Below are 461,373 nucleotides of genomic sequence, written 5' to 3'. Positions count from 1 at the left end.
ATGCGTTGTTCCAGGGTAGCCGTCGGTATTTGCAGCAGCTTCATAAGCTGAATCTGCTGCGGCGACAGCTTCTGTAGCATTTTCTGGCTTAGACTCTGTTTCAGCATGGGGACTGATTTTAGGTTGACTGTTTGTTGTGCCCCTTTTGCTTAAAAGCAAGCTCTTGCTGAGTGGTTTACTTATGCGGTGAACTTCACCCAAGAAGTTTTTTGCGATAAATAGGTTACTGGCTACTACAACAAACAGTTTCTATTTACTGAATTTTCTTATCTTTTGCAAATCAGAAAAACGGAATGAGGGGTAAAGTGTTGTACGCGCTATACACTTCAAATATCAAGGGAATTTTAATATTTAGCAAAAAATATGCCAAAAAAAACATCGAATTCTTCTAAAGCCCCTGTACTGGGCGGGTTGCGGCAGGCTATGCAGGAAAACGGGCTCGACGCCTACATCATTCCAAGCCAGGATCCGCACCAAAGCGAGTACGTTGCGGACCACTGGCAGGCCCGCCGCTGGCTTACCGGATTTACAGGCTCGGCCGGCACCGCAGTCGTCACCGCTTCCACTGCCCATTTGTGGACCGACTCCCGCTACTTCATTCAGGCGGAAGCCCAACTTGCCGGATCAGAATTTGAACTTCAAAAGTTGACAGTGCCCTATACTGCGGAGCACCTGGAATGGCTCTGCGAGCATTTGCCTTCCGGTGCTGCGGTGGGCTGCGATGCCCGGCTGTTTACGGTTAGCCAGGCACGATCAGCCCGCCGTAAGCTTGCTGAAAAGCACATTGAGCTAAGCTTCAGCAATTACCTGATTGACGACTTGTGGGCGGACCGCCCGCCGCTGCCCGGTGATGAAGTTTTCGAGCTGGAGCAAAAATACGCGGGACAAACCCGGGCTGATAAACTCAATGCCGTGCGCAGTAAAATGAAGGAGGGTTCTTGTTACCTGGTCACTGCCCTGGACGAAATCGCCTGGCTCCTCAACATCCGCGGCAACGACGTGGAGTGCAATCCGGTCGCCATCAGCTACTTCCTTCTCGGACCAGAAAGCGCGCAATGGTTCATTGACCCGGGTAAAGTCCCTGACCGCCTTAAACAAAGCCTGGAGCAGGATGGCATTTCCATTAACCCCTACGCCGGCATCGCAGAAGCCCTGCGGCATGCAGGCGCCAACCAAAAAATTGGTTATCAGCCGGAAGCCCTGAGCGTTTTCCTTTACGAACTGCTGGAAGCCGCCCGGTGGATGAAAACGCCTAACCTCATCGCTCCCCTCAAAGCGGTACGCAACACCATAGAGAAAGAAAATCTAAAACTTGCCATGCGCAAAGACGGCGTGGCCTTACTGCACCTCTACCGTTGGCTGGAAGATGCCCTGGATAAAGGAGCCAGCCCCACCGAATTTGAATTGGGCGAAAAGCTGGCGGGCTTCCGGGCTGAACAGGAAGGCTACTTCGGCGAAAGCTTCCCGGCCATTGTGGGGTATACCGGCAATGGCGCCATCGTGCATTACCGGGCAGAAGCCGATACCGCAGCAAGGATACGACCGGAAGGCATACTCCTGCTCGATTCCGGCGGGCAATATCGGGAAGGCACTACTGATATTACCCGTACCGTCGCCCTTGGCCCGGTAAGTGAAAAAGTTAAAGACCACTACACCCGGGTACTCAAAGGGCATATCGGCTTATCCAGTGCTATTTTCCCGGAAGGCACTACCGGGGTACAACTGGACATACTTGCCCGGCAGCACCTTTGGGCAGCCGGGCTCAACTACGGACATGGCACCGGGCATGGAGTCGGGCATTTCCTCAATGTGCACGAAGGCCCACAGGGCATCACCCCCAACCCACGGACCAGCCGCGGGCAAACACCAATCGTGCCGGGCATGCTGACCTCCAATGAGCCGGGGTTTTATAAAGCAGACGAATATGGCATCCGTATCGAAAATCTGGACCTCTGTGTAGAAAAGATGGAGACGGACACCGGAAAGTTCTATACCTTTGAACCTCAGACCCTATTCCCTATTGCTACCGATCTGATTTTGTTGCCCTTGCTGAGCACAGAAGAGCGGCAATGGCTCAACGAATATCACGCTCGGGTGTTGAAGGAATTGTCCCCACTGCTTAATAGTGCAGAGCAAGCCTGGCTGGAGAAAAAGTGCCGGCAGGTTTGACCGGGTCCGAAATGCGAAGCAGAATATCATGACTCTAACAGATACCGATAAAGCTGATATACGGCAATTGAGCCTAAAGGAACTTCAGGAGGTCTTTCTGGGTATGGACGAGAAGAAATTCCGTGCCAAACAGGTCTATGAGTGGTTATGGAAAAAAGGTGCCCGCACTTTCACAGAAATGACCAACCTCTCCAAAGGCCTGCGTGAAAAACTGGAAGCCCGCTTTGCCATCAATGCCATCATCACAGATGAGGTACAGCATAGCGAAGACGGCACCATCAAGTCGCGCTTCCGCCTGCACGATGGGCACCTGATTGAGTCCGTGCTCATTCCGGTACCCGCCGATAACCGATATACCGTTTGCGTGTCTTCACAGGTGGGCTGCAGTCTTTCCTGCACCTTCTGTGCTACCGGCCGTATGAAGCGCCTTCGCAACCTTGATGCTGCCGAAATCTACGATCAGGTGGTGATGGTCAATCAGCAGTGCGAGGCCCACTTCGGGCACCCACTCACCAATATCGTGTACATGGGTATGGGTGAGCCGCTGCTGGCCTACAAAAATGTGCTGGAAAGCATCGACCGCATCACCAACGAGGACGGGCTCAATATGTCGCCCCGCCGCATCACCATCAGCACCGCAGGCATTGCCAAGATGATCAAGCGGCTGGCAGAGGATGCCGTAAAGGTCAACCTCGCCCTTTCCCTCCACGCTGCCGACGATACCAAGCGCAACGAGATCATGCCGATCAATGAGCAGAACAATCTGGAAACGCTCATGGAGGCCCTGCAGTATTACTATCAGCAGACACGCAACCGCATCAGCTACGAATACATTACCTTCCAGGATTTCAACGATACTCTGGAAGATGCCGACCGGCTGGCCCGCCTGTGCAGGAACTTTCCCGTAAGAGTCAATATCATTGAATACAACCCAATTGACGGAGCGCCGTTCCGTAAGTCCACCGAGCACCGGATTGATGACTTCGCACGCCACCTCCGCGATCAGGGCATTATGGTCACCGTACGGCGCAGCAGGGGCAAAGACATTGACGCTGCCTGCGGGCAGTTGGCTAATAAGTAACTTCTAAAGCTATGGAAAATCCATTTCGGTCTTACATCGATAAGTTCTCTGAGAACCGTTTCTGGAATAAACTCCGGGACTACGCCCGTCAGGCAGGACTGAAAACAGTCTACTCTGCCCTGCTCCTTTTCTACGCCTACCGCCGCAAGGATACGCCTTACTGGGCAAAAAACATCGTGCTTGGTACCCTGGGCTACTTCCTTTCGCCCATTGATGCCGTGCCCGACCTCACGCCTATCATTGGCTATACCGATGATATCGGGGTGCTCGCTTTCGGCCTCGTGACTATCGCTGCCTATGTCAATCAGGAGGTCAAGGAAAAAGCTAAGGGGCAGCTCCACCGCTGGTTTGGCGCTTATGATGAGGACGAACTGGCGGAAGTCGACGCCAAACTATAAGGCGCTACCGTAAAATCGTTCCAAACTACCCTCCCGGCTTTTGTTCTTGCGGCAATTTTTGCAACTTGGCAGCTGTTTCCCAACGGGCTTTCCTGCAGGAAAGAAACCTGCTTATGATCAAAAGCAAAAAGACATGCGTTACGAAGCCATAAACTCAGACCTCTTCCGATACAACCGGCAGCGGTTCATGCGTAAAATGCAGCCGGACTCTATTGCCATTTTTCAATCGAATGACCTGATGCCCAGGAGCGGAGATACCTTTTTCCCCTTTCGGCAAAACAGCGGCCTGTTCTACCTCAGCGGGCTGGACCAGGAAGATACCGTGATTGTCCTCTTCCCCGATTGCATCAAGGAAGGCTTTCAGGAAGTGGCTTTCATCCGCCGTACCGATGAGCGCACCGCGATCTGGGAAGGTGACAAGCTGACCAAGGAACAAGCCCGGGAGATTTCCGGAATTGAGAAGATTTACTGGGCCGATGAGATGGACAACATCCTTCATGAGCTCATTTTGCTTTCCAAGCGGGTATACCTTAACCTCAATGAGCACGACCGCTTCGCCTCCGGGGTCGTAACACAGGACATGCGCTTCGCCCGTTTGCTACAGGAACGCTACCCGTTGCATAAATTTCACCGGGCGCAGCCTTTGCTCAAAAAGCAGGCGATGATCAAATCTACTACGGAGGTCGGACTTATCCGCCACGCGGTGAATATCACCGGCAAGGCCTTTGAGAAGGTGCTGGATTCTGTCCGCCCCGGTGTAATGGAATACGAAGTGGAAGCGGAAATCATCGCGGAGTTTATCCGCAACGGTGCCCGGGGACATGCTTACGAGCCCATCGTAGCCAGTGGCAAAAACACCTGCGTGCTCCACTACGTTCAAAACAATCAGCGCTGTATGGACGGCGACCTGCTGCTCCTGGATTTTGGAGCAGAATATGCCAACTACGCTGCCGATCTGAGCCGTACTATACCTGTTAGCGGGCGCTTTACAGAACGACAACGCAAAGTGTACGATGCTGTACTGCATTGCATGAGAGGCGCTCAGCAAATGCTGTTGCCCGGCACTATGCTGGAAGATTATCATAAGGAGGTGGGCAAAATGGTGGAAAGCGAACTGCTCCAACTGGGGCTACTCGACAAAACAGATATCAAAAATCAGGACGAAAAAGCCCCGGCTTATAAAAAATTCTTCATGCACGGCACCTCCCATCATCTTGGACTGGATGTGCATGACCTCTCCAACCGCTACGACCCCATACAGGCGGGTATGATCTTCACCTGTGAGCCTGCGATTTACATTCGCGAAGAAGGGCTGGGCATCCGCCTGGAGAATGACATCCTGGTTACCGATGACGGCCCGGTAGACCTTTGCGCCCACATTCCCGTAGAGGCAGAAGCCATTGAAGAACACATGAATGCAAGCATACTGAGCAGTACTTAAGCCTTTGACCAAATTCTATCTGTTATGAACCTCATTTTTGAGGGGGTCAAAGTCGGCTTGATCCTCGCCATGCTCATTGGGCCTATCTTCTTCGCCATTATTCAGGCGGGCGTGGAGGAGGGGTTCCGGGCGGGAGCTACCGTAGGACTGGGCATCTGGGTGAGCGACTTTCTGTTCATCGCGGCCGTGTACTTCGGGCTGGCTTACATCAGTCAGGTGGTGGAAGGTCCCAACTTTGGCTTGTACCTGGGCATTGGCGGCAGCATCACCCTTTCTGCATTCGGGCTGGGGGCACTACTTACCGTACCGAAAGCTCACGAACTCCCGGAATGGTCGAAGGAAACGGTGCGTACGTCCTCCTATTCCGGGCTTTGGCTCAAAGGCTTCCTCATCAACACCATCAACCCTTTTACTTTTTTCTTTTGGATTGGTGTCGCTTCTACCGTTGTGGTAGATGGAGAAATGGAACTCATGGAAGCCCGCTATTTCTTTGGAGGCATTTTGGGCACCATCATCATCACCGACTTGTTGAAAGTCCTGCTGGCTAAGCGCATACGACGGGTGCTCCGCCCAATCCATCTGCTCTGGCTACGGCGTATCTCCGGTATTGCACTGATTGTCTTTGCGGCAGTATTACTGGGCAGAGTCCTCTGGATGATGTAAAAAAGGCTGTGCTAAGGAACAGCACAGCCAAAGAATTAAAGGGCTACAGTATAGGATATTCTTCGTTTTCGTTTTGCTCCTGCAAAATAACCAGGTAGGTGCCGGGCGGCACGAACCTGGCTTTAAAAAGCGACTTTAAATTGCAGGAAAGATTAGCATCTTATTAAGATGTCTTGACAGCAAGAAATCAACATTTACAATAGCAAATGTCTTCTTTTAGCCTTAACTGAAGATGAAGTGGAGGTTAAGGTTCCTTTAATTCGGTGCAGGCAGCATTAGTCCAGCCCCAGCAGCAGCTTTAGGGTGGGAAGGACTACCTTGGCGCGCTTTTGGTCGAAGCTGGCTTTGGGCAATACCTCTCCCTGTGGCTCAGGCTTAGGCGCACCGGTTTTGGAAAGACTCAGCATTTTTTCCCGCTCCGGAGGGGAGAAATTGGCGAACGAACGGCGAAGCAAAGGCAGGGTCTGCTCGAATATCATCTGCGGCAGTTCCGCAATCCATTCGTCCAAAATTTGCCAGAGCGCCGGCATGTGGATCAGTAACAGCCCACTACCATAGAGGAAACCTTCGAGCCACAAAGCACTCTGCTCTGCTTCAGCAGCGGAGGAAAGGGCATAGCGCATATGTGTGCCCGCCGCCTCGTCAGACAGAACTGATTTATCAAACAAAATACGGGTACAGAGCCCCCGGAGCAGTGGGTGGGCTGGTGCGGCATTTGTGATTTGCGCAAGTGACCGGTTCCACTCTTTGTGAAATGCAGGCTCGTTCAGCAGGCTGATGGCGCGGTTGCTTTGCACCAGTTGCTGTAGCCAGTCGCGGGCCACTTCTTCCTCAATATTCAGCACCGCTGCTGGTAGTCCAATGGCAATACGGGGCACCATATGCCGGATCAGCGCTTCCACGGCCTCCGTATCCGTCTGCCGGGTATCGCCATAACGCTGAATGTCGGCCAGCACGGGCAAGGCTTGCATAAGGGCGTACACATCCTGAGTAACCGCCGCTGCGTCTTCCAGTTGGCGCACCAGGGGGTTAAAGGCAGCGGTGACCCCGGCTAACAGTGCCTCACGAGCCAGACCAACCAATTCATCAAGCTTATGGGCTTCCTGAGCTTTTTTCAGGAGGTAGTTATTAGCGGCTGCTTCCACGGTATTGCCCCACATCCCAGCCTGTATAAGCCGGATAACATACTCGGGTTGCCAGTGCAGGTGCCAGTACTCGCTGAAGCTGCCCAGCTTGCCGTCCGGCTGCTCCTGAACACGCCCCCAGGGCACATCCAAAATCCGCAGCTGATGCAGCAGGTGGCTGGCATCCAGGTGGGTGTCTTTGCGTAAATCAAGGGCTTTATCTTCAGGTGCACCTGACTTGTACAGCTTGGTCAGCCGGGCGGAGCGGATGCGGGCTTCCATGTCCTGCTGCAGAGGGATTTGCGGGATGCTGTCCGGCACTTCCCCCACCTGTTGCCCGATGATAAGTTCCTGTTCGATAAGCTCCAAAGGCTCCGGGCTCCCTTGCGCGAAGACCGCCAGGGCAGCTTCTTTCATGGCATCAATGCCTGCTACCGGTTGGCCGCGCATGCCTGCAAGGGTGTGGGCAAGCCGGGCAGCATCGACAGCTTGTGCGGCACTTGCGTCAAAGCCCTCGCCTCTCAGCAAGCCGGCTACCCGCGCCATCCAGTACTGTACGGTCTCCTCCCGCTTGCTGAAGAGCAGCTCGTAGTAAGCCGGAGAAACCACACCGGCCATATACCCGCTCTGAAATGCCAGCCGCTGATACGACCAGGGGATCCAGGTGGCAGTGGTTTTACTCTTTTTGCGCCCTTTGAGCAGAGCATTATCGTCTTTTTGCTTGAAGCGGTCGAGGTAGTACAGCGCAGGAGTGTGCCAGGCACCGCAAACCACAGCGATATTCTTGAATCCGTCTTTGATAGCTTTGCGCAGCTGCTTGCGCATGTAAGCTTCCCGCAAACGGTTGAGGGGGCGCTCTGACCGCCCGAGTTCATCGCGCAGGGCCGTGTTCAGGCTAATTATGGTTGCGAAAATATCGATATCATGCTCGGGCTGTTCGAAGGTGGCTTCCCACCAGCGCTCGCTGTCCCGGTAGCCGGCCAGGCGGGCCATGTAACCCATAGGGTCGCGTACTTCCGGTGCTTCCCGGGCGGCATCCGGCAAAGACAGCGACAACTGCTGCTGCTCCTCTTCATCTAACTGAAACTGCATGCTCATGGGCAGGTCCATAAACCGCACATCCAACCCCTGCGCCAACCCAAACTGCGCGGCCTGCCACTCGGGTGAAAACTCCGCAAAGGGCAGATAGGAGGCGTGCCGCAGGTCTTTGGCATCATAGATGAGAATGGCGACCGGTGGGTGCAGCCCGGGGTGCAACATGTACTCCAATGCAGAGCTGGCGTCTTCCGGCGCTTCAATCAACAGACAGTCGGGCTGCTGGGCTTCCAACGCCTGTAAAAGACTCCGTGCAGAGCCCGGCCCGTGGTGCCGTATGCCATAGATCTTATACATGCGTCTTTTATACTTTTCGCAAGCGCTCACCAGCGGCCCGCAGCGTCTCTTCGGTTTTCGCAAAACAGAGCCGGATGATGCGCTCGTCCCGCCCGCTCGTGTAAAAGGCAGAAACCGGAATAGCCGCCACTCCATGCTCCGTGATCAATTGATGCGCAAAGACCCGGTCCGGTTCATCGCTGATCTCGGAATAATCGAAATTGCAGAAATAAGTACCCTGACAAGGGAGCGGTTTAAACCTCGAGCCCGCCATAACTTCCAGCAGCAGATCGCGCTTACGCTGGTAGAAATCCGGCAGGCTCTGATAGGTAGCCGCATCCTGCAGGTAGTCGGCCAGAGCATGCTGTGTAGGGCGGTGCACCGCAAAGGTGTTGTACTGATGTACTTTCCGGAATTCCACCGTCAGCTCGGGCGGGGCGACACAGTAGCCGATTTTCCAACCCGTATTATGGAAGGTTTTCCCAAAAGAATAGGCCGCCAGGCTGCGGCTGCGCAAGCCCGGAAACCGCAATACGCTTTGGTGGCTGGCCTCATCATAAATCAGGTGCTCATACACTTCGTCGCTCAGCACCAGGATATCGGTGCCGGAGGTAAGTTGCTGCAGCGCGAGCAGGTCAGTAGTTTGGAGCGTGTTGCCTGTGGGATTATTCGGCGTGTTGATGATGATCATGCGGGTAGCCGGCGTCAGGAGCGCTTCCACATGGTCCCAGTTGACTTTGTAGTCCGGGGCTTTGAGTTCGTATATGACTGGTATGCCTCCGTTGACTTCCACGGCGGGCCGGTAGCAGTCGTAGCCAGGCTCCAGCAAAAGGACCTCGTCGCCCGGGCGGACGAAGGCAGCGATGGCGCAGTAGATGGCCTGTGTTGCCCCCGCAGTAATGGTAATTTCTGAGCCCGGGTCAACCTCAACACCATACATCAGGTTGATTTTCCCGGCAATCGCTTCCCGCAGTTCCGGCAGGCCCGGCATGGGCGCATACTGATTGTACCCTTTCTGCAGGTAATCGCAAACCAGATCGGTGAGCCGCTGCGGGGACTCAAAATTGGGAAAACCCTGAGAGAGATTGATCGCCCCGTGCTCATTGGCCAGAGCCGACATAACAGTGAATATAGTGGTGCCGACATTCGGCAGCTTGGAAAAAACTTGCATAGTCTAGGTTGTAAGCTTTTTAGTCGTTTCTTCTGCGATGATCCGCAGCCCGTCCAGCGTCAGATGAGGGTCAATAGCATCAAAATCCGTCTGCAGTGGATGTAGAATAGCTGATAAGCCGCCGGTGGCCACAGCCATGTATTGCTCCCCAACTTCCGCCCGGATACTGGCCAACATATGCCGCACCAGCCCCACATAACCTACCAGGATTCCACTTTGAATAGCCTGTACCGTATCTCTGCCAATAGCCGACTCCGGCATTTGCAGCGGCACCTCCGGCAACTGTGCGGTCTTCTGGAACAAAGCGCCGATTGCCGTTTTCAGGCCCGGGGCAATAGAAACGCCCAGCAACTGCCCTTCCCTGTCCACTACCGTAAAGGTCAGTGCCGTACCGAAGTCCACGATAATGCAGTCCCGCCGGTGCAGGTAGTGGGCTGCTACTGCATTGGCAAACAAGTCAGTGCCCAGCTCTTCGGGCCGGTCGATTTTCAACTGTAGGTGCTCGTAGATTTCCGGAGCAACCAGGAGTGCCTCCCTGCCAAACAGGTGCCGGCTCAGCTGTACGAAGGTGCGCTTCAGGGCCGGGACAACCGTACTCACCACAACCTGCTCAATAGCCCCCGCCTCTATGCCCTGTTCCATCAGCCAGGAAGTGCAGCCCATCTGATAAAACATAGCAGACTGCCGGTCGGTCTTGGTAGGCAGGCGGTGAAAATGCGCCCAGTGCCCATCAGTGTACAAACCGAGCGTTACATTAGAGTTGCCGATATCTATGGCTAGGATCATTATTTGGCTTTTGCTATCTCCCTAAATGTAAAAAAATCCGGGGAGCCCTCTGGCTTTTTTTATATTTTAAGCGCAACCAAAACCAAAATCTGATGCTACAACCTGATTCTCAACTATTCAACCTCAAGCGAAAGGTACAACAGTACGAGGAAGTCCTCCAAAATACGCAGACCTACCGGGAGAATTGGAAAACGGAGACGTGCAAGCAAATTCAGGACACCTTACAGGATATGCTCGAAGCTACCGGCTTTGCTGCCCGCCTGGAACACCGTTCGGATGTGGAAAACCTGGAGGCCATCGTACTCACCCTGGGACAGTCCAAAAGCGGTATGTACCAGCAGGTCAGCGATGATGTGCAACGCCACCTCATCAAGCACAATGGTTCGCTTGTATATCAGCAGCTGTTCAATGGCAAGATCATCGTTTTGATCAATTATCCGTTTATTGAGAATTACGGGCAGCCCCGCCCACCCAAGACCATTGCCATCTATCGGCCCGAAGAGCTAAAAGAGCCCTACTTCCTGCGCCATATGGAAGAATTCCTGCAGGAAATCACCAATTGGGAAGACTACGACGATGATGAACCCAACAAACGTATCGGTTTTCAGCTCAACTTCGGTGCCAATGGCGGAGAATCTCCGGAATAATTGATTACACCCCCGTACCGAAGACTCTTTTTAGTGGAGCAGTCAGACGATCTGCTCCACTAAATCACAAATTATGGAAATCAGACTTGATGGCAAAACTGCCCTCATCACCGGCGCAGGAAGTGGCATAGGTGAGTCCATTGCAAAAATATTTGCAGAAGCAGGCGCTCATGTCTTTATCCTGGAGCGCGATGCAGCCAAAGGCGAAGCGGTAGCTCAAACAATCCGGGAGACCGGCGGAAAGGCAGACTGCGAAGTGGCTGATGTCAGTCAGCAACAGGAAATGATTGACCTGGTCAACCGCATCGTGGAAAAGACCGGCCGGATGGACATCCTCGTCAATAACGCAGGGATCGCCCACGTGGGTACGCTGCATGCCACATCTGAAGCCGACTTCGACCGCATCTACGCCGTAAATGTCAAGGGCGTTTACAATGGCATGTACGCCGTGATTAAGCACATGCAGGCCCAAAAGAGCGGGGCCATTCTCAATATGGCTTCCATCGCTTCCATGATTGGGCTGCCTGACCGCTTTGCTTACTCCATGAGCAAAGGGGCTGTGCTGACGATGACCTATACCGTTGCCCGCGACTATCTGGCGGATAACATTCGGTGCAACTGCATTGCGCCAGCCCGTATTCACACCCCATTTGTGGATGGCTTCCTGGCAGACAACTATCCGGGAAGGGAAGCTGAAATGTTCGATAAATTATCCAAAACCCAGCCTATCGGGCGCATGGGCACGCCGGAGGAAGTCGCCAAGCTGGCCCTCTACCTTTGCTCTGATGCCGCAGGCTTTATCACCGGCACCAACTATCCGATTGATGGCGGGTTCGTAAACTTGAATACCTAAGCATGAAACTAATCCGATTTGGAGCGGCCGGAACCGAAAAACCCGGCATTATTGATCAGAATGGTGACTACCGTGATGTGAGTGCCTTTGGGCAGGATTTTGACGAAGCCTTCCTTGGAGGGACCGGCCTTGAGGACCTGCGCTCCTGGCTGGAGCAGCACCTGGACAGCTGCCCGGTGGTACCCGCCGAAACCCGGCTTGGACCACCTGTGGCGGAGGTTTCGAAAATTGTCTGCGTGGGGCTCAACTATGCCCAACACGCCAAAGAGAGCGGTATGGACGTGCCCACAGCCCCTGTCTTATTCTTCAAAGCCACCACTGCGATCTGCGGCCCCAACGATGACATCATCATCCCCAAAAACAGCGACAAGACCGACTGGGAGGTGGAACTGGCCATTGTGATCGGCAAGCGCGCTTCCTACGTAGAAGAGGCGGATGCCATGAACCATGTGGCGGGCTACGTGCTGCACAATGATGTGAGTGAGCGGGCCTTTCAGCTGGAGCAAAGCGGGCAGTGGGTCAAAGGCAAAAGCTGTGACACCTTCGCACCCATCGGGCCATTTATTGGTACCACAGACGAAATCCCGGACCCTCACAACCTCCGCCTCTGGCTGAAGGTAAACGGGGAAACCATGCAAGACAGCACCACGGCTGATCTGGTATTCAACATCCCTTATCTGGTGCACTACATCAGTCAGTACATGACCCTGCTGCCCGGCGATATCATCTCTACGGGCACACCATTTGGCGTGGGGCTGGGCTTAGACCCGCAGCGCTACCTGAAACCTGGCGATGTGGTCGAATTAGGGATTGACGGGCTGGGCAGCAGCCGGCAAACGGCTAGAGCCTGGAGCCCGGCTTAAGCGGTTAAGCGCCTGTCCGTACTTCAGTTGAGGCACGAACAGGCGCTTTTTATTTTCCACTAATCACATTTTTCCAAAAAGGTAGCGAAGCCAGTGGAAAACCCACCTCGATAGGCCCGCCAGCAATCCTCGTTTTGGCTTGAAGAGATGTGGTAAAGATTCCTCGTTTCCCACTCCCGCCAGGTTAACCCATCGATCCGCCTTACGATCATGCGTACATCGAATGCGCCATCTGGCACGTCCGGCAAGGTAGCAGAGCTTTCATCGTTGATTTGCAGCTCTGTGGTTTCGCCCGTATCATCTGCCGGCGGATAATCGTGATCGTAAGTCAGCTTAATCCGTAAGTTGTAGGTATCGAAATCATTGTAAAAGTCAATCCTTGGATGGTTGTAAGCGATTTTTCCACAACGCACATCTGTATAATCAGAGCTAAATCCCATTTTGACAATCCGGTTGTCACTTAGCAGATTGACCCGGTAGGCAATAGGCAGCCCCGGATTCTCCCGGGAGTAGACGGCATTCTCGACAATTAGCGGGGTCAGGCTTCCCGGGCCGCTGATATTCTCCAGTGCCTGGGCAGCGCTCTGAGCACTCCCTCCAATGGTGAGCACACTGATGGAGGAGTTGCTTAGTATTTCATCGTACCGGCTGGCTACGTCGGCGGCCACGCTTACCCCGCCGGCGGCGTAGTTCATCACAGCGTTCAGGTCAATGGACGTTTCCACATTAGTGGCTTCCATACGGAACAGGATGATCCTGCCGTAGTCTACGGCACTCACGTAGGCCGGGTGGTTGTTGTCATCTGTGGAGGACTGCACCTGCTCCAAAGTGACATCGGGCCCCAGGTAATCCGTAGGTTCAAAGGGCGACTGGGCGGTGATGGTGTAAAAGATTTGCCGGTACGCCAGGAGCGCCACCCGCCGGTCTGTAGTTGTGCTGGTGCTGAGGTGTGAGGATACGGACCCTGTCACCCACTCTGCATTGATACCCAGTTCAATACCCAGCTGCCGTTGCTCAAAAGCTTCACTGGCCTCATAATAAGAGCGGGCACCATTGAAATAACCCTGCTGGAAAGCCGTGTTGTTCCAGTGCTCCAATGCCTCATCGATAGCGGGGCTTACTGTTGCATTCGATGGATCAGCGACTGTAAAGGAACCTTTGTCCCCTATACCGGGCAGATCGATGGTTAGCGTCACCGGGTTGCGCTCCAGGCCCAATGGGCGGGGTGTACCCGATAATAAATCAGCATTTGCCAAAACCAGGGCGCCCGGATATACATTTCCGCTGCCCGGATTGAGGATCGCAATTTCTGAAAAATCTCTCTCCAGCTCATAAGGCTGACTAACACAGGTATTGCGGTACCCACGATCCAGAGGACCGGATTCTGTGCTCGGCTCCCCCGGTGTTTTCTGCGCCAAATCTCCGGGCGTATTATTGATATTAAGCATGTCCACGGGGTTGTAGGCCAGGCTCCGGATGTAGGCATTGATATCTGTAGCCATGGGGTTTTCGGGGATTGAGGGCGTTTCTTCCTTGTCCTTATTGCAGGATTGGAAAAGGAAGAGGCTCAAGAAGCATAGCAAGGCAGTGAATCGAATAGTCATTGCAGAATGGATTTTGGTATGGCTCAAAAGTATATCCTGGCGGTGCCTCCGTCCAAAATTCAGGCATGGACAAATCGTGGACAGCTGGTAAATACTGTGGTTTTGCCCTATATTCACCGTATGAAATCCCGAAGGCTCTTTTTCATCCTACTACAGGCAGCAGTGTTGCTGCTGCCGCAAAAATTGCCGGCAGATCCTATTGACAGCCTGGCTCAGCTGGTACAACAACCTGCACATGATACCATCACGGGCATGCGCTATCTGGAATTAGCCAAAGCCTGGTTTTGGGAAAATCCTGCCAAAACAGATTCCCTGCTTCGGATTGCCGAAAGCTACCTCGGCCCTCAGCGGTACTATCGGGGGCTCAGCGATGTGCATAACTTTCGGGCCAACTATCATTATATGGGCGGGCGGCCGCTTGCTGCTTGTTCCTCTTTGGATACCGCCATGCAATTTGCTGCCCTTGATGGCGACAGCCTGCACATGATCGGTATCCGGAAGAACCTGACCATCCTGCGCTCAGAGGCAGGCGATATAGACGGGGCACTGGAAGCCATTGAAGAAAGCATGCAATACCTGGTGGCCCATCAGGACAGTTCCCTGCTGGCCCAACACTTCGTACAAAGAGGGCTGCTTTATCAGCAAAAGGGCTACCGCAGGCTGGCACTAAGAGATTTTCAAACCGCCCGGGAAGTCCATCTGGCGCTACAGGAAACAGCGCGGGTTGCTGAGGCCGAGCAGCATATTGGCAAGACGCTCTTCGATGAGTCCAATTACGAGGAAGCACTCCCCTATTTTTTGGCATCGGCTAAGCACTACCAACTGGCCGGTCAACAACAGTACTACGCAGAAGTGCTGACTCTGCTGGGTTCCAACTACCACCGGCTGCAGAAATATGCTCTTTCCGATTCTACCTTTAACGCTTCGATCGCGCTTAGCCATCAATTGCAGCAGCCCTACAATATCGCTCATGCCCAATTACTGCGGGCAGAGAGCTGGCTGGAGCGCGGGCACCAACTTAGACAAGCAGCGTTAGATGCCTCCACCGCCCAACCTGTTTTTGAAGAAGTCCTGCCCATAATGGCCGGCAGTTGCCAGATGCTCCTTGCCCGGATTGACTCCGCACAGCAACAGTGGCTTCCGGCGCTGGACAGGGTGGACAATAGCATTTCAATATTTGAAGACCATAAAGGAGCAAGCTACCTGCGGGGCGCCTTAAGGTTGAAAGCAGCCCTTTTATCCAAACTCGGCCGCCCGGCCCTGGCTCTGATAGTCTACGAACAGGCACAAGCCCTAACTGACAGCCTGTTTTCCATTCAGCAGTCCCAGGCTATTGCCGAGCTGCATTTGGAGTATGATACAAAACTCAAAGAGCGGGAAATTGCGCTCAAAGCGGCCCAAATCGACCGATTAGCCAGTGAAAAAGAAAATGTCCTGCTCAAAAACCGGTTGCTAGGCCTGGGCCTGTTGGCAGCGCTACTGCTGCTGGGGGGAGGCTATTACACTTATCAGTTGCGGCAAAGGACACTAAAGGCTGAAGTACGGCACCGGGAGCGGGAATTAGCCGCGCAACGCTTGCACCTCCTGCAAAAAAATAATATTCTGCAGCAGGTAGAGGATCAGCTGAGCAATCAGACTACCACTTCCGGGGACGAGGGGCACCAGAAATTACTCAATAGCCTCCGGACTCAGGACACCCTGGACAAAGACTGGGACACGTTCACCTCCTACTTCAAGGCTGTGCATGCCAAATTCTCTGAACAACTGGAGCAAAAATTCCCCTCACTGAGTATAACTGAAAAACGCCTGGCTTACCTATTTCGTCTGGGTACAACCATCGCAGAAGCGGCTGCGCTTTTAAATATTCAACCGGAAAGTGTACGAAAAGGCAAATACCGCTTAAAAAAGAAACTCGCCACTGCAACCGGAACGGATAACCAAAGCCTGGAAGATATGCTACGCCAAATCGGGTAGGCCTGCATTCACGCGTAAAAGACGATCAGCAAACCGGCATGTTGCTGCTGATAAACGGCGTAGGTCTACAGCAGCTATCGGATAGATGACATTGCTAAAGTTTTTGCGGAAGGGCGCACTGTGGTTCTATTCGCTTTCTGCTATATTTGAGGCAGTATTTTTGCGCCCGGGCCTTCATGCTGCCTAAATCTACCGGGCAACTTTCCAAAACTTTCAGCAATGCTCCAGTGGCGATACCTCCTTGTTTTTCTATTCTTTTCCGGTCTTATGGCCTTTACCCTCGTTCCGCCTGGCCCTACGCCTCCGGGCCCTATTGGCCCGTTTTTGAATGGGGTGTTGCCATCGAAGACACCCGGCGCTAATGGTGCCTGGAGCCTGGAAGATGTCTCGGAGGGGCTCAGCATTCCATCTCCGCTACGGATTATCCCCTTTCCGGGCAGCGAAGATGTCCTGGTGCTTAGCAAAATTGGTGAAGTGTGGCGCGTCAACCTGGCTCAACAGACCCAGCAGCTGGTACTCGACATCAAAGACCGGGCCTTCAAAGAGGGAGAAGCCGGCACTACGGGCATCGCACTCCACCCGGAATTTGGCAACCCCGATGCTCCGGATAAGCAGCTGATTTTCGTATTCTACCGCTACAAACCACAGCCGGACAGCTGGGATGAGAAAGGCTTCAACCGGCTTTCTAAATTCCGCTGGGATGCTGGCAGCGGCACTTTTGATACCAGTACTGAACAAATCCTGTTTCAGCAGTACGACCGCAGCACCTGGCACAACGGTGGTGGTATGTTCTTCCATCCGGATGATGGCTTTCTCTACCTCGGCCTGGGAGATGAAGGGCATTTTCACTTCAAGGAAATCTCCAATCAGCGCCTCGACCGGGCCCTCTTTGGAGGGTTGATCCGCATTGACGTGGACAACGACCCGGAGCGCAGCCATCCCATCCGACGGCAGCCACAGCCCTCAGAATGGGGACCGCAGGACCCAACCTGGGGAGACACCTACTCCCAAGGCTACTCTATCCCCAATGACAATCCCTGGCAGAGCCCCGACAGCAGCCTCATGGAGGAATTCTACGCCATTGGCATACGAAGCCCCTATGGTGTAAGCTATGACCCGGTGGAGGACCGGATCTGGCTGGCTGATGTGGGCGAGGTCCTGCGGGAAGAAATCTCTATCATCGGAAAAGGGCAAAACCTGCAGTGGCCTTTTCTGGAAGGCACGGTGCCCTCTGAGGAATACGCCCGCCCGGACGAGGTAATTGGAGAAGAACAGCCGCCTTTGCATGAGTACAGCCGTGACTTTGGCAACTGCATCATTGGCGGGCAGGTCTACCGGGGCAACCTCTTCCCAAATCTTTGGGGCAAATATCTTTTTGCTGACTACGGCAAGCGTAAACTCATGTCGCTGGACTACGATTTTGATAACCAACAGGGGGAACGGGATATCCTGATTGCAGATATTCGTAACCTTGGGCTTGACCTTTCCAGCAGTGCGGGCATAACAGGGATCTTTTCCCAGCCCAATGGGGATATATTAGTGACTATACAAAGCGCTAATGATTTTTTTGCGCCCGGCAAAATCCTCCGCCTCACCGCACAGGAAACTATTGCCGATCCACCCGAGCTTCTCTCGGACCTGGGGGTATTTACTGACCTCTCCACGCTAAAGACGGTACCAGGCATCCTGCCTTATCAGGTCAACTCACCGCTTTGGTCTGACGGAGCAGCCAAGCGCCGGTGGATGGCGATCCCTAATGACGGGGCCTTCGACAGCCCGGCGGAAAAAATCCAGTTCAGCAGCCGGGAAGACTGGCAGTTTCCGGAAGGTACGGTTTTCATCAAACATTTTGAGCTGCCTAAAGCACGCCCCAACGGGCAGGCAGCCCCGCTGGAAACCCGCTTTTTCGTGCTGGGTACGGATGGCAAAAGCTACGGCCTAACCTATAAATGGAATGATGAGGGGACGGATGCCTTCCTCCTTAAGGCCGATGCTTCAAAAACCTTTACGCTTTACGAGGGGGGTATGCCCGTAGCTGAACAAACCTGGGACTACCCAAGCCGGGATCAGTGCCTGAGCTGCCATACTGCCAACGCCAACTTCGTACTTGGCGTAAAAACCCATCAGCTCAACGGTGACCTCACCTATCCGGCTTCCGGCGAGACCCTGAATCAGCTCGCCTACCTGAGCGATGTGGGCATACTCGATCACTCCATCGTCAACCCCGATAGTTACCCCCGGGCCTATGCCATTGATGATACAGATGCTGACCTGGAGCTGCGCGTCCGCTCCTATCTGGATGCCAACTGTGCCTCCTGCCATCGGCTGGGTGGCGTACAGGACCTAAAGATGGACCTCCGGTTCCAGCTGCCCCTGCATTTACAAAACCTCATTAATGAGCCCACCAGCAGCTCCAACTCTGACCCCAACCGAATGATTGTCAAACCCGGTGACCACACCAATTCTGAAATATGGGTACGGGACGCAAGCTTGTCCAGCAATCAAATGCCCCCCCTGGCCCGTTCCATCATTGATGAACCCTACATCGACTACCTTGCAGAATGGATTGACGGCCTGCCGGAAGACGCCGGCAAGGTGCACGAGCTTATCGTTTACCCCAATCCGAGCAACGGCTGGGTCGGGCTACGCCTCGATGATGACTGGGAAGGGCCCTTTGAGCTGGAGGTCTACAACTTCAATGGGCAACTGGTGAAATCGGATGTTTTCTCCGGGCACTCTTACTTTATTAACCTGAGCATGGCTCAGCCCGGTGCTTACGTCCTGAAGCTGGGAAATGGGAACAGTCAGGAGGTCCGCAAGTTTATGATTCAATAGGAAGTGATTTTTATCACACAAAGTCTGTAAAGAATTCTGGTTTTTTGTGCTAAACAAATAGCATAAAAACATGCGATCCTTTACCCTGGTGTTACTCTTCAGCAGCCTTTTGACTTCCACTTTTGCACAGTCTGACTTTTCAGTTACCGTCCACCCTTTCACCATCGACGGCTTCGATGGGGTACAGTCTTTTGTGTCCGCTACGCATGATGGGCATATTTTGATCATTGGCGGGCGCAAGGATGGTTTGCACCAACGACAACCCTTTGCCTCCTTCCTGGCTTCCGATAACAACACGACCATCCACCTGCTTCATCCGGAAACCGGCGGGTACTGGTCTGAAAGCGTATCTGCCCTGCCGGAACCGCTACAGGAACAGTTGCAGTCTACCAATATGCAATTCCATCAGGTAGACGATCATTTGATTATTACCGGGGGGTATGGCTTTAGCCCCAGCATGAACGACCACATCACCTATGCTATGCTTACGGTGGTGGATGTGCCTGCCCTTGCTAATGCCATGCTGAATGGCGGGGATATCGCTCCTGCTTTTCAGTATGTGCCCGACTTCCGCATGGCGGCGGCCGGTGGCTACCTGCAACACCTGCAAGACACCTTCTACCTCGTGGGCGGGCACCGCTTTACCGGGCGCTATAACCCGCACAACGGCCCTTCCTTTGTTCAGGAATACACCAATTCCATCCGCCGGTTTACGATCGGAAACATAGATTCGGACCCAGTCATAGACTTTTATGAAGCCTGGACGGACGAGATGAACCTCCACCGCCGGGACTATAACCTGGTCAAGCAGATTTTCCCGGGCGAACAACTGGGCATGACCGCCTTCTCCGGTGTCTTTCAGCATGCCGCTGACCTCCCTTTCCTCAATTCTGTAGACATCACAAGTGCCGGCTATACCGTCAACAATGATTTCGAGCAGCACCTCAACCACTACCACTGTGGCACGGCCCCGATTTACGACACCACGACCGGCGATATGCATACCCTCTTCTTTGGCGGCATGAGCCAGTTTTACCTTGATGCGGAAGGCGAACTGCGGGAGGATCAGGCCGTCCCCTTCGTACCCACAATCGGGCGGGTGACGCGGCATACCGATGGCAGCATGACTGAACAGCGCGTAGGCGAGCTGCCCGCACTACTGGGCGCAGGGTCAGAATTCATCCCTGTGGGCCACACGCTGGACTGGCAACCGGACATACAAATGCTCAACCTCCCCGCAGCCGGAGACAGCCTCTTCATCGGCTACCTGGTGGGTGGCATTGAGAGCACACAACCAAATATTTTTTTCATCAATGACGGTACCCAAAGCGTGGCCACGAACAGCCTGTTCCGGGTCTACCTCAAGCCCGAAGGACTCAGTAATAATCAGGAGGTACCCGCTCAGCCCAAACTACAGACGCTGCAGCTTTCCCCTAACCCGGCAGTAAATCAGTTGCAACTGTCCTTTGAACTGGCGCAAGCTTCTACTGTGCTGGCTACGATAGTAAACTATCAGGGCAAAATCATCCGGCAGACTGATTTGGGGTACCTGGGCGCCGGAGAGCAAACGGCTACCCTTGGCATCGAGGATTTACCGACTGGTGCTTACTTGCTGAATCTTACGGCCGGGCAGTCGCAGGTGGTGGAGCGTTTTTTGAAAAAGTAGAAGGCGATAAACATTTATGGCTGCAAATACGTACTTTTATCAGTACGTTAATTACCTCTAATGCCAAAAACGCATTTTGCATATCGAATAGCGGCCCTGATCCTGGCGGCCCTAATCCTCACCTCCTCAGTGAGCTTTGCGGTAGATATGCATTTCTGCAAAGGTCAGCTGAAATCCATCAGCTTCTGGGGCAAAGCGCCGAGCTGCCACGAGCAGGCGGCCGCCAAAATCACCTGCCCCCACCACCGGAAATTGATGGCAGAAAAGGGCGAAGCGGCACTGGAAAAATCCAACTGCTGCGACAACCACACCGTGCAGGTAGAAGCAGAGCACGAGCGGCAAATACAAACTGCAACGGAGTTGGAGCTGAATCCAAGCCTGCAGTACTTCCTGTTTGCTTATGCCGTTAGCCTGCTGCCCGCTGAAGCATGCACTGATTCACCTGCTCCCTATCTCAACTACAAACCACCACTCATAGCCAGGGACATCCCTGTCCTGACCCAATCTTTCCTATTATAAGCATGGCTTTCCCGGCTGCTGACGATTGCTCAGTGGCGCGTGAGCTTGTCACCAATCCGGTGCTTAGACTGCTTTTTGCGTAAGCGCTAATGGTGTAAACTCGCTATTTTGCAAAGGCTATACGCCTATTGTGTACCGGAAAGTTACCTTCCATGCTGAACCGTTTTATCCAGTTCTTTCTCGACAACAAACTCGTGGCTTACCTGCTGCTCCTCGGCTTCATCGGCTGGGGGCTGGCAACGGCACCCTTTGACTTTGGAATCAGACAGCTGCCACGCGATCCGGTAGCCGTAGACGCCATACCCGATATTGGCGAGAACCAACAGATCGTCTTCACCAAATGGCCCGGCCGCTCCCCGGAGGATGTGGAGGATCAGATCACCTACCCGCTGACCACCGCCCTGCTCGGTATACCCGGCGTGAAGAGCATCCGCAGCAACTCTATGTTTGGCTTTTCCAGCATCTATGTCATTTTTGATGAAGGCATTGAGTTTTACTGGAGCCGCAGCCGCATACTCGAAAAGCTCAATGCCCTGCCTTCCAATACCCTGCCGGAAGGGGTGCAGCCTACCCTGGGCCCGGACGCCACCGCCCTCGGCCAAATCTACTGGTACACCCTGGAAGGAAGAGATTCCTCCGGCAACGCCACCGGCGGCTGGGACCTACACGAGCTGCGCAGCATTCAGGACTTCTACGTGCGTTACGGGCTGTCGGCAGCGGAGGGCGTATCGGAAGTGGCTTCCGTAGGCGGCTTCGTCAAGGAGTATCAGGTCGATGTAGACCCGGACAAACTGAAGTCCTACGGCGTGACCTTGCAGCAGGTGATGAACGCTATCCGCGGCAGCAATATTGACGTGGGCGCACAGACCATGGAAATCAACCGGGCGGAGTACTTTGTGCGGGGCCTGGGCTACGTGGAGCAAATCGAAGACATTGAACAAAGCGTGGTCACGGTCAATGACAACGTGCCCATCCGTATAGGCGATGTAGCACGGGTGAGCCTGGGGCCGGCTACCCGGCGCGGTGTGCTCGACAAATCAGGTGCCGAAGCGGTGGGCGGTGTGGTGACTGCCCGATATGGCTCCAACCCTATGCAGGTCATTGATAACGTAAAGGCAAAAATCGCGGAGCTGGAACCCGGCCTGCCCAGCAAAACGCTGGCGGATGGCACGGTATCACAGGTAAAAATCATCCCGTTTTACGACCGTACGGAGCTGATCAATGAGACCATCGGCACCCTGGAGGAAGCGCTGAAGCTGGAAGTGCTCATCACCATCGTGGTGATCATCCTGATGCTGCTCAACCTGCGGTCTTCCCTACTCGTATCCGCCTCCCTGCCGGTAGCGGTGCTGATGTGCTTTATCGCCATGCGCTACTTTGGCGTGGATGCGAATATTGTGGCGCTTTCCGGCATCGCCATCGCCATCGGCACCATGGTGGATATGGGTATTGTGCTGGTGGAGAGCATGGTGAACCGCATGGAGGAAGCCCCGCCCGGCGAAAGCCTGATGACGACCATCTACGAAGCCACTACTGAAGTCGCGTCGGCGGTCCTGACAGCGGTCGCTACCACGGTGGTCAGCTTTTTGCCCGTTTTCACTATGGAAGCGGCAGAGGGCAAGTTGTTTCGCCCCCTGGCATACACCAAGACCTTTGCGCTGATTGCCGCCATCATCGTCGCTATCACCATACTGCCGGCGGTGGCGCACAGCGTATTTTCCATGCGGTCGCGCTCCCAGGCTACCGCATACATGGCGAATGGGCTGGCTGTACTGGCGGGTGTGCTGCTTGCGGTGTGGGTGGATCCATTCTACGGCGGCGCGCTCATCCTAATCGGGCTGGCGGGCTGGATCAACTACCGGATTAAGAGCAGGGGAGCGGCCCGCTCTGCCAAGTGGGCTTCCTGGGCTACAAACATACTCTACGCCCTTGTGGTAACCTGGCTGCTGGCCAGCGTTTGGATGCCGCTGGGCGTGGTGAAAAGCACCTTTACCAACTTCCTGTTTGTCGCGCTGCTGGCGGGCCTGCTGATCGGGTTTTTCCATGTGGTCATCTTCTATTATGAGCCCATACTGCGGTTTTTGCTGCGGTTCAAACTGCTCTTCCTGTTGGTGGTGGGCGCGCTCGTGTTCCTCGGCTTTCGGGTATACCAAAACACCGGGGAGGAATTTATGCCTGCGCTGGACGAGGGCACTTTTTTGCTGATGCCGACCTCTATGCCGCACTCGGGTATGCAGGAAAACATCAAAAACCTGCGCCTGCTCGATATGGCGGTCACGGCCATCCCGGAGGTAAAGTCCGTAGTCGGCAAAGCCGGGCGGGCGAATACCGCGCTCGACCCCGCGCCCATGTCAATGTATGAGAACGTCATCCTGTACAAATCGGAGTACAAAACCAACGAAGCCGGCCAGCGTATCCGGTTCCGCTACGAGGATGGGGAATATGTGCGCGATGAAGATGGGGAACTGATCCCCGATGAGAATGGCCGCTACTTCCGGCAGTGGCGGGATGGCATCAAAAGCCCGGATGATATCTGGAACGAAATTGTGCAAGTGACTAAGCTGCCGGGCGTCACCTCCGCGCCCAAGCTGCAGCCTATTGAGACCCGCCTCGTGATGTTGCAGACCGGGATGCGCGCGCCCATGGGCATCAAAGTGCAGGGTAATGACCTGAAAACCATCGAGGACTTTGGCCTCAGACTGGAAACCCTGCTGAAGGAGGTGGAAGGCGTCAAAGCTTCTGCTGTTTTTGCCGACCGTATCGTGGGCAAGCCTTATTTGCTGCTTGATATCGACCGGCGGGCCATCAGCCGCTACGGGCTGACGATAGAGCAGGTACAGCAGCATATTCAGGCCGCTATCGGCGGAATGGCAATGACCACCACCGTGGAGGGCCGGGAACGCTACGCCATCCGGGTGCGCTACCCGCGCGAGCTGCGCGATGACCCGGAAGCGCTTAAACGCGTGTACGTCCCTACCGCTACCGGGCAGCCAATCCCGCTGGGGCAGCTGGTGGACATCCGCTACGAAGCCGGGCCGCAGGCGATTAAAAGCGAGGATGGATTTCTGATCGGCTACGTGCTCTTTGACCGGGAAGACGGGTATTCGGAAGTGGGGGTTGTGGAAAATGCCAAAGCCTACCTGCAGGAGCAGATCGAAGCCGGTGAACTGGAAGTGCCCCCCGCCATCAGCTACCGCTTTGCCGGCAATTACGAGCAGCAGGTGCGCGCCAGCCGGCGGCTAAGCATCGTATTGCCCATTTCCCTGGCGATCATTTTCCTCATTTTGTACTTCCAGTTCCGCTCCGTCGCCATCTCGCTGATGGTGTTCACCGGAGTTTTCATTGCTTTCTCCGGTGGCTTCATCATGATCGGGCTGTACGATACGGACTGGTTCCTCAATTTCAGCCTCTTCGGTACGGAAATGCGGGAGCTGTTCCAAATCCGTCCCATCAATCTGAGCGTGGCGGTGTGGGTCGGCTTCCTGGCGCTATTCGGTATCGCAACCGATGATGGCGTGCTGGTCGCTACCTTCCTCAAAGACAGTTTCAAGCGCAATGAGCCGGAAAGCATACAAGGTATACGGGATGCGGTAGTGGAAGGCGGCCTGCGGCGGGTACGCCCGGCGATGATGACCACCGCTACCACCATACTCGCCCTGCTGCCCATCCTGACCTCCACGGGCCGGGGAGCTGATATTATGCTGCCGATGGCGATTCCGTCCTTCGGGGGGATGGTGTTGCAGGTGATTACCATGTTTACGGTGCCGGTGCTGTACGCGCTTTGGATGGAGGGGCGGAGGAGGTGGAAAATGAAAAACGAGAGGTCATGAAGCGGTACTTTCTTCAAATAACAAAGGCGATGAAGAGCCTGCCTAGTGCATTGGAGGTTCCATCTCTTGCGCGCGCCATGCCGCGTACTGAAGGGCTTGCGTTAGGTCCTCTTTTTCCAGATAAGGATAGACCGAAAGAACATCCTGTGTTGAATAGCCGGATGCTAAGAGCCCAACGATGGCCCCCACGGTTACCCGCATATCGCGAATGCAGGGCTTGCCGCCCATCCGGGCCGGGTCAAAGCTTATGCGGTCTAGTTTCTTCATTGTTTCAGTTTAATTCTATTAACCCATGGTAATTCACATTCGTTACCACTTCAAGTGGGAAAAAATACTTTTTGCGGCACTAATGCTTGGGCTAACTGCTCGGGTTATCGCCCAGCCCCTCCCCCAACTCATCGACAGCGCCCTGCTACAGCAGCCGGAACTGATGGCGCTGGAAAAGGAGTATCAGGCGGCATTGGAGCGCGCCCCGCAGGTCAGCCAATTGCCTAATCCGGAAGTAGGCGTGGGCGGATTCCCACTGCCGGTGGAAACCCGCCTGGGGCCGCAGTTGATCCGGCTGGGGGCTACGCAGGGTTTTCCCTGGCCCGGCACCCTGCCAGGACGGGCAGAGCTGGAAAATACCAAAGCCAAGGCGCTGTACGAACAAATTGCCGCCCGCGCCCTGGAGCTCCGCTACGAGCTGGAACAAGCCTATTACCAACTTTACGCTATTGAAAAACGGCAGGACATTCTGCGCCGCAACCTGCCCCTGATTGAATCGCTGGAGGCTACGGCCCTCGCCAAAGTGGAAAGCGGCAAAGGAAGTACGGCGGATGTGCTGCGTGTGCAAATCCGGCGGGAAGAACTACAGCAGGAGCTGGCTATATTGGAGCGGGAGGCCCGCAAGCCACTCGCTACCCTCAATCGCTTGTTGCAGCGCCCTCCGGCAACTGAAGTGCGAATGGCGGATGAACTTGGCCCCGCCCAATTGCCGTTCCAGCAAGACAGCCTGCTCGCGGCCATCCGCCGTACCCACCCGAAGCTGCGGCAGCTCAGCTGGCAGCAGGAAGCCGCCCGGCAGGCCCTGCGCCTAAATGAGCTGGATGGCAAACCCTCTTTCGGGCTGGGCGCAGACTATATCTTCGTCGGCCCGCGCAATGACGCTAACCTCAATGCCAATGGCCGGGATATTGTGCAACTGCGGGCGAGTGTAAGCCTGCCCATCTATCGGGAGAAATTTGAAGCGAAAGAACGGGAAGAACAACTGAAAATTGCCGCACTGGACAACCGGAAACAGGATTTAAACCACCGCTTTGAGGCTACCATTGCCCAGGCTTACGCCGACTTCGAAACCGCCCGGCTCCGGCTGGACCTCTACGAGCGGCAGCGGCGGCTGACCCAGTCTGCTATAGCTATTTTGCAGGAAGCCTACAGCACGCAGGGCCGCAGCTTCGATGAACTACTGCGGCTGGAAAGCGAGCTGATTGAGTATGACCTGAAGCGGTTGAATGCGGTGGTGGCGGGGCACCTGGCGGTCGCTAGAATCAATCAGCTTTTATTTAATCAAAACGCCAAATGATGCAAAATTTCCTAACCAACTGGGGCAATGCCGCCTACACCAGCGCCGGATTTTTCTGGATGGCGCTGTGGGCCTTCATCCTCGGCTACTTTCTCAGCAGCCTGATACAGATCCTAGTGACGGAAGAGCGCATGCAGCGCACGATGGGCGATGCCCGTTCCAAAAGTATGCTGCTGGGCACCTTCTTTGGCTTCATCAGTAGCTCGTGCAGCTTTTCGGCACTGGCGACGACCAAATCGTTATTCCAAAAGGGCGCGAGCTTTTCAGCATCAATTGCATTTCTGCTGGCTTCCACCAATCTGGTGATCGAGTTGGGCATTATCATTTCTATCTTTCTCGGCTGGCAGTTTGTGGTCGGCGAGTACGTGGGCGGTATTTTACTGATTGCGATCAGTTGGCTCATCATCCGGCTTATCAGACCAAAAAAGCTGATTGAAAAAGCCCGGGCGCACCTCGGGAAGCAACAAGCGGAGGACGATGATGCGGATAAATCCTGGAAAACCAAAATCCGCTCTTCTAAAAGCTGGGCAAAGATCGCCAAACAGTACGTGATGGAATGGAAAATGGTCTGGAAAGATGTCACCATCGGCTTTACCATCGCAGGCATTGTCGCCGCGTTTGTACCGGACAGTTTTTTCCGCAGCCTGTTTATCAACAGTGGGCCGGAAGTGACTACGTATAGCTTTTGGAGCCTGCTGGAGCACGTGGTCATCGGTCCGGTGGCGGCCTTTATGACCTTCATCGGCTCGATGGGCAATATCCCACTGGCGGCGCTGCTTTTCAGCAAAGGCGTAAGCTTTGCCGGGGTGATGGCCTTTATTTTCAGCGATCTGGTCGTCTTTCCGGTATTGCGCATCAACGCCAAGTACTACGGCTGGCGGATGTCGCTGTTCATCCTGTTTTTGCTGTTCAGCTCGCTGATTGGCACCGCGCTGGCGCTGCACTATGGCTTCGACCTTCTGGGCTACCTGCCCGACCCGAAAGCCGTTAGTGTCACCGAAACGGAACACTTTAAAATTGATTATACCTTTTTCCTCAACCTCGGCTTCCTGCTGCTTACCGCGGGGCTGGTCTACCACGGCTTTTTCCGCCGTAAGGACGTCATGCACCATAAGGAGATGGCGCCTAAAAGCAAGGTACTGGAGCAAACGCTGAAGTATTTGGCTTGGGTGAGTTATGTGTGGCTGGCTGGAGGGTTACTGGTAAGGTTTTTAATATGAAGAGCGCAAAACTATGAAGGCAGTATACGATCCAGGGCATTCAGGTCGGCTTCCAAATCCTCTACGCTGTAATTTATCGGCACCTTCCGCTCGTACAGCGCGGCTTGAAAGGCCATGCGGTGCAGACCAGCAAAATCAGCAGCTTTGCCTAAAGACAATATTTCGCGCTGATATAGAGCTACTGCTATACTCGGAACGGAGAGGTTTGGGCGTAATGCACAAACCCGACGCACGAGTATATGCCGACACGAAGTCATGGTTGGTCCCAAACTACTTCGTCGTCGGTATATTTCCAGCGTCAATTCCTCTTCTGTCAATCCGGAAGCTTGCAGAACTTGGTCAGATATGTTTAGCGTCATCATTTGCAACATTTAAGGTCTAAACTAATAATACCATGCAACAAATAAAAGTTCCCCTCCTCATCCTGATCGCCCTTTTGGTAGGTCTGGGTGCCGGTTACCTCCTCTTCGGCGGTACAGCAACTGAAACCGCGGAACACCAACACGCAGCTGAATCAGCGGATTCAGCAGGCACCACCTGGACCTGCTCTATGCACCCGCAGGTTCGCCGGGAAGAGCCGGGCGACTGCCCGATATGCGGTATGGACTTGATCCAACAGAGCGAGATGGCTTCCAGCGACCCGCTCAACTTTGAGATGACCCGGGAGGCTGCCCGTCTGGCCAATATCCAAACTACGATAGTCAGGGAGTCGGCTGCCGAGTCGGGCACTGCGCTGCAACTCAGCGGCAAGGTGCAGGCCGATGAGCGCCGGGCCTCAAGTCAGGTGGCTCAGGTGCCGGGGCGTATTGAAAAGTTATACGTCTCCTTCACCGGCGAGCAGGTCTCCAAAGGCCAAAAGCTGGCGGAACTGTATGCACCAAACCTGATCACGGCACAACGCGAACTGCTGGAAGCAGTCAGGCTACAGGAGGTCAACCCCAAATTGGCGGAAGCCGCCCGCAATAAACTCCGGTACTGGAAAATCTCCACGGAGCAGATTGATGAAATCATAGCAAGCGGCGAAATACAGGAAACTTTCCCGCTCTCCGCCACGGAAAGCGGTGTAGTCACTCAACGGCGGGTAGCCGTTGGTGACTATGTGGCGCAGGGAGAGCCGCTGTTTGACCTGATGAACCTCAGCACCGTATGGGTGGTTTTCGATGCCTACGAGGAAGACCTGCCGCAAATTGGGGTGGGCGACCGGATCACTTTTTCCACCCCTGCTGTGCCGGGACAGCGCTTTTCCGGAAGGGTCACCTTCATTGACCCGATCCTCGACAAAGACCGGCGGGTTGTGGCCATTCGCACAGAAATCCGCAACCCCAACGGAAAGCTCAAGCCGGAAATGCTCGTCACCGGAGAGTTGCGGGCCGCAGCTACCGGGGAGCAAGTGGCGCTTACTGTACCTAAATCTGCCGTGCTATGGACCGGCGAGCGCTCGGTGGTGTACGTCAAGCTGCCTGATACGGACATCCCTACCTTTCAGTACCGGGAAGTAGAGCTGGGCGAAGCACTCGGCGACCGCTACCGGGTCATTGACGGGCTGGAAGCCGGCGAAGAAGTGGTTACCTACGGCAATTTCTCCATTGATGCCGCTGCTCAGCTCAACAATCAGGCGAGCATGATGAACCGCGACATCCAAATCAAAGGAGCAGAGCCGAAGGAGGAGGCCCCCGACTACCGGGCTGCTGCATCCACTGCTTTCAAACAGCAATTAGGGGCAGCGATAGAAGCTTACCTTCGCCTCAAAGATGCGCTGGTGGCCACCAATGCCGAGACCGCAGCCGCACAGGCAAAAGCTTTTACGGACAAAGTAGAACGCATTAACAGCGATGGCATAACCGGAGCGGCCCTGGAATACTGGCGGCAGCAACGCGGCGCACTCATTGCGCACAGCAAGCAGATCGCCGAAGCGGAAGCAGTCGCAGAACAACGCACTCAGTTTGATTTCCTGTCACAGGCCCTTATCAGTACGGTGAAGGCATTCGGAGCAGCACAACAAACCTACTACGTGCAGCACTGCCCGATGGCTTTCGACTGGGAAGGAGCAGACTGGATCAGTGACGCGAAAGAAATCCGCAATCCTTACTTTGGAGATGAAATGCTGGCTTGCGGCACCGTAGAAGAAACCCTGACTAAAGAGTAAATTCGTAAACCAATTTTTACCGCCTCTTTCGGGAGGCCTTAACAATCAATTCAATGATCATGACTAACAACAAGTTTCTTATCAGACTCCTGCCTGTTCTGGCACTGTCCTTTTTTATCGTCTCCTGCGGCGGCAATGCCGATACAGCCGGCGACGAGGCGGCTACCGATCAGACCGAGCACACTCACGAAGACGGGCACATGCACGATGGAGATCATATGGAAGCTGATGCGGACAAGCAGGGCCCGGAGTACACTTCTGCCTATATCTGCCCAATGCACTGCGATGGCAGCGGCAGTGATGAGCCGGGAGAGTGCCCCGTGTGCGGTATGGACTATGTGAAGAATGAAAATATGCCGGCAGACGGGCATATGCATGAGGAAGGCGATGACCACCACCACGAGGACGGCCATGGGCACGATCACGAAGGGCATAACCACTAAAACAGAAAAGAGTCCCGGGTCAGAACCATCCGGGGCTTCTTTTTGGGCTTTCCCCCCTTTACCTGTAGCTGAGGCTAAACACAGATACTCGTTTTGGTTCTGCTATGTGTTTAGTATTAAAAACAGTTCATGGAACGCTGTCGTCATTAATTTGTGAACAAAAGCCGTAAAACAAATCAAAATAGTTGAAAAAAATGGAGAAAACCTCATAACTTTAGACTTATGTAACAACCCTAAAACCTATGAACCGCGCCCTTCAACTTCCAGAGCAAGAGAGGTGGCCGCTTCCATTGGCCGTTTTATTTCTTTTGCTCATCTTGATAACAGTTTACGCTACGCTTAGCACTTCTGCAAAGCGCGCTGATTCGATTGATGCCTTAATGCAACAAAGGATCGGAATTGAGGCATCAACAGAAGTGTACCAAGCTGCAACAGCATCGGCTGCCAAGAATCTGGCCCGGGAACTGGATATTGATCTGGATAATTATGATATTACGGAGGAAGCTTATGAAGCACTGATGGAGGCAGCGGTATCAAAGTTTGGGAATTGCCATCAGTATCGCTTGTATGTGCTGAATTCCAGGCCTTATGAATGCTACACTTGTAAAACGAGGCCAGTGGTAACTCTCAATTATGGTCAGACTTTTAAAATAGGTCAAACATGTGCCACTAAAAAAGAACGCTACCGAAACACTCTGCCTGCACCTGATTTATTTTATCTAGTCGAACACAGAGGTAGTATTTTTGAAGTTTTAGTAGCGGAATATGTAAAGCTAATGCTTTTTCAGAATAGCCACGAACGCCGATTGATCATTAAGCAAAACAGCCTCCAACCCGATGAGATGCTGCTGCCTCCAGGCAATAAAATTTTAAGATGACATGGTATCATTATTTGCAGAAAAGAGCAATGAACAAGCGACACTAGAACTGTACAAAACGATTCAGAGTCTAGGCTTGGCAAAGAACGTGGATATATCGATTAACAATACACTCGATGCCCAAAGCGGCCTCCTCTTCGAAGACGGCAAGCTGGTGGATATCTCTCTGGCGAATTGTTACACGCCCGAAGATATGATCCGGGAGCTGATCCAACTGATGGGCGACTATGCGGTGCCGAAACCATCCGACGAAACCGTATAAAGCAAGTGAGTATGCCAATTGCAGAGCAGTCCGCTAAACGTCCGGCTTCGCTTCAGGTCTATCTGGAAGAAGAAGCACAATCGACCACTAAACACGAGTTCTGGGATGGAGAAATCATTGCCATAGCGGGTGACGCTCCTGCGCACAATAAGATAGCCAACAGCATCGGGACAGCTATTTATTCCGCTTTGGATAAGAATCATAAAGACTGTGCGGTATTCAGCAGTGACCAGCAAGTGTATATCCCTGCTTTTAACCGTTGCGTATATCCCGATTGGTACTGTGGCATGCGGAGAAGAGGAACTTTCCGGAAAAACCATGCTGCTAAATCCGCTGCTTATAATTGAGGTACTATCCGAAAGCACAAAACAATATGACAGTACGGACAAATTTTAAGCTTACCGCAGCATCCCATCCTTTAAGGAGTATGTATTAGTGTGGCAAACCATTCCTAAGATTCAATCCTGGTATAAAGAGGATGATCAACTTTGGCGTATTTCAAGCGCCTTTGGCCTTGACAAAACTTTGCCGCTTTATTCGCTCGATTGCGAGTTAGCACTCATTGATATTTACAAAAGGGTGAAAAGCCTTGGCGAACAAGACCATCCGCAGGCGTTCTAACCTTAAATCTTATCCAAGTAAAATAGCACTGAACCTTTTTAGTAGGATCAGGGAGGAGCTGCATATCTTGCAACCGTAACCAATTTTGTCCAATGCAATGGAGTGGGAAAAACTTAAACGAAGGATTTACCCCTGGGACGGCAGCTGGCGCGATATTTATGTACAGGGAACTACTCACAGCGACTGGCCAGTCCGCATCAAAAAATAAATCTTCCTTTTCCCTATCTTGGCAATCCATTGCCAAACCACCCTAACCAAACTGCCTTATGATTGCCACTTTTGCAAGCCCCAAACTGCAAGCGCTCTACGAGCCGGTGCAACAGTTCCTTCATGACCACATCTATCCCAACGAGCTCCGATGGCTGCGGACGCCCTTCCGTGAAGTGGAACGGGAAATCCGCGCCCTTCGCCCCCAGGCACAAGCCACCGGTGCCTGGAATGCTGCACTAAGCGAAGCAGAAGGCGGCCCCGGACTAAAACTGACAGAATTTGCCCAACTGAGCGAACTCCTTGGCACTTCGCCCTTTGGGCATTTGGCTTTCAATTGTCAGGCGCCGGATGCCGGGAATATTGAGCTGCTGCTGCAGTATGGCAGTACGGATATTCGCGAACGCTACCTTGAGCCCCTGCTGGCCGGCGACATCCGCTCCTGCTTTGCGATGACAGAACCGGCTTATGCGGGTTCCAACCCGGTGCGTCTAGGCACTACTGCCGTACGGGAAGGCGACGAGTACGTCATCAATGGGCACAAATGGTTTACCACCGCCGCCGACGGCGCCTCCTTTACCATCATCATGGCGGTTACCAATCCGGAGGCGGAATCACCCTACGCCCGGGCAAGCATGATCCTCGCGCCCACTGACCTGCCGGGGTTTGAGCTGGTCCGAAACATTCCCATCATGGGCCATGCCGGCGAGGGCTGGCATAGCCACGCTGAGGTTAAATTTAATAATCTGCGGGTACCGATTTCCAATCTCCTGGGCAGGGAGGGAGAAGGCTTTAAACTCGCGCAGGAACGCCTGGGCCCCGGCCGCATTCACCACTGTATGCGCTGGATCGGTATCTGCGAACGCAGCTTTGATATGATGTGCCGGCGGGCCGCTACCCGCGAACTAAGCGAAGGCCGCATGCTCGGTGAAAAGCAAATGGTCCAGTCCTGGATTGCCGAAAGCCGGGCCCAAATCGATGCCTCGCGATATATGGTGCTCCACACAGCGCTCAAGATGCAGGAAGAGGGGCAGCGGGCGGCAAGCACTGAAATTTCCACCATCAAATTCTTTGTAGCAGATGTGATGCAGCGGGTGGTCGACAGGGCACTACAGGTCCACGGCGCATTGGGCATTACTGACGATACCATCCTGTCCTTCTTTTACCGGGAGGAACGGGGCGCACGTATTTACGATGGTCCCGACGAGGTGCATAAGGCTTCTTTGGCCCGGAAAATCCTGAAGCAATACGGGTTAAAGGCCCGGCGCTAATACTGAAACCCGGGAATTGGCGTTTGGAAAATAAACCCTGAAACCATGCGCCACTTTTTCCTGATCTGCCTGCCCATACTGCTTATGGGCAAGGCATACACTCAGCCCGCAGACACCCTCATTCAACCTTCCACGCCCCCTGAGGCGACCGCCACCCACAGTCAGGTGAGCCTGAAAGTGACAGACATGCAGGGGCAGAGCTGGAAAGACATGCCTCTTTGGCTCATCAACCCGGAGCAACCGGGAGTGGTCTATCAGGCGGTCACCAACAGCCGCGGGCAGGCCTATTTTCTATTGCCTAAAGGCGCTTCCTACCAGGTCAATGCAAAAGATCAGCCGGCATTCGGTGAAGTCAAGACCCTGAATGACGGCTATGTGCGCAGCCGCTATACGCTTTTTTATACCCCGAAGACCTACTCTGAAACCGAGCGGGGAGACACTGTTTTTCAGGAAGTGCCGCCCACCCAACAGCCCATCCGCAGCCGTATTTTGCTAAGGCTGCTGGTTAAGAATTTCGAAGAACAGCCTCTGCCGGATGAAGATATTTACTTCAATTATCAAAACAGCGGAAAGGTTTTCGCCGTAACCACCGGAGCGGATGGGCAGGCGCTGCTGATGCTGCCCCGGGGCGACAGCATACAACTCAGTACCGCTTTCGTTCCGAATGTATCCGGTTTTGAATTGCCGGATGATGACCGTCTTGGCACCCTCCGGCTGACCCTGCAAACGATCGGTAAGGAAGCCTTTTTGAAACGTGAAGCCGAACGCGCCCGCCTTGCTGCCAGGAGGGACTCCCTGTATGAACTCGCCCGTGCACGCGACTCCATTGCCGCTGCCCGGGATTCTCTGCGATTACTGTCCGGCGATTATGACTACCTGTTCCTCATGAACTCCGGGGTGAACATGAAGCAAATCCTGGAAAAAGTGGGCGAACAAGCCGCCGCAGAACAGGAACAACTGTCTGAAAACGAGCAGCTCTATGAGCTGACCGGAGAATCCGTCAAGTCGGCTTTTTACCGCAACCGGGCCGGGTGGTCGAGCAACGTCATCGTTACCGACCTGACCGGCAGTATGCACCCGTATATGGACGAAGTGCTGCTTTGGCATGCCCTCGCGGTCGTGCCCGGGGCCCAAAACCGCTACCTCTTTTTCAACGATGGCGACCGGAAGCCCGAAAAGCCAATTGGAGCAACCGGAGGGTTTTATACTACCGAAATACCTGATATGCCCGCCCTGTTGCAGACCATGCAATCCACTACGAACGGAGGCAGCGGGGGCGAGTCTGAGGAAAACGATATTGAAGCCCTGCTCGAAGCCATGCGCATGATGGGCGAGGGAGACGAGCTTGTCCTGATCGCCGACAACTACAGCGATGTACGGGATATGGAATTGCTGCCCCAACTCCGCACACCGGTAAGAATTGTGCTCGCCGGCAATCTCGACCACGGCATTAACGAAGATTACCTGCAAATTGCATGGGCTACGGGCGGCTCCATCCACACCCTCACCGAAGATATCGAAACCCTCAAAACCGTCAATGAAGGGCAGCTGATCACCATTGGCAGTCACCGGTACCGGATGAGCGGCGGCATTTTCGTAAAAGAATAACCCATTGATAATCAGAATTTAGCAAAAGGATCGCTTCGAACATCCCGTTTTCAGTCTCGTTCAAAAGGTACATTTTACCATCAAAACCAAATGAAAATGGGATTTTATTCACTCGCCTTTGCATTGACCATTGCTTTCCTGCTTTCACTTTTGTTCACCCGGCTAACCAAATCGCCCGGTCCCTGGAATAGCTTTTGGGCATTGTTTGCGGTGCTCTCCCTCGCGATTTGGGTGACCAGCATCTGGGTGACGCCCATCGGACCGCTCTGGTACGGTGTGGCGTGGATTGACCTCCTCGTAGTGGGCCTGCTCATCGTCCTGCTCTTCGGCGCAGTAGGAGAAGCCAACCAAAGACAGCTGTCTAAAGGCAACACTATGCAACAGCAAACAGACCCCGATATCCCTAAACAGGATACGACTGCCATCGCCCTCTTCGGCGTATTTTTCTGGATATTCGTGGGTTCGCTTGTCGTACTCGCTATCTTCGGTATAGCCAGCTGGGGTTAATCCTGAGCTGCAGCCCAAATGGCATTCAGAAGGCTCCCCGCCTCTCGGGTGTCATTGCTCAACTGCCAAAACATAATGCCGCCCAGCCCTTCTTCCTGCACGTAGTCCGTTTTGAGTGCTACTGACTCCGGGTCGTCGTAGGAAATGAATATGCTGTCCGCCGGATTGAACAGGTAAGGCGCCAGGGCTACGGAATCCCAGTGCCGGGTAAATCCATTCTTATCTTCATATTCCTTCCGGATAGCCCCATAATCCAGCCAACCGGTATGCACGCCTTTGTTAGGTTGGTAAAGCCCGTTGTTGGCTGATGGGACACCTTTCCAGGCTCTGCCGTAAAATGCACCGCCAATAACGAGCTGCTTAGGGTCTACCCCCAGGCCTTTCACATAATTCACAATACGCTTAGCCGAACGTGGCGACCAGTCGTACTCCGCCTCCGGCCTTTCTTCCCGCCGCTTAGCTACCGTATCCAGAATAGGCAGCCCCTCTAGGTCAGACTCCTCAATCAACCCGAGGGGCGTGTGGTGCCCGGTAACCGGTGAACGCCCGCCCACCTGATCATAGGTCATGATATTCATGTAATCGGCATACTTCATTACCTCTACCGTCTCAATATTGTAGTAGTAGCGCTCCCAGCCTGCTGAGGCAAAAGTCAGCGTTTGGGAACGGTCCAGCGTATCCATCGCTTCCCGCAGGCCTTTCATCAGCAAGGTGAAGTTTTGTTTGTCTTCGGGGCGCGCCCTTGTACCTGCAGCCGGAATCGCCGGGTACTCCCAGTCCATATCCAGGCCGTCCAGGTCATAGCGCTTCAGGAACTCAATGGTGCTGCGGATGAAAGTATCCCGGGTGCCCGGCGTGGAAGCGGCGTCCGAAAACCCATCAGCTCCCCAGCCCCCGCAGGCAATCATGACTTTGAGGTCGGGGTGTTTTTCGCGCTGTGCAACAAGGACGCGCATGAGCGAATCGTGCCCCGGACTCGTAAATGCCATCTTCCCATCCACAATATTGCTAAAGGAATAAATAATGTGGGTGAGCTTGTCGAGGGGCAGATCGCCCGGTGGGAACCGGTCGTTGGCTACGTAGTAGGCCATGATGGCAAGGTCGTCGTTCGCAGGCTCCGTATCCGTAGTATCAGTTGCCGTGCTACAGTTTAGCAATGGAAGCAGGCATAAAGCCAGTAAGATATTGGTCAGGCGCATCGTCGTTGGTTTTAGGTTTTGGAATACTAAAAAAGACAAACAACCCCGCATTCTGGTTTTAATCGGAAGCGGTTTTCACAGCGTCTTCAACTTGTTTCGCCACAGCCTCAAGCCCCAATACCTCCTCCGCAAACCGGAAGGTCTCCTGCCGGACGTGGTCCAGGTCCTTCGAGCCTATGTAGGAGGCTAATGCGTGATTGTCAACGTTGGGAAAGGCGACTTTTCTTTTTAGCGGCTCCGGCGTGCTCAACTGATCGTACATCTCCAGCATAGCCGGAACCGAAACGACCTGATCCTGTATGCTGTCATTTTTGAAGTAATAGCCCAGGAAAAAAGGGGCTTCGACCGCAGCAAAGGTTTCGGGTACCATACCGTGCTCCACCAGGTTTTGCAGCTGCACCAGACCCTCCAGCCGGTAATGATTGTACCAATACTTCATGAACTCCTCTTCCGCATCAAAATGCCGGTGGGTTCCGCCTACCATCTGCCGGGCAATCTGCAGCCCCCAGGGCATCGTCAGTACCTTTGCGCTTTCCGATTTGATGCGGATGTTGGGCGAATAAGCGATAATCCCATCCACCAGTTCCGGATGCTGTGCGGCTAATAACAAGGACAGCGTCCCTCCGGTGGAGGTACTCATGAGTATGACTTTTTTCCCAATCCGGTGCCCGACTGCAAGAGCGTGGGCGGCGGTTTCCAGTACAGAGTCCGGGTGATAATGCAATAATTTGTCCTCCACATCCAGCCCGTGGTCGCGCCATCGGGCCACATAGAGATTGCACCCGTAGCGTGCAGCGAATTCCCGGTGAATCGGTTCGCCTTCCACGTAAGTGGCCGTAAAGCCCGGCAGGTAGACCAAAGCATATTCGGTTGGGCGGGGCAGACTATCGGCCCAGATGATGCGGGCTTCGTTGTTGGGCTTCAGGTTGGGAATGGCCTGCTCAGCGTTGGCGATGCTGTCTCCAAGTGCAGCGATGGCAGTCGTGAGATTAGGCAGCTGAGCCTGTAGCTGAGGCGGGGCAGGTTTGGGGCCCAGCAGGTAGAGTACGACGAGCCCGGCGAGTAGTATGCCGATGATTTTTAATGCTTTCACAGGTGCTTTTTACTGTAAAGTTAGCAGAGTAGCGGGCATTATTCAACAATCACAGGTTTTTGCTGCTCAGCTCAGGCAACACACCAATCAGGCTTACGGCGCACTCAAAATATTCCTACCTTTGGCAAAAAATACCGGATGTCTACCGTTATCCACCATATCGCTATTCACGAATTGCAGAAGGAAGCTGACGAAAGCGGCGCGAAGGTTTTTATGAGCCAGTACTGCCTGCCGGTTGAAGAGCGGGCACAGGCGCTTTCCGATAAGCTGCACGATACTTTTGTCCGCAAAGCAGACACCCTACAGGGCTACCTCAGCTCTCCGGAAGACGCCCTGTTCCCGGGCTACTTTCAGGTTTTTGTCGATGGCGGCATGACGGAGGAAGCTTTTCTTTCCTTCTCCAGAGAAACCATGAATGCACTGCAACTGACCCTGCAGGGCGTGTTGGGTGCCAAAGGTGGCTACCTCGTCTACATCGACTATACCGAAGAACTGACCAATCAGCGGGTGATGGGCATCTTCCTGGTGCGGGATACGGAGGGCGTGGTGTTTTCCAAGAAAGAGGAGGCAGAAGCTTTCGCACTCAATACCGTTACCTATCTCAATACCGAAAAGCTGGCCATGGCCTGCCGTATTCTTGTTGGCAAATTCCAGGCCGGCGAGGGGCGTTGCGTGGAGCTGATCAAGCACGCCAAAAGCCAGAAAGCCATTTCCGAATACTTCATTCAGTGGATTGGGCTGGAACGGCCGGAAAGCAGCCGCGACCTGACTAATACCTTTCTGGAAATGGTCAATGAGCTGCCTATGCCCGTCGATGAAGAAACCGGGGAAGCCATGCCGCAGCAACAGTTCCACGAGAAGGTCCTGCAGTTTGCCAATAGCAGCCCCCAGAAAGTTATCAACATCGAAGAATTCGAGCAGGAGTTTTACAGAAATGAAAATCCGGCTCAACAGTACCTCCAAGACCATCAGGTAGAAATGGACAAGGAGTTCCGCTTCGATAAAAAGACCCTCAACCAGTTTTACAACCACAAAATCAATGCCGATAAAATCTACCTCTACTTCAACAGTGGCCACCTCAAGGATGGCGCTATTGTAGTGGAAGGCAACCGGGTGATCATCAACTCCGAAGAGCTAGCGGATCAAATCCTCGACTTAGGCAACCGCTAACACAAAGCAGACAATACTAATCCATGGGCTTGTCCGGCACCGGCGCACTTGCGTGGAAATCACGGTGGATGCGCCCGGCGTAGTCATCCAGCAGGGCATGTATACGATCCAGATCAGAAGAACGTACGATCATCCCAATGTGGTGTTTTTTCCGTAGACGCCACACAATTTCCGGATCGTTAAAGCCAGAGCTGTCGGGGTGCTGAAATCGGGAAAGAGAGACCACAATGCCAGCATGATCTTCTTTGGCCTGTGGGGCCTCATAGGGCTGCTTTTTGGCCATTGCGGTTTCGAGCCTTGCCCACTCCGCCCACAGGTTAATGCCAGAAGCGTATTCCACCATCTCTGCCAGGTGTGCGCCGCCTACCCGTGAGCTCGTTTCCAGGAAGTAAAACTGTCCATCGTCATTCGACTTGATGAACTCCGTGTGCGAGGCGCTAAACTGCATACCAAAAGCGTCCATCACTTTGGCGTGCAGCTTCTGCACCGCCTTGTCATCGTCGCTGCCCAGAGGCAACGTAGCCGACCTGAATATACCGCCCCCGTGTGCGACCTCAAAGGGTGTATTCAGGTATTTGGAGACCCGGCAAAAGTCGACTTTCCCATCTACCGTAATCGCATCGGCGTGGTAAACCGCACCGGGCTTGAACTGCTCCACCAGGTATTCGTGGCGTTTGTCGCCCAGGCTGTGGACGACCTGCCAGAGCTCTTCCAGTGTATGTACCTTCTTGATGCCGGTAGCGGAGGCTTCTGCCCGTGGCTTGACGACCCAGGGGCCAGGCACCGTAGTCGCATAATGCGTGATCTCCTCATCATTGAAGAGGGGCGAAAATGGCGGCACCGGAATACCTGCTTCCGCCGCTTTCATGCGCATCGCCAACTTATCGCGGAAGTAGCGGGCGGTGGTCTGCCCCATACCCGGTATCCGGAACGTCTCGCGCAGGAAGGCCGCTTTTTCCACATCGAAATCATCGAGGGCTACAATGCGGTCAATTTTTTTACTGCGCATCAGCCAGGCCAGCCCCTGTTCCAGGTTGGCGAAGTTCTCCGGCGTATTCTCATCGGAATCCATGTAAAAAAACTCATCAATGGCGTGGCGGGGCCATTCGGCATGCTCCAGGTTTTTGGCCGTAAGCAGGTACACGGTATTGCCGGCAGCTTTGCAGGCACTCAGGAAGTCCTGCCCTTTATGATAGCAGGTGACGCAAAGGAAAGTCAGTGGTCGCATCATGGTGTTTAGGTTGCTCGGAGCCCTATGGCTGCGATGGGTTTATGCGGTTTTCAGTTGTTCCAAAAAGTTAATCAGCAGGCGCACGCCATAGCCGGTGGCGCTCTTTTGCACGGTAAATTCTGAATCCCCGAAAGCGACCCCGGCGATATCCAGGTGCGCCCAGCGAGGGTGCTCCTCCGTAAAAAATTCCAGGAACTTGGCGGCATTGATCGCACCCGCCATCGGGCGGCCGCTGAAGTTGCGCACATCGGCTACGTCCGATTTCAAGTCTTCTTCATACACCTCCCAGAGGGGCAGTGGCCACAAGCGCTCTCCGGTCGCCTCGCTTGCGCTTTTGAGGTGCTGCTCCAGCTCCGTATTATTGGTAAACAGCGCGGCGGCGTGGTACCCAAAGGTGCGTACGGCACTGCCCGTCAGCGTGGCCAGGTCAATAAGTGTATCGGGGGCAAAATGCCTGAGCATGTAAGCGATTCCATCCGATAAAATCAGGCGTCCTTCAGCATCGGTATCAATCACCTCGATGGTCTTACCGCTGTAAGAATCAATCACATCGCCCGGCTTGATGGCATTGGCATCCACGCAGTTGTCAGTGGCAGGTACGATACCGATCAGGTGTACCGGGAGTTGCAGTCGGGCGGCGGCTTCCATAGTACCCAATACAGCGGCTGCACCACCCATATCACTCTTCATGTAGTGCATATTGGTGGAAGGCTTGATGGAAACGCCTCCGGTATCAAAGGTGACGCCCTTACCCACCAGCCGACTTTAGGCAGTGGCCCGGCTGCACCTTTTGGCTGGTATTCCATGACGATAAAACGGGGAGGCTCCTCACTGCCCCGGTTCACCGCCAGCAAGGCGTGCAAACCCAGCTCCTCAATGGCTGGCTTATCGAATACCGTGACCTTATAGCCGTGCTTGCGCCCGGACTGCACCGCCCAATCGGCCAGCATAGCCGGCGTTTTTTTGTTACTGGGTGCATTGACCAGCCCAATGATTGACAGTTGTGCTTCAGAAAGGTGCAGGGCACGTTCTGCGGCTTGCCGGCCCGCTTCGGCCTGATCTTCGGGGAGGAAGAGGGTGAGTTGCGCTTCCTCAGAAGCAAATGGGTGAGGCGGCTCTGTTTCCTGACGGTAAGTACCAGTGGGCAGTGTGCTTAACAACAAACCGCTCACGGCAGCCTCGGCGAGCACCGGTAAGTCAGCTACCGGTTGATGCAAAAAGCTGATGCCCATATGTGCAGGCAGCTTTCGCTTATGCTTATGAGCAAATGATCGTACCGTTTTCAGCGTATCAGCGTAGGAGGGCTGCTCGCCCAGTCCCAGCAAGTACCAGTCGTACTGATTGGAGAAGTAGTTGATTTGTTCCCCGGCCTCGCCTTTGAAGCGCTCCTGAAGGTCATTGGCAGACGTATTCCAGAAGTCAGCAATGCCTTGTAAGGCCTGCTCCAGGTGAGGACCGGCGGCCAGAGGCAGCACTATTTTCAGAGGCACTTCTCCCGGTGCTGCGGTTAAGGCGCGCTCTGCAGATAAAGGCTCGTGTTTTAGATTGATGATCATGTTTTCAGGAGGTTTTTGGAGGTTGGTTGAAAAAGAGCCACTCTGCGGCGCGGGGGAATTCCTGTCCCCAGCGGGCTTCATTGTGTGCTCCATCGGGATCGAGTGAGAGCTCAAAGTTAAAGGAGGCGTCGCCCTGCTCCTCTGCGGCTCGCATAAAACCGCGGATGTTAGGCACCATATTTTTGCTTTCGCCTTCGCCGGCATAAATGTAGATGTCCATATCGTGCGGGTCATTGAGGTTCATCACACGGAAAGGGATATTGGGGCTCACCCAAAGGGAAGGGGAAAAGATCATGAGCTTACCGTACACTTCCGGGTAAATCAGCCCCGCATAAATGCTGATCAGCCCGCCCATTGAGCTCCCCCCGATACCAGTGGTTTCGCGGCCGGGCAGGGTACGGAAATGCTCGTCTACATAGGGCTTAAGGCGGTCGGCCAGTACGCGGAGGTACTTCTTGCCACTCCCGGCACCCAGCTGAGTGCGGTAGGATGGTGTAAACTCTGTAATGCGATCCTTCTCGGCATGGTCAATAGCCACGACGATGATATCACCAAAGCCCTGCTCTTTCATCAGTGCCAGCTTCTTGTCCACGCCCCAACTACCGAAGGGAGCATAGTCATCGAAGAGGTTTTGCCCGTCCTGCAGGTAGAGCACCGGGTACCGCTTATCGGTTTCGTGATAATCGTGCGGCAGCAGGGCCGCAATCCGGCGGGTTTTGATAAGCTTCGGGATTTTGAAGTCCTCGGTCAGGATTTCAATTTTGGGCAGGTAAGCCGGATTGTAAGCCAGCCCGTCCACCAGCCACCGGTCTACGCTGTCGGACTGCGTATTGTGCTCCCGGGTATTGAGGCTCCGGTTGGGCCGGGTATTGCCAAACCGGTCAAGCTCCACCTGATTCCAGTCGCCGCGGTGGTATTTGTATTCGAGCTGCTCGGGCAGCCATTCCTCAGCCGGGAAGTTGAGCTCATAGTAGCCAGGGCCGGTTTGCTCCATTTGATACGCCCCACTGCCGGTACGCCAGCCATTGAAGTTACCCGATACAAAGACCGGCCGGCCGTGTTCCTCAGCCGGGGTTTGAAGCTGTAGCCGCAGTTGGGTGCCATTCGAAGGGGCATGGCCACTGGAAGAAGCGCCTTCTGTCATATATCGTTGCTAGATCTTTCGTTCGTAATTCGTCAGGTCAAAGGTAAGAAATAAGCGGATTTTGTAGGCAGGCGACCATAGGAAGGCGGGAATGGGAGTGAGAAAAGTTGTAGTTTTAAGCGAAATTCAGGAACTCGGGTATGAAAATCATTGACATGAGCTTGCTGAGTGCTTTCCGGAAACCGGCAGGCGTATTACCACAATATCCGTAAACCTGGGCTCGGATTACGAAAGCCTGGACTACGGGCAGGCGCTGGATTTTTTGCTGATGACGGTTGATAGCTTGCGAAAAGACAGGGAATTATAGCAGTGCGGACTGTTAACGCTACAACTTAATTCCTGGAACCTGAGAAAGATTTTGTCTCAAAATAAACCGCTTAACAAAAGAAACCTTCGCTCCATAACACTATGTGGATGATTAAATCCAAGAATTTTATCAGTGGCTTCCCCTATTAGACTTTATGGGTTGAATGATTCCTGAATCAAGTAATAAAAAATGATCTTTCCACTGATCTTTGCGCGGATTGTAAAACCGAACTAAGTTCTCGTTATCGCCATCAGGAAAGGTACCCAAATCACTGCCTTTGTTCCGATTGCAAACTGCACATGCGAGTGCCAGGTTATTTAACTGTGTTTCCCCACCGTGTTTAATGCTAATAATATGATCGATTTGAAATTTATAAAAAGACTGGCCTTCAGGCAAAAAGCAGTATTCACACTTATGCCCAGCACGCTCCACGACGAAGTCCCTGATTTGTTGTGAAATATGACGACTCATTTCGACAACAAATACCGGGCCTTGGCTTTGGTTAAACGAATGAGCCGTTCCAACAAAATATACTGATTCAGTTCCTCTTTCTCTTCTGGAGAAAGCACTGCATTTTTTTCTCTATCAATTAAAAAATCCAGTCGCTCTTGCATCTCCTCGTTTGCCTGGAGTTCGAGTACCTTCTCTGGGTCCATGTGAGCAATAAAGTTAGCGACATTATCGTAAGCTGTGGTCGCAGTCATAACTCGTTCTTTACGTGGTCAAAACATTCTCGATACAATATAACAACTTTCCCGCTTATTTGGTGCCTCAAATCTTTACCCTGGTAACACCCAATAATCCCCACGAAACCCTAATTTTGCCAAGCACAACAAAACGAATCCATGGAAAACCAACTCCTTTGGGGCATCGACCTCGGCGGCACCAAAATTGAAGGTGCGATTATCGAAAGCATTCAACCGCTGAAAGTGCGCTCCCGGCTGCGCGTTCCCACCGAAAAGGAAGGAGGGTATGAGCACATCATCGGGCAGATTGGCAAAGTGGTGGACTTGCTGCGGGAAGACAGCGGCGCAGAACCAAAGCGCATCGGCATTGGCACACCCGGCACCCTCGACCCCATCACGGGACTGATGAAGAATGCCAACACCACCGCCCTCAACGGGCAGCCCCTCAAGCAGGATTTGGAAAAGGCACTCGGCCTGCCGGTACAAATGGCTAATGATGCCAATTGCTTTGCTGTCGCAGAAGCGCGCCTGGGCAAAGTGCCCCGGGAAGCCCCGGACGCGCAGGTCGTCTTCGGCGTCATCATGGGCACAGGCGTAGGCGGCGGCCTGGTCATCAACGGGCAGGTACGCAACGGCCGGCAGGGCATAGCCGGGGAGTGGGGCCACAACTTCCTTGACTTCTCAGGGGGGGAGTGCTACTGCGGGCAGACAGGCTGCGTGGAAACTATTATTTCCGGGCCGGCACTACAGCGGTTCTACGAGAGCGAATCGGGCCAAAAGGATAAGCTCAAGAACATCCTGGAACGGGTAGATACCGATGTGCATGCAAAAGCAACCCTCGACCGCCTCATCCATTTCTTCGGTAAAGGCATGGCTTCCGTCATCAATACCCTCGACCCGGATGTAATCGTACTGGGCGGTGGCCTGGGCAATATCCCTGACTTATATACAAAAGGTGTGGAATCGGTCAAAAAGCACGTCTTTAACCACCGGCTTGACACCCAATTCCTGGCGCCGGAGCTGGGCGATAGTGCAGGCGTGTTTGGTGCGGCGATGCTCGTGGCTTAGTAGTGACTCTTTAGGCTTCGAAATTCAGCTTTCATATTGTTTCCAATTGAATATTCAGACTGGGCACAGGTGATAAAATCACCCTGTGATCCATCTGAACCTCAGGACCGGGAAGCACGGAAAACCTGAAGTGCCTAAATATCATGGGGACAATCATCATTAGTTCTACCATAGCGAGGTTTTCGCCCACGCACCGCCGCGGACCCAGACCGAAGGGAAAATAAGTATGCCCCATGCTACTGCTGAAATCGCGGCTCGGATTGAATGTTTCCGGAGCACTCCAGAAATCCGGATGACGGTGAGCGGTGTAAGGGGAACAAACCATGGTCGCTCCCTTTTCTATCCTAAAATCATCAATCTTGTCTTCCTCCGAAGCGCTACGCCAGAGGCTCCAGCCCGTAGGATATAGGCGCAACGTTTCATAAATGCAACCCAGGGTGTAGGGCAGGGACTCGAAATGGGCATAACTGAATGCCGTCCCCTTCACAGACCTGCACTCTTCATTAAGCTTACCGATGTGCTCCGGGTGCCTTCCCAAGAGGTAAAAGAGCCAAGCCAATGAGGCTCCAGTCGTCAAATACCCAGCGGGGGCTAATGTTTTAAGCTCTTCCAGAATAGCTTGTTCGGAAAGCGGAAGCCCGGATTTGGGGTCTTTGTACCTCAATAGAAAGTCGAGCAAATCATCTGTTGAGCCTACGCTTTTACGCCGCTCTGCGATTCTGTCTTTGAGGATGCGCTCTAGTTTTCGATTTTCAAAATAGAACTGCCAGTTGGTAGGCGTAGGCATCCATCTGGAAACAAACAGAGGTACGGGCGTACCAATATAGCTTACTCCCAATTCGACAGGCCTGTAGATTTCATGCCTCAGGTTTTTCGGAGAGAAGTTAAACAACACTTCCCACAACATATCCATAGTCAGGTTACGCATCTCACTGACGACTTCGACCGGTTCCCTCTTTTCCGCTTTGATTTTCCAGGATTCAACCAGGCCTCTGCTCAGTTTGTCCAGTACATGAAAAGACCGTTCCAGAAATTTCCGTTGAAATGCCGGATTAATAATCTTGCGCTGCCGCGCCCAGGCGTCCCCTGTAGCAGAAACACTACCGTTGCCAAACACGGCTTGAAAACGGCGGGATATAAAGTCTTCGCGTGGATAGTTGGGTGCCTTGAGCGATAGCACATGCCTGATATGATCCGGATGATTCAGGATATACAAAGGTGGAAAAAACGGGATCGGGCATCGGACCACATCACCGTATACCCTATGCAGGGAGAGGAAAAACTCAGGGATATTGCCCCTAAGCCCCATCGAAAAATCAAAAAAACCAGGGCCTGCCGCTTTCTTGTTGTTACGAACCAAAACAAGACGATTTTCAGGGTTAAAACACAGGACAAAAGATACAAAATAACCCCAAGCTTTAGGATGGGGAAGTGGCCAGCACCAAACAGATAAATGCGCCCCCCTCAGGCTCCGCAGTAAAACGAATACCTTAAACCCCTTCTTGCACGTTGTAGAGAGTACCGGGAAAAAACTGGCAGGCGCCCCTGACAGCTACCAACCCGGGACCTGCAGCAGCAGTGGCACCTCAGGCATCTGCAAAAGCCTTTTTGGCAAGCTCGATGGCCTGCTTGCTCCGTACATGATAGAGAAATGACAAAAGTCTTTATCTTTAGGCGGATTTATTCATGAATAAAACAAGAAATGACCATGAAACCATTAATGATGATGCTGGCTCTGCTCTTCCTGGGCTCCATGTCTGTGCAGGCGCAGTCGGCTAAAGCATGTTGCAGCAGCAAGGATAAGACCAGCTGCACCAAGGCTGAAAAAGCGAGCTGCGACAAAACAGCAAGTGCCGCTAAAGCCTGCTGTGCTAAAGGCGAGCAAGGAAAATCCTGTGCCAAATCAGCCAGCAGCAATGCAAAAAAAGTGAGCAGCAATGCCAACGTAAGCACTGCTTCCATCCGCATCTATGGCAACTGCGGTATGTGCAAGCGTACCATTGAGGGCGCGCTGAACGAAGTGGAAGGCATCCACTCTGCGGAATGGGATGTCAAGTCGGGCATGCTGTCTGTAGCTTACGAAGCGGAAAAGGTATCAGAGGATGATATCAAAGCCAAAGTAGCTGCAGCAGGGTATGACTCCGACACGCACCGTGCGCCGGATGAGGTGTACGCCAACCTCCACGCATGCTGTCAGTACGACCGCCCAAAGGGATAACCGAAACTTCCCGGACGATTGTTGGTTGCTCACCGGGCAGCCAACAATCATTCTTCCTCCTCATCAGCGATCAGCTCGTTTTTCTCCAGTTGTTTGTACAGCTTCAGGGATTTCTCGCCCAATGCGTCCAATGGCACTTCGGTCTGCCCCAGGATATCGAGCAGCACATTGATGCGCCCCTCCACATCGTAGAATTTGTTGATCACAATAATATTCCGGTCCTCCACAATGGCATAGCCCGAGGTGAAGTTCCCTTTCTCATAACGGATGGTGAAGTCTATTTCCTCGAACAGCGTCTCCAGCTTTTTCAGGCTATGGCGGGTATACTTGAACATACACGATGGCTTTGGCGCTAAAATAACTATTTCAGCACACACTCTACCCGGCGGTTTTCCTGGAAAAGCTGCATTCATTATGATATTTGGCAGACTGCAAGGTTTCGAAACCCGGATTGAGCACCAGGTTTTGCGCCTGCAACCGGACCAAAAACAAAAGCGCTACGGCAGCGAACAGGATAGTTTTCATAGGGGTTTTACACAATAATGCAATGCAGTGGCATAAGTTACAGCGGGCTTCACTAGACCATAGTGGCGCAAAATGCGTTCAATTGATAACTTTGCCTTAAATCTCAATCAGTGCTATGCAAAAGAGACCTATAAAATTGTTATTGACCCTTGTGGCAGTTAGTCTGTTCTGTAGCCTGCAGGCGCAGGATAGCGGACCAGAGCGCCGCTTTGAGGCAGGTGTGGTGGCCGGGCTGAATCTCTCTCAGGTTGACGGTGACAAGCTGCTGGGCTTTTATAAGTATGGGTTTCAGGGAGGGATCAAAGCAGATGCCGTCCTTTCTGAACGCTGGAAGGTAGGCATCGAGCTGCTCTTTTCTCAGCAGGGCGCCCGGCAAAGCAGATTTGACAACCCCAGCTCTGAGCTGGATGTGGAAAACATTCAATTCAATATGGTGGAAGCACCGGTGCTGGTGCATTTCCGCGACTGGAAACTACAGTTTACTGCAGGTGGTTCCTACGGCAATATCATCAACTACACCGTCACAGAGGTAACGGGGGAGGATGGTACGGAAAGGCACCCGATATCCCAGGATGTCTTTTCTGTAATCCTCGGGGGCTCTTTCTACTTTACTGAAAACTGGGTGATGGACATCCGCTGGTCCCGGTGGCTCAACTCTCCTTACAGTGAAGAACTGGCGGAAGCCAACGATCAGACCCTTGTGCCCTGGATCGGGCGCAATATTACCATTCGTGGCTGCTATTTGTTTTAGACTCAACCATCGACTTTCTTAACTAAATGCTAAGGCAGGTTAAAGGTGGTTAAAAACGGGCACGGTGGCTGATTTTCCTTTTTATTTGAAGAAGAAATCAAACACCGACGAATTATGAAAATCACCCACTTACTTACCACGCTTTTTTTATTCGCTGCCCTAAGCCTGTCTGCTCAAAAAGAGGAAACCCTTTTCAACAGTTCAGACATCCGGATTTCCGGCATTTGGGCCAGCATCGACCACAACTACAGCTTTTTTGAGGAAGAATACGCCTATGGGCGGGGCTTCAGCATCGGTATTGAAGTCAGCCGTTCCATCTACATCGGCTATGCCCGCAACAGCTTTCGGCAGGAACCGGTTACAGGGCCCGACAACCGTCGCCTTGACCTCTACTACGATGGGCTGCAGCTAGCCTATGCCCCCAACTCAACACGCTTATTGCACCCCCGTTTTGGATTATTTGCCGGTGGCGGCAAAGCTACAGTGGAAGGTATAGATGATGATCCCGTCTATGTGCTGAAGCCTTCGGCAGGTGTGGAACTGAACGCCACACAGTGGTTCCGGGTAGGCTTGGAGGCCGGCTACCGGTTTGTCACCTACGATGACATCCCTGAGTACAGCTCCAGTGATTTTTCCTCACCTTTCGTCAATATCGCGCTGCGGTTTGGCTTATCGTGGGGCAATTAATCTGAAGTATTGAAGCTACGCCTTTTGCCGGTGCACATACTCGACCACCTCTCGTACCCCCTTTGCGACCTCCAGCAGGCCTAAATCCAGGTCATCATAGGTCGTAACAGGCTTACCAGAGCGGGGCAGTCCCTGAAGACCGGCAAAAGGCAGCCCTTCCCAATCCACAGGCTTAAGCGCTACGGGCACTACAATTACCCCCTCCCTACGGCGTGCCATGGCTTTCTCCACTTCCGCCTTCCAGATGTGCTCTGAAGCTATGAAACTTGCGCTTACAAGCAGCAGCACAATATCAGCATCCTGAATATTGCGTTTGGTCTCCGCGCCCCAGTCGTGGCCGGCCAGCACCTGCTCATCGCTCCACAGGTCAATCAGGTTTCCCCGTTTCAGTGCGGTCAGGTGGTTATCGAGCCGCTTTTTAAGATCCTCATCCGCTTCGGCGTAAGAAAGGAAAAGCTTGAGTGGCACAGCCGTTGCTTTGGGCTGATCAGTAGCATCAGATTGAGCATCAGTACCGCCATTGGCAACCATCACCTTTGCGTCCCCAAGCAGGTTGAGAAACTTATCGACCCATTGATTGCGGGCCAGGCTACGGTCTGCATTAGAAATCACTCCCTTCATCTCCCTGTGCCGAAGCTCGTGCATTTCGCCAGTTAGCAAAATCGCAATCTGTGTTTCGGCAGCGTCAGGAAAATGAGCGTTGAGCAAAGCAGTAAGCCGTTCAGAGAGTTGGCTCAACTGCCGGTTGTCTGCCGCAGTAGCAACACTGTCTTTAAACAGATCAATCTGCTTCAGAATAGCTTGGGGATTCATTGGTCAGGCGTTTTGGCAATAAGGTCAGGAGAAATTCGATTGTCCAAAGCTACCAATATCACCCCGGATTGCCAAAGGTTAAACGTCATAGGTGATTTCCACTTCATCAGAAGTAGGGTGCGCCTGACAAGTCAGGATAAAGCCATCCGCCACTTCCTCATCATCCAGTGCGAAACAAGCATCCATTTCAACGGAGCCTTTCAGTACTTTCGCCATACAGGTAGAGCAGGCGCCGGACGTACAGGAATAGGGGGGGTCGAGCTTTTCAGCCAGCAAGGTATCAAGGATGGTCTTGCCGGATGTTACGGTCACTTCCATTTGCGAGCCATCGAGATGTACCTTGACCTTTGCACCATCCACGCCAGCAGCCTTGGTGCCATCAGCAGCAGGCTGTCCGGTGGTAAAGCGCTCCGTATGAATGGACTTGCTTTCAATGCCCTGCCCGAGGAGTGCTCCTTCGACGGCGTCGATCATATCGCCAGGGCCACAGATGAAGTATTCAGCAGTTTGGCTGCGCTTTTTATGCTTGCTGAGGAACCACTGCACCTGAGCAGGGTCTATACGACCGGTACGGCCTTCCCAGGCCACTTTGCTCTTTTTGAGAAAGCCCAGTGCGCCTCCCGCCTTTTCCCGTTTGGGCTGACTCAGAATGTGCTCTACGAATAGCTGCCCTTCGTACTTGCGCTGCAATCCATCGAGGGCATCCCTGAAGATGATGGTCTCTTCGCTGCGGTTACCATACAGCAGGTAGACGGTGCTCTGAGGTTCCTCCTCCAATATCGTTTTGAGAATGGACATCAATGGAGTGATGCCGCTACCGGCACCAAAGAGGTAATAATCCTTGCGCTGATCGGCATCCAGTTCGGTGTAGAACCGCCCATCTGCAGGCATTACAGAGATTTTGTCTCCAGCTTTGATCTGCTGATTGATGTGGGTGGACACCTTACCATTTTCCACCCGCTTTACCGTCACCGCAAGGTCCTGCTCCACGGGGCTGCTGCACATAGAGTAGGAGCGGCGCTCTTCCTGCCCGTTGATGTCGAAGCGCAGGGTCAGATACTGCCCCTGCTTATACTTGAAAGCAGACTGCAGGTCTTCAGGCACTTCAAAAACAAGGGTCACGGCATCCTCTGTTTCGGGGCGCACTTCCCGTACCGGCAGCTCATAAAATTGCTTGCTCATATCTCTATATTTCATTTTGCGGGGCAAAAATAGGCTAAAATTGCCGCTTTGCCCAAGCCTTAGTTCGAAAGTAAGACTCAGGTAACGCCATAAATGCGCTGCGGTTCAATCCCTCAATTGAAACCGGCTTGACGAACCGGATAAGTATGCTTAACTTTGCGGCGCTTTACCAAACACACTATCAAGTAGTTAACATGGCCACACCACGCAGCGTCGCATTTTACACCCTGGGCTGTAAGCTCAACTACTCGGAGACCTCCTCTATCGGCCGTTTGTTCGAAGAGGCAGGCTATTCGGAAGTGGGCTTCAAAGACGGCGCTGACATCTACGTGATCAACACCTGCTCCGTGACCGACTTTGCGGATAAAAAATGCCGGCAGATTGTACGCCGGGCGCTAAAGTATTCCCCGGAAGCGAAGGTGGTCGTGGTCGGCTGTTATGCGCAGCTCAAGCCGGAAGAAATTTCCGAAATCGAAGGCGTGGACCTGGTCCTCGGCGCTGCGGAGAAGTTCCGTATCCTGGACTATGTGGAGGAGCTGAGCAAAGCACCTGGCAAGGGTATGGTACGTGCCGGTGAAGTCAAGGAAGCCAATGAGTTCGTCAACGCTTTCTCTTTTGGTGACCGCACCCGGTCTTTCCTGAAAGTGCAGGATGGGTGCGATTACAAATGTACCTTTTGCACTATCCCACTGGCACGTGGGCGCAGCCGCAGCGATACGGTCGAGAGCGTTGTCGCTAATGCACACCGCATCGCAGAAATGGGTGTGAAGGAGATTGTCCTCACCGGTGTCAACATCGGCGACTTTGGCAATGGCACGGAGGTGATTGAGGGCGTAAGGCCCAAGAAGGAGGCGATGTTCATCGATCTCATACGCGAGCTCGATAAAGTGGAAGGCATCGACCGTTTCCGCATTTCCTCCATTGAGCCCAATTTGTGCACCGATGAAGTCATTGAGTTTGTCGCTCAGTCCGGCCGCTTTGTCCCCCACTTCCACATGCCGTTGCAGTCGGGCAACAACAAGCAGCTCCGCGAGATGCGCCGCCGCTACAAGCGCGAACTGTACGCCGACCGCGTGGCTACAATCAAAGCCCTCATGCCACACTGCTGTATTGGGGTAGACGTGATCGTGGGCTTCCCCGGTGAGACAGAAGAGGACTTCCTTGAGACCTACCGCTTCCTGAACGAGCTTGATATTTCCTACCTGCATGTGTTCACCTACAGCGAACGGCCCAACACGCCCGCCTATGAGCGCACCGATCATGTGGATATGGAAGAACGCCGCCGCCGCAACAAAATGCTCACCATCCTGAGCGATAAAAAGCGCCGGTACTTCTATGAGCAGTTTACCGGCACCGACCGTACAGTGCTCTTTGAGCAAAGCAAGGAAACCGGGCTGATGTCCGGCTTTACCGACAACTATGTGCGCGTCAGCCTGCCTCTACAGGAGGAACTGCTGAATACCATGGCACCTGTACATCTGCACCATATCAATGAGGAAGGCGCGGTGGAAGCCACACTGTCAGCAGCAACGGTAGCAAATTAAGCGGCAAAGCCCTACCTTTGGGCTGCACCAACTCCGTAGCGGATGTACCCCGACTTGTCTTATCTGTTCCACGATCTCTTCGGCACCCCGGCTGATAACTGGCTATCCATTTTTAAAACCTTTGGATTGCTGCTTGTCCTGGCGATCATCTCTGCCGCCTTCATCCTTTATCACGAGCTGAAGCGCAAGGCAAAGGAAGGTCTGTTTGAGCCCCAAAAGGAAAAAATTGAGCTTGGCAAGCCCCCCACCAATGCGGAAATTGCCTCCAACGGCATTTGGGGCTTCATCCTGGGCTTTAAGGGCATCTATGCCTATCAGAATTTTGCTGCCCTCAAGGCAGACGCGGCAGAGGTGCTGCTCTCGACAGCAGGTAGCTGGACCGGCGGACTGTTGCTCGGCATTGCATTTGCCGCCTACCGCTACTGGAATGGCAACCGCAAAGCCCTGCCCAAGCCTAAGCAGGCCATCCGGCATATTTACCCCCACGACCGGATCAGCGAAATCACCATTATTGCGGCGGTCTCCGGAGTTGTGGGCGCTAAAGTGTTTGCGGTGATTGAAGATATTCCGGCCCTGCTGGCCGACCCGGTGGGCACCTTGCTGTCCGGTGGCGGGCTGGCAATCTACGGAGGGCTGATTTTTGGCTTCCTCTTTGTCGCCTTGTACCTGAGGCGAAAGAATATTCCCATAGTGCATGTTTTAGATGCAGTGGCACCGGCCCTAATCATTGCCTACGGTGTAGGCCGGCTGGGCTGCCACTTCTCCGGCGATGGCGACTGGGGTATTGTAATGCCGCGGCGCAGCCAGAATGGTGGTTCCTGCCCGACTGGCTGTGGGCCTACGACTATCCGCACAATGTACTGAGGCGGGGCATACCTATTGAAGGCTGCGACATGATCTACTGTACCCGACTCGATCCACCGGTCTATCCTACCCCTGTGTATGAATCCCTGATGGCATTCACCATAGGCGCTATACTATTCGGGCTGCGGGGTATCACCCGGGGCTATCCGGGCATGCTCTTTTTCATCTACCTGTTGTTCAATGGCATGGAGCGCTTTTTCATTGAAAAAGTGCGGATCAATGAGGTGTATTCCTTTTTGGGCACGGGGCTGACGCAGGCTCAGTTTATTGCAGTGACTTTATTCCTGATCGGGCTGGGGGGCACGGTATGGATTTGGCGAAAGCATCAAAAGAGCTGAGCCAGGTTTTCATAGACTATTGCTGCGGTGCGGTCCCAGCTGTACTGCCGGCGTTGCAGCCTGCCTTTCTCCACCAGGGATGCCCGTAGCGATGCATTCCCATCTAACGCTATTAAAGCCCGGGCGAGCGCCGTGGTATTCCCGGGGTCAATTAGCAATGCCGCCTGACCGGCGACCTCCGGCATAGAGGAGACATTGGACGTGATGACGGGTACGTCTGCTTCCATCGCTTCCAGCAGCGGCAACCCGAAGCCCTCAAACAGGGAGGGATAGACAAAGCCTTTGGCAGCGCCCATTAATGCCGGTAAATCTTTATCGGGTACAAAGCCCAATAAGTCAATATCTTCCTGAAATGCGGAAGCTTCATAGGCCGACTTCACCGGGCCGGACTGCCAGGCAAAACGGCCGGCAATCAGCAATCGGGCCGGGCTTTGCGTTTGGGCTTTAAAATCAGAAAATGCAGTGATTAACCGGTGCACATTTTTGCGGGGGTGGATGGCGCCTACGTAAAGATAGTAGGGCTTTCCGGCGCTCCATTTGTTCCGGGCCGCTTCCCGCGCTGCTGCGGTGAGCGGGCGGAAACCTTCCCGGCAGGCATTCCCGCAGATCGCGATTTTGGATTCCGGAATACTGTACCGTTGCTGCATATCTTGTGCCGTGTAGCCGGATACGGACAGTAAGCGCTGAGCATGCGCACAGAACTTTGGCGTAAAATGCCGGTAGTACCGGCCTACAAGCCCCGGCGTGTGCTCCGTGAAATGCTCAAAGGCAAGATCATGGACCGTCAGCAGGGCAGGCACCTCAGACCGAAGCGACAGGTAGCCATCCGGAGAAAAAAAAACGTCCGCCCGGTGCTTGCGCAAAGCATAAGGCACGGCCCATTCAAACCAAAGGTACCAAAGCAAAGGGTGGCGGGCAGGAGGCGGCAGTACGACACCCCGGGCCTGACCGCCAAAAGTGAAGGCAGGGTCGAAGGGACGATCGAAGAAAAAGAGGTAATCATGCTCCGGATGGTCGCGCAACAGCCGGCGCACCACTTCGTAGGTGTACCGCCCAATGCCCTCGATGCGGCCCGGCAGCAGGAAACGGGTATTGATGGCTACTCTCATATTCAGCAGCCAAAGATAGGAAACCTCTTGCTATAGCCGGGCACCAAAGTACTGTTCCACGGCAGTGGCCAGGTGCGTTTTTTTACTGTTGGCCACACTGATCTCCGTACCGCACTCCATAACGACAAACCCTCCCTTGCCGCGCACGTAGCGGTCTATGCGCTCGATATTGACGGTGAAAGAACGGTGGACCCTGACAAACTGCGGATACTGTGACAGCATCCCCTGAACATGGCTCAGGGTTTTGCAAATCAATTCCTGCGACCCGTCCGCAAACCGGATCATCGTATAATTGCCTTCTGCGCGGAGGTATAGAATGCTGGCTACCGGTCGGAAGAGGTAGCCTTCAAGTGTAGGCAGGGCTATTTTTGCCCGGCGCAGATTAAAGGCTGTAGTGGGTGCTATTGGGCGCAGGTTATTTGACTTGGGTATTAAGCTTACCATTTTCATAGACCGTTGAATTAAGGAACCGGGCGTGCTGCACCAGGCTCCTGTGTGTGGAAATGTATAAACTCAAATTAGGCGAAGGTGGGCTGTTGCGCAATACACATTCGATTTATTGTCAGGCTTCAGAATTTAAAATACCTTTGGGCGGGAGGCAGCCAAAATGGCTTTGCAGGAGTTATATAGCCCCGTTATATTGCAAAAGGACAAGAACTATGCCCAAGACCCCATCCAATAAGCTTTTTAACCTGATCAAGTCCATGTCGGGCTCTGAAAAGCGGTACTTCAAGGTTTTTGTTGGCAGCCATGCGAATAAGGACAGTAAATACCTGCGCCTTTTCGACGCCATTGAAGCACAGGAGGAATTTGATGACGAAGTACTAAAAAATGAGGTATACCAGGGCAAGCCGGTACAAAGCCGGAAATACTCCGAGCTGAAAGGGTACCTCTATGACCTTTGTCTCAAGAGCTTGCAGGGCTACGACGAAAAGACTTCTGTAGACTATAAACTGCGCCACTACCTTCAGAGCATGCAAGTCCTTTTCCGCCGTTCCCATTTTTCAGATTGCCAGGACCTGCTCAGTAAAGCCCGGAAACTGGCTTACAAGTACGAACGCTTTACAGTACTTATTGATATGTTGGGCTGGGAGAAGCAGCTGGCTTACGCCAAATCCGATATAGACTATCTGGATGAAGCCCTGGACCGCATTGAAACCGAAGAGCAGCATTTGCAGCAGCAGCTCAGCAGTATCTCGGCCTACCGCAACTTGTTTTTCCGACTGCTCGTCAGCCTGCGGAAGGATGCCTCTCTGACGGGCCCGGAGTTCCGCAAGCGACTGGCTGATATTGTGGATACGCCACTTTTGCAACAGCCGCCGGAAAGCGATGCCCATCAGGCGCAGATTTACTACTACCGCACGCTCAGTATCTATCAGCTGGCAACAGGTGACTTGCTCGCCTTTAAATCCAGTAGCGAGCAGCTCATTGAGCTGATGGAGTCCAAACCGCATTTTCTCAATGAAGATGTGTCGGAGTATATTTCCGCGCTTAGCAACCTCATCATGGGCTGTGGCCGGGTGGGTGATTATGAGGCATTAGAGGTTTACCTTGAAAAGCTCCGGCAGGTCAAGCCGCTGAGCCAGGACGATGAGCTGAAAATCCACCGGCAGTATTACCAAAACAAATTCTCGCTGTGTATTGCCAAAGGCGACTTTAAAGAGGGGCTCTCTGCTCTGCAGACCCACCTCAGAGAGCGCAGCCATTTCGATAATGACTTATTCGAAACCAACACCTTCTACTACTATTACTTTCACATCTCCTTTGGAGCGGAAGCTTACGATGACGCGCTTTCCTACCTCAATGACTGGCTCAACCTGAGCACTACTGTTGAGCGGCAGGAACTACAGGGCACCGCCCGTATCCTCAACCTCATCGTGCATTTTGAGCTCGGTAATTACGTGCTGCTGGATTCCCTGATCCGGAGTACCTACCGCTACCTGAAGAAGCGGGAACAACTGCATGATGTGGAACGGGAGATCATTAGTTTCATCAGGAAAGCAACCGGATCGCCATCAAAACATGAACTCAAGGTCGCTTATGAAAGTCTCAAAGGAGCATTTGAGCAATTGCCACAAACCGAGAGAGCCAAAAGCTTTTTTGTGCGTGCTTTTGACATGATGGCCTGGCTGGAAGGAAAGCTGGAAGGAAAATCTTACGGCGAAATGATCAGACGGAAGTTTAAGGAACGCAGCCGTTAGCAGCTGTGCTCCTTACTCCGCTCGGAGGCTGAATGGGTGTCCGTTTATCCGCCAATTTGGCTGAAGGTGGTATTCCTGCCTTTTTCTGACTCATGATCCTGCCCCATAAGGCCTCTAACATCTACGGTTTCCCAAATGAAAGTACCCTGGAATCCGGCACCGGTGGGGCTGTATTTATGCCCTCCCTTAGCTTTCAGGCAGGCCTTCTCAGACAGGCGGGCAGATTCGAATTTGTCGATTTTGTGTTGACGTTTTTTCATGATTTCCCTGTTTTATATGGACAAAAGATATGATGTTGTCTTTAAAGTCTTTTCTGTCCAAGATAAATATAAGGCTTTAAATACCTCGCCTTCAAACCTAAAATCGCAAAAAGTCAGCATCCTAACACTAGTTTTCAAGTGTCATCCGGGTAAATATCTTTGACCGCTGCCCATACCAAAGCCGGTTCATAGCCCTTGTCGATTACAAATCGCGCTACTTTATTCCGGAAGCCCCAAAGGTTGTCTGCTTCCGTTCGGTCCCCCTTTTTCACAATCAGGCCTCTGAGCGTCTCCCGATAGGCAGGCTCCTCAATTTCTGCCATGCCTTTGCGGATACAATAATCCGAGATATCCCGGCGGCGCAGTTCCTGTTTGATACGGACCCGCCCCCACTGCTTCATTCGGAATTTACCCCTGACATAGCTGCAGGCAAAGCGCTCCTCGTTCAGAAAGTTCTCTTCAATAAGCGCCACGATGATCTCCTCCTGCCAGTCCGGGTATACATTCATATCCCGAAGTTGCTGACGCACTTCCTGATGGCAGCGGTCCTGATAAGCACAATAGCGCTGCAATTTTTGTAAAGCCTCCTCCTTGGAATACCATTTCGGCATATTTTTCACATTGCTTTTGGTACTGCCATTTTACTTATATGTGTAACTTTCTGATGAAAATCCGTCTGAAAAACAACACAACCAAAACAAAACTACAATCAACATGGAACAATTACTAGATTTTGAAGCACTAGGCACGCTGGTGACTACTTATTTGCCCAAAGTTGCGGGTGCCATCCTGACTTTGGTTATTGGCTTTTGGATTATAGGAAAAATCACCGATGTTCTCAAGCGGAGTATGGAAAAGCGGGGCTTTGACCCAACCATCCGCCCCTTTCTGACTTCGCTCGTCAGCGTGGGCCTGAAGGTACTCCTGCTCCTTAGTGTTGCCAGCATGTTTGGCATCGAAACCACTTCTTTTGTCGCCCTGTTTGGTGCCCTAGCCTTTGCGGTCGCATGGCATTGCAAGGCAGCCTGGGCCACTTTGCCAGTGGGGTGCTGCTTTTGATTTTCAAACCGTACAAGGTTGGAGACCTGGTTGAAATTGGTGGCGGACAAACCGGCACAGTAGTGGGTATTCAGGTCTTCAACACCGTTTTGCAAACCCTGGATAACAAGCGCATCATCATACCCAACAGTGTAGTGACCAGCAATGTAATCACTAATATTTCAGGGCAGGGAGAAATGGGTGTGGATATGACCTTCGGCATTAGTTATGGAGACGACATCGACAAAGCCCGGGAGGCGATCAAGCGTGTCTCAGATGCCTGCCCATATGTTTTGGGTACGCCCGAAACCCTCATCAAGGTCTCTTCGCTTGGGGATAGCTCTGTGAACTTCCTGGTACGCCCCTGGATCAAGAGCGAGCACTACTGGGACACCTATTTCTACATGCAGGAAAATGTAAAGAAGGAGTTTGACCGTTCCGGCGTCAGCATTCCATTTCCTCAGATGGATGTGCACCTGGACAAGTAGTGCAATACGGGCCGAATTCGTGTAAGCGAGTGCTGCCGAACAAGATGCGGCTGAGAACCGTTCTGATGTTTTCAGCCGTATCTTATTGAAAAAACTAATTTTTTGCCTATTCTTTAGCGCGAACCAACACTATTAACAATCCAAAACTTAAATCAAATCATGGATTTGAACGAAATTCTGGAACAGATTCAAGGCTTCATTGCACAGTACGCTATGCAGGTTATCGGGGCTATTCTCACACTCATCATTGGCTTTTGGGTCATTGGCAGGATCACTAAGCTGGTCAAAAAAGCAATGGACCGCCATATCGAAGAAGAGTCCGTACGCGATTTCCTGGGTTCATTGGTGGGCATAGGCCTAAAGGTACTTTTGCTGCTTAGCGTTGCCTCCATGTTTGGCATTGAAGTCACTTCCTTTGTCGCAATTTTCAGTGCCATGGCTTTTGCCATTGGGCTCGCGCTTCAGGGCAATCTTGCTAATTTTGCGAGTGGGGTGCTTATCCTGGTCTTTAAGTTCTTTAAGGTCGGCGATTTTGTGGAAGTGAACGGCCATGCGGGTACTGTTACAGATATTTTCATCTTCCACACCGTACTTGTTGCATTAGACAACCGGCTCATCATTGTGCCCAACGGGCAAATTACCAGCAATGCCATTCAAAACTACACCGCTCAGGGCATGCGCCGCCACGACCTCACCGTAGGTATTGGTTATGATGATGACATTGATAAGGCTAAGGCAATCATTGAGGAAATTGTAAAAGGGCTGCCTAATGTTGAGATTGATGCCGGCTACGATATCTTCGTCAAGGAGCTGGCCGACAGCTCTGTGAATTTTGCAGTACGCTTTATGGCCAAGAATGAGCACTTCTGGCCAGCCTACAAAGTCTTTTTTGAGCGCATCAAAAAAGAGTTTGACGCCAACGATATCGGCATCCCTTACCCACAAATGGATGTACATTTAGACAAAAGTGAGTAATTGGCAACACAAAATCAGGGTAGTTACAGCACTGCAACTACCCTGATTAAAAAAATCGCTTGCCTCGCAGCTACAGAATACGTATTTTTGCGCTGCATTTGTAAAATATGCAGGTCCCATAGCTCAGCTGGTTAGAGCAACTGACTCATAATCAGTAGGTCCTTGGTTCGAGCCCAAGTGGGACCACAAGAGGGGGCAGCAATTTGCTGCTCCCTTTTATTTAACGCTCTCTGCTACACACGTATGTCTATTTCTTTGCAGCCAAAACCATCAGCTTTCCTTCAACATACGAGCCACCGCATCAAAAGCAGACGCACAGGCGCCATGCACCGTCGCCTGATGGTCAATGGATAGCGCTTCGCCCGCGAAGAACAGGCGGTCAGCCACCGGTTCCTGAATAGCCTCGACTACCCGCCACTGCCTGTCTTCAAAATCATAGGAGTAGGCTCCCTGAATGTAAGGCTCTGCTGACCAGTTCTGAATAACGTGCTGTACATAACTGGCTGAGGCCTGACCTTCAAATATCTCATCGAGCTCTGCCAGGAACTGTTCTATGATAGCAGCATCCGTACCGAGTTGGGTGTAGGCTGTTGCTTTTTCATTGATGGCAAAGAGCCCGAGGATATGGCGGGACGATTCTTTTCCAAAGGCGGCGTTGTACACGAATTTCTCCTCTTCCCGGAACGCTTTCAGTATGGGGCCGAAGGAAAGCATATCGGGGTAAAAGCGGTCTTGAAATTCTACAAAAATTTTAATCCCATCGCCAACGCTCACCTGCCCGATCGCGTCAGTCTTGGCCTTTGGCAGCATCGGCACAAAAGCAATATGCTCACTTTGTAATATTTTAAGGGGTACGGTGAGCAGCACTTTATCGGCTTCCAATACCTGCCCGGTCTCTGTTTTGAGCTGTACTTTACCCATGGAGTAGTCGACTTCCACAACCGGAGTATTGAGGGTGATGCGGTCTTCAATACCAGGCACGATATACTCCTCAAAAAATCCAAACCAGGTAGTATGCTTAAATTTCCATTCAGAATACAACTTGCTGATGTAGTTATGGTCCCGGAGCCGGCCGTTATTCCAGGTTTGGGTGGTTTGCGGGTTGTAGACGATGATGTCGATGTCCGCATTAATATCAGGGCTGCTGAGTATATCCGACAGGATAGCAGGGTGGGTATGAATCCATTCTGCGCCAAGGTCGATAGGAAAATCAGCAAAGTCTGTTGTTTTTTTCATCCTCCCGCCCCAAACCGGAGCCGCTTCAATGACCTCAAAATCAACATCGTACCGCTGGAGAAGGTGCCCGGCAGCCAGGCCGGCAGCGCCTGCACCAACGATAATGACTTTGCCTTCGAAGGCTCCGTGCAGGTCGGGGAGGTCTAAATCGTAGCGGTTGCAGGATTCAAGTAAAAGCGAGGAAAAGAAAGGCAGCCCAATACCTGCTTTGAGGGCTTTTTCGATAAATGCTTTACGGGTCATAGGTTATGGTTTTGAATGCATGCTAATTGCCAGGCCTGCAGCTGCACTGAAGAAAGCCTGTCTGCCGTTATCGCCTCCCAGCTGCTGTCCGTAACTTGCACGAAGATAACCGCCCAATCTCTTCCGGGGAGCTACCCCTATACCCAGGCTGATGCGTGGTATAATGTACAAGCTGCCTTCCTTTTGGTAATCGATGGTGCCGCTGGCGAGGTTTAGAGTGCCTTCCTGCTTACTAAGTGTGTAGGCCAGGCTGCTGCCAATGGAAGAAGAAGCATAAAAGTATTGCCCCGGCCGGCAGCGGCGGTACTCAACCTCCGGGTGCAAAAACACCGCATCAGAAACATTGGGTTGGGCAAAATAGCCTGCCTGTGCCCGCCACCACCATTGATGTGCCCCAATTGGCTGCTTTAGTACATCCGTATAAGCAACGCTGCCGCCTATTTGGACCCCAAAAGGCGCAAAGTAACCAATGTGGAGTTCAGGTGGCTGCTCTTGTGCCTGTAACGTAGTGCCTGCCAGAATCATCAATAGTAAAAAGTACCTCGCTTGCATAAAATCCGGATATTAGACGGTAGCCTGGAAGACGTTTAAAGTGCCTCCGAATTTACTCCGCCAGACCAACGCCAGACCTTCAGCTCCCCCGATTCACAACGGTGTCCAACTGCCCGTTTGGATGGATCAAGATCTGCCGCTCCAGCAAGAACGCATAAAATTCGTCAATCTTATCGGTTCTGATGTATACCTGCCCGTAATTTTCTTTGGGGTCCATGCTGATTACCCGTCCCCGACAACGACTAGCGCACCACCACCTCATCCACAAAAAACCAGGCGGGATACCCCACCCCGTAGTGCCAGGAGGGGCAAACCTTCACGCCTTCTATCTCTACCCTGATGTAGCGGGCGGAAACGGGCGCCGGCTGCTCTGACTTTACGCCCACAAACTTGACTTCCCGGGACCGGTCTTCAGGCAATATCTCTTTGCCAAATGCCTCATAGGCGGCCCCATCTTCTGAGACGGTATAGGTGACACTTTTTGGCAATAAAATCCAGGCTCCGAGCTGATGCAGGAAGTCAGTTTCCACGGACTGTACCGGTTGCACCTCACCCAGGTCTACAATAAAGCTGCCATCCCTGCCTTCCCAGCCGATCCAGCTGTCGCCAAAGGTCGTTCCGCCGTAGAGCTCATCGGTTAGGGCTTCGGCGGCACCTTCCAGGTACCCGGGAGAGGGTGGCGCTTCCCAGATAACTTTTGCACCTGCTGCAAGGTTGCCCTCCGGTTTCCGCAGGTAGCGCTCCCGGTAAAGCCGGCAGTAGTCACCCGGGGCGTTATTGCGCTCGTTTAAGGTCTTCACCCCGTAACGGGCGGTGCGGGCGGCAAAGGTATCGAGCATAACGTTCAGGCGGACAGGGTCACGTTCAGGCATCGTGCGGGCAATCTCGAGCTCAGCGTACTGCAGTGGCAAGCGGGAACGCCTCACCCTGCGCAACAATTCAGGGTCATCTTCAACTGCCCGTTCTGCCTGGTCAAAAAGTTTATTATAACGGAAGCGGAGGCGGGAACGCAACATACCATCTTTATGCGAAACCGGCGTATCATAAATCCAGAGCGGAACCTCGTTAGACAGCAGCGCCGCCTCCAGCATCTTCTGATATTGGTACAAATTAGGCGCGGCCGCCCCGTAATAACCTTTCATAAATTCCAGCATCAGGCTATCCGCATTTTGATAGGGGTTCCAGAGCAAGCGTGAGAGCATGTAGGCCCGCAGCTCCGAAAAGTCCTCTCCCCGCTTGCCCCCAACCTGCGCAAAGTGCATGCGGACATTATGCCGGTGAAACAGCTCCATGTTGGGCTGCAATACGTGAAAATTGGGAAAGGGAGCTACCAGGTTATCAAAATTGATCCCGTAGTCCCAGACGAAAATATTATCGGAAATTTCCGCCCAGCCTTTAAGGGCTTTCACAAAATCCTGCCCGGTGGCATTATCGGTCAGTGGCACTTCCCGCTTGGCATCTATGCTGCACAGCATGATATTGACATTCGAACGAGGCCTGAGGTGCCTGGGCGGATGCATGCTATAAAGGTAGGCCAGCGTGGAAATCGTCTTGTCAGGGAAGCGGTCCGCCAGCTGATTGACAAAGTGGATGAGCGTACCGCTTGGGCTGCCCTCCCGCTCGTCTATCGCTGCACAATTATCACAGGTACAATAGGTGAAGTTACCATCGTTCTGGCTTACAGAGATAATATCGTGCTCCGGGTGAGCTTCAAATACCGAGTCCAGCTGCTGTGATACACGCTCCAGGACCTCGCTGTTGGTCAGGCACCATTGACTAGCCTTACCGGGCTGCCGTTGCCCCTTGATCAGGGAGTAGAACTCCGGATGGCTTTCGCCAAACTGATCAGAAGGCAACAGCCGGTCGAAGGTGTGTACCCACAGATTGCCGGCGAAGGCTTCGTCCGGTGCTTCCAGACGGAACCAGTACTTGTAGACGGGGTCTTCCAGGCCGTAGCTGAAGGTCTGACGGTAAGTAAAGGCAGGGTGGTCCTCCAGGCTCATCGCCGGCAGATGGATATCCGCCTGTCGGGATAAGGTGTAGGTCTCTTTCGCATAGTAGTTCATCCCCAGGTAATCATCCAGCAGGGTGACTGCCGCGTATACGCTACCGTTGCCACCGCCGCTGAGCAGACGCAGGTAGCCGTCTCTGGTATGGATCAAAAAGCCATCGTCCACCAGGCTGTCCATCACAGCGGGCGGATTGCTCCAGCTATCCAACTGGAATGCGCCAATCAACACATCACCGGGGCGGGCTCCTAAAGCATCTCGAAAGTCCTGAACGGGCAGTTCTGCCCCACTCATCTCACCAACAAACCGTTGCAACAGTGCCGCAGCCAGAGAGTCGACGGCAATGGTTTGATCAATAACGATACGGCCCTTCGGCTGTCCATGCTTCACCAATTGCACCTGTGCCCCGCTCAAAGCAGGGAAGAGGCACAGCCCAACCCACCAAAAACGAATTATCCTGTCCATAACAGCCATTTAAACCTTTACTTGATCAAAGAATAAACTTACAATTTTTCGCTCAAAAGCAGGCTTATCCTATCTTGCCACCCTAAAATCAATCAACCTGTGAAGACCATAGCTGTTATCTGCGGGGGGCAATCCCCGGAACACGAAATATCTGTCCGTTCCGCAAAAAATATATTGGCTGCAATCCGCCGGGACCGTTTTCAAGTTGTGCTTATTGGGATTGACAGAGCAGGGCGGTGGCGGCTGCAGGAAGAAGGTAGCCTGGGGCGCTTTGTTGGAGAGACCGGGCCTGAGCTGGCCATTATCCCAGGTAAAAGCACCGGGCAGTTCCTGCGTTTGGATACGCATCAGCCCCTTTCGCCTCAGCCTGATGCTGCCTTTATGATCGTGCACGGGCCTACAGGTGAAGATGGGGTACTACAGGGCTTGCTCCGCACCATCGACCTCCCGTTTGTAGGGCCGGACGTACTCGGCTCTGCCGTATCGATGGACAAAGATGTGGCGAAACGGCTACTCCGGCAGGCAGGTATTAAAGTGGCACAGGATATTGTCATCCGCAAAGGGTATGCCCGGCAGTGGACCTACGAACAAGTCACCAACAAGCTGGGCAGCCCGGTTTTTGTTAAGCCCGCCAATATGGGGTCTTCCGTAGGCGTACACAAAGTGAGCCGGGCGGAGCAGTTTGAAGACGCGGTGGCAGATGCGTTACTTTACGACCAAAAAGTCCTGATTGAAGAAATGATTAAGGGCAGGGAGGTCGAATGCGCAGTTCTTGGCAACGAAAACCCTGAAGCTACCGAGGTTGGCGAAATCGTCACTCCCGAAGAATATTCCTTTGATGCCAAATATGAAGATCCCGACACGGCAAAACTGCTGATCCCCACGGAAGTCAGACCGGAAGAGCTGCCGCGCCTTCAAGCCATTGCCTTGAGCGCTTTTAAGGCACTCGAATGTGAAGTCATGGCGCGCGTAGACATGTTCCTGACGCCCGAAGGCGACATTTACGTCAACGAAGTCAACACGCTGCCTGGGTTTACGGATATCAGCATGTACCCTCAGCTATGGGAAGCGGCGGGGCTTAGCTACTCAGATCTGATCGAACGATTGCTGGAGTTTGCCCAGCAACGGTATCAAAGGCGTAAAGCCCTGAAAACAGACTTCCGGCCTTAGCCATCCACCACCGCAATGCATTTCAGTTCGATGGCAATAGGCGTTGGCAGGCTGTCTATGCCCACTGTAGTACGGCAGGGCTGATGGTCTTTGAAGTACTCGGCGTATACCCGGTTGTAAGTATGAAAATCCCGCTTCATGTCCGTCAGAAAAACCGTTACATCCACGAGGTCTTCCCATTTAGCGCCGCTGTCTTCCAACACCCGCCGGACATTCTGAAACACAGAATGGCACTGCGCTTCAAAATCAAACCGGGTATAGTTACCGCTTGTGGAGCGCTCCAACCCCGGCACACCATCTGTCTTCGGGTCCCTGGGGCCTATCCCTGACAGAAACAGCAGATTACCAGCCCGCCGTGCGTGCGGATAGAGCCCTACCGGCTTGGGCGCACTGCCTGCATCAAATTTTTCGGAAGCCATGCTTTATGTCTTTAGAAAAACAGCCCGGCCTCACCGTGAAGCGGACCGGGCTGTCTGCGTTTTTATTATTTCTTTGCTTCGTCCCTCAGTTCGCGCCTCAGGATTTTGCCTACGTTGGTTTTCGGCAACTCTTTGCGGAACACCACCTGTTTAGGCACTTTATAACCTGTCAGCTCACCCCGGCAGTATTCGATCAGTTCTTTTTCCTTAAGGCTATTGTCTTTACGGACGACAAAAACCTTGACCACTTCGCCAGATTTCTCATCCGGCACGCCCACTGCGGCACATTCCAGAACTTTAGGGTGAGAAGCCACCACTTCTTCCACTTCATTCGGATATACATTGAAGCCTGATACCAGAATCATATCCTTTTGGCGGTCTACGATCTGCATGAATCCATCCTCGTCGAGCATTGCGATGTCCCCGGTGCACAGCCATCCGTCCACAAGTGTTTTATTGGTTTCATCTGGCCGGTTGTAGTAGCCTTTCATGACCTGCGGCCCCTTGACCTGCAACTCGCCGGGCTGATTATAGCCCAGCACATTGCCCTGCTGATCCACGATGCGGACATCAGTAGAAGACACTGGCAAGCCAATGGTCCCGATCCGACCGGTGTTATCGAGTGGGTTCACACTCACTACCGGTGAGGATTCGGTCATGCCATAGCCCTCGGAGAGCTGGCAGCCGGTCACCTTTTGCCAGGCCTCTGCCACGGAGCGCTGCACCGCCATTCCACCACCAACGGTAACCTTGAGGCTGCTGAAATCTACGGAGCTAAAATCTTTATGGTTGATCAGCGCATTAAAGAGCGTATTTACCCCTGTAACGAGCGTGACAGGATAGTCCTTCATGGCTTTGATGACAGAAGGAAGGTCTCTGGCGTTCGTCACGAGCACATTAGTGGTACCAATACTCATTAGAGCCAGGCAGTTAACCGAAAAGGCAAAGATGTGGTACATCGGCAGCGGATTGAGCGCCACCTCCTCTCCCTCTTTCAGGAATGGCATCATCCATGCACGTATCTGCTGCATGTTGGCAATGAGGTTGCGGTTGGTCAGCATTGCCCCCTTAGCCACGCCAGTCGTTCCCCCGGTATACTGCAGCAGGATCACATCATCGGCATTACCCTTATGTGCTTTGAGGGTAAACCGTTTGCCTTGCTTTAGCGCATCCGAAAAACTAACGGTGTTCGGAATATTGAAGGCCGGCACCATTTTTTTGATGTTACGGACTACGAAGTTGACGATATGCTTTTTGGGGAATCCCAGCATTTCTCCTATGCTGGTCGTGATGACCGTAGAAATATTGGTGTCCCCAATAATTTTCTCCAGGTTAGAGGCAAAGTTTTCGGCAATTACAATCGCCTTCGCTCCCGAATCCGTAAACTGATGCCGCATTTCTCTGGGAGTATAAAGCGGATTGGTATTGACAACGATCAGCCCCGCCCGAAGTGCACCAAAAAGCGCGATAGGGTACTGCAGAAGATTGGGCATCATGAGGGCGATTTTATCCCCCGGTTCCAACCCCCGGGAATGCAGATAGGCGCCAAATGCTTTGGAGTGTTTGTCAATATCTGCGAAAGACAATTCTTTGCCCATGCAGGAAAACGCTACCCGGCGACTAAACTTCTGAAAGGTATCTTCAAACATATCCACCAATGTGGAATATTCATCAGGATTGATATTGGCAGGAACACCGCTGGGGTAATTCTTCAGCCAGGGCCTTTGGTCACTCATAATCTTTTATACTCTGGTTTTTTCCGTTTTGGTTATGCCTGCTGCTACGGTTCAGCAGTGCCTAAAATAAATAATTTGTACGCACTTTTCAGATAACAGCCTATTTTATAATGGGATCTCTCTTTGAGGACAAAAAAAGCATTCGTTTGTTCCCTCTTCCACTCATCTTACATAAGGTACTAACTTACAAGGCTTTTTATTTTCATTTCCTGATAAATTACAGTACCTTTGCCCCGCTTTATGGGGGTGGTAAAACTTTAAAAGACTTAACCGCCCCATTATTCATCCTATTTTTTAACTAAAAAGCATTCTTTCAATGCTAGACGACAAAGATCTCGAAAAAGAAGAAGGGCAAGAACAAACGCCCGCTGAGCAGCCTGAGGAGACTACTCCTGCTGCAAAAAAAGAAGAAGAAACGGCCCCTGCCGCTGAAGAAGAAACAGGCGAAACAGAAGAAGCTACAGAAGATGAAGTTGTTCCTGTAGCCGAAGCTGATGATGATGAAGCGGAGGACGAGAGCGAAGAAGACGAAGACGAAGACGAGGAGGAAGAAGAAGATGAGGAAGAGCCCGTTATTGCAGAAACTGCACATGACGACTTCGACTGGTCTGCTGACCGCCGTTCCGGTCTTGCTTATACTGAGGCGGAGCGCAAAGAGCTGACGAGCCAGTATGAGGAAACGCTGACCTCCGTACTGGAAAACGAAATCGTTAAAGGTAAGATAACCGCTATCAGCGATGGTGATGTGGTACTGGACATCGGCTTCAAGTCGGATGGTCTCGTTCCTACCTCTGAGTTCCGCGATACGCCAGATCTCGCCCCTGGCGACCAAATCGACGTGTACGTAGAACAGCAGGAGGACGCCCGCGGACAGCTGGTCCTTTCCCGCCGCAAAGCAAAACTGCTGCGCGCCTGGGAAAATATCGTCGATTCCTACGAGAATGGTACTGTCATCAAAGGCACTGTTATCAGCAAAACTAAAGGTGGTCTCATTGTAGACTGCAGTGGGCTGGAAACCTTCCTTCCTGGTTCTCAAATTGACATCAAGCCAATCATCGATTACGATTCATACGTTGGCAAGACCATGGAATTCAAAGTGGTCAAGATCAACGAGCAGATCAAAAATGCTGTGGTTTCTCACAAAGCACTCATCGAGAGCGATCTCGCAGAGCAGCGTGAAGCGATCATTGCCAGCCTCGAAAAAGGTCAGGTACTCGAAGGCCTCGTGAAGAACATCACAGACTTCGGTGCGTTCCTCGACCTGGGTGGCGTAGACGGTCTGCTGTACATCACTGATATTTCCTGGGGCCGTATCAGCCACCCAAGTGAGGTGCTGTCGCTCAACCAGAAAATCAACGTGGTGGTGCTCGACTTTGATGAGAACAAGAAACGGATTTCTCTGGGTCTGAAGCAGTTGCAGCCGCATCCGTGGGAGGTCCTTGACGAAAAAGTTACAGAAGGCTCAACAGTCAAAGGCAAAATCGTCAATATCGAAGACTACGGTGCATTCCTTGAGATTCAGCCCGGTGTAGAAGGACTGATCCACGTATCTGAGGTGAGCTGGAGCAATCAGCCAATCAACGCACGGGAGTACTTCAAGCTCAATCAGGAGTACGATGCAAAGATTGTAACCATTGACCGGGATGACCGCAAGATGTCTCTTTCTATCAAGCAATTGTCTAAGGATCCATGGAGCGAGATTGAAAATAACTTCCCCGAAGGCAGCCGCCACACTGGTGAAGTGAAAAATCTCACCCCTTATGGCGTATTCGTTGAGCTTGAAGAAGGCATCGGTGGTATGATCCATATTTCTGATCTGTCCTGGACCAAGCGATTCTCTCACCCATCTGAGTTTACGAAAGTGGGCGAGAACATCGACATCATGATCCTCGAAATCGATAAGGACAACCGTAAACTCTCACTCGGCCACAAACAGCTGGAAGAGAACCCATGGGATACTTTCGAAAATGTATTCCCGGTAGGCTCTTACCACGAGGGAACGATTGTTCGCCGCGACGACCGGGGCGCTATTGTTCAGATGCCATACGGCCTGGAAGCTTTCGCGCCGATCAAGCACATCCGTAAAGAAGACGGTCAGCTTGCAGAGGTAGACGAAACCCTGACGGTAAAAGTGATCGAGTTCAACCGTGATGACAAGCGTATCCTCGTTTCTCACATGCGCTACCTTGATGACATCCGCCGCGAAGCGAAGGATGAGGTGCGCAAAGAAAAGCAGGAAGAGCGCAAGCAGACCCGACAGGCGGTCAAGAAGCAGCAGTCTACTGTTGAGAAATCCACACTGGGTGACCTCGACGTGTTCAGCCAGCTGAAAGATCAGCTTGAGGACAACGGTACTGACAATAATAGCGACGATGACAAGTAGGTAAAGCGCGTCATTTAACGCTGAAGCAGATAAAGACCTGCAACCCTTTGGGTTGTGGGTCTTTTTTTTATCCCTAAAAAATATTATTTTGAAAATGCTATTAAGAGCAGCGTATTAAATCACTTAACAATACATCTCAGAAGCCTTATGGAAATGAGCGCTCTAAAAACGGTTGCCGCGATTTGTTTTTTCAGCTTTTTCCAGCTCTCGGCACAAACCCCAATCATTAACCTGGAAGATAAGTATCCATATGGTACATTATTGAACAAGGATAACTTAGAGGAATATGGTCTTGATATCAAGACCTTACTCCAAGCGCAAAAACAAGAAGCAGCAGTTGAACATGTTAACCGCTTTTTTTTACCTCAATTGACGTCATTAGAAAAGTTATATCCAAAGCAGCTCCTGATTCCCTTGGTATGGGGCAATTTTTTATTCTCCAGCTCTCGGGAAAATAGCTCCAAAGCCAAATTACTAGGAGAATTATACCTATCAATTATCCGGTCTCATCCGGATTGGATAAACCTTGAGGATCAGTTTACAGTAATGTGGAGAACCGCTATAGCATATCGGGAACTTAACGAAATAGAAAAATCTGAAAACCTATTTGATAACTGCTTTTACTTACTTGATAATGAAAGCTTACCAGATGAAGATGGGCTCCGTGGGGATTTATATTCATCTTTAGCTACTCTCAAGTTGAATAAACGACAAATACTGGACACCAAGCCCATACTAGACAGTGCAAAAATTTACTGTTCCTCATATAGAAAATCGTGCTACTCTATTTATATTCTAAATCTAGCAGATTACTATGAAAGCGTGAATGAAAGAGATAAAGCTGAGAATATTCTTTTGAAATTCATCAATGAAATAGAGAACCATCCAAACCGTTTTACTCCAGCGACTCACTTTTCAGCATTGAGAGACTTAGCGAATGTTTATTATTACTTGGGGCAATATCAAAAAACTATCGAATATTACCAGGATGCACTTGAAATACCCAATATAAAAGCATCAAATAGAGTAAATTCTTATATAACCCTAGGCGCCACTTACTCGTGGTCAAAAAATTATCATAACGCTGAAAATTACTTGAAGAAAGCACTCGAGTTTCAGAAATACGCTCCGAATTCACCTTTCCCATACGACCCCTTTGAGTCGAACCTACAGAGGTTATTGATAAATATCTACTTCCTAGCCCAAAACGAGCAATACCACTATGCCGATGGCGGCACCCTTGACAACCTTCGCGCCTCCTATGACTATCAGGAGCAGTATCTTGATCTGCTTGAATACATGAGCAAAAACCTCAGCCCGACCTCATCCCGGTACTTTATCGACCGGTTTTACTACATGTATGAAGAGGCTATTTATGTGCGCTACAAATTGTATGAAGAGACCCAGGACGCTGAATACCTTGAGGATGCCTTCAGGGTAGCCGGGCGCGGCAAAGCTATACATGTGCGGGAGGCAGCTCAGAACGCTGCCACCGAACAAATCTTCCCGGCGCGCCTTTTGCAACGTCGGTATGATTTGCGGAAGCGCTATGTCTCCCTGGAGAACCGGCTTTATGAACAACAGGAGGCCGGAAATGCTTCCTCCGCCCTTGCAGACTCCTCCCTACAGGCCAAAAACGAATACCTGAGGTTTTTGGATAGCCTGGAGCAGGCCTTTCCAACCATGCAGCAAATGTGGGACATACCAGAACCACCTGAGCCTAAACTTGTGCAAAAGCAGCTCAGGGAGGACAACCGGGCGATGGTACTGTACTTCATTGGCTACCAGTATGTCTTTTTGTTTTTACTGGACGGAGAGGATATCGTGCTCTACAACACGAAAATCCCCGAGGGGCTTTCCGGGCAGGTTAGCAAGATGCGGGATGCCTTGTACGAATGGGCTCTGCACCCTTCTGATGATTTGGTGGAGCAATATACAAGCAGCGCGCACTGGCTGTATAAAAAGCTGTTGCAGCCTGTAGACAGCCTGCTTCCGCAACGGTTATTGATTGTTCCGGACAATTGTGTGGCTTATATCCCATTTGATGTCCTACTGCGGGAGAAGCCTGTACCGGAAACCCCTTTTCAGGATTACCCCTACCTTATCCAGGACCATCAGATCAGTTATGCGTACTCTCCGTATGACTTTACCAAAAAGCCGCAGGGCAAACGGCACAAACGGGCAGCCGTTCTGGGGTTTGCGCCTTCCTTCAGGGACAGCCCGGCTATCCCTGAAACCGTGGCGAACCGGAGAGGCGAATTTGGCCCTTTACTGGCCAACCAAGATGAAGTCCGCCAAATATCCGATTTTTTTTTAGTCCGAAAATTTGAAGGAGAAGCTGCGACCAGAGAGGCTTTTCTGGAGAATGCAAGCTATTATAAGGCCCTTCATTTAGCTACGCACGCCAAAGCCAATGACAAAAAGGGCGATTACTCTTACCTCTGTTTCACAGAAGTATCTGATGATACCACTACGAGCAACCGCCTGTATGCCAGTGAGCTCTACCTTATGAACCTTTCCGCTGACATGGTCGTCCTGAGTGCCTGTGAGACCGGGCTGGGAGAGCTATCAAAGGGCGAAGGAGTGATTAGCCTTTCTCAGGCTTTCTCAAAGGCCGGTGCAAGGAGCCTCATCACCACCCTTTGGCGCGTGAGCGATCAGGCCTCCGCTACCCTGATGAATAGTTTCTACAAACATCTACACTCCGGGAAAACCAAGGATGCAGCCCTGCGCAACGCTAAACTGGATTACCTGCATGAGGCAACAGGCAGAGGGGCCCACCCTTTTTTCTGGGCTGGCTATGTCGCTCAGGGAGATATGGCACCACTTCAGCTTTCTTCAGGATATTTTATATGGTGGATATGCCTGTTTCTATTGGTGCTATTCGTAATTTTGGGCGGTTTAATCAGATCGAAAAGACATAAAGCCCATGCAAAGAATTAATGTAGAAATCAAAGCCCGTTCCCAAAATCCGGCAGAGATACACGCGCTGCTCGCTGCTCAACAAGCAGAGTTTCTTGGTACCGACAAACAAAAGGATACCTATTTCAAAGTCGACAAAGGCCGCCTGAAACTTCGGCAGGGCAATATTGAAAATGCATTGATCCACTATTTTCGCGACAATCAGGCCGGCCCTAAACGGTCGGATATCTCTATGTACAAAACGGAAGGCGGAGTGGAACTAAAAGAAGTGTTGCAAAATGCGCTGCCTATACTCGCAGTAGTTACCAAACGCCGGTCTATTTACTTTATCGAAAATGTAAAATTCCACGTGGATGAGGTGGAAAACCTGGGCTCCTTTGTAGAGATTGAAGCAATTGACAGGGACGGCGACATCGGAGAGGAAAAACTCCGGGAGCAATGCCAGTATTACCTGGACCTCTTCAAAATAAAGTCTGAAGACCTCATTGAAGTATCCTACAGTGATATGATGATCGCACAGCAATAAGGCCCAAGTGGCACCTGTGTGTGATGCGTAATAAGAAAGGCGCCTTCCGCAAATCTGCGGAAGGCGCCTTTTTGTATGTCTAAATCAAATCCGGATTTAATCCAGTGTCTGCTTAATTTCTACGATCTCATAAGCTTCAATAATATCGCCTACTTTGATGTCATTGTAGTTCCTGACCGACAGACCACACTCCATGCCAGACTTCACCTCCCGAACGTCATCCTTATAACGCTTGAGGGAAGAAAGCTCAGCCGTTTGACCCTCTTTCACCGGATAGGTCACAATGCCATCACGGATAATCCGGATTAGCGAGTTGCGGTTGATTTTGCCTTCCTGTACGAAACAGCCGGCAACGGTGCCCACTTTACTGATTTTGAAGGTTTCGCGAACCTCAACCTGAGCAGTAATCTTCTCCTCTTTGGTTGGTTCAAGCATGCCTTCGATAGCAGCACGGACTTCCTCGATTGCTTCGTAGATAATGGAGTAGGTATTGATTTCCACACCTTCCCGTTCCGCCAGCTTCCGGGCTCCCATAGAAGGACGAACCTGGAAACCGATAATAATGGCATCAGAAGCAGAAGCCAGCAGTACATCAGATTCAATGATCTGACCTACAGCTTTGTGGATCACATTCACCTGAATGGACTCGATAGACTGTTTGATTAGGGAATCTGATAATGCCTCTACAGAGCCATCCACATCACCCTTAACAATCAGGTTCAGTTCTTTAAAGTTGCCCAGTGCAAGTCGGCGCCCGATTTCATCAAGGCTGATACGCTTCGTAGCACGGTTGGCTTGTTCTCTCGAAATCTGAGCCCGCTTGGTGGCCAGTGTTCGTGCTTCCTGCTCATTTTCCATCACCCGGAAACGCTCACCAGCCTGTGGTGCTCCGCCCAGACCTAACACCAGGACAGGGCTGGAAGGCCCAGCTTCATCCACGCGCTTTCCGCGCTCATTGAACATCGCTTTCACCTTACCTGAGTGCTCACCAGCAACCATTGGGTCTCCAATCTTGAGCGTACCTGTCTGTACCAGTATTTTGGTGACATAGCCCCGCCCTTTGTCAAGAGAAGCTTCAATAACCGCACCCACCGCTTCACGGTCAGGATTAGCCTGAAGCTCGAGCAGTTCTGCTTCGAGCAGGATTTTCTCCAGCAATTCGTCAATACCCTGCCCGGTCTTCGCTGAGATATCCTGAGACTGATATTTACCGCCCCATTCTTCCACCAGGAAGTCCATGGAAGCCAGCTCTTGCTTGATCCGTTCGGGCTGTGCCCCCGGCTTATCCACCTTATTAATGGCGAATACCATTGGAACACCTGCCGCCTGTGCGTGGCTGATAGCCTCTTTGGTTTGAGGCATAATATTGTCATCTGCAGCGATAATAATCACCGCGATATCCGTTACTTTGGCACCACGGGCACGCATGGCCGTAAAGGCTTCGTGACCAGGTGTATCCAGGAAGGTAATCTTTTTAGTGATATCATCTTCTTCACCGAGGACTACTTCGTAGGCACCGATGTGCTGCGTGATACCTCCGGCCTCATCATCAGCCACTTTCTCCTGTCGGATATAGTCAAGCAGAGATGTCTTACCGTGGTCAACGTGCCCCATAACGGTTACGATTGGTGCGCGAGGCTCCAAATCTTCCGGGTCATCGATGATCTCTTCTTCTTCTTCATCTTCTTCCCCGGCATTGATGAACTTCACTTCGTGGCCAAACTCTTCGGTGACCAACTCGATAATTTCCGCATCAAGGCGCTGATTGATGGAGACGATCACGCCAAGGTTCATACAAGTAGTGATGACATCCGTGACGGCAACATCCATCATATTGGCGAGTTCCTGAACGGAGATAAACTCTGTGACTTCCAGGAACTTGCTCTCCATTTCCTGCTCGCGCTCTTCCTGACGCTCTCTTAGGCGTTCACGGTTATCACGGCGCAGCTTTTGGCGTTTACGCTTAGTGCCACCCCCGGAAATCCGGGCCATGGTAGCCTTGATTTTATCCTCAATTTCTTTTTGGGAGACCTCCTTAACTTCATCATCCTTCTTACGGCCCCGCTTGGCGGTACTGCGGCTTCTGCCCTTAGCCGTTCCGGACTTTCCTGAACCACTATCAGAAGGAGCAGCGACTTTTTTGCGCTTTCGCCTGCGTTTTTTGCGCGGCTCATCATTTGAAGCTCCGGTGGTCCCTTCTTTCTTTGGTTCCTCTTTCTTCTTTTTCTTCCGGCTGGACCGATCGACTTTATCTACATCGATTTTACCCAGAATTTTGAGGCCTCGAAGTTCTGGAGCTTCTGCTTTGACCACGCCCGTAGGCTGTGAAGCTGCCGCATCGCCAGTTTCAGTTGCTTTATCAGAAGCCCCTGCCTCCTTGCCGCCGGTTGGAGCCTCCGCTGCGGTTGGCTTGGACTTTTCGTCTGAGCTTGCTGCCTGTTCCTGTTCCGGTGCCTGTTCTGGTGCGTCGTCTGCCTTATCAGGTGTAGATGGCACGTCCCCTTTTGCTGCCGGAGTAGCCTCAGGCTTGGGAGCCTCTGTTTTAGACTCCTCTTTTTCAGGAGCTTTAACTTCTTCTTTAGGTTCCGGAGCGTCTTTCTTTGCAGCTGGTTTTTCTTCTGCAGGCTCCGGTTTGGCAGGCGGTGCCTCCGTTTTGGGCGTTACAGGTTCTTCCTTTTCTGCTTTTTCAGATTCCGCTTTGGGCGGCGTTTCTGTTTTTTGTTCCTTTGGCTGCTCCGCAGGCTGTTTGCGGCCCTTATTGGAAGCGTCAAGGTCAATTTTGCCTAATACCTTCAACCCTGTTCTCCTTTCAGCAGGCTGTTCTGTTTTTTCCTCTTCTGGCTTCGCTTTGACTTCAGGCGATGGAGCAGCTTTTTCAGGAGCAGCAGGTTTTGGAGCAGCAGGTTTTTCTGTAGCGGGAGTCGTCTTCTCAGTGGGAGGCGGCACTTTCGCAGCCGGTTTTTTAACCTCTTCCCTGGGTTTGGAAGCAGACCTTTCCGGCATTTTGTGTTCCCCTTTTTCAGGTTCTTCTGCGGAGGGGCGATTGCCAATCACTAACTGATCAGCTTTTTCCTTGATAGCGATAGACTTTTGGAATTCCTTGAGGAGCTCAGTATACATTTCGTCCGAGATCTTAGCGGTAGGCTTGTTCTCGATCTCGAACCCATTGTTAGTAAGGTGCTCTACGATGGTAGAGGTCCCAACATTTAATTCTTTAGCTATCTTAACTAAACGTTTCGCCATTATAAAGTTTTAGTACTTTTTGCAACGTCTGCAGATAGGCAAGAGCTTCTCTTTTCCTTTACATATCTTACTATCTTTTTTGGATGAATAAAATAGAAAGTAACATACCAAAAGCTTTCAACCTACGCTACAATAATCAGGCTTAGTAAGAGGGCTTTCTCAATTAGAAGAGCCTGATCTGACCGCAAAGATAAGAGGATTAACCTCTAATCTGTAAAAATCTACACGGTAAAACAGCAAAAAGCCTTCAGGCTGAAGGCTTTTATGCCGCTTTTCACAAAACCCGAACGCCAAAAGCGGCGCACGAGTTCCCAAATTCCTTAATTAATCTTCAAATTCTGCTGCAAGAATGCCCAGTACTTCTGCCACGGTCTCTTCTTCAAGGTCAGTACGGCGCAGCAACTCATCTTTGCTAAGCTCCAATACTGAACGGGCGGTATCACAGCCAATGGCTTTCAGGGACTCAATTACCCAGCCATCGATCTCGTCAGTAAATTCTTCCAAATCGACATCGTCGATCTCAATTTCTTCAACCTGATTGCGATAAACATCAATCTCGTAGCCCACCAGGCGGCTGGCCAGTTTAATATTTGTACCGCCCTTACCAATCGCCAGAGAGACCTGATCGGGCTCCAAAAAGACCTCCGCCCGCTTGGTTTCCTGGTTCAGGTCAATTCTCGTGATCTTAGCCGGCGTCAGTGCACGCTGAATGAACAGCGTCTCGTTATTGGTGAAGTTGACGATGTCGATGTTTTCATTGCGCAGTTCGCGTACAATGCCGTGAATACGGGAACCTTTCATACCTACGCAGGCGCCCACCGGATCAATACGGTCATCGTAAGACTCCACCGCTACCTTCGCACGGTCGCCAGGGATACGCTCAATACGGCGGATGGTAATCAGGCCGTCCTCTATTTCAGGTACTTCCTGCTCCAGGAGTTTCTCAAGGAACAGCGCATCCGTGCGGGACATAATCACAGCCGGGTTGTTGTTGCGCATTTCCACCGCTTTGATGACGCCGCGCACCATATCCCCCTTGCGGAAAAAGTCACCGCGGATGGTCTCGGTGCGGGGAAGCACCAGCTCATTGCCGGTAGCATCATCTAAAACCAGGAACTCCCGCTTCAGAATCTGATGCACCTCACCAACCACAACTTCGCCAATACGCTCACTATAGCTGCGGTAGATTTCGTCTTTCTCCAGCTCCATAATGCGGGAAATCAGCGTCTGACGGGCAGCCATAATTGCCCGGCGGCCAAAGTCCTCCAGGTGCAATTGTTCATAACACTCTTCTCCAATCTCGTAGTCCTCATCAATAGAAAGGGCTTCAGAGATAGAAATCTGACTACGGTCATCCGTCACCTCGCCATCAGGAACAATCTCACGTACACGCCAAAGCTCCAGGTCACCCTTGGTGGTGTTCACGATGACGTCGAAGTTCTCATCTGTACCAAATTTCTTACGGATGAGTGTCCGGAAAACGTCTTCCAGTACACGGACCATTGTAGGGCGATCTATATTCTTCCCGGTTTTAAAGTCCGAGAAGGTTTCCACCAGATTCATCATGGTTCAATGCTATTTGAAGGCAGCCTGCCTGACCACCTGCTCTAATTTTTAAAATGTAATTTTCACTTTCGTATGCTCGATACTGCTAAAAGAGATTTCAGTCTCCACCACCTCCGTCTTTTTGCGCTTACCTTCCTGTACCCGTACTTTCTCTTCCAGCACGATATGGTCTTCTTCCACTTCCAGGAGCGTACCCGTGCGCTTATCGCCATCGTTGAGTTTGACTTCGACTTTGCGGCCTATGTTGCGCGGATACTGCCGCTGCATTATCAGCGGGCGGGAGATACCGGGCGAAGACACCTCGAGCACATACTTTTCGCCCAGCCATTGCTCTTCATCCAGGTATTGCTCCAGATAACGGCTGATTTTATGGCACTTTTCGAAGGTGATCCCAAAATCACTGTCCAGGAACACATCAAGCTTATTGTGCGCATGCAGTTTCAGGTCAACCAGAAAGCAATCGGCAAAAGCATCTTCACGGAATTTCTCTTCCAGCAGGGCGGCAATTTTATCTTCTACCACAGGATCTCAGCGTTTTTTTAGCTCTCTTTTAAGCAACTGCAACAAAAAGAGGGAACGTTTTGGCGTTCCCTCTTCCGAGTTTTGCTGTCTTGTTTCGCAAATATACAGCCTTATTCACTGAAAAGCAACACACTGCGGCATATTTGATGGCAATACGAACGTTTTTTTGTGCCATCCTTGGTCTTTCAGTTATTTTTGAACGGATTGTGGCCCCGGCCAAACCAGCCTGTACTATATTTGTTGGATCAATAATTATTGACGCAAGGAAAAAGACCACTATGAAAGTCGACGAACTGCTGCACCGGGCACTCCACCTTGAGCACCTCTCCACCGAGGAAGGGGTATTTCTTTTTGAAAATGCCTCCACTGCTGAGCTTATGCATGTAGCCCACAAACTGCGCAAGCAGCATGTGCCGCACAATAAAGTGACCTGGATTATTGACCGCAACTCAAACACCACCAACGTTTGTATCGCCAATTGCAAATTCTGCAATTTCTACCGGCGCCCCGGGCACGAAGAGTCCTACACGACAAGCATTGAGGAGTACCAAAAAAAGATAGACGAGCTCTATGCCTACGGCGGCCGTCAGTTGCTGCTGCAGGGCGGGCACCACCCTGACCTTGGGCTGGCCTTCTACGTCGACTTGTTCCGGCAGCTCAAAGCGTTGTACCCTGACCTCAAGCTCCATGCCCTCGGGCCGCCCGAAATTGCCCACATTACCAAACTGGAAGGCAGTACGCATACCGAAGTGCTGCAAGCGCTAAAAGACGCAGGGATGGACTCCCTGCCGGGTGCTGGTGCTGAAATACTGGCCGACCGGGTACGCCGCCTCATCTCCAAAGGCAAATGTGGTGGGCAGGAATGGCTCGATATTATGCATGCGGCCCACAACGTCGGGCTGACCACCTCTGCCACGATGATGTTCGGCCATATCGAAACCAACTGGGAACGTATGGACCACCTGGTGCGCATCCGCGAAGTGCAGTCCATGAAACCAGAAGGTGCCAAGGGCTTTATCGCCTTCATTCCCTGGCCCTTTCAGGATGAGGATACCATTCTCAAGCGGCTCAAGCGGGCTCGCAACACCTGCACAGGCGACGAGTATGTGCGCATGATCGCCATGAGCCGGATTATGCTGCCTAACATCACGAACATTCAGGCTTCCTGGCTGACGGTAGGCAAGCAGGTGGCACAGCTCTGCCTCCACGCTGGGGCCAACGACTTTGGCTCCATCATGATTGAGGAAAATGTGGTCTCCGCTGCCGGCGCCCGCTTCCGCTTTACGGCTGATGGCATACAGGAATCTATTCGCGAAGCCGGGTACATCCCGCAACTGCGCAATCAGGAATACGAGCACATCGAACTACCGGAAAATATCGTACAACAGGAGCTTGACCGCGAGAAAATGATCGTCGATTAACTGGCTCCAATCTCAGTCACCAATACTTTTATGTCAACACCACTTTTCGATCAAATACAGGAAGCAGTTTCTTTCATCAAGGGGAAAACTGCAACACAACCCAAAGTAGGCATCATTCTGGGCACTGGCCTCAGCAATCTGGTCGACCACATCGAGACCGAAGCAGAGATTGCCTATGCTGATATCCCTCACTTTCCCGTCTCGACGGTACAAAGCCACAAAGGCAAACTGGTCTTCGGGCACCTGAAGGGCATGCCGGTGATGGCTATGGCGGGACGTTTCCACTACTATGAGGGCTATACCGCCAAACAGATTACTTTCCCGGTGCGGGTCATGGCAGCGATGGGCGTTCAGCGCCTGGTCATTTCCAATGCCGCAGGTAGTGTCAACGCCAGTATTGAAGCGGGTGATATTGTCTTCATCCGCGACCACATCAACCTACACCCCGAGAACCCACTACGGGGCGAAAACGACGAGCGCCTGGGCCCACGCTTCCCTGATATGCTCAACGCCTACGACCGCAGTCTGAATGCCAAAGGGCTTGCTGTGGCCAAAAACCTGGGCATCCGCGCTCACGAAGGCGTTTATCTCAGCCTGCAGGGCCCCAACCTGGAGACCCCGGCGGAGTATAAATTTGCTCACGTGGTGGGCGCAGATATGGTAGGTATGTCTACCGTACCTGAAGTGCTGGTGGCCCGGCATGCCAACCTCCCCGTCCTGGTCCTCTCCGTAGCGACCAACAAATGCTACCCAATCGAGGAGCTCACGGAAACTACCGTTGAAGAGGTCATTGCAGTGGCTCAGGGCGCGGAGCCCAAAATGCGGGAGATATTGTCGGGTTTGATGCCGGATTTGTTATCGGAGGGGTAGGCCACTTTTATGACTATCACAATCCCTGACCTGATCGCTATATTCCTGTCCGGGTTTGGCATACTGCTTTGTCTTGTGGTGGGGGTTCAGCTGTTGTTGCGACAAGCGGGAATTCGGCAATCTAATTTGCTGCTGGGCGTACTGCTGATCCTCTACGCACTAACGCTCAGTAACAGCCTCTTTGCCATGGCGGGCATCTATGCGCAGTATCAATTCCTGTATTTCATCCCCATCAACTTCAGCCTGAGCCTGGGGCCGCTCTTTTACTTTTTCGTGCGGTCGAGGGTACAGCCTTCCTTTAGGCTGCAGCGCCGGCACCTGCCCCACTTTATCCTCCCGCTGCTACAATTCCTTTTTTATTTGTCGATTGGATTTAGAAGCGCGGCATATAAAAGCTGGATCTGGCGGGAAGTAATCGCCCCCTACGGACAGTTTATTGAGGAAGGGCTGCTCATAGTAATTGCACTTGGGTACCTGGGGGCAGCTTACCGAATGCTGCACGGTATCCCGGAATTGTTCTGGAAAGGCCCTGTATACCGCTGGCTACGGCGGTTTACTATCTCTCTGGCGTTTCTGTTTTTGATTAGTTCAGGTTACGAAATCCTGGACTGGGTGCTGTATGGCTTTTTCGAGTACAACCTGTTCAATATGGAATGGGTGGCTTTCCCGCTGAAGTTGTCCTATGCTGGCATCAGCCTGTTGATCGGGTACCACGCCTATTTGTACCAACATCAGAGCCTGATTCTACCGGAAGCCCAAACCAAACCACCCGCTGAAGAGCCGGAACTTTCGGCCAGAATTGATGCATTACTTGAGGAGCACAAGCCTTATCTCGACCCTGAACTCAGCCTGGAAGCCTTTGCTAAGCTTTTAGGCGTGCACCGCAACACCGTATCCAAAGTACTCAGCAGCCAGGGCGAATCCTTCCGGGGGCTGGTCAATCGGTACCGGGTGGAAGAATTTATCCGGCTCGTACAGGAAGGGCAACACGAACACCTGACACTCCTCGCTATTGCCTTCGAATCGGGCTTCAACTCCAAGGCTTCTTTCAACCGCGCCTTCAAAAGCCATACCGGCAGCCCACCCACCGCGTTTTTTCAGAACTGAAAATGTTTTCCTGGCTTGAATAGGTCCGGTAATCCGTCTCATTATGCATTTCGAGGCGCTATAAACCCTTTGAAACGGCACTTTTGCAGCATTACGGACCAAAACCTAATGCACCATGACTAAGCTATCTTATTTCCGAAATCTCGCAATACTGCTTGCTATCACGCTCAGCAGTTGCGCCTCCCATTCTACCATTGGCATTCCCGCCGGAGAAGAATTTGTGCTGGGAGAAGGGGAGAAAAGCAGCTTTCGCGCTGAACTTAAAAACCTGAGCAGCACAACTCTAAATGTCAGGACTATAGATAAAATAACCGGCGAACAAACTCAGGGCTTTGGCCTGGCGGGCAGAGGGCAAACCCAACTTTGGGCAGGCAGGCGGGAAACGGTCCTGCTTTCCAATCCCACTACGAGAGCTGTGAAAGTAAGGGCTAAGCTAAGCAAGTCTGTGGAAGGAATGCGTTATCAGCAAATGCCGGAAACCACACTGTCCAATGATAGCCCAACCAAGACTTCATTGGTATCCGGAAAGCTCCTTCAGAAAGACAGCCTACTCGCCGATATTGACCTGCTTGAGCGGGCGCTCACCGAGATACACCCCGGTATCTACCGGTACAATAGCCAGGAAAGCATCAACCGGGAATTTGACTGCCTCAGGGCCCAGGTTTATGAAGGCATGACCGAAGCTGAATTCATGAAAATACTAGCACAGTCCATCAAAAAAATCCGGTGCGGGCATACCTACCTAAATCCCTGGAATATGAACGCAGACCTGCGGGACCGCCTGTTCGGAGGCCGAATTTATTTTCCGCTTGGTTTCAGCATCCTCAATGGGCAATTTATCGTAACTCATAACGCTTCGGAGGCCACGGGGATAAGAGCGGGAGCAGCGATTGCTTCCATCAATGGTGTTTCAGCGGCTACTATTCTGGACAGCTTATCCACCATTGCTAAAGTGGATGGGAATAACAACAGCCCGATTCCAAATTACTTGTCGGTCAGCAATTTTGATGCCCGGCACTGGAATGCCTTTGACCTGTACTTCCCACTATTCTTCCCGATGGAGGACACTGCTTTCAAGGTTACCTATCAGAATTTGGGAGAACAGTCCACGCAATCGGTTACCCTGAAGGCTTTGAAGAAGGAAGAGCGAGAGGCCATCATGAACAAGCGCTACCTAGATTCAAGGCCTGAAGGCAGCAGTTGGTCCCTCAATCTCAGCAATCCAGACCTCGCGGTCATGCGCCTGGGGACTTTTGCCATATGGAAGTGGGAAGATTTTGACCATACGGAGTGGTTTCAGGAAGCTTTTGATACCATCCAACAGCTCGGCATTCCCAACCTGGCCATTGACATCAGAGGCAACGGGGGCGGGCTCAGCGAACCCAGAGATGAACTCATCAGCTATCTCATCAGGGACAAACTGGATTGCAGTGGCGCCAGCAAATCACTGATCCGGACCACGAAAGTTGACGCGGCGTTTATACCGCATGCTAAATCCTGGAACCAAATCATCTTCAAGGGGCTGCCGCCACAGTTCTACACCCGTTATGACGATACCTTTTTCGAGCTTAAAGAGGAGGCAGGCTGCCAGGACATCATACCAAAAGACAACCGCTTTGAGGGCCGGGCTTTCATCCTGGGTGGCCCCGGCAATGTATCGGCTACGTTCACTTTATTGCAAAAGGCCAGGCATTACGGTTTTGCCACTTTTGTCGGTCAGGAGTCCGGCGGCAATCAGCAGGGCATTAATGGTGGGGAATACCTCTTTTTTTACCTGCCGCACAGTCAGATGGAAGTGGATATCCCACTCAAATACTTCGCGCCTCCTGGTGAACGACCGGATGCAGGTGTTGCGCCGGAGGTAGAAATTACGCTTACGCAGGAAGATATTGCTCAAGGGCAGGACCCCTGCATGGATTACATTCTTGAGGCTATTAAGTAAGAACTGGGGCATCCACACCATATCTGAACAGGTTAGCCAGACAGGGGGTTGGAGAAGACTTCAGTCCTCTGTTTTTCTGGTGTCGGCTTATCCTAAAAATAAGACATAGCAACTACGCAGAGTAAAACCTCGGCGCCTCAGGTTTGTTATACTTCTGTACACTAGCCACCAAACTAGTCTCGCAGAATTTTTGTAATTTTGCGCCGCTTTTAACCAATAAAACCACGTATGCAAACCACTGCGCCCTACCACCCGCAACATAAAGTTCGGATCGTGACCGCCGCTTCCCTGTTCGACGGACACGACGCCGCCATCAACATCATGCGCCGAATCATGCAAAGCTCAGGCGCTGAAATCATCCACCTCGGCCACAACCGCTCCGTACAGGAAATTGTAGATACCGCCATCATGGAAGATGCGCAGGGCATCGCCATTACCTCCTATCAGGGTGGGCACACCGAATTCTTTAAGTACATGCATGACTTGCTCAAAGAGCGGGGCGCCGGCCACATCAAGCTCTTCGGCGGTGGGGGCGGTACCATTCTGCCGGAAGAAATTGAGGAGCTGCACGACTATGGCATCACCCGTATTTACTCCCCGGATGATGGGCGGGCCCTGGGCCTGCAGGGCATGATCAATGATGTGCTGGAAAAATGCGATTACCCCGTGGGCACCAATCTCAACGGCGAGCTGAAGCAATTTCAGGAAAAAAACCCGCGTGCATTGGCCCGCATGATCTCCGCTGCCGAAAACTTCCCGGAAGAAAACCGCGGCTGGCTGGAACAACTGCGCAAAGATATCGAAGGCAAAACCATCCCGGTGCTGGGCATTACAGGCACCGGCGGGGCAGGCAAATCCAGTCTGGTGGATGAACTGGTGCGCCGCTTTCTGATGGACTTCGACGATAAAACTATCGCCATCATTTCCGTGGACCCGTCCAAGCGAAAGACGGGCGGCGCACTGCTGGGCGACCGCATCCGCATGAATGCCGTCACGGGCAACCTGGCGCAAAACCGCGTCTACATGCGCTCCCTGGCCACCCGGCAGTCCAACCTGGCACTGTCTAAGCACGTACAGGACGCCATCGACATCCTCAAAGCCGCACAGTACGACCTCATCATCCTGGAAACCTCCGGCATCGGGCAGTCTGATACGGAAATCATCGACCACTCCGATATGTCGCTCTATGTGATGACGCCGGAGTACGGGGCCGCCACACAGCTGGAGAAAATCGACATGCTCGACTTCGCTGATGTGATTGCCATCAATAAATTTGACAAGCGGGGCGCACAGGATGCCCTCCGGGATGTGAAGAAGCAGTATCAGCGCAACAACATGCTCTTCGACAAATCGCTGGACGAGATGCCGGTCATTGGCACTATAGCCTCTCAGTTTAACGACCCGGGCATGAACAAGCTCTACCGCACCCTGATGGACGTGCTCGCGGAGCGCACCGGGGCCGACCTGAAGTCCGACTTTATGGCCAGCGATGAGGTGAGCGAAAAGATATTCATCATTCCGCCCAAACGGGTACGTTACCTTTCGGAAATCTCCGACTCCAACCGCAATTACGATGACTGGGTGGACCGGCAGGAACAAGTGGCACGCAAGCTCTTCGCCCTTAACGAATCCATCAAAGCGATTGAGGCGGAGGACAACCTGCCCAACAAAACCGAAACCCTGGCGAGCCTGAAAAAGGCCTACGAGGAAGTGGAGCTGGGGCTGGATGGCTACTGCAAGCGCATCATCGAGACCTGGGAAGACAAAAAGGCACAGTACAAAGCCGACGAATTCATCTATCAGGTGCGGGGCAGGGAAATCCGCGTGCCGACTTTTACGACCTCCCTGTCGCACTCCCGCATTCCCCGCGTAGTGCTGCCCCGCTTCAAGGACTGGGGGGAGATCCTGCGGTGGTCTCTGCAGGAAAACGTACCGGGAGAATTCCCCTACACCGCCGGCGTTTTCCCCTTCAAGCGCAAGGGGGAAGACCCCACGCGCATGTTTGCCGGAGAAGGCGGCCCGGAGCGCACCAATAAGCGTTTCCACTACCTGTCTGAAGGCATGCCCGCCGCCCGTCTGTCCACGGCATTCGACTCCGTGACACTCTACGGAGAAGACCCGGATTACCGCCCGGACATCTACGGCAAGATTGGCAATTCCGGTGTGAGTGTCTGCTCCCTTGATGATGCCAAGCGGTTGTACTCCGGCTTTGATCTTTGCGACCCCAAGACGTCCGTCTCCATGACCATCAACGGGCCGGCAGCCACCATCTGCGCCTTCTTCATGAATGCAGCCATCGATCAGCAGTGCGAAAAGTACATCCGGGAGCATGGGCTGGAGGACAAGGTCGAGGCCAAGCTAAAGGAATTATACGACGATCGCGGGCTGCCCCGCCCGCAGTACCGCGCCGATATGCCCGAAACCAATGATCAGCTCGGGCTGCTCCTGCTGGGCGTCACCGGCGATCAGATTTTGGAAGAAGGCATCTACAACGAGCTCAAAGCCAAAGCGCTGTCCTCCGTTCGCGGCACAGTGCAGGCCGACATCCTCAAGGAGGATCAAGCGCAAAACACCTGCATTTTCTCCACTGAATTCAGCCTCAAGCTGATGGGCGATGTGCAGGAATACTTTATCTGGAATAAGGTGCGCAACTTCTACTCGGTTTCCATTTCCGGCTACCACATTGCGGAAGCAGGCGCGAACCCGATCACGCAGCTGGCCTTCACCCTGGCCAATGGTTTCACCTTCGTGGAGTATTATCTGAGCCGGGGAATGGATATCAACGACTTTGCGCCTAACCTGTCCTTCTTCTTCTCCAACGGTGTAGATCCAGAGTATGCCGTCATCGGCCGGGTCGCCCGCCGCATCTGGGCCAAAGCCATGAAGCAGAAGTACAACGCCAACGAGCGCTCGCAAAAGCTAAAGTACCACATTCAGACCTCCGGCCGCTCCCTCCACGCACAGGAGATCAGCTTCAATGACATCCGGACCACCCTGCAGGCCCTGTACGCCATTTACGACAACTGCAACAGCCTGCACACCAATGCCTACGACGAGGCCATTACCACGCCGACGGAGGAAAGCGTGCGCCGCGCCGTAGCCATTCAGATGATCATCAACCACGAGCTGGGGCTGGCCAAGAATGAAAATCCACTGCAAGGCGCCTTCATCATTGAAGAGCTGACCGAGTTGGTGGAAGAAGCCGTGCTTCTGGAGTTCGACCGCATCACCGAGCGGGGCGGCGTACTGGGCGCTATGGAGACCATGTATCAGCGCGGCAAGATTCAGGATGAAAGCCTCCACTACGAGATGCTCAAGCACACGGGCGAAATGCCGATTATTGGGGTGAATACCTTCCTGAACAAGGATGGGTCGCCTACGGTGCGCCCCGGGGAGGTCATCCGCGCCACCAAGGACGAAAAAGAGGATCAAATCAAAGGCTTGCGCGAACTGCACAAAGCCAATGCTAACCGGGGAGCGCAACACCTGAAGCAGCTACAGCAGGTCGCTATCCAAAACGGCAACCTCTTTGAAGCACTGATGGAAGCGACTAAGCACTGCTCGCTGGGGCAGATTACGCATGCCTTGTATGAGGTGGGCGGGCAGTACCGGCGGAATATGTAAGCTGGAATCGCAAAAATTTCCGATTTTACAGAAAAAAGAAATGGGCAATCGGTTTCTCATTTACTGCATAAAAGGCCTGGCAGCGATTGGGCTGCTGGGCATCTTTGCCTTATCCGTTGCGGTAATGCTGTACGGTATGGTAGAGACAGTACACGCGGCAGGCGGTATCCTGCAGAATCAGCACTCCGAAAAAGACATCATCGTAATTGTGGTGGGCATTGTTGATTTTTTTCTGCTCGGCATCACCGCCCTGCTTGTAGCAGTAGGCTTGTACGAGCTCTTCTTTAAACCGATCGCCGGCCTGCCCGACTGGATCAACATCAAAAACATGGATCAGCTCAAGGTCATGCTCATTACGGTGGCGATTTTAGTCATGAGTATTTCCTTCATGGGCAAAGTCGTCACCTGGAATGGGGAGGACGATATTATGGGTTATGGCGTTGCTTTGGGGCTGGTGATTATTGGGCTGAGCTACTTCCTGAGCATCAAGCAGAAGAAAGAAAGTTAGCACTTGTGCAAAAGCGCCTGAAGGCTCTGTATGGCTGGTGCAAATGGCACAAGTGCAATAGCAGACTACTTCGCCCTGTACTGATGAGAGGGATTGTGAAGAGGATAGTTTCTGATAAGCCGTCAATGATTAATGATTCGTTATGAAAGGAAAGGAGATAGACCTTAATGATGGGATACTAAAAGTATTCATAGAGCAGATTCGCCCAAAAAAAATAGAAGTTCGAAAGCAATTGGATATGGGCTATTCTTGGGACGGTAGCGTTGCTTTACTCTATGAAATTCGTCCGCAATGGGACAAACCCGAGAATATACTGCATCACGAATTTGCCAAAATACGCTATTACAAATCACGTGGCGAATGGAACTTGTACTGGATGCGTGCCAGCGGAAAATGGGAGGCATACGAACCTTATCCCGTTGCTACACATTTGCAGGAATTATTGGAGGTGATTAAAGAGGATAAATACCATTGTTTTTTTGGATAACCCAGATGAATGAATAGATACAATCCACATATTCACCACCGGCCAGCATAAACGCAGGTGGGGCGCTTAGCCCCACTTGCCGTTTTATGCCGTGTTATGTCCAGTTCATTCTTCTCTTCACCATGTATACCCCACTGTCAAGTCAAAACGCAATGGATTGTCCCATTCCCATGTTTGGTCCGTTCTAGGGTCTTTGACAATACGATTGAAGATAATCCTGTCAATCTTCTGAAAGTTGACCACCCTTGAATGCAGGCCTACTATCAATTTGCCGAGCCTGTAATTCACTCCAAGCCTCAATTGGATATCATCCAATTCAAACCTAGCTTCCGTATATGGAAATCCAGCATTACTTACTCTTGAATCTATGATGCTTCTTTGAATTAGCCAATTCAATTCAATCTCAGCTGAGACAGATAAGCGTTCACTCATTCTAAAAAAAGAATTGATATTTATCGGTGCCTTTACCTTATGGTATCTGTCTTGAAGTAATAGTATATCATCAGAACCTCCTTCAATAAAGTACTTATGATCAAAAGGTCTACGGAAGGAAGCAACTTCATAGTTTAGACCAAACCCGCCATAGACCCCTATAATACCTGAAGCCATTATCATTCTCTGTAATAGTAATTCAATTTGGTAAGTACCCCATTGCTTATCATACTGCTCTGCCAGTAATTGCTCTTTAAGAGCATAATCGAACAATCGCTTATCGTGTTTTTCTATGCCAAATTTGGTTCTTACTATCCAATCGCCAAAAATTATAGACTGTCCATGTAATAATTTTGAAACGAGTATTAACCCTGTAATCAACAATATCTTTTTCATAGCTTCACTATTTTTTCGTGATAAATCACTCCATCTGTATTCAATTGCAGAACGTAAAGTCCGGATGGCAAATCAGCCATATCTACTTTGAAGTTTTGGGAGTATTCTTCAAGCTCTCTTACCACTTTTCCATCCGTAGAAATCAGGCTGGCGGCTATTCTTGTGCCAGGTACATAGCCCGAACATGCTACCTCAATAATCTCATTGGCTGGGTTAGGAAAAACATCCGCTTTAAATTCCGCTGCACCTGACTTTGAGCTGGAATTTCTAAAGCCAAACCCACCACCACAATCTTTAACAAGAATTCGGTCACATACCTCCTTTGAGCCACAATCATTGGTCACCGTAACACAGACATAGCCATATCCTGTTGTTATGCCTGCATATCTTCCCTTGTTATCGTACCCATAACCTGAAATCGCTCCATAAAAATCCCATTCAATAGATGAATAATTACCCAGGCAATCCTCAAAAAGGTTTAAAAATGTCTCCCCTTGTTCGCCCACACATATTTCAGTTGGAAATGAGTGTAATTCAAAAGTGCACGGCCTTCCAACAAATAGATCGTACCCTACTTCGGCATCGTTACATCCCTCGGCTGATAGTGTATAAATAAGAGTTGCAGGCCCTGAAGAAGTATTATTTCCCCAAAGTGAAGCTGTGACTCCGTTTCCACTACTCGGTGACGCAAATAAATTCGCTGGTTCGACTCGCCAAGTGACTGTTTTGGCACAAGGCATATTGTTTATCAAGGTATAAGTTTCAGGATCAGTGCATAATACTTCTGGCCCTTCGATAAAAGGGTGCTGCATACAATCCATAGTATTTGGATTTGTAGAAGCTCCCAGCCAGTCTATTAGTCTTGAGTTCGGCGTTCCATTTCCTCCCCACGAAACATCAAACCGTCCGAAAAATGTACCTTTGTTAGGATCGCAAGGTTCAAGTCCATCTCCTCGGCTATCAATACCCATAATGCGTTGGTTAATACCGAATAATGAAGCCCCTGAGCTTCCACCTTCAGTAGTTCCAATATCCCAATCATCGACAAACCAATCAAATGCTTGAGTTGCGGGAGGTGTATTATCAATTGATATTTTTTTGACGTCGCCAGCAGGATGATGTATACATGTTACAACACCATGATTAGGTGTTGTTGTCCTGTCCCAACCAGAAAATGAAAGATTATCTTCTTGATTTAAGGCATCATTCAATTCTACCAATAAAAAATCAGTGTCTCCCCATCTAGCATCAATGGTAGCACCAAAATAAGTAACCCACTGTAATGGATTGGGTTCCTCTGATGGATCACATACAGGACTTTCGTAATTAAACCTAAAATTCCAGTCTATGGGATCGACTCCGCTAATGGTAAAACAATGATTAGCAGTTAAAATATATGGAGTCAAATCGCAACAATCATTATTGATCAATGACCCGCTACATGAACTTTCTCCGATAATTATTTTACATACTGAGCTAATTTGACAATCCCATTCGATCCCTTGTTCGCATGCTACATTTACATTACATGACGCAGAGGTTCCAAAGTCACTGTCATAAATTTCATCCATCAACGTGATAACACCATGGAAATATAAAGGGATGTCAACCGAAAAAGTAAAATTCATAGAAGCGAAGTTAGCGAAGTACAGGGGTTAATCCCCCCCTACCGCTTTACCTTCAACAACCCCGACAGCCCATTCTCATCCACCACACCTACCAGCTTGCCCTGATGGAAGACCGGGAGGATACCACGGCCCTTCCAGTATACTTTACCGTAGGCTTCATCCAGCGGGTCCGTGGGAAGGAGGGCATCGGGGAAAGGGCGGATGACGCTGCTGAGGGGGGTCGAGGAAGGGTCGAGTTTTTTGTCCTTGGCGAGTTTGACGAGCCGGCGCTCGCCTAGCGTGCCAGTCAGGTTGTGCCATTCATCGAATACGAGGAAGTGACGCTCGGTGCCATGCTGCATCAGGTCAAAGGCAGCAGAGAGCGGCTGATCCGTATACAGGGGGGTGTACTGCGGGCGCATGATATCGGCTACCGCGTGTTTGCTGAGGATACCATCGAAGCGTACCATTTTGTATTCATTGGCAGCCATTACAAACACGAAAATACCGATCACCGCCGTGATGATACTGAACTGCCATACCCCGAAGGCGACCAGCCCCACCGCTAACACCTGCCCGACGTAAGTGGCAATCCGCGTAGCCTTCAGGCGGCCCAGGCGGATGGACAGCAGCGCCCGCAACACCCGGCCTCCATCCATAGGGAAGGCGGGCACCATGTTGAAGACCGCCAGGATGCCGTTCAGGAAAATCAGCCCAAAGAGGAAGTAATCCCAGGGCGATAAGCCCACCGAAAAGATATTGGAATTGGGATAAGCCAGGCTCATGAAGAAGTTGTAGAACTTCGACCGGCTTGCCTCGGAAGCCAGCAGGGGCTGAGCTGAAAGCAGCAATCCGATAAATACATTGACCATTGGCCCGGCCACGGCCACCATAAACTCATGTACCGGATTTTCCGGCAGGCGGTCCAGGCGCGCCACACCACCGATGGGCGACAGGATAATATCACGGGTGGCCACGCCATAGCGGCGGGCCGTGAGGGCATGCCCGAATTCATGCAGCACCACGCACCCAAAGATGGCCAATACAAAACCCATCATCCAGGCCATCGTCTCCCAGTCCCAGGCTTCACCCAACCCTTTCGCCAGTACCCATACGAAGATGAGCAGGAAGGTCCAGTGGACCTGCACCGGTATGCCGAAGAACTTCGCAATTTGGACAACGCCTTTCATGAGTGAGGTTAGGTAAAGAATGAATGTGATCTACAAACGTAAAAACGGGAGGCTTAGTTTTTGGGCTGAATCAACAAAAGCACCTCCCCAATACTGAGAAGATGCTTTTGTATCCCTTTTTGGCGGGCCCGGAGGCTGTTATACGCCCTGTTCCTGCATGCTGTCCCGGAAGATTGGCAGGTAGAGCTGCCCTTTCAGGATGTTGCGGGAAATGACCACACGCTGTATCTCGGAAGTACCCTCGTAGATTTGCGTAATCTTTGCATCGCGCATCAGGCGCTCAACATGGTACTCTTTCACAAAGCCGTAGCCACCGTGCACCTGCACCGCTTCTACGGTATGCCGCATGGCCACTTCTGAGGCGTACATTTTAGCCATTGAGCTTGCCATGTCGTAGTCCATTTTGTTGTCTTTGAGCCAGGCCGAACGGTACACCATCAGCTTGGCTGCCTCAATTTCGGTAGCCATATCTGCCAGCTTGAAAGCAATCGCCTGATGCTTGCTGATCGCTTTGCCAAAGGCTTCGCGTTCCCTGGAGTAATTCAGCGCCAGTTCGTAAGCGCCACCGGCAATACCCAGTGCCTGAGCAGCAATACCGATCCGGCCGCCAGACAGCGTCTTCATCGCAAACTTGAAGCCGAAGCCATCCTCGCCTATACGGTTTTCCTTAGGCACCTTCACATCGGTGTACATGATGGTGTGGGTGTCAGAAGAACGGATGCCCAGCTTATCTTCCTTGGCGCCAATCGCTACGCCTTCCGAATCCGTCTCGACAATGAAGCAGTTGATGCCGCGGTGCCCTTTCTCCGGGTCGGTCTGTGCCATTACCAGGTGCAGCTTGGAAGTGCCACCGTTGGTAATCCAGTTTTTGGTGCCATTGAGTACGTAGTGGTCGCCCATGTCCACAGCCGTGGTGCGCTGCATCGTGGCGTCACTGCCTGCTTCCGGCTCGGAGAGGCAGAAAGCACCGATCCATTCGCCGGTAGCCAGTTTAGGCAGGTACTTTGCTTTTTGGGCTTCTGTCCCGTAGGTTTCAATGCCCCAGCAGACCAGAGAGTTGTTGACCGACATGATGACCGAGCAGGAGTTGTCGACCTTAGAAATTTCCTCCATGGCCAGCACGTAGGACATCGTGTCCATGCCGCCGCCACCGTACTCTGGCGATACCATCATACCCAGGAAACCCAGCTCGCCCATTTTGCGGACTTGCTCGGTAGGGTATTCCTGCTTGGAATCGCGCTCAATCACGCCGGGCTTGAGTTCTTTTTGGGCAAATTCGCGTGCCGCTTCCTGAACGGCCAGTTGCTCTTCGGTGAGTTCAAAAAACATATTTTCTTGGTTTATTCAGTTGAGGGCGGTGTACCACTCAAAATATTAGCAAATAACTAATGTGTACTTAGCGAAAATACGCTATTTTCAGCACAAAATAAAATTTTGAAGCCTCGCCTTTGTTGGTGTTTAGTAAAAACTGTTATTCGTCCGGCGCCCTTCTCCACCGATAGCGAATTCCATGCCCATCTGTACCGCTGCATGGTGTTGACTACGCCGGTTGACCTCCCCTTCCCGGCCCTGACTCATATCCATCAGGTCGTAGAAAATTTGCCCATGCGCAAAAATGCGCCCGTGCGAAAAAAGCTTCCTTGACAACCTAATACCCGCAATGGGCCCGATGTGGAAAGCCCTCCCGCCTACATCTTCGGGAAGGAGCACTTTGCTGTCGTCAGCAAGGTCTTGCAGTGCAATCAGCTGAGTGGCTGTAAATTCGTTTTCCAGGGCAATCCGCTCAATTTCCTGATTGAGGAACTGGAAAAAGCCAGCCTCACTTTCGGAGCGCTGAAAGCTCCAGTCAAAACCGGTACGCAGCCCCAGGAAGACTTCGTAGTCAAAGGGGCGGTCGAGGCTGCCCCCGCCCGCACCGTAGCGGGTTTTCAGAAAACTGTACCGGTAGTCGAGGTGGAGGTTCATCCCCTTGCCGCCTTCCCGGAAGTAACCCGGGCTTGCACCTATCTCGATAGACTGTGGCTGTAGCTGCAGGTCAGAAGACTCCCCGAAGCTATAGCGAAGGAAGAAAGTCGCCACGGTCTTGTTGTATCCATTGCGGCCGAACTCCTCGCCCATTTCCAGCTCGCTCATCGGCTCGGCAGCGCCTTGCAGCAAGGCTTCGAGCGAGGCCCCCAGCTTGACCAGGTTCCACATGGCCTGAAAGTGGGGATTGGCGGACAAAGGCGCCCGGTCGTCCAGTGCAAATACGGCGTTCATCTTGACGCCGAAATCCAGTTGTGCATCATCCAGTACCAGCAGGTAGCGGGTGCTGTGCTCGCCTACGCGGCCTTGTGCCCAGGCAGCCGACAGGCTCAGTATCATGAAGATCAGTAGTAGTAGTACATTTTTTCTCATAGTCTATTGAGTTTATTTCCGCCGCCGGGCGGATCGTTGTGCATTGTTTTGCTTCCAGCCAAAACCGGTACGCCAGCGTACGCCTACGTGCGCGTACATCTGCAGCATGGGGTCCGTCCCCTCTACGACGGTATGCCGGCTTCGGGCCACCTCTATGCCGCCAATAACAGAGAAACCTCCGCCAAAATTGACCGGCACGGTGGCCCGGGCAAACCAGCCCAGAGAAGGGATGGTGCGCGGATCCCGGAACTTTCCGAATACAATATTTTGCAGTGCTACTGCGACCTGATCGGTGATGTCTTCCACCGGTGCGAGCAGGCCGCCTTCCATCAGGCTGTCCAGCTTTTCGCTAATGAAGAGGATATTGCCCAGGTCAACCATTGGCGAAGGGTCAGCGGTCAGCCGAAGCCCGCCGGTCAGCTCGGCATCTATGGATATCTGCTCGTTGCGCCCGAAAGCGACGAGGGGACGGTCGCCCAGGAATAACTTTTTGAAATGAACGTACACCTCCGCATCATACCGGTTGGGGAAAAAGGGCTGCGCCCGACCGGCATCAGACAAAGCCATCTGCGCGAGGTGTTCCGCCAGGGCTTCGGCGTCGCCACGCAAAGACAATCGTACGGATTTGACTTGATTACTTAGTTTTTTGCTCTCCGCCCGGTCAATGTAGCGGGGGTCAGAAACAGCCACACTACCTCCAATGAATTTGTAGCGTACGAAGAAGCGCGCCATCCGGACATTTCGCCGTTGCTGCCGTTCCAGCTCCTGCTCGATTTCTATACGCAGGCCAGGAAAGAGGTTTTTCAGCCAGCGGGGCGCATTAAGGTCAAAAAAGGCAAAAGCGCTGTCCACTTCAGTCTCCGCAATCTCCAGCTCAGAAAAGCCAACGATTTCCGAAAGCTCCCCCCGAAAACTGGCATTGGAAATCCCCGTGGTGGTCTCCATCCCAAACTCAAAAGCCTGGGCAGGCAGCAAGCCCGGCAGCAACAGGAGGCAAAGACCACAGATTTGGGTTACTAATTTACTCATCACTTCATTTCAGTTTTATCGGATCAGGTGGACTTCGCCCTCGACGATGCGCCGAAAGCCATTAGGGTAGCGCACAATGCCGTAGTAGGCGTAAGTGCCGGTGTTCATGGGCTCGACCAGCCGGTTGCCGTCCCAGCCATAGCTTTGGTCATTGAGGGGCACTTCTTCTTCTTCAAAAAGCAGCCCGCCCCAGCGGTCGTACACCTGAAAGCGCTCCACGATTTCACCGGAGCCCCCGTCGCTGTACAAAATAAGCCGGTCGTTGATGCCGTCGCCATTGGGTGAGAATGCGGTTGGCCCGTAGACCTCGCCGAGCACCACTGTGAGCGGCAGAGCAGCTGATGCCAGGCAGCCTCGGCCATCTTCCACGATCACCCGGATATCCAAATTTCGGGTGGCAATGAAATCTGTAGTGGGCTGGCCGGTATCAATTTCTTCGGGCACCCATTGGAGGCGCTGCACATCGCCGATGGTATTGGCAGTCAGGGAAATGGGCGTTGTCGGCCGTACTTCAATCGGTTCGTAGTCCAGGCTGACGCCCAAAGTATCAGGCCGGGATATGGTTATGGGGAATTCCTGTACACAGTCAAACAGGTCACGGATGACCAGCAGATAGTCTCCGTAGCTCAGGTCTTTGAAGCGTTGGGAAAGGGTGTAGTTCTCGCCTCCGTCAATGGAGAAAATTGCCTGCCGCTCGGTACTGTGCAACTCGATTTCCACCTCGCCCAGCTCCCCGGGGCAGACGGGCTGTTCGATGAAAAGCTGCACTTCCGGACCATCGGGCTCGGGGATGTCCACCTGCCAGTCCAGTGCACAGCCAAGAGAATCGGTTACGGTAACAGCGTAGATGCCCCCGGTTGCCGTTGCCAGCTCATTGCCACTGCCACCGGGCCATTCAAAGCTCAGCTCCGGCGGGTAAAAGTAGGCAAAGGCCGTATCGCAGGTCTCTTCGATAATCAGCTCAGGCTCCGGCAGGGGGTTGGCGGTAACAAAAAGCGGCACTGTGGTACTGCATCCATTCAGGTCCGTTGCCGTGAGGCCATACTCCCCGATATCCGTCACTTCAAAATCTGTCACAAAGGAGAAAGATACCGGCACCTGATAAGGGTTGACCCACTGCAGGCTCTGGAACAGGCTGTCATTCTGCGTAAGCAGGAAGACCGTATCGCCCAGGCAGGCGGCAGAAGCACTCACCTCAGGTGTGGGCGGCAGGAGAATCTGCAGGTTCATGGTGTCGAGGTCTTCGCAGCCGTCTTCGTTGAAGGCATGTAGGATGTAGGCGCCCTCATTATCCGGATTCAAAGCTGCCGTTTGGTAAACAGAATCGGTGGTGGAGGTCCCGTCCGGGAGCGTCCAGAAGTGCCCCTGCCCACCGGTACCGGCAAGGGAGAAGTCAGTACCGTTGCAAAGGCTTTCATCGGGGCCGGCATCTGCAAATTCAGGGTCGGTCACCAGAAAGGAGTCGCGGACCGTGCAACAGTCGTCCACCGCAGTGAAGTAGTACCAGCCCTGATTCCCTTCGAACGGATGATTGGTGATGAGCCCATTGCCCACCACATTACCGGCAGCATCTGTCCACTCCATAGTGGCATCATCCGCGAAGCAGCCTTCCGGCACACCGGCGAAGAAGTAGATGGCATTGGCGTTACAATCGGGTATGCCCACAGGGTTGAAGCTGCAATCGCTCACCGGCTCCGGGCAGTGGATGTAGGTGGAAAATTCGGTAGAGGCATTATTAGGGTCGCTGTACACGCTGTACTGTACCTGTAGCCCGATGGCGCAAAAAGGCGCTGTCCCGCTAATCCGGCCCACGCCGCTCAGCGTCTGCAGATTACCAGGCAGGGCAAAGGCAGGCTGCCCCAGTGCCTGCAGCCACATCTCCATGGTGTTGACATCAGAGACTTCTGAAACGATAAGGCTATCGTTGTCGATCAGAGCGAAGCCGTTAAGGCAGCCCACGCAGTTGCCAAAAGCGAGGGAGCCCAGTGATTTGAGGGAACTATCCGGCATAATCGCCTGCACCTCCACCCGGTCCACCTGCTGCCCGCCGAAGGCATTCACATCCACGATGTAGGATTGCTGCTGCTGGGTTTCCACGAAGTAAGTGGTATAGCGTAACGTATCGCGGTTTTGGGCCGTCATCGTGTTATTGCCGTCCTGCGGGTCCACGTAGGGTTGACCGCAGTCACTCAGCATGATAGGCTGTGCCGGTAAAATAACGGGGACACAGAGTAGCAGCGCTACAGCGCAATAGCATTTCAGCAGGTAGAAGTCGTAGTCCTTCATCAATTTAACCTTCTGGCATCGTTTCAACCCATAGCAGTTTGCTACTGCATTGGGACAGGCAGTCTTTAAATTCAGGGTGCTCCCCGGTGCGGGGCGAGGGTGTGGAGACTATGACGCTGGCAGGGCTTATACCCTGCCGGGCTGTAAAGGTATCACTTTTCCATAAGATGCCAAGGGAATCCGGCGCTAGTTTTTTGATAAAGAGCGCTGGACATATTACACCTGTTCTTAGTTTGTTAGCCTTTCCTGCTGCTTTGCAGGGGTTTCTACCCATTGTTTATCTTTGCAAAAAAACCTCATGCCCGAAGCCACCACTCTTGCCTACGCCCGCGAAATGGATGCCCGCGACCCAATGCGCCACTTCCGCGACCGCTTTTTCATTCCACAGCACAACGGACAGGATAGCCTCTACCTCTGTGGCAACTCCCTGGGGCTACAGCCCAAAACAGCAGAAGCCGCACTGAAGCACGAACTCGAGCATTGGAAAACCCATGGCGTGGAAGGGCACTTCCGGGGTGATTTGCCCTGGATGGATTACCACAAGTTCCTGACGGAGCAAAGCGCGCATGTGGTAGGTGCCATGCCGGAAGAGGTCGTGGTGATGAACACCCTGACCACCAACCTGCACCTCATGATGGTAAGCTTTTACCGGCCGGACGCCACCCGTTTCAAAATCATTATGGAGGCCGGGGCTTTCCCCTCTGATCAGTACGCGGTGGAAAGCCAGGTGAAATGGCACGGCTTTAGCCCGGAGGAAGCGATTGTGGAAGTGCAGCCCCGCACCGGGGAAGACACCCTGCGCACCGAAGATATTATCGCCACAATTGAGGAGCATGGAGCACAAACCGCGCTGGTCCTCTTTGGTGGCGTCAATTACTTTACCGGGCAGCTCTTTGATATGCAAGCTATTACCGAAGCGGCGCACCGGGCAGGGGCTTATGCCGGTTTCGATCTGGCACATGCTGCGGGCAACGCCCACCTGAAACTCCATGACTGGGGCGCTGACTTCGCGGTATGGTGCAGTTACAAATACCTCAACTCCGGCCCCGGCGGACCAAGCGGTGCCTTCGTGCACGAGCGCCATGGAAACAACCCTGATCTGCCCCGCTTTGCCGGCTGGTGGGGCCACGATGAGAACGAGCGGTTTCTGATGCGCAAAGGTTTTCATCCCATGCCGGGCGCAGCGGGCTGGCAGCTGAGCAATGCACAGATTTTCAGTTTTGCCGTGCACAAGGCCAGCCTGGACATTTTCTACGAAGCGACCATGCCTGCCTTGCGACAAAAGAGCGAACAGCTTACCGGCTACCTGGAGAAGCTATTGCAGGGTTTACCTGCCGGGCGCTTTCGTATCATCACCCCTACCAATCCGGAAGCGCGGGGCTGTCAGCTTTCCATTTACACAGAAAAGGAGGGCCAAAAGCTATTTGACACACTGTCAGAGCAGGGCGTCATTGCCGACTGGCGGGAAGACAACCTTAGCGGTAAGCAGCTGCCTCCGGGTGAAGCGGGGGTTATCCGGGTAGCGCCTACACCACTTTACAACACCTTTGAGGAGGTTTATCGCTTTGTTGAGCTGCTGGGAGTGGCTTAGGCGCTTTTAATAGGTTAATATTTTCTCTACGGTTGTTTGCGGCTTGATCTCAACCTCTATCGTTTCGTCCTGCCCGCTATGCGCGCCGAGGGTCCGGATCCTGACTTCATACAGCCCGGGGGTCAAATCATAGGTGCGGGGGTTACTGCCGGGGCTGGTATAGGTACGGCTGCCTGCTATATTTTGCCGGAGTGCTTTATCCACTACATTTACCGTTGCGTCGATCAGTTCTCCGCTTTGGGTTTGCACCCCGATGACCAGCGTGCCTGCCTCGAAGTTATGCACCATTTCCCGGGCGGCACCGCCGTCAAGCGTGATATTCCTTATCGTATCCAGTTTCCCTGCCCCATTGACCTTCAGCCCTTCAAAAGTGATGTGGTACGTGCCCGGGTCTACTTCCATGACTTTAGTGCCGCCGTAAGTACGGGCGTTGGCAACCGGTTGGCTGAAGTCTGCAGGATAAACCCTGGCAATCCCATCGGTGAGTTCGCCATTGACTGTTGTCGTCACACTTATTTTGGCGGCGTCAAAGCTGACCGTCCGGTGCAGTTGCTCCTCGGCTGAAAGCGTAATCTCAAAGCTCGTGCCTCTGATATCCGTATTTTCCAGTGGGCGGACATCCACTTTAAATCGCCCGGCAGGGACGGCTAGCAGAGCGGTATCCCGGTAGGTACGCCCCCCGGCGACTGCTTCTTCACCATCCGATGGGTATACTTTAATCCAGGCATCAACAGGTTGCCCGTTTTTGGTGGCAAAAATGGAGAGGTTTTCGGAGGGGTTGTCGACAGTGGTCCGGGTAGCCTCCTGAAGGGCCGCAGCAAGCTTATCCACATCAGAAGCATCGAAGTACTGCCCGCCTCCGGCATCAGCAGCGCACCGCAGGGCGGCCGTTTCTTCTTTGATGCCAAACCCGACAATATGCAGTTTGAAATCAATACCCGCCAGCCGGGCCTCTGCTATAGTCTGGCACAAATCGCCGTCACAGGATTCAATGCCATCGGTAATGAGGATGAGTGTGGCTGTTTTCTGCTGCTCCCTGAGCTGATCGAGGGCCATGCGTGCAGAACGGGCCAGAGGTGTCTTCCCGGTGGGGTTCAAACTGCGGACGGACTTGATCACTTCCTCCTTAGAGGTATTATCGAGGCCGAGCAGCCACTCTACATCATCGCAGTTGTCCTTTTCGCGATGCCCGTAGGCCATAAGGGCGACCGGCTGGTCTGCTGAAAAATTCGCTACAGTAGAGGAAAGGGCTTCAGCGGCAAGTACTTTCTTGGTCTCATCGCCAAGTTTTTGCCACATAGAGCCACTGGCATCGTAAATGAGCAGCATAGGGGCGGGTGCTTCCTGAGCAAATGCGGTCAGGGCAACAAACAGGATAGTGAAGATTGGAAGAAGGGTTTTCATGGGGCTGGGTTTTGGGAAAATCAGTGTATGGTGCCTCTAAAATACAACTTTTCGGCTACTGTCTGATGAATGCTTTTGATAGGGTTCGCAGAATCAGGCCTACTAAAAAATTCCTCCTCATTTTAAACCCCGGGCAGGTTCCTGCGTCAAAGGAGCGTGCTTAAGACCGTTTGTCCTCCATGTAGCGTAACTTTCCTGCGGTGGCAACCGTCTTTTCTACGAACCTGAAAACCCTTTTAGCTATGATGATAACCGAGAATTGTGCAACCGGTACATTAGAGCCCTTTGTGCCCAATGCCGATAAGCCCTGGAATAAAGCCCGGGTACAGCACCTCTTCCGGCGAATGGGCCATGGCATTGCACCCGAAGATATTGAGGGAGCGCTGCAGCAAGACCCTGAGACGCTGGTCGACAACCTGATCAATGAAGCCCTCAACCTCCCCCTTCCCGATGAGCCCGAATGGGCCAACTGGTCTACCGCCGATTACGATGACTTTAACACCCAGCGCTTTGAGCAGGTCATCGGCTGGCTGACCGAATGGCTCAACGGCATGCTGCAGTTTGGCTTCCGGGAAAAGCTGGCGCTGTTTTGGCACAACCACTTTGTGACAAGCTTCAACAGCTATCAGTGCCCTTCTTACATGTACCAATATACCACCCTGCTGCGGCAGCATGCCCTGGGCAACTTCAAGGACTTTACGGTGGAAATGGGCAAAACGCCTGCGATGCTCCTCTACCTCAACGGCGTGCAAAACACCCGTTTTGAGTCTAATGAAAACTATGCACGGGAGCTGTTCGAGCTCTTTACCCTGGGGCTGGACAATGGGTATACGCAGACCGATATTGCCGAAGCTTCCCGCGCACTCACCGGATGGAACGGGCTGAATGGCCCACCCTATTGCACACCGATCAACTTTGTGCCTTTCCTGTTTGACAATACGGACAAAACGGTCTTTGGACAAACGGGCAACTGGGGTTATGACGAGCTTCACGACATCCTGTTTGAGCAACGCCCTGATGAAATCGCCCAGCACATTTGCACCAAAATCTACCGCACCTTTGTGCACCCTGAGGTGGACGAGGGCATAGTGGCAGGGCTGGCGCAGACCTTCAAAGATCATAACTTCGAGCTCGCGCCGGTATTCCGGCAACTGTTCAAAAGCGAACACTTCTTTGATGAGTACGTGATCGGCACGATCATCAAAAGCCCGGTGGAGCTCTTTCTCAATATCATCAGAGAAAGCCGGGTGCCCATTGATGGTGAAGTACTGCAGATCATAGGCTATCTCGCCAATGACCTGGGGCAGCAGATCCTCTCTCCGGTGGATGTAAAAGGCTGGCCGGGCAACCGCGACTGGATCGACACCAATACCATGACCGAACGGTGGCTGTCCCTGGACTTTATCGTCGGGCGGTACTACTTTGACTACAAGCCGGAGCTGGTGCAGCTGGCTAAGGATTTAAGCGGCAATTCCATTGACCCGTATGAGGTCACGGCCTCCATCATTGATCATTTCATCAGTGGCGGGCTGAGCAATCCGGAAGCTTACGACCGGGCCACTACGGTTTTCAAGTGGGAAGTCCCGCAGAACTACTTTGATGCCGGTGAATGGAACCTGGACTGGGATACCGCCGATGAGCAGATTGCCATTTTGCTGCGGCACCTTTTCCGTTTGCCTGAATTCCAACTCGCTTAATCCATTCCGAACCACCAAAACAACAACACCATGTGTGACCACCATAAAACGACAGACAAGGGCCGCCACGGCAGTGCCCTCGAACACGGCGAAGCCCACGAGCGCGATCACCGGGCATGGAGCCGCCGTACCTTCCTGCGCAACCTGGGCATTTTCAGCGGCGGGGCAATGATGCTCAGCCAAACGCCTGTTACCGCGATGGCCAATTCTCCGCTGGCCTGGGGCCTGACCAACTCTACCGGCGACCGTATCCTGGTACTCATCCGCTTCAAGGGGGGCAATGATGGCCTGAATACCATCATCCCGCTTTTCGACTACGGCACCTATCAGATGGCCCGGCCGAATATCCATATCCCTCAAGCAGAGCTGACTACCCTGGACCCTGACTTCGGCATGCCCAACTTCATGAGCAACCTGCAGCCGATGTGGCAGGACGGGCAGATGAAAGTCGTAAACAGCGTAGGTTACCCCGGCCAAAACCTTTCTCATTTCCGTTCAACCGATATCTGGACCACGGCCAGCGATAGCGATGTAGTGGACACAAGCGGATGGCTGGGGCGTTTCCTGGAAGGACAATACCCCGATTTTGTCACCAATCCACCGGATATCCCCCCTGCGGTACAAATTGGCGGCAGCGGCACCTTCCTCTTCGACAACACCGATGGCAACAACATGAGCGTACAGGTGGAAGACCCCGACACCCTCCTCGAAATTGCTCAGGACGGAGAACTCTACGACCCGGTCAATGTACCGGAATGCTACTTTGGGGAGCAGATCAGCTACCTGCGTACCGTAGCCAATAACACCTTCCGCTACGCCGAGATCATCTCCGAAACCTATAACAGCTCTACCAATGATGCAGACTACGAAGGGCAGTTAGGTAATCAGCTGGCGCTCGTGGCCCGGCTGATCAAGGGCGGTCTGGGCACCAAGCTTTATATGGTTACCCTCGATGGTTTCGACACACACGCCAATCAGCCCAACCAACACGCCAATCTCCTCAACAACCTGGCGAGTAGTGTAAATGCCTTCTACGATGACCTGGCTACCGCAGACCGTGCCAAAGACGTCCTGGCGATGACCTTCTCAGAGTTTGGCCGCCGCATTGAGCAAAATGCCTCCAATGGAACCGACCACGGTGCGGCAGCGCCCCTGCTGCTCTTCGGCCCCGGCCTAAACGGCAATGGCTTCCTTGGTGACCACCCCGATATGCAGGATGTGGACAACGCCGGCAACCTGAAGTATGGCACCGATTTCCGGCAGATCTATGCTTCTGTCCTGGAAAACTGGCTGTGCGTAGACCCCGGCATCGTTGATCAGGTGATGGGCGGGTACTTTGACCGTTTGCCCGGCCTTGGGCTCACCTGCTCACCTGTACCGGTCTTTGAAGCCCCCGTTTACCAACTCAGACACTGGGCTTCCTACGATGGGCGAAGCCAGGTGGGCATCCACTACGTATTGCCAAAAGGCGCCAATGTGACCGTACATATCTTCAACATGCTGGGACAGCCGGTGACCACCCTTTTCCGGGGCTATCAGCCTAAAGGGCAGCATCAGCATACATTTCAGAGTGCTGGGGCAAAGATTGCGGCAGGCTACTACGTGTACAGTATTGAGGTGCAGGGGCAGGCGTACAGCCGGAAGATTGTGATGACTCAGTAAGGGGGTAGTCACAGGATTACGGATTGCGGGGGGGTGCGGGCTTATTTTCACGCAAAGGTCGCGAAGAGGGTTCACGCGAAGACCGCGGAGGTAGATTGAGCGCACAGATTAGACGGATTACGCGGATTTGCACGGATTGCGAGCAGGGGCATAAGAGCGGGGCATGTCTGTGTGGCGGCATTGGATTGCAAAGATCAGTGGCATCAGTGTACTTTTGTCCTGTGTGGCATGAGGGAACACTGATTGGACGGATTACGCGGATTTGCACGGATTGCGAGCGGGAGCATAAGAGCGGGGCATGTCTGTGTGGCGGCATTGGATTGCAAAGATCAGTGCCATCAGTGTACTTTTGTCCTGTGTGGCGTGAGGGAGCACAGATTGGACGGATTACGCGGATTTGCACGGATTGCGAGCGGGAGCATAAGAGCGGGGCATGTCTGTGTGGCGGCATTGGATTGCAAAGATCAGTGCCATCAGTGTACTTTTGTCCTGTGTGGCGTGAGGGAGCACAGATTGCACGGATTACGCGGATTTGCACGGATTGCGAGCAGGGGCATAAGAGCGGAGCATGTCTGTGTGGCGGCATTGGATTGCAAAGATCAGTGCCATCAGTGTACTTTTGTCCTGTGTGGCGTGAGGGAGCACAGATTGGACGGATTACGCGGATTTGCACGGATTGCGAGCGGGAGCATAAGAGCGGGGCATGTCTGTGTGGCGGCATTGGATTGCAAAGATCAGTGCCATCAGTGTACTTTTGTCCTGTGTGGCGTGAGGGAGCACAGATTGGACGGATTACGCGGATTTGCACGGATTGCGAGCAGGGGCATAAGAGCGGGGCAGGCTAGTGCTGCGGCACTGGATTGCCAGGATCGGTGTCATCAATGTGAGATTCCCCCTTTCCCAAAATTGCTACCTGGTTTCGTATTTTTACAACTTGTATGCCATTTAAAAAGCCAACGCACATCAAGCACATTTGATTTCCCCCCCAACGCTGAAGCCAAAACAATAAAACCAAAAGAGCTTGATTTTAGCCACTTCGCGATTAACAAAAATAAATCCTGATTAACTAAATTTGCATGAAACATTTCTGTACAATAACAGAAATTGGAAAGTTGTTAGACAGGACATCTGTGAACAAAACGCAGATTTCGCGCAGAACTGGCATTAGCTCATCAAGGCTTAGTGAGTTGAGTCTAAAAAAATCTACTCGACTAACAGCAGAAGAACTCTACCTCATAGCGTTGGCAATTGACATTGATCCAGGGGAAATGTTCAAAGAGATTTTTAAAGACCTTAAACTAGAAAACGACTAATTCGGCATGGGTAAAAAACCATTCAAAGTATCAGCCAGAACTGCCCGTCTCATCGGCAGGGAAAACGTTTCCAATGCAGATGGAGCACTGATTGAATTGGTGAAAAACTGTTATGATGCCGATTCACCCGCTTGCATCTTGTACTTCGATATTGTTCACGATTCCATACCCGAAGCACTAGATGCTGAAACCTATGCTAAATATGCCGAGGCCACTACCCAAAAGGATGAGGAAGGCAACGAATCCTCATTCTTTGAGTTGGCGTACCTATATAATGATGAAGAGAACGAGTTTCTCTTGAACGAAGAGGCTTCTTCAGATGTAATTTCGGAGTTAGAGGTTTTCCTAAAGAGCAAAAACAGCTTATTTATCATCGATAGCGGTGAGGGAATGACCGAAGAAGTTATTGACAACCACTGGATGACCATTGGTACCAACAACAAACTCACAGACGTATTCACTAAGTCAGGGCGTGTAAAAGCCGGAGCAAAAGGTATTGGTCGCTTTGCGCTTGATCGACTTGGCAGCTATTGCCACATGATTACGCTCCCCAAAGGCGAAACCACTGGTTTTGACTGGAGGGTTGATTGGGAAGATTTTGAAAAAGAAGGAGCGGTGATTGGAGAAATTGCAGCCGATTTTGAACCAATAAGGCGGCTGGATTATCAAAGCAAAGTTGTAAATCTTACCAGAAGCCCTCGTGTGTTAAAGGCCATTGAGAAGAGTAAGGCCGATTTCAAACAAGGCACAACACTACATATTCGTGAATTGCGGGACTGGTGGACTGAAAGGGACCTAAACAATCTTTTCGATAATCTGCAAAACTTATCCCCACCAGGCGGTAAGCATAAGTTTCACATCGAAATGCTTAGCAAAACCCACCCAAAATCATACGGGAAGGTAGATAATGATGAATATGCAGATTATGACTATAAAGTTTTCGCAAAGGTCAACAGTGATAAAACGATCAACATTGAAGTTTACCGCAACGAATTTCAGGTAAACAAGATCGACAAAGACCTTTTCAAGCGTAGGGCCATGAAAAGTGATCCTTACGACTTTTCGACCTTCAAAAAAGGCCATTATGGCATTTCAACTTCGGTAAACGAATTGCTACCCTGGTTAGAAAATAGCACCTACTCTGACGAAGCCGATCGATTGAAAGAATTTGATTTTACCTTTTACTTTATCAAGCAATCAGCTAAACCAAAAGACAAGGAACGCTTTGCCTACCGGAACTTTAACAGGAACGAACGTTCAGATTGGTTCCGAAAATTTGGGGGCATCAAGGTATTTCGCGACAACTTCCGCGTAAGACCATATGGGGAAACGAACAACACAGCCTTTGATTGGCTTCTGTTAGGAGACCGGCAATCCCGAAGTCCAGCGGGTATTACAAAAAAAGGAGCCGGATGGCGCGTTGCACCCAATCAGGTGGCAGGTGTAGTCAATATCTCCAGATTGGCCAATCTTAGTTTTGAAGACAAATCAAGCCGGGAAGGTTTCCAGGAAAACGACACCTTTTTTATTTTTAAGCAATTACTCATTGAGATCATTCACCAATTTGAATTAGATCGCCATGAGGTGATGCGTGAGATGGATGCACTCAATCGCGAAAAGGAAAAGGAAGAAGAAGCGAAACGGAAAGCTGAGGAGTTAATAGAAAAGGATAACGAGGAAGAGGAAACTAAAGATGACGAAGAACCTACTTCAGATTCTTCGGAAGAAAACGATGATGGACCCGAAGAAGAAGATGAGGAAGATCTAAAAGGCGAAAGGGATACCTTCAAGACAGCGTTCAGTGCAGTCAAAACCGAACTGGAAGACGCACAGGAACAGGTGCGCCTTTTGAGCGCATTGGCCACAACGGGCCTTATAATGACCAGTTTTGCTCATGAGTTCCCTTCCTTCAAAAACAGGTTGGTTCGCAACGCCAACAACCTGGAAAGAGCATTAGACAAAGAACTTGACAGGGATGAATTGGAAGAGCGGTTACCCGCCAAAAACAATCCGTTCAATCATATAGCAAAACTGAAAAAGGCACATGTTGGAATTGCTCATTGGCTTGATCTGGCTCTCGCGGCCGTTCGCAAAGATAAACGCTCCGCCAAACCCATAAACATCAAAACATACCTGGATGAGTTTAAAGATGTGGTGTGGAAGGAAGTACTGAAATCACGAAAAACCAACTTGACAATTACTTCCCAAACAGAAGAAGAATTGCAACTTAAAGGATTCATCGTTCATGTAGACAGTATTTTCCATAATTTATTGATCAATTCCTTCGATGCGTTTGATCGCAAAGGTTTTGCTGGCAAACGTGAGATAAAAATCGAAGTGGACGTAGTTCACGAAGAGGACGATGGGCAGCACTACATAGACATTGATTATTCCGATTCTGGCCCGGGCCTATCCAAAAACATCAAGAACTCCTATAAAATTCTTGAAAGAGGATACACCACCAAAGTAGACAATAATGATGAAGCGGTGGGCACTGGCTTGGGCATGTGGTTGCTTAATGAAGCAGTGGCCTACTACGGAGGTTTGATTGATATTCCCACACCGGAAAAAGGATTTCAAATCAGAATACGCATACCACACTCAAAAATATAAACCTCATGAATAAATACCTGCTTGCCTACATTGATGAAGAAGCTGAGGATCGAGAAGCCTTTGAGTTGTACTTCGATGAATATGAGAACGAATTTGAAGTCAAGTTCATTGAACCTGGTGGTAAAACCATGAGCCAGATCATTGATGAGATTATTGATCTCAAGCCTGACATGGTTATTGTTGATTATTACCTGAAGAACAAGGACGCTACAGTGTTGGAAAACGGTGACGCACTGATGCAAAGAATCACCGATCGCAAGCCTCTGCTTCCTGTAGTAATGCTGACATCATTTATGAAGAATGCTGCTCGCAGTTTTCTTCCTCCCGAAAAGCGGAAAAGCATTCTGGAAAAGTCATTGCTCAATGATGTTGGGGATACAGAGCTTAAAAATGAGGTAGTCGATTATATCATGTACTATCGGGATTTGGTACAGAAATACAAAGAGGAATTTGCTGGGCTTCAGGAAAAAGCCGAGAAGTCCGAAGATGAGAAGGCTAGAATGATAGAATTAGACATGATTCTGGAAGAAGCAGTAGATCGCCAATCTGCCATCAAAAGCGAACATAAAACGGATGAAAAGTTAGGAGCGCTCAAGACATTGATTACGGAGACCAAGGAACTTTTGAAAGAATTTAAAAAAGACCCCGATGCCTGATTTCAGAACGCACGACATTGGAAATACTTGCACAAAGACTTACAAGGTTTATGGATCATACAAACCTTGGTTGATAACTGATTTCAATCAAAAATGCGGTTATTGCAATGATCACGATTCATGGGCAGGTGGGAAACGCGGGATGCAAATCGACCATTTTGCTCCTAAAAAAAAGTTTCCGGATTTCGAATGCATATATGAGAACCTTATTTATTCATGTTTTTACTGTAACAATCACAAGTCAGATGATTGGGTAACCGAACACCACAACCAGCCTGTGAGCGATGATAATTTATCAGGGTACATTCATCCGAGGGGGGCAGAATATATAGCAGCTTTTACTAGAGATGATGATGGAAAAATTATTGCACTTACAGACGTTGCCAGGTATATGTACCGTCAGCTTTGCCTGGGCCTTAGAAGGCATGAACTAATCCACATACTGGAAGAACTTTTCAATCTATGGGAGCAGTTAAACCAACTCGCAATAGATACATCTATTCCACAAGCTAAACGGGACATTCTCGTTAACCAACGCAAAGAAATCTCTGACAAGTTTATGGAGTATCTAACCGAGTATCGAAAAACCCTGAACAACTAGAGGTTAATGACCAAGGAAGTCAATACATATCTCCAGTCTTATTCTACCGACCCCATCGAAGTAGATCGGTTAATCGTGTCTGCCTTCCTGTATTCCTTGGGCTTGGAAAATACCACTAAAGCATTCTTGCAACCATATCTGATTCAAGAAAAGGATAAGGATTTTGAAGGCTTAAATGAGTTTCTTCCAATATGCCAGTTCACCGAACTCGAAGAACTTATTCAGGTATTCGAGTTTGTCATTTCGCCCGAGGAGAAAGTTATAACGGGAGCAGTTTACACCCCCAAAAACATTCGGGAATACATTGTTGATCAGTGTTTCAATTCCCTTGATGATCTCGCCAACGTCAAAATCTGCGATCCCGCTTGCGGTTGCGGGGGCTTTCTTTACACCGCAGCAAAAGCCATACGCGATCAAACGGGTAGAACTTACGAAACCATTTTTGCCGAGAACGTCTACGGGCTGGACATACAGCAATACGCTATCAACCGCTCCAAACTGCTGCTAACGTTGCTAGCACTTACCGAAGGTGAAAATACCGACTTCCAGTTTAACCTTGAAAAAGGCAATGCACTCAATTTCAAATGGACAGATCATTACGAAAGCTTTGCGGGGTTTGATGCAGTAGTGGGCAACCCTCCCTATGTTTGTTCGCGCAACATTGATGAAGAATCCCGAGAACTCATTTTTGACTGGAAAGTGAGCGGTTCGGGTCACCCCGATCTGTACATTCCCTTTTTTCAAATTGGTTTTGAAAACTTGCGTCCTCAGGGAGTTTTAGGTTTCATTACCATGAACACCTTCTTCAAAAGTGTAAACGGACGTGCATTGCGCCAGTATTTTGCAGATGAAGCTATTGCACTGAAAATCCTGGACTTTGGCGGTAATCAGATTTTTCAAAGTAAGTCCACATACACCTGTATCTGCTTCCTCCAAAAGAATGAATCACAAACAGTACAGTATGCACAAGTGGGGGAGGAATCGCTAACTGAAAACATCCCGTTCCAGCGAATCAACTATACAAAACTCAATCATAAAAACGGTTGGAACCTGCAGTACCATGATTTACTTACCCAAATTGAAGAGGCTGGTTCCGCATTCGGAGATTTATACCGCACACGTAATGGAATTGCTACGCTTAAAAACGACATTTATATCTTCAATGCAATAAGAGAAGATGATGAATTCTTTTACCTCCAAAACGGAGCCGAATATCCCATAGAGAAGGGGGTTTGCAAGGAAATCATTAACCCCAACAAACTTACTCAAGCCAGGAGTATTAAAGAGCTGCGGCATAAAGCAATATTCCCATACAAGTTCAACAAACAAGGAGACGCCAAGCTCATTTCTCCTGAAGAATTTAAAAACCTCTATCCGAGAGCATATGATTACCTAAAGGTCAAAAAAGATGTTTTGGCTGAACGTGATAAAGGGAAAGGAAAATATGAATATTGGTATGCTTATGGCCGCAACCAGTCACTAGAGCGATTTAAGAAGAAACTGTTCTTTCCACACATCACGCCCCACATTCCAAACTATACCATTAGCGATGATGAAGATTTACTTTTCTATAATGGTATTGCCGTAGTGTCAGACGATGAACAGGAATTAAAATTCCTTCAAAAACTGATGAGTTCAAGACTGTTTTGGTTTTATGTAGTTCATTCAAGCAAACCTTATGGTTCGGGCTACTATTCGTTAAGCAGAAATTACATAAAAAATTTTGGTGTCTATAACTTCGATGAAGATGAACGTGAGTACATCATAAACCAAAATGATTCGAATGAACTAAATTTTTTCATAGAAGCAAGGTATGAGATTGACATACCAGAATAGAATACCTCGCGCTATTTGCACATTGCTTTCCTCGTTCCTGCGGTTGCAAAGAGCAAATGCCGAAAAAAAGCAATATAAACAGCTTACAACAACACCTATACGCAATGCCCTTAGGGACACACTGCGCATAGCCAAACCTTACCAGCATTTACGCTTATGCCCAATGCCATCACCTACCGTGCCGCCACTGGCGATAATGACTTGCAGGCCATTATGCAACTGCAAAAGATCAACCTTCCGGCAAAAATTACGGCGGAAGAGCTGAAAGAGCAGGGCTTTGTCACCGTAGATCACGATATGGAGACGCTACGGGATATGAACACGCCCTTTGGACACAGCACAGCATGGGATGGAAACACCCTGGCAGGCTACGCGCTGGTAATGGAGACTCGTTTTCGCGACCGCATTCCGATCTTATTCCCCATGTTTGAACTGCTCGACGGGGTTGTTTGCCAAGGTAAGCCACTACAGGAATGGGCTTACTTTGTGATGGGTCAGGTGTGTGTGGCCAAGCCCTACCGGGGAAGTGGCGTTTTCGCCGGATTGTACCGGGATATGCAGGAGCGCCTGTCCGGGGATTTTGATTTTATCATTACTGAAATCTCTACCCGTAACCCCCGGTCGATACGGGCGCATGAGAAGGTGGGTTTCCAAAACATACACGAGTATACCGACCCGTGGGGGGAGCATTGGGTGGTGGTTGCTCTGGGGTTAAGAACTAAGACTTAGCCGCCGGGCTCTCCTTAGCCGGGCGCAACAGGAAGAATAAGCCTACCAGCATAAAGGGAATACTCAGCAGCTGTCCGGTGCTCAGTCCCGCGTTCACGGCCGACTCAAACCCACCCTGACTCGTCTTGAAGTACTCCAGCCCAAAGCGGATGACGCCCAAAACCAGCAGCAGGAACAAACCGAACATGCGGCCCAGGCGGTTCTTCGCATCGGTTTTCCAGTACACCCAATAGAGCAAAAAGAAAGTGAGCAGATAACTAATGGATTCATACAGCTGCACCGGATGGCGGACCGGCACCTCGCTGAGCGCTACGCAAAACTTACCGCTTGCCATTTCCGCCACTTCCACGCAACCCTGGCCGGCACGCTCAATGCAGGCCGAGCACTTTTCCCAGAGGTTGGTCTCGTTGCGGGGAAATTTAAAGCCCCAGGCGACGTCAGTAGGCTTCCCTACAATTTCGGAGTTCATCAGATTGCCCAGGCGGATGAAGCACCCGGCAAGGGCAGTGGGGACCACCACTTTGTCCAGTACCCAGAGAACGGAGCGCTTTGACTCAAAACGGGAGAAAATCCAGAGGGCGAGGATGATGCCTATCGCTCCGCCGTGGCTGGCCAGCCCGCCTTTCCACACCATAGGGATTTCAGTAAGATGCTGGGAGTAGTAGTCCCAGTCGTAGAAGAACACATGCCCCAAACGGGCGCCTACCACAGCCCCCACGACCATGTAAATGAAGATACGGTCCAGCCACTCTTCGGGCGCATTTTCGGCTTTGAACATCGCCTTCACAATGTACAAGCCTGCCAGAAAGCCGGCAGCGAAGAGCAGCCCGTACCAACGCAGGGTTAGCGGGCCAAGGTTAATGATTTCAGGGGAAGCCGTCCAGGTGATGTAGGCCAAAAGATCTTGCATAGGTATTGACTTGTGCCCCAATATTAGGCATGTTTTAGCGGTTTTTGGGCGCTTATCGGTTAATTTTTTGATAATTTGGATGCCCACGGAACGGAGCGGTTCCACTATATAACGCATCAAACCCTTTCAAATGCCTGTGATTGACAAAGAACGCCCTGTACTCGTCACCGGAGCTTCCGGCTACATCGCTTCCTGGATTGTCCGCTTCCTGCTGGAGGAGGGCCACTTGGTACACGCTACCGTAAGGGATACAACCCAACCAGAGAAAGTCGCTCACCTTACTGAAATCGCCAGCCGGGAATCGGGCCAGCTCAGGCTTTTTGAGGCAGACCTGCTGAAAGCCGGGTCATTCGCAGAGGCGATGAAAGGTTGTGCGCTGGTGATACACACGGCCTCGCCATTCCAACTTAACACCAAAGACCCGCAGCGCAGCCTGATCGACCCGGCACTGAAGGGCACCCGAAATGTGCTGGAAACGGCCAAACATACTCCCGGGGTGCAGCGGGTGGTACTGACTTCAAGCGTAGCAGCAATCTACGGGGATGCGATAGAGCTGGAAAGCGCTCCCGGGCAGGTTTTTACGGAGGAACAATGGAATGAAAGCAGCTCCCTCAGGCACCAGCCTTATTCTTACTCCAAGACGGTAGCCGAACGGGAGGCCTGGAAAATCGCTGGTACGCAGTCTGAGTGGGACCTGGTCACTATCAACCCAGGCTTTGTGATGGGGCCATCCCTTAGTCAGCGTACCGATGGTACAAGTACACAGTTTATGCAATCTATGGCCAACGGGCAATTCAAAGCAGGTGCACCGGACTTATACTTCGGTGTGGTAGACGTCAGGGAAGTAGCCCGGGCACATCTCCTGGCAGGATTTCTATCCGAAGCGGAAGGCCGGCATATCTTGTCTGCTTCAGAGCATAGCATACTGGAAATGAGCCATATGCTTCGGGAAAGCTATGGCGACAAATATCCCTTCCCGAAAAAATCACTCCCCAATATCTTCCTTTATCTGTTTGGTCCCTTCCAGGGCTTTTCCTGGAAATACCTGCGCCGCAATCTCGGCTACCCCCTGCGTTTCAACAACCGAAAAAGCCGGGCAAAACTGGGGCTGAAATACCGCTCGGTAGCGGAGACCCTCCGCGAGCACATCCAACAATTGGAAAAAGACGGGTTACTGTAAGCCTAAGCCAGTTTTTTCATACGGACATACCCATTGACGGTCAGCAGAAGGATAGCGCCAACGAATAACCAAATAAAGGTAGCGTTTAGTCCCGTCTGATGCCCCAATCCAATCTGCAGAATACCCCAGTGAATATACGCCAGCAGCAGGTTAGTCACGAACATGATGGCAGAGATCAGCAGCCTCGACTCCCCGATCAACGCCTCTCGGTTCTCGTCGGTGACCTTAACCGGGAAGTTGTAATTTTTGGGGTCGCGCCCGATTAGCCCCACCAGTACCGAAGTCGCAATAGCGATTCCCGGCAACAAGAAAATCATTGCTCTGGGGCCGTAATCATCCGCCTGACCACCCGCATTAAAGTGTATCGGCATTTGTTCCGGCAGGGAGCCGTAGTAAAACAGCCCGGTAGCCAGCATGAAAGCGATGCCGGCCAGGCTTAGCACATCCAGCGTAAAAAACAGTTGACGATTCATAGGTTAAGTATTCATTGCCAAAAAGGGTATCCGATTAAAATTACTCAATCCTAGCATCATGGAGCCTCCCGGGGATTGACCCTCAGCCCCCGCAGCCGGTTCAGCGCAGCTGCCAGCTCGAGAGATCGGAAAGCCGCATAATCACCATTTGGTTCCTTCTGCAAAACGCCAAGCCCCTGCTGTTCGATATCCTGCATGACCCGGTTTAGAGCTTCGGGCAGAGTTGCTTCGCCCAGGTAGCGCCGGAGGTAAAGCAGGGCATCCGCAACAGCGTTCAGTTGACCGTTTTCCACCAGTTGGGCAACGGCGGAAAGGTCGATGTCGTGCTCGCCAAACTGTATGCTGCGGGTGTCAAAAGCCCGGACTTTCACCCGTTTCCCTTTTTGGGCATTCAGGCTTTCGGGCAGGGGTATGCGCCGGGATTGAGTGGGAAAGGCAGCGGGCGTTTCCACTGACCGGGGCTGGGGGAACTCCTGCGCGACGGACCTGGCACGCGCGGTCAGGTCTTCCGGCTGGTAGGCATTCATACCGATGACGGTGTCTGCAGCATCGAGGTAGAGCCCGGAGCCGCCGAGCACCAGCACCGTACTGACGCCCTGCTCCTCGTACAACTGCCGGATGCGGTCCACAAAAGGCGTGATAGGCTCCCGCTGCTGCGGAATAAGCGCCTGCATGCGCTGATCGCGGATCATAAAATTGGTGGCGGAGGTGTCTTCGTCAATGAGCAGTGCCGTTGCCCCGGCTTCCAGGGCCTCCATCACATTGGCGGCCTGGGAGGTGGAGCCGCTGGCATTGGGGGTGGAAAACTGCTGGGTGGGCTGCCCGCCCGGCAGGTTGTTGATGAAGGGGGAAATGTCGACCCGCTCAATGTAGCGCCCGTCCTCTGCCCGTATCTTGGCGGCACCTGGCTGACTGACTACAAAAGAGCGCCCATCTCCCGGAATGTGATTGTAAACACCCAGCTCAATCGCGCGCAGCAGGGTAGATTTGCCGTGAAAGCCCCCGCCCACAATCAGCGTAATGCCCTCGGGAATGCCCATGCCGCTTATCGTACGGTTGGGCAGCTCCACTTCCACCTGTAGGCTATCAGGCGACTGGAAAGGCAAACCGCCAGGCATAGGGCGGTCATCCACCCCGCTGGCCCGGGGCAGGATAGCGCCATCGGCTACAAAAGCGACAAGGCCTAATTCCGGGAGGCGGCTCCGCAGGGCATCTGCATCCTCATTGGTGAAGATATGCTCCTTCAAAATAGTTTCGTCCTGCACGGCAAAGGGCAGGCTGTGGGCTACGATTTGAGGGATCTCCTGCTCAAAAATGGCTGCCGCCTGCCGCCCGGCGATGCGCCTCCCGAAAGCTGGCAGCCCCACCCGGAAGCGGGCTTCAATCCAGTCGTCCCGGAGCACCACCGACGTCCGTTCCAGTATTTCCTGCCCGGGCTGCGCGATGAATACCGCCCCGCTTTTTCCACTACCCCGGTTGCCTTTACTGAATCGGCGGCACGCCCGGCTAAACTGCCGGTTGAGGTAATCGCACAGGGCGACCCGCCGGCTTTTGTTGGCCTGCGCCCAATCGGGGAAGGTGTTCCGGATGCGCACCCGCACCCGGCTTGGGGCCGCAAAGGGGTCGCCCTGCACATGGTCGATAGACAACTCAAAATCTTCAAAAGCGTACTGCCCGCGGATGTCCTTGTAGGCTTTGTAGCTTTTGCCGTCGAGGTGATGGAGGGTGGCTTGTAGTTGTTGGGTGGTTTTCATGCGGGGAAGTTAGGGAGATTGCTGCATAGCTTGTAATTTTCCCTATCTTCCCTTCAAAAATGCTCGATCAGCCCAGCCCAATCCGTGAAGGGGAAGCCCTCGATCAGGAAGCCCTCCAAGCCTACCTGCGGCAGCACTGGGATGGCTTCAGGGAAATAGAAGGCATCCAACAATTCCCCGGTGGCTATTCCAACCTGACTTACCTGCTCCAAACCAATGCAGGGGAAGCCGTGCTCCGCCGGCCGCCCTTTGGCGCCAACATCAAGAGCGCCCACGATATGGGGCGGGAGTACCGGGTATTGTCCAAACTCAAACCGGTACTGAAAACCATTCCACAGCCCATCGTCTACTGTGAGGACGAGGCGGTCATTGGCGCGCCCTTTTACCTGATGGAGCGAGTGGAAGGCATCATCCTGAGGGGCAATTTAGCCAAACAGTTGCAATGGGCACCCGAACAAATGCGGCAGATCTCGGAGTCTGCGGTGGATGCGCTGGCAGCCCTTCACCAAATTGATATTGAGGCGACCGGGCTCATCGAGCTGGGCAAGCCCGAGGGCTACGTCGGCCGGCAGGTAGAGGGATGGATCAAGCGGTATTACAAAGCCGAAACGGACAAGGTGCCTGCTATGGACGAGCTGGCAAAATGGATGCAGAAAAATAAGCCTGCAGATGGCCCCGCCGGGCTGATCCACAACGACTTCAAATACGACAACCTGGTGCTCGGCCCGGACCCACCCCATAACATCCGCGCCATCCTCGACTGGGAAATGGCTACGGTGGGCGACCCGCTGATGGACCTGGGCACCACCCTCGCTTACTGGACCGAGCCGAAAGAAGCCCGCCTCATGCCCCTGGCTGCCGCCAACCTGACCTGGCTGCCCGGCAACCTCAACCGGCAGGAGGTGCTGGACCGCTATGCACAGCAGCGGGAAATAGTGATCCCTAACCCGGTCTTCTACTACGTCTTTGGCGCTTTCAAGATCGGGGTGATCGTGCAACAGATTTACTACCGCTACAAAAAGGGGCATACGCAGGACCCGCGCTTTGCGAATTTGCTGCAAGCGGTGCGGTATTTTGGGCAGCGGGGGCGGGTGGCGTTAATGGCGGATCAGGTATCCGGGCAGGGTTAAACTACTTGAAGGAAGAAATTCCTATTTCAGATACCCTTTTCCTTGTAGTTATGACTATTGAACAACCAAACGCTTCACTTCCTGATTCGCTCCATCCCTAGTAATTGCCTGCACCCAGTATACGCCAGGTGTAAGCGGCTCTAAATTGATAGCATAAGGCCCGCTGTCTCCACTCATTTTTTGAGAGAGGGATAACCGACCGGTTCCATCAAAAAACCTTAATAAAACATCCTCGCCTACAGGTAACTCAGCATAAACTTTTTGAGCCGTGGGGTTTGGAAATAACTTCCACCGTTGAGCGGAAATGTCGTTTAGCCCACTTGCTAACAGAACCTCAAAACTGAAGCTCGCAGTACATCCATTTGCATCCGTAACGGAAAGGCTGTAAAACCCTGGCTCAAGCGACGATAAGAAAGGCCCGGTGTGGCCGTTGTCCCATTCGTAGGCATAAGGCGGTGTACCACCAATAAGACTGTCTAAAGAAATACTGCCCAGGCTACTCTCGGTTGCAGGTTCTATTGTGGCAAAAGCGTTAATTGAATCTAAGGCTGGCACTTCAAAGAACAGGGTGTCCTGGCATAGGGAGCTGTCCGTCACGACCGCTACGTATGCACCTGATAGGAGCTGGGTGTTTGACGCTATAAGCTGGCCGGCGGTGTCAATGACCTGATAAGAAAACGGGGCAATGCCTGATGCCATCAGCACCACTTCGCCATTGGCTTCTCCCGGGCATTCCGGAGGCAGGACTTCTAATGCGGCAAGTTCTAGTTTCGGCTGCTCAAAGGCCCCAAGATCAACCGCCCCGTCTTGTATCCGTGGTGCCCCCAACAAATCTGTAGACAGGTTGAATGCCTGAACGATAGAGTCCAGCCCGGCATCAATCGCTGGTGAGCAGGAGGACAGCCGGAAATCCCCTCCATCAATATCTACAATTTCTGAGTCTGTAGCTAAAATCACCCCTTCTCCGCAGGCCTCATCGCCCCCGGGCATATCACAATCGGGAGCAGTGAAGATGCTATGGCTGACTTTGTAATCGTATAGGTTGTCTTCTACCCCTTGAATAATTCCATTCAACAGGTGGTTGCGCATGGTCTCTGCTCCAGCCTGTTGAAAAACGCAGTTGTAAATGTGCATGTCATTGTAGAAAGTTTCGTAGTCAAAATCGGGGGAGCGATTTTTCACAATAGTGTAGCTGCCATTTTCAATGAATGAGCAATTAAGCAAGGTGGATTCGACAAGGCCATGCCCACTTGTGATTTCTAATGCGCCCGTATTATGTGCAAAAAGACAATTATAGAATAAGCTATAGCATTTGGTAGGGCTCCCTAAATCTCCCAGTACGACAAAACCTCCTCCGAGAATAGGGCCTCCATTATTATTAATAAATTGTGTATTCGAAACGGTTTGGTAAGAAGTGATCTCTCCGCCGAGAAAGGTTGTCTGAAATCCAGCTCCACGGGTAGTGGATTTATTATTGATGAAGGAAACAGAATCTATCTCCAGGAAATATTCTGACCCGTTTGGTCCCGCTATTGAAAGGGAAACGCCCCCGCCCCATGCATTACCGGATTCGTTGCCATCGAAGGTGCTTCGGTAGATTTTTAACCCCGAAGCCCCTCCTGAGGAGAATAAATCGACATCAAAGAAAACCCCTCCACATGATGCAGAATAATTGTTCAGAAACTTAGTATCAGCAACAATGACTTCGGAGCCCCCTGTTGCGGATAAGAAGTTAGCTCCACCTCCAGACACAACTGTCTGATTTTCTTCAAACTCACATTCCTGCAATAGTAAAGGCTGAGCCAGGGCTACCACATTTATGCCTCCTCCATAGAGGGCATAATTATACCCAAAGGTACATTGTTTAAAGATCAGCGTATCAGAAGTGCTGCCATTATCCTCACTTCTATGAAAGGCACCTCCGCTGACAGTAGCCCGATTAGAAATAAAATGGCAATTTTCAAGCCTTGGCGTAATGCCTAGATTGTCCGGGCTGTTCACGCCGATTGCAGCCCCGTAGGAACCGCTGTTGCCTTCAAAGGTACAGTTACGGATAATCATTTTAGATGCCGAAGTGTCCCCCTCCTCGGTTGTAATAAACAGCCCTCCCCCATAGCGGGTATCAAAGGTATTGCCATTGCTATTGCCATGCCTGATATGGAAACGGTCTAAGACCGTATGCTCATCGGGGCTGCGGGCCGTCAGTACGTGATAGCAGTTATCTGTGCTATCCGTAAATACGCCAATATCTCCACTCAATATGCTGAGTACACCTGTGGTGTCCCGCTCTTCAAATGTAGCTTCATTGCCCAGAAACCCTCCAAATATTTTCACCCCTTTTGGGATTTCATAGGTCGCATGCCGGTCCGTGCCATCTGTCGGTCGATAGAACCCCTGGGCCACCCATATAGAATCGCCTGCTTCTGCTACCTCCAACGCGCTGGATAAGTTGGAGTAGGCCGTCAACCATTGCACCCCGTCCTCAATTCCTGATGTATTACCCCTGTCCACTATTATTCGTTTGCTTTGAGCTTCCAGGGAGGGAAAAAGCCCAAAGATTACGAGAGCTATGATAAAATAAAGCCGCATCTGTGAATGATTTTCGTAAAAGCAAAACAGAAAGGCTTTAGAGATAATGAAGCCTTATAAGTTGGATTTTGAAAACGGTTAAGTAAATTAGAGATTGCTAGTTGTAAAAATAATGATTTTCTTGACATCTTCGCATTGTAAATGTTAAACTTAAGCTGTCTTGCGTTTTTCGTAATATTGATGAAAAACGAAAAACCTGCCGCCCCTTTATGACCCAGGTGACCTGAATTCTTTATAATGCCTGACCATATGGTCAACTCCCTTATTAAAATATTAATAAAATGATAATTAGCCCTATCTTTTAGACGTTACCGGCGACTTTCGCGTTTACAACACAACCTTTACCCCAAAACAATTTGGCTATGAACCGATCATCATTTTTTCTCTTCTTCTCCCTGAGCCTGGTCTTTTGCCTGCAGGCACAGGGAAATACGCATCAGGAATACCTGGAACGCTTCAAGGAAATTGCTATCCTGGAAATGGAGCGGACCGGCATCCCGGCAAGCATCAAACTGGCGCAGGGGCTCCTGGAGTCTGGTGCAGGTACAAGCGACCTGGCCCGGCGTGCCAACAACCACTTTGGCATTAAATGTGGCAGTGGCTGGAATGGCCGGACGTACTACAAGAAGGACGATGATGTCAATGACCGGGGGGAGCTGATCGAATCCTGCTTCCGCAGCTATAAAAACCCCGATGCCAGTTACCGGGCACACTCCGAATTCCTGCGCGACCCAAACAAGCAGTTCCGCTATGGGTTTCTTTTCCGGCTGGATCCCACCGACTATAAAGCCTGGGCAAGGGGGCTCAAGCAGGCAGGTTACGCCACCAGCGCGACCTACGCCAGCAAGCTTATCGATATTATTGAGCGTTATGAACTGCACCGCTACGATCGTATGACCTCCACCGGTATTATCGCGGGCGGTGATACCGGTGTGCCGCAACTGGGTGGCGATGGGACCGATGCCCCTAACGTAGTCATAGCCGGTCAGGTCTTTACCAACAACGATGTGCAGTACGTGCTGAGCATGTCCGGTGAGACCCTGCAGGAAATTGCCCTCCGTACCAACTCCGACCTCACCGACCTTGTGCGCTACAACAACAACCAATACAGCCGTAACCGCCAACTGGAGCAGGGCACGGTCATCTACCTGCAGTCCAAGCGCAACAGCTTCAGGGGGCAGCGGCAGTGGCACTATGTGAAAAAGGGCGAAACCATGTTCAGCATTTCCCAAATCTACGGTATCGACCTCGACCGCCTGTACCGGCGTAATCAGTTGGAAAAAGGTCAGATGGCAGCCGTTGGCGAGCGCCTGAAGATACGGGGCTGGAATGTTAGCGACCCTCCCAAATTGGGACGGGAAGTGGAAGCGCCATCCTCTGTGCCCGACCGCGACGACGTGATGGACTTCCCGGAACCTGAGCCACCATCCATTGACGAGGGCCCAGTCAATCCTATCGTAATCGAAGATGAGGTCTTTGAGCCCGATAGTGACTTCGACTTTGATGATGACTTTCTGGACCCCATCACCCCGCCACCGGGCAACCGCCCTGACCCCAGGCCCGATAACCGTCCGACCTGGAATGACCGGCCCAGCCAGCCAGATACCGATAATGGGTTTGACAGGGATGACTGGTTCAACTCAGATGATGACCCGGCGCCCAATCCGCCACAGCCGGACCCTCGACCTGTACAGCCTTCCGGCAGCTTACATACCGTTGTAAAAGGAGACACCCTATTCAACATCAGCCGCCGCTACAACCTGACAGTTGACCAGCTCAAAGCACTGAATGGGCTGACCAGCAACACCATATTCATTGGTCAGCAGCTGAAAGTGCGGTAAGGTAATGCAAGTGACCGGAGCGCTATTTCCTGTATAGCGCTCCGGTTATTTCGTAATAATTCAAGACCTTTGCGCAAAACCGGAATTATGAAGCAACGGATACTCATGATGATAATCGCCGCGCTGAGCGTGGCAGGACTACAAGCCCAGGGCACCGTATACGGCATCAAGGGAGGGTTCACGCTGGCTACACAACAGTGGGACGCCATCAATACCAATGCCCTGATTTTGCCTCAGGGCGATTTTTTTATTGAAGATGTGCCGGAAAGCAATGCATTCTCGCTCTTTGCTTCTCTGGGCTACCACCCAAAGGGCAGTGCTCTGCGGAACCGCTTTTTCAATAACGTCCTCAACGGGCAGCTCACCCGCGTGCCACCGGAGCGCTTCATTTTCCACAACGCCTCTCTGGTGCTGGGCGCCAAGCAAAAGTTTGACATCGGCAGGGGGGAAAGCCGTTTTTTCTACTCCATCGGTGTACGGGCGGATTATACCTTTGACACCAACCTGAATGAATTTGATGAGATTAACAATTTCTTCTTCTCTACGCTTCCGGTCAATGACCCCACCTACATCCGGGAGTTCAACTACGGGGTGACGATAGGCGGCGGTATGGAGTACAACCTTGGTGATTTTGTCGGCATGTCACTGGAACTCAACCTCCACCCGGACTTTTCGTTCCAATACGAGCAGCCGGAGATTGGGAATGTAACCGACCCCTTCACCGGCAACCAAACTACGATACCGGAGCGGCAAATCCGAAATATTGCCTTTGAGGTGAGCCTTGGGTTTCGCTTCCTTCGTGAGATAGTTTATATCGACTAACAGATTCTTCCATTCAACCATACACATGCGACTCAGAAGCGACGGGCTGGAAAAAATTTACGGTAAGCGAAAAGTAGTCAAGGGCGTTTCCCTCGAAGTTAATCAGGGGGAAATCGTCGGGCTGCTGGGGCCGAATGGTGCCGGGAAGACGACCACGTTTTACATGGTGGTCGGCTTCATCAAGCCTAATGTCGGACAGGTATTCCTGGAGGGGGACAACATCACAGACCTGCCCATGTACAAGCGGGCACAGCGGGGCATCGGCTACCTCCCGCAGGAGCCTTCCGTTTTCCGCAAACTTAGTGTGGAAGACAATATCGCCGCCGTGCTGGAAATGATGCCCTACCCCAAAGCCGAGCAAAAGGAACGCCTGGAAAGCCTGATCAGTGAGTTTGGCCTGGAGAAGGTCCGTAAAAGCCGGGGGGACACCCTTTCTGGCGGTGAACGCCGCCGTACCGAAATAGCCCGTGCCCTCGCTACCGATCCTAAGTTTATCCTGCTGGATGAGCCTTTTGCCGGTATTGACCCCATTGCCGTGGAGGACATTCAGTACATCGTAGCCAAACTAAAGACTAAGAACATCGGCATTCTCATCACCGACCACAACGTGCAGGAAACCCTCTCCATTACCGACCGGGCCTACCTCATGTTTGAGGGGAATATCCTCAAGGCCGGCACAGCTGAAGAACTCGCTGCCGATGAGATGGTCCGTAAGGTCTACCTCGGTAAGAACTTTGAACTCCGAAGAAAAGTCATCGACCTCAATGAAGAACGCTAGTTTAGTCTTCTTAATACTGAGCGTTTTGCTCTGGCCGTCCTGCGAGTCTCAGGAAACGGGCATCCGGCTGACTTCCAGTGAGCGCATCCGTATTGACAGCCTGGCCAAGAAGCAGATTGACAGCCTTGTGCCCGTATTGGACAGCCTGTGTACGGTAAATAAGGACAAATTGATTGAGCAGGCGCTGGATTCCATCATTGAATTGCGACAGCAGGAAGAGCAGACCCTTCGCGAGCGTATCATGCGAAAACAGCAACAGCAATGAGCAGACTTTCCATTCTCCTCGCTCTGACCGCCTTCCTCGCCTCCTCCTGCGGCGAAGATAACCGCAACCGGATTGCAGTAGAAAAGATGATTCAGGAAGAGGTCACTCAGCGTGTCGCCACTTACCGGGAAAACCGCACCCAACGCTGTTATCAGGATGCCGTTAAGGAAGCAAGCTCCCTCGCGGATTCCATCCTGCTGCTGCAGGCCCGCCTGAACCGGGATACCGCTTCCAAACCTCCGCGGCCCACCCGCCCGGAGCGGCCCGCTGCCAAAAAACTGCGCGATTCCCTATTGAAGGTCGCCCCACTGCTCTCAGAAGACAGTATCCTCAAGCTCCTGAGGCTGGATTCACTGCAGCGGGACTCCCTGCAGCCTGATACCATCGGGGCGCCTCTCAATCAGTAGGGCCCGCGTTCCGGTAAAAGTATTTGTATAGCTTTTCATTCAGCTTGCCCACAAGGCGCAGTGCATCAAACTCATCCTGATCTTCCCGTGGAAAAATACTGCCCCAGAATTTCTGAAAGTCATTCAAACGCTGATAGTAGGGAAAAGGCGGAGGCGGGCTTTTCAGTTGCTCGCCCAGTATAACCATCGCTTCCACCCCATCAGAGTAGTCTTTGTTGGTCCTGCCAAAGCTGAGGATGAATGCCGGTTTTTGCGCCAGCGTAATGCTCGCGTCCGGCTCCAGGTCTGCATTCAGCAGGTGCCCCTGAAAATTACCGGCTTTAAGTTCAGGCGTGAAGTAATCGTAGGTGAACCGAATGTCCGAAAAGTCATACGACTCCCGGAATGCCCGGTACATGTTATTGTTGAAAGTCCGGGTCTCTTCCCGGGTGGCCGCCAGTTCTTTTTCCAGCCATTTGGCCCGCCGGTTCGTATTGTCGTCATTTTCCAGCGCATCCTGCAGGGCTGTCATTTTGCGCTGATTGGACGGCAGGCGGATGATCAGGGTGCCGTTGCGCAAGTCTTTGATAGCCGCAACCGGAGCACTTACAGGAACGGCTGTGGTATCCTGAGCGTACGAAACGATGCCAAAAGCCATAAGTGCAAGCAGTAGCGTCAATCTGGAAAGCATAGTGGAATGTTTAATGTTAAAAAAGTATTATTTACCGGACAAAATTGAGCCTTTTCGCTTAAGTAATTGTATTAAGTGGCTGATCTTGCGAATTTAGGGCAAGGACCCGAACACCCTGCCCTATTGTGTGAAAAAATTAGCAACTTTGCAGACCTGAACAACGAAATGACCATGCAATCAGTAGACATTGAAGCCCTCAATCAGCAAATTTACCTGGACAGCGCTTTTGTAGACCGCCTGAACCAGGAAACCGCGCAGGTGATCGTGGGGCAAAAGCATATGCTGAACCGCTTGCTCCTGGGGCTGCTCACCAAAGGGCACGTCCTCCTCGAAGGCTTGCCGGGACTTGCCAAAACGCTGGCGATTAAGACCCTTTCTCAGGCTATTGATGCCCGGTTCAGCCGTATTCAGTTTACGCCCGACCTGCTGCCGGCCGATATCATCGGTACCATGATTTACAATCCGCAGCAAAATGAGTTCACCGTGCGTAAAGGTCCGGTCTTTGCCAATTTTGTGCTGGCTGACGAGATCAACCGGGCGCCTGCCAAAGTGCAGAGTGCCCTGCTCGAAGCCATGCAGGAGCGGCAGGTTACTATCGGCAATCAGACCTTCAGCCTGGAGGAGCCTTTTCTCGTACTGGCCACCCAAAACCCCATCGAGCAGGAAGGAACTTACCCCCTGCCCGAGGCGCAGGTCGACCGCTTCATGCTCAAGGTAAAGATTTCCTACCCCAACAAGGAGGAGGAACGCGAGATCATCCGGCGGGTACTGGGCAGCGATAACTTCGGTAAAGTCAGCCCGGTCGTGAAGCCGGAGGAAATCCTCCAGGCGCGCCAATCTGTGCGCAAGATCTACATGGATGAGAAAATCGAGCGCTACATCCTCGATATCGTTTTTGCCACCCGTGAGCCCGACAGCTATCAGCTGGGCCGCCTGAAGCCCCTGATCAGCTACGGAGGCTCGCCCCGGGCAAGCATCAACCTGGCCCTGGCTGCCAAAGCGCAGGCTTTTCTCAACCGCCGTGGCTACGTCATCCCTGAGGATGTGCGTAATGTATGCCTCGATGTCATGCGCCACCGTTTGGGACTGACCTATGAAGCCGAAGCCGAAAACATCACACAGGAAGACCTGATCAACAAAATTCTCGATACCGTAGAAGTACCCTAAATCATGGAAACCAGCGAACTGCTGAAGAAAGTCCGCAAGATTGAAATCAAGACCCGGGGGCTGAGCCGGCATCTCTTTTCCGGAGAGTACCACTCAGCCTTCAAGGGGCGGGGCATGTCTTTCAGTGAGGTTCGAGACTACCAATACGGGGACGATGTCCGCAATATCGACTGGAATGTAACGGCTCGCACCGGCACTCCTCACGTCAAAATCTTTGAGGAAGAGCGGGAACTGACCGTGATGCTGCTGATCGATATGAGCCCTTCCTCCTTCTTCGGCACCGTCAATCAGCTCAAAAACGAAATCATCACGGAAATTTGCGCCGTGCTGGCCTTTTCCGCCATCAACAACAACGATAAAGTGGGCGTGGCCTTCTTCGCCAATGAAGTAGAGCTGTTTATTCCGCCCAAAAAAGGTAAGCAGCACATCCTGCGCATTATCCGGGAGCTCATCAATTTCGAGCCTAAAGGCAAAGGCACGGAAATTGGCGCTACCCTGGAGTACTTCAACAACCTGGTCAAAAAGCGGAGCATCTGCTTCATTATTTCCGACTTTCTGTCGATGGAGTACGAACAGGCACTGCGGGTGGCTGCCCGCCGCCACGACGTGATCGGTGTGAATATCATCGACCCCCGGGAGGAAAACCTGCCGGATGTGGGGCTGATCCGGGCACAGGACGCCGAAAGTGGGGCCATACGCTGGATTGACACCTCTTCCCAACGGCTAAGGGAGGAGTACGCCCGCTGGCACCAAAACCACCTGGACTACTTCACCCAGACGTTCCGGAAAAGCGGGGCTTCCGTGGTCAATATCCGAACCAACGAATCATACGTGGATGCGCTGCACCAGTTTTTCCAACAGCGCTCCTGACCTAAAAACGCAGGGTAATTTATGATCAACCGACACCGAAATCACTGGCTGCCCCTTTTGACCCTCCTGCTCCTGGGCTGGTCTGCTTCGGCTTGGGCTCAACCCAGCATTTTGGTGGTCCTCGAGCAGGAAACCGCCTTGTTTGGCGAAGCTGTTCCCTTGCAGATTGTAGCGGTGGCCGAAGGCGGCACCACGATTGATGCCTTCGACTACCGGGCATTGGAAAATCAGGACAACATGGAAGTCCTGGACGCCAAACGCCTCGATAAAGCAGGCGAAGGCAACCGCTCCATCAGCACCCTGGACCTGAAGCTAATCTTTTGGGAAGAAGGCCGCTACACCATCCCTCCCGTCACCCTGACCTACACCACGAACGGTCAACAGGAACAAATACAAAGCGACAACGCATCCATTCTGATCCGCACCATGGATGTGGCCAGCGACACCACCCGACTGATGCCTATCAAGGATATTATTGAGGAGCCGATGACGTTGCGGGACTATGCCCCATACCTGGTGGGTATCGCTGCCCTACTCATCATCGGTTTGCTGATCTACTTTTTCCGGCAAAACCGAAAGGCTGCTTCAGCACCGCCCAAACCGCCCCGCCGCACCACCCTGCGCGCCCTGATGATGGAGCGCCTCAGCGCCCTGGAAGCAGAAAAACGCTGGCAGCAGCGCGACATCAAAGGCTACCACAGCGAACTGACCTATCAGGCCCGCTTTTACCTGGAGCGTAGGTACGGCATCCGGGCCCTGGAGTCGACCACCGACACCATCGTACAGCACCTGGAGGGCCACGCGCTTTCCGACGAACAGGTACAGACCCTGCGCAGGCTGCTGCAAACCGCCGACCTGGTCAAGTTTGCGAAAGCAGAACCGGAAGTAACCATCCATGAAGAAGCCATGCAGCGGTTGCGGCAGTTCATTCGCGATACTGATAACCCCCGGCTGATGGCCGCCATTTACGAAAGTGGCACCATTGAGACCTACGAAAAAGCGGAGGACGACAAGGAAGCATCATGAGCATATTCAGTCCCAACATAGAATTTGTCAATCCGGAGTTTTTCCTGCTGCTGCTGCTGTTGCCTGCAGTAGGCTGGTACTATTTGCGCAAGCGCCGGCAGCACTACGCAACGCTGCGTATGCCCAGCCTGGCGAGTGTGCAGGGCATGCAGTCGTGGCGGGGCAGATTGAGAGGGTTGCTGCCGGTATTCAGAGCGCTGGCTTTTACGTCGCTTGTGATCGCCATGGCCCGGCCCCAGGAAGTCCTGAAAGAGGAGGAGGTGAATGCAGAGGGCGTAGACATTATGCTTGCCATCGACCTCTCCAGCAGTATGCTCGCGCAAGATTTCGAGCCCAACCGCCTGGAAGTCAGCAAAGCGGTGGCCAGCGACTTCGTTGATAAGCGCCCGTACGACCGGATCGGGCTGGCCATTTTTGCCGGAGAGGCCTTCACCAAATGCCCGCTGACTGTTGACCACCGCATCCTGAAAGGCTTTTTGGGTGAACTGGAATGCGGAGAGTTGCAGGACGGTACAGCTATTGGCATGGGGCTCGCTACGGCCGTGCGCCACCTGGAAAGCAGCGAAGCCAAGAGTAAAATCGCTATCCTTCTAACCGATGGCGTCAATAACGCAGGGTACATACAACCAGAAATGGCCGCCCAAATCGCCCAGAAACTCGGCATTAAAGTTTACACCATCGGCGTAGGCTCCACCGGTGATGCCCTGACGCCCATCAGCCGCCGCAGCGATGGCCGCTACATCTTCGGGCGGGCCCGGGTGGAAATTGACGAAGCCCTGCTGCGGGACATTGCAGAAATGACACAGGGCGCTTATTTCCGGGCCACTTCTGCGGAAAGCCTGCAGCAGATTTACGATCAGATTGACCAACTGGAAAAAAGCAAAATTGAAGTGACGGTGATCAAGCGCTACAACGAGGCTTTCCACCCCTTCGTTTTTTGGGGGCTCGTTATATTGCTGGTGGAAGCCCTGCTGCGGTATACCGTACTGCGCACGATCCCGTAAAGCCCATTTTTTGGCAAAACAACCAAGGCATGCTACAACTCGAACATCCCGAACATTTATACGCACTGCTGCTGCTGCCGCTGCTGGGCCTGTTCTTTTGGGCGGCATGGACGGCCAGAAACCGGGCTATCGGGCGTTTTGGCAACCACAGCCTTATGGAGCAGCTCATGCCACAGGTCTCCCGCTACCGGCAGTACCTGAAATTCGGGCTGCTGATGCTCGCGGTGGCCCTGCTTGCCGTTGGCTGGGCCAACCCGCAGTACGGGGCTAAGCTGCAAAAGTACAAGCGCAAGAGTGTCGATATTATCATTGCCTTTGACCTCTCCCAGAGCATGCTCGCCACCGACATCACTCCCAGCCGGTTGGAGCGGGCACGGCGCTTTGGGCAGGAACTGGTGGAAGGGCTGAGGGCCGAACGCCTTGGCATGGTCGTCTTTGCCGGGAGCGCTTTCCTGCAATCGCCGATTACCACCGACTACAACGCCATTCAGCTATCCCTGCGGTCGGCCAGCCCCGATATGATCGGCAATCAGGGCACCGCTATTGCGGAAGCCATTGAGCTGGCGGGAGAGTCTTTCGAAGACAACAACAAGAGCCACAAGGCGTTAATTATCATTACAGATGGCGAAAATCACGAAGAGGAAGCCCTGGCTGCTGCCGAAGCTGCTGCAGAGGAAGGGCTCATTCTCTACACCGTGGGAGTAGGTACGACCGAAGGAAGCTTCATTACCATCAGGCAAAACGGCCGGGAGATGTATAAGCGCGACCAACAAGGCAACCCGGTGCGCTCCCGCCTTAATGAAACGGTCCTCCGGGACATCGCCAAGGCAGGCAATGGCAGTTATTTCAATCTCTCTGCGGGAAGCGACGCCGTAGTCAATGCCCTGAAGGAACGCATCGACAAGATGGAAAAGCGCGCCTTTGAGCAGCGTAGTTTTTCGGAGTTTGAAAGCTCTTTTCAGTGGTTTGTCGGCATCGCTATACTGCTGCTCGTGTTGGAATTCCTGATGCCGTACCGGAGCAGCGGCAAAGGCAGAAATCAAAATTTATTTGGAGAAAATGCGTAATACCATGAGATGGCTTATTGCAATAATTCCGGGGCTCTTTTTGGCGCAAGCCACCCTGTCTGCACAATCGGTACACCGGCTGCTGCGCGAAGGCAATGAGGCCTACAAGGAAGAAGCCTATGCCGGCGCGGAGGAAGCTTACCGGAAGTCTCTGGAAGCCAACAGCACCGCCCGTGGACATTACAATCTCGGCAATGCCATCTACCAACAGGGGCGCTACGACGAGGCAGTACGGCGCTATGAGCATGTGATCGAAAATGCCGACAATGCCGAGGTACGGGCGCAGGCCTACCACAACATGGGCAACGCGCACTTTGAGGCCCAGGAATACGAAAAAAGCGTGGAAGCCTTTAAAAATGCACTCCGGGAGCGCCCCGGCGACCGGTCCACACAGTACAACCTCGCTCAGGCGCAGCGGCAGCTGAAGATGCAGCAACAGCAGCAACAAAACCAGCAACAGCAAAACGACGAGCAGAGCGAGGATCAGGAACAACAGGAACAGCAGCAACAACAACAGAACAATCAGCAGCAGAATCAGGACGAGCAGCAGCAGCAAAACCAACAGCAACAAGAAGAACAACAATCGGAAGGCCAAGACCAAAACCCGAGCGAACAGCAAGCCGCCGAGCAACAACAGGGCGAAAGCGACCAGCAAAAGAATATGGAGAAACGGGAACTCTCTGAAGAAGAAGCCCGCCGCCTGCTGCGCATCATAGAGGAAGAAGAACTACAGGTACTAGAAAAGCTGCGCAAAGCCGAAAAGGGGCAACCCGTGAAAAAGGAAAAGGACTGGTAACAACCCTTTGGCCGGAAACGTTGTCATTGTAAATAAAACTATTGGAATCATGAAAAAGGTACTCTTTGTTACATTGGCATTGCTGAGCCTTTCCATGCTCCGCGCTCAGCAAAGTGAGGTGCGCTTCACCGTTGAAGTCAACACCGATTCTCTGCTCATGGGCAATATGCTGCAGGTCCGCTTCATTCTCGAAAATGGGCAGGGGCAAGACTTCCAGGCGCCCTACTTCAATGGCTTTAGCGTAGTGAGCGGGCCCAATTACGCCTCCAGCATGAGCATCGTCAACGGCCGTACCACACAGCGGCTCACTTACACTTTCCATCTGATGCCCGAGGATATTGGCAACTACTACATTGAGCCGGCCAGTATTAAGGTAGGTGATCAGTATCTGGAGACGGCCCCACTCGAAATCACGGTCGTTTCTAACCCGGATGGCATTAAGCAAGGGCCCGCCCCCGGGCAGCAGCCGATGCTGCAGTTCAGTATGCCGGGCTTTGAGGATTTTGACATGCGCGGTTTTGAGGATTTCAGTTTCCCTGGGTTTGAAAACTTCAACATGGAGGATTTCATGATGCCGGGCTTCGGCGACTCCTTCAACCTCGACAGCCTGATGCGCGAATTTCATCAGTTGCAGCCTTACGAATTGCCGGAAGGCGAGCAGGAAGGCCAACCGGGCAAGAAGCGCAAAACTTTTAAATTGTAAATCATATCTGCCATGGCTATGATCCGAATGTATGTTACCGCGTGTTTAGCGATACTCCTGTCAACAGGTGCCCTGAGCGCACAAACTACATTTGAGGCCACTACCGATGCCCGCCGCGTATTGGAAAACAGCTATTTTGAAGTCACCTTCACGCTTTCCAATGCGCAGGGCGGGCAGTTTTCACCTCCGTCTTTTGAAAACTTCCTGGTGGTTTCCGGGCCGAGCCAGGCGGTCAGCACCTCCATGATCAACGGGCAGGTAAGCCGCACACAGGCCTATTCTTACACCCTGAAGCCAAGGCGCACCGGTACGTTCACTATTGGCAGTGCGAGCATAAAAGTGAACCGCACCACCCTGCAGACCAAGCCGCTGACGATAGAGGTCGTTAAAGGGCGAAAGGGTGAGCCCGGAGCAGCAGAACAGGTCTTCATCCGCGCAGAGCCTTCTACTGAAACCGCCTACGTGGGCCAGCAAATCCTATTGGATTACAAGCTCTATACCACCCTTGACGTGGAAAGCTTCAATATCCTGGAAGAATCCGGTTACCAGGGCTTTTTCGCGCAGGATGTGCGCCGCTTCAACGGCAGAGTAATGCGGGAAGTCATTAATGGCGTGCAGTACACCACAAAAGTGCTCAAACGTATTGCCCTCTTCCCGCAGCAGACCGGGCAGCTGAGCATCGAGCCTATGAATGTTCAACTGGGCGTGGTAAAGGAAGGCGCCAAACGCAGCCGCAGCTTTTTCTTCACACCCGAAGTGCGGCCTTATCCGGCGGCTACCGAGACCGTCAACATCGAAGTACTGCCCTTGCCCGCCGGTGCGCCGGAAAGCTTCACCGGAGCTGTGGGCGACTATCAGATCCGCCCCGACCTAAGCTCCAAAACCGCAACCACTGATGATGCCCTCACCCTCATCCTTACCGTTCGGGGCTCCGGGGACATCAAAAGGGTGGAAGCGCCCGCGCTAGACTTGCCGGAAGGCTTCGAGGTATATGAGCCCAAAGCTGTGGAAGAAACCAATCTGGAACTCAATGCGTCTATCGAAGGAAAAAAGGTTTTTGAATACCTGCTGCTGCCCAAAGTACCCGGCGATTACGAGTTCACGCCCAAATTCACTTACTTCTCGCCCGACAGTGCGAAATACGTCACTCTTGCGGATCAGTCCTTTTCGTTATATGTGAAGCAGGGTACCGGACAGCCGGGCCGGGCAACAGCAAGCCTGAACGAAACCGAAGACATCGGCCCACTGATGCTCAGCCCCGTGCTGACTCAAACCCGTACGCCTTTTTTGGGAAGTGCGCTGTTCTGGGGGCTGCTGGCAGCACCCTTGCTGCTGTTTGGCGGGCTATTGGGATGGCGCAGGCACCGGGCCAGACAAGATGATATCGATCCGAATGAGCGGCGGATGCAAGCTGCCCGGGGCGTGGCGCAGGAACGCCTGAGCCTGGCCAAATCTCATCTAAAGGCGGGCGACAGCCGGGCGTTTTACGATGAAGTGTCTAAAGCTATTTTGGGCTACGTAGGCGATAAATTGCAAATCCCCCGGTCTTCCATGAGCAAGAGCTCCCTGCGTCAGCGCCTGCAGGAGTTGGATTTGGACGATAGCTTAATCGAAACCGTGATGAGCATCGTACAGGACTGCGAAATGGCACTGTTTGCCGGACAGGCAGACGCCGGCAAAATGGGAACGGTCTACGAGCGGGCTACGCAGGCTATTGCGGGTGTGGAAAAGGCGGTGTAGCTTATTTGCAACTGTAGGTATTGTAATGTTTCATCCCTTCTTCTTTTTGATTTCTTCCTCCAAGGCCTTCAGCGCTTCCAGGTCCTGGGCATCGGCAGTCCGGGCATCGGCTATTTTACGACGCTGATCAAATTGTTCGTACAGGGCTTTCACCTGCTTTTCCATCTCCACTTTGGAGATGCTGCCCTTATGGTCCAGCACCGCTTTATCCTGAAATTCGAGGATGCGGTCCACGTTGTTTCGCCAGAAGCTCATGGTTAGGTCTTGCCGGTTTTTTGCTCTCAGCTCAGCGCTTTCCAGGAAGATGACCACCAGCCGGTTCAAGGTGTCAATCTCGTCGTGGCTGAGGTAGTTTTTGGCTATAATGATATCCCCCTTTCTCACGATGCTTCCTTTCCAGGAGGTCAGGCCCATGTTGGGCGCCTGATCATCCGCCCGGGATACGATGATTTCAGCGGCGGTTTTTCCGGTGACGGCGTAGAGTAGTTTGTTTTGGGTTTCGGCAAAAAACATCTGGGTGGCCTTGTCTGAAGCGTCGTAGTCGCTGCTTAGCGCAAAGAGGTCGCTGACTTTTTGGTAGAAGCGCTTTTCCGAAGCCCGGATGTCGCGGATGCGGTCCAGCAGCTCGTCAAAGTAGTCCGGGCGGCCATCGGGGTTTTTGAGGCGTTCGTCGTCCATCACGAAGCCTTTGACCATATACTCCTTCAGGTTTTTATTGGCCCATATCCGGAACTGTGTGCCCCTTTTGCTCCGCACCCGAAAGCCGATGGCCAGAATCATGTCGAGGGCGTAAAAAGTGACTTCGTATTGTTTGCCATCGGAGGCAGTTGTAAAGTAATTCTTTACAACTGAAGGCTCGTCCAACTCCTCTTCTTTCAGGATGTTAGCTATATGTTGCCCGATATTTTGCTTGGAGGTGTCAAAAAGCTCCGCCAGTTGCTTTTGATTCATCCAAACGTTCCCGTCTTTGGCGAATAGGGAAACGGAGGCTTTGCCATCGGCGGTATTATAGATGATGATTCGATTATTTTCTTCCATATCAGTCCAATACTCTTTTTCCGCTTCCAATAAATTTTTCTCCGAAGATCAAACAAATAAATGAACCTATTTGCTATAGTACTCGCTATAAAACTCCGGCAAATGCCGCAGCGCTGCCAGCTCCCGGTACGCCATGCGTGCCTCCTTGGCCGGATAGCCAAAGTAGACTTTCTCTCCCTCCAGGTTTTTGGAAACGCCCGACTTGGCGAGGATGACCGCCTTTTGGCCAATGACCAGGTTTTGGGCAATGCCGACCTGCCCGTAGAGCACCACCTCGTCTTCTACTTTGGTATTCCCCCCTATGCCCACCTGCGCGGCAAACAGGCAGTGCTTGCCGATCACCACATCGTGCCCGATATGCACCTGACAGTCAAGCTTGGTGCCCTCGCCGATGATGGTGTCGCCGGAGACGCCTTTGTTGATGGTACAACCGGCGCCAATCCGCACCCGGTCTTCGATGATGACCCGGCCACCGGAGCGCCATGGCTGATAGCCAGCCTCCGTTTTCTTAAAGTAGAAGGCATCCGAGCCAATGACGGAGCCGGACTGAATCTCCACATGCGCGCCGATATGGGTATGCTCGCTGATCGTCACATTGGACTGTACGAAGGTGTGCGCCCCAATTTTCACATGGTGCCCGATAACCACATTAGGCTCAATGATAGCCGTAGGGTGGATCTCCGCCGTCTCGCTAATGGCCGCAGTCATGGGCTGCACCGGCCGCTCTGACAGCACCAGCTGATTGTAAGCCTCGAAGGGGTTTTCACATAGCAGCAGTGCTTTGCCCTCGGGGCACTTGGCGTGCTCGTTGACCAGAATGATCGTAGCGGCAGAGTTGAGCGCTTTGCTGAAGTACTTGCGTACATCCACAAAAGTGATGTCGCCCGGCTGTACCTGATGGATTTCATTAATGCCGGTAGCCTGCAGGGATTGATCGCCGATGAGCTCGGCTCCCAGGCGCTCAGCCAGCTCAGTTACGGGGATGGGCGTAGAGAACTTCATGGTCTATTGTTTACTTTTGTCAAAAGTAAAGATTTCCAACCTATGATGACCGGCGTGGTACAGTTTTTTCTGCAGGACAAAGGCTATGGCTATATCCGGGTGCCAGAGACACGCGAAGAGTTCTATGTGCACCGCCGCAATTTGCTGCAACCAGTTGAGCGTGGTATGGCAGTTCAGTTTGTGCTGCGGGAAAACAAGCAGGGAGCTTATGCTGATCAAGTAAAGCCAGTTGCGGATTTCAGTAAGCATCCGGGCTAAGAAAATACCCGAAGCCTTTGTTTTTCAAGAAAAGCCGGCCTGACAGTCACTATGTATTGCACAGTCATTTACAGCAATTATCTAGGCTGCAAAAGCTGAACAGGTCGGGGCTGCACCACTTACCCCCCAGCAGGACTGCCAGGCCAGAAATTAAACATTACCAGTATACTGGGTCATTGATCGCTTCAACGCAAAATGACCTGCCGGAAATTGGCAGCAGCTTTTCCCTGCGAAGGGATTGAGCTATCCAGCCTTCAGGATAAGACAAGGGCTGGGGCGATGGAACGATATCGATAGTAACAGGCTGATATCCGACTTTCGAATAGAAGTTGATGTCGCCATATGTCACCGCCATTTCCGCTCCTGCTTCCCTCAGACAGTCATGCGCAAACCGGATAAGGTTTTGCCCAACACCCATACCCTGAAAACGCGTTTGTACCGCAGCCGGAGATAACAACCAGGTTGCGGTGGCACTGTTCTCAAAACGCATTCTCGAAAAGAAAACGCCCCCTATGACCTCCTCCTCCTCTGTGGATAGAAAAACGCGCAAATCCTGAGGCGGAGTCCGGTCCAGAAGGTTCCTAACCAGTTCCCCGATAAGCAGCCCTTCTTTTTTTCCTTCGGAGTCCGAAAAGGTCTGAATAAATAATTCTATAATTTCCTGGTCACGCCCCCCTTTATAAATTTGATTTTGCATTTGTTGTAATTTAATGGTTCCCGGGTGAAATGGCAGCTTTTTTGTGTGGCAAAACAAGTAACTGTGCCTTATCTGACCAACACAGCAAACCAAACACCCTGCTTATGATTAAATGGAATAGAAGTAGAGCTGTAAACAATGACAGGACTGCCATTGCACAGGCTAAAGGGAAGTATCGGCAGTATCAATTAGCACCAGCTAATTTTTTGAATACTGCCTGTTACACGGACTCCTTAATGCTTGTCCGGTGAAAGAAATGATTTTTCATAGGCCGTAAATATAAGCACTTTCCATTTTTGGGGCAAAAAAACAATGGGCACTGTCAAAAACCGGACCGCAAAACAAGTGGTACTACCAATATTACGAGCTGGCTTCTGTTGTCTTTTCCCCCGAAAAGTACGCCTCCAGCTCCTCCAGCGTCCGCTCAGGCGCATCCTTGATGTCGCGGATGACTTTGCCGTCTTCCAGCAGTACGATGCGCTGACAGACCTCCGTGACGTGCGCCAGGTCATGGCTGGAAATCAGCACTGTTAGCTCCGGCGGCAAATCGCGGATGAGGTTTTTCAACCGAATTTGGGAGCTGGGGTCGAGGTTGGCGAAGGGCTCGTCAAGAATGACCAGCTCAGGGCTGCCCAGTAAGGCCGCCGCAATACCGATTTTCTTTTTGTTGCCCTTAGACATATTGCGGATGTACTTGCCGCTGTCCAGAATTTCCCCATTGAAAAACTCTGTGAAACGCTCCAGGAAGAGCATCACATCCGATGGGTTCATGCCGTACAGCTGCCCCACAAAGTTAAAATACTCCTCCGGCGTCTGATAGCCAATCAGGAAGCTTTCGTCAATAAAGGCACCAGTGTAGTCCTTCCAGGCATCGGAGTTGCTCACGGCCGTCTCCTTTGACCAGACGGTGCCCGTAGTGGGGCGGATGAGGTCGAGGAGGAGGCTGAACAGGGTGGTTTTGCCTGCGCCGTTATTGCCCACCAATCCGAAGCGCTCGCCGGCGGAGATATCCAGTTGTTCAATATCCAGGGCGACTTTACTGCCGTACTTTTTGCTGAGTTGTTCCAGGTGTATCATTTATACTTCTTGTTTGTAAGCGTCAATCAAATCATATTTGCGCCGGCTCAGTTGCCGGACAATCGCCTGCATGATGGGACGGTGGAGCAATATACCCACTATGCCAATCATACCGAGTACCGCCAGGCCCCATTGCCAGCCCAGTATCCACTGCAGCAGCAAATGAATGACCACCGGCAGGAAAAACGCCGGCAGCACCAGCAGAAACTGTGATGCCCCTACGCCCTCCCAGTTCATAAACGCACTCTTCTCCGGATTCACCGGTCGGCTGTTATAGGTGCTCAGGAAGAGAATAATGTAAGCGGTAATCCCCATATTGACCAGGAAGGAGACCACCACAATCGGGATCATGCGGATATCTGCCAGGCCGTACAGCAGGCACACACAAAATGCGGCTACGTTGAAGAGGGTAAAAAGGTAGTACTTACCTTTCATGTACTCCATCAGCGGTACGCGGCGGGCCATCAGCATATTGAAGAAGCTGCTCTCCCAGGCGATGAGGAACTGCCCGTACGTGGCCATAGGAAAAGTGGTGGCCATGAGGGTGAACAGAAACACCATACTGAAGGATTCCCCGTTTTCCAGGTATTCCAGAGAAAAGAAAGGATAGAACAGAATGAGCACCGCCATCAGCAGCATCGTTTTCGGCCGTTTGTTGCGGGCGATTTGCAGCAGCTCCATTTGTACAAACTGCCCGGCCATGCCCAATCGCCGGAGGGCCGCAATACCCTGCGTGCTTTCCACCCGGCCTTTCCGGCCTTCCACCGCATCCAGGTAAGCATTGGAGCGCAGGGCCCGGAACGGCAGTTGGTAAGCCAGCACCACCAAAGCAACCGGGATGAGCGATAATACCGGATTGGCAAGTATCGCCATAAATGCATTGGCGAAAGCATCTGACAGCGGCAGCCATTCCTGCGTATCCATGTAGGCGATGCCGCACAGCAGAACGAAGGCCCCAAGTATGGCAAACGGGCTCATATTGAACTGACGCTTGAGGTAAAAGCCCACGAAGTTATTAAACAGCGCCAGGCACATCACACTCACAATCCACGCCAACTGCGCCACTGCCCCGTATTCCGTAGACACGACCTTGAAGGTAAAGGGCAAAATAAAGACCAGCGGAAAGAGGTTGACCACATTAAACACAGAGCGGAACAGCAGGTAATGGAAGAGCTTGCTGCGCTTTACCGGCAACAGCAAATAGGGCTGTATATCAATCACCGGAAAACTCTGCATCAGAAAGCGGAAGAGCAGCCCGGCAATCCACGTAAAAAAGAAAATACCGCTCAGCACAGTAATCGGGTGCTCGTCGGGAACAGAGTTTTGAAGGATGACATCCAGGAAGTACCCTGCGAAGAGGAAGTTGGCCAGCAGATAGAGCGCCAGGAGCCCCAGTAGGATATTGACTACAAGGCCACGTTCCCAGAAGGGCGAGCGCACCTGTGCCTGCCAGCTTTGTAACAGTAAAGACCCTATCATGAATTGGGTGTTCTGATTTCCAACTCAAGATACGGTCTTCGATAGTTTTGCTGGCAATTTCCCGATTATTCAGGATGGAATTTCGACAAACGCCTAGTGCTCTGCCAAGTATGAAAAATGGATTAAGGTGTCAGCAGGTTTTTGTCCAGTTCAGGAAGCGCCCGGAGCCTGGTAGCCTAAGCTACCAAGGTGAGGACGTGACGCAGAAATGGGCAAAAAGATGCCACAGATTACCCGTTATTTGATACTTGACAGAGCACTAATACAGCACCCGGAACCAGATCGTCGGCTCAATCTGCTTGAGTTCTTCCAGCAGGTCATCATCGTAGGCCCGGTCCACATCCGTAATCACATAGCCAATCTGCTCGTTGGTCTTGAGGTATTGGCTGAGGATATTGATGTTGTGCTTAGCCAGAATCTGATCGATATGCGCCAGTACCTTGGGCACGTTGTGATGGATGTGCAGCAGGCGATGTGCGTGGTGCACGGGCTGCAGCTGCAGGTTCGGGAAGTTGACGCTGCCTGCGGTGCTGCCGGTATTGATGTACTGTATGACCTTATTGGGCACAAAGCTGCCAATATTTTCCTGTGCCTCTGCCGTAGAACCGCCAATGTGAGGCGTAAGGATGGTATTCGGCAGCCCCATCAACTCGGATTCGAAAGGTTCGTCGTTGCTCTTGGGCTCGCGGGGAAAAACATCCACGGCACAACCCTTGAGCTTTCCGGAAAGGATATTCTCCCGAAGCGCTTTCACGTCCACGACCTTGCCACGGGCCAGGTTGATGAAGATCGCACCGTCCTTCATCATATCAAATTGCTTCGCACCGAAGATGTTATTGTTTTCCGGGCGGCCATCCACGTGAAGAGTCACTACGTCCACCAGCCCAAGCAGTTCTTCCATGCTGTCGCACTTGGTAGCATTACCCAGGGCCAGCTTTTCTTCCAGGTCATAGTAATAAACGTCCATGCCCATAGCCTCCGCGACTACGGAGAGTTGAGCACCGATGTTGCCATAACCCACGATGCCCAGCTTTTTGCTACGGACTTCCTGAGCACCGGCAGCAGATTTTTCCCACTTCCCGTCGTGCATAGCGCGTGCCTTGTCCGGCAGGTTGCGCACCAGCATAATGATCTCAGCGATCGCCAGTTCCACCACCGAGCGCGTATTGCTGTAGGGTGCGTTGAAGACGGCCACGCCATGCCGGGTACAGGCATCCAGGTCGATTTGATTGGTACCGATGCAAAAGGCTGCTACATTGATCAGGCGCTTGGCACTTTTGATCACCTTTTCTGTAATATGGGTCTTCGAACGAATACCAATGACATTGACATCCGTGATTTTCTCGCACAGTTCGTCCTCAGAAAGCGAGGAAGTCATGTACTCCACCTGGTAGCCTTCTTTTTCGAATAGCTCTACAGCTTGCGGATGCACGCCCTCCAACAGGAGCACTTTGATCCGGTTTTTCGGATAGGATAGAGATCTGCTCATCTTCAGTTCGTATAAGATTTCATCTAAATTGGGCGCAATGTGGTCGGCTTCTGCCATGACCTTCTCGCGCTCTACATTTTCTGTAAACAAGTAAAATTTATTGGCATATCCGGCCTTGCGGATTTCCAGATCGTTGGCTCCGTCACCAATGACGTATACATCGCCTTTGAGGTCCAACTGCTTAATCACTTCTGATTTACCACCATTTCTGGACAGGGGGTTGTCTTTGTTAAAATCAATGATTCGGCCGGCCTCATCATAAATAAATTCGTTGGCAATAACGCGGTCCGGATTAAGCCCGTAGTGGGCCACCACAGGCTTGATAAAGTCCGTAAACCCATTGGAAACAATGAAGATGGACTCCCGCAGTGATTTAAAGTACTCCTGATTGCGCAGAAAGGAACGGGAAATCTGCCCTTTAAGGCGTTCGGCCAGCTCCTCAATGTCACGCCGGTCAGCCTGTAGCAAATCCAGCCGCTGCTCCAGAGAAGCCCGAAAATCAAGCGAGCCATCCATGCCCTTATTGGTGATGTCCTGAATTTTGTCCAGCACAAAGCTTTGCCTGGGATCGCCCTCCAGGACGATCTCAGCCAGCACGTCCAGCGCTTCTACCCGTGTAAAAGTGCTGTCAAAGTCGATAATGAGGTTAATCGGCTTAATCATGCGGGCAAAACTAATACGCTTCCGGCAAGGATTACGTAATCCTACTCACTTTCAGTATTAATTTTTCATTAAGTCTACGATTTGTAAGCGGTTAATAATTTTTTCTCCAAAAAGTGAAAGAAAACCGAAAAGGCCGCGTAGTACCCACAACAGCCTCAAACAACAATCACCACAAAAAACATTCAGCCATGAAAAAGCAAATTTTGAAATCCATGATGTTATCCACGCTTTTGATCAGTGCAGCCTTCTTCTTCACCCAGTGTGAGTCTGATGTCACCGGCACCTCCCCCGAAGACCTCACGGTTATTGAAACCCGGGATGCAGCCACTGACGTAACTGCGGACCAATGTACCTGCCTGAAGGACCAATTCCCGGTAGAGGAGTTATCTGAAGCTGAAGCGCAGGCCCTGACTTTTATGCGGGAGGAGGAAAAGCTCGCGCAAGACGTCTACCTGTACCTCTACAACCGGTGGGAAACCCGAATCTTCTCCAATATCGCGCAGTCCGAGCAGCGGCATATGGCTTCCGTGCTCTGCCTGATCGAAAAATACGAACTGCAAGACCCGGTCGGCAGCAACCCCGCCGGCGTGTTCCAAAATGAGAACCTGCAGGCGCTTTATACCACGCTCACAGAGACGGGTAGCGAAAGCCTGGAAGCCGCTTTTATCGTAGGTGCAACCATCGAAGACCTCGATATCAATGACCTGAATATGGAAATTGCAGCAGCGGACAACGAAGACCTCATCGCCGTATTCAACGAGCTCAACCGGGGCTCCCGCAACCACCTGCGTGGCTTTATGAAGAACCTCACCAATATCGGTGCCACCTATGCCCCTCAGTACATCAGCGCCGAATTGTTTGAAGAAATCACCAGCAGCGAAACTGAACGCGGCAGCGACCTGAGTGCAATCTGCGGCATTCAAACCGGTAATGGCAGCGGCACCTGTGATGGTACCGGGCAACAACAGGGCGGCAATGGCAACGGTCAGGGCAACGGCAGCGGCACCTGTGATGGCACGGGCGGGCAGCAGGGCAATGGCAATAACGGCGGCGGTAACGGCAAAGGCGGCCACTAAAAAACCATAAATTATAACATCAACCTCCCGCCTTCCGTTTGGGAAAGCCGGGAGGTTGGCTTATTTTTCACCTTGTTACTAACCAGGCTCCATGCTAATAGCCAGCAAAATATGTGATGAACTCACCGACCAGGAAGTAGTCGACCGCGCCCTGCGGGAAGTCGACTACTTTTCCTGTCTGTACGAGCGCTATGAGCCGGCTTTACTGCGGTACGTACGCCGCATTACCGGAGCAGGCCAGGATGGCGCAGAGGACATCCTGCAGGATGCATTCATAAAAATCTGGCGCAACCTGAGAGGGTACGACCCCGGCATGAAGCTAAGCAGCTGGCTCTACCGTATTGTACATAACGAAGCTATCTCTGCCCTGCGCAGGCAAACTTCATTTGGCAAAAACAGGACGGTAGACTGGGCAGACGCAGAGCCCCTCTTGCTGCACTCCCTTCTCAGCGAGGTGGAAACAGAAGAAAAGAATATCCCAGCCGAACAGCTCCATCACTGGGTCAGCCAACTCCCCCAAAAATACCGGGAAGTCATTCTCCTGCGTTACTTCGAAGAACTCGATTACGAAGCCATCTCCGATGTTTTGCAAATTCCGGAAGGCACCGTAGCCACCCGCCTCAACCGGGCCCGGAAAGCACTCGAAAAAACGGCACGGTCCACTCCCGCCCCTAACCAGAAAAAAATAAGGCCATGAATACTGCTCATAAACTTGTGGAACAGATCAAATCCCGGCACATAGAGCCGCGCCCCCAATGGCAGTACACTGCACTCAAGTGGGCGGTATGGACGGGGTTTGGGCTCACCGTTCTCATTGGCGCACTGGCATTTTCGGTCATCCTGTTCACTATACAACAGGTAGACTTCCGCTTGCTGCAGCACTTTGGGCATTCCTTGCTCGAAGGGCTACTCAGCCTGTTGCCTTTGATATGGATATCCTTCCTGGCCCTGGCCCTGATGCTGTCTATGTACACCCTGCGCTACTCCGAACGGGGCTACAAATTCACCCTGGCCCGGCTGGCCGGCTACAGCACAGCCTTTAGCATACTACTGGGCACCGCTTTTTTCATCAGCGGTGGCGCACAGCAGCTTGAGCAGGCATTTGCTATTCGGGTCGACCTCTATCAAAGCGTACAGGAAAAAAAGGAGCAGCTTTGGAACCGGCCCGAAGAAGGCTACCTGGGCGGCACCATCGTCAGCGTTACACCAGAGGCCCTGCAAGTGGAAGACTTCGACGGACAAGCCTGGACGATTGACTACGCCAACGCAGATTGGCCACCCCGCATACAACTGGAGCCGGGTGAGCAAGTCAAGCTCAGTGGCGAAAAAACAGGGGCAGCCCGGTTTGAAGCGACCTTCATCCGACCCTGGGGTGGGCAACCGCTCAACGGGCCACGCCCCAAAATGAGCCCAAAGGAATAATTCTTATTTGTCTGGTTTCTGCCGCAACCTCCTTACCTTTGCGCAAAATTTGGAAAAGGAGCAATTCACGTGGCGAAGGAACTTTCTTATCAAGAGCGGAAAAGAGTCATCAGCGAACTCCCCCATGATACCTACTGGGTACTGGGCGTTGTGAGCATTTACGGGTACCCGCTGGCTAACTACAGCATCGAAAAAGCACTGGACAAGGCTGGGTTCCGCCCCGAATCTCAGCGGACAGTGACGCATACCTTCGTGCGCAACCAATTGCGGTGGCTGCAGGAAAACGGCTACATTGACTACGAGTACAAAGACCCCTACACCAAACGGGAATGGCGGGATGTTGCTGCCCGGCACTTCTTCCTGCATGCCGGTAAAACCCTCAACCGCATCATCAGTCAGTTGCGGCGGGAAGAACGCCTCGACCGCCCGGTCTACTCCTTCCGCATGCAGGAAGCCGAGCTCCAACGTCAGTTCAAGAAACTCCGCCTGCTGCTCTTCGAAAAGAGCTATTACGACTACAGCCACCTTGCCGAACAGCTGAACAGCAACTTTACCTTCGACGAAAAGCAAAAACAACAAACCCTAAAGGCTACCCTCTCGAACTTCCTGCCGCTCGACCCCGACTTCATCCTGGCGCTGCCCGCTCCTTTCCACGGCGAAGCCTGCCATTACATCTTCCATCACCCCCATCTTTGGGAAGGGGCTACCGCGGAGGATTTCAATAAGCTGCTCAAGGCTCTGCTTCAGGAAACGCCCCGTCGTGAGGACTATTTCGAAATGCACTACGCTACCAATCTGGCCATGCAGGGCATAAGCCGGGAAAAACTGACGGAAGCGCTGCCCTTTCTGGACCGCACCCACCACTGGTACGGTTTACAGGCGATGCAGGCCCTGCTTCAGGGCAATACCGAAAGTGCTGGCGACCACTTCAAAAACCTATCGCCAAAAGCCCGGCAAGCCTTGCACAATGACTTCTGGGGTGCCATGTTCCTGGTTTGGCAGTGCCGCCATCAAAATATGAAAGGGCTGGAAGTCTTGCGACAGATGAACCATAAGGTGGAATCCAGCTTCCTTCCGGGCATTTTCAATGCGCTGCGGGTCTTTTTCCATTTCTTGCTGGAGGATGAAGACATAGCCATCGAAGGGCTGCAACAGTGCGCCCGCACTTCCACCCACCCTATGGAACTCCTGTTTGTGCTTTGGGTCGCCTACTGGATTGGGGCAGAGCTGGATATGCAAATGGCAGACGAACTCCACACTGTTTTTCCACTATGGGAACAAGCTGAGCTGAAGTGGATGTGCGGTGAAATGGCCAACGCTCTTGCCCTTGTCTTCCCTGATCACCCCAAACGCCGCGAGTGGGAAGTCCTCGCCCGCTACTATCAGGATGAAATGGGCTTCCAATACCTCATACAATTGCTGCCCCGCCAATCGGCATGGGAGCGCATCCTCAACTCCCTCGACGCACTAAGCAATGGGGCCAGCGACAACCACTACCCGCCCGGCAGCACCCGCCTGGTCTGGTTTGTGGATTTCGAAAAACGGGAACTGCAGCCCAAAGAGCAAAAGCGCAGCAAGCGCAACAGCTGGTCGGCTGGCCGAAAAGTCACCATCAACGATCTCTACGAGGGCAAAGTCGATAACCTGACCGAGGAAGACCAACGCGTACTTGATGCCGTTACCTCCGCTTATGACAATCGTTCCAACCCCATGTTTTACTATGGGCCCGACGACCTTCGCCTGGACTTCGACCACGCCCTGTACCAACTGACCAACCACCCTTTTGTTTTTCTGGAAGGCAAGAACGAAATCCCGGTTGAACTCGTCCGCTCCAAGCCAGAGCTGCTGATCACAGAAGAAGGCGACCAACTGCGCGTCAACTTCCGTCCTGTAACCAAATCCGGCACCTACGTCACAGAGAAGGAAACCCCAACCCGGTATCGGATCTACAAGCTGAATGACGAAGAGCGGAAGGTCGCCAAACTTATTGGCCGCGGAGCACTGATGCCGGAAGAAGCCCGCCCACAGATGGAGCGGATCACTCAACAGCTGCAGGGGCGCATACAGGTGCAATCCCCTAAAACCATGCTGGAGGAAGGGCTGGAATCCGTGCCCGGTGACCCCATGCCCTGCCTGCACCTCCTGCCTTTCGGCGAAGGCTTTAAGCTCGAATTTTATGTCAAACCACTTAAGGAGGAAGCCCACTACTTCAAACCGGGCGAAGGGCTGGCTATGCGCATCCTAAGTACAAAAGAAGGACGGGTAGCCTGCGAGCGCCGGCTCGACAAAGAGCGGGCACTGGCGGCAGAAGTTATTGAAGCTTGCCCTACGCTGGCAGAACAACCTGCTCAGAGCTACGAATGGCAAATCGAAGACACACGAGCTTGCCTGCAAATCCTTCTTGAATTACACCCTCTGCGGGAAGCGGGCCGCATCAAAATGGAATTCCCTAAGGGGGAAAAGGTCAAGCTGCTGGGCATTTCCAATACCGATCAGTTGTCGGTGCGCATTCAGGAGGAGTCCAACTGGTTTGCCGTAGATGGCAGCCTAAAGCTGGACGAAGAGGAAATCCTGCAATTCCAGCAACTCCTGGACCATGTACGCGAAGATGACAGCCCCTTTGTTGAACTCGGCGAAGGGACCTTCATTGCCCTCACCGAAACTTTCAGGGAGCGCCTTCGCGAACTGGATGGCTTGCTCCAAATGCGGGGGCAACAATACGAGCTCAACCCACTGGCCGGACTCCGCATTGATGAACTCGCCGGGGAGCTGGCGGAGCTGGAAGCCGATCAGAGCTGGGCTAAAAGCATGCAGCGCATCCAACAGGCACAGCGCATCCGTCCGCGGGTGCCCAATACTTTTCAGGCCGATCTGCGCGCTTATCAGAAGGAAGGTTTCCGGTGGATGATGCGGCTGGCGGAATGGGGCGTCGGCGGCTGCCTGGCTGATGACATGGGCCTGGGTAAGACCGTACAAGCGCTGGCTATGCTCTCAGCGCGCAAGGAAGAAGGGCCCGGACTGGTCATCGCACCGGCTTCCGTTACCCGCAACTGGGTAAGGGAGACCGCGCGTTTTGCTCCTGACCTGACGCCAAAGCTGCTGGGCAACAGCAAAGAAGTGGACCTCATCGACGAGGTTGGGCCCGGCGACTTGCTCATTATTAGCTACGGCTTGCTGCCTTTTGTAGAAGAAGCGCTGACGCGAAAATCCTTTGGCTCACTTGTCCTGGATGAAGCCCAGGCCATCAAAAATGCCGCCACCAAACGCTCAAAAATTGCGATGGAGCTCCGGGCAGACTTCAGGCTGGCTACCACTGGCACACCTATTGAGAACCACCTGGGTGAACTCTGGAACCTGTTCCGCTTTCTCAACCCCGGCTTGCTGGGCTCCCAGAAACGCTTCAACGAAAAGTTCACTAACCCGATCAGTAAAGGGGACGAACCGCGCCGTGAACAGCTCCGGCGGTTGATTCAGCCCTTTATTTTGCGCCGCCATAAGCGGGACGTACTTACCGAACTGCCGGCTAAAACTGAAATTATCCTCTCGGTTTCCCTTACCGAATCGGAGCACTCCTTCTACGAAGCCATCCGCCGCAGTGCATTGGAGGCTGTGGAAGCTGCAGATGGCGCATCCAAACGGTTTGCCATCCTGGCGCAGCTTACCAAGCTCCGGCAGGCCGCCTGCCATCCCCGCCTGGTGATGCCCGACAGCCGGGTGCCGAGTTCCAAGCTCGACCTTGTGGGGGAGACCATCCTCGAATTGCTCGACAGCGGACATAAAGCACTGGTATTTAGCCAGTTTGTGAAGCACTTACGTATCGTAGAGCAGTGGGTAAAGGCACAGGGTATTCCCTATCAGTACCTCGATGGGCAGACCCCGGGCAAAAAACGGGAGGAAGCCGTGCAGGCTTTCCAAAACGGAGAGGGTCAGCTCTTCCTCATCAGTCTCAAAGCAGGGGGCACGGGGCTCAACCTTACAGAAGCCGACTACGTACTCCACCTCGACCCCTGGTGGAACCCCGCCGTGGAAGATCAGGCAAGCGACCGTGCCCACCGTATGGGGCAGCAGCGCCCGGTGACCGTTTACCGCTTCGTCAGTGAAGACACCATTGAGGAAAAAATCGTACAGCTGCACCAAAACAAGCGCGAACTGGCGGATCAGCTCCTCTCCGGAACGGATGTAAGCGCCAAGCTGTCAGTGGATGATATGCTGAGTTTGCTCAAAGGAGAGGCCTGAAAATAACAAAGCGCAGCTGCGTATTTATAACGGCTGTGCTTTGGAAGGCGGCAGGATGTAAGTGTTACTGCTTATGGAGCCGCTGAGTAATCAGTACGTTATCGTTTGAACCCTTGATCTGTACCAGATACATACCTTTTGGTAAATCACCAACGTAAAACTGCTGCTTAGCGTAATCAATCTGAAAGCGCTTCATCGCACGCCCCACGAGGTTAAAGACAGTGATTTCCGTAACGCCTTGCGCCCCAGTAAGGCTGATGTAGTCCACTGCGGGGTTAGGATAGACCTTCAAATCTGCAGGAGGCGACACTACTGTGTATGGAGGAAACGACTCGATATTACTTTCCAGACCGGTCGAGGCAGAGAGGCTAAAGGTGGCTAACAGTAAAAACAGCAGGGGTAAAGTATGCTTCATATCGTGGGATTTCTAAACGTGCGTCGGGATAAAAGTCGATTTTGATAAAAATAAGCGAAAATCTATTAAAATTCAAGCGATATGTTAAAATCACTTAATTTGTTTAGATCTTACACAATAAACCCAGAGCAGAGCCTGCAAGTTCAGCCAGGCACCCGGGATTAAGCTATTTTTAAAGCTTTTGCCGTATTTGCTGCAATTTTGAAAGCCCGCCCGGCTGAAGGCTGAGCTTCAGCCGGGGCAGGACCGATCTATGTTATTTAGTCCAGATGCTCCTGGAAATACTTTGCGAACTCAGCGACAGACATGGAGCCGACATCGCCATCGCCCTGCTTCCGCACGGACACAGCACCTGTCTCTGCCTCCTTCTCACCTACGATGAGCATGAAGGGCACTTTCTTCACCTCGGCGTCCCGGATTTTCCGGCCCACTTTCTCACTGCGGTCATCCACCGTGCCGCGGATGTCATACTTCGCCAGTTCCTGCTCGATCTCAGCCGCGTAGTCATTGAAGCGGTCGCTGATGGGCAGGATGGTGTATTGCTCCGGTGCGAGCCACAGCGGAAACTTACCGCCGGTATGCTCAATCAGTATACTGATGAAGCGCTCCATAGAACCAAAAGGCGCCCGGTGGATCATTACCGGCCGGTGTGCCTGATTGTCGGAGCCGATGTACTCCAGCTCAAAGCGTTCGGGCAGGTTGTAGTCTACCTGAATAGTACCCAGCTGCCAGGAACGCCCGAGCGCATCCTTGACCATGAAGTCAAGTTTAGGGCCATAGAAAGCTGCTTCGCCCAGCTCGGTTGTGGTCTTCATACCCGCCTCAGCAGTAGCCTCAATAATGGCCCGCTCAGCATTGTTCCAGTTTTCGTCTGAACCAATATACTTTTCAGGCTTCTCCGGGTCACGCAGGGAAATTTGCGCTGTAAAATCAGCAAACCCCATCTTAGAAAGTACCGTCTTGGTCAGGTCAAGCACGTTCAGAAACTCGTCCTTGAGCTGATCCGGCGTACAAAAAATATGGGCATCATCCTGCGTAAACCCGCGTACGCGTGAAAGGCCGTGCAGCTCACCGCTCTGCTCGTAGCGGTAGACCGTGCCAAACTCTGCAATACGGAGCGGCAGATCGCGGTAGGAGTGCGGACGGTGCCCAAAAATCTCACAGTGGTGCGGGCAATTCATCGGCTTGAGCAGGAACTCCTCGCCTTCCTTAGGCGTGGTGATCGGGTGGAAGCTGTCCTCCCCGTACTTTTCCCAGTGGCCGGAAGTCACGTAAAGGTCCTTTTTGCCAATATGTGGCGTGGTCACGAGTTGGTAGCCGCGCTTCTCCTGCTCTACCCGCAGAAAATTCATCAGGCGGTCGCGCAGCTGATTGCCCTTGGGCAGCCACATCGGCAGGCCCTGCCCCACACGGTCAGAGAACATGAAAAGCTCAAGCTCTGTGCCCAGTTTACGATGGTCACGCTGCTTGGCTTCCTCAATCATCGTTTCGTATTCAGTCAGCTCCTTCTGCTTGGGGAAGGTGATGCCGTATACACGGGTCATCTGCTGACGGTTCTCATCGCCCTGCCAGTAAGCGCCCGCCACTTTGGTGATTTTGATGGCTTTGATGTAGCCGGTATCGGGCACGTGCGGGCCACGGCAGAGGTCGGTGAAATTGCCCTGCTCGTACAAGGTAATTTCCGCGCCTTCTTCCTTGCGTTTCTCCAACAGCTCCAGCTTGTATTCGTCTCCTTTTTCCTGGTAGAACGTAATGGCATCCTCTATGGAAATCGGCTTGCGGACATAGGCATTCTTCTGGCGGGCCAGCTCCAGCATTTTCTGCTCAATCTGAGGGAAGTCATCGCTGGAAATGGTATGCTCACCGGGATCTACATCATAGTAAAACCCACCGTCTGTAGATGGCCCTGTACCGAACTTCACGCCTGGATAAATGGCCTCCAGGGCTTCAGCCATCAGGTGGGCGGAAGAGTGCCAGAAGGTCGCTTTCCCGTCCTTGTCGTCCCACGTCAGCAACTGCACTGTAGCGTCTTCGGTAATAGGGCGGGTGGCATCCCACACCTCACCGTTTACTTTTGCAGAAAGGACTTTTTTGGCCAGGCCGTGGCTGATCGACTTTGCGATGTCAAGCCCGGTTACGCCAGCTTCATACTGTCGGACATTACCGTCCGGGAAAGTGATGTTAATCATGGTGATTTTAATAGTTTTGTTACTGCTCCTTACGATTGGGCAGTAAAATTAGTTTCCGGCAGTCCGGAAAAGTGTGTTTTAAGGTGCGCAAAATTAAGGGATTTTGAGAGAGCGCCTAAATTTTACAGTGCTGGATTTTCACCTATTTTCACCTTGAGCAGTGGGGTAAAAAGACAATACACAACTTTAGAGAAGCCCTTTTAAAAACCCGCGAACCGGCATGCGCAAAAAAGATGGGCTCCGGATTATTCTGTTGTTGTTGCTGCTGGCAGATACGGGCTACACCTTCCGGCAGCATAAAATGAAGCCGCTACCAAAAACTGCCGGCGGGCCTGTGGAAGATACTGACCTGGCCCGCGATTCCCGGTCAGGACAACCGCCTGTCCGGTGAATTGCTGGTGATGTGGGGCATTTTGGAGGAAGGACAGCACTTCAAATACGAAGACTAATTTTTCCTCTTAAACTCCTGTAAGTTGGTAGCAATGCTGATGTGATTGAGGCCACCCCCCAGGTGGAAGCTCTGATGACCGTAGTCGATGCGAAAACGGCTGATTTTCACGCCCACTCCGAAACTAAAACCAGCCAGGCTGCCGAAGTTATCCAGCCCGAGCTCCCGCCGCATGAAGTGGTTGTACCCAAAACGCAAGCGGAAATTCTCCCGAGCGCCCAGCAAAAACTCCCCGTTGAAGACCAGGTGTCGGAAAAAGTTGTCAAACCAGATGCTCGACGGGCTTTCCTCCGTTTGCTCTTCCCCAAAAAACAATAGTGACGGCTCTGCATTTGGGTCATCGTAGCGGATATTCCAGCGGTCGAGGAACCGGTAAATCACCGAGAAACGGAAGGGCAGGTACTTCAACCGCTTGGAAATCCCAAACTGCATCTCAAAGGGCAGGGGCTCCAGGTTGTCTTCGGTATAGTAGGTCACCTGCCGGCCCATATTGCGGAAAACCAGAGTGGCGGTCAGATTGCGGGCGGTATCGATATAGGTAGCCGCCGCATCTGCCCCCAGCCCGAAGGAAGAGTAGCCGGCCATTTGAGAGGTGATGACTTTCAGGTTGGCCCCGATCGCCAGGCGGTCGTAGACTTGTTTGCCTACGCCAAAGTTGATGGCATACTCAGCGGCATCAAAGGTGCCCAGCACTTCGCCCCGGTCGTTGGTCTCATCGAAGGTGCCATAGCTAATGTACTGCACGCCCAAATGGGAAGTCAGCCCCAGAGAGTCGAAATGATGCCCGAAAGCCGCATATCCATGGCTAATGCCTGCCACATGAAAGCTGTGGTTGATGGCAATCTGCTGATGCATGTCGGGATTGAGGGCGGCCGGGTTGCCCAGGGCCAGGTTCACATCGTCATCGCGCACCGTGATCAGGTTGCCACCCATTGCAGTGAGCCGGGCGGAAGGCGACAGATTGAGAAATTCGTAAGTATGCAGCCCGCCTAACTGCCCGTGCACATGCTGCGCAAGGAACAGAAAAGCCAGAGCCGTAAGGGCGTTAGGTAGAAATCTAAGTTGCATGCTATTGGTTTATTCTCCAAGGTCGGTTTATTCTTCTCCTTCTCTTTTCCAGATCGTGCGGCAGATGCCTTGTTCGCAGTTCATTTTACGTTTGAGCTCGCCCTGCTCATCGTACAGCTTGAGCAGCCCATGCTCATTGTCGCCATTGAGGTAAGCGCCTTCTGCTTTCAGGTTGCCATTCTCGTGGTACTCTATGAAAGGGCCGTTTTCGGCATTATCTTTAAAGCGGACCCGCTCCATGAGCTGCCCATTTTTGTAGTAGCGGTCCCAGTCGCCTGTCATTTCATTGGCTTCATACTGCCCGGAGAGGTTGAGCTGCCCGGACTCGTAGTAAGACCGGTAAGGGCCATCAAAAATGCCCTGCCGGTAGGTTTCGACAATTTGAGTATCTCCCTTTTCGAAGTAAAGTACCCGGAGCCCGTTAAGGGTATCATTTTCGTAGGTCGCTTCCTCCATCAGGCGCCCCTGTTCGTCAAACTTCTGATATAAGCCCTGCCTGGCAAAATCAACCTTATTTCGCTGATAAAGCTCCGTGTAGCCATAGCTGTCTACGTTTTCAACCTGCTCTATCTTCGACTTGCATCCTGTAGCAAGGAGGAACAATGCAACGGCAGCGATCCAAATGTGCTTCATGTAAATCTCTGTTTTTTATGCCTTCACACTCAAAACAAACGCAAAACAGCGGCCTTCATTTTCAGTGGGCGAAAAATAACACTTTAAATCAACGCGATCTGCATCAAAACAGTAGCATCAGAACCGGGAATTCCGTATTTTGAAATTCCATGATGCAAAAACTGCGCAACATTTTCCATTCTTTTCCAATACAGCTACTGGTGTTGCATGTCCGCAGCAACCACCTGCTGCTCGCGATGTGGGTGGTTTTCTTCCTGCTCGTTTCCGGTGCGCTGGCCAGTAAGCTCGGCTTTCAATACCTTTTCCTGGACCCGGAATACCTCGGGGCCGTCAACTTTTGGAGCTTTTTCTTCGTAGGCATAGGGTTTGGCAGTTTTTTTATGAGCTGGAACCTGGCCATTTACCTCCTAAGCGCTCACTATTTTCCATTTCTGGCGTCACTTGCCCGGCCTTTCACCAAGTTTGTCATCAACAACCTGCTGCTGCCGCTGTCCTTTCTGATCGTCTACCTGGGCATTATGGTCTACTTCCAGCGCTACTACGAAGGGCTTGTCTTCCGGGAAGTCACTTTGAATGCCGTAGGTTTTCTCAGCGGGATGTTACTGCTGATTATCCTGTATTCCATCTATTTCCAATTTACCAACCGCGACATTTCGTACTACGAGAGCCGGCCCGAGCGCCCGCCCCACCTCACCCGTGCCTACACGCCCGGCCGCCGACAGGTGGACCTGGAGTACATCAAGCTGGACAGCACGCGGTGGCGGGTGGACACCTATCTGTCGGAATCGCTGGAGCCCCGCCTGGTCAGGAGCGTGGCGCACTACGACACCAAGATGCTGATGAGCATTTTCAAGCAAAACCACCTCAATGCGCTCATCCTGCAGCTCATCAGCATGCTGGTGCTGCTGGTGCTGGGCTATTTGGTGGATTACCCGCCCTTTCGGATTCCGGCCGGTGCCAGCCTGTTCATTCTGGCCAGTGTACTGACAGCCCTGATCGGAGCGGTCATCTACTGGTTCGGTGAGTGGAGCATGACCGTTATCATTGTCCTTTTACTCGGATTGAATATTCTGACCCGCAATGACAACTTTAACTACACCAATAAAGCCTATGGCCTCAATTACGAGACCGCCCCCGCTGAATACTCTTTGAAGCGCCTGCAGGAAGCCTCCAACAGCACCCGTATTGAAGACGACAAGGCGGCCACCACTGCTATTCTGGAAAGATGGAAAGCCAAAACCGAAGAGGAAAAACCCTGGATGGTCATCCTTTGCTCGAGCGGGGGCGGGCTGAAATCAGCCACCTGGAGCATGCAGGTGGTCCGTACGGCAGACAGCCTGCTCAACGGGCAACTGCTGGAACATACGGTACTCATTACCGGAGCCTCCGGTGGCATGATGGGCATGACGTACCTGCGGGAGCTGTATTTGCAACAGCAGCGCGGAGAATGCGTAGATGTCCACGATCCGCGTTACATTGACGACATCGCCAAAGACCTGGTGAACTCTATCGCTTTCACCATCGTTTCCAATGACCTCTTTATCCCCTGGGCACCCTTTGAAATGAACGGCTACACCTACTACAAAGACCGGGGCTATGTCTTTGAGCAGCAGCTCAATGAAAACACCAATGGCATACTCGACCGGAGGCTGGAGGAATACCGGGAGCCGGAGGCATCGGCCACAATCCCCATGCTTTACCTGACCCCCTCCATCGTCAATGATGCCCGTCGCCTGATCATTTCCCCACAGGGCGTTTCCTACATGATGAAAGCGCCGGTGGGGCAGCGCTATCCCAAAGCGGTGGAAGTGGACGCGGTTGACTTTCGGTGGATGTTTCAGGATCAGGATGCCGGTAATCTCCGAATGCTCTCGGCTATACGCATGAATGCAACCTACCCCTATGTACTGCCCAACGTGCACCTGCCCAGCCGTCCCGGGATTGAGGTAATGGATGCCGGGTTTCTGGACAACTACGGTATCGTTTCTGCCACCCGGTTCATTCAGGTATTCCGGGAGTGGATACTTGAAAACACAAGCGGTGTGATGCTGTTGCAAATCAGCAGTTCAGACAAGGTGGAAGAAATCACGCCAAGCGGTGGGCAGGGTATTGTTGAATCCATGTTCAATCCGCTCGGTATTGCCGGTAAAGTGCTTGTGGTGCAGGAGTTTGAGCACGACAACAGCTTAGGGTTTATGTATGACCTGCTGGGCGAAGAGCGCTTCATTCAAATCCCGTTTTTCTACCGGCCTACAGAAGATAACAAGCTGGAAGCCTCCATTTCCTTCCACATCACGCAGCGGGAAAAAGCGGATGTGATGCGTGCTATGAACCATCCGTCCAATTTGTCGAGCCTGGAACAATTACAACAACTCCTCAGCCCTCCTGCAAAACAAAAGTAGGAGTTAAGCGCTTCCCTTTATTACATCCTTGAAACGGAGAGGCTGAAGCTACAGGCCAGACTCCCTGAATTCGAAAAGTTAACCAGATAAAAATGAAGACGATACCTGCCTCCACCCTGGAGCAAGCAATGCACTACAACGAATACCGCCAGCTTATTGAAGAATTGCGTGCCGATGGTAAAACCACAGGTTCTAACCACAGCGAAGCGATGCTGAACTATACGGATCTCAACCGCACCCGCATGAACCGCCTCGATAAGACCACCCGGCTTACGCCCGAAACGCTTGAAGCACTGGAACAACTGGAAACGCCCATGACGATGCTCGTCCTGACCGAAGCATGGTGCGGGGATGCAGCGCAGGTTATTCCGGTGCTGAATAAAATAGCAGAAACGACCCCCAACCTTTCTCTACGGCTTATCCTAAGGGACGAATATCCCGATATCATGGATGCCTTTCTCACCAACGGCGGGCGTTCTATTCCAAAAATCATTTTCCTAAAGGGAGCCAACAGAACGGTAACAGGCAGCTGGGGCCCCAGGCCTGCAGCCGTACAGCAAATCGTCATGGATTACAAAACAAAACTGAAAACACTGGATGACGAGGCTGCTAAAAAAGCGCTACAGCAGACCACTATGACAGACACCCAGAAATGGTATGCCCGCGATAAGACAAAAAGCATACAGTCAGAGGTCATACAGGCCCTTTTCCATCATCAGGAAGCCCTGGCCCAATAGACTTGCTGCCACTTGACCATTCTCGTATTAGCCCAATGAAAGCCATCCCCGGTATTTTTTTAAGGAATAAATCGGAAATCCTTGGCTCGTCCTGTATTTTCGCACCGTATTCCAATCAAACGACTTTAAAACTGCTTATATGATCAACGTTGAGCTGCTCAAGAAAACATGCGAAACCCCGGGCGCACCAGGGTACGAACAGCGTATCCGGGAATTCATCCTCGCTGAAGTTACCCCACTTGTAGACAAGGTAGAAGTAGATGCCATGGGTAACGTAGTCGCCATCAAAAAAGGGCAGCAAGACAAAAAGGTCATGGTAGCTGCTCATATGGACGAGATTGGGTTCATCGTTACGCACATCGACGAGGATGGCTTCATCCGTTTTCATACCCTGGGCGGTTTTGATCCGAAAACGCTGACCTCGCAGCGGGTCATCGTACACGGCCGCAAAGACTTCATCGGTGTCATGGGCAGCAAACCCATCCACCTGATGAAGCCGGAAGAGCGCAATAAACAGCTTCCGATCAGTGAGTACTACATTGACCTGGGCATGCCCCGGGACGAAGTGGTAAAGTATATTGCGGTAGGCGACTCCATTACGCGAGAACGGGAGCTCATTGAAATGGGCAATTGTGTCAACAGCAAGTCCCTGGACAACCGGGTGTCGGTGTTCATCCTGCTGGAAACCCTGCGGGCGCTGAAAGACCAAACCGTACCTTACGATATTTATGGTGTGTTCACCGTACAGGAAGAAGTAGGGCTGCGCGGCGCCATCTCTTCTGCCCACCTGATTGACCCGGATTTTGGTTTTGGCCTTGATGTAACTATCGCTTTTGATGTGCCCGGTGCGCAAGCACATGAGTACGTCACAAGCCTGGGCAAAGGGGCAGCTATCAAAATTATGGATGGCATGACCATCTGTGACTACCGCATGGTCAATTACATGAAAAAAACGGCTGATGCGCACGATATCCCCTGGCAACCGGAAATACTTCCTGCGGGAGGTACCGATACGGCGGGTATTCAGCGCTACGGCAAAAAGGGAGCGATAGCGGGCGCCATTTCCATCCCGCTCCGCAATATGCACCAAACTATCGAAATGGCTAATAAGGCTGACATCAAGCACTGCATTGACCTGCTGACCCACTGCCTGAGCGAGCTCCACCAATACGACTGGAGCTTCGAAAATGTGGATGGCAAACGCTCCAAGCCGGCAGCGGGCGACAGCTATGACTTTCTTTAATCCGCTATGAGGGCAAAGCAAATCTTTATGGGGACCGTCATTCTCGGGGCGGGTATCTACTTTGGGTCTAAGTATATGGACACGGTGGAGCGGCTCTTCGATGATGCCGCTTCCGGATTCTTCGTTATCCTCATTCTACTGCTGTTAGGCCTGATGGTTTATCGGGTGTTGTCAAATTAGCCATCCATGCCGGAAATCATTGACCTCAGCCAGGAAATTTATTCGGGTATGCCGGTGTACAGAAGGTTGCCACCGGTGCTCATTGAGCCCTATGCCACCCATGAAGAATGGGCAGGGGAAACGGACCCCGAAACGCAAACCCCAGCGGTCAACCGGTTGGACATGGGGGAGCACACCGGCACCCACGTTGATGCCATCAGCCACATGGGCAAAGCCTACGCCAGCCAGTCTATCGAGACTATGCCGCTTTCCACCTTTTATACGTCCGGCTTTTGCCTGGACTTTTCCCACAAAGGGCTTCAGGCACTCATTGAACCCGACGAGATAGCAGCAGCCTGTGCCTCCTGCGGACAGGAAATCAAAAAAGGGGACACCCTTCTTTTTTATACCGATCATTACCGGCGTGCGTTCGGGACGCCAGCCTGGGGTAAGGGCCCCCGGGCTTAGTGCCCAAAGTGCCAGATGGCTGGGCAAGCAAGGCATTGCTGCATTTGGAGTGGAAACCATGGCGCCCGGTGTTTCCGGAGTCTCTAACCGGGCCGTACACGAAATCTGTGGCGAATTAAACTTCACACATTACGAAAACCTCGTCAACCTTCACCTGCTCCTGAATCGCGGGCGCTTCCAGTTCATTGGCTTACCGCTGAAAATCAGGGGCGGAACAGGTTCACCGGTCCGGGCCATCGCCGTTTTTGAATGATAATAACCTCTGCCAAAAGTGGGGTAAGTCATCAGGATGACACCAGCCCTGTCCGCTCAGCTACTGCCAGCAACTCACTGACCATCATAGCCGTAGCGCCCCACAGGATTTTGCCCTCCACATCAAAGTAAGGTACGCCTTTGAGCGTAATATTGGCCGCCAGTTGCAAATTTGTTTTGCGTTGGGTGGCAGGATTGGACAGGTGGCTGAACGGGACTTCCAGGATGGTGCGTACCTCCTCGACATCCGGTACAAATGCCGGGCGGCTATCCGTGAAGCCCACATAGGGGTGTACCTGAAAATTGCTGACCGGAATATACAGCTCCGTCAGCTTGCCCAGGACTTCAATTGTATCAACAGGGACACCCACCTCTTCCTCGGTTTCCCGCAGAGCCGTTTCTTCCAATGAAGCATCCGAGTCTTCAAACTTCCCGCCCGGAAAGCTGATCTGCCCGGCATGCCGGTCATGCCCGTGGTGGGGCTGCCGTTCGATAAAAACAAGGTGCCAGTCGGACTGATGGGGATAAAACAAAGCCATAACGCCGGCCTGCCGTGCCCCCGGAGGTGGCGTCACCGCCTGCTGCCGTACAACGTGCGCCATACGAAATTGCGCCTCTTGCCCGGGCAGTGGGTGCCTGAGCTCGTCTGCGATAGCCTGAATAAATGAATGCTGCATATCCATTTAACTCTGAAGGGCATTGAATAGTTGCACAACAGCACAGCCCCGAAACACAAGTTGTGTTTTGGGGCTGTACAGCATTTCCCTAATCAAGGGCACCCTTTGAGATTAAAGGTCTTTGTTGGATATTTCCAGGTATTTCTCCAGAGCGGTAGCCATAGAGGTGATACCCGGTGCAGGTACTTTGATATTGATGGTCAGGCCCTGCTTTTCCACCTCTTTGCTGGTGGAATTGCCAAAGACTGCCATGCGGGTATCGTTCTGCTTGAAATCCGGGAAGTTTTCGTAGAGCGATTTGATGCCAAGCGGGCTGAAGAACACGAGGACATCGTAGGTCACATCACTGAGGTCAGACAAATCGCTGCTGACCGTTTGGTACATCATAGCATCCTGCCAGTCAAAGCTGTTTTCCTTCAAATACGAGCTGACCTGCTTAGCCCCAAGATTGGAGCAAGGCAAGAGGAACTTTTCTTTCTTATGCTTTTTCAGGGCAGGTGCCAGATCTTGTATGGTGCGTTTGCCCACAAATACCTTCCGTTTGCGGTAAACGATGAACTTCTGCAGGTAATTGGCTATAGCCTCAGACAGGCAGAAGTACTTCATGTCCTGTGAGACCTTGATCCGCATCTCTTCGCAAATGCGGAAGTAGTGATCAATCGCATTTTTGCTGGTCAGGATCACCGCAGTATACTCATCAGGCTTAATTTTGGCTTTGCGAAATTCCTTAGCCGAGACGCCCTCTACATGAATGAACGGCCGCCAGTCGATGGTCAGTCCGTATTTCTGTTCTAAATCGTAGTAGGGAGATCGCTCCGGCTTAGGCTGGGATATCAGGATGGTTTTTACCGGCTTGTAAGTCTCTTCTTGTACTTTGCCATTTGCTGCCATGCAACAACAATTTTTGGGTTTTGCCCACTGTGCGTTTGATTTCAAGCAAGCTGTAGCACAGTTCCTGAACGAGGTTTTTAAATTAGGAAGTTGTTAATCCTTTTACCAAGATCAGGACAGGAGCGATTTCAACGGTGCAAATATACAACAAAAAGTGAAACTTATGAAAGGAGAGAAAGCGGCCGGCCGAAAACAGGCTGCGCAGAAACATAAATAAATAAACGCCGGCAATGACTGCGAAAATCAGATAAAGTATAGGCATTTTCAGGCTGTCGGGCCCGTAGGCAAAGAGCCCGTTGCCAATGATGAGGGCGATACCCAGGATCAGATTGAAGACCACAATCGTCATGTTGTAGATCCGGACTTCCTTTTCTACAGGAAACACCACACGAATGTAAGTCAGCAGCAGGTGCTTGCCCATCCAAAACACAGCAATGCCCAGCACGCACATCAGCAGGCTACGCCAGGGCGCTGCCGCAACCGGGACCTCAAAGTACTCCGTCAAAAGAAAAACGAAAAAGCCGGCAGACAGCATGAAAAGCGCGTAGAAAAGGTAATACGGCAGGTCGCCGCCCCCTTCTCTTTCCCGCTGTAGCTGGTTGAGCAAATTATCATTTAGAAATGCCCGGTATGCCCGGCCCAACTGCGCCCGGAAGAGCGTTATCAAAACGGTGAGCAGCAACAGGCTTGCAACGGTCGTAATAAAAACAACCCGGTTAAAACGGCTGTCAATCGTCACAACCGGCTTGGAGGAAAAACCTGCATCAGGAGGAGGCAACACCGGTTCAACGGCCTGCTCTTCGGGGCTGGTGGGCACTATATCGAAGGGGTTGCCGGTCACCGGTACAACACTTGTCAGGGTATCTGCTCCTACCTGGGCAGAGAGCCGTGGCGTCAGGTCAAAGGGGTTGGCTTGCGCAAAAGCACCTTTAGCTATCAGCACTGACAGCAGGCTAACAAGCAGAAAACGGGTCGATATGTGGAGCACCTTATTCACAGTTCTTACAAAGGTAGCGCACTGACTGGAATTATCCATAGCTTTTCTCCGGACAGTGTGCATAACAAATTGCACTTTTTGAATAGCTTGCCAGCATTTGCCGTTTGCCTCTCCTGGATAAGCTGGAGCAGAGCGGGAAGCTCTACCCCAGCAGCCATAGGGCTTAAATGCAGTGGGTTGCCTTTGTGTTTTGTGCAATTTGCTATACACACCTCCGGACATTATGCCTCCTCTGCCGTACGGAACTGAACCCGCCCGGGTTTGTTAAAGAGCTGTTAAGCGTTTTTTTATCCCCTACCGGACTGGTAACTTGTACAGGATTTTATTTTAGCCACCATCTATGAAGAACAGCCTGATCTTCCGGGTCATCCTTTTGGGCGCCATCGCCATTGCCGGCATCATTGGCATGCAAGCCTATTGGGTGATCAATACCTGGAATATAAACGAGGAGGAGTTCAGCAAAAAAGCAAGCCTTGCGCTTTACCGTACGGCCTGCGGGCTGGCTGACCTGAGCGGGGGCGATCTGCCGCCCCGCAATATCGTCAATCAGCGTACGACCAACTACTATGTCGTCAATATCGATAGCGAAATCGACGACGACCACCTGGAGTACTTTCTGCAGAAAGAGTTTGAGCGCCTGGCCCTTTACGTCGATTTTGAATACGCCGTTTACGATTGTACGACCAATGAGATGATGTATGGCAACTACTGCAGTTTCAATCCTGGTAAGCAAACTGACCTGGCTGAGCTTGGCGACCTGCCCAAGGACGATAAGTTCACCTATTACTTCAGCGTTAAATTCCCCAACCGGTCCGGCTATCTGCTGGGCAAAATGCAGCTTTCCATTTTCTTCTCAGCCATCCTGATGATCGTCCTGATCTTTTTTGCCTACTCCATGTATATCATGCTGCGGCAAAAGCGGCTGTCTGAACTGCAGAAAGACTTCATCAACAATATGACGCACGAGTTCAAGACGCCCATTTCCACCATAAAAATTTCCGCAGATGTTTTCCAAAACGCGCCCGAAGTGCAAAACAACCCAAGGCTGCTGCGCTATGCCACCATCATCAAGGAGCAAAACAAACGCCTCAACAGCCAGGTCGAGAAGGTCTTGCAGCTGGCCCGGATCGAGCAGGGGAACTTTGAGCTCAAACTGGAGCAGTTTCCCGTTGCAGAGGCACTAAGTGCCATCGTCAACAGCACGGCGGTACAGGCTGAAAAGCAGGGCGGAACATTGGAAAGCGACATCCGGCTTGGCGATGTTCACATTGAGGCTGACCGCCTCCACTTCACCAACATTCTTCACAACCTGCTCGATAACGCGGTCAAGTACTGTTGTGAACGGCCGGCAATCAACCTGTCAGCCTATGCCTCGGAACAGCAGGTTACCATTAAAATTGAAGATAAAGGCGTGGGGATTTCCAAAGAGCATATGAGCCGGATATTCAGCAAATTTTACCGAGTGCCCACGGGCAACGTTCACAAAGTCAAAGGTTTTGGGCTCGGGCTGTACTATGTAAAAAGCATCTGTGATGCTCAGGGCTGGCAGCTGGATATGGAGAGTACCCCGGGCGAAGGCACTAGCGTTTATTTGCATATTCCTGTTCTCCAGCCCGGCTTCCAAAGCTGGTGGCACCAACTTCGTACCTACTTTTCGAAGTATCTTCGCAAAACTGCCACCCGGCTGACCAATGCCTAAAAGCCAATTGCATCTATGAAAGCACACCTTTTATACGTTGAAGATGACGAAAGCCTGAGCTTTGTGACCCGCGACAACCTGGAACTTCAGGGTTATCAGATTACCCACTGCGCAACCGGAAAGGATGCCCTTCAGCTGATTGATGCCCAATCGCAGGACATAGACCTTTATATTTTGGATGTGATGCTGCCGGACATTGATGGTTTTACGATTGCCCGCCGCATCCGCGAGCAGGACACCCACACCCCGATTTTATTCCTGACCGCCAAATCGCTGAAAGAAGACCGGCTCAAAGGGCTGCGCCTGGGCGCTGATGATTACATTACCAAGCCATTCAGTATTGAAGAGCTCATGCTCAAAGTCGAAATATTCCTGAGGCGCAGTCAGATAACGCTGCCGGATAATGCTTCAGAGTATGCATTGGGGCAGTTCCGGTTCGATTACCAAAACCTGCTGCTCAAAGGGGATGGGGAGCCGCGGCAGCTTACACAAAAAGAGGCAGACCTGCTCAGGCTTTTTGCAGAGCAGCGCAATCAGGTGATCCGCCGCTCCGATATCCTGAAAAAACTGTGGGGCGAAGATGACTACTTCCTGGGGCGCAGTCTTGATGTGTTTATCTCCCGCCTACGTAAATACCTGCGCAAGGATACGCAGCTCAAAATTGAGAACATTCACGGGGTTGGATTCCGGTTGAAGGAAGGAAATTAGTGGACAGTCATCGCAAAATGCCCCGAGCTACTTCAGGCGTACACGGGTGCCAATCAGAACCGACAGCGAATTAATCCGGTCGTTGTTTGGCCCCAGCCCATCAATATTCTTGAAATAGTGTACGGAATGCTGATAAACCGGCTGCACAAAAAGGCTCCACCGCTCTGAGAAGTAGCGTTCGGCTCCAAAGCCGAAGTTGACCGTCAGATAGGCATTATCCTTAAAGCTGCCTCCTTCAAACCACCCCTGCCCATTGCGCCGGATGCGGTCAATTTCGGATTCACCCGGCCCATCAGTCACCGGTGGTGGCATAGCCGGCAGGAAGTCAAACTGAGGCGCTTCTGCCGTATAGTAGTTGGTTTGGAAAGCGACCTGTACGGCCCCACCCGCGAGAACGTAAGCCCGCCACTTATTATGCTGGAGGTAATCATAACGAATATGCAGCGGAATGCTGAGCATATTCAGCTCTGTAGTGCGCAGCTCATCACCACGCAGCCCCGATAACAGGCTACCCCTTACGTAAACAATACCCACCGGATAGTAACGCGCGGCGTAAATGGCTCCGGTTTCAACCTCCAGACGGCCGAAATCAGCACTAAGAGATAAGCCTCCTCCATATCCTATTGCTGCCCGTTCCAGGCTTTCCGTCAATCGTTTTTCGGAGCTTGCCGGTACCAGGATGTGGTTGTAATCCGCACTGCCAAACATACCGACCAGTAAAGCAGGGCGCTTCTTTATGCGCCTGACCTTGGTGTCTCCCAAATCAGCTTCAGGCACAGCCAGGGTTTCAAAGGGCAATCCCGGAAGCAAGGCAGAGGCAGCCAAACCGAACGGAGGGCCTTCTTCCATTGCAGCCACAGGGCTCATGAGGGAAGAGACCGGCAACTCTGAAGTCTCTGCCATGGTATTGGAGCGTAGGCTCTTCGGGCGTTCTGAACCCAAAAGCGGGGGCATGGGAGCCCAGACTTGGTTTTTCACGCCTGTTAAAGCTTGTCCAGGGGCTTCTTTGGCCGGTTCGGGCAACGCGCTTGCCGTTAGCAGGTTGTTGCTGTACTTGTCTACCTCCCGGGATGGTTGCCCCTCTTCTTCTGCCAACCGGTTCGGGCCAGGCGTTGCGTTATCTGTAGAGGGCTCCTGTATTTCGGCAGGTGTTACATTTATGGACTGATGATCGGTGGCAACCTCGGTGTAATCAGACTGACCGGCAGGCTGACTGCCCGCGACCGGTGCACCCAGTTTCGGCAGGTACTGCCAGCAGGTGATGAAAAGTAGCAGGAAAAGCGCCAGTTCCATCGTCTTATAGCGCAGCACGTACTGTGGCCAGGTAAACCACTCATTAAGCATCGCTTCCATTCTGAGCCAATGGGCTGGCTCGTAGGGCACCTCATACTGATGCATCTTGCCAAAGATCACCTCATCCACCTCACGTGGGTCTGCTTCTGCCGGGCCTGCATCAAGGGCCTCCGCCGCATCGAGCTGCTCCTCAAAAGCCGACCAATCTGGCGCACCGGTTTCAGGCCGGAGATTGGTCATCTTCTGGCGGATTTGCTCATCAAACTGGTGATCTTCTCTTTTCTTCATATCCTCTATAGTCGTTCGCTCAGTATTTCTTTCAGTTTTGACCGAGCTTTTACCAGGTTCGACCTGGAAGTGCTTTCTGTTATGTCAAGTAGCTCCGCAATTTCCTTGTGTGCGTACCCTTCGATCACATACAAGTTGAAAACAGCACGGTAGGAAGGCGTAAGCTCCTGAATGGCTTCAAGTATTTCCTGTTCCGAGCAGCGGCTGATTGCATCCGGATCATTGGTACTGATGTCATACGCCTCGTCCATGTCCTCAGTGCGGCGGCGGCTGTTTTTACGGAAATAGTCAATCGCCGTGTTGACCATGATTCGCCGAATCCATGCAGAAAGTGAAGTCCCCGGCTTATACTTGCTTACATGCCGGAAAACTTTGATGAACCCTTCGTGCAGAATATCGAGTGCTTCTTCCTCATCAGTAGCATAACGGAGGCATACCCCCATCATACGGCTGTAGTACTCTTCGTACAGCACCTTCTGAGCCCAGCGCTCCCGGCGAACGCAGGCCTGTATTAAGCCTTTCTCATTGTTTTCTAAGGGCAAAGCGATATCCATGTATGTTCAATTAGCCCAAATTACCCTAATTCAGCAAAAGATACAACCGGGAAAGCGCGAACGCTTTGTCTTTTCTTGTGCTAAATAGAGGCAGATGATGACGTATATTTCAAATATTCAGGCGTAGTGTAGCTAACCTACAGCTAAGAACGCTTTGCAGATCGGATCCGCTGCCCGCTGCATCAATTTCTGCCGCCTTTTGCGAGCCTGTGGAATTTCAGTTTGTTTTAAATATGTTTTTATGTAAATTTTTTGTTTATTTTTTTGGCGGTATTTTTGTACTTTTGAGGAAAATACATACAGGCAATAAGCCAGTCAAAATATGAGTGAGACAGCTGAACAGAACGGTCAGGAGAACATCATCACCCTTAAGGGGATGTATGAGGATTACTTCCTGGACTATGCTTCCTACGTTATTCTGGAGCGCGCCGTACCCGGCATTATTGACGGATTGAAGCCCGTACAGCGGCGGATACTCCACGCTATGCGGGAAATGCACGACGGGCGTTACCACAAAGTCGCGAACATCATCGGGCAGACCATGCAGTACCACCCGCACGGAGATGCTGCCATTGGCGATGCCCTGGTCAATCTCGGGCAAAAGGACCTGCTCATTGACCCGCAGGGCAACTGGGGCGATGTGCGTACCGGCGACAGCGCAGCCGCTCCCCGTTACATTGAGGCGCGCCTGACCAAGTTTGCACTGGAGGTGGCCTTCAACCCTCAGACCACCGACTGGCAGCTAAGCTACGATGGCCGGAAGAAGGAGCCAATCGGGCTGCCGATGAAGTTCCCCATGCTCCTGGCACAGGGTACCGATGGCATCGCCGTGGGGCTTTCCACTAAAATCCTGCCGCACAACTTCAACGAGCTCATCAAGGCTTCCATCAAGCTGCTGCAGGGGAAGAGGGTCAAAATCTACCCCGATTTCCAAACCGGCGGCATGATAGATGTATCGGACTACAGGAGCGGCAAACGGGGCGGCCGGGTTAAAGTCAGAGCCAAAATCGAAGCGGTGGACAAGAGTACCCTCGCTATTCGGGAGCTGCCTTACGCCACGACTACACAGTCCCTTATTGACAGCATCCTTAAAGCCAACGACAAGGGCAAAATCAAGATCAAAAAGGTGGTGGACAATACCGCCGAGCATGTCGAAGTACTGGTAGAGCTTGGGAACGGCGTTTCCCCTGACCTCACCATTGATGCACTTTATGCCTTTACCAACTGCGAAATATCCATTTCTCCAAATGCCTGTGTGATCATTGAGGACAAGCCCCACTTCATGACCGTGGAGGACATCCTGGATATTTGCACGCAGCAAACCAAAGCCCTCCTTAAGCGGGAACTGGAAATCCGTAAGGCGGAGCTGCTGGAAAAACTGCACTTCGCCAGCCTGGAAAAGATCTTCATCGAAAACCGCATCTACCGGGACATCGAGCAGTGCGAAACCTGGGAGGCCGTGCTGGAAGCGGTAGACAGTGGCCTGCGGAAGTATGTGCGTGTCCCCGGCGAAAAGCCAAAGAAAAACGACGACCGGCTGGAACTCCTGCGGGACATCACAGAGGATGACCTCGTGCGCCTGACCGAAATCCGGATCAAGCGGATTTCCAAATACAATACCTTCAAAGCGGAGGAGCAGATCAGTAAGCTGGAAGAGGAGCTCAAGGAAGTGCAGCACCACCTGGACAACCTCACGGACTACGCCATTGCCTACTACGAAAACCTGCTGCAGAAATTCGGCAAAGGCAAAGAGCGGCGCACCATCATTACCACCTTTGAGAACATCGAAGCGACAGAAGTGGTGGCCAAAAATGCCAAGCTGTATGTGGACCGGAAGGAGGGCTTCTTCGGCACGGGCCTGAAGAAGGACGAATTTGTCTGCGAATGCTCGGATATTGCGGATATCATCGTCTTCCGAAAAGATGGTAAATATCAGGTATCCCGGATTGCGGATAAAGTCTTTGCCGGTAAGGATATCATCCATATTGATGTCTGGAAAAAGGGCGATGACCGGACCACTTACAACGCCATATACGTAGACGGCAAGACCGGGCGGACGTTCGCCAAGCGCTTTCAGGTACAGTCCATCACCCGTGACCGGGAGTACGACATGACCACGGGTGAAAACGGTTCAAAACCGCTGTATTTCACCGCCAATCCAAACGGAGAAGCCGAAGTTGTCACCGTGCAGCTCACACAGGGCAGCCGGGCGCGCAATAAGGTCTTTGATTATGACTTCAGTGAGCTGGAGATCAAGGGGCGAAGCTCCAAAGGTAATACTGTAACCAAGTACCCCGTACGTAAGGTTTCCCTGAAAGAAGAGGGAGAATCAACGCTTGGCGCAATCAAAATATGGATGGATGAAGTCAGCGGCCGGCTGAATACCGATGAGCGGGGGCTGCTTCTGGGCGAGTTCAGCTCCGGCGACCACATCTTTGCCATTTATAAAGAAGGATCTTACGAGGTGATTGAACTCGACCTTAATAAAAAATTTGAGCCCAAAGAGATTGTCTATATCGGCAAGTTCGATCCGGATGCAGCTGTGAGTGCAGTCTACTTTGAAGGCGAGCGGGGCTGGTCAGTAGCCAAACGCTTTCAGGTGGAGACCACCTCTACCAATCAGCGCTTCCTGTTCATTACAGAGCACAAGAAAAGCAAGCTGTTGTTCGCTTCACCTGAACCGGGTGCCGCTATCCAATATCAGATCAAAGACGGTAGCCAGAAAATTGATCAGGAGCTCGACATTGAGGACTTTATTGATGTCAAAGGCTGGCGCGCCATGGGCAACAAAGTCGCCGATCAGCGCCTGCTGTCCGTGAGTCCTCTGAAAAAAGAAACCGCGGCCTCCTCAAAGGACGGCGGTGGGGAAAAACTAAAGCCGGGGGACAGCATCGACTTTGATGTGGAAGACGATGGGCAGACGAAGATGTTTGATTAATCTCTGATCAACAGCCCGAAGGCGAAATCTTCCAGCAGCTCCTCCACCTGGCTCAGGTCCCCCTCCTTCACTTCGATGTCCGTGAGGGAGGGCAGGTGCTGGGCGAAGTAGATGTGGTTGTTCGCCATTTCCAGCAGGGTGCTGGCCAGTGCTCGGGGATAAGCATAATCGGGATTGACTTCTTTGATGATTTTTGCGATGCGCTTGGCCAGGCTTTTGTAGGTCAGGAAAAAGCCCTCCTTATTTTCTTCGTCCACCTGTTTGGTGTGGTATGCCTTGGTGGCTTCTGCTACTACGATGCGGTGCAGCACGTCTTCATCCACAAACTGAATGGAGGTATTCCGGCGGGAAGTATCAACAATAGCGGAGATGGCAATTTTCAGTTTCTGCTTCGGGTCTTCAATATTCATAGTATTGTAATCGATGTGGAACTTCATCCACTCCCAATACCAGCACAGCAGGTAGACCAACAAGCGGTGCTTATTCTCAAAGTAGCGGTAAACGGATGCTTCTGTGGAGTTGATCCGCTCTGCCAGCTTTTTGAAGGTAAAGGCCTCAAACCCAATCTCATCAATCAGGATAATGCTGTACTGAATGATTTTTTTGCCCAGCTTGGTGTCCTGCGGGTTTTTGAGATACAACCTTTCGTTGAGCTGCATCTGAATGAAAATTGACATCGCTATTGCAGTTTTTGTAGGTGTGGTCAACCACCTGTGTAATTGTGCTTTCAGGGCTGCCTGTCCTGTTCTTCAGCCAGGTCGCCGAGTTTTTCCTGCTCAAGGTAAGGCTTCAGCCAGCAAAGGCAGGATTCGAAATCTTTAAAAATATAACTTTCGTTGATAAGGCCCGGAATCACGTTGATCCGTTCCAGCATAAGCAGAGGCTGATCCTGCAACCCGGAGAAGGCCACTACGATGCCTTCCTCCCGTAAGCTCCGTATCGCATCATCCATCGCATACAGGCCCGATTGGTCCATGTAAGGCACCCGCTCCATGCGCATGACGACTACTCTAATACCGGGCAGGGCCTGCATTATCTCCTGGAAGCGGTCAACAAAACCAAAAAAGATCGGCCCGTCAAAGTGCCTGATGTATACCGAGTCCCCCAATTTTCCAATATGGGGCGCTTCATCGTTCCAGGGCACCTCAGGAGCAAACGCATGCAAAGGGGCAGAGTTCATTTTATGCTCTACAACGTCTGCAATTTTCTTCATAAAGAGCAAAGCGGCCAGTATCATACCGGCAGCAACCGCCACCAGCAGGTCTACAAATACCGTCAGCAACAACACGGAGACCATAATGAGAGCATCAGAGCGGGGGACGCTCCGCAGGTGCCGAAGTCCTTTGTAATCAATAATCCCAATGCCTACAGCAATGAGAATACCCGCAAGTACTGCATTGGGAATGTAAGCCACCACCGGGCCAAGCCCCAGTAAAACAGCCAGAAGGAAAAGCCCGGCAATAGCACCAGAGATTTTTGTCTTCCCACCCGACTGGGCATTGATCACAGTGCGCATGGTAGCCCCTGCACCCGGCAGGCCTGCAAACAGCGCAGCCCCCATATTGCCCAGCCCCTGCCCGATGAGCTCCTGATCACTATCGTGCTTTGTCTTGGTGATATTGTCCGCCACTACGGAGGTAAGCAGAGAGTCCAATGCCCCCAGCGCTGCCAGAGTTATGGCGAATTGCAGAATAGTACCCAGCATGCCCATATCCGCATAAACGGAAAAGAAGCCCAGGTGGATGGGGGGCAGCCCACTTTCAACCGCCCCGATTACTGGCACCTGACCGGGCAGCAAAAAATAGGCTAAAGGTGTCAGCACCAGCAAGGCAGCCAGCGAACTGGGCACCGTGGTGGTAATACGCTTAAAGCCAAAAATGATGATGATCGTAAGTAGGGTCAGACCGAGGTTGAACCCGTTGATGAGCCCGGGATTACTGAAAGGCCGGTGCAGGTTGTTGATGGTACCCACCGTACCGCTCGCTTCCCTCGCTGCCAGCCGTTTTGCTTCCGCCCGAATTTCCTGAGGCGTAATCGCCTGAGCACGCCGGGAAGTCTCATCCAGATCTTCCTTGCTCATCACTCCGCTGAGCAGGCCTTCGGATTCTTCCTGACGGAGTATGCCCTCCAGGATTTGTTCTTCAGCATGTGGCATAAGCTGCTCTACCAGTACCTCATCTGCTGACGGATTATACCCCAGAGCCGGAAACAGCTGCGTGATAATAATGATCACCCCGATTCCACTCATAAAGCCGGATACCACCGGGTAGGGAATGTACCGTATATACCGCCCCAGCCGTAGTATACCAAAAACAGCCTCAATCAGCCCAGCCAGAAAAAAAGTAGCCAGAATAAAGGGCAATGCTTCCTCCACCGTAGAGACGCCAGCTTCCAGAATGGCGCTGGAAATGACTGCCGTAGACACCACCGTCATCGGAGCGGTAGGGCCGCTGATCTGAGTGGGCGTACCACCAAATAATGCTGCCAGTATGCCTATCACAATTGCACCGTACAGACCAGCCATTGCGCCGAGAGGAGTCTGAGCCCCAAACGCCAGCGCCAGAGGCAGGGCTACGATGCCTGCCGTGAGACCCCCGAAGAAATCTCCCTTGATATTGGAGAAATCAAACTTAAGTATGTTATGCATTTTTGCTGCTTAATCGATGTGCAAAACGCTTACCCGGCAAAAGTAAAGCTTTGATGAAAGGAGGTTGGTGCTGAAAATCACTGTCGTCTGTTGGCAGGATCATACAAAACTGGCCTGCAACCTAATCCAACCCGTGCGGCTGGATTCATTGATATTTTTCAGCCTCAGCACTTACCTGGTTGTAATCATCGCAAAAAATCAGAGTTACAATACCATTCGCTCGTTGAAAGCCCTGGAGCGCACAAGACCATAAAACCGATAGAAAAGCTATCAAAATAGAGTTTATTAAGGTAGGTTTTGTATAGGGTATGGATGAGTATTTTTTGCCAGATCAAAGAACGCCCGGAACCTCGTAGCCAAAGCTACGAAGGTGAGGACGAGATGCAGAGCTGGTGAAAAAGACCATTCAGAGACATACAAAATTTGCGTTAATAAACTCTAATACAATAAAAAAGGAGAGGCAATGCCTCTCCTCCAAAAGCCTCAGTCACCATGTAAATTCAATTCCAGTGGATAACCGGAATGAACTACAACAGAAATTCTTGTCACTATCTTTTGAGTAATTCGACTCAAACTGATAGTAAAACTACCAATAAACAGCGTGTTCGAATTTTTGTTTGCAGCGGTGACTTATTTTTTTGTGCTTACCAGCCGTCCCCGTCGAGCAGGTCGCCAAGGCCACCGAGTACACTGCCTTCGCCCTTTTTGCCACCACCGTAGTGTTTGGACGCCCGCAGGACGCGGTCAGCCAGGCGGCTGAAAGGCAGGGATTGTACCCATACGCTGCCCGGCCCCTGAAGGCGGGCATAAAACAGGCCCTCTCCACCGAAAATAGCATTACGCACACCGCGCACCATCTCAATATCGTAGTCTACATCCTGCGTGAAGCCCACAAGGCACCCCGTATCTACCCGCAGCGTTTCGCCTATGGCCAGCTCTTTGCGGGTAACGGTGCCCCCGGCATGCAGGAAGGACAAGCCATCGCCTTCCAGCTTTTGCATGATGAAGCCTTCGCCCCCGAAGAAGCCCCGGCCCAGCCGCTTCGAAAACTCAATACCGACAGACACCCCTTTGGCAGCGCAAAGGAAAGCATCCTTCTGACAGATGACTTTGCCACCGTGCTCTGACAGGTCGAGGGGGATAATCCGCCCGGGGTAGGGCGAAGCAAAAGAAACACGCTTCTTCCCGGTCCCGGCATGCGTAAATGCCGTCATAAACAGGCTCTCCCCGGTAATCAGGCGCTTTCCAGCCGAAAGGACTTTGCCCCAAAGACCGGAATTTTCTTCCCGGTGGCTGCCATCGCCAAAAATGGTGGCCATCTCGATGCTGTCGTCCATCATCATAAAGCTGCCAGCTTCTGCGATGACCGTTTCGTAGGGGTCAAGCTCAATCTCAACGTACTGCATTTCTTCACCGAAGATCTGAAAATCTATCTCGTGTGCATTCATGGATAAGGTGTGGTTTATTAGAATTAATGCCTTAAAATAAGTTTTCTCGCTTAGAAGCCCCTAATCCTTTCGAGGGATACGCGCAAATTAACGACAAGCGCCCCACCGGAAAACTCCAGCGAGGCGCTTGATAAAATACCTTTTTCAGGTTTTCAAACGTACACTATTGATCGAAGCCAATTACTTCTTCACAAACGGCATGGTCTGAACGCCCTGCTCGGTGCGGATCATCAGGAAGTACTGACCGGCCGGCAGTGCTTCTACGTTGAACTCTGCCTGCTCGCGCTGTCCTACGCTATTGTCAAGCTCGCGTAGCAATACCTGTCCGTTGGCCGCAGTGATGTTATACTCTACAAAGCTGGTGCTCTGCTTGAAAGTCAGGTTGGTCGTCAGCTTCTCCGCAGTTGGATTCGGGAAGATGTCCATCTCGAAGGTTTCTGCACCTACCACGTCCTCTGTGCTACTCGCAATTGGAGCGGTTTTAATGGCTAAAGCCAAGCCAGCAAATACATCTGTAAACAGACCTGCTGTCTCAAAGTCAGGGGAATTGTTACCCGGATCAAAGGAACTAATTACAAAGTATGGATAGTCTGCATCAGTTAATGCTTCATTAGCAGTCAGGAATTCAATGTACTGTTGATGGCTGTAGCTCTCATCCACACCAATGAAGGCCTGACCTTCTCCAGTGTAACGGATGCCAACGAAGTAAGAAGTTGCATCTGGATTAACAACCGGGCCTGGCTCAGAGAAGGTGTTAAAGTCAATGATAGGCAATGTCAGTTCGCCAACCTGGTCTGGGAAAGTGTCTGGGAAGGCAACGGTAGATACACCCACAGTCAGCACTTCGGTATTTGCAATGAGCCCATCCTCATCAGCGTCGTTCCACTCATATACATAAGCTTCGAATGGCTCGCCAGCCAGTGTGGAACCAGATGGAGCAAGCACATCAACAATAATGGTATCAATGCGCAATCCGCTGCCATTCGGAAACTTAAAGGAAGAAAGCATTTCAAACACACCACCGCCACCAACAGAGTAGTAAATCGTCACATTAGGACGACCAGCAGCAAAGTCCCATCCACCTTTGCAGTAGATTGAATCGGTCACTGCGAATGTAGTGGTAACGGAGTTGTCGAAATTAAGCTGATCTGTGCTATCACTAGCCACCTGGTAAGTAGTGGTATACCGACCAATGCCATTGCCCGGAGTAAATTCAGCAAGCGTCAGCAGGCTGGAAGTAGAGTCCGGATCAATGGTTTCATCCAGCATACCTGCTTCGCTGTACACTTCCGTTGGGTTAGAGCCGTCAAGCTCTGCGTACTCGATCGTAGCCGATACGTTGAGGTTAGAAGCAGCATTGGAGCCATTGTTCACCATACTGGCACCGGGTACGAACGTGAAGTTCTCAGCAGTCACCTGATCGATAGGCACCACACCGTAAGGGGCTACCATTACGTTTGGCGCTGTGGCACCGATGTCGTTTGGCAGTACCAGGTTACCCATTGTAATGTTTACTGCGCCATTCTCCAAAGCAGAGCGGATGGCCTGACCAGCTTCGTAGTCCAGCATAGCCACAGGCACAGTCACCATGCCTCCGTCATCACCACCTGCCATGTTGATGACACCAACACCGGGCTGATTATTAAAGATGATGACACCAATGGCACCTGCCATTTCAGCGTTCAGGCACTTTGTACCAAACTGGCAGCTACCGCGGTCCACCAGTGCGATTTTGCCTTCCAGCTCAGCACCGTTTACAGCAGCGCCACAGCCCTGAGTAGCCGTCTCACCACTGCCGTCATCTACGAATACCGCATCAGCGGTGATCACAGTATCTGTCAGCTGCGTACCGAAGTCGCCCGTGCCAAAGGTGTAACCCCCTACCAGCTCAGCTGGGGAGTTCACATAAACCACCTGCGCATTGACCATAGTAATAGCCACGAACAGGGAAAGGATTGTAGTCGTAAAAATTTTCATAGAAGCAATTTTGATTACTAAAGCGTTTTAAACATACAATATAAAGACCGCCGGAGCGGGCTAATCCAAGTCTGATTTTGGTTGATGGGGCTTTCGGAAAACTTCAGTGCGTAGTATCAAATTGCCGACAAAACAGGCTCGGCTTAGAATTTCAGGTTGCTAAATTAATCATTTTGTCATACTGTCCGAAATGAAATCATTTTCAACCCCAAACTCTTTTGACAACAAAGGAGAAACGGGCGAATTGAACACCACTAGAATAATCGTTTAAGCCATTCGGTTCGCTGCGGAGCTCGCTTTATATTTTTCCGCGAAACGTCAGGCTGCTGACATTTAACGCTGCGACCAACGGCTCTCCCTCTCGCTCCATTCGGCTCAAAAGCTGCAAACTCTGCCCAAGCTGCAGATTGTCCAACTGACGATAGGCTGGCTTTGACCGGCTGAGATGGTTGTACCAGCAGTCCTGAAACAGGGCATCCAAGACCACGCGTTGCAGGCAATGATCTTCCTGAATGGGCCATTGCTCCACTTGTGCCTGCTGCGGCAGTTTCTCCCGGGTAAGCAAAAGGTACCATTGCTCCAAAAGCTGCCGGTGGCTTTTAAGTGCTTCAAATGGCACCGGCCGCACCTGTAGGTAATCGGTCTTGCTATGCGCCACGTACAATTTTCCGGTAGGTTTATCAAAATCGGCAGCTGTAATCTGATAGTGGTTTTGCTGCAGGCCTTCCTTTTCGGGCGTTAGTGTTGAGAATTCCTTCCAGTCTTCAGCTGCTTCCGCAAAAAGCAACGGAGCTTTTCCACCGGGATGAAAAAGCTCCGCGCCCTGCTTTAGTAAATGATGGAGTTGTTTAGTGAGGTCAGCCATTCGAAGGGTTTTACTATCCAAATGGCTGGGTTGCTGCTTTGTTTAGCTAAACTTCTGCGTAGATGGCTTCGATGTCTTGCTGGTACTTATCGCGAATGACCCGCCGCTTAAGCTTCATCGTTGGCGTCAGTTCAGCAGCTGTACCGTCTGTACGGCTGGGCTCCCAGGAAGCTGCAATCAGGCAGAACTTCTTGATCTGCTCTATTTTGCTGAAATTCGGATTGTACTGATCGATGATCGATTGGTATTTGGCAATAACTTCAGGTTGCTGTACGGCGTCCTGCATGCCTTTCCACTCCACCCCATGACGGGCGCACCAGTCCTTGAGTGCGTCTTCGGCGGGCAGAATGATGGCAGAAACAAATTTGCGCTGCTCACCGACCACCATGACCTGCTCCACGAGGAAGTCTTCCTTGAGCTTATTCTCGATCGGTGCCGGGGCTACGTACTTGCCACCGGAAGTCTTGAGCAGCTCTTTCTTGCGGTCGGTGATTTTCAGGAATGGTTTGCCGCCCGGACCAGGCACCATGGTACCTACATCGCCGGTACGGAACCAACGCTCCCCGTCAATATCTTTAAAGACCTCGGCGGTCGCTTCGGGCTTATTGTAGTAACCCATCATCACATTCGGCCCTTTCGCAAGGATTTCGCCCTCGCCGGGATTGTAGGTACCTTCGGAGTCGTCAATGCGCAATTCCACACTCTTCAGGGCCGGCCCAATGGTGCCCAACATGCCTCCGCCCGGTGTGAAGTGCCCGATAGCCAGGCCCGGTGAGGTTTCCGTAAGCCCGTACCCTTCGCGGATGGGTACGCCGGCAGCCGAGAACACCTTCGCCATTTTGACCGGGCAGGGGGCTGCCCCGGTAATGATACCTCTGACGTTGCCGCCGAGCGCTTCCCGCCACTTGCTGAAAATCAGCTTGTCAGCGATTTTCATCTTGATGGCTTTTAAACCGCCGTAGGATTTGTCGTATTCATAGTCCTCCGTCAGGCTGAGCGCCCAGAAGAAGAGGGATTTTTTTACGCCCGTTAGTTCCAGGCCTTTGTTGTAGATTTTTTCGTAGACTTTTTCCAGCAGGCGGGGCACCGTAGTAAAAAAGTGCGGCTGCACGGCTTTAAGGTCGCCCTCATCCCCGCCGAGGTTATCCGTGCCGGTGAAGGTAATGCTCGCGCTCAGGAAAGTATAGGCGTAGAGTGCAGCCCGTTCAAAAATATGGCACAGTGGCAGGAAGCTCAGCACTTTGTGCTCATTGTCTATCGGAAAAATGTCCATCACGTCCATCACGTTGCTCACGATATTGCGGTGCGACAGCATGACGCCCTTGGGCTCACCGGTAGTGCCCGAGGTGTAGATGATGGTCGCCAGCTCGCTGGGCTTGATTTTAGCCATGATCGCTTCCACTTCCGCCTGCCCTTCATCGGAGAAAATATCTTCCCAGTAGGGCCGTCCGTCCTGACGGTCGAAGGTGTAGATATCCAGGAGGGAAGGGACATTAGCCTTGGCCGTGTTTACCTTGTCGTACAGGTCATCTTTGCCCACGAAGGCATACTTCACTTCTGCATCGTTGAAGATATACTCATATTCCGCCGGGCTGATCGTTGGGTAGACCGGCACGTTGATGGCCCCAATTTGCTGTATGCCCAGGTCCAGCACCGCCCATTCCGGTCGGTTTTGATACACAGCCATGGCAATTTTATCACCCGGTTTCACCCCAAGCTTGAGCAAGCCCCGGCTGACCTTATTGGCTTTATCCACTGTTTCCTGGGTGCTGTAGTACACCCATTGCCCGTTTTGGCGGTACCCGTAAGCCTTGTCCTGAGGATTGTGCTTGAGCTGGTACTGTATAAAGTCAAATAACCTGGTTGGATGGTCCATATTGTCCTGCAAGTTTTGGTTAGGTATCCGAAAGATAATTGGCAGAAAGCAAATGTGCGAAATAAAGCAGCAAAAAAACGACTGTCTGCCAACATTCTTTTAAGCCAAACAATCAACCCCGAAGGGCGGCACCCTGTTCGTAGAGGGCATCAATTTCTTTTTGGAATTTTTCTGCTATGCGTTCCCGGCGGGGCTTGAGGGTTGGCGTAAGGTCGCCACTTGCTGCGGTCCAGGGCTCGTGGAGCAGGTGGATTTGTCCGACCTGTTTGTAGTGTGGCAATTGGGCATTCACAATAGCCATTTGCTCCTGCATGAAGTTGACTACCTTATGATTGTGCACCATAAACTGGGGGGCGGTCCAGTGTACGTTGTGCGCCTCGCACCATTGCTTCAGCAGCCCAAACTGCGGCAGGATGAGTGCAACCGGAAACGGCCGCTGTGCACCAAGCACCATGCACTCCTCTATATAAGGTGTGCTTTTGGCCAGGTTTTCGATTTCTTCCGGAGCGACGTACCTGCCGTTGGTGGTTTTGAAAATGTCTTTTTGCCGGCCCGTTATTTTCAGGAACCGCTTGTGCACCCACTGCCCGCGGTCGCCGGTTTGCAGCCAGCCGTCTTCCGACAGCACGCGTTGGGTGTCCTCCGGCCGGTTGTAGTAGCCCAGCATGACATTCGGCCCCCGTACGAGGATTTCCCCATCCCCATCATCGCTTTCTTCTATTTTCACTTCAATGCCCGGAATAGGCCGCCCCACGGTGCCAAAGCGGGTGCCGCCCGGCTCAAACCGGTTGAAGGCAACCACGGGCGAAGTCTCGGTCATGCCATAGCCCTCATGAATGGAAAGCCCGGCAGCCGAAAACAGCCGTGCCAGCCGGGGCTGCAGGGCGGCAGCGCCGACCATGATGCCCTTTACGCGCCCACCCAACAAGCGCCTCCAGACGCTAAACACCAGCAGGTTGGCCACGCCCAGTTGCATACGGTACAAAAGATGGCCCCGATGCCGCATCCGGTACTGCATCCCTAACCGAATGGCCCAATGCGCCACCCAGCGGGGCAGCACGGGCAATTGCCCTATGCGTTCCTGAATTTCGTCGTAGGCGCGTTCCAGCAAGCGGGGTACTGCCGTGAAGTAATGCGGCTTCACTTTGCGCATCAGGTAGCGGGTTTCTTCGGGGTTGTTGGAGTAGTACACCGAAGCGCCGCAGGCCAGGTAAGCGTAGTTGACCATGCGCTCGAAAATGTGGCTTGGCGGCAGGAAGCTGATCACCCGGCTGTTCGCATTGACCGGTACAAGGCTGATGGTGGCTTTGATGTTGCTGACGATATTGCGGTGGGAAAGCATGACGCCCTTAGGCTCGCCGGCAGTACCGGAGGTGTAGACGATGGTCGCCAGGTCTTCTTCATGGATAGCGGCCCGGAGTACCTGCAGTTTTTCCTGATCGGAGGCGGTAGGCTCGGTCAGCAGGTCGTCCCAACTCGGATGATCGGGCAGGGGCTGCATGCAATACACTTCCCTCAAATCCGGTAATTGCTCCTTGATCTGCTGTACTTTTTCGGTAGCCTCCCGGTTGGCCGTTACGACATAGCCTACACCGGCATCCCTGAGTATAAACTGTAGCTCCCGGTCGCTGCAGTGGCTATGTACAGGCACAGAGATGAGCCCGGCCTGCAACAGGGCGATATCCATGAGCAGCCAGCGCGGGCTGCAGCGTTCGGCCAGGATTGCCACGCGGTCGCCCCGCCTGAGCCCCAGCGCCAGCCAGCCGGCACTAATACGGGCAGCCATCTGCTCGCAGTCTTGAGTACTAAAATATTGCCAGCCTACGCTTTCGCGAATGGCAAGGGCTTTCTTGTTGGGAAAGCAGTGCTGTTGATAAGGCAAGATGTCGAATAATCGCCGGAAGTCCATATCAGGGGGCTTAGTATAGGTTTCGACTTGGGGCTCCCTGAAAGATAGGGTTTTTTGTAGACTTCACGGTGTTTTGTCAAGCTTGAAATGGGTAGCTATATTTGGGGCTGCCGCGCCATTGGATGCCCATCGCTGAACCATGCGGAGCTGCTGCCCCGTCAGGGGCAATATATAGGTAACCCAAATGCCAACGCACAGGTGCCGCGCCGTTAGGTGCGGAAGGTAAGCTACTGAACCTGTAGAGGCGACTGCGCTCCATAAATTTTTCATGCTGCTCGGGGCTTGGCATCAATCCCTTGGGGAAAACACATTCCGCACCTATGGCGCGGGTAGAGTCTTTAGTAGATTGGAGATTACCCACATATAGTCCCCAAAGGGACTCGGCAACCCTCTGTCAGCAAAGCCGATCGGGCAAGAATCTAACTACTGCATTGAGCCGAACGCTCTTTGCCTTTAAAGCTCAGGCAACACAAGCTATTTCCTTCCACGGATGGAGTAACCTATAGCTTCTCTGAATTCTTATTGCCAATACAATTTGCCCTTAGCCTTTATCCACGCCCAACAAAGCTCTAGGATTTCGGCATAATCCAGCGGATCAGCAATGGGATGAGCAGCAAATCGCTAATCAGGGCACTCAAAAGGGTCAGGCTGATCAGCAGCCCAATCGTTACACTCGGCGGGTGGATGGAGAACAGCATCACCAGGAAGCCAAAAAACAGGATAATAGAGGTCAGCACGATGGCCTTCCCCGTTTCCAAAAAGGTGATGCGCATAGCGGGCTCCAGTTCCAGCCCCTTGTTTTTAGCTAGTTTGTATTTACTGAGGAAGTGTATGGTATCATCTACAGCGATGCCAAAAATTACGGCAAAGACAATAGACACACCAGCTTCCAGCTCAATGCCCAGGAACCCCAGCAGCGCCCCCGCCAGTATCAGGGGGAAAATATTAGGCAACAAGGAGATGAGCAGCATCTTGATATTCTGAAAAAGTATGGCCATCAGCACGCTCACAATCAGAATGGCCATGCCAAGCCCATAGAGCAGATCGCGGCGCACATACTCGGCATTCTTATCGATAATCAGCCCGGTGCCGGTCCGCTGAAAGGCCACTACCGAAGTATCCGTATTCATGGTGATCCATCGGTCGATGTCCTCGCCTATGGCTTTGATGCTGTCTGCACCGATGTCCTGTACACGGGAGGTAATGCGGGCTTTGGTCTCATCTTTGCTCAGGAGCACATTCACATTCAGCTTGGGCACCCGGCGGGCCATCCGCTGATAGCGCTCAAAGTCCTCCTCCGTTTCGGGCATGGCGTAGGCCTCGGACGCGTTATTTTTCATCATCTGATTGATGCTCTTATAGACGGCGGTAATGGAAGCTACGGCTTGTACAGATGGGTACTGCTTCAGGTGGTTTTCCACTTTAGCAATTTCCCGCATCACTGCCCAGTCGGTAGCTTTGTAGCCCTCTTTGGCAAATACCGCGAATTCCATGGGACGGAAACCGGTCAGGTTTTTCTCAAAAAATTTGAAATCCTCGGTGATTTTCTCGCCAATCGGCATATTGTTAATGATACCGTAGTTGGTCGTAATGCGGGAGATGCCCCAGAAGGCAATGCCCAGGGTCACAACGGCAGCCAGTGCAATCCGGCTGGGATAGCGCAGGGTGAAGTGGTAAGCCCAGTCCATGGACTTTTCCCAAAAAGCCTGCCCTTTGCCCAGTTTGATAATCTGATCAGCGCGAAACCAGGAAAGCACCGCTGTGGTGAAGAAAATTACGGTCACGTAAGCCACCATTACTCCAATAGCAGCATTAATGCCAAATTCACGAATAGGCCCCACCTTGCTAGTGAGCAGGGAGGCAAATCCGATCGCCGTGGTGATGGAAGTCAGGAGTGTGGCCAGTCCGATTTCCTTGATGGCGGTTACGATGGCTTTGTCCTGCCGCTCGCCTTTCCGCAGTTCATCGATGTATTTGGACATGATGTGGATGACATCTGAAGTCCCCACGATAATCATCAACACAGGGTAGAGGGCAGCCATGGCATTCAGCTCCCGCCCGGTAGCGCCCAGCAGCCCCATAAACAGCAGCATGCCCAGCCCGATAGATACCAGCGCTACGAAGATGCCCCAGGGCTTGCGGAAGATGACAAACATGATCAGCGTGACCAAAATCCCCGAGATGATAGCAGATACGGTGATTTCCCGCTTTTGCATATCCACCAGCTCCTTTTGAAAATAGGGCCGGCCGAGGTAGTGGTATTCTTCGAAGTCGTAGGTATCGATCTGCTCGTCCAGGGCAGCCATGAGCTCGCGTGCCTGATCGAGTTGTATGCTGGGAATGGTTTTGAGGAATACCACTAGCGTTTTCCCATCCTCTGAAATCAGGTTGTGCACAAAGCGCTCGTCCGAAAGGATACGGGCACTATCAGCCGGGAGGCGCTCCGGCTGATCGATGTGAATGGCTGGTACGGTAGTAATAGCGAATGGCGTACGTACCGGGTAGGAGAACTTGGTCAGCGACTGGCTTTCTTCGATGTAAGGCAATTCGCGTGCAGATAGCGTGAAGTCGTGAAACCGCTCCAGGAAATCCTGTTCGAAGACGCCCTGCTCCCGGCGCACAGCGACGAGCAGAAAATTGTCATCCCCTTCGAAGTTTTCCACAAAGTCCCGGAAAAACTCCAGGTCTTCGTCCCCTTCCGGGAAGAACTGTTCGAAATCGAAGGAGAATTGCAATTGGGTAACGTAGTACCCGCTGATGGCTGCCAGTACCAGAAAGGTGGCGACAGAGATAATCCGCAGTTTGCTTTTCATGCGAGGTTGATGCTCAGTTGTTGACTTGTTCGACAGTATATACTGACGATTGAGTGGTTTGCCACAGCAAACCTACTCAATGTCAGCATTTACGCTGAGAAGTGGCTTGTTACGATGTCGCAAATCCAAGATCCCGACATTTATCGTCGGTGACCACTTCGCATTGCGTATAACCACGCCGGGCAAATTTAGTTGAGCACATCAGGCAGGTGAAGGAACACAACAGGCCGTATGCATCTTTGTGCACACGGCCTGCGGGTTCATTCCTGCTGAGATTTTGCGCTACACGAAACGCTGCATGTGGTAAGCTACCAGCGTATGCAAAGCAGCGAGTGCCAGTGCTTTGGCTTCTTGGGGCTTATACCCCTTGTCCATAAAGTAATCCTCAAGCCGCACCTGGCTTTGGAAGTACATCGCCTGGAAAGCCGTGCCCAGCTGCTCCGTAAGCGGGTCTTTTTTTGACCAGTTGCTGACACCTTTCATCAGGTTTTCGTGCCAGTTTTCCACTGATTCCCGCTCTTTATCATTAAGCGTTTTGGGGGCGGTGTAGAGTCGGGAGCGCTCCGTAGCCGCTTGCGCCAACCGCTTCTGGTCGAATGAGCTCCGGGCGCCCAAATCTGCAGCCAGCGTAACCATAATCCGGACCTCCGGCCAGCTTTCGAACTGCCCGCAGCCTTGTAGCTTTAATTCATCTCCGATTAATGCAGACAATGAAGTGTAGGCTTCTGCTGATTCTGCCGGGTGGCGGGCCGCCAGCCAGCAGGGAGCGGCTTCTTCAGTTCCCGGTGCGGCATGTACAAATAAGAGGTGCTGAATCAGCTGCCCGTTGTTCTCGTAAGCATAGGTAAAGCTGGGATCAAAAGCCACGCCTTCGAGTTTTTTGCCCTGGAAAGCCTCCCGGATAGCGGTATTCATACGCTTGTTGACTTCCTGGCCCGGCCCAAAATTCTGGAACAGCTGGTAAGCCTGATAAGCCTTAGCCAGCGGGTCGGCGCTGTAGTCATCCAGGCGGGCAGCAGCGGCAGCGCTGTACCCCATTTCATTGATTACCTCCTGTAGCTCACTGTCTGCGCCTTCCTGTCCGGGCAGCGGCGATTGTTCGGCGACAAGCTGATACTGCTGCAAGGTGCGGTTTTGAGCAAAGTATTTTTCATACCCTGCCTGGGTGCCCGGCCCGTAGTAGCCATCCAATGATCCGGTATAAGTTTTGGCGGCCTTGAGGATACGTTGCAGATCAAGAGCAGAGCCTCGCTTTACGCTGCCATCAATGGCTGGAAGCGCGGGGGCGGGTGCTGTTCCTGTTGTCGGGGCGACATCCCCTGCGTAGTAATCGTAGCTGGAAGGCAGGTCAGGCACAGGGGGAGGAGAGGTCGGTATGGTGGGCTGACGAGCCTGAAGCACTTCATTGGCATCGGCAGGTGCGGTATAGGGCTGAGTGGAGTTACTATTGTTTGGCAGGCGTTCCCCTTTTGTTTGGTCATAGCTCTGTGGTGGCGCAGCGGAGCCAGGGTTTTCGTTCATTGACAGAGGGATGAGCGGTTTTTTTGTACCGGTTTCGAATTCGGTAAGAGGAAGCAGGTATCCACTGGGCACATTTTTGACGAAGGCATCTTTGTAGCCTAATTCCTGAATACCAGGCAGCACCGCCTGAGCAGCCGCTTCGCTGGTGAAGGGGCCGGTGACGATTTTTATCAAATTGCCCTGCAGTATGCCATACAGCGGACCTGCTTTCATTAGGCTTTCCCACTCTATGGGACGGTTGATTTGGCGAGTCGCCATTTGCACAATTGCTGCCGGGGCATTGGGGTCAATGGTACGCTCTTGCACGAAAGCATTGGCATAGCCATTCTGGCGGACACTGGCGGCAAGCTGTTCGGCAGGCGGCCGGCTCTCAAACCCGCCAACATAAACTTCCATCAAGTTACTCCCCAAGTCTTGAGCGTGGACAAAGCCCAATTCGCGCAGCGCACTGAAGTCTTCTGGTTTTGCGTCAATAAATGTTCCGACCTGAACCGTGTAGAAAGATTCATTTTGAGCCTGTACCAATGAAGTAGCGAGGAACAAAACGGCTAAAGTGGTTTGCCAAAGTTTCATCATGGTTTTCTTATTTTTTGAAAAATGGCTGTACGCGTTCGTTGTTCTTTTTTTGCGTACACCGGTGCATATGCTGTGGGATTGTTGCTCAGTTCATGTCCAAAACGGAAATCAGACCTTGCAAATTTTGTATTGTTTTGATTGATTGACTCATCGCATCCAAATTTCAATATTTTTTCCCTCTTTTTCACTATTTTGTTTAAAACAAATTCAGCCCCTGATACGAACCATATCCATTAAGCCGGGGTTATTTCCTAAATGCCTACCAATATGAGCCAGGAAAAATCCATAGTAAAAGAGTACAGCAACGGGGAAATCACGATCGTATGGAAGCCTAAGCAATGCATGCATTCCAGGCTCTGCTTTAATGGTCTTCCGGAAGTATTTGACCCTAAAGCCAGGCCTTGGGTAAATGCGGAAGGGGCTGAAAGCGAGAGGATCGCCGAGCAAGTCAAGAAATGCCCATCGGGAGCATTGACTTTTTACTATAACGATGGAAACGACCAAGCTGCACAGGCTGACAAACAGGCACCTGCAGGGGCAACCGAGGCCGAAGTCATCCCTAACGGCCCGCTAATGGTCAAAGGGACGATCGCGCTCAAAGACGGGCAAGGCAACACTTCTGTGCAAGAAAAACTGACGGCCTTTTGCCGCTGCGGGGCTTCCTCCAATAAGCCATTCTGCGATGGTTCTCACAAAAAAATCGGGTTTGAGGGCTAATCCTGTTGTATTCCAAAATAGAAAAGGCTGACAGTACATCACGCACTGTCAGCCTTTTCTAATTCAAGTTCGGACCGATTAGGCCTTTCTCACAAAATTCATGATCAGGGATACGACTAACAGTACCAGGAAAATGTAGAAAATGACTTTGGCTATCGCTGCGGCTCCTGCGGCAATACCACCAAACCCGAACACAGCAGCAATCAATGCAATAATGAAAAAAATTAAGGCGTAACGTAACATAATCATTTGGTTTTTGAGGAGGCTTTCCCCCTTGTTTTAGAATCACCTTTTGAACGAGCTGTCTGCTGCGGTGTTCATTCTGCCAGTACGAACCGACCGAATAACTTGATAGTATTTTCATGTTTAAGCCCTCTTGGTCCTCATCTTTAATGCTTAGATATTTACGGATTAACCCATCAGCTTACTGGCACCAACTAAAGAACCTTTGATGTGTTTTTTATAAATTATCATACCCTGTATTGCTACTATGAAATATCGTTCTGTTGCTGCCATTCTGCCAAGTGAGCCCATAGAAATGGGGCAAACCATGATCAAACAGCCTCTGCCTACTGTACGGGTAGAGCGCATAGACCCCTTTCTCCTGCTTCACCACTTCGGCCCTTATGAGGTAACCCCTCCTTTCGATCCGTTGGACGTAGGGCCACATCCACACCGTGGATTTGAGCCGGTTACCTTTCTGTACCAGGGCGAGTTGAGGCACAAAGACAGCCGGGGCAACGAAGGCATACTCGGCAGTGGCGATGTACAATGGATGACCGCCGGGCGGGGCATCATTCACAGCGAACGGGCCAGCCGGGATTTCCTGGAGCAGGGCGGCGTACTGGAAGGCGTGCAGCTTTGGATCAATCTGCCCCGTAAGGACAAAATGGTACAGCCGGATTACCAAAATATCAAATCAGCGGACATCCCAACGGTTGAAGTGGATGGCGCAAAAGTCAGGATAAAAGTGGTGGCTGGCCATTTCAACGGAACCAAGGGCCCCGCTCAAACCCGCACTGAACTGATGGCGCTGCAGGTCTCCATTGCCAGGACTGGTTTTGTACAAATTCCTTTGCCTCCCGGCCACAATGCGTTCGTTTATATCGTCAACGGCAAAGTTCAGCTTAACGACAACTGGTCTTACGACAAAGAGCACCTGATACAGTTCCGGCTTGATGGAGAGGGCATTGCACTCCGGGCTGAAGCCGATAGCGAAGTCCTGCTTTTATCAGGGCTGCCTATCGGTGAGCCCGTCGCCCAGTGGGGCCCATACGTTATGAATACTCAGACTGAAATCATGGAAGCTATGCGGGACTATCAAATGGGCAAAATGGGTTTTTATACCGAGTATTGAAGATAGGTCTGCCCTACGTAGTACTTGTCTGAGCCCGGTGAGTAAAGTATGTAGACGTAATGCATGCGCGATGGGGTAAAACACGAAGGCCCCGAAGCTTTACGCTCCGGGGCCTGGCGCCTCAGATAGGACTTGAACCTATGACCTACGGATTAATCCCGGTAACACCGGGACCGCTCTAACCGGCTCCCCGATTGTTTCCGAATGAAACCAGGCATCCCTATTCTTCCCCGAAACGGGCCTCCAGGGCACAGCGCGCTGATTCCGATTCTATCAGCGCTTCAATATAAAAACGGTCTTTATAGCTTTTGATGTGCCGCTCCAGCCGCATGGCCAATCCCCGGGATGGCACTTCCAGGACTGCCCGGAGTTCCCATGGGCGGTGGCGCGAGGTGTAGGACTTTGTTGAAAGTTCGTTGTGGTACTGCAAGCGCTGGCTGACATCCGAGGTCTGCCCTACGTAGTATTTGTCTGAGCCCGGTGAGTAAAGTATGTAGACGTAATGCATGCGCGATGGGGTAAAACACAAAAGCCCCGAAGCTTTACGCTCCGGGGCCTGGCGCCTCAGATAGGACTTGAACCTATGACCTACGGATTAATCCCGGTAACACCGGGACCGCTCTAACCGGCTTCCCGATTGTTTCCGAATGAAACCAGGCATCCCTATTCTTCCCCGAAACGGGCCTCCAGGGCACAGCGCGCTGATTCCGATTCTATCAATTCCCGGATATAGCCCCGGTCTTTGTAGTTCTTAATATGACGCTCCAGCCGCATGGCCAACCCTCGTGATGGTACTTCCAGGACTGCCCTGAGCTCCCATGGGCGGTGGCGCGAGGTGTAGGACTTTGTTGAAAGTTCGTTGTGGTACTGCAAGCGCTGGCTGACATCCGAGGTCTGCCCTACGTAGTACTTGTCTGAGCCCGGTGAGTAAAGTATGTAGACGTAATGCATGCGCGATGGGGTAAAACACGAAGGCCCCGAAGCTTTACGCTCCGGGGCCTGGCGCCTCAGATAGGACTTGAACCTATGACCTACGGATTAATCCCGGTAACACCGGGACCGCTCTAACCGGCTTCCCGATTGTTTCCGAATGAAACCAGGCATCCCTATTCTTCCCCGAAACGGGCCTCCAGGGCACAGCGCGCTGATTCCGATTCTATCAATTCCTGGATATAGCCCCGGTCTTTATAGTTCTTAATATGACGCTCCAGCCGCATGGCCAACCCTCGTGATGGTACTTCCAGGACTGCCCTGAGCTCCCATGGGCGGTGGCGCGAGGTGTAGGACTTTGTTGAAAGTTCGTTGTGGTACTGCAAGCGCTGGCTGACATCCGAGGTCTGCCCTACGTAGTACTTGTCTGAGCCCGGTGAGTAAAGTATGTAGACGTAATGCATGCGCGATGGGGTAAAACACGAAGGCCCCGAAGCTTTACGCTCCGGGGCCTGGCGCCTCAGATAGGACTTGAACCTATGACCTACGGATTAACAGTCCGCCGCTCTAACCAGCTGAGCTACTGAGGCAACTTTATTTCAAAGCTCTTTTGCTGGCGGTTACAGGACTTGAACCTATGACCTGCGGATTAATCCCGGTTTACCGGGACCGCTCTAACCAGCTGAGCTACTGAGGCAACTTTATTTCAAAGCTCTTTTGCTGGTGGTTACAGGACTTGAACCTATGACCTACGGATTAATCCCGGTTCACCGGGACCGCTATAACCAGCTTCCCGATAGCTATCGGGAATGAGACAATTTAATCTAACTACCTCAAAATCCATTAGTTTTTGAAGCAACTGCCTATACTTAAATCCTCTTTCTTTCAAAAGGCGAGTGCAAAGTTATACCATCTAAAATAAATGTGCAATCTTTGTAACAGAAAAATTTTAAAAATAATTCAGATGAGCCTATTAGCCGTTGGAACTGTAGCTTTTGACGACATCGAAACCCCTTTTGGGCGAGCCGAAAAGGTGGTGGGCGGTGCTGCAACCTACATTACACTCGCTGCTTCTTACTTTACAGACCACCTCAAAATCGTATCTGTTATCGGGGATGACTTCCCGCAGCAGGAACTGGACTTTATGGCATCAAGGGGCATTGACCTTGATGGACTGCAGGTAAAAGAGGGGGAGAAATCTTTCTTTTGGGCTGGTAAGTACCACGACAACCTGAACGACCGTGATACCCTCGATACCCAACTCAACGTGCTGGCAGATTTTAAGCCGGTCCTCCCGGACAACTATAAGGACGCAGAATATCTGATGTTGGGCAACCTGACACCATCTGTACAGTCAGAGGTGATCGACCAATTGAATAACCGGCCGAAGTTTATCGCGCTGGATACCATGAATTTCTGGATGGACACAGCGATGGAAAGCCTGTTGCAGGTTCTCAAGAAAATTGATGGCCTGATCATTAACGACGAGGAAGCCCGGCAACTATCGGGAGAACACTCCCTGGTGAAAGCAGCGGAAGTGATCCACGGCATGGGGCCTAAGCACCTCGTGATTAAGAAAGGAGAGCATGGTGCTCTGCTCTTTGAAGGCGGAAAGGTCTTCTTTGCACCGGCGCTGCCACTGGCGGAAGTTTTCGACCCCACCGGTGCCGGAGATACCTTCGCGGGCGGCTTTATGGGCTATATTGCCCGTACCGGCGACCTCTCCTTCGAAAATATGAAGCGTGCCGTGATCTACGGTTCTGCTATGGCTTCATTCTGCGTAGAGAAGTTTGGTATCGAGCGGATGAAAGAGCTCAACAACAAAGCCATCAATAAGCGCATCGCCCGGTTTGTTGACCTGGTCAACTTTGATGCCGATATCGAACTCTAATCAGCGTAGTTCTGAGCCTGTAATACAAAGCCCCTGCAAGCAACAAATGCCTGCAGGGGCTTCCTTTTTTAGGAAAACACGGAGGTTTACCCTTCCATTTCCTCCAGAATCTGCTCCGTGTGGGCTTTGGTCTTCACTTTTTTGAAAACCTTCTCAATTTTACCTTCCTCGTCAATAATGAAGGTAGTGCGGTGTACCCCATCGTAGGTCTTGCCCATGAACTGCTTTTCGCCCCAAACTTCGTAGGCGTTCAGTACTTCCTTCTCCGTATCCGCCAGCAGCGGGAAAGGCAGGTCGTGCTTTTTAATGAAGTTTTGGTGCTTTTTGGCACTGTCCGGGCTCACACCAAGTAACTCGTAGCCTTTAGCTTTGAGATCCTCAAAGTTGTCGCGCAGGTTGCAGGCTTCTGCCGTACAGCCGGGCGTATTGTCTTTGGGGTAGAAAAACAGGATGAGCTTCTTTCCCTTGTAGTCGGATAAGGAAATGGTATTTTCATTCTGGTCAATACCCGTGAAATCCGGTGCCTTATCACCTTCCTTCAAAGTTGTCATTTTTGATGCATTTTGGTTTGCAATGCCATTACAACAAAGGCAGCAGATGGAGGTTCAAAAGACCGCTTAAAGCCGGTGGTACAGTTGCCGCAGGCTCTCCACACTATGCCCGGGCGCAAAAACATCGATGTACGGCATCGCCGCCTGCATGCCCTGTGTTTTGGCCTCATATTGGGCACTGCCCGCCAGGGGATTGAGCCAAATGACTTTTGCGGCTTTGTGCTGAATGCGGCGCATGCTGTTTTCCAACTGCGCTATATCGCCCGTATCCCAGCCATCACTCATGATGATGACCACAGTCTGCCGGTTGAGCAGGCGGTTGCCATACTGCCGAAAAAACTGATGAAGGCTGGCGCCGATCTTTGTCCCTCCAGACCAGCCACTGACCTGAAGGGCCACCTCCTCCAGTGCCGATTTAAAATCACGCTGCCGCAAGGCAGGCGTCACCCGGTACAATTGGGTGCTGAATGCAAAAGCCTCTATGCGCCGGTAGTTAGACTGAAAGGCATACACGAATTGCAGGAGAAAACGGCTGTACAAATCCATCGATTTGCTCACATCGCACAACAGCACGATTTGCTTTTTTTGACGGGCCGGTTTGAAGTGGGCGAGTTCCAGGAGCTCCCCTCCACGCCTCATATTTTGGCGAAGGGTGCGGCGCAGGTCCAGCTGCAGCGGTTTGTTGGTGGCTTTGCGCCGCCGGCTTTCCCTTAGGGCGAGGGTGCGGGCAATGCGGTGGATCATCGCCGCCATTTCACTCAACTCTTCCTCGGCAAGGAGGGAAAAATCTTTGCGGCTCAGCACTTCCTGCGTGCTGTACGTTGCCATCTCCGCCTCTTCTCTGGAAGTGTTGCCCTGCAGCCAGCTTTTGATCGACTGCAACCCTGGCGTGCCGGTCTTGCGGGTGCTTTGATTGCGCTTCTCTTTTGCATGTTTTAGCTTAGAATCTACAGCCTTGTCCAGCTCCCGCCAGTACTGCGTGTACAATTCATCAAAGACCCGAAGCTGAGCGTAGGTGCGCGCAAGGGTGGCCCGAAGGCAAAGTTGCAATTGCTCCGGCGCATCGAAAGCACCCAGCTTGCTTAATGCCCGTAGTGCATCCGCTTCCTCCCTTGGCCCAATGGTAAAACCCTTTTGCCGGAGAAAACGGCAGAAAGCCACAATATTCGCTGAAAGGGAAGTCTGTCGCTGAATTAACGGTGTGCTCATTGCAGTGCGGTTTCCAGTTCCACCATAAAATCCTGAGCGTCCCGGAAACCCTTAAAGCGGCTGATGGTCTGTTGCCGTTCATCCAGGATGACGTAGGAAGGGTAGCTAATGTCGCCTTTCATGAGCGCATAGGCCAGGCTGTGCAGCGATTTTCGGCCGGTACTCACCAGCTCAAACTCTTTTCCATTGATGTTGATTGGGGGAGCTTTCTCTGCATTGAACTTAACCGGGTAGAAATTGTCCTGTAGGTACCCGGCTACTTTGGGATCGGCAAATGTTTTCTGGTCCATCACCTTGCACCAGCGGCACCAATCGGTGTATAGGTCAATGAATATGGGCTTCGGCCGGTGGCGTTGTTGTTTTAAAGCATCCTCTAAATCGAGCCAGGTGACTTCAGCCGGTACGACGCTTTCAGGCTGGCTAGTTTCTTCCTTTGGTGCCTCTTGAACGCAACCGGGTAACAAAAACAGGGCAAAAAAGGCGTAGATACTGTACTTCATCTTATCGGGCAGGTTGGTGGGTCGAAGGCAGTGTTTTTTCTTTGGGCTGACTACTCATCGGGCAGCCGCAGTTATAGGCTTTACAACCTGATAGAAGGGAAAGCCCAAGAAATAGCAGCCCGGCTTTGAAGGTGTTGCGCATAGATTTACGATATTGTTGTTGTGGAAAATTAATCAAAATCTTTCGTAACGCCATGCAAGACCACCCCCGTGTTCTTATCGCCTGCCTGGATTGGGGGCTGGGGCATGCCGCCCGGAGCCTGCCGGTAGCGGATGCCTTGCTTGAGCTTGGGGCAACGCCTATCCTGGCATCAGCCGGAAATGCGGAAGCTTTTCTGCGGGCAGAACGACCGGAACTTAAGTATCTGCCGCTGCCGGCTTACAATATTCACTACCGGAGCAAAAGTATGGTGGCCAACATGGCCTCGCAGGGGCCCAAACTCGCCTACACCGCCTGGCGTGAGCATCAACTATTACAGCGCTACATTAAAACGCACCACATTGATGCGGTCATTTCGGATAACCGCTTTGGCTGCTTCTCCGGTAAGGTGCCGGGGGTGTTCCTCACTCACCAACTTCACCCGATCGTACCGATGCCTCTGCTGCAACCTCTGGCTAATGGGCTCAACCGGGCGTTCCTTTCCCGCTTTCAAGAATGCTGGGTGCCTGATTTGACGGGTGACCACGGGCTGAGCGGTGCACTGAGCCATCCGCCCCTTTCTGGTATTCCAACCCACTACATAGGTTGGCTTTCCCGGTTTAACGGGCAACTTCCAGCAATTTCTCAAGAGGTACATATTGACACCCTCGCTGTCCTTTCCGGCCCCGAACCACAGCGCACCTACCTTGAGCAGGCTTTACTGGCACAGTACCCTCATCTACCGGGCCGGCATACGCTTGTACGGGGCATACCAGAGGAGGCGCCTCCCCGGCAGGAAGGAAGGGTTGCTATCATCAATTACCTGAAAGGAAAAGCCCTTTGGGAAGCCATTCAACATGCAGCGGTAGTGATTGGAAGGCCCGGTTACAGCAGCCTTATGGACTGGGGCCTGGCACGCAAAAAGGTGCTTTGCATACCTACGCCCGGGCAAACCGAGCAGGAGTACCTGGCACAGCGCCTGTACAAAAAAGGCAGGATTGCCATGCAACAACAAAGCACCCTGCAGTTGGTCAGAGGCATAGAGGATGCCAAAGCATCGTCAGGCCTGCAGGCAGCAGACTCCGGAAAATTACTCCAACAAAATTTAAAACGCTTTTTGGCTACCCTTCCTGCTGCTTCAGCAGATTGAGCAGGTACTCGCCGTACCCACTCTTGAGGTATTTGTGCCCCAGGCGCTCTAGCTGTTCGGCATCAATAAAGCCGCGCTCATAGGCGACTTCTTCAATACAACCGATCTTCAGCCCCTGCCGGTCTTCAATAACCTCAATGAACTGTCCGGCCTGCATAAGCGACTTGTGGGTACCGGTATCCAGCCAGGCAACGCCCCGGCCCAATACCCCCACCTGAAGCGCTCCTTTGCTTAGGTAATGCTTGTTGACATCAGTGATTTCGTACTCGCCCCGGGCGCTCGGTTCCAGGTTTTTGGCGATGTCAACTACCTGATTGTCGTAGAAATAAAGCCCCGGAACGGCATAGTTGGATTTAGGCTTTGCTGGCTTTTCCTCAATGGAAATGGCAATACCATTCTCATCAAACTCGACTACGCCATAGCGCTCAGGGTCAGCTACCCAATAGGCGAAAACCACCCCGCCTGTAGGGTCATTGCTCTTGCGGAGCAGTTCTTCCAGCCCGGCACCGTAGAAAATATTATCCCCCAGGATCAGCGCTGCCGGGTCGCCATCAATGAAGGATTCGCCCAGGACGAAAGCCTGTGCCAGCCCGTTGGGCTCGTGCTGCGGGACGTAGGAGAAATTACACCCCAATTCACTACCATCACCAAGTAGCTTTTGGAAATTAGGCAAATCCTGGGGCGTGGAAATGATGAGGATATCTTTGATGCCCGCCGACATCAGGGTCGATAGCGGGTAGTAAATCATTGGTTTGTCATAAACCGGCATCAGCTGCTTACTGACAGCCATGGTGAGCGGGTACAACCTCGTGCCGAGGCCGCCAGCCAGAATGATTCCTTTCATGGGTATATTTTCATTTGTTTAATGTTCAAGTGCTTGAAAGATACAACGAATTCTCAGAACGAGCTCTACCGGCTTGAAAGGTTTGGTGACAAAATCGGTGGCGCCCGCCATTTTGGCTTTCAGGATGCCTTCGCCTTCTTCCATCGGGGCAATCATAACGATGGGGATATCCCACTCCAGATCCTGCCGTATGAAATCGACCAGTTCCAGTCCATTTTTTACCGGTACATCGATATCTGTGATCAGCATATCCGGCTTTTCCTTTTTTAGTAAGGTTTCGGCTTCAGCACCATCTGCAGCGAGGAAGAGTTCATACCCTTGTTTTTGCAATCGGAATTTGAGCGCGGTAAGCAGGATTTCCTCGTCTTCACAAATGAGGATTTTTTTGACGTCTTTCATAGGAGCATTTTGGGTAGGTATGAACCAAAGATAGTAAAACAAAAATTAACCTTTCCCGAGCTCCTCCTGTACTTCTGACCGTACCGCCTGGCAAAACGCCTCTACCTGGCTCAGCTGTTTGGGTAGCTCGGCACGGTTAATGGCCTCTTTTACGTTCTGATAAACGGAATGATGGGTTTGAATCAGCGCTTCATAACCCGTAAATGGCAGGGTAGACTTGAAATAATGAGCCTGACGCTCCAGCTTTTGCCAGTCTTCCGCCTCCAGCGTCTGCTGCATGAGGCGCGGGTATTCCGAAAGGTCTTTTTCCAGCATTTCGAGCAGGCGCAGCCGGTCGGTTTGATCTCCGCCGGACATGAGCTCCAGGTAGTCCAGGTTTAGAAATTGGTAGGCCATTTTGAGGCTTTAGTTCGTTTTTCGGAGATTTTGCTTTAGCTGGCGTTCCACGGCAGCAAACAGCTGGTCCGGTTCGAAGGGCTTGAATACGTGGTCATTGAAACCGATTTGCTGGAACTGGGCCTGCTGGGCAATATTCGCATGAGCGGTGATGGCCAGGACCGGCAGGCTTGCCACTGGTTCTGGCATCTGACTGCGGATAATCTTAATGGTTTCTATACCATCCAACACCGGCATTTGGATATCCATAAGCACCAGGTCGATCGATTTTGACCCCAGGATGTCTAAGGCCACCCGCCCGTTATCAGCAACTTCAACCTGCACATTGGGCCATTTTTTCTGAATGGTCCGCTGTGCCACCATCTGATTCATTTTATGATCCTCTACAATGAGCAAGTTAAAGGACAGGTCTTCAGGCACCTTCACCGCTACATTTTGGGGCGCGGAGGGCTTTTCTGTGTAATCCAGCCAAAGTTCAAAGAAGAAACGGGAGCCTTTACCCTGCGTACTTTCTACCCTAAGCTGCCCTCCCTGAAGCTCTACCAGCTCTTTCGCAATGCTCAGTCCCAGACCGGTGCCTTCATAAATCTTGTCAGCGACCGGTACACGGACAAAAGTCTCGAATATTTTGTCCTGCTGCTCCTCAGGAATGCCAACTCCTGTGTCCCGGACTTCAAACAGCAGTTTCACACGGCCTGGCTGCTGCTCGCGATTAGCAACCCGGAGCTCGACTTCGCCCCGCTCTGTGAATTTTATAGCATTCCCAACCAGATTGTACATAATCTGATTGAGCCGCAAGGCATCTCCTATCAGCGTCTGGGGCACATCCGCATCAATATTTAATTCGAACTTTAACTCCTTTTCACGAGCCTTATATCTTAGTACACTCATCAGGCTGCATAGGAGCTCACCCGGGCTGAAAGACTTGCGTGCAATGACAACTTTGTCATTCTGAATGGTAGACATGTCCAGAATATCACTGATAATGCCAAGCAATAAATCTGAAGACCGCTTGATCGCATCTACATATTCAAACTGCTCTGTATTAAGTGGGGTCTCAATGAGCAGATTACTCATGCCCAAAATGGCGTTCATGGGCGTACGCATTTCGTGGCTTATGCTGGCAATGAATTGTTCCCGGACCTTAGCAGCCTGCTCTGCCACGTCCCGCTCTTTCTTGAGCTCTTGTGCCTGCTTACGTTCTGTGATATCCTGTATAATCCCATTGAAAAAAGCTTCTCCGTTGGAAAGCATAGCGGACGTACAAATCATGGTTACAAAACGGGGACTGCCGTTTTCAGGGCGGATCCAGGTATCAATTTGAGCTTTTTTATCTTCCAGTGCCTGGTTTTGCAGCGTCATGAAAATAGTGAATACCCCTTCCTTTTCCAATAGGTCTCCGCAGGTGATTTTTTGGTGGAACGGCCGGCAGAAAATCCGGTATAGCTCTTCTGACCCGGAGAAGTAATGCTCACTAGGGCTGCACTCCCAATGACCGATTCTTGCCATCTGCTGGGTCTCTTCCAGGCGGTTGAGAATGCTGCTTCGTTCTATCGAAAAGCGCAGGGACTTGGCCAGTCCGTCTTCATTGAATTCTCCTTTCACCAGAAAGTCCTGAGCGCCGGCTTTGACCGCCTCCACACCAAGCGATTTGTCATTTTGCCCGGTCATGACGATGACGTTCAGCTTGGGAAACTGGTACAATAAAGTCTCAAGGGTAGTGAACCCACGGCTGTCTGGCAGGCTCAGGTCGAGAAGAACAGCTGCATAGTTATTGGGGTGTTGCTGAAGCTCAGCGATACCGTCTGCCAAATTGCTAACATGGGTGATGGTGCAGTTGAGAAGCTCTACATCTGAAAGGTAGACCTGCACCAGGCGCGCGAAAATCATATCATCTTCAACCAACAGGATCTGATGTGTCTTTTCGATTTTGGCACTGCCGTCCATATATCAGTGTTTAGCGGGAAATAAACATAAAGTTAGCACCCAGATCGCTAAGGACAAAAAGGCAAAGGTTTTCTCTTGGATCTTTGTAGACTTCCCGGAAGTTATCCACTTTATTCATCTCGATAACCTTTTTTGTAGCCAGCTCTTCCAGCGTACTCGCGTGCACCGACCATGCCGGGCCATCCTCCGCTTCGTGGCTTAGCAAGGCTATGCCAATATCCACCGCGTCCATCTGGTGTACGATAAATATGGGATAAGACGAGACATCCTGATCAAGGATGGTATCCGCAGCCTTACCAATAACAGGAAGGTAAGGCTTGAGCTCGGTTTCCAGACGCTCTATTTTGGCGTGTATAAATTCCTTGTTCATAACAGCACTAATTAACGCAGCTCCAGCAGGGCTACATTTTCAATATGGTGGGTGTGGGGAAACATATCAACCGGCCTTGCTTTAACGACCCGGTACTTCTCGCTCAGCAATTGCAAATCGCGGGCTTGTGTGGCCGGATTGCAACTCACGTACACCATACGTGGAGCAGCGAGTTCAAGCAGCATGTCCACCACTTTGGCATGCATGCCGGCACGGGGCGGGTCGGTAATGAGCAGGTCAGGCTTCCCATGCCGTTCGGCAAAGTCAGCGGTCAGTATGTCCTTAACATCCCCTGCGTAAAACACCGCATTCTCAATATCGTTGAGGCGGGCATTGACTTCCGCATCCGCGATGGCTTCCGGAATTTCCTCAATCCCAACTACTTGCCTGCAAGCCTGAGCTACATACAGTGCAATACTGCCAATACCGGTGTAGAGGTCATAGACGTTTTCCGTGCCCTTCAGGCCGGCAAATTCCACTACCGTATCATAAAGCACTTTGGCCTGATAGGTATTGGTTTGAAAAAAAGACTTGGGGCCCACCTTGAAACGGACGTCGCCCAGTTTTTCTTCCACATAACCTTTTCCGGCATAGGTATGCATATCGAGATCGTACAGGAAGTCATTGACCTTGGTGTTGATGCAGTAGCAGACCGTTGTGATTTGAGGAAAGCGCTCCATCACGGCATCCATGAACGGTTGATACTTTTTGGGCTCATCTTTGTGGAAGCTGAAGAGCACGAGGATTTCACCTTGTGTGGTAATGCGGAACATCACCTGCCGCATAAAGCCAGTGTGCTCCCGGGCATCGTGGAAAGTCAGGCCCTGCTCCAGAGCAATTTCCTTAATACCGTTGCGCAGGTCATTGGAAGGGTCGGGCTGCAGCCAGCATTTATCAATATCAATGACCTTATCGAAAGCGCCGGAACGGTGGAAGCCCAGCACATCAGCTTTATTGGTGATGCCAGACTCGATCTCTTCCCGGGTCAGCCAGCGTTTGTTGGAAAAGGAAAACTCAAGTTTGTTACGGTAGAAAGTGGTCTGTTCTGCTGCACCAATAGGCAGGAATTCTTCGATCTCTACTTTGCCAATTCGACTAAGGGTATCGCGTACCACTTTTTCCTTTTCGCGCGCCTGTGCCTCATAGCTGAGGTGCTGCCACTTGCAGCCACCGCATAGCCAGAAGTGCTCGCAAACCGGCTCTGCCCGGTCGGGGGAGTAGGACTTGATTTCCTGTGCCGTGCCCATAAGCACGCCTTTCTTTTTGCGCTTGACGAGTACATCGGCCACATCGCCCGGTACCACCCCTTCTGCAAAAATGACTTTGCCCTCGGCATCTCTGCCTACCGCCCGGCCTTTATCAGCTATGCCCGTAAAGCGAACATTGGTATATACTTTTGGCTTTTTTCTCCTGCCCATTTTTCCTGATTTTCGGAGCAAAGGTAGGCAAAATGATGGGCGTAGCTAAGTATAAAATCCTGAAAGGCACAAAGGTCTGAGCTGAATATTGTATATTTATTGCGAACAAAAAGCGCTCACTCTAAAAAATCTTATCCGTATGCTCACACGCTTAATCTGCCTCCTTCTTTTTCTGATGGGTATCAGCTTCACTGCATGTACCCCTTTCACTGAAGTTCAGGCCAATCAATCCTCTTATAGTCAGAAGTACGCTGACCGCATAGACGAAGGGTCCACGCACCTGGTCAGTACCTACTACACTTCCTGGGAACGAACACTGGAGGGGACCTTTGTCTTCAAGCAATATTACCCTTCCACAGGCGTCATGACAGATTACGAGACCTACCTGAATCGCAGCCGAGAGACCCCCCAAGGCCCTTCAAGGCGATGGTACGATGATGGTACTCCCTGGTGGGAGGGGCAGCATTTACAAGGTAAAGCCGAAGGTCAGTGGAAGTACTTTTACAAAAATAGTGGTAAACTGGAAAAAACCGGGCACTATAAATCCGGGAAGAAAGAGGGTTTATGGGAAACCTATGGAAAAGAGGGAAAGCTGGCGTCTGTTTATCATTTCCGCGAAGGTAAGGAAGATGGTGACTTTCAGGTATACCACGATAATGGGAAACTATTCAAAGAGGGAGAGTACCAACAGGGAGAGCTGCTCTGGCGCACCACCTACGACAGCACCGGGCAAGAGATAGACCTGCCGGAAATGGAAGAGCAAATGCCCATGTACATGGATGCGGCATGCCTGGAGCTCGAAGGAAAGGAGCGAAAAAGGTGCGCAGATAAACAAATGCTCGGGGTCATTTACAGAAGTATCCGCTATCCTGAGTTTGCAGTGAAAAGAGACATTGAAGGCACCGTGATTGTACGATTTGTGGTCAGGAAAAATGGTCAGATTAATGATATAGAAGTACTCCGGGGGCTTTGTGACCCTGTCCGGGAAGAAGCCATCAGGGTAACTCAGCTACTGAACGAATGGCAACCCGGTCAGCAGAATGGTGAACCTGTAAATGTCCAGTTTATGCTCCCGATCCGGTTTAAACTCAGATAATGATCAGGTTACCTCGCTCCCTTTCCTCACCGGTACCAATTGCGCCAGTTCTTCATCCGTAAAAAGACGGGAGCGGATGATAAACCGAATGCCCAGGGGGATTTCCAGTGAAAAGCTGGAGCCCCTTCCCTTGGTGATGCCTACAGTAAGCTGTGTGTGCTTCCAGTATTCAAACTGATCATTAGACATCAGGAAGGGGCAGCCGTGGATCTCTCCAATCCAGACATCATTATCGTCCAGTAGCAATTCGCCCCTCGCAAAGCACATGGGCGCAGAGCCATCACAACAGCCGCCACTTTGGTGGAATAGGAGCGGGCCGTTTTGTTCCCTCAATTGATCAATGACGTCCCGGGCCTCGGGAGAGACCAATACGCGATGTACCATTTCTTTAGCTTTTCTGGTTAGGAAAAAAAGACAGGCTCACCATACACGAATGCCTGGTAAGCCTGCTCTAGTTTTATTGATTTACGTCCTAAAAGAAGCCAAGGGCTTTCTTGTCATAGGAGATCAGCATATTCTTAGTCTGACGGTAGTGGGCGAGCATCATCTTGTGATTCTCGCGTCCAATACCTGACTTTTTATAGCCACCGAATGGAGCGTGAGCTGGATAAGCGTGGTAGTTGTTCACCCATACGCGCCCTGCTTCCACAGCACGGGAAATCTGATAAGCCTGATGCATATCGCGGGTCCAGACACCGGCTCCCAGCCCGTAGAGCGTATCATTGGCAATCTCAATCGCTTCAGCTTCATCCTTGAAGGTAGTTACACAAACTACGGGACCAAAGATTTCTTCCTGGAATACCCGCATCTTGTTATTGCCTTTCAGGATGGTTGGCATAATATAGTAGCCGCCCTGCAGGCCTTCGTTGTAAGCCGCTTCGCCTCCGCAGAGTACCTCAGCGCCTTCCTCTTTGCCGATTTCAATGTAGTTGAGAATCTTCTCATACTGATCGCTTGAGGCCTGAGCGCCCATCATCGTAGACAGGTCAAGCGGGTGCCCCAGTTTAATGGCTTTGGTGCGCTCCACGACCCGTTCGATGAAAGCGTCAAAAATGCTCTCTTCCACCAGCATACGAGACGGACAGGTACAGACCTCACCCTGATTGAGGGCAAACATAACGGCACCTTCCAGGCATTTGTCGAAGAAGTCATCATCCGCATCCATGATGCTCTTGAAGAAGATATTGGGCGACTTGCCACCCAGCTCCAGGGTAACCGGGATGATATTCTTGGATGCGTACTGCATAATCAACTGCCCCGTGGTGGTTTCTCCCGTAAAGGCCACTTTGTTGATGCGGGGGTTAGATGCCAAAGGCTTTCCGGCTTCGATACCAAAGCCGCTCACGATGTTGAGCACACCGGCTGGCAGGATATCCTGAATCATTTCCATCATTACCAGAATACCGACCGGAGTCTGCTCAGCAGGCTTCAGCACCACACAGTTGCCGGCAGCAAGCGCAGGAGCCAGTTTCCATGCTGCCATCAGGATGGGGAAATTCCAGGGGATAATCTGCCCAACTACACCAAGAGGCTCTTCTACATTGATACAAACCGTATTAGCGTCGAGCTCGCTCATACTGCCTTCCTCTGCCCGGATGACTCCGGCAAAGTAGCGGAAATGGTCAACGGCCAGTGGCATATCAGCAGCCATAGTTTCACGGAGTGGCTTCCCGTTGTCCCAGGTTTCCACGCGGGCCAGCGTTTCCAGGTTTTGCTCCATCACATCCGCGATTTTGAGCAAAAGGCCGGATCGGTAAGCAGCAGCAGAAGTGTTCCAGGCTGGAGCAGCTGCCCAGGCAGCATCAAGTGCCAGCTCAATGTCTTCTGCCGTGGAGCGGGCAACCTTAGTAAAGGTGTTGCCATCTACAGGTGAGGTATTTTCGAAGTATTCTCCTTTTACAGGAGCTGTCCATTTGCCTCCTATGAAGTTATCGTATTGTGCTTTAAATTTTGGCGGGCTCAGTTTATCCTGAGCAATTGTGGATGCACTACTCATAATCTTAGTTTCATTTTCTGTTTTTGTAATACCTGAATTCAAAATCGAACCATGCATTTTCCGGAGCAACGCCGGTTTGTCGAATTCAAATTTTTAACCCTACAGCCATTCCGGAATTTTTTTACGGAACAACTTCCTGAAAGCAAAATTATGATGGTTTTCATCCGTAAGTTTGACGTATTCTCTTACAAACTTGTACTATCCTAGCAAAGAAAGTATGACATGCCGCCTAAATCGTAATTTTATTTGGCAGGTCTGGTTAGGAATAGGATATTTGAAGAAGATCAGGGAGGATAAAAAATTTACTTCGGAAATAACGGCAGCAAAATTACTTAGGCTGCTGAAACAAGAAAAATACCTCTTCCCCAGCATAAAAACAGCGACTTAGTATGCAGTTACCTCAAAACTTCTCCTTGTACCGCCGCCTCGATACGTTGGTAGAGAACAAGACTTCCTTCACCATGGAACAAGCTGAAGTCAATGTTTTTGAAACCCATCAGCAAGCCGAAGAGGTATTGCTGAAGTTCCACCAACCGGTTTTTGCCAGTATGATCCGGGGGAAAAAGGTAATGAAACTGCGGGAGCAACCGTCCTTTGAATTCCTGCCCGGCGAGTCGCTGCTACTGCCGGCAGATGAGACCATGTGCATCAATTTTCCGGAAGCCGAAATTGACAACCCCACGCATTGCCTGGCTATGACACTTTCGGAGGATCAAATCCGGAAAACCATTCAGTCCCTCAACGAGTCAGCACCTAAGGGGGATGGGGAAGAATGGGCTTTCACCCCCAGCAGTTTCCATTTTACGAATACGGTGGCGATCAAGCAAATCATTCAGCGACTGCTGTTCCTATGTACGGAAGACCACCCCTCCAAAGACCTGTTTGCCAATCTGATGCTACAGGAGCTGATCGTACGGATACTGCAGGCGGAAGCACGGGCCAACTACATTGAGCAGGGGCAGGTAGATGACAACAACCGCTTGTCCTTCGCCATAAGGTTTATACGCGAGCACCTGGGGGAGTCACTGACCGTGGAACAAATCAGCCAGAAAGTCTACATGAGCGAATCCAACTTTTACCGGGTATTTAAAGACCACTTCGGCGTCACCCCGGTGGAGTTCATCAACAATGAGCGGATAAAACTGGCGCGTCGTATGCTGGAGGACCCTACCCGAAAGGTACAGGACGTCTATCTTTCTGCTGGTTTCAACAGCGGGTCGTACTTCAACCGGGTTTTCAAGCGCAAATACGGGCTGTCGCCAAAAGCCTACCGGGAGCAGGTGATGGGGAAATGCTAGGGCCTGATCTAAAGCCTTAGTAAGCGCTTCATATCCAGTACCAGCCCTTCTTCCAGGCTAATTGGACCTGCTCAGTTGTAGATTTGCCCTGCTTTTGTGGCTATCTCAATTTAAGGGAATAAACTTGAAATGGCAATAAAAGACGAATGGCCAGCCCATCACAGGCGGCCATCCGAAAATATGTAGTAAAATTACTGTCTTCCTTACTCAGGTTTGATCAGTTCAGCCTGCTTGGCGTAAGCACCGGACTTCAGCTTATCAGAAATCGCGGTAAAGGCCTCAATGGTCTGATCAATATCGTCCTGGTTGTGCGCTGCAGTCGGAATGAGGCGCAGCAGGATCATACCTTTCGGAATCACGGGGTACACGACCACGGAACAGAAGATGTCGTAGTTATCGCGCAGGTCTTTCACCAGCACCATCGCTTCTTCCACAGAACCATGCATGTAGACCGGTGTCACGCAGCTGGATGTATTGCCCAGGTCGAAGCCGCGGTCGCGCAGGCCTTTCTGCAGGTTGTTGGCATTTTCCCAGAGCTTATCTTTGAACTCCGGTCGGGTGCGCAGCATCTCGAGGCGTTTGATGTTACCGATGGTTAATGGCATCGGCAGCGACTTCGCAAAAATCTGAGAACGCAGGTTGTAGCGCAGGAACTCAATCACTTCGCTATCGCCACCTACAAAGGCACCGATACTGGCCATAGACTTCGCGAATGTGCTGAAGTACAGGTCGATGTCATCCTGCACACCCTGCTCTTCACCCGCACCGGCACCAGTGGCACCGAGGGTACCGAAACCGTGCGCATCATCTACCAGCATACGGAAGCCGTACTCTTTTTTGAAAGCAACGATTTCCTTCAGGATACCCTGATCGCCGCGCATACCGAATACGCCCTCTGTGATCACGAGGATACCGCCGCCGGTTTGCTCCTGGAAGATCTTCGCCTTCTTGATTTGCTTCTCGAAGCTTTCAATATCATTGTGCTCAAAAGGCAGCCGCTTGCCGATGTGCATGCGAATGCCATCGTAGATACAAGCGTGGCAGTCTTTGTCGTACACCACGATATCCTTGCGCGTCAGCAGGGAGTCCACGATGGACATGATGCCCTGGTAGCCGAAGTTGAGCAGTAGCACTTCCTCTTTGTGCACAAATTCTGCCAGGTCCTGCTCCAGTTTTTCGTGGTAAGACGTCTCGCCTGACATCATACGGGAGCCCATAGGGTAAGCCAGGCCCCAGTCGCGGCTGGCCTCTTCGTCCACTTTTCGGATTTCCGGGTGGTTGCCCAGCCCCAGGTAATTATTAACGCTCCAAACGATTTTTTCTTTGCCCTGGAATTGCATGCGGCTGCCCAGCTCGCCCTCGAGCTTTGGGAAGGTATAATAACCGTGCGCCGTACGGGACCACTTGCCCAGCGGCCCTCTGTCTTCCAAAAACTTTGCAAATAAATCCATAAAGAATTTGATTTGATGATGATTACCAGACTTTTTCAGCCTGTTTTTTGTCCACCCACTTGCCCCATTTAGCATTGTAGGTATGGACTTTTTTGGTTTGTTCGCCGGTGGTATCCACAACGGGGTATCCCTGATTCACCCACTCGAAAATACTGCCGTACAAATTATAAACCTTGGTAAAGCCCCGCTCCCGGAGCTGTTCCGCCACTTTTTCGCTGCGGTAACCAATAGAACAGTACAGTACCACCGTGCTATCTTTGGGCACTCCGTTGAGTGCTTGTTCGTCTAAATTTTTATAGCCGAGAAAACGGGCGCCCTCAATATGGCTCACCTCATATTCTTCCCGGTTTCGAGCGTCAAAGATATAAACTTCATCCTGAATATCCCTAACCTCCTGAACGCCAATTATTGGGACCGTAAAGCTCAGCATGCTGCTGATCGTCTCATCAAACTTCGGATTGCCTACTGGCGGGCGGTCCTCCGGCGGTTGTGTACAGCCCGGGCGGCCCAGCATCAGTACTCCAATGATTACGGAAAAAAAACGCATGGTTTTTACTTTTAATTGACGAAAATCAGAGCTGAAGCGGGCCTTTACCGACCTTATCAGCAATCCAGCGCCCGTCTTCACAGTATGGTACCAATTCGGCATGGATAAAGTTTTCAACGTCTTCCTTTATTCGGTCCGGGAAGAACAAATGCAGGTTCGGCCCGGCATCCAGGCTGAAGTACAGCGGGTGCCCGGTTTCCTTTCGGTACGCCTGCACCTTATTAATAAGTGTAATGGTATGAGGTTGCATCAGGATGTAAGGTGGGTTGGAGGCCATCATGAGAGCGTGCAGGGTGAGCGCCTCGCTCTCCAGAATGCGCCCAAAATGGTCCTCATCGCCCGTACGGAGGGCGCTTAGCAGGTCGTGCATGTGCTGACGAGCCTGCTGATAGCGGTTGGTGGCGTAGATATTGCCTTCCATCAGGCCGTGCCCGGCCCGGCTTGACACTGATTTCTCTCCTTTGCTCACAATCAGGATGGCATCGTGGTAGGTCTTGAACACCTCATGCACCTGATTGGCCATAGGGATGGCGTACAAGTCAGAAGACCCGGGCACTTCGCCCATTTCCCCCCACAAGGCCAGCCCTGCGTATACCGAGCGGCTTGCACTGCCGGAGCCCAGGCGGGCTACATAGGAGGCTTTTTGCCGAAAGGCGTCATCGTCACTGAGCGTGCCGAAGAGTTCATCCTCTATGGTACACAGGCACAAGGCCAAAGCACTCATACTTGATGCTGAAGAGGCAATACCTGAAGAATGAGGAAAGGAATTCGTGGAACGTATCGTCCAATCCAGCTGGTTCAGAAAGGGAAAAATCTCAGTGATGCTTTCCAGGAACGCTTTGACTTTTTTGGCGAAAGCTTCGTTGGGGCTTCCATCAAAGTAGAAATCAAGAGCGATACCCCGGTCCGCACCCTTTTTGGGCGCATAGGCTACCTCCGTCTCGGTATAGGCGCGGTCCAGGGTGAAACTGATGGAAGGGTTGCGCGGCAACTGCCGCCCGTGCTTTCCCCAGTACTTGACGATGGCGAGGTTGGAAGGGCTGCGCCATACAATACGCCCAGGCTGAACCTTGGCCGTTTCGAGTACCAATTTTGGGTTTTTATAATCCATTGACATGCGTTGCGTTTTGGGTCTCACAAAAGTAAGGTTTAAACCCTTACGATAAGAAAGTCGGAGAGGAGATACTGGAAATTTAGCCTGACCTGTACTTAGCCTGACCTGTAGCCGACCAATCAGAATGTTTTCGTTTGATTTCCTCAACCAAAATGGCATTTTAGTGTCTCTTGTTTACCAATCGGCGCTTTATGCCTGATTGATTTCAATCGGGACAACCAACCTGAGCAACACCTTATTCCGAGGCACACCTATTAATTGACCTAATAATCATCTCAACAAAATGAAACCACTCTACTTATTTATTGCCCTATTTGTTTCGCCCTTCCTACTGTTGGCTCAGTCGGAATGGGACACCATAGCTCCCTTACCAAACAACCTGGTGACAGACCACTCTTATGCCTTTGCGCTGGATGGTAAAGGATATCTTGTTGCCGGCGCGGATGAATTCAGCTACCTGGATATTTTCTTTCAGTATGACCCCGAAGCCGACACCTGGACAGAGCTGGATGACTTTCCCGGTGGGTTCCGGGGCTTTGGCATTGGCGATACCTGGGACGGTAAAGCCTACTTTGGATTTGGATTTAGCGGTTCATCCTACATGCGCGACCTTTGGGTCTTCGACCCTCAAACCGGTGAATGGACGGAGCTGGCACCATGCCCCTGCCAGGCCAGAATACATCCGGCATTTATTGCGCACAACGATAAGATATTCGTAGGCATGGGTGGTTCGGCCAATGGCAACCTCCGGGACTGGTGGGAATATGACATGGCTACAGACAGCTGGAGCCAGAAGCCTAGCTTCCCTGGTGCACGCAGGCACCACCCTTTTCAATTTGGGCTAGGCGACTATATCTATACCGGCTTTGGGCATGGCGACAACTTTATTTCTAACCAATGGTACCGGTATGACCCGGCTACAGAAGAATGGACCGAAGTGGCCACGCTGCCCGCTGAAGGGCGCGTAGCCGGCACCCAGTTTTCCTACAACGGCAAAGGCTATGTGCTGAGTGGGGACGGAGGAGACCATACTTCTATGGAAGAAGGCGAATTTTGGTCTTATGACCCGGAGTTGGACCTTTGGGAAGAATTGCCGCCGCACCCGGGCGTTTCCCGCTGGGCCCCTGCCTCTTTCCTGCTTGATGGCTGGGTTTATCTGCTGGGCGGCCCCTCAAATGTAAATGGTACACTAAATTATTCCCCTAGCGATAACTACCGCTATCAGCTGGAAGAAATCAGCAATACGCCTGAAGAGCTGCCCACTCAGCCGGAACTGTTTGAAGCTTTCCCTAATCCGTTTTCCAGCCAGGTGCAGCTCAACTGGCTGACCAACGAAACAGAAGGCCTCGTCCGCGTACTGAACAATCAGGGGCAGGAAGTTTATCGGGCCAGGGGACTACTCCCCAACCTGACACTCGACTTTTTGCCTGCCGGCATTTACACTATTGAGGCGACTATTGGGCAGGAGCGTACCGTAAAACGCATCACTAAGCAGTAAAAAAACAAGCCAGCCTGGGATTACTTCCAGGCTGGTATTTTCTTTTTTTGTGCAGAAAAGGGGCATTTGCCCCTTTTTTTTATGTCAAATTTGAATATTATCGAGCATTTTTTCGACTACACTTATGACAAAAAAGACTAACAAATTAAAATATTAAATAATATAATATCATTTTGAAGGGTTTTAGAATCTAGTTCACAAAAAATACATTTTTATTGTTTTGACAAATCACTCTTTTTGTAGTTGTGAAGGTGTTTTTCTGCCCGCATCTTTGTAGCGTAATCAAAAGGGAAATACAATCCCGACCAAAATTCAAATCTCTATCAACTTAATTTGTGCTATGAAAAATTTAATGTTTGGAGCCCTCGCGCTCATCACCGCCCTCACACTTGGAAGCTGCAACCTGCTTGACGACAACAGCTCGCCCGGCGGCAACCCCTTTAGTACTGTTTTTAACCCGGATGCTGTTTTCAGCCCATGCGATGATGGTGTGGACGCCAGCTACAGCGACCTGCCCGCTGCCGCTCAGGATTATATTCAGGCCAACTTCGCCAACTGGGAGGTAGACGATGTGGACCGCTACCTGGAAAATGGCGATGTACGCTTTGGTGTAGAACTCGACAGCCTCAACCTGGAATACGAGCTGCTCTTTGACGCCAGCGGCAGCCTCATTAGCTCCGGACCTGATAACGACGATACCTATATCAGCATCAGCGACCTGCCACAGGAAGTACTCGACTACCTGGAAGCAGAATTCCCAGGCATGGCGATTGACGAAGTCAGCATCGACGTAGAGTACGGCCTGGAGTTCTTCGAGGTTGAACTATACGATGATCTGGAAGTCTACTTCTCTATCGATGGTATATTCGTATGCAGCGAAAATAGCGATGGCAATGATGACGATGATGATGGCGACGATGACGACAACGGTAACGACGACGATGATGATGACAATGGCAATGATGACGACGACGATGATGACAACGGCAATGACGACGATGATGATGATGACGATGACAACGAAGTCAACAACCTGCCAGCAGGCGTAAGCGAGTTCATCAACAGCAACTACCCCGGCTACCAAATCGACGAAGCCTATACAGAGGAGTTCTGCAATAACACCAACATCCTTGAAGTAGAAATCGAAATGGGCAGTCAGGATATTGACCTGTACTTCGACCTCGACGGCAACTTCCTCTTCGAAGGGGACGACATCAGCACGGCTTCCCTGCCTGCCGCAGTAGTCGCTACCTTAAATGCGCAGTACCCTAACTACAATATCAACGATGCAGAAATGCTGACCCTGCCTGATGGCAGCATTCAGTACTGGGTAGAAGTAGAAAACGACGATGATGATGATGAAGACGAGTACGATGTGGTACTAACTGCAGATGGCAGCATCATCTGCAGCTTCGAAGACTAAACGACACAAATGCTATGAAAACGAAAATTTAGTTTTCCCCCGTATTCAATTGCAGAAGGAGCCATCACAGATGGCTCCTTTTTTACTTTTAGAGAGCCCTTTTCTTTGCCGCAAATAAGCCCTCTGTACTGGCTGATCAAAAATATGCGAATCATTTGGGCTTTAAACACACCTAAAACAGCCTGTTACAACAAAAAAACCATTCAATGTAAAATACATAAATATCTAATAATCAAAATAAAAGCAAAACAACTTAATAAAAATTATGATACATAACGCCATCCCCAAAAATCTGCCTCTATAAATCCATTCTCAGCCCAAATTTTAACATTTAGCTATAAAAAATGGGAGGAAAGCTGAAAAAACAGCCCGCCTCCCATTCAAGGAGAAAAACCAATAGAAAAGGTTGATTAATTCGTACCCTCTTCTTTTTCCTTTGCCCGGCGGGCACGCTGCATCGGATTTTCACCACCGCCCCAACGGCTTGTACCCTGACGCTTGAACATTTCGAAGCGGTTCAGCTGGGTACGCGGCGGATAATAATTGTTGCCGGTATCAACATCAGCAGTTTCCAGGTAGGGATCGAGCACTACCTGCGCAATCTCTTTGTCCGTAATGAAAACTTTTTTCACCACCTCATCATTCATTTTCCAAATCTCAGCGGGGATGTAGTGGTCTTCAGTGGTGCCATCTTTAAATTGCAACTGAACGATAATTGGCATCACCAAACCACCTGCGTTCCGGAAAGACATTTGGTAGAAATTCTGACCGGCTTTTAGCATTTCCTGCTCCTCAGCAGTCAGGCTATTGAGGTAACGATCGTAGGCTTCTTTATCCAGGATATCGAAATCCAGCGGGTCGTAGTCAGTGTAGAAATCCCTCAGAGCAGGGTCTATCTCATCCTGTGTCTGCTCAATATCACGAGCATTTCGGAGGCTGCTGATGTACTGCGGGGACTCGCTACGCTGCTCTTTAGAAATCTTACTTTCCACCAGTGGGTCTTTGGTATCCATGCGGTAGTACTTTACATCATCCAATGCGATATCCACATGATCGGTCGTAAAGAACCAGCCCCGCCAAAACCAGTCAAGATCAACTGCAGAAGCATCCTCCATAGTCCGGAAGAAATCAGCAGGAGAGGGATGCTTGAACATCCAGCGATTAGCATACACCTTAAAGGCATAGTCGAAAAGCTCACGCCCCATGATGGTCTCCCGTAAGATATTAAGGGCAGTAGCCGGCTTGCCATAGGCATTATTCCCGAACTGATAAATGGACTCCGAGTTGGTCATGATTGGTGAAATCTTGGACTTATCGCCCTTCATGTAGTCAACAATCTTGTAAGCAGGCCCACGGCGGCTAGGGTAGTCGCGTTCCCATTGCTGCTCGGCAAGGTACTGCAGGAAGGAGTTCAGCCCTTCGTCCATCCAGGTCCACTGCCGCTCGTCAGAGTTGACGATCATTGGGAAGTAGTTGTGCCCGACCTCGTGGATAATCACTCCGATCATGCCATACTTCACACGCTCGCTATAGGTGCCATCGCTTTCCGGGCGCCCGAAGTTAAAGCAGATCATAGGGTATTCCATACCAATGGACTTGGCATGAATAGACCATGCCACCGGGTAGGGGTAGTCGAAAGTATAATGTGAATACCACTTCAGAGTGTGGGCAACTGCTTTAGTCGAATAGCGCTCCCAGAGCGGGTTGCCTTCCTTAGGGTACATCGACATCGCCATGACTACACTGCCATCGCTTTGCTCTACGCCCATAGCATCCCAGATGAACTTCCGGGAGGAAGCAAAGGCAAAGTCGCGCACATTCTCAGCAGCAAAAGTCCAGGTCTTCTTCTTATCAGACTTCGTTTTTTCGTTTTCGCGGGCTTCCTCCTCCGAGTAGATAATGACCGGTGTTTCTCTTTCGGCACGCGCTTCCTCCAGCTTTTTGCGCTTATCACGGGGAAGGACATCATTGGCATTTTGTAAGGTGCCTGTAGAAGCCACAAGGTGATCAGCCGGTACTGTAATGTTCACTTTATAGTCGCCAAAGGGCAGAGTAAACTCGCCACGGCCCAAAAACTGTTTATTCTGCCAGCCCTCTACGTCGTTGTAGACGGCCATCCGCGGGAAAAACTGGGCAATAGTGTACAGATAATTGTCATCTTCTTCAAAGTATTCATACCCGGAGCGCCCTCCAATTTCCATACGGTCATTAATATTGTACCACCACTTCACCCTGAATACGAACTGTTCGCCCGGCTGAATAGGAGCGGGGGGGTCGATGCGCATCATCGTTTTATTGACGATATGCGGTAATGGCTTATTACTGGCATCCCGTACATAGTCCAGCTTAAAGCCACCATCAAAGGTAGGCGTAAGACGCTTCAGTTGCCCGGAGGACATCCGGTCATCCATCTCACTCTGCTGAATTTTGTAAGTATCCGAGTCTTTGGCACGCATATTCTGATCGAGCTGCACCCAGATATACTCCAGTGGGTCCGGAGAATTATTAGTATAGGTAACTGTTTCCTCACCGTATATCCGCTGCTGCTCATCATCAAGTTCTATGTCAATGACATAGTCTGCTTTTTGCTGCCAGTATTCATGCCCGGGCGCGCCTGCTGCATTCCGGTACACGTTAGGTGTCGGCAATTCGGTGTAAAGTTGCCTGAACTTATTGGTATTGGTATTTTCTTGCTGCGCCCATGCCCCTAATGCAAGGCAAGACAGGAGCGGCAGTAACAATAGCTGCTTCATACTAAGTCTGTAGTTTGAATTTAATATTATCGTATGCATGCAAAGGTAGCGTTTGCAATAGTTTTCTAACAGCCAAAAGGAAAGCTTAGTTGTACAAACGCTAAATGTTCCACGTGGAACAAAAATGCCATTCGATAGTACATTCATCGAACGGCATTTAATATATGTTGCAATTGACGTGTTACCCCAAGTGCTCCAGGAGCCACTTCTTCACCGGACCGTACTCAGGCGGCATTAGGTCGGCTACTTTTTCTTTATCGCTCAGCACAGCCAAACGTTCCGGCACAGTTATCGTTTGCTCCAAAATAGCTTCAACATCAGGCAGGAATTTAGCCGGGTGAGCCGTCTCCAGGATGACACCGTTCGCTCCTGGGTTCTTTTCCTGATACTCCTGAAGTGCCAGATACCCCACAGCCCCGTGAGGGTCAATCACGTAACCATAACGGTCATACACTTCCTTAACCGCTTTACGGGTAGCTTCATCTGTGTACGCGTAACCACTGATAGAAGCTTTCATATTGTTCCACGTGGAACGTTCCTCCAGATCATGGTAAAGGTCCTGCATACGCGCGAAGTTGGAAGGGTTGCCTACATCCATCGCGTTGCTCAGGGTGCGCTGAGAAGGGCGGGGTGTATACGCGCCGGACTCCAGGTATTCTGGTACGACATCATTGATATTCGTCGCAGCGATAAAGTGCTGCACGGGCAGCCCCATGCGTTGTGCTAAAAGACCGGCAGTGAGGTTGCCGAAGTTGCCGCTGGGCACGCAAAAAACGACGTTTTCCTGCTTTTCTAATTGCTTAAAAGCTTCGAAATAGTAGAAAGACTGTGGTACCAGACGGGAAATATTGATGGAATTGGCAGAGGTCAGGCGGATACGGCTCGTGAGCTCTTCATCCAAAAAAGCCTGCTTCACAATCGCCTGGCAATCGTCGAAAGTGCCTTCCACTTCAAGGGCACTAATATTGTGCCCGAGGGTGGTGAGCTGCTTTTCCTGCAGGTCGGAAACTTTGCCCTTAGGGTAGAGAATGACTACCCGCGTACCGGGAGTTTGATAAAAACCAGCTGCTACTGCACCGCCGGTATCGCCGGAAGTGGCCACCAGTATGACCAATTCCCGGGATTCTCCCTGATTGAAATAACTCATGAGCTGCGCCATGAAACGGGCACCAAAGTCTTTGAAGGCCAGTGAGGGCCCATGGAATAATTCTAGTATATGCTGATGCTCATTCAGAGACACGACCGGCGCTTCAAAATTCACTGCATCATCCGTAATTTTCCGCAGATCTTCATCCGGAATAGCGCCCTGAAAAAGGGTCTTCGTTATGGTGAAGGCGATATCCTGAAAGGAATAATCCTTCAGGTTGCGGATGAAAGGCTCGGGCAGAGCGGGGATAGACTCGGGCATGTATAACCCATTATCAGGAGGCAGCCCGCGCAGTACGGCTTCCCGGAGGCTGGTAAATTCGCTTCTGTTTTTTGTGCTGTATAGTCTCATCGCTAAGCTAGTATTTTGGCGCCTTCCTTATTGATAGGGGAGACGAATAAATCACAGGGAATGTCCTGGGTCAAGAAGGCTTGCTGCATGGCAGCCCCGGCTGTCTGAGCTATCTCACGCCCTTTGCATAGTGCAAATACAGATGGGCCGGCTCCGGATATGCTGCATCCCAGCGCACCAGCTTCCAAAGCAGCGGACTTGACGGTGCTGAAACCGGGAATGAGCTGAGCGCGCTGCGGCTCAATAATCACGTCCTGTAATGACCGCCCGATTAATTCATAGTCTGATTCGTATAGGCCAACAACCAGTCCGCCCAGGTTACCGGTTTGTTGAATGCACTGGGGCAGGGTAGTGGTGGGACTGAGTACATCACGGGCATCTTTGGTAAGAATACTTACGTGGGGATAGACCACAGCGGCATGCAGTTCGTCCGGAATAGGCAGGCTATGGACATCTAAGCCCTCATTCGCCCGGATAAGGATAACTCCGCCCAGTAAAGAAGGGGCTACATTATCGGCATGGTAAGCCCCATCCGCAATTTGCTCACCCAAGACGGCGCAGTGCAGGGACTCTATTTTAGGCACAGGCATGCCAAGCAGCGCGTTAATTGCCATTACCCCGGCGGCAGCACTTGCCGCGCTCGATCCCAGCCCACTTCCAAAAGGCATTTTTTTATGAATCTCCAGCTCTACGCCCAGCTCCGTCTTGCCCAACTGCTCCAGCAAACGAATGGCGGCGAAGCCTGCTGTATTCTTCTCTGCCTCTAAAGGGAGCTTACCACCATCACCAGTAATGCAGGTGATAATCACACCCGAGTCATTACTATGTCTGGCAATAATTTCATCCCCCGGCCCATCAATCGCAAATCCGAGTATATCAAACCCCACCGCTACATTCGCTACAGTAGCCGGTGCAAAAACGCGTACTTCCTTATTCATTAACTGAGGTAGTTTCCAATAGTGATGATTTCAGCAAAAACCCCGGCAGCTGTTACTGCCGCTCCGGCACCAGGGCCACGTACCACGAGTGGGCGGTCTTTGTAGCGCTCGGTGGTAAATACAATCATGTTGTCACTGCCACTTAGATTGTAGAATGGATGATCAGCGTCAACCGCTTCCAGCCCAATAGTGGCTTTAGCCCCTTCCAGCTTCGCAATCATCCGCAGGGCTTTGCCCTCCGCTTCCGCCTCCGCCCTCAACTGCTCAAAATGCGGATCCGAATCAGCCAAAGCACCAAAGAAGGTTTCCACTGTATCCGCTTCCTGGCAAGCCGTGGGCAGGATATTCTCAATATCAACATCCTTGGCTTCCAAAGGCAAACCTGTTTCCCGGGCCAGGATGATTAGCTTGCGCTGTACATCCAAACCGTTGAGGTCGACTCGTGGGTCCGGCTCGGTGTAGCCAAGCTCCTGAGCTTGCTTTACGATTTCGCTGAAGCTTGTACCTGCTTTAAAGTTATTGAAAATGAAAGATAAGGAGCCCGAGACCACCCCTTCAATCTTCAAAATCTGATCACCGCTGATGATGAGGTCGTTTAAGGTCGAGATCACCGGCAAGCCTGCACCTACATTGGTTTCGTACATAAACTGTACGCCCCGTCGGGCAGCAATCGCTTTCAGGCGCTGATACTGTGCGAAGCCGGAAGAGACGGCAATCTTATTAGGCGTTGAAATGCTGATACTCGAGTTGAGAATGTCCTCATAAAAGCCGGCTACTTTTGCACTTGCTGTATTATCGATAAAAATGGTATTCGACAAATTCAACTCTTTCATCTTACCGATGAAGATGGCAGGGTCCATATCCATACCTTTCTCCTGCAGGGCAGCCTTCCAGTTGTCCAGATCAATGCCCTCTTCCTGGAAAAGCATTTGCCGGCTGTTAGCCATACCTACGATGCGGACTTCCAGGCCCCGCTTCTCTTTAAGGTAAGCCCCCTGATTCTTAATCTGTTCAATGAGCGTACTACCGATGAGCCCGACACCGATCATAAATAAATGCAGTTCTTTGGTGTCAGAAAGGAAGAAAGACTCGTGCAGGGCGTTCAATGCTTTAGCCTCATCTGTCCGGTTGATCACCACCGATACATTCAGCTCAGAAGATCCCTGAGCGATGGCAACGGCATTTATACCATTGTGGCCAAGCGCTTGAAAAAGCCGTCCTGAGATACCCGGCTGATAACGCATATTCTCACCGATGATAGCGACCACCGAAAGGTCCGCCTCTATCTTGACAGGTGAGATGACTTTCATACTCATTTCATACTCAAACTCCTCCTCTACACGCTTGCGGGCTTTATTGGCCACAGCTGGCTGAACAGCAAAGCTTATGGAATGCTCCGAAGAGCCTTGTGTAATGAGGATGATGTTGATGCCCGCTGCCGCCAAAGAAGAAAACAGGCGGCCCGCAATGCCCGGTACTCCAAATAGCCCACTACCCGACAAGGTCAGCAGCGCTACGTGGCTGATAGAGGAAATCCCTTTTACGGCGTGCCCGTCGGGATCTGCATGATCGGAAATCAGCGTACCCTCAAAAGACGGATTAAAAGTATTTTTAATATAAAGTGGTATCTTCTTGAGCAACGCCGGCTGCAGGGTAGGCGGATAAATGACCTTGGCGCCGAAGTGAGACATCTCCATCGCTTCTGCGTAGGTCATGCTCGGGATGGTAAAAGCCCGTTTCACCTTTCGGGGGTCAGCCGTGAGTACGCCATCGACATCTGTCCAGATTTCAATCACGCTCGCATCAAGCCCGGCGGCAATCAGGGCTGCGGTATAGTCTGACCCGCCACGTCCCAACGTAGTCGTCAGCCCCCCTTTGGCAGAAGCCACAAACCCAGTGACTACCTGCACATCCGGGTGCTGCGCATAGTGCTCGCGGATTTTCTGATAGGTCAGTTTGAAATCCACCCGTGCCGAGCCGAAGGCTTTATCCGTCTTAATGACCCGGCGCGCATCCAGATAGCTTGCACTAATCCCACTTTGACGCAGAACATTTGCGATGATGAAAGCCGAGTTGCGTTCTCCAAAGCTAAGCACATAATCCATCGTGCGTAAAGACGCCTCCCGGACCAGGAAAACACCATAAAGCAAATTTTTGAGTACTTCGTGGCTACGCTCCAGCTCCGGTAACACAACCGCCCTGAACTCATCCTTGAGCAGTTCTTCCACAGCATCTATATGCCTTTGCCGAAAAGCATCGAATGCAGCCTGATAGGCTTCATCTCCGCTTGCGGCCAGGGCGCTCATTTCGATGAGTGCATCCGTAACTCCGCCAAAAGCAGAGAAGACCACTGTAAATTTTTCACCCTTGGTGTAGTATCCTTTCAGGATGTCCACAATACCTCGTATGCGCTCAGGCTTAGCGACAGAAGAGCCGCCAAATTTTAATACTTTCATGGGTTAACTCAGTTCATAAATCTGTAGATGATGAAGTTTTCCTGGTGCCATCGGAATTCACCCCGATATGACAGCAGCCTGGTATTGGCAAATGTATACAGGTTTGTTGGATTGTTGGGCAGTCAGGCTATAGAAATGACTCTGCCTTAGCTGTTTGATTGAAGGTTGGCGGCCGTAATTTTTAAAAAATTCGACATCAGCTTGTTAACCGCCTCCAGCCATTCACAATAGTAAGCACAATGATAACAGCTACCAATGCGAATATCCAGGTAAAAGAAAGATTGGCATCCAGAAGCACACCAAAGCTGATGGGCCCGAGGGCCGTACTGATTACCATGATTGTGGTAAAGACACTCCGTACTTTTCCAATAACCTGAATGCCATAAATCTCTGCCAGCATGGCATTCTTAACCGTACTCCCCGAGCCGTTTGCCAATCCCATGAGCAGGAGCGCTACAGGATATGCAATGGGCTGATGAAAAAAAACCAGCACGAGCAGGCCGGCCACATAGGGAATCATATAGCCCGGAAATAACTGCCGCCCCGAAAGCCGGTCTACCAGTGGGCCTGCCCCTGCCATCCCCAAAGCACTGGCCAGTGCAAAGGCTGACAAAGAACCGGCTACCCATTCCGGTGTCCACCCCCTCGCTTCTCCCAGCTTGAGCTGGAAGAAAAACAAAGCCGTATTCGTGTAGCCGGTCATGAATACCAAAGGCGTGATAATCCAGAACCGGCGCTCAGCCATCAGCCGCCAAATGCTTTGGTGTGGCATAGCTGCAGCATCCGTATCGCTGGTGGCTTCAAATTTTTTCAACGTGGACCGGGCTGCGCTAAGCAACAGCAGAGTGGCAGGCAACACCACCACAACAATACTCAAAGCGAAGAATTGCAGGGTTGAGCGCCAGCCAAAGCCCCCTATGAGCAAGGCCACCAGCAAAGGTAAGGTCGCCTCGCCGATGGGGTGCCCTAGTGTGGTAATACCAATGGCTTTGCCCCGGTTGGCCTCGAAGTAACGCGCCATGGCTGAAACCGCTGTATGGCTCATCAGCCCCTGCCCAAATAAACGAAGCCCGTAAAAGGCGATCACTACTACCACGAGGTGACGAGCTGAAGAAAGCAACAAAAGCGCTGCCACCAGCCCTGCTAAAACCATGAGCGTGTAAGCACGGATAGGCATATGGTCAAACCGCCCTCCCAGCCAGGGCAGGGTAAATGCACTCGAAAGCGTTGCCACCGCGTACAGGCTACCAAAAACGGTATTACTGATACCCAGCAAAGCTTCAATAGCAGGCACATAAAGGGAAAGCAGAAAGGTCTGCCCAAAACTGGAGAAAAAGGTAAGCAGTAATCCGAACGCTAAAAGTGGCAGGCTGTCACGGAGCTGTCGGGTATGGCGCATGAATGGCGTAGCTTCTGAATGATGGAAATCTACACAAAGGTACAACGCCAAAGCAGCCTGACTAAAGCATCAGACTTTTTAATCCACTGAAAATCCGGAATTAAGCAGTGCCAGGGCCTCGTCTTCTTTCGAACGCATCATCCGGGCTTCGGCTTCCGACTTATCGGGATAGCCACAGAGGTGGAGTACCCCGTGAATGATCACCCGGTGAAGCTCTTGCTCAAAGGGAATTTTTAGTGTGTCTGCATTTTCGCGCACCCGTTCCACGCTGATGAAAATATCCGAGTGGATGATCGGTGGCTCGGTGTAAGGAAAGGTAATGATATCGGTGTAGGTATCGTGGTCCAGGTATTCCAAATTAATTTGGTGGAGGTACTGATCGGAACAAAAGATATAAGAGAGCTGCCGGAGCTGACAGCCTTCCCGGTTAATGACTTCTTCAATCCAGGTGTATAGCTTTTCAGGATGGGCAGGCATAAAACCGGCATCTTCATCATAAAAGGAAATACCTGTTTCCAGTTCAGCGTCCGTATCGAAAGGCCAGTCTGTAGTCATTAAAGATTGAAGTGCATTTCAACGGTGGAGCCGTTGTTGTGAAAATACACGCTATCAGAGAGCTGCTGCATGAGAAACACGCCACGCCCGCCTACCTGCAACAGATTTTCCGGGGCGGTAGGATCAGGTACAGCGGAATGATCGAAACCTTCGCCTTCATCCGTTACGCGTACGGCCAGGCAGTTATTTTTGCGCCTTAGCTGTATCTGTACTGTTTTGGATTCGTCATTGCTATTGCCATGAATGATAGCATTATTGACGGCTTCGGTGAGGGTAATCAGAATATTGCCGTAAATATCCGGGGCTATCTGGTACTGTTCGACCGCACGTTCTACGAAGGATTCTACCAGGGCGATGTTCCTGGTATCAGAGGAAAGTTTCAGCATAATAGGCTCCAAACTCATTGTTACTTCCTGTAATGTAGGTCAAATTTCAGTAAAAAGCAAGTGCGCCTGCCACACAGGCCAGGCAAAGATAGCCTCAGACTGGCAATTTGGCCAGCCTGAGGCTACAGACTTATTCGGTTTTCAGTGTTTTGAAGTATTCTTCAACGATAAATTTATAGTACGGTTTGAGGGAAGGGTTGACCGTTTTATACAAGTCGATTTCAGCTTCCCGCTTTTTGATGTACTCTTCGAGCGAAGGTGGCACGTCCCGTTCCTGCTGACTTGCCTGCTCTGCTTTGCGCTTCTCTTCGTACTCGCGTTCGCGCTCTGCTTTTTCGTGTTCGAGCAGGCGGGTGAGGATATCCTGTTGCCGGGTCATCATTTCATTGGACAGCCGCTTATTGACCAGGTCTTCTTCGATTTTGTCCATTTGATCCATGATGTTCTCAAGCTCGCGGCTTCCTTGGCCCTGCTCCTTCAGTTTTTGCTGTTTTTCTTTCAGGGCTTTGCGAAGGGCGGCCTGCCGGGCGGCCATCTTAGCAAACTCTTTGGCACCGGGGCCACCTTTGCCCTTGCCCTCCTCCATCTGTTTTTTCATCTGCTGCATCATATCGTTTAGCGACTGCTGCCCCTGACTGATTTTATCCTTAGGCTTACCGCCCGGACCGCTTCCGCCCGGATTGTCGCACATCTGATTGCCCGCCATCTGACCGGCCATTTGCTGCTGCATCTGATTCATGACCTCGCTGAGCATGAGAGCCAAATCATTCAGGTTTTTCATACTGCGCTGCTGATGATTGGCGGCCTGTGGCTTATGGCGCTCTTCCAGCTCGTCGAGGCTTTCCTTGAGGTTGCTCTTGATAGCTGTTACCTTCTCTGTTACGAAGGATTCGATTTGGAATACGCGCTTGCTCAGTGCCTGAAGGCTGTCTTCCACCAGGCGGAAATCATCCTCCAGCTTAAATTGTTCCTGCACCAGCTCTACATAGCGTGGCGTATTGATTTCTGCCGCCTCGAACTGATCGATGAGATCTTCCTGCTCAAAGGACAGCCCCACAATATTTTCCAGCAACTGACGCAGGGCGTCCATGTCCTCCTCCATCTGTTGCATCTGCTGCGATTGCATTTCCATCTGCATGGAGTTGGCCATGTTTTTCATCTTCTCTGAAGCTTTCTTCTGAGATTCTGACGCCTTTTTATTTTGTTTTTGCTCCAGGCTTTCCTGGCTTTGCTCCATATCCTGCTTGACGTCTTCCATTTCCTGCTCCCGGTCTTCCATTTCCTGAGGAGACTCCATTTCTTCGTTCTTCTTCTGGATATTCTCCATTTTTTCCTGGAGCTTTTCGAAGTCTTTATTGAGTTCTTCCTGCTTTTGCTTCAGCTCTTCCTGTTTGGCTTCCTGCTCTTCAGGGGACTGTTCAGCTTGTTCTTCTTCTGCCTGCTCAGTTTCCTCGCTAAGCTTTTCCTGTTCTTCTGCCATTTTATTGAGCTCGTCAATGGCCTCGTTCATTTCCTGTTCCAGCTCCATTTGCTTGAACAGCTCCAGCATTCGGTCGAGCTCCATTTCCATTTCCTCGTCCGACATTTCCATGTCTTCCATCATCTCCAGCGCTTCATCCTTGTTGAGTTCCTGCATCAGCTCCTCAAGCTGCTTCATGAGCTCTTTCATTTCCTCGCTCATGACGTCTTCCATCATTTCCTGCAGCTTCTCCTGCTTTTCCAGGATTTTTTCATCCTGCTCGCTGTACTCTTCCTGGTTTTTCCGGTTTTCTTCGAAGGCTTTTTTGGCTTCTTCTATCTTTTTTTCCAGGTCTTTCTGGCGTTCCAGCAGTTTTTCCAGCTCTTTGCGCTGCTGCCAGTCCAATTCTTTTTCCTGCAGGAGTTTTTCCCGCATCTTGCGCATCTCGTCCTGTATTTTCTTGGATTCCTCCAGCGCCTTTTTCAGCTCGTCTTTGATCTTATTGTCGTTCTGCTCTGCCATCTCCTTGTACTCCTCAACGGTGGGCGTAGCGTAGACCATAAGGTTAGTCCGTGCGGTTTTACTGCCGTTAACCCCATCATTATCAGCCACTTCAAAGTAGTAGGTGACTTCATCGCCTGGCTTGAGGCCAAGGGTATTGATATCGAAAACATGATCGTACTGAATCTGCTTACCAGCCGGCTTGTCCAGCACAACGGTTTGCAGTTCTCCCTGCTCTCCTTTTGCAGGCTTAATGCGGTAGTTGAACGTCAGGCTGCGCAACCCGTAGTCGTCCGAAGCTTCACCAACGAAGAAAAGCACCTTTTGCTGCGTGCTGTCGATAAACTTTTTGGCAGAGATATTGGGGTGAAGGTCCGGCACCACTGAAATGGTGTAGGAAATGGAATCTGCGTTGGGAAGCGCTTTGTTCGAGACGTAGAGCTTGTAGCTTTGATCTTCCATCACCCGTTTTTGGTAGGTGAAAAGATCATCAGAAAAGCGCTTGGCTTCCACCCGGTCATCAGAACCGGTGAACTTAAGGTCGATTGCATCGGTATGTTCGGCATTGAAAACCCAGTCGATATTGGTGCCCTGCGGAACGACAAGATCGCCGATGCTTGAGAGCTTTTCATCTTTGCGCTGTGTGTAAGCCGGGAAGTCAAGTTCCACGTCAAAGCCCAGCACATTGGGCTTGCGGAGTACATTCAATTCGTAAGGCTTAGACTCCACGCCGCTGGAGAACAGCTTAAATTTTGTACTCTTCTGTACATTACTGAAGCGGTGAGAGAAAGTATTTGGAGACTCTTTCACCAGCCGGTACTGCACATTATCCACATCAATAAACACCTCATTCGGAAGTTGATCCCCTTCAATTTTTACCGTCAGCGGGTAATCTTCGAACTGTACGACGGAAGGGGCATCTTCCTCCAGGATAAAACTAAAGGGAGCAGGCTTTTCAAACTCCTCATTGTTCTTGATCAAGCGGGTAGTACTATCGGTAATGAGGTTGGCATTGACGAAAAGGATGATAAGCAGCAAGGCAAGCGGAGGCAAAGCATACCGGAGGTACTTACGGTTTTTCCGCAGGTCGATAGCTTTTTTGAAAGGGACCGGTTTGATCTCTTCCGACTTTTGGTTCACACTCGCCATGATGAGCTCACGGCTACTGCCTGCTTCTGCCTGTGAACGGAGCTGCAGCACATTGAGCAGCTTATCCTGTACGTTGCCAAAGTGCTGGCCAATGATCTGAGCGGCCTGCTCATGTGAAATCACCTGTCCAAGCCGGAAATAACGGGCCAGCGGCAAAGCCACCCAAAAGCCCACGGCCAGTGCGCTCGCTCCGATAAAGGAGAAGAACATCAGCTTGCGCACACCAGAACTGAAATAATAATAGTATTCCAGGACACTAATGGTCAGGAACAGGAACAAGATCAGCCCCACGCTATACAGCGCGCCCCTGATCAGTTGATTGATATAGTACTTGCGGATAAACTGGTCCAGCTTTTCAATGAGCAGCTGATAATTGTCTTGCGTTGCCATGTTGCTTTTTTCCTCAAAAATCTAATCGTGAACAGACCCACTAATAACGAGCCAAGACCTTAAAAGATTGACAAACAGCCTGCTTTAACAGACTTTTACTTGTCAGAAGGTTGCTTTTAAGCAAAAATACGCTGGTCTTAAGGGGATAATGATGCGTGCTAGTGAATACCAAGGGCCCCGGTGCGCCGGAGCCCTTGGCAGATGAGGGTAAAATAAGCTGCTTTTGTGGAAAAGTCAAGAGATAAAAAAAGCTTACGGCTTTATATCTGATAACATCTGATTGTAGAAAGAAATCAGCTGCGGGTTTTTCTCACTGGCTTTTATGGTTTTGAGCCTTTCCAGCAGGGTTTCAGCGTAGGCCTGTTGTTCTTTTTGTTCTGCCTGTTCAAAGGCTTTGCGCATTTCATTCAGCCCGCGGGTAGCCCCGAATTTAATCCATGGGGAAATGCTTTCACCGAGCGCGAGGGTATTCAGGTGGCCCGCAACAGTCTTCGATGTTTCCAGGTCACTGTTGACAGCCAGTTCCACGTAGGCATCCACAAAATAGATGGCAGAAAACCCACTGACTTCAGTCAGGTTCTTTTTGAAGAACGGCAGGTATTTGGCATCGCCGGTACTGGCGTACAATTCCCCAACCGCCAGGAGGATATCGCTGGAGGAGTGCTGCTCCAGGTCATCGGCAATTTCCAGGGCCGCCTCCGGATCGAGCACCGTAAGGTACTGAAGTGCAGCTCCAATCACGCTGTAGGCGGAGTCTTGCTGAATAGCTTGCTGGGCAAAGCTGACGGCGCTTGCATCTTCCAGTTCAGCCAGCATAGAGAAAGCCATGGCACGGACCTCAGAATGGGGGTCTTCACTGCCCATTTGCGAAAGCATAGCACCTGCATTAGCAGCAGTCTCTGGCGAAAGGTTTTGCATGGCGGCTACCCGGATGGCCCAAAACGGGTCTTCCAGTGCAGCGGTCATGACTTGCTGTGCCTCCGGGCTCTGCTCGCCACGCAGTTCAAGCACAGCCTCATAGCGGTCCAGGAACAGCGGGGCATTTTTATACTGGAACAGGTATTGTGCTGAAGATTTGTTGTCCTGCATCTCTGCCAGCAGCACCCGGTCTGCATCAAACTGCATCAAAGCGGGCGCTTCTTCCAGCTCGAAGGTGAACGTCTGAGTGCGTTCGTTCACCATAACTTCGTGCCTTACCTTTTCACCATTGGCTTTGTAGATATCGATGGCAGCAGGCAATTGGAAAATGGCGGGCATGATTTCCGGATTCTGTATCTGTTCTACCGTTACGTTTGCTTGCCCGGTTGCTTCATTGAAGTCATAAGTAACAGACAAGTCCGGGTGCCCCTGCTCAAAGTACCATTGGTTGAAGAACCAGTTGAGGTCTTCGCCGGTCACTTCCTCGAAAGCCAGCCGCAGGTTATGGGCTTCCACCGCAGTGTACGCATTCTCAGTCAGGTAAAGATTGAGGGCAGCAAAAAAGGCATCATCGCCCACGTAGTTGCGCAGCATGTGCAGTACAGCACCGCCTTTATTATAGCTATGGGCATCAAACATGTCTTCCTTATCTTCGTACCCAAAATGAATCAGCGGGTGGAGGTTACCCCGGGCGGAGCTCAGATAACCTGACCATTCGCCCAACAAATGGTGATCGGCATAGTCCCGGCCGTACTTGTGCTCAAACCAGAGGTACTCGCTGTAATTGGCAAACCCTTCGTTCATAGTCAGGTTAGACCAGCTCTCGGTGGTCACCAGGTCACCAAACCAGTGGTGGAACAGCTCGTGGGCAACAATCCGGTCATTGCCATCGTCGATGAGCTCCCGTTTATGGCGCTGTACGAAGTCACCGAATATGACAGCAGTGGTGTTCTCCATAGCTCCGGAAACATAGTCGCGCACCACCACCTGTGCATACTTTTGCCAGGGGTACTTTACGCCTAATTTATCCGAAAAGAAGGAAAGCATTTCCTTGGTGTGGGCAAAGATGGCTTCAGCATCCGCCTCGTACTCCGGTTCAACGTAGTAGGTCACCGGCTTGCCTTCCCAGGTGTCTTCCACCACAGCAAACTCCCCAATGGCCAGCATGAAAAGGTAGGGCGCGTGTGGCTGATCCATCACCCAGTGCCAGGTTTTCATGCCTGCTTCCTCCTCCACATTTTCGAGTACACCGTTAGATAACACCTCGTATTGTTCTTCAACGGTGACGTACATTTCCTGTGTGGTCCGCTCATTAGGTTTATCGATGGTTGGGAACCAGCGGGAATTGTGCTCGGTCTCCCCCTGTGTCCAGATTTGGGTAGGCTTGTCCGGGTCTTCATCCCGGGGGTCAATAAAAAACAGCCCTTTGTCGGAGGTAATGGCAGAACTGCCACCGGAAGCTGCCGGCGTAGCTACGTATTTGATCTCCAGTGTATAAGATTCGCCTTTTTTATAGGTTTTCCCCAGATTAATTCTCACCTGACGACCGTCGTAGTCATATTCCAGATTGCTGTCACTGCCTTTCAACCGGATGTATTCGAATTCAAAGCCTTTGGCATCAAGGGTGACCTCATCAGAAGGGTAGAAATAGGGAGACAGCGTGAGTGTAGCTACGCCCAGGACCTGTTCTGCTTCCCAGTCAAACTGCAGATCGAGAATGGTATGCATCAAATCGTGCGTACGGGTATGACTGGCCCGGTAGGTTGGCAGGGTGAAATTCTCCGGCTCCGGCTCACGGGATGCAGAGACGAACATAGTGTCCAACTGCCGGAATTCTGTTTCCATAATGGGTTCCCCGGCAGGCTGCATGGCTTTCTGCTGGCTGCCGCAGCTGCCTAACAGCACTAGCATGCTGCCAATAATTAAGGTTCTTAAGATAGACATGTATGGTTGTGTTTTACAATACAACAGATGTACAGTGCTGACATACAGCATTGCATTCACTTCCCGTAAAGGTAAAGGAATCAGAAGTTAACAGAGCTTTAGTCCCCCTGTAACGCAAAAATTGGCAAGATAGTCTCCCCTCTTTAATTTAAAACAGCCTGCTTCTAAGCGCTTTCTTTAGCAGCTACTTCAGCCAGAAAGTCCTCCAGGTGCTTATTGAAAACCTCCGGGTGCTCCATCATAGGCGCATGCCCGCATTCTTCCAGAAAGATCAGGCGGGAATTTTCGATCAGCTCGTGGAACTTCTCCCCTACGAAAGCCGGCGTAATATTATCCTGACGCCCCCAAACAAGAAGCGTGGGCGCTTCAATCTGATGGAGTTTATCCCCAAGATTATGGCGCACGGCTGACTTGGCAGTGGCGATCACACGAATGGCTTTATTGCGATCATTGACGATATCGAAAACCTCATCCACCAGTTCTTTTGTGGCTACTTCAGGGCGATAGAAGGTCGCTTCTGTTTTGGTTTTGATGAAGTCGTAATCACCCCGCTTGGGGAAGCTCGTCCCCATCGCACTTTCAAATAAGCCCGAGCTGCCGGTGAGAATGATTGAACTGATCTTATCCGGCTGAGCCAGCGCGTACAACAGTGAAATATGCCCACCCAGGGAATTTCCAAGCACGTTCACCTTTTCGTAAGCTTTGTAGTTTACGAAGTCCACTACATAATCGACGAGCCCGGTGACAGATACTTTCCGGATAGGAAGTTCAAAAATAGGGAGTATGGGCACAACTACATTGTGCGTTTTCTTAAAATGCTCAATGATGCCCTCAAAGTTGCTCAGCGCGCCAAAAAGCCCATGCAATAACAGAAGGTTAGGCCCCTCACCCTGGGTCTCAATGTACTTAAATTTACCTTCTTCCTTAATCCGGTGTTCCATTTAACTATTTCTGGTTAGACAGTAATATAGGCACAAAAATAGGTAATTACAGAAAAATAGTCGTTTTTTGAAGCCTGAGGTATGTCATGCCATAATACATACCAAAAGTAAGGGGCAATATTATTGCGGCTTTATCCCCAATAAGCAAACAAACTGCCCGGCATGACGTTCCACTTTTGAATTTATATGGCCAACCTGGTAATTTTCTAACCCCTTCAGCAATTATTCGAGCCCCTGTCACCAATCAAATCGTAGTATTTGTAAAATATTACAAGCTTTTTTTACCTTTGAGCCATGTAATTCGTCCATTGAGCGGGCAAACGTTAAAACCAATATAATTCACTAATCAAACCAAACGAACATGCGTCTGATAGTAAAATTACTGATCTTCACACTTGCCATTGGCGCGCTGCAGTCTTGCGTTTCTAAAAAGAAATATGACGAACTGGCAGCCGCTAAGGAAGCAACTGATCAAGCACTCGCTGAAACTCAGGCTAACCTGAAGACCCTCGAAGAGGAAAAAGCTGCACTTCAGGAAGAGTTTGAAGCTACAAAAGCAGAAATGGAAGGCAAGATTTCTGACATGGAAGGCAAAATGGCAAACATGGAAAGCCAGATGTCTCAGGTACAGGAGAAGCTGAACATGACTGAGAAAGAACTGAACGCCATCAAGGAAGAAATCAACGGTATCTTCGGTGCTTATGCGGACTCTGGCCTGAAAATGGAAGAGCGTGACGGCAACCTGTACGTTGTTACTTCTGAGGCAATCACCTACAACAGCGGTTCTACTGCACTGAGCGCTGATGAGCGTGGTGCTTTGGAAGAGCTTGCGATGACGCTGAAGAACAATCCTAAGCTGCAAATGATGGTAGTAGGCCACACTGACGACGAAAAGATGATCGAAGGTGCTGCTTACCGTGACAACTGGGACCTGAGCGTTGCTCGTGCCAGCCGCGTTGTACGCTACCTCATCAGCAAAGGTGCTAACCCTGATCAGCTGACTATTGCTGGTGCAGGTGAGTACGAGCCAGTAGGTGACAACGAAACAGCTGAGGGCCGTGCTGAAAACCGCCGCACTGTAATCCAGCCAAATGCTAAGCTGGGTGGCCTGATGAAAACGGGCAACTAATCCCGGACTTTCTAAAAGCCTTTAAGTAAAAAACGAAGCCGGTAGTGTCCTCTTGGATGCTACCGGCTTTGTTATTTTGCGCTCTTCCTTCCCTTTCTAATTTCTCATCACTATATCATTCCGCCTAAAGCTCACCAGGCCAGTGAAAATACCCAGCGCATTGGCCGTGCCCTCCAGGTTGGAAATCACCGGGCTGGGCTGCCCGAAAGGATTGCCATTTGCCGCCGCTGCTCCATCAACACTCTCCAGAAAAGTAGCGTAGTCTTCAGAAATATGGTACAGTGTGGTAATCAGGGTGTCTCCTGCCTTATAGTTAAACCCGGTGCCAAAAGCGATGGTACTGTCTTCCACCAGCCGGTCATCTGTAACAAAGTCCTGCTCCGGCAGGCTATCAAGCGAATTAAGCTGAAGCATGCGCCGGTAGAAATTGTCCGTATTCGGATTGTCCGTAAAGTAAGTCAGGGCACGGGCCAAAGTATCGGCGGGATTACCCGTTTCCGGAAATTCGATCACTACACTGTCTATTTCCACCTGCGGCAGCAAACGGGTTTCGGCCCTGATGGTCTCCCCATTTGGCAGCGTAATATTCAGCTCAAAAGGTAAATCACTTTCGGTAGGTACCAGGTCGTTAGAGCCTGCAGCGTAATTATAAATTTTCTGGGTTGTGGGGTCAAACAGCAGGGTGTTTTCCAACTGATAGGTCACCCCATCGTGAGTAATGCTCACTTCTGCGCTGTCCAGCAACAACTCTTCCAGTAAATTGTCCAGTGAAGGCAGTGGAGCAAAGTAGCCCGCACTTCGCGTGAGGAGCAAACGATAGCGTTCACCAGGTTCTACGTAGGCTTCAAGCACAGGGCGTACCTCGTAGTCGGGCAGGTTGATCTCGACTTCCTGCTCCAGGTTGCAGGCACTTAAGGCAAGCAGGCCCAGCATTAATTTAAGATGTAATTTATTCATAGCACTAAAGGTTGGTCAGGTGGTGGTTAAAATTGGAAATTCCAGGTCAGTGAAGGCAGGATCGGGAACAGGGAAACCTGATTAGCGGCAATCCGGGTCGGAATATTGATGCCACCAGTGTTGGATTCCTCGCCTTCAAACTCTGGTTCAAAGAAAATGAAAAAGGCATTGCGGCGGTCATATGCATTGACTACGCTAAGCGTGAGGTCACTCTCTCCCCATTTTGGGAAAAATTTGTATACCAGTCCCAGATCTAACCGGTGATAGGCTGGGAGCCGGAAATTATTCCGCTCCCGGTAATCAGGCACCACCGCCTCGAAGCCTGCCCCGGGTACATCCTGAAACGTAAACCGGCCCGGAGGCAGCCACGTCAGGTCGCCCGAACCATAGACAAAGGTTGCTGAAGCCGTCCAGCGTTTGCTCAATTCATATAATGCGACCACGGAAATATCGTGGCGGCGGTCGTAAATCGGATTGAAGGGGCCAAAGCCTTCTGACTCCTGCGCAAAACGCCCGTTGGGATCAAGTGTCTCAAAATTCTGCAGGCGGGTTAGCGCCAGGGTGTAGCCAATCCAGCCGGTGAGCCGCCCTTCTTTCTTTTCTATGCTAAATTCCATACCGTAGGCACGCCCCTCTCCTACTGCGAATTCGTCCTCCAGCTCATCGTTGACAAAAATTTGTGCACCGTCCACAAACTGCAGTTGGTTGTCCAGCCATTTGTAGTATAGCTCGAAGTTCAGAAAGTACTGACTGCCCAGCAGATAAGATGCGCCCGTTGCCACCTGATCAGAACGCTGCGGCTGTACGCGCTGAGTGGAAGGGTACCAGATATCAGTAGGCAGGGCTACCCCGGCATTTGCAATAAGATGCAGGTACTGATACATACGTGCGTAGCTCGACTTCAGCGCCCAGCGCTCTGAGAGTTTATAACGGGCTGCCACCCGGGGCTCCAGCCCCACATACGTTTTGCCATCATTATTAAATCCGGAAAACCGGAGCCCGGCATTGACACTCAAAGCTTCTGAAAGCTCCATCTCATCAGAAACGTAGGCACCGAATTCCACCCCCTGAAACTCCTGCCCTGCCGAGAAGCTGACCACTCCGTCATCGCTTCCTGCCTGCAGGCGGCCTACGGTAAAGGTGTGGTGCGTCGCCATCGCGCCAAAGCGGATGGTGTGCTGATTATTGGCGGCATAAAAAAAATCCGTTTTAAGACTGGCATCGGCAATATTGGAGCCCAGCCCGAAGGAAAAGCCTGTAATTTGATTATTGATATTGTACTGGTAATCTGAATATGTGAAAGTGGTATTGGCAAACAATTTGGGATTGAAGACGTGATTCCAGCGCGCCGTGCCTGTAGCATTCCCCCAGTCAAAGTCGAAATTGAAAAAATCACTGCTGAAGCCAAAAACATCCCGCCCAAAGTAACCACTCAGAAAAAGGCGGTCTTTATCGCTCAGCTGGAAGTTGACTTTCGCATTCAGGTCATAGAAGAAATAGTCCGGGATGGGTGAAAAGTCTTCATTACCCTCATTTGCACGGTTGACCTGCCGGGTCAGCAGATCCACATAAGTACGGCGTCCGGAAACGATGAAGCTGGATTTGTCTTTCTGGATTGGCCCCTCCAGGGTCAGGCGGGAGGAGATGAGCCCCAGCCCACCGGAACCGGCAAATTTCTGATTGTTGCCGTCCTTCAGCTTTACATCAATGACAGAAGAAAGGCGGCCACCGTATTCTGCCGGGAAGCCGCCCTTGTAAATTTTGAGGTCTTTGACGGCATCCGTATTGAAGGTGCTGAAAAAGCCAAAGAGATGATTAGCGTTGTATACCACAGCCTCATCGAGCACGATGAGGTTTTGGTCCTGTGCCCCACCCCGCACAAACAGACCGGTACGCCCTTCACTGCCCGAAGGGATGCCCGGCTTCAGTTGGATCGTTTTAAGGATATCACTCTCGCCAAGGAGTACCGGTACCAGCTTAGCCTCCCGCGTGGTGATCGCTTCCACGCTCATTTCCGTAGAGTTGATTTGCTCCCGGAAAGAGTTCGCTTTAACCACCACTTCATCCAGTTGTACGCCCGTGGTCAGGTTAATATTAAAGGTGGTATCCTGCCGGAGTAGCAGGCTAAAAGTCTGAGACTGGAAGCCTACGTAGCTGAAAACAACATTCAGGGTATCCCCCGTGGGTACAGAGAGGGAGTAGAAACCGTAAGCGTTGGAAGAAGTGCCGAGGCCAAGCTCCGGTACTGCAACGGTAGCGCCGATGAGGTCTTCCCCGTTCTCTCCATCCTTGATGGTGCCACTTATGGTGACATCCTGTGCCTGAAGAAAAAAAGCAAGCATTAGTCCCGAGAACAGGAGTAGCAATCGTATCATGGAAAAGCAATTGTATAGTTGAAGGTGCAAATGTACGAGAGCGCCAGCGATTGGCTTGATTTAATCAACCAATAGAGTTTTAAATCCGGCCACCGTATCGTTTTGCTCAACTAAGTAATCCGGTAATGGCTACCAATTGTTTTGAAGAATACGATAAATTTTGTGAAAGGTCCGACAGAGGTTAGTTTTCGTCCTCAGTCAGCACCTCATCTTCCCCTTCAATATCGGCTGGTTTTTGCAGGTCCCTCATGGCATTTTCGTGCAACTCCAGGTATTGTTTACGGTTGCGGGCAATATCTATAGCCTCATAGACAGCCTGCCGGAAAGAGGCCGGGTCGGCTTCATCTTTGCCTGCAAGGTCATAGGCCGTACCATGGTCCGGGGAAGTGCGGATATGGGTCAGCCCAGCGGTGTAGTTCACCCCATTGCCAAAGGAAAGCGCTTTGAATGGCGTCAGCCCCTGATCATGGTACATAGCCAGTATGCCATCAAATTTTGCATGGTGGCCGGCACCGAAAAAACCGTCTGCCGGGAATGGCCCAAGTACCATCATGCCTTTCTTTTTGAGCTCTACGATAGCCGGGCGGATGAACGCCTCTTCTTCTGAGCCAATCACGCCACCATCGCTTGCATGCGGGTTAAGCCCCAATACAGCAATGGTGGGCCGTTCTATGCCGAAGTCCACGCGGAGAGACTCTTCCATCACCTCGACTTTGCGTTTGACCACATTTTTATCGATGGCATCCGCCACATCCCGGAGCGGCAAGTGGTTGGTCGCTAAACCAATGCGGAGGCCATCGTTGACCATCAGCATGAGGTGCTCGCCCCGGTCGAGTTCCCGCGCCAGGTATTCGGTATGCCCCGGAAAGGGGAATTGTGCAAGCTTCATCGCTTCCTTATTGATCGGAGCGGTAACGAGTGCATCAATCTCCCCGGCTTTCAGTGCTTGAACGGCGGCTTCCAGAGAGCGGCCGGCGTACTGCCCGCCCAGCTCTGTGGCTTTGCCTAGGGTGATGTTGACATTTTCGTTCCAGCAGTTCACCACATTGAGCTTACCCTCCTGTGGGCGGTCGCCCGGGCGTAGGGCATGAAACTCAATATTACCTTCGATGATGTTCTTATGGTAGGAAACGACCTTGGATGATCCATACACCATTGGAGTGCATTGATTGAACATCTGCCCGTTGAGAAAAGTCTTCAGGATTACTTCCAGTCCGATGCCATTGATATCGCCTATGCTCAGGCCTATTTTAAGTTTGCTCATTCCTGCAGTTGTGATTTATCCGTGCTGTCTTCGCTCTTCCGCTTCATCGTCGTACCTTTAGGGCACAACAGCACAGCGGTGAGGGACTCACTGAGTAGTTTGACGGAAATAAATGATGCCATTTTCTTTTAGTATTCACTAATATTTTCACACAACCTCCCTCTGTCCTGTTGCTTAGAAAATTTTAGCGAATCAAAATGGCATCATTTATTTTTGCTCCGTCCTCAAGATGCAAAAATATAAATTTTATTCACCAATAGCAGCCCTCATTTGAAAGCGAAGAAATCCTACGGCCAACACTTCCTCAACAGCGAGCCCATCGCGGAGCGCATTGCACTAAGCCTGCAGCTTGGGGGCGAAGCGTATAAAAAACTACTGGAAGTGGGCCCGGGGCAGGGTATGCTGACCAAGTATCTGTTGCAGCGCCCGGAAAAGCTCATCGTGGTTGAAGCAGACCGCGACATGGTCTTGTACCTCAAAAAACACTACCCTGACCTGAAGGGGCATATCGTAGAGGGCGATTTCCTGCGGGCAGACCTGCCTGCCCTGCAGCAGCAGGAGCCCTTTGGCCTAATCGGAAATTTCCCGTACAATATTTCTTCACAGATTTTATTCAAAATGATCGAAACCCGGTCCTACATCCCGGAAATGGTGGGCATGTTCCAGAAGGAAGTCGCTGAACGGGTCGTGGCCGGGCCAGGCAGCAAAACCTATGGTGTAATCAGTGTGCTTGTGCAGGCTTATTACGAAGGCGAGTACTTATTCTCCGTCGACAAAAGCCAATTCACGCCGCCGCCTAAGGTCCAGTCGGCGGTGATACGCCTTACCCGTAAGGCAGCGCAGGGCCTGGACTGTAACGAGCGCATCTTCCGGGCAGTGGTCAAGCAGGCGTTCAGCCAGCGCCGAAAAATGTTGCGCAATACAATGAAAAGCCTGCTCAAAGGGTCGCCCCTGTTACAGGAGCCTTTGTTTAGTGAGCGCCCGGAGCAATTGGGGCTGGACGACTTTGTGCAGCTCTCCAAATGGGTGGAAGACTGGCAAAATGCCTAACCCTTTGCAATACAGTACCAGCAAGGGGGCAAGGGATAAAAGACTAGCAATTAATTCAGCCTGGTCGTACCAGGATTGAACTTTCCGGGCAAAAAAATGATTGACAAGCAAAACAGAACTATAATATGAGCCTTGAAAAGACCATCATGACGGATCTCAAGAACGCCATGAAAGCCAAAGACCAGGCTGCCCTGCGCGGCATCCGGGCCATCAAATCTGCCATCCTGCTGGAAAAGACCAGTGGCTCCGGCAAGGAAATCACAGAAGCAGATGAAATCAAGATGCTGCAAAAACTCGTCAAGCAGCGCAAGGATTCCGAGCAAATCTACCTAAAGGAAGGCCGGGAAGACCTCGCCGCCAAGGAAGCCGAAGAAATTGAAGTCATTCAGCGCTACCTGCCCGAGCAAATGTCAGACGAGGAGCTGGAAAAAGAAGTCAAAGCCATTGTGGAGGAAGTAGGCGCCACGTCTATGAAGGACATGGGCAAAGTCATGGGGTTGGCTTCTCAGCGCTTTGCAGGCCGGGCAGAGGGCAAGGCTATTTCTGCTAAGGTGAAAGCTATTTTGGGGTGATCTCCGGGAGATGCTTTACCACCGCCTTATTCAAGACTAACAAAAGACAATTCCAACGAAATAAGTTGTCAACTTGAGACAATATCAGTATCTTATGGGTAAATCAACTCTTCAATGTATTTGCTCGACTTAAAAACCAATGCTCTGGTTGAGGCAGAAATAGTTGATGCCGAATTTAAGGATCTTCCCTTAAGAAAAGATGGTTGGAATTTCAATTGGAGAACAGTTTTCAAAGAGAAGAATACGAGCACTTATATACTGAGATTGAAATCAAATCCTGACGCCGTCCAAGGTGTTCTTCAGTTGAAGGCGGATTGTTGATAATGAATTTGGTTGAAATTGCACCCCATAATATTGGAGGTGTTAACAAGAGGTACGACTATTCCGCTGGTTGTCTAATTGCATTCGCCTGTAGAGAATCTTTTAAACTGGAAAACAGCTATAAGGGATTTCTTGCATTTGAATCCAAAACAATGTTGATTGACTGGTACATGGAAAAATATCGTGCAAAGATTGCAATGGGTCAAAAGATGTTCACCGAACCTATTGATGGGCAGATTTTGATTAGAGAGTATTTGAACAGGAAAAGATAACTCCGATGGGAAGAGATAGGAAGATGGAACCGGACAATGGGGCTTTAACAACGCCCATGAATGCTGATAATAAAGAATTCAAGGAACTGCAACTGTTCTTGAAGAACAAAGCGGATGAGTTGGATGAAAAGCAACGACTGCAAATTGAACTTTTCGCATTACAAATAAAGATTGAGGATTATTTGGACGCACACGAAGATGAAGACCATATTACAGAAGTTGGTGAGTTCCTAAGATTGTATATCGACAAATTAGGGTTGAAACAAAATGAGCTTGCAAGGTATATTGGATTAGACCCTACTAATTTTAATAAAATATTATCGGGAAAACGCAAAGTCAATTTTGAGCTATCGTTTATGTTGAGTCAGATTTTTAACCTGGATCCAAAAACCTGGATACTGATTCAGGTCAAGAATGAATACTTAGAATTGAAAAGAGATAAGTTAAAACACTTCAAAAAATATAAATTGGAGGATTTGATTAACACATAAAAAGAAGAGGCAGCACTGCACATGCGCACTATTTACGCTAACACTTCAAAAATGTAAAATCCCCCATCCAGACAAGTGCGCTGAATGGGGGATTTCTAGTGGAAAAAGAGTCTGAAATCAGGCATTTACTTTTCCACAAACTTTTCCACATTTGTTAGTTGCTGGTTTTCAGTACTTGATAATCTACAAATAAAACGATGCTTAAAAATAATAATGCGCCGGCCTGATGATATACGCCAAGGCCGACCGGAACAGTGCCCACGCAGTTGATCAAAGTAAAGATACCGAGGCCTACTTGTATTATCAACATACTTACCAACAGGTATAAACCGGTACGGAAATGCGCCGTTGTTTGTGCTTTCAATCCGCGGTAGGCAAACCACAAAACCAGCGCTGTCAGTACATAAGCCGTGGTCCGGTGCATAATTTGTACCAAAGCCGGCATGAAGAGCGTGGCATCGTAATCCACAAAGTTTTCCACAGTCCAGTTGGAAGCGGCGAGCAAAACCTCCGGTACCGCCACGCCATTCATATCGGGCCAGGTGGGGAAATAAAGCCCGGCTTTCATACCCGACATAATGCCGCCCAGGATGATCTGCACAGCTGCAAGGGCAGTGATGGCAATGGCCCCCTTTTTCAACATTTTATTGTGGATTACTTCCGGATTGGGCTGCATGACCTTCAAAGTGGTCCAGAATAAATAACTGAACAGGATCAGCGCCAGCGACAAATGCATGGTCAGTTTGTACGCATTGACCCAGGGGCGGTCAATAAGCCCGCTGGCGACCATAATCCAGCCGAAAGAGGCCACAAGGGCGGCCAGCAGGAAGACGACGCCCAGGCGTTTTAAAAGCGGTCTGTCGACCATTCCGCGCGCCACAAAGAACCCAAGGGGTATAATAAAGACAAAGCCCATGAGCCGCGCCCACAACCGGTGGATGTACTCCCAGAAGTAAATGAACTTAAAGTCGCTCATCGACATCCCCTCATTGATTTTCTGGTACTGCGGGGTAGCGCGGTATTCCGTAAACTCCGCTTCCCATGCCGCCTCGTTCATAGGTGGCAGGGTGCCCGTGACAATTTCCCATTTGGTAATAGACAGGCCCGAGCCAGTCAGGCGGGTAATCCCGCCCACGACCACCTGCACGAAGATCATGAACAGCCCTATGCACAGCCATACCTTTACCGCAGCAGGGTACCCTTTTGCGGTTTCTGAGGTGGTAGGCCGGGATGAAGGCGGTGTTGTTACTGCTTCCATTTTTATTGCTTTATAAAGTAGAGCACTGCGCTCCAAATCGTATTTTCAATTGAGGAACAAATATACACCCAATTGTTTGGCCATGCAGAAGTAAACTAAACCGGAGCTGATCCCCTTTAATAGTCTTTATTATAATTTTTTTAAATCCCCCTTATTATCATTAGCAGTGTGGAAAGGTGGATAAAAATCAATGTAAATTCTAGGTAAATCCATTGCTAACATCATGCCTTCGAAGTTTACACCTGTTTTACACACCACTTATCTCTGAGCTGTCAGGATTTTAGGCCATTTGTCCACAGCCTGTTTAAAAGTGCAGGCCTCAGTAACTTTTATTTCCACAAGCCCTCCTACGGCCTTATTTGAATGTCTAAAACTGGTGTGGATATCCCCAAATCTGGATTGGTATAAAGCTAATTTATATATGGTAGATGACCATTCTTGGCCAGTGTGGGCCATTGGGGCACTTACTAAGGCCACGGCCCACAATTGATGTGGAAAAGCGTTTTTGTGAACCCTTGGTTTTCTTACCTTTAGGCAGGGCCTGAAAAGGGGGTGTGGAAAACCCTGGAAACAAGGCGGCCCAACGCTGTGTTCCAATAATAATGCCTTGTCCAACGATCTGAAATAGCATAACCCTGTGGATAACCGTGGATAAAACCGGAATACGCTGATAAAGTGATTTTTACAAACCCGGGCTCCAACTCCATAGCGAACAAAAAAGTGCAAACATGTGCGGACGTTTCTCATTTGTGACCTCTCCCGAGAAGCTCAGGCAGCAGCTGGGCGATATTGAGACCGGGGAAAACCTGAAACTGAGTTTTAACATCGCCCCCACGCAGCATGCCTATGTGCTGACGAACGAGGAGCCCGGCCGGCTCAACTATTACCGCTGGGGCCTGATTCCGCACTGGGCAAAGGACAGCAGTAATGCTTCCAAGCTGATCAACGCACGTATGGAGGGCATTGGCGCCAAGCCTTCCTTCCGGGTGCCCGTCCGCAAACGGCGCTGCCTGGTTATCGCGGATAGTTTTTACGAATGGCGCACTGAGGGCAAACAGAAAACGCCCTTCCGGATACTGCCTAAAGATGATAGCCTGCTTGTGATGGCTGGGATATGGGACATTTGGTACGATGGAGAATATGCTGTTAAGACCTTTTCTATTATTACAGCACCTCCTAATGCCGAAGTTGCGCCCGTTCACAACCGTATGCCCCTGGTCCTGCCCAAGCCTAAGGACCAGCAGCGCTGGATTTCCGACCTGAGCGTAGAGGAAGTCATGAATATGCTGCAGCCGCCACCGGATGGCCTGCTCAAGAAGTACCAGGTATCCGACCGCGTGAACAACGTGCGCAATAATACGCCTGACCTGCATGAGAAGGTTGGGGAACAGGGGCGGTTATTTTAAAGCTTGCCTATCTGGATATCACTACTTTCACCGTTTTTGCTGCACCTTTTTCATCGCTTACCCGGATGAAGTAAAGCCCGGGCGCCCAGCCCGAAGTTCGGATGACTATAGGATGGGTTTCCGGTACCTGTGTATGCATCCACTGGCCCTGTGCATTGAAAATATCTACTTGCCGGATCGTCATTCCCTCTGCCTGTAGTTCAAAATAATCGCTGGCGGGATTTGGGAATACCTTGACTTCCTTTCCTCTATCGGGTGCCTCATGAGCCGGTACGGGGCCCATTCCGTTGGCAAAAATGCGTAGGGTGCGGTCGTGCTCATGCAAGGTGACCAGGTCCGGGACCGTGCTGAAAACAGGGGCGTGATGGGCCACTGAGGCATACCCCAAAGAATCAAGCGTTATGGATTGGAAATCCAGGCTGTTCAGGTCAGCCGGGCCCATTAGCCAATACAGGGAAGTCGTCTGACCAGGATTGAGGGCAAGGAAAAACAGGTCCGTTTCTTCATCCCCATTGAGATCAGCCGAAAAAAAGCGCCCGGTATCTGTGCTGAAGGGAAGGTCAAGCAACAAGGTATTAGATAGTGCTCCGGGCGGCTCATGCTCCCAAAACCGGATTTCAGAAGTAAAAGAAGCGACAAGCTCCGGCATACCATCTCCATTGATATCGAAGGGCGCAGGTAATTCCGGTGCTCCGGTGCCTGCAGGCGTAAGAGGTATGGCTTCATCAAACCCATCTCCATTCCACCGGTGCAGGGTCACCTGATCAAACGGGCCAACAGGTCGGGCAATGAGGTCTTGGCTACCGTCCCCATCCCAATCGGACAGCATGGCAAAACGGTAACTTGGCGTGGTACTTACGGTGGTGCGCTCGCCAAAATTTCCACCGCCCAGATTTTGGTAATAAATCACCGCATGAACGCCACTGCTGGCAACGATATCCAAATCGCCATCCCCGTCCATATCCTGAGGTAGAAGGAAAGGCAGAGCATACTGCTCCTCATCAATTGGGTGTTCTTCCCAGGTCCCGTTACTTCGCTCCATCCAGTAGACTTGCCCATCAGGTAATGGACGGGATTCGCTTACCAATAAATCGAAGTCTCCATCATCATCAAAATCGCCCCCGCTGATGTAAGCGGATAGCGGTAGGTTGGCCCGCTCAATGTGCACAGACCGGAGCGCTCCTGCTTCCTGACGGAAGCTGAAAATGGTATTCGCGATAATATCGGAAGCGAGAAGATCGGTGTCTCCGTCCCCATCTGCATCACCTGCTACGAAGTGGTCAGGGATTAGGCCGGCTGGAAAATACCGGTTGTTCGACCAGCTGCCATCAGCCAGGCGGGACTGATAGCCGGGGCGCAGTTCGTCTTCGTAGTAAAACAGCAGGTCAGGGAGCGTGTCCCCGTCAATAGGTTGAAAATCGAACACCGCATTACTTGGTACCCCAGCTGTAAGTGGCTGTATGATACCAAATTCCAGAGGTGCCGTCTGCCTGACCCAGGACAGCCGCTCCGGTTGAAAAAATGGCGGATTGGTCAGGGTGTCCAGCCCGAAAACGATATCCGTCAGCCCATCAGCATCTACATCATGGAATTTGGAGCCCCAACTGTTGGCCAGCGGACTGCTGTAGACTGTACGCCTTTCCCATACACCATCAATAAAGGTGTAATAGAAAATTCCCTCCTGAAAGCCCGAGCCCAGTAGTTCGGGACTGCCGTTCTGATCAATATCTGCCATATCCCGGATTTGGAAGTTCACATCATCAATGGGCATAAAATCAGCAAATGATAAATCATCGTAATTAAAGGTGATCCGGGCCGATTGCATGTTCCCTCCGTCGGGCCTAAATCGCCCGTAGATATGTAGAACAGGCTGTGTAACTTCCGGCTGGAAGAAGAAGTAAGGAGGAAATTCGGCTAGCCCAATTGGCACCCGGAAAGGGGCACTGACTGCCGGGCTGTATGTCCCCGGCCCGGTCCCCATCATGATATGGAATGCAAAATCAGGTGGCACATCATTCAGAAAGCCGGTAAAAATGAGATCCGGCCAGCCATCGGTATTGAGGTCAGCGAGCTGTAGCCCTTCCATGGATTCGCCTTGCAAAATGGTGGTCTCCTGCCCGAAACGCTCCTGCCCCTCCAGTCCGGTGTTTTCATACCACACCAGGCGGGCGGGATTATCGACAGAAGCGATGATATCCGGATCGCCATCCTGATCAAAGTCACCGGTGGTGGCATCATTGACGGTGGCTGTAGTAGATAGTACCAGTGCCAGTTCGTACGCTTCCGGGTTGTTCAGGCTGATTTGCCAGGATAGGCGGTTGGGCGATTCTGACAGAAGCACGAAGTCCTTTTTGCCATCATTATTCAGGTCTGCCGGCATGGCCTTTACTGTTTTTTGGTTAAGGGGGTGGAGGATTTGGCGGGGCGTCCACTGTGCCTGTAAGGAAGAAAGTTGAGACAGGGCGTAAAGAACGATGATATGTTGACGGTAGTTCATACGGGCAGATTTGGATGTTGAGTCGAACCAGAACTATCCTAAAGTTAGCCTGTTCAAACAAAAACCACACTTAATTTATGCGAATTATTCTGCAACGTGTTAGTGAAGCATCGGTAACGGTAGACGAAAAGATCGTCGGTGAAATTGGGCACGGGCTGCTCCTGTTTGTAGGCATTGAGGACGAGGATACGGATGAAGACCTGGAGTGGCTTGCCAGTAAGATTGCCAAAATGCGCATCTTCAGCGATGAGGAAGGCAAGATGAACCACTCCGTTAAAGATGTGGACGGCGATATTTTGGCAGTCAGCCAGTTTACTCTGCACGCCAGCGTAAAAAAAGGCAACCGCCCTTCTTTTATGGGAGCTGCCCGGCCGGAATATGCCATACCGATGTACGAAAAGTTTATCAAAATACTGGAAATCACTTCCGGCCGTACGGTGGAGACGGGTGAGTTTGGTGCGGATATGAAAGTGCGCCTGCTCAATGATGGACCGGTCACCATTTTCATTGACAGCAAAAACCGCGAATAACCCTATGCCGCAAGAACTGACCCTGCGCGAAGCCCAAGCCACCGTAGACGAGTGGATCAAGACCATCGGCGTGCGCTACTACAATGAGCTTACCAATACCGCAGTGCTTATGGAAGAGGTAGGAGAAATGGCCCGGCTGATGGCCCGGCTGTACGGTGAGCAAAGCTTCAAGCGCCCGGAGGATGCCGAGGCTGCCCCGAAACAACTGGCAGATGAAATGGCGGATGTACTCTTTGTACTGATCTGCCTTGCGAATCAGACCGGCGTGGACCTCACCGAAGCGCTACACCAGAACCTTGCCAAAAAGACGAAGCGGGATGCCGACCGGCACGCGAATAATGAGAAGCTGAGATAAGGGCATTACTCCTGGTGGGGAATTGTAAAATAAAAGGTACTGCCTTCCCCGGGTGCTGACTCCACCCAAATATCGCCATTGTGAAGGTCCACTATTTTTTTGCAGTTAGCCAGTCCGATGCCGGTCCCTTCATAGTCTTTGCGGCTATGGAGCCGGCTGAAAATCTCGAAGATCCGTTCCTGGTGTTCTTTAGGAATACCTATACCGTTGTCCCGCACAGCAAATAACCATCCATTCTCGTGAGGCTCGGCACTAAGGTGTACCAAAGGTTGCTCGTCCTGTTTCCTGAATTTTATGGCATTGCTAATGAGGTTCTGTATGAGTTGCCGGAACTCAATAGGATAACCCCGTATTTCGGGTAGGCCGGAGAAAGTGATTTTCGCGTTGGTTTCCTGCAGGATCGTATCATAGTCTGACATAATAGCCCGGACCACAGATTCGCAATTGATATACTCCTGCGTACTGTTTTTACCCAAACGGCTGAACTCCAGCAAGCTATCAATCAGTTTGCTCATCCGTATACTTCCATCAGAGATAAACTGCAGGTATTCGTTAGCATTTTTGTCCAGTTGGTCTTTATACTGTTTTTTGAGTAGCCTGCTAAAGCTGCTGATAGTCCGTAGCGGCTCTTTGAGGTCATGAGAAGCGATAAATGCGAAATTTTCTACTTCGTTGTATTTGTCTTTGAGTTCGCGGTGCTGATTCTTGATTTGTTCCATTTCTTTTTGCTCAGAGACATCAAGCACAATACCGTACCAGGTGATGACGCCATTGGGCTCCCGCTCCGGGCGCATATCAATACGGTGCCAGCGCAGCGTTTCAGCCTGAGCCCTAACCCGGTATTCCATATAGAACTTGGAAAGCTGCTCAGAGGAAATCAGCAGGTTATGGTAAAAGCCGCTGAGATCTTCGTGGTAGATATGGAGCAGGAGCTCTTCAAGGTTGTTCTGTACCTGGTCGAGGTTTAAATTGGGGATAAGACGGCGGGCACCTTCACTGAGGAATGGTACAGAGAACTTGCCTTCCGGCGTCATTTGCAACTTCAGGATAGCGCCAGGTACATTCTGGGTAAGTTTTTGAAGTTCCTGCTGACTGGCCAGCAGCTTGGCGCGTTCCTCTGTATAGGAAAGGATATTGACCAGTACCTGAGCAGAAAGGCGAAGAAATTCCATTTCCTGCTTGGTATAAACGTGGTAGCTTTTTACAGAATCAAATCCCACGAAACCGGCGCAGCGGTCGCCCTGATACATGGGGACTGCCAGCAGGCTTTTGATGCCCTGTGGTTCCAGTACCTCCCTGAGCCCGTTATGAGGCAACTGCTGTACGTTCGGAATGTGCATAACCTCACCGTTGAGATGCGCGGTAAGCCAGTCCGGGAAGAGGCTCATGGGGACATCCTGAAGATTGTCAATTTCAGGTTCGGTACCCTCCGCGCACCACTCATACGTATTGCTGGTGGTTTGCTTTTTAAAGTCGTAATCAAAAATATAGACCCGGTCTGCGTTGACGAAGCGCCCGATGACATCCAGTGCCTGATTGATGGTCACACCTGCATCTTCCAACGGCTGGCTGATGTGCTGTGTGGAAATCTCACGCAGGGTTTCCTGCATATGGAGCTGTGTATGCAGTGCCGCTTCTGCCTTTTTCCGGTCTGTAATGTCACTAACAAAAACATACCATTCTACGCTGCCGTCATTGTTTTTGTGAGGCTGTGCAGTTGTACTGATCCATTTGGTGATCAGGTTTGTACGGATGCGCCATTCGAGCTGGAACAAACTCAGATTGTCAGCCGAGGTTTGAATAGCGGTTTCCAGCTTGGTCACATCTTCGGGATGTACGGCCTTCCAGATTTCATGGGTTTCTGTGATGGTATTAATATCATCAGGGATCCCGAAGATTGCTTTAACACCCGGGCTGAAGAACGAAAACTCATCGCTGCCATCCGGGTAAAGGCGGTATTTGTAAGACTCACCGGGGAGGTTGGGGAGGAGATGATGCAAAAAGTCTTCTGGTAGTTGAAGCTTTGTGCTGTCAGGGACGGCACCGAGGTAGCGGTGGCCGCCTAGCATACGTGTATTGTTGCCTGCTTCGTCTTTCAGAACAATCCCGAAGCACCTGACTCTAACCCAGTAGTCTTTTTGATGCCGGTAGCGGACATTGCGCTCAAATTTGAACAACGGGTCTTTTAATGCTTTTTCTGCATCATCCAATAATGGGGAGAGATCATCAGGGTGCACCAGCTGCTGCCAAGACCGAGGAGTGTGGCTCATTATATTTGGATCATAGCCCAGGGTACGCCAGAACTGGGCATTCATCCATTCTTCCTCCGGGTTTTCAAGGTCCCAGTACCAAATTCCATCGGATGCTGCTTGTTCAATAAATTGGAACAGGCCGGGATTAGTGGAAAAGTAAGAGCGAAGCTCTGTCTCTAAATAGTAGTTCTCCTGGCGCATATTTGACGTTGTGCAATCTTAATGAGCCGTAAAGATACAGTTTCAATCAGTAAAACCGAAAGTTAAAGGGCAATCTCCAGGCCATTGCTGAGGCTATACATTGTATTGGGTACAGGTATCGGCGGGCGCTCGTCATACATCAGCTGGAAATAGGTCCGAAACGCTAGTTTTTCACTGATTTTGAAGGTTAAACTTGTTTCGGAGGAGATCCGGAAGTCGCCAAAGTCAGCCAGGTTGGGCTGAAAATAGGTGACGTGGTTGATGTTGAAGGTCTCCGTGACCTGAAAACCACCGGACAGGTAGGTGCTCAGGCGGTGGTCATACAGGAAGACGTTCACGCTCCGTTCTTCCGGCGCTTCAAAAACATCCATGGAGGCTTCGTGCTCATACATATACAGTAGCCCAAAGAACAACTGACTGCTATCCGTGCGCAGCAGTTTCACCCTGGGGCCTGTACCGGTCAGCACCCTTGCATCAATTTGCTGGATTTGGTCGTATTGAAACTGCGTGAAGGCCTCCCAGGTCAGCCAGTCATTGGCGAGGTAGTTGTACCGCAGGTGCCCAAAGGCATTGTTGGCAAAATTGCGGGGCACGCTGCCAGGGTCTTCCACATTTCTAAACTGAGTAAGGTTGTAGGCACCCAGCACCATCCAACGGCTTTTGTCTGTATCGTATTCCAACCTGAGGCGGCTGCCCAGGCTAAGGGTTTGCCCGGCTTTGTTGCGGGTGAGCCCGAAATCCAATCCTGCTTCTGCCAGCCAGCCGTCTTCATTGGTGGAGCGGAGCTTTTCGGTATTGACGACCTGGGCAGAAAGGAAAGCAGGCATAAACAGTAAAAGGAAAAGGCAGTTTCTCATCAGCAGCAGTTCTTTGAATTTGCTGCAAAAGTAAGGAATAGCGTTTAAACTGCTCTCTCCGGATCCTAAACACCAAGGGTATTCAAAAACGCACTCAGCCCGGTAGCTTTTTATCGTCTGCGCGCCCGGTTGACCATATCTCGACTCAGCTGTACAAGTAACTCTTTTCGGAAAGTTACGTCTTCGTACAGCTCAATATATAGTTCGTGTTTAAATCGAAATATGCGGTGTCTGGTCCGGGCTTCTGCAATCAGCCTTCGATTGGGGTTGAATACGCGGATGCGGGTATTGTTGAGATTAAACTTCAGGCGGAGCAGGGTGCCATCCTTTAGGACGTAATGCCGCTCGGTTCGTTCGACGAGCTGAACGCTATCTAAGTCCATCACCCGGCAGCCCTGACCTCTGGGGCAATGGAATAACAAACTTTCCCCGTCGGAAAAACTGACCTTGTAGCGGGAATCCCGCCAGAAAAATCCGCCTTCTCTGAAAGTCTGCTCCCATCGTATGGTATCCTGCTTCCCCTTCCAGACTGGATTTGCCCACAGGCGGCTATGATCATCGGGTAGCTGTAGCTCATACCTTTCCTGAGCAGGGAGTGGGCAGTAGGAAAAAGCCGTGAGCACGATTAGTATAAAAATTTGTTTCATGGTATGATTTGTTAAAGTTTTCATTCATACGCTATCAGAAACACAGCTTCCCCATTTTGGATCTCCACTGCAGCATCAGTTAAAGGAAACTCATCTCTGGGCATGCCGGCCTGAAAACGTCCAATTGCTCCTTCGAATTGGCAGGTGATTCGTTTACCTTGCAGTATACCTTTTGGCTCCATCTGAAATTCATAGGTATAGTCTTCTATGCCGGTGATGGTTAGTGTGCCGGATGGCTTATAGAGGTAGGCGGATTGGGAAGGGTATACCATAACCGGGTTGTCAATTTGCATACGCATCAGCAGGTTGGCTTTATCTGGTCCTATGCCGGCCTCAAAGGTGCGGCCGGCATGGAAGAATTGCTCTACCGATTCCCGGGTAGGCAGCTTGCCCGGCTGTAAGCCCGGCAGGGTAAATTCAATCCCAACAAAGGGGTACTGCCGACCGAAATAGTTATTGTCTCCCGAGTACATGCCTATCTGCAATACAAGCTGTTCCCCGCGATACACCAAATTCTGATCACAGATGAGTGGAAATGTATACTCCGTTTCGTAAAATGAATCATATATATGCACGATCTCGCCAAGGCCATAGTTAACAGACTGGAATTCTTCATGCATGGTATCCCTGGCTTCCAGCCGGAAGTAAAAGGGCGCAGTTTCTACGGTGTTTCGGACCTCAACGGTTTCTTTTTGGCAGGAGATCAGTGCGATAAAAAAGAGCAGGTGTACGTATTTCATGATGGAGTTATTTTTAAAAAAGACGAAGAGAAAGGCCAAAAGAAACAGCTGTGACCCTCAGTACCGGTGGCCCCTCTGATTTCGATTTCCACTGATTGAATAAACCCTGGTAATAGCTGGCCTCAGCTTCCAGCCCCTCTGTAATCCGATAGTGTAAGCTTGTCAAAAGTCCGGCATCATACCGTCGGAGATGATCATTCACTGTGAAGTTACTGCCCCGGCTGCTGCGGTTGCCATTGAATTCCTTTATTTCCAGTTCCGGGAACAGTTCTGGAACCAATGGGTCCCGGCTATTGCGCCTAAATGAATACCACCGTTGCTGGCTGGTTGTAAAGCCTTCACTGTGGAACTGATATCCCACCCGGACGCCCAATGTCCACGCCCATTTGCTTTCATTTTCCCATCGGTAGCCAGCTTGCAGGGCAGCAAAAGTGAGGGCATTAAGTTCCAATTGACTGCTACTGATAAGAAGCTCCGTAGGGCCGAACCGGTTATGGTGTTCTATGATACCAGCCTGATAGCCGGCATAGTGCTGCACGCCTAGTGCCATATGGAGTTGCCGGTAGTCTCCAATGGGCCAGTTTACCCACCATTCGGCGCTGCTGCCGGCACCTAACCTAAAAGATTCTATAAAGGGTAAGGCTGCACCTACCCTAATGCCAGAAGTTTGAGCGGTAGCGGCCAGCCCAATGCACAGCATTGTAAATGTTAAATACTTTTTCATTGTCACAGTGTGTTTTATTTCAAATCCGGTAATGAATTCCAATGGTAAGCGTAGACATCCAGAAGTAATCAACGAGGCCCATGTACCGATCAGGTTCACTAAGTAGCCTATGCAGGTAAGGGGACTCGGGTAGCAGGCTGTTGAGGTCGCCCTTTAACTCTGGATAGCCAAGGTTCCAGGCGCTGAGGTTTTCCCCGTTTACCGAAATAGCCAACTGCTGCGTTGGCCAGTAGGTATAGCTTAGCCGCCAGGCTTGAGCCCGGGCAGTGGTCCAGTCATGTTGTAATCCGTGGGACCGCCCGTTGAGTTCTGTAGCCTGTACCTGCAGGGTCTGTGTAAGCAGCCCGCTTCTGTACTCCAACCCCAGGTCACCCTGCCCAATACGGATTTGAAGCCGGGGACCAATGGTTGCAGTGGCAGTAGGGAGCTGGAAAGAAAGGTCAGCGGAAGCATTTTCTGCCAGGCTTAATCCGAATTCCGTGGTGGTTAAGCGGTCGTGTGTGGTTTTGAAATAGCCCAGACTGAATTGCAGGCTTAACCACCGGAAGATGCGGTGCTCTGCCCGAATGGCATAAGGTAGCGTATTATTGTGGTGTTGATTAGAGCTGCACACCAGGCAGTCAGTCACAAAGTTGAAGCCAGTTTCCACGCCTAATGTCCAACGGGATTTGGAACTCTCCTGATTGTATCCTGCAAGGGGCAGTAAGAGCACGAGGGCAGTGAGGTATATGTATTTCATCGCATGGTCTGTTTTTTGAAAAAATTGGAATAGCGGTTTCTCCTTATTAATGGATTCCCCGAAAGCACTTTCAAATACCATCATCGGTAAGCGACAAAAAAGGTAGCTTTCCCCTCCCTGATTTCCAGTGCAGTATTGGTGGTAAAATCATCAAGCCAGGCCCCTTCAAACCGGTCATACTGTCCGATGCTGCCTTCAAAAGTGCAGTGCACCAGCATGCCCCTAACCGTTTCCTGTCCGGGTGAGGTGTAGCTGTAGTCTTCGGTTTGTGTAACGGACAATTGCCCGTCAGGCTGCTTCAGAAAAGAAGCTTTTGAGCGCTCATCCTCGAAAAAATCCGGGTCCCGGTGCGCAAAACTGAGGTCTACTTTTCCAGGCCCCTCTCCGAATGAAAAAGTACTGCCCGGTTCAAACATTTTCTTCAAATGGGCTTCCGACCACAGGGCCTCTTCCCCCGGTGTTGCCCAAAACTCCAGCCCAAATCGGTAAAAATTATTCCAGCCCAACCGTTCTCTGATGTCGACTAAGAGCGCTGGGCCCCGGCTGGTGACTTTGTCCCATTCGTTCCATTGGTAGACCGGGGTGTCCGAATTCAGAAAGCTGCCCAGGCGGTATTCCTGAAGGGTGTAATCGACCTGTCCCGTATCCCGGTATTCAAACTGGGTGTAAACAGGGGAGACATAAACTTCTTCAAAAGTGATCAGGGGTGGTTCCTTTTCACAGTTTGAAGCAAGCGCAGCAATCACAAGTGTGAGCGAAAAGTAGTATAGATTCTTCATGATTAACTTGGTTTAGAACAGCCGGAAAGCCAGCCCGACAGATAGCGTAGTGACGTAAACAGTGGGGCCTTCGAAATCCTCAAAATCCTTCCATTGATTGAGCAGCCCCTGATAAGCTTGTGCTTCCAGCCAGCATCCATCGAAGAGCTCAAATGCGCCGGAAAGGTGGAGCCCAAAGTCATGCCCTCTGAGCATCTCTTCACCAAAGCCTCCACTGAAGAACCGCCCTGATCCAAAGCCCAGGGATTGCCTAAATTCATATGGTCCCCGGGCCTGGGTGGAAAAACTATACCGTGCCCCCAGCTCAAAGGACCATCGGCTTTTGATGTCCCAGGTATACTGCCAGAAAGAGAGGTCCACATACCAGGTCTCCAGCCCCTTTATTCTTGCGGACTCTGTTTGTCTAATGGTGCGGTCAGGAAAAACATAGGTGCGCTTCGTTTCCACCGCGCTGTTATAATCGCCAATCTGCTGGTAGCCCAATTTCAACTTTAGTCCGTTGCCGGGGCCGATTTCGACTTTGGACCAGGCTTCTGCCGCCCAGCCCTGACCGATTTTAGCGTCGGTTACAACCGGTGCTACCAGCCGTGGGGTAAGCCCGAAGGAAATGGGCTGGGCGAAGAGCCCAAAGGCTTGCAGAGCAAGTAGTACTGTAATTAGAAATAGTCTTGTCATAACTCATGGTTTTATGGTGCGCATCTGATGGAGGTGAACTACTCGTATGGCATGAAGAATACGGCTTCCCCGTTTCGAAGGTCAATGGCAATATCGGTATACGAAACAGCATCTACAGATGGTTGAGGTGCGTATACCCCAATGCCACCTTCAAAGGTGGAGGTAATACGCTTGCCTCTGCGTACCTCTTCGGGCCAGGTGCGGTATTGCATTTCATAGTCTTCCACCTCCTGAATCACTAGTTCACCGTAGGGTTCATATAGAAATACCGTTTGGGAAGGGAGACCAAAGGCAGGATTACCAATCTGTAACCTTAAAAGAGCATTTACTTTTTCAGGCCCCAGACCAAAGGGGATGCTACGGCCCGGGTAAAAAAAGTCCTCAAGTATTGCTTCCGAGGGTATTTTCCCTGGCTCCAACCCAGGAATTGCAAAACCAAAGCCAAAAAGAGGTTCGCTAACCGAGAAAGATCGGACCTCTGACACTCCCGTTTGGAAATAATGGGTGCTGTTTATGTTTTCAAGTTGATTGTGCCAGGTGATATAGTGGTAGGCGGTATCGAAGCGGTCGGATATCCATATCGAGTCTCCCAGCGTGTAATCCACATATTGATAGTCTTCGGATATCGTATCCTTTACTTCAAACCGGAAATAAAAGGAATCCCTTTGCTGAGTCATTCGTACCTCAAGAGTAGGTTCCTGGCAGGTTGTACAACTCAGTATGGCTAAAAATAGCATTAGCTTTTTCATAGATTTCGGGTTTAAAAAATCCGGGCAGAAAGCCCCAGGCTGAATGAGGTGATGTGAAGTTTTTTCAGGTCGCTGTAGTTGTCGGACCACCGATTGATTAACCCCTGGTAAATACCTGCCTCCGCGGTCAGCCCTTTTACAAGCCGGTACCTTAGTGCAGCCTGCAGCCCGCAATCGAAAAAATTTAACTGTTCTTCGTTAAGGGGGGCTGCAGCCTGAGTGTGGCCCCCACTTTGATGGTTCTGATCTATATCAACATTCAACGAGTTGATGAATGAACTGGACTGTATGCGCTGTTGCTGGTACCTGGTACTGATCTGCTGAAAGCCTTCCGAGCGAATAAGCCTGGACAAACGAACTCCTGTAAGAACAGACCACCGGCTATCAGTCAGTTGGTATTCATAACTAATCCCTGCTGAAAAGAACGTTATGCCATCAAGCTGCAAGTTGTGTGTGGACCGCCAGTATTCGTATGGGTTAATGGTTTCATTGATTGTAATTAAGCCACGCTGGTAACCACTGAAATGCTGATAGCCCAGCGAAAATTCAAGGCTGCCCTGGGTGGAAAGTGGAATTGCTGCCCATGCTGCAGCCCCAGAGCCCTGCCCAAATTGCAGCCAATGGACCACCGGAGCATGTACCTGAAGGCGCAGCCCTGCACTAGGTTCTTTTTGGGCAAAGCTGGAATTAGGCAGAATAAAGCTCCATATTATGAACAGCAGGAATAGATGTTTTTCCATCATTCACGGTTTTACAGCCGATAGTGAATCCCTATCAGGAGGTTAGAAAAATGAAAATTGTTGAACCAAAATGTATCTGTGGGGGGCTGAAGTGCACCTTGCAGAGCGGGGCTGTCAGGCAAGCGTTCGGCTGACCGGGCGTCCAGATTCAGGTATTCACCACTCCGGGAAGTGAACAACTCATAGTTGACGGATACCGCAATGCGGGCGGTAGGCCAGTAGGTATAGCTTAGGCGCCAGGCTTCTGCAATAGCGGTTTGCCAGTCGTAGCTGAAGCGTTGTGCGTACCCTGTGTTGTCATGTACTTGCACCGATTGAGTGTAAGTAAGTAATCCCATGCGGTATTCCAGCCCCAGGTCCCCCTGCCCTATCCGTACCTGAAGCCTTGGCCCTGCGGTGAGGTGCAATGCTGGTAGACGAAACTCCAGGTCATAAACACCCACCCCCGAATTGAGCCCAGCCAGTTGGCTGTACCGGGCAGCCTGATAGCTAAAAGCGCCCTCCATACTTAGCCACGACAATAACCGGTAGGAGGTGCGTGCCGCAACGGGTACTGCATCTCCAAGATGATCATTGCTAAAGTGGGGGCATTCCGGGCAGCTTACCCTGAAGTTGAGCCCGGTTTCCAGCCCTACTGTCCAGCGGGATAGGGCTGCTTCCTGGCTGAAACCGATCCCGGATAATAGAAAGAAGTAAAACAGCAATTGGTATCTTTTCATATCAGGTCATGTTTAGTACGGGATACTAGTGGATTGAGCCGTAAATTTTTGATAGTTAAAGGCTACGCACCCGACAAGGCTTAAGCGTGGAAATACTATCAATTAGTTCGGTCTAGTCGCACTAGTAGCTTTCAAAAATTTCCGGGAACAGGGCTTTTCGGTTGCGCTTTCTTTTGAACCCAACTTCCATGGGCTCTTGCTTTACGGTCGTTGGCATCAGAACTTTTGGCAGCTGCCGTGCGGGTAACAATGGGAGTTCCGGAGGAAGTACCCGTTTTACAGCAGGCAAGCCAGGGTCATAGGTAGCTACGATACGAAAGGGTGTAACCGGGATGGTCCGAACAGGCTTTATGTAAGTTATGCCCGGATTGAGGTTGTTTTCCCGCTCCGGTATTTCTGAAAGGGTTGCATCGTTCTCCCTGTCTTTATCAGGCTGAATATCCTCCTTTCCGGTGCTTACCGGCAAGCTGCCCTGCAATGAAGGCGGCGCCGGTCGGCTCATCACCCACCATACCCCCCCAGCCAGTATCAAGCCGGCCGGCAGCAGCCATTTCCAGGCGCTTGCCCACCAATTTCCAGCATTGCTACCTGCGGCGGGCGGAGTGCTGTCCAGGAGCTGCTCCATGCCCGCCCAGGCTGCCGGGTCGTAGTCAAATTCGTGCGTTTCGACCACCCGGCGCACTTGTGCTTCCCAAGGTTGTTGTGCTTCGTCTTTCATGCCGACTGATCGTTGTTTAAATAATCTTGTTCCAGGGCAGCCTGCAGCAGTTGGCGGGCCTTGCGCAGGCGCCATTTACTGGTATCGGTAGTGATACCGATCATGGCTGCAATGTCTTTGTGTTGGTAGCCATCTATGACGTACAGGCTGAATACTACCCTCAGGTAATCGGGCAGTTGTTGTATGCAGCGGAAGATATCGGCTGCCTCAAGCTGTCCCTCAATACGGCTGTCAATGGCGGTCCGCTCAGGCACTTCCATACGGTAGCGTTCCCGGTAGCGTTGCTCCATGCGCAGGTGGTCCATCGTCACCCGGAAGGTAATGGTAGACATCCACCCCGCAAAGCTGCCGGAATCGGTGTAGTCTGGCAGGCTCCGGAAAATCTGAAGGAATGCCTGATTGAGCAAATCTTTAGCTTCTGCCTGATTGCCTGTATAGCGCATCGGGATACCCAATAGCTTGCCATAGTACTTTTGGTACAACGCTTGCTGCGCCCGCCGGTCGCCCTTCAGGCAGGCCCGCCGCAGCTCTTCGTCCGTACTGTTAGCACTGATTGGCATAGGTGGCTGTTTTACCTATACTATCGTTTGGCAATGGGAAAGGGTGAGTGGGAAAGTGGAATTTTTTTACTCTTCCTGAAAAGTAAGGGTAAAAGTGGTGCCCTGTTTGAGCTTGCTGCGCACTTCCACTTTGATATGGTTCAGGTCTGCAAACCGCTTGACGACATACAGCCCCAGCCCGGTACCTACAATATTTTTGACGTTGTCTCCCCGGTAAAACTGCTGAAACAGGCCCTCAATATTATTTTCAGGGATACCCATGCCAAAATCGGTTACAGCGGCTTGTACTTCACCTGATGGTGCTTCCCATATTGTAATTACAGGGTCTGCTTTACCGGGAGAGTATTTAACAGCATTTTCTAAAAGGTTTTTGAGGATATGTTCCAGTTGGGTACGGTCGGCTTTTACAGTTACGTGCTCCAGCGCAGTGTCCAGCTCTATGGAGCGGTCACCGAGTCCGGGCAAAAGCTGCTGAATCAGGTTTTCCACCAATTCGATGAGGTCAACGACTTCGGGATTGGCAGTTTCACCATTAGTGTCCATTTTGCTGACCAGGAGAACGTCGTCAACCAGCTTGATCATCCGGTCTGACTCAATAGACATCCGGTCCAGGATGCGCCTGACTAAAGGGTCTTCTGCCTGTTCCATGCCCTGAAGTATTTCCAGGTTGGCTGCGAATACGGCCATAGGTGTGCGGAACTGATGGCTCGCCATAGAGACAAACTCTGATTTGAGCTGGTTGAGGGCCTCCCGCTCTTGCTGCGCGGTGCGCTGTTCGTGGATATCTTTACAGTAATTAATGACCTTTTCCGGTTTGCCATGTTCGTCATAAAAAAAGCGGAGGTAAACATTAAACCAGCGCATTTCTCCGGATTTCAACCTGAAACGCCCGGTGTATTCGGCGGTATCGACACGGTCTTTTATCCATTTCTGAAACATGAGTATTATTTCCTGCTCCTGCTCAGGGGGTATGAATGTCGAATAGGATTGACCGAGGACCTCCCCGGGCTTATACCCAAACCGGTACTCAATATTGTTGGAGACCCAGGATATACGGAAGTACTCATCATAAATGACTACGATGTCCGCAGAGTACTCGATCAGGTTAGCATATTCTTCCTTTTGAGCAGCAAGAGCCTCATTGGCTATTTTTGCTTCGTGGATATCCTTGCAGTAGTTGAATACCCGCTCAAACTGCCGGGTTTCGTTATAGAAGAAGTGCAGAAAGACCTCATACCATCGGTATACGCCATCTTTGTTAAGCAGCCGGGCGGTATAAGTGCCTTCTTCCTCTTTATTGCTTGCAAATAATGTTACCTCTGCCAGCACACGGTCCTGGTCATCGGGGTGCAGATAGCCGAGGAAGAAACGGTTTTCCTGAACGGCTGCCGGGGTATACCCCAGTTGCCGCTCCACATTATCCGAAACCCATTCGATTTGCCCCTGGGCATCAGTGATGACCACAATATCAGAAGCATATTCTATGAGCTTTTGGTACTCGATTTGTTTTTCCTCCAGTGCTTTCTGCGCCTTTACCTGCTCTGTAATGTCTACGTGTGTGCCAATAGCCCGCAGTGGCTTGCCATCTTCTCCCCAGCTGATTACCCTGCCACTGCATAAAATATAAATAAAATGGCCTTTCCGGTGCTGATATCGGACCTGTACGCTAAAGGGATAAGCTCCTTTACTCTCAATGTGCTTATCAAACTCAGCAAACATCACCTTAGCATCTTCCGGATCAATTAGCTTTTGCCAGGCACTGGGATGGTTTTCCATTTCATGGTCCTCATACCCAAACATAGCTTTGAAACGGGGGCTGAGGTATTCGTAGTTGGTGACCATATTCCAGTCCCAAAAACCAGCCAGAGACACCTCCAGCAGCTCTTCGTACAGCCCACTGGACATCGGGTAGTGCGCCAGTTGGGCCGGCTGGTAACCGGCCGGCCAGTGCGTACGTGACCACACCAGAATATTAAAGGTGTCCTTTTCTGACTGGTACCGAAAGCAGCGCACCGTCAACTGTATCCCGTTGTTTAGCTCTATAGTGATGGGCTTATTTTGCATGGCGAAATCCGGGGCGAGCAACTGCTGGACTTTTTCTCTGTATCCGGGCTTGATTTGCTGCAGTAAACCAGCATTATCAGTTATGGGGCCTGCTTCGTGGTGAGTAGTGAAGAGCTCTTGAAAGCCCGATCCCCAAAAATGCGATCCGGTAGTTGAAGATACCACACTAACATACTGACCGGGCTCGCTGTACATATCATTGAGCAAACGAACTAACGTATTGGGAGAATCTTTTATTTGTCGGGTTTGCTCGTGCATAGCTAGGTGTTGTTAAAGGTCAAGGAGAAGGTAGTGCCTATATCCTCTTTGCTGTTAACTGCTATGTGGATATTGTTGGCATCAGCAAAACGCTTGACAATATACAGACCCAGACCGGTACCGGCAATTTTTTTGGCATTGGCCGCCCGGTGAAATTGCTGGAAGAGGTTTGGGCGGTCCATTTCAGGAATGCCAATGCCATGGTCTTTGATGTTGATCTGAATCCTGCCATCTGTTAGTCGGCAGGTGTGGACCTCTGGCGGGTCGCGGTGCTCAGAGTATTTAATGGCATTAGAGAGCAGGTTGTGCAAAAGGTGAGTCAGTTGCTCTTCATCAGCTATAATTTCTCCACTTTGTATTTCGCTACGGAGCACAATCGGAGCTTCTTTAAAATAAAAAGATTCATCAGCGAGAATCTGGCGCAGGAAGCTTACAATTTCGACAGGAGTCTTATTGGCCTGTATTTCTTCATTGGAGTTGAGCTTACCTACGGCAAGCACATCATCCACAAGGCTAACCATACGGTTGGATTCCCGTTCCATGCGGGAGAGGATACGCTTCAAGAAAGGGGATTGTGCCTCTTCTGCTTCCATGAGCATTTCCAAATTGGCAGCAAAAACAGCCATTGGGGTACGAAGCTGATGGCTGGCCATGGAGACAAACTCGCGCTTCAGGCGGTCCATTTCGGCTCTTTTTTCCTGTAGTTCGACCTGTACCGTAATGTCCCGGCTGTAGGTGATACCAATAGGCTTACCTTCGTCATCAACGGTGCGGATAGTATGGTTTTCCAGCCACAGATAGTGCCCGTCTTTATGTTTGTACCGGGCAGTATAGGTAAACTCAGGTTGATCCTGCTCAATTTGTTGCAGGAGGTACTGTGTAGCGGGATGCAAGTCTTCCGGGTGTATCAGGTCAAGTAGTTTGGTGCCAATCATTTCATGAGAAGCATAGCCTATTTTACTTTTTATATTGTCTGACACCCAAAGTATCCGGAATACTTTGCTGCTGATAGAAATGACATCGCTGGAGTATTTGATGAGCTGCCGGTATTGCCGTTCCCGTCGTTCTGCCCGCCGTTCGGCTGCCACAAGCTTGGTTTTATCTGAGAAGATAGTCAGCCGTGCCGGTTTCCCATAGTGGTCAATAATGGTCTCTGAAATCTGCGTATCTACCAATTGACCGCTTTTCGTCCGTAGGGTGAATATCAAAAAGGAATGAGCGGTACTGTCACTATTAAATTTCGCAAGCCCTTCGTTTTTGTGACCCTCAGGAAGAAGTATAGTGAAATGCTGCCCGGTTAGTTCTTCCGGTTCGTAGCCAAGTTTGTCTTTGACGACTCGGTTGCAGTTGATTATTGTCCCGGTTTGTTTATCTGCTATGAAGACCATCTCAGGTAGGGTATCAAACAAAACCTGAAACCGGTATGCCCTCAGTTCTGCTTTCTCGGTGACCCGTTTTAGCGCTTTGCGGAGAGCCGCAGACTCTTCCACACTGTGATAAGTGCCAAGGTATCTTGTACCCTCAGCATGGATGGTGAATAAAATGGGGATCGAAGATCCTGATTTATGGCAGAAGTTAACTTCTATCTTATTATGCAAATCAAGAGCTAAATGTCAATTTAGCTGAGTTATCAAAATTAGAGCTGCTGCGATACGGCCGAAGATGTGGACGATAAGCCCTGACAATGACCGAACTTTGCTAGCTCTCTGAATATCAGTATGTTCGATAAGCCAATTAAAAAAGGATTCAATAGGCTGCCGAATCTTAGAAACAGCTTTTGAATAAAGGTCGTCAGCCGCCTTGTGGCGCTGCCTGTCTTGCTGAGGTTGCCCTCGCTTATATTTGACTGGGCACATCAACTCTCCGCCCTGGTCTTGGCAAATTAGCTCCAGTTCGCTGTCGTTAAAGGCTTTGTCCCCAAAAATTGGGAAATGGGCATACTGTTCCAACAACTGCCGCTGTGCTTGTAAGTCATGTTCTGAAGCCGGCCCAATTTGCATAGACTCTATTACAGGTAGAGCACCAGAGCGTGAAAAACCAAGCCCGTGCAGCTTAACACCGAAGTAGTGCATCTTTTTGGTCGAATTATAGCCTTTGTCGCATAGCTCTCTGGCTACCTTGCCAGCCCTTTTGCCACTACACGTTATGATAGGCATGGAGTCAGTAAGCAAAAAAGAAGCCCTGCCTTTTGTGCAGGCAAAAGAATAACGGGCAGCTAAATGGGCTACCAAATGAGGCAATGCACTAGCTAGGCGGTTAAGCCGGGCGTTATAAGCCTGGTAACTTGGAAGCTCCGGAAAACAGTCAGCCCAATGGTGTTTTATATACTCATAGGCGTCCTTAACCCTTGTTTTGCGCTCGTAGGCAAGGCTAAAAAGGTAGCTGCATAAAAGCTCAGAGTCTGTAAACTTAGGCGGTGACTGGTTTTTTGTGTGCCGCATACAGTACCATTGTAGTTCTTGTTCGTATATTTCGCACACGTAGAAGTATAGCTCGATAAGTTGTAGAAGTCGCATTCCACAAACTTAATCAACTTGCTTCTACGTTTTAGTTTGCTCTTGATTCGCATTTATTGTCTTTAGGGGCGGGATACTGAATCATGGCTTCTAAAATGACCCGTACCAGGTTATAGTCAGTGGGGGATATGGCTTCTACAGGAGACTTGAGCTCACCCGGTGCATATCCCAGCAACTTGTATATGGCATCTGAAAAATAGACTTGCCGGGTTTGCCTGTCAAATTGCCAGAAGCCTATGTCATTGGATTGGAGCAGGGGCTCAAAGTCGGTGATGGGTGGTGGTACAGCAGGGGCAATACCTGCTTTCGGGCGATCTGTAAACTGGCTTGGGTACAGTATGCCCAGCCAGTTGGGCCCGTCATGGTAAAAGAGTTGACGAATAGCAAGCAGGGTATGGTCTAATGGAGGCAGAAGCGGGATTTTCTGGTCAAAGGTAGCGGCCAGCAGCCGGTAGCGGTCATGGACCAGAGGCTCAAGTATATTGCGCTGAGGCTCTGGTAAAAACCGGGTGAGTTTGTGAATTGAAAACTGCTCGCCCAGTACAGGATATTCTGAAGCCAGTGCAGGGCTTACCCATATGTGCCCGCAGGAGAGCAACAGAAAAGCGGGTAAGGATTGGAGGTAGGGGTATGTCTCCAGGAGTGCCCGCTCTTCATTTGGTGGAATGGTGATTTCATGTTGGGGAACGTGCATCGTTGTTTTTTTATAGCGTTGGGACGATTAGTTCTATCCTGGTGCCTTGCTTGATTTGGCTGTCTAGGTTAATTCTGATGTTGTTTTGGTCAGCAAACCGGTTGACTACATAAAGGCCTAGCCCGGTACCAGGGATATTGACCGTATTTTTAGCTCTGAAAAACTGACGGAAAAGCTTACTTTGATCTTCCTTAGGGATACCTATGCCATAATCACGAACAACTATTATAGCTTCGCTGCGCTCTTTGTCCACCCTGAGGATTAATTCAGGTTTTGGATGATCTTTTGGCGTATACTTAAGTGCATTGGAGATCAGGTTCATCAGGATATGTTCAAACTGGCTCTTGTCGAGCCGGGCATATACTGGCTCTTCAGGTAGAACTGTTCGGACCTGATTAACACTGCACATTCCATTTTCACAAAAATTTCTGATTACAGAAACGAGGTCAACTTTCTGCAGAGTTGCTTGTTCCAGCCTGCCGCTTTCCAGGCGGCTGATGAGCAGCACTTCGTCCAGCAGGTGGACCATACGATCAGATTCCTTTTGGAGCCGGTTGAGAATGCGCCGGGCAGCCGGATGCTCTTCATTCAGCAGACCGTCCAGCAGTTCTAAATTGGAAGCAAATACTGCAATCGGTGTCCGCAGTTGATGACTGGTCATAGACACAAACTCGCTTTTAAGGCGGCTGATTTCGATCTGTTCATCCGCAATGGCTTTTTCCTGGCTGATGTCCTGGCGATAAGTATATATTCTCTGTTCGCCCTGTTCGTCCGTTAGTAAAACGGATTTGCTCTTCATCCAAATATATTCGCCCTTAGCAGTATGGAACCGCCCCTCAAAATTGATGACCTTTTCCCCGCGCTCCATTGCTTTTTTGAATACCGCCTTCACTCGTTTGTTGTCCTCTGGATGAGCAAACGTATTTAGCTGTTTCCCCAAAAGCTGCTTTTGGGGCACTCCCAATAATTTAGAAAAGTTATCCGACGACCATAGCACAGTGAAGTCCGGGCGCATAATGGTGATGTATTCACTGGAATATTGGATCAGCTGCCGGTAGAGGGATTCCTGTTGTTTGAGCTTTTTTCGCGCCTTTATTATCTCTGTTATATCTGCAAAAGTCATGATGTAGACCGCTTTGCCTTTAAGCTGGGCTTCAGTATAGGTGAGCCTAAGGTACATAGAAGACCCGTCATGCCTGAGAAAGGTATAAGTATCGGATATATTGGATTGCCGCTCAAGAGTTTTACTAATGGGATTATCCTGCCCGGTAGCCTGTAAGATGGAATGGTGTTTTCCGATGAGTGCCTGTTTGCTGTAGCCAAATTTATCGGCCGCGGCCTCGTTACAGTCCATAATGGTTCCGGTATGCTGGTCCAGTACCACGATGGCTTCCGGTACTCCGTTCAGCAAGCGTTCCAGATAGTCACTTGTAGCTTGCTGCTCCAAAACGGCAACTTCGAGCTTGTTCTTCAATTCTTCCTGTTCAGTCACATCCACCCACAGTCCAAACACCTCTCCGGAGGGGCTGCCGTCGAAGGTGGTCCGGCACTGGGCAACAGCCATGATGTGCGCGATATGCCCGGCCTGATGCCGATGCCGGAAAATCGCTTTATAAGGCTGGCCCGTTGTATCCTGGGCTATCTTTTCTAAATATGCCATGGCAAGTGGCATATCCTGTTCTAAGATCGACTCCTCCCAGGGAATGGGTACGGTTTCTGCGCTGTAACCCCGGAATGTGTTGAAAGCCGGGCTGATATAAGAACGTCTCTGATTGGTATCAGTAAAGAATATACCTGACAAGCCGCTGTCGATAAGAGGGCCAAAACGGAGTTGCTTAAAAACAGCCTCAGGTGCAAGTGGATAGCCCGTGGTGATTACTTCAGGCAGGTTAAATTCTACTTGTAAAAGCCCAATCCTGCAGTTCAGTGAGCCCAAATGAAATGATGTCAGATTCAGGCTCGTCAGCTTAAGCGGGGGGGAGGAATCTTTTATTGGAGTGCTGTACCCCTCTGGCAGGGCACTCGCTTTTGAAGCTGGTATTTGTCCTTTTATCCAGTGGTTTACCTTTTCATCGAAAAAAGCCAGGAAAGATGTAGCGCCAATCCACTGAGATGAAGCTGAAAGAGCTTGCTGCAAATTTTGGCTAAGGAAAAAGGTATCCTTGTCAGGAGCGATGAAGTAGTACGTAGTTTTGGCGGTGCGGTCCATGAGCTGAGCCAGGGCTATTACACCGCCTTTATTGTTGGTTTGCATATTTGTTCAGCGATTTTTAAGTATGCTCCCTAGTGCTTTGTATCCCAGGTAAGCAACAGACCTTAGCCTGTTACTCAGAGCTCCAGGCCTGAATGCTTCCGCTGCGTTCGGAAGACGGAGCAAAAACCTGCCTGAGTTTTTGGCCATCAATAGGCTTTTGCAAAAACTGATAAATATTCTTGTACTGCATAGCCCTCTCGATATCAGTAGCATGCATGCTGCTGGTCAGGATGAAAACGGGTAGGTGAATCTCTTGCTGCACCAACTGTTCTACCAGGTCAAAACCACTCATGTCTCCCATTTGCAGGTCGGTGATCAGGAGGTCAGGGCGCGTCGCATCAGAAGTGATGCGTTCCAGAGCTTCTTCCGGACTGCTGTAGCAGGTAAGATTGGCATCAGGCAGGTGTTTCCTGAAAAGGAATTTTAAGAGCGTCAGTTGCATAGGGTCATCATCCACAGCAACAATGTTTGCTTCCGGCGAGGGGAGCCGGAAGTCCCGGAAGCGGAAGCTGCCACTTGCCCGGTAGCCATTGACCTGAGCGGCTACCGCTTTGAGCATTTCGTCCAGTGTTTCCAGCTGGGCACGCATATATTTGAGCTCCTGGTCTTTGATAGGCTGCCCTTGTTCCTCTGCTACATTGAGCAGGGCAAAAATATTGGTCAGCGGAGCCCGCACCCAGTGGCTGTTAATGACCGCTATACTTTCGAGCAGCTCGTCCTGCACATCAACGGTATCTTTGATGCGTTGCTGTGAGGTTCTGAGTTTCTTATAACGCTCCAGTTGTGTAGCAATCGCTGCGTAGAGGTGCTTGGTTTTGAAGGGTTTACGAATATAGTCGTCTGCTCCTTTTTGAATCCCTCTCCGGACATCCTCCTCTTCGACTTTGGCGGTGAGCAGAATCACGGGTATGAGGTCAAAATCAGACCGGCTCCGGATACTGTCCAGCATATCCAGCCCACTACGGCCCGGCAGCATTATATCACTAAGGATCAGATCAATATCGTGGTTGTTCATTAAGTAGAGGTAGGCATCTTCGGAGTTGTCAAAGCTGACATACTCATAGCCCCGGGCAAGCATTAAATCTTCGAGTGTTTCTCGTATGGATGTTTCGTCCTCAATGAGGAGAATTTTGTCTTTTGGTTGCATAGAATTTGTGCATATCAATTATAAACAATATAAGTAAAGTTTACCTGGCATAATCATAAGACACTTTACTCAAAGAAACATCTAGTTTTGGATGATTGGGGAGGGATAGGTGTAAACGGCTGGAGTCCAATTCTGATGCCAAATATACAAAAAAACAGGAAGGCTAAAAAATAGCTGTATTTTTGTTATAAAACATTGTTTCATAGCTATTTATACTTGCCCTGCTCGGCATAAGCTCCGGGCGACATCCCTGTAGCTTTTTTGAAAGCCCGGTAAAAGGTAGACCGGCTACTGAACCCGGAAGAATCAGCAATGGCCTCCATAGTAAGCTCTGGTTGCCGGAGCAGCAGTTGTTTGGCATGTTCTATGCGGTAAGCATTAACAAACTGGAAGAAGTTGCCCCCATGGTGCGTATTGATGCTTTCACTTACATACTTTTGATTGCTGCCAATAGCTGAGGCAAGCGTATTTATGGTCAGATCGGGGTTGGCGTACAGCTTTTTGTCTTCCATGATGCTATGGATGTCCTGGAATAAGTCGCCATGCTTTTGGTAAGCCTGCAGATTGCTGATCTTCCACTTTTCGGTCAAATCCTGATTTAACTGGAAGAGCGCCTTGTTTTGGCTACGCTGTTTACGCCAAAGCAGATAGATAATCAAAGCAGCCGCGGTGATTAGGCTTAGAATGATCAACAGCCCCTGATTCAGCCTTTGGTGCAGTTGGGTTTGAGCTTCCTGTAGTTCCAGGTTTTTTTCCAGTATAGCAACGTCAAACTCTACCTTCGCTTTACTGAGATTGGAAGCTACCTCCTGGGAGAACATCTCTGATCTAATTCTACGGAATTCATTCATGTAGTTTTTGTACCCGGGTAATTGAGCTGCTGGTACGAAAGACTTAAGGATGTTGTCCAGGGTTTCTAATTGGTAGTTTTTGATATCGGTCTGCTTCAATAGGTGCAAAGCTTCCTCCAGCTTCACCCTGGCCTTTGCCCCGTTTCCGGTTTCCAGCATCAACCGCCCCTGGTACAATTTGTAAGTACCGCTGAGCAGGATATCAGAATCAATGTAGCTCCTAAATGGTTGGGCCTTTTTGAGGTAGTATTGGGCCAGATCCAGATTTCCTTGCTGTAAATGATTAACTACAGTGTTGAATAGTATTTGGAGATAATCAAACTTCAGGTCTTGTTCCAGGTAATAACTGAGCGCCTGCTGGTTATAAATCATTGCCGAGTCAAACTTCTGCTCCATTGTGTACGCAACACCAAGGTTTTGATGGCAAAGCGCGATTTGTATACTGTCCTGGCGGCTTTCAAAATACCGCAGGGCTCCCCTGGCATAGCGTTTAGCTTCTTTAATATCGTTGATCTTCACAGATAAGATACTTAGATTGATCCATGTCATATACTTCCCGTCCATATTCCCAATGGATTCTTCGGCGAGGATAGACTGTAGATAGGTATCGATGGCTTTATCATACTCATCCAGGATTTCGTAATTGATACCTATGTTATTGTATACAGACGCTGCTGCCTGAGGGTGGGTCGCTATGTACTGAGTGCCCAGGGTTTTTTCATAAAAAAAATTTGACTTTCTGTAATCACCCTTGTAGTAGTAGGCGTATCCCAGTAACTGATTGGATTTAAAGAGTAAAGAGTCTACGTTATCATCTATGGCAATCCTTAGTACAGCTTCAGCATAAGCCGCGCTGGAGTCTGCATAGTCCGGGAGCAGGGAAAGTGCCCGGTTCAGCAGGGTATCTGTCGGTAAAGGCTTTACCTGTCCTGGGGTAAGCCCCCAACTATGGAGGCTCATTAGGAATAGCCCTGATGCGGTCAGGAGTACCTTGGTTATGTCGTGCATATCTGTAATAACGGGATATTAGTTATGCCAAAAATAGGGTTTATCAGGCATATTTTGGTCAGATGGATATGAATTTTGACACCTATCTGGGAAACGTATCTTCCACGCTGTATGGCTTCGTTATACGCAATACGAAGTGGTCACCTACTGGCGCTGACGGCCAGCACGGGGAACGATAAATGTCGGGTCGTTGATCCAGACATTCATCGTCTGGGATCTTGGATTTGCGACATCGGCCACTGACGAAGCATAGCTTGTCAGGACAGGCGCAAGCCACTTCTCAGCGTAAATGCTGACCCTCCTGCCTTTAAGGTGGTCAAAGCCCAAAGGCGACGGGACACGGGCGAGCATTGAGTAGGTTTGCTGTGGCAAACCACTTAATCGTCAGTATACTATACTCGGAACGGAGAGGTTTGGGCGTAATGCACAAACCCGACGCACGATTATGCCGGTACGCACAGGTATGCCGACCCGAAGTCATGTTTGGTCCCAAACTACTTCGTCGTCGGTATAACCAGTGTGAAGTCCCGGGAGTACGGCTTTCAATGGTTGCGAAATGCTGGCTGCCATTTTGATCAGGAAAAAAACGGATCATTCCTCTTGAAAATAAAAGTATTTTAATATGCTGTAAATCAGGAGGCTTCATGGTGTCCCACTTTTTTTTCAGGTATTGGGACACCCGTTTTCAGGTATTAAGATACTTTGCTTTTGTATTTCAAATACGTTTGTTCACAATGTTATCCCCCCCCCGATAACCAAATACAACAAACAACACCAACTCAGACACGACCGGGCAACACTAAGTTTTTATCACTAATCTCATTAAGATAAGACATGAAACGAATATGCACAATTCTGCTCAGTTTTGGGCTGGGCATAGCCCTGCTGGCGCAGGAAGGGCCGCTGCTGAATATTCAGGGCACCCTGAAGACGATGCAGGGCGCTTCCGTTCCTGATGGCCTTCAGACGATCACCTTTGCCTTGTTCGATCAGGCTGAAGCTGGCAACCAACTCTGGTCAGAAACGACCGAGGTCAACATAGTACGCGGCCTGTACAACCATAATTTGGGGAGCGCTACTCCGCTTGACCCCGCCATCTTCAACCAACAACTCTACCTGGCTACGATTTCCAATGGGATGGAACTCTCCAACCGTACTCCCATGACAGCTGCACCTTATGTACTTGAAATCCTGGGCTGCAAAGGGACCGTAGGCGATGTCAAAATGTCCATCCTGGATCCTGAAGATTTCATAGCCGAAAATGGGGATTGCTGGGTATTGATGGATGGGCGGGGCATAAACAGCAGCGACCGCCTCGCACAGATCAAGGGCTGGCAAAACATACCCGATGCCCGGGGCAGCTTCATCCGGGGTTACGACCCCACCGGGGTCAACGACCCGGACCGGGGGCCCAATCCGCCCGTCGGCTCCTTTCAGGGGGATAGCTTTGGAGCGCATACCCATGAAGTAGGGCCTTCCGATCGAGAGAGTATACCAACTTATAACAGTACAAATAACACCCCTTTACCTGTCCAAATGGAACGGTTGAAAGCACAATACAGAAATATAAAATGTGAGAACTGTTATAGTAGTATCTGGTTGTTCCAGGTGGGGAATACAGGTCAACAAATTTTCGAACATCCATTTATGCATCAACATCGAATTGCCGAAGCGGGCGGCAGCGAAACCCGCCCCAAAAATACCAGCTATTACACCTATATCCGTATCCGATGAAGAACCCTATCCTTGCACTAGCCAAACTCAATTGTACCATGAAGTTGACTTTTCTAATCCTAAGCATGAGCAGTGTGCTGATGCTTTCCGCTCAGTCTCCGTATCTGCTGAATATACAGGGTGCATTAAAAACATCCAACGGTACCGTCCTCCCGGATGGCCCACAGGTGATGGCCTTCCGGCTGTACGAGCAGGCGCAGGGAGGCAGCTCAATATGGGCGGAGACCGTAGAGCTGAACCTTACCGGCGGTATTTACAATCATTACCTGGGCAGTGAAAACCCCATCAATGCCGGTATCTTTTCCAAACCGCTTTATCTGGGTATTGCGGTAGGCGGTGTCGAACTGACGCCCCGCAGCGTACTGACGGCTGCACCCTACGGGCTGACGCAGGTCGGCTGCAAAGGCGCCCTGGGCGATATCAAAATGTCTGCCCTGCCGCCTGCCCAGTTTATAGCCGAAAACGGGGATTGCTGGGTGGAATTGGATGGGCGGGAACTGAGCCAAAGCGACCGCTTGCTGATCACAACGGGCCGGCAGGAAATACCGGATGCAAGAGGCACCTTTCTACGATCGATAGATGAAAGAGGTAGCAACGGGTTGGACCCGGACCGGGGAGCCAATCCCATTGCCGGTTCCTACCAGGCCGATACGTTCAAAATACATAGGCATAGCGGTATAGGTGTTGAGGTTGCTAGTGGTGCATTAGATGGAATTGATGCCCCTTTTTACACGTCTGTCAACAAGAATGGACTAGATGGATCCTCTCGAATGCCAATTCAAGCAGGAGGAGGAAGCTCTATTTACACACAAGCATCGATACAAAATGTATCTTGTGATAATTGCGGCTCAGGGTATAACAATGTTCGCGTCCCCATTAATTTTAATCCTAACCCTCAAAACGACGATAACAATACGGCCAATATTTTAATGCACGGGCACGAGGTTTTTGAAACAGGCGGTAGCGAGACCCGTCCTGATAACATCAACCTATACACTTACATCCGTATTCGTTAATGCAATCATCATTATCGCGGTCAGCTGGTATTTTTCCAGGCGCTTGCAGCAAGGGTCTGTGAATCTGCACCTAAACCGGCAAATTGTTGGCAGTCCTCTAACTCATATAGCCCGTTGCGGGCCTCAAACTAAACAGAACATGAAGGAAATATTGACCTTGTTTTTTATAGCCCTCACCCTGAGCCTTTCCGCTCAGTTTCATCCCATGCTGGATGCGCAGGGCGTACTGAAAGATGCCGATGGTTTCCCGGTGGAGGATGGGCCACAGGAAATGACGTTCCGGCTGTACCCGGATGCTGTCAGCAATCAGGCGCTATGGTCAGAGACCGTTACCCTTGAGGTATCCGGTGGTGCTTACCAGCATTACTTAGGTAGCCTTACGCCTATTGATCAGCGGATTTTTGAAAATACGGTCTATTTAGGCGTGAGTGTGGAAGGCGTAGAGCTCACCCCCCGCAGTACATTCACGGTGACGCCCTATGCCATTGCGCTCACGGGCTGTACCGGTGCGGTGGGCGATGTGAAAATGTCGGTACTCAGCCCTGAAGAATTTACCGCCGAAAATGGCGCATGCTGGGAACTGATGAGCGGGCAGGCACTACCGGCGGAAAGCAAACTGGCCGGGCTGACCAACTGGCAAAGCCTACCGGATGCCCGGGGCCGCTTTTTACGGAGTTTTGATGCACGTGGAAGTAATGGCAATGACTCCGAACGCGGAAATACGCCCATTCCAGGCTCTTTTCAAAATGATGGCTTTACTGCACATAAGCATGCACTTTCATGGCCAAGCAGACTCGCTCCCCCCTTTGCTGGTGGTAATAGTCCAATATTATCCATTATGCGAGGTGTTTACGGCTGTAGTACTTGTTGGCCTGACGCTATTACTTTTCTTCCTATGGAAAGTGGTGATCCGCCTAACCTAAATATCCTGGCACATACCCACGATATACCTCAGGAAGGCGGCACTGAGACCCGCCCCAAAAACATCAACCTGTACATCTACATGCGCACCCGCTAAACGATTAAAGCACAAAAACGATGAAAAAAATAACCATAGTATTGCTGTGCCTATGGGGCATAGCCATTCAGGCAGCCTACGGGCAGCAGCAAGAGACGGAGTGCAACCCACTCGGTGATACGGCTCCCGCATCGGGGGAAGTCTTCCTTTCCTACGGCGGTATGGTCAACGCGGTCAGCAGTTCCCGCCGCATGGATTTCACCTTTGGGCAGCTGCTCACCGGGCAGGCTTTTTCTCCCAACCGCTCCACGGAGGGCGGCTTCTGGGCCCGCTACCTGCTGCCGCCTTTGCCCACTTTAGTGCGGGCTTCAGAGGGCGACTTCGCAGACCGCATCGAATTATCCTGGGCGCTCGACCCCCTGAGCTCAGGGGTGACCGAGGGCTTCAATATCTATCGCAATGGCTCCCTGTTGGCGGTTATCGGCCCCAATGCCCGAAACTACATTGACTTTAATGTACAGGCTGGTGAGTTTTACGAGTATGAAATCGCCGGGATTAATGCTTTTGGAGAGGGGCGCCCGGGTGAGAACGTCGGTTTTGTCAACCCTAACGGAGTGGTCACCGGTTCAATTCGCACCACAAGCAACAATCCGGTAGCTGGAGTGGAAGTCGCCCTGCAGCCCACCAAGGGCTATTCCCTTAGCTTCGATGGGGAGGAGGACTACCTCTGCGTATCCTATCAGGATACCTTGCCTCAGTCAGACTTTACCGTCATGGTCTGGGTGAAGATAGGCAATCAATACGACCGCAGCGGCATCATTGACCTGGGGAGCGACCTCAATCACAACTGGTGGATAGAAACCACAGCGGCCGGGCAAAACAAAGGCGTTATCGTAGGCTTGGGTAACGGGACCGGTCGTGCTGAACTCGCCTATGAATATCCGACCGGGCCCGATATCTGGCACCAAATCACCTTCACCTACGGTAGTGGCAGGGGCGTACTTTACGTTGACGGGCAATTCGCCGGCACGCTAAATGGTGCAATGGCGCATCAGCCTGCCCTGTTTAACATCGGCAGCGACCGCACGCAGTCGAGACGCTTCAAAGGGCAGCTCGATGACATCCGCATCTTCAACCGGGTGTTGCAGCAGTCCGAAATCATCGCCTACCAAAAAATTACGTTGTCTTCCAAGACAGAGGGGCTGATTGCCTACTGGAAGTTTGATGAAGGCATGGGGGGAAAAACATTTGACGTAACCGCTAATGATTTTGACACGCCGGTTGGAGGTGCCACGTTCACCACCGACAACCCCGGCATCTTAAATGCGGGCATTACGGATGCCGGCGGGTTCTACACCATTGAGAGTATCAACTACAGTTCGGGGCAATCCTTTACGGCGGTCCCGACCAAAAAGTTCTACAGCAACTATGCGCTGGAGTTCAACCCGGTATTCAACAGCCGGGCGAAGCTGACAAAATTCAATCTGCCGGATACGGCCACGATTGAAATCATTGCTCAACCCTTTGATGCACAAACCCGGCAGACGCTCTTGTACCACGAAAGCGGCGCTATGGAGTGGTATGTACACAACGGACAGTATCATATACAGGCGAACGGGCAAACCCACGCCCTGGGAACTGTGGCGCAGGGCTATCATGGGCTGGCGCTGCACCTCAACCGGGCCACCGGCGCTGCTGCGTTTTTTATTGATGGGGTGGAGTCTGCCACCTTCAACATCGGCACCTTTACGGATGACCTCGCTCAGCAGTTTTGGCACGTAGGCGCTCAGCCCAATCCGAACGAACCCTACACCTTGTTGGGGCTGGTAGACGAAGTGGCTGTTTTTGATGAATTACTGACGGTCAATGAGCTGCAGGTACATGCTTCTCCGGCCAGTGCCGGCATTGACCCCGGCACGCCCTCCCTGCTGCACTACTTCAGTTTCAACGAAGGTGGCGGAGTAGAAGTCCGGGATGCCGGTATTGCCATGACCGGTTTTGGGGCAGTTGAGGGCGCTATGTTCACCCCCCTGGGAATCCGGCAGGAAGAAGACAACCGTCTTTTTACACCGGAAACCCGTATTGTCAATTTGAACAACAGCAATACCGCAGTCAGTCAAATCGACTTTACCGACAACTCCGCTGTCCCGGTATCCGGAGTAGTCCGTTTTGCAGATACCGATTGCTTTGAAGCAGGAGCGGAGATCCTGGTCAATGGGGCCGGGGCAACCCCACCTATTTATACGGATGAAAACGGACGCTTCCTGGGGGATTTTGAGCCAGGCTCCAACATCCGGCTTTCCGTGACCAACCTGGGGGGGACGACCTTCGACCCCCTGCAATTTGAAGCTTACAGCTTACAAACCCCTCTGGCTGGCGTACAGTTTTTGAATAAGACCAAACGCACCATCCGGGGGCAGGTAGCCGGTGGACTGTGCAAGAAGTCTGTCATTCCGGAGACTGGAGCGGTGGAAGTGACGGTGGAGACTCTGAATGGCTGTTATAAAGAAAAAGTCGTAATTGATAACGAAGCGGGGTGGTTTGAATTCGATAATGTGCCCCCCGATTCTGTGACAATTGCTGTGACCAAGCACCCAATCGGTGATATACTGCAGTATTTTGGCAATCAGGGTGGATTGACCCTCGATATGCGGTCAACCGAGCTGGACTCCGTGGAATTTATTTACAGGTCTGATCCTCAGGTAGTCATACAGGACTACTTCGGTACGAATGCGCTGGGTGATAAGTTTACTAATTTTGGAGAGCCTACCTTTGTGGACATCCGGGTACAAGAGGCGTACCTGGAACCTACCGAAGTCTGTTACCTGGACTCTGCTGAGCTGACCATCAAAAACGGTATTGCTGATTTGGGCGATATTGATACCGTGATGACCAACGGCGTACTGCGGCATCATTTCACGACTTCTTATCCTAACGTCGTAGCGCCCTACAAGAAAACCCTGGAAGTGCTGGCCTTGTCGAATGGAGCGAACTCCAATACCTCATTTGATATGGTGGTTTTGGGGAGGAAACCCCGGGCATCTACCTCCGTGGCTACTTCTCCCAGTATTCCCTTCATGATTTTAAGGGACCCGCCAGGTGATGGCAGCTACTCCTATATAGAATCAGGTACGACTGCTTGCCTGGGGCTGTCGGTTGCAGGTTATGCTGGGGTAGATAGAACGGATGCCGTTACGGCACATTTAGGGCCTGATTTTGAAGTGGGGGTAGCTTTTGCAGGCAATGCTACAGCAGAGGTTGATATCGTTCAAGACATAGGGTTTTCTCTTTCTGCTCAACTTAATGCTTACACCGAAACTTCACTAAACACTTGCCTGACAACAAACACTACCATTTCGACGGATGACAGTGACCTGATTGTGGGCAGCGAAATGGGAGGAGATGTGTATGTAGGTGCAGCCTTAGCTATCACCTATGGGACTACCGACGAACTCCAATACCTGGAGGACGAGCAGGGGCCAAGGTATCAACTCGATAACGGGATCTGGGCCAACCCCTTTGGCATCGCATCTACTTTCCTGTACACGGAAAACCACATCAAAAACAACGTCATCCCACAGTTGGAAACCCTGGGCGATGAGATCAGTATTGCGATGTGGGAGAGCATAATCACTTATAATGAAGTTCTAAAAGCAGCGGCGGTACTGCCAGTGGGCTCTTTCCTTTACGGCAATGGCGTCACTTATGAAGAATCCACTACTATTGAGGCTAGCGCAGAGGTCACAACCGGCTTAGAGTTTGAAGTCAGAGCTGGTATAAACATGGCTAACGGTGGCACAGTAGCCGGTCTGGGCGCTGTCACTGAAATGGATCTTGGTTTTACAATTGGAGGGCGTACTGAAACATCTGTCGCATTATCCACTTCCAACACCGTTGGCTATGTTCTGGCAGATGATGATGCCTTTGACAACATAAATGTTTTGGTGACAAGGGATCTGCTCTATATGACGCCAGTCTTCAAACTGCTCAGCGGGCAGACTTCCTGCCCGCACGAACCGAATACGCAGCATCGGGAAGAGGTGCAGCTGCAGGCCAACACAACGATTGCCACCAATGTGGAGGCTGATGAGGGCGCTTCCTTCAACCTACTGCTTGGCAATGCGGCCCCCTCCGGCGATATTGGATTTTACACTCTGGCACTCGTACCGGAGAGCAATCCCAACGGTGCTGCCCTGTTGCTGAACGGAGATGGCTTGGCAGGCGATGGCGAAGTCTATACCATCCCTGCCGGGGAAAGCATCCCGGTGACCCTGACCATTGAGCGGGGGCCGGAGGCTTATACTTATGAAGGGATCAGAGTAGCCCTGTTTTCGCAGTGCGAATACGAAAGAGCAGTATCCCTGGGCATGTCCCGGGAGCAGATAGACCCCAAATTCTACCGGGAGCTGGAGTTTAATGTCTATTTCCGGGAGCCCTGTAGTGAGGTCCAGATCACTGACCCGGGGGAAGGATGGGTCATCACACCCAATGATAACAACGAGTTGAAACTCATCCTTGAAGGCTACGATGCAGATGAAGAAAGCCTTGAGCTCATCCGCGTACAATACCGCCTGAGCATGGGCGATGGCAACTGGATAAATATCACCGAAATTCCCCGACAGCAGTTGGGCAATTTGTTCCAGGAAGTCACCTGGAATATGTCTCAGCTGGCTGATGGCGAATACGAAGTCCGCGCCCTGACTGTATGCACAGATCCGACCCTGGCATCCGGGTATTCTAAAATCATCAAGGGGCGGAAAGAAACAGAGCCTCCTAAGGTATTTGGTACGCCTCAACCTGCCGATGGCGTGCTGAGCCCCGGAGATGAAATCTCGGTCATGTTTACCAAACGGATCAACTGTAACGGTATCATTCAGGCGGCAGGCACCGGAACAGGGATGATTGACAATAATAACCTGGGGCTGTACGATGCCACTACTGGTGCGCTGATTGACGCCATCGTAACCTGTGTGGATGATGAAATCCGGATTGTCCCTAACGTCGCCAATCAGTTTATCGAAAACCGCGTACTGCGGGTAAGGCTGGAGGAGATCGAAGACCTGGTCGGCAATCAGATTGAGGCGCCCATCGTCTGGGAGTTCCTCGTCAACCGTTCCACCCTCTTTTGGGAAGGCGGGGACATCAACACCGTTGCCATGGAAGGCGAGTCGGTCACAGTCACCCGCAATATCCGCAATCAGGGGGGCTTCTCGGCAAGTTTCAACTTGGAGGATATCCCGGACTGGGTGGATGTATTCCCCACCGCCGGGCTGATTGCGCCGGGGGCCTTTGAAACCATTACCTTTGAGTTCCCGGCTGACCTGGTCGGAGGGCTATTCAATGGTACGCTGCGCATGGAAACGAGTGAGGGTAACGAGCCCCTGAACATTGACCTGAGGGTAGCCTGCCCGCCGCCGGCCTGGAATATTAACCCGGCAGATTATTCCTACTCCATGAACCTTGCTTTACAGCTTAATATTGAAGGGGTGCTTTCTACCGACAAGCTGGATATTGTCGGAGCATTTATCGACGGGCAACTGCGCGGCTACGCTAAAGTAGAAGCTGTGCCGGAGCTAAATACCCACATGGCGTTCCTTACGGTTTACAGCAATGCACCAAACGGACAGACGGTCGAGTTCAGGGTCTGGGATGCCTCTGCCTGTCTGGTTTACGGGCCGGTAGCACAGTCCTTCCCGTTTGTAGCCGACAGTTTTGTAGGCTCCCTGCAAAACCCGGAAGTCCTCACGACCAATAATCTAGTCTTGCGGCAAATCCCAATTTACCCGGGCTGGAACTGGATTTCTTATAATGTCAACCTGCCCGACCCATCTATAAATGCTGCCCTGGGCAGCTTGAGCAATCCGGCAGGGGCTACGATCAAAGGGCAAACGGCATTCAGCCAGTATTTTGCCGAAGCTACAACCTGGGCGGGCTCATTGAACACGCTGTCTCACGAGACCATGTATCAATATCAGTCTACTGTCTTTGATTCCATCCTGCTTGCCGGCCAGCCGATTGACCCTTCTGCCAGCCCCCTGGCCCTGCAAGCGGGCTGGAACTGGATCGGTTATTTGCCGCAGCAAGGCATGGGTGTTAATGAGGCACTGGCTTCTCTCAGCCCACTCAACGGTGACCTGATCAAAGGGCAAACCGGCTTTGCACTCTACGATGCCGGGGCCGGCTGGCTGGGAAGCCTCGATTTTATGAGCTTCCCACGTGGCTACCTCTTATACCTGAGCAACCCCGGGACACTGACTTACCCTGCTAATTTCACGGGCGGAGGTACAGCGCAGTATCGGGGGCCGGCCATCGCTGAACGTAGTGGTGCTTTAGGCCATTACTGGGAAGTGGACCCCTTCGCTTTTGAGTACACCATGAACCTTGTGGCCGTGGTGGCCAGTGAGGAGGTGGACAATTGTTTGTCTGCTGACCACGAAATCGCCGCCTTTGTTGGCGAAGAGGTTCGGGGCAGTGGCAAGCCAGTCTATATTGAAGCCCTTGATGCTTACCTGCTGTTCCTGACGATTTATTCCAACGAGCAGGGCGGAGAACCTATCACTTTCAAAATGTATGATGCTGTTGCTGAGACTGAAACGGGGCTGAATGAGAGCTATGTATTCATTGCCAACCGGCTGGAAGGCAGTATTGAAGCGCCGGAAGTCCTGACATTCAGCACACCGGTATCTGCCAGGGAAGAGAGGCGCAGACTGGACGGGTTTAAGGTATTCCCTAATCCGGCAAAAGAAGAGGTGTTCTTTGAATTTGTATTGTCTGAGCCTGGGCCGGTACAACTGTTGATAACCGATGCGCTCGGCCGTCAGATAGGGCGTGTGGAGGCAGAAGCCGAAGCCGGGGCTAACCTGCTGAACTGGCAGGCCGGGCAATGGCCACGAGGGTTATACACTGTAACCCTGCTCCATGGGCAGAAGGCCGTGTCAAAGTTGCTGGAACTGCGCTAACCCATCAGTCTCATTGCTCCTTGCGGCTAAAATGCCGCAAGGAGCACTAAAAAAATACCAATGCGATATTTTCTACTCTTATTGTTGAGTATACCGCTCTGGGCCAGGGCACAAGCCCCTCAGTGGTCTGCCCCCAATGGCAGTGCATTCAGCTACTCTGCTAACCTCACCGCCGTCTTAGAGCTTGATGGGCAGGTGAGCCTCAGTGCCAATGATCAGCTGGCTGCTTTTGTGGGGGACGAGATCCGTGGTAAAGCCATGGCCGTTGACCTAAATGGGAAGGTCCTTCATTTCATGACGATTTTTTCAAATGTGCCAACCGGTGAGGAAATAGAGCTCCGGGCTTACATCGCCGCTGATGACGAAGTCTATACTTCGATTTCCTCTTTTGTTTTTGATCAGTCATCGGTTACCGGCAGCGCCAGTACGCCCTACAGCGTGCAGCTGAGTTCAGACGGGGACCTGCTGATCAGTTTGGACAGTCTCCCCACTCAGGCCCGCTTGCAGGGATTGAGCTTTTTTCCTGTTCCGCTCCGGGATTACCTGAATCAGGCAGACGCAGACCCGGTTAGCTGGTCAGTCAGCAATAGCCTTTATTTCCAGCATTTGATTGCTGGAGATACGCTTTTCCTTTCGGTTGTGGACCCTGACTGGACCGGTACAGATACACTAACCATAACGGCCACTGAACAAACAGTCAATGCTTACAGTGCATCACAAAACCTGGTATTGACCGTGGAGCCGGGGTTGAACGGGCCCGCTTTCGATTCGATTCCTGTTCAAAGCGTGGTGACCGGTCAGCCTTTTCCTTCCCTGATGCTTGGGGACTACGAAAGCAGCTATACCGGTAATTGCCTCAGCTACAGCTACAAGCCAGTGCCGGCTATTGGTATGCCGGAACAGCAGGCTTCATGGGTCATTGGAGGCGGCGGCTGGCCTTTTACGATGAGTATATTGGCTACAACAACGTACAGCCCATCTTTCCTGTTCCAGTCAGATGAAGATAAGCTTGGCGCATTCATCGGTGGAGAATTAAGGGGGGCGGCCTCCGCGCAGATAATCAATGGGCAGCGCCTCTTTACCATGCAGGTCTACCATACGGCCATTGATGGTGAGATTGAGTTCCGTTACTTCAGCGATTCTCTGAAACGGATTTTTGTCTTGCCTGATACTTTTGATTTTGTCAGTGGTGGCCAATTGGGCACCCCCTCTCAACCTCAGATTCTGGACTTTTCCCCTCTGTCCTACACCCTTGACAGTCAGACGGGCGCGCTGTCGGTAGGCTTGCGCGTGCCAGGCTGGGAAGGCGTGGAGGAGGTGCAGTTCCGTGCATCAGACTGCAGCTACCCTGCCGAGCTTCAGGATACGGTCACTGTATTGTTTTGCTCGGGCCCTGATACGGATGGGGACGGGCTGTGCGATCAGTTGGACCCGGATCCTGATGATGCCTGTAACCCTGACGCCCTGAACGGGAACTGCGATGCAGACGGGGATGGGGTATACGCGGACGCAGACCCTGATGATGGGGACCCCTGCAACCCGCTCATAGAAGTGGAGGTGCTGAGCGCAGCGGGCCCGTCATGCCCGGAAGCTATGGATGGGCACGTTGAGATCGGCCTGACAACGCCCTATTGCAGCGGCGGCCGTTTTGATATTTATCTGGAAGAGGCATCGCTGCCGGTTCAGCAACTGGGCAGCGGGCAGCTACTGCCGGACACATTCCGGGTAGAGTCGCTGGGAGCGGGTACATATAGCCTCCGTATAGAACTGTCAGAAGCGGGCAGCTGCACGTACAGCAGCAGCTGTTTCCCATTTATTACAGACAGTTTGGCGCAGTTGGTGAGCCAGGACAGCCTCAGCCCCGCTCTTTTTGTGGATGCGGGCAGCGGAGCCCTGCCGGCTTCTGACACGCTGCAGTATTTCGCTGGCCCCGAGGCCTGCGGGCTGTCGTTATCGTGGCAGGCAGAGGTGTCAGACAACTGCACTGCGCCACCGCTGCAGTACAGCGTATCCTGTGAAGGGTGCAGCGAAATGCCCGAAGCAGCCCTAGCGGGCAGCACGCTGAGCCTGTTTGCGGGCGTAGGGGCGAACCAGCTGGAGCTATGGGCCACGGACGCGGACAGCAACAGCATCAGGCATACCTATGTGCTGATGGTCCAGGATACGGTGCCCCCGCAGCTGTTGTGCACAGGCCACACCATTTACCTGGATGAAGAGGGCATTGGCAGCATAGCGGTAGGCGATATAGATGGCGGCAGCAACGATGCCTGCGGCCTGGACACGCTCTTCCTGAGCCAGACGGTTTTCGGTTGCAGCGATGTGGGCCCGAATACGGTTACGCTCACCGCAGTGGATAACAACGATAATGAGTCTTTCTGCACGGCTACGGTCACAGTGCTCGATAGCATCGCCCCGCAGCTGTTGTGCACAGGCCAGACGATCTACCTGGATGAAGAGGGCATCGGCAGCATAGCGGTAGGCGATATAGACGGCGGCAGCAACGATGCCTGTGGTCTGGACACGCTCTTCCTGAGCCGGACGGTTTTCGGTTGTAGTGATGTCGGGGAGCTGCCGGTCACGCTAACGGGCGTTGATGAAAACGGCAACAGCGGCACTTGTACGGCTACCATAGCGGTAAGGGATACTGTGGGCCCTGTAATGCTGTGCCAGAGCCGGACGGTAACACTGAGCGTCTTCGGTACGGGCTCGCTGTCAGCAGCTCATGTGAATGCCGGCAGCAATGACGCCTGCGGCGCAGTGAGCCTGAGCCTGAGCCAGTCATCTTTTGATTGTGGTGATGTTGGTGTTCAGTCCGTTACCTTAACGGGCACAGACGTGAACGGTAACAGCAGCAGTTGCGAAGCACTGGTCACAGTAGAGGATTTGTCCCCGCCCTCGGTATTATGCAGCTCGCCGGAGGTGCAGGTGAGTTACGATGGCACTTACGAGCTATTGCTGAGCGATGTTTATGCAGGCGGGTTTGATGCCTGCGGTATAGATACAATACTGTACGACGCCGCCATTTACACCTGTGAAGACATCGGGGGCACGTACGAAGTACAGGTCACGTCGATAGATGTAAATGGGAACGAGTCGTCCTGCACCTCCACGGTGAGCGTACAGCAGAGCCCGGGGCTGCCACCGGAGTGGTCGGTGACGGGGCTGAACGGTTCACCGGGCAGTGCCACGTGGGACATCTGTACGGATAGCGGGACGCTGAACCTATGGTCAGGGGGGTATCATTCAGGCAGTGGCGGCAGCCCAGACGGCTACCTGTTTGTGCACCAGCCGTTTTGTGCGAGCAAAGGTGGGCTGCAGTTGGACCTGGGCACGGTCTCCGGGGACAGCTATATTGGGCTGAGCGTGCGGAGCAGCCTGTTGCCGGATGCGGCTATGGTCGGCTTATATTGGAATGGCAGCGGGCTGTTGCGCTGGGAAGTCCGCGGAGCAGACGGTGCCCTGCGTGAAGTTACGCTGCTGGATGCGCCGAATGCGAAAAAGATCCGCCTGGAATATTTCAACGGGACGTGGCGCGGGCGTTATCAGATACTGGGCGCAGGGTGGCTGAACCTGGCGGCGGTATCAATACCACAGCCATCGGGGAGCTGTTTTGAAGTGGGAGTGGGGGGCTTTACGGTGGATCCATCGGGCAGCATGTCAGGTTCGGTGAGCAAGGTGCGGGTCGTGGTACTGGAGCAGCAGGTGTGGTCGCCTCCGGTCACGAACCATACATCCGGCCCTGGCAACGGGCTGATTATCTGGCCCAACCCAACGGCTGGCGCTGCGGTACTGGAATGGGCAGTGCCTCTGGAGGCAGGAGCGGAAGTACGGATATATGGCCCGCTGGGGCAGTTGGCCCTGCCGGTTCAGCAAGCGGAGGCCGGGCAGCAGCAATTGAAACTGGATATGGAGGGGCTTCCGGCAGGCGTGTACACCGTCCAATGCAGGTCTGCCGGAGCGCAGGGGCGCCAAACGCTTAAGCTGGTAAGGTACTGATCGCATTCGACATTGCCCATCCTCTGAAAGGTGTCCCAAGTCCTGAAAAACAGGGTGTCCCAACTTTGTTTTCATGACTTGGGACTACCCCAACCTACCTTAGCCTTTACTTTAGCACAACAGTTAGCGCCTCTGGGTTCACACCGAGTGAGGCTGCGAGGATAGCGTCTGGGCTGCTTATCAGTCCGTTCAGCTTGTATCCTACTCTTACACGAGTATCACTTATTTGTTAATCATTATTCAAAATTGAACATCTTATGAAAACATGTAAATTATTTTTCACATTAGGCCTTGTGGCTGTGATGTCGGTTTCGGCCCTGGCGCAGACTGCTTCGGCGACAATGAACGTCACCGCAGAGTTGTTGCAGGGCTTACAAATTGTTAACCAAGTTGATCTCAATCTAGGGAGTTTTGTACTATTGGATGGTAGTAATCAAGGGGATTTGACCATTAATACTGTTGATGGGGAGGTAACTTCCAATGGGCTAGCTCTTGTATCGAATCCGACTTTAGGTTCATTTAGTGTATCCGGCTCTAGTGGTACCGTAGGTATAACTATAGATGGGAGTGTAGCACTAGGTGACGGTAGTATATCAGAGTTTACATTTTCACCAGCTGCGCAAAGTGGTTCAGGGGCTTTTACGGCTAATGGTGATGACATCGTAGGGAACGCAATAATCTCAAATGGGGTCAGCGAAACCATTCTTATAGGAGGTACTTTAGCAGGAATAGAATCGTCTGATGCCTCTGGCAGCTATTCAGGAACGATTAGTATCAATGTAGAATATCAATAAGCTCACAGCAGTGGAGTCAGGGGTGTTTTCATGCCCTTGGCCCCATGCTGCTGTTCTGCTCTCTGTGCGTGGGTAGGAAGAGCCATATAACCGGGATTATTTCGGGCTCTATTTTTGGACCTAAAAAAGATACCTTCATGAGCAAACCGGCTGTAAATCTACTATACGGTGTAATACCTCTTATAATTTTTATAGGATGGGCAGGGACTGCCATAGCACAAGGCGGGCTGCTATTGACTCCCAAGCGTATAGTCCTGGAAGGCCGTAAAAACGTAGGGGAGCTCAATCTGCTCAACGTAAGCGATGAGCCCCTGACCTATGTAGCCTCCTTTGTGGAGTACGCCGTAAGCCCGGAAGGGCAATACAGGACTATAGACACGCTTCGGGAGGAAGACCGGGCCGCTTCTCCTTATCTGCGGCTGTTTCCCCGCCGTTTCACCTTGCAGCCCGGTGAGTCTCAAACTCTGAGAGTACAATTCCGTAGCCGGCCCGACCTTGCGCCGGGGGAGTACCGTTCTCACCTCAGCTTCCGGCAGGTGGATACGCAGCAAGAGGCCGCGGCCCGCAACCCAGGCACAGGCCAGGAAGAAAGCGGAGAAATAGGCGTATCCATTAGTATGCTGTTCGGTATTACGATACCGGTCATCGTGCGCCATGGAGAAACCAGTGCCAGTGCAGCCATCGACAGCCTCCGGTTGATCCCCGGAGAAGAAGATGAACCTTCAAAGCTGCGCTTCCGGGTCAACCGAAGTGGCAATCAGTCACTACATGGTGATTTCCTGGTGGAACTGCTGCAGCCCGATAAAAAACCTGAAGCAATCATCAAGCGCAAGGGGATGACCTTGTTTACGCCCAATTTGTTCCGCAACTTCACTTTCCCCCTTGATTTGGCTGAGGGCACTGCACTGCCGCCGGGCAGCCAGCTGCGCATCCGTTTTATGGAAGATATGGACAAACGCAAGCCCACGGTTTATGCGGAAGCCCTCTACGATATGCCAAAGTAACGGACAGGTCCATGACAAGGGAAACCGCACAAAGCAGCGTAGAGAAAAAGGGCATCCGATTGCCCTTTTTCATCCTGTTGCTAATCTGTTTTGTGCTGTTCCATCCTGCTGTAAAGAGCTATGGGCAGCCGCCACCCCGGGCAGCCGCCGCCCGTCAGGGATATCCTGAGAAATACAACATGTCTAAGTCTGGTTTTAAGCCCAAGGCGGCTCCTAATGAGTTGGAGCGCCTTCCGGCTGAGGCCAACAGCTACGGGTCATGGATGGCTACTCATCCGGCCCCGGTTGAGGATGCAGGGGTGGAGGGTCCTTTTTCGCTATCGCTCTGGGTTACTCAGGAACTGGACTTTGGGCAATTGTACGCTGAAGAAAACGGAGGCGTACTGCTGCTAACCCCCAGAGGGCAGACCTCTGTGTCCGGCGAGCTTATTTCCGTTGGAGCGCGCGCCCGGCCGGCTATCCTCCGTTTGCAAGGGCTACGGTTGTCGGAAGGGCAGGCCCCAATCATATCAGTTAGGGCAGAAGAAAGCTTCAGTAATCATGGTGCCCGCTTTGAGCCGGAGTGGGAATTGGACTGCACAGGGGCCCATACGGGCGAATGCGTGCTGCGCATCGGTGGGCAATTATTTATCCCACCTGGTGTTAAACCAAGTGAAGTCATCCAAATTTCACTGTACATCACAGCCACCAACTAAGCGACTATGAGATGTCCTGCTCCTGCTGTTCTCAGTACCGGGCTCGTACTTCTGCTGTTGGTGGCGCTGCAGGTGGTGAGCCGGGCGCAGTCTGCGGAAGAAGAATTCGTGCTGCGCCTGGAGGTCGAGGAAGCTGGCGCATTCAATGTTTCTGCCCTGATTGACCTGGAAACCAACGCCGTCAAATTGCCGGTACGGGCGCTGCTGCAGGCCTTCAGCGTTAAGGTAAGCCCTGACACTCTGCCACAGGAACTTAGCGGGTTTTATCTGCAGGAGGACAATCCTTACCGGCTTTCCTTTCCCGAAAAGTCCCTGTTCGTCTTTGATACCCTGTTCCGGCTGGAAGCTTCCGCGCTCACTATGCACAGCGATGGAAGCTGCTACTTAGGCCTGGAATATTGGGGCCGTGCTTTCCGGCTGCCCACCACTTTTGATCTGCAGGCGCTAACGGCAACCATGAAGCCAGAGGTGGAGTTGCCAATAATCCGCAATGCCCGGCTGGCAGAAAAGCGTAACAGAGCTGGGGGAGGCAAGAAAACGGAGGGGTCTCCACCGGATACCGTTTTTTCCAGGCATCGTCATTGGCTGAGGGGCGGAAGTGCAGACTATCAAGCCAATTGGCGCGGCAATGGTAATGGAGCAGGGTTCTGGCAGGCGCGCGTGGATGCCGGGATTGAGCTCCTTGGTGGCAGCACGACTATCAGCCTGCAGCACGCATCCGAACAAGATTTTCGTTGGGAACGGCAACGCCTGCAGTGGCTGTATACCCCGAAAGTCAACCCTTACCTGAGTTCCGCAGAGGTGGGAACGCTCAGTAGTGGCGGTACCGGGATGATACGGTTGATTCGGCCACGGGCGGGCGTACGCTTGCACAAAAATGCAACCACCAGAGATGCATCTGCTTCCATGTACACCATCAGTAGCAATACTACGCCCGGCTGGGTGGTGGAAGTATACGAAGGCCGGCAATTGCTGGATTGGGAAAAAGCAGGCCAGGATGGCGCTTACCGCTTCGATATCCCACTTAAACGAGGTATTAATGAATTTACCGTACGTGAGCTCGGGCCTTCCGGGGAAGAGCATACTTACAAAGAGGTGTATTACCTTCCGGGCCGTATTCCCAAACCCGGCCAATGGACCTATTCTTTGGAAAGCAGCCGTATCATACAAGGCTCGGATGACCGCTTTCACAAAATTGACATAGGAATGGGCGTGACGCCTCATTTTATGGTGCGGGGCGGGCTGGAAAGTTTCAGTAGCCTAAGGGGCGGGCTTCCGGTGTATTACCTTGAAGGCCTGTTCCAGCCATCCGCAGGTTTGTCTCTGGAAGCAGGTATTGCCCCGGGCTTCCGGCAGTCTCTGCGCCTTTCTGTCCAACCTTTCAGGCAGTTGTCAGTGCAGTATCAGGGCGAACGCTACACGGAGGACCTCGAAGGGGCGTTCATCCCCAATCAGGAGCAGCACCGGGTGCAGGCCCGGACAAGCCTGAAGCTTGGCCGTCATCGGATTGGGGTGAATGCCCAAGGCACTTGGATCCGCAATGGCGGGCCGTGGCGGGGGCAGTATCAGCTAGGGCTCTCCTCTAACCTAAAGGGGACGGCCCTGCGCGCGCAATTGCTAGCTATGCCTTCTGGTTTACGGGATATAGGTTTGGGCAGCAACTTCAGTCTATCTCGTCAGTTGTGGAAAGCCATCTCCTTTTCCGGAGTTGTTCAGGCGAGCCTCCATCCCTTGAGGCTCAACGGGCTACAGGCGAACTTGTCAAAACAATTCTCCAAAGGTGCCCGGCTTGGCATCAACTACAGTTATGGCGTTGATCAGGGGCGGCATTCCTTCGGCATTAATTACAGTTTGGTTGTCGGTCCTGTACAATTATCCGGTAATGCCTCCCGCTCGGATACCCGCTTGTCACTGGACCAATCGGCATCCGGGCACCTTTTTTGGGTAGGGTCAGGCGGCGGGCTACAGCTCAATGCCCAGCCTGTCCCCGGTGAAACTGGTATTCTTTTGCGCCCGTTTGTGGATGCCAACCATAATGGCCGCCGGGATGAATTGGAATACGCTGTACTTGGCCTGGGCGTGGAGGCCAAAGGAGGGCGGGTAGAAGAGCAGCCCAGGGATAGCGTAATCCTGGTCAAAGGGCTGCAGGCTTCCCGGGAGGTACGGCTGGAATTTTCACCAGGCTTTTTTGAGGATATCTTCTGGGAGCCTGCCTATCAATCCGCAGCTGTCGTGCCAGACCCCAATCAGTACAAACGGATTGATATACCGGTGCTGCCCTATCACGAAATCTACGGTTACTTGCAGCCTTATGGCGCAGATGCACAAGCCCGTATCATGGCCGCTGTGGTATACTTGTATGACAGGGACGGCAACCTGCTTACACAAGCCTATCCGGAGCGGGATGGCTACTTCTCCTTCACTCAGATACGCCCAGGCAGGTATTGGTTGACAATGAACCCACAGTATACTTTAGGAAAGGAAGACGGCTGGCTTATAGAGATAAAGCCCTCAAGGTACGGACAGTCAGTGAAAGTCGCTTTTGACGTTCAGTAGACTTTGCCCGGGTACTTATTCTAAGCCATCTGCCTTAAAAGAATCAGCTATTCCTGTAACAGCAACTCGCGCAGGTACTGCTCAATGCTTTCCTCTTTATCGAGCCCCAGCTTTCCTTTTAGCCGATAGCGCGCCATCTTTACAGCATGCTCACTAACCCCCAGTGTCTCTGATATCTCTACCATAGAAGCACCCAGTGCAATGAGAATGGCGTAACGGAGCTGCGATTGCGTTAAGTCGGGTGCTATTTTGGTGAGCGCTTTGAAAAAATCAGGATAGGACAAAAGGAAAAGCTCCACGAAGTTGCTCTGTTCAGCATACTCGTGCAGAAGGATGCTTAACTTGCGCTCCAGCATTTTGGCTTTAGGGGCGTAACGGCCGACTGCATCCATGATATTGGTCTTGAGTTGTGCGGCTCCAATTCCACTTTGAAAGGCGTTTTGGCGTTGTACCTTAAGTTGCTTCTCCAATTGCTGACTGTGCTTTTTAGCGGTCTGAACGCGGATTTGCTCTTCCAGCACGCGCTGCTTATTGCTTTTGAATAAAAAACCGAGCACAACGAGCCCTGCCATGGCAAACAGTAAGGCAGCTCCCAGGTATAGATAATTACGCTCCAGGAGCTTTGTGCGTTCCTCTGCTAATTTGGCGATACTTTCGGCGCGGTCCCTGGCAGCTTTGTAAGATTCCAGCTCATAGATAGCAGCCATTTCCTCCTGATGTCTCTGCTGCTGTTCTTCTTGCAGGGCCTCGCTTTGTTCCTGCAGGTTTTTTGATTCGCGGAGCGCTGAGGCTTCGTCACCTTGTAAAAGGTAGGCGTTCAGCCGGCTGCGAGATAAGTAAATGAGGGTTTTCCGGTCCAGATCTGCCAGAGATGCCGCCTGCTGTATATCTTTTAAAGCCTCTTTGGCCTGCTTAAATGCCAAGTGGTAGTCAATTTGCATGGCGAAGTAGTCTGCTGGCTTTTCAATATCTTTCTTCAGAATATAGGCTTCAAAACGATTGATCATAGCCCGGGCCTTCTCATAGTCCCCGGCTCCCAGGTGGAGATCGAAAGCTATCTTGGCATAAAATGGAAAGAGGTATTCAAATTCACTGAGATAAGGGCCTAGTTTCTGTTGAATTGCAGCTGCCTTTTCCCATTCCTCAAGGGTTACTGCAATATCCATACGATTGAGCAAGCTCAATGCAATCGGATAGGCCCCTTCCTCTGAATGCAGCATACTTTCTTCAACTTCCCGGAAAATGGAATCTGCTTTTTCATACTGCTTCCTGCGCAGGTGCGTCACGCCTATGTTGTTCCTCAAAACAGCGCGTTCCAATTCACGAACCAGCCCTTCCCGCTCATTCATCAGTTTTTCAGTCATAAGCAGGTACTGATAGGCGGCATCGTACTTCTTTTGGCCCAGATAAGCATTGCTCAGATTACCGTATACAAGATAGAGCCTGTGCTTGTCCCCGTTTTCAATATAAAAAGCAGCTGCTTTCTGATAAGCATAAATAGCACTGTCCAGCTGTTCGGCCATCCAGTAATAATTGCCGGTAGAATACCAATACCCGGCCTCGCATCTCTTGTCCTCGGCTGCGAATGCAAAAGATCTGAATTCCTGAAATACCTCTTCTGTTTTGGAGCTATTGCCCTGATAGAGTAACGCTTTGATAATCAGCTGGTAATAGTTATAGCGATCTAATTCCTCTGAGAAGTGCAATTCCCGGTACAGCTCGTCATAACAGCCAAATTCAGGGCTGCCTGTCTTGAATCTGGTAATAACAGTATCGAGCAGTATTTGGGGAGAACGGCCTGACCAGTAGTCGTGGCTTAGGGTGTCACAGGGCGTGTTAATTTTGCCAAACACATTGGAGGGGATTACCAGGGGCGCAACCAGCGAAATAAAAAAGGTCAGGAATATTTTTTTATGCAATCTGCCTGCTATGCCAGTGCAGAGCAGCAGACGGGCCTGTTTATTGATTTTTGGTAAGTGCATATTTTGTTGTAGGCTATACAAGCGCAAGCCGCTATTTTAGTAATGGCTTAGTCTTGAATGACAGGGGGTTAGACTAAAATTGGTCCGGCTAAGGTATAAAATATATAGCTCTTTTTTTATATAGTCTAAACCCTTCACTATAAGTGGCCTCAGGCGCTGTAGGTCAGCATTTTGGGTTGAGCTATGAATTTGGGGTGTCGTAGTTGATTATGTTAAGAAAGCCAACCTCATTCAATCGGCACCCCATTCTCATCCGTCGTCAGTACCTCGCTCATATAATCGAAGAAGGGGCGCATGGCCTGAAAGACCCGGCTCAGTTGTTGTGCGAAGCCCGGTGCGAGCACTTCCTCATCAGTGAAAGGGTGGGTCAGTAAAAACTGTTTATAGCGCAGCAGGTCGATGGCCGGGTGGTCCTTGGTGAAGCCGCGGGGCGCGGTCTTCACCTGATCGCCTTCCAGCCCGTTAAAGTATTGTTGGAGCTCCGGGTGCTGAAGGACTTCGCGCATTTCTTCGGGGTGGTTGGCAATTTCTGTCCGGATCCGCTTCAGATCATCCGTATTGGGGTCCCAAAATCCACCGCCGGCAAAGGAGCCACCGGGAGAAATATGGAAGTAGTAACCGCCGCGCCGCCATTTGGTCGCCCGTACCATACTTCCGCTGAAGTGAGGCTTGTAAGGCGATTTGTCTTTGGAAAAGCGCACATCCCGGTAAATACGGAAGAGCTTGAGGTTTTCAATTTCATCGTGGTGGGAGACTTCATCCAGCAGTACATTGGCGAAAGCCTTGAACTCCTTATGCGCCTTTTGGTAGCGGGGCTTATGTTCGGTGAACCAGTCGCGGTTGTTGTTGGCTTTCAGGTCGAGGAGGAACTCAAAGGTAGGCGGGGTGATCATGGCGGCACTCATTTTATTCCAAAGATAAAGGTTCTTTTTTGATCATGCGTATGGTCTCGATTTTAGTATCGCTGACGAGCTCCAGCACAAATCTATACCCGCCAAAAATCAGCTCATCGTTTTGCTCGGGTATGGTGCCGGTTTGGGTGACGATGTAGCCGGACAGGGTGTGGTATTCGCCTTCCGGCAAATCCAGATCGTACTTTTCATTGAGGTAGTCGACCTCCAGGCGGCCGGAGAAGATGTACTCCTGCCCTTCCTCAATGACGCGCTCCACGTGCTCTTCCTGATCGTGCTCGTCTTCAATCTCACCAAAGAGCTCCTCCAGAATGTCCTCCATGGTGATGAGCCCTGAAATGCCACCGAATTCGTCGACCACCATGGCTATGTTGATGCGGTCGCGGATAAACCGGCTCAGGAGGTCCGCTACCGGCATGGCTTCCGGAACATAGGGCAGCTCCATAATCTCCCGGCTGATGGACCTGGGCCGTTTTAACAACTGTTGGTGGTGGACATACCCAAGTACATTGTCGATATCCTGATTAGTGATGATGATGCGCGAGAGTTTGGTTTCCCGGAAGAGTTGTTCCAGGTCTTCTACCGTGGCAGTCACATCAATATTCTCAATCTCAGGCCGGGGGATCATGCACTCCCTTACCCGTACGCCCCTCAGGTTAAGGGCTTTGCCAAAGAGTTCCCTGTCGATATCTTCTTCCTCATTTCCCTGCGTGCCCTGTATGAAATGCTCCAGGTCCAGGCGGGTAAAGGCATTGTCGACCTGTTCCACCGGCGTGCGCAGCAGGCGTAACAGCTGATTGGACAGCTTGGTCATGAGCCAGGAAGGGGCCAGTAAAATCCACTTGAACAGTTGCAGGGGCACGGCCAAAAAGTAAAGCACCTGATCGGCAAAAAGGCGGAATAGGGTTTTGGGCAGGAACTCGCCGAAAATGAGCACCACGATGGTAATGACGAGCGTCTCCAGCAGCAGAAGGGCCAGTGGACGCTCCGCCAGAAAGGGCATCCACTCCAAAAAATAGGGCTCTATGAGCTTGGTCATAAGAGTGGTGAACAGCACAAGGGCAATATTATTGCCTACGAGCATGGTGCCAAGGAAACTGGCCGGGTCATTGTAAAAACCGGAGATGATGCTGCCCCGGCGGGCGCTTTTCTTTTTCTTGATTTCTACCCGTAGCTTATTAGCCGAGACAAAGGCGATTTCCGTACCGGAAAACAGCGCGGAGAGCACCAGGGATAATATAATCAGTGCAATGAGCATCAGGGGTTATCTTGTTTATCGGGGTTGTCTACTTTGATGCGGCCCTCGATGGCATTAATGCGGGAGTAGGAAAAGTCCTGATCGGCCTCAAAACCATGGCCATAGATGACCTCATCGGGCCGGGTGATGACGACGAACTTATTGGAGTAGATCTTTTCCCGGCGTTCATCCCAAAAGAGCTCTTCAGTCTCCAGGGTATCTCCTTCCACGCTTTTCCAGACCACGCTGTCGCGCACCACTACTTCTTTCTTGTTCTGCCGGCGCAGCCCGTACAGTGCCGTTAGCTGGCTCGTCACCTCGCCGTCTGGCCCGAAAAACTCCACATTGACCCCATCCGGGAATTCCTGCTCCGGCTCTGACCGGTTGAGGTGGTAAAGCATGGTAGGCCCGGTGACCCGTACCCGTACCTGCGCCGAATCGCTGTACAGGATTTCCACTTCCTTTGCTGTTTCCACATCTACGCGCAGCTGCTCATTGAGCGCTTCAATTTCTGCAAGGTCGTTCTTGCAACCCGCCGCAAGCAGCAAAACCATACTTACCCAAAAGGCTCTAATCATAAGTGCGATTTGATATCATAATACAAATATAGGAGCTTCTGCTTCATGATACAGATTTAGAGCCTGCTAGTTGCTTAACACAAGGTTAATATCGACATAGTGCGTATGACAAATGTCACCTGCTGTCCGGCGGTTTCCCCCGATCTTTGCAGGCTGAAAATGCTACCGGAAAATGCAAAAACTGGAATTGCTGGCCCCCGCCGGGGCTTTTGATAGCCTGACCGCTGCGATAGACGCTGGCGCAGATGCGGTTTACTTTGGGGTGGAGCAGCTGAACATGCGTGCCCGCTCTGCCAACAACTTTACGCTGGAAGACCTGCCGGAGGTGAGCCGCCTGTGCCGGGCTGCCGGGGTGCGCTCCTACATCACGCTCAATACCGTACTCTATGACCACGATCTGCCAATGATGCGCCGTATTGTGGGCACAGCAGCCGAGCATCAGATTGACGCTGTCATTGCTATGGAGCCTGGTGTGATGCAGTATGCCCGCGAGCTGGGCGTGGATGTTCACCTGTCCACGCAGGCGAATATCACCAATGTGGAAGCGGTGAAGTTCTATGCGCAGTTTGCGGAGGTGATGGTGCTCTCCCGGGAACTTACCCTTTCTCAGGTGGCGCAAATTTGCCGGGCTGTTGAGCAGCAAAATATCTGCGGCCCTTCTGGCAAACCGGTACAAATTGAAGCTTTTGTGCATGGTGCGCTTTGTATGGCCGTTTCCGGCAAATGTTACCTCAGCCTGCACACCCACAACTCCTCTGCCAACCGGGGTGCCTGCAAGCAAAACTGCCGCCGCACGTATACCGTAAAGGATGAAGAGGGGCACGAGCTGCTGATCGACAACGAATACATCATGTCGCCCAAAGATCTGAATACCATCGGCTTTCTCGACAAGCTGGCAGAGGCTGGGGTGGGCGTTTTCAAAATAGAAGGCCGCAGCAAAGGCCCGGAATACGTGTACGAAGTGACCCGCTGCTACCGGGAAGCGCTGGACGCTATACAGGACGGTACCTTCAGCAGCACAAAAGTAGATGCATGGATGGAACGCCTGGAACAGGTCTACAACCGGGGCTTCTGGGGTGGCTACTACCTGGGGCAGAAGATGGGTGAATGGACGGATGCACCGGGCTCTGTGGCCAAAGAACGCAAAGTCTTCCTGGGCACGGGCATCAAATACTTTAGCGGTATCGGTATAGGTGAGTTCAAATTACAGTCGGGCGACCTGCGCCTGGGCGATGAGGTCATTATCACCGGCCCTACGACCGGCTACCTGCGCACTAAAGTCACCTCTCTGCATCTGGAGGCACAGCCGGTGGAAGCCATCAACAGGCGTGGTGCTCATTTCTCTATGCCGGTAGGTGAAAAAATCCGCCCATCCGATAAATTGTACAAAGTTGAGCCAAATACAAATTAGTTTTCTGCGGCACAAATGTATTGGCTGCAATGCCTGCGTGGAAGCCGCGCCCGAGCACTGGGTCATCTCCAAGACAGATGGCAAGAGCTACCTGCGAAAGAGCCGGCAGCGGGGACAGTACTACCTCAAGGAGGTCAACTGGCTGGAGTACGATGCTAATGCCCGCGCTGCCGACAACTGCCCGGTGAAGATTATCAGGTTAAAAGAGGTGTGAAATCACCGGGTTTTTGCATTTTTGAGAATCAATTTGCTTGTTTTGAGAAACTTTCGATTTAATATCTGACCTTTCGCACGCGAAAGATTTGGAAAATTGATTAATAATGTTGGGGCAGTTATCTTGCAGCTCAAAGGAGCGCAAGATGAAAGACCCAAAGTTACTTGACTTGTATTCGGACTACCTGCTGGCATCGTTTCGCATGGCGACAGCCACCGGCTTGTCCGAGCTGACCGATCAGGCACTGAGCCATGACAAGATCAGCCGTTTTTTAGGGCAGGAAGCCTTCACGGCAAAGGACTATTGGCGTTGCATAAAGCCTTTGGTACGTAAAGTGGAGCACCCGGACGCGGTCATCAAGATAGATGACACGATCGAGGAGAAGCCGCACTCTACGGAGAATGAAGTGGTCACTTGGCACTGGGACCACTCCAAGAAGCCGAAAGCGGGGCACACCAAAGGGATCAACATCCTGAATTTCCTTTACCAGAGCCCACAGGGCATAGAGCTGCCTGTTGCTTTTGAGATCGTGCGCAAGTCGCAAGAATACGTGGATGCCAAAAGCGGGCAGGTAAAGAAGCGCAGCCCCCGCAGCAAGAACGAGATGCTGCGCGACCAGCTTTTTGCCCTTGTCAAATACAACCGCGTGCCCTTCCGCTATGTGGTATGGGACACTTGGTTTGCTGCCAAGGAGAACTTCGAGTTCGTGCATTATGAGCTGGGCAAGCATTTCATCAGTGCCTTGAAGAGCAACCGCAAGGTCGCCCTTAGCATGGAAGACAAGCTGGAAGGCAAGTTCCACCGAGTCGACGGGCTAGAACTGCAAGCAGGCCAGGCCATTACTGTTTACCTCAAAGGGCTGGATTTCCAAGTCCAGTTGGTCAAGCAGGTCTTTATAAACCAAGACGGCTCAACTGGAGACTTGTACCTGGTCACCAACGATCTGGTGCTAAGCGGCCCAGCTATCTGCACAACCTACGGGACACGCTGGGGAGTGGAGGTATTCCACAAATCGCTCAAACAAAACGTGGGGCTGGAAAAGTCCCCCACCAAGCACGAGACATCCCAGTGCAACCATGTTTTTGCTGCCATGATTGCCTGGACTAAACTCGAACTGCTGGCTGCAAAAGAGCAGACCAACCACTTTGCCCTAAAAACCAAAATTTATGTCAATGCCCTCAGGGCGGCTTTTCAAGAGGTGCAAAGGCTCAAAGCCTATGTCCCTAAAATTGGACCGCCGGATGGGCTAGCCACCCCTCTTTTGGGGTAAGGCCTTGATTAACTTGTTCATGCGAGTGCTTTTTCAGTGCCATGCACTGAGTGGGCTTGCTGTGCCAAGCACCCTGAGTACTGCTAATTTTTTCAATTATCATAACCTTTCGCGTGCGAAAGGTCAGTTAATATTTTGTATCTTGAGGAGCGCTTATGAAGCAGCCGCCTTTATTAAGTTCTGATGGCTGCAAAAAAGCCATAGTGAAAATACTCCCAACCTATTTCCAATCCATTTTTCAGTAAAGCGAAGCATAGAGGACACGATATTTGCTTTAATTTCTGTAGTGAGCATTGTTCACTATAGCACAGGCAAATAAGACGGTGTGCTTTTTTTGACAATTGCCGGTCTGAGTCAGGCAACAGCTCAAAATGCGTAATGATTGATAGGATGAAACAGTACCTCCTTGCCAAGAAGTATATACTATTGTTTCTGGTCTTATTGCAAGGCTCAGGGGGAGTAGTATTTGGGGCAGTCCCTGCTTCTGATTCACTGGAGGTAAAATTGGAACAGGCCGGCTCAGAAGAAGAACGGATCAACCTCTTGTTTGAAGCGGCAGAACATCAGCTCCGCACCAATAGTAAGGAAGCCATAGCCCTTACCCGGCGGGTACTGGAGTTGTCACGAAAGGGCCGTGATACGACTCTGGGGAAAGCCTATAAGTTCCTGCAGCAAGCTTATCTTTATCAGGGGCAGCTAGACCAGGGATTATTGTACAATGACTCTCTGATGTATCTGTATTCGTGGCAGGAAAACCCTAAGGAGCAAGCCTGGGGGTTGCGGTCCCGGGGTTATATCTTTTTGCTGCAGGGGGAATACAATCAGGCCTATGAAGCCCTGCTGGGGGCACTCGATGCCAACCGAAAAGACTATGACCGGGTGATGGAATTTGATATTAAGATTCTGTTGGCAGATGTACTGACTAATCTCCGGGAATTTAAGGATACGGATTCCTTATATCGTACCTCTATTACCGTGCTGGATTCCCTCAACCGGCCCAATGGGGTCGCATTTGGGCATATTCACCGTGGTATCGGGCTTCAACTACAGGATAAGCACGAGCAGGCATTGCATGTCTTTCGGGAAGGCAAACAATACGCTGAAGAAAAAGGAATAAGCTATGCGAGGTTTTCAGCTGAAATCAATATGGGATGGTCTTTTGCCAAGTTGGAGCAGGCAGACAGTGCGTTGTACTACTGCAGCCGCGGGCTGGAAGAATATACAAAGTTCGGGGATACCTACGGGCAGGCGCATTGCTGCAAATGTATAGGATATGCCTATTTTACTGAAGGGCTTTTGGACAAGGCAGCGCCCGAATTGTTGAAGGCACTGGAGCTGTATACCGAAATTGGGGTTTCTGAAGGACAAAATGAAGTGCTTGAAACCCTTGCCACACTCTATGAAAAAAAAGGCAATACTACCAAAGCACTACAGTACCACAAAGCTTTCAAATCCCTCAGCGACTCTCTGCTCAGCATCGATCGCTCCCGTCAGATCACTTTTTTACAAACACAATTCGACGTAGCGGAGCATAAAAGATCAAATGCCCGCCTGCAGGAAAAACTGCACATTCAGAATAAACTGAGCAATCAGTACATGGGTTTGTGGCTGCTGGCCCTGGGCTTGCTGGCCGCCCTGTTTTTTCTCTACCGCCTTAAGTTGCAAAGCAATAAGCGCCTGGAAACAGAAGTCAGTGCCCGTACCCGGGAACTTCGGGATTCCAACGAACAACTTCAGCTGGCCAATCAGGAACTCCGGCAGTTCGCCTACATCACTTCGCATGATATGAAGGAGCCTGTGCGAAATATCAGCCGCTTCGCCACGCTCATTCAGCGGCGCCTCCAAAAAGGGGAGACCGAGAATATTGAAGAATTCCTGCAGTACATTTCCAGAGGAGCGCTTCAGCTTGATGAACTCATCAAAGATGTCTACAGCTTTACTCAACTGGATGAGCTCCACAGGCAATACACCAATGTAGGGCTGGGCGAAATCATAGGCACCATCAAAACAGATTTGGATTCGCTGATCAGAGAGAAAAATGGTACGCTAGCTTTTGAGGATCATGCGCTTTATGTGCCAGAGAAGCCCTTGAAAATTGTACTGAAAAACTTGTTGGAGAACGCCTGGAAATACAATGAAAACGAAGAGGCTGTGGTTCAGCTAAGCTGTACGGAAAGTACCACGCACTACACTTTTCGGATGGAAGACAACGGTATTGGCATCCCAAAGGAGTATGACGAGTACGTATTCAAAATGTTCAAACGCCTGCACGACCGGGAGCAGTATACAGGTAGTGGACTGGGCTTGTCTATTGTCAAAAAGCTGGTACAAAAAATGGGCGGTAATATCCGTATCGAGCGTCCCGGCCTAGATGGCAGGGGTATTGCGATGGTGTTTACCATTCAAAAGCAAAATTCGGTACAGCATCAAATCTGAGGCAAGGCATCCGCACCTGTTGGCCAGACTGCAAGGCCACGCTGATTATCCGTTATACTGGCTCATCGCATGCTGCAGCCCAATCGTGCCAAATGCAATACAGCCCTCTGCTGCCCGCTTGATGATGTTGGGCAGTTCTGCCTGCTGCTCAGAAGACCATTCGCCCAGCACGTAATCGACCTGCTGCCCCTGATGGTAATCATTGCCAATGCCGATGCGCAGGCGGGCATAGTTATTCCCCCCCGTCACCTGATCGATATCTTTCAGCCCGTTGTGCCCGCCGTCGCTACCCTTTCCGCGCAGGCGTATTTTGCCAAAGTCGAGGTTCAGATCGTCGATCACCACTAACAGGCGGTTCTTGTCGATCTTCTCCTTTTGCATCCAATAGTGGACCGCTTTGCCGCTGCGGTTCATGTAGGTGGAGGGCTTGAGCAAAACGAAGGTGCGCCCCCGCTGCTTGATCGTTGCCACATCGCCCAGCTTTTCAGTCGCCCACTCGCCCCCGTGCTTTTCTGCCAGGGCATCCACTACGTCGAAGCCGATGTTGTGCCGGGTGTTGTCGTATTTCGCCCCAATATTGCCGAGGCCCGCAATCAGATACTTCATAGGATCCGCAGGTATGGTCTCTTTTTTTCGGAATAAATCGAATAGCCAGTTCATTAAACGGCTACATTGAACTCGCGCAGGGCATCGTTCAGAGACGTTTTCTTGTCTGTACTTGGTTTGCGCTGCCCGATGATCAACGCGCAGGCTACCTGATAAGTGCCCGCCGGGAATTCCTTGGGATAAGTACCCGGAATAACAACTGATCGCGCCGGTACCCGGCCTTTATAAGTCACGGGCTCCTCACCGGTCACATCAATGATGCGGGTAGACTGGGTGAGCACCACGTTGGCGCCCAGCACCGCTTCCTTTTCCACGCGCACGCCTTCCACTACGATACTGCGGGACCCGATGAAGCAGTTGTCTTCAATGATGGTCGGTGTGGCCTGCAAAGGTTCCAGTACGCCCCCAATGCCTACACCCCCGCTCAGGTGTACATTGCGGCCAATCTGCGCGCAGGAGCCCACGGTTGCCCAGGTGTCCACCATAGAGCCGCTGCCCACCCATGCCCCAAGGTTCACGTAGCTGGGCATCATGATGACGCCTTCTTCCAAATAGGCGCCGTAGCGGGCGATCGCGTGCGGCACTACCCGCACGCCCTGTGCCTTGTAGTTCTTTTTGAGCGGAATTTTATCGTGGAATTCAAACGGCCCTACTTCGATGGTCTCCATTTGCGCCAGCGGGAAGTAAAGCACCACCGCTTTTTTGACCCATTCATTGACCTTCCACTCGCCGTCCTTGGTAGGCTCGGCTACGCGGAGTTTGCCCTTATCGAGTTGAGCCATAACGTGCTGAATGGCTTCCTGTACCGGCTTTTCCTTGAGCTGGGAGCGGTCTTCCCAGGCACTATTGATGAGGTGTTGCAGTTTATCCATATCGGGATGTTTGAGGGCGCAAAGGTAAGGAATTATTGGGGGAGGGGCGCTATAAGTGGGCCACCTTCCAATCTAAAGCCGTTCGTTGGTCGGGTTTGAAGTTAACGCCTATGCCGGTGATCTTTTTTTTAGAGCTTCGGTATCGGTCAGCGTATGCATTTGAAAGTATTTGCTCAAGGGCTGCCTCTGCAGATTGATCAAACTTGAATTCAAAAATATATACATGCGTTGGGGTTTCCACTATGGCATCCGCCCGGCCTTTGGAGGAATGTACCTCACTTTGGGCATAAATCCCCAGGTAATTGAAAATCAGATGAACCAGGCCATGGTATAACCCTTCAGATTTGCGGTCAAAAACTTCATAGGGAAGGTCAGACAGGATAGCTTCCAAAATATAGCGTACCTCATCCAGTTCATTTCTTATAAAAGCACGCTGCATGTCCTGAATCGTTCGGCCGGTATTTAGCCGGCTCGGATTATGCGCCAGCTCATCGATCAGATGCTCGTACATGCTTTCCTGCACCTCGAGATTGGGGTAGCCCAGAATGTATTCTCCCGTCATCCGGTTGGAAGATTTTACCGTAAGGTAGCCTGCCTGAAACAACAGAGGGACAAGTGTCAAATTTTCAATATCAAAGCGCTCAAAAGCCGTATTGCTGACTTCGATATCCTCTACCTGATAAACCCCCTGCTCTTTCATCTGCTCGATCAGAAACCTTGGGCTACCTGTTGAGAACCAGAAATTGGAAAATGCTTTGTTGCTGAAGAAGTTGAGGATTCCAAATGGATTGTAGACTTTATGCTCGCCGTCCCAGGAATAGCCATTGTACCAGTCCTTCATGGTTTTTAGAAGGTCTGCCTCGCTGATTTCCAGAGCTGTTTTTGCAGCTGTTATGTAATCTGCAAAGTAATGTTCCAGCTCTGTCTGCGTATATCCGGTCAGCGTTGCGTATTCGCGGTGTAGCGTAAGGTCATTGAGGTTGTTGAGGTGAGAAAATACAGAAACCTTAGCAAATTTGGATACGCCAGTGAGTAAAACAAACCGCAAATCGGCATCTGAACCTTTTATGATACCATAAAATTCACGCAAAATATGACGATTCGCTTTCGCAGTGTCCAAATCCTCTTCGCTTAGATAATCGAGAATAGGTTTATCGTACTCATCAATCAGCAAAACTACGGGGCCGTTCTTAGCAGCCAATTTTTCCAGGAGTTCTACAAACAGCGATTTGTAATCTGTTGCAGCAAGGGTAAGTCCGTAGTGCTCCGCCTTTCGGTTCAGGTCGTATACCAATGCATTGGCGAGGCCTTTCTGAGCGTAATTGATCTTGTCAAAATAGAAGTGCAGCACTGGAGATGTGGCAGCCCAGTCCCAATGATCCTCAATCCACAGCCCCTCAAACAGAGACTTCCTGCCTGCATACAAGTCGCGAATAGTGGTGAGCAGCAAGGACTTTCCAAACCGTCGTGGCCTGGACAGAAAATAGTACTTCCCGGTAGTCGCCAGCCGGTGGATGTGTTCTGTCTTGTCTACATAGATGTAGTTGCCCTCCCGTAGTACCTTGAAATCTTGTATGCCGATGGGTAACTGCTTCATGTGGACAAGATAACGAAAATTGGCAGACGTGGCCTCAACAAATATTTTAGAAAAATGAGGGTAAACCCCGAACTGCATTTCTGACCGAAACTAAATGGGGGCGTGCAACAGTAACGAACGCTTCTAAAGGTGCATACGGGTATTCAGCCAGTTAGGGTCAATCAGATACCTCTACACTTCAAAGTTAAGATACACCCAAGCGTGTTCTCCGATCATCCGAGTGGATCATTTCCCAATGACCGACACCTTAAAAAGAAATGCTGAAACGTCCTTCCGTGACAGTGACAACCTCTGATGGGTCCTCCCGGTTAACCAACTGCCCTTCGAAGAATCCCTCCATACGGCCCTGCAAGGTGTCAAATACCGGAATCTCCAGGGTGATTGGATGGTCAGCAGTGGAAATAAAAAGCTTGTCTTGCTTTTGATCCTTTAGCGTCCAGTACCGGTTTGAAGTACTGTCAAGAACAAACACCCCGGGTAATTCAGAAAGGGCAATGTTGTTCAGCTCAGCATGAATGGTTTGATCCAAAATGATATCGTTGTCTGTGGCAATACGCATAGCAGATAAGATTTCGAAAGCGTATCCGCCCGGCGCTTCCTGCCGAAAATTATAATTAAAAGTATTGGGCTCAGGATTGAAGAAACCAAGCCCGGCAGACCAGCCAAAGGGTATCCACAGTAAATCCTCCAGGTAAAAAGCCAGGGTGTCTGTGGTCGCAAAATCCTCCTCCGAAGGGTAAGTCGTCTCATTGTAAAGCTGAACATTACGGCAGGCGGAAAAGAGGAGAACGAATAGAAAAGAAGCAAGCAGTACGTTTTTCATGTGAGTAGATTTTAAAAAGCATAAACCAGGCCTACAGCAAGGCTGACACCATTGGATTTCATCCGGAAACTTTCTATGCGCTCTTGCCCGTCGTCTGATAGCACCTGTAAATCTTGTTGGCTCGAAGCATGCCAGCTGCTAATTTGCAAAACACCACCAATGGGCGACTCCTGAGGGCGGACCTCAAAAACAATACCGGGCATAAAAACCCATCCACCCTGTTGTTCAAATTGGTAGGTCCGCTGTTCTTGCTGGTAAGTGACTGTGCTAATGTAAGTTTCGGTCTGCTGCCCGAGTGAAAGGTTGCGGTATCCTCCTAAAGCCCGGAGCTCAATTTGCACACTCTTATCTTCCGGGAACACATGGTAGCTCGCACCGGCAATGAATTCCAAACTACGGTCGCTGTTGCCCTCTGCTTCATGCCGTAGCTCCTGCAATTCATCGTAGTACCGGTCATCGTTATTTGAAAGGGTCTGCCACATCACACCTGCAATGGCGCCAATACGGATTTTGGAAACCCACTGCGCAGAGACCTGACTGCCGTAGCTCTGACTCCGCTCCGGTTGGTAGCCTATGACCTCAGGTGACAGCTCAAACCGTTCCGATGTGGTTAACGCCATGGCATGAATGCGAAACGAGGATTGTGCTTCCAAAGCCGGGCATAAACCCAGAAAGATTAGAGCAAGCGCAGTGAATTTTGACATGGTTAAGCGGAGTTAGTGTATCTGATAGACGTGTCACAATGGCAAAATGCTGCCTGGTTTCCAGCATTTAACAGTTCTGCCGGCAGGATAATTCCAAAAAAAAGAATCAAAAACTTGACTGGAGTTACCCAAATAGGTAAATTTGTCAAAAATTACCCAAACAGGTAACCTGATATGGAACCCACTGCTGAGGAAAAAATACTGGACGCCGCCCGTGAAGTCTTTATGACCAAAGGCTTCGCTGCAGCCCGTATGCAGGAGATTGCCGACCGGGCGGAGATCAACAAGGGGCTGCTGCATTACTACTACCGCAGCAAGAACAAACTCTTCCGGGCAGTCTTCGATGAGGCTTTCGCCAAATTCTCGGCAGGTATCAATCAGGTGTTTGAAGCCGACATCCCCCTGTTTGATAAGATCGAACAGTTCGTGGACCGCTACATCAGCCTGCTCATGCGGAATCCGGCTATGCCGGCCTTCGTCATAAGCGAGCTCAACCAAAAGGGCGAAGCCTTTGCGCAGGAATTGCTGAGCCGGCAGACCCGCCCCAACCCCCTGCCATTAGTCATGCAGATTCAGCAGGAAGTAGCTGCGGGTAACATCAAGCCGGTCAATCCTGTTGGACTCGTGCTCAACATGCTGTCCCTATGCGTTTTCCCCTTCCTCGCCCGCCCTATGTTTCAGGGCATGATGCAGGTGAGCCACAAGATGTACGATGAGCTCATGGAGCAGCGCAAGCAGGAGGTGGCGGAATTTGTCATCAGCGCCATACGCAAGGCGTAATTTTTTTTGGACTCAGTTTACCCAAATGGTTAAATTTTAAAAATATGAGATACCTGCCTTTTTTATGCTTGCTTCTGGCCTTGCCGGCCCGGGCTCAGGAGCCCATCCAGCTTGAGCAAGCCTACAGCATGGCTGAACAAGCCCACCCACTCTCGCAACAGGCCGGATTGCTGCGCTCGGCAAGCACACTGCGGCAAGAGCAAATCGATAAGGCGCGCCTGCCGCAGATCAGCTGGAATGCGCAGGCGAGTCTGCAGAGCGAGGTGGTGGAATTCCCCTTTGAGCTGCCCATTCCGGGCGGCGCGGGCCTTGACCTGCCGCTCTATCGGTTTCAGACCACAGCCGATGCACAGTACAGTCTCTACGATGGCGGGCGCATTGAGGCCAAACTGGAAGCAGAAGCAGCGCAGCTGGCTGTATCGGAAGCGCAGTTGGAAGTAGAGCTCGAACCGCTCAAAGCTCAGGTCAATCAATACGTCTTTGGCATACTGCTGCAGCGGGAGCGGATGCACATTCTGGAAAGCGGGCTGGAACAGCTGCAGGGCCGGATCTCACAGGTAGAAGCCGGCGTGGAGTATGGTATCCTGCTGCCGGGTGAGCTCAGTCGTTTGCAGGCAGAACAACTCCGGCTGCAGTCGGAAATTATCCAGGTCAAAAGCAAGAGGGACGCACTGAGGGGAGGGCTCGCGGTACTCCTCGGGCAGGACGTTCCGGAAGGTGTGGAATTTGAACTGCCTGCCCCCGCTGCCGAAATGCTGCCGTCTGATTTGCAACGTCCGGAACTAAAGCTGTTCGAGCAGCAACAGCAGCAGCTCATGGCGGGCTTATTGGGCATAGAAGCCGATCAGCGGCCTACTGTTGGGGCTTTCCTGCAGGCGGGCTTTGGCGCGCCCAATCCGCTCAACTTTTTCGACAACAGCCTGAGCCCCTTCGCCATGGGCGGCGTCCGCTTTTCCTGGAACTTTGTAGACTGGGGAAAGGCCGACCGCAGCCGGCAATTGCTGAGCCTGCAGCGGGAGATGATTGGTCAGCGGCAGGCGGCTTTCACCACACAAATTGAGCGGCAGGAAGTGCAAATCCGTACAGAAATGGCTGCAATTGACCCACTCATAGCGCAAGGCCAGGACATCATACAGCTTCAGGAAGAAGTGCTGCAGCAAATCGACGCGCAGCTCCGTGAAGGCACCGCTGTAGCCGCCGATTACATCACCCAATCGGCAGCCGTACGGCAGGCGCAACTACAGGTGGAGCAGTACCGCCTCCAAAAGCAGCAACTGTACATCCAATTACTCACCCTCAAAGGAATACTCTGAATATGAATACCAAAATAATCATCTACCTGCTGGCCCTCCTGCCCCTGGCCGCCTGTCAGGACAACGAGGCCACCTCCGACGCCTACGGCAAGTTCGAAGCCCGTGAAGTCATCATTTCGGCGGAAGCCAGCGGCAAGCTTATCCAATTCGATGTGGAAGAAGGGCAGCAGCTCAAAGCCGGTGAGCTTGTGGGCTTAATTGACACCACCTTGTTGCACCTGCAGCGCGAACAGCTCCGGGCAAAAATCCGCGCTGTGACCGGCAAAACGCAGGATGCAGAGCCTCAGGTGCGCGTACTGCAGGAGCGCAGGCAAAACCTCCTCCGGGAAGAGCGCCGGCTCAAGGCGCTCATCGCTGACAAGGCGGCGCCCGCTAAGCAACTCGATGACCTGCAGGGGCAGCTCGAAGTGATTGATAAGGAAATTGATGCCATCCGCGCCCAAAGCCAAACGGCCAACCGGGGTATTTTGTCCGAAATTGCTCCCATCGAGGCGCAGATTGAGGTGGTGGAAGAACAAATCCGCCGCAGCTACATCTACAATCCCGTATCAGGCACCGTCCTGCTGCAGCTGGCGGAGCCCTACGAGATGACTGCCGCCGGCAAGCCTCTCTACACCATCGCGCCCCTGGAAGAACTGGAACTGCGCGCCTACGTCAGCGGTGCCCAATTGCCGGAGCTGAAACTGGGGCAGGAAGTCAACGTCCTTGTTGATCAGGATGCGGAAAGCAACCGCAGCCTCTCGGGTACTATCAGTTGGATTGCCGATGAAGCGGAATTCACGCCTAAAACCGTGCAGACCAAAGAAGAGCGGGTCAACCTCGTTTACGCCTTTAAGGTGAAAGTGAAAAATGATGGCCGCCTGAAGATGGGTATGCCGGGAGAAGTGGTTTTCCAAAACAGCCAACAGTAACGCCTGACCAAACCACTAGACAAACTGGATTTCATGAGTAAAAGGGATTGATTTTTGCGGGCTGCAGTTCCCGCCTTTAGGGGGCTAGGGGGCGTGCGGAGGCTGAAAAAATCAATCCCTTTTGAAAAATGTCTAGTAGTGTAACGCCTGACTTGACAAGTTTCCCCAGCCCCCCAAAGCCCTTGTCAAGTCTTAAAAAAACAACCATCATGATCCAAACCCAAAATCTCCGCAAGTCCTACGGCACCACCCCTGCCCTGCGCGGCATCAACCTGCAGGTACAGCCCGGTGAGCTCTTCGGGCTCATTGGGCCGGACGGGGCGGGCAAGACCACGCTCATCCGCATCCTGGCTACGCTCTTGCTGGCAGATGAGGGCAGCGCGCAGCTTGATCACAAAGATGTGGTCGCAGACTACCGCGCCATCCGCCGGAGCATCGGGTATATGCCGGGCCGCTTCTCCCTCTATCAGGACCTGACGGTAGAAGAGAACCTGACCTTCTTTGCGACCATCTTCGGCACTACGATCGAGGAAAACTACGAGCTCATCCGGGATATTTACGTGCAGTTGGAGCCCTTTAAAGACCGGCGGGCGGGCAAGCTGTCCGGAGGCATGAAGCAAAAGCTCGCCCTATGCTGTGCGCTGATCCACAAGCCTACGGTGCTCCTGCTCGATGAGCCCACCACCGGCGTCGACCCCGTCTCCCGTCAGGAATTCTGGGAAATGCTGCAGCGGCTCAAGGCCAAAAACATCACCATCCTCGTCTCCACGCCCTACATGGACGAAGCGAGCCTGTGCGACCGCGTAGCGCTCATGCAGGATGGTGCCATTCTGCAGGTAGATGAGCCAGATAGTATTGTCAACAGCTACGACAAACCGTTGCTGGCCGTCAAAACAGCGAATATTTACCAACTCATTCAGGACCTGCGGCAGTTCGAACCTGCTCATACCGTATTCCCCTTCGGCGAGTACGTGCATCTTAGCCTGAAGTCGGTGGTTTGGCCTGAGCTGATCCACGGCTACCTGCTGGACAGGGGGCATGCGGATATCGAAATTAAGCAGGCTATGCCCACTATCGAAGATATTTTCATGGAAAAAAGCCAGGTATGAACCACGCCATCACTGCCAACAATCTAACCAAGCGATTCGGTGACTTCACTGCTGTGGACGCCATCTCTTTCGAAGTGGATAAAGGAGAAATCTTCGGCTTTCTCGGAGCCAATGGAGCGGGCAAGACTACGGCCATGCGCATGCTCACCGGGCTGTCACGCCCTACGGAAGGTGAGGCAATGGTAGCCGGCTACGATGTCTACCGCGAGCCTGAGCAGATCAAGCGCCGCATTGGCTACATGAGCCAGAAATTTTCACTCTACGAAGACCTGAAGGTGCGGGAGAACATCCGCTTCTACGGCGGTATCTACGGGCTGCCCCGCAAGCAGGTGCGGCAGGAAGCCGACCGGCTGATCGAAGAGCTTGGCATGTCGGAATTTGCGAATAGCCTGGTGTCCGGTATTCCGCTGGGGTGGCGGCAAAAGCTGGCCTTTTCCATTGCCATCCTGCACCGGCCCGCTATCGTCTTTCTGGATGAGCCCACTGGTGGCGTAGACCCGGTGACACGGCGGCAGTTCTGGGAGATGATCTACAAAACGGCGAATGAGGGCACTACCGTCTTCGTCACTACCCACTACATGGATGAGGCGGAGTACTGCAACCGGGTGTCCATTATGGTGGAAGGGCGGATTGCGGCACTTGACACCCCGCAGGCGATGAAGGCTTCCTTCGGCGTGGAGACGATGAATGAGGTGTTTTTACGGCTGACGCGGCCGGGGGGGTGAAACACATAGGCACATAGGGGCATATAGTGAGTGTGCAGTGTTGGGTTGAAACACATAGGCATATAGGGGCGCGGGATGTGGGGAAATAGATAGGAGGAAGTGTAGATACAGTGGGGAGGGAGTAGCGAACATGGGTATACAAAGCAGCGAGTAAAAGACTATGTGTCCTATGTGCCTATGTGTTTAGGCAACCCGGGCAAAAAGAGCTATGTGCCTATGTGTTTAAAAAGGAAACAAGACTACAAATTTTTTAAAATCAACCCAATGGGTACGAACAAAAAGCTGTCCATCTTCATCCGCAAGGAGTTTTACCACATCCTGCGGGACCGGCGGACCCTGCTCATTCTGCTGGGCATGCCGGCGGTGCTCGTGCTGCTCTTTGGCTTTGCCATCAGCAACGAGATTAAAAATGCGGATATCGGCGTGCTCGACTATGCGCAAAATGACCAAAGCCAGCGCCTCACGCAGCGCCTGAGTGCCTCCGAATACTTCACCCTGGCTTTACCCCTGCACAGCACACAGGAAATAGAGGAGGCCTTCCGGGCGGGCAGTATCAAAATGGCAGTGGTCCTGCCGCCTGAATTTGGGGAGGAAACCGCCCGGGGCCTTCCGGGGAGCCTACAGCTCATTGCCGATGGCACAGACCCTAATACCGCTACGACTTTATCCAACTACGCCTCGGCTATCATCGGCGATTTTTTGCAGGAGCAACGCCCCCTGCAGCAGCCGTCTATGGCCATACAGACCGAAGTGCGCATGCTGTACAACGCCGGGCTCAAGAGCGTATTTATGTTCGTGCCCGGCGTAATGACGGTCATCCTCATGCTGGTCTCCGCTATGATGACTTCCATCGCTATTACCCGCGAAAAAGAGGTGGGGACGATGGAAGTATTGCTCGCCTCGCCCCTGCCGCCCCCGCTCATTGTAATCGGTAAGGTCATCCCATATATCTTGCTTGCACTGGCCAATACCGCAGTGATTCTACTGCTGGGAACGGAAGTCTTCGGCATGCCGATACGGGGCAGTTATGCCCTGCTCTGGCTGGAGTGCTTTTTGTTTGTGCTCACGGCCCTGTCGCTCGGTATCCTCATTTCCACCCGCACCGACAGTCAGCAGGTGGCTATGCTCTTTAGCCTGATGGTGCTGATGCTGCCGACGATTTTGCTGTCCGGTTTCATCTTCCCGATTGAGTCGATGCCGTTCCCGCTGCAGATGGTCAGCAATATCATCCCCGCCAAGTGGTTCATCATCATTCTGAAGGATGTGATGCTCAAAGGCGGTGGGATGGAGCTCGTATGGCAGGAGACGCTTATCCTGCTGGGCATGACTGTATTTTTCATTGCGCTGAGCGTGCGCAGCTTTAACATCCGACTCGCATGAAAACCGTACCCTACATCGTACAGAAAGAATTCCGGCAGATTTTTCGCCATCGGGTGATGCTGCCGCTGATTTTCCTCATGCCAGTCATACAGCTGCTGGTGCTGGCCTTTGCTGCCGACTACGAGGTGGATAACGTCAAGCTGCACATCGTGGACCTGGACCACTCGCAGGCGTCCCGGCAGCTCGTAGGGCAATTTGAGGCTTCTGAGCACTTCATACTTACGGGCACTTCCGCTTCGGGCAAGACCGCTTTGAATGAGATACAGAAGGGCGATGCCGATCTCTATCTGGAAATCCCCCCTGACTTTCAGCGGCAGCTGCTGCGCGACGGCAGGAGTCAGCTGCAGGTGGCAGTAGATGCCATCAACGGGGTGAAAGCGGGTCTGTCTTCGGCTTACGCCAATGCGATTATCCGGGACTTCAACGCGGCCTTTCGGCAAAATTACGGGGGTGGCATTGCACAGCCCGCTGCTCTGCAAATTGAAACTGCTAACTGGTTTAACCCGGAGCAAAACTACCAGACCTTCATGGTGCCCGGTATTCTGGTAATCCTCGTAACACTTGTGGGCATGTTCCTGGCGGGCATGAACATCGTGAAGGAAAAGGAGATCGGTACTATTGAGCAGATCAACGTGAGCCCTATCCGCAAGCACGAGTTCATCATCGGTAAGCTACTGCCATTTTGGATCATTGCGTTGGTGGAGCTGGCGATCGGGCTGGTGGTGGGCAAGCTGGTCTTCCACATCCCCTTCGTGGGCAGCCTGTGGCTGATCTTTGGCTTTGCCGGCTTGTACCTGCTCGTCGTCCTCGGCTTCGGGCTGCTCATCAGCACCGTGACGGAGACGCAGCAACAAGCCATGTTTATCGCCTGGTTCTTCCTTATCATCTTCATCTTGATGAGCGGCCTGTTTACGCCCATTGAGAGCATGCCGCCCTGGGCGCAGGACATTACCCGCTTTAACCCGGTGGCCTACTTCGTGGATGTGATGCGGCTGGTGCTGCTGAAGGGGAGTGATGTCTGGGATATCCGTCAGCATATCGTGGTGATGGGCGGCTACGCGCTGGCGGTGAATGGGTTGGCGGTGTTGAATTACCGGAAGGTGGGGTGATTGCTACGAAGTTCCAGCCTGCCACTTGCAACATCTCGTCTAGTTTAGTATTTTTATAATTATGAGCACAGAAGTCAGCATATCCACCTCGCTTACCGAACGCTTAGAGCTAGGGCCGGAAGCACTACGGTTTCCGGCTACCTTTGAGGAGTTTGTGGGGCTGTTGGAAAAGGCAGAGTACCCGGTAGAGTACGAGCGTGGAGAAATTATTATCATGAGTATCGCAACGGATGAACACGAGCGCATTGTCGCCAATCTGCTGGGTGCCCTGTACGTAGAGCTTAGAGACAAGCCAGGCTACGGGCGATATGGCAGCAACCGTCACATCTATATCCCGGAATTGCAGAAAGCCTATGCCCCCGATGCCTCCGTGGTGCGAGGACAACCCTCATCTTATGAGTACGCCAAAGGAAAAAATGCTTACACCAACCCCTGGCTAGTAGCAGAAGTCATATTGCCTTCCAGCCGCAACCGCGACTTCGGCGAAAAGCTACAAGGCTATAAGTCCATACCCGGCTTGGACCATATCCTGTACATTGAGCAGGCACAGCCTTTTGTCACCCTGTTCGAGCGTATCCCCGATACCTACCGCTGGAAAAGCACGGACTACGACGATGGGGAGCAGCTGCTGGAGATGGGGGTAGTGCGGTTTAGGGTGGGGGATTTGTATGTGCAGGTTTGAACAGCTCACCAGGTAGGTCCTTTTATTCGTGAGTCGCTTTGACCGTCTTTCCCGGCTGCATTCCTCCTATCAGCATTTTCTGCAAAAACAAGCCTACCACCCCTCCTTTTCCGCCTGCAAGACCACTTTCGTATCACCGCCCAAATGGACAAAAGCGATAATCGAGCAATCGTCTGCTTTGTATTTTTCCTTAAGGGTAATGGCAAAAGACTGCTGCACAAAACTGCCGGCAGTGACCTCATCCTGAATTAGATTGCCCGCCGCACTGGTGAGCACATCCCTGAAAACATGCTTGTGCACGTAATTGGGGTCAGGCTCTGAGCTTTCCGGGGTAAGCTGAAGGTCGACCACATTATTTTCCAGGAGCATTACGGTCAGGAAAACCGACTCCTCGACGCTAAGGTCGTCCATCATCTGCAGGGTAACGCAGGTTTCCAGTTCACGGGTAGCTTCGTCGTAGTTATTTTTGATGTCGATCAGGACGCGCGGGTCTTCCTGCAACTCCTGTTCGATAGCGCCCGGCCAGCCATTACGAGGCAACTGCAGGTTGAAACCACCGGGAAATTTCTTGCGGTTGACCACTGCGGTAGGGTAGCCCAGGGGCTCTCCTACGAAGCTTAGGATTTCTTCCCCCTTGGCCGTACGCAAAGTATCGAAACTCTCCGGATAAGGCGGTGCAAAAGAACCGGCATGAATAGATACTGCAACTAATTGGTCGCCGTGCTGTCCGATAAGCTCCTCAAGAGCGGCACTACCGGCCGGGCAGTTCACGCAGCGGACGCCGGTGAATTCCTCAACCAGTACCTGACGCTGCTGATCAGTGATCGGTGCAGGTTCATCACAAATGCTTTCGACCTGCATGACCGGAGTGATAACCGGAGGGATTTCTTCACAGCCAAATGAAAGAACGACGATTGCGAGTAGGGTACTTAATCTTTTCATGTCTTCAATTTTTAAAAACTGGAATTAACCGTAAAACGCACGCCACTGAAAGCTGGTTCAAGGCGGCAAATCCCACCAGTACAAACCACGCCTTCCACCTGCTTGATGTAACTCAGGGAGAAGCGGTTAGCTCCGTGCGTATAAAATACATCAAAACGGGGATAATGCAAAGCTGCTTTCTCCCCACTGTCGTCAATTGGCGAAGCTTTGCCTGGATCAATGTTGTACATATCAGAAACCGTGAAGGTCCAGCTGGGGGCAATACTAAACTCCACCAGCCCAAAGAGCCAGCTACCGTAGTCATGCCCCTCTCCTTTGTCGTCCTTACCGGCAATCATGTACTGCCCTTCAAAACGGATAGACTTACGGCGGGAAAACTTGTAGAGAATATCGAAGTAAGGCGTGACCGTTTCCACGATCGGCGCATCTGGCTTGAATTCGAAGACTTCCTGATTGTACCGCTGTATTTGCAGCCCGGCCAGGAATTGCCAGGTGCGCTTATACTTGTAAGTAAGCTCCGTGTACAGCTCCCGGTACAGGAGGTTGTTGTCGAGGTCTGTAATATTGGAGACGTTGACGTTGACTCCAAACTTACGCTTATAATTGTAGCGTATATCTGCCTGCACTGCCATCTCACCCAAAAATTGGGTAGCTGCGTTATAGCGGGCTGTCATCCGGTAGGTATTGACCCGGGCCATAGGCGGGAGAAAATTCACCAGTCCCCGGTTGAGTTGTTCCTGCGGGCGTACCCGGAAGTCAAAGTTCTCCGTACGCTTGCCCTCCACGGAAATGCCCAGGCCGCTTTTGGCGTAGCTCAGGCTGCTGTAGAATACCGTGCCCGGCGCTTTGTACAACTTATCGCCTACCACCACGCTGGAGTCTGAAAGCACAAACTCCCCGAAGGGGTCGCTCAGGTTGTCATCTGTCTTGTACGCTGCCTCTACATACCAGGTCCAGGGACCGGCAGAGAGTGTATTGTATGCCGAAAAGGCATAGGTGTTGTACACGGGCACAAAAGCATCTTCAGCAGTGTAAGTATTGACCGTAGCCACGATGGAATTCATGGAGGGGTCGTCGAGGGTGCGGTTCACCACGCCCAGGCCGGGTGCCATTGCCCAAAATCTGCCTTCTTCCCCAAAGCTCAGATAGCCATCGATGGCGCCGCCTTTAATCACTGGCTCGTATATATCGAATTGCTGCTTTTGCCTTCCGGTGAAGCCTTTGATCTGCCAGTTTTCACCGAGGTCATAAGCCAGGCGGGCACCGTATAGGGCGTTGTCAATCAGCAAAGGGCGCTGCTCAAATGCCCGGAAGATGATCCCACTGCCGATTTGATCGTAGAGGTAGCCCACTGAGATATCGAATTTGTCCACTTTCTTATGCACATACCACCGGCCAATCCCCTCTCCGGTGAAAGACCCGGTAGGGTTGAGCAGGTTGGAATTATTGAAGAGGTCGAAGCGCAGCCCAAAGTCGAAGCCCCAGTTATTATAAGAAAGGTTGAGCCATGCATCAGCGCCGTACAGTTGGCGGTCGTACTGCGGGGTATTGGCCGCTCCGATAAGGCTGTCGCGGATGAAGAAGTTGCCGTTGGCTTCAAGGTTGCCGGAAAGCGTCCCTCCATTATTATTCTGGCTAAAGCTAATGACTGTCCCGAAGACGAGCAGTGCGCCAGCGGTGAGTGTTTTTCGAAAAATCTGCAATAGGTCCATTCGTTTCGTTGTGTACTGAGGGGTGTGTATTCCTAAAGTTGCGTTAAGGTTGGCCTTTGGGTATACCAGATGGTGGCCATTTGGTAGTTTTACGTCTGGATGATACCAACCGTTTCCTAAAATTGGCAGCAAAAATCCTGCGAATTGCCGGTATAATGAAATTTTATGCAAAAAAAGTCATTCGACTAACAAATTGGAAGCTTCTGAGGAGCTACTCTCCTCAATTCGGAAGTTTTATCTTTGTCCACCAATATCGAAAAATATCAACTCCATGAAAAAAGCCTTATTACTGACCATCGCCGCTTTATTTACTTTCAGCCTGGCTACCTTCGCACAGGAAGGCAAGAGCATACCTTCCGTTGAAGTGAAGACCCTCGACGGGCAAACGCTGGATATCAGGCAGTATGCTGAAGACGGCAAAATTACCATCCTGAGCTTTTGGGCTACCTGGTGCTCCCCCTGCAAAAAGGAGCTTGATGCCATCGCTGATCTCTACGGCTTTTGGCAGGAAGAATACGATGCCGAGCTTGTCGCTATCACTATCGACACACAGCGTGCCCTGGCAAAAGTGAAACCTATGGTGGAATCCAAAGGCTGGACTTACACCATACTTTCGGACCCCAATCAGCAACTGCGCAATGCGCTGAACTTCCAGACGATCCCGCAGACCTTTGTGCTCGACAAGGAAGGCAACATCGTCTATAACCATAACGGCTATGTGCCGGGCGATGAGTACGAACTGGAAGACAAGCTAAAAGAACTGACAGGCAAGTAATTACTGCTCCAACCTGAAGCGGATGTACTTGATGGTCTTCTGAGCCGCCAGGTGCATCCGCTCATAGTAGGTTTTGATTTCCAGCTCCGGCATAGGAAGTTCTTCGAGGCTGTAGATGTCGTCGCTGTGGTAGAGGACCTGAGCACCCTCGTATTCCTGCAGGGTTTCCAGCGTGAACTCGTACAGATTTGGCTCATCGGTTTTGAGGTGGATGAGCCCGTCTTTACGCAGTAATTTTTTGTAGGTATCCAGAAACCTCGGTGCCGTCAGCCGGCGGTTGGCTTTACTCTTCTGTAGGAAAGGGTCAGGGAAGGTGATCCAGATTTCGCTGATTTCACCGGGTTCAAAAAACAAGTGCAGCTGCTCAATCCGGGTGCGGAGAAAAGCAACATTATCGAGCTCTTCCTCTAAAGCGATGCCCGCACCTTTCCAAATTCTGGCCCCTTTGATATCCACCCCGATAAAATTGCGGTTGGGGCTAATGCGGCCCATGCCCAGGGTGTACTCCCCACGCCCGCAGGCCAGCTCCACCACGATGGGGTTGTCATTGTGGAAATGCTTTGTACACCACTCCCCCTTCAGGCTAACCGGTGCCCCGTTCAGGCCATGCAGTTGTGGCTCCTTCGGGTTGAAGTTTTCGTATACATTCGGGAAGGTCAGCAGCTCCGTAAATTTCTGGAGCTTATTTCTTTTGCTCATGCTTGAGGTGGTGTTGTCGCTTATTGCGGCAAAGATACGAAATCCGTCAAGGCAATAGCAAACGGTCTAATTCAAAATGATAGGCTTGGAATGCCGATAAGTTGTGGTGCCCGGCGCCCTGTATGATTAGAAAATCTGAAGGAGAACGGAGCAGCGGCTTTAGTTCGAGGGGCAGCCGAAGTGGAATGAGCCGGTCATGGGTCCCTGCAAGTATATGAATTGGGCACCTTGCTTTTGAGAGGTGACGGAAGGTTGGAAAGTGGTGGCGGAAAATGCCTCCTGGCAGTGGCAACATCACCTGATGCTGAATGACATTCGGCAAAACATCATAGGGCGTTTCCAAAATAAGCGATTTCGGGGTATGCCGGGAAGCCAGATAAGCCGCCACGCCACTGCCAAGAGACCGTCCATACAATACGACTTCCTCCAGCGTGTGATGTCGCAACAGCCATTGCAGCGCCGCCTCTCCATCCTGATAAAGCCCGGCTTCTGATGGCTTTCCGGTACTCTTGCCGTACCCCCGGTAGTCAATCATCAGGACATCATAGCCCCGGCTGGTAAAGGGGTGGTGCAGGTGCCCCCACCGGCTGAGGTTGCCCCGGTTGCCGTGGAAGTAGAGTACCGCGCCCTGCGGGTCTCCCTGAGCCCGAAAAAACAGACCGTTAACGGTCTCTCCATCGGCGGTGGGTATGCGGAGTTCCTCATAACTGCCGTCAAAAGTATAGCGGTAATCCAAAGGCAGGGAGTGAGCCTGATAGATAAACCGTTCCTGCCCAATCCATACCAGGAGTACAACAATTAGGTAAAGCGCAAGGCCCGCGGCAAAAATCACCGCCCCCGCCTTAATCCACTCCGCCATACCTGCTGTATTTTGGGAAGAATCCCGTTTTACGAAACATATTGCTAAATTTCAGTATTTTCATGGGTAGGGCTTGTCACAACCCTTTCCAACCGGAGACCAAACAAGATTTAAAGCTATGAAAAAAATAATCAGCCTGCTGCTCTTCCTGACCACCGGAGCGGCCCTTTATGCACAAACGGTTACCTTGTCGGAGCCTATCGTGCTGCGCAATGATATTGCCTATCATCTTTTGGGAGAAATGGGCAGCCATACCCTGCTTTTTCGTGACCGTAGTACCACCTTTGAGGTGGTTGGCCTCAACAAAGCCATGAAGGAGTCCTGGACCAAAGAGCTGGAGTTGGACCGCCGCCTGCCCAAAGTAATTGATATTTTGCCCGATGATGGGCACTTCAACTTGTTCTACCAGTTTAAAGACCGTACACATACCAAACTGAAAGCCCACCGGTATGGCCCGGGCGCCAACCTTTTGGATTCTATTACTATCGTAGACCTTGGCTACCTTTTTTATACCCCAAAGTTCATACCGGTTTATTCGGAGGACAAGAGCAAGACGCTCTTCTTTTTTACCGAAAAACAGGATATGATGCGTGCAGTTTGCTTTGATAACAACCGGTTGGAGTTGCTCTGGCAAACGGTGGTTACGCCCCAGGATTTTAACTTCTACCAGAATTTCCTGGAGGTCCTGGTCGATAACGATGGCGACATGACCATTGTGGCTGAGCGCGATAACTACCGCACCAAAAGGGAAGACCACCATTTTGAATTTTACCACTACGATGGCAGGACCGACCGCCTGACCCGGTTTGACCTGACCATGCCGGAGAAGCTGACCTTCGATGTCATTTTCTCTATTGATCCGCTCAACAAAAGAATCGTAGGGGCAGGGCTTTATTCTGAGAAAAACCTCGGGCGCTCCGACGGGTTTTTCTATCTGAACATCAACCCTGACCGGCCTGAAGATTTTGTGAAGGCCAGCCATCCCTTTACGGAGGAGTTTATCGTGAGCCTCCTTGGCAAAGAAGCAGATAAAACCAAAGGTGTACCGGAGGGCCTGCTGCGTGATGTTGTACTGCGTAAAGACGGGGGCGTGCTCCTTATTGGAGAGCTTAGCCGGACCTTTGAGCGTAATGGAGCTAACATGACCCGGAACTTCTATGATGGTACTGGCCGGTTTTCAGTAGACTATTACTATGATGAAATATTTGTGCTGTCCATTCATCCGGATGGAGATTTGCACTGGTCAACGGTGATGCACAAAAAGCAATACTCGCAGGATGATGATGGGATTTACTCCTCCTTCTTCGTTTTCAAGACCGCTAGCAGCCTGCGGTTTTTATTCAATGACGAAATAAAGTACGAGAACACAGTAAGCGAATATGTGCTACGCGGCAACGGCCGTTTTGACCGCAACAGCCTCATGAGCACAGAAAACCTTAAATTGCGGCTCCGGTTCCGCGACGCCATGCAAGTCGATGCCAATACCCTCCTGATCCCGAGCGAGCGCCGCAACCGGTTGAAAATTGCCCGCCTGGAATACAACTGACCGGACGGATAACCAAATCATACCTATGAATCAAGCCCAGCTTCAGCAGATGGCACAGGCCGTACTGGACCAAAACTGGCACGGTCAATTTACTAAACCTGCCCCCAGCCTCTACCCGCACCAATGGAACTGGGATGCCGGTTTTATTGCCATTGGTAACGCCCATCACAACTTCGGCCGGGCAATGGCTGAAATGCGCCACCTTTTTAGCGCCCAGTGGAAGAATGGGCTCGTCCCGCAGATCGTTTTTGGCGATGATCCCGAGGCACGGTACTTCCCCGGGCCTGACTTTTGGCAGGCCAGCCGGTCGGCTCAGGCGCCGGAGCAAATTCAAACTTCGGGTATCACTATGCCTCCGGTACATGGGTTTGTGCTTTGGAGGATGTACGAAGTGGCTGCCGATAAGGCACAGGCTAAAGCGTTTCTTAAGGAAATGTACCCCAAGGTGCTCGCACTCCACCGCTACCTTTACGACTACCGCGATCCGGAGGAGGAAGGCCTGGTCTACATCCGCCATCCCTGGGAAGGGGGTACCGACAACAGCCCGATCTGGGACCGTACCTTGTCACGTATGCAGATTGACCGTGATCAACTGCCTGCCTACGAGCGCAAAGATCTCCAAAACCCCAAAGCTGCTGAGCACCGCCCTACTCAGGAGGATTACGACCGCTATGTCTACCTCGTTGATCTCTTCCGGCAGCACGACTACGATGACCAGAAAATCTACGAAGAATGCCCGTTCCTCATACAGGACCCGCTGTTCAACGGTATCCTCTCCTGGTCCAATGAAGCGCTCATTCAGATTGGCAGCCTCATTGGCGAGGATATTACGGAACCCATGCAGTGGCACGAGCTCACCGTCTGGTCAATGAACGAAAAACTCTGGGACGAAGACCGGGGTATTTACAACGCCTTTGACCTGCGCGCCGGTGAAATCATACCCGTCCATACGTCCTCCGGCCTCATCCCGCTATGCGGCGAGGTACCTACACAGGAACAGGCCGAGGCCATGTTGCGCACCCTGGAAAGCCCCGCTTTTGGCGGGAAAGACTCCGGGATTCTGCTCTGTCCCACCTACAGCCTGCAGGCCAAAGACATTAACTACAAAAAATACTGGCGCGGCCCGGTGTGGATCAACCTCAACTGGCTGCTCTACCACGGCCTGATGCGGTACGATATGACCGAAATGGCGGATCGTATCCGGAAGCATAGCCTGGAGTTACTCTCCAGGCACGGGTTTTATGAATACTTCGACCCCCGTCGGCCTGCAGAAGGAGAAATCGGCTGCGGTACCGATCAGTTTTCATGGTCGGCCGCCCTGTGTCTCGACTTTTTGCAGGGTGAAATGTCCGGGTAAAATCCATCCCAATCCTTACTTCGTACACTTTATTGCTAATTCATCTGCTCAGGAGGCTGTTTATCGAAAAAAGCGTGCCCCTGTGCAGCTATTGTCAGATATTTGTCTCCATTACACTGAAAGGTGGATTGAACAGATTTAATTTTTTGGTTTACACTCCTATAGTTTTGAACACCCGGCTGTGCAAGCAGCGCCATACAACTGCGACACCATGAAAGCTTTATTATCACTCACCCTATTACTTTTTTCCATCACCCTTTTTGCCCAGGAGGGCAGCATCAAAGGCCAACTGCAGGATGAATCCGGGGAGCCGGTCTCCTTTGCAAATGTAGTCCTTCACAATCCGGCTGACACCACCATCCTCAAAGTGGAAGTCAGCGATGAATCCGGGGTATTCCGTTTTCAGAATATGCCATCGGGTACTTACCTCTTCAAAGCCTCCTATGTAGGCGCTGCCGATCTTTGGCTGCCGGAGGTCACCCTTGCCGCTGATGAGCAAAAGGACCTGGGTGCCCTGCAATTCGGCAGTACTTCCATCGAACTGGCCGGCGCTACCGTAACGGCACAGCGCGCTATGGTGGAAATCAAGCCTGACCGCACAGTTTTCAACGTACAAGGGACTATCAACAGCACGGGTTCTGATGGGCTCTCGCTACTGCGCAAAGCGCCTGGCGTGACCGTAGACAATAACGACAACATTAACGTACTCGGCCGTTCGGGCGTGCTCGTATATGTGGACGGCAAACGCCTGCCGCTCGGCGGGCAGGACCTCAGCAACTTCCTGCAAAACCTCCCGGCGGATCAGATAGACCGCATTGATATCATCACTAACCCGGGCGCAAAGTACGAGGCAGAGGGTAATGCAGGTATCATCGATATCCGTATGAAAAAGGATGATAGCATCGGTGCCAACGGCTCCCTGAACGGCACCTTTAGCCAAGGGCGGTTCAACCATTCCAACCTGAACGCCAGCGGCAATTTCCGCAACGGCAATATGAATATCTTCGGCGGGGGTGGCTACGGCGAAGGCGAGGGCTTCAATAAAATGAACTTTGTGAGCTTCCAAAACGGGCTGCGGCTTGATGAAATTAACAATCACCGCAACGAACGCGAGTTTTTCAACTACCGCCTTGGAGCCGACTTCTTCCTGTCTGATAAGCACACCATCGGCTTTTTGACGGATGGGCGGGGCTTCAACGGTCAGAATAATGCCTTCAACCGCATTGAAATTTTCAATCTGGCTTCCAGCAATACCCTGCCGGACAGCATCCTCGTAGCCCGCAATGCTTCCGAGGATACCCGTTCTCAAAATACCTTTAACCTCAATTACCGCTACGATGGCGGCAACGAGCGCACCCTGAATATTGATGCGGACTACGGCCGCTTCCGCAATGAGAGTGAGCGTTTTCAGCCTAACCTTTACTTTGATGCCAGCGAGGAGACCCTGCTCACGGAGATCATCAACAGCTTCGATACGCCCACCGATATTGACATCTACACTTTCAAGGTAGACTACGAGCAACCCCTTCTGGGAGGTAAGTTCAGCATAGGTACCAAGCTGAGCAAAGTGGTGTCCGACAATACCTTCCTCTTCTTTGATGTGAATGATGGCGTGCCGGTGCGCAACGACAACTCCTCTAACCGCTTCAAGTACGATGAAAATGTCTACGCGGGTTACCTGAACTTTGCCCGGCAGTTGGGAGAAAAGTGGAATGTCTCGGCTGGGGTACGCGCTGAGCAGACCGATGCCACAGGTGACCTGCAAGCTTTCAAAGATGAATTGCAGGAGCCACCGGTGGAGCTCAACTACCTCAACTGGTTCCCGAGCGCGGGCGTCACGTACCAGCTTTCGCAAAAAAACAGCCTGTCGCTCAACTACGGCCGCCGCATCAACCGGCCCGACTACAACGTGCTCAACCCGTTCAATAATCAGATCAGCCAGCTATCCTACGAGAAAGGCAACCCCTTCCTCCGCCCGGAGATCGTCAACAACCTGGAGCTGGGCTATACCCTGGCTTACCGCTACAACTTCAAAGTGGCCTACAGCAAAACCACCGACCAAATCACCCGGCTGATGGCACCGGATGAGAATGACCCGCGGGCAGGCTTCATCACCTGGGACAACCTGGCGAGTCAGACCATCATCAGTGCCAACATTAGCGCGCCGGTGCAAATCACGGAGAAGTGGAATGCTTACTTCAATGTTAGCGCTTCCCATCTCGATAATCAGGCGGACTATGGCAACGGAGCTGTCGTAGACCTACAAGCCTTCACCTATAATATCTTCCAGCAGCACACCATCACCCTGCCCTGGGGCTTTCAGGGGGAAATCTCGGGCTACTACAGCGGGCCCGGTGTGTGGGGCGGTGTTTTTGAGTACGAAAGCAATTGGAGCCTCAACCTGGGGCTGCAGCGCAAATTCCTGGATGACAAGCTCAATGTGCGGGTAAGCGGGCAGGACCTGTTCTATGAAACCGGCTGGGACGGAGAATCCAACTTCGCCGGGCTAATCTCACAGGGCAGCGGCCGCTGGGACAGCCGGCGTATCAGCGTCAGCATGAACTATCAGTTTGGTAACCAAAACATCAAATCGCGTAAGCGCAGGACCGGTCTGGAGGATGAAGCCGGACGCCTCGGCGGGAATTAAGACTATATTGGGATTTCACCCTTTGGGCTGCATTTGCCAAATTTTATCCTGCACTTCGTTGTTCTTCAGTCGCTTAGCTTTGGCTAGGCTCCTTCATCACGCCCCCGACGATGAATGTCGGGATCAAAGACTTGTTCAGAATAAAATTTGACGGAATTCGCTCCAAAAGCGAATTCCCAATATAGCCTAACCACCGGAAATCACGTTGGTAAGACCAAAATATTTGAAGGGAGTTGCGGATCGGACTGCAACTCCCTTCCTGTTTGTTTGATTCCTGCGGTTAAGCTTCTTATTTTTGCGCCGTCAAAAAATACCCTGAATGGAAAATACACTCAAGATTTACAACAGCCTTACCCGCGACAAGGAAGTGTTTACGCCCCTGAATGAAGGGCGCATCGGCATGTACGTATGCGGGCCTACCGTCTACAGCGATGTCCATTTGGGGAACTGCCGTACGTTCACCAGCTTCGATGTCATCTACCGTTATCTAATGTACCTGGGTTACAAGGTGCGCTATGTCCGCAACATCACCGATGTAGGCCACCTTGAAGGCGATAGCGATGAAATCGGTACCGAAGATAAAATCTCCAAGAAAGCGCGCCTGGAAGAACTGGAGCCCATGGAAATTGCTCAGAAGTACACCAACGGCTTCCACGAGATGATGCGCATCTTCAACACCCTGCCGCCAAGCATTGAACCACGGGCCACCGGGCATATCCCGGAGCAGATCAAGATGGTGCAGGACATCATCGATAATGGGTATGGATATGAATCCAATGGGTCCATCTACTTCGATACCTTGAAGTTCATCGAAGAGACCAAAGCCTACGGTAAATTGTCCGGCCGCAAGATTGAGGACCTAATGGCTGAGAGCCGCGACAACCTCAAAAATCAAAGCGAGAAGCGCCACCCGGCTGACTTCGCCATTTGGATGAAAGCAGCGCCTTCCCACCTGATGCGCTGGAGTTCCCCATGGTCGGTGGGCTTCCCGGGCTGGCACCTGGAATGCTCGGCCATGAGCACGAAGTACCTGGGCGAGACCTTCGATATCCACGGTGGCGGTAATGACCTCAAATTCCCTCACCACGAGAATGAGATTGCTCAGAATATGGGCTCCTGCAACTGCAGCGGCGCCCGCTACTGGATGCACGCCAATATGCTGCTGATGAACGGCCGCAAGATGTCCAAGAGTGATGGCAATACCATCACGCCCACGCAGCTTTTCACTGGCAACAGCCCACACATCAGCAAAGGGTACAGCCCAATGGTGGTGAAATTCTTTATGCTGCAGTCGCACTACCGCAGTACCCTTGACCTAACGGATGAGGCACTGCAAGCCGCCGAAAAAGGCTACAAGCGCCTGATGGAAGGGAATAAGCTGCTGCAGGGCATGAAGCATCCCGGCAACGGTAAGCCTGGTCCCCTCGACGAGGAGCTTAATAAGCTTATCGATCAGGTGCATGCAGAGATGAACGACGACTTCAATACACCAAAGGCCCTGGCGGTCTTATTTGAAATCGTGACCAAGGTCAACAGCCTCAACGCTGGCCACCTGCAACTGACGGACCTGACCGAGCTGACCCTCACCCGCCTGCAGGAGACCTTCCGCGGGTTTGTGGATGAGATATTTGCCCTCGAAGATGAAGGCTTAGCTGGCGAGAGCAATGGAGACAGCCCGATGGATGGCCTCATGGACCTGATCATCGATATCCGTGCCGAGGCGCGCGCCAACAAGGACTGGGGCACTTCTGATAAAATCCGCGATGTGCTACAGGAAGTGGGCATCGTGCTCAAGGATAGCAAGGAAGGGACGAGCTGGACGAAAGCGTAGCACTTTCAGCTTACTTTTACAACAACGGCCCTGCAGCTGATAAGCAACTGCAGGGCCGTTTAGTTTGATCAGGGTCAGGGTATGCCTTACTCCGGCACCTGATTCGGGTTCAGCAGATCGTAGAACTGATCGAGCTTTGGCAGGATGATAATGCGGGTACGGCGGTTCATGGCCCGGCCCTCCGCAGTGTCATTGGTCGCCAGTGCATTGAACTCACCCCGGCCAGCAGCGATTAAGCGGTTGGGGTCGATGCCGTGATTGGTCTGCAGCGCACGCACCACGGAGGTGGACCGCAGCACGCTCAGGTCCCAGTTGTCTTTGATACAGGCCGTGTTGATCGGCTGACTATCGGTGTAGCCTTCCACCATTACCTCCAGGTTGGGGCGGGACTTGATGATCTTAGCAATTTTGCCCAGCACTTCATTCGCCCGGTCGGTGATTTGAGCACTGCCGCTTTTGTAGAGCATTTTATCAGACAGGTTCACAAAGACGACGGTCTTGTCCACTTTTACTTCCACATCCTCGTCCTCAATGCCTTCGCTGAGTACGCCTTTGAGGTTGACCGCCAGAGCCAGGTTGATGGAGTCGGCGCGCGTTTTGGCAGCTTGCAGCATCTGAATGTACTTATCCTTGGTTTGCAGCTGCGACAAGGTCTCCTTGATGTTGTCACTGGCTGACTGGGAAAGCGTGGTCAGATCGTCCACTTGATTCAGCTGGGCATCGCGTTGCTGACGCAGATCCGCTACCAGGTCCTTTAGGTCGTTGACCTGTTCTTCCCGGAGCACCATATTACTCTCAGCGGCCTGCAGACGCGCTTTGAGGTTCGCTTTCTCCCGGTCACAGTCGGAAAGGCGTTTCATGTAGTCATTAAGGCTTTCGCCCAAACGGGCCACATCCTTATTTGCAATCTCCAGCTCGGACTGGAGGGCCATGTGCTCTTTTTTGCTTACGCAGGAGACTGCCAGGACAGCAAGCGTGAACAGTAAGGGCCAATAGATTTTGGGTTTGTGATTCATAGACGGAAAATTTTTGCTCTAAATTAAGGGATTAATCCGGTTTGTAACAATTTATACTGACGTTGAAGAGGTTTGGAGCTACTGATGCTATCGTTCGGGGCATGCCCAAACCTCTTCAAGTACAGCATATAATGACCTAACAGGTCTGCCCAAACCACTTTGCGTCATGTATAGACGCCCTTTCGGGAAATGGTAACCTAAACTATCCAGGCAACCCTCTGTTTCTTTTTTGGAAATTGAATACTAGCTGCTGAATGCCCTTTGGAGTGCATTCGGCTTTCAACCGTTACAGCAACTGTGGAGAACAACCTCGACCGCCTTCAGGAATTATACCGAAACGACAACCGTACACAACGTATCAATAAAGCCCTGGGTGGCGAAAAGCCCTGCCGGCTTCAGCTTAACGGGCTGGTGGGGGCACAGACTGCCTTCCTACTTACAGCGGTCTACCAAAACGACCCGCGTAACCATCTGCTGATCGCTAATGACAAAGAGGAGGCTGCTTATTTGCAAAACAGCCTTGATAACCTCCTGCAGGGAAAGGCTGTCCGCTTTTTCCCCGATTCCTTTAAGCGTCCTATGTATTTCGAGGAGCTCAATAACACCAACGTTCTGCAGCGCACCGAGACCATCAATAAAATTGTCAATTCGCCGGCAGGCGGAGAAATCGTTGTGACCTACCCGGAGGCCCTCTTCGAACAAGTGGTGGCTCCGGAAGTGCTCAATCAGCGCCGGATTGATATCAAAAAGGAGGAAGAACTGGATGTGGAATTCCTCATTGAAGTGCTGGTGGAGTACGGTTTTGCGCGGGAGGACTTCGTGTATGAGCCCGGGCAGTTTTCCATCCGGGGTGGCATCGTGGATATCTTCTCCTTTGGCAATGAATATCCCTACCGCATTGAGCTGTTTGATGAGGAAGTGGAGAGCATCCGGACCTTCAATCCGACCACACAGCTTTCGGTACAGAATATCGGGGCGGTGACCATCATCCCTAATATCAACACCCGCTTTTCCCAGGAGCAGAAGGTGAGTATGCTGCGGATTCTGCAGCCCAATACCGCCGTGTGGGTAAAGGACTTTCAGCTGCTGGTGGACCGGCTGACGCAGTGCTTCGACAAGGCGGAAGAGTTTGCCAAGGGCATCGCGCTGCTGGAAGAGGAGGAGCTCAAGGAGATCTTCCGCGACCGCGCCTTTATCCGGCCGTTCGAGATTGTGGAGGATGTGAAGGACTACCACATCCTGGGCATGGCTGCCTCCGCACAGCCTATTGAATTTGACGAGCAGGTGGTCTTTTCCACCCGCCCGCAGCCGAGTTTCAACAAAAACTTCAAGCTGCTCATCGAAAACCTGGATGAGAATACTAACGCCGGGCTTCAAAACTACCTCTTCGCCGAAAACCCTAAGCAGATTGAACGCTTCTACTCCATCTTCGAAGATCTGGAAGCCAAGGTGGACCTCCACCCTATCCCCAGGTCGATCAACGAAGGCTTTATCGATATGGATTTGAAGGTCGCCTGCTATACCGACCATCAGATCTTCCAGCGTTTCCACCGCTACCGCCTGCGCCGGGGCTTCACCCGCGATCAGGCGATCAACCTGCGGATGCTGCGGGAGTTGCAGCCGGGTGATTACGTCACCCACATCGACCATGGGGTGGGCAAATACTCCGGTCTGCAAAAGATCGACATCAACGGGCATGTGCAGGAGTCGGTCCGGTTGATTTACAAGAACAACGACATTCTCTATGTCAGTATTAACTCCCTGCACAAAATCTCCAAGTATGTGGGCAAGGAAGGGACAACCCCGAAAGTGGACAAGCTGGGGTCGGATGCCTGGAAGAACCTTAAGCGCCGCACCAAGAAGAAGGTCAAGGATATGGCCGGCGAGCTGATTAAGCTCTACGCCAAGCGCAAAGCCTCCGATGGAATTGCTTTCCCGAGCGATGGTTACCTGCAAAATGAGCTGGAAGCCTCCTTCATCTACGAAGATACGCCCGATCAGCTCAAGGCCACCAATGACATGAAGGAGGACATGATGAAAAGCTACCCCATGGACCGCCTCATATGCGGCGATGTGGGTTTCGGCAAGACCGAAGTGGCTATCCGCGGTGCCTTTAAGGCGGTGGTCGGCGGCAAGCAGGTGGCGGTGCTCGTTCCCACAACGATCCTCGCCCTGCAGCATTACCGGACCTTCAAAGAACGGCTGGAAGAATTTGGGGTGACGGTGGATTATGTCAACCGCTTCCGGACTACTAAAGAGAAGAATGCCATTTTCCAGCGGCTGAAAGACGGGGAGATTGATATTGTCATCGGTACCCACGCCATTCTGAATAAAAAGATTGGCTTCAAGGACCTTGGCCTGCTCATCATCGACGAGGAGCAGAAGTTTGGGGTGGCAGCTAAGGAAAAACTCCGCAATATCAAAGTCAATGTTGATACCCTCACACTGACCGCCACCCCCATACCGCGTACCCTGCAGTTTTCCCTGATGGCCGCCCGCGACCTGTCTATTATCCGTACCCCACCGCCCAACCGGCAGCCTATTCATACGGAGGTGCGGGTATTTAGCGAAGAGGTGGTCAAAGAGGCGATCTACTATGAGGTCAACCGGGGCGGGCAGGTCTTCTTTGTGCACAACCGGGTGAAGTCCCTGCCCGACATTACCGCCATGGTACGCCGCATGTGCCCGGACGTGGAAATCGCCAGCGCCCACGGGCAGATGGACCCCAAGGAGCTGGAAAAAACCTTGATCCACTTCATCGACGGGCGCTACGATGTGCTGGTTTGCACCAATATTATCGAGACCGGGCTGGACATCCCGAATGCCAACACCATGATCATCAACAACGCTCAGCAATTTGGCATGAGCGATCTCCACCAGTTGCGGGGCCGGGTGGGGCGCTCCAATCAGAAGGCCTTCTGTTATCTCTTCAGCCCGCCTATGTCCACCATCACAAGCGATGCCCGCAAGCGCCTCAAAACGCTGGAAGAGCACTCCGAACTGGGCAGCGGCTTTAACATCGCCATGCGCGACCTCGACATCCGGGGGGCGGGTAATTTGCTGGGCGGGGAGCAGAGTGGCTTCATTGCGGATATTGGGTACGAAACCTACCAGAAAATCCTTGAGGAAGCCATTCAGGAACTGAAGGAAAACGAGTTCAAGGAGCTGTTTAAGGAAGAGCTTGACAAGAACCGGCAGTACGTGCGGGAGGTTCAGATCGATACCGATGTGGAGATGCTTATCCCCGATGAGTACATCAGCAGCATACAGGAGCGCCTTAATCTTTACACGCAGCTAGACGGGCTGGAGACGGAGGAGGAACTGCAAAAATTTGAGGAAGCCATGAAAGACCGCTTCGGTGCCCTGCCCGAACCCGTGTACGAGCTCTTTGACGGGCTGCGCCTGCGGTGGGTCTGCCGCCGTCTGGGCTTCGAGCGCCTCATTCTCAAAAATAATAAGTTGCGCTGCTACTTTGTGGAAAACCCGCAATCGCTCTTTTATGAAAGTGCGCAGTTCCAGGCAACCCTGATGTTTGTGCAAAAGGAAGGGGCTAAACGCGGGCTCAGCTTCAAGAAAACCAACCGCCACTTTATGCTGATCAAGGATGGAGTGCGAAGCTTGCAGGATGCCCTGCGCGTGCTGCGCAAGGTGGATGAGAAGGTGGAGCAGGAGGCGTTGCCGGCTGCGGGATGAAGGGGAAAGTACAGCGCATAATTTAATCACCAAAGCCAGGCTCTTCCAGCGCCTGGTCAATCTTCTTGTAATCTGCTGGTTTTTGAAAGTATTCGTAAACCAGGCCGGTATCTAAAGCCTCCTGAATCTCCTCGGTAATGGCATAGCCTGACAACATAAAGTACTTTTTATTCGAAAACTGCTTTTTCGCTTCCCGGACGAACTCCAGCCCATTCATCCCGGGCATATTCATATCGGTGATGACCAATTCGATTTCCGGGTCTTTTCCAAGCACCAATAGTGCCTCTTCCCCATGCTTGGCAGTGATGACTTCGTACTTTTTTCCAAGGATTTTCCTGAGGATTAAAAGGTTGATCGTCTCGTCATCTACACATAAGATTTTCTTTTTACTCTGCATGCTTTCTTTCTTTAGGGAGGCTGATTTTTACTTTTGTTCCTGCGTCTGGTGTTGATTGCAGTGTAAGGCTTCCCTCATGTTCCTGAATGATAGAATGCGTGATCGACAACCCCAACCCTGTCCCTTCTCCCGGAGGTTTGGTCGTAAAGAATGGGTCCATTACCTTTTTGAGGTTTTCCCCTGATATTCCGCATCCGTTGTCGCTGATAATGATGTTTAGTCTGTCTTTCTGGGATTTCGTTTCAATTGTTATTTCACCCTTTTCTGAAATAGCGTCTACGGCATTAGCTAAGAGGTTAAGAATAGCTTGGTGGAGTTTTCCATTGTTGCCCGGTACTTCAGCCGGAGTATCCGTATATTCTTTTGTAATGATGATCCTGTCTTTGAATTTGTTTTGAAGCATCAAAAGACAGTCATCGATAATCAGATGGATGTCGCAAACTTCAGTGTTGTCTTCGTTGCTTCGGCTGAAAAGGTTTAAACTTTTTACGATTTTCGTGGCTCTGTCAGAGCCGGTTTTAATCCAGTCGAGGTATTCTTCGATTTCCGCTTTATCGAGCAACTCCTCTTCGTTGAGGTGATTGTGAATAGCGGTATAGCCTCCTACGATGTAATTTAAAGGGTTATTCAATTCATGCGCTACGCCGGCAGTCAGAATACCCAGAGATGCCATTTTTTCGGATTGAATAAGCTGGGCTTGAGCTTCTTTCAGTTGGTCTATTGCCCGCTCCCGCTCAACGGCAAGGTTCATTTCTCTGGTCACATCCCAGTTTGTTCCAAAAACGGCAACAGTGTTCCCCTTGTCATCCGTTTCAGCTTTACCCTTTCCACGGATATGCCGGATTTCGCCTGATTTTCGGTGGTTGATCCGAAATAGAATATCAAGATCTTTTTGCCCCGCAATAGTCTCTTGTAAGGCCCTAACGTTTCTTTCTTTATCCTCTGGGTGCAAGCTGGTTTCCCATGCTTCATAGGCACCGCTGAAATCCGCTTTGTCAATGCCATAAAGCTCGTACATAATGTCGTCCCATTCCAGTTTATTGGATTGTACGTCATAATGTCACACTCCGGATTTGGCGTGCTCAGCCGCCAGCCAGTAAAGCTCCAGCTCCCTGGACAGCTTTACGGCTTTTTGGGCGCGCTCTTCCACCAGCTTCTCCAGATTTTTATTGATCCGCTCCAGTTCCTTTTCGGCTTCCTTTTGTTTGGTGATATCCAAACCTATAGAATTCCAAACCACACTTCCATCAGTGTTTTTAACAGGCACACCTCTCACATCAACCCATTTTATTCTTCCGTCAGGAAACTGTAGCCGGTGCTCAAACTTCCAGGGCGTGAGTTCCTTTGCTGACTGCTCAATAGAAGGCTTGATTTTTTTTACATCCTCTTGGTGGACTATATCCCAAATCAACTGAATATCTCCCAGGGCTTTCTCCGGGGCTACTTCGTATAACTGATGGGCGCCTTTGCTCATGTAAAGCAGTTCATAGCTACCGTCAGTATTCAGTTTGTACTTGAAGATGACGCCAGCCAGGTTGTCCGCTATATTTTGAAACTCCTGCTGGCTTTCCCTTAGTGCGTTTTCCGCTTTCTTTTGCTCCGAAATATCAAACAGGACTCCTGTGTGAACAATATTCCCGTCTCTATCAGCTGACCCGGTGGATTGCCCTCTAATCCACACCGCCTCATCATTCTTGTCTAAAGCTCTGAATTCTTGGAACCAGTTGGCATTATCACGATTGGCTTCAAGAATAGCGCTCATGGTGCTATCGTAATCATCCGGGTGGATACGGGAAAAGAGAAACTCCGGGTCTTTCATTTTTTCGCTTCCAAACCCCAGTAACTCCTCTGCCCGTGAATTGATGTAGGGCATGGTGATCGCCCCATCATTGTGGAATACAAACTGGTAAATTATTCCCGGGACTGAATTGGCAACATCAAGGAGTTGCTGTTGGGCTTTCTTTCTGGCTTCTTCGTTTTTTCTGCTTTCGGTGATATCCTTAAAAACACCGGACAACCTTACACATTGGCCGTTGGCCATTTCAGGTTCGCCAACAGCCAGCACCCATTTCAGGTTGCCCTTTGCTGTGATTGAGCGAGCTTCAAAATTAAAAGGCCTGCCGTTTTCTACAGCGTCATTGACATACTGAGTCACCATTGCGCGGTCGTCGGGATGGTAAAAATTGATAGCGTCTTCGGTAGTAAGTTCATAGTCCTCTGGCAATTCATACAGGTCTTTGACGTTTTTAGTCTGAATGACGAGACCACCAATCATTTGCCATTCCCCCACTTTGGCGATTTCTCCGGTTCGTTCCAGCAGGTTCTTACTTTCTTCAAGCCTTTCTTTTGTTAATTTTTCATCGGTTATATCCCTTCCTATGCCAATCATGTACGCAGGCTCATCGTTATCAGAGAAGGTTACCTCACCAAAAACCTTAGCCCACCGGATCTCACCGGTATCCTTTTTGATAATCCGGTGTTCAATGTCATAAGGTTCTTTTTCGGCTAAAGCTCTGGCAAAGGCTTGATTGATCGCAGGCACGTCATCAGGATGAGCCATCTGCATCAATTCCGCCTTTCCAATACCAGACTTTTTAAATCCGTGGATATTCAGCCAATTCTCAGAAAAGGTCCATTCATCCTTTTTGATATCCCATTTCCAGGAGCCTTGACTAGACATGGTTTCTGCCTTGTTAAGGAGGTCTGCAGTCTCCTCGAGCTTCTTTTGCAATGCAATTTCTTCGGTGATATCTTTTCCGGTCGAAATGAAGTACTCGCCCATTGGAATGCTCGACATACTGAGGTACTGATGGGTGGGTGCAAAGTATTCCACCCACTTATGCGGTTTGCCGGTATTGAAAATTTGCCTGACGATAGGCATGAATTGTTCCGTTGTGCCTTTGCCAAAGATTTCATCTGCAGTTTTTCCTATTATCTTTTCTTTTTGCTTTCCCCAGGTAATGAGCGCTGCAGGATTTACATCAGCCAGTTCCCATGTTTTATGCTGCCTTCCTTTTCTCTTATTAGCTTCCACATGTGCACTTCATCGGCAAGATGATTGAACAGGTTTTGGTATAATTCCTCCAGCTGGCCTAATTTTGATTCTGCTGCGAACCGAAGGTCCTCAGACGCTCTCAGCTTGCTTTGCAGGGTTTTGAGGTTGCCATTAGTATCTTTTGTTTCCATCTGGTTTAATCATTACGATAGTATAATACTTTGTTCTGCGAAGGTCATGCGCAAAATAGCACAACATCCTGCTTTCGGAAAAAATATGCTCTATTCTTCCTGTACGCCAATACAAAGGGCAATGGCTAAAGAGCAAATCAATTTTTTTCATAATAAACAGGCCGCAATGGGCCCCTCGAAAAGTGACTGCTCTCGATCCCCTTTCCCATCAGGGTTTTCCGGGGAAGCAATCCGAGCATAATCAGAAAAGGGGGCTGTTATCTAAATCTACGGGTATGTAATCATGGACTGATTAACACTCGTTGTTAAGGTTGGCCATAATGAATGTAGGACAGGCAATATACTCCATTCTGGTGTTGAGGACAAACATTTGAGTAAGTAAAGCTATGCTATTTTAAGCACCACATTTCCTTTTTTCCTGCCTGAATCCACGTACTTATGGGCTTCCGGAACCTGCTTTACAGGATAGACTTTAGCAATAACAGGATCGCAAACTTTGCTTTCGAAAAGTTGGGACAAGAACTCCAGGTATTCTTTTCGCTCATCGGCAACATCAGCCCTTTCCACCGTAAAAAACACACCACCGGATTTTAGTTAGCTGTGGCTTACAAACCTTGTTACTGGTTTTTCCAACGGCATCCAGAATGATGCGCAATTTATATCCCTAATGTTGGCAAGTGCTTTACCTTATGATAGGTTAAGGCCGCCTTGATGCAATGTTTAAGCGCTTCGGTGGGTACCTCGTCATCTAAACGAAAGACGATTGCTCTGTTCCCCTCAAATTCAAAGGTATGCTCAAACCGCACCCTGAAAGTTTCCACCAATCTGCTGGTGCATTTAAAATACATCGCATATTGACCTGGGTTTTTGGATTTCCAGTCCACCCTTAACGTACTTCCGATTTTGGTCAGGTAACTGGGCTCGCCCCACTTCAGGGTTTCTTCGAGTTCTTCAATGCCATCGGTGGCTTTAGCGGTTTCAATAACTAAGTGCCGGAGGAATAGTATTTTATCCCGCACTGGGGCGGGATATTCATTGAAAACGAATTCAACCTTTGGATCTGTTTTAATCTTTAGTTCTTTAATCAAGGCGAATCTGGATATAATATAGGTGTACTTGCAGTAGGTCAACTCAGTAGTGCCTAAGATACTTAAACCCAGTATTTTTTAAGTCCAATGGCTCCTTTTTCGATCACATAGGTTGCAAAAGCATGGAGTTTTCACCAGTTGGCGCATCTACCCGGCAAGAACAAAAGTATTTTACGTTCAGTTAGATACACAAATAGAACGATATGGCTTGGTTAAAGCACACCTATGCAACGCAGCTGCCACCCAATTTGTATGCTGAACAAGCACCGGTGCCGGTCAGCAACCCTCAAATGGCTTTGTTTAATGAGGCTTTGGCCAGGGAGTTAGGCATAGCGGAACACTTAAAGGATGAGCAAAAGGCCCTGGCTTATCTTTCGGGCAATGAAAAGGTGCCCGGAAGCCAGCCCATCGCTCAGGCTTACGCCGGGCATCAGTTTGGGCATTTTACCCGCCTTGGTGATGGTCGTGCTATACTGCTGGGGGAGGTGGAAACCAAGCGGGGACTCTGTGACCTGCAACTCAAAGGCTCTGGTCAAACGCCTTATTCCAGGAGGGGAGACGGCAGGGCGACTTTCTACTCCATGCTGAGAGAATACCTGATCAGTGAAGCTATATACGCTCTTCATATCCCCACCACCAGAAGCCTGGCAGTGGTCAAAACAGCGGGCCCGGTCTACCGGGAGCAGCGTCACGAAGGGGGCATCCTGACCAGAGTGGCAGCAAGCCATATCCGTGTAGGCACTTTTGAGTATGCGCGGTTTCTTGGACAACCTGGAGACCTGGAGGCTCTGCTGAAATATACCATCCAACGCCATTACCCAGCCCTAAAAGACCATCCAAACCCCGCCCTGGCTTTGCTGGAGGCAGTAAGGCAAAAGCAAAAAGACCTGATCGTAAACTGGTTGCGCGTTGGTTTTATACATGGGGTCATGAATACCGACAACATGGCTATTTCCGGGGAAACCATTGATTATGGGCCCTGCGCATTTATGAATGCTTTCCATCCCAGGACGGTATTCAGCTCTATCGACACAGATGGTCGGTACGCCTTTGCCAACCAGCCCAATATTGCCTACTGGAACCTGGGTGTTTTAGCCAATGCACTACTTCCTTTGATTGATGAGGAAGAAGCAATAGCCAGTGCTAAGGCAGAAGAGGTATTGGATCGGTTCCCGGAAGACTTTACCGGGGCTTACTTTGAAATGATGGGCAATAAGCTGGGCATTGTGAATCAGGTGGAGGAAGATCGGGATTTAGTCAATTCTGGTTTGAAACTGCTGGCGAAATGGCGGGTGGACTACACCAACTTCTTTACTGAACTGAGGCGTGGGGGGGATTTGATCAATAAGCTGAGGGAGGAAGAGGCTTTCGAAAATTGGTATTCAAGATGGGAAAAAGCGCGGTTGAGAGGTACATCTTTGACTGAAAGCAATGCACTGATGGCGCAAACCAACCCAGTGGCTATTCCGCGGAACCACTTGGTGGAAGAAGTGCTACAGTCCGCTGTTGCGGGAGATATGCAGCCTTTCCATTCGTTCCTGCAGGAACTGTCTTCACCTTATGATGACGGATTGTCCCTGCAAACGGTCCCTGCTGACTTTGATGCCAGCTATCAGACCTTTTGCGGAACCTAATAAGCTCAGTACGAAATCAATTTGGCCTTCCGGATGGAGTCTTTCTGAGCCGGTGTCCAATTGTAGCTGCCTTCATACAATCCATCTGTTTCCCAGTCGCCGTACATAGGGTTGGGCAAGACGATGAATTCCGTGCCGAACTTGTCCTTGAGGTTTTCAACTATTTCGTTTCTTTCGTTGGTGGACTTATCATCAAATACCTCTGCGAAATCTGAGAGGTTGTCACCAAGCAGCATGATTACCTTGTTTTCTTTTGAAACGGCTTGCCTTCTCTCTTCTTTTCCACTAGTTTTTTCCCTTAGCAGAAAATGCTGCTCGTCAATAAAAGGGAAGCCCAGCTTCTCAAGGTTGGCTTTAGTCTCTTTGTCCTGAACAGCATACCGGTTGGAAATATAAAACACCTGAACACCCTTTGACTCAGCGTATTTCAGGAATTCCAGGGCGCCAGGCACAGCTGTTGCCTGCTCCAAAAGCCCCCATTTGATCCAGCCTTCTTTTGAGTATTCTTCATCCGTTTCTATCATTTTGGCATTGTAGGGGCTGTTATTGATGAGCGTTTCATCAATATCAGTAATAATCGCCAGTGGTTTCCCTTCCCGGTTATTGCGGAGCAGGATTTCATCAAGTTGGAATTTGGCTAAATTGAAGGCCTGATGGCACAGCGCTTTGTATTCTCCGGAATGCTGTTGCCATAAAACGGCCTGTACGGAGTGTTCCCTGACGGGGATGTTAGCTTCAGAACGGTAGGGATCAGCATTCGTTTTGAGGGCCTGGCATCCACTAAACAGGACAAACAAAAGCATTAGGTAATAATATTTCGACTGCATATTCCGTCAAATTTTATGAGAGTCAAAAATAATAATCCATTCCAACTGTAGCGCCTGGGCTTCGGTCTTTTTCCATTCCCGGAAGGTGGCTTTTCTAAGCTTCAATATGTCAGTTTTTGCTTATTGGTAGTAACCTGCCTTGCCTTCATATCCCTGCGGCTTACCATAAAAGTAAACGATGTCGATGTAGGTGCTCATTGACATTCCTCCAGGGTTTAATCCGGGTTGTCCTTCCGGAACAGGAACATTTAACTCCTGGAAGTAATCCTCCCAAATGGGGAAAATGCTATCGGTTTCCGGGTCCACATAGGTCATTGCTTGCAGCTGAAATATGGGCCGGTCATTGTTGGCATATTTGAAGGCATTGTAAATTAACTCTGAGCAGTAGTACTTATCGTTGGAAATATCAAATACCTCGTCGTAGGCAGCCCCTAGTCTTTTCCTGGCAAAATCAATGGCTTTGGGAATCAGGTGTTCGTATTTCTTTTTCATCCTCCCTACGGCCACTTTACTGTTGTTTTCCTCATCGAACGAGCGCATAAAGAAACTATCAAGGGGTGTTTCGACTACTCCGGCGGTGATGGCCTCTAAAACCACAAATTCACCTTTTCCCTTTGGGGCGACCATGCCCACATGCGAAAACTTTGAGCCCTGAATACCGAATGTGACTTTTTCTATGGATTCACAAAATGGGCCACAATCACTATCCTGAAATAAGATATCCCCGGCCTTTAGCTTAAATACCGTGTAGTCGAATGGCGTTGCTTTGCCATTGGGTTCAGCAGGTGGGGCTTTCTTTTCGGGTTCACATGAAAAACTAAGCAGCAATAGCAAACAACAGAAAAGTGCTCTGTTCATAAGTTTTATCAGTTGTCAATACTCAAATTACCTTGTTCGCTTTCAGCCGTTATGGTAGTTGGCATTTATCAATTGATTGTGGCTTCCTCGTCATTTTGAAGTTCCCTGTGGCGGCTTTTCAATGGGTCCTTTCTGCCCGTTTTGGAAGCGATGTTCCTCTTTTGTTGAAGGCGGGCAATACTGCCAGCTTTTTATTTAGTGGCATCTACTTCCTTCCCATCATCCGGTTCCACAATTTACTAAACGCCTGATCCATATCCCGGGGCTGCTCCCGTCCCTGACGGGCATGCCATTCTCCGTCTTCGTCCTGCTCCAGAATGAAGTGGAAGACAAAGTCGGAAGGCTTCTCAAACGACTGATTAAGGGAGCCAAAGCGGAGGTCGTTGTACTGCAGTGCGGTATCGCCCCGCTCGAATACGCAGTAGTAGCCATCGGAAAACCACTGCAGCACCTCAAGGTCACGGGACCCTTCGGCAGGACGGAGCAGCTCATGCTGTTTGGGAATAACAGTAAAGCCTTTAAACACGGCCTCCTCATCCAGGATAGAGTACAGGCTGTGGTAATAAGCGGTGTCTCCCTCCGCAATCCCCTGCCAGAGCAGGTTGTTTAGGATGGTCGGGGACGTCATATAGCGCTCGTAGGGAATGTCTTCCCGTTGGAGAGAAGCTTCGAAGGTCCGGTTGATGTGCCATTTGTTGGCAAAGGTGAAGGCCAGATACAAGCTGCTCACTACGAGTCCGGCTATATTGAGGCGGGTGCGCAGCGCCTGACGTTTTCTGCCCGCAATAAATGCAGTGAGCAACAAGAGCAGGAAAGGTAAGGTATAGGCGGGGTCCGCTACCGAAATATTATTGAAAGCCACCCTGTAATCCCAAAAGGGCCGAAAAAGCTGCGTACCGTAGGTGGTACAGGCATCCAGTAGCGGGTGAGTGAAAATCGCCCAGAAGAACAACCAGCTCCAGTCGCGCCAGGTAGCTGCCCAGGGGTGGTCTGTGGTTCCCCGGATGGCCTGTACGCCCCAGCTGGCCAGCGGAAAAAACAGGATTGCTGCCGTGATGGCACCGGCCACTTTCAGAATTTCGAGCGGTGGGGCAGGCATCGTCACAGACCCCAGTGCAATCATGAGAAAAATAAGGGCGGTAGACAGCCCAAGTGCCTGCCCGATCCGCTGCCTTTTATAGATATGGTGCACCAGCCCCCCCAAAATAATAGGCGCCAGGGCGGCGAAGGCAAAGGAATGCGTGATCGCCCGGTGGAAAGCCAGCGCGCTGATCTCATCTGTGACCATATTGGCGAAGACATCAAGATCAGGGACGGTACCCCCAATTGCGCCCCAGAGCATAGCCCGGTTGCCGACTTTTTTGCCGAGCACCACCTCGCCTACGGCAGCGCCCAGCGTGATTTGTGTAAGTGAATCCATATCAGCAAACAGGAGCTGCGGCGCAGCTCCTGTGTCGTATTTTTTGGTTATGCCTTACAAACACCCTGGTAGGACGTTAGTTGTTAAAACCACCTAAAGCCAAGAGTAAATACGATTTGCCCAAGGTTGGCTTGCTGTTCTACCAGTTGCTCGGGGGCATCAAAAGTGAGGTAAGGTGCGTAGAGGGCTTCATTCATTTGCCGGCGGTAGGCCATATCCAGGAAGAAGGTCTTTTTGTGCAGCCCGAGGCCTGCGCTGATGATGCTGTTGGTGGTATCGTCGCCCTGCAACGGTGATTGCTGCAAAGTGTAACCGGCGCGCACCCGGAATTGGTCATAGGCATACTCACCGCCCAGGCGGAGGTTCCAGGCGCTTGTCAGCTCTTCAGCAATTGCAGCATTGACTTCCCTTTCAGCATCGCCAAAGCCATCATAGCGAAACTGGTTTTCGCCATAGTTCAGGTATTCAATCTCAGCAGAAATAAATCCGCCCCGTGGCACTCTTACCATCAGCTCCCGGTTACCATTGGCAGGCTTAAGGCTGCCATTATTGATGATAAACCCGGCACTGCCTATAAAGCGCCAGGGCGTCTGCAGGCGGTATTCGAAGCTGCCATCCGGCGACTGTGAAGTGAAATTAAAGTCGCCTTCCTGATCCGTATAGTTGTACCCCATACTTGCCGTGTATACATCATCCAGCCGCATAAAGGTGGGCGAATGTACAGCCATACCCAGGCGCAGCATTTGGTTGGCCCGGTAAATGGCGCCCAGTTTCAGGTTGATACCGGTACCACTTGTGGACAGGTTTTCATTATACGTCAGCGCGTTGAAAAATGGAATATTGCCATCCGCTTCCATCCCCCGGTCTTCCTCCCGGTATTCCTTATCGACTTCGTAGCGGATGATGGGCACACCAATTGTACCACCGATCATGAGCCGATCTTTGTAGTTGCCGGCAAAAGACAAGACAAACTCGTTGATGGCTCCACTCGTAAAGACATCCTGCCGCTTGAAGACGTTGGCATTGGGGGTGTTATCAAAATCAGAGGAGTAGAAATCATCACCACCAATTTGATACAGTGCCCCTACATCAAAAGCCAGTCCGGACTCAAAATCAGAAAACCCTGCTTCACTGTTAGCCTGCTCCTGGAACCGGTTGACGATAGAGCCGGGCGAGGAGCCTTCAAAGTAGAAGTCCTGATGGAAATTAGCCAGCCGGTTCACGCCAATGGCGAAGTTAGTTGCCCGCCAGTCGCGGTTAGTATTGGCATTAGCGAATACCACGCCGAAGGTATTCAGATTGAAATTAGCGCGGTTCTCTTCAATGCCTGTGCTGTTGTCATCATTGAGCAGCCTGGAAGTGGTGCTGGAATTGAAGACGCCCGGAGAAATAACAAATTCTGAGCCCCGGTACCAGCCTAGTCCGGCAGGGTTGGTGCTCATGACGGAAAAATCAGAGCCCATAGCGCCCATTGCACTGCCGGCTCCGATGGAGCGGGCGGTGCCGCCTACCTGAAAATTGGAAAGGCGCAGCGCGTCCGAAAAGTTTTGTGCCCACATCGTTCCGCTAAAGCAGAAGAGAAGGGCTGCAAAAGCGATCGTATACTTCATTAGGATAGTTTTTATTGGTCAACAAGTAGAGAGGGACGTAAGTGCGGTGCATAAGAAAAGGGGTGGGACCAGTTCATCGGTATGCTCCACCCCTTCTCTCGCTCGTCAAACGAAGTCAATATTGGTCAGACTAGTTTCCCCGGCTCCGGCTTGGGCTGGAAGACCGGCTGCTGCTGCCGCTGCTTCGGCTGCTGCTACTGCTTCGGCTTGGAGAGGAGTAGCTTCTGCTGCTGCTGCTCCGGCTTGGCGAAGAGTAACTCCGGCTACTGCTTCTGCTTGGCGAAGAATAGCTTCTGCTCGGAGAGCTGCTGTTACTGCGGGGCGTGTAGGAGCGTGAGCTCCGGTTGTTGCTTGGCGAGTAACTGCGGCTGCTGCGCGAGCTGGAATTGCTGCGCGGCGTATAGCTCCGTGAGGAATTGCTGCGGTCGGAGCGTGGCGTATAAGTACGGTTGCTCCCACTGCTGCTATTGCCCCGGTCGTAACTTCGGCTACTACGTGGTGTGGAATAGGTCCGCGAGTTGCGGCTATTGCCCGAGCCACGGTCGTAGGTGCGTGGCGTACTGCCACTGCGGTCATAAGTACCACTGCTGCGCGGTGCGTTATAGTCGCGAGGCGTTGCCGTACGGGTTCGGGTGGAAGTCCGTGGTGCATTGCTACGGCTGGTTACGGCTCTCGAACGCTCCGGCGTCACGGTAGTCGTAGGTGACCGGTCATAGGTGCGCGGACGCTCGTAGGTACGGCTGACCTGCGCTGCATTAGGATTCTGATCGCTCCGGCGGTTGGGAGTTGTTTCCGCAGTGCGGGGAGATGCTCCTGCCCGGTTTACCGTTACATCTTTCGGTGTTGCGGTAGTCGGCGTACGGCCATCCTGCTGCAATCCGATGTCCCGGCGGGCCTGGCTTGGCCGGTTCACAGAACCATTGGTACGCGGACCATAGTAGGTACCCCTGCCATCGTTGTTATTATTATTGATGGTCACATTATTTACTGTATTGTAGGCGAAGCCGTTGCCCCAGGTTGGTGGGCAGTAGACACCGCCGCCCCATGCCCATGGGTTGTTCCAGCTGTTGAAGCCCCAGTCATTCCAACCCCATGGAGAATTCCAGCGGTTGAAGCCCCAGGGGGAATTCCAGGCATTAAAGCCCCACGGGCTGCTCCAGCCCCAGGTGTTGCCGAAACCAATACCAACATTGATGTTGATACCAGGGCCCCAGTTATTCCATCTGTTCCATCTGTTCCAGCGATTCCACCTGTTCCAACGCCAGGGCGAATCATAGATCAGTAACGTAGTGGCTGGATTAAAGAAAGGATCAAAATAGGCGTAGTCTACGTAGACCGGATCAAAGAATCCAAACCCTTGATAGGACCGGTGGAAGCGACGAATCCGGGAGGTGTATTCATAATCATAATACTCATCGTCGTAGTATTCGTCGTTATTCCGGTCGGAGGTGGAGGCATTACCATCATTAAAGCTGTTGCCATAATCATAGTAAGCGCCGTCCGTATCCGGATTGTAGTAAAGATCGTCGTACTGCGCGCCTATATCGCCCATACCCCAGACCAGGAACAGGGCGATCAACAAAGGCGATATCTTATAGCTTTTCATAAAAATTGTTTTTAATGTAATTACCGTTGCGCTCTTATTTCTTACAACACGTAATTTATTACTTTTGTGCCTAATTTTTAGTTAAAGCCCCTTTAAAACCGCGTTTGCACCTTGTTAAATAAAGGCTAATCGCGAATTAACAACTGTTAAAACGGGCTTTTGCGGAACAAAAGTACGGTATACAAACGGTTAAATCCTGTTAAAACAGCGGATAATAAGACAATTTTATGGCTAAAGCAATTACTCAGCGAAAAGACAACTACTCTCAGTGGTACCTCGATATTGTGAAGCGGGCAGGCCTGGCTGACCACTCTAAAGTGAAAGGCTGCATGGTGATTAAGCCCACCGGCTTCGCAATTTGGGAAAATATGAGGGACGAGCTCGACCGGATGTTCAAGGAGACCGGACATGTGAATGCCTATTTTCCGCTGTTTATCCCCAAAAGTTTCCTCAGCCGCGAGGCGCAGCACGTTGAGGGTTTTGCGAAGGAGTGTGCGGTAATTACCCACCATCGCCTGATGAATGACCCTAATGGCAACGGTGTGGTGGTCGATCCGGATGCGAAGCTGGAAGAAGAGCTCATTGTGCGCCCCACCTCCGAGACTATCATCTGGGATACCTACAAGGACTGGATCAACTCCTACCGCGACCTGCCTCTGCTGATCAATCAGTGGGCCAACGTAGTGCGCTGGGAAATGCGGACCCGCCTGTTCCTGCGCACCACAGAGTTCCTGTGGCAGGAAGGGCACACCGCTCACGCCACCCGCGAAGAAGCGATGGAAGAGGCCTTGCAAATGCAGCGGGTTTACGCCGAATTTGCGGAAGAATATATGGCCATGCCAGTTGTCAAGGGCATTAAGACCGCCAATGAACGCTTTGCCGGAGCGGATGAGACCTTCACCATTGAGGCACTTATGCAGGACGGCAAGGCGTTGCAGGCAGGTACCTCCCACTTCCTGGGGCAGAACTTTGCCAAAGCTTTTGATGTGAAGTTCCTCAATAAGGAGAATCAGCAGGAGTACGTTTGGGCGACTTCATGGGGCGTTTCCACTCGTCTGCTCGGTGGCCTGATCATGACCCACTCCGACGACGATGGGCTGGTAATACCGCCGAAACTTGCACCTACGCAGGTGGTCATTGTCCCTATTCCAAAGCCCGGTCCGGAAATCGGCGAGGCGGCAGAAAAAGTAATGAAAGCGCTGCGCGGCCGCGGCATTCGCGTCAAGTTTGACGATGACGAAAAGAACCGTCCAGGCTTTAAGTTTGCTGAGCATGAGATGAAGGGCATCCCAGTCCGCATCGGCATCGGTAAGCGCGACCTGGAAAAAGGCCAGGTGGAAATCGCCCGCCGCGATACCAAAGAGAAGACCTTCGTGCCTATTGACGAGGCAGCGGCATATATCGAGAATCTGCTGGCCGAAATTCAGAACAACCTTTTCGAACGGGCGAAACAGTTCCGCGACGACAATATCACGAAGGTGGACAACTTCGATGATTTTAAGGAAGCGGTTTCCGGCAATGGCAACGCTGAAATCGAATCCTGGGGCGGCGGCTTTGTCTCTGCTCACTGGGACGGCACTACCGAAACAGAGCTAAAGATCAAGGAGCTGACCAAAGCTACGATCCGCTGCATCCCACTCGATAATGAAAAAGAAGAAGGGCAGTGTGTCCTCACCGGTAAGCCTTCCGGGCAGCGGGTACTGTTTGCCAAGGCATACTAAAAAAACGTTTTATCCATCAAACAGGGCGCTTTTCCAATGAGTGGGGAGGTGCCCTGTTTTCATTTATTTGCCATCCATTTTTTTCTTCTTATTTTTCGAGAAGTCCTTAATACTCAGCGCAGCATTGGCTAATACATTCAAAATTGCTCAATGGTGCCTTTCAAGCCATACTCATGCCCGGTTCACTCCATAATTTCCTTTCCCTTCGTCCGACTGCACTAGTCCTCCTTTTGGGCATTGCCCTGAGCGCTTGCAGCCCCGGCCCACAACCCGTAGTCACCGTCAGCAAAGGCAGCCGCATCGCCATCATTGGCGGTAATATTTGTGCCCGTATGCTGCACTACGGGCACCTTGAGGCGGCTTTCCACCTGCGGCACCCTGATAGCCTTTTGTTTATACGGAACCTCTGCGACGGCGGTGATATGCCGGGGTTCCGTCCTCATCCGGCACGCAATACGCCCTGGGCTTTTCCGGGGGCTGAAGCTTACTACGAAGAGTTGGCCAACCCATCCCACAGCGAGGGGCACTTCCCCTACCCTGATGAATGGCTCGATACCCTCAATGCTGACATCATCCTGGCATTCTGGGGGCATAACGCGGCACAGTTTGGTCCGGGCCGGTTGCCCACTTTCAAAGCGGAGCTCCGGGCCTTTATCCGGCATACGCTTGGGCAGGTTTATAATAATAGCCACCCGCCCCAACTAGTCATGGTGACGCCCACCGCTATTCAGGACCTTTCCGCTACTGCTGATTTGCCGAAAGGCCACCGCCAAAATGCCATGCTGTCGCTGTATGCTAATGCTATTCAGGAGGTCGCAGTGGCAGAAGGCGTACCGGTCGTCGACCTTTTTGAGCCTTCCAAAGCATGGTATGCCGAAGGGCAGCCCCTGACCATCGACGGGCTGCAACTAAATGATGCAGGCAATCAGCGCGTAGCCAGCTACCTGACCGATCAGCTCTTTGGCAAAAGCCCGGAAATCAGCGTCGAGCCCGACATCCTCCGGAAAGCCGTGCAGGACAAAAACTGGTTTTGGGCTAACGACTACAAAATTCCCAACAGCGTGCATGTGTACGGCCGCCGCTACGAACCCTACGGCCCGGACAATTACCCGGCAGAAATCCGGAAAATCCGCGCCATGACGGCAGTGAGAGATACGGCTATCTGGAAGCTGTTACAGGGCGAGCCCTATGAACTGAAAACCGCAGATGCCCGTACGCCCTCCCTTCCTCCGGTAGAGACCAATTTTAAACCAGCCGATGGGCTAATGCCTTACCAATATGGCGCTGATGCAGAGGCTACGCTGACGGCAGCCCCTGGCTACGAAGTAGAGCTGTTTGCCTCTGAAAAGGAATTCGAAGACCTCGCTAATCCCGTACAACTGTCTTTCGATAACAAAGGCCGGCTTTGGGTGGCCGTGATGCCTTCCTACCCGCATTACAAGCCCGGCGACAAGCGCCCCAACGACAAAATCATCATCCTGGAAGATACGGACGGGGATGGGAAAGCCGACCGGCAGACCATCTTTGCGGATGGGCTGCACCTGCCCATAGGGTTTGAAATCGCCCCGGAAGGGGTGTACGTTTCTCAAGGCAGCAGCCTGGTACTGCTGACGGACACGGATGGGGATGACCGGGCAGATCGGAGGGAAATTTTGCTTAGCGGTTTTGACGACCACGATACGCATCACGCCATTAGCGCATTTTGTGCGGACCCCTCCGGCGCCATTTTCATGGGGGAGGGCACGTTTTTGCACACCAACGTAGAAACAGTGTACGGCACTGTCCGTGGCACTAACGGCGGCTTTTACCGGTACAATCCCGCCCGGCATCGCCTGGAGCGCACCGCGCAATTGGCCATTCCCAACCCATGGGGTATCGCTTTTGATACCTGGGGACAGCCCTTCTTTGCCGAAACCTCCGGGCCGGACGTGCGGTGGATGTCACCAGGCACTATTGCACCGGTATATGGAAAAGCCAGCCCCAAGGCCGCTAATATCATTGAGGCGGCTCACCGGGTGCGCCCCACCTCGGGCCTGGAATTTGTATCGAGCCGCCATTTTCCAGATGAGGTACAGGGCGATTTGCTCATCAACAATACTATTGGTTTTTTGGGCACCAAGCAGCACCAAATGCTGGAAGCCGGGACCGGGTACAGCAGCCGCCACCGGCAAGACCTGTTGCAGTCTTCTGATCCTCACTTTCGGCCTGTCGATATGGAATTTGCGCCCGATGGCTCCCTATATCTTGCGGACTGGCACAACCGCCTTATCGGCCACATGCAGCATAATGCCCGCGACCCCCTGCGCGACCATGCCCACGGACGTATCTACCGGGTGACTTGCCCGGGCCGCCCCTTCGTCAGCCCCGCCGAAATCGCCGGAGCAGCTGTACCCACCTTATTGGAGAACCTTAAGCTGCCGGAGTACCGCACTCGTTATCGGACCCGCCGAGAACTAAGAGGCAGAAACCCTGCAAATGTCCTGCCCGCCCTGCGCAGGTGGGCAGCAAATTTGGACACATTGGATGCCGGGTACGAACGACATCTACTCGAAGCGCTTTGGGTCAGTTGGGGGCTCAATCAGGTAGAAGAACCTCTGCTGCGGCAGTTGCTCAAGGCCAAAGATGACCGGGTGCGGGCAGCAGCGGTGCGCGTTTTGCGTTATACCGGGCATCAGGTAGCCGATCAGGCAGACTTGCTGTTAGCATGTGCCGGTGACCCAAATGGGCGGGTGCGCCTGGAGGCTGTCGTAGCCGCTTCATGGCTGGAGCCTGCCGTTGCCCGGTCTGTGCTGGAACGTGCCGAACAGGAAGCCGTGGATGAGTGGATGGAACCGGTATATGCCATCTTGCGCGAACGCCTCTACACCGATAGGCCCGTTGCATCAGCGGGCCTTGAAGCTACCCTTAGCCCCGGGCAACAGGTGTACGAACGCGAAGGCTCCTGCATTACCTGCCATCAGCCGGATGGTAAAGGGCTTACCGCTTCCGGATTCCCGCCCCTGGCCGGATCAGAATGGGTAACAGGCAGCAAGGAGCGCCTGATCAAGCTAACGCTGAAAGGGCTGCACGGCCCCATTGAGGTCAATGGGCAAACCTATCCCGGGCAGGTGCCTATGACCGCTTTTGAGGGCTTATTGAGCGACAAGGAAATCGCAGATGTGTTATCTTACGTACGCAATGCCTTTGGCAACAGCGCTACGCCCATAGCTCAGGCAGAGGTTAAAAGGGTACGTGCTGTGGTTGCTGAAAAGAAAGGCTTTTACCGCCCGGCAGAGCTGCTGGGCCAACACCCAAAATAGAAACAAACCATGAAGCATACGCTGCTGTTATTGTCCACTTTGCTGCTCTGGAATTGCGCCGGAGAAAAAGCCCCGGGAACACCCGAAGCCCCTCCTCCCCTCTACACGACCTACCGGTCTGCTGCCAGCGCTACAGAACGGCCTAGGGTCATACTGGTGAGTGGGGACGAGGAATACCGTTCGGAGGAAGCCCTGCCCCAACTGGCCCAAATACTTTCACAGCGGCACGGCTTTGACTGTACGGTGCTCTTTGCCCAGCATCCGGAGCAGCCCGGCATCATCAATCCCAACTACGTTTACCATATTCCGGGGCTGGAGCAGCTGGAAGCGGCAGATTTGCTGGTGCTTTTCACCCGGTTCAGGGAGCTGCCCGATGAGCAGATGGGGTATTTCAAAGCTTACCTGGAGGCAGGGAAACCGGTTATTGGGCTTCGTACTGCCACCCATGCGTTCCGGTTCAGGGATACGCTCAGCCCATGGAGTCATTGGGGCAATTATTATCAGGGAGAGAAGGAGGCCTGGCACGGAGGGTTCGGGCAACTGGTGCTGGGCACCAACTGGCACAGCCACCACGGGCACCACAAGCACCAAAGTACACGGGGCATCATTCCACGGGAGGCGGCGAAGCATCCCGTGCTCAATGGTATTCAGTCGGGTGAAATATGGGGCCCTACGGATGTGTATGGTTTGTCCGGGCCATTGGACAGTACAGCCACACCCCTGCTTTACGGGCAGGTGACAGATAATACCAGGAGTTACGATGAGTCTGATGTGATGTACGGCATGCGGGAAGACCAATGGGCGATTGCCTCTACCAATCCGGCGAGCGGGCGTTTCTACAATCCCAATCAGCCGATGATGCCCGTAGCCTGGCTGAAGCCCTACCAGTTACCGGGCGGGCAAGCTGGGGAAGCCTTCGCCTGCACGATGGGCGCCTCTACGGATATGCTCGACGAGGAGTTTCGCCGCCTGTTGGTGAATGCTGTTTTTTACCTGACCGGGCAGCCGGTGCCGGAAGCCTCGAATGTGGATACCATAGGCGATTACCAGCCCACAGCTTTCCAATTTCACGATGATGCGTACTGGCAGGAGCGGCAGCTTAGAGTGCCCGCTTCAATGCCATAGCGTAGCCCAGGTGGAGGGCTTCGTGCAATGCGTTGAAAGCAACCGCTTCTTCAATATTAGTGAGTTCTACCCCATAGCTGGTAGGATAGGATTCGAATGTTTGGAACAGGCCCGCCTCCAAGTCGGCTTCAAGCTGGTCCAAGGTGCTTTCGGCAAGCCTTTTGAGCCCTTCCAGTTCGGCCGTGGTATGCACTTTTTCCGGTTTTGTTCCTTTGCGGAACGCTGCCAGTATTTCCTCTCCTACTTTGGGCTCCAGCCCGGATAAGCTATAGGTGAGCAGCTGTTGTGTGGCAATGATGTGCCCGAAATTCCAGATCAGGTTATTATTGAAGCCTTCCGGGATGTGGTTAACAGCTTCAAGGCTCATGCCGGAAAGCAGCCGGATGAAGTTGGCCCGGGTTTGGCGGGTGGTGGACAAATTCATAATTGGTGGTTCGTTTTTATTAATGAGCTTCCCGCCAGTTCTTCCCTTCACCCATTTCTACCAGGATAGGCACATTAAGGTTAGGGATGGCGTTGACCATATGCTCTTCAATGATCGGCTTGATGGTGTCGAGCTCTGACTTGTGGGCATCAAAGACCAGTTCGTCATGCACCTGCAGGATCATCTTTGACTTGAATTGCTCTTTTTCAAAAATATCGTTGATGCGCACCATGGCGATCTTGATCATATCCGCGGCCGTACCCTGTACCGGGGTGTTGATGGCGTTGCGTTCGGCGTGGCTGCGGAGTACTCCATTTCGGGAGTCGATATCGCGCAGGTAGCGGCGGCGGCCCATCAGGGTTTTGACGTAGCCGTCCTTCCTGGCTTTTTCCACAATACCGTCCATGTAGCCTTTCAGGTCCGGGTAGCGGCTGAAGTACTGATCGATCAGTTCTTTGGCTTCGCTGCGCTTAATGCCCAATTGCTGGGACAGGTTCGTAGCGCCCGCCCCGTAGATGAGTGCGAAATTGACGGTCTTAGCCCGGTAGCGCTGTTCTCTTGTGACCTCCTCGTAGGGGACGTCGAATACTCGGGCGGCGGTGGCAGAGTGGACGTCTTTCCCCGACTTAAAGGCTTCGAGCATGGCTTCCTCCCCGCTCATCTCTGCGATTAGGCGCAGCTCGATCTGAGAATAGTCGGCGGCAAGAAGGACGTGGTCTTCGTCGCGCGGGATAAACGCCTCCCGCACCCGGGCCCCCTGCGGTGTCCGAATTGGGATATTCTGCAGGTTAGGGTTGTTGGAGCTCAGCCGGCCAGTAGCGGTTAGCGCCTGATTGAAGGAGCTGTGGATGCGCCCGGTAAGCGGATTGATGAGTTTAGGCAGAGCGTCCACGTAGGTAGATTTCAGCTTGGTCAGGCCTCTGTAGTCCAGTATTTTCTGAACGATGGGGTACTCTCCGGCCAGTTCTGCCAGCTTCTCTTCACTGGTGGAGTACTGTCCGGACTTGGTTTTTTTGAAACGGTAAGGCAGCTCCATCTTCTCAAAGAGGACTTCCCCAACCTGACGGGGGGAGGCCACGTTGAATGCGGTGCCAGCATCCTCATGGATTTCCTTTTCCAGCTGATCGATTTCCTTAGCCAATTCTTTGGAATAAGACTTGAGGTAGTCGGCATTGAGCCGTATGCCCTCGTGCTCGATATTGACCAGGGCGCGCACCAGGGGCGCTTCAATTTCTTCGTATAGTTTTTGAAAGCCTTCTTCCTCCAGTTTAGGCGCCAGGTAATCTCTGAGCTGAAGGGTGATGTCGGCATCTTCGGCTGCGTAGTCTTTCACCTCTTCCGGCGGCAGGTCGCGCATGGTCTTTTGCTTCTTGCCCTTTTTGCCGATGAGGCTTTCGATCTCAATCGGCTGGTACTTGAGGTAGGTCTCCGAGAGGTAGTCCATATTGTGGCGCAGCTCGGGCTCCAGCAGGTAGTGGGCGATCATGGTGTCGAAGTAAGGCCCTTTGACTTCCACGCCGTACCTACGGAGCATGAGGGCGTCGTACTTGAGGTTTTGGGCGACCTTTTCGATGTTTTCGTCCTCCATCACTGCTTTGAACTGTTGCACCAGGCGGGTCGCTTCTTCATAGCCTGACGGCACGGGCACATAATAGGCTTCGTGGGCCTTCACAGAAAAGGACATACCCACCAATTCTGCCTGTGTGGCATCGATGCCGGTCGTTTCTGTATCGAAACAGATGCTACTGGCTTCCATCAGGAGCTGAAGGAGCTCAGCCCGTTTTTCTTCGCTATCTACCAGGTGGTAAGCATGCTTGGTATTGCCGATATTTTTGTCGGCTACAGAATGAGCTGGTGGTGCTTTGACCTCCGATTTGATTTCGCTCTGCTGATTGAAGAGGTCGCCCTGTGCATTTTCCTGCGGTACTTGGTCCTCTCCCAGTATCTGCCTGGCCAGGCTTCGGAATTCCAGTTCTTTGAACAGCTCGGCGAGGCGGTCATTGTCCTGCCCCTCGATTTTGTAGGCCTCCGCATCAAACTGAATGGGTACCTGGGTTTCGATAATGGCCAGCTTTTTGGACAGCAAGGCCTGCTCCCGGTGTTCTTCCAGGCGTTCCTTTTGTTTGCCTTTGAGCTGGTCTGTGCTGTCCAGCAGGGTTTCCATGGAACCAAATTGTGACAGGAGCTTGGAGGCGGTCTTTGGGCCAATGCCCGGTACGCCCGGAATATTGTCCACAGCATCGCCCTGCAGCCCCAGCATATCGATGACCTGCTCGACCCGCTCCACATCCCACTTCTTGAGGATCTCCGGCACGCCCATGATATCCACGCCATTGCCCTGACGAGAGGGTTTGTACAGGAAGACATTATCGGATACGAGCTGCCCAAAATCCTTGTCCGGCGTCACCATATAGACTTGGAAGCCTTCCTTTTCGGCCTGCTTGGCCAGGGTGCCAATCACATCATCTGCTTCGTACCCATCTACGGTGACGATAGGGATGTTGAAGGCTTTTACAATGGCTTCGATGTATGGAATGGCGACGACGATATCCTCCGGCTGTTCCTCCCGGTTGGCCTTGTAGGGCTCATACATCTCATGCCGGAAAGTGGGGGTGGATAAATCAAAGGCAACAGCGATGTGGGTCGGCTTCTGATCGCGCATGAGGTCCCAAAGCGTCCGGGTGAAGCCCATGACGGCCGAGGTATTGACCCCCTTGGAATTGATCAGTGGGCGGTTGATGAATGCAAAGTGCGCCCGGTAGACCAGAGCGTGACCATCCAGTAAGAAGAGTTTTTTTTCGTCTGCCATTCGTTTTCGTCTGCGTTTTTAGCTTTTCAGTTTTCCCTACACTTCTTCCAGTGCCTTGAGTTGTTCCTCCCGCTTGGTGCGTTTGGCTTCTTTGCTGGAAAGATAGGAATAAATGGCCGGAATCACGTAGAGTGTCAGCACCGTCGAAAAGACCAGCCCGCCGATGACAGCGATACCCATAGAGACCCGGCTTTCAGACCCGGCACCCAGCGCCAGGGCAATCGGCAATACGCCCAATATGGTGGACAGGCTCGTCATGAGAATGGGCCGGAAACGTGCCTCGGCAGCCTCCTTGATGGCTTCCAGGCGGCTCAGCCCGGCTTCTTTCCGCTGATTGGCAAACTCCACAATAAGGATACCGTTTTTGGCCACCAGCCCGATGAGCATGATAATGCCAATCTGGCTGAAGATGTTCAGCGTTTGCTCATAAAGCATCAGGGACAAAACGGCGCCTGCCAGCGCGAGGGGCACGGTAAACATGATGATAAGCGGATCGATAAAGCTTTCGAACTGTGCTGCGAGTACCAGGTAAATGAGTACCAGTGCCAGCGTAAAAGCAAATACAAGGCTGGAGGAGCTTTCCGCAAAATCGCGGGAGGTACCGGTCAGGGTAGTGTAAAAGCCATCGTCCAGTGTTTCCGCTGCGATGCGGTTCATGGCTTCGATACCGTTGCCCAGGGTATTGTCGCCCGCCAGGCCAGCGGATACAGTAGCAGAAGCAAAGCGGTTGAAGCGGAACAGCGTCGGTGGAGTGGTTTGCTCTTCCAGGGTGACGAGGTTATCCAGCTGTACCATATTGCCAGCATCATTGCGCACGTAAAGGGAGCGCACATCAATGGGTTCGTCCCGCCCCTCGCGCTGTATCTGCCCGATGACCTGATACTGTTTGCCATTCATAATGAAGTACCCGAAGCGCTGCCCGCTGAGCCCCAGTTGGAGCGTCTGAGCAATATCCAGTACAGAAACACCCAGGTCCCGGGCTTTCTGCCGGTTGATTTCGATGTTGAGCTCCGGTTTGTTGAACTTCAGGTCGACATCCACAAAGCTGAAGGTCGGGTCCTGCTTGACTTTCTCCACAAAGCGGGGCAGGGTCTCTTTGAGCTTTTCAAAATTGGGGGCCTGCAGTACGTACTGTACCGGTAGCCCACCCCGGCCGTTGCCGATGCTCTGCTCTTCGCTGAGATAGGTAAGAGCGCCGGTGAGTTCGCTGACTTCAGGCTGCAACGCATTGAGAATTTCGGTCTGACTGCGTTCCCGTTTCTGAGGATCTTCCAGGACGGCAAAGGCAAAAGCGGAATTCACGGAAGTGGAAGCGCCAAAGCCGGGAGAGGTTACGGAAATCACCCCTTCGCTCTCGGGTATGGCCTTGACCATTGTTTCCACCAGGTCATTGGTGTAGGCATCCATGTATTCAAAGGTGGAGCCTTCCGGAGCACGGGCAAAAGCCCGGATACGGCTCCGGTCCTCCAGGGGTGCCAGTTCCTGAGGCAGCCCGCCCCCGATGGTGTAGATGGCCCAGCCTGAGATTGCCATGATGACCAGTGCCAGCCAGCGGACCTGCATGAAACCATTCAGGGTGTTGCGGTAGCCTTTGGTAAGGGCAACGAAAAAGGGCTCGGTAACCCGGTAAAACCAAGGCTGCCGTTCGCGCTTTTTCAGGATACTGCTCGACAGCATGGGCGTAAGGGTGAGGGCTACAAAGGAGGAGATGACCACGGCTCCGGCGATGACGATGCCGAACTCCCGGAACAGGCGCCCGGTAAGGCCCTGCAAGAAGATGACGGGCATAAAAACGGCAACCAGCGCTACGGTAGTGGCAATAACAGCAAAGAAAATTTCTTCACTGCCTTTCATAGCCGCTTCAAGGGGCGTCATGCCATTTTCCACTTTCGTGTAAATATTTTCGAGGACGACCACAGCGTCATCCACCACCAGCCCGATGGCGAGCACGATGCCCAGTAGTGTGAGCACGTTGATGGAGAAATTGGCGGCATACATCACAAAGAAGGCACCGATAAGGGCAATGGGAATGACAATGACCGGGATAATGGTAGTCCGCCAGTCACGCAGGAACAAAAAGATAATCATGACCACCAGCCCGAATGCGACATAGATGGTCTGCTCCACTTCATCGATGGAGTCGCGGATAAACTGCGTTTTATCGAAGCCGATACCCAGTTGGATATCAGCGGGCAGGTCTTTTTTGATTTGCTCCAGGCGTTCGTAGAAGGCATCGGCAATCTCGATATTGTTGGCCCCAGGTTGCGGTACGATGGCGTTGCCCACCATAGGCACGCCATCCCGCTTGAGTACGGTACGGAGGTTTTCCGGCCCCAGCTCAGCGTAGCCGATATCGCGGAAGCGGACAATGCGGCCGTTTTCTTCTTTCAGGATGAGGTTGTTGAATTCATCAGGGGTGGTGAGCCTGCCCTGTGTTCGTACGGTGAGCTCTGTGTTGGCTCCTTCTACCCGGCCGGAGGGGAGTTCTATATTTTCACGTTGCAAGGCTTGTTGTACATCCAGTGGGGTAAGCCCGTAGGCCGCCAGCCGTTCTGCCTCAATCCACAGGCGCATGGCATATTTCTTCTGGCCCCAGATGCGTATTTCACTCACACCATTAATAGTCTGAAGGCGCTCCTTGAAGACATTCTCCGCGATATCGGTGAGCTCAAGCAGCGAGCGTTGGTCGCTTTGTATATTGAGGAAAATGATGGGATCAGAATCGGCATCAGCTTTAGAGACTACGGGCGGATCGGTATCGGGGGGCAGCTCGCCCACAACCTGAGAGACCTTGTCGCGCACATCGTTGGCAGCGGTTTCCAAGTCTACCTCGAGATCAAATTCTACAGTTAATGTGCTTCGCCCGTCCCGGCTAACGGAAGTAATGGAGCGAATGCCGGCAATACCATTCACGGCTTCTTCCACCGGCTCAGTGATTTGAGACTCAATGATATCTGCGTTGGCCCCTACGTAGTTGGTGGTAACGGTAATGATAGGCGGGTCAACACTTGGGTACTCGCGCACGCCCAGGTAGGTCAGCCCGATAAGGCCGAAGAGTACAATTACAATAGACAGTACGGATGCCAGTACAGGGCGCTTTATACTTAGAGATGACAGGCTCATAGGTGTGGTTAATTTAACTTGGAAATACGTACAGGGGCGCCTGGCTTAATTTGCAGCAGCCCTGTGGTGATGATGGTATCGCCCACGCTAAGCCCTTCCAGGATTTGAATGTTGCGCTCCTGCCGGATGCCGGTGGTTACGACGACTGGCTGCGCTTTGCCATTCTCATAGCGGAATACCTTCTTGTCGTTGAGCTCAGGGACGATAGCCTGAGTGGGGACCAGAATGGTGCCGGCAAACTCCTCCAGCTCCACTTGCACATCGGCAAAAGCGCCGGGCAGGATGTTGCCGCCGGGGTTGGGTGCCTGTGCCTTAAATCGAAGGGTGCGGGTCTCCGGGTCAATATTAGGCTCTTTGGCGATGACGGTAGCCTGAAAGCTATTTTCTTTGCCATCAAGGCGGAAATTCACCTGGCCTCCGGTTTCAATCGCCCGGCTGTACTTTTCCGGTACGTCAAACTCCAGCTTGATGGGGTTGATGCTCACCAGGCTAACGATGGGCGTGCCCGGAGAAAGGTAGCTGCCTTCAGAAACCATGCGCAGACCAAGACGCCCTGCGAAAGGCGCACGGACCACCCGTTTTCTCAACTGTGCATCTACCAGTGCAATATCGGCTTCTGTTTTTTCCACTTCGGCGGCGGCCACTTCGTACTCCTGCAAGCTTACACCTTCTTTGTCGTAGAGGGCTTTGAGGCGCTCGGCGATTTTCTCGTTAAGCTGTCGTTGGACGACGAGGCGTTTGCGCTCGGCCTGCAGCTCATCGTCATCCAGTTGTACCAGCACCTGCCCGGCTTTGGCATAGTCTCCTTCCCGGAAGTTGATACTGGTAATTTTGCCAGCGACTTCTGAGGTGATGGCGACCTCTTCGTTGGGCACGGTAGAACCGTTGACGGAAATGGCGTCGCGCAGCGAGGTTGCCTGCGTGACCATCGCTTCAACTGGAGTTTGAGGGGGGGCTTCCGGTTGGGCCGCAGTTTCAGCAGCAACTGTTTTTTGAGGTTGATCTTTACCCAGGATGTCGTCCTGGAAAAAGAAAAATAAGGCGGCTAACAGGGCGATGGCCAGCAGGGCCGCGATGCGGGTGGCTTTTCTTGACATAGCAACAGGGCATTCTTAGGGTTGTGCTTTTTTTAGCACAATGTGTTAAGTTGTTTTAGGTTAACCCATTCCCCGTAGTATTAGTTGTGGAGGTGCGGGAGATTACGCAGGTTGTATATAGGCAGGCGGCACCTGTTCCGTAAGCCACACCCCATTTTCTGAACAAAAAAACGAATACCCGTCTGCAAACATACGGGCCGCATCAATTTTTAGCAGGGCTAATTTGCCATGCCGGACGCCCACTTTTGAGGCGGTCTCTACATCCGGTGACAAATGCACATGATGCCGCTGTTGCTTTAGCAGCCCTTTTTCATAGATGCTGCCAAGGAAACGGGTGGCGGTCCCGTGAAAAAGTACTGCGGGCGGTTCCTGAGGTACATACTCCAGCTGTACGGCAATGGAATGCCCCTGATTGGCCCGGATGCGTGTTCCATCCGTGGAAAAGGCAAAGCGCTGTTTATCATTTTGAGTAACTACAGCTTCCAGCGTCATCCGGTCGAGCGGGTGCCCGTTTTTACGGAAGGCGGCGAGCAGAGCGTCCACCCCACACCAGCCCTGAGGGTCCAGCTCAAGGTGGTAAAGTTCCGGTTTATGGCGTAGGAGCAGGCTTAGTTTTTTGCTGATTTGCTTGTAGTCCTGAGGTGTCATGGCCGGGTTTCCTGGTTTTTTACGAAAGTTAAGGTTTGGTCGGTGAGGTTGAAGGCGGTGAGTGTATCCCGGTTATGCTTATTGAATACGCAGCCGGTATCGATATTGATCACTTGCTTTTCGGGCAGGCTTTGGAGCTGCAGCTCGGTAGCCTCTGTAATTTGCGGCGTATGCCCGTGCACGAGGATGCGCCCATCGAGCCAGTCGTAGTTGATGTCCCGATAAAAGCCACGGATCCAAAGCATGGCATTCAGATCCTGCAAAGGCTCCGGAGCTTTGAAGTTCAGGCCGGCGTGGACCAAAAGGTAAGGGCCCACCTCAAGGTAAAGGTGCAGCCGGTGCATGAAATCAAGATACAGCTTGGGGATATGCATGGGGTTGGCATTTTCGGGCAGGCTAAAGCTTTGGAGGGTGGTGTTACCGCCATTTTTTTGCCATAAATCGGCCATGCCAAAAGCAGCAGGGTTCAGGCATTCCAGCAACATTTCCTCGTGGTTGCCCATCAGGCACTGCACCCGGTAGCCATCTTTTTGCAGAGCCAGGATTTTATCGATTACGCCTTTGCTGTCCGGCCCGCGGTCGATATAATCCCCGAGGAGGAATAGCTCATCGGAGGGGCTAAGCTGGATTTCGTTCAGCAGGGCATCGAAGGTTTTGGCACAGCCGTGGATGTCGCTTATGGCAAATTGGGGCATTATTTTCTTACTTTTGGAAAGGAACCGCCCACGAGGGTGAAATCGTTCCCGAAATGATTAGACTTTTTTGGAATTTGCTGTTGGAGCGAATTTCAAAAGTAGTCTTAGAAAAGCAGTTTTATGACCGATATACAATTGCTACACACGCCACTTCAGCCGCAGCAGTGCATTGATTTTGTAGGCAGCCACAGCGCTGGCGCTATTGATGTATTTATTGGTACGGTGCGCGATAACACGCAAGGCAAGCGCGTGCTCCGCCTCGACTTTGAGGCCTACAAGCCTATGGCTATTAAGGAAATGCAGAAAATTGCCGATCAGGCCAAAGCGCGGTGGCCGGTGGAGAAAATTGCCTTTCATCACCGGGTGGGCACATTGGAGCTGGGCGAGATTGCCGTGATCATTGCTGTTTCCACCCCTCACCGCAAAGCCTCCTTCGAAGCCTGCGAATTCGCCATTGATACCCTAAAGCAAACGGTGCCCATCTGGAAGAAGGAAATCTTTGAAGACGGGGAAGTGTGGGTGGCAGCGCACCCCTGAATTATTTTACAATTTCAAATTCCGTACGCCGGTTCAGGGCGCGGCCTTCGGGCGTCTCATTGGTGGCAATGGGCCGGCTTTCCCCGTAGCCTTTGTAGCCTAGGCGGATGGGGTTGATACCATGGGAAGCCAGGTAGTCGCGTACGGCTTTGGCCCGGGCTTCGGACAGGGCGAGGTTGTCCGCTTCCTCCCCCACATTATCGGTATGGCCATTGATGATAATGCCCCGTTCCGGGTTGTCCTCCAGGAAAGACTTGAGCTGGTTGAGCTCTGGGATAGACTCCTGCTTGAGCTCTGCGGAGCCGGAAGCAAAGAATACATTGCGGAGCACCACAGGCGCGCTGGGTTTTTCCACTGAGATATCCGTTTTCGGGACCGGGCGCAGTTCGATAATGAGTTGGTAAGGCTCCGTCAGGTCTGTCAGCTCGCTAAGGGCGAAGTTTTCCGAATGGAAGAGGTAGCCTTCCCTGCTCACATTGAGGGCATAGTCCTGCCCCATGGGCAAGACCACGAGGAACTGCCCGCGCTCATCGGTTAGCCCCTGTTGGTGTGTTTTTTGAGTATTGAGGCGGACAAACTCCAGCTTTGCCCGGAGCGGGCGCTTGGTTGATGCGTCCCGAACAATAGCTTCCACGTAAGTGGCAGGCTGTGGGCGGGCATCCGGGTAAAGGTCGAAGGTGTATAGATCGGCATTGCCCATTTCCTGAGTGCGGGCTGTGGGGCCGAGCTGGTCCGTATCGAAGTAGGCGGTTTTGCCGTCCAGGCTTACAATCAGTGCCCCTTCGTTATTGGCGGTGTTGATGGGATAGCCCAGGTTGTAGGGGCGGCCCCAGGCGCCATCGGGTTTGAGGCGGGCCAGGAAGAGGTCATACTGCCCCATGCCCGGGTGGCCTTTGGACATAAAGTATAGGGTTTGCCCATCGGGGTGGAAGAAAGGCGCCTGTTCGTTGAGGGGCGTGTTGATCATATCGCCCAGGTTTTGCGGGTCGCGCCAGGAGCCATCGGGATCGCGGCGGGTGGCCCAGAGGTCGAGCCGGCCGAAGCCTCCTTCCCGGTCACTTACAAACAGAAGCAGGTTGCCATCGGCAGAAAGGGCGGGCTGAGATTCGAACCCTCCGGTATTGACGGGAGCGGGCAGGCGTTCGGGGTCCTTCCAGGTGCCGTTTTCCTGACGGGCATAGTAAAGGTCAAAATTGCCACTGCGGTCGTTGCGGGCAAAGGCCATGGCGCGCCCATCGGCGGAGAGGCTGGGGCTGCTGTCGTTGAAAGGCGTATTGAGGGCTTCGAGGGGTTGGCCCGGGCCCCAGGTGGAGTCCTGCCGCTGACTGATGAAGATGTCTTCGTTGCGGGGTGTGGTGCGGGTGGTGTACACCAGGAATTCGCCATTGGCATTTATGGAGGGTAGGTACTCAGGCCGATCGGTATTGATGGTAGCGGGCAGGGGATGTGGGTTGAAGGGTACGGGGTTTTGAATTGCTTCGGCGGCGAACTCCGCGCTTCGGAGCAACTGCCGGGCTTCGGTCATGCGCTTTTGGGGTGCCTTGCCGGTAGCGAAGTAGGCTTTCAGATGGACTTGGGCTTCTGCATATTTTTGTTGTTCAAACTCGGCTTGGGCTAACAGGTAGTAGGCCAGTGGTGCATAGGTGCTGTCGAGGCGCAGGGCCGTTTCAAAGCCCGATTCTGCTTTCGCGAAAGCGCGCTGCCTGAGGTGGAGATCGGCCTGCATGAGGTGGCCATCGATGAAGGAGGGCTCCTTTTGCAAAAGCTTGTCAAGCACCTCGATTGCAGCGGTATTTTGACCGGCATTGATGTGGCTTTGAACAGTTTCGTATTGTTTTTCCGCTTTTTTATTCAGGTCCTTTACGGTCAGGTAGTCTTGTCCGTAGAGGGAGACGGTCAACAGTATCGGCAAGGCAGCGACAAGCAGGCGCATAGAAATATTATTTTGGCTCTACTTACTAACGTTGTAAAAGAAGGTATGGTGCGGTTCCCAGCAAATATTAGGGCAACAGCCCTGCTTTTTCAATCACCCGGTGCAGTTCCTGATACGTTTGGTCCGTCAGCGGTACAAGTGGGATACGGGTCTCCTTACTGCAAATGCCGATCATTTCCAATGCCCCTTTGATGCCGGAAGGGTTACCATCCACGTAGAGATAAGGATGGATGTCATGAAGGAGGTCGTTCCACTTCCGGGCGGCTTGCAGTTCACCTGCTCTCGCGTGGCGCACCATGCTGGAAAATGGCTGGGGAAAAGCATTGGCAATCACTGAAATCACCCCGGTCGCCCCGCAGGCGATCATGGGGAGGGTCAGGGGGTCTTCGCCCGACCACACCTGGAAGTGCGCCGGTTTATCCTTGAGAATAGAAATGGCTTGCGCCAAATCGCCGGAAGCCTCTTTCACCGCCAGAAAACGGTCGCTGCTGTGGGCAAGGCGGAGGGTGGTCTCCGCCTCAATATTGGAGCAAGTCCGCCCCGGTACATTATAGATGATAACCGGCACCGGTGAAGCTTCCGCCACAGCCATATAGTGCTGATAGATTCCCTCCTGCGAAGGCTTGCTGTAAGCCGGGCTGCTCGACATGATAGCGGCGATGCCTTCAAAGTCGTATGTTTTGAGGGCATTGACCAGTTTTTCGGTGTAATTGCTGCCAAAGAGGCCTGCGACTACAGGTACACGCCCATTGACTTCACGGACGGTAAAGGACAAGACCTCCCGGCATTCTTCTGAGCTTTGTGTGATGGCCTCTCCGGTCGTGCCCAGAGAAACGATGAAATCCACACCACCCTGAATGGTATGCTCAATCAGGCGGGCCAAGGCGGGAAAATCAATAGCTTTATTGCGAAAAGGCGTAACAAGGGCAACGCCCGTGCCACTAAGTTGCAGTTGCTGCTTCATAGGGCGTATTGGTTTTGCCGAGCAAGTTTTCCATTTGAGTGATAAATGCGGGCAGGCCAGCTTTTTCCGGCACCTCGATCATGAGGTCGTAAGCGTAGGTATGGTCTGTGGAAGGGCCTATACGGAGCTTGGCTTTAGAGAGCGCGGAGATATATTCGCTCCATAGGGTGCTCTGCAGCCCGAGAAAGAAAAGCAGGTCGAAGGATTGGCCCATGAATTCTCGGATTTCCTCGCTTTTGGGACAGTAGCGCCAGTCCTGGTCTTTGGGTGAGAAAGTGCGGAACGGGAATTCCTCTCCTTCCTGCTGCTGACTGAGGTAACCCAGCAGGCGGACCTGTTTGCCCTTTTTACGGAGCTCATCAGCGTATTTCAGGATGCGCTTACGGTGGTCAGGCTCATTGGCATCAAACAGGATACCAATAGATTTAGCTCCTTTCCAGGTCACGGCACTGCGGTCTTTGGACGGTTTGCGGTTATTCAGTTCATTATGTAAAGCCTTGAAGTGAAACTTCAGGCGCAGGTTTTTCAGCATACCCATAGTGGTTTATTTGTGGTGGGTAGTAGTTGGCTGCTATCTGGCATTTTCTGTAGCCACCCGTTCATAAACACCAATCTGACTGTACTTGTTGATGCGGGCGTCGATCCGGTCCTCCGGTGTCATGTCCTGCACCTCCGCAATCGCTTTTTTGATTTGGCGCTTAAGGAGCTTTGCCATTTCCTCCGGTGCAGAGTGTGCGCCACCGAGCGGCTCTTTGATGATGCCGTCGATGATCCCGAATTCGTACATGTGGTCGGCGGTAAGCTTCAGGGCTTCCGCAGCTTGTTCTTTATAGTCCCAGCTGCGCCACAGTATGGAAGAGCAGGACTCCGGAGAAATCACAGAGTACCAGGTATTTTCCAGCATATAGACCCGGTCGCCCAGCCCGATACCGATAGCGCCGCCCGAGGCTCCTTCACCAATGACCGCGCAAACCACGGGTACTTTCAGCTGTGCCATTTCAAAGAGGTTGCGGGCGATAGCTTCCGCCTGTCCACGCTCTTCTGCTTCCAGTCCAGGGAAGGCACCCGGGGTATCAATCAGGCAAACCACGGGGTAACCAAAGCGTTCGGCCAGTTTCATGAGGCGGAGGGCTTTGCGGTAGCCCTCCGGGTTGGCCATGCCGAAGTTGCGGTACTGCCGCATTTTGGTATTCACCCCCTTTTGATGGCCAAGGATAACCACCGTTTGCCCGTCGAGCGAGCCCAGTCCGCCCACGATGGCTTTATCATCGGCGTAGTAGCGGTCGCCGTGGAGCTCGACAAACTTTCGGCACATCTGCTCAATATAGTATAAGGTGTAAGGCCGCTCCGGGTGGCGGGAGAGTTGTACCTTCTGCCATCCGGTGAGGTTGCTGTAGATTTCCTTGCGTTTATTTTTGATCTTGTTTTCCAGCTCGCGCGTCATTTCGGAAACATCGAGGTCACCTTCTTTTCCGACCTGCTTGATTTTTTCGAGCTGTTCGTAGAGGCTTTCTAAGGGCTTTTCAAATTCGAGGAAAACCATAATCCTTGTTTTTTTGAGCGGTCATATTAGCGGTGCTGTTGCTAGAATCAGCTGCGCCACAATGGCCACCTTTTAGCGTATTGATCAACTTTAGGTGGTATTCATCCGGGGTTTAGAGACCACAAAAGTAGCAATAAGGGAAGAGAGTCGGAGGGTGAAATATTTTTTTTCACTTTTTTTTAGTGAAAGGTTGCATCGAATAAAAAACGCGTTTATATTTGCACTCGCAATGACGCAATAGCGGCGTTGGTTAGTAAAAAACAAGAGCTGAAAGTAGCTTTTGGAGTAAGAAATAAAGGTCCGGTAGTTCAGTTGGTTAGAATACATGCCTGTCACGCATGGGGTCGCGGGTTCGAGTCCCGTCCGGACCGCCTTCGCCCGCCAAAATTCGAAAGAATGTTGGCGGGCTTTTTGTATTTATGGCCTTTGTGGAAAGGATTTGTTTTGTTCTCAATCCCGCCGGGCTACGGCGGCCGGAGACCGCTGAGTAACTTTTACGAAAAGCCGCATTCACGCCGAATGCGGCTTTTTTATTGGGTTTCAGCCCGTTTTGCCTGCCTACTCTGATTGTGTTTTATTGTGCCTTATTGAGGGTTGTTGAGGTTTTTTTGCTACAATTTTTTAGTGAAATACATGCTTATACTTTGTAGCATTTGGTCTTTTCACGCCGTTCTTGTGTGGGCAGGCTAATGACTCAGATACCTACTTGAGGGGTTGTGGTTTGGGTAAAGCTAAATACCACTCGTTATGCCCGGACTTGCCTATTCAGCCCATCCGCTATTTTCCATAGGGTTTTACCGGGTTGTAGTTGGCTTTGTTTGACCTTGCCTCAGTTCAGCTATTAATTGATGTTTGTAGTGCTTTCTTTACAAATTTTTGGGGGAACATACCACAGGGGCTCCTGGCGGCTTAAATTAAAAAACAGTAACTTACGATGGCGGTTTCTCACAGTTTGTCCCGCTCTGCGGGAGGCTGCCGTTGCCCACATTTAAAAATGCTGACAGGAACCTAAAAAAGATAAAGATTGTTTTTTTGATAAGTTATGAATTGAAGGCATAAAAAACAGATAATGGCCCTAATAATCACCGATGATACACTTTCCAAAGCTCAATTATCAGCAGATGAACTCCTCGTTGATCTAGCTTGCTATTTATACGACAAAAAACGGATGAGTATGGGACAAGCCAGGCACTTGACCGGATTGGATCAGATTAGCTTCCAGAAAGAATTGGCCAAACGAGATATCTATATCCATTACACAACAGAAGATCTGGAAAAAGATTTACAGAATCTGGGCATCGAATTATGATCATTGTTAGTGATACTTCTTCTATTTTAATGCTCCGGGGCTTTTGCGTTTAAAGCTGCTTAGCTTTGGCAGGCCAGTCCTCAAGTATTTCTGAAACCTCGCCCCAATTTGCTGAATAGTCAAAAAAGCCATTGGCGTCAGCCTGATACGTTTTCGCCTGTGTGATGGCCTGACTGACCGCGTCTACAGAAAAAATATAGTCGAGAAAGCAGCTTCTCAGAAAATCAAATTGATAACAGATATGCTCTTTTACCTCAGCGATATGATGGCTGCCGGGTTCTTCGGCGTTCTCCCAATCGACATTGGTGCCTTTTTCGATAATACGCAAATAGCTCAGGGCTGAGCACAAATCTCCCGTGCGGCAAGCTACTTCCATTTTTAGCTGGTAGGGTCCTATGATTTCCCGGTCGATGAGGTCCGTAAGCTCTGAACTGTATTCATCCGCTACAGGGTCCATCTCAAATAGAATATCCCAGGGGTAGTGCAGCGTCTTTTCCTGCATTTTAGCTATTTCGGCAGACAGAGCCTCGACTTCCACTATACTGCTTTGTGGTAGTGGGTTGATAAAAGCCCAAAAACTTGCACATAGGGAAGCGTCTCGTTCAAACAATTGCCGGAGGAACGATTCTTGTTGGTCTTTTTCTGCCCGAGCGAAGATTGTATCGTAAAAATGAGCAGTTGGGGAATGCGATGCCATGGTAAAGGTTTGAAGGGGCTGAAGTGTAAATACAGTTAGGCTTGCCTGTAAGCGCTTTTCCAACCCGCCTACTCTCCAGGCAGGCCAACATAGTAAATGAAATCTGTTCTCGGAGGGCTGCCCAACCCTGCCTGCCGTCCCATCGTGATCAGCTGCCCCCGGTGGTAGGTGCTGTGGTTCATGCAGTGATGGATCATGTCGGCAATGGCCGTATAGCCCTCTCCGCGCGACTTCGGGCGTTTGGCTTGCAGGTCTTCAAGAGACATGGTTTGTACGTGGTTGTTAAAGTTCTCGGAGGCCTGTAACCAGCCCTTGAGCAGGTCCTCTTTGCTGCCATTAAAATGCTTGGCAGGGTTGTTCTCCGCGGATTCATCTTTTACAATTTGCAACCAGAGGTACTCGGCACTCCAAATGTGCAGTACAGTTTCTTGCAGGCTGGAAAAACTGGATTCGATTTCCCGGTGCAGGTCTTCTTCTGAAGCTGTGCGCAACCAGTCCGCAAGTTGCTGATTGGCCCAGTGGTTATAGGCGGTATAACGCCGCATCATGGTCGTGAGGTCATCCCCGGTGGGTTCGGCAGGCTGCATATGCGTACGCGTATTGTTTTTCATGTCTTCTCCTGTAATCCTTCCATTTGGCATCACAGCCATCGTCAGTAAGGCCTGAACACCAAGCATAATGTGTAGCAACATGATTCATCTTTTAATGGCTCTAAGCTAAAAAATAAAACCTGATGAAGGGTGGATAAAATGGGAAGCAGCCCCTGTTTTGCCACTCTCCTATTCGGCATTGATACATTCAGTGATCTTGGAATTGTCGCATGAGTTTGTAAGACAGTCTGCCTGATCCGTTCTTTTTATACGTTGGTAAAGTTCAAAATCAGCCTTATCTTAAACCTTATTTTTGGGTAAGTGCAGCAGCTATGCCCAAAAAAGCACCGAACCGAATTATGAAGGGGTGAAAGGAAGCCCTACTAATTCAAACACCGGACAAGCATGAAAAGCAACAATCGCCTTGTATACCTCCTCCAGGAAATTGGTATCGTAGTCATTGGGGTGCTGATTGCCGTTTCCATCAACAATTACAAAGAAAAGCGGGGCAATGAGGCCTACCTCGAAAAGACCCTGCTGGCCATCGAAAATGAGATCAATTCAAATAAAACGACTCTGGATTCGGTGCTGAACCGCCACATTGAAATCTACGATTTTTTTGAGCGCGACAGCATGGATAAAAAGCAGTCCCTTGGGGAAATCCTTTACAGCCTCGGGGGCTTTCAGGTCGCTACGGTCAAGAACATCAGTTTGCGGTTTTTCGTAGCGAATAAAGCAGAACTGCTCGACTTCGAGCTTATTGCGTATTTGCTGGAAATCGAGCAGACCACAGACATCCTATCGGCAAAAATAGACAGGTTGGCTGATTTTGCCTATGAGCACGTCAATGACAGTGGTGCAGAAACGAGAACTCGTTTTACTTACCTGCTCATGGACATTATCGACAGCGAGAGCAACCTCCTGAAAGCCTACGCTGATTTCATGGAGGAGAATGAAGCTTATTTGGAACGGAAAGGGAAATGACTTGCAGCTTTCGCCAATCCTCATTACACCCCATAGCTTTACCGCGGTTTACAACTGTTAGCTTGCTACATTTCAAACGCTTTTGGGAATAGTATTTTCGCCTCCCCTTTTAGTAACAGCTTGCCCTTAGAGTTGAAGGCCTGGCAGGAGAACACCCCCTGTTTTTTCTTATCCTCAAAGCTGGTCAGCGTTGCTTTGGCGGTAATCTCATCGCCTATGTAGGCGGGGCGGAGAAATTCAGCGCTTTGTGACATATAGATGCCACCCTGTCCCGGATATATCGTGCCAAATATCTTAGAGAACATGCTAAGCAGCAGCACCCCGTGCACTACCCGGGCTTTAAACACCGTATCTTTTGCGTAGGCTTCATCGAGATGGATGGGGTTGTCGTCCCGGGAGAGCCCGGCAAATTGGGCAACGTCTTCGGCGTGGAAGGTGTTGGTGAATTCGTGGGTGGAGTTGAGCGTTACTTTTGGCATGTGAACGATTGATTTGGCGGAAATATAATGGTTTTTCTGCTTCTCAGGGCGGGGTCTTTGCAAGCTCTTGCCACAATATAGCCTGCTTCCAGGTGCACCGTACCGGTATGGAAACTACCAGACTGCCTCCTTTTAGCATTTGATTTTTTCGCCCCTGCATTGAAAAACCTGCCCCGAAAAGGAATTAATACCCATGTAAGTAGTTTTAAGCCAAGTTCTTAGCGTACTTTTGCCCCCAAATTTGAAAACCGAAGTTTTTGGACCGCAATACAGAACGCTATCAACGCTGGCTTTACGGGCTCATCCTTTTACTGGTACTGCCCGCCCTGCTCATCAACCTGGGCGTGCTTACCCTCATCGACGATGAGGCGCTGCGGGCGTGGGTGGCTTTGGAAATGCGGCTGTCCGACAACTACATCGTCCCGCAGTTGCACGGAGAGTTTTACTACAAAAAACCACCGGTCTACAACTGGATGCTGCTGAGTGTTTTCCAGCTGACCGGCAGTATGGACGAGTGGTCTATCCGCATCCCCACCGTGGCCTTTCTCCTGCTGTATTGCGGTACGATCTACTACTTTGTGCGTAAGCATTTTAGCCACGAGATGGCTTTCCTGAGCGCACTGGCGTTCCTGACCTGTGGCCGTATTCTCTTCTACGATTCTTTTCTTGGGCTGATCGACATCAGCTATTCCTGGGTGACTTTTCTATCGTTTATGGTCTTCTACCACCTGGCGGCGCGGGAACGGTGGCTGGCTGCTTTTGCCGGTTCTTACTTTCTGGCCGCGGTGGGCTTCCTGATGAAAGGGCTCCCATCTGTGGTGTTTCAGGGGTTTACCCTCATCGCCTGGTTGGTGTACCAAAAGCAGTTCCGCCGCCTGTTTCAGTGGCAGCATATCCTGGGCGGGCTGGTCTTTGTGGCTGTGGTGGGCAGCTACTATGCCGCGTACTTGCAGTATAACAGCCTGGAAGAACTAGCTTCGGTTTTGTTCAACGAGTCGGCCAAGCGTACCGCCGGGCGTTATCCGCTCTGGTTCACGCTTTTCCACCTGTTCACCTATCCCTTTGAGCTGCTTATTTACCACTTTATGCCGTGGGGCCTGCTGGCACTTTACCTGTTTCGCAGGCGGTCGTGGTCACAGGTCTGGCAGCACCCGTTTATCGCCTTTGTTTTCCTGACCTTCCTGGTCAACGTCACTGTATACTGGACGGCGCCCAAGGTGCACCCCCGGTATGTTTTCATGATTATCCCCTTGCTGTTCATTACCCTGCTGTACCTGCATGAACAGCAGAAGCAAGACCGGCCCTGGCCCTACCGGGTGACGATGAAGCTGCTGCTGTTTTGCTGCCTCATTCTACCTCCTGCGGCATTGGCGCCCCTCTTTCTGGAACGACTGCAGGCCACGCCCTGGCTGTGGGCCAAAAGCCTGAGCCTGTTTGTGGCCTTCAGCGCGCTGGCATACGGAGCATGGAAGTTCCGCGAGGCCCGGCTACTGACTACAGCGGCTGTCTTGCTGGTGGTGCGCATCGCCTTCAACTGGTTTGCCCTGCCCGACCGGCATGCCAATGATTTTGGGGATGTGGTGCGGAAAGATGCCTTGCGCGTGGCGCAGGAATATCAATCGGCCGACTTACGCGTTTATAAAGATACCGAATGGCAGCCGATGACCTCCTTCTACATGACTCGTGAAGCAGGGCGCATCATTCCCATCGACTGGGAAACGCCCGACACCTCGGCTTATTACATCATTGATCCCAAAGCCTATCCCTTCGTGCCCTATGAAAAACAGGACGAGCTCCTGATGCGGCACGGTGGGAAAGTCTATGATATTGTGAAATTCTAGTTTTATGTCTATAAAAATATCAGCCGTCGTCACGGTTTATAACGAAGAACTGAACATCAAACCGCTGGTGGAGCGCATTACCGCTGCACTCGATGGGATGGACTACGAGATTGTCTATGTAGACGATGGCTCTACGGACAATACCCTGCGGGAGCTGTACAGCATTGACCACCCCCGACTAAAGGTGGTCGAGTTCCGGAAAAACTACGGGCAAAGTGCCGCACTAATGGCCGGCATTGAAGCCGCCGAGGGGGAGTACATCGCGACCATGGATGGAGACCTGCAAAACGACCCTTCCGACATTCCGGCCATGCTTAAAATGGCAGAAGAAGGAGATTATGATATGGTGGCAGGGGAGCGGGCCAAGCGCAAAGACGGCTGGATACTCCGCAAAATCCCGAGCATGATCGCCAACTTTATCATCCGCAACTCTTCCGGGGTACACTTGAAAGACTATGGCTGTGCGCTCCGGGTTTTCCGGTCTGAGATTGCCAAAGATATGGGCATTTACGGAGAGCTTCACCGTTTCATACCGGTACTGGCCCACCTGGAAGGTGCGCGTATCATTCAGATTCCCGTCAAGCACCACGCCCGGGAGTTTGGGGAGTCCAAGTATGGACTGGGGCGGACCTTCAAGGTGGTGAGTGATCTGCTGCTGATGCTCTTCCTCAAGCAGTACATGCAGCGCCCCATGCACCTCTTTGGCAATACGGGGGTCCTCCTGTTGCTCGTTGGCCTGCTAATAAATGGCTATCTTGGGGTGCTGAAAATCCTGGGGCAGGACATTTGGGGCAAGCCCCTGCTTATACTCGGCCTGATGCTGGTCCTTGGCGGCATTCAGCTCATTACCATCGGTATTGTGGTGGAAATACAGATGCGGACTTACTACGAGTCCCAGCAAAAACGACCTTACAAAATCCGCCGCATCACCAAAGGCGGCACTGAACAAAAAACAACGGCCAATGCCACAACCTGAATTCGACATCGGTGAGCTCGTGCTCTACAAGAACAATCAGCTTATCGCCTTCAACAAACCCGCCGGGCTGCCGGTCGCAACCGACAAAACCGGAGACAAAGCCATGGACCAGCTGGGTGAAATCTACTGCAAATCCAAACTGGGGCTGGTACACCGGCTGGACCGTCCGGCAAGCGGGGTCGTGCTCTTCGCCCGCTCTGAAAATGCCCTGGCCCACCTCAATGAGCAGTTCCGCGAACGGCAGGTGGAAAAAGTTTACCTCGCTGCCGTTGCCAACCGCCCGGAAGCGATGGAAGGCAAGCTTATCCATTACCTCAGGCGCGACGGTCGAAAAAATAAAACTATTGCCTATTCAGATCCTCAGAAAGATGCCAAACGGGCAGAACTTTCCTACCGCTATCTGGACAGCAGCGATCACTACCACCTGCTGGAAATCCGCCTGCACACCGGGCGCCACCACCAAATCCGGGCACAGCTGGCAGATATTGGCTGCCCCATCAAAGGTGATGTCAAGTACGGCTTCCGGCGGAGCAATCCCGACCGGTCTATCCACCTGCATGCCTGGAAGCTGACTTTCCACCACCCGGTATCCAATCAGGAAGAGACCATCACCGCACCACTGCCCCCGCAGGACCCGGTATGGAATGCCTTTAACTTCAACGATTAATATGGAAGCTTTACTCGAGCACTTTCCAAAGCTGACGGAGCAGCAGATCGCTCAGTTTGAACAACTCGGCCCGCTTTACCGGGAGTGGAACGACAAGATCAACGTCATTTCCCGTAAGGACATCGACCAACTGTACCCCCACCACATCCTGCACGCCCTGGCGATACCACAGGTGGTGAAGTTCCGGACGGGCGCCAAAATCCTGGACCTGGGGACGGGTGGCGGGCTGCCGGGTATCCCCCTCGCTATTCTCTACCCCAATGTGCAGTTCACCCTCATCGATGGTACGCGCAAGAAAATCAAAGTCGTGCAGGAAATCATCGACGCCATCGGGCTGGAAAATGCCGAAGCCAAACACGTCCGGGCAGAGGAACTTAAAGACCGCTTTGACTTCGTAGTCTGCCGGGCCGTTGCCAGCCTCGATAAGCTAGTGCCCTGGACACAGCGCCTGCTCAAACGGGAAGAACGCCACGCCCTGCCCAACGGCTTGCTGACCCTCAAGGGGGGCGACCTCAAAAGTGAGATCAAAGCCCTCGGCAAAGGCCACTATGTGGAGCTGTTCCCGATTACGGATTACTTTAAGATGGATTACTACATTGAGAAGTATGTGGTGTACGTTCAGGGGTAGGGGTTGATAAATCAGTAAGTAAACGCTATTTTAAAATCAAAAAATGGATAAAATAGCCCGATACAGCCACTATATCACCACTCTGCTCAACCGTTACGCACAGGAACCAGTCGCTAATCAGGAAGGGGTTGGCTATCAGGTTGTTTGTGACCTGAAAAGCCATCATTATCTCCTACTTAGGCTTGGGTGGACTGAAGATGCTTACATTCATCATTGTACGATTCACCTGGATATAATTGATGAGAAAATCTGGCTCCAGCAGAATAACTCAGACTTGCTTATAGCTGATGAACTAGTCGGAATGGGAGTAGACAGGAATGATATTATTATGGGTACAGACCCAGCCTACATTCGCAATCCATCCGATTTTGCTGCGGCATAGCCCCCAAGATTTCTTACCTTTGCCCATCTACTATTAAACCACTTAACAACGCCATCCTATGTCATTCGAAGTAGAAGGAAAGCTACATAAGAAATACGAAACGGAGCAAAAGACCGATTCATTCCAGGCCCGGGAGTTCGTCATCGAGACCGAGGGCAACTATCCGCAGTTTGTGAAATTCCAGCTGGTACAGGACCGCTGTGCCCTGCTCGACCCCTTTGAAGAGGGGCAGATGATCAAAGTCCACTTCGACTTGCGTGGTCGGGAGTGGAATGGCAAATACTTTACCAATCTGAATGCCTGGCGCCTGGAGCAGGGCGGTGTGAATGCGGCTCCAACGGCACCTCCAAAGTCTGCAGATTCCGGATTCCCGGACTCGGAATTCCCTTCTGCCAACGATGAGCCGGCCAGTCAGGCGGATGATGACCTGCCATTCTAAAAAAAGCCCCCGGAACTTCCAAGTGAGAAGCCGGGGGCTTTTTTATGCCATCAACTCCGCGGTTTACCTCAATAGCACCACTTCACCGCGGCGCTCCACCGCCACTTCTTCCTGAAGGCAATTGATCACCTTCGCCTGAATCGACCAGGCAAAGACGCCTCCGTTGCGCAAGGTGCCATTCATGACGCCGTCCCAGCCACTGTTCGGGTCGGTGCTTTCAAAAACCTGTACACCCCAGCGGTCGAAGATGCGAAGCCGGTAGTCCAGCACCCCTGCGACTTCATCACTGGTGAAGGCCCGGAACACATCATTGTTGTTGTCACCATTGGGGGAAAATGCGTTCGGTACATACATCCAGTTTTGGCCTTCCATGAGGGGCGGTGCCAGCATAATGCTTTCACTGAAGGTTTCGCAACCGTTGTCAATCTCCAAATCGTAAGTCCCTGCGGTACCGATGACCCGGTCGAGCTCTGCTGAACCGTCTGACCAGGTGAACGCCAGGTCAGGGGTTTCCCCGGAAGTAATATCAACGGTGACGATGGATTCCGGATTTTCACAGCTTAGGGTATCCCAGCGTACCATTACTGCCAGAGGTTCAAAGGCTTCTACAAGGCCATTGAAGGTCGTTTCGCACCCACTTCCATCAGCGATCGTCACGGTGTAGTTACCTGCGGCCAGCCCTTCAAAGTCAGGTGAAGCCTGCGGGCTGCCCTGACCGATAGCATAGGTGTAGGGCGGATTGGGCGCGCTGACCAGATTTACTGAGAGCGTGCCGGTTTCCTCGTTGGGACAGGCCGCCTCGGTTGAGATACCCGCCATCACGTCGGGCGATAGTTCTACGCTCAGGTTCACGATAGAGTCACAACCCGCCTCACTGATGAGCATGACCGTTCCGGATTCCCCGGGCAGCAGTTCTTCGCCATGGAAGAAATAGGTTTCGCCATCGCAGATTCGCACGGATTGTTCTGTAGTAACCGGTTCGAGTAAGGCAACTTGTATCTGTAGCACCGAGTCGCAACCGGCACTGCTGCTGAGGATGATTTCATTCAGGCCTTCATTCAGTGCCATCCCGTCGTGCTCGAGTATTTCACCTTCGCAGAAAGAGAGGTCAAAGGCATTCGTGAACACCTCAAGTTCCTCCACCAGCACATTGACCGTAGAATCGCAGCCATCGGTATTGGTGAAGTGGAAAACGTCCTGACTACCAGCGGCTATTTCCACTCCGTTATAAGTAATACTGCTGCCCTCACAGGCTGAAAAGGTGAGCGTGGTGTCGCTCTCCGTCGGGCAGTTGATGCGGATGAGCCAGTCTGTCACGACGACCTGATCACAGCCCACAAGCGTGGTGTCTGTATTGATCCAAACCGCTTCCAGGAAGCCCTCAAGATTAGCAGTATCCACGGCGAGGGTGTAGTCTTCATTGGAGGGCTGATCGATAAAGCCATAGCCGCCATCCTGTGTGGAGGTGCTCTGATCCAGTATGCTGCCATTCTGTAGCAGCAGGATATCAATACCGCTCATGAGGGTATCCGGCGCATCGATGATTCCGTTGTCATTCACATCAAAGTAAACCTCCCCGGCAAAGCTGCCGAACCCATCGAACAGTTCGAGGCTGAGCGGGTCAGACTGCAGCACACAGCCATTGGTGCCCACCATTTCCAGGTAGTAATCGCCGGCATCCTCCACGATCAGTTCGGGCATCGTACCCTCCGGCGGTGCCACCGGGCTGCCATTGAAGTACCACTGATAGCTCGCTACATTGGGAATGTCGGGCAGGCAAATCGTGTCCGGGCGGCAGCGGGTGTAGCAGCCGTTTGGTACACGGGCAATATCCGGCCCGGGGAGCAATTCAAAAGCTTCGCTTACCTGTGTGCAGCCTTCTGCATTGGTGGCCGTCACGGTGTATTCGCCCCCTTCGGAGACTTCAATAGCCGGACCTGTTTCCCCCGTGCTCCAGACATAAGTCAGCCCGGGCAGCGGAGCGTCCACGGATAGGGTCGCCATCGTGCCCTCACAAATGGGCGCAGGCTGATCCGCCAGTATGACCGGCACATCGGGCAGTGGGTGCACAATGACTTCGAGTATAGCAACTGCCGAGCAGCCTGTGGCCCCATCCACCGCAGTGACTTCAAAGGTATAATTGCCCGCATCGAGCAGGTTGTCCTTGTCTTCGGAAAATTCGATAGCCGGGCCGTTCTGACCGGTACTCCAGGTGTAGGCATAACCAGGGTACAGTTCGCTATTAGGCACTTCGAGGAAAACACCCTCCCCCTGACAGGTACTGTAGCTTTCGTAGTAATAGGCCGTAGCCTGCCCGTACTCGTCGTAGTCGGTAGCCCGGATATCCACAAGTGGGGCGGGCGTAATGCCTACGTTTGCTGCGGGCGGCTCGTAGGTGCAGCCATTGGCGTCGGTGACGGTAAGTTCATAAATGCCTTCTTCGGTGAGCGTGAGCGATTCGGTGTCCGCTCCGGTACTCCACTGCCAGCTGATGCCACCACCGGGCGATTCGGCATTGATCTCCACACCTTCACAGACAGGCGGTATGGGGTCCAGCGTAATGTCACCACTCAGGTTGTTTGGGCTAATGGTGACATTTTGGGAAAAGGATTGTATACAACCCTCAATGTTGGTCGCCGACAGGGTCACTTCATAAGTGCCCGGCAATTCATAACGGTGGTAAGCCTCGCGGCGCTGAGAGGTGTTAGCGGCACCACTGCCCGGGTCGCCAAAGTCCCATTCGTAAAGGGCGAAGCCTCCGGCGGGCACTTCAAAAGCGGTGGGGCTGCTGGCACAATTGGTCTCGGGCGAATCGAAGGCTACCGGCGGAGGGGCTACTACTGATACCGTTTTCGTGGTACTGCTTGTACACCCGCTGATTGTCGTAATCGTCAACGTGACCAGATAATCGCCAGTCGCACTGAAGACGTGAGTAGGATTGACCTGCGTAGAGGTATTATCCGCCCCACTGCCCGGATCACCGAAGTCCCACGACCAGCCGACAATGCCTGAGGAGGGCAGGAAGGTGGACAAATCTTCAAATGCCGTAGGGCTGTTGGCACAGGCCGGTGCCACATGAAAATCAGCCAGCGCTTCCACCGAGTCTACTGCGGAAAAACGGCAGGTCAGGGTTGTCCCGGGATCGTCAGGGTTGGGAAAGCTGCCGGAAAGCACTACCCGGTAATAGCCCACTTCCTGATGCTCAATGGTGGGGTTCTCATCGTTGCTGGCATCGGTCTGAACGCCGTCCCGGAAGAAGAAACGCCAGTAAGCGGTACCTGGCAGCATATCTCCAGACTGATTGGTGTATAGCTTCGTTTCGCACTCGTCACCATCGGTGATTTCGAAGCCCATATCCACACCTGAGCAGGAAGGGCCGGGCGGGTTACCACAGATGACATCGTTGCAGTTCTCCTCTACCTCAAAGGGCGCACTGAGGAAGGTACAGCCATTTTGATCTGTAATACCGACCGTGTAGATGCCGAATTCAGTCGCGGTATACTCCGGCGCATCTGTGCCCACGGGCGCCCCATCCTGAAACCACTGATAGGAAAACCCTGCTGAGGAAGCCTGAGCAACGAGGCGGGTGGAAGGGAGCAGATTGCAGAAAATCCAGGGATCGGGGGTGGAAATACTCACCTCGGAGCTGGGATAGGGCTCGATTTGGAAGGTCTCTGTACCTTCACAGCCAAACTCATTGGTCACCACCAAAGCGTAGCTGCCGGGTGCCAACTCAGGCGTCATGCCGGTAGCCACCGCCACATCATTGGTATTGTACCAAGTGTAGGAGTTGAAGCCCGGAGCCGCGGAGACGGGGGCTGCTTCATTGGGGCAGAAAAAGGCAGGCGCGGCAACGGTAGGCTGTGGCAGGGCGTGTACTTCAACGTCAAAAACAGCAGTTTCGGCGCAGACCGCAGCTTGTACCTGTACGTTGCCCACTTCGTGCCAGAGGATATCCACCGTGCTTTCATCCGATTCAGAAACAATGGTTCCGGCCGTAGCAGGAATGATGGTCCATTCATAGTCGAGGTGCTCCGCGTCGGTCGCTGTGAAGGTACTGATGCCGTCAAAGCAGGCATTAGGGTCACCGCTGACCTCCAAATTGTTGAAAGCTTCGGCAGCTAAGCTGACCAGAGAAGAAGCACAAGGCGGGCCCACCATATTGACCTGTACCACGCTCAGCTCGTAGGGCGGTGCAGCGCCCCAAGTTACGTTGATCGTTTCGCCCATGCGGGTGGTGAGTATGCCCCCGTTGTTGACGGTCCATTCCAGCGCGACATTATCGCCAACCGGGGTGGCACTGTAGGTTGTTGTGGCTCCCGGGCAAATCACGGTATTGCCAGCGATGGCATCCACCGGATCGGGTGGGGGCAGCACCTGCACCCGGCGGGTCGCTTCGGGCGTACAGGATGAATTGGGACTGCCTGGCTCTGCGGTGAGCAGATAAAATCCAGGCGCTACGTTCATAGGAATTTCCACAGAAGCGGTACTGCCCAAGGACTGCCAAATCACTGCATTCGCTGCATCCGTCAACCGCCAAATGGCAGGGATAGGATTACCGGTATTGGCCTGAATGGCATCGTAGGTGGCAGGAGTATTGGGGCATACCTCGATTGGGCCGCTCAGATAAAAGGCCGGCTGAATCTCGACCTCCAGCTCAGCACTGCCTCCGCAGCCCAGGTAGCAGTTATCAAAAGTTACGCTGACGGTTTGCGTGGGTGCAGGGATGGTGTTCAGCCATTCCACCTCGATTTCATGCGTGCCCTGCCCGGAAACGATGCTGCCGAAGTTGGTCACATCCCACTCAAAACTGACGCCTTCGTAGGCCGGTATGCTGTAAACTGCCCGGCTGCCGGGGCAGACCAAAGCTGGCCCTTCCACCTCTGCCTGATCGGAAATAACTGGTACCACCAGGGTTGCCGGCACCGGGCAATTGGTGCCCGGGCAATCTTCCGTTAGCAGCTCTACGGTACCCTCGGGGCCCGTTTCCCACAGCACACTAATATAGTCATCGGCGGTACCGCCTCCGTCCACAATAACACCGCCCTCACTGACCGACCACAGGAAGGTACTACAGTCACTCTGAGCGGTATAGGTGCCGAGCATACCTTCGCAGACCGTACCCACGCAGTCGACAATTGGTGTTTCTGTTTCCTCAACGTTTATGGTGAGCAGGGTTGTGTCATTGCAGGCGCAAAAGCGGGAAGCGATCAGCATCAGCTCGTAGGTGCCCGCCTCCGGGTAGGTATAATCGACTTCTCCACCGGTAGCGGTAACGCCATTGCCAAAGTCCCAGTACAAGCTATCGGCATCTTCGCCGGTGTACTCCAGGTACAGAGGCTGACCCTGGCACAGCGTCACCGTTCCTTCTGCGGCTTCCGGCACACTACTGACCGCACTTTCCGGAGGAGATACGACGTTCACGCAAGTGTAGCCCTGCGCGTCACAAAAGAAGGGCGGCTCATTGACGATACCGCTTTGATAGATGGAGTAAATACCCGGCTGAGCCCAGGCCACTTCGATGATGTTGTCTTCAATCGTGGTATAATCTGCAGGTTGACCAGTGTTCTCGTTGAATACAGACCAGCTGGAGCTAAGGCTGTCCAAACCACTGATGCCAGAAGAATATCGGATGGTGCTGCCCACACAAGCCTGCTGACAGACCACGTAGTTGCTGTCCACCAGAATGGGCTCCTGAGAAGCCGGGCAATCAGGGGAAGCCTGTATGGTGGGGAAGGGGTCAAACACCAGGTCGAGGCAAAGGGTGCTATCCACTGATATCCCACTCTCTCCGGTAATAGTGACCGAGTAGCAGCCCGGCTGACAGATGGTGATGTTATTCGAGTTTTCGCCGGTATTCCATTGGTAGGTTAATGGTTGCTGCAGCCCTTCTGCTTCAGCATACATAACATAGCAATCAAGGCCACATACAAATGGGCTGGGCTCGAAAAAAACCGTCTGAGCCGACAGGGTGCAGGCACTCAATCCAAGGACGAGTGTAATAACCCGCAGCATAATACTTTTCTTTTTCATACGATGGAGGTGTTTTAGGAGATGAAGACTATGTTGGGATCTCGCCCTTTGAGCTGCATTCGCTTCAAGAGCGAATTCGCTGCATAACCGGAAAATGATCATCTGACCATTAGCAGCTGCTTTCAAAGCCGTTGTGCAAACCTTCACGTACGAAATTAGGCCATCGTTGGGTGGGATATGGCTTTTTTTCTTCGGTTACCCTTTTGGTCTTGTGAATGGGGGCTTTGAGTACGTTAGTCTGCCGATGCCCATTTGTAAAAAGCGACAACGGAATGGTGATCAGAGAGGCGCTCGGTACGGATATCCTGATCGAGGGCCTGCAGGGCAGGGCTGTAGAGTTGGTAGTCGATGCGCAAAGCAGGGATCTTGCCAGCGTAGGTGGTGCCCAGGCCGGTACCGGCTTCCCGGAAGGCGTCTTTCAACCCCTGAGACAACTGCCGGTAGGAATAAGACTGAGGGGTGGCGTTAAAATCGCCGCAGACGAGGACCGGGTGGGGGCTTTTTTGGATTTCTGCTACCACAGCTTCCGTTTGCTCTACACGCCGCTGCTCAGCCCTTTTGAAACGCCCGGCCATGCCTTTGACCTTGTTCCAGGTTTTCTTATCCTGCAGGTTGCCCTCCTTGGCCACTTCATTGGCCATGCCGGAAACGCCGTTGGACTGCAGATGGAGGTTGAAGACCCGGATCAGCTTTCCCTCCACCCTGATGTCGGCCCATTGAAAGCCATTAAAATGCTTGACAAAGTAGTGCGTATGGGTTTCCTCAATAGGGTGGCGGCTAAATATGGCTAAAGCGCCATTAGGGATAGCATGCACGTATTGGAAGCCAGCCTCGTTTCTGAAGTAGTCGATGAAGTAGTTTTTAGGGTAGTAGGTTGGAAATTCCTGCAAGCACAGCACATCAATGCCCTCCGTTGGGAAATACCCGGGCATTTCCTCTGCAGTGTAGCGTTTGCCGGTAGCCGCTTCTTTTCGGAATCCGTAAACGTTGAAGGTTTTTACGGTAAGTGTAGCTTCATTAGCAGGACCGGGCACATTAAGCCCTACGAAACTAGTCAGGTGAGTCCACCCCAGCAGCAAACAGCCCATTGAAAGAAAGGCCTGATACTTGCGGACCGCAGCCCAAAAAACCACAAAGAGCAGATTGGCTAACAGCAACCACGGGAAAGGGAGGGTGAAAAACGAAAGCGGCCAAAAAAACTTTGGGCTTACCCTTGATGCCAGAAAGCAAACTAAGGTGGTCAGCACCAGCAGAATATTCAACCATCTTAGCAGCTTTTGCATAGGGCTTTCGGGGTGTGTTTAGTGCATAGAAGGTATAAGTGCTACCTACGGGAGTCTAGCGCTTGCTGGCATTGAACAGGAATTCTTTTTCTTCCTTCGTCAGACTGTCATAGCCGGAATCTTTGATCTTGTCGAGTATTTTGTCCAGTTTTTCCTGGTAGGCACCGCTGTTTCCTTTATTTGTATCGGAAGCGGCTTGCCCGCGGGGGGAAGTCGTACTGCGCTTACTGTTGGGGTTGCGGTAGACTACTTTTGGGCGTCGGCTCCTGCTTTTGCCGGAGGTTATACGGTCGTAGAAGTCCCGGATACGGTCCAGAATATTATTGACAGGTTCTGAGAAGTCATTGCCGTTGCGCAATTGCGTGACAAAGAGCCAGCCGAAAAATGCACCACCAAGGTGAGCAAAGTGGCCGCCTGTATTGCCTCCGTTAGGAATCAGGATCAGGTCCAGAAATACCAGGACGGCAACGATGTACTTCAGCTTGACATCACCGAGCAGCAAGAGCCGCATGATGTAGTCCGGAGAAATGGTCCCCGCCGCCACCACAATCGCCATGACACCGGCAGAAGCGCCCAGGGCAAAGCGCCCTCCCATGCCGTAGGGCAAAAGGTTGGCAGAAATAAAAAAGACCACAGCTCCCGTCAGCCCGCCCAGCAGATAGAGCGGCAGTATGCGCTGATCGCCAATGAAGTCTCCTACAATACGCCCAAACCAATACAGGAACAACATATTCCAGAGCAAATGCCAGAAGCCCTCGTGAAGGAACATACTGGTAAACATGCCCCAGGGGTGCGTCAGGAAAAACTTCCAGTCGGAAGACATACAAAAGAAGTGCAGTATTGTACTGTACAACTCCGGTACGGACCCACCATTGCCCAAAAAGAGAAACAAGCGGACCAGGTTGATGATGACAAATACCGCAACGTTTATGATGATCAGCTGGGTTATCATGTTCCCCCGGCTGAGTTCTCGTTTAGCATCGTCCCAGATTGACTGTAGCATGCATTATCGGTTCTAAATAATTATTAATATTTGGAGCTGCTTGAGCCCGGGACCCACAAGGTACTAGCTTCTGCTGATTTAGTCCAGTCCCCGGGACTAATCTGACCAGCCTTTAGGCCAAAGTCATAACCTTGAACCAAACTTCCGCCAGTACAGGATGAGCAAAAAGCCAAACAAAGCCCCTCCCAGGTGCGCATAGTGCGCCACACCGGTATTTAAATTGCCGAGCCCCATGAATAGTTCAACCCCCGCGTAAATGAGCACAAAGTACTTTGCCTTAAGCGGTATGGGCGGGAACAGCAGCATGATACGGTTGTCCGGAAATAACATACCGTAACCTACCAAAAGGCCAAAAACTGCACCGGATGCTCCCAGCGAAGGCACATTTGCGGCAAAAACAGACTCTCCAAACCAGTAAATTTCCACGCCTCGTACCAGGGTGTGCAGCAATACAGAGCCGAACCCGGTCAGCAGATAGTAAAACAGGAACCGCTTGGGCCCCCAAACATCTTCCAGTGGCGGGCCAAACATGAACACCGCAAACATATTGAAGAACAAGTGCCCGATATCTGCATGCATAAACATATGCGTCACAATCTGAAACGGCCGAAAATAGTCTGAGGTCGGAAAAAACATCGCTAACCGGTACCTGCCCCAAAGGGCAAAATCGGTTAGCCTCTCATTGACCAGGTCTATGGAGGTCCCGTGAGAGGGGTCTCCCAGCAGCATGCTGCCCAGGTACATCAGGACATTAATGATGAGCAGGTGTTTGACAACTTCCGTTACTCTGAACATAGGCAATAGCGTAGATGATGATTAGGCTGTGAGCAACTAAACAACGCTTTACTGCTCAAATCGTTTGGCCAGTTCTTCCAATTCCATGGTAATGAAGCATCGTTTGCCAGAGGGGCTCAGATAAGGTACTTCGCACCCAAATAGCTGATCAATAAGGGTTTGCATTTCATTGGGCTCCAGCATTTTGCCTTTTTTTATCGCTGCGCTCCGCGCCATGGCCCTTGCAATATTTTCATGAGTGCCCAGGTTGAGCTCCAGGTTGCCCTTGTACTGTTCCAGCAGGGATTCTATGGTTTTGAGGTCGTCCTGCTTACCAGCCAGTTCGGCAGGCACCCCATTGATCACAAAGGTATTGGCTCCGAATTCCTGAATATCGAAACCCAGCTGATTGATCGGCTCCAGGAGTTCCCTGAGCAACGCTGCATCAGCAGGAGGCAGGGAAAGGGTACGTGGGAACAACTGCTTTTGGGTCGTGCTCTTTTGCTGCGACAGTACATGAAGGTACCGCTCGTAAAGGATGCGCTCGTGGGCAGCCTGCTGATCGAGTAGCATTATACCCGATTTAATTTGCGTGAGGATATAACTATTGTGAAGCTGTGTGGGCTTTTTCTTTTCCTGCACCGGCTCGCCCGGTGTACTGCCCTGCTCCTCTTTCCAGTCGCTCTCCAGCGTCAGGGGTTCTTCATGCTCCTGCCCCGGCGTGGCTTCCACTTCGGGTTCGGAATCGAATTCATCCAGCCCCTCGTATACATCCTGCCAGTGCTTGAGGTTGCTCGCGTGGCGGCCCGCATCGGAAGACGCTTCCCCATGGCCGGCAGCCGGGCTGCTCCCGCCTGTTCTTACGTTGCCCGTGCCCGTAGGAGCTTCCGGGCGTGGCCGTATGGGCGCAGGCTGACTGAACGTCGGATCCTGTTCAAAATCGAGGCTCGGCATCACATTGTACTGCCCGAGCGCATGCCGTACAGATACGCGGAGGTAGTTGTACACCAGGCGCTCATCTTCAAATTTGATCTCCTGTTTGGTGGGGTGCACGTTGATGTCTATCCGTTTGGGATCAATATCTATGAAAATAACATAGAGGGGGTAGGTACCCGTCGGCAGCAGTTCTTCGTAAGCCGAGACTACCGCATGGTTCAGGTAGTTGCTTTTGATGTAACGGTTGTTGACGAAAAAGTACTGTTCGCCCCGGGTTTTCTTAGCGAACTCCGGCTTGCCCACGTACCCATTGAGGCGGAGCACCTCCGTTTCTTCGGCTACCGGCACCAGCTTTTTATTGGAATGGCTACCGAAAACGCCAATCAGGCGCTGCCGGAGCTTTCCTCCAGGCAGATGGAAGATTTCACTGCCGTTGTGGTGCAGGGAGAAAAAGATGTCCGCATTTGCAATCGCAATCCGCTGAAACTCGTCATTGATGTGCCGCATTTCCACCGGGTTTGACTTCAGGAAGTTCCGGCGGGCGGGCACATTGAAAAAGAGGTTTTTTATGGAAATCGTAGTCCCCTGCGGGCATTGGCAGGGCTCCTGAGTCTTGATTTCTGAGCCCTCGATGACCAGGCGGGTGCCCAGTTCATCGGAATGGCGGCGAGTCTTGATTTCGACCTGCGCAATAGCCGCGATGGAGGCCAGTGCTTCGCCGCGGAAGCCCATGGTCCGGATGGCGAATAAGTCCTGTGCCGACCGGATCTTAGAGGTCGCGTGCCGCTCGAAAGCCATGCGGGCGTCGGTTTCAGACATGCCGCAGCCGTTGTCAATCACCTGTATCAGCGCTTTTCCGGCATCCTTGATAACCAGCTTTACTTCAGTGGCGCCGGCATCAATGGCATTTTCCATCATCTCCTTCACAGCAGAAGCAGGCCGCTGAATTACTTCTCCAGCCGCAATTTGATTAGCGATAGCATCGGGCAAGAGCTGAATGAGGTCAGCCATATGGGGAACTCCTCGTTTTATTCATCAATGAGCTGCTATTCTCCGATAGCTGCTGCTATTTCGGGCAAATATACGCTGATAAACAGGTAAGAAAAAAGTAACAGCAGTGCGATTACCCCCAGCAAAACCAAATTGGAGCGCTGTACCTGTCGCTGCCGGAAACGGTTGTCTTCCGCTTTCTGATAGCCCCGGCGAAAACTGCCGGACAACCGGGCTTTTATTCCTTCTGCCTCACCGGCTTTCAGCTCTTCCACCCGTTTGAGCCGCTCTTCCAGGTCCTCCTTTTCGGGGTTCCAAAAGCGGGGCTTATACTGGTACTGCTGGTGCCTCGGTAACTTTGAAAATTTAATAAACGCCATAATTACAGTGTGTATTCGTAAGAGCCTGCGGCGGAGCGCAACAAACAAACAGGGTTCACTTATACTCGTATTAGCTGCAGCTCTTTTGGTAAAATACAATAATGTTACTAACAAACCTATTCCGGAAATAGTTATTTGTTACTGATGCAGGGTTCCCTACTTTTGGTGGTTAGCCTCATCGTCAGAATACAGGCATTCAGCTAAAAGAAGTGCGCGCTTATCCTGACTGGCCGTTATTGCACCCTGATTGACCGAACAAACCCAATGCTATGAAGCTCATATGGACTACCTTTCTTTTGACTTTTTCCACTGCCGTACTTTTTGCACAATCCGGGGGGCTATCCGGTAAAGTGACCGGCCCGGACGGTGCGCCGCTTTCCTACGCCAGCATCTTCGTTCAGGAAACGGGCACCGGTACCACTACTAATGAGGAAGGGTACTACGAAATCAGACTGCCCAAAGGCAGCTACCAATTGGTATTTCAGTTTTTGGGCTACAAAACAGTAGCAAAGCCTGTTGTTGTTGGTAACCGGATAGAACTGCTCAACATATCCCTACAGGAGCAGCCCGTACAGTTAGAGGCCGTGGATGTCATGGAAGGCGCTGAAAACCCCGCCTACACTATCATGCGCCGGGCGATTGCGAAAGCCAGCTACCACCGTCAACAGCTCGATGCCTACTCTGCTGAAGTGTACATCAAGGGTAGCGGAAGGCTGAAAAAAATCCCCGGGCTACTTCGCGGGACGCTCGAGAAAGAAGGGCTCGATACTGCCACCGCCTTCACCTCCGAATCCGTGAGCATCGTAGAGTACGAGCGGCCGGCTACCTTCCGTGAGCGTGTCATCTCGGTATACACCAATGGGGACGACCGGTCCACTTCGCCCACCAATTACATCAACGGCAGTTTTTACGAGCCGGAAATCTCGGGTGCTGTTTCTCCGCTTTCGCCCCGTGCATTTGCTTACTACCGCTTTGATCTGGAAGGCTTTTTCATGGACCGGGGCTACGGCATCAATAAGATCAAAGTCACCCCCCGCAGTGCCGGCGATGGCACATTTGAAGGGTACCTTTACATCGTGGAGGACTGGTGGAGCATCTACAGCCTCAATCTGAGCACCCTGCAGCAGGGCATTCGGTTCCAAATCGAGCAAATTTATGCCCCCATTGAAGAAAAAGCCTGGCTGCCTGTCAGTCATAAATTCGACGTGGAGGGGCGGTTCCTCGGTTTTGGCTTTGAATACCGCTACCTCGCTACGGTCAGTAATTATGATATCACTTTAAATCCTGACCTGGATGGCGACTTCACCGTCATTGATGAAAAGCTCAACAAAGAACTGGCCGAACAGCTGAAGGAAAGCCGAAAGGAGGAAGGGGTCGCTACTCCTGAAGAACGCCTGATCGGCGGCGAAGAACTCACCCGGAAAGAACTCCGGAAGCTCATGCGGGAGTACGAACGGCAGGAGCAGCAGGAACAGGACGAACCCGAAGTGGTCGAAAATCGGGAATACATCATTGACTCCACAGCCTACGAAAAAGATTCGGTCTATTGGGCCACTATACGGCCGGTGCCGCTCACAGAAATCGAGGCCCGCAGCTACGAAAAATTAGACAGCATGGCTAAGAAGGAAAAAGCAGAGGAAGAAACAGACTCACTGGCATCCAACAGCAACAGCGGCAAATTTGGCTTTCTGGGCGATATCCTCCTGGGCAGCTCCTATAAAGTGGGGGAAAATCAGTTGGTCTCCCATACGGCACTACTGCCCCGCATCTACTTCAACCCTGTGGAAGGGTTCAGCCTCCACACCGATATCGGTTACGCTTATAAAAAGGACGACCGCCGGTTTTCCGCTATTCTAACGCCCCGCTATGCTTTTGCAAGGCAGAAGTTAACCGGAAAAGCTGCGATTGGTTATTCCTACGGCGACCACTACACTGGCGTCGATGTTGGCCGGTATATCCACCGCTACAACGGCGACCGGCCTATCGGATTTTTCTTCAACACCTATGTCAACCTGTTCACTGACCGCAACTTCATCCGCTTGTATGAGAAGGACTACCTGCGGCTGTCCCACCATCAGCAGTTCAGGGAAAACCTCTCCCTCGACCTCTCGGCAGAGTGGGCCAATCGCTACCAACTCTACAATCAAACCCGGCAGGTATGGATCGACTTCGACGACCGGACTTACGCCTCTAATTTCCCGGTGAGCCGCGAGCTGGGCAGTACCCTGCCAGAAGAAGAGCGCGCCTTTATTCTGAGGGCCACCCTTACCGCACGCCCCTGGCAGAAGTATAAAATTTACAATGGAGAACGGGAAGCCATCCCAAACAGTTCTCCCACGCTGCACCTTACCTACCGGCAGGGGCTGGAAGGCATTGAGGGCAGCCAAACTGACTTTTCTTATCTTGAAATGGGCATTAAGCACCAAATGAATATCGGGGTGCGCGGTCGCCTTGACCTACGTGCAGAAGCGGGCCTGTTCCTCAACAACGACTACGTTGGCTTTGCAGATTACCGTCACTTTACGGGGAATCAGCTCACTCTGACTACCGCTACGCCTGCGGGCAGTTACCGCCGTTTGCCCTACTACGAGTTCAGCACCATGGACCGGTTTGCAGGTGCCTCAGCCCATTATCAGTTCAGAAAGCTATTGGCTACCCAGCTCCTGGAAGTCCGCCTGATGGGCATTAAGGAAAACCTGTTTGCCAATGTGCTGACCACACCGGCTTCCGGCACCTACTATGAGTTTGGGTATTCCCTGGACAACATCCTGCGGTTTTTCCGGGTAGAAGTCGTTGCCGGTTTTGACAATGGAGGCTACCGCGACTGGGGCATACTCGTGGGTATAGCTTCCGGTATTAGCGGCGGTACCTTTAGCATCGGCGACTAAAATACGCACGTTTTAAGCCCGGCCCGTGATAAAAGTCAGGGGCCGGGCTTGATATTTCTCATCCGGAATACCGTGGAAATAATGCTGTTTTGAAAGACAGTACTAAAACCTGATATTATGCAACAGGGCTTGTCTTTCCACAGTATGTTATTAGTAGCTGAGCAGGCGCCATCCACACGTGAAAAAGCCGAATTAGCACCACCTTCGGGCACAAAGCCCGGTGTACCCAAAATGGCCATTGAGGTAGAAGAAGCTATCGAGCTCAAGGGGCAATCCGCCTTATGGCTCTCGATTACTGGTATTATCGCTTTCCTGCTGGGGTTCTTTGCCATAGGCTGGATACTGGCCTTCGCAGGTTTTATAACAGCCGGCACTCAGCTCATTTCACCGGAGCGAGGGCGCTACTGGCCCGCCCGCCTGGCCTTAAGCCTGAGCCTGTTCTTTGTGATCAGCCTGCTGGGGTTCATCTTGTACTACGGTTAAGCCCTTTGCCCTTTCTGACCAAAACCAAAAGCCATGGATACCATCAATAAAATACTTGTACCTACAGACTTTTCCGACACTGCTCTGAATGCGTTCCGCTATGCGCTCATGCTGGCCGGTAAATTCGAAGCGGATATAGAACTGCTGCATGTCATTTATCCGGAATACGAAGCTCTGGACTTACCGGTAATGGCAGCTCAGGCCACCAAGGAGAAAGCCGCTGCAGCCGGTGAAGCCATAAAAGAGTTTGTGGAAATTGGCTTGACACAGATGCACGCCACCGGGCAGCTGTCGGGTGTCCCCAAAATCAACTCTGATGTGGAAATCGGTACGCCTGCCAGCCTGATTGCAGATGTAGCCCGCCGGGACGAAGTGGAGCTCATCGTCATGGGCACCCGCGGCGAGCATAACGCACTGGACCGGTTCTGGGGCAGTGTGACTACCGCTGTTGTAGAGCATACTGACTGCCATGTATGGGTCGTGCCGGAGCATGCCTCCTACCACGATATCAACGTAGCGGGCTTTGCCACCAATTTAGGTGACGCAGACCCGTACCATATCTGGGAGTACGGCAAACTCCTGGCCCCCTTCCATCCTGTACTCCGGTGCGCCCATGTCAATCTGGACAGCTCTGTCGAGAAGACCCTGGACATCGCAGGCTTATCCACGTTTTTTGACAACCACGCGCCCGCCCTGCAGATTAGTTTTCACTCCCTGGAAGGCGCAACCGTTACGGATGGGCTGGAAGACTTCATACAGTCTTTTGAAATCGACGTACTGGCCATGTATGTACCCAAACACAGCTGGTGGGACCGGCTGTTCCGACGAAGCGAAACCAAAAATATGGCTCTGCATTCCAAAATCCCATTGCTCATGCTTAAACATTAAACCGACTTGCACCTGAAACCTTAAAAACCATGCCGGCCCTGGGCCTGCGCATATAAACCCCTGTATCATGGGAGACCTAGCCGTTAAGCCTGCCACAGAGAATCGTGCCGCCTACTTACAAAGTTTGATCAGGGACGTACAGGCACTGGAGCGAATGATCAAAGAAGACCGGTTCGAAAAAGGGCATCAGCGTATTGGTGCCGAACAGGAACTTTGTATGGTCGACACCGCCCGTCAGCCTTCCTCTCTGGCTTTTAGCCTGTTGCCCGACTTGCCGAGGGACTTTACCTTCGAAATCGGGCAGTTCAACCTTGAAGCCAACCTTTCGCCTTATGAGCTCAACAACAGTGCGCTCCAAAAGACCGAAGACCAGCTCCGGGCATTGCTCACAACACTTAAAGAAGTAGGGGCACCACAAGGCATTCAGCCTATTATTACCGGCATCCTCCCTACCATACGCAGACAACACCTTGATCTGGAGCACATGACCCCCCTGGAGCGTTTTGATGTGCTCAATCAGGGGCTGACCCAGCTGCGTGGCGGTGCTTTTGAAATTAATATCCATGGTGCTGATGAGCTGACCACTTCCCTGCCTTCCGTTATGTATGAGGCCGCCAATACCAGTTGGCAATTGCACCTGCAGCTTGATCCCCGGTCTTTCTCAGAAGCATACAACTGGGCACAGTATATCGCTGCGCCAGTACTGGCTGCCACAGCCAATTCCCCACTGCTGTTTGGGCGGGAGCTTTGGCACGAGACCCGTATCGCTCTCTTCCAGCAAAGCATTGATACCCGCCGGTCGGCCAATCAAATCAGGGACCGCCACAACCGCGTCAACTTTGGCAGAGAATGGTTACAGGACTCTCCTGTGCAATTATTCAAAGATAATATCACTCGTTTCCCGCTCATCCTCACCGGTGACATTCAGGAGGATGCTTTGAAAATGCTCGACGAGGGACGTACGCCCAACCTCAGGGCTTTGCGCCTGCACAATGGCACTATTTACAGCTGGAACCGCCCCTGCTACGGCGTAGGCGACGATGGGCAGGCCCACCTGAGGCTGGAAAACCGGTACATTCCGGCCGGGCCTACTATTAAAGACCAAATGGCCAACTTCGCTTTTTGGGTCGGGCTGATGAAAGGGCTGCCCCCTCGATACCTTAATCTGCACGAGACGGTTTCTTTTCAGCATGCCAAGAGCAACTTCTACCGGGCTGCCCGGTCGAGCCTGTATGCTTCCCTTGGCTGGAATGGCAAGCACCGGCCGGTCCGCAGGATTATCCTGGAAGAACTGCTGCCCCTTGCTGCCGAGGGGCTTCAAAGGTGCGGGTTTACGAGCGAACAATCGGCATCCTACCTGTCCATTATTGAGCGGAGGGTTGCGGGGCATGCCAATGGCGCCTGCTGGACCATCAGGAATTTCCGCAACCTCAGAGAACGTTACGGTGCCGGCGTGGCCGTGAGGGAAGTGACTGACGCTATGATTCAGGGGCAGGAGGTTGATATCCCGGTACACGAATGGCCGGATATTGATGCTGCGCAGATCTACGTGTTCAAAAAAGAGACAACGTCCATCGGACGGGTCATGAAAACCGATTTGTACACCCTCAACGAGCAGGAGCCCATTGGGCTGGCCAAAGCTATTATGGAGTGGAAACGGATCCGCCACCTGCCCATTGAAGATGACCACGGCAATCTGAAAGGGCTAGTAACCCGTACCAATCTCGAAGCCGCTGCCGGAGTGGACGATCACGAAGTCGTCAGTGCGATTATGACCCGGGAACTCATCACGGCTACCCAACAGACTACTCTGGAGGAAGCCGCCCGGCTGATGAAGCAGCACCGGATTGGCTGTATGCCCGTAGAGCGGGAAGGGCAGCTTATTGGCCTGCTTACAGATTCCGATTTCAGAGTATTATTTGGCAACCTCTGGTAAATCTATTACCTTAAGACCGGCGCCCGGGCGTCCGGCAACGCAAACGAAAAACCACCTTTTATGAATGTTACATCCGGTGCCTTCGCGCCTCCACCGCACCCCGATACGAAACCTATGCAGCTAATTTATAATCCTGTTGTGCTGGAGCACGATACCGGGCTGCACCCGGAAAACAGAAAACGGTTCGAGGTGATGGGCGAGTTGCCGGAGACAGAACTGATTGACGGGGCCCCTTTTTTGCCGCTGGTTCATACCAAAGACCATATCAAAAGTATTAAGTCTGCCTGCGAGTTCGGACAAGCCCTTGATGGGGATACCCCCACTTCTCCAGGTAGTTTTGAAGCGGCAAGGTTTGCGGTTGGAGCCACTGTCATGGCCTCTGATACCAATGGATTTGCCCTGGTCCGTCCTCCCGGGCACCACGCTTACGCCCACCGGGGTAGTGGCTTCTGCCTGTTTAATAATGTGGCGGTGGCTGCACAGCGGCTGGTGGAAGAAGGCAAACGGGTGGCAATCTTCGACTTCGACGGGCACCTCGGCGATGGCACTTCTGAGATTTTTTACAATACCGATAAGGTCCTGTACTGGTCGATGCACCAATACCCGGCCTATCCCGGGCACGGCTTCGTCGAAGAGATTGGTGTGGGCAAAGGTAAAGGCTTCAACATCAACGTACCCCTGCCGCCCGGCTCTGCAGATGATATCCTGAGCGAAACCCTGGATTACTTCTTTCCCATTATCGAGCAATTTCAGCCCGATGTGCTGGCTCTTTCTGCCGGCTTCGACATGCATCAGCGCGATATGCTGCTCGATCTGAAAGCCTCATCCGGCTTCTACTACAAACTCGGGCAGCGGTTGCGCAAACGCTTCAGCAATATGTTTGCCACACTGGAGGGCGGGTACAATACTGATGAAATGCCCCGTTGCCTGTTCAACTTCCTGGCTGGCATGAACGGGCTCGACAAGCCCTACCACGAGGAAGAAACGCTCTCCGGCATGCGCGTTTGGGAAACTTTCGAAATCTACGTGCACGCCGTGATGGGCAACTTACGTTCTTACTGGAAATTCTAATCATGCGCAAGCAACTCAAAAAGCTGTTTCAGCCCCGCTCTATTGCCGTTATCGGCGCCTCTGATAAAACCACGTCTATCGGCTTTACGGTGATGCGCAACCTGCTGGAAGGCGAGTTCAAAGGTGTCATTACCCCGGTCAATATCCGGCACAGGGAAGTCTTTGGGCTCAAAAGCTATTACCATATCGGTGATGTGCCTGAGGCGCCTGACCTGGCCATTATTACCGCGCCTTCGTACGCCGTGATGCGCATTGTGCGGGAGTGTGGCAAAACCGGAGTAGGCGGCATTGCCATCCTATCCGCCGGATTCAACGAAACAGACGAAGAGGGGCTGCACCGGCTGGAACGCATTAAGAAAATTGCGCGGGAGCATAATATGCGCGTGCTTGGCCCCAATTGCATGGGCTTCATCAATCCTTATCTGGGGCTCAATGCCAGTTTTTCTTCCCGCATAGCTAACCCGGGCAACATTGCGTTCATTTCTCAAAGCGGCGCACTCGGTATGTCTACGCTCGACTGGGCGATGGAGCAGAATGTGGGCTTCAGCTACTTCGTATCCGTAGGCGCTATGGCGGACGTCGGCTTTGCGGACCTGATCGATTTTTTCGGCACAGACAGCCACACTTCCTGTATCCTGGTATACATGGAGACGGTGAAGGAAGCCCGCCGGTTCATGAGCGCTGCACGTGCCTTTGCACGGCACAAACCGATCATTGTACTGAAAGCCGGCCGCAGCCGGGAGGGGCGACGGGTGGCCCGTTCCCATACCGGAGCACTGGCGGGTAACGACCGGGTATTTTCTGCTGCCTTTCAGCGGTCGGGTATTATTCGGGTATCCACTATCGCACAGCTCTTTAACAGCGCGCAGTCGCTGGCGATGCAGCCCCGGCCCAATGGCAACCGCATGGCCATTCTTACCAATGCCGGTGGCCCCGCCATTCTGGCGACGGACTATCTGGTGGCCAAGGGAGGCGAACTGGCTCAGCTTACCGAGAAAACCTATGAAAAACTCAGCGAAAGCCTGCCTGTCAACTGGAGCCACAATAACCCGGTGAATGTGCGCGGCAATGCCTCTGCAGAGGTCTACCAAACTGCTCTGGAAATACTGCTGAAAGACAAAAATACGGATGGGGTACTGCTTATCCTGACTTATCAGGCGAATACCGACCCGGAGGCTATAGCCGAAGCCGTCGTGAAAGTCAACAAGCGCGCCCGCAAGCCTATCCTGGCGACATGGATGGGCGAACAGGCGGTAGTGGAAGGGCGGGAAATTCTGGAGTCGGGAAAAGTGCCGCATTACCGCTACCCGGAGAGCGCGGTGGATGTCTTCCTGCGCATCTTTGAGTACAACCGCAACCTGGAATTACTCTACGAGACGCCGCCCGAGGAGCCCATGGAGTTTAAGCCCGACCGGGAAAAAGCGCTGGCGCTTATCCGTAAAGTGCTCGCGGAAGGCCGGCAACAGCTTATGGAAAGTGAGGCGAAGGAGCTGCTTTCTTTTTATGAGATGCCTGTCACCAACTATCAGTTGGCGCATTCGGCGGATGAAGCCGTGGCTTTTGCGGAGCAGTGCGGTTATCCGGTGGTTCTCAAGGTGGCCAGCCCGGACATTTACCACAAGTCCGATATTGGCGGGGTATGCCTCAACCTGCCGGATGAAGCTGCTGTGCGCGAGGCTTATCAACAGGCGTTGGACAACACCCGTAAGCACGCACCTAAGGCGGATATCCGTGGGGTGGTGATCGAGCGGATGGTGAGCAAGCCTTTTGAATTGCTAATCGGTTCGCGTAAGGATGCTTTGCTGGGCCCCGTTATTGCGGTGGGCAAAGGTGGTATTGCAGTGGAGGTCTACCGGGATACCCGGCTGGAATTGCCGCCAATGAATATGGCTTTGGCACAACGCATGATTGAGCAGACCAAAATTTATCCGCTGCTTAAAGGTTACCGCAACCGAAAGGGGGTGGACCTCGACCTGCTCGCCTTCACGCTCTGCAAGTTTGCCTATCTGGTGATGGACTTTCCGGAAATCCAGGAAATTGACATCAACCCCTTTGTGATGGACGACAAGGAGGGAGTCATGCTGGATGCCCATGTAGTCCTTGATCCCAATGTCAGCCGGGCGGAGCGCAGGCCCTATTCGCACCTGGTTATCCCTCCTTACCCCGGGCGTTACCGCCGGACCATCAAATCGAAAAACGGTACGCCGGTTTTCTTACGCCCCATACGCCCCGAGGACGAGCCTATGGAACTCGAAATGGTCAACCGTTTATCGAAGGAGTCGCTTTACTTCCGTTTTTTTGGCTATGTGCCCAAAATGACGCACGAGCTAATGACCCGATTCACCCAAATCGACTACGACCGGGAAATGGCTGTTGTGGCCCTTATTGAACAAGATGGGAAAGAGGAGATGATTGGGGTAGTGCGTATCATTGCCGATCCATGGGGGGAGGCCGCCGAGTATGCCATCCTCATTGCGGACGAATGGCAGGGGCAGCGCCTCGGCAGTCAGATGACCGATTACATCATCGAAATCGGACGGGATATGAAGCTAAGCGAAATCTACGCCACGGTCCTCTCTTCCAATAAAGGCATGCTCACCCTTTTTGAGCGGAAGGGCTTTGACATTCAGCGGGAAGACTTCGAGACCTTCCACGTCAGCCTGAAACTCAAGAAATCCTCCTAAAACGGGAACAGCCAGGGGATCAGCAGGCTCGCCAGCACCCAAAACATCAGGTTGAGGCCCACTCCTGCCCGGAAGAAATCGCGAAACCGGTAGCTGCCTGCACTGTAGACCATGGTATTGGTCTGATAGCCAATCGGCGTCATAAAACTAGCCGATGCAGCAATGGTCACGGCCACCAATAGCGGTGTGGCGCTGACGCCAAGTTGAGTAGCCGTGGCAATGGCGATAGGCGCAAGGAGGGCAGCGGTCGCGTTATTCGACATGATTTCGGTAAGCAGGGAAGTGGTCAGGTACAGCCCGGCCACAATAGCTACCGGCCCATAGGCCCCAAGGTAACCAATCAGGCCACCGGCGATCATCTGGTCCAGCCCGGTATTGCCCATAGCGGTGCCTAGGCTAAGTGCTCCTGCCAGCAAGAATACGATCTTCCAGTTGATGGCCTCATAGACTTCCTTCATACTCAGGCTGCGGGCGAGCACCAGCGCTAATACGCCCGTCAGTGTGCCGACCATAATGGGCAGCAGGTTAAAGGTAGCCGTGAGGATTACAAAGGCAATCACCGACATGACGATAGCAAACTGCCGTCGGTTGAAGTCCGAGAGGCGGTCCTCAGAAAGCATGACAAAAGGCGCGTCTTGCTCTGCTTCCATCTGCTTGAGGTTGGTGATGTAATGCTGCTTGACTTCAGCAAGGATGACATCCCCTGGTACCAGGGGAACGCTGTAGAGGTGGTCATGCAGAACCTCGTTGCGGTGGCGGATGGCGAGTGGGATGGCCCGGTAGGTACGGCGGAAGTCCAGGCTTTTCAGGGTGCGGTTGGAAAAGACGGAGCCAGCGGTGACGACCAGTTCCACGAGGCTGGTATTTTTTTCGCCCAGGAAGTTATCACCTACTTTTAGCGTGTTATCGGCTATAATTTTTACCCGTTCCTTGAGCGCTTTGACCTTGGCCACATCACAGCGCACCTTGAGCAGGTCGCCTGCCTCCAGCGTGAAATCACCGGGTGGGAGCGTGAAGCGCTGCCCATTGCGGACCACTTCGATGATGTCCATTTCCAGCTCCTTCACCAGGGCGGAGTCCATAATGCGCTGTCCGGAAAGTTCATTGCCCTCCAGCAGTTGCAGTTCGGTAAGGTAGTCGCCCAGCCCAAAGCGCTCGGTGAGGTTTTCTTTTTGCCGTTCAGGCAGCAGCTTGCGCCCGATGAGCATCATGTAGGCCATGCCGGCCAGCATGAGCGGTACCCCTACTGCCCCTAGTTGGAACATTCCAAATGCCGGCAGCCCCTCCTGCTCGGCGATACCACTGACCAGTATGTTGGTGGAAGTACCGATAAGAGTGCACATCCCGCCCATGATTGAGGCATACGACAAGGGAATGAGCATCTTGCTTGGCGCCTGCCCGGAGGAGTAGGCAATCTGCACTACTACCGGGATGAATACCGCCACTACAGGCGTGTTGTTGATAAACGCGGAAATGAGCGCGATCAGGAGCATCATGAGCACCAGCCCGAGGCGGAAATTCTGCCGAAAGATGGCCGAAAGCTGATGAGCAACGGACTGCAGGGCCCCGGTTTTAAGCAAGGCGGCACTCAGTACAAACATAAAAGCCACGGTCATGGTCGCCGGATTGCTGAAGCCGGCTACCCCCTCTTCCGGGGAGATAACCCCTGTCAGCACCAGGCTGATCATGATAAGCATAGCGACCAGGTCGATAGACAAAGCCTCGGTAGCAAAGAGCACCACTGCAACTGCAATAACAACAAGGGTAATAATTGCGCCTGTAGCCATAGATAAATATGAAGAGCAAATAAAGCAAAGGGTAGCGAAAATCCCTACAAAAATAATAGGATTTTTAGCGGCCTCATCAGGGCAACCCTATGCGTCCCCGAGCCGTTTATAGGAGTGAATCTACGACATTCGGCATGAAAAGTTTTTTCAAAACGCTGTTTATTCTCCCGATACGCTTCTACCAGGTGGCGATTTCACCACTGCTGGGGCCAAGCTGCCGCTTCACGCCAACCTGTTCGCACTACATGGTAGGCGCTATAGAAGAATGGGGCCCCATCAAGGGGATCTGGCTGGGCCTTAAGCGTTTGTTCAAATGCCACCCCTGGGGCCCGCACGGCTATGACCCGGTGCCGAAAAATCCAAAAAAACATAAACCTTCCTAAATGCTCAGAAGACCCAGACGTAACCGACGCAGTGCCGCCATTCGTGGCCTGGCTCAGGAAATCCACCTCACCCCACAGCACCTCGTACAGCCGCTTTTCCTGGTGGAAGGCAGTGGCGTACGCGAAGCCATACCCTCTTTGCCCGGCACCTTCCGCCTTTCTGTGGATGAAGCCCTGAAGGAAGTTAAAGCCTGTATGGCATTGGGGCTGCAATCGTTCATCCTTTTCCCAAAAATACCGGACAACAAAAAGGACAAGCGGGGTACCTTCAGCTATGACGATGACAACTTCTACCTGAGCGCCGCCGCTGAGATCAAAGCCGCCTTTCCCGAAGCATGCCTGATTAGTGACGTAGCCCTTGACCCTTATAGCTCGGATGGGCACGATGGCATCGTGCATGATGGTAAAATCCTGAATGATGAGACCCTCCACGTGCTGCAAAAAATGGGATTGGCACAAGCCAAAGCCGGCTTCGACATCCTCGGCCCTTCAGATATGATGGATGGCCGGGTGGAAGCCCTCCGTGTCGCACTTGATGAAGAAGGCTTTTCGGATACCGGCATCATGTCCTACACCGCTAAGTACGCGAGCGCCTTCTACGGACCCTTCCGCGATGCCCTCGACAGCGCCCCGGTGGAAGGCGAAGACATCCCCGCCGACAAGAAGACCTACCAAATGAACCCTGCCAACCGCCGGGAAGCCCTGATTGAGGGCGAACTGGATACCCTGGAGGGGGCAGATTTCCTCATGGTCAAGCCCGCCCTGCATTACATGGATGTCATCCTCACCATGAAGCAGCACTTCGAGGTGCCCATTGCGGCCTACCACGTGAGCGGAGAGTGCGCCATGCTCATGGCCGCCTGCCAAAACGGCTGGCTGGATTACGAACAGGCGATGCCGGAGACCCTGTTGAGCCTGCACCGGGCCGGGGCGGACGTGATCATCACTTACTTTGCTAAGGATTTTGCGGAGAGGTGTGGGTGAGGTAGAATTCCCCCTAAATCAATCCCCGCGACTTCAGCTCCAAATACTTATTCACCGTATTGACGGATAGGTCCTCCGGGCGGGTCAGTACCGCCTGAATGCCGTACTGCCGTAATTGCTGCACCATCTGCGCTTTTTCGTTCAGGTATTTCCGGGCAACGGTCTGCAGGTAGATGTCCTCAATGTGGGTGGCCTCCTCCTCGATGAAGGTGCGTATTTCGGTGTTCTCAAAGAAGATGACAACGAGCAGGTGGGTACGATTGATGCGGCGCAGGAACGGTAACGCCCGCTCCAATGCAAACCGGCTCTCAAAATTGGTGTACAACAAAATCATGCTCCGCCCGGCAATCAGCTTGCGGGCAGCGTAGTACAGCAGTTCGTAGTTGGCCTCCACCTGCCGCTCCTGCTCGGCGTACAGGGCATTGAGGATTTTGTTGAGCTGCGTGGCTTTGCTATCGGCCTTGACCGTGGCGCCAATCTTATCTGAGAAAGTGATCAGCCCGGCCCGGTCGTACTTTTTGAGCGCGATATTGGAGATGGCCAGGCTTGCATTCACAGCGTAATCCATCAGGCTCAGCCCCTCAAAGGGCATCTTCATGACCCGGCTCTTGTCGATGATGGAGTAGATTTGCTGGGAGCGCTCGTCTTCATACTGATTGACCATCAAAGTGCCGCGCCGGCTGCTGGCTTTCCAGTTGATGCTGCGGTAGTCGTCGCCACGGACGTAATTTTTGATTTGTTCGAATTCATAGCTGTGTCCGATGCGGCGTATCTTCTTGATGCCGGGGTGCTGGGCAATGCGGTCTAGGGCACGCAGTTCCAGTTGTTTCATCTGCAGTACCGACGGATAAACCGGGACAGCGGCTTCTGCCGGCACTATCCACCGGCGTTCCAATAGCCCGATCTGAGAAGACAAAAACAGGTTGAGGTCCCCAAACGTATACTGCCCACGCTCCACAGGCCGGAGGTCGTAGTGCAGCGTTTCTGATGCGCCCGAATCAAGACTAATCCGGTACTCAAAATCCCGCCGCTGAAACTGTACTGGCAGCTCATCAATCAGTCGGATGGAAAGCGGCAGGTTGGAGGTATTCTCAATCCGGACTTTTATGGGGTTATCGTCTCCGAGGCCCATAATTTTGGGTGTTTGACGGGCAGCATTGACCTCCATGTTCTTACCAAACAGCAATAGCCCATCGAGTATGATTATTGCCAGGAGCAGGACGAATATCGCTTGCGCTCCAGGTAATAGCACGGGCACCCAAAAGCAAATGACAAACAGGACGACCAGCCCGCCAAATGCCCAAAAGAACCGGTCGGTCAGATGGATAGCTTTCATTAGCGGGGGACTTCGATCTTCTGAATAATGGCCTGCACGACTTCGCGGGTCGTATAGCCTTCCATCTCCCGTTCCGGCGTCAGCATAACCCGGTGATTGAGTACCGGATAGGCCACGTACTGAATGTCATCCGGGGTCACAAAATCCCGCCCGCGCATAGCAGCTATAGCCTTCGCCATTTTCATAATCGCGAGCGAGGCCCGGGGCGATGCGCCCAGGAAGAGATCACCGTTATTGCGGGTGTCGTGCACAATAGCGGCAATGTAGTCCAGTAGTTCATCCTTGATGTGCACCTGCTGCACCAGCGCCTGGCACTCCTGAATTTCCTGCGCATTGAAAACCGGCCTGACCGTGCTGCGCTGCGCCATGCCGAAGTCCGACCGGAAGCGGCGCAGGATGAGCTTCTCCTCATCGAGGCTGGGATACTGCAGGTTGATCTTGATGAGGAAGCGGTCGAGCTGTGCCTCCGGCAACTTGTAGGTACCCTCCTGCTCAATCGGGTTTTGGGTGGCAATGACGAAAAAAGGTAAGCTCATCGGATAAGTCTCCCCATCTACTGTCACCTGATATTCCTCCATCACCTCGAACAGGGCAGCCTGTGTCTTGGCCGGCGCCCGGTTGATCTCATCGATCAGGACGACGTTGGAAAAGACCGGACCCGCGTTGAAGCTAAAGGAAGACTGTTGCATATTGAAAACCGTGGTGCCTACCACATCACTCGGCATCAGGTCGGGGGTGAACTGTATGCGGGAAAAATCAACTTCCATCGCCTGTGCCATCAGTTTGGCGGTGAGGGTTTTGGCAATACCCGGTACACCTTCCAGCAGCACATGCCCGCCGGAAAACAGGGCTGCCATCAGTAATTCCAGCATTTCATCCTGCCCGATAATCAGCTTGTGCAGTTCTTCCCTGACCCGGCTTACTGCGATATTGATCTGTTGCATTGCCGGATTGGGGGGCTGCCACTCGGTATCTGCCTTAGGGGGCAGGGGCGGTATGCCCTGCGATTCCTCATTGGGCTGTGGCGTTTCGCGTTCAGCGCCTTCATCCGGAGTATTCCAGGGGTCATCGTGCTCGTCCAGGTGCATCTATTTACTGTTTTGGTAGAAATGTTCGATTAATTGGTGAAAGTCCGACAGCGTCTTGCCCGACATAAAAGTAGAGCTTTGAATATTGCGGTCAAAGGTGATCAGGCGTTTCAGGTGGGCTTCTTCCACTCCTGAGCGTTGTGCAAGTGTTGGCGCAGTCTCCTCACTCAGTTCCTTAATATCATACCGGCGCCGGATGTGCTGCTTCAGCATACTGATTTGCTGCAGGGCCAGCTGCCGGTGGTTGTTTTGCAAAAAGTACAACCGGCCAATCATATTGAGAAACTCCAGAGAGGTGTTCCGGTTAGGCTCCAGTACGGGAATGACGCGCTGCTGCCGCTTGGCCCGGAAAACGAGGTAGAGTATGCCCATGCCCAGCAGCAGATACCATGCCCAGGTCAGCGCCGGCTCACTCAGAATAAAGCTCAGCGGCCCATCGGCATTCAGGCGCCTTTCACCAATGGGCGGTTGAATGCCGTCAGGTTTTTCGGGCACCTGACTGTAGCGGTCCCAGTAGACCGGTCCGGCGGCATCGAGGTGCGTCAGCACCCGGCGCAGGTATTCCACGCCATAATCTTCTATCAGATGGTAATTGGCGAAAGCCAGCGGGGTGGTGTGGAGGTAGACGTACCCGTTGCCATAGGCCTGACGGGTGAAGTTGTACAGCGTGTCGCTAATGGTGCCCAGGGGCAAAAAGGCTTCCTCCTGTGCGCAGAACAACGCCGGCGGCAGACCGGTCCAGTAATAATTTGCCGGATAGCCCCGGTCAATAAAAGTAAACTGCATATTGGTGTCTACCGCCAGATTGGGGTGAACAAAGTTTAAGCCTGCGGTAGAATCCACTACCAGCTGATATTGATCCCAATCTGTCCCCGGACAGTACGACCGGGTGGCGAACAAAGATGCCCCCAGGTAATCCGGCAGCGATTTAGTGGCAATAAAAGCCGTATTCCCGGCGGCAATGAAGTCCATTAAGGCCTGTTGATCCACAGAATCCTGATACATGGCCTGCCCAAAAAACAGGTATATCGCATCGGAGGGGAGGGTGTCGAGTTGTCCTTTGAGGCTATCCCGAAGGACGAGGAGGGTATCCGTTTGAAAGTGCCCTTCCAGCAACGTCTTCAGGATGGAAGTGCCATAGGGTTCCCGGCTTTGCCCCTCGTAGGTCTCCCGCCAGTCCACAGGCTCCTTCCGGTCGCTGCGGAAGAGCAGGGTCAGTAGCAAGCCTATGATGACCAGGGCTACTGCGATGGTTATGGTCCGCCGCCTATTGAGCATAGTCTGGTTTTAAATTCTGAATACGTTGCGCAAAAGCCTGAAACTGGGGTGCCATTTGTTCAAAAGCAGCCTCATCGAGCGCCTGATCGCCGTACCAGACCTGCTCGAACAGTAGGGTTACGCTACGGAAATCCTGTTGAAGCGGGGTGCCGTCCAACTCCTGAACATACTGATTATTGGTTTTGTCTTTTTGCCAACTGACCAGCTTCTTATTAGTAAGCCCCTGTAAAAGGACCAGGTAATAAAGCCGTACAGCCAGCGAAAACTGCTTGTTGTTGATGGCTTGCTGCAGAAAATCTTCCAGTTGGGCATCGGGCAGGTCTTCTTCAATAGCTTCCAGGTCAATGCCGGAACTCAGCCCCCTCTCAATACGGGTATTCTTTGGCGGCCGCTTGAGCCCCAGCAGATAACGGAGAAGTACGGCTATAGCAACCGCAATAATTATCCAGAAAAAGACGCGCAGTAGTAAAGCTGCTGTATCGCCGCTCACCCAGGGCTCAGGCGCAGGGCTCAGTTCCGGCTGAGGATCTTCCCGCTCCCCACCGCCCTTTCGGTTTTCGCTCTGCTCATTGGGCTCCCGCTGATGGCGGTTATCCGGGGTAGGATAACTGAGCCCTTCCTTCGCGGATTCCCAGCGCTCCCGGTCGATTTCAGCCGGGGCCACCTCCTTTTCCAGGTAAGTCTGGGCGCTCAGGCGAGGGTTGAAAAGTACTATTGCGAGGAGTACTGCCAGTATACTTATTGGTATGCTACACCACTGCTGTCTCATCTCCGCTCTTTTTCCAGTCCTCTAATCCGGGTTTGGAGCCCGATTTCCTGTATGCGCTGCCGCAAGCCGGGCGCTTCCTGTATTTCCAATAAGGTGTAGTACAACAGCCCACCACCCAAAAGCAACATCGCCGACACCAGGTAAAGCAACCATACACTCAGAAAGGCCAGCAGCACCACGCTCAGTTGGTCCATGCCGGCCTGATCGAGCGAGACCACCCAGGTCACCAGGTCAACGAAAAACCAGGCCAGCACCGTATTGACCAGGGAGTAAAACAACAGCCCAACCAGCAGCAGCGTAAACGAAAGGCTGAATACCCGGCTGAAACTGGGGCTCCACAAAGATAAGCTCTTGCTGAAAGCGGACAGGGAATTGCGCCCCTCCCGGTAGCTGCAGTAACCCCAAATGGCAGGCACAACAGCAAAGAGGACGACCAGAAAAATGGTGTACCAGTCATTGGTATACAACAGGGCCGTCAGTGCGCCCATAGGTGGCATAAAGTTTATAAAGGCAATACCGGGCGACCTTTTATAGTCAGAACGCTCTTCCTGTCCAAGCTTTCTGAAGACCAAAAGCCCGATAAAGGAGAAACTTAAGACATGAGCGAAAGGGATCAGGGGAGCGGCGGGGTTGTTAAAAAACTGCCCTATATTCTCTACTCCAAGGTAAATGCCCGGTGGAAAACTGAATCGGTCTTCAGGCAGGGCATTGCCTGGCAGAAATGCAAATGCAATAAACAAAAGGGCACTTGCCAAACTCCCAACCAGGAAGGTTCCAAAGTGCCGTTTGTAGAGCACAAACAAATCGGTAAACAGCTCCCCGGCAGACCGGATCTTCGTGAATGACAAGTCGAGTTTCGCATCCGGTGTTAGGCGGGTATCGCGTACCGGCTGATTGAAGCCAATCCGGGCTTTAATGCGGGGGTACCATACGAAGTACAGCAGCACAAAGGCGAGGCATAAAAAAATGAACAACCCCCGTATGATATCCGGCGTTTCGGTATGCCGGGTCAGGTAACCCTCTATAAAGCCCGCCATGATGATGATGGGCGCTATGCCGACCATGATTTTTATGCCCCGCCGGGCCGATTTCTGAAAGGCTTGCATGCGGTTGAAAGTGCCGGGAAAAACCAGCCCTTTGCCCATAGTGATGCCCGCTGAACCAGCAATAATAATGGCTGAAATCTCCAGTGTCCCGTGAATCCAAACCGTCAAAAAAGATTCCCAGAATAAGTCCCGCTCAATGAAGAAGTATTGGAAAGCCCCCAGCATGACACCGTTGCGGATCAGCACGGCAATGGAGCCGATGGTGAAAAAAGCACCCGTCACAAAAGTCAGGAAAGACACCCACAAGTTGTTGATGGTAATGCCAAGGGACATCTCAAATGCCCCCTTTTCCTTGTACACGGCCATGGGGTCACCTGCCTCAATATTTTCCAGGGTCATATCCACATAGGAATCGCCCAGTATGACCCGCAGGAACTCTGGTTCGCTGGCACTGGAGACCATGCCGATAAGCATAGCCAGGGCAAAAATGAGAAAGGAAAACCGAAACTCCCTGCGGGCTTCGTACACCAGCTGCGGCAGTTCGTCCGTCCAAAACGTGACCAGGCGGTGAGCAGAAGAACGGCGGTTGCGGTAGAGTGCGGTGAAGACGCGCTGCGCCAGGCCATTGAGGTAGACCCGCACCGAGCGGTTGGGGTAGAATGTCCGGGCGTAGGAAAGATCGTCCGTCACCTGCACGAAAAGATCATCCAGTTTTTCCGGGTCACGCCCTTCCTGGCCCAGGGCCTCGTCAAAAGCCCGCCACTTGTCTTTATTTTGCTGAATGAATTTTGTCTCGCGCATTCGGTGAGGTTATAACTCCTTTACAGGAAGCTCTATTTTAGGAAAAATGTTGCAAACCGTGAATTATTTGCGTTAGTTTAGAAAGTAAATTGACCAATTACTGTGAAGACCATCGAAATACGGACCGCCCAGAACGTCGTTATTGAGTACGAGCTGGCCCTGCTGCGGGAGCGCGCCATGGCGTTTATCATCGATTTTTTCATCATCATGATGATTTTCTTTGTCGTGGTGGTGCTCATCTTTGGCCGCCTCCTGGGCAATGCCATCGCGGGGACCATGCTCGCCGGGGTGCTCTACGGACTTTTCCCGCTGATCCTGTTTATGGGCTACCACTTGTTTTCGGAGATCATGACCAACGGGCAGACCTGGGGTAAGCGGGCCATGGGCATCCGTGTAGTGCGGGTCGACGGGCAGGAACCGGGCCTGAGCGATTACCTGCTGCGGGCGGTATTTCACATTGTAGATTCGGTGTTTTCTTCGGGCATCCTGGCGGCCGTCTTCATCAGCTCCTCCAGCAATAATCAGCGCCTGGGCGATATGACTGCCAACACTACGGTCATCCGCCTTCGCCATCAGCTACAGTTTGGGCTGTCAGATATTCTTGGGATCAACTCTCTGGACAATTACGAGCTGACCTATCCGCAGGTACAGCAGCTGGCCGAGGAAGATATGCTGCTCATCAAAAACATGCTGGCCCGCTACCGCAGTCACCGCAACCCTGCTCATGAACAGGCACTACGGGAGCTCACCGGCCGTCTGCAAGAGCTTCTAAATATAGAGGAGATGCCCCGCGACCGCATAGGCTTTCTAAAAACACTGATCCGCGACTACATCGTTATTACGCGGTAGGCTACCTGACGGCACAAGCCTGTTATTCTTAATGCTTCCTTAACAGCAATGGTACAACATATACGCCCCTTTGCGCATTTAATATAGGCGAGGCTTGCTCATCGCGGGCCTCAGTGCCTTATTAATTTGTGCTTGCCAAACGACGCAGCTTATTCTCGCCGCGCTAAGCACAGAACTAAAAGCGAAACGATGAAAAAAACATTCATGATAGAATTTGATCTGCCACAGACTTTTGATGAGGAATTTATGGCGCTAATTCCCAAGCAGCGCTACATCATCAACACTATGTTGGCAGACGGAAGGGTCAAAGCCTATTCTCTGTCTATGGACCGGTCCAAACTTTGGGCCATCATGACTGGAACTTCTGAGTTTGAAGTGATGGAAAATATCGCCCAGTTGCCACTGAGTGAGTACATGAGCCCTAATATCTCCGAGCTGATGTTTCACAATACATCGGATGCAGTCATGCAGTTCTCTTTGAACTGATTTTGAATTACGTTGAAAGAAAAAAGCCGCTTTGAGCTAAATTATTGCTCAGGCGGCTTTTTTCATTAGGACAGGGTTATTCCGGAGCGGTTTTACTGCTGCACGACATCAGCGCGCAGGGTCTCCAAAAGTGCCCCTACCTCTCCAATCAAATCTTCAGGCACATTATTTTGCATGGCACCCTCGGCTACTGCTGCAATGAATGCATCATAGGCCGCATCGGTTGATTTCTCCGCCATGCGTGGGTTTTGTGCCGGATCGTGCGCGCTCACCATATCCATACCGTCGTAGGTATAGTTTTCTGCACCGGTAGCGACACAAAAGAAATCAGTCAGGTTTTCGCTCAGAATAGCGAGGTTGGTGGTGTTCCCATTTCCAACTTCTGCCAGTAGCGAAGCAAAATAAGGGCTCAATACCGGATCAGCAGCAATCACAAAAATGGAGCTGTCGACCACTGAGCGCAAGCCAAGCCGGCCCTGTTCAATCATACCCCCGGCAGGATCAGTCACCATCGTGGTGCCGCCCAGCTTCTGATAAAGGGTGTCTTCGGTCATCATCGGCTCTTCGTCGTCGTTGTCACAGGCTGTGAAAGTCAGGCAAGCCATGCCCAACAGCAGGATCAATAATCGAGTGTTCATGTTTTAAATTTTAAATTATTTTGAAATGGAATTGGGTTGAATACTTGGCAGCGCACTAAAAAGGCCAAATCTGGCTGGCGTAGGCAAGCACTTTTTTTACCGGTGAACCTGCCCCCGTTACCGGGCAGCTTGAAGCCTTTGCAGATTCCGATACCTGATACAGTCGGGCATCTGTAGCCGTGGTCTGCTGTACGGCAGCCAGGACAACCTCGTTTTGTTGCTCGCGCAGGTCGTAGCTAAAAGTCAATGTGCCGGCTCCGGCATTGAGATAGCAATGTTTCACGCCTGCTGTGTTCATGACAGCGTGCTGAATTGCCTTTGCTTCCTGCTTGTCCAGAGGCGCTTCGAAATCGATTCGGCTCAGTTGGACCTGTGCGTTAGGGACAGGGTCCTGCCGGAGTGCCAGTGCCACAAAAGCGATAATGCCAAGCAGCAGCGCACCACCTAATAAAAGCTTCCTTTTTGATGAATTTGCCATAGTGCTTTTAAAAGAGGTACGGGGCTTTTCCAGGGGGCGGATCAAAAAGCGGCTCTTTTTTTTGACAATTTTCTGATTTTCGTGTTCCGCAACCGAGCGCAACAAAAAAATATCACCTTCACTAAACTAAATACACCATGATGCGTTCTCGTTGCAAATGCAACCAATTGAATGAGCCAAGCTGTTGAATTTCCTGTTAATTCCCTTGTTTTTCTGACCAACCGCGTCGGGCGGCTGCTGGCCAATGAGATCCGGAAACGGACCGCATTGGACGAGTTGGGATTATCAGCACAGCATATGGGCATTCTGGTTGACCTTTGGGTAAAAGAAGGTGTACGGCAGCAGGACCTGGCCGTTTCCAATATCAAGGACAAAGGCACGATTGCCCGCGCCCTGCAAAGCCTGGAAGCGGCGAATATCGTAGTCCGAATACCTGATCAGGAAGACAAGCGCAATAAGCTCATCTACCTGACGCACCGGGGCCGGTCCCTTCGCGAAGAACTCCTGCCGGAAGCACAGCAGACGGTACAGGAAGCAACGGAAGGCATTCCGGAAGAAGACCTGGCTATCTGCAAGCGTGTGCTGTCACAGATTTACCAGAAATTCACCTGCAATCATAAGTAAGTTGCAGATACAACTAAATATTAACAGCCATCAATAACGCTGATTTATGAGCATCACCGCCAGAAGAATTATCATGTTTGCAGGGCTCGTCCTCCTCATCGGTGCATTTGCCCTGTCTCGCTTCCTGAGCAATCAGAAACAACCGCCCCGCCCCAAAGTGGCTGGCACCAAAGTGAAAATGGTCGATACTATGCATGTGCGCCTGGGCAGCATTCCCACAACCCTGAATGTACAGGGGGAACTGTCGGCCTATGACAAAATTGACCTTTTCTCAGAAGTGACGGGCACCCTCGAAAAAACGGAGCGCTCCTTCAAGGTTGGTACTTATTTCCCGAAAGGAGCCTTACTGATCAAAGTCAATCAGGAGGAAGCTAAACTTTCCCTGCTTTCGCAAAAAAGCAACCTCCTCAACGCCATCACTCAGCTGATGCCCGACCTGAAGATTGACTACCCGGAAAGCTATGAGCACTGGAAGGACTATCTCGATAATTTTGAGGTGGAAGCCCCCATCAAAGCTTTCCCGGAGGCTTTGAATGATCAGGAAAAGTATTTCATTGCTTCCCGCAATCTGTACAGCCAGTACTACACCATCAAAAGCCAGGAGGAGCGGCTGGACAAGTATACGCTGTACGCACCTTTTAGCGGGGTGATCACGGCTGCCTCCATCAACCCGGGTGCGGTGGTGCGGGCCGGGCAGAAACTGGGCGAGCTGATGAGCACCGGCAGCTACGAACTGGAAGCCACCGTTGCCCTGCGCGACCTGAAATACCTGGCCGTAGGCAACCCGGTGGAGCTATACTCAGAAGATATCGAAGGCAGCTGGAACGGCAAAATCCGCCGCATCAGCGATCAGGTGGATGCAGGTACGCAGACCGTACGGGTGTTCATCGCTGTCAATGGCAACGACCTGAAAGAAAATATGTACCTGCGCGGCGATGTGGTTGCCAGCAGTATTGACAATGCTTTTGCGCTGCCCCGCAACCTGCTCAATGATCAGCGGGGGGTCTTCGTTGTACAGGATTCTATCCTCCGAATGGAAGAAGTACAGGTGGTAAAAATGACTGATGAGTCTGCGATTATCCGGGGATTGAAAGATGGCACGCCCATTCTGGCGCAGCCCATACCGGACGCATTTGATGGCATGAAAGTCCGCATCAGCACGCAACAAAAATCTAAAAACGCACAATCGGCAAAGACCGGGCCTAAGGACCAACTGGGCAGCGCAGAATAGTCTCTACCATGCAAAGATTTGTCAACTACTTTATCAAATTTCCGGTAGCCGCCAACCTGATCATGGTCGGGCTTTTTGTGCTCGGCATTGCCGGGCTATTCAACATGAAGTCCACCTTCTTCCCTGAGGTGCCCAGCCGGATTATCAGCATACAATTGGTCTACCCTGGTTCGTCCCCGGAAGAAATGGAGGAAGGCGTCGTCAAGCGCATCGAGGAAAACCTCAAAGGGGTGACCGGTGTGGAGCGCTATACTTCCGTTTCGAGCGAAAACAGTGGCAGCATCACAGTGGAAGTGCTCAAGGGCTTCAATACTGATGACGTGCTCGTGGATGTGCGCAATGCTGTGGACCAGATCAGTTCTTTTCCTGTAGGGCTGGAGCCACCGGTGGTGTATATTCAGGAAAACCTGGGCTTTGCCATCAGCTTTGCACTTAGTGGGGATGTGAACCTCAAGACCCTGAAGCGCTACGGCCGGCAGGTAGAGGAAGACCTCCGGCAGATGGAGGGCATCTCTAAGGTGAGCCTGAGCGGTTTCCCGGAAGAGGAAATTGAGATTGCTTTCCGTGAAAAGGACCTGCGGGCTTACGGGCTGACTTTTCAGCAGGCGACACTGGCGGTACGGGCTGCCAATATTGAAATCACCGGCGGTACCATCAAGGGGGAAGACGAAGAGCTGTTGGTGCGTGCCCGCAATAAAGAGTACTACGCCGAAGGGCTGCGCGACATCATTGTGAAGACCACGCCTGAAGGCAGTGTGGTGCGCCTCTATGAAATCGCCGACCTTTCAGACCGCTGGGCCGACTCGCCCAACCGCAGCTACCTGAACGGAGAACCTTCGGTGGTCGTCACGGTACAGAATACCCTGGAAGAGGACATGATTTCCATCACGGATAAGGTGCAGGAATACGTCCGGGATTTTAATGAAAAAAATGATATCATCGAAGCCACTGTCATTCGCGATGGCTCCGATGTGCTCCGGCAGCGGATCGACTTGCTGATGGAGAACGGGCTGCTGGGCTTCGGTATCGTGCTGGTGCTGCTGGCCATGTTCCTGCACTGGCGGCTGGCGTTCTGGGTGGCCATTGCCATTCCAATCTCCTTTGCCGGCATGTTTGTGGTGGCAGGAGCCCTGGGCGTGACCATTAATGTGATATCTCTGTTCGGTATGATACTGGTGATCGGTATCCTGGTGGATGACGGGATTGTAATTGGCGAAAACATCTATCAGCAGTACGAAGCGGGAGTACCTCGCCTCAAAGCTGCCCTGGAAGGCACCCTACAGGTACTGCCTGCCGTCTTTGCCGCCATCGTCACCACCGTACTTGCCTTTTCCTCCTTCCTGTTCATTGACGGGCGGCTGGGCGACTTCTTTTCACAAATGGCGATTGTGGTGATCTTTTCTCTCATCTTTTCCCTTATTGAAGGAGCGGTGATCTTGCCTACTCACGTAGCCCACAGTAAAGCCCTCAGCCCAGACCGCGACACCAACAAGGTACAGCAAGCCTTTGAGCAAGCTATGAACTGGATGCGCCACAAGCTCTATGGGCCTACCCTGAAGTTTGTCATGTACAACAAATTTTTTACCATCGCTGTCCTGGTCGGCCTTCTGGTCATTACCGGCGGCGCTATTGGCGGAGGGATCATCAGTACGACCTTCTTTCCTATTATTGAGCGAGACGACATTACCATACAGCTGCAAATGCCCGCCGGCACCCGGGAGCATATCACTCTGGACAAACTGCAAATGATTGAGGACGCCGCCTGGCGCGCGAATGACTCCCTGAGCCAGCACTACTTCAATGGCGACAAACAGGCCATCGAGCGGGTAGAGGTCAACCTTGGCCCCACTACCTATCAGGGCAACATCAGCGTAAACATACTGGATGGTGAAAACCGGGACAGCCTGACCGCCCGGGCCGTCACCAATACGATCCGGCAAATAGTAGGCGATATTCCCACTGCGGAGGTGCTCACCTTTGGCGCTGCCTCCGCCTTTGGCAAGCCGATTTCCATTTCCCTGATCGGGGAGGATTACACTCAGCTCAAGGCGGCTACCGAAGAAGTCAAAGCAGCCATGCAGGGCCTTTCTGAACTGGCGGATGTAGTCGACAACAATCAGGAGGGGCTCAGGGAGGTCAATATCCAACTTACCGAGAAGGGTAAATACCTGGGGCTGAAGCTGCAGGATGTGGTCGGGCAGGTGCGTAGTGGTTTCTTCGGCAGCGAAGTGCAGCGCCTGCAGCGCGGTCAGGATGAAGTGCGGGTGTGGGTACGCTACGACCGGGAAGACCGCGACAACATCAACAAACTAAAAGACATGCGCATCCGCTTCGAGGACGGGCGGGAGTTTCCCCTTTCGGAAATTGCCACCCTGGAGCTGAAGCGGGGCGTGATCAACATCAACCACATCGATGGTAAGCGGGAGGTGAAAATTGAGGCCGACGTATCAAATAACGACGTTTCGGTAAGCGATGTCACTGCCAGCTTACAAGACGAGATCATCCCGGAAATCCTGAGCGGTTACAGTTCCGTTTCTGCCATTTACGAAGGGCAGAACAGAGAGCAGCAGAAATCAGCCAAATCTATTCAGACCGTATTTAGCATTGTGCTTTCCCTCATGTTCTTTGTGATTGCGCTGACGTTCCGCTCCGTCGGGCAGGCGCTGCTCGTCTTCCTGCTGATTCCGTTTGGGTTTATCGGGGTAGGCTGGGGGCACTGGCTCATGGGGCTCCCCATCAGCTTGTTCTCCGCCCTGGGCATTATCGCGTTGATCGGTATTCTGGTGAATGACGCCCTGGTTTTTGTGAGCACCTACAATACGATGATTGAAGAAGGGCGCTCGCATATGGACGCGGTGTACGAGACTGGCCTGTCGCGTTTCCGGCCCATTGTGCTGACCACCGTGACCACCTTTGCCGGACTGGCACCGCTATTGTTTGAGAAGAGCCTGCAGGCGCAGTTCCTCATTCCGATGGCGATTGCGGTCTCCTTCGGCCTTTTGGTCATTACGGCGGTTATTCTGGTGTTGCTACCGGTGCTGCTCATCATCATGAACCGCTTCAAGGTCTATGCTTCTTACGCATGGAACGGCGTGAAGCCCAGCTACGAAGCAGTAGAGCCTGCAGTACGGCGGGAGACCGGATATGAGTTCCTGTGGTATGTGCTGGTCACCGTCGTGGTGGTGGTCGGCGCGCTGTCCTTTATGCTCGGTTGATTTTAAAGGCTACCTTTGCCGCCAAAAGGAGAACCCATGGGGCTGAACAAGGAAACGCTGGCGCAGCTGGTGAAAATGAAAGCCAAATTTGCCATGTCGGGCGCAGTGGCCACCTCGGTGGACTTCCTGCTCTACCTCTGGCTCGTGGATTATCAGGACTGGGCGCCGGTGCCGGCCAATATCGTGTCCTATTCCTGTGCCGTTGTGCTGAATTTTATGATGCAAAAGCGCTTCGTATTTCAGCTGCAGGGCTCGGCCCGCCGGGCTTTTTTGCTCTCGGTCCTGGTCTCCGTGGTGGGGCTCAGTATCAACACTGGGATTGTTTATGCATTGACCCGGTTTGCCTTTTTTATGGAATACCAGGCCCTAACCAAGCTGATCGCTACGGGCATTGTATTCTTTTACAACTTTTACCTCAAGCGATATGTCTTTGAACGCAAGTTTATATAAGCCAAATATGAAAGTACAACTCGCACTACTGCCCGCACTGCTGCTTTTTGCCCTTACGGGAAAGGCACAGGAAAACCTTAGCTTGTCCGATGCCATCCAAAAGGGGCTGGAGAACAACTTCCAGATCAAAATTGCGGAAGCTCGCACTGATATTGCGGAGCGTAATGACGACTGGGCCATCGCCGGGAAAGTCCCGACCATCAACCTGACGGCCAATTCTCAAAACAACTACCGCAACCTCAGCAACCCGGCGGGCCCGCTGACGGCTGCCAACACCTACAACACCGGCATCACACCGGGCATAGAGGCCAGCATGATCCTCTTTGATGGCTACCGGGTGCAGATCACTAAAGAGCAACTGGAAACACAGGCGGAGCTGAGCCAGAGCAATCAGCAGCTGGCCGTGCAAAACAGTATTCAGGCCATCATCAATGCCTACTACAACGCCCTGGTGCAACAGGAACAACTGGACGTGCTACAGGAAGTCCTGGAGCTTTCCCGCGACCGCGTCGCCTATCAGGAAGTGCGGCAGGAATTCGGGCAGTCGAGCACCTTCGATATCCTGCAGACGCAAGACGCTTACCTCAACGATTCCACCAACTACGTGCTGCAGATCAACACCTACGAAACCGCCATCCGCAACCTTAACCTGGCGATGGGCATCGACGATATGGGCACTTCCTATACCCTCACCGACACCCTTTCCTACGCAGCTGAAGACTATCAGCTGGCCGACCTGCAGCAGGAGATGGAAAGCAACAACGTGGAGCTGCGCAACGAGTACATCAACCGGGAGCTGTCGTCCATCAACACCCGCCTGCAGGAAGCGGCTTTTAAACCCACCGTACAGGTCAGCGCCGGAGCTACCTATAACGTTGGGATTTCCTTTGGCGAGCAAACCCTGAGCTTCGGCCCGAATGAGACCATTCAGGAAATCCCCCAGATTGCAGCCCGGACATTTCAGCCCTTCATTAACCTCTCGGCTTCCTACCCGATCTACGATGGTGGGGCCCGTAAAATCCGGTTGGAGAATGCCCGCAAGGAGGAGCTCATCGCTCAGCTCAACATCAGCGACCTCAAGCGCACCCTCAATAACCAGTTGGCCAACACCCTTGCGACCTACAACGCCCAAAAGCGCCTGGTGGAAGTAACCACAAGCCTGGTGAGCAATGCCCGCCGCAACCTGGAAATTGCCGAGGAGCGCTTCCGGGGGGGCTTGATTAACAGCTTCGATTATCGTACTATACAGGTGAGTTACATCAATGCTTCCCAGCAGCGCCTCAATGCGGTCTTCAACCTCAAAAACACGGAGACGGAGCTGATCCGACTGATTGGGGGGCTGGTGCGATAAAACTTTACAGCATGGTACAACAATACGAATTCGCCCTGCCTGCTTTCGAGCGGGGCTACCACATCATCACTGCCGAAGTGCAGCGGCAATTGAAAGGCGCCCTGCCCGACCGCGGCATGCTCCACCTGTTTATCAAACACACTTCCGCTGCCCTGACTATCAATGAGAATGCCGATCCGGACGTGCGTACGGACTTCGAAAGCATCTTCAACCACGTGGTGCCGGAAAACCTCCCCTTCCTCACCCATACCATTGAGGGCCCCGATGACATGCCTGCCCACATCAAAGCAGCGATGATCGGCTCCTCTATTACCATTCCAATTACCAAAGGCCGGCTCAACCTGGGCACCTGGCAGGGGGTCTACCTTTGTGAGTTTAGGAATCAAGGGGGTAGCCGGAAGCTGGTGGCTACAGTTTATGGATAGCTGGTTTTTTCGTAGTTTACAACCCCAAAACTCGAAACGTCCATGGCTTTTTTCGGAAAACTCATCAAGCGTAGTCTTACTGTAGGCGAACAATTGCAGAAACGGCGCCGCGCCGCGCCCATCCAATTGCAAAGGCGGACCCTGCGCCGCCTGCTGAAGCAGGCTCAGGGCACTGCCTTCGGGCAGTATTACGATTTCAAAGATATTCTGCAGGACGAGCACTGCATTGACACCTTTCGGGAAAAGGTGCCCATTTTTGATTACGATACCATGTACGAGCAATGGTGGCATATGGCCTTGCGCGAGGTGGAAGATGTAAGCTGGCCGGGCAAGGTGACGCACTTTGCACTCAGTTCCGGCACCTCCGGGGCACCAAGCAAGCACATTCCGGTCACGGACGACATGCGCCGGTCCATGAAGCACGCCGGCCTCCGGATGTTCTTCGCCCTGACCAACTTTGATGTTGACCCTGACCTATTCACCAAGCCTATGCTGATGCTGGGCGGCAGCAGCGACCTGGACAATCAGGGCGGTTACTTCCGGGGCGACCTCAGCGGCATCAATGCCAGTCAGCCGCCGTTTTGGTTGCGCCCTTACTACAAACCGGGGGGCAAAATATCACGCATCAAAAGCTGGGATGAGAAGATTGCGGAGATCTCCCGCCATGCACCGGACTGGGATATCGGCTTTCTCGTGGGCATTCCTTCCTGGCTACAGCTCATGATGGAGCGCATTATTGAGGACCATCAATTGGATACCATCCACGATATCTGGCCTAACCTGGAAGTCTGTGTCCACGGCGGCATTGCTTTTGAGCCGCTGAAAAAGGGCTTTGAGCGCCTGCTCGACCGTCCGCTCATCTACATGGACTCCTACCTGGCCAGCGAGGGCTTTATCGCCTATCAACAACGGCCTGAGACCAATGCCATGCGCTTGTTGCTGCACAACGGCATCTTCTTTGAGTTTATCCCCTTCAACAGTAGCAACTTCGACGAAGATGGCCAACTACTGGGCAACCCACAAACCCTGACTATTGCAGAAGTGGAGCCCGGGGTAGATTATGCCCTCCTCCTTACCACCTGTGCCGGCGCCTGGCGTTACCTCATTGGGGATACCGTACGCTTTCCGGAAGCAGGCAAGCCTGAGATCATCATCAGCGGGCGGACCAAGCACTTCCTCAGCATCTGCGGAGAGCACCTTTCGGTAGATAATATGAATCAGGGCATACAAGCTGTGGAAGAAGCCCTCGACCTGAGCGTGCGGGAGTTTACGGTGGCCCCCGTGCAGGAAGGCAACCGGTTTTTGCACCATTGGTACATTGGCACAGAGCGGGAGGTGGATAAGGAACAGGTCACCCGCCTGCTCGACGAGGCCCTGAAGCAGGTCAATGATGATTACAAAACAGAGCGGGACAGTCTGCTCGGGATCAGGGTGGAAATCCTGCCTATTCAGCGCTTCTACGACTGGCAGGCGGCTAAGGGTAAGCTTGGCGGGCAGAACAAATTCCCCCGCGTAATGAAGGGCAAGCGCTTTGCGGAGTGGTCGGCTTTTGTGCACCGGAGTCTGCGGCAGGAGGGTGGGGGTTAATATCGGGAATTACAAGACTGCAGCATGTGTTATTCATGTATTCTGAAAGCTTAATTTTCAATAGTATGGGTATACAAATTTCCTCAAAAATGCTTCAGGAGCTCAACATGACTTCACAAGAATTCCTAATTGAGATGGCTACTCATTTTTACGACCTGGGCAAAATGACTATGGGACAAGCCCGCAATTTTGCCAGTATTGACCAAATAACCTTCCAGAAAGAGCTGTCCAAAAGGAACATCAATATCAATATGAGGTAGAGGATTTAATGGATGATTTGAAAGCGATGGAGGCTTACAAACAAAAGCTAAACAAGTAAAATAAGGTCAACGCTCTTTTTATTACGGTTTAGCGGTTGCTGTCTTCCCCAAACCTGCTATTGCTCCCTGCTTCGGACAATGAAAACGGCACTCAGGCGAAGGAGGTACTGTTCCTGCAAGCCCCAAAACGGTGCATGCCCTGCCTGCCTGCACCCTGCACTCGAACCTCTACCCGGCAGATTCGTTCAAAAGGCGCACCAAAACCAACGCTCCTATGAATGTCGCGCAAAAACTGATTGATGCCCACCTCGTTGAAGGTGAAATGAAACCCGGTACGGAAATTGGCCTGAAAATCGACCAGGCACTACAACAGGATGCCACAGGCACGCTCGTGATGCTGGAACTGGAAGCCATGGGGCTCGACAAAGCCCAAACCGAGGTTGCTGTACAGTACGTGGACCACAACCTGCTGCAGGGCGACCACAAAAATGCCGATGACCATCTCTTTCTGCAATCCGCTGCTGAAAAATACGGTTACTGGTTTAGCCGGCCCGGCAATGGGGTTAGCCACCCGGTGCACATGGAACGCTTCGGCAAACCTGGCAAAACCATGGTAGGCTCGGACAGCCATACGCCGGCCGCCGGCGCCCTGGGCATGCTGGCCATCGGTACCGGAGGGCTGGACGTAGCGGCAGCTGTGGCAGGCAAGCCTTACTTCGTCAAAATGCCAAAGGTGATGGGCGTGGAGCTCAAAGGGCAGTTGCCGGACTGGGTGAGCGCCAAAGATGTAATCCTGGAAATGCTGCGCCGCTACGATGTCAAAGGGGGCGTGGGCTACATCCTGGAATACTATGGAGAAGGACTGAAATCCCTCTCGGCTATGGATCGCCATGTCATCGCCAATATGGGTACAGAGTTGGGGGCTACGACTTCTGTTTTTCCGGCGGATGAAGAGATCAAGCGTTTTCTGCGTGCGCAGGGCCGGGAGGAGGACTTCTCGGAGCTGAAAGCCGATGCAGATGCCAGGTACGATGCCCATGAGGTCATTGACCTTTCCGAACTGGAACCCCTGATCGCCAAGCCCAGCAGCCCGGGCAATGTAGTGCCGGTACGGGAAGTGGCTGGTCAGTCGGTACATCAGGTGGTGATTGGTTCGAGTGCTAATCCGGGGCTACGCGACTTCTGGGTGGTTTCCGAAATTGTAAAAGGCCGTATGGCGCATCCCGATGTGTCTTTTGATATCAACCCTACTTCCCGACAACTTACGGAGAACCTGTCTCGCACCGATGGTTTCTTCAACCTCCTGCACGCCGGCGCCCGTTTTCATCAGTCGGGCTGTATGGGCTGTATCGGGATGGGGCAGGCACCAGCCAGCGGGAAAATCAGCCTGAGGACCATGCCCCGCAACTTTCCGGGCCGATCGGGCACCCTAGATGACCAGGTGTACCTCTGTAGTCCGGAGACGGCCGCCGCTGCCGCACTGACAGGCAAGATCACCGACCCCAGAGACCTGGAAAAAGATTTGGGGATTACTTATCCGAAATATAAAGCTCCGGATCAGCAGATCATCAACGAGCAGATGCTGGTCCCTCCCTCCCAAAACGGACAGGGTACCGATTTGGTCAAAGGGCCCAACATCAAGTCCCTGCCCACCTTCGACCCCTACCCGAATGCCTACGATGCGCCCGTGCTGCTGAAAATGGACGACAATATTTCCACCGATGAAATCCTAAAAGCCGGAGCAGAAGTGCTGCCCTTGCGGAGCAATATCCCGGAGATTAGCAAGTACAGCTATATCGTAATTGATGACTCTTTTTATGAACGGGCAAAAGATGCCCAGGCTGCCCATCCGGGGCACATCGTGGTAGCCGGTGAGAATTATGCACAGGGCTCCAGCCGGGAGCATGCTGCACTCGCACCTAAATACCTGGGGCAGCTGGCGGTAATTGCTAAAAGTTATGCCCGGATTGGCTGGCAGAACCTGGTCAACTTCGGCATTCTTCCGCTGGAATTTATCAATCCTGAAGACTACGAAAAAATCGGGCGGGGAGACATGCTCGCCGTAACTTCTGCCCGTGAGTCGATTCAGTCAGGCGATGACATACACATCCGCAACCTCACGAAAAATACGGATATCGCCTGCCGGCATAGCCTGAGTGGGCGTCAGGTGGAGGTCTTGCTGAAGGGTGGGATTATCAATCACTTCAAAGAATAACAGGGTGCAGGAGCCTTCTTTTAAGCCCGGCAACGTATAATTAGCCAAAAAGAGAGGACGGGCATGGAACCGACTGTTAGCAGTAATCTTCTTCCACGCCCGCTACCCTCCTTATCTTGCAATAACCAATTTCTTCATTTGAATGCCATACCGGGTGCGTACTGACAAATAGTAAAGCCCTGCTGGCAGGTGGTGCAGATGGAGTGTGTGGCTGCCTGTGCTGCCGGGCAGGTGTTCATCGTGCAACAATTGCCCGTTCTGATTAAACAGGGAGACCTGACCAGCTTCCTCAAAGCGCAGCTCAAAGGTGCCCTCTCCCGGATTTGGGAAAAGCTGAAAGTCAGGCATATGCCCCATTTCAGTCGTACTGCTCAGAAAATCTATTTCTGCCGTAACTTCCGATAAACAACCCGAAGCATCCGTAACCGTCACCGTGTAAGTACCGGCTGGCAGGTCTGGGAGGTCTTCCGTGGTGGCCCCTGTGCTCCAATCAAAGGTGTAGGGGGGTAACCCACCGGTTACGATCAGATCAATGCCGCCCAGGGTGTCGTCCACCTGCGGCAGAGCATCCACTACGATGTTGAGGCAGGCCGCGAGGCTCCAGATTTCACTCCCGCGCAGCCCGTCATTTGCGGCGAAGTAGAGCTTGTCGTTGAAAAGCGTAAGTGAGGTAGGATCACCATCGCGTACCCCCGGCCGTATGTCGGCAATAATTGCGAAGGTACTGTCAGCGGCATCGTATTCCCAAAATTCGCGCCCGTACTCCTCCGTATAAGCGGAGCAATACAGCTTATCATTGAAGACGACCAAATCTCTGGGATTGCTTGAGCCGGAGGTGATGTCCTGAGTGATGTTCACCTCGCCCGTTGCCGGGTCGAACACGAGCAGCTCTGTACCCTGACTGCTGCTGAGGCGTCCGGAGAAGTAAATCTTGTCCTGATAAAAAGTGATGTACTCGGGGTACAAACTCCCGCTAACATCCGTAAGCAGCGCTACCTCATCTGTTGCCGGATCGTAACGGAACAGTTCGAAGCCGGCGTCCGGATGATTGGCCCGAAAGTAGAGCACCCCATCCTTTTCAACGATGTCTTCCGGGCTCCCATCAGGAGACCCTGGCCGGATATCGGCAACAAGCTCCACGGCATCCGTATCGCTTTGGTAGCGCCATAGTTCGTAGCCCGACACGCCATCCTCTGCCCGAAAGTAGAGCGCACCCGCACAAACGATCAGCCCTTCCGGGCTGGCATCTTCTTCGCCGGGGTAGAGGTCGGCTATGACTTCGAAAGTATTGGTTGCCGGGTCGTAAGCGTGAAGTTCATCGCCTAGTTCCTCGTTGTAAGCTTTAAAAAACACCCGCCCGTCGTAGGCGACTACATCCGTGATATGCCCCGTATGGCTGGGGGTGGAAAAGGCAGTGGCTGCAATCTGACCGGTGGCATCGTCATAGCTCAACAGCCCGTATCCGCTGTCGGGGTGAATGCCCGAAAAATAGAGCTTCCCAGCCTGTACTGCAAAATTATCGGGCCGTAGGCTGCCCGGGGTATCGGAAAGAAGCTCGGTGGCACCGCTCGCCGGGTTGTACACCCAAATCTCCCGCCCGCTGTTGGCCTCATCTGCACCGAAATACAGTTTACCGTTGTAAGCCGTAAAGCCATAGGGGTCGGAGCCGATGGTGGTGGTGTTGATATCGGCAGCTACGGACACCGTTGTGGCCCCGGCCGTGTAGGTAAGCAACTCATCCCCCACTTCGGGGTGCAGCCCGGAGAGGTAAAGGGCCGTGCCGGTATTGTACTCGATGGTCAGGTATGTCGGCGCACCGTCACCATCCAATTGAACGATTTCTGACACCATGTCGGTAGCCTTATCGTAGGCATACAAACCGCGGCTGCTGAGGCTCTGCTCTGCCACAAAGTACAGCTGACCATCGAATACAGTAAGCGTGGCTGGTGAGGCATTGCCATCTGGGTTGAGGTCGGCCACCAACTCGATCTGATTGGTTTGAGTGTTGAAACGGCGCAGCTCGGTGCCCACGATAACATCTCGGGCAGAGAAATAGAGGTCTCCCTCAAAGGCGGTCAAACCAAACGGGCTGCTGCTGGCGATCCCCGGATAAACTTCCGGCAGGTCCAAAAGGCTGTTGGTCGCAATATCGTACGCCCAAAACTCTTCGCCCGTGCTCTGCGTAAAACCCCGGAAAAAGAAACGCCCGTCCATATAGGTCAGTATATTAATGCTGGGGTAAAGGCCGTTCGGGCTGTCGTAGGCTACGTTTTCTACGGTCCCGTCCGCCGGATCGAGCTGCCACAACCGGCTGTCACTGCTGCCGTCATTGGCTGCAAACCAAATCTTATCGCCCACTACCGTAAAGAAGTTGGGGTTACTGTTGCCGTCCGGGTTCAGATCGTACAGCTCCATTTCCTGCGTCTCCAAATTATAGCGCCCCACCTCGATACCTGCCACGGGGTCTTCAAAGGACAGGTACAGCCACCCCTCATGCACCATAAGGCTCGTGGGGTTCCTGATACTGTTGTTCATAGAGTCGAATACCCGCCCCAGCGAGCCCGTCGCCGGATCGTATGCATGAAGAGTGGTGATCCCTGCACTGAAGCGAGCCCCGAAGTAGAGCCGCCCGTCGTAGGGCAGTAATTGCGTGATGCTGCTGCTGGCGTCCAGCGGATTGATGTCCGCAACGAGTGCGGCGGTACCGTTGGCAGGATCATACCGGTGTAGCTCCCGGCCAAACTGCCCATCGTCAGCGGTAAAGTAAATCTTGCCTTCGAGTTCTGCAAAGTCGCGGGGGTCCGAGCTGGCAGGCTCCTGATTGATATCGCGCTCCAGGGTCAGCTGGGCGGAGGCCGACAAAACGATCAGGCAAAAAACGGTGCTCAATAGTGTCTTCATCAGTTCTTGGGGAATGATTAGACGCCAAAGATACCGCCTGCTGCGCTGCCTTTTCTATAGGAATTCATAGAGGTGATGGCCGGGCGGGTATTTTTTGTTGGGCACTACCAGCCCCAGGTGCCGGGGCCGCCTTTGAACGGGCCTACAATTTTGGAAGTAATCCACCCGCCGTAGAAGTCGCCTTCCTGTGCCTGCACCCGCTCATCGCCAACGTAGCATTCGTCTACTTTGCTGGGGTAGAAAGCCAGGTAGCCTTTGATGGGCGCAAAAGCCGGCCGGGGATCCGGATAGCTCCAGGCCACCTGCTGAATGCTGCTTTCGCCAATCTTTAGGTCCCAGTACCGCGCTTTGCCTTTGAACTCGCAGTGGGTTTGAAACTTCGGAGATTGTTTCAGCACCCCTTCTTTAATATCTTCCGGCGGCAGGTAATACACTGGCGGATGGCTGGTTTCCAGCACCCGGTAAGCCCGGTTAGTGGAGGCGACGACCTCGCCCTGGTGTTTGATGGTGATGTGAGCGGAGACCGGTTCCAACTTAGGCGGCCGGGGGTAGTCCCAGACGCTTTCCTGACCGGATTTGGGTGGTATGCGTTTCTTATTCATACGCTTGAAACGGGAAAAACAACAGTTGGTTGGCCATCGCATGATCATCCCATGAAAATCACTAGCTTTGCAGGCATCATCATAAGCCGTCGCCCGTGTCCCTACTCAAAAAACTGGCAGGTGAGACCGCCATCTACGGTACGAGCAGCATTCTGAGCCGCTTGCTGCACTTCGTCATCCTGACGCCCTTCCTGACGTACTACTTCACGACGCAGGAATACGGTGTGGTGACGGACCTCTACGCCTGGGCTGCCCTTCTCCTTGTCATTTACACCTACCGGATGGAGACGGCTTTCTTCCGATTTGGCAGCAAGGAATCGGATATGGAGCGCAGCTTTTCCACGGCTGCCATCAGCCTGTTGGCTTCCACGGCGGTGCTGACGTTGCTTTTCCTGGCCTTTGCCCCCGAAATTGCCCGTTGGCTGCACTACCCCGACCGCCCGGAATACGTCCGCTGGTTTGCGCTCATCATTGCTTTTGATGCCCTGGCAGCCATTCCCTTTGCGCGCCTGCGCCTGGAAAACCGTCCCATCCGCTTTGCGGTGATCAAGACGCTGAATATCCTCGTGAATATTTTCTTCATTTTTTTCTTCCTCAAAATCTGCCCCTGGCTCCTGGAGCAAGGGTACGAATGGGCTGGCTGGCTGTACAATCCTGAGCGGGAAATCGGCTACGTCTTCCTGTCCAACCTGCTGGCCAGCGGGTCGGTCCTGCTTTTTTTGGCGCCCTTGCTGCTTAAGGCACAATGGACCTTTGAAGCCGGTCTTTGGAAGCGGATGCTCCGGTACGCTGCCCCGCTCATCGTGGTGGGCGTCGCCGGTATTGTCAATCAGTTTGTGGGCATCCCCCTGCTGAAGGAACTGGCTTCTGATGACCTGGACTACAATATCGCTCAGGTCGGCCTGTATGGGGCTGCCGCCAAACTGGCCGTGCTGATGAACCTCTTCACCCAGGCCTTCAACTACGCCGCCGAGCCTTTCTTCTTCCGCAATGCCGCCCGGGAAGACAAGAGTACGCTCTATGCGCAGGTGGGGCAGGGCTTCACCCTCGTGGGCTGCCTGGCCTTTGTGGGCATTATGCTGTATATGGATGTCATTCAGTACTACCTCGGAGCTGACCTACGTGGCGGTCTCGCTGTAGTGCCATTCCTGCTGATGGCCTACCTTTTTCTCGGGCTCTACTACAACTTCAGCATCTGGTACAAACTCGCGGACCGGACCATTATCGGCGGGTATATTGCCACTGCCGGTTCTGTGATCACCATCGGGCTGAATGTCTGGCTCATCCCCCGGTATGGCTACCTGGCACCGGGGCTTGCCGCGCTGGCCTGCTACAGCTTCATGGCGGCTGCCAGTTACCTCACCGGGCAGCGGTATTACCCCATCCACTATCCGGTAGGCCGAATGGCGCTGTACATACTGGGCGCAATCGCCACCTACGCGCTAAGCTTGCTGTTGCAAAAGTCCTACACACCAGGCTTTGCTGCCGGGCTGGCGCTGAATACGGTTTTATTGCTGGGCTATTTGTCCTTCCTTGCAGTGTTGGAACGGCAAGGGCTCCGGCGATTAGTACGACAGTTGCGAAAGTGAGAGAATAGGTGTATTTTGACTGAACAGAAGCTCGTAAATTGACAACCGTATCCTTTCCCGATTACCTGGCCCTTGATGAGCAAGCGCCTGAGAGGCTGGAGTTTTACAATGGTGAAGTCTACGCCCTTGCCGGTGGAAGTCTTCATCATGGTATCATCTGCGGTAACATCTTTGCAGAATTAAGATCAGCCCTTACTAAAGGAACAAATGATTGTCAGGCTTTCAATAGTGAAGTGCGTATCCACATCCAAGCCATCAACACCTACGTTTACCCCGATGCCTCCATTGCCTGCCCGCCCCTAAATACGGTATCAGAGCCCGCAGAAGCCATTGCCAACCCCATCCTAATTGCAGAGGTGTTATCGCCTTCCACTGAAAGTTACGACCGGGGCGGGAAATTTCACCGGTATCGCCAATTGGATTCCCTTCAGGAGTATGTATTGATTGACAGCCAATCGTATACAGTGGAAGTGTACCGGCGAAAAGGAGACTTGTGGCAGATTGTGGTCTTCAGCGGGCTCGAACAGGAAGTAGCGCTTGGCGCCATCAACGGCAGCCTGAGCATGGAAGCCATCTACAGCGGTGTGGAACTATAACTTCGGCGTACTGTGGTACACTACCAGGAACCCCAGCAACATCCGCATCGGCAGAGGTACTTCATCAGACAGTTCATCCACCACGATCCAGTCCCGCAGGTCCCCTTCGTAGGCGGTGTACATCTCAAACCAGCCGTGGCGTTCGCTCCCGATCGCCCAGTCCTCCGCCAGGTTCTGATAGCGGGTGCGCAGGGTGACGGTGTGCGTGCCATCGGTGACCCGCCATTCCCGAAAGTTGTTGCGAAAAATGGTCCTTGCCGTAGCGATGGCATTATCGCCCCGGGCTTCCCACTCGTTGGGGTTGTCGGGCCACTTTTGCCGGATGGTGCCTACGCCCTCCCCGATGCGGTACTGCCAGCGGCTCCAGTCGTCCTGTGCCACGGACGTCAGGCGCAATTCGCCCCGGCTCTCCGTTTCGGTAGTAAAGATATCCCACTCGGCAAAGCTGTCGTTCCAGCGGGTGGCCATGCCGGTGAGGGCAGCGGTATCGACGAGGGGCTTGGTGAGGGGCGTTTGGGCGGAGAGAGCAAAGGGGATGCTGATTATAAAAAAGAGGATCTGAAGACGCTTCATTCTGATTGCTTTTCAAAAGAACGCAAGATACGTATACTCTATTTCAAACTATATCCAGCTCTTCTGTGCAACACTTATCGCCTGCTTCCGTTAAACAACCTGTTTATCAGCGAATTACCCCCTTGCCAGTTGTTAAACAATTGGTAGTCCGCTCCTACTAAAGTATCTTTGCGCCCACAATCAAAAAGCCTATGCTCCGTCAGTTCCTGGCCGGGATATTTGAAATCACGCACGGTATTATGCTCACTCTGCTCTTCGTCGGAGCTGTGATTACAGGGTTGTATGTCTATCAGAACCGCTGGGACGAGGTATCAGAACTTCCCGTTATCCGGGAAATCACCGGCAACTACCGGCAGGGGCTGCAAGCGATAGGCGGGCTCTCCGGACTGGCGCTGGAACGGTACGAAACGGGCGACTTCCAGGCGGTTGGTGGGGATTTAAGCGGACAACTACCCCAACTCGCCCGCGCCTGGAATGCGGATGATATCCTGCACAAGCTGCGCTTCTCCAAATCCAAAATGCGGCAGGCGGAAGTCTTTACTCAGTATATCGACCAACATGCGGAAAGCGCCTTGCGCGATATGCTGCTGCACCAGGTACCCGCAAGCGTCAAACTGGCACAGGCACTGCTGGAATCCCGGGCCGGTCAATCCGGGTTGGCGCGAAATACCAACAACCACTTTGGCATCAAAGCCCGCCCCAACGCCCAGGCCCGCCGAAAAATCCGCGAGCGCCGCTACGCCGACCTCCACAATCATGAATTCATCCCGGTAGCCCCGGCCATCGGTGCCTGGCGCTTCCACGACGATAATACCTACGACCGGTTCGAGACCTACGAAGCAGTTGGTGACAGCTACGCCCGGCATACGCAGTTGCTCACGCGTGACTGCACCTTCGGGCATACCGGTTGCTACGCCTGGATCTGGGCTGCTTATCCGCCGGGGCAGGAACACGACATCCGGGAGGCGGCAGCAGCTTTTTACCATCGTTCCGGTATCGCAGCTGCCGAATTTTTTGACGGGGACACCCGCGTCCCTTACTACGCCGCCTGTGCCGCAGGGCTGAAGATGGCCGGCTACGCCACAAGCCCCACTTACCATAAAAAAATCACTTACCTCATCGAGACCTATGAGCTGTGGCGTTTTGACCTCGCCCTGCTCAAGGCTTTCGAATAATTTTTTCACGCATCAACACCAACATCATGAGTAATCAATACCGAAACAACAGCAGCCTTAGCAGCCTGCTCAAATTACTGGGGGCCACCTTCGCCCTTATTCTCCTCATCGGCGCGCTAGACAGGGCCGGCGTCAAAGTCATTATGGGGGATAAGCCCGCCGGCAGTGCCTACGAAAGCAGCATGCTGCCCCGCACTGCCGAACGGGCAGAAGAAGGGCATGCCAATTACGCTCCGCCCCGCACGCCTGAACGCTACCGGCGCTCCGCTGCCCGGGAAGCAGCAGCCCCGGACCGGGAAGGCCTTTCTGCCACAGACATTGATAACTTCCTCGATCAGTTTGCGGCTACGGCCCGTAAGCAGGCACTGGAGAATGGTGTTCCCGCCGGTATCGCTCTGGCTTACGGCATAGAAGAACTGAAACGCGGGCAGCGCATTGATTCCTGGGATGCTTTTCAGGAGAAGGTAACCGCTCCACTTTCCCGCCTCAAGCAGGAAGTGCCCCGGGACGCCCTGAGCCGCTATTTCAAATACTCTGCCAACAGTCAGCGCTGGGCGCAGGGCCTTGGCCGCTACTCCCGCCATTCCGAACAGCAATTGATGAGCAATCTGCAGCATTTCAACCTGGAAGCTGAGGACGAAGCTGTGACCGAAATCTTGCTACAACAACCCGAAGACGCTTCCCGCGTACAGGAAGTCGCTGATGAAGTGACCGCAAAGATTGTACGCCGTCAAAACAAAGGTCATCGTAGCCAGACGGAAGCCGAACAGACGCCCGAAACCGGTACCAAGGCCTGGCGCAATTTCTACGAAGAGGAAGTCGGCCAGGAGGTAGCTAAAGAAATTGCCCGAAAAAAATTACGCAGTGGCCAGTACATCGGCGAGGATGATATGGAAGCCCTGATTGAAGAGACCAATCAGGAAACAGAAGCCACTATGCAGAGCAATATCGGACTGCTGGGCCGGAAGATCAACCGCGGCCATCAGAATGCCGGTCAGAAACTGGACATCACCGACCCGCGCAATGCACAGGCCCGGGAAGAACTATACCAGAAAAAACTCCGGGAGCAGGGCTATGTGAAGGGGCACAGGAAATAGCGGATCGGCCATTATGGAACTAATGGTGTTAATATTTTTAATTTCCGCCACTTCCAGGAAAATAAATATAGGATAAATCTTATATTTGTGCCTGTTTCCACACTAGACGACCTGATTAGAAGCGCAAAAGCATGGCAATACGCCGTATTTGTGCTTCAGCCTGGATAAACACTTCAAGTTAGTAAACCAACTTAACAAGCCAGGTTCTTACGATTCAAATAATTCCACCCGACACCCGGTGGATATCAGGCGGCGCTACGCTTTCCCTTTGCTGAAAGACAGCAGCGCTTATCAAGATTGAGAACATCCATACTTGTGCCCTGTGGGGTACCGGAGAAACTAAAATGCCCGTTTTTGCGTATAAGTCGTTTACAGGGCTTTTCTAAGGAGAACGACCTGGGCCATATGGCCGGGTCGTAAGCAATTTTGATTTTCAGGCGCTAATTTGCCTTAATTATAGCTACTCGATATGAATAAAACATTGATCTACCCATTGGCCATGATCGCCGCCCTTTTCCTTGGGCCGGTAAGCAACTATGCACAGGACATCTTTGACGGGCTCTTTGAAAAGGAACAGCCCCGGTTTTTCGCGCAGGTCAACCCCACTTCGGTACCTGGCGAAGTCGAAATGGTTTTTCACTTTACGCACAGTAAAGCCAGTGAGGTGGAAGCCTCCGTATGGCTCACTGACCTTGGTGGTAACCTGCAGGACCCGCAAAGCAAAGAGATGGTTAGCGGATTGCGGACACTTGGCAACCGAAAGCGGGACACCCTCGTTATTTCAGGCCTGACTCCACGTCACTTTTACAATATTGGTGTCGACTACCGGGTGAAGTCTGCTATTCCCAGAAAATTTGAGTCTGCTGTGGTTCGGGAACATTTCCGCTATGAGGGCAGCCTGTCACAGCCTGTAGCACAGCAACAGCCCCAAACACAGCGGACTGCGCCGGCTAATCCGGACTGGCAGGCGCGTTCGGTTCAGCCAATGCAGCAGTCTGCCGCACAAAATAGCAACACCCCGGCACAGCAACCCTGTAAAGAACCACAGCTCAACCTTCGTGTAGACCCTGCAGGTTATTGCGACCGGCTCAACCGCCCGGCCGTCATCGTCTCCTGCTCCAATTGCCAGGGCACGACCTGGGACTTTTTGGTCGAAGTAAAAACCAGCAACGGCAAATGGTTTCCCACCCGCGCTGACGGCCGCCCACAGGCAGCTCTTGGGGTGGCACCACGTACCGAGCCACTTTGCCTCATACCGGATAACAACTATCAGCTCCGGGTCCTGGCATGGGGCGAAAATTGTAATTTACCAGTGGTAAAAGAATTGGGTACGACGATTCAGGTGGGCAATTCCGTTGCTCAGCAGCCTTTGGCCCAATCTTATGGTGCACCTACCTCCAGCCCTTACCGCACTCAACCTGCAGCACCGGTAAATGCCCCGGAGGTTTGCGGCGTCTCTGGTACAGCAACGCTTATGGGCAAAACTATTCGGGGGAGCCTGCAGCTACCCGCTAATTCTGACTGCTCTGCCCTCAATCCCTACGCTGAAGTAGCCTATGTGCACCCTGGATACCGGGATATCAATATGGGCAAGGTCAGTCTTTATCCTGGTTTGGACATGCCCTTTGAGCTCGACCTTGATCAAAGAGACTTACAACGCGGTATCCACACCCTGAGGGTTACAGTCTATATGCCACTGCCCGACCTGCCCCGCCCGGTAGCTGCCGAAACTTTCTGGATTCGCGCAGAAGAGCAGGCAGCAACAGCCAACCGGAGCAGTGTCATTCCGGATCTGGAGAACCGCCTGCAAAATGCGCCCAACGCTTACGGATCGACCCCTGAAAGCTATAGCCAAACACCGGATGCTCCGATGCGCGGCACCATCGGCACCAAAGGTATTGAGCGAACTGACGATGACCTGTATATCGATGAAGCCCTGCTGGAAGAACAAGCCAATACCATTAGCGTAACAGCCACTGACCCCAATTGCACGCCCATTCAGGACCTGCAGCTGGTGTACAGCCCCACGCAGCCTGACCGGCCGCTTTACCTAAGCTGGCTCAGCCCGCGCTGCTGTCAGGAAGAAGGCTGTAAATACACCGTTTGGGCCGGCCCCACACCGGAAAAGCTCAGCCTTGTGGTTACCGGCCAGAAAGCCGGGGCGCAGGTGAGTGAAATCCTGAACAACCTGCCCGCCCGTCACAACTACTTCGAGGTAGCTGTGGAAACCACCAACGGTGTACGCAAGGCCGCTTATGTACCGGGCAGTGGCCCGATCTATGGCATCGAAGCCGTACTGGACTACCACGATCAGTTCAAACCACAGAAAAGTGACCCTATACAAGGACAAATGAGCTCAGATACGCAGCGTAAAGGCGGCGTAAACGGAGGCCTGTCTGACCGAATGAGCCCTCCTGCCCTGCCGGTAGCTATGGAAAGTAATCCATTGCAGCCAAAGCTGCCAATTTCCAAATTCCGCCCCTGCAAATATCAGCGGGAAACAACAGTGACGGCAGATTATCCGATTCAGGCGGGAGAGACCGTAACCATCGACTATGCCTTTACCGAGCCCGACCATCAGTTTACGCTCTACCATCAGCCTTTCGGCAGCACCGAGTGGCAACTGGCACCAGGCACGACCGAGCTACAGTCCAAGCCAAGCTTTGAACTACAAGCTACCGATTACCACGCTGGTAAGTACCTGGTGCTGGTGTATAAAGATACTAAGAACTGGGGCTGCCTTTCTGCGCCCCTTAGTGACCCCATTGAGCTAAATGTAGTCCGGTAAGGGCTTCTCGAAAAAAAATACGCAACTTTCGAAAAGCTTTTGCCCTGCTACTAAGGATTATCCTGCAATTGGTAATGAGTTTACCCGTTGCAGGATAATACCCTCCCAACAGCAACGCTGCTCCATCCCAACCTTGAAAAACAAACGATTATGAGAAAAACAAGCTTCGTCCCTGCCGGGATGCTGCTACTCTTATGCCTTTTGCCTGCTTTTGAAGCGGGTGCTCAGCGCCTGGCCGTTAGGGGCACCGTCACCTCATCCCTCAATGGGGAGCCGGTTAAGGGTGTCAAAGTGAGCCTCAATACCAGTGCAGAAACGGCCCAATCAGAAAAGGACGGGAGTTACATCATCTATGTAGACCAAAACTTTTTCAATCCCAACCCAGCGCCCACCCTTACTTTTGCGCACCCCGACTACGAGGAGCAGTCCATAGCGGTGATCGGGCGAAAGCGGGTAGATGTATTGCTCCGCCCTGTCAATGCAGCGGGGGCGGTGTCTTTTTCCACCGGGCTGGCGCAGTCCCGCGCCGTCTCTTTGCTACCCTTTGGCGGGACCTTGCTCGACGACGCCACGCTACAGCAAAACCGACCTAACAGATTGAGTTCAGCCCTTGCCGGACGGGTGCCGGGGCTCCGCCTGCTTCAGCCCGGAGGACAGCCCGGACAGGCATACCATATTCAGCTTCGGGGCATCAATCAGCTATCCGGCACCCAACAGCCTCTTGTTCTGATTGATGGGATTTTCATGGCTGATGCCCATCTCCTGGATATCAACCCGGAGGATGTTGATAAGGTGGAAGTTCTCAGAGGAGCCGCCGGAGCCGCCGCCTTTGGCGCGCAGGGTAGCAATGGTGTCATACAGATTTTTACGAAAAACGGATACGAGCTGGCAGATGGGCAAACCCAGGTGACCTACCGTACCGATTATCAGGTGAGTGACGTGCAGGAAGCCTATCCCACGCTTGGTTTTACCAACCGGGAAATCCTGAACCCCGCTGGACCGCAACCTCTGCTGGGTGGCCCTCTGCCTGCCAACACTTTCACCAACGCCCTGCCCAACCTTCAGGACTACGAAAGCAGCCATCTGTTCGAGCGGCGCAGCCTGCGTTCCAACTCCCTCACCGTGACCGGGCGGACAGGCGGTACCTCCTTCCGGGGCTCCGCGCAGCGCTTCCGGGACGAAGGCGTCATCCCTGGCCGCGAAGGCTTCACCCGGCATGCCTTCCGAGCCAACCTTGGGCATCAGGCGGGCGACCGGCTGAAGGTGAGGGGCAGCGCCTACTATGTGAGCAGTCAGAACGATGCGGGGGCAGCATTGGGCGCCACACCCAACAACCCTGTTGCCAATACCCTGCTCATGACTCCTATGTTTGACCTCGATGCCCGTAACGAAGAAGATGGGACTTCCTTTGACTGGGACATCGACAATACCGGTGCACGCATCACCAATCCGCTTTACCTGCGGGAACAACTACAGACTGAGGAGCGCCACAGCCGGCTGATGGGCATGTTTGGAGGTACTTTTGAGGCTGCTAAATGGCTGGACATCGACTACGCTGCCACCCTCGACCGCAGCACCACACAGCGCCAATTGTTTATCGACAAAGGCTACCTGAGCACGAACGTACCGGTCGGCTTCAGCCCGCTTGTGACCTCGGGCGTGCAGGGCAGCAACGGCGGCGGGCTGGAATATGCCGAACGCATGCAGCAGTACTTCACCTCCTCAATCAGCCTCCTGCTGCATAAAGAGTGGCTGGGCTTCAATACCGCCTTCCGGGCGGGGCTGCTGTACGAGGACCTCGACCGGGACTTTTCCCTGGCAAGGGGCGAAAACCTGGCGGTGGGCGGCAACCGCTCCCTCGATAATCCGCAATCCGAAACCAATATTTCTTCCCTGGCGGAGGAGATGACGACCTACAGCGGCTTTGCGCAGGCCGATGTGGACTTCCGCGACCGCTATGTGTTCACTGCTGCAGCCCGGGCAGAACAGTCGACGCTTTTTGGCGAAAGTGTGGACTGGCCCGCCTTTTACCGCATCGGTGCCGCCTACCGTATGAGCGAGGACGTCAACCTGAAAATCTTCCAGGAACTGAAATTCCGGGCTGCAATGGGTACAGCTGGCGTGCGCCCCGCCTATCAGCAGCGGTATGAGACCTACGAGCTGGTCAACGGCAGCCTGAGCCGGCAAACCATTGCCAACGACGCCCTGCAGCCGGCCCGAACGCAGGAACTGGAAGTGGGCGTTGATATGACAATTTTTAAGGCATTTACCCTTTCCGGGACCTACGTGCAGTCCACGACCGAAGATCAAATCCTCTTTCAGCAGCTGTCCGGGGGTGCCGGTTTTGAAGGGCAATGGCGCAATGCGGGGACGGTGGAAGCCGATATTTACGAAGGCAGCCTTACCATTGATTTCAAAAAGCTGTTCCGCATACCGGGCGCTAAGGTGCGCTGGAACGTACAAGCGACCGGGCAACGGGTGGAGCAGCGGGTAGCCGCCCTTGCCATACCTGCTTACGAAACGGGCCCTGGCTGGGCGAATACCAGTCTCTTTCGCATAGAAGAAGGGCAGCCCCTGGGCATAATGGTGGGCCAGGCCTTTGCCCGTACCCCCGATGATTTATCGGACAATCCCGATTTCAACCCCTTCGACTACACCACCAATGAGCAGGGCTTTATCGTGCAGCAGGACCTTCTCGGGACGCCTGAAGAAGTCCCCCTGCTGATTACAGACGAGAATGGCGCGCCCGTGCAGCAAGTCATCGGCGATATTAACCCCGACTTTCAGCTTGGCATTGCCCATACTTTTGCCTACGCAGGCTTCGAGCTCTTTGCCTTGTTCGACTGGCGCAAGGGCGGGGATATTTACAACTATACCAAACAGTGGATGTATGCCAATGAGCGTCATGCCGACCTGGCCGCCTCTTCCGGACTGCCTGCCACTTTCTACGGGGAGGAGGGCTTGTCCAACAATCTGATCCCCAATGCCTATTTTGTGGAAGACGGGTCCTACTTCATGCTCCGTGAGGCTGCTATCAGTTACACTTTCAGACCGGAGCGCCTGCCTGCTCTGAAGAATATTTTTGAGGAAATCCGTTTCAGCCTGATCGGGCGAAATCTGTTTACCCTGACCGACTACAGCGGCTACCACCCGGCCTTAACCACCACCACAGCCGGCAATCCGCTACAGCGGCGGCAGCCCGGAACACCGGGTAGTCAGCTGGCGAGCCCCGGGGGGAATCCCGCCCTGTTTGCCGTCGATTTCTTTAACCACCCGCTGCGGCGCCACCTGGGCTTCAGCGCACAAATAACGTTTTGAAATGCTACGTAAATTTACCTTTTCCGTTCTAACGGTGCTGTTGGCCGGCCTTTGGTCTTGCGAGTCGCTGGATAATGCTCCTCAGCTTACGCCCGATGGGCAGCAGGTCATCAGTAAGGGCAAGGACTTGCAGGAAGCCCTGCGCCGCGGCTATGCCACCTGGTGGGGCAGCATCCATAGCCCAGAGCCCGCTGTGGCACTCGGTGTTACTGCGGATGCCTGCGCCCTGCCCTGGGATGACTTTGGTGCGGCTGCCATGGGGCAGGAGCCACGCCTTTCCTACCGTAACCTCAATTCCGAGCCCCTGGATTACCGGGCGATTGTGGAAGTACCCTGGTACGGGTGCCTGCAGGCGGTGGCTGATGCGAATGATGTGCTGAATGCCCTGTCGCAAGGCGTGAGCATTGATCAGAACGGCCCGCAGGATCAGTCGGTACGGGCAGCCGCCTATGCGCTGCGTGGATTGAGCTGGGGCTATTTGTCGCTTTGGTTTGATCAGGCGCCGGTAGTGGATGAGAATACCAAGCTGGGCGGTACGATTGAATTTCTGCCCTACACAACGGTCAATGCCCAGGCAGTAGAGGAACTGGAAGCCGCCATTCAATTGGCTGAGGCGAATGGCATCGACTTCATCCACAACTACTTCAACGGGCTGCCACTGGATGGTAGTGCCTTTGCGGAACTTGGCCACAGCTATGCCGCCCGTTTTTTGGCGCAAGCCGCCCGCACCTTAGATGAAAATGAGACGACCAATTGGCAGGCCGTCCTTCAACACGCTGAGCTAGGGTTGACTTTTGACTTCGCCCCCATCGCCAATGGCAATCAGTGGACAAGCTATCAGCAGTATACCCTTGCCAATACAGAAGCCGGCCCTTTCTGGGCGCGCCTCGACCAACGCCTTGTGGCTGCCTTCGACCCCAATCAGCCCGCCCGCTACCCGCAAGTAGAAGCCAACGGAGAAGCCCCCTTGTCCGAAACACAGGCGACCTCCGGGGATGCCCGCCTGAATTCTGACTTTGTATACAGCCCGGTGGTGGGATTCCCCGCCGAACGAGGGGAATGGCATTTTTCGCACTATCAGCATAAACGCCAGCTGATTCAACCCGACTTATTCGGTGATGGCCTTGCTGGCCCTATGCCGACCTTTCTCAAAGCCGATAATGAACTGCTCCGGGCAGAAGCGCTGCTCCGCACCAGCCAAACTGCTGCCGCTGCCAGTGTGATCGACGGTGGTTCCCGCACCACCCGGGGCAATTTACCGCCCCTTACTGCTACGGCCTCCTATTTTGAAGTGGAAGAAGCCCTGCTCTACGAGCGCGCCATCGAGCTGTTCAATACGGCCCCAGCCAGTCTTTGGCTCGACCGCCGCCGGATGCGCCCCCGCGAAGCCTCCGCCGAGGTGACGGCCCTGGGCGGCCTGCAATTGGGTACACCTGCACAGCTGCCAGTGCCTGCTTCTGAGCTGCGCATCAATGGTATGGAGGAATATAGCTTTGGGGGAGAGCAGGACCCGCAGGGAATAGAGCGTTTTTTCTATTGATATGATCCAACCTTCCAAAGAATACCGTAGATCAAATTGTAAGGAGTGAAATGCCCGCTTTTCCAAAGCGTGTGCATTTTGTGTGAATCTTTCGGCACCGGCAGTTAGGAGCGCGCCGGTCCGATACTAAGCAAAATTGCTATTGTAAAGATTTTGCTTAATCGATGCAGTGGTGCAATTTGTGCCACTGCTTTTTCTACTTTAAGGCTTCTGCCCATTCCGGGAGTGGCGCTTCCACCAACTGCCGGTCCTTTTTCTGCTCGTCGAAGAACTCCAGTTTCCAGGCATGCAGCATGATGTGGTGGTCCTGATAGGGCTGAGTGGCACCATAGTGGACATCACCGGCTACCGGGCAGCCCTCGAATGCCAGCTGTGCCCGGATTTGATGGTAGCGGCCCGTGAGGGGTTCTAATTCCAGAAGGGTTCGGTTGTCCGAAGTTGTAGTCAGGACTTTGTAGTTGAGCAGGCATTCCCGTGCTTTGCCGATCGGCTCTTTATGCACAATGGCCCGCTTTGCAGCCCGGTCTTTTTCCAGCCAGTGATGCAGGGTTCCCTGTTCGGACGGCGGCGGCTGATCGACTGCAGCGAGGTAGGTCTTGCGCACGTCTTTCTCCACAAACTGCCGGTTGAGCTTCCGCAGGACGCTTCTGTGCTTGGCAACGAGCACGACGCCGGTCGTTACCCGGTCCAGCCGGTGCACGATACCCACGTAGGGGTTGCGGCGCTCTGCTTCCAGGTGCGCATACACCAATGACTCCACTGATGGGCCAAAGGGGTTACGCTCTACCTGAATACCGGCTGGCTTGCTGATGACAATCCAGTCTTTGGTCTCTTTGATGATGTGTATTTGCAAAATAATCGTTTTAAGTCTGCTTTATACCCCGGGCTGCAAACAAGCTCTGAGTGTTATGTAGCCACTATCTTTATCAAGGTTTCCCCAGTTGCTGGCTGGTTATTTTTCTTTATCAGGACATTACTTCCGGACTCTCGTGGAGTGCAGTTGCTGAAGCTTCCACCTGCCCTCGTCTCTTAGAGCGTGTTGGGACTTTAGTAATCGGTCTGCAAACTGCACTTTTTCGCTTATACTTCGCCCCGAAAATCCTCATTTAGCTTTGGCTAAACTCCGGTTTTCGGGTCTCGTCTAATCAAAAAATTGCTAGTTTTCGACTAGAAGACCAAAATCCCAACACGCTCTTATGGCGATAGCGCTTTCCAGCCAGTGAGCAGTGCCCAGAGTGTCCTGGCCCTTTACCCACGTACCGTAGTTGTGATAAGCCACCCAAATGGTGTGCTTATGGTGTTCGGACTTCAGGAAATCAAAACGGTTCAGCCTCTGGTATTGTTGGGCTTCCATTCTTTCCTGCTCTTTGATTAAATAATGGGCTACGGAATCGTTGTTCCAAACCACGCCGTTCTCCAGCAGCATAAAGTCCCGGGTGTGGTGGGCTCGGATCTTTTGAGTGTCCAAATCTGACCAGATATCGTCGAAGGACTGTACGACCAGGCTTTTTACCGTCTCTATATCATGCTGTATCTGCTGGCTGTCGATTGGATTCTTTTGCTGGTCGGCAGGCTCGGAGCTTTCACTGCAGGACAATAAGCCAGAACATATTAAGGCGAAGACGATAGTTTTTCTCATGCGATCATAATTTAAAGTTTAACACCAGGAGAGGTACACGATTTGTAGCTTACTGAAAGCCGATAAGGATTGAAGCAGTCAGGAACTACTGATTTTTTCGCCTCTCGTGCTTCACCCAGTCCACTTCCATCACCCATTCGCCCGTCATAGGCGAGTCGGTGATTTTGGCGTAGTTCAGAATGGCAAACATCGGCTCCGGGTATTTGTCCCCTTCCCCTTCGTTGCGGTACACTTCCTTGCCATCGAGGCGGTAGACCAGGTCGCTGCCTTCCCATTCGACGGAGTACTCGTGAAATTCATTCAGAGTGGCCGGGAAGTTCCGGCGCATGCTTTCCCAATCGCCTTTGTCGCACGCTCCAAGGCTGACAATTGCACCGGTGGTGAATTCGTCTTTCATGTGGTCGCCATGGTGCTCAAAGATGTCGATTTCGCCGGACCCGGTCAGTGGCCAGCAGACATTTTCGTCTTCCTCCTGCACCGGGGGCTCGTTGTTTTGAGCGCCCAGCAGCCACCATGCCGGGAACATACTGGCTTCCCCGTTGCTGGATAACTTCAAACGGGCAGTCCACCTGCCTTTCACGAACTCCTTTCGGTTTTTGGAGCAAATCCGGCCGGCTACATATTCGGTAGGAGGGTGCTGATTGCCGTGTTTATCAAAATTGTCACAGGGGCGCTGCTCACCCACGTTGACCACTTTGAGCTTTAGGGTACCTTCGCTGACCTCACGGGTGCCAAACGCTCCATCGGGTACGTAGCATTGAGTTTCATTGTTCACCCAAATACGCTGGTCTTGCCAGTTATCGGGATTGAAAGTCTCGAAATCATCTTGAAAGTCGACTTCCCAGGTATCATCAGACATATCTTGAGCGGTGTTGTTTTTTGGGCTGCTTTCCTTGCAACTGAAAACCAGCTGCGCCAGCACTAACAGTGCCATTGTTGAAATGAGTCTCATTATTATATCCTTTTGATTGGAACTATGGATTTAAGGTACCACTTATCTGGTAATTCTAAAGCATGATTGTAAAAGTCTGAGAGGCCATCTTGCCCTGGCAATCTGTTCTGTTCCTATCAGGATACGCTCACTTTTGGTACCCCAACTGCTCAGAAAGCCTCTCCGACTGTTTCAAATACCGGTCTTTGCCGGTCTCCTCAAATCAAGCATTTGCGACCTGCGGGTTGTTCTGCAGCCGGCTGTCCTGCCAGGTGGATATCCCTTCAATGTTCAATTGAGTCCAGTCTTCATTGATGAAGCTGATCGCTTTGATATTCTTGTTGTAAGCGAAGGAGAAGAAGTTTACAAACCATTGATCCCAGTCACTGTATTTGATGATGGCCTCGTCGTATTCGCCTTTGCCGGCTTTCTCTTCGATTCCCCATTTGCCCACTATCCACAGGGCGCTTTGGATGGCCGTGTTTGGGAATTTACTGACCAGCATCTGGTGGTGTTGAGTATTGCCCGTTTGGATTTCATGAGCCTTCGCTACACCCGTAAATTCCGGAATGCCTCAGTAAGCGGACCACCCGCCGGGGCGGGGTTCGGATCGGAAGGCTTTCCGGTATTCGGTAATCTGCTCCACTGTTTGCCCCATAATAAGTAGGGTTTTCCCCTCCGGTGGGACAAACCTGGATTGCACGTAAGCGTACACAAATTTGGGATCTACTGCTGTATCGATCTTTACAACCATGTCCTTTGCTATCTGATTACTGGTCTTTTCACCCTGATGCTCGGGCAGAGTTTTTGTGCCGCCACAGGATACTGTCACCAATACCAGGATAGCTTATAGCAAAAGAAAGAAAGCAGAATGGATGACCTTATCCTGTTGAATCATTCTTGTTTTATAGTCTTCCTGATTGTACAGACCGGTTAGCTACAGGCTCCTTAGTGGCCGGAGGCCTGGAGTACTTTACGGTTGGACCGGTACCGTCCCATGCCCACGCTGTCAAACTCATCCATATCTTCCGACCGGTGAACGCCTAAATACTTCAGGGCGTGGTTGACTGCACCGTCTACTACTGTGAAATGCCGGCTTTTCGTTGTTGGCTCTACGCCATCGTAAGATATCATTGGCCCCTCAATTTGTGCACCATCTACCCATATAGCGGAGGCTTGTGTGCCTATGCCTCCAAAGTAGGCGGTTTCGATGTAGGCACATTTTCCCAGCATAGAAAGCCGGCGGATTACCGATGTTGTGGCTTTACTGAGTGCTTCAAAAGGAGGTATTGGTGCTTCAGGAGAGCTGTCTTTTTCGGGGCTGCTCAAAGGGATCAGGTGATACCCTTCAGCCAACTTGACATTCGGTAAATCACCCAGGTAAGTGAAGCCCGTTATTATACCGTGTAGATTATGCGCCATTATGGTTGTGATTGAGTCATTGAGGAATTGAAGCGGTATTTAAGCCCAAACCATGGAAAAGCAATACTGCTGGTACCGGTCATGAAGGGTACGATCTTACCAACCCCACTGCAATATAGTCATCAATCCTGTTATTCAAGATTCCGGAACAATCATGCTGCAAAAGAATAATCATTGTAAATCCTGCTAAGTTATGTACCTTCCTGCATCAGTGGCCCGTCTTTAGCCGTTCCTTCAGACAGTAAAAAAATCGGAATACTCTATGTCAGCTGACCGGAAAACGCAGATTATCAGAATCGTCCTCTTCGTTGGGACAATCGTCTCTTTATACTTCGTGCCCTGGCCTATGCTTAAAGCGTGGTTAAAGCCGCTGCCTGATACGGTACAGGAGCAGGTGGAAGACGCCCTTGACCACGGGTTCGATGGGGTCATCGTTTACGTAGATCAGGCGGGGCAGCCCCCGGCGTATCACGCAGCAGGCTGGCATGATCCCGAAGACAAAATTCCCGCTTATCCGGAAGCTTTGTTTAAAATTGCGAGCATTAGTAAGCTCTACACGGCTGTAGCCATCGCCAAATTGGTGCACGATGGGCATTTATCTTTGGATAAAACCCTTGCCGATTACTTTCCTGAACTGGCCGGGCGAATGAAGTATGCCGACAAAGTGACGCTGGCTATGCTGGTGCAGCACCGCAGCGGCATTCCTAACTATACCAATACCCCCGATTACTGGATGGCCCCAAAGGAAACCAACGAGGAAAACCTGGAGCTCGTGCTCGACCTGCCCGCTAGTTTCGAACCCGGTACCAGCTATGAATACAGCAATACCAATTACCTGCTGCTGGGGGAACTGATGGACAAAGTGCTGGGCTATCCCCACTTTCAGTTTATTCAGAAAGCCATCCTGAACCGACTCAATCTGAAAAATACGTTTGCATCAGTCAGTGACGTTGATCCTGACCGGGTGATGAGTGGTTATTATGTGGGCTATCCTCATGATTTAAAAGGAGAAGACATGGGCATGCTCGCCACAGCCGAGGATGTCGGCATCTTTTTGAGGGCGCTAAACGACGGGTCTGTCTTTGATGGTGAAGAGCAGGAAATTTATTCGTCGATTTACGTTTACGAACATACCGGGCTGATCCCCGGCTATCAGAGTATTGCCAGGTACCACAGGGATATTGATGCGGTGGTGGTACAGTTTACGGGCCCAACCGACTTTGAGGGCTACAACTGGGGCTTAGCGGATATCGTTTATGGCCGGATTTTGAAGATACTGCGCAGGAACAAGTAAATTGTGAGGTAAATAGCTTTCATCTCAGGCTGCATTCATTAGACCTAATAGTCCACTAATGTACATCATTATGCGATTTAAACTGTTTTTTTACTGTCTGGCAATACTTGGGATTGCGGCCTGTCAGTCCGCTCCCGATGCCGGGCAGGAAGCCGCTGAAGTGGTTACTGATACGCTGTCTTCCATGCCCCAACCGGCTGCTCCAAAGCCATTGCCTCCGCCCCCGCCCGATTATGATACCACCCAGTGGACAGAAGTAGCCCGCCTCGACAGCAGTATTCTTATTGATATGAAGTACGCAACCACAGAGAATTTTGTGGAAGAGCAAATGTACGATTGCAGCCGTTGCTTTCTGCGGCCTGAGGTGGCCAAAGCGGTGGTAAGGATACATCAGCGTCTTCAAAAACAAGGGCTGGGGCTGAAGTTACTGGATTGCTTCCGCCCCAGACCTATTCAGTGGAAGCTCTGGGAAAAAGTGCCCGACCCACGCTACGTAGCTGACCCACGGGAAGGTTCTATGCACAATCGCGGTGCTGCCGTAGACCTCACCCTGGTCAATGCTCAGGGGGAGGAGCTGGAAATGGGTACGCCGTTTGACTTTTTTGGCCCCGAGGCCCATCCGTCCTATACCAACTTGCCGGACAGTGTGCTGACCAACCGGGCTACCCTGCGGGACGCAATGCTCAGCGAAGGCTTTCAGCCCATCACTACTGAATGGTGGCACTTTTCGCTAAGCGGCAAAAACTATGCGCTTTCCGACATGTTATGGAAATGTTATTGAGTAGGTAAGCGTTAGGAGCAGGCAAAAGAAAGTTTATTTTCGCCTGTTCCGTAACTTGCGCTGCCCGAACAGTACGCATGGACGATCAAAACTAATATCAACGAATGGCAAATACAGAATTTCAGTCGGAAGCTAAGGCAATCGATAACCTCGCAGCTTCCTACGAAGAGCTCAGGAAGGAAATCGGTAAAGTGATTATTGGGCAGGAAGATGTGGTCCGCGCGGTCATCATTTCGCTTTTCAGCAATGGCCACAGCCTGCTGGTTGGAGTGCCCGGACTGGCGAAGACCCTTCTGGTGAGTACTATTGCCGAAGTGCTTGACCTCGACTTCAAGCGCATTCAGTTTACGCCTGACCTGATGCCTTCTGATATTACCGGCTCAGAAATTCTGGATGAAGACCGTCATTTTAAGTTCACGCCTGGCCCGCTGTTTGCCAATATCGTGCTGGCGGATGAGATCAACCGTACGCCGCCTAAAACACAGGCTGCTCTGCTGGAAGCCATGCAGGAACGCTCTGTAACCGTAAGCGGGGTGCGCCATAAGCTGCCTGCACCGTTTTTCGTACTGGCTACGCAAAACCCGATAGAGCAGGAAGGTACTTACCCACTGCCCGAGGCGCAGCTGGACCGTTTTATGTTCAACATCCCACTTGACTACCCTTCCTATGAAGAGGAAATCAATGTAGTAAAGGGCACCACTACGGTCCAAAACTACGAGCTCAGGCATGTGCTTACCAGTGAGCAAATTCTGCACTATCAGCAGCTCATCCGCAAAGTGCCCATTGCTGATAATGTGCTGGAGTATGCGGTATCACTGGCTACCAAAACCCGCCCCAATACCGAACGTGCATCCGAGGCGGTGAACAACTACATCTCCTGGGGAGCCGGGCCGCGTGCCTCTCAATACCTGGTGCTGGGCGCGAAGTGCCACGCTGCCATTCATGGCAAGTACTCTCCGGATATTGAAGACGTAAGGGCAATTGCCAAGTACGTACTGCGCCACCGTATCGTTCGCAATTACAAAGCCGAAGCGGAAGGGATTACGGAAGAGAAGGTCATCGAGGGCTTGTTTTAAGCCTGAACCTTCCGCGACAGCAAACAACGCCCCGGTTTTCCAGTTTAGGAGAGCCGGGGCGTTGCCATTTCAGAATAGCGGATAAACTGTTTTCCTGGATTTCGGGCTTACCTTTAGAAAGGGTTCCAGATCGTCAATTCGCCCACCGCCCATTACGATGCTGGTTTCTGCTTCCGAAGCGAGGTAGAGCTTTGTACCTACAGCATAGCGGCGGGTGATTTGCGCGCCCGGGGCTACCGTCAGCTGTTCCGTGCTATTGCCAAAACAGAGAGGGCTGTACCAAATGAGCATGATGGCTTGTGCCTCTGCGCTGTTGTTTTCCAGAGTGACGGGCACGCTTAGGGAAGGGGAGCTGCTGAGTACGATGGCGGTCAGATAAGTGTATAGTATAGTCATGGCAGATAATTTTGAAGGTGGCAGGGAACTTCTCTCCGGGTATACTTGTTTGATTCTATGTTAACTCAGTGTTAATTCAAAGTAAACTTAAAGTTATTATGCCAAATCAACATAAAGAGGTACAGCGTTTTCGCCGGTGGGAAATCCTGCTGCCACTGGTACTGTTAATGATATTTACGATTTACAACATTTACGAATCCACGGTGCTTTCGGATTTCCGGCCGGAAGCCTATTTCTGGAAAGGAGTATTGGCGCTCTTGCTGCTTGGGGGGACACTGGCTTACCTGCTCTCCATCCGCCTGCTGGTCAAAGTGGATGCGGAGAAGATCAAATTCCAGTACTTTCCCGTACACCGCAAGAAGCAGAAAATTTACTGGGAGGAAGTAGATCGCTGTGAAGTCCTCAACCTGCCACTTTCCGTACAGCTCAGTGGCTGGGGCGTGCATGTGGGCGAGCGCATGTTTTGTGTCAAGCCGGGTTCAGGCATACGGCTGCACCTGAAGGACGGTCAAAAATTTTTCATCAGTTGCAAAGACCCGGAAGCGGTAGCCCAAATCCTGCGCGAGCGGGAAGCAAAGGCATAAGTTGGGCGGCAGGCACGCCAAAACTTGACTGGAAAGCATCTGTTTTACGAATCCAATGATTAATATTTTACCTTTATTAGCGATTCCGTAAATACAGACTTTTTTATGAAAATATATCTGAGAATTCTGGCTTTTGCAATGCTGCTGCTTCTTCTGTCTACCTTACAGAGCTGTTCGGAGGATGTGCAGCGGAGCATGAAAGCCATCCCTACTGCTTTTGGGCAACTCAACGAGATTGTGATCGTCATGGATGATGAGCTTTGGGAGAGCCCGGTAGGTGACACGATACGCTATTACTATTCTTCCGCTTACCCACTGCTGCCACAGCCGGAGCCTGTCTTCGATCTGCGCCACTTCACGCCGCTTGAGCTAAAAAAGGACCCGCTGCGAAAAGAGCTGCGTACGTATATGTTGGTCGGCAACCTTTCAGATGAAGACTCTCCTACCGCACAGATGATTCGAAAGGATATTGGCGAAGAAATGAGCGAAAGTGCCCGGGGCGACATCACGAAAAACAACGCTGCCGGCCGGGACAAGTGGGCCAAGGGGCAGCTACTGCTTTATCAGTTTGCTTATTCCAATCAGGACCTGATCAAGGTACTCAAGGAAAATTACCCGGCTATCAAGAAACGGGTCAATAAATTCGATGAGAAAAAACTGGAGTCCTACGCTTACCTGAATGGCGTCAATAATAACCTGATCAATGAAGTAAAGGAATCTATAGGAATAAGTATCCGGATGCCTTCTGATTACTTCATGGCCATCAACGATGGGGAAGTGATTTGGATGCGCAAGGAGACGGACAAGACCTCCAGCAATATCATGCTGCGCAAGGTGAAGTATGAAGACCAGGAACAGCTGAGCAAGGAAAACCTGATCGCCATGCGGGACTCCCTGGGTAAGAAGTATGTCTCTTCTACTATTGAGGATACCTACATGCAGGTGAATGACGAGGACCTGCCCGTGATTTTCAATACCACCAAAGTAAATGGTAATTATGCAGTTGAAGGCCGGGGAGTTTGGGAAATTGTCAATGACTTCATGGGCGGTTCTTTTATCAGCTATCTCATTTTAAACCCGAACAAGGGCGAATTGCTTTTCGTAGATGGGTTCCTGCACGCCCCGGGCGAAGATAAGCGGGACTTTATGGAGCAATTGGACTATGTAATTCACACGATCAAATTTCAATAGTACAGATTAAAAATCGGCCTGACGTGCATACTGCGTTAGAGCAGTACAGGTAAGGGTTCTGGCGTTCCAGGGTTGGTTTAATGGCTTGATTATTAGTGGTTTGTTTTAGGGAAATACCGGGTATCGGGTAACGATTTTAGCGTTGCCTCGTATAACCTTACTGAAAACTAAACCTCAGTGTATGAAAGCCCCAACATTCATCCGTAATATATTATTGACAGGCTGCCTGCTTAGTTCGTTAGTAAGCCAGGCAGAGCAGTCTGATTGGAAAGAGGTCGTCACCCACGATATCCCTTACCGGCTGCTTTGTGTTCAGGATCAATGGCCCTTTGAGGTGCACTATAATGCACAGGTACAGGAGGAGCTATCGAGCTACCTGCGTACCGGTAGGCGGGAAGCCGAAGCCATGCTGGGGCGTACGCCACAGTACTTTCCCATCATTGAACATTACCTCAAGGTATATCAGCTACCTGAAGAATTGAAGTACATTCCCTTGTTGGAGTCTCGCCTCCACCCGGCTGTAGAATCTGCGGCAGGGGCAGTTGGGCTCTGGCAGTTTATGCCGGGCACAGCTACAGGGCTTGGGCTACATATCAACGGGTACATCGATGAGCGGCGCAGCCCTTACCAGTCTACTGAAACGGCAATGCGCTACCTCAGTCGGTTGTACCGGCAATTCGACAATTGGGCGCTCGCACTTGCGGCTTACAACTGTGGCCCCGGCAGAGTCAGGCAGGCCCAACAGCAAACCGGCTGTTCTTCCTTTTGGGATATCGAGCACAAGCTGCCCCTACAGACCCGCCGGTACCTGCCCCGCCTGATTGCAACCATCTACGTAGGCGAATTTTATGAACAACATGGCCTCCGACCCAAACAACACCAATACCACGCCAGCCACTTCCGTGTATTCCGAATCCACCACAGTGTGGAACTGGATGAAATCGCCCGCTACTGTGAAGTCAGCCTTCCCTGGCTCCGGGCACTCAATCCTGGCTATTTGGGGGACTACGCTCCGAGGCAGAAAACGCCGCACTATCTCATTTTGCCCGAGCAGGCACTGCCTTATTTTGCCCGGTATATTGATAAGGAAAGCCGTAAGGTTGGTACCGACTATGCGATAGCAGTGCTGGATTCCCAGTGGAAGCGTCGTGCTGCAACCGGCGGGTAAGTATATCGACTGTGAGTTGGCTTGCCCTCTCTGTATAAATAAAGCCCCCGTATGCCATTATGCAGGTGTATACAGGGGCTTTAATTAGCTTACTGAATCTTATACCGCATGCCGGCATACAGGTTGCGCCCAAAGATTGGCCCCCATACCATAGAGGCATCGAAGTAGTTGCCGAAGGGGTCATCGCTGCCCAGAATGGGGTTGTCCTGCCGGAAATTGAGGAGGTTCTCACCGCCCAGGTAGAGCTCAAACAACCCGTCTTTCCAAGACTTAGTGATTTGCCCGCTCAACAGGAAAAAGTCGGGTGATGCTGCTTCCAGCCGGTATTCTTCCGGATTAGCCGTAGTGTTGGGCAGGCGTTTTTGCCCCTGCCAGTTGAGGGTGGCATCGAATGCCCAGCCGCTTTCCGTTTCGTAGGCCGTGTTGAGGAAGGCGCGGTGCCGGGCAATCAGCGGCTTTTGCAACTGCTCGCTGCGGTAGTCCACTCGTACATCGTTGAAGCGGTAGGCCAGGCGGATATCAAAGCGGGCGAAAAGCTCGTAGTCCAGCTGTGCCTGCAGGCTGTTGGAAAAGGAGTTCCCATCCAGATTGTAAAAGAATAACGCCTGTGGATGGGCATCAAAGTCGGCTACAATCTGTTGCTGAAAGCGGGTGTGGTAGGCATCAAGGCTCAGCAGAGCCTGCCGCCCGCCCCAGATGAACTCCTGAGCGTAGTTGAGCCCGAAATTCCACGCGATTTCCTGTTCCAGCCCGTAGGGCAGATTAGAGTCACCTCCTTCAATGATGAAGTTCCGGTTGGAAGCCATGGCGCCGATCTGCTCGATCAGGATGTTGGCGGTACGCTGCCCGCGGCCGGCAGTAGCCCGCAGGACTGCCGTTTCGCTGAAGTTGTACCTGAGGTGAAGGCGGGGCGTCACGAAAGCGCCAAAAAGATTGTGGTAGTCCGCCCGTAAGCCGGCGACCAGCGTAAAATCCTCCCGTCCGGTCCAGGTGTATTCTCCGAATACGCCGGGCACCGATTCGATGCGGTCAAACACCTGCCCCTCGAAGAATTCATCGTAGTGGTCCCACTGCCAGCTTGCCCCCGTTTTGATTTGGTGGCGGGTGTCAGTGATGATGGTTTTGTAAATCCAGTTGGCGTAGAAGCTTTCCTGATCGCCATCGTAGGACCGGTTGCCGAAAGTGGATTCCTGATGGTGGATATTGCCGGAGAGCTGTAGCCCCATGCTCGCGTAGGGGCGGTTGGGGAATACCTTTCCCACCTTTACCCAGGCTTCAGCACGGCGGGCATCGTGGGTGGATCCCCAGAGGTCGGTATCCTCGGACTGTCCCCGCTCGAAGTCGAACTGCCCACCGGTTGATTCCAGGAGGGTCCCTTTAATGCCAAACTGCCCCATCCAGCCGTTTTTGCCCATGAAGCGCCAGCGGTGTACACCTATCAGGGCTTCCGAGAGCGGATTGTCCAGAAAGCCATCCCCGTTTTGGTCGAACCGGCCCTTTTGATGCTTGCCGTGGAGGAGAAGCCCGGTATGCGCATTTTTGCTCAGCGAGTGGCGCAGGCTGAGGTTACCCTCAAAACGCTGCATGGCGTTGGCAAACAGGTTGAGGTAGAGGCGTTCGCCCTCCTCCGGCTTATGGAGTTCTACGTTGATCTGCCCGGCAATGGCTTCGTACCCGTTCACAACAGAACCGGTACCCATATTCAGCATGATGCCATCAATCCAGGCGCCCGGGGTATACTCCATACCGTGCATGGAAGCCAGCCCGCGCACATCCGGCATGTTTTCCCGGGTAATTTGTACATAAGGGCTGGCCAGCCCGAGCATTTGGATCTGCCGGGTGCCCGTCACAGCATCCGTGAAGCCTACATCCACCGAAGGCGTGGTCTCAAAGCTCTCGCTGAGGTTGCAGCAGGCGGCTTTCGCCAATTCGTCTTCGCCTATGCGCTGCACTTTGACCGGCTCGATGAAGGACACCTCGGTAGAGCGGCGGCGGCGGGTAACCTCTACTGTATTCAAATTCACAGCATCGGCGAGTACCAGTTGAACTGTGCCTTCCTGATTAATGGTAACGGTATCCGTAGCAAAGCCCACGTAGCTGACAATGAGCTGCCCGTATTCGTCTGCGCCTTCGAGCTCAAAGAACCCATCGGCATTGGTAACCGCTCCTTCCGGGCTGCCCAGCCAGCGCACATTAGCGCCAACAAGGGGAATGCGTTTTTGACCTTTGCCATGCTCGTAAACATACCCGTGGAGATGGTCGTGATGTTCTTCTTCTTTTAATTTTCCGCCTTCATGCTGTGCCACGATGGCCGCATCCCGGTATTTGCAGCAGCCGTGGAGGGCCTCGTAGGCGTCATCTGTAGCTTTGATACGGCGGGTATCATGCCCAACGCTGGCGATTTGCTGGTGCAATTGGTTTTCATCCAGGGGCTCAGGGCTTTGGGTAATGGTAAGGGTGCGGGAAGCTATGTCCCAGTCGGCGAAAGCCACACCGGGTACCTGGTAGACCGCATCTTCAATACGGTCTTTGCACATGCCGCAGATGCCGTCTACCCAAAGCTGAAGGGTGTCACCGGCCTGCGCTTGCAGATGGGTGGTAAGGAGGACCAACAGGGCAATGCCCGGCAGTCCTTTGGAAAGCTTATTCATAAGAAATTTTAGTCTTGACAATTAGAAAAAATGGTGCTCAGGCGTCAAGACTAAAGGGCGGTGGCTGCCAGATGAGTTGTGGGGATTCGCGCCCGGTTTCGGGCAGGTAGGCGAGCTCGGCGCGTGCAATGGGGGACCATTCGACAGCGCGGTGCTCAGGTAAGATTTGTAAAAAGATGGTACCGCAGCACTGACAGGAACAAAAGGTGCTGCATCCGTCTGCACCGTGCTCATCACCACATCCATCGGACGCTTCCTTTGGTGGGGCTTCCGCGGCACAGCAGTGATGAGCGTTACTATTCGCCACTACCATCGGACAAGCTTCCCGGGTTTCTTCCGGCACGTGCCCGTCCTGACAAGGCTGCAGGGCAGACCAGGTCACGAATATGGCGAGTAGTATGGCGAATGTGCTTTTCACAGGTGCAAAGGTATGGATAATTGGAGTGGGAGGCAAGTGCCGACCTGCACAGCGACAACAGTATGGGATACAGGATCCTGGCCTGGGCTGCCCTTGCTTACCATTTCACCAGCTTTTGCACGCCTGCTTTACCTCCTGCAATTAATTGAACCAGGTAAATCCCTGCCGGAAGCCCGTCAAGATTAAGCATTGCTTCGCGGGGGGCACTTCCATCGGGAACCCTATACTGCCGGAGCAGTCTGCCTTGAAGGTCCAGCATATTGACCATAGCCTGTTCAGTGCCTCCGCCTTTGAAGGCCAGTGTCACCTTCCCGCTAAGTGCCGGGTTGGGGAAGAGGAGAAAGTCAATTGCTGTATCTGTTTTTTCAGAGGTCCCTGTGGGAGAGCTGTTATTTATATAGAGTTTGGAGATGGGTTTACCGGACTTATTCAGGCCAGTAACCATGACGTCAAGGTCTCCATCGCCATCAATGTCTGCAGCTTTGGCAACGCCGTAATTTACATCTTCAAAAGGTGGGTACGGATATTCTTCAAAATTCCCCATTCCATCATTGAGGTACAAATCTGTCGTTGGGTTGGGCGGTAGTCCATAGGTGCCGGTAAGCAACAGGTCTTCATCGCCATCATTATCCACATCAGCAAAAACCACTGACCCGGATTTAACCCCTTTGAAAGGGGTATCCTGGACTTCTGTGAAGTGGCCGGTGCCGTCGTTCCTGTATAATTTGGATATGCCAAATGGATAGTCAGCATTCGTCCCTGCTATGAGTAGGTCCTGATCCCCATCGTTATCGATATCTGAGAAATCCATAGCACTTTGGTATACGGGCGCAAATGGAGTGTTGTCAAGAAGGGTGAAATGACCTGCTCCGTCGTTTTTATACAATTTTGATATTCGGCCATCAATAGCTAAGGACGTCCGCCCTGAAATCAAGAGGTCCTGATCTCCGTCATTGTCAATATCGAAAAATTGTGCGTCACCTCTATCCACCCCTTCGAAAGGGACATCTGTTATTTCAGTGTAGCTCCCACCGCCATCGTTCCTATAGAATATTGTAACGGGTAAGTACAAGCTGTTTTCCCCGGTGATAAGCATATCCTCATCCCCGTCTCCATCTACGTCTGAGCTAGTCACGGTAGAGTAAGCCAAGCCAGTAAAAGGCGTATCTGACAGCTCCCCAAAGTTCCCGGATCCATCGTTGATGTACATCTTTGCGACAGAGGTCTGACCGCTTATGTTACCAATCAGGAAGACATCCTGATCGCCATCCATATCGAAATCGGATACCTTCAAATCACCATTGCAGATGCCAGATAAAGGCATATCCGCCTGTAGTGAAAAATGGCCGGTGCCATCGTTTAAGTAGATTCCTGCCACGGAGGCTCCCTCACACCCTGTCAGTATCAAATCTTTATCTCCATCGCCGTCAAAATCTGCAAACTCCATAGCATTAGAGCCTGCCTGCTCAAATAAGGAGGACGGGATTTTGGTCAATTGGCCTGTACCATCATTCGTGAATAGATCCGAAAAGGGTTCCAGGTCTCCAGTTTTACTACCGTTGCCACCTATGAATACATCAATGGTGCTGTCTCCCGTGATATCTGCAGTGGCTAGTATATCAGCTCCCTTGCCTATGGCAGGCATCTCGGTGAAGCCTTCGTTTTCTTCGTAAAGGAATAATGTGGTGACGGATTCCGATGCCCCGTTGACCCCTCCAATCAAGAGGTCGTGGTCTCCATCGCCATCTGCGTCAAAGAAAGTCGCTGCATAAGCACGCCAGTCTTCAAAGGGTGAGTTCTGAAGTACTTCAAACTGCCCGCTCCCGGTATTGGTGTATAATCTGGATTCTTTATCTCCTTCGGAATTAGTACCGGAGATCAAAAAATCCACATCTCCATCGTTGTCCAGATCTGAAAAAGCCAACCGGCTGTACAAAATGCCTGGAAAAAGGGCCATCGAATCCTCATTAAACTGACCGGTGCCATCATTGGTAAACAAGGCACTTACCTGGCTATTGCTGATCAGCACGTCGAGATTGTCATCGTTGTCAATATCGCATAGCACCACAGCCCAGCTTTCCATACTTTCAAAGGGGGTGCTTAGCGGGCTGAAAACACCGTTCCCGTCGTTTTCATAAACCAGATTAGAATAGTTGTTCAAGGTGTCTTTTCCGGAAACCAGGAGGTCCTGATCCCCATCCTGATCTATATCTCCGAAAAATACAGAACTGCCGGCAACCCCTTTGAATGTATTTTCTGCCGACTTGGAAAAGCCGCCCATTCCATCATTGATATACAGCTCGGAAACCCTTGAAGCGCCTCCGGCCTGTCCGGAAATAAAAATATCCTGATCATCATCCCCATCCACGTCGGCATACGCAATGCTGCCCCAAATTACATCCGTGAAGGGGATCTCCGTATCCTCAGTCAATTGGCCTGTACCATCATTGATATAGAGTTGGGTTTCCGTTAATAAGCCATTGAAGAGCAAATCCATATCCCCATCATTATCCACATCGAGAAACAGGGCCTGCCCTTCAGTGACGCCGTCAATCGTTTTGGGAGGCAAAACTTCTGTGAAAGGTTGAGCAAAAGTAAGATGAGGAACAAGAAAGGAACAGAGCAGGGATAGGGATAGATGACGCATAGTCAATGATTTTTTTCCGTGGCTTTGCAGAGCTGCGTAAAGCCTTTGGTGACGTAGGTTTTGATACTCAAAATAGCAACAATGCAAGCTTTATTACAATTGTTGCTCCAATTATGTCAGCCAAATGCGCAAATGATGTATTACAAAAGAGCGATTGAGGGCAGGGCGGCTTCCAGTACCGCGTTGTAGACAGACGCTTCCACCCGCAGTTTTTCCTCGATCAGGTCTTCCTGCGTGTGCCCGGCTACAGCCAATAAGTCAGCAGCCGATGCCCCCTGCCGGGCAGCGAAGTGGATCATGTTGAGGAGGAAGCGGCCGGAGAAGGTCATTGTTTAGGAATTAAATAAATCTTCCAAAGTCAGCTCTTGCTGTACCAGGCCCAAGCTATGCGCATTCGGCAGTAAGCCAAAGGTGGTAATCAGGGATAAAAATATCTGTTTTTTAGTCTGCGTGTAACTTTGGAAAAGGGCTACTTTTTCACGTAGTGCTTTAGCTTCTGCTTTAGTCAGCGTAAAGGGAGCATTGTAAAATTTGATCTCAAAGAGATTGATGACATGATCGTTCCGGTCAATGAGCAGATCAATTTGAACGCCACGCTTTTCCCCTTCGCCCTGATGGTAGTAGGTAGAAGCCTCGGTATACACACCAGCAACGCCTAGTGCGTGCTTAATTTCCATGATGTGCTTAAGGCAAATATTTTCAAAGGCATAACCACTCCAGCTTTTAAATGCCGCTGTCTGACTCAGCCGGTGCCACGCTCCCTCTCCGCTGAGACGCTTTTGCTGCATAAATTGCAGATAAAATAGGGAATACTCATCCGTGAGGCGATACAGCTGGCCTTTTTTGGCTCTCCCAAACGGCCGGTACGCGGTGATAAAGCCTGATTGTTCCAGTTCTTCCAGCACGCGTTTAAGGGTGCCGCCTTTAGGCACCGACGATGATGCGGCAATCTGCTTTCGGGTCAGCCCTTTCCACTTTTTGCCTAATGCCCGGATGATCGCAATATGGTGTTCTGCATTAGTAAACAGAGCCGGGTATAGCTTTTGAAACTCATCCCGTAACAAACCCTGGTCTGAAAAGCAGATTTCGTCGATGTTTTGAGCGGCACTTTTTCCTTGCTTTACTTCTTTCAGGTAATGAGGGATACCGCCAAGTGCCATGTAAATCTGAGTCGTCTGATAATGATCCAGCCCTACGCCCCGGCTGCTCAGGTAGTCCGCTGTCTCGCTTAATGAAAAGGGCGCGAGGAAAATCCGCCGGGTAATCCGGTTGTGCAGCCCTCCGGTGTGATGAACCACTTTGCGGATCATCCAGGAAGCCGCCGAACCACAGACTACGACTACGATACGCTGATCGGCCGCCCAACTATTCCAAAAAAAGCTCAATCCGCGCAGGAAGCCAGACCGCCGGGAGGCCAGCCAGGGCAGTTCGTCCAAAAAAACAACGGGTTTAGGGCCTACTTTTTCAACCAGTGGTTTCAGGGCCTGAATCAATTGCTGAAAGGCTTCCATCCAATTGCCCGGCTTTTTGTATTCCGTGTTGGAGTGCTCTTGCAGCTGATAGTGGAAATTGCTAAGCTGCTCCTGCAGAGGCGCCCCTTGAACACCGGTAATGGCAAAACCAATATGCCCCGCACAGACGCTTTTAACCAGGAAAGTCTTGCCTACACGCCGGCGCCCAATCACCGATACCATCTCAGCCTCACCTGAGGCGAGTGCGTCCCGTAACACCTGGATTTCGGCTTTTCGCCCTATCAGCTGATCCATAGGCCTATAGATTTTTCCAAAAATACATTCTTTATTTGGAAAAATCTATCCAAAAAATCACGATTTTTCCAGATATAGCTGTGGTAGCCTCTGCCTGGCACTAAATGCCAAGCCTTTGGCACCTGTTGCAAAGTGGGGCGAACGGCAGAGGTATATACCGACGACGAAGTAGTTTGGGACCAAACATGACTTCGTGTCGGCATATACTCTTGCGTCGGGTTTGTGCATTACGCCCAAACCTCTCCGTTCCGAGTATAGCTTTGTGGTATCCTTTTATTAAATGCGGGCAAACCGAGCTGATACACGGAGAGCAGTTTAGCGGGCTGTTGTCCGGGCCCATTATGAGGATGATCCATGCGGAAACCGTGCAAGGGTTTGAGTTGATGAACAGGGCGCTGCGGGCGCGGGTGGAAGCGGGCGTGGTGGCGAAGAAGCGGTAAAAATGTTATCTTACTTCAAAGGATTGCATCATGTCAAGTTTTGTAGACACATCTGCACCGTTCTCACAACCTGAGGCAACGATTACCTGGGAAGCCTTCCAGCGGGAGTACCTCAGCCGGGAAGATGGGTATACCCACGAATGGCTGAATGGTACGGTAGAACGAACCCCCAGTGCTGCGCAGCTCTACATCCTCAACAACCTGCTTAATTTTTTTATGCGCCTCAAGTTTCAAGGGCAGATGTCCGGGCAATTAATGCCGGAGAGCGATCTGTTTTTTGGCGATCACCACCGCCGCCCTGACATATGCTGGTTGACAGACGCCCAAATCAATGCTTTGGCGGAAGGGGAATATGAGGTACCCGCCTTTGTGATTGAAGTCATCTCGAACCACGATGAGATGAACACGGTAGTCGGTAAAATGCAAGACTACCGGGCAGCTGGCGTTCAAATCGTTTGGCATATTCTGCCTAATCACGGGGAAGTGCATGTCTACAAAGGGCAGGCACTGGAGGAAATGAAAGTTTGTAAGGGAAATGACACCTGTAGTGCAGCGCCAGTTCTCCCTGATTTTGAGCTGCCAGCTTCTGAAATCTTCCAGCGGGAAAACGCCGGGTAACCTCCTGAACTATCTACTTAGGTGTTGCAGTTAGTAAGCGTTCCACTTCCGCCTGCGCCTTCCGCTCATCAAAAAAGGCAGGGATGGGTAGGCTTAGACCTGGCAAGGCTCGCACTTCTACGCCCCCGTTATCCGATTTTTTGTGAAGCTGGTAGGTCGTATCGCCCTGGGGCAACAGGTACTGCTCTAAAGTCCGCTCCCTGGGATCGACGATCCAGTATTCGGGTATACCGTGGTAAGCGTAATCCTGAAATTTGACGCCCCGGTCACGAGCCTCTGTCTTTGGGGAGAGCACTTCCACCACCAGTCGTGGAGCCGGGAACAAGCTGGTCTCTTCGTTGAATTCAGCGACTTGTGCGGTGTCAAAGTAACAGATATCCGGTTCGTAGTCATTGCGGGTGAGGCGGATCATGGCTTTCTCCTGATGAACTTCCCCGACTTGTCGAAGCAATACCGATGTACGAAGCAAAGATGCGACATTACCGCTGACCAAAGCTTCTATACGCTGAGCGGGAGCATGGACGATCACTTGCCCGTTGATGAATTCCATTTTGGATGTATCTGTTCGCCAGTCTTCCTGCCATGCCTTACGCTGCTGTTCCTCCATCGCGAGCCGATGCTGTAACTCTTTGAGGACTACAGGAAGATCCGGGCGCTGCATCAACTGTTCGACAATATTGGTGGTCATCCGGAAGTTTTGAATAAATATAACCATTCATTAGAGGTTATGAACACAAATTTTGCATGCCCCTGAATAATCTTTTCCGCCAGCTCTGCATCACGTCCTCACCTTCGTAGCTTAGGCTACGAGGTTCCGGGCGCTCTTTGATCTGACGAAAAATCTTGATTAATTGTCTATACAAAACCTGTATTCATAACCTCTATTCAAAACGGGTCAATGACAGTGATTGACATTTTGCGCCGGGCCGCCCTCTTCCTCATCCTTACCGTATTCACCCAGGTCTGAGGGGTACTCTACCTGCTCTATCAGCCCATCCGGTGGCCAATCAGCCAGCGGGTACCTGGCAAGTGGCGTTCGCGTGGGTACCGCCTGCTCGCCTTTACCATGGTCTATGCACTGGGCAGCCTGCTGCTTGTTCCGCCCCTTGCCCGCTTGAACGGGCGGGTGCCTTTGCCGGTCTTTTCCGAAGCGGCCATCAAGCCAGCCAACTATTTCTTTGTAATAGCCAACCGGCATTACGTCAAACCCGCACTGCTCGAAGCTGCATTGGACGTCGCCAACCAAATGGATCATTCCGTCACATTATACTTTTTGGATGCCAACTTTCCGTTTTTCGATGGTTTCCCGCTACTGCCCCACCGCAGCCACGATGATGGCGGCAAATTAGACCTGGCTTTTATTTATGAAAACCCGGTCACAGGTAAACTCTTGTCTGGGAGCCCTTCCTGGCTCGGCTACGGCTACCTGGAAGCACCAAAAGCAGGCGAGTATGATCAGCCAGCGAATTGTGAGGGTCGGGGTTACTGGCAGTACAGTTTATTATCCCGCCTTGTCCCGCAAGACAAAAATCTTGATTTTTCGGCTTCACTAAACCAGCAGCTGCTCCTCCGCCTGGCGCGGCATCCTGCAATAGGCAAAATCTTCCTGGAGCCTCATTTGAAAACGAGATTAGGGTTGGAAGGGCAGAAAAAGGTCCGCTTCCACGGTTGTGCAGCGGTTCGTCACGACGACCACATCCACATTCAATTGTGAATTAGGCGGTAAAAACCTTATCTTAATCTTTTCATTCAATCTGTTTTATGTCTTTCCTACTCCTCTTTTTCAGCTGTAGCCTTGCCTGGGCCACGCCTGCCGTTTCACCAGCTTCCCCCTTCGAGCTCGTTGATGAAGAAAGCGGCATCCAACTCTACGAACGCTGGCACAAAACGGCCGAGGGCAACGCCTATCGCGAACTCAAAACCGTACTTAAAGTAAAAGCCCCAACCCTAACCTTACTGCGTACCCTGCGCGAAGAGCAACAAGCTGAAAAGTGGATGCGCCGGGTGGATGAAGTCCGGTCCTTCCCCGGGCAGCATGAGCGCCACTGGTACGCTTACGTGCACTACGGTCTGCCCTGGCCGGCACGCGACCATGACTGTACCATAGCTTACCGGCAAACCGGCAGTGCTGCTGGCAGTACCACCATTCAGTTTGAGTCCGTAGCACTGAAGCAATACCCCATCAAAGATGGGATTGAGCGCATCACGGGCTTGTCGGGCCGCTGGGAATTTGAAAGGCAGGCCAATGGCTACGCGGAGGTCCGCTATTTTATACAGACGACGAAGGCCTCTTCCCTGCCGCGCTTTATCACCGACCCTATCGTGCGCTCCAATATGATGCGTACCATGGAGGGCTTTCGGGAGGTGGCAGAAAGAGGCTAACAGATAGCCCTTATTACCGGGGCTTTACCACAATCGTTTCCCAACCATCATAGGCACCGCCCAGCCCTGCCGCCAGTTGAGTCAGGCCCCAGGTGAGGTCGTGAATGTATGGGGTGTGAATGCTGTCCTGCCGCACAAAGTGTATTCCATAGGGCATTTGGCTTTGCGCAAGTGTATCGTAAGCGATGGGCTCAAAGCTGTACCGTTTCAGGGAGTCCTGAAAGACGCTGCGGGCTTTGGTGGATTTGAAGTATGCCCAGTGCTCAATCGGCCGGGGCTGAGACAGCGGGTCGCCGGCTTCCTGCAGGCGGATGAGCACGCCATCGTTGTTGATTTCTGCCTGTTCGCGCTGATTGGGGAAGAGCTGTTCTGTGTAGGCAGACCAGGTATCGTCGGGCGCAATGGCCGCTTCTACTTTTCGCTTGGTGTAGGCCGCTACGGTTTCCTGTGCCAGCTCGTCGGCTTGGGGTTCTGCACGCAGGTAGTAGTACAATTGCTTCTCACCCGGTACAACAATACTTCCCACAAAGACTCCAAAGTTGCCGCGCTCGAGCTTCTGCAACAGCTGGTCCTGTAATTCATTAGCCATCCGGGTTTCTGCTTCGGTGGGGAAGCCGGTGGGCAAGGTCTCATTTGCTTTTACGGTAACTTTCAGCAGGCGTGGGTGCGTCTGCAGCGGGGCCTGTTCTGACCAGCCCTGATCTACCGTAACGACCTGAGGCCCGGCAAGCTGCTGCCGTAAGAATACCGACCAGCGCTCTTCATGGCCAGGCAGGGGCGGCGCTTCACTTTTTTGCTGCTGAGGGCCTACATCTCCACACCCTGATAAGAGCAATAACAGCATTGGGAACAACCAATTTGAGTATCTCATAACTTTGTTTTAATCAACCGTAAAGGTAAGCCCATCGTAGCCGAGGGCTACATTTTCAGGCAACTTTTGGGATACTTCCCGGTGGAGCCCCATCCGGTGGCTCATATGAGTGAGAAAAGCCCGCCGGGGAGCCAGTTGTTGGATCAGGTCGAGGGCCTGCTCAAGATTGAGGTGCGAATGATGCTCACTATGGTGGAGCGCACTTAGCACCAGGGTATCCAGGCCATCTAGCTTCGCCAGCTCCTCCTTAGCAATCGTTCTAACATCGGTCAGATAGGCAAAGTTGCCAAACCGGAAGCCCAGCACAGGCATACGGCCGTGCATCAACTCTATTGGAATCACTTGCTGCCCTTCCACCTCGAAAGGCTGGCTTTTGGAAATGCGGTGGATTTGTACCTGCGGCGCGCCGGGGTAGCGGTTCTGGCTTTCAAAAATATAGGCAAACCGCTGATTCAGCTCTGTCTCTACCGGTGCGGTACAGTAGACCGGCATGTCCATGTTATTGCGAAAGTTGAACGGGCGTACATCGTCCAGCCCGATGATGTGGTCATTGTGCTGATGGGTAATGAGAATCGCATCCAGCCGGTCAATGCCCGTTCGGAGCATCTGTGCCCTGAAGTCCGGACCGCAGTCAATGGCAATATTCTTCCCTCCCACCTGCAGCAGAGCCGCTGTGCGCAAACGTTTATCCTTTGGGTCTGCTGATTGACAGACCGCACAGTCGCAACCGATGACCGGTACGCCCTGTGATGTGCCAGTGCCAAGTAAAGTAATGCGTTTCTCGATGATCGTTGTTTTTTACTGAGTGGTGGCGTTCTGGTCCGGCAGCTTGTAGCCGTATTTCAAAAAGATTTTCTGAGCAGTTTCCGAAAACAAAAAGGTAAAGAAAGCCAGGCTTTCCCTTGCGTGGCGCTCATTACCGTAGCGGGTAATCACCACTCCCTGCTCAATGGGGGTATAACTGCTATCGGGCAGCTCCAGCCAACGCCCCTGGCCTTTTACCTCAGGCGACAGCACAACCGATTTGGCGGTTAGCCCCACATCTGCCGCTTTGGAAGTGATGTATTGATTTGTTTGTGCAATGTTTTCTCCGTAAACGAGCATTGGCTCTACTCCTTCAAATACACCATAATACTTCAAGTAGTTGATAGCTTGCTCACCGTAGGGCGCATTTTTGGGGTTGGCGATGGCAATTTTTGTAAAACCGTCCTCCAAAAGATATTCCGGGGTCACCCTTATGTTTTTTTCGGTCATACTCCAGGCCACCAGGGCGCCGTAAGCATAAACGCTGACACTACCTACGGCCTGATCTTTTTCAAGCAGGTATTGTGGGTATTTCATATTAGCAGATACCAATATATCGTAGGGGGCACCTTCCATAATTTGCGCGGTAAGCTTGCCTGAAGAGCTGATTACAGAAGAGACGCCAATGCCGGTCTGTTCCTGAAATTCATGAATCAGCTCCTCCATAGCAAACTGCACATTTGCAGCCGTTGCAACAGTGAGGGTTGGCCGGGCAGCTTTTGTTGGTGCAGTTGCCTCGGAACCGGAGGCCTCAGCAGATGGGGCACCACAGGCCGCCAGTATAACCAAAGCCGCCCAACAGAGATGGTACGTTAAGTGGTTCATTGTTCATTGAGTTTGTTCGCCGCTGAAGATACGGCTATTCCTCAAATTTTGCATTTGCCGCCATAAGGTCTTCATTTTCCGGCTCCGGGGCTTTTTCCGGTTGAACGATCTCGTTGTAAACCTGAAATGCAATGAATACAGGAAAGTGATCAGACCCGATCGACTTCAACCGGCGCAACTGACGGAGCTTAAAGTGGCGGGAACAGAAAATATGGTCTAACGGAAAACGCATTACCGGCCACTTTACCGGAAAGGTATTGAAAAAGCCTCTGCCTTTCCTGGGGTCCAGCAGGCGGCTCATTTTTTGGAAAAGTTCGGTGGTATAGCTCCAGGCTACGTCGTTGAGGTCGCCTGCAACGATGACAGGTTGCCGGGAGGATTTAGCCCGCTCGGCTACGATCAGCAGTTCCCTGTCTTTTTCCGTAGAGGTCGTACTCTCGGAAGGGGCCGGAGGCCGGGGGTGCACACCAAAGAAGTGGACTTTGTGCCCTGAACCCAGTATCATCCTGCATTCAATAGAAGGCACATCGGGCTCAATCAGGTAGTGAACCTGAGCGTCTTCCAGCTTGACCTTGCTGTACAACAACATGCCGTAAGTATTTTCCCTGGGCACCAGCACCGTATAGGGATAAGTTGCTTCTAAAGCCTCCATTTGTGTTTTCCACCAGTCGTTGGTTTCCAGCAGGAGCACGACATCCGGGGACAGCTTTTCTGCTAACTCCAGCACCCGCTCTGCTTTCCGGTTAGGCTGATACACATTGGCAATCATCAGGCTAAGGCGTTGCCCCCCACTTGCTTCATCAGATGCGCCATCCTCCAGTACTTCTCGCCTGGCCAGAGGCAGATAAGGATAAATCTGATAGCTGAGGAAAGCAAAAGACAGGGCAAAAGCGCCCAGCCCGGCCCAGAATAGCCAGCCCGAATAATCACCCCAAACCAGGCAGGCGACCATTCCAATGCCTGCGAGCACCCATTTTTGCAGCCGTGGGTACTCCATAGACCTGAAAACCCAGTAGTCCGACCGGATCATGGGCAGTAACACCATAGTCAAAACAAGGATAGTATAGATGATAAGGGCAATAGGCATAGCAAGCAATGTTCTACTTTGTGAAAGAGGCTCCGTGGCACTTGCCGTGCCACGGCATTCTCTTATAGAACCCATTCCCAATTGCAGTGTTTGGTGCTTTAGGCTTGTGTAGCCGTAGCTGGCACTTTAACGTAAGGTTGCCAGCCATAAGCCCGGGCGCCTTCCTGTACACCTGGCTCCCGGTTAACCGCTTTCAGGTAGAACGTCCCTTCGGGTATTTCCACGCTCGTAGCCTGTTGCCCGCGGTGCAGCATTTCATAAGTTGCGTAATCCAACGCCCGGCGCTCTGCCAGCTTGCGGTTTAGCCCGAACTGCTCTGCCACAGCTTTCCAGTTGCTACCCACTGTGGCGGTAAAAACCTTGGATTTAGAGCCACTACCGTAAGCAAAGAAGCCTATTTTTTTGCCAGTCAGGTCTTGTGCTTCCTCCAGGTCAGCCTCTAAGGTGCTCATCAGGCTCAGGAAAAGCGAGGAGGTGTAGAGATTGCCAACAAGAGAGGAAGCCCGCTCTCCTTTCTCAATCTTTTCCGCCACAAATTTCCGGTAGCGGTCTGTCTTGGTTACGGCGCGCAGGTATTTACCTACGGCTTTCTGATAAGCGGCATCGGATTCGAAGTCTGCGGCCTCTGGCCAAGGCTGATCAATCAGGGCAGCGGTGCGCTCCCAGTCGCCCCGTTTCAGGCTTTCTTCCCGGAAAATTTCCGAGAACATGCGCCGGGCCTGATAGGCATAGGGCAGGTGAAAAACCATGCGGTGCCAGTCATCTGTGACCGGTTCTTTTTCGGGTAGGTTTTCCTGTTCTGCGTAATGCCGCATGGCTTCCCCGATTCGCTGCTGATAGCAATCATTGGAGTAGGGACCGTCAAAGACAGGGGTATCGCGGTGGATGTCCACGTGGGCATCATTGTGGTGGAGTATGGAGTTGGGGGCACCCGTTTCGAGCTTTGCCAGAAGGGCCTCGGCGTCCACACCTGTCACTCCGGCCAGCTGAAGCACCTCTTCAATAATCTGCTTTTTGGAAAAACGGCGCACCGGCTTGAAGAAATCATGCACCGGGCGGGAAGCTACGCCCCAGGCATCTTCAAAAGCCAGCAGCCGGGGTTGCTGACGGACCAGCACAGCGATGGCGCCGGCGCCCTGCGTGTACTCGCCACCGGAGTTTAGCTCGTACCTGGCCACATCTGATCCCACTACAATACCTATGCGGTCATCTCCGCCCTTCACCCAGTCGAGGGTGTTTTGAAGGGCATCTACGGCGCCAATACAGGCGAAGGTCATGTCTACCACATCGCAGTTCAGAAATGCACCTTCGCCATGCGTAGGCTCGAAGTACTGATTGAGCATGTCCTGCACATAGGTTGCCATGGGCTTAGACCCATCCAAAGCGCTTTCCGTGCCCATGTAAATCCGGCCAATCTGTTCTGGTTGTAGTGCATTGCGCTGCAAGAGCTCCAGTACAGCATTCGCGGCCATGGTGGCTACATCTTCATGGGCATCGGGCACCGACATAGCAGTCAGCCCCAGCCCTTTGTTGAGCTTCGCGTATTCTAAATCTCTCGCGGAAGCAAGGTCTTCAATCGGTAGATACAGATTGGGAATGTAGGCGGCTATATCGTCAATGCCTACGGTGTTCACTCCATGCATAATCCCTTGGTTTTTTAATTGCTTTGGTGCCGAGAGCTGTGCCGTGATCCGGAAATGATCCGGCGGGGATGCCCTCGGGCGACCGAGTCTGATGATTTGGTTGGCTTGTGGCTAGGGTTGCCTTCTGCATTAGAGGCAAGAGGGTTACAATATTAGTAAACCCGGATAAAACAAGGGTTCAAACAAAAAGGGATCATTATGGTTTGAGGCAGCTGTATTTTTAGTGCCACCGTTTTTCCGGCTGGCCTATTTGAAGCGCTCAAAAATCTCATCAATGGCTTTGGCCAGGTCCCTGTCCTTGCCGGTCACTTTATTGCCCGCATCGTGGGTGCTCAGGGCGAAATCCACGGTATTGTAGACGTTGTGCCAATCCGGATGGTGCTGCATTTTTTCAGCGTGGAAGGCGACTTCGGTCATAAAGCTGAAAGCCTGTGTAAAGTCTTTAAATTTGAAGGTTGCTTTGAGTTGGTCATTTTCTTCTTTCCACATAGGTTGATTAATTTTCTTCTTTCAAGCTTATGGGGCGCTAAATGTTCAGAGATAATGAAGGAAAATCGAACAACACCTGTAAACCAATGGAAAAAATGATTATTTCTGCCAGGCCAGGGCATTCCCAACAGGCCCGTATGGCCCGAAAACAGTGCTGGCGGTCACGAGGGCGTTAAAATCTTCTTAACTTCTGCGGTTTTTTGTGGAAAAAATGCGACTTTAAGATCCTGAATCAAGTCAACATTGAAAGAAGGCCAGGAAATAAACAGCCTCCGCCATTCATTAATACAATCAGAAAAAAAACCTATTTGAATATGAGAATGCTATTTCTGACTGCAGTATTGCTCTTTGCCTTTGGTACTTCGGTAACAGTACAGGCGCAAGAGTTATCCAAAGAGGAGAAAAAAGAATGGAAAAACAAAGCCAAGGAATACAAGCGTAACCCTGCGGCTCTAAAATCCCTTTCTGAAAGTGTAGACCGTTATAAGCGGGAAGCCAATGAGTATGCTTCACAGATCAACGAAATGGAGGCAGAAAAGGCGAACCGCCGTGCCCGTATCGCCCAACTGGAACGCGACAATGCCCAAATGCAGGACAAGCTGGCTGCCACGCTTAATGAGCTCGATCAGCTGAGAATGTCTGCTCCGTCATCACCGCCACCTATGGGCAACGCTATGCAGGGCCTTGTCTTCCGGGTACAAATTGGTGCCTTCGAAAAGCTCAACGTGCCTTCCACCTTGGATGGCGAAGATGACAACATGGACCTGGAAATGGTCGATGGGCTCCAAAAAATTATTATCGGTAAATACCCGGATGTGGAAAGTGCAGAGGCGCTTCGAAGCTATATGCAGCAACTAGGCATTTCTGATGCCTGGGTGGTGGCTTACCAGGATGGCATGCGCATACCGGTAGAAAGCGTAGTGCCCGGATACGGCCAGTAAGAAGGGTTGAAAAAAATCGGAATGGGTTGTTGATTCAACAGTCAGAACAGACGATGTGATCAGCAACCCATTTTTTATCTCCTTTTTCCTCCACCTTTACCACGGTGGCTTCCGCCTTTTTTCCCTTTTCGGAAATTGCCTCCCCTGCTGCCACCACGGCCTTTTCGGGGCTGTGGTTTGGCATCTTTCAGTTCTTCCGGCAGCGGCAGGCGTTGTACTTTTCGCTCGATCAGCTCCTCGATGCGCTTGAAGCGGTACATATCTTCCCCGTTGATGTAGGTGAAGGCCATACCGGAGGCTTCTGCCCGGGCAGTACGCCCGATGCGGTGCACATAGTCTTCTGCATCGCCTGGCACATCAAAGTTGATGACTGCGTCAATGCCTTTAATATCAATACCCCGGGATAGCACATCTGTAGCTACGATCACAGGCGTATTGCCACTTTTGAAGCCATGTAACTGGTTTTCCCGTTCTTCCTGAGAGAGATCAGAATGGATAGCACCAGCTTGTATGCCCTTGCGCTGAAGTGACTGCGCCAGGTCTTTGACCGTTTTTTTGCGGCCTGCAAAGATGATGACGCGCTCCAGCCGTTTATTGGTTTCCAGGACCTTTTCGGTCAACGCAATTTTAGCATGGTCTTCAACCTCGTAGGCCAGCTGCAGGATATTCTCAGCCGGTTTAGAGATGGCAATGTTGATCTCTTTGGTAGGCCCGTTCAGGATTTGCATAGCAAATTTCCGGATTTGGGCAGGCATAGTGGCGGAGAACAGCAGGTTTTGCCGTTCGAGAGGCAGCTTATGCACGATATTCATAATAGCCGGTGCAAAACCCATGTCAAGCATTCGGTCTGCTTCGTCCAGAATAAGGTACTTAAGGCCGCTAAAGTCCACATACCCCATATCCATGTGGGAGGTGAACCGCCCCGGTGTAGCGACGATAATGCTGGCGCCCCGCTTCAGGGCGCGCTTTTCCTGCTCCATGGCATGGCCGTCCCGCCCACCGTAAATGGCAATGGAGCTGATCGGCGTGAAGTAGGACAGGGCTTCCAGTTGCTGGTCCACCTGCATCGCTAACTCCCGCGTAGGCTCAATAATCAGTGCCCGGACTTTGTCGTCGGACGATTCTTTGCTCAGCTCGTTGAGGACAGGTAGCAAAAAGGCGGCTGTTTTTCCGGTCCCTGTTTGGGCGCAAGCCAGTACATCCTGCCCTTCCATAATTGGAGGAATGGCCTGTTCCTGTACCGGAGTAGCCTCTTCAAAACCCATCGCGTAAAGGCCTTCCAGAAGGGAAGGCTCAAAACCAAATTCGTTAAATTTCAATGTCTCTGTATTATTTAGTATCGCTTTATACGCAAATTTGCGCTAAAAACGACTGAAAATCACGATTTCTTACATAATAACGGCCACAAAGGTACGCTAATGCAGCCAAACCGCTGGAATTACTTTCACCTGCTGCCTTTTTCTTCTGTTTTTCGTCGACAACTCTTTCGATTCAGTCTATAGAACAGCTCATTCCAGCAACAAATAAGGACAGTAGCAGGTTCTTAACGTAAATTACGCATTGTAAGATTATCCACCATGCAGTATCGTAAATCTTTTCAGACTTCCAGTAATAACCCCTTCAGCTCCATCATTGGTGTGGTGCTGGGCATCCTTTTTTTGCTCGGGCTCTTTTTTGTCGCCCGGTTTATCTTTACCATCCTGTATTACCTTTCGCCGGTGATGCTGATTGCCGCGCTCATCATCGACTATAAATCCGTGACGGGTTATGGCAAATGGCTGGTGGACAAAGTAAAGACTAACCCGCTATTGGGTATCGGTGGCATTTTGCTAACGGTCCTCGCCTTTCCTCTGGTGAGCCTGTTCCTACTGGGCAAAGCCTTGTTCAAAAAGAAGGTACGGGAGGTCGAGCAGGAAGTGGAGCGGCAGCGGGAAGGTGAGTACGTCGATTTTGAAGAACTCGACAGCGAGCCCATGGACCTCAAACGATTGGAAGAGCAATTTCGCGAACAGGAAAACCCCAAACGCCGCCGCAGCAATTACGACGATTTCTTCGATAGCCAGTCCTGATGGCAGTGGGGCTGATCATTGGCGGAGCCGGCCTGGCTCTCGGTGCTGCGTACTTGTTGTTGATTCAATGGGTAATCAGGCAGTGGCATAAGCTCCCTGTATTTGAGCCCGCCCCTATTGAGCCCGCCCCTTCCGTAACGATTCTTGTGGCCGCCCGTAATGAGGCTGCCAATATCCGGCATTGCCTTCAGGCCTTATCCCAGCAAAACTACCCTGAGCTGTCCCTGCAAATCGTCGTGATTGACGACCACTCCACAGATGCCACCGCTGCAATGGTGGAAGCCTTTCCACATCCTAATCTCACCTTGCTCCGCCTGCCCGCAGGGCAGTATGGGAAAAAGCGGGCGCTGGAGCTGGGGGCAGCTGCAACACAAAGTACATACCTGCTCACCACTGATGCTGATTGCCAGCCGCCGCCACTTTGGGTGCAGGAGCAGGTACAGCATTTGGAAAGCGCGGCGCTTGCTGCTTCGACGGGCCCTGTACTGCTCACCGGCACAGATAGCCTGCGCTACCGGTTCCAGGCGCTTGACATGGCCGGCATGATGGTGCTAACGGCGGTGGGCCTGCATACCGGCACCTGGATTTTGGGCAACGGAGCGAGCCTTGCCTACCGCCGGGCGGCTTTTGAGGCAGCAGGTGGGTATGCGGATAACCGGGGCACGGCTTCGGGAGACGATATTTTTTTAATTGCTAAAATCACCAGGGGGCAGGGGCTTCCGGTCCGGTTTTTAAAAAGTGCAACTGTGGCAGTGCCCACGCCGGCGGCTCCGGACTGGGCGGCTTTTTTACGGCAGCGGCTGAGGTGGGGCACCAAAAATGCAGCGGCGCCGGCAAGTGCAGGCACGACGCTTGCATTAGGTATTGCTTTCCTGCTGAGTTGGTCTATTTTGCTGTCGCCCCTGTTGTTTCTGGCCGTAGGGCACTTCTGGCTGGTCTTTCTGGCGCTGTTGTTACTGCTCAAGTCCCGGGCAGACTACGGGCTGCTCAAAACAGCCTGTCAGTTTTTCCATCAGGAACACTTACTGAAATCCTTTGCCCGCTCGGAGGTGCTGCACATTGGCTACATAGCATTCATTGGGCTGGCCTCCTTATTTGTGCGAAAGTATCAGTGGAAGGACAGGTATGTGAAGTAGGGTTGAGGGCTAAGGTCAGGCTTAAGCCTGGAGTGCTTCGAGCCGGGTTTTGAAGAGGTACTTCGGCGTGGAAGCGTAGAGCTCTTCGTATCGCTGCAGGGCAGATTTCCGGTACTTTTCTACCTCTGGCAGCAAAAGAAAGAGTTCGTAGTAGATGGCCGCTTCCTCTTCAAGTTCTTCCACTTCCTGTAGCAGATTTTCAAGTGATTGTAAGGCTTTTTCCTTTGCGCCATGAGCGTGTTCCTGCTTAGCCAGTAACATCCGGGTTTCAAATACCAGGTCCGGGTTGCCCAGAGCTTCGGCGATGGCCTGAGCTTCTTGGGTTACAGGCTTAAGCTCTTCAAGCCTGTTAAGGGCAAGCAGCACGAGGCCTTTTTCCGCAAGGCTGGCCCCCAGGACAAGGCGGTTGTTGATCATCCGGGTTACCTCAATGGCACGGTTGTAGTAATACAGGGACCGGTCGTAGGCTTGAGTAAAATAAAATACATCGCCCAGGGTATTCAGTGCTTTGGCAATCCCTTTCTGATAGCCTAGTTCCTCGCAGAGCATCAGGTTCTTCTGCAGGTACTCAATAGCTCGCTGGAAGTGGCCTTCAATACTGTACAGCTCTCCGATCAGCCCCAGCGCGATAGCAGTCCCCTGCTTATCGCCTAGTTCCTCACAGAGTTCCAGGTCATGCTGAAAGTTCTCCATGGCCCGCAGGTAATCGCCCTTGCGTTCATAAACACTGCCGATACAGCCGATGGCAATAGATGTGAGTTGCTTGTTGCCAAGTTCTTCGCTCAGGGCCAGCCCTTTCTGATAGCTTTCCAGAGCGGCATCGTAGTCGCCTTTCTCAAAATAGACGATACCGAGATTGGTAAAGAGGTTGGCCATGCCCTGTTTGTCGTTGAGCCGCTCGCTGACTTTGAGCTGAGCCAACTGGCAACGGATGCCCTCATCGTAGTTGCCCTGGTTCATATGAGTCAGCCCAAGGTTGGCGGCCACCTGTGCACTTCCTGTGGGGTCAGATTCCCTGTTTTCTGTACCGAGGCTTCTTTCGAAGTAGCCCTTTGCTTCATCGTACTTTCCCTGCCGGAAGAAAAACTCGCCCAGGCTGCCGTAGGCTTTGGCTTTGCCTACTTCGTCCTCTATAGATTCGAACAAGCCTGCGGCGACCTGGAGGTATTGTTGTGCCCGGCTGTAATCGCCTTTGAGCATGAGCAGCCGGCCCAGGTTATTGTTGGCCTGGCCCAGCAACAGGACATCGCGGGTTTGTTTGGCCAGGCTCAGGGCTTCTTCGTAGGTTCTTTCGCACTCATCCCAGTTACCGATCAGCTCAAGGACTTTGCCTTTATTGAGATAGGTTTGAATCTGATCAGCATTATCTTTTTGTTTGCCAAGCTTGGTGAGCAGCTTTTCGTAGTAGTCGAGTGCCTGTTGATTTTGATAGTTGCTGCGGGCATAGTCGGCAGCTTTTTGAAGGTATTCACAGGTTTTGTCAAAAACATTAGCCTGTTCGTAGTGAAACGCCAGATCGGCATAACGTTCTTCGATGTTATCGGCGTACAGGTCTTCAATCGCTTCCCCAATGAGGCCATGAAGTTGCTCCAGGCGAGTGCGGAGCTGCATGCCGTACACGGCTTCCCGGAGCAGGGAATGCCGGAAGATGTAGCGCAGCTCATTCATGGCGTGCCAGATCTGCCCCTTTTCGGCCCGTTTGATCTGATCGCGCAGGACTGCGGAGGCGGCGCCATTCTTTGCCGCAAAGCCATCCTGTTTGCGCATGACTTGCGTCAAAATGGGGATATCAAACTCGCGCCCAATCACCGCAGCGGCTTTTACGGTTTCCTTCACCAGTTCGCTCAGCCGGTCGATGCGAGCGGTGAGAATGGCATTAATGGAGCTGGAAAGCTTCACATCTTTATCGTGTATGGTCCAGCGCCCGCCCTCCTGTACCAGCAAATCCCGCTCTGCAAAGTATTCCAGCATCTGCTCCAGGTAAAAAGGGTTGCTGTTGGAGGTCCGTAGCAGGGTATCCAGAAATTCCGGGTGGATGGTGCCGCCCAGGCGCAATTCGGCAAACTCCTGCACGGCATCAGGGGTCAGTGTGTTCAGGTCCACTTCAATGTGGGGCAGCCTGTACTGCTCCAGCAGGGCGGGCTCCAGCAGTTTTGGTTTGGAACCATCGTCAAGGTAGCGGGAAGTCAGGACCACTGCAATCGGATAGCGACTCAGCTGGCGGACAAATTCGGTGAGTAACTCCCGGCTGTTTTCATCCATCCAGTGGCCGTCTTCCACTTCTACTACCACCGGCTGTATGAGCGACTCTGTGATAAGGAGGTTGATGATAGAGGATATCGTGTTTTGGTAACGGCCTTTAGCGTCAAGTACATCCCAGATAGAATCCTGGTAATTAAGCCCGATGAGCGCAGCCAGTACCGACTTGGTCCGTACCAGTTCGCGGCGGGCAGTTTTGGCTTCGGGGCGGTTGAGTTCTTCCAGGTCTTCCAGTAGTTGGTTATAGCGCTCCTCGAAGTGCTGGAAATTGGCCATGGAGGTGCTCTCCGGATATTGCTCGAAGTAATTTTTCAGGAAGGTAATGAAAGGGTTGAAGGGCTTGCGCAGAATCTGATCGGCCTGGCAGGTATGCCATTGTACCAGCCCCTCCTCAAAAAGTAGTTTTTTGAATTCATGCATCAGGCGGCTCTTGCCCACGCCGGCCTCTCCGAATATATAGGCCACGCCTGCGGTCTGCTCCCTGAAGATAGGCTGAATGAAAGACAACAGCTCGCTCAGCTCCTGATTGCGGCCGACCATCTGACTGGAATAGGCCGGGCGGGATTCATAGTTGCGCCCAATCAGCTTGTAGGTAGGTACATTGCCTTTGATACCTTTGTAGCGGATGTCTCCCCGGTGCTGAAAGTTGAAGTGGTGGTTTTTCTGTATCTCACTGTCCACCAGCACATCGCCCCACTTGGCATGTGTCATCAGGCGGGCCGCCAAATTGACCCGGTTGCCTACAGCTGCATACTGACAGCGCTCCCGCCCTCCGACGATGCCGGTATAGGCGGTGCCAATGGTGATGCCGGCCCGGTACTCCAGCCCGGTATCCAACTGTAGTTGCCGCAGGTTTTCCCGTACACTGAAAATGAACTCCAGGGCCCGGTCGTTGCTGTTCTCAAAAGAAACAGGAGCCCCGAAAAAGCCCACCATCACACCTCCCTTGTCTCCAAAGTCCACTTCCTTGAAGTAGCCGGAGAAGTTGTGCATTTCCTCGATCACAATTGTCGCAAATTCGTCCAGCACCTCATGGCTTTCCACTCCCTGAAAGGATAAAAAGATGGAAATAACGGTGCGGAACTCTCCGTCTTGCTGATAACTGGCCACAGACTCTGGTAAGAACTGCCGTACAACGGCTTTATCCAGCTCCGGCAAATTAGCGCGTTCCGGCAGGGTGCGTTCCACTTCCGGCAGCAAGCCCCAGACTTTATAAAAGCCCTCTTCCAGTTTTTTGAGGTAGAAGCCTTCCTGCTTGAGCTGATGCCCCAGCTCGTCATCCACCACAATATCCTGATCTTTAGCCTTCACCTGGCACTCGGCGCACTGATCAATCGGCTTACCCCGGAAGTAGAAGGATTTATGGTCTGTTTTGCCTACAATCCCCCATTCCACGGTGCCATAGGAAAGCCCAAACTTGATGCCAATGGTAAAGTTGTTGAAGCGGAATTCCCGCTTACTGAACAGATAGCGGGCGAGCATGGCTACTTTTATGATATCCTGCCCTCGCTCCTCAGAACGGTCGGCAGGGAAAATAGCTGTAAAGGCGTCGCCGGCAAAGTAGGGGATGAAACCGCCCCTGCTATAGACCAAATGGACGAGCGGCTCAAATATTTCATTGAGGACATTTGTCAATTGCTCCGCCCCCTGGCTACCCTGTTGCATAAGGGCTTCGGTCAGCGGTGTAAAGCCGGACAGGTCCACAAATAGCGTGTAGGCTTGCAACTGCCCCTGGGCGTGCCCTGCCTTGAACCGGTCCTGAATGAAGTGTGGAATTAGGTTTTTCACAGATCGTTTGTCCTCGTTCCGTTATCAGTGTGGCAAATTACAAATTTTCCGGTTGGCGGACTAATCCGTGGGCGGACTGTGCACCGGTAAACCGGATAGGAGGTGGATAAAAGGGCAGGCAAGATGTGATCTGGGGGCGTGATAATAATCGCTCAATAGATTTTGAGATTGATTTCGCGGGGTATAACGCAGATGTTTTTAACTAAATTATGTTGGAGTAGATTAATTCGCATTTCAACACAGGAAGTCTCGTTCTTTTTTTATTTTCCAGCCTAAAAAGTGCCAAGTTTATGCGCCGATTGCTAGTCGCTACTGATTTTTCTCCCGCTGTCCGTACAGCCTTTGAGTACACCTTGCAACTGGCCGCCGACCTGAAGGCTGAAGTCCATCTGCTTTTTATTAACAAAGTGGTGAGCGCGGAGACCTCGCTGCCGGAGCAGCACAGACGGGCACTTATTGAACGCGATAACCGGGAGTACGGCAAGAAGCTGCAACGCTGGGCCCGGCACTACCCTGATCAGCCCCGGGAGTATGTTGCCGCGCCCAATCTCCATTTTCATGTGAGGCCAGGAAAGGCCGCTTCCGGAATCATTCAGGCTGCCAGCGAACTTCAGGTGGAAGCCATTGTGCTGGGCGGGCGCGAAAAGCACAACATCCGCGAGCATTTGTTTGGCAGTGTCACCACCCAGCTCATTGGCCGCAGCCCCTGCCCTATGCTCATTATTCCGGAAAAAGCACGGTATCAAAAGCTGCAAAGCATTGCCCTCGCGGTTGACATCACCCTCAGCGAAGAACGTGTGTTTCAACAATTGAAAGAAGTGGCCAAGCCGCTAGAGGCCTCCGTACAGCCTTTTTTTGTCAATATGCTTCCGGGTGAACAGGACAAGATCAAACTCGAGCAGCTGGATGCAAACGGGCAGCGCATCGACATGGTACGCGACCGGGAGATAACGAGCGGTATCACCTATTATCTGGAGCAAAACCAGGTACAAATGCTCGCTATGTATATTCCGCGAAGGGCATTTCATGAACACCTGCTGCATGGGCACCTCCTTCGGTATATGGCCTGGCATACGCCACTGCCTTTGTTGCTGGTGCGGGAGTAACCACTCTATTCAAACGACCAGTACGGCTCCATCTTTTTCAGGACCTCTGCCGGGATCGACCGGATTTTGGCCACCTCCGCTGCTGAGGTAAAAGCACCGTGCTGCCCCCGGTAAGCGATGATAGCGTTGGCGTGCTTCCAGGTCAGGTAAGGGTGCGCCTTCAGGCCGGTTGCATCCAAATGGTTGATCCGTAAGCGCTGCACCGGTTGGTCAACCACCAACTGTGGACGGATGCGCTGAAAGGTGCTGTCGGGCAGCCCGTAGGTCTCCCTAACCTGGTCCACATGAGCAAAACCGCCCAGCTTGTCTCTGAATCCACATATGCGGCGGGCGAAAGCCGGGCCGATTCCCTGTAAAGCCTGCCACTCTTCCGGGGCCGCGGTATTGATGCGGATGGATGTGGGTGGCTCAGTGGCTTCAGGCCTCGGCGGGGTGGCTTGGGCTTCTGCATCCGCTGCCTGGCTTTCGGGCCTGGGCTCACCTTTGGGGATCGATACATAAGGCATCAGTGCTTTGGCCTGATCAGGCGGTAAACCGTATATCTTTTTCAGGTCTTCGGGTTGCCGGAACTGCCCTCCTTTTTCCCGGTAATTAATCAGGGTGCGTACTGTGCGCCCGGAGAGCCCCAACAGCATCAGGCTATCGCCGGAAAGGGTGTTGGGGTCGAAGGCAAAGCGTTGGGGTGCAGGTGCTTTGGCAGCACGACGGGTTGTGCCCTGAGGCTCGGTCGGACGATTGAGTATGCGAATGTAAGGGGCGATCCGGGCATAATCCTCCTCAGAGAGGGTGTAGATATCCTGCAGGTCCTCAGGTTGCCGGAAGGGCTTTACCTTTTCGCGGAAGCGGACGATAGTGGTGGCTGTTTTGCGTGATAGCCCCAGCAGCTGCAGGCTGTCCAAAGGCAATGTATTAGGATCAAAATAGAATAAGGCTGGTTCAGGTGCAGTAGAGGAGGGCGCCGCTTCAGGCATCAGAAAAGCTTCAAGCTCCGCTTCAAAGTCATCAAATTCAACAGACGTTGGAGGGGATAAAAGGGGGTATACCAATGGCAGCAAGGCAAAGGTGAAAATCAAAACCGCCAGTACCCATGCCCCGTTGCGCTCTGATTTAGTGTAGTAGAAATAGTCTTTTAGCCAGTCGTTCATTCTACCGGGTTTTTAATCCATGATTCAATGATACCGTTTTCCAGCGTTACCGCTCCTGTCTGGGCAGTGTAGTAAAAAGCAAGGCCTAGCGCCTTCGCCTCCTCCGACCAGCCTGCTGCCCGCCAGGGTGGGTTGGAGCCATCAGCGATAAAGCATGAGGTGTTTATGCGCTCCAGGACTTTGGCAAGCCTTACTTTGGGGCTTTGGCTCAGAACCACGGCATCGACCCGGAAGCTTCCCGTTCCT

The 461,373-nt window shown here is 52.0% G+C and carries 383 protein-coding genes and 3 tRNA genes (2 of these 386 cut by a window edge); 183 read left to right on the top strand and 203 right to left on the bottom strand.

What is annotated here, in order from left to right; translation table 11 throughout:
• Nucleotides 1–107: the beginning of an RNA polymerase factor sigma-54 gene (gene rpoN / locus ACO08I_RS17800; protein WP_282773905.1), read on the bottom strand. It extends 1,396 nt beyond the left edge of the window; 107 of the gene's 1,503 nt are visible here — the first part of the coding sequence; it begins with the start codon at nucleotides 105–107; its stop codon lies beyond the left edge, outside the window.
• A gap of 256 nt (nucleotides 108–363) precedes the next feature.
• On the opposite strand from rpoN, the gene ACO08I_RS17795 reads away from it, so the two are divergent.
• The 5 genes from ACO08I_RS17795 to ACO08I_RS17775 all read left to right on the top strand — a co-directional run bounded on the left by ACO08I_RS17795 (nucleotide 364) and on the right by ACO08I_RS17775 (nucleotide 5,752).
• The gene (locus tag ACO08I_RS17795) at nucleotides 364–2,169 is read left to right on the top strand and encodes an aminopeptidase P family protein (protein ID WP_421946653.1); all 1,806 of its coding nucleotides are present in this window, start codon (nucleotides 364–366) and stop codon (nucleotides 2,167–2,169) included.
• 28 nt (nucleotides 2,170–2,197) lie between these two features.
• Nucleotides 2,198–3,250 (top strand): 23S rRNA (adenine(2503)-C(2))-methyltransferase RlmN, encoded by a 1,053-nt coding sequence (rlmN, locus tag ACO08I_RS17790; protein WP_421946652.1) that lies wholly within the window; start codon nucleotides 2,198–2,200, stop codon nucleotides 3,248–3,250.
• Nucleotides 3,251–3,261: 11 nt separating this feature from the next.
• The gene (locus ACO08I_RS17785; protein ID WP_421946651.1) at nucleotides 3,262–3,648 is read left to right on the top strand and encodes a YkvA family protein; all 387 of its coding nucleotides are present in this window, start codon (nucleotides 3,262–3,264) and stop codon (nucleotides 3,646–3,648) included.
• A gap of 133 nt (nucleotides 3,649–3,781) precedes the next feature.
• Entirely contained in the window at nucleotides 3,782–5,089 is a 1,308-nt protein-coding gene (locus ACO08I_RS17780) for an aminopeptidase P N-terminal domain-containing protein (RefSeq protein WP_421946650.1), read from the top strand.
• Nucleotides 5,090–5,113: 24 nt separating this feature from the next.
• Nucleotides 5,114–5,752 carry a LysE family translocator gene (locus ACO08I_RS17775; protein ID WP_044219021.1) on the top strand — a complete coding sequence of 213 codons (639 nt, stop codon included), beginning with the start codon at nucleotides 5,114–5,116 and terminating at the stop codon, nucleotides 5,750–5,752.
• A gap of 275 nt (nucleotides 5,753–6,027) precedes the next feature.
• Here the strand turns inward: ACO08I_RS17775 and ACO08I_RS17770 are convergent, their stop codons facing one another.
• The 3 genes from ACO08I_RS17770 to ACO08I_RS17760 are packed head-to-tail and all read right to left on the bottom strand — an operon-like array spanning nucleotide 6,028 to nucleotide 10,204.
• Nucleotides 6,028–8,268, bottom strand: a complete 2,241-nt coding sequence (locus ACO08I_RS17770) for a DUF5682 family protein (RefSeq protein WP_421946649.1) — start codon at nucleotides 8,266–8,268, stop codon at nucleotides 6,028–6,030.
• Between the two features lie 7 nt (nucleotides 8,269–8,275).
• Complete coding sequence (locus tag ACO08I_RS17765) at nucleotides 8,276–9,418, bottom strand: methionine aminotransferase (RefSeq protein WP_282773893.1); 1,143 nt, start codon at nucleotides 9,416–9,418, stop codon at nucleotides 8,276–8,278.
• Between the two features lie 3 nt (nucleotides 9,419–9,421).
• Nucleotides 9,422–10,204, bottom strand: a complete 783-nt coding sequence (locus ACO08I_RS17760) for a type III pantothenate kinase (protein WP_282773892.1) — start codon at nucleotides 10,202–10,204, stop codon at nucleotides 9,422–9,424.
• Nucleotides 10,205–10,296: 92 nt separating this feature from the next.
• On the opposite strand from ACO08I_RS17760, the gene ACO08I_RS17755 reads away from it, so the two are divergent.
• From ACO08I_RS17755 to ACO08I_RS17745, 3 genes are all read left to right on the top strand, one after another.
• Nucleotides 10,297–10,851: a hypothetical protein gene (locus ACO08I_RS17755; protein WP_044219012.1), complete on the top strand. Its 555-nt coding sequence runs from the start codon at nucleotides 10,297–10,299 to the stop codon at nucleotides 10,849–10,851.
• 73 nt (nucleotides 10,852–10,924) lie between these two features.
• On the top strand, nucleotides 10,925–11,704 hold the full coding sequence (locus ACO08I_RS17750; protein WP_421946648.1) for an SDR family NAD(P)-dependent oxidoreductase: 780 nt from the start codon (nucleotides 10,925–10,927) through the stop codon (nucleotides 11,702–11,704).
• Nucleotides 11,705–11,706: 2 nt separating this feature from the next.
• Nucleotides 11,707–12,567, top strand: coding sequence for a fumarylacetoacetate hydrolase family protein (locus ACO08I_RS17745; RefSeq protein ID WP_421946647.1), 861 nt, complete (start codon nucleotides 11,707–11,709; stop codon nucleotides 12,565–12,567).
• Nucleotides 12,568–12,626: 59 nt separating this feature from the next.
• Here ACO08I_RS17745 and ACO08I_RS17740 read toward each other — a convergent pair whose 3' ends face one another.
• Complete coding sequence (locus ACO08I_RS17740) at nucleotides 12,627–14,171, bottom strand: thiol-activated cytolysin family protein (protein WP_421946646.1); 1,545 nt, start codon at nucleotides 14,169–14,171, stop codon at nucleotides 12,627–12,629.
• A 120-nt stretch (nucleotides 14,172–14,291) separates the two neighbouring features.
• Between ACO08I_RS17740 and ACO08I_RS17735 the strand changes: the two genes are divergently transcribed.
• The 5 genes from ACO08I_RS17735 (at nucleotide 14,292) to ACO08I_RS17715 (ending at nucleotide 24,995) form a co-directional block, all read left to right on the top strand.
• Nucleotides 14,292–16,145, top strand: coding sequence for a hypothetical protein (locus ACO08I_RS17735; protein ID WP_421946645.1), 1,854 nt, complete (start codon nucleotides 14,292–14,294; stop codon nucleotides 16,143–16,145).
• A gap of 219 nt (nucleotides 16,146–16,364) precedes the next feature.
• On the top strand, nucleotides 16,365–18,980 hold the full coding sequence (locus tag ACO08I_RS17730) for a PQQ-dependent sugar dehydrogenase (RefSeq protein WP_421946644.1): 2,616 nt from the start codon (nucleotides 16,365–16,367) through the stop codon (nucleotides 18,978–18,980).
• Between the two features lie 70 nt (nucleotides 18,981–19,050).
• The gene (locus tag ACO08I_RS17725) at nucleotides 19,051–20,646 is read left to right on the top strand and encodes a T9SS type A sorting domain-containing protein (protein WP_421946643.1); all 1,596 of its coding nucleotides are present in this window, start codon (nucleotides 19,051–19,053) and stop codon (nucleotides 20,644–20,646) included.
• A 60-nt stretch (nucleotides 20,647–20,706) separates the two neighbouring features.
• Nucleotides 20,707–21,165: an HYC_CC_PP family protein gene (locus tag ACO08I_RS17720; protein WP_282773877.1), complete on the top strand. Its 459-nt coding sequence runs from the start codon at nucleotides 20,707–20,709 to the stop codon at nucleotides 21,163–21,165.
• Nucleotides 21,166–21,317: 152 nt separating this feature from the next.
• Nucleotides 21,318–24,995 carry an efflux RND transporter permease subunit gene (locus ACO08I_RS17715; RefSeq protein WP_421946642.1) on the top strand — a complete coding sequence of 1,226 codons (3,678 nt, stop codon included), beginning with the start codon at nucleotides 21,318–21,320 and terminating at the stop codon, nucleotides 24,993–24,995.
• A 42-nt stretch (nucleotides 24,996–25,037) separates the two neighbouring features.
• Here ACO08I_RS17715 and ACO08I_RS17710 read toward each other — a convergent pair whose 3' ends face one another.
• Nucleotides 25,038–25,262 carry a DUF433 domain-containing protein gene (locus ACO08I_RS17710; RefSeq protein ID WP_282773874.1) on the bottom strand — a complete coding sequence of 75 codons (225 nt, stop codon included), beginning with the start codon at nucleotides 25,260–25,262 and terminating at the stop codon, nucleotides 25,038–25,040.
• Between the two features lie 25 nt (nucleotides 25,263–25,287).
• Between ACO08I_RS17710 and ACO08I_RS17705 the strand changes: the two genes are divergently transcribed.
• Both ACO08I_RS17705 and ACO08I_RS17700 read left to right on the top strand, forming a co-directional pair.
• Complete coding sequence (locus ACO08I_RS17705) at nucleotides 25,288–26,559, top strand: TolC family protein (protein WP_421946641.1); 1,272 nt, start codon at nucleotides 25,288–25,290, stop codon at nucleotides 26,557–26,559.
• Entirely contained in the window at nucleotides 26,559–27,779 is a 1,221-nt protein-coding gene (locus ACO08I_RS17700; RefSeq protein ID WP_421949724.1) for a permease, read from the top strand. Before ACO08I_RS17705 ends, ACO08I_RS17700 begins: the two co-directional genes overlap by 1 nt.
• A gap of 11 nt (nucleotides 27,780–27,790) precedes the next feature.
• Here ACO08I_RS17700 and ACO08I_RS17695 read toward each other — a convergent pair whose 3' ends face one another.
• Nucleotides 27,791–28,036, bottom strand: a complete 246-nt coding sequence (locus ACO08I_RS17695) for a UPF0175 family protein (protein ID WP_421946640.1) — start codon at nucleotides 28,034–28,036, stop codon at nucleotides 27,791–27,793.
• A gap of 137 nt (nucleotides 28,037–28,173) precedes the next feature.
• On the opposite strand from ACO08I_RS17695, the gene ACO08I_RS17690 reads away from it, so the two are divergent.
• From ACO08I_RS17690 to ACO08I_RS17655, 8 genes are all read left to right on the top strand, one after another.
• Complete coding sequence (locus ACO08I_RS17690) at nucleotides 28,174–29,925, top strand: efflux RND transporter periplasmic adaptor subunit (protein ID WP_421946639.1); 1,752 nt, start codon at nucleotides 28,174–28,176, stop codon at nucleotides 29,923–29,925.
• 59 nt (nucleotides 29,926–29,984) lie between these two features.
• Entirely contained in the window at nucleotides 29,985–30,368 is a 384-nt protein-coding gene (locus ACO08I_RS17685) for a heavy metal-binding domain-containing protein (protein WP_421946638.1), read from the top strand.
• A 242-nt stretch (nucleotides 30,369–30,610) separates the two neighbouring features.
• Nucleotides 30,611–31,246 carry a hypothetical protein gene (locus ACO08I_RS17680; RefSeq protein WP_421946637.1) on the top strand — a complete coding sequence of 212 codons (636 nt, stop codon included), beginning with the start codon at nucleotides 30,611–30,613 and terminating at the stop codon, nucleotides 31,244–31,246.
• A gap of 88 nt (nucleotides 31,247–31,334) precedes the next feature.
• Nucleotides 31,335–31,508 carry a hypothetical protein gene (locus ACO08I_RS17675; protein WP_421946636.1) on the top strand — a complete coding sequence of 58 codons (174 nt, stop codon included), beginning with the start codon at nucleotides 31,335–31,337 and terminating at the stop codon, nucleotides 31,506–31,508.
• Between the two features lie 11 nt (nucleotides 31,509–31,519).
• Nucleotides 31,520–31,855, top strand: coding sequence for a Uma2 family endonuclease (locus ACO08I_RS17670; RefSeq protein ID WP_421946635.1), 336 nt, complete (start codon nucleotides 31,520–31,522; stop codon nucleotides 31,853–31,855).
• 540 nt (nucleotides 31,856–32,395) lie between these two features.
• The gene (locus tag ACO08I_RS17665; RefSeq protein ID WP_282779866.1) at nucleotides 32,396–33,607 is read left to right on the top strand and encodes an acyl-CoA dehydrogenase family protein; all 1,212 of its coding nucleotides are present in this window, start codon (nucleotides 32,396–32,398) and stop codon (nucleotides 33,605–33,607) included.
• Between the two features lie 45 nt (nucleotides 33,608–33,652).
• A complete protein-coding gene (locus ACO08I_RS17660; protein ID WP_421946634.1) occupies nucleotides 33,653–35,215 on the top strand; it encodes a hypothetical protein in 1,563 nt (520 codons plus the stop codon).
• 96 nt (nucleotides 35,216–35,311) lie between these two features.
• On the top strand, nucleotides 35,312–35,722 hold the full coding sequence (locus ACO08I_RS17655; protein ID WP_282779851.1) for a hypothetical protein: 411 nt from the start codon (nucleotides 35,312–35,314) through the stop codon (nucleotides 35,720–35,722).
• On the opposite strand, the gene ACO08I_RS17650 is transcribed toward ACO08I_RS17655, so the two are convergent.
• Both ACO08I_RS17650 and ACO08I_RS17645 read right to left on the bottom strand, forming a co-directional pair.
• Complete coding sequence (locus ACO08I_RS17650) at nucleotides 35,719–36,921, bottom strand: glycoside hydrolase family 18 protein (protein WP_421946633.1); 1,203 nt, start codon at nucleotides 36,919–36,921, stop codon at nucleotides 35,719–35,721. The genes ACO08I_RS17655 and ACO08I_RS17650 overlap by 4 nt on opposite strands.
• A gap of 58 nt (nucleotides 36,922–36,979) precedes the next feature.
• Complete coding sequence (locus tag ACO08I_RS17645; protein WP_421946632.1) at nucleotides 36,980–38,014, bottom strand: alpha/beta hydrolase; 1,035 nt, start codon at nucleotides 38,012–38,014, stop codon at nucleotides 36,980–36,982.
• 138 nt (nucleotides 38,015–38,152) lie between these two features.
• Between ACO08I_RS17645 and ACO08I_RS17640 the strand changes: the two genes are divergently transcribed.
• On the top strand, nucleotides 38,153–39,184 hold the full coding sequence (locus tag ACO08I_RS17640) for a nucleoid-associated protein (RefSeq protein ID WP_282779844.1): 1,032 nt from the start codon (nucleotides 38,153–38,155) through the stop codon (nucleotides 39,182–39,184).
• A 16-nt stretch (nucleotides 39,185–39,200) separates the two neighbouring features.
• Here the strand turns inward: ACO08I_RS17640 and ACO08I_RS17635 are convergent, their stop codons facing one another.
• The 6 genes from ACO08I_RS17635 to ACO08I_RS17610 form a co-directional block, all read right to left on the bottom strand.
• Nucleotides 39,201–40,412 (bottom strand): ATPase, encoded by a 1,212-nt coding sequence (locus ACO08I_RS17635; RefSeq protein WP_345894635.1) that lies wholly within the window; start codon nucleotides 40,410–40,412, stop codon nucleotides 39,201–39,203.
• 42 nt (nucleotides 40,413–40,454) lie between these two features.
• Nucleotides 40,455–41,114, bottom strand: coding sequence for a leucyl aminopeptidase family protein (locus ACO08I_RS17630; protein ID WP_421946631.1), 660 nt, complete (start codon nucleotides 41,112–41,114; stop codon nucleotides 40,455–40,457).
• Nucleotides 41,102–41,971, bottom strand: a complete 870-nt coding sequence (locus tag ACO08I_RS17625; RefSeq protein WP_421946630.1) for a hypothetical protein — start codon at nucleotides 41,969–41,971, stop codon at nucleotides 41,102–41,104. The genes ACO08I_RS17630 and ACO08I_RS17625 overlap by 13 nt, the downstream gene beginning before the upstream one ends.
• 4 nt (nucleotides 41,972–41,975) lie before the next feature.
• The gene (locus ACO08I_RS17620) at nucleotides 41,976–43,115 is read right to left on the bottom strand and encodes an alpha/beta hydrolase (protein WP_044218946.1); all 1,140 of its coding nucleotides are present in this window, start codon (nucleotides 43,113–43,115) and stop codon (nucleotides 41,976–41,978) included.
• A 436-nt stretch (nucleotides 43,116–43,551) separates the two neighbouring features.
• A complete protein-coding gene (locus ACO08I_RS17615) occupies nucleotides 43,552–43,893 on the bottom strand; it encodes an HNH endonuclease (RefSeq protein ID WP_421946629.1) in 342 nt (113 codons plus the stop codon).
• Complete coding sequence (locus ACO08I_RS17610) at nucleotides 43,890–44,126, bottom strand: hypothetical protein (protein WP_421946628.1); 237 nt, start codon at nucleotides 44,124–44,126, stop codon at nucleotides 43,890–43,892. Before ACO08I_RS17610 ends, ACO08I_RS17615 begins: the two co-directional genes overlap by 4 nt.
• Nucleotides 44,127–44,267: 141 nt before the next feature.
• On the opposite strand from ACO08I_RS17610, the gene ACO08I_RS17605 reads away from it, so the two are divergent.
• Nucleotides 44,268–45,176, top strand: a complete 909-nt coding sequence (locus ACO08I_RS17605; protein WP_421946627.1) for an ROK family protein — start codon at nucleotides 44,268–44,270, stop codon at nucleotides 45,174–45,176.
• A 31-nt stretch (nucleotides 45,177–45,207) separates the two neighbouring features.
• Here ACO08I_RS17605 and ACO08I_RS17600 read toward each other — a convergent pair whose 3' ends face one another.
• A complete protein-coding gene (locus ACO08I_RS17600) occupies nucleotides 45,208–46,536 on the bottom strand; it encodes a cytochrome P450 (protein WP_282779833.1) in 1,329 nt (442 codons plus the stop codon).
• 348 nt (nucleotides 46,537–46,884) lie between these two features.
• Here ACO08I_RS17600 and ACO08I_RS17595 point away from each other — a divergent pair, with 348 nt between their 5' ends.
• Nucleotides 46,885–47,394, top strand: a complete 510-nt coding sequence (locus tag ACO08I_RS17595) for a heavy-metal-associated domain-containing protein (RefSeq protein WP_282779831.1) — start codon at nucleotides 46,885–46,887, stop codon at nucleotides 47,392–47,394.
• Between the two features lie 47 nt (nucleotides 47,395–47,441).
• Here the strand turns inward: ACO08I_RS17595 and ACO08I_RS17590 are convergent, their stop codons facing one another.
• Both ACO08I_RS17590 and ACO08I_RS17585 read right to left on the bottom strand, forming a co-directional pair.
• Nucleotides 47,442–47,729 carry a hypothetical protein gene (locus ACO08I_RS17590; protein ID WP_044146334.1) on the bottom strand — a complete coding sequence of 96 codons (288 nt, stop codon included), beginning with the start codon at nucleotides 47,727–47,729 and terminating at the stop codon, nucleotides 47,442–47,444.
• A 43-nt stretch (nucleotides 47,730–47,772) separates the two neighbouring features.
• Nucleotides 47,773–47,919, bottom strand: a complete 147-nt coding sequence (locus tag ACO08I_RS17585; protein WP_421946626.1) for a hypothetical protein — start codon at nucleotides 47,917–47,919, stop codon at nucleotides 47,773–47,775.
• A gap of 151 nt (nucleotides 47,920–48,070) precedes the next feature.
• On the opposite strand from ACO08I_RS17585, the gene ACO08I_RS17580 reads away from it, so the two are divergent.
• Both ACO08I_RS17580 and ACO08I_RS17575 read left to right on the top strand, forming a co-directional pair.
• Nucleotides 48,071–48,670, top strand: a complete 600-nt coding sequence (locus tag ACO08I_RS17580) for an outer membrane beta-barrel protein (protein ID WP_160213699.1) — start codon at nucleotides 48,071–48,073, stop codon at nucleotides 48,668–48,670.
• A gap of 114 nt (nucleotides 48,671–48,784) precedes the next feature.
• The gene (locus ACO08I_RS17575) at nucleotides 48,785–49,357 is read left to right on the top strand and encodes a hypothetical protein (protein WP_044218936.1); all 573 of its coding nucleotides are present in this window, start codon (nucleotides 48,785–48,787) and stop codon (nucleotides 49,355–49,357) included.
• Between the two features lie 15 nt (nucleotides 49,358–49,372).
• Here the strand turns inward: ACO08I_RS17575 and ACO08I_RS17570 are convergent, their stop codons facing one another.
• Entirely contained in the window at nucleotides 49,373–50,170 is a 798-nt protein-coding gene (locus ACO08I_RS17570) for a TIR domain-containing protein (protein ID WP_421946625.1), read from the bottom strand.
• Between the two features lie 78 nt (nucleotides 50,171–50,248).
• Entirely contained in the window at nucleotides 50,249–51,352 is a 1,104-nt protein-coding gene (locus ACO08I_RS17565; RefSeq protein ID WP_282779823.1) for a ferredoxin--NADP reductase, read from the bottom strand.
• A gap of 194 nt (nucleotides 51,353–51,546) precedes the next feature.
• Between ACO08I_RS17565 and mtaB the strand changes: the two genes are divergently transcribed.
• From mtaB to ACO08I_RS17550, 3 genes are read left to right on the top strand one after another with little or no spacing between them, the layout of a single operon-like run.
• Entirely contained in the window at nucleotides 51,547–52,896 is a 1,350-nt protein-coding gene (gene mtaB / locus ACO08I_RS17560) for a tRNA (N(6)-L-threonylcarbamoyladenosine(37)-C(2))-methylthiotransferase MtaB (protein ID WP_282779821.1), read from the top strand.
• Nucleotides 52,897–52,938: 42 nt separating this feature from the next.
• A complete protein-coding gene (locus ACO08I_RS17555) occupies nucleotides 52,939–53,760 on the top strand; it encodes a prolipoprotein diacylglyceryl transferase (protein ID WP_421946624.1) in 822 nt (273 codons plus the stop codon).
• Between the two features lie 29 nt (nucleotides 53,761–53,789).
• Nucleotides 53,790–54,098 carry a prolipoprotein diacylglyceryl transferase family protein gene (locus ACO08I_RS17550; protein WP_421946623.1) on the top strand — a complete coding sequence of 103 codons (309 nt, stop codon included), beginning with the start codon at nucleotides 53,790–53,792 and terminating at the stop codon, nucleotides 54,096–54,098.
• Here ACO08I_RS17550 and ACO08I_RS17545 read toward each other — a convergent pair.
• Both ACO08I_RS17545 and ACO08I_RS17540 read right to left on the bottom strand, forming a co-directional pair.
• The gene (locus ACO08I_RS17545) at nucleotides 54,086–55,207 is read right to left on the bottom strand and encodes a glycosyltransferase family 4 protein (protein ID WP_282779817.1); all 1,122 of its coding nucleotides are present in this window, start codon (nucleotides 55,205–55,207) and stop codon (nucleotides 54,086–54,088) included. The genes ACO08I_RS17550 and ACO08I_RS17545 overlap by 13 nt on opposite strands.
• Before the next feature lie 30 nt (nucleotides 55,208–55,237).
• On the bottom strand, nucleotides 55,238–55,657 hold the full coding sequence (locus tag ACO08I_RS17540; protein WP_282779815.1) for a LytR/AlgR family response regulator transcription factor: 420 nt from the start codon (nucleotides 55,655–55,657) through the stop codon (nucleotides 55,238–55,240).
• Nucleotides 55,658–55,866: 209 nt separating this feature from the next.
• On the opposite strand from ACO08I_RS17540, the gene ACO08I_RS17535 reads away from it, so the two are divergent.
• Nucleotides 55,867–57,408, top strand: a complete 1,542-nt coding sequence (locus ACO08I_RS17535) for a hypothetical protein (protein ID WP_282779813.1) — start codon at nucleotides 55,867–55,869, stop codon at nucleotides 57,406–57,408.
• Nucleotides 57,409–57,452: 44 nt separating this feature from the next.
• Here ACO08I_RS17535 and ACO08I_RS17530 read toward each other — a convergent pair whose 3' ends face one another.
• The gene (locus ACO08I_RS17530; RefSeq protein ID WP_282779811.1) at nucleotides 57,453–57,668 is read right to left on the bottom strand and encodes a hypothetical protein; all 216 of its coding nucleotides are present in this window, start codon (nucleotides 57,666–57,668) and stop codon (nucleotides 57,453–57,455) included.
• Nucleotides 57,669–57,802: 134 nt separating this feature from the next.
• Complete coding sequence (locus ACO08I_RS17525; protein WP_052515884.1) at nucleotides 57,803–58,279, bottom strand: regulatory protein RecX; 477 nt, start codon at nucleotides 58,277–58,279, stop codon at nucleotides 57,803–57,805.
• Nucleotides 58,280–58,382: 103 nt separating this feature from the next.
• On the opposite strand from ACO08I_RS17525, the gene ACO08I_RS17520 reads away from it, so the two are divergent.
• The 4 genes from ACO08I_RS17520 (at nucleotide 58,383) to ACO08I_RS17505 (ending at nucleotide 60,355) form a co-directional block, all read left to right on the top strand.
• Nucleotides 58,383–58,727 carry a mechanosensitive ion channel family protein gene (locus ACO08I_RS17520; protein ID WP_421946622.1) on the top strand — a complete coding sequence of 115 codons (345 nt, stop codon included), beginning with the start codon at nucleotides 58,383–58,385 and terminating at the stop codon, nucleotides 58,725–58,727.
• Nucleotides 58,676–59,194, top strand: a complete 519-nt coding sequence (locus tag ACO08I_RS17515; RefSeq protein ID WP_421946621.1) for a mechanosensitive ion channel family protein — start codon at nucleotides 58,676–58,678, stop codon at nucleotides 59,192–59,194. The genes ACO08I_RS17520 and ACO08I_RS17515 overlap by 52 nt, the downstream gene beginning before the upstream one ends.
• 159 nt (nucleotides 59,195–59,353) lie before the next feature.
• Complete coding sequence (locus tag ACO08I_RS17510) at nucleotides 59,354–60,169, top strand: mechanosensitive ion channel family protein (protein ID WP_282779806.1); 816 nt, start codon at nucleotides 59,354–59,356, stop codon at nucleotides 60,167–60,169.
• Nucleotides 60,170–60,281: 112 nt separating this feature from the next.
• Nucleotides 60,282–60,355 (top strand) — tRNA-Ile (locus ACO08I_RS17505).
• A gap of 84 nt (nucleotides 60,356–60,439) precedes the next feature.
• Here the strand turns inward: ACO08I_RS17505 and ACO08I_RS17500 are convergent.
• The 3 genes from ACO08I_RS17500 to ACO08I_RS17490 form a co-directional block, all read right to left on the bottom strand.
• Entirely contained in the window at nucleotides 60,440–61,648 is a 1,209-nt protein-coding gene (locus ACO08I_RS17500) for a flavin monoamine oxidase family protein (RefSeq protein WP_421946620.1), read from the bottom strand.
• Nucleotides 61,649–61,651: 3 nt separating this feature from the next.
• Nucleotides 61,652–62,200, bottom strand: coding sequence for a hypothetical protein (locus ACO08I_RS17495; protein ID WP_421946619.1), 549 nt, complete (start codon nucleotides 62,198–62,200; stop codon nucleotides 61,652–61,654).
• Nucleotides 62,201–62,442: 242 nt separating this feature from the next.
• Nucleotides 62,443–64,674: a DUF4838 domain-containing protein gene (locus tag ACO08I_RS17490; protein ID WP_421946618.1), complete on the bottom strand. Its 2,232-nt coding sequence runs from the start codon at nucleotides 64,672–64,674 to the stop codon at nucleotides 62,443–62,445.
• Between the two features lie 99 nt (nucleotides 64,675–64,773).
• On the opposite strand from ACO08I_RS17490, the gene ACO08I_RS17485 reads away from it, so the two are divergent.
• Nucleotides 64,774–65,844, top strand: coding sequence for a D-alanine--D-alanine ligase family protein (locus tag ACO08I_RS17485; RefSeq protein ID WP_421946617.1), 1,071 nt, complete (start codon nucleotides 64,774–64,776; stop codon nucleotides 65,842–65,844).
• Here ACO08I_RS17485 and ACO08I_RS17480 read toward each other — a convergent pair.
• Both ACO08I_RS17480 and ACO08I_RS17475 read right to left on the bottom strand, forming a co-directional pair.
• On the bottom strand, nucleotides 65,841–66,263 hold the full coding sequence (locus tag ACO08I_RS17480) for a RidA family protein (RefSeq protein ID WP_044218904.1): 423 nt from the start codon (nucleotides 66,261–66,263) through the stop codon (nucleotides 65,841–65,843). The two genes, ACO08I_RS17485 and ACO08I_RS17480, sit on opposite strands and share 4 nt — an antisense overlap.
• A 65-nt stretch (nucleotides 66,264–66,328) precedes the next feature.
• Nucleotides 66,329–67,999 (bottom strand): AMP-binding protein, encoded by a 1,671-nt coding sequence (locus tag ACO08I_RS17475; protein WP_421946616.1) that lies wholly within the window; start codon nucleotides 67,997–67,999, stop codon nucleotides 66,329–66,331.
• A 316-nt stretch (nucleotides 68,000–68,315) separates the two neighbouring features.
• Here ACO08I_RS17475 and rpsA point away from each other — a divergent pair, with 316 nt between their 5' ends.
• The 3 genes from rpsA (at nucleotide 68,316) to ACO08I_RS17460 (ending at nucleotide 73,830) form a co-directional block, all read left to right on the top strand.
• Entirely contained in the window at nucleotides 68,316–70,382 is a 2,067-nt protein-coding gene (rpsA, locus tag ACO08I_RS17470) for a 30S ribosomal protein S1 (RefSeq protein ID WP_421946615.1), read from the top strand.
• A gap of 147 nt (nucleotides 70,383–70,529) precedes the next feature.
• Complete coding sequence (locus ACO08I_RS17465; protein ID WP_421946614.1) at nucleotides 70,530–73,325, top strand: CHAT domain-containing protein; 2,796 nt, start codon at nucleotides 70,530–70,532, stop codon at nucleotides 73,323–73,325.
• Entirely contained in the window at nucleotides 73,312–73,830 is a 519-nt protein-coding gene (locus ACO08I_RS17460; protein WP_044218895.1) for a class IV adenylate cyclase, read from the top strand. The genes ACO08I_RS17465 and ACO08I_RS17460 overlap by 14 nt, the downstream gene beginning before the upstream one ends.
• A 96-nt stretch (nucleotides 73,831–73,926) precedes the next feature.
• Here the strand turns inward: ACO08I_RS17460 and infB are convergent, their stop codons facing one another.
• The 3 genes from infB to rimP form a co-directional block, all read right to left on the bottom strand.
• Nucleotides 73,927–77,073 carry a translation initiation factor IF-2 gene (gene infB / locus ACO08I_RS17455; RefSeq protein ID WP_421946613.1) on the bottom strand — a complete coding sequence of 1,049 codons (3,147 nt, stop codon included), beginning with the start codon at nucleotides 77,071–77,073 and terminating at the stop codon, nucleotides 73,927–73,929.
• 324 nt (nucleotides 77,074–77,397) lie between these two features.
• On the bottom strand, nucleotides 77,398–78,636 hold the full coding sequence (gene nusA, locus ACO08I_RS17450; protein WP_044219181.1) for a transcription termination factor NusA: 1,239 nt from the start codon (nucleotides 78,634–78,636) through the stop codon (nucleotides 77,398–77,400).
• Between the two features lie 51 nt (nucleotides 78,637–78,687).
• Complete coding sequence (gene rimP / locus ACO08I_RS17445) at nucleotides 78,688–79,161, bottom strand: ribosome assembly cofactor RimP (protein ID WP_044218889.1); 474 nt, start codon at nucleotides 79,159–79,161, stop codon at nucleotides 78,688–78,690.
• 278 nt (nucleotides 79,162–79,439) lie between these two features.
• On the opposite strand from rimP, the gene mqnC reads away from it, so the two are divergent.
• The 7 genes from mqnC to ACO08I_RS17410 all read left to right on the top strand — a co-directional run bounded on the left by mqnC (nucleotide 79,440) and on the right by ACO08I_RS17410 (nucleotide 89,120).
• Complete coding sequence (gene mqnC, locus ACO08I_RS17440; protein WP_282775071.1) at nucleotides 79,440–80,582, top strand: cyclic dehypoxanthinyl futalosine synthase; 1,143 nt, start codon at nucleotides 79,440–79,442, stop codon at nucleotides 80,580–80,582.
• 30 nt (nucleotides 80,583–80,612) lie between these two features.
• Nucleotides 80,613–81,452, top strand: coding sequence for a purine-nucleoside phosphorylase (locus tag ACO08I_RS17435; protein WP_421946612.1), 840 nt, complete (start codon nucleotides 80,613–80,615; stop codon nucleotides 81,450–81,452).
• 9 nt (nucleotides 81,453–81,461) lie between these two features.
• Nucleotides 81,462–82,559: a helix-turn-helix domain-containing protein gene (locus ACO08I_RS17430; protein WP_421946611.1), complete on the top strand. Its 1,098-nt coding sequence runs from the start codon at nucleotides 81,462–81,464 to the stop codon at nucleotides 82,557–82,559.
• Nucleotides 82,560–82,674: 115 nt separating this feature from the next.
• On the top strand, nucleotides 82,675–84,501 hold the full coding sequence (locus ACO08I_RS17425) for a S41 family peptidase (protein WP_421946610.1): 1,827 nt from the start codon (nucleotides 82,675–82,677) through the stop codon (nucleotides 84,499–84,501).
• A 228-nt stretch (nucleotides 84,502–84,729) separates the two neighbouring features.
• A complete protein-coding gene (locus tag ACO08I_RS17420) occupies nucleotides 84,730–88,125 on the top strand; it encodes a methylmalonyl-CoA mutase family protein (RefSeq protein WP_421946609.1) in 3,396 nt (1,131 codons plus the stop codon).
• A 40-nt stretch (nucleotides 88,126–88,165) separates the two neighbouring features.
• Nucleotides 88,166–88,633, top strand: coding sequence for a YqhA family protein (locus ACO08I_RS17415; protein WP_044218867.1), 468 nt, complete (start codon nucleotides 88,166–88,168; stop codon nucleotides 88,631–88,633).
• Nucleotides 88,634–88,775: 142 nt separating this feature from the next.
• Nucleotides 88,776–89,120, top strand: a complete 345-nt coding sequence (locus ACO08I_RS17410) for a DUF3024 domain-containing protein (protein WP_421946608.1) — start codon at nucleotides 88,776–88,778, stop codon at nucleotides 89,118–89,120.
• 117 nt (nucleotides 89,121–89,237) lie between these two features.
• Here ACO08I_RS17410 and ACO08I_RS17405 read toward each other — a convergent pair whose 3' ends face one another.
• The 7 genes from ACO08I_RS17405 to ACO08I_RS17375 form a co-directional block, all read right to left on the bottom strand.
• The gene (locus ACO08I_RS17405) at nucleotides 89,238–89,948 is read right to left on the bottom strand and encodes a hypothetical protein (protein ID WP_421946607.1); all 711 of its coding nucleotides are present in this window, start codon (nucleotides 89,946–89,948) and stop codon (nucleotides 89,238–89,240) included.
• Nucleotides 89,945–91,576: a T9SS type A sorting domain-containing protein gene (locus ACO08I_RS17400; RefSeq protein ID WP_421946606.1), complete on the bottom strand. Its 1,632-nt coding sequence runs from the start codon at nucleotides 91,574–91,576 to the stop codon at nucleotides 89,945–89,947. Before ACO08I_RS17400 ends, ACO08I_RS17405 begins: the two co-directional genes overlap by 4 nt.
• 38 nt (nucleotides 91,577–91,614) lie before the next feature.
• Complete coding sequence (locus ACO08I_RS17395; protein WP_282775055.1) at nucleotides 91,615–92,745, bottom strand: site-2 protease family protein; 1,131 nt, start codon at nucleotides 92,743–92,745, stop codon at nucleotides 91,615–91,617.
• A gap of 138 nt (nucleotides 92,746–92,883) precedes the next feature.
• The gene (locus tag ACO08I_RS17390) at nucleotides 92,884–94,074 is read right to left on the bottom strand and encodes an acyl-CoA dehydrogenase (protein WP_044218849.1); all 1,191 of its coding nucleotides are present in this window, start codon (nucleotides 94,072–94,074) and stop codon (nucleotides 92,884–92,886) included.
• A gap of 129 nt (nucleotides 94,075–94,203) precedes the next feature.
• Nucleotides 94,204–95,142 (bottom strand): hypothetical protein, encoded by a 939-nt coding sequence (locus ACO08I_RS17385; RefSeq protein ID WP_152604969.1) that lies wholly within the window; start codon nucleotides 95,140–95,142, stop codon nucleotides 94,204–94,206.
• A gap of 12 nt (nucleotides 95,143–95,154) precedes the next feature.
• A complete protein-coding gene (locus tag ACO08I_RS17380; protein WP_421946605.1) occupies nucleotides 95,155–96,171 on the bottom strand; it encodes a hypothetical protein in 1,017 nt (338 codons plus the stop codon).
• A 15-nt stretch (nucleotides 96,172–96,186) separates the two neighbouring features.
• Entirely contained in the window at nucleotides 96,187–98,457 is a 2,271-nt protein-coding gene (locus tag ACO08I_RS17375) for a gliding motility-associated C-terminal domain-containing protein (RefSeq protein ID WP_421946604.1), read from the bottom strand.
• A gap of 298 nt (nucleotides 98,458–98,755) precedes the next feature.
• On the opposite strand from ACO08I_RS17375, the gene kynU reads away from it, so the two are divergent.
• Nucleotides 98,756–100,048 carry a kynureninase gene (gene kynU / locus ACO08I_RS17370; protein ID WP_421946603.1) on the top strand — a complete coding sequence of 431 codons (1,293 nt, stop codon included), beginning with the start codon at nucleotides 98,756–98,758 and terminating at the stop codon, nucleotides 100,046–100,048.
• Between the two features lie 6 nt (nucleotides 100,049–100,054).
• Here kynU and ACO08I_RS17365 read toward each other — a convergent pair whose 3' ends face one another.
• Entirely contained in the window at nucleotides 100,055–101,452 is a 1,398-nt protein-coding gene (locus ACO08I_RS17365; RefSeq protein ID WP_421946602.1) for a vWA domain-containing protein, read from the bottom strand.
• 242 nt (nucleotides 101,453–101,694) lie between these two features.
• Between ACO08I_RS17365 and ACO08I_RS17360 the strand changes: the two genes are divergently transcribed.
• The 8 genes from ACO08I_RS17360 to ACO08I_RS17325 all read left to right on the top strand — a co-directional run bounded on the left by ACO08I_RS17360 (nucleotide 101,695) and on the right by ACO08I_RS17325 (nucleotide 112,559).
• Entirely contained in the window at nucleotides 101,695–103,149 is a 1,455-nt protein-coding gene (locus ACO08I_RS17360; protein WP_421946601.1) for a DUF1800 domain-containing protein, read from the top strand.
• 30 nt (nucleotides 103,150–103,179) lie between these two features.
• Nucleotides 103,180–104,811: a DUF1501 domain-containing protein gene (locus ACO08I_RS17355; RefSeq protein WP_421946600.1), complete on the top strand. Its 1,632-nt coding sequence runs from the start codon at nucleotides 103,180–103,182 to the stop codon at nucleotides 104,809–104,811.
• A 1,076-nt stretch (nucleotides 104,812–105,887) separates the two neighbouring features.
• Nucleotides 105,888–106,124, top strand: coding sequence for a helix-turn-helix domain-containing protein (locus ACO08I_RS17350; RefSeq protein ID WP_421946599.1), 237 nt, complete (start codon nucleotides 105,888–105,890; stop codon nucleotides 106,122–106,124).
• A gap of 6 nt (nucleotides 106,125–106,130) precedes the next feature.
• On the top strand, nucleotides 106,131–108,737 hold the full coding sequence (locus tag ACO08I_RS17345) for an ATP-binding protein (protein ID WP_421946598.1): 2,607 nt from the start codon (nucleotides 106,131–106,133) through the stop codon (nucleotides 108,735–108,737).
• Between the two features lie 5 nt (nucleotides 108,738–108,742).
• A complete protein-coding gene (locus tag ACO08I_RS17340; RefSeq protein WP_421946597.1) occupies nucleotides 108,743–109,393 on the top strand; it encodes a hypothetical protein in 651 nt (216 codons plus the stop codon).
• Nucleotides 109,386–109,994, top strand: a complete 609-nt coding sequence (locus ACO08I_RS17335; RefSeq protein ID WP_421946596.1) for an HNH endonuclease — start codon at nucleotides 109,386–109,388, stop codon at nucleotides 109,992–109,994. The genes ACO08I_RS17340 and ACO08I_RS17335 overlap by 8 nt, the downstream gene beginning before the upstream one ends.
• 6 nt (nucleotides 109,995–110,000) lie before the next feature.
• The gene (locus ACO08I_RS17330) at nucleotides 110,001–111,830 is read left to right on the top strand and encodes an HsdM family class I SAM-dependent methyltransferase (RefSeq protein ID WP_421946595.1); all 1,830 of its coding nucleotides are present in this window, start codon (nucleotides 110,001–110,003) and stop codon (nucleotides 111,828–111,830) included.
• Between the two features lie 156 nt (nucleotides 111,831–111,986).
• The gene (locus ACO08I_RS17325) at nucleotides 111,987–112,559 is read left to right on the top strand and encodes a GNAT family N-acetyltransferase (protein ID WP_421946594.1); all 573 of its coding nucleotides are present in this window, start codon (nucleotides 111,987–111,989) and stop codon (nucleotides 112,557–112,559) included.
• Here the strand turns inward: ACO08I_RS17325 and lgt are convergent.
• The gene (lgt, locus tag ACO08I_RS17320) at nucleotides 112,549–113,469 is read right to left on the bottom strand and encodes a prolipoprotein diacylglyceryl transferase (RefSeq protein ID WP_421946593.1); all 921 of its coding nucleotides are present in this window, start codon (nucleotides 113,467–113,469) and stop codon (nucleotides 112,549–112,551) included. The genes ACO08I_RS17325 and lgt overlap by 11 nt on opposite strands.
• Nucleotides 113,470–113,599: 130 nt before the next feature.
• Here lgt and ACO08I_RS17315 point away from each other — a divergent pair, with 130 nt between their 5' ends.
• Complete coding sequence (locus ACO08I_RS17315) at nucleotides 113,600–114,649, top strand: SDR family oxidoreductase (protein WP_421946592.1); 1,050 nt, start codon at nucleotides 113,600–113,602, stop codon at nucleotides 114,647–114,649.
• A 2-nt stretch (nucleotides 114,650–114,651) separates the two neighbouring features.
• Here ACO08I_RS17315 and ACO08I_RS17310 read toward each other — a convergent pair whose 3' ends face one another.
• Together ACO08I_RS17310 and ACO08I_RS17305 are read right to left on the bottom strand one after the other, a co-directional pair.
• On the bottom strand, nucleotides 114,652–115,122 hold the full coding sequence (locus ACO08I_RS17310; protein WP_421946591.1) for a DUF1648 domain-containing protein: 471 nt from the start codon (nucleotides 115,120–115,122) through the stop codon (nucleotides 114,652–114,654).
• 56 nt (nucleotides 115,123–115,178) lie between these two features.
• The gene (locus ACO08I_RS17305; protein WP_421946590.1) at nucleotides 115,179–116,876 is read right to left on the bottom strand and encodes an ABC-ATPase domain-containing protein; all 1,698 of its coding nucleotides are present in this window, start codon (nucleotides 116,874–116,876) and stop codon (nucleotides 115,179–115,181) included.
• A gap of 59 nt (nucleotides 116,877–116,935) precedes the next feature.
• Here ACO08I_RS17305 and ACO08I_RS17300 point away from each other — a divergent pair, with 59 nt between their 5' ends.
• On the top strand, nucleotides 116,936–118,006 hold the full coding sequence (locus ACO08I_RS17300; protein WP_421946589.1) for a phosphotransferase family protein: 1,071 nt from the start codon (nucleotides 116,936–116,938) through the stop codon (nucleotides 118,004–118,006).
• A gap of 54 nt (nucleotides 118,007–118,060) precedes the next feature.
• Here the strand turns inward: ACO08I_RS17300 and ACO08I_RS17295 are convergent, their stop codons facing one another.
• Entirely contained in the window at nucleotides 118,061–120,595 is a 2,535-nt protein-coding gene (locus ACO08I_RS17295) for a choice-of-anchor Q domain-containing protein (RefSeq protein ID WP_282784307.1), read from the bottom strand.
• Nucleotides 120,596–120,957: 362 nt separating this feature from the next.
• Here ACO08I_RS17295 and ACO08I_RS17290 point away from each other — a divergent pair, with 362 nt between their 5' ends.
• The 5 genes from ACO08I_RS17290 to ACO08I_RS17270 all read left to right on the top strand — a co-directional run bounded on the left by ACO08I_RS17290 (nucleotide 120,958) and on the right by ACO08I_RS17270 (nucleotide 124,708).
• The gene (locus ACO08I_RS17290; RefSeq protein WP_421946588.1) at nucleotides 120,958–122,436 is read left to right on the top strand and encodes a glucosaminidase domain-containing protein; all 1,479 of its coding nucleotides are present in this window, start codon (nucleotides 120,958–120,960) and stop codon (nucleotides 122,434–122,436) included.
• Between the two features lie 87 nt (nucleotides 122,437–122,523).
• On the top strand, nucleotides 122,524–123,258 hold the full coding sequence (locus tag ACO08I_RS17285; protein ID WP_282782591.1) for a hypothetical protein: 735 nt from the start codon (nucleotides 122,524–122,526) through the stop codon (nucleotides 123,256–123,258).
• A gap of 25 nt (nucleotides 123,259–123,283) precedes the next feature.
• Complete coding sequence (gene lptB, locus ACO08I_RS17280) at nucleotides 123,284–124,036, top strand: LPS export ABC transporter ATP-binding protein (RefSeq protein ID WP_044218635.1); 753 nt, start codon at nucleotides 123,284–123,286, stop codon at nucleotides 124,034–124,036.
• Nucleotides 124,023–124,301 (top strand): hypothetical protein, encoded by a 279-nt coding sequence (locus ACO08I_RS17275; protein ID WP_282782589.1) that lies wholly within the window; start codon nucleotides 124,023–124,025, stop codon nucleotides 124,299–124,301. The genes lptB and ACO08I_RS17275 overlap by 14 nt, the downstream gene beginning before the upstream one ends.
• Nucleotides 124,298–124,708, top strand: coding sequence for a hypothetical protein (locus ACO08I_RS17270; RefSeq protein WP_282782587.1), 411 nt, complete (start codon nucleotides 124,298–124,300; stop codon nucleotides 124,706–124,708). Before ACO08I_RS17275 ends, ACO08I_RS17270 begins: the two co-directional genes overlap by 4 nt.
• On the opposite strand, the gene ACO08I_RS17265 is transcribed toward ACO08I_RS17270, so the two are convergent.
• Complete coding sequence (locus tag ACO08I_RS17265) at nucleotides 124,698–125,378, bottom strand: hypothetical protein (RefSeq protein ID WP_282782585.1); 681 nt, start codon at nucleotides 125,376–125,378, stop codon at nucleotides 124,698–124,700. The genes ACO08I_RS17270 and ACO08I_RS17265 overlap by 11 nt on opposite strands.
• A gap of 171 nt (nucleotides 125,379–125,549) precedes the next feature.
• Here ACO08I_RS17265 and ACO08I_RS17260 point away from each other — a divergent pair, with 171 nt between their 5' ends.
• From ACO08I_RS17260 to ACO08I_RS17225, 8 genes are read left to right on the top strand one after another with little or no spacing between them, the layout of a single operon-like run.
• Nucleotides 125,550–126,545, top strand: a complete 996-nt coding sequence (locus ACO08I_RS17260) for an AAA family ATPase (RefSeq protein WP_282782583.1) — start codon at nucleotides 125,550–125,552, stop codon at nucleotides 126,543–126,545.
• A 3-nt stretch (nucleotides 126,546–126,548) separates the two neighbouring features.
• A complete protein-coding gene (locus tag ACO08I_RS17255) occupies nucleotides 126,549–127,415 on the top strand; it encodes a DUF58 domain-containing protein (protein WP_282782581.1) in 867 nt (288 codons plus the stop codon).
• A gap of 21 nt (nucleotides 127,416–127,436) precedes the next feature.
• On the top strand, nucleotides 127,437–128,441 hold the full coding sequence (locus tag ACO08I_RS17250) for a hypothetical protein (protein ID WP_421946587.1): 1,005 nt from the start codon (nucleotides 127,437–127,439) through the stop codon (nucleotides 128,439–128,441).
• Complete coding sequence (locus ACO08I_RS17245) at nucleotides 128,438–129,445, top strand: vWA domain-containing protein (protein WP_282782577.1); 1,008 nt, start codon at nucleotides 128,438–128,440, stop codon at nucleotides 129,443–129,445. The genes ACO08I_RS17250 and ACO08I_RS17245 overlap by 4 nt, the downstream gene beginning before the upstream one ends.
• A gap of 29 nt (nucleotides 129,446–129,474) precedes the next feature.
• Nucleotides 129,475–130,512 carry a VWA domain-containing protein gene (locus tag ACO08I_RS17240; protein WP_421946586.1) on the top strand — a complete coding sequence of 346 codons (1,038 nt, stop codon included), beginning with the start codon at nucleotides 129,475–129,477 and terminating at the stop codon, nucleotides 130,510–130,512.
• A 4-nt stretch (nucleotides 130,513–130,516) separates the two neighbouring features.
• Nucleotides 130,517–131,308 carry a tetratricopeptide repeat protein gene (locus tag ACO08I_RS17235; RefSeq protein WP_282782573.1) on the top strand — a complete coding sequence of 264 codons (792 nt, stop codon included), beginning with the start codon at nucleotides 130,517–130,519 and terminating at the stop codon, nucleotides 131,306–131,308.
• A 49-nt stretch (nucleotides 131,309–131,357) separates the two neighbouring features.
• A complete protein-coding gene (locus tag ACO08I_RS17230; protein ID WP_282782571.1) occupies nucleotides 131,358–132,011 on the top strand; it encodes a BatD family protein in 654 nt (217 codons plus the stop codon).
• Between the two features lie 12 nt (nucleotides 132,012–132,023).
• Complete coding sequence (locus ACO08I_RS17225) at nucleotides 132,024–133,751, top strand: BatD family protein (RefSeq protein WP_421946585.1); 1,728 nt, start codon at nucleotides 132,024–132,026, stop codon at nucleotides 133,749–133,751.
• Between the two features lie 30 nt (nucleotides 133,752–133,781).
• Here ACO08I_RS17225 and ACO08I_RS17220 read toward each other — a convergent pair whose 3' ends face one another.
• Together ACO08I_RS17220 and ACO08I_RS17215 are read right to left on the bottom strand one after the other, a co-directional pair.
• A complete protein-coding gene (locus ACO08I_RS17220) occupies nucleotides 133,782–134,789 on the bottom strand; it encodes a virulence RhuM family protein (RefSeq protein ID WP_421946584.1) in 1,008 nt (335 codons plus the stop codon).
• Between the two features lie 66 nt (nucleotides 134,790–134,855).
• Nucleotides 134,856–135,791 carry a UDP-3-O-(3-hydroxymyristoyl)glucosamine N-acyltransferase gene (locus ACO08I_RS17215; RefSeq protein WP_044218611.1) on the bottom strand — a complete coding sequence of 312 codons (936 nt, stop codon included), beginning with the start codon at nucleotides 135,789–135,791 and terminating at the stop codon, nucleotides 134,856–134,858.
• 42 nt (nucleotides 135,792–135,833) lie between these two features.
• On the opposite strand from ACO08I_RS17215, the gene ACO08I_RS17210 reads away from it, so the two are divergent.
• Complete coding sequence (locus ACO08I_RS17210; protein ID WP_421946583.1) at nucleotides 135,834–136,049, top strand: cold-shock protein; 216 nt, start codon at nucleotides 135,834–135,836, stop codon at nucleotides 136,047–136,049.
• Nucleotides 136,050–136,206: 157 nt separating this feature from the next.
• Here ACO08I_RS17210 and ACO08I_RS17205 read toward each other — a convergent pair whose 3' ends face one another.
• The 4 genes from ACO08I_RS17205 to serA form a co-directional block, all read right to left on the bottom strand.
• The gene (locus ACO08I_RS17205; RefSeq protein ID WP_421946582.1) at nucleotides 136,207–136,746 is read right to left on the bottom strand and encodes a GNAT family N-acetyltransferase; all 540 of its coding nucleotides are present in this window, start codon (nucleotides 136,744–136,746) and stop codon (nucleotides 136,207–136,209) included.
• Between the two features lie 360 nt (nucleotides 136,747–137,106).
• A complete protein-coding gene (locus ACO08I_RS17200) occupies nucleotides 137,107–137,823 on the bottom strand; it encodes an ABC transporter ATP-binding protein (protein WP_421946581.1) in 717 nt (238 codons plus the stop codon).
• Entirely contained in the window at nucleotides 137,824–139,302 is a 1,479-nt protein-coding gene (locus ACO08I_RS17195) for a DUF5687 family protein (RefSeq protein ID WP_421946580.1), read from the bottom strand.
• A gap of 259 nt (nucleotides 139,303–139,561) precedes the next feature.
• Nucleotides 139,562–141,454, bottom strand: coding sequence for a phosphoglycerate dehydrogenase (gene serA / locus ACO08I_RS17190; protein WP_282780112.1), 1,893 nt, complete (start codon nucleotides 141,452–141,454; stop codon nucleotides 139,562–139,564).
• 188 nt (nucleotides 141,455–141,642) lie between these two features.
• On the opposite strand from serA, the gene ACO08I_RS17185 reads away from it, so the two are divergent.
• From ACO08I_RS17185 to ACO08I_RS17170, 4 genes are all read left to right on the top strand, one after another.
• Nucleotides 141,643–142,530 (top strand): DUF2202 domain-containing protein, encoded by an 888-nt coding sequence (locus ACO08I_RS17185; RefSeq protein ID WP_421946579.1) that lies wholly within the window; start codon nucleotides 141,643–141,645, stop codon nucleotides 142,528–142,530.
• A gap of 91 nt (nucleotides 142,531–142,621) precedes the next feature.
• A complete protein-coding gene (locus ACO08I_RS17180) occupies nucleotides 142,622–143,227 on the top strand; it encodes an RNA polymerase sigma factor (RefSeq protein ID WP_421946578.1) in 606 nt (201 codons plus the stop codon).
• The gene (locus tag ACO08I_RS17175; protein ID WP_282775737.1) at nucleotides 143,224–143,952 is read left to right on the top strand and encodes a hypothetical protein; all 729 of its coding nucleotides are present in this window, start codon (nucleotides 143,224–143,226) and stop codon (nucleotides 143,950–143,952) included. The genes ACO08I_RS17180 and ACO08I_RS17175 overlap by 4 nt, the downstream gene beginning before the upstream one ends.
• Nucleotides 143,953–144,021: 69 nt before the next feature.
• On the top strand, nucleotides 144,022–148,188 hold the full coding sequence (locus ACO08I_RS17170; RefSeq protein WP_421946577.1) for a DEAD/DEAH box helicase: 4,167 nt from the start codon (nucleotides 144,022–144,024) through the stop codon (nucleotides 148,186–148,188).
• A gap of 64 nt (nucleotides 148,189–148,252) precedes the next feature.
• On the opposite strand, the gene ACO08I_RS17165 is transcribed toward ACO08I_RS17170, so the two are convergent.
• Both ACO08I_RS17165 and thrS read right to left on the bottom strand, forming a co-directional pair.
• Nucleotides 148,253–148,603, bottom strand: coding sequence for a T9SS type A sorting domain-containing protein (locus ACO08I_RS17165; protein ID WP_421946576.1), 351 nt, complete (start codon nucleotides 148,601–148,603; stop codon nucleotides 148,253–148,255).
• A 260-nt stretch (nucleotides 148,604–148,863) separates the two neighbouring features.
• Nucleotides 148,864–150,792, bottom strand: coding sequence for a threonine--tRNA ligase (gene thrS, locus ACO08I_RS17160; protein ID WP_421946575.1), 1,929 nt, complete (start codon nucleotides 150,790–150,792; stop codon nucleotides 148,864–148,866).
• A gap of 220 nt (nucleotides 150,793–151,012) precedes the next feature.
• Between thrS and ACO08I_RS17155 the strand changes: the two genes are divergently transcribed.
• A complete protein-coding gene (locus ACO08I_RS17155) occupies nucleotides 151,013–151,183 on the top strand; it encodes a hypothetical protein (protein ID WP_421946574.1) in 171 nt (56 codons plus the stop codon).
• Between the two features lie 54 nt (nucleotides 151,184–151,237).
• Here the strand turns inward: ACO08I_RS17155 and porQ are convergent, their stop codons facing one another.
• Complete coding sequence (gene porQ, locus ACO08I_RS17150) at nucleotides 151,238–152,308, bottom strand: type IX secretion system protein PorQ (protein WP_282775742.1); 1,071 nt, start codon at nucleotides 152,306–152,308, stop codon at nucleotides 151,238–151,240.
• A 27-nt stretch (nucleotides 152,309–152,335) separates the two neighbouring features.
• Nucleotides 152,336–152,941 carry a toxin-antitoxin system YwqK family antitoxin gene (locus tag ACO08I_RS17145; protein ID WP_421946573.1) on the bottom strand — a complete coding sequence of 202 codons (606 nt, stop codon included), beginning with the start codon at nucleotides 152,939–152,941 and terminating at the stop codon, nucleotides 152,336–152,338.
• Nucleotides 152,942–153,090: 149 nt separating this feature from the next.
• On the opposite strand from ACO08I_RS17145, the gene ACO08I_RS17140 reads away from it, so the two are divergent.
• From ACO08I_RS17140 to ACO08I_RS17115, 6 genes are all read left to right on the top strand, one after another.
• Nucleotides 153,091–155,343 carry a patatin-like phospholipase family protein gene (locus ACO08I_RS17140; RefSeq protein ID WP_282775744.1) on the top strand — a complete coding sequence of 751 codons (2,253 nt, stop codon included), beginning with the start codon at nucleotides 153,091–153,093 and terminating at the stop codon, nucleotides 155,341–155,343.
• 92 nt (nucleotides 155,344–155,435) lie between these two features.
• Nucleotides 155,436–156,080: a thioredoxin family protein gene (locus tag ACO08I_RS17135; protein ID WP_421946572.1), complete on the top strand. Its 645-nt coding sequence runs from the start codon at nucleotides 155,436–155,438 to the stop codon at nucleotides 156,078–156,080.
• Between the two features lie 139 nt (nucleotides 156,081–156,219).
• Nucleotides 156,220–157,323 (top strand): M42 family metallopeptidase, encoded by a 1,104-nt coding sequence (locus ACO08I_RS17130; RefSeq protein WP_282777303.1) that lies wholly within the window; start codon nucleotides 156,220–156,222, stop codon nucleotides 157,321–157,323.
• 27 nt (nucleotides 157,324–157,350) lie between these two features.
• Nucleotides 157,351–157,503, top strand: a complete 153-nt coding sequence (locus tag ACO08I_RS17125) for a hypothetical protein (protein WP_160213694.1) — start codon at nucleotides 157,351–157,353, stop codon at nucleotides 157,501–157,503.
• A 6-nt stretch (nucleotides 157,504–157,509) separates the two neighbouring features.
• Nucleotides 157,510–157,950 (top strand): cyclase family protein, encoded by a 441-nt coding sequence (locus tag ACO08I_RS17120; protein WP_421946571.1) that lies wholly within the window; start codon nucleotides 157,510–157,512, stop codon nucleotides 157,948–157,950.
• A gap of 58 nt (nucleotides 157,951–158,008) precedes the next feature.
• Nucleotides 158,009–158,203 carry a hypothetical protein gene (locus ACO08I_RS17115; RefSeq protein WP_421946570.1) on the top strand — a complete coding sequence of 65 codons (195 nt, stop codon included), beginning with the start codon at nucleotides 158,009–158,011 and terminating at the stop codon, nucleotides 158,201–158,203.
• Nucleotides 158,204–158,234: 31 nt separating this feature from the next.
• Here the strand turns inward: ACO08I_RS17115 and ACO08I_RS17110 are convergent, their stop codons facing one another.
• From ACO08I_RS17110 to ACO08I_RS17100, 3 genes are all read right to left on the bottom strand, one after another.
• Nucleotides 158,235–158,879 carry an NUDIX hydrolase gene (locus ACO08I_RS17110; RefSeq protein ID WP_421946569.1) on the bottom strand — a complete coding sequence of 215 codons (645 nt, stop codon included), beginning with the start codon at nucleotides 158,877–158,879 and terminating at the stop codon, nucleotides 158,235–158,237.
• A gap of 111 nt (nucleotides 158,880–158,990) precedes the next feature.
• Nucleotides 158,991–159,770: a uroporphyrinogen-III synthase gene (locus tag ACO08I_RS17105; protein WP_282777309.1), complete on the bottom strand. Its 780-nt coding sequence runs from the start codon at nucleotides 159,768–159,770 to the stop codon at nucleotides 158,991–158,993.
• An 82-nt stretch (nucleotides 159,771–159,852) separates the two neighbouring features.
• Nucleotides 159,853–160,806 (bottom strand): DUF4271 domain-containing protein, encoded by a 954-nt coding sequence (locus ACO08I_RS17100; RefSeq protein WP_421946568.1) that lies wholly within the window; start codon nucleotides 160,804–160,806, stop codon nucleotides 159,853–159,855.
• A 301-nt stretch (nucleotides 160,807–161,107) separates the two neighbouring features.
• Between ACO08I_RS17100 and ACO08I_RS17095 the strand changes: the two genes are divergently transcribed.
• Together ACO08I_RS17095 and ACO08I_RS17090 are read left to right on the top strand one after the other, a co-directional pair.
• Nucleotides 161,108–162,466, top strand: a complete 1,359-nt coding sequence (locus tag ACO08I_RS17095; protein WP_282777957.1) for a sensor histidine kinase — start codon at nucleotides 161,108–161,110, stop codon at nucleotides 162,464–162,466.
• Nucleotides 162,467–162,481: 15 nt separating this feature from the next.
• A complete protein-coding gene (locus ACO08I_RS17090) occupies nucleotides 162,482–163,174 on the top strand; it encodes a response regulator transcription factor (protein WP_282777955.1) in 693 nt (230 codons plus the stop codon).
• Between the two features lie 27 nt (nucleotides 163,175–163,201).
• On the opposite strand, the gene ACO08I_RS17085 is transcribed toward ACO08I_RS17090, so the two are convergent.
• Nucleotides 163,202–164,755 (bottom strand): hypothetical protein, encoded by a 1,554-nt coding sequence (locus ACO08I_RS17085; protein ID WP_421946567.1) that lies wholly within the window; start codon nucleotides 164,753–164,755, stop codon nucleotides 163,202–163,204.
• A 5-nt stretch (nucleotides 164,756–164,760) separates the two neighbouring features.
• Nucleotides 164,761–165,309 carry an RNA polymerase sigma factor gene (locus tag ACO08I_RS17080; protein ID WP_282777951.1) on the bottom strand — a complete coding sequence of 183 codons (549 nt, stop codon included), beginning with the start codon at nucleotides 165,307–165,309 and terminating at the stop codon, nucleotides 164,761–164,763.
• 322 nt (nucleotides 165,310–165,631) lie between these two features.
• On the opposite strand from ACO08I_RS17080, the gene ACO08I_RS17075 reads away from it, so the two are divergent.
• The gene (locus tag ACO08I_RS17075; protein WP_421946566.1) at nucleotides 165,632–168,247 is read left to right on the top strand and encodes a DNA gyrase/topoisomerase IV subunit A; all 2,616 of its coding nucleotides are present in this window, start codon (nucleotides 165,632–165,634) and stop codon (nucleotides 168,245–168,247) included.
• On the opposite strand, the gene ACO08I_RS17070 is transcribed toward ACO08I_RS17075, so the two are convergent.
• The 9 genes from ACO08I_RS17070 to ACO08I_RS17030 all read right to left on the bottom strand — a co-directional run bounded on the left by ACO08I_RS17070 (nucleotide 168,244) and on the right by ACO08I_RS17030 (nucleotide 183,879).
• Nucleotides 168,244–168,924, bottom strand: coding sequence for a TetR/AcrR family transcriptional regulator (locus tag ACO08I_RS17070; protein ID WP_282777947.1), 681 nt, complete (start codon nucleotides 168,922–168,924; stop codon nucleotides 168,244–168,246). The genes ACO08I_RS17075 and ACO08I_RS17070 overlap by 4 nt on opposite strands.
• A 50-nt stretch (nucleotides 168,925–168,974) precedes the next feature.
• Complete coding sequence (locus tag ACO08I_RS17065; protein WP_421946565.1) at nucleotides 168,975–170,894, bottom strand: SulP family inorganic anion transporter; 1,920 nt, start codon at nucleotides 170,892–170,894, stop codon at nucleotides 168,975–168,977.
• A gap of 644 nt (nucleotides 170,895–171,538) precedes the next feature.
• Nucleotides 171,539–172,342, bottom strand: a complete 804-nt coding sequence (locus tag ACO08I_RS17060) for a TIGR00266 family protein (RefSeq protein WP_044218552.1) — start codon at nucleotides 172,340–172,342, stop codon at nucleotides 171,539–171,541.
• A 180-nt stretch (nucleotides 172,343–172,522) separates the two neighbouring features.
• Nucleotides 172,523–174,319, bottom strand: coding sequence for a PA domain-containing protein (locus ACO08I_RS17055; RefSeq protein ID WP_421946564.1), 1,797 nt, complete (start codon nucleotides 174,317–174,319; stop codon nucleotides 172,523–172,525).
• 298 nt (nucleotides 174,320–174,617) lie between these two features.
• The gene (locus ACO08I_RS17050) at nucleotides 174,618–175,184 is read right to left on the bottom strand and encodes a hypothetical protein (RefSeq protein WP_421946563.1); all 567 of its coding nucleotides are present in this window, start codon (nucleotides 175,182–175,184) and stop codon (nucleotides 174,618–174,620) included.
• Between the two features lie 46 nt (nucleotides 175,185–175,230).
• Entirely contained in the window at nucleotides 175,231–177,060 is a 1,830-nt protein-coding gene (locus ACO08I_RS17045) for an AMP-dependent synthetase/ligase (RefSeq protein WP_421946562.1), read from the bottom strand.
• A gap of 112 nt (nucleotides 177,061–177,172) precedes the next feature.
• Entirely contained in the window at nucleotides 177,173–178,969 is a 1,797-nt protein-coding gene (locus ACO08I_RS17040) for an AMP-dependent synthetase/ligase (protein ID WP_421946561.1), read from the bottom strand.
• Nucleotides 178,970–179,538: 569 nt separating this feature from the next.
• Entirely contained in the window at nucleotides 179,539–181,782 is a 2,244-nt protein-coding gene (locus ACO08I_RS17035; protein WP_282782601.1) for an efflux RND transporter permease subunit, read from the bottom strand.
• 282 nt (nucleotides 181,783–182,064) lie between these two features.
• Nucleotides 182,065–183,879 (bottom strand): hypothetical protein, encoded by a 1,815-nt coding sequence (locus ACO08I_RS17030; RefSeq protein WP_421946560.1) that lies wholly within the window; start codon nucleotides 183,877–183,879, stop codon nucleotides 182,065–182,067.
• Nucleotides 183,880–184,146: 267 nt separating this feature from the next.
• Here ACO08I_RS17030 and ACO08I_RS17025 point away from each other — a divergent pair, with 267 nt between their 5' ends.
• Entirely contained in the window at nucleotides 184,147–184,596 is a 450-nt protein-coding gene (locus ACO08I_RS17025) for a (4Fe-4S)-binding protein (RefSeq protein ID WP_282782597.1), read from the top strand.
• Between the two features lie 78 nt (nucleotides 184,597–184,674).
• Here the strand turns inward: ACO08I_RS17025 and ACO08I_RS17020 are convergent, their stop codons facing one another.
• A complete protein-coding gene (locus tag ACO08I_RS17020; protein ID WP_044148900.1) occupies nucleotides 184,675–184,839 on the bottom strand; it encodes a DUF1328 domain-containing protein in 165 nt (54 codons plus the stop codon).
• A gap of 247 nt (nucleotides 184,840–185,086) precedes the next feature.
• Between ACO08I_RS17020 and ACO08I_RS17015 the strand changes: the two genes are divergently transcribed.
• The gene (locus tag ACO08I_RS17015; RefSeq protein WP_282784740.1) at nucleotides 185,087–185,953 is read left to right on the top strand and encodes a pirin family protein; all 867 of its coding nucleotides are present in this window, start codon (nucleotides 185,087–185,089) and stop codon (nucleotides 185,951–185,953) included.
• A 220-nt stretch (nucleotides 185,954–186,173) separates the two neighbouring features.
• Here the strand turns inward: ACO08I_RS17015 and ACO08I_RS17010 are convergent, their stop codons facing one another.
• The 4 genes from ACO08I_RS17010 to ACO08I_RS16995 form a co-directional block, all read right to left on the bottom strand.
• On the bottom strand, nucleotides 186,174–186,461 hold the full coding sequence (locus ACO08I_RS17010) for a GIY-YIG nuclease family protein (protein ID WP_421946559.1): 288 nt from the start codon (nucleotides 186,459–186,461) through the stop codon (nucleotides 186,174–186,176).
• A gap of 155 nt (nucleotides 186,462–186,616) precedes the next feature.
• Nucleotides 186,617–186,904 (bottom strand): GIY-YIG nuclease family protein, encoded by a 288-nt coding sequence (locus ACO08I_RS17005; protein ID WP_421946558.1) that lies wholly within the window; start codon nucleotides 186,902–186,904, stop codon nucleotides 186,617–186,619.
• Between the two features lie 155 nt (nucleotides 186,905–187,059).
• Nucleotides 187,060–187,347, bottom strand: coding sequence for a GIY-YIG nuclease family protein (locus tag ACO08I_RS17000; protein WP_421946557.1), 288 nt, complete (start codon nucleotides 187,345–187,347; stop codon nucleotides 187,060–187,062).
• A gap of 49 nt (nucleotides 187,348–187,396) precedes the next feature.
• Nucleotides 187,397–187,473 (bottom strand) — tRNA-Asn (locus tag ACO08I_RS16995).
• 374 nt (nucleotides 187,474–187,847) lie between these two features.
• Between ACO08I_RS16995 and ACO08I_RS16990 the strand changes: the two genes are divergently transcribed.
• The gene (locus ACO08I_RS16990; protein ID WP_044148892.1) at nucleotides 187,848–188,774 is read left to right on the top strand and encodes a PfkB family carbohydrate kinase; all 927 of its coding nucleotides are present in this window, start codon (nucleotides 187,848–187,850) and stop codon (nucleotides 188,772–188,774) included.
• Nucleotides 188,775–188,860: 86 nt separating this feature from the next.
• Here the strand turns inward: ACO08I_RS16990 and bcp are convergent, their stop codons facing one another.
• The 3 genes from bcp to ACO08I_RS16975 form a co-directional block, all read right to left on the bottom strand.
• On the bottom strand, nucleotides 188,861–189,325 hold the full coding sequence (gene bcp / locus ACO08I_RS16985) for a thioredoxin-dependent thiol peroxidase (protein WP_282776085.1): 465 nt from the start codon (nucleotides 189,323–189,325) through the stop codon (nucleotides 188,861–188,863).
• A gap of 66 nt (nucleotides 189,326–189,391) precedes the next feature.
• Nucleotides 189,392–190,534: a vWA domain-containing protein gene (locus tag ACO08I_RS16980; RefSeq protein WP_421946556.1), complete on the bottom strand. Its 1,143-nt coding sequence runs from the start codon at nucleotides 190,532–190,534 to the stop codon at nucleotides 189,392–189,394.
• Nucleotides 190,531–191,034: a thioredoxin family protein gene (locus tag ACO08I_RS16975; RefSeq protein ID WP_421946555.1), complete on the bottom strand. Its 504-nt coding sequence runs from the start codon at nucleotides 191,032–191,034 to the stop codon at nucleotides 190,531–190,533. The genes ACO08I_RS16980 and ACO08I_RS16975 overlap by 4 nt, the downstream gene beginning before the upstream one ends.
• A gap of 194 nt (nucleotides 191,035–191,228) precedes the next feature.
• On the opposite strand from ACO08I_RS16975, the gene ACO08I_RS16970 reads away from it, so the two are divergent.
• On the top strand, nucleotides 191,229–192,323 hold the full coding sequence (locus ACO08I_RS16970) for a glycosyltransferase (RefSeq protein WP_421946554.1): 1,095 nt from the start codon (nucleotides 191,229–191,231) through the stop codon (nucleotides 192,321–192,323).
• Here the strand turns inward: ACO08I_RS16970 and rfbA are convergent.
• Genes rfbA through rlmD form a run of 6 tightly spaced genes read right to left on the bottom strand, consistent with a single transcriptional unit; the run spans nucleotide 192,295 to nucleotide 197,697 of the window.
• The gene (gene rfbA / locus ACO08I_RS16965) at nucleotides 192,295–193,167 is read right to left on the bottom strand and encodes a glucose-1-phosphate thymidylyltransferase RfbA (protein WP_282776091.1); all 873 of its coding nucleotides are present in this window, start codon (nucleotides 193,165–193,167) and stop codon (nucleotides 192,295–192,297) included. The genes ACO08I_RS16970 and rfbA overlap by 29 nt on opposite strands.
• 18 nt (nucleotides 193,168–193,185) lie before the next feature.
• Nucleotides 193,186–193,566, bottom strand: a complete 381-nt coding sequence (locus ACO08I_RS16960) for a response regulator (protein WP_282776093.1) — start codon at nucleotides 193,564–193,566, stop codon at nucleotides 193,186–193,188.
• Between the two features lie 45 nt (nucleotides 193,567–193,611).
• A complete protein-coding gene (locus ACO08I_RS16955) occupies nucleotides 193,612–193,962 on the bottom strand; it encodes an Hpt domain-containing protein (RefSeq protein ID WP_282776095.1) in 351 nt (116 codons plus the stop codon).
• A gap of 9 nt (nucleotides 193,963–193,971) precedes the next feature.
• The gene (locus ACO08I_RS16950) at nucleotides 193,972–195,909 is read right to left on the bottom strand and encodes a hybrid sensor histidine kinase/response regulator (RefSeq protein ID WP_282776097.1); all 1,938 of its coding nucleotides are present in this window, start codon (nucleotides 195,907–195,909) and stop codon (nucleotides 193,972–193,974) included.
• 10 nt (nucleotides 195,910–195,919) lie between these two features.
• On the bottom strand, nucleotides 195,920–196,279 hold the full coding sequence (locus ACO08I_RS16945; protein WP_282776099.1) for a hypothetical protein: 360 nt from the start codon (nucleotides 196,277–196,279) through the stop codon (nucleotides 195,920–195,922).
• Between the two features lie 11 nt (nucleotides 196,280–196,290).
• A complete protein-coding gene (rlmD, locus tag ACO08I_RS16940; protein WP_421946553.1) occupies nucleotides 196,291–197,697 on the bottom strand; it encodes a 23S rRNA (uracil(1939)-C(5))-methyltransferase RlmD in 1,407 nt (468 codons plus the stop codon).
• 139 nt (nucleotides 197,698–197,836) lie between these two features.
• On the opposite strand from rlmD, the gene ACO08I_RS16935 reads away from it, so the two are divergent.
• Complete coding sequence (locus tag ACO08I_RS16935; protein ID WP_421946552.1) at nucleotides 197,837–198,793, top strand: TonB family protein; 957 nt, start codon at nucleotides 197,837–197,839, stop codon at nucleotides 198,791–198,793.
• A gap of 3 nt (nucleotides 198,794–198,796) precedes the next feature.
• On the opposite strand, the gene ACO08I_RS16930 is transcribed toward ACO08I_RS16935, so the two are convergent.
• Nucleotides 198,797–199,177 (bottom strand): DUF779 domain-containing protein, encoded by a 381-nt coding sequence (locus tag ACO08I_RS16930; RefSeq protein WP_282776105.1) that lies wholly within the window; start codon nucleotides 199,175–199,177, stop codon nucleotides 198,797–198,799.
• Between the two features lie 88 nt (nucleotides 199,178–199,265).
• Complete coding sequence (locus ACO08I_RS16925; protein ID WP_282776107.1) at nucleotides 199,266–200,789, bottom strand: aldehyde dehydrogenase family protein; 1,524 nt, start codon at nucleotides 200,787–200,789, stop codon at nucleotides 199,266–199,268.
• A gap of 389 nt (nucleotides 200,790–201,178) precedes the next feature.
• On the opposite strand from ACO08I_RS16925, the gene ACO08I_RS16920 reads away from it, so the two are divergent.
• Complete coding sequence (locus tag ACO08I_RS16920; protein ID WP_044218509.1) at nucleotides 201,179–202,087, top strand: AraC family transcriptional regulator; 909 nt, start codon at nucleotides 201,179–201,181, stop codon at nucleotides 202,085–202,087.
• Nucleotides 202,088–202,290: 203 nt separating this feature from the next.
• On the opposite strand, the gene ACO08I_RS16915 is transcribed toward ACO08I_RS16920, so the two are convergent.
• From ACO08I_RS16915 to ACO08I_RS16905, 3 genes are read right to left on the bottom strand one after another with little or no spacing between them, the layout of a single operon-like run.
• A complete protein-coding gene (locus ACO08I_RS16915) occupies nucleotides 202,291–203,538 on the bottom strand; it encodes an aminotransferase class I/II-fold pyridoxal phosphate-dependent enzyme (protein WP_282776110.1) in 1,248 nt (415 codons plus the stop codon).
• Between the two features lie 22 nt (nucleotides 203,539–203,560).
• Nucleotides 203,561–204,085, bottom strand: coding sequence for a rhodanese-like domain-containing protein (locus ACO08I_RS16910; RefSeq protein WP_052515868.1), 525 nt, complete (start codon nucleotides 204,083–204,085; stop codon nucleotides 203,561–203,563).
• Between the two features lie 25 nt (nucleotides 204,086–204,110).
• Nucleotides 204,111–205,202: a diphosphomevalonate/mevalonate 3,5-bisphosphate decarboxylase family protein gene (locus ACO08I_RS16905; protein ID WP_421946551.1), complete on the bottom strand. Its 1,092-nt coding sequence runs from the start codon at nucleotides 205,200–205,202 to the stop codon at nucleotides 204,111–204,113.
• A 280-nt stretch (nucleotides 205,203–205,482) separates the two neighbouring features.
• On the opposite strand from ACO08I_RS16905, the gene ACO08I_RS16900 reads away from it, so the two are divergent.
• Both ACO08I_RS16900 and ACO08I_RS16895 read left to right on the top strand, forming a co-directional pair.
• Complete coding sequence (locus tag ACO08I_RS16900) at nucleotides 205,483–206,697, top strand: kelch repeat-containing protein (protein ID WP_421946550.1); 1,215 nt, start codon at nucleotides 205,483–205,485, stop codon at nucleotides 206,695–206,697.
• Between the two features lie 340 nt (nucleotides 206,698–207,037).
• Nucleotides 207,038–208,120, top strand: a complete 1,083-nt coding sequence (locus ACO08I_RS16895; RefSeq protein ID WP_282776116.1) for a PepSY-like domain-containing protein — start codon at nucleotides 207,038–207,040, stop codon at nucleotides 208,118–208,120.
• 410 nt (nucleotides 208,121–208,530) lie between these two features.
• On the opposite strand, the gene ACO08I_RS16890 is transcribed toward ACO08I_RS16895, so the two are convergent.
• From ACO08I_RS16890 to ACO08I_RS16845, 10 genes are all read right to left on the bottom strand, one after another.
• Nucleotides 208,531–210,873, bottom strand: coding sequence for a M1 family metallopeptidase (locus ACO08I_RS16890; protein ID WP_421946549.1), 2,343 nt, complete (start codon nucleotides 210,871–210,873; stop codon nucleotides 208,531–208,533).
• A 181-nt stretch (nucleotides 210,874–211,054) separates the two neighbouring features.
• Nucleotides 211,055–212,371, bottom strand: coding sequence for a threonine synthase (gene thrC / locus ACO08I_RS16885; RefSeq protein WP_282776120.1), 1,317 nt, complete (start codon nucleotides 212,369–212,371; stop codon nucleotides 211,055–211,057).
• A 2-nt stretch (nucleotides 212,372–212,373) separates the two neighbouring features.
• The gene (locus ACO08I_RS16880; protein WP_421946548.1) at nucleotides 212,374–213,309 is read right to left on the bottom strand and encodes a homoserine kinase; all 936 of its coding nucleotides are present in this window, start codon (nucleotides 213,307–213,309) and stop codon (nucleotides 212,374–212,376) included.
• Nucleotides 213,309–215,765: a bifunctional aspartate kinase/homoserine dehydrogenase I gene (gene thrA / locus ACO08I_RS16875; protein ID WP_421946547.1), complete on the bottom strand. Its 2,457-nt coding sequence runs from the start codon at nucleotides 215,763–215,765 to the stop codon at nucleotides 213,309–213,311. The genes ACO08I_RS16880 and thrA overlap by 1 nt, the downstream gene beginning before the upstream one ends.
• Before the next feature lie 196 nt (nucleotides 215,766–215,961).
• Nucleotides 215,962–217,164 carry an MFS transporter gene (locus ACO08I_RS16870; protein WP_421946546.1) on the bottom strand — a complete coding sequence of 401 codons (1,203 nt, stop codon included), beginning with the start codon at nucleotides 217,162–217,164 and terminating at the stop codon, nucleotides 215,962–215,964.
• Between the two features lie 78 nt (nucleotides 217,165–217,242).
• A complete protein-coding gene (gene ybeY, locus ACO08I_RS16865; RefSeq protein WP_282776136.1) occupies nucleotides 217,243–217,719 on the bottom strand; it encodes an rRNA maturation RNase YbeY in 477 nt (158 codons plus the stop codon).
• The gene (locus tag ACO08I_RS16860; protein ID WP_282776138.1) at nucleotides 217,719–218,105 is read right to left on the bottom strand and encodes an ATP-binding protein; all 387 of its coding nucleotides are present in this window, start codon (nucleotides 218,103–218,105) and stop codon (nucleotides 217,719–217,721) included. Before ACO08I_RS16860 ends, ybeY begins: the two co-directional genes overlap by 1 nt.
• Before the next feature lie 130 nt (nucleotides 218,106–218,235).
• Nucleotides 218,236–221,604, bottom strand: coding sequence for a DUF4175 family protein (locus ACO08I_RS16855; RefSeq protein ID WP_421946545.1), 3,369 nt, complete (start codon nucleotides 221,602–221,604; stop codon nucleotides 218,236–218,238).
• Between the two features lie 252 nt (nucleotides 221,605–221,856).
• Nucleotides 221,857–224,466: a M1 family aminopeptidase gene (locus ACO08I_RS16850; RefSeq protein WP_421946544.1), complete on the bottom strand. Its 2,610-nt coding sequence runs from the start codon at nucleotides 224,464–224,466 to the stop codon at nucleotides 221,857–221,859.
• A 164-nt stretch (nucleotides 224,467–224,630) separates the two neighbouring features.
• Nucleotides 224,631–225,407, bottom strand: coding sequence for an alpha/beta fold hydrolase (locus tag ACO08I_RS16845; protein ID WP_421946543.1), 777 nt, complete (start codon nucleotides 225,405–225,407; stop codon nucleotides 224,631–224,633).
• 361 nt (nucleotides 225,408–225,768) lie between these two features.
• On the opposite strand from ACO08I_RS16845, the gene ACO08I_RS16840 reads away from it, so the two are divergent.
• Nucleotides 225,769–226,536 (top strand): OmpA family protein, encoded by a 768-nt coding sequence (locus ACO08I_RS16840; RefSeq protein ID WP_282776146.1) that lies wholly within the window; start codon nucleotides 225,769–225,771, stop codon nucleotides 226,534–226,536.
• A 96-nt stretch (nucleotides 226,537–226,632) separates the two neighbouring features.
• On the opposite strand, the gene ACO08I_RS16835 is transcribed toward ACO08I_RS16840, so the two are convergent.
• The 4 genes from ACO08I_RS16835 to ACO08I_RS16820 form a co-directional block, all read right to left on the bottom strand.
• Nucleotides 226,633–227,493 carry a DUF4249 domain-containing protein gene (locus tag ACO08I_RS16835; RefSeq protein WP_282776148.1) on the bottom strand — a complete coding sequence of 287 codons (861 nt, stop codon included), beginning with the start codon at nucleotides 227,491–227,493 and terminating at the stop codon, nucleotides 226,633–226,635.
• A 26-nt stretch (nucleotides 227,494–227,519) separates the two neighbouring features.
• Nucleotides 227,520–229,868 (bottom strand): TonB-dependent receptor, encoded by a 2,349-nt coding sequence (locus tag ACO08I_RS16830; RefSeq protein WP_282776150.1) that lies wholly within the window; start codon nucleotides 229,866–229,868, stop codon nucleotides 227,520–227,522.
• 181 nt (nucleotides 229,869–230,049) lie between these two features.
• Nucleotides 230,050–231,132 (bottom strand): 4-hydroxythreonine-4-phosphate dehydrogenase PdxA, encoded by a 1,083-nt coding sequence (gene pdxA, locus ACO08I_RS16825; protein WP_044218457.1) that lies wholly within the window; start codon nucleotides 231,130–231,132, stop codon nucleotides 230,050–230,052.
• Nucleotides 231,129–231,254, bottom strand: a complete 126-nt coding sequence (locus tag ACO08I_RS16820) for a hypothetical protein (RefSeq protein ID WP_262501622.1) — start codon at nucleotides 231,252–231,254, stop codon at nucleotides 231,129–231,131. Before ACO08I_RS16820 ends, pdxA begins: the two co-directional genes overlap by 4 nt.
• Before the next feature lie 148 nt (nucleotides 231,255–231,402).
• Here ACO08I_RS16820 and rsmA point away from each other — a divergent pair, with 148 nt between their 5' ends.
• The 4 genes from rsmA (at nucleotide 231,403) to ACO08I_RS16800 (ending at nucleotide 233,838) form a co-directional block, all read left to right on the top strand.
• The gene (gene rsmA, locus ACO08I_RS16815; protein WP_044218455.1) at nucleotides 231,403–232,182 is read left to right on the top strand and encodes a 16S rRNA (adenine(1518)-N(6)/adenine(1519)-N(6))-dimethyltransferase RsmA; all 780 of its coding nucleotides are present in this window, start codon (nucleotides 231,403–231,405) and stop codon (nucleotides 232,180–232,182) included.
• 125 nt (nucleotides 232,183–232,307) lie between these two features.
• The gene (locus ACO08I_RS16810; protein ID WP_044218452.1) at nucleotides 232,308–232,754 is read left to right on the top strand and encodes a GatB/YqeY domain-containing protein; all 447 of its coding nucleotides are present in this window, start codon (nucleotides 232,308–232,310) and stop codon (nucleotides 232,752–232,754) included.
• A gap of 114 nt (nucleotides 232,755–232,868) precedes the next feature.
• Entirely contained in the window at nucleotides 232,869–233,075 is a 207-nt protein-coding gene (locus ACO08I_RS16805; RefSeq protein WP_282776153.1) for a hypothetical protein, read from the top strand.
• Nucleotides 233,076–233,352: 277 nt separating this feature from the next.
• Nucleotides 233,353–233,838, top strand: coding sequence for a helix-turn-helix transcriptional regulator (locus ACO08I_RS16800; RefSeq protein WP_421946542.1), 486 nt, complete (start codon nucleotides 233,353–233,355; stop codon nucleotides 233,836–233,838).
• 154 nt (nucleotides 233,839–233,992) lie between these two features.
• Here the strand turns inward: ACO08I_RS16800 and ACO08I_RS16795 are convergent, their stop codons facing one another.
• Nucleotides 233,993–235,096, bottom strand: a complete 1,104-nt coding sequence (locus ACO08I_RS16795) for a COX15/CtaA family protein (protein WP_282776157.1) — start codon at nucleotides 235,094–235,096, stop codon at nucleotides 233,993–233,995.
• Between the two features lie 728 nt (nucleotides 235,097–235,824).
• On the opposite strand from ACO08I_RS16795, the gene ACO08I_RS16790 reads away from it, so the two are divergent.
• Entirely contained in the window at nucleotides 235,825–236,502 is a 678-nt protein-coding gene (locus ACO08I_RS16790; RefSeq protein ID WP_282776159.1) for an SOS response-associated peptidase, read from the top strand.
• Nucleotides 236,503–236,509: 7 nt separating this feature from the next.
• Here ACO08I_RS16790 and ACO08I_RS16785 read toward each other — a convergent pair whose 3' ends face one another.
• Nucleotides 236,510–238,999 (bottom strand): FG-GAP-like repeat-containing protein, encoded by a 2,490-nt coding sequence (locus tag ACO08I_RS16785; protein WP_282776161.1) that lies wholly within the window; start codon nucleotides 238,997–238,999, stop codon nucleotides 236,510–236,512.
• A gap of 77 nt (nucleotides 239,000–239,076) precedes the next feature.
• Between ACO08I_RS16785 and dtd the strand changes: the two genes are divergently transcribed.
• Together dtd and ACO08I_RS16775 are read left to right on the top strand one after the other, a co-directional pair.
• Nucleotides 239,077–239,529, top strand: a complete 453-nt coding sequence (dtd, locus tag ACO08I_RS16780; RefSeq protein WP_282776163.1) for a D-aminoacyl-tRNA deacylase — start codon at nucleotides 239,077–239,079, stop codon at nucleotides 239,527–239,529.
• A gap of 16 nt (nucleotides 239,530–239,545) precedes the next feature.
• Nucleotides 239,546–239,884 (top strand): nucleotide pyrophosphohydrolase, encoded by a 339-nt coding sequence (locus ACO08I_RS16775; protein WP_044218755.1) that lies wholly within the window; start codon nucleotides 239,546–239,548, stop codon nucleotides 239,882–239,884.
• A 5-nt stretch (nucleotides 239,885–239,889) separates the two neighbouring features.
• On the opposite strand, the gene ACO08I_RS16770 is transcribed toward ACO08I_RS16775, so the two are convergent.
• The 20 genes from ACO08I_RS16770 to ACO08I_RS16675 form a co-directional block, all read right to left on the bottom strand.
• Nucleotides 239,890–242,337, bottom strand: a complete 2,448-nt coding sequence (locus ACO08I_RS16770; protein WP_282776166.1) for an ATP-binding protein — start codon at nucleotides 242,335–242,337, stop codon at nucleotides 239,890–239,892.
• Between the two features lie 62 nt (nucleotides 242,338–242,399).
• Nucleotides 242,400–243,194 carry a DUF481 domain-containing protein gene (locus tag ACO08I_RS16765; protein ID WP_421946541.1) on the bottom strand — a complete coding sequence of 265 codons (795 nt, stop codon included), beginning with the start codon at nucleotides 243,192–243,194 and terminating at the stop codon, nucleotides 242,400–242,402.
• A 110-nt stretch (nucleotides 243,195–243,304) separates the two neighbouring features.
• Nucleotides 243,305–243,841: a hypothetical protein gene (locus tag ACO08I_RS16760; RefSeq protein ID WP_282776171.1), complete on the bottom strand. Its 537-nt coding sequence runs from the start codon at nucleotides 243,839–243,841 to the stop codon at nucleotides 243,305–243,307.
• A 20-nt stretch (nucleotides 243,842–243,861) separates the two neighbouring features.
• Complete coding sequence (locus ACO08I_RS16755) at nucleotides 243,862–244,581, bottom strand: hypothetical protein (RefSeq protein WP_282776173.1); 720 nt, start codon at nucleotides 244,579–244,581, stop codon at nucleotides 243,862–243,864.
• Between the two features lie 13 nt (nucleotides 244,582–244,594).
• A complete protein-coding gene (locus ACO08I_RS16750; RefSeq protein WP_282776175.1) occupies nucleotides 244,595–245,305 on the bottom strand; it encodes an outer membrane beta-barrel protein in 711 nt (236 codons plus the stop codon).
• Nucleotides 245,306–245,324: 19 nt separating this feature from the next.
• The gene (locus ACO08I_RS16745) at nucleotides 245,325–246,044 is read right to left on the bottom strand and encodes a hypothetical protein (RefSeq protein ID WP_282776177.1); all 720 of its coding nucleotides are present in this window, start codon (nucleotides 246,042–246,044) and stop codon (nucleotides 245,325–245,327) included.
• A gap of 80 nt (nucleotides 246,045–246,124) precedes the next feature.
• Complete coding sequence (locus ACO08I_RS16740) at nucleotides 246,125–246,823, bottom strand: hypothetical protein (protein WP_421946540.1); 699 nt, start codon at nucleotides 246,821–246,823, stop codon at nucleotides 246,125–246,127.
• 12 nt (nucleotides 246,824–246,835) lie between these two features.
• Nucleotides 246,836–247,498, bottom strand: a complete 663-nt coding sequence (locus tag ACO08I_RS16735; RefSeq protein WP_282777007.1) for a TonB-dependent receptor — start codon at nucleotides 247,496–247,498, stop codon at nucleotides 246,836–246,838.
• A 38-nt stretch (nucleotides 247,499–247,536) separates the two neighbouring features.
• Nucleotides 247,537–248,247, bottom strand: coding sequence for a hypothetical protein (locus tag ACO08I_RS16730; protein WP_421946539.1), 711 nt, complete (start codon nucleotides 248,245–248,247; stop codon nucleotides 247,537–247,539).
• An 11-nt stretch (nucleotides 248,248–248,258) separates the two neighbouring features.
• Entirely contained in the window at nucleotides 248,259–248,990 is a 732-nt protein-coding gene (locus ACO08I_RS16725) for a hypothetical protein (protein ID WP_421946538.1), read from the bottom strand.
• An 8-nt stretch (nucleotides 248,991–248,998) separates the two neighbouring features.
• Nucleotides 248,999–249,706, bottom strand: a complete 708-nt coding sequence (locus tag ACO08I_RS16720) for a hypothetical protein (protein ID WP_421946537.1) — start codon at nucleotides 249,704–249,706, stop codon at nucleotides 248,999–249,001.
• A 121-nt stretch (nucleotides 249,707–249,827) separates the two neighbouring features.
• On the bottom strand, nucleotides 249,828–250,424 hold the full coding sequence (locus tag ACO08I_RS16715; RefSeq protein WP_421946536.1) for a hypothetical protein: 597 nt from the start codon (nucleotides 250,422–250,424) through the stop codon (nucleotides 249,828–249,830).
• Nucleotides 250,421–250,984, bottom strand: coding sequence for an RNA polymerase sigma factor (locus ACO08I_RS16710; RefSeq protein ID WP_282777012.1), 564 nt, complete (start codon nucleotides 250,982–250,984; stop codon nucleotides 250,421–250,423). The genes ACO08I_RS16715 and ACO08I_RS16710 overlap by 4 nt, the downstream gene beginning before the upstream one ends.
• A gap of 66 nt (nucleotides 250,985–251,050) precedes the next feature.
• Nucleotides 251,051–253,306: a PAS domain S-box protein gene (locus tag ACO08I_RS16705; RefSeq protein ID WP_421946535.1), complete on the bottom strand. Its 2,256-nt coding sequence runs from the start codon at nucleotides 253,304–253,306 to the stop codon at nucleotides 251,051–251,053.
• 2 nt (nucleotides 253,307–253,308) lie between these two features.
• Nucleotides 253,309–254,904, bottom strand: a complete 1,596-nt coding sequence (locus ACO08I_RS16700; protein WP_421946534.1) for a PAS domain-containing sensor histidine kinase — start codon at nucleotides 254,902–254,904, stop codon at nucleotides 253,309–253,311.
• Nucleotides 254,905–254,919: 15 nt separating this feature from the next.
• Nucleotides 254,920–255,747 (bottom strand): transposase, encoded by an 828-nt coding sequence (locus tag ACO08I_RS16695; protein WP_421946533.1) that lies wholly within the window; start codon nucleotides 255,745–255,747, stop codon nucleotides 254,920–254,922.
• A 106-nt stretch (nucleotides 255,748–255,853) separates the two neighbouring features.
• A complete protein-coding gene (locus ACO08I_RS16690; protein WP_421946532.1) occupies nucleotides 255,854–256,516 on the bottom strand; it encodes a hypothetical protein in 663 nt (220 codons plus the stop codon).
• Nucleotides 256,517–256,526: 10 nt separating this feature from the next.
• On the bottom strand, nucleotides 256,527–258,770 hold the full coding sequence (locus ACO08I_RS16685) for a PAS domain S-box protein (RefSeq protein ID WP_421946531.1): 2,244 nt from the start codon (nucleotides 258,768–258,770) through the stop codon (nucleotides 256,527–256,529).
• 70 nt (nucleotides 258,771–258,840) lie between these two features.
• The gene (locus ACO08I_RS16680; RefSeq protein WP_282777016.1) at nucleotides 258,841–259,917 is read right to left on the bottom strand and encodes a response regulator; all 1,077 of its coding nucleotides are present in this window, start codon (nucleotides 259,915–259,917) and stop codon (nucleotides 258,841–258,843) included.
• A gap of 206 nt (nucleotides 259,918–260,123) precedes the next feature.
• Nucleotides 260,124–261,776, bottom strand: coding sequence for a helix-turn-helix domain-containing protein (locus tag ACO08I_RS16675; RefSeq protein WP_421946530.1), 1,653 nt, complete (start codon nucleotides 261,774–261,776; stop codon nucleotides 260,124–260,126).
• Between the two features lie 834 nt (nucleotides 261,777–262,610).
• On the opposite strand from ACO08I_RS16675, the gene ACO08I_RS16670 reads away from it, so the two are divergent.
• The 9 genes from ACO08I_RS16670 (at nucleotide 262,611) to ACO08I_RS16630 (ending at nucleotide 281,488) form a co-directional block, all read left to right on the top strand.
• The gene (locus ACO08I_RS16670; RefSeq protein WP_282773651.1) at nucleotides 262,611–263,510 is read left to right on the top strand and encodes a hypothetical protein; all 900 of its coding nucleotides are present in this window, start codon (nucleotides 262,611–262,613) and stop codon (nucleotides 263,508–263,510) included.
• 38 nt (nucleotides 263,511–263,548) lie between these two features.
• Nucleotides 263,549–264,526, top strand: coding sequence for a hypothetical protein (locus tag ACO08I_RS16665; protein WP_282773653.1), 978 nt, complete (start codon nucleotides 263,549–263,551; stop codon nucleotides 264,524–264,526).
• 139 nt (nucleotides 264,527–264,665) lie between these two features.
• A complete protein-coding gene (locus tag ACO08I_RS16660) occupies nucleotides 264,666–265,544 on the top strand; it encodes a hypothetical protein (RefSeq protein WP_421946529.1) in 879 nt (292 codons plus the stop codon).
• Nucleotides 265,545–265,564: 20 nt separating this feature from the next.
• Nucleotides 265,565–272,443, top strand: a complete 6,879-nt coding sequence (locus ACO08I_RS16655; RefSeq protein ID WP_421946528.1) for a LamG-like jellyroll fold domain-containing protein — start codon at nucleotides 265,565–265,567, stop codon at nucleotides 272,441–272,443.
• A gap of 60 nt (nucleotides 272,444–272,503) precedes the next feature.
• Nucleotides 272,504–276,439, top strand: a complete 3,936-nt coding sequence (locus ACO08I_RS16650; protein WP_421946527.1) for a T9SS type A sorting domain-containing protein — start codon at nucleotides 272,504–272,506, stop codon at nucleotides 276,437–276,439.
• Between the two features lie 257 nt (nucleotides 276,440–276,696).
• Nucleotides 276,697–277,233 carry a DUF4402 domain-containing protein gene (locus ACO08I_RS16645; protein ID WP_282784079.1) on the top strand — a complete coding sequence of 179 codons (537 nt, stop codon included), beginning with the start codon at nucleotides 276,697–276,699 and terminating at the stop codon, nucleotides 277,231–277,233.
• Between the two features lie 137 nt (nucleotides 277,234–277,370).
• Complete coding sequence (locus ACO08I_RS16640) at nucleotides 277,371–278,237, top strand: fimbrial biogenesis chaperone (RefSeq protein WP_282784080.1); 867 nt, start codon at nucleotides 277,371–277,373, stop codon at nucleotides 278,235–278,237.
• 11 nt (nucleotides 278,238–278,248) lie between these two features.
• The gene (locus ACO08I_RS16635; protein ID WP_421946526.1) at nucleotides 278,249–278,932 is read left to right on the top strand and encodes a hypothetical protein; all 684 of its coding nucleotides are present in this window, start codon (nucleotides 278,249–278,251) and stop codon (nucleotides 278,930–278,932) included.
• A 6-nt stretch (nucleotides 278,933–278,938) separates the two neighbouring features.
• The gene (locus tag ACO08I_RS16630; RefSeq protein WP_421946525.1) at nucleotides 278,939–281,488 is read left to right on the top strand and encodes a hypothetical protein; all 2,550 of its coding nucleotides are present in this window, start codon (nucleotides 278,939–278,941) and stop codon (nucleotides 281,486–281,488) included.
• A 47-nt stretch (nucleotides 281,489–281,535) separates the two neighbouring features.
• On the opposite strand, the gene ACO08I_RS16625 is transcribed toward ACO08I_RS16630, so the two are convergent.
• From ACO08I_RS16625 to lptC, 4 genes are all read right to left on the bottom strand, one after another.
• On the bottom strand, nucleotides 281,536–283,470 hold the full coding sequence (locus tag ACO08I_RS16625) for a tetratricopeptide repeat protein (RefSeq protein WP_421946524.1): 1,935 nt from the start codon (nucleotides 283,468–283,470) through the stop codon (nucleotides 281,536–281,538).
• Nucleotides 283,471–283,697: 227 nt separating this feature from the next.
• On the bottom strand, nucleotides 283,698–284,363 hold the full coding sequence (locus ACO08I_RS16620) for a DUF2461 domain-containing protein (RefSeq protein WP_044218744.1): 666 nt from the start codon (nucleotides 284,361–284,363) through the stop codon (nucleotides 283,698–283,700).
• Between the two features lie 13 nt (nucleotides 284,364–284,376).
• On the bottom strand, nucleotides 284,377–285,639 hold the full coding sequence (locus tag ACO08I_RS16615) for a hemolysin family protein (RefSeq protein WP_282784089.1): 1,263 nt from the start codon (nucleotides 285,637–285,639) through the stop codon (nucleotides 284,377–284,379).
• Nucleotides 285,639–286,196 (bottom strand): LPS export ABC transporter periplasmic protein LptC, encoded by a 558-nt coding sequence (gene lptC / locus ACO08I_RS16610; RefSeq protein WP_044218380.1) that lies wholly within the window; start codon nucleotides 286,194–286,196, stop codon nucleotides 285,639–285,641. Before lptC ends, ACO08I_RS16615 begins: the two co-directional genes overlap by 1 nt.
• Nucleotides 286,197–286,368: 172 nt before the next feature.
• Here lptC and ACO08I_RS16605 point away from each other — a divergent pair, with 172 nt between their 5' ends.
• From ACO08I_RS16605 to ACO08I_RS16590, 4 genes are all read left to right on the top strand, one after another.
• Nucleotides 286,369–287,607: a peptidase U32 family protein gene (locus tag ACO08I_RS16605; protein ID WP_282784091.1), complete on the top strand. Its 1,239-nt coding sequence runs from the start codon at nucleotides 286,369–286,371 to the stop codon at nucleotides 287,605–287,607.
• Nucleotides 287,588–287,821 carry a ferredoxin gene (locus tag ACO08I_RS16600; RefSeq protein WP_282784093.1) on the top strand — a complete coding sequence of 78 codons (234 nt, stop codon included), beginning with the start codon at nucleotides 287,588–287,590 and terminating at the stop codon, nucleotides 287,819–287,821. Before ACO08I_RS16605 ends, ACO08I_RS16600 begins: the two co-directional genes overlap by 20 nt.
• A 145-nt stretch (nucleotides 287,822–287,966) precedes the next feature.
• Nucleotides 287,967–289,091, top strand: a complete 1,125-nt coding sequence (locus ACO08I_RS16595) for an IS701 family transposase (protein ID WP_421946523.1) — start codon at nucleotides 287,967–287,969, stop codon at nucleotides 289,089–289,091.
• A 390-nt stretch (nucleotides 289,092–289,481) separates the two neighbouring features.
• Nucleotides 289,482–291,527: an ATP-binding protein gene (locus tag ACO08I_RS16590; protein ID WP_421946522.1), complete on the top strand. Its 2,046-nt coding sequence runs from the start codon at nucleotides 289,482–289,484 to the stop codon at nucleotides 291,525–291,527.
• 45 nt (nucleotides 291,528–291,572) lie between these two features.
• Here ACO08I_RS16590 and pth read toward each other — a convergent pair whose 3' ends face one another.
• The 5 genes from pth to ACO08I_RS16565 all read right to left on the bottom strand — a co-directional run bounded on the left by pth (nucleotide 291,573) and on the right by ACO08I_RS16565 (nucleotide 296,129).
• Nucleotides 291,573–292,133 carry an aminoacyl-tRNA hydrolase gene (gene pth, locus ACO08I_RS16585; RefSeq protein WP_350179300.1) on the bottom strand — a complete coding sequence of 187 codons (561 nt, stop codon included), beginning with the start codon at nucleotides 292,131–292,133 and terminating at the stop codon, nucleotides 291,573–291,575.
• 53 nt (nucleotides 292,134–292,186) lie between these two features.
• A complete protein-coding gene (locus tag ACO08I_RS16580; RefSeq protein ID WP_421946521.1) occupies nucleotides 292,187–293,005 on the bottom strand; it encodes a 2,3,4,5-tetrahydropyridine-2,6-dicarboxylate N-succinyltransferase in 819 nt (272 codons plus the stop codon).
• A 49-nt stretch (nucleotides 293,006–293,054) separates the two neighbouring features.
• Nucleotides 293,055–294,602, bottom strand: coding sequence for an AAA family ATPase (locus tag ACO08I_RS16575; RefSeq protein WP_421946520.1), 1,548 nt, complete (start codon nucleotides 294,600–294,602; stop codon nucleotides 293,055–293,057).
• 247 nt (nucleotides 294,603–294,849) lie between these two features.
• Entirely contained in the window at nucleotides 294,850–295,425 is a 576-nt protein-coding gene (locus ACO08I_RS16570; RefSeq protein WP_282784102.1) for a hypothetical protein, read from the bottom strand.
• A gap of 11 nt (nucleotides 295,426–295,436) precedes the next feature.
• Nucleotides 295,437–296,129 carry a hypothetical protein gene (locus ACO08I_RS16565; RefSeq protein ID WP_282784104.1) on the bottom strand — a complete coding sequence of 231 codons (693 nt, stop codon included), beginning with the start codon at nucleotides 296,127–296,129 and terminating at the stop codon, nucleotides 295,437–295,439.
• 174 nt (nucleotides 296,130–296,303) lie between these two features.
• Here ACO08I_RS16565 and ACO08I_RS16560 point away from each other — a divergent pair, with 174 nt between their 5' ends.
• The 8 genes from ACO08I_RS16560 to ACO08I_RS16525 all read left to right on the top strand — a co-directional run bounded on the left by ACO08I_RS16560 (nucleotide 296,304) and on the right by ACO08I_RS16525 (nucleotide 304,138).
• Nucleotides 296,304–296,909, top strand: coding sequence for a TetR/AcrR family transcriptional regulator (locus ACO08I_RS16560; RefSeq protein ID WP_282784106.1), 606 nt, complete (start codon nucleotides 296,304–296,306; stop codon nucleotides 296,907–296,909).
• A gap of 44 nt (nucleotides 296,910–296,953) precedes the next feature.
• On the top strand, nucleotides 296,954–298,222 hold the full coding sequence (locus ACO08I_RS16555) for a TolC family protein (protein ID WP_421946519.1): 1,269 nt from the start codon (nucleotides 296,954–296,956) through the stop codon (nucleotides 298,220–298,222).
• 2 nt (nucleotides 298,223–298,224) lie between these two features.
• The gene (locus ACO08I_RS16550; RefSeq protein WP_421946518.1) at nucleotides 298,225–299,133 is read left to right on the top strand and encodes an HlyD family secretion protein; all 909 of its coding nucleotides are present in this window, start codon (nucleotides 298,225–298,227) and stop codon (nucleotides 299,131–299,133) included.
• Between the two features lie 206 nt (nucleotides 299,134–299,339).
• Nucleotides 299,340–300,242: an ABC transporter ATP-binding protein gene (locus tag ACO08I_RS16545; protein ID WP_394333424.1), complete on the top strand. Its 903-nt coding sequence runs from the start codon at nucleotides 299,340–299,342 to the stop codon at nucleotides 300,240–300,242.
• A complete protein-coding gene (locus ACO08I_RS16540; protein WP_282784112.1) occupies nucleotides 300,239–300,967 on the top strand; it encodes an ABC transporter ATP-binding protein in 729 nt (242 codons plus the stop codon). The genes ACO08I_RS16545 and ACO08I_RS16540 overlap by 4 nt, the downstream gene beginning before the upstream one ends.
• A gap of 264 nt (nucleotides 300,968–301,231) precedes the next feature.
• Nucleotides 301,232–302,347, top strand: a complete 1,116-nt coding sequence (locus ACO08I_RS16535) for an ABC transporter permease (protein WP_282784114.1) — start codon at nucleotides 301,232–301,234, stop codon at nucleotides 302,345–302,347.
• Nucleotides 302,344–303,456: an ABC transporter permease gene (locus ACO08I_RS16530; RefSeq protein WP_421946517.1), complete on the top strand. Its 1,113-nt coding sequence runs from the start codon at nucleotides 302,344–302,346 to the stop codon at nucleotides 303,454–303,456. The genes ACO08I_RS16535 and ACO08I_RS16530 overlap by 4 nt, the downstream gene beginning before the upstream one ends.
• Nucleotides 303,457–303,517: 61 nt before the next feature.
• Complete coding sequence (locus ACO08I_RS16525; protein ID WP_421946516.1) at nucleotides 303,518–304,138, top strand: Uma2 family endonuclease; 621 nt, start codon at nucleotides 303,518–303,520, stop codon at nucleotides 304,136–304,138.
• A gap of 93 nt (nucleotides 304,139–304,231) precedes the next feature.
• On the opposite strand, the gene ACO08I_RS16520 is transcribed toward ACO08I_RS16525, so the two are convergent.
• On the bottom strand, nucleotides 304,232–305,080 hold the full coding sequence (locus ACO08I_RS16520) for an Omp28 family outer membrane lipoprotein (RefSeq protein WP_044218348.1): 849 nt from the start codon (nucleotides 305,078–305,080) through the stop codon (nucleotides 304,232–304,234).
• An 11-nt stretch (nucleotides 305,081–305,091) separates the two neighbouring features.
• Nucleotides 305,092–306,792 carry a DUF6029 family protein gene (locus ACO08I_RS16515; RefSeq protein ID WP_044218345.1) on the bottom strand — a complete coding sequence of 567 codons (1,701 nt, stop codon included), beginning with the start codon at nucleotides 306,790–306,792 and terminating at the stop codon, nucleotides 305,092–305,094.
• A gap of 271 nt (nucleotides 306,793–307,063) precedes the next feature.
• Between ACO08I_RS16515 and ACO08I_RS16510 the strand changes: the two genes are divergently transcribed.
• Nucleotides 307,064–307,567 (top strand): TlpA family protein disulfide reductase, encoded by a 504-nt coding sequence (locus tag ACO08I_RS16510; protein ID WP_421946515.1) that lies wholly within the window; start codon nucleotides 307,064–307,066, stop codon nucleotides 307,565–307,567.
• On the opposite strand, the gene trmB is transcribed toward ACO08I_RS16510, so the two are convergent.
• Together trmB and ACO08I_RS16500 are read right to left on the bottom strand one after the other, a co-directional pair.
• Nucleotides 307,568–308,266 carry a tRNA (guanosine(46)-N7)-methyltransferase TrmB gene (gene trmB / locus ACO08I_RS16505; protein WP_282784123.1) on the bottom strand — a complete coding sequence of 233 codons (699 nt, stop codon included), beginning with the start codon at nucleotides 308,264–308,266 and terminating at the stop codon, nucleotides 307,568–307,570. It abuts the gene before it with no gap.
• A gap of 46 nt (nucleotides 308,267–308,312) precedes the next feature.
• The gene (locus ACO08I_RS16500) at nucleotides 308,313–309,125 is read right to left on the bottom strand and encodes an alpha/beta hydrolase (RefSeq protein ID WP_421946514.1); all 813 of its coding nucleotides are present in this window, start codon (nucleotides 309,123–309,125) and stop codon (nucleotides 308,313–308,315) included.
• 118 nt (nucleotides 309,126–309,243) lie between these two features.
• Here ACO08I_RS16500 and ACO08I_RS16495 point away from each other — a divergent pair, with 118 nt between their 5' ends.
• The 4 genes from ACO08I_RS16495 (at nucleotide 309,244) to cysS (ending at nucleotide 316,506) form a co-directional block, all read left to right on the top strand.
• Complete coding sequence (locus ACO08I_RS16495; protein WP_282784128.1) at nucleotides 309,244–310,671, top strand: hypothetical protein; 1,428 nt, start codon at nucleotides 309,244–309,246, stop codon at nucleotides 310,669–310,671.
• A 25-nt stretch (nucleotides 310,672–310,696) separates the two neighbouring features.
• Nucleotides 310,697–312,028 (top strand): MGH1-like glycoside hydrolase domain-containing protein, encoded by a 1,332-nt coding sequence (locus ACO08I_RS16490; protein ID WP_421946513.1) that lies wholly within the window; start codon nucleotides 310,697–310,699, stop codon nucleotides 312,026–312,028.
• A 211-nt stretch (nucleotides 312,029–312,239) separates the two neighbouring features.
• Nucleotides 312,240–314,675, top strand: coding sequence for a TonB-dependent receptor domain-containing protein (locus ACO08I_RS16485; protein ID WP_421946512.1), 2,436 nt, complete (start codon nucleotides 312,240–312,242; stop codon nucleotides 314,673–314,675).
• Nucleotides 314,676–314,994: 319 nt separating this feature from the next.
• A complete protein-coding gene (gene cysS, locus ACO08I_RS16480; RefSeq protein ID WP_282784134.1) occupies nucleotides 314,995–316,506 on the top strand; it encodes a cysteine--tRNA ligase in 1,512 nt (503 codons plus the stop codon).
• Nucleotides 316,507–316,592: 86 nt separating this feature from the next.
• Here cysS and ACO08I_RS16475 read toward each other — a convergent pair whose 3' ends face one another.
• Complete coding sequence (locus tag ACO08I_RS16475) at nucleotides 316,593–317,522, bottom strand: OmpA family protein (RefSeq protein ID WP_282784136.1); 930 nt, start codon at nucleotides 317,520–317,522, stop codon at nucleotides 316,593–316,595.
• A gap of 297 nt (nucleotides 317,523–317,819) precedes the next feature.
• Between ACO08I_RS16475 and mfd the strand changes: the two genes are divergently transcribed.
• Nucleotides 317,820–321,215, top strand: a complete 3,396-nt coding sequence (gene mfd, locus ACO08I_RS16470; protein WP_282784138.1) for a transcription-repair coupling factor — start codon at nucleotides 317,820–317,822, stop codon at nucleotides 321,213–321,215.
• A 22-nt stretch (nucleotides 321,216–321,237) separates the two neighbouring features.
• On the opposite strand, the gene ACO08I_RS16465 is transcribed toward mfd, so the two are convergent.
• From ACO08I_RS16465 to ACO08I_RS16440, 6 genes are all read right to left on the bottom strand, one after another.
• A complete protein-coding gene (locus tag ACO08I_RS16465) occupies nucleotides 321,238–321,612 on the bottom strand; it encodes a response regulator (RefSeq protein WP_044218317.1) in 375 nt (124 codons plus the stop codon).
• Nucleotides 321,602–322,648: a sensor histidine kinase gene (locus tag ACO08I_RS16460; RefSeq protein WP_421949723.1), complete on the bottom strand. Its 1,047-nt coding sequence runs from the start codon at nucleotides 322,646–322,648 to the stop codon at nucleotides 321,602–321,604. The genes ACO08I_RS16465 and ACO08I_RS16460 overlap by 11 nt, the downstream gene beginning before the upstream one ends.
• 24 nt (nucleotides 322,649–322,672) lie before the next feature.
• Nucleotides 322,673–324,493 carry a PAS domain-containing protein gene (locus tag ACO08I_RS16455; protein ID WP_421946511.1) on the bottom strand — a complete coding sequence of 607 codons (1,821 nt, stop codon included), beginning with the start codon at nucleotides 324,491–324,493 and terminating at the stop codon, nucleotides 322,673–322,675.
• Nucleotides 324,494–324,588: 95 nt separating this feature from the next.
• Entirely contained in the window at nucleotides 324,589–324,798 is a 210-nt protein-coding gene (locus ACO08I_RS16450) for a hypothetical protein (RefSeq protein WP_421946510.1), read from the bottom strand.
• A gap of 384 nt (nucleotides 324,799–325,182) precedes the next feature.
• A complete protein-coding gene (locus ACO08I_RS16445; RefSeq protein ID WP_421949722.1) occupies nucleotides 325,183–325,365 on the bottom strand; it encodes a zinc-binding dehydrogenase in 183 nt (60 codons plus the stop codon).
• Nucleotides 325,366–325,454: 89 nt separating this feature from the next.
• Nucleotides 325,455–325,883: a DUF1801 domain-containing protein gene (locus tag ACO08I_RS16440; protein WP_044218732.1), complete on the bottom strand. Its 429-nt coding sequence runs from the start codon at nucleotides 325,881–325,883 to the stop codon at nucleotides 325,455–325,457.
• A gap of 206 nt (nucleotides 325,884–326,089) precedes the next feature.
• Between ACO08I_RS16440 and ACO08I_RS16435 the strand changes: the two genes are divergently transcribed.
• A complete protein-coding gene (locus ACO08I_RS16435) occupies nucleotides 326,090–327,520 on the top strand; it encodes a protein adenylyltransferase SelO (protein ID WP_044218313.1) in 1,431 nt (476 codons plus the stop codon).
• Between the two features lie 5 nt (nucleotides 327,521–327,525).
• On the opposite strand, the gene ACO08I_RS16430 is transcribed toward ACO08I_RS16435, so the two are convergent.
• From ACO08I_RS16430 to ACO08I_RS16410, 5 genes are all read right to left on the bottom strand, one after another.
• Nucleotides 327,526–328,347 (bottom strand): 5'-nucleotidase, lipoprotein e(P4) family, encoded by an 822-nt coding sequence (locus ACO08I_RS16430; protein ID WP_044218312.1) that lies wholly within the window; start codon nucleotides 328,345–328,347, stop codon nucleotides 327,526–327,528.
• A 120-nt stretch (nucleotides 328,348–328,467) separates the two neighbouring features.
• Nucleotides 328,468–329,205 carry a YiiX/YebB-like N1pC/P60 family cysteine hydrolase gene (locus tag ACO08I_RS16425; protein WP_282784145.1) on the bottom strand — a complete coding sequence of 246 codons (738 nt, stop codon included), beginning with the start codon at nucleotides 329,203–329,205 and terminating at the stop codon, nucleotides 328,468–328,470.
• A gap of 205 nt (nucleotides 329,206–329,410) precedes the next feature.
• Nucleotides 329,411–330,625 carry a metal-dependent hydrolase gene (locus ACO08I_RS16420; RefSeq protein WP_044218308.1) on the bottom strand — a complete coding sequence of 405 codons (1,215 nt, stop codon included), beginning with the start codon at nucleotides 330,623–330,625 and terminating at the stop codon, nucleotides 329,411–329,413.
• An 83-nt stretch (nucleotides 330,626–330,708) separates the two neighbouring features.
• Nucleotides 330,709–332,235: an OmpP1/FadL family transporter gene (locus ACO08I_RS16415; protein ID WP_044218305.1), complete on the bottom strand. Its 1,527-nt coding sequence runs from the start codon at nucleotides 332,233–332,235 to the stop codon at nucleotides 330,709–330,711.
• 130 nt (nucleotides 332,236–332,365) lie between these two features.
• Nucleotides 332,366–333,841 (bottom strand): hypothetical protein, encoded by a 1,476-nt coding sequence (locus ACO08I_RS16410; RefSeq protein WP_421946509.1) that lies wholly within the window; start codon nucleotides 333,839–333,841, stop codon nucleotides 332,366–332,368.
• Between the two features lie 227 nt (nucleotides 333,842–334,068).
• Between ACO08I_RS16410 and proS the strand changes: the two genes are divergently transcribed.
• From proS to ACO08I_RS16395, 3 genes are all read left to right on the top strand, one after another.
• Nucleotides 334,069–335,562: a proline--tRNA ligase gene (gene proS, locus ACO08I_RS16405; RefSeq protein ID WP_044218301.1), complete on the top strand. Its 1,494-nt coding sequence runs from the start codon at nucleotides 334,069–334,071 to the stop codon at nucleotides 335,560–335,562.
• 173 nt (nucleotides 335,563–335,735) lie between these two features.
• Entirely contained in the window at nucleotides 335,736–338,861 is a 3,126-nt protein-coding gene (locus ACO08I_RS16400) for a PVC-type heme-binding CxxCH protein (protein WP_421946508.1), read from the top strand.
• 9 nt (nucleotides 338,862–338,870) lie between these two features.
• On the top strand, nucleotides 338,871–339,986 hold the full coding sequence (locus ACO08I_RS16395) for a ThuA domain-containing protein (RefSeq protein WP_421946507.1): 1,116 nt from the start codon (nucleotides 338,871–338,873) through the stop codon (nucleotides 339,984–339,986).
• On the opposite strand, the gene ACO08I_RS16390 is transcribed toward ACO08I_RS16395, so the two are convergent.
• The 6 genes from ACO08I_RS16390 to ACO08I_RS16365 all read right to left on the bottom strand — a co-directional run bounded on the left by ACO08I_RS16390 (nucleotide 339,961) and on the right by ACO08I_RS16365 (nucleotide 348,782).
• Nucleotides 339,961–340,410 carry a DinB family protein gene (locus ACO08I_RS16390; protein WP_044218296.1) on the bottom strand — a complete coding sequence of 150 codons (450 nt, stop codon included), beginning with the start codon at nucleotides 340,408–340,410 and terminating at the stop codon, nucleotides 339,961–339,963. The genes ACO08I_RS16395 and ACO08I_RS16390 overlap by 26 nt on opposite strands.
• A 19-nt stretch (nucleotides 340,411–340,429) precedes the next feature.
• Nucleotides 340,430–343,219, bottom strand: a complete 2,790-nt coding sequence (gene polA, locus ACO08I_RS16385) for a DNA polymerase I (protein ID WP_421946506.1) — start codon at nucleotides 343,217–343,219, stop codon at nucleotides 340,430–340,432.
• Nucleotides 343,220–343,255: 36 nt separating this feature from the next.
• Nucleotides 343,256–346,342: an efflux RND transporter permease subunit gene (locus ACO08I_RS16380; protein WP_282778309.1), complete on the bottom strand. Its 3,087-nt coding sequence runs from the start codon at nucleotides 346,340–346,342 to the stop codon at nucleotides 343,256–343,258.
• Between the two features lie 8 nt (nucleotides 346,343–346,350).
• Entirely contained in the window at nucleotides 346,351–347,439 is a 1,089-nt protein-coding gene (locus tag ACO08I_RS16375) for an efflux RND transporter periplasmic adaptor subunit (protein WP_421946505.1), read from the bottom strand.
• Between the two features lie 102 nt (nucleotides 347,440–347,541).
• Entirely contained in the window at nucleotides 347,542–348,087 is a 546-nt protein-coding gene (locus ACO08I_RS16370) for an RNA 2'-phosphotransferase (protein WP_421946504.1), read from the bottom strand.
• A complete protein-coding gene (locus ACO08I_RS16365; protein ID WP_421946503.1) occupies nucleotides 348,084–348,782 on the bottom strand; it encodes a metallophosphoesterase family protein in 699 nt (232 codons plus the stop codon). Before ACO08I_RS16365 ends, ACO08I_RS16370 begins: the two co-directional genes overlap by 4 nt.
• Nucleotides 348,783–348,902: 120 nt before the next feature.
• On the opposite strand from ACO08I_RS16365, the gene ACO08I_RS16360 reads away from it, so the two are divergent.
• Entirely contained in the window at nucleotides 348,903–349,319 is a 417-nt protein-coding gene (locus ACO08I_RS16360; RefSeq protein ID WP_421946502.1) for a molybdenum cofactor biosynthesis protein MoaE, read from the top strand.
• Between the two features lies 1 nt (nucleotide 349,320).
• Here the strand turns inward: ACO08I_RS16360 and ACO08I_RS16355 are convergent, their stop codons facing one another.
• The 4 genes from ACO08I_RS16355 to ACO08I_RS16340 all read right to left on the bottom strand — a co-directional run bounded on the left by ACO08I_RS16355 (nucleotide 349,321) and on the right by ACO08I_RS16340 (nucleotide 353,759).
• Nucleotides 349,321–351,252 (bottom strand): OmpA family protein, encoded by a 1,932-nt coding sequence (locus ACO08I_RS16355; protein ID WP_421946501.1) that lies wholly within the window; start codon nucleotides 351,250–351,252, stop codon nucleotides 349,321–349,323.
• A gap of 67 nt (nucleotides 351,253–351,319) precedes the next feature.
• A complete protein-coding gene (gene dapA / locus ACO08I_RS16350; protein WP_421946500.1) occupies nucleotides 351,320–352,216 on the bottom strand; it encodes a 4-hydroxy-tetrahydrodipicolinate synthase in 897 nt (298 codons plus the stop codon).
• A complete protein-coding gene (locus ACO08I_RS16345) occupies nucleotides 352,194–352,748 on the bottom strand; it encodes a DUF6913 domain-containing protein (RefSeq protein WP_282778323.1) in 555 nt (184 codons plus the stop codon). Before ACO08I_RS16345 ends, dapA begins: the two co-directional genes overlap by 23 nt.
• A gap of 39 nt (nucleotides 352,749–352,787) precedes the next feature.
• On the bottom strand, nucleotides 352,788–353,759 hold the full coding sequence (locus tag ACO08I_RS16340; RefSeq protein WP_282778325.1) for an acetyl-CoA carboxylase carboxyltransferase subunit alpha: 972 nt from the start codon (nucleotides 353,757–353,759) through the stop codon (nucleotides 352,788–352,790).
• Nucleotides 353,760–354,056: 297 nt separating this feature from the next.
• On the opposite strand from ACO08I_RS16340, the gene ACO08I_RS16335 reads away from it, so the two are divergent.
• A tRNA-Asp gene (locus ACO08I_RS16335) sits at nucleotides 354,057–354,130 on the top strand.
• Nucleotides 354,131–354,828: 698 nt separating this feature from the next.
• Complete coding sequence (locus tag ACO08I_RS16330) at nucleotides 354,829–355,068, top strand: UPF0175 family protein (RefSeq protein ID WP_421946499.1); 240 nt, start codon at nucleotides 354,829–354,831, stop codon at nucleotides 355,066–355,068.
• Nucleotides 355,069–355,117: 49 nt separating this feature from the next.
• Here the strand turns inward: ACO08I_RS16330 and ACO08I_RS16325 are convergent, their stop codons facing one another.
• Together ACO08I_RS16325 and ACO08I_RS16320 are read right to left on the bottom strand one after the other, a co-directional pair.
• Nucleotides 355,118–355,765, bottom strand: coding sequence for a hypothetical protein (locus ACO08I_RS16325; RefSeq protein WP_421946498.1), 648 nt, complete (start codon nucleotides 355,763–355,765; stop codon nucleotides 355,118–355,120).
• Between the two features lie 68 nt (nucleotides 355,766–355,833).
• Complete coding sequence (locus ACO08I_RS16320) at nucleotides 355,834–356,457, bottom strand: DinB family protein (RefSeq protein WP_421946497.1); 624 nt, start codon at nucleotides 356,455–356,457, stop codon at nucleotides 355,834–355,836.
• A 303-nt stretch (nucleotides 356,458–356,760) separates the two neighbouring features.
• Between ACO08I_RS16320 and ACO08I_RS16315 the strand changes: the two genes are divergently transcribed.
• Nucleotides 356,761–357,339, top strand: coding sequence for a hypothetical protein (locus ACO08I_RS16315; protein ID WP_421946496.1), 579 nt, complete (start codon nucleotides 356,761–356,763; stop codon nucleotides 357,337–357,339).
• Between the two features lie 65 nt (nucleotides 357,340–357,404).
• Here ACO08I_RS16315 and ACO08I_RS16310 read toward each other — a convergent pair whose 3' ends face one another.
• A complete protein-coding gene (locus tag ACO08I_RS16310; RefSeq protein ID WP_282775961.1) occupies nucleotides 357,405–357,818 on the bottom strand; it encodes a MaoC family dehydratase in 414 nt (137 codons plus the stop codon).
• A gap of 257 nt (nucleotides 357,819–358,075) precedes the next feature.
• Between ACO08I_RS16310 and ACO08I_RS16305 the strand changes: the two genes are divergently transcribed.
• From ACO08I_RS16305 to ACO08I_RS16280, 6 genes are read left to right on the top strand one after another with little or no spacing between them, the layout of a single operon-like run.
• Nucleotides 358,076–359,659 (top strand): ArnT family glycosyltransferase, encoded by a 1,584-nt coding sequence (locus ACO08I_RS16305; protein ID WP_421946495.1) that lies wholly within the window; start codon nucleotides 358,076–358,078, stop codon nucleotides 359,657–359,659.
• 4 nt (nucleotides 359,660–359,663) lie between these two features.
• Nucleotides 359,664–360,635, top strand: coding sequence for a glycosyltransferase family 2 protein (locus ACO08I_RS16300; RefSeq protein ID WP_044218223.1), 972 nt, complete (start codon nucleotides 359,664–359,666; stop codon nucleotides 360,633–360,635).
• A complete protein-coding gene (locus ACO08I_RS16295) occupies nucleotides 360,622–361,302 on the top strand; it encodes an RluA family pseudouridine synthase (RefSeq protein ID WP_421946494.1) in 681 nt (226 codons plus the stop codon). Before ACO08I_RS16300 ends, ACO08I_RS16295 begins: the two co-directional genes overlap by 14 nt.
• 1 nt (nucleotide 361,303) lies before the next feature.
• Nucleotides 361,304–361,930: a 16S rRNA (guanine(527)-N(7))-methyltransferase RsmG gene (gene rsmG, locus ACO08I_RS16290; RefSeq protein WP_044218218.1), complete on the top strand. Its 627-nt coding sequence runs from the start codon at nucleotides 361,304–361,306 to the stop codon at nucleotides 361,928–361,930.
• Nucleotides 361,931–361,973: 43 nt separating this feature from the next.
• Nucleotides 361,974–362,312: a XisI protein gene (locus tag ACO08I_RS16285; protein ID WP_421946493.1), complete on the top strand. Its 339-nt coding sequence runs from the start codon at nucleotides 361,974–361,976 to the stop codon at nucleotides 362,310–362,312.
• A 58-nt stretch (nucleotides 362,313–362,370) separates the two neighbouring features.
• Complete coding sequence (locus ACO08I_RS16280; RefSeq protein WP_282775952.1) at nucleotides 362,371–362,751, top strand: DUF3127 domain-containing protein; 381 nt, start codon at nucleotides 362,371–362,373, stop codon at nucleotides 362,749–362,751.
• A gap of 63 nt (nucleotides 362,752–362,814) precedes the next feature.
• Here ACO08I_RS16280 and ACO08I_RS16275 read toward each other — a convergent pair whose 3' ends face one another.
• From ACO08I_RS16275 to ACO08I_RS16250, 6 genes are all read right to left on the bottom strand, one after another.
• Nucleotides 362,815–368,784, bottom strand: a complete 5,970-nt coding sequence (locus ACO08I_RS16275; protein WP_421946492.1) for a PKD domain-containing protein — start codon at nucleotides 368,782–368,784, stop codon at nucleotides 362,815–362,817.
• Nucleotides 368,785–369,017: 233 nt separating this feature from the next.
• On the bottom strand, nucleotides 369,018–370,067 hold the full coding sequence (locus ACO08I_RS16270) for an endonuclease/exonuclease/phosphatase family protein (RefSeq protein WP_421946491.1): 1,050 nt from the start codon (nucleotides 370,065–370,067) through the stop codon (nucleotides 369,018–369,020).
• A gap of 55 nt (nucleotides 370,068–370,122) precedes the next feature.
• Nucleotides 370,123–371,070, bottom strand: coding sequence for a rhomboid family protein (locus tag ACO08I_RS16265; RefSeq protein WP_282775945.1), 948 nt, complete (start codon nucleotides 371,068–371,070; stop codon nucleotides 370,123–370,125).
• Nucleotides 371,071–371,193: 123 nt separating this feature from the next.
• Complete coding sequence (locus ACO08I_RS16260) at nucleotides 371,194–371,865, bottom strand: rhomboid family intramembrane serine protease (RefSeq protein WP_282775943.1); 672 nt, start codon at nucleotides 371,863–371,865, stop codon at nucleotides 371,194–371,196.
• Between the two features lie 48 nt (nucleotides 371,866–371,913).
• Entirely contained in the window at nucleotides 371,914–373,791 is a 1,878-nt protein-coding gene (gene mutL / locus ACO08I_RS16255) for a DNA mismatch repair endonuclease MutL (protein WP_421946490.1), read from the bottom strand.
• A gap of 35 nt (nucleotides 373,792–373,826) precedes the next feature.
• The gene (locus ACO08I_RS16250) at nucleotides 373,827–374,150 is read right to left on the bottom strand and encodes a hypothetical protein (RefSeq protein ID WP_282775940.1); all 324 of its coding nucleotides are present in this window, start codon (nucleotides 374,148–374,150) and stop codon (nucleotides 373,827–373,829) included.
• A 269-nt stretch (nucleotides 374,151–374,419) separates the two neighbouring features.
• On the opposite strand from ACO08I_RS16250, the gene ACO08I_RS16245 reads away from it, so the two are divergent.
• The 6 genes from ACO08I_RS16245 to ACO08I_RS16220 all read left to right on the top strand — a co-directional run bounded on the left by ACO08I_RS16245 (nucleotide 374,420) and on the right by ACO08I_RS16220 (nucleotide 384,100).
• Complete coding sequence (locus tag ACO08I_RS16245; protein WP_421946489.1) at nucleotides 374,420–377,038, top strand: DUF5686 family protein; 2,619 nt, start codon at nucleotides 374,420–374,422, stop codon at nucleotides 377,036–377,038.
• 117 nt (nucleotides 377,039–377,155) lie between these two features.
• Nucleotides 377,156–377,521 carry a hypothetical protein gene (locus tag ACO08I_RS16240; RefSeq protein WP_282775936.1) on the top strand — a complete coding sequence of 122 codons (366 nt, stop codon included), beginning with the start codon at nucleotides 377,156–377,158 and terminating at the stop codon, nucleotides 377,519–377,521.
• A 33-nt stretch (nucleotides 377,522–377,554) separates the two neighbouring features.
• Nucleotides 377,555–378,409, top strand: a complete 855-nt coding sequence (locus ACO08I_RS16235) for a universal stress protein (protein WP_282775934.1) — start codon at nucleotides 377,555–377,557, stop codon at nucleotides 378,407–378,409.
• Nucleotides 378,410–378,476: 67 nt separating this feature from the next.
• Nucleotides 378,477–380,345 carry a CBS domain-containing protein gene (locus ACO08I_RS16230; RefSeq protein ID WP_421946488.1) on the top strand — a complete coding sequence of 623 codons (1,869 nt, stop codon included), beginning with the start codon at nucleotides 378,477–378,479 and terminating at the stop codon, nucleotides 380,343–380,345.
• A 60-nt stretch (nucleotides 380,346–380,405) separates the two neighbouring features.
• Complete coding sequence (locus ACO08I_RS16225) at nucleotides 380,406–381,416, top strand: histone deacetylase family protein (protein ID WP_282775930.1); 1,011 nt, start codon at nucleotides 380,406–380,408, stop codon at nucleotides 381,414–381,416.
• 2 nt (nucleotides 381,417–381,418) lie between these two features.
• Nucleotides 381,419–384,100: a GNAT family N-acetyltransferase gene (locus tag ACO08I_RS16220; protein ID WP_421946487.1), complete on the top strand. Its 2,682-nt coding sequence runs from the start codon at nucleotides 381,419–381,421 to the stop codon at nucleotides 384,098–384,100.
• Here ACO08I_RS16220 and ACO08I_RS16215 read toward each other — a convergent pair.
• Nucleotides 384,097–385,887 carry an SLC13 family permease gene (locus tag ACO08I_RS16215; RefSeq protein WP_421946486.1) on the bottom strand — a complete coding sequence of 597 codons (1,791 nt, stop codon included), beginning with the start codon at nucleotides 385,885–385,887 and terminating at the stop codon, nucleotides 384,097–384,099. The two genes, ACO08I_RS16220 and ACO08I_RS16215, sit on opposite strands and share 4 nt — an antisense overlap.
• A 134-nt stretch (nucleotides 385,888–386,021) precedes the next feature.
• On the opposite strand from ACO08I_RS16215, the gene yidD reads away from it, so the two are divergent.
• Both yidD and hemB read left to right on the top strand, forming a co-directional pair.
• A complete protein-coding gene (gene yidD / locus ACO08I_RS16210; protein ID WP_282775925.1) occupies nucleotides 386,022–386,270 on the top strand; it encodes a membrane protein insertion efficiency factor YidD in 249 nt (82 codons plus the stop codon).
• Nucleotides 386,271–387,254 (top strand): porphobilinogen synthase, encoded by a 984-nt coding sequence (gene hemB, locus ACO08I_RS16205; RefSeq protein WP_282775924.1) that lies wholly within the window; start codon nucleotides 386,271–386,273, stop codon nucleotides 387,252–387,254.
• 13 nt (nucleotides 387,255–387,267) lie between these two features.
• Here the strand turns inward: hemB and ACO08I_RS16200 are convergent, their stop codons facing one another.
• The 5 genes from ACO08I_RS16200 to ACO08I_RS16180 all read right to left on the bottom strand — a co-directional run bounded on the left by ACO08I_RS16200 (nucleotide 387,268) and on the right by ACO08I_RS16180 (nucleotide 393,572).
• Nucleotides 387,268–388,590, bottom strand: a complete 1,323-nt coding sequence (locus tag ACO08I_RS16200) for a DUF58 domain-containing protein (protein ID WP_282775922.1) — start codon at nucleotides 388,588–388,590, stop codon at nucleotides 387,268–387,270.
• Nucleotides 388,590–389,534 carry a MoxR family ATPase gene (locus ACO08I_RS16195; RefSeq protein WP_345894611.1) on the bottom strand — a complete coding sequence of 315 codons (945 nt, stop codon included), beginning with the start codon at nucleotides 389,532–389,534 and terminating at the stop codon, nucleotides 388,590–388,592. Before ACO08I_RS16195 ends, ACO08I_RS16200 begins: the two co-directional genes overlap by 1 nt.
• 144 nt (nucleotides 389,535–389,678) lie before the next feature.
• Nucleotides 389,679–390,956: a DUF4350 domain-containing protein gene (locus ACO08I_RS16190; protein ID WP_421946485.1), complete on the bottom strand. Its 1,278-nt coding sequence runs from the start codon at nucleotides 390,954–390,956 to the stop codon at nucleotides 389,679–389,681.
• Nucleotides 390,946–391,725 (bottom strand): DUF4129 domain-containing protein, encoded by a 780-nt coding sequence (locus tag ACO08I_RS16185; protein WP_282775919.1) that lies wholly within the window; start codon nucleotides 391,723–391,725, stop codon nucleotides 390,946–390,948. The genes ACO08I_RS16190 and ACO08I_RS16185 overlap by 11 nt, the downstream gene beginning before the upstream one ends.
• Entirely contained in the window at nucleotides 391,722–393,572 is a 1,851-nt protein-coding gene (locus tag ACO08I_RS16180) for a stage II sporulation protein M (protein ID WP_421946484.1), read from the bottom strand. The genes ACO08I_RS16185 and ACO08I_RS16180 overlap by 4 nt, the downstream gene beginning before the upstream one ends.
• Nucleotides 393,573–393,674: 102 nt before the next feature.
• On the opposite strand from ACO08I_RS16180, the gene ACO08I_RS16175 reads away from it, so the two are divergent.
• Entirely contained in the window at nucleotides 393,675–394,421 is a 747-nt protein-coding gene (locus tag ACO08I_RS16175; RefSeq protein ID WP_421946483.1) for an RDD family protein, read from the top strand.
• Nucleotides 394,422–394,610: 189 nt separating this feature from the next.
• Nucleotides 394,611–394,907: a hypothetical protein gene (locus tag ACO08I_RS16170; protein ID WP_044218167.1), complete on the top strand. Its 297-nt coding sequence runs from the start codon at nucleotides 394,611–394,613 to the stop codon at nucleotides 394,905–394,907.
• Between the two features lie 92 nt (nucleotides 394,908–394,999).
• Here the strand turns inward: ACO08I_RS16170 and ACO08I_RS16165 are convergent, their stop codons facing one another.
• Both ACO08I_RS16165 and ACO08I_RS16160 read right to left on the bottom strand, forming a co-directional pair.
• Nucleotides 395,000–395,545 (bottom strand): group I truncated hemoglobin, encoded by a 546-nt coding sequence (locus ACO08I_RS16165; RefSeq protein WP_282775913.1) that lies wholly within the window; start codon nucleotides 395,543–395,545, stop codon nucleotides 395,000–395,002.
• A 55-nt stretch (nucleotides 395,546–395,600) separates the two neighbouring features.
• A complete protein-coding gene (locus tag ACO08I_RS16160; protein WP_421946482.1) occupies nucleotides 395,601–396,023 on the bottom strand; it encodes a hypothetical protein in 423 nt (140 codons plus the stop codon).
• Nucleotides 396,024–396,194: 171 nt separating this feature from the next.
• On the opposite strand from ACO08I_RS16160, the gene ACO08I_RS16155 reads away from it, so the two are divergent.
• The 9 genes from ACO08I_RS16155 to ACO08I_RS16115 all read left to right on the top strand — a co-directional run bounded on the left by ACO08I_RS16155 (nucleotide 396,195) and on the right by ACO08I_RS16115 (nucleotide 407,381).
• The gene (locus tag ACO08I_RS16155; protein ID WP_044218160.1) at nucleotides 396,195–396,647 is read left to right on the top strand and encodes a MarR family winged helix-turn-helix transcriptional regulator; all 453 of its coding nucleotides are present in this window, start codon (nucleotides 396,195–396,197) and stop codon (nucleotides 396,645–396,647) included.
• A 46-nt stretch (nucleotides 396,648–396,693) separates the two neighbouring features.
• Nucleotides 396,694–397,878 carry an efflux RND transporter periplasmic adaptor subunit gene (locus tag ACO08I_RS16150; RefSeq protein ID WP_421946481.1) on the top strand — a complete coding sequence of 395 codons (1,185 nt, stop codon included), beginning with the start codon at nucleotides 396,694–396,696 and terminating at the stop codon, nucleotides 397,876–397,878.
• An 8-nt stretch (nucleotides 397,879–397,886) separates the two neighbouring features.
• On the top strand, nucleotides 397,887–401,093 hold the full coding sequence (locus ACO08I_RS16145) for an efflux RND transporter permease subunit (protein ID WP_282775906.1): 3,207 nt from the start codon (nucleotides 397,887–397,889) through the stop codon (nucleotides 401,091–401,093).
• Nucleotides 401,094–401,129: 36 nt separating this feature from the next.
• Complete coding sequence (locus tag ACO08I_RS16140; protein ID WP_044218153.1) at nucleotides 401,130–401,543, top strand: GtrA family protein; 414 nt, start codon at nucleotides 401,130–401,132, stop codon at nucleotides 401,541–401,543.
• A 7-nt stretch (nucleotides 401,544–401,550) separates the two neighbouring features.
• Nucleotides 401,551–402,894, top strand: coding sequence for a TolC family protein (locus tag ACO08I_RS16135; RefSeq protein WP_421946480.1), 1,344 nt, complete (start codon nucleotides 401,551–401,553; stop codon nucleotides 402,892–402,894).
• A gap of 11 nt (nucleotides 402,895–402,905) precedes the next feature.
• Entirely contained in the window at nucleotides 402,906–403,319 is a 414-nt protein-coding gene (locus ACO08I_RS16130; RefSeq protein WP_282782687.1) for a secondary thiamine-phosphate synthase enzyme YjbQ, read from the top strand.
• Nucleotides 403,320–403,361: 42 nt separating this feature from the next.
• Entirely contained in the window at nucleotides 403,362–404,906 is a 1,545-nt protein-coding gene (locus ACO08I_RS16125) for a GH3 family domain-containing protein (RefSeq protein ID WP_282782685.1), read from the top strand.
• 65 nt (nucleotides 404,907–404,971) lie between these two features.
• The gene (locus ACO08I_RS16120; protein WP_421946479.1) at nucleotides 404,972–405,166 is read left to right on the top strand and encodes a UPF0175 family protein; all 195 of its coding nucleotides are present in this window, start codon (nucleotides 404,972–404,974) and stop codon (nucleotides 405,164–405,166) included.
• Between the two features lie 274 nt (nucleotides 405,167–405,440).
• A complete protein-coding gene (locus ACO08I_RS16115) occupies nucleotides 405,441–407,381 on the top strand; it encodes an aconitate hydratase (RefSeq protein ID WP_421946478.1) in 1,941 nt (646 codons plus the stop codon).
• Nucleotides 407,382–407,492: 111 nt separating this feature from the next.
• Here ACO08I_RS16115 and ACO08I_RS16110 read toward each other — a convergent pair whose 3' ends face one another.
• Together ACO08I_RS16110 and ACO08I_RS16105 are read right to left on the bottom strand one after the other, a co-directional pair.
• Nucleotides 407,493–410,282 carry a T9SS type A sorting domain-containing protein gene (locus ACO08I_RS16110; RefSeq protein ID WP_421946477.1) on the bottom strand — a complete coding sequence of 930 codons (2,790 nt, stop codon included), beginning with the start codon at nucleotides 410,280–410,282 and terminating at the stop codon, nucleotides 407,493–407,495.
• Between the two features lie 104 nt (nucleotides 410,283–410,386).
• Nucleotides 410,387–410,884 (bottom strand): DUF427 domain-containing protein, encoded by a 498-nt coding sequence (locus ACO08I_RS16105; RefSeq protein ID WP_421946476.1) that lies wholly within the window; start codon nucleotides 410,882–410,884, stop codon nucleotides 410,387–410,389.
• Nucleotides 410,885–410,979: 95 nt separating this feature from the next.
• Here ACO08I_RS16105 and ACO08I_RS16100 point away from each other — a divergent pair, with 95 nt between their 5' ends.
• Both ACO08I_RS16100 and ACO08I_RS16095 read left to right on the top strand, forming a co-directional pair.
• Nucleotides 410,980–412,473, top strand: a complete 1,494-nt coding sequence (locus ACO08I_RS16100; protein WP_421946475.1) for an oligosaccharide flippase family protein — start codon at nucleotides 410,980–410,982, stop codon at nucleotides 412,471–412,473.
• A gap of 38 nt (nucleotides 412,474–412,511) precedes the next feature.
• On the top strand, nucleotides 412,512–413,069 hold the full coding sequence (locus tag ACO08I_RS16095) for a Uma2 family endonuclease (RefSeq protein ID WP_421946474.1): 558 nt from the start codon (nucleotides 412,512–412,514) through the stop codon (nucleotides 413,067–413,069).
• On the opposite strand, the gene ACO08I_RS16090 is transcribed toward ACO08I_RS16095, so the two are convergent.
• Nucleotides 413,064–413,642 (bottom strand): hypothetical protein, encoded by a 579-nt coding sequence (locus tag ACO08I_RS16090; protein ID WP_421946473.1) that lies wholly within the window; start codon nucleotides 413,640–413,642, stop codon nucleotides 413,064–413,066. The two genes, ACO08I_RS16095 and ACO08I_RS16090, sit on opposite strands and share 6 nt — an antisense overlap.
• A 191-nt stretch (nucleotides 413,643–413,833) precedes the next feature.
• Here ACO08I_RS16090 and ACO08I_RS16085 point away from each other — a divergent pair, with 191 nt between their 5' ends.
• From ACO08I_RS16085 to ACO08I_RS16065, 5 genes are all read left to right on the top strand, one after another.
• The gene (locus tag ACO08I_RS16085; protein ID WP_421946472.1) at nucleotides 413,834–414,817 is read left to right on the top strand and encodes a glucosaminidase domain-containing protein; all 984 of its coding nucleotides are present in this window, start codon (nucleotides 413,834–413,836) and stop codon (nucleotides 414,815–414,817) included.
• 26 nt (nucleotides 414,818–414,843) lie between these two features.
• A complete protein-coding gene (locus tag ACO08I_RS16080) occupies nucleotides 414,844–415,914 on the top strand; it encodes a hypothetical protein (protein ID WP_421946471.1) in 1,071 nt (356 codons plus the stop codon).
• 469 nt (nucleotides 415,915–416,383) lie between these two features.
• Entirely contained in the window at nucleotides 416,384–418,702 is a 2,319-nt protein-coding gene (locus ACO08I_RS16075; RefSeq protein WP_421946470.1) for a hypothetical protein, read from the top strand.
• A 150-nt stretch (nucleotides 418,703–418,852) separates the two neighbouring features.
• Complete coding sequence (locus tag ACO08I_RS16070) at nucleotides 418,853–422,020, top strand: SusC/RagA family TonB-linked outer membrane protein (protein WP_421946469.1); 3,168 nt, start codon at nucleotides 418,853–418,855, stop codon at nucleotides 422,018–422,020.
• A 1-nt stretch (nucleotide 422,021) separates the two neighbouring features.
• Nucleotides 422,022–423,560 (top strand): hypothetical protein, encoded by a 1,539-nt coding sequence (locus ACO08I_RS16065; RefSeq protein WP_421946468.1) that lies wholly within the window; start codon nucleotides 422,022–422,024, stop codon nucleotides 423,558–423,560.
• Between the two features lie 196 nt (nucleotides 423,561–423,756).
• On the opposite strand, the gene ACO08I_RS16060 is transcribed toward ACO08I_RS16065, so the two are convergent.
• From ACO08I_RS16060 to ACO08I_RS16035, 6 genes are all read right to left on the bottom strand, one after another.
• On the bottom strand, nucleotides 423,757–424,413 hold the full coding sequence (locus ACO08I_RS16060) for an RluA family pseudouridine synthase (RefSeq protein WP_421946467.1): 657 nt from the start codon (nucleotides 424,411–424,413) through the stop codon (nucleotides 423,757–423,759).
• Nucleotides 424,414–424,716: 303 nt separating this feature from the next.
• The gene (locus tag ACO08I_RS16055) at nucleotides 424,717–425,199 is read right to left on the bottom strand and encodes a hypothetical protein (RefSeq protein ID WP_421946466.1); all 483 of its coding nucleotides are present in this window, start codon (nucleotides 425,197–425,199) and stop codon (nucleotides 424,717–424,719) included.
• A gap of 85 nt (nucleotides 425,200–425,284) precedes the next feature.
• The gene (locus tag ACO08I_RS16050) at nucleotides 425,285–426,151 is read right to left on the bottom strand and encodes a glycoside hydrolase family 16 protein (RefSeq protein ID WP_421946465.1); all 867 of its coding nucleotides are present in this window, start codon (nucleotides 426,149–426,151) and stop codon (nucleotides 425,285–425,287) included.
• 202 nt (nucleotides 426,152–426,353) lie between these two features.
• Nucleotides 426,354–426,635, bottom strand: coding sequence for a hypothetical protein (locus tag ACO08I_RS16045; RefSeq protein ID WP_421946464.1), 282 nt, complete (start codon nucleotides 426,633–426,635; stop codon nucleotides 426,354–426,356).
• A gap of 69 nt (nucleotides 426,636–426,704) precedes the next feature.
• Nucleotides 426,705–426,884 carry a hypothetical protein gene (locus ACO08I_RS16040; protein WP_421946463.1) on the bottom strand — a complete coding sequence of 60 codons (180 nt, stop codon included), beginning with the start codon at nucleotides 426,882–426,884 and terminating at the stop codon, nucleotides 426,705–426,707.
• Between the two features lie 194 nt (nucleotides 426,885–427,078).
• Entirely contained in the window at nucleotides 427,079–427,552 is a 474-nt protein-coding gene (locus tag ACO08I_RS16035) for a hypothetical protein (RefSeq protein ID WP_421946462.1), read from the bottom strand.
• A gap of 262 nt (nucleotides 427,553–427,814) precedes the next feature.
• Between ACO08I_RS16035 and ACO08I_RS16030 the strand changes: the two genes are divergently transcribed.
• The 3 genes from ACO08I_RS16030 (at nucleotide 427,815) to ACO08I_RS16020 (ending at nucleotide 430,703) form a co-directional block, all read left to right on the top strand.
• A complete protein-coding gene (locus ACO08I_RS16030; RefSeq protein WP_421946461.1) occupies nucleotides 427,815–428,846 on the top strand; it encodes a serine hydrolase domain-containing protein in 1,032 nt (343 codons plus the stop codon).
• A 70-nt stretch (nucleotides 428,847–428,916) separates the two neighbouring features.
• A complete protein-coding gene (locus ACO08I_RS16025; RefSeq protein WP_421946460.1) occupies nucleotides 428,917–429,627 on the top strand; it encodes a M15 family metallopeptidase in 711 nt (236 codons plus the stop codon).
• A 104-nt stretch (nucleotides 429,628–429,731) separates the two neighbouring features.
• Entirely contained in the window at nucleotides 429,732–430,703 is a 972-nt protein-coding gene (locus tag ACO08I_RS16020) for an AAA family ATPase (protein WP_421946459.1), read from the top strand.
• A gap of 69 nt (nucleotides 430,704–430,772) precedes the next feature.
• Here ACO08I_RS16020 and ACO08I_RS16015 read toward each other — a convergent pair whose 3' ends face one another.
• Complete coding sequence (locus ACO08I_RS16015) at nucleotides 430,773–431,099, bottom strand: hypothetical protein (RefSeq protein ID WP_421946458.1); 327 nt, start codon at nucleotides 431,097–431,099, stop codon at nucleotides 430,773–430,775.
• 98 nt (nucleotides 431,100–431,197) lie between these two features.
• Between ACO08I_RS16015 and ACO08I_RS16010 the strand changes: the two genes are divergently transcribed.
• The 3 genes from ACO08I_RS16010 to ACO08I_RS16000 all read left to right on the top strand — a co-directional run bounded on the left by ACO08I_RS16010 (nucleotide 431,198) and on the right by ACO08I_RS16000 (nucleotide 434,042).
• Nucleotides 431,198–431,683, top strand: coding sequence for a hypothetical protein (locus tag ACO08I_RS16010; protein ID WP_421946457.1), 486 nt, complete (start codon nucleotides 431,198–431,200; stop codon nucleotides 431,681–431,683).
• Nucleotides 431,684–431,788: 105 nt separating this feature from the next.
• On the top strand, nucleotides 431,789–432,874 hold the full coding sequence (locus ACO08I_RS16005) for a DUF4837 family protein (RefSeq protein ID WP_081968655.1): 1,086 nt from the start codon (nucleotides 431,789–431,791) through the stop codon (nucleotides 432,872–432,874).
• A 181-nt stretch (nucleotides 432,875–433,055) separates the two neighbouring features.
• The gene (locus tag ACO08I_RS16000; protein ID WP_421946456.1) at nucleotides 433,056–434,042 is read left to right on the top strand and encodes a transglycosylase SLT domain-containing protein; all 987 of its coding nucleotides are present in this window, start codon (nucleotides 433,056–433,058) and stop codon (nucleotides 434,040–434,042) included.
• A gap of 89 nt (nucleotides 434,043–434,131) precedes the next feature.
• On the opposite strand, the gene ACO08I_RS15995 is transcribed toward ACO08I_RS16000, so the two are convergent.
• The 5 genes from ACO08I_RS15995 to ACO08I_RS15975 all read right to left on the bottom strand — a co-directional run bounded on the left by ACO08I_RS15995 (nucleotide 434,132) and on the right by ACO08I_RS15975 (nucleotide 441,524).
• Nucleotides 434,132–436,693, bottom strand: coding sequence for a TonB-dependent receptor domain-containing protein (locus ACO08I_RS15995; protein WP_421946455.1), 2,562 nt, complete (start codon nucleotides 436,691–436,693; stop codon nucleotides 434,132–434,134).
• 37 nt (nucleotides 436,694–436,730) lie between these two features.
• Nucleotides 436,731–437,111 carry a hypothetical protein gene (locus ACO08I_RS15990; RefSeq protein WP_421946454.1) on the bottom strand — a complete coding sequence of 127 codons (381 nt, stop codon included), beginning with the start codon at nucleotides 437,109–437,111 and terminating at the stop codon, nucleotides 436,731–436,733.
• 97 nt (nucleotides 437,112–437,208) lie between these two features.
• The gene (locus ACO08I_RS15985; RefSeq protein ID WP_421946453.1) at nucleotides 437,209–439,758 is read right to left on the bottom strand and encodes a T9SS type A sorting domain-containing protein; all 2,550 of its coding nucleotides are present in this window, start codon (nucleotides 439,756–439,758) and stop codon (nucleotides 437,209–437,211) included.
• Between the two features lie 140 nt (nucleotides 439,759–439,898).
• A complete protein-coding gene (locus ACO08I_RS15980) occupies nucleotides 439,899–440,087 on the bottom strand; it encodes a hypothetical protein (RefSeq protein ID WP_421946452.1) in 189 nt (62 codons plus the stop codon).
• Nucleotides 440,088–440,090: 3 nt separating this feature from the next.
• On the bottom strand, nucleotides 440,091–441,524 hold the full coding sequence (locus ACO08I_RS15975; RefSeq protein ID WP_282773695.1) for an AAA family ATPase: 1,434 nt from the start codon (nucleotides 441,522–441,524) through the stop codon (nucleotides 440,091–440,093).
• A 260-nt stretch (nucleotides 441,525–441,784) separates the two neighbouring features.
• On the opposite strand from ACO08I_RS15975, the gene ACO08I_RS15970 reads away from it, so the two are divergent.
• The gene (locus ACO08I_RS15970; RefSeq protein ID WP_282773697.1) at nucleotides 441,785–441,964 is read left to right on the top strand and encodes a hypothetical protein; all 180 of its coding nucleotides are present in this window, start codon (nucleotides 441,785–441,787) and stop codon (nucleotides 441,962–441,964) included.
• A 30-nt stretch (nucleotides 441,965–441,994) separates the two neighbouring features.
• On the top strand, nucleotides 441,995–442,582 hold the full coding sequence (locus ACO08I_RS15965; RefSeq protein ID WP_421946451.1) for a Uma2 family endonuclease: 588 nt from the start codon (nucleotides 441,995–441,997) through the stop codon (nucleotides 442,580–442,582).
• Between the two features lie 13 nt (nucleotides 442,583–442,595).
• Here the strand turns inward: ACO08I_RS15965 and ACO08I_RS15960 are convergent, their stop codons facing one another.
• Together ACO08I_RS15960 and ACO08I_RS15955 are read right to left on the bottom strand one after the other, a co-directional pair.
• Entirely contained in the window at nucleotides 442,596–443,297 is a 702-nt protein-coding gene (locus ACO08I_RS15960) for a Uma2 family endonuclease (protein WP_421946450.1), read from the bottom strand.
• A 180-nt stretch (nucleotides 443,298–443,477) separates the two neighbouring features.
• A complete protein-coding gene (locus ACO08I_RS15955) occupies nucleotides 443,478–443,837 on the bottom strand; it encodes a hypothetical protein (RefSeq protein ID WP_421946449.1) in 360 nt (119 codons plus the stop codon).
• Here ACO08I_RS15955 and ACO08I_RS15950 point away from each other — a divergent pair.
• The gene (locus tag ACO08I_RS15950) at nucleotides 443,829–444,296 is read left to right on the top strand and encodes a hypothetical protein (protein WP_421946448.1); all 468 of its coding nucleotides are present in this window, start codon (nucleotides 443,829–443,831) and stop codon (nucleotides 444,294–444,296) included. The two genes, ACO08I_RS15955 and ACO08I_RS15950, sit on opposite strands and share 9 nt — an antisense overlap.
• Before the next feature lie 47 nt (nucleotides 444,297–444,343).
• On the top strand, nucleotides 444,344–444,964 hold the full coding sequence (locus ACO08I_RS15945; RefSeq protein WP_421946447.1) for a hypothetical protein: 621 nt from the start codon (nucleotides 444,344–444,346) through the stop codon (nucleotides 444,962–444,964).
• A gap of 13 nt (nucleotides 444,965–444,977) precedes the next feature.
• Here the strand turns inward: ACO08I_RS15945 and ACO08I_RS15940 are convergent, their stop codons facing one another.
• The 6 genes from ACO08I_RS15940 to ACO08I_RS15915 all read right to left on the bottom strand — a co-directional run bounded on the left by ACO08I_RS15940 (nucleotide 444,978) and on the right by ACO08I_RS15915 (nucleotide 450,683).
• Nucleotides 444,978–445,835, bottom strand: a complete 858-nt coding sequence (locus ACO08I_RS15940) for a DUF695 domain-containing protein (protein WP_421946446.1) — start codon at nucleotides 445,833–445,835, stop codon at nucleotides 444,978–444,980.
• A 9-nt stretch (nucleotides 445,836–445,844) separates the two neighbouring features.
• Nucleotides 445,845–446,516, bottom strand: a complete 672-nt coding sequence (locus ACO08I_RS15935; protein WP_421946445.1) for an MBL fold metallo-hydrolase — start codon at nucleotides 446,514–446,516, stop codon at nucleotides 445,845–445,847.
• Between the two features lie 117 nt (nucleotides 446,517–446,633).
• The gene (gene modA, locus ACO08I_RS15930) at nucleotides 446,634–447,464 is read right to left on the bottom strand and encodes a molybdate ABC transporter substrate-binding protein (protein WP_421946444.1); all 831 of its coding nucleotides are present in this window, start codon (nucleotides 447,462–447,464) and stop codon (nucleotides 446,634–446,636) included.
• Between the two features lie 34 nt (nucleotides 447,465–447,498).
• The gene (locus ACO08I_RS15925) at nucleotides 447,499–448,551 is read right to left on the bottom strand and encodes an endonuclease/exonuclease/phosphatase family protein (RefSeq protein ID WP_421946443.1); all 1,053 of its coding nucleotides are present in this window, start codon (nucleotides 448,549–448,551) and stop codon (nucleotides 447,499–447,501) included.
• A gap of 98 nt (nucleotides 448,552–448,649) precedes the next feature.
• The gene (locus ACO08I_RS15920) at nucleotides 448,650–450,194 is read right to left on the bottom strand and encodes a hydroxymethylglutaryl-CoA synthase family protein (RefSeq protein ID WP_421946442.1); all 1,545 of its coding nucleotides are present in this window, start codon (nucleotides 450,192–450,194) and stop codon (nucleotides 448,650–448,652) included.
• Between the two features lie 246 nt (nucleotides 450,195–450,440).
• Nucleotides 450,441–450,683, bottom strand: coding sequence for a 4a-hydroxytetrahydrobiopterin dehydratase (locus ACO08I_RS15915; protein ID WP_044218073.1), 243 nt, complete (start codon nucleotides 450,681–450,683; stop codon nucleotides 450,441–450,443).
• Nucleotides 450,684–450,997: 314 nt separating this feature from the next.
• On the opposite strand from ACO08I_RS15915, the gene ACO08I_RS15910 reads away from it, so the two are divergent.
• A complete protein-coding gene (locus ACO08I_RS15910; RefSeq protein ID WP_152604948.1) occupies nucleotides 450,998–451,624 on the top strand; it encodes a hypothetical protein in 627 nt (208 codons plus the stop codon).
• Between the two features lie 74 nt (nucleotides 451,625–451,698).
• Here ACO08I_RS15910 and ACO08I_RS15905 read toward each other — a convergent pair whose 3' ends face one another.
• Nucleotides 451,699–452,943 (bottom strand): DEAD/DEAH box helicase, encoded by a 1,245-nt coding sequence (locus tag ACO08I_RS15905; protein WP_282777081.1) that lies wholly within the window; start codon nucleotides 452,941–452,943, stop codon nucleotides 451,699–451,701.
• Nucleotides 452,944–453,201: 258 nt separating this feature from the next.
• Here ACO08I_RS15905 and ACO08I_RS15900 point away from each other — a divergent pair, with 258 nt between their 5' ends.
• Nucleotides 453,202–453,693 carry a hypothetical protein gene (locus tag ACO08I_RS15900; protein ID WP_282777083.1) on the top strand — a complete coding sequence of 164 codons (492 nt, stop codon included), beginning with the start codon at nucleotides 453,202–453,204 and terminating at the stop codon, nucleotides 453,691–453,693.
• On the top strand, nucleotides 453,693–454,829 hold the full coding sequence (locus ACO08I_RS15895) for a glycosyltransferase (RefSeq protein ID WP_421946441.1): 1,137 nt from the start codon (nucleotides 453,693–453,695) through the stop codon (nucleotides 454,827–454,829). Before ACO08I_RS15900 ends, ACO08I_RS15895 begins: the two co-directional genes overlap by 1 nt.
• A 21-nt stretch (nucleotides 454,830–454,850) precedes the next feature.
• On the opposite strand, the gene ACO08I_RS15890 is transcribed toward ACO08I_RS15895, so the two are convergent.
• On the bottom strand, nucleotides 454,851–458,876 hold the full coding sequence (locus ACO08I_RS15890) for a tetratricopeptide repeat protein (protein ID WP_421946440.1): 4,026 nt from the start codon (nucleotides 458,874–458,876) through the stop codon (nucleotides 454,851–454,853).
• A 290-nt stretch (nucleotides 458,877–459,166) separates the two neighbouring features.
• Here ACO08I_RS15890 and ACO08I_RS15885 point away from each other — a divergent pair, with 290 nt between their 5' ends.
• Nucleotides 459,167–459,982: a universal stress protein gene (locus ACO08I_RS15885; RefSeq protein WP_421946439.1), complete on the top strand. Its 816-nt coding sequence runs from the start codon at nucleotides 459,167–459,169 to the stop codon at nucleotides 459,980–459,982.
• 5 nt (nucleotides 459,983–459,987) lie between these two features.
• Here ACO08I_RS15885 and ACO08I_RS15880 read toward each other — a convergent pair whose 3' ends face one another.
• Both ACO08I_RS15880 and ACO08I_RS15875 read right to left on the bottom strand, forming a co-directional pair.
• Nucleotides 459,988–461,127 (bottom strand): ComEA family DNA-binding protein, encoded by a 1,140-nt coding sequence (locus tag ACO08I_RS15880; RefSeq protein ID WP_421946438.1) that lies wholly within the window; start codon nucleotides 461,125–461,127, stop codon nucleotides 459,988–459,990.
• Nucleotides 461,124–461,373: the final stretch of a ComEC/Rec2 family competence protein gene (locus ACO08I_RS15875; protein ID WP_421946437.1), read on the bottom strand. 1,844 nt of this gene lie beyond the right edge of the window; 250 of the gene's 2,094 nt are visible here — the last part of the coding sequence; its start codon lies off the right edge, out of view — the gene reads right to left on this strand; the stop codon is at nucleotides 461,124–461,126. Before ACO08I_RS15875 ends, ACO08I_RS15880 begins: the two co-directional genes overlap by 4 nt.

The organism is Phaeodactylibacter xiamenensis (assembly GCF_965229835.1).
In the GTDB taxonomy this organism is placed as follows: domain Bacteria; phylum Bacteroidota; class Bacteroidia; order Chitinophagales; family Saprospiraceae; genus Phaeodactylibacter; species Phaeodactylibacter xiamenensis.
The sequence above is the reverse complement of the archived record's forward strand: the minus strand, read 5'-3'. Positions and strand labels throughout refer to the sequence as shown.

Coding starts and splice junctions, on each gene's coding strand:
- ACO08I_RS17795 (WP_421946653.1), top strand. CDS start 364: ATGCCAAAAAAAACATCGAATTCTTCTAAAGCCCCTGTACTGGGCGGG.
- rlmN (WP_421946652.1), top strand. CDS start 2,198: ATGACTCTAACAGATACCGATAAAGCTGATATACGGCAATTGAGCCTA.
- ACO08I_RS17785 (WP_421946651.1), top strand. CDS start 3,262: ATGGAAAATCCATTTCGGTCTTACATCGATAAGTTCTCTGAGAACCGT.
- ACO08I_RS17780 (WP_421946650.1), top strand. CDS start 3,782: ATGCGTTACGAAGCCATAAACTCAGACCTCTTCCGATACAACCGGCAG.
- ACO08I_RS17775 (WP_044219021.1), top strand. CDS start 5,114: ATGAACCTCATTTTTGAGGGGGTCAAAGTCGGCTTGATCCTCGCCATG.
- ACO08I_RS17770 (WP_421946649.1), bottom strand. CDS start 8,268: ATGTATAAGATCTATGGCATACGGCACCACGGGCCGGGCTCTGCACGG.
- ACO08I_RS17765 (WP_282773893.1), bottom strand. CDS start 9,418: ATGCAAGTTTTTTCCAAGCTGCCGAATGTCGGCACCACTATATTCACT.
- ACO08I_RS17760 (WP_282773892.1), bottom strand. CDS start 10,204: ATGATCCTAGCCATAGATATCGGCAACTCTAATGTAACGCTCGGTTTG.
- ACO08I_RS17755 (WP_044219012.1), top strand. CDS start 10,297: ATGCTACAACCTGATTCTCAACTATTCAACCTCAAGCGAAAGGTACAA.
- ACO08I_RS17750 (WP_421946648.1), top strand. CDS start 10,925: ATGGAAATCAGACTTGATGGCAAAACTGCCCTCATCACCGGCGCAGGA.
- ACO08I_RS17745 (WP_421946647.1), top strand. CDS start 11,707: ATGAAACTAATCCGATTTGGAGCGGCCGGAACCGAAAAACCCGGCATT.
- ACO08I_RS17740 (WP_421946646.1), bottom strand. CDS start 14,171: ATGACTATTCGATTCACTGCCTTGCTATGCTTCTTGAGCCTCTTCCTT.
- ACO08I_RS17735 (WP_421946645.1), top strand. CDS start 14,292: ATGAAATCCCGAAGGCTCTTTTTCATCCTACTACAGGCAGCAGTGTTG.
- ACO08I_RS17730 (WP_421946644.1), top strand. CDS start 16,365: ATGCTCCAGTGGCGATACCTCCTTGTTTTTCTATTCTTTTCCGGTCTT.
- ACO08I_RS17725 (WP_421946643.1), top strand. CDS start 19,051: ATGCGATCCTTTACCCTGGTGTTACTCTTCAGCAGCCTTTTGACTTCC.
- ACO08I_RS17720 (WP_282773877.1), top strand. CDS start 20,707: ATGCCAAAAACGCATTTTGCATATCGAATAGCGGCCCTGATCCTGGCG.
- ACO08I_RS17715 (WP_421946642.1), top strand. CDS start 21,318: ATGCTGAACCGTTTTATCCAGTTCTTTCTCGACAACAAACTCGTGGCT.
- ACO08I_RS17710 (WP_282773874.1), bottom strand. CDS start 25,262: ATGAAGAAACTAGACCGCATAAGCTTTGACCCGGCCCGGATGGGCGGC.
- ACO08I_RS17705 (WP_421946641.1), top strand. CDS start 25,288: ATGGTAATTCACATTCGTTACCACTTCAAGTGGGAAAAAATACTTTTT.
- ACO08I_RS17700 (WP_421949724.1), top strand. CDS start 26,559: ATGCAAAATTTCCTAACCAACTGGGGCAATGCCGCCTACACCAGCGCC.
- ACO08I_RS17695 (WP_421946640.1), bottom strand. CDS start 28,036: ATGACTTCGTGTCGGCATATACTCGTGCGTCGGGTTTGTGCATTACGC.
- ACO08I_RS17690 (WP_421946639.1), top strand. CDS start 28,174: ATGCAACAAATAAAAGTTCCCCTCCTCATCCTGATCGCCCTTTTGGTA.
- ACO08I_RS17685 (WP_421946638.1), top strand. CDS start 29,985: ATGACTAACAACAAGTTTCTTATCAGACTCCTGCCTGTTCTGGCACTG.
- ACO08I_RS17680 (WP_421946637.1), top strand. CDS start 30,611: ATGAACCGCGCCCTTCAACTTCCAGAGCAAGAGAGGTGGCCGCTTCCA.
- ACO08I_RS17670 (WP_421946635.1), top strand. CDS start 31,520: ATGCCAATTGCAGAGCAGTCCGCTAAACGTCCGGCTTCGCTTCAGGTC.
- ACO08I_RS17665 (WP_282779866.1), top strand. CDS start 32,396: ATGATTGCCACTTTTGCAAGCCCCAAACTGCAAGCGCTCTACGAGCCG.
- ACO08I_RS17660 (WP_421946634.1), top strand. CDS start 33,653: ATGCGCCACTTTTTCCTGATCTGCCTGCCCATACTGCTTATGGGCAAG.
- ACO08I_RS17655 (WP_282779851.1), top strand. CDS start 35,312: ATGGGATTTTATTCACTCGCCTTTGCATTGACCATTGCTTTCCTGCTT.
- ACO08I_RS17650 (WP_421946633.1), bottom strand. CDS start 36,921: ATGCGCCTGACCAATATCTTACTGGCTTTATGCCTGCTTCCATTGCTA.
- ACO08I_RS17640 (WP_282779844.1), top strand. CDS start 38,153: ATGTCTACCGTTATCCACCATATCGCTATTCACGAATTGCAGAAGGAA.
- ACO08I_RS17635 (WP_345894635.1), bottom strand. CDS start 40,412: ATGCGACCACTGACTTTCCTTTGCGTCACCTGCTATCATAAAGGGCAG.
- ACO08I_RS17630 (WP_421946631.1), bottom strand. CDS start 41,114: ATGCACTACATGAAGAGTGATATGGGTGGTGCAGCCGCTGTATTGGGT.
- ACO08I_RS17625 (WP_421946630.1), bottom strand. CDS start 41,971: ATGATCATCAATCTAAAACACGAGCCTTTATCTGCAGAGCGCGCCTTA.
- ACO08I_RS17620 (WP_044218946.1), bottom strand. CDS start 43,115: ATGACAGAAGGCGCTTCTTCCAGTGGCCATGCCCCTTCGAATGGCACC.
- ACO08I_RS17615 (WP_421946629.1), bottom strand. CDS start 43,893: ATGAGTCGTCATATTTCACAACAAATCAGGGACTTCGTCGTGGAGCGT.
- ACO08I_RS17610 (WP_421946628.1), bottom strand. CDS start 44,126: ATGACTGCGACCACAGCTTACGATAATGTCGCTAACTTTATTGCTCAC.
- ACO08I_RS17605 (WP_421946627.1), top strand. CDS start 44,268: ATGGAAAACCAACTCCTTTGGGGCATCGACCTCGGCGGCACCAAAATT.
- ACO08I_RS17595 (WP_282779831.1), top strand. CDS start 46,885: ATGAAACCATTAATGATGATGCTGGCTCTGCTCTTCCTGGGCTCCATG.
- ACO08I_RS17590 (WP_044146334.1), bottom strand. CDS start 47,729: ATGTTCAAGTATACCCGCCATAGCCTGAAAAAGCTGGAGACGCTGTTC.
- ACO08I_RS17585 (WP_421946626.1), bottom strand. CDS start 47,919: ATGAAAACTATCCTGTTCGCTGCCGTAGCGCTTTTGTTTTTGGTCCGG.
- ACO08I_RS17575 (WP_044218936.1), top strand. CDS start 48,785: ATGAAAATCACCCACTTACTTACCACGCTTTTTTTATTCGCTGCCCTA.
- ACO08I_RS17570 (WP_421946625.1), bottom strand. CDS start 50,170: ATGAATCCCCAAGCTATTCTGAAGCAGATTGATCTGTTTAAAGACAGT.
- ACO08I_RS17565 (WP_282779823.1), bottom strand. CDS start 51,352: ATGAGCAAGCAATTTTATGAGCTGCCGGTACGGGAAGTGCGCCCCGAA.
- mtaB (WP_282779821.1), top strand. CDS start 51,547: ATGGCCACACCACGCAGCGTCGCATTTTACACCCTGGGCTGTAAGCTC.
- ACO08I_RS17555 (WP_421946624.1), top strand. CDS start 52,939: ATGTACCCCGACTTGTCTTATCTGTTCCACGATCTCTTCGGCACCCCG.
- ACO08I_RS17550 (WP_421946623.1), top strand. CDS start 53,790: ATGATCTACTGTACCCGACTCGATCCACCGGTCTATCCTACCCCTGTG.
- ACO08I_RS17545 (WP_282779817.1), bottom strand. CDS start 55,207: ATGAGAGTAGCCATCAATACCCGTTTCCTGCTGCCGGGCCGCATCGAG.
- ACO08I_RS17540 (WP_282779815.1), bottom strand. CDS start 55,657: ATGAAAATGGTAAGCTTAATACCCAAGTCAAATAACCTGCGCCCAATA.
- ACO08I_RS17535 (WP_282779813.1), top strand. CDS start 55,867: ATGCCCAAGACCCCATCCAATAAGCTTTTTAACCTGATCAAGTCCATG.
- ACO08I_RS17530 (WP_282779811.1), bottom strand. CDS start 57,668: ATGAAAAAACGTCAACACAAAATCGACAAATTCGAATCTGCCCGCCTG.
- ACO08I_RS17525 (WP_052515884.1), bottom strand. CDS start 58,279: ATGCCGAAATGGTATTCCAAGGAGGAGGCTTTACAAAAATTGCAGCGC.
- ACO08I_RS17520 (WP_421946622.1), top strand. CDS start 58,383: ATGGAACAATTACTAGATTTTGAAGCACTAGGCACGCTGGTGACTACT.
- ACO08I_RS17515 (WP_421946621.1), top strand. CDS start 58,676: ATGGCATTGCAAGGCAGCCTGGGCCACTTTGCCAGTGGGGTGCTGCTT.
- ACO08I_RS17510 (WP_282779806.1), top strand. CDS start 59,354: ATGGATTTGAACGAAATTCTGGAACAGATTCAAGGCTTCATTGCACAG.
- ACO08I_RS17500 (WP_421946620.1), bottom strand. CDS start 61,648: ATGACCCGTAAAGCATTTATCGAAAAAGCCCTCAAAGCAGGTATTGGG.
- ACO08I_RS17495 (WP_421946619.1), bottom strand. CDS start 62,200: ATGCAAGCGAGGTACTTTTTACTATTGATGATTCTGGCAGGCACTACG.
- ACO08I_RS17490 (WP_421946618.1), bottom strand. CDS start 64,674: ATGGACAGGATAATTCGTTTTTGGTGGGTTGGGCTGTGCCTCTTCCCT.
- ACO08I_RS17480 (WP_044218904.1), bottom strand. CDS start 66,263: ATGGCTTCCGAAAAATTTGATGCAGGCAGTGCGCCCAAGCCGGTAGGG.
- ACO08I_RS17475 (WP_421946616.1), bottom strand. CDS start 67,999: ATGAGTGACCAAAGGCCCTGGCTGAAGAATTACCCCAGCGGTGTTCCT.
- rpsA (WP_421946615.1), top strand. CDS start 68,316: ATGCTAGACGACAAAGATCTCGAAAAAGAAGAAGGGCAAGAACAAACG.
- ACO08I_RS17465 (WP_421946614.1), top strand. CDS start 70,530: ATGGAAATGAGCGCTCTAAAAACGGTTGCCGCGATTTGTTTTTTCAGC.
- ACO08I_RS17460 (WP_044218895.1), top strand. CDS start 73,312: ATGCAAAGAATTAATGTAGAAATCAAAGCCCGTTCCCAAAATCCGGCA.
- infB (WP_421946613.1), bottom strand. CDS start 77,073: ATGGCGAAACGTTTAGTTAAGATAGCTAAAGAATTAAATGTTGGGACC.
- nusA (WP_044219181.1), bottom strand. CDS start 78,636: ATGAATCTGGTGGAAACCTTCTCGGACTTTAAAACCGGGAAGAATATA.
- mqnC (WP_282775071.1), top strand. CDS start 79,440: ATGAAAGTCGACGAACTGCTGCACCGGGCACTCCACCTTGAGCACCTC.
- ACO08I_RS17435 (WP_421946612.1), top strand. CDS start 80,613: ATGTCAACACCACTTTTCGATCAAATACAGGAAGCAGTTTCTTTCATC.
- ACO08I_RS17430 (WP_421946611.1), top strand. CDS start 81,462: ATGACTATCACAATCCCTGACCTGATCGCTATATTCCTGTCCGGGTTT.
- ACO08I_RS17425 (WP_421946610.1), top strand. CDS start 82,675: ATGACTAAGCTATCTTATTTCCGAAATCTCGCAATACTGCTTGCTATC.
- ACO08I_RS17420 (WP_421946609.1), top strand. CDS start 84,730: ATGCAAACCACTGCGCCCTACCACCCGCAACATAAAGTTCGGATCGTG.
- ACO08I_RS17415 (WP_044218867.1), top strand. CDS start 88,166: ATGGGCAATCGGTTTCTCATTTACTGCATAAAAGGCCTGGCAGCGATT.
- ACO08I_RS17410 (WP_421946608.1), top strand. CDS start 88,776: ATGAAAGGAAAGGAGATAGACCTTAATGATGGGATACTAAAAGTATTC.
- ACO08I_RS17405 (WP_421946607.1), bottom strand. CDS start 89,948: ATGAAAAAGATATTGTTGATTACAGGGTTAATACTCGTTTCAAAATTA.
- ACO08I_RS17400 (WP_421946606.1), bottom strand. CDS start 91,576: ATGAATTTTACTTTTTCGGTTGACATCCCTTTATATTTCCATGGTGTT.
- ACO08I_RS17395 (WP_282775055.1), bottom strand. CDS start 92,745: ATGAAAGGCGTTGTCCAAATTGCGAAGTTCTTCGGCATACCGGTGCAG.
- ACO08I_RS17390 (WP_044218849.1), bottom strand. CDS start 94,074: ATGTTTTTTGAACTCACCGAAGAGCAACTGGCCGTTCAGGAAGCGGCA.
- ACO08I_RS17385 (WP_152604969.1), bottom strand. CDS start 95,142: ATGAGAAAAAATGTACTACTACTACTGATCTTCATGATACTGAGCCTG.
- ACO08I_RS17380 (WP_421946605.1), bottom strand. CDS start 96,171: ATGAGTAAATTAGTAACCCAAATCTGTGGTCTTTGCCTCCTGTTGCTG.
- ACO08I_RS17375 (WP_421946604.1), bottom strand. CDS start 98,457: ATGAAGGACTACGACTTCTACCTGCTGAAATGCTATTGCGCTGTAGCG.
- kynU (WP_421946603.1), top strand. CDS start 98,756: ATGCCCGAAGCCACCACTCTTGCCTACGCCCGCGAAATGGATGCCCGC.
- ACO08I_RS17365 (WP_421946602.1), bottom strand. CDS start 101,452: ATGAAAACCCTTCTTCCAATCTTCACTATCCTGTTTGTTGCCCTGACC.
- ACO08I_RS17360 (WP_421946601.1), top strand. CDS start 101,695: ATGATGATAACCGAGAATTGTGCAACCGGTACATTAGAGCCCTTTGTG.
- ACO08I_RS17355 (WP_421946600.1), top strand. CDS start 103,180: ATGTGTGACCACCATAAAACGACAGACAAGGGCCGCCACGGCAGTGCC.
- ACO08I_RS17350 (WP_421946599.1), top strand. CDS start 105,888: ATGAAACATTTCTGTACAATAACAGAAATTGGAAAGTTGTTAGACAGG.
- ACO08I_RS17345 (WP_421946598.1), top strand. CDS start 106,131: ATGGGTAAAAAACCATTCAAAGTATCAGCCAGAACTGCCCGTCTCATC.
- ACO08I_RS17340 (WP_421946597.1), top strand. CDS start 108,743: ATGAATAAATACCTGCTTGCCTACATTGATGAAGAAGCTGAGGATCGA.
- ACO08I_RS17335 (WP_421946596.1), top strand. CDS start 109,386: ATGCCTGATTTCAGAACGCACGACATTGGAAATACTTGCACAAAGACT.
- ACO08I_RS17330 (WP_421946595.1), top strand. CDS start 110,001: ATGACCAAGGAAGTCAATACATATCTCCAGTCTTATTCTACCGACCCC.
- ACO08I_RS17325 (WP_421946594.1), top strand. CDS start 111,987: ATGCCCAATGCCATCACCTACCGTGCCGCCACTGGCGATAATGACTTG.
- lgt (WP_421946593.1), bottom strand. CDS start 113,469: ATGCAAGATCTTTTGGCCTACATCACCTGGACGGCTTCCCCTGAAATC.
- ACO08I_RS17315 (WP_421946592.1), top strand. CDS start 113,600: ATGCCTGTGATTGACAAAGAACGCCCTGTACTCGTCACCGGAGCTTCC.
- ACO08I_RS17310 (WP_421946591.1), bottom strand. CDS start 115,122: ATGAATCGTCAACTGTTTTTTACGCTGGATGTGCTAAGCCTGGCCGGC.
- ACO08I_RS17305 (WP_421946590.1), bottom strand. CDS start 116,876: ATGAAAACCACCCAACAACTACAAGCCACCCTCCATCACCTCGACGGC.
- ACO08I_RS17300 (WP_421946589.1), top strand. CDS start 116,936: ATGCTCGATCAGCCCAGCCCAATCCGTGAAGGGGAAGCCCTCGATCAG.
- ACO08I_RS17295 (WP_282784307.1), bottom strand. CDS start 120,595: ATGCGGCTTTATTTTATCATAGCTCTCGTAATCTTTGGGCTTTTTCCC.
- ACO08I_RS17290 (WP_421946588.1), top strand. CDS start 120,958: ATGAACCGATCATCATTTTTTCTCTTCTTCTCCCTGAGCCTGGTCTTT.
- ACO08I_RS17285 (WP_282782591.1), top strand. CDS start 122,524: ATGAAGCAACGGATACTCATGATGATAATCGCCGCGCTGAGCGTGGCA.
- lptB (WP_044218635.1), top strand. CDS start 123,284: ATGCGACTCAGAAGCGACGGGCTGGAAAAAATTTACGGTAAGCGAAAA.
- ACO08I_RS17275 (WP_282782589.1), top strand. CDS start 124,023: ATGAAGAACGCTAGTTTAGTCTTCTTAATACTGAGCGTTTTGCTCTGG.
- ACO08I_RS17270 (WP_282782587.1), top strand. CDS start 124,298: ATGAGCAGACTTTCCATTCTCCTCGCTCTGACCGCCTTCCTCGCCTCC.
- ACO08I_RS17265 (WP_282782585.1), bottom strand. CDS start 125,378: ATGCTTTCCAGATTGACGCTACTGCTTGCACTTATGGCTTTTGGCATC.
- ACO08I_RS17260 (WP_282782583.1), top strand. CDS start 125,550: ATGCAATCAGTAGACATTGAAGCCCTCAATCAGCAAATTTACCTGGAC.
- ACO08I_RS17255 (WP_282782581.1), top strand. CDS start 126,549: ATGGAAACCAGCGAACTGCTGAAGAAAGTCCGCAAGATTGAAATCAAG.
- ACO08I_RS17250 (WP_421946587.1), top strand. CDS start 127,437: ATGATCAACCGACACCGAAATCACTGGCTGCCCCTTTTGACCCTCCTG.
- ACO08I_RS17245 (WP_282782577.1), top strand. CDS start 128,438: ATGAGCATATTCAGTCCCAACATAGAATTTGTCAATCCGGAGTTTTTC.
- ACO08I_RS17240 (WP_421946586.1), top strand. CDS start 129,475: ATGCTACAACTCGAACATCCCGAACATTTATACGCACTGCTGCTGCTG.
- ACO08I_RS17235 (WP_282782573.1), top strand. CDS start 130,517: ATGAGATGGCTTATTGCAATAATTCCGGGGCTCTTTTTGGCGCAAGCC.
- ACO08I_RS17230 (WP_282782571.1), top strand. CDS start 131,358: ATGAAAAAGGTACTCTTTGTTACATTGGCATTGCTGAGCCTTTCCATG.
- ACO08I_RS17225 (WP_421946585.1), top strand. CDS start 132,024: ATGGCTATGATCCGAATGTATGTTACCGCGTGTTTAGCGATACTCCTG.
- ACO08I_RS17220 (WP_421946584.1), bottom strand. CDS start 134,789: ATGGAAGAAAATAATCGAATCATCATCTATAATACCGCCGATGGCAAA.
- ACO08I_RS17215 (WP_044218611.1), bottom strand. CDS start 135,791: ATGAAGTTCTCTACGCCCATCCCCGTAACTGAGCTGGCTGAGCGCCTG.
- ACO08I_RS17210 (WP_421946583.1), top strand. CDS start 135,834: ATGATGACCGGCGTGGTACAGTTTTTTCTGCAGGACAAAGGCTATGGC.
- ACO08I_RS17205 (WP_421946582.1), bottom strand. CDS start 136,746: ATGCAAAATCAAATTTATAAAGGGGGGCGTGACCAGGAAATTATAGAA.
- ACO08I_RS17200 (WP_421946581.1), bottom strand. CDS start 137,823: ATGATACACCTGGAACAACTCAGCAAAAAGTACGGCAGTAAAGTCGCC.
- ACO08I_RS17195 (WP_421946580.1), bottom strand. CDS start 139,302: ATGATAGGGTCTTTACTGTTACAAAGCTGGCAGGCACAGGTGCGCTCG.
- serA (WP_282780112.1), bottom strand. CDS start 141,454: ATGATTAAGCCGATTAACCTCATTATCGACTTTGACAGCACTTTTACA.
- ACO08I_RS17185 (WP_421946579.1), top strand. CDS start 141,643: ATGAAAAAGCAAATTTTGAAATCCATGATGTTATCCACGCTTTTGATC.
- ACO08I_RS17180 (WP_421946578.1), top strand. CDS start 142,622: ATGCTAATAGCCAGCAAAATATGTGATGAACTCACCGACCAGGAAGTA.
- ACO08I_RS17175 (WP_282775737.1), top strand. CDS start 143,224: ATGAATACTGCTCATAAACTTGTGGAACAGATCAAATCCCGGCACATA.
- ACO08I_RS17165 (WP_421946576.1), bottom strand. CDS start 148,603: ATGAAGCATACTTTACCCCTGCTGTTTTTACTGTTAGCCACCTTTAGC.
- thrS (WP_421946575.1), bottom strand. CDS start 150,792: ATGATTAACATCACTTTCCCGGACGGTAATGTCCGACAGTATGAAGCT.
- ACO08I_RS17155 (WP_421946574.1), top strand. CDS start 151,013: ATGCGCAAAAAAGATGGGCTCCGGATTATTCTGTTGTTGTTGCTGCTG.
- porQ (WP_282775742.1), bottom strand. CDS start 152,308: ATGCAACTTAGATTTCTACCTAACGCCCTTACGGCTCTGGCTTTTCTG.
- ACO08I_RS17145 (WP_421946573.1), bottom strand. CDS start 152,941: ATGAAGCACATTTGGATCGCTGCCGTTGCATTGTTCCTCCTTGCTACA.
- ACO08I_RS17140 (WP_282775744.1), top strand. CDS start 153,091: ATGATGCAAAAACTGCGCAACATTTTCCATTCTTTTCCAATACAGCTA.
- ACO08I_RS17135 (WP_421946572.1), top strand. CDS start 155,436: ATGAAGACGATACCTGCCTCCACCCTGGAGCAAGCAATGCACTACAAC.
- ACO08I_RS17130 (WP_282777303.1), top strand. CDS start 156,220: ATGATCAACGTTGAGCTGCTCAAGAAAACATGCGAAACCCCGGGCGCA.
- ACO08I_RS17125 (WP_160213694.1), top strand. CDS start 157,351: ATGGGGACCGTCATTCTCGGGGCGGGTATCTACTTTGGGTCTAAGTAT.
- ACO08I_RS17120 (WP_421946571.1), top strand. CDS start 157,510: ATGCCGGAAATCATTGACCTCAGCCAGGAAATTTATTCGGGTATGCCG.
- ACO08I_RS17115 (WP_421946570.1), top strand. CDS start 158,009: ATGGCGCCCGGTGTTTCCGGAGTCTCTAACCGGGCCGTACACGAAATC.
- ACO08I_RS17110 (WP_421946569.1), bottom strand. CDS start 158,879: ATGCAGCATTCATTTATTCAGGCTATCGCAGACGAGCTCAGGCACCCA.
- ACO08I_RS17105 (WP_282777309.1), bottom strand. CDS start 159,770: ATGGCAGCAAATGGCAAAGTACAAGAAGAGACTTACAAGCCGGTAAAA.
- ACO08I_RS17100 (WP_421946568.1), bottom strand. CDS start 160,806: ATGGATAATTCCAGTCAGTGCGCTACCTTTGTAAGAACTGTGAATAAG.
- ACO08I_RS17095 (WP_282777957.1), top strand. CDS start 161,108: ATGAAGAACAGCCTGATCTTCCGGGTCATCCTTTTGGGCGCCATCGCC.
- ACO08I_RS17090 (WP_282777955.1), top strand. CDS start 162,482: ATGAAAGCACACCTTTTATACGTTGAAGATGACGAAAGCCTGAGCTTT.
- ACO08I_RS17085 (WP_421946567.1), bottom strand. CDS start 164,755: ATGAAGAAAAGAGAAGATCACCAGTTTGATGAGCAAATCCGCCAGAAG.
- ACO08I_RS17080 (WP_282777951.1), bottom strand. CDS start 165,309: ATGGATATCGCTTTGCCCTTAGAAAACAATGAGAAAGGCTTAATACAG.
- ACO08I_RS17075 (WP_421946566.1), top strand. CDS start 165,632: ATGAGTGAGACAGCTGAACAGAACGGTCAGGAGAACATCATCACCCTT.
- ACO08I_RS17070 (WP_282777947.1), bottom strand. CDS start 168,924: ATGTCAATTTTCATTCAGATGCAGCTCAACGAAAGGTTGTATCTCAAA.
- ACO08I_RS17065 (WP_421946565.1), bottom strand. CDS start 170,894: ATGCATAACATACTTAAGTTTGATTTCTCCAATATCAAGGGAGATTTC.
- ACO08I_RS17060 (WP_044218552.1), bottom strand. CDS start 172,342: ATGAATGCACACGAGATAGATTTTCAGATCTTCGGTGAAGAAATGCAG.
- ACO08I_RS17055 (WP_421946564.1), bottom strand. CDS start 174,319: ATGAAAATTTTTACGACTACAATCCTTTCCCTGTTCGTGGCTATTACT.
- ACO08I_RS17050 (WP_421946563.1), bottom strand. CDS start 175,184: ATGGCTGACCTCACTAAACAACTCCATCATTTACTAAAGCAGGGCGCG.
- ACO08I_RS17045 (WP_421946562.1), bottom strand. CDS start 177,060: ATGGACCATCCAACCAGGTTATTTGACTTTATACAGTACCAGCTCAAG.
- ACO08I_RS17040 (WP_421946561.1), bottom strand. CDS start 178,969: ATGGACTTCCGGCGATTATTCGACATCTTGCCTTATCAACAGCACTGC.
- ACO08I_RS17035 (WP_282782601.1), bottom strand. CDS start 181,782: ATGAAAAGCAAACTGCGGATTATCTCTGTCGCCACCTTTCTGGTACTG.
- ACO08I_RS17030 (WP_421946560.1), bottom strand. CDS start 183,879: ATGATGAAACTTTGGCAAACCACTTTAGCCGTTTTGTTCCTCGCTACT.
- ACO08I_RS17025 (WP_282782597.1), top strand. CDS start 184,147: ATGAGCCAGGAAAAATCCATAGTAAAAGAGTACAGCAACGGGGAAATC.
- ACO08I_RS17020 (WP_044148900.1), bottom strand. CDS start 184,839: ATGTTACGTTACGCCTTAATTTTTTTCATTATTGCATTGATTGCTGCT.
- ACO08I_RS17015 (WP_282784740.1), top strand. CDS start 185,087: ATGAAATATCGTTCTGTTGCTGCCATTCTGCCAAGTGAGCCCATAGAA.
- ACO08I_RS17010 (WP_421946559.1), bottom strand. CDS start 186,461: ATGCATTACGTCTACATACTTTACTCACCGGGCTCAGACAAATACTAC.
- ACO08I_RS17005 (WP_421946558.1), bottom strand. CDS start 186,904: ATGCATTACGTCTACATACTTTACTCACCGGGCTCAGACAAGTACTAC.
- ACO08I_RS17000 (WP_421946557.1), bottom strand. CDS start 187,347: ATGCATTACGTCTACATACTTTACTCACCGGGCTCAGACAAGTACTAC.
- ACO08I_RS16990 (WP_044148892.1), top strand. CDS start 187,848: ATGAGCCTATTAGCCGTTGGAACTGTAGCTTTTGACGACATCGAAACC.
- bcp (WP_282776085.1), bottom strand. CDS start 189,325: ATGACAACTTTGAAGGAAGGTGATAAGGCACCGGATTTCACGGGTATT.
- ACO08I_RS16980 (WP_421946556.1), bottom strand. CDS start 190,534: ATGAGCACACCGTTAATTCAGCGACAGACTTCCCTTTCAGCGAATATT.
- ACO08I_RS16975 (WP_421946555.1), bottom strand. CDS start 191,034: ATGAAGTACAGTATCTACGCCTTTTTTGCCCTGTTTTTGTTACCCGGT.
- ACO08I_RS16970 (WP_421946554.1), top strand. CDS start 191,229: ATGCAAGACCACCCCCGTGTTCTTATCGCCTGCCTGGATTGGGGGCTG.
- rfbA (WP_282776091.1), bottom strand. CDS start 193,167: ATGAAAGGAATCATTCTGGCTGGCGGCCTCGGCACGAGGTTGTACCCG.
- ACO08I_RS16960 (WP_282776093.1), bottom strand. CDS start 193,566: ATGAAAGACGTCAAAAAAATCCTCATTTGTGAAGACGAGGAAATCCTG.
- ACO08I_RS16955 (WP_282776095.1), bottom strand. CDS start 193,962: ATGGCCTACCAATTTCTAAACCTGGACTACCTGGAGCTCATGTCCGGC.
- ACO08I_RS16950 (WP_282776097.1), bottom strand. CDS start 195,909: ATGGACGGCAGTGCCAAAATCGAAAAGACACATCAGATCCTGTTGGTT.
- ACO08I_RS16945 (WP_282776099.1), bottom strand. CDS start 196,279: ATGAACAAGGAATTTATACACGCCAAAATAGAGCGTCTGGAAACCGAG.
- rlmD (WP_421946553.1), bottom strand. CDS start 197,697: ATGGGCAGGAGAAAAAAGCCAAAAGTATATACCAATGTTCGCTTTACG.
- ACO08I_RS16935 (WP_421946552.1), top strand. CDS start 197,837: ATGCTCACACGCTTAATCTGCCTCCTTCTTTTTCTGATGGGTATCAGC.
- ACO08I_RS16930 (WP_282776105.1), bottom strand. CDS start 199,177: ATGGTACATCGCGTATTGGTCTCTCCCGAGGCCCGGGACGTCATTGAT.
- ACO08I_RS16925 (WP_282776107.1), bottom strand. CDS start 200,789: ATGAGTAGTGCATCCACAATTGCTCAGGATAAACTGAGCCCGCCAAAA.
- ACO08I_RS16920 (WP_044218509.1), top strand. CDS start 201,179: ATGCAGTTACCTCAAAACTTCTCCTTGTACCGCCGCCTCGATACGTTG.
- ACO08I_RS16915 (WP_282776110.1), bottom strand. CDS start 203,538: ATGGATTTATTTGCAAAGTTTTTGGAAGACAGAGGGCCGCTGGGCAAG.
- ACO08I_RS16910 (WP_052515868.1), bottom strand. CDS start 204,085: ATGCGTTTTTTTTCCGTAATCATTGGAGTACTGATGCTGGGCCGCCCG.
- ACO08I_RS16905 (WP_421946551.1), bottom strand. CDS start 205,202: ATGTCAATGGATTATAAAAACCCAAAATTGGTACTCGAAACGGCCAAG.
- ACO08I_RS16900 (WP_421946550.1), top strand. CDS start 205,483: ATGAAACCACTCTACTTATTTATTGCCCTATTTGTTTCGCCCTTCCTA.
- ACO08I_RS16895 (WP_282776116.1), top strand. CDS start 207,038: ATGAAAAATTTAATGTTTGGAGCCCTCGCGCTCATCACCGCCCTCACA.
- ACO08I_RS16890 (WP_421946549.1), bottom strand. CDS start 210,873: ATGAAGCAGCTATTGTTACTGCCGCTCCTGTCTTGCCTTGCATTAGGG.
- thrC (WP_282776120.1), bottom strand. CDS start 212,371: ATGAGACTATACAGCACAAAAAACAGAAGCGAATTTACCAGCCTCCGG.
- ACO08I_RS16880 (WP_421946548.1), bottom strand. CDS start 213,309: ATGAATAAGGAAGTACGCGTTTTTGCACCGGCTACTGTAGCGAATGTA.
- thrA (WP_421946547.1), bottom strand. CDS start 215,765: ATGAAAGTATTAAAATTTGGCGGCTCTTCTGTCGCTAAGCCTGAGCGC.
- ACO08I_RS16870 (WP_421946546.1), bottom strand. CDS start 217,164: ATGCGCCATACCCGACAGCTCCGTGACAGCCTGCCACTTTTAGCGTTC.
- ybeY (WP_282776136.1), bottom strand. CDS start 217,719: ATGACTACAGACTGGCCTTTCGATACGGACGCTGAACTGGAAACAGGT.
- ACO08I_RS16860 (WP_282776138.1), bottom strand. CDS start 218,105: ATGCTGAAACTTTCCTCTGATACCAGGAACATCGCCCTGGTAGAATCC.
- ACO08I_RS16855 (WP_421946545.1), bottom strand. CDS start 221,604: ATGGCAACGCAAGACAATTATCAGCTGCTCATTGAAAAGCTGGACCAG.
- ACO08I_RS16850 (WP_421946544.1), bottom strand. CDS start 224,466: ATGTCTATCTTAAGAACCTTAATTATTGGCAGCATGCTAGTGCTGTTA.
- ACO08I_RS16845 (WP_421946543.1), bottom strand. CDS start 225,407: ATGGAACACCGGATTAAGGAAGAAGGTAAATTTAAGTACATTGAGACC.
- ACO08I_RS16840 (WP_282776146.1), top strand. CDS start 225,769: ATGCGTCTGATAGTAAAATTACTGATCTTCACACTTGCCATTGGCGCG.
- ACO08I_RS16835 (WP_282776148.1), bottom strand. CDS start 227,493: ATGAATAAATTACATCTTAAATTAATGCTGGGCCTGCTTGCCTTAAGT.
- ACO08I_RS16830 (WP_282776150.1), bottom strand. CDS start 229,868: ATGATACGATTGCTACTCCTGTTCTCGGGACTAATGCTTGCTTTTTTT.
- pdxA (WP_044218457.1), bottom strand. CDS start 231,132: ATGAGCAAACTTAAAATAGGCCTGAGCATAGGCGATATCAATGGCATC.
- ACO08I_RS16820 (WP_262501622.1), bottom strand. CDS start 231,254: ATGGCATCATTTATTTCCGTCAAACTACTCAGTGAGTCCCTCACCGCT.
- ACO08I_RS16810 (WP_044218452.1), top strand. CDS start 232,308: ATGAGCCTTGAAAAGACCATCATGACGGATCTCAAGAACGCCATGAAA.
- ACO08I_RS16805 (WP_282776153.1), top strand. CDS start 232,869: ATGTATTTGCTCGACTTAAAAACCAATGCTCTGGTTGAGGCAGAAATA.
- ACO08I_RS16800 (WP_421946542.1), top strand. CDS start 233,353: ATGGGAAGAGATAGGAAGATGGAACCGGACAATGGGGCTTTAACAACG.
- ACO08I_RS16795 (WP_282776157.1), bottom strand. CDS start 235,096: ATGGAAGCAGTAACAACACCGCCTTCATCCCGGCCTACCACCTCAGAA.
- ACO08I_RS16790 (WP_282776159.1), top strand. CDS start 235,825: ATGTGCGGACGTTTCTCATTTGTGACCTCTCCCGAGAAGCTCAGGCAG.
- ACO08I_RS16785 (WP_282776161.1), bottom strand. CDS start 238,999: ATGAACTACCGTCAACATATCATCGTTCTTTACGCCCTGTCTCAACTT.
- dtd (WP_282776163.1), top strand. CDS start 239,077: ATGCGAATTATTCTGCAACGTGTTAGTGAAGCATCGGTAACGGTAGAC.
- ACO08I_RS16770 (WP_282776166.1), bottom strand. CDS start 242,337: ATGCGCCAGGAGAACTACTATTTAGAGACAGAGCTTCGCTCTTACTTT.
- ACO08I_RS16765 (WP_421946541.1), bottom strand. CDS start 243,194: ATGAGAAACTGCCTTTTCCTTTTACTGTTTATGCCTGCTTTCCTTTCT.
- ACO08I_RS16760 (WP_282776171.1), bottom strand. CDS start 243,841: ATGAAACAAATTTTTATACTAATCGTGCTCACGGCTTTTTCCTACTGC.
- ACO08I_RS16755 (WP_282776173.1), bottom strand. CDS start 244,581: ATGAAATACGTACACCTGCTCTTTTTTATCGCACTGATCTCCTGCCAA.
- ACO08I_RS16750 (WP_282776175.1), bottom strand. CDS start 245,305: ATGAAAAAGTATTTAACATTTACAATGCTGTGCATTGGGCTGGCCGCT.
- ACO08I_RS16745 (WP_282776177.1), bottom strand. CDS start 246,044: ATGAAATACATATACCTCACTGCCCTCGTGCTCTTACTGCCCCTTGCA.
- ACO08I_RS16740 (WP_421946540.1), bottom strand. CDS start 246,823: ATGAAGAATCTATACTACTTTTCGCTCACACTTGTGATTGCTGCGCTT.
- ACO08I_RS16735 (WP_282777007.1), bottom strand. CDS start 247,498: ATGACAAGACTATTTCTAATTACAGTACTACTTGCTCTGCAAGCCTTT.
- ACO08I_RS16730 (WP_421946539.1), bottom strand. CDS start 248,247: ATGAAAAAGCTAATGCTATTTTTAGCCATACTGAGTTGTACAACCTGC.
- ACO08I_RS16725 (WP_421946538.1), bottom strand. CDS start 248,990: ATGATGGAAAAACATCTATTCCTGCTGTTCATAATATGGAGCTTTATT.
- ACO08I_RS16720 (WP_421946537.1), bottom strand. CDS start 249,706: ATGAAAAGATACCAATTGCTGTTTTACTTCTTTCTATTATCCGGGATC.
- ACO08I_RS16715 (WP_421946536.1), bottom strand. CDS start 250,424: ATGAAAGACGAAGCACAACAACCTTGGGAAGCACAAGTGCGCCGGGTG.
- ACO08I_RS16710 (WP_282777012.1), bottom strand. CDS start 250,984: ATGCCAATCAGTGCTAACAGTACGGACGAAGAGCTGCGGCGGGCCTGC.
- ACO08I_RS16705 (WP_421946535.1), bottom strand. CDS start 253,306: ATGCACGAGCAAACCCGACAAATAAAAGATTCTCCCAATACGTTAGTT.
- ACO08I_RS16695 (WP_421946533.1), bottom strand. CDS start 255,747: ATGCGGCACACAAAAAACCAGTCACCGCCTAAGTTTACAGACTCTGAG.
- ACO08I_RS16690 (WP_421946532.1), bottom strand. CDS start 256,516: ATGCACGTTCCCCAACATGAAATCACCATTCCACCAAATGAAGAGCGG.
- ACO08I_RS16685 (WP_421946531.1), bottom strand. CDS start 258,770: ATGCAAACCAACAATAAAGGCGGTGTAATAGCCCTGGCTCAGCTCATG.
- ACO08I_RS16680 (WP_282777016.1), bottom strand. CDS start 259,917: ATGCAACCAAAAGACAAAATTCTCCTCATTGAGGACGAAACATCCATA.
- ACO08I_RS16675 (WP_421946530.1), bottom strand. CDS start 261,776: ATGCACGACATAACCAAGGTACTCCTGACCGCATCAGGGCTATTCCTA.
- ACO08I_RS16670 (WP_282773651.1), top strand. CDS start 262,611: ATGAAACGAATATGCACAATTCTGCTCAGTTTTGGGCTGGGCATAGCC.
- ACO08I_RS16665 (WP_282773653.1), top strand. CDS start 263,549: ATGAAGTTGACTTTTCTAATCCTAAGCATGAGCAGTGTGCTGATGCTT.
- ACO08I_RS16660 (WP_421946529.1), top strand. CDS start 264,666: ATGAAGGAAATATTGACCTTGTTTTTTATAGCCCTCACCCTGAGCCTT.
- ACO08I_RS16655 (WP_421946528.1), top strand. CDS start 265,565: ATGAAAAAAATAACCATAGTATTGCTGTGCCTATGGGGCATAGCCATT.
- ACO08I_RS16650 (WP_421946527.1), top strand. CDS start 272,504: ATGCGATATTTTCTACTCTTATTGTTGAGTATACCGCTCTGGGCCAGG.
- ACO08I_RS16645 (WP_282784079.1), top strand. CDS start 276,697: ATGAAAACATGTAAATTATTTTTCACATTAGGCCTTGTGGCTGTGATG.
- ACO08I_RS16640 (WP_282784080.1), top strand. CDS start 277,371: ATGAGCAAACCGGCTGTAAATCTACTATACGGTGTAATACCTCTTATA.
- ACO08I_RS16635 (WP_421946526.1), top strand. CDS start 278,249: ATGACAAGGGAAACCGCACAAAGCAGCGTAGAGAAAAAGGGCATCCGA.
- ACO08I_RS16630 (WP_421946525.1), top strand. CDS start 278,939: ATGAGATGTCCTGCTCCTGCTGTTCTCAGTACCGGGCTCGTACTTCTG.
- ACO08I_RS16625 (WP_421946524.1), bottom strand. CDS start 283,470: ATGCACTTACCAAAAATCAATAAACAGGCCCGTCTGCTGCTCTGCACT.
- ACO08I_RS16620 (WP_044218744.1), bottom strand. CDS start 284,363: ATGATCACCCCGCCTACCTTTGAGTTCCTCCTCGACCTGAAAGCCAAC.
- ACO08I_RS16615 (WP_282784089.1), bottom strand. CDS start 285,639: ATGCTCATTGCACTGATTATATTATCCCTGGTGCTCTCCGCGCTGTTT.
- lptC (WP_044218380.1), bottom strand. CDS start 286,196: ATGATTAGAGCCTTTTGGGTAAGTATGGTTTTGCTGCTTGCGGCGGGT.
- ACO08I_RS16605 (WP_282784091.1), top strand. CDS start 286,369: ATGCAAAAACTGGAATTGCTGGCCCCCGCCGGGGCTTTTGATAGCCTG.
- ACO08I_RS16595 (WP_421946523.1), top strand. CDS start 287,967: ATGAAAGACCCAAAGTTACTTGACTTGTATTCGGACTACCTGCTGGCA.
- ACO08I_RS16590 (WP_421946522.1), top strand. CDS start 289,482: ATGAAACAGTACCTCCTTGCCAAGAAGTATATACTATTGTTTCTGGTC.
- pth (WP_350179300.1), bottom strand. CDS start 292,133: ATGAAGTATCTGATTGCGGGCCTCGGCAATATTGGGGCGAAATACGAC.
- ACO08I_RS16580 (WP_421946521.1), bottom strand. CDS start 293,005: ATGGATAAACTGCAACACCTCATCAATAGTGCCTGGGAAGACCGCTCC.
- ACO08I_RS16575 (WP_421946520.1), bottom strand. CDS start 294,602: ATGAAGCAGTTACCCATCGGCATACAAGATTTCAAGGTACTACGGGAG.
- ACO08I_RS16570 (WP_282784102.1), bottom strand. CDS start 295,425: ATGAAAAACGTACTGCTTGCTTCTTTTCTATTCGTTCTCCTCTTTTCC.
- ACO08I_RS16565 (WP_282784104.1), bottom strand. CDS start 296,129: ATGTCAAAATTCACTGCGCTTGCTCTAATCTTTCTGGGTTTATGCCCG.
- ACO08I_RS16560 (WP_282784106.1), top strand. CDS start 296,304: ATGGAACCCACTGCTGAGGAAAAAATACTGGACGCCGCCCGTGAAGTC.
- ACO08I_RS16555 (WP_421946519.1), top strand. CDS start 296,954: ATGAGATACCTGCCTTTTTTATGCTTGCTTCTGGCCTTGCCGGCCCGG.
- ACO08I_RS16550 (WP_421946518.1), top strand. CDS start 298,225: ATGAATACCAAAATAATCATCTACCTGCTGGCCCTCCTGCCCCTGGCC.
- ACO08I_RS16540 (WP_282784112.1), top strand. CDS start 300,239: ATGAACCACGCCATCACTGCCAACAATCTAACCAAGCGATTCGGTGAC.
- ACO08I_RS16535 (WP_282784114.1), top strand. CDS start 301,232: ATGGGTACGAACAAAAAGCTGTCCATCTTCATCCGCAAGGAGTTTTAC.
- ACO08I_RS16530 (WP_421946517.1), top strand. CDS start 302,344: ATGAAAACCGTACCCTACATCGTACAGAAAGAATTCCGGCAGATTTTT.
- ACO08I_RS16525 (WP_421946516.1), top strand. CDS start 303,518: ATGAGCACAGAAGTCAGCATATCCACCTCGCTTACCGAACGCTTAGAG.
- ACO08I_RS16520 (WP_044218348.1), bottom strand. CDS start 305,080: ATGAAAAGATTAAGTACCCTACTCGCAATCGTCGTTCTTTCATTTGGC.
- ACO08I_RS16515 (WP_044218345.1), bottom strand. CDS start 306,792: ATGGACCTATTGCAGATTTTTCGAAAAACACTCACCGCTGGCGCACTG.
- ACO08I_RS16510 (WP_421946515.1), top strand. CDS start 307,064: ATGAAAAAAGCCTTATTACTGACCATCGCCGCTTTATTTACTTTCAGC.
- trmB (WP_282784123.1), bottom strand. CDS start 308,266: ATGAGCAAAAGAAATAAGCTCCAGAAATTTACGGAGCTGCTGACCTTC.
- ACO08I_RS16500 (WP_421946514.1), bottom strand. CDS start 309,125: ATGGCGGAGTGGATTAAGGCGGGGGCGGTGATTTTTGCCGCGGGCCTT.
- ACO08I_RS16495 (WP_282784128.1), top strand. CDS start 309,244: ATGAAAAAAATAATCAGCCTGCTGCTCTTCCTGACCACCGGAGCGGCC.
- ACO08I_RS16490 (WP_421946513.1), top strand. CDS start 310,697: ATGAATCAAGCCCAGCTTCAGCAGATGGCACAGGCCGTACTGGACCAA.
- ACO08I_RS16485 (WP_421946512.1), top strand. CDS start 312,240: ATGAAAGCTTTATTATCACTCACCCTATTACTTTTTTCCATCACCCTT.
- cysS (WP_282784134.1), top strand. CDS start 314,995: ATGGAAAATACACTCAAGATTTACAACAGCCTTACCCGCGACAAGGAA.
- ACO08I_RS16475 (WP_282784136.1), bottom strand. CDS start 317,522: ATGAATCACAAACCCAAAATCTATTGGCCCTTACTGTTCACGCTTGCT.
- ACO08I_RS16465 (WP_044218317.1), bottom strand. CDS start 321,612: ATGCAGAGTAAAAAGAAAATCTTATGTGTAGATGACGAGACGATCAAC.
- ACO08I_RS16455 (WP_421946511.1), bottom strand. CDS start 324,493: ATGCCTATCGTCAGGCAAATTTTCAATACCGGCAAACCGCATAAGTGG.
- ACO08I_RS16450 (WP_421946510.1), bottom strand. CDS start 324,798: ATGGAAACAAAAGATACTAATGGCAACCTCAAAACCCTGCAAAGCAAG.
- ACO08I_RS16435 (WP_044218313.1), top strand. CDS start 326,090: ATGGCTTGGTTAAAGCACACCTATGCAACGCAGCTGCCACCCAATTTG.
- ACO08I_RS16430 (WP_044218312.1), bottom strand. CDS start 328,347: ATGCAGTCGAAATATTATTACCTAATGCTTTTGTTTGTCCTGTTTAGT.
- ACO08I_RS16425 (WP_282784145.1), bottom strand. CDS start 329,205: ATGAACAGAGCACTTTTCTGTTGTTTGCTATTGCTGCTTAGTTTTTCA.
- ACO08I_RS16420 (WP_044218308.1), bottom strand. CDS start 330,625: ATGGATTCACTTACACAAATCACGCTGGGCGCTGCCGTAGGCGAGGTG.
- ACO08I_RS16415 (WP_044218305.1), bottom strand. CDS start 332,235: ATGAAGTATACGATCGCTTTTGCAGCCCTTCTCTTCTGCTTTAGCGGA.
- ACO08I_RS16410 (WP_421946509.1), bottom strand. CDS start 333,841: ATGAAAAGCTATAAGATATCGCCTTTGTTGATCGCCCTGTTCCTGGTC.
- proS (WP_044218301.1), top strand. CDS start 334,069: ATGGCTAAAGCAATTACTCAGCGAAAAGACAACTACTCTCAGTGGTAC.
- ACO08I_RS16400 (WP_421946508.1), top strand. CDS start 335,736: ATGCCCGGTTCACTCCATAATTTCCTTTCCCTTCGTCCGACTGCACTA.
- ACO08I_RS16395 (WP_421946507.1), top strand. CDS start 338,871: ATGAAGCATACGCTGCTGTTATTGTCCACTTTGCTGCTCTGGAATTGC.
- ACO08I_RS16390 (WP_044218296.1), bottom strand. CDS start 340,410: ATGAATTTGTCCACCACCCGCCAAACCCGGGCCAACTTCATCCGGCTG.
- polA (WP_421946506.1), bottom strand. CDS start 343,219: ATGGCAGACGAAAAAAAACTCTTCTTACTGGATGGTCACGCTCTGGTC.
- ACO08I_RS16380 (WP_282778309.1), bottom strand. CDS start 346,342: ATGAGCCTGTCATCTCTAAGTATAAAGCGCCCTGTACTGGCATCCGTA.
- ACO08I_RS16375 (WP_421946505.1), bottom strand. CDS start 347,439: ATGTCAAGAAAAGCCACCCGCATCGCGGCCCTGCTGGCCATCGCCCTG.
- ACO08I_RS16370 (WP_421946504.1), bottom strand. CDS start 348,087: ATGACACCTCAGGACTACAAGCAAATCAGCAAAAAACTAAGCCTGCTC.
- ACO08I_RS16365 (WP_421946503.1), bottom strand. CDS start 348,782: ATGCCCCAATTTGCCATAAGCGACATCCACGGCTGTGCCAAAACCTTC.
- ACO08I_RS16360 (WP_421946502.1), top strand. CDS start 348,903: ATGACCGATATACAATTGCTACACACGCCACTTCAGCCGCAGCAGTGC.
- ACO08I_RS16355 (WP_421946501.1), bottom strand. CDS start 351,252: ATGCGCCTGCTTGTCGCTGCCTTGCCGATACTGTTGACCGTCTCCCTC.
- dapA (WP_421946500.1), bottom strand. CDS start 352,216: ATGAAGCAGCAACTGCAACTTAGTGGCACGGGCGTTGCCCTTGTTACG.
- ACO08I_RS16345 (WP_282778323.1), bottom strand. CDS start 352,748: ATGCTGAAAAACCTGCGCCTGAAGTTTCACTTCAAGGCTTTACATAAT.
- ACO08I_RS16340 (WP_282778325.1), bottom strand. CDS start 353,759: ATGGTTTTCCTCGAATTTGAAAAGCCCTTAGAAAGCCTCTACGAACAG.
- ACO08I_RS16330 (WP_421946499.1), top strand. CDS start 354,829: ATGGCCCTAATAATCACCGATGATACACTTTCCAAAGCTCAATTATCA.
- ACO08I_RS16325 (WP_421946498.1), bottom strand. CDS start 355,765: ATGGCATCGCATTCCCCAACTGCTCATTTTTACGATACAATCTTCGCT.
- ACO08I_RS16320 (WP_421946497.1), bottom strand. CDS start 356,457: ATGTTGCTACACATTATGCTTGGTGTTCAGGCCTTACTGACGATGGCT.
- ACO08I_RS16315 (WP_421946496.1), top strand. CDS start 356,761: ATGAAAAGCAACAATCGCCTTGTATACCTCCTCCAGGAAATTGGTATC.
- ACO08I_RS16310 (WP_282775961.1), bottom strand. CDS start 357,818: ATGCCAAAAGTAACGCTCAACTCCACCCACGAATTCACCAACACCTTC.
- ACO08I_RS16300 (WP_044218223.1), top strand. CDS start 359,664: ATGTCTATAAAAATATCAGCCGTCGTCACGGTTTATAACGAAGAACTG.
- ACO08I_RS16295 (WP_421946494.1), top strand. CDS start 360,622: ATGCCACAACCTGAATTCGACATCGGTGAGCTCGTGCTCTACAAGAAC.
- rsmG (WP_044218218.1), top strand. CDS start 361,304: ATGGAAGCTTTACTCGAGCACTTTCCAAAGCTGACGGAGCAGCAGATC.
- ACO08I_RS16285 (WP_421946493.1), top strand. CDS start 361,974: ATGGATAAAATAGCCCGATACAGCCACTATATCACCACTCTGCTCAAC.
- ACO08I_RS16280 (WP_282775952.1), top strand. CDS start 362,371: ATGTCATTCGAAGTAGAAGGAAAGCTACATAAGAAATACGAAACGGAG.
- ACO08I_RS16275 (WP_421946492.1), bottom strand. CDS start 368,784: ATGAAAAAGAAAAGTATTATGCTGCGGGTTATTACACTCGTCCTTGGA.
- ACO08I_RS16270 (WP_421946491.1), bottom strand. CDS start 370,067: ATGCAAAAGCTGCTAAGATGGTTGAATATTCTGCTGGTGCTGACCACC.
- ACO08I_RS16265 (WP_282775945.1), bottom strand. CDS start 371,070: ATGCTACAGTCAATCTGGGACGATGCTAAACGAGAACTCAGCCGGGGG.
- ACO08I_RS16260 (WP_282775943.1), bottom strand. CDS start 371,865: ATGTTCAGAGTAACGGAAGTTGTCAAACACCTGCTCATCATTAATGTC.
- mutL (WP_421946490.1), bottom strand. CDS start 373,791: ATGGCTGACCTCATTCAGCTCTTGCCCGATGCTATCGCTAATCAAATT.
- ACO08I_RS16250 (WP_282775940.1), bottom strand. CDS start 374,150: ATGGCGTTTATTAAATTTTCAAAGTTACCGAGGCACCAGCAGTACCAG.
- ACO08I_RS16245 (WP_421946489.1), top strand. CDS start 374,420: ATGAAGCTCATATGGACTACCTTTCTTTTGACTTTTTCCACTGCCGTA.
- ACO08I_RS16240 (WP_282775936.1), top strand. CDS start 377,156: ATGCAACAGGGCTTGTCTTTCCACAGTATGTTATTAGTAGCTGAGCAG.
- ACO08I_RS16235 (WP_282775934.1), top strand. CDS start 377,555: ATGGATACCATCAATAAAATACTTGTACCTACAGACTTTTCCGACACT.
- ACO08I_RS16230 (WP_421946488.1), top strand. CDS start 378,477: ATGGGAGACCTAGCCGTTAAGCCTGCCACAGAGAATCGTGCCGCCTAC.
- ACO08I_RS16225 (WP_282775930.1), top strand. CDS start 380,406: ATGAATGTTACATCCGGTGCCTTCGCGCCTCCACCGCACCCCGATACG.
- ACO08I_RS16220 (WP_421946487.1), top strand. CDS start 381,419: ATGCGCAAGCAACTCAAAAAGCTGTTTCAGCCCCGCTCTATTGCCGTT.
- ACO08I_RS16215 (WP_421946486.1), bottom strand. CDS start 385,887: ATGGCTACAGGCGCAATTATTACCCTTGTTGTTATTGCAGTTGCAGTG.
- yidD (WP_282775925.1), top strand. CDS start 386,022: ATGAAAAGTTTTTTCAAAACGCTGTTTATTCTCCCGATACGCTTCTAC.
- hemB (WP_282775924.1), top strand. CDS start 386,271: ATGCTCAGAAGACCCAGACGTAACCGACGCAGTGCCGCCATTCGTGGC.
- ACO08I_RS16200 (WP_282775922.1), bottom strand. CDS start 388,590: ATGAAAGCTATCCATCTGACCGACCGGTTCTTTTGGGCATTTGGCGGG.
- ACO08I_RS16195 (WP_345894611.1), bottom strand. CDS start 389,534: ATGCAACAGATCAATATCGCAGTAAGCCGGGTCAGGGAAGAACTGCAC.
- ACO08I_RS16190 (WP_421946485.1), bottom strand. CDS start 390,956: ATGCTCAATAGGCGGCGGACCATAACCATCGCAGTAGCCCTGGTCATC.
- ACO08I_RS16185 (WP_282775919.1), bottom strand. CDS start 391,725: ATGAGACAGCAGTGGTGTAGCATACCAATAAGTATACTGGCAGTACTC.
- ACO08I_RS16180 (WP_421946484.1), bottom strand. CDS start 393,572: ATGCGCGAGACAAAATTCATTCAGCAAAATAAAGACAAGTGGCGGGCT.
- ACO08I_RS16170 (WP_044218167.1), top strand. CDS start 394,611: ATGAAAAAAACATTCATGATAGAATTTGATCTGCCACAGACTTTTGAT.
- ACO08I_RS16165 (WP_282775913.1), bottom strand. CDS start 395,545: ATGAACACTCGATTATTGATCCTGCTGTTGGGCATGGCTTGCCTGACT.
- ACO08I_RS16160 (WP_421946482.1), bottom strand. CDS start 396,023: ATGGCAAATTCATCAAAAAGGAAGCTTTTATTAGGTGGTGCGCTGCTG.
- ACO08I_RS16155 (WP_044218160.1), top strand. CDS start 396,195: ATGAGCCAAGCTGTTGAATTTCCTGTTAATTCCCTTGTTTTTCTGACC.
- ACO08I_RS16150 (WP_421946481.1), top strand. CDS start 396,694: ATGAGCATCACCGCCAGAAGAATTATCATGTTTGCAGGGCTCGTCCTC.
- ACO08I_RS16145 (WP_282775906.1), top strand. CDS start 397,887: ATGCAAAGATTTGTCAACTACTTTATCAAATTTCCGGTAGCCGCCAAC.
- ACO08I_RS16140 (WP_044218153.1), top strand. CDS start 401,130: ATGGGGCTGAACAAGGAAACGCTGGCGCAGCTGGTGAAAATGAAAGCC.
- ACO08I_RS16135 (WP_421946480.1), top strand. CDS start 401,551: ATGAAAGTACAACTCGCACTACTGCCCGCACTGCTGCTTTTTGCCCTT.
- ACO08I_RS16130 (WP_282782687.1), top strand. CDS start 402,906: ATGGTACAACAATACGAATTCGCCCTGCCTGCTTTCGAGCGGGGCTAC.
- ACO08I_RS16125 (WP_282782685.1), top strand. CDS start 403,362: ATGGCTTTTTTCGGAAAACTCATCAAGCGTAGTCTTACTGTAGGCGAA.
- ACO08I_RS16120 (WP_421946479.1), top strand. CDS start 404,972: ATGGGTATACAAATTTCCTCAAAAATGCTTCAGGAGCTCAACATGACT.
- ACO08I_RS16115 (WP_421946478.1), top strand. CDS start 405,441: ATGAATGTCGCGCAAAAACTGATTGATGCCCACCTCGTTGAAGGTGAA.
- ACO08I_RS16110 (WP_421946477.1), bottom strand. CDS start 410,282: ATGAAGACACTATTGAGCACCGTTTTTTGCCTGATCGTTTTGTCGGCC.
- ACO08I_RS16105 (WP_421946476.1), bottom strand. CDS start 410,884: ATGAATAAGAAACGCATACCACCCAAATCCGGTCAGGAAAGCGTCTGG.
- ACO08I_RS16090 (WP_421946473.1), bottom strand. CDS start 413,642: ATGAAGCGTCTTCAGATCCTCTTTTTTATAATCAGCATCCCCTTTGCT.
- ACO08I_RS16085 (WP_421946472.1), top strand. CDS start 413,834: ATGCTCCGTCAGTTCCTGGCCGGGATATTTGAAATCACGCACGGTATT.
- ACO08I_RS16080 (WP_421946471.1), top strand. CDS start 414,844: ATGAGTAATCAATACCGAAACAACAGCAGCCTTAGCAGCCTGCTCAAA.
- ACO08I_RS16075 (WP_421946470.1), top strand. CDS start 416,384: ATGAATAAAACATTGATCTACCCATTGGCCATGATCGCCGCCCTTTTC.
- ACO08I_RS16070 (WP_421946469.1), top strand. CDS start 418,853: ATGAGAAAAACAAGCTTCGTCCCTGCCGGGATGCTGCTACTCTTATGC.
- ACO08I_RS16065 (WP_421946468.1), top strand. CDS start 422,022: ATGCTACGTAAATTTACCTTTTCCGTTCTAACGGTGCTGTTGGCCGGC.
- ACO08I_RS16055 (WP_421946466.1), bottom strand. CDS start 425,199: ATGAGAAAAACTATCGTCTTCGCCTTAATATGTTCTGGCTTATTGTCC.
- ACO08I_RS16050 (WP_421946465.1), bottom strand. CDS start 426,151: ATGAGACTCATTTCAACAATGGCACTGTTAGTGCTGGCGCAGCTGGTT.
- ACO08I_RS16045 (WP_421946464.1), bottom strand. CDS start 426,635: ATGCTGGTCAGTAAATTCCCAAACACGGCCATCCAAAGCGCCCTGTGG.
- ACO08I_RS16040 (WP_421946463.1), bottom strand. CDS start 426,884: ATGGTTGTAAAGATCGATACAGCAGTAGATCCCAAATTTGTGTACGCT.
- ACO08I_RS16035 (WP_421946462.1), bottom strand. CDS start 427,552: ATGGCGCATAATCTACACGGTATAATAACGGGCTTCACTTACCTGGGT.
- ACO08I_RS16030 (WP_421946461.1), top strand. CDS start 427,815: ATGTCAGCTGACCGGAAAACGCAGATTATCAGAATCGTCCTCTTCGTT.
- ACO08I_RS16025 (WP_421946460.1), top strand. CDS start 428,917: ATGCGATTTAAACTGTTTTTTTACTGTCTGGCAATACTTGGGATTGCG.
- ACO08I_RS16020 (WP_421946459.1), top strand. CDS start 429,732: ATGGCAAATACAGAATTTCAGTCGGAAGCTAAGGCAATCGATAACCTC.
- ACO08I_RS16015 (WP_421946458.1), bottom strand. CDS start 431,099: ATGACTATACTATACACTTATCTGACCGCCATCGTACTCAGCAGCTCC.
- ACO08I_RS16010 (WP_421946457.1), top strand. CDS start 431,198: ATGCCAAATCAACATAAAGAGGTACAGCGTTTTCGCCGGTGGGAAATC.
- ACO08I_RS16005 (WP_081968655.1), top strand. CDS start 431,789: ATGAAAATATATCTGAGAATTCTGGCTTTTGCAATGCTGCTGCTTCTT.
- ACO08I_RS16000 (WP_421946456.1), top strand. CDS start 433,056: ATGAAAGCCCCAACATTCATCCGTAATATATTATTGACAGGCTGCCTG.
- ACO08I_RS15995 (WP_421946455.1), bottom strand. CDS start 436,693: ATGAATAAGCTTTCCAAAGGACTGCCGGGCATTGCCCTGTTGGTCCTC.
- ACO08I_RS15985 (WP_421946453.1), bottom strand. CDS start 439,758: ATGCGTCATCTATCCCTATCCCTGCTCTGTTCCTTTCTTGTTCCTCAT.
- ACO08I_RS15980 (WP_421946452.1), bottom strand. CDS start 440,087: ATGACCTTCTCCGGCCGCTTCCTCCTCAACATGATCCACTTCGCTGCC.
- ACO08I_RS15975 (WP_282773695.1), bottom strand. CDS start 441,524: ATGGATCAGCTGATAGGGCGAAAAGCCGAAATCCAGGTGTTACGGGAC.
- ACO08I_RS15965 (WP_421946451.1), top strand. CDS start 441,995: ATGTCAAGTTTTGTAGACACATCTGCACCGTTCTCACAACCTGAGGCA.
- ACO08I_RS15960 (WP_421946450.1), bottom strand. CDS start 443,297: ATGGTTATATTTATTCAAAACTTCCGGATGACCACCAATATTGTCGAA.
- ACO08I_RS15950 (WP_421946448.1), top strand. CDS start 443,829: ATGGATCATTCCGTCACATTATACTTTTTGGATGCCAACTTTCCGTTT.
- ACO08I_RS15955 (WP_421946449.1), bottom strand. CDS start 443,837: ATGATCCATTTGGTTGGCGACGTCCAATGCAGCTTCGAGCAGTGCGGG.
- ACO08I_RS15945 (WP_421946447.1), top strand. CDS start 444,344: ATGTCTTTCCTACTCCTCTTTTTCAGCTGTAGCCTTGCCTGGGCCACG.
- ACO08I_RS15940 (WP_421946446.1), bottom strand. CDS start 445,835: ATGAGATACTCAAATTGGTTGTTCCCAATGCTGTTATTGCTCTTATCA.
- modA (WP_421946444.1), bottom strand. CDS start 447,464: ATGAACCACTTAACGTACCATCTCTGTTGGGCGGCTTTGGTTATACTG.
- ACO08I_RS15925 (WP_421946443.1), bottom strand. CDS start 448,551: ATGCCTATTGCCCTTATCATCTATACTATCCTTGTTTTGACTATGGTG.
- ACO08I_RS15920 (WP_421946442.1), bottom strand. CDS start 450,194: ATGCATGGAGTGAACACCGTAGGCATTGACGATATAGCCGCCTACATT.
- ACO08I_RS15915 (WP_044218073.1), bottom strand. CDS start 450,683: ATGTGGAAAGAAGAAAATGACCAACTCAAAGCAACCTTCAAATTTAAA.
- ACO08I_RS15910 (WP_152604948.1), top strand. CDS start 450,998: ATGAGAATGCTATTTCTGACTGCAGTATTGCTCTTTGCCTTTGGTACT.
- ACO08I_RS15900 (WP_282777083.1), top strand. CDS start 453,202: ATGCAGTATCGTAAATCTTTTCAGACTTCCAGTAATAACCCCTTCAGC.
- ACO08I_RS15895 (WP_421946441.1), top strand. CDS start 453,693: ATGGCAGTGGGGCTGATCATTGGCGGAGCCGGCCTGGCTCTCGGTGCT.
- ACO08I_RS15885 (WP_421946439.1), top strand. CDS start 459,167: ATGCGCCGATTGCTAGTCGCTACTGATTTTTCTCCCGCTGTCCGTACA.
- ACO08I_RS15880 (WP_421946438.1), bottom strand. CDS start 461,127: ATGAACGACTGGCTAAAAGACTATTTCTACTACACTAAATCAGAGCGC.